Annotated in this window: 445 protein-coding genes, 15 tRNA genes, 2 other RNA genes and 1 pseudogene (1 of these 463 running past the window's edge); 215 read left to right on the plus strand and 248 right to left on the minus strand. The window is 59.3% G+C overall.

Annotated elements, in window-relative coordinates:
- The 3 genes in view from ACEWMW_RS11165 to ACEWMW_RS11175 are tightly spaced (each overlapping or abutting the next) and all read right to left on the minus strand, a layout consistent with a single transcriptional unit that may run on beyond the window.
- A protein-coding gene (locus tag ACEWMW_RS11165) for a carbonic anhydrase (RefSeq protein WP_409414008.1) crosses the window boundary here: on the minus strand, window positions 1-365 show its 5' portion. 277 nt of this gene lie to the left of the window's left edge; 365 of the gene's 642 nt are visible here — the first part of the coding sequence; it begins with the start codon at window positions 363-365; its stop codon lies off the left edge, out of view.
- A complete protein-coding gene (locus tag ACEWMW_RS11170; RefSeq protein WP_409414009.1) occupies window positions 365-673 on the minus strand; it encodes a P-II family nitrogen regulator in 309 nt (102 codons plus the stop codon). The genes ACEWMW_RS11165 and ACEWMW_RS11170 overlap by 1 nt, the downstream gene beginning before the upstream one ends.
- Window positions 670-1,653, minus strand: coding sequence for a sodium-dependent bicarbonate transport family permease (locus tag ACEWMW_RS11175; RefSeq protein ID WP_409414010.1), 984 nt, complete (start codon window positions 1,651-1,653; stop codon window positions 670-672). The genes ACEWMW_RS11170 and ACEWMW_RS11175 overlap by 4 nt, the downstream gene beginning before the upstream one ends.
- A 116-nt stretch (window positions 1,654-1,769) precedes the next feature.
- On the opposite strand from ACEWMW_RS11175, the gene ACEWMW_RS11180 reads away from it, so the two are divergent.
- From ACEWMW_RS11180 to ACEWMW_RS11190, 3 genes are read left to right on the plus strand one after another with little or no spacing between them, the layout of a single operon-like run.
- Window positions 1,770-2,303: a hypothetical protein gene (locus ACEWMW_RS11180; protein WP_409414011.1), complete on the plus strand. Its 534-nt coding sequence runs from the start codon at window positions 1,770-1,772 to the stop codon at window positions 2,301-2,303.
- A 44-nt stretch (window positions 2,304-2,347) separates the two neighbouring features.
- The gene (gene lipA, locus ACEWMW_RS11185; RefSeq protein WP_409414012.1) at window positions 2,348-3,292 is read left to right on the plus strand and encodes a lipoyl synthase; all 945 of its coding nucleotides are present in this window, start codon (window positions 2,348-2,350) and stop codon (window positions 3,290-3,292) included.
- A complete protein-coding gene (locus ACEWMW_RS11190) occupies window positions 3,292-3,756 on the plus strand; it encodes a type II toxin-antitoxin system RatA family toxin (RefSeq protein ID WP_409414013.1) in 465 nt (154 codons plus the stop codon). Before lipA ends, ACEWMW_RS11190 begins: the two co-directional genes overlap by 1 nt.
- Here the strand turns inward: ACEWMW_RS11190 and ACEWMW_RS11195 are convergent.
- Together ACEWMW_RS11195 and ACEWMW_RS11200 are read right to left on the minus strand one after the other, a co-directional pair.
- Window positions 3,714-4,217, minus strand: coding sequence for a CinA family protein (locus tag ACEWMW_RS11195; RefSeq protein WP_409414014.1), 504 nt, complete (start codon window positions 4,215-4,217; stop codon window positions 3,714-3,716). The two genes, ACEWMW_RS11190 and ACEWMW_RS11195, sit on opposite strands and share 43 nt — an antisense overlap.
- A gap of 16 nt (window positions 4,218-4,233) precedes the next feature.
- Window positions 4,234-5,379, minus strand: a complete 1,146-nt coding sequence (locus tag ACEWMW_RS11200; protein ID WP_409414015.1) for a bifunctional 2-C-methyl-D-erythritol 4-phosphate cytidylyltransferase/2-C-methyl-D-erythritol 2,4-cyclodiphosphate synthase — start codon at window positions 5,377-5,379, stop codon at window positions 4,234-4,236.
- Window positions 5,380-5,457: 78 nt separating this feature from the next.
- Between ACEWMW_RS11200 and dusB the strand changes: the two genes are divergently transcribed.
- From dusB to hflX, 7 genes are all read left to right on the plus strand, one after another.
- Window positions 5,458-6,474 carry a tRNA dihydrouridine synthase DusB gene (dusB, locus tag ACEWMW_RS11205; RefSeq protein ID WP_409414016.1) on the plus strand — a complete coding sequence of 339 codons (1,017 nt, stop codon included), beginning with the start codon at window positions 5,458-5,460 and terminating at the stop codon, window positions 6,472-6,474.
- 2 nt (window positions 6,475-6,476) lie between these two features.
- Window positions 6,477-7,541: a two-component system sensor histidine kinase NtrB gene (locus ACEWMW_RS11210; RefSeq protein ID WP_409414017.1), complete on the plus strand. Its 1,065-nt coding sequence runs from the start codon at window positions 6,477-6,479 to the stop codon at window positions 7,539-7,541.
- Window positions 7,538-8,950, plus strand: a complete 1,413-nt coding sequence (locus ACEWMW_RS11215) for a sigma-54-dependent transcriptional regulator (protein ID WP_409414018.1) — start codon at window positions 7,538-7,540, stop codon at window positions 8,948-8,950. The genes ACEWMW_RS11210 and ACEWMW_RS11215 overlap by 4 nt, the downstream gene beginning before the upstream one ends.
- 59 nt (window positions 8,951-9,009) lie before the next feature.
- The gene (locus ACEWMW_RS11220) at window positions 9,010-11,223 is read left to right on the plus strand and encodes a sensor histidine kinase (RefSeq protein ID WP_409414019.1); all 2,214 of its coding nucleotides are present in this window, start codon (window positions 9,010-9,012) and stop codon (window positions 11,221-11,223) included.
- Between the two features lie 28 nt (window positions 11,224-11,251).
- On the plus strand, window positions 11,252-12,634 hold the full coding sequence (gene ntrX, locus ACEWMW_RS11225) for a nitrogen assimilation response regulator NtrX (protein WP_409414020.1): 1,383 nt from the start codon (window positions 11,252-11,254) through the stop codon (window positions 12,632-12,634).
- Between the two features lie 152 nt (window positions 12,635-12,786).
- On the plus strand, window positions 12,787-13,326 hold the full coding sequence (hfq, locus tag ACEWMW_RS11230) for an RNA chaperone Hfq (protein WP_409414021.1): 540 nt from the start codon (window positions 12,787-12,789) through the stop codon (window positions 13,324-13,326).
- Between the two features lie 17 nt (window positions 13,327-13,343).
- A complete protein-coding gene (gene hflX, locus ACEWMW_RS11235) occupies window positions 13,344-14,660 on the plus strand; it encodes a GTPase HflX (protein WP_409414022.1) in 1,317 nt (438 codons plus the stop codon).
- On the opposite strand, the gene mazG is transcribed toward hflX, so the two are convergent.
- The gene (mazG, locus tag ACEWMW_RS11240) at window positions 14,655-15,410 is read right to left on the minus strand and encodes a nucleoside triphosphate pyrophosphohydrolase (RefSeq protein WP_409414023.1); all 756 of its coding nucleotides are present in this window, start codon (window positions 15,408-15,410) and stop codon (window positions 14,655-14,657) included. The genes hflX and mazG overlap by 6 nt on opposite strands.
- An 82-nt stretch (window positions 15,411-15,492) precedes the next feature.
- Here mazG and ACEWMW_RS11245 point away from each other — a divergent pair, with 82 nt between their 5' ends.
- The gene (locus tag ACEWMW_RS11245; RefSeq protein WP_409414024.1) at window positions 15,493-16,254 is read left to right on the plus strand and encodes an SDR family NAD(P)-dependent oxidoreductase; all 762 of its coding nucleotides are present in this window, start codon (window positions 15,493-15,495) and stop codon (window positions 16,252-16,254) included.
- Window positions 16,255-16,464: 210 nt separating this feature from the next.
- Here ACEWMW_RS11245 and ACEWMW_RS11250 read toward each other — a convergent pair whose 3' ends face one another.
- The 8 genes from ACEWMW_RS11250 to ACEWMW_RS11285 are packed head-to-tail and all read right to left on the minus strand — an operon-like array spanning window position 16,465 to window position 23,622.
- Complete coding sequence (locus ACEWMW_RS11250; protein WP_409414025.1) at window positions 16,465-16,632, minus strand: hypothetical protein; 168 nt, start codon at window positions 16,630-16,632, stop codon at window positions 16,465-16,467.
- A complete protein-coding gene (locus ACEWMW_RS11255; RefSeq protein WP_409414026.1) occupies window positions 16,629-17,396 on the minus strand; it encodes an MBL fold metallo-hydrolase in 768 nt (255 codons plus the stop codon). Before ACEWMW_RS11255 ends, ACEWMW_RS11250 begins: the two co-directional genes overlap by 4 nt.
- Window positions 17,393-18,169 (minus strand): TatD family hydrolase, encoded by a 777-nt coding sequence (locus ACEWMW_RS11260; RefSeq protein WP_409414027.1) that lies wholly within the window; start codon window positions 18,167-18,169, stop codon window positions 17,393-17,395. Before ACEWMW_RS11260 ends, ACEWMW_RS11255 begins: the two co-directional genes overlap by 4 nt.
- On the minus strand, window positions 18,169-19,734 hold the full coding sequence (metG, locus tag ACEWMW_RS11265; protein ID WP_409414028.1) for a methionine--tRNA ligase: 1,566 nt from the start codon (window positions 19,732-19,734) through the stop codon (window positions 18,169-18,171). The genes ACEWMW_RS11260 and metG overlap by 1 nt, the downstream gene beginning before the upstream one ends.
- Complete coding sequence (locus ACEWMW_RS11270; protein WP_409414029.1) at window positions 19,727-20,686, minus strand: DNA polymerase III subunit delta'; 960 nt, start codon at window positions 20,684-20,686, stop codon at window positions 19,727-19,729. The genes metG and ACEWMW_RS11270 overlap by 8 nt, the downstream gene beginning before the upstream one ends.
- Entirely contained in the window at window positions 20,680-21,336 is a 657-nt protein-coding gene (gene tmk / locus ACEWMW_RS11275; RefSeq protein ID WP_409414030.1) for a dTMP kinase, read from the minus strand. Before tmk ends, ACEWMW_RS11270 begins: the two co-directional genes overlap by 7 nt.
- The gene (locus ACEWMW_RS11280; protein ID WP_409414031.1) at window positions 21,333-22,589 is read right to left on the minus strand and encodes a D-alanyl-D-alanine carboxypeptidase family protein; all 1,257 of its coding nucleotides are present in this window, start codon (window positions 22,587-22,589) and stop codon (window positions 21,333-21,335) included. Before ACEWMW_RS11280 ends, tmk begins: the two co-directional genes overlap by 4 nt.
- Before the next feature lie 10 nt (window positions 22,590-22,599).
- The gene (locus ACEWMW_RS11285) at window positions 22,600-23,622 is read right to left on the minus strand and encodes a lytic murein transglycosylase (protein ID WP_409414032.1); all 1,023 of its coding nucleotides are present in this window, start codon (window positions 23,620-23,622) and stop codon (window positions 22,600-22,602) included.
- A 101-nt stretch (window positions 23,623-23,723) separates the two neighbouring features.
- Here ACEWMW_RS11285 and ACEWMW_RS11290 point away from each other — a divergent pair.
- Window positions 23,724-23,813 (plus strand) — tRNA-Ser (locus tag ACEWMW_RS11290).
- A gap of 23 nt (window positions 23,814-23,836) precedes the next feature.
- Here ACEWMW_RS11290 and ACEWMW_RS11295 read toward each other — a convergent pair.
- From ACEWMW_RS11295 to ACEWMW_RS11310, 4 genes are all read right to left on the minus strand, one after another.
- Window positions 23,837-24,217: a hypothetical protein gene (locus ACEWMW_RS11295; RefSeq protein WP_409414033.1), complete on the minus strand. Its 381-nt coding sequence runs from the start codon at window positions 24,215-24,217 to the stop codon at window positions 23,837-23,839.
- A gap of 1 nt (window position 24,218) precedes the next feature.
- Window positions 24,219-26,081, minus strand: a complete 1,863-nt coding sequence (locus tag ACEWMW_RS11300) for a cation:proton antiporter domain-containing protein (protein WP_409414034.1) — start codon at window positions 26,079-26,081, stop codon at window positions 24,219-24,221.
- A 22-nt stretch (window positions 26,082-26,103) separates the two neighbouring features.
- Window positions 26,104-27,513: a dihydrolipoyl dehydrogenase gene (gene lpdA, locus ACEWMW_RS11305; RefSeq protein WP_409414036.1), complete on the minus strand. Its 1,410-nt coding sequence runs from the start codon at window positions 27,511-27,513 to the stop codon at window positions 26,104-26,106.
- A 172-nt stretch (window positions 27,514-27,685) separates the two neighbouring features.
- Entirely contained in the window at window positions 27,686-29,125 is a 1,440-nt protein-coding gene (locus tag ACEWMW_RS11310) for a 2-oxo acid dehydrogenase subunit E2 (RefSeq protein WP_409414037.1), read from the minus strand.
- A gap of 139 nt (window positions 29,126-29,264) precedes the next feature.
- Here ACEWMW_RS11310 and ACEWMW_RS11315 point away from each other — a divergent pair, with 139 nt between their 5' ends.
- On the plus strand, window positions 29,265-29,717 hold the full coding sequence (locus tag ACEWMW_RS11315; RefSeq protein WP_409414038.1) for a universal stress protein: 453 nt from the start codon (window positions 29,265-29,267) through the stop codon (window positions 29,715-29,717).
- Between the two features lie 12 nt (window positions 29,718-29,729).
- Here ACEWMW_RS11315 and rnr read toward each other — a convergent pair whose 3' ends face one another.
- From rnr to radA, 8 genes are all read right to left on the minus strand, one after another.
- Window positions 29,730-32,003 (minus strand): ribonuclease R, encoded by a 2,274-nt coding sequence (gene rnr, locus ACEWMW_RS11320; protein ID WP_409414039.1) that lies wholly within the window; start codon window positions 32,001-32,003, stop codon window positions 29,730-29,732.
- Between the two features lie 32 nt (window positions 32,004-32,035).
- Window positions 32,036-33,580, minus strand: a complete 1,545-nt coding sequence (locus tag ACEWMW_RS11325; RefSeq protein ID WP_409414040.1) for an aminoacyl--tRNA ligase-related protein — start codon at window positions 33,578-33,580, stop codon at window positions 32,036-32,038.
- 50 nt (window positions 33,581-33,630) lie between these two features.
- Window positions 33,631-34,179: a polyhydroxyalkanoate synthesis repressor PhaR gene (gene phaR / locus ACEWMW_RS11330; protein WP_409414041.1), complete on the minus strand. Its 549-nt coding sequence runs from the start codon at window positions 34,177-34,179 to the stop codon at window positions 33,631-33,633.
- A 73-nt stretch (window positions 34,180-34,252) separates the two neighbouring features.
- Complete coding sequence (gene alr / locus ACEWMW_RS11335) at window positions 34,253-35,290, minus strand: alanine racemase (RefSeq protein ID WP_409414042.1); 1,038 nt, start codon at window positions 35,288-35,290, stop codon at window positions 34,253-34,255.
- A 6-nt stretch (window positions 35,291-35,296) separates the two neighbouring features.
- Window positions 35,297-36,961 (minus strand): MFS transporter, encoded by a 1,665-nt coding sequence (locus ACEWMW_RS11340; protein ID WP_409414043.1) that lies wholly within the window; start codon window positions 36,959-36,961, stop codon window positions 35,297-35,299.
- 45 nt (window positions 36,962-37,006) lie between these two features.
- The gene (locus ACEWMW_RS11345) at window positions 37,007-37,447 is read right to left on the minus strand and encodes an iron-sulfur cluster assembly scaffold protein (protein ID WP_409414044.1); all 441 of its coding nucleotides are present in this window, start codon (window positions 37,445-37,447) and stop codon (window positions 37,007-37,009) included.
- A complete protein-coding gene (locus ACEWMW_RS11350) occupies window positions 37,444-37,965 on the minus strand; it encodes a CvpA family protein (protein ID WP_409414045.1) in 522 nt (173 codons plus the stop codon). The genes ACEWMW_RS11345 and ACEWMW_RS11350 overlap by 4 nt, the downstream gene beginning before the upstream one ends.
- A 17-nt stretch (window positions 37,966-37,982) precedes the next feature.
- On the minus strand, window positions 37,983-39,350 hold the full coding sequence (gene radA / locus ACEWMW_RS11355) for a DNA repair protein RadA (RefSeq protein ID WP_409414047.1): 1,368 nt from the start codon (window positions 39,348-39,350) through the stop codon (window positions 37,983-37,985).
- Window positions 39,351-39,420: 70 nt separating this feature from the next.
- Here radA and ACEWMW_RS11360 point away from each other — a divergent pair, with 70 nt between their 5' ends.
- A complete protein-coding gene (locus tag ACEWMW_RS11360) occupies window positions 39,421-41,742 on the plus strand; it encodes a patatin-like protein (RefSeq protein WP_409414048.1) in 2,322 nt (773 codons plus the stop codon).
- Here the strand turns inward: ACEWMW_RS11360 and ACEWMW_RS11365 are convergent.
- From ACEWMW_RS11365 to dnaK, 3 genes are all read right to left on the minus strand, one after another.
- Window positions 41,739-42,620, minus strand: a complete 882-nt coding sequence (locus tag ACEWMW_RS11365) for an MBL fold metallo-hydrolase (protein ID WP_409414049.1) — start codon at window positions 42,618-42,620, stop codon at window positions 41,739-41,741. The genes ACEWMW_RS11360 and ACEWMW_RS11365 overlap by 4 nt on opposite strands.
- Window positions 42,621-42,678: 58 nt before the next feature.
- On the minus strand, window positions 42,679-43,806 hold the full coding sequence (gene dnaJ, locus ACEWMW_RS11370) for a molecular chaperone DnaJ (protein WP_409414050.1): 1,128 nt from the start codon (window positions 43,804-43,806) through the stop codon (window positions 42,679-42,681).
- Window positions 43,807-43,878: 72 nt separating this feature from the next.
- Complete coding sequence (gene dnaK / locus ACEWMW_RS11375; RefSeq protein ID WP_409414051.1) at window positions 43,879-45,810, minus strand: molecular chaperone DnaK; 1,932 nt, start codon at window positions 45,808-45,810, stop codon at window positions 43,879-43,881.
- Window positions 45,811-45,974: 164 nt separating this feature from the next.
- Between dnaK and ACEWMW_RS11380 the strand changes: the two genes are divergently transcribed.
- From ACEWMW_RS11380 to ACEWMW_RS11390, 3 genes are all read left to right on the plus strand, one after another.
- Entirely contained in the window at window positions 45,975-46,457 is a 483-nt protein-coding gene (locus ACEWMW_RS11380) for a copper chaperone PCu(A)C (protein WP_409414052.1), read from the plus strand.
- Between the two features lie 89 nt (window positions 46,458-46,546).
- A complete protein-coding gene (locus tag ACEWMW_RS11385; RefSeq protein WP_409414053.1) occupies window positions 46,547-46,966 on the plus strand; it encodes a vgr related protein in 420 nt (139 codons plus the stop codon).
- On the plus strand, window positions 46,963-47,460 hold the full coding sequence (locus ACEWMW_RS11390) for a GNAT family N-acetyltransferase (RefSeq protein ID WP_409414054.1): 498 nt from the start codon (window positions 46,963-46,965) through the stop codon (window positions 47,458-47,460). The genes ACEWMW_RS11385 and ACEWMW_RS11390 overlap by 4 nt, the downstream gene beginning before the upstream one ends.
- A gap of 69 nt (window positions 47,461-47,529) precedes the next feature.
- Here the strand turns inward: ACEWMW_RS11390 and ACEWMW_RS11395 are convergent, their stop codons facing one another.
- From ACEWMW_RS11395 to hrcA, 3 genes are all read right to left on the minus strand, one after another.
- The gene (locus ACEWMW_RS11395) at window positions 47,530-48,204 is read right to left on the minus strand and encodes an OmpW/AlkL family protein (protein ID WP_409414055.1); all 675 of its coding nucleotides are present in this window, start codon (window positions 48,202-48,204) and stop codon (window positions 47,530-47,532) included.
- Window positions 48,205-48,337: 133 nt separating this feature from the next.
- Window positions 48,338-48,925, minus strand: coding sequence for a nucleotide exchange factor GrpE (gene grpE, locus ACEWMW_RS11400; RefSeq protein WP_409414056.1), 588 nt, complete (start codon window positions 48,923-48,925; stop codon window positions 48,338-48,340).
- A 14-nt stretch (window positions 48,926-48,939) separates the two neighbouring features.
- Window positions 48,940-49,983, minus strand: coding sequence for a heat-inducible transcriptional repressor HrcA (gene hrcA, locus ACEWMW_RS11405; RefSeq protein ID WP_409414057.1), 1,044 nt, complete (start codon window positions 49,981-49,983; stop codon window positions 48,940-48,942).
- 98 nt (window positions 49,984-50,081) lie between these two features.
- Here hrcA and rph point away from each other — a divergent pair, with 98 nt between their 5' ends.
- Together rph and rdgB are read left to right on the plus strand one after the other, a co-directional pair.
- Window positions 50,082-50,795 carry a ribonuclease PH gene (gene rph, locus ACEWMW_RS11410; protein WP_409414059.1) on the plus strand — a complete coding sequence of 238 codons (714 nt, stop codon included), beginning with the start codon at window positions 50,082-50,084 and terminating at the stop codon, window positions 50,793-50,795.
- A complete protein-coding gene (gene rdgB / locus ACEWMW_RS11415) occupies window positions 50,792-51,418 on the plus strand; it encodes an RdgB/HAM1 family non-canonical purine NTP pyrophosphatase (RefSeq protein WP_409414060.1) in 627 nt (208 codons plus the stop codon). The genes rph and rdgB overlap by 4 nt, the downstream gene beginning before the upstream one ends.
- 6 nt (window positions 51,419-51,424) lie before the next feature.
- Here rdgB and ACEWMW_RS11420 read toward each other — a convergent pair whose 3' ends face one another.
- Entirely contained in the window at window positions 51,425-51,946 is a 522-nt protein-coding gene (locus ACEWMW_RS11420) for a CAP family protein (protein ID WP_409414061.1), read from the minus strand.
- Window positions 51,947-51,997: 51 nt separating this feature from the next.
- Here ACEWMW_RS11420 and hemW point away from each other — a divergent pair, with 51 nt between their 5' ends.
- Together hemW and ACEWMW_RS11430 are read left to right on the plus strand one after the other, a co-directional pair.
- Window positions 51,998-53,149 (plus strand): radical SAM family heme chaperone HemW, encoded by a 1,152-nt coding sequence (gene hemW / locus ACEWMW_RS11425; RefSeq protein WP_409414062.1) that lies wholly within the window; start codon window positions 51,998-52,000, stop codon window positions 53,147-53,149.
- Window positions 53,146-54,045 (plus strand): tyrosine recombinase XerC, encoded by a 900-nt coding sequence (locus ACEWMW_RS11430; RefSeq protein WP_409414063.1) that lies wholly within the window; start codon window positions 53,146-53,148, stop codon window positions 54,043-54,045. The genes hemW and ACEWMW_RS11430 overlap by 4 nt, the downstream gene beginning before the upstream one ends.
- 21 nt (window positions 54,046-54,066) lie before the next feature.
- Here ACEWMW_RS11430 and ACEWMW_RS11435 read toward each other — a convergent pair whose 3' ends face one another.
- From ACEWMW_RS11435 to rsmI, 4 genes are read right to left on the minus strand one after another with little or no spacing between them, the layout of a single operon-like run.
- Entirely contained in the window at window positions 54,067-54,507 is a 441-nt protein-coding gene (locus ACEWMW_RS11435; protein ID WP_409414065.1) for a hypothetical protein, read from the minus strand.
- Between the two features lie 17 nt (window positions 54,508-54,524).
- Window positions 54,525-55,472: a glutathione synthase gene (gshB, locus tag ACEWMW_RS11440; RefSeq protein ID WP_409414066.1), complete on the minus strand. Its 948-nt coding sequence runs from the start codon at window positions 55,470-55,472 to the stop codon at window positions 54,525-54,527.
- 9 nt (window positions 55,473-55,481) lie between these two features.
- Window positions 55,482-55,832, minus strand: a complete 351-nt coding sequence (locus ACEWMW_RS11445; RefSeq protein WP_409414067.1) for a YraN family protein — start codon at window positions 55,830-55,832, stop codon at window positions 55,482-55,484.
- Window positions 55,829-56,689 (minus strand): 16S rRNA (cytidine(1402)-2'-O)-methyltransferase, encoded by an 861-nt coding sequence (rsmI, locus tag ACEWMW_RS11450; protein ID WP_409414069.1) that lies wholly within the window; start codon window positions 56,687-56,689, stop codon window positions 55,829-55,831. The genes ACEWMW_RS11445 and rsmI overlap by 4 nt, the downstream gene beginning before the upstream one ends.
- Window positions 56,690-56,726: 37 nt before the next feature.
- On the opposite strand from rsmI, the gene ACEWMW_RS11455 reads away from it, so the two are divergent.
- The 5 genes from ACEWMW_RS11455 to ACEWMW_RS11475 all read left to right on the plus strand — a co-directional run bounded on the left by ACEWMW_RS11455 (window position 56,727) and on the right by ACEWMW_RS11475 (window position 61,670).
- A complete protein-coding gene (locus ACEWMW_RS11455; RefSeq protein ID WP_409414070.1) occupies window positions 56,727-57,890 on the plus strand; it encodes a penicillin-binding protein activator in 1,164 nt (387 codons plus the stop codon).
- 56 nt (window positions 57,891-57,946) lie between these two features.
- Window positions 57,947-59,938: a DNA topoisomerase IV subunit B gene (parE, locus tag ACEWMW_RS11460; RefSeq protein ID WP_409414072.1), complete on the plus strand. Its 1,992-nt coding sequence runs from the start codon at window positions 57,947-57,949 to the stop codon at window positions 59,936-59,938.
- Window positions 59,931-60,491 carry a hypothetical protein gene (locus tag ACEWMW_RS11465; protein WP_409414073.1) on the plus strand — a complete coding sequence of 187 codons (561 nt, stop codon included), beginning with the start codon at window positions 59,931-59,933 and terminating at the stop codon, window positions 60,489-60,491. Before parE ends, ACEWMW_RS11465 begins: the two co-directional genes overlap by 8 nt.
- A 76-nt stretch (window positions 60,492-60,567) precedes the next feature.
- Window positions 60,568-61,098 carry an RNA polymerase sigma factor gene (locus ACEWMW_RS11470; RefSeq protein ID WP_409414074.1) on the plus strand — a complete coding sequence of 177 codons (531 nt, stop codon included), beginning with the start codon at window positions 60,568-60,570 and terminating at the stop codon, window positions 61,096-61,098.
- Complete coding sequence (locus ACEWMW_RS11475; protein WP_409414076.1) at window positions 61,095-61,670, plus strand: hypothetical protein; 576 nt, start codon at window positions 61,095-61,097, stop codon at window positions 61,668-61,670. The genes ACEWMW_RS11470 and ACEWMW_RS11475 overlap by 4 nt, the downstream gene beginning before the upstream one ends.
- 27 nt (window positions 61,671-61,697) lie before the next feature.
- Here ACEWMW_RS11475 and ACEWMW_RS11480 read toward each other — a convergent pair whose 3' ends face one another.
- Both ACEWMW_RS11480 and ACEWMW_RS11485 read right to left on the minus strand, forming a co-directional pair.
- Window positions 61,698-62,000 (minus strand): putative quinol monooxygenase, encoded by a 303-nt coding sequence (locus ACEWMW_RS11480; RefSeq protein WP_409414077.1) that lies wholly within the window; start codon window positions 61,998-62,000, stop codon window positions 61,698-61,700.
- A complete protein-coding gene (locus tag ACEWMW_RS11485) occupies window positions 61,997-63,187 on the minus strand; it encodes a glycosyltransferase family 87 protein (RefSeq protein ID WP_409414078.1) in 1,191 nt (396 codons plus the stop codon). The genes ACEWMW_RS11480 and ACEWMW_RS11485 overlap by 4 nt, the downstream gene beginning before the upstream one ends.
- Before the next feature lie 128 nt (window positions 63,188-63,315).
- Between ACEWMW_RS11485 and ACEWMW_RS11490 the strand changes: the two genes are divergently transcribed.
- Together ACEWMW_RS11490 and ACEWMW_RS11495 are read left to right on the plus strand one after the other, a co-directional pair.
- Window positions 63,316-64,161, plus strand: a complete 846-nt coding sequence (locus tag ACEWMW_RS11490) for an AAA family ATPase (RefSeq protein WP_409414079.1) — start codon at window positions 63,316-63,318, stop codon at window positions 64,159-64,161.
- Between the two features lie 9 nt (window positions 64,162-64,170).
- Window positions 64,171-64,548, plus strand: a complete 378-nt coding sequence (locus ACEWMW_RS11495; protein ID WP_409414081.1) for a hypothetical protein — start codon at window positions 64,171-64,173, stop codon at window positions 64,546-64,548.
- On the opposite strand, the gene ACEWMW_RS11500 is transcribed toward ACEWMW_RS11495, so the two are convergent.
- On the minus strand, window positions 64,536-65,960 hold the full coding sequence (locus ACEWMW_RS11500) for a methyl-accepting chemotaxis protein (RefSeq protein ID WP_409414083.1): 1,425 nt from the start codon (window positions 65,958-65,960) through the stop codon (window positions 64,536-64,538). The two genes, ACEWMW_RS11495 and ACEWMW_RS11500, sit on opposite strands and share 13 nt — an antisense overlap.
- Window positions 65,961-66,085: 125 nt before the next feature.
- Here ACEWMW_RS11500 and ACEWMW_RS11505 point away from each other — a divergent pair, with 125 nt between their 5' ends.
- A complete protein-coding gene (locus ACEWMW_RS11505; protein ID WP_409414084.1) occupies window positions 66,086-67,270 on the plus strand; it encodes a vWA domain-containing protein in 1,185 nt (394 codons plus the stop codon).
- Between the two features lie 122 nt (window positions 67,271-67,392).
- Window positions 67,393-67,923 (plus strand): immunity protein Imm33 domain-containing protein, encoded by a 531-nt coding sequence (locus ACEWMW_RS11510; RefSeq protein ID WP_409414457.1) that lies wholly within the window; start codon window positions 67,393-67,395, stop codon window positions 67,921-67,923.
- 6 nt (window positions 67,924-67,929) lie between these two features.
- Here ACEWMW_RS11510 and ACEWMW_RS11515 read toward each other — a convergent pair whose 3' ends face one another.
- From ACEWMW_RS11515 to ACEWMW_RS11525, 3 genes are all read right to left on the minus strand, one after another.
- Window positions 67,930-69,225 carry a spinster family MFS transporter gene (locus ACEWMW_RS11515; protein ID WP_409414085.1) on the minus strand — a complete coding sequence of 432 codons (1,296 nt, stop codon included), beginning with the start codon at window positions 69,223-69,225 and terminating at the stop codon, window positions 67,930-67,932.
- 88 nt (window positions 69,226-69,313) lie between these two features.
- A complete protein-coding gene (locus ACEWMW_RS11520; protein WP_409414458.1) occupies window positions 69,314-70,510 on the minus strand; it encodes an exo-beta-N-acetylmuramidase NamZ family protein in 1,197 nt (398 codons plus the stop codon).
- A gap of 2 nt (window positions 70,511-70,512) precedes the next feature.
- On the minus strand, window positions 70,513-71,034 hold the full coding sequence (locus tag ACEWMW_RS11525; RefSeq protein WP_409414086.1) for a DOMON domain-containing protein: 522 nt from the start codon (window positions 71,032-71,034) through the stop codon (window positions 70,513-70,515).
- An 80-nt stretch (window positions 71,035-71,114) separates the two neighbouring features.
- Here ACEWMW_RS11525 and tyrS point away from each other — a divergent pair, with 80 nt between their 5' ends.
- The 6 genes from tyrS to ACEWMW_RS11555 all read left to right on the plus strand — a co-directional run bounded on the left by tyrS (window position 71,115) and on the right by ACEWMW_RS11555 (window position 77,273).
- The gene (gene tyrS, locus ACEWMW_RS11530; RefSeq protein WP_409414087.1) at window positions 71,115-72,320 is read left to right on the plus strand and encodes a tyrosine--tRNA ligase; all 1,206 of its coding nucleotides are present in this window, start codon (window positions 71,115-71,117) and stop codon (window positions 72,318-72,320) included.
- A gap of 149 nt (window positions 72,321-72,469) precedes the next feature.
- Entirely contained in the window at window positions 72,470-72,808 is a 339-nt protein-coding gene (locus ACEWMW_RS11535; protein WP_409414088.1) for a PilZ domain-containing protein, read from the plus strand.
- 103 nt (window positions 72,809-72,911) lie between these two features.
- Window positions 72,912-74,216, plus strand: coding sequence for an MFS transporter (locus ACEWMW_RS11540; RefSeq protein WP_409414089.1), 1,305 nt, complete (start codon window positions 72,912-72,914; stop codon window positions 74,214-74,216).
- Window positions 74,213-75,130, plus strand: a complete 918-nt coding sequence (cysK, locus tag ACEWMW_RS11545; RefSeq protein ID WP_409414090.1) for a cysteine synthase A — start codon at window positions 74,213-74,215, stop codon at window positions 75,128-75,130. Before ACEWMW_RS11540 ends, cysK begins: the two co-directional genes overlap by 4 nt.
- A complete protein-coding gene (locus ACEWMW_RS11550; RefSeq protein ID WP_409414091.1) occupies window positions 75,127-75,828 on the plus strand; it encodes a dienelactone hydrolase family protein in 702 nt (233 codons plus the stop codon). The genes cysK and ACEWMW_RS11550 overlap by 4 nt, the downstream gene beginning before the upstream one ends.
- Before the next feature lie 44 nt (window positions 75,829-75,872).
- A complete protein-coding gene (locus tag ACEWMW_RS11555) occupies window positions 75,873-77,273 on the plus strand; it encodes an arginine deiminase family protein (RefSeq protein ID WP_409414092.1) in 1,401 nt (466 codons plus the stop codon).
- 50 nt (window positions 77,274-77,323) lie between these two features.
- Here ACEWMW_RS11555 and ACEWMW_RS11560 read toward each other — a convergent pair whose 3' ends face one another.
- The 4 genes from ACEWMW_RS11560 to ACEWMW_RS11575 form a co-directional block, all read right to left on the minus strand.
- A complete protein-coding gene (locus ACEWMW_RS11560) occupies window positions 77,324-79,129 on the minus strand; it encodes an acyl-CoA dehydrogenase C-terminal domain-containing protein (protein WP_409414093.1) in 1,806 nt (601 codons plus the stop codon).
- 45 nt (window positions 79,130-79,174) lie between these two features.
- Complete coding sequence (locus tag ACEWMW_RS11565; protein WP_409414094.1) at window positions 79,175-79,624, minus strand: MerR family transcriptional regulator; 450 nt, start codon at window positions 79,622-79,624, stop codon at window positions 79,175-79,177.
- 32 nt (window positions 79,625-79,656) lie between these two features.
- The gene (gene hisI / locus ACEWMW_RS11570; RefSeq protein ID WP_409414095.1) at window positions 79,657-80,040 is read right to left on the minus strand and encodes a phosphoribosyl-AMP cyclohydrolase; all 384 of its coding nucleotides are present in this window, start codon (window positions 80,038-80,040) and stop codon (window positions 79,657-79,659) included.
- A gap of 310 nt (window positions 80,041-80,350) precedes the next feature.
- Window positions 80,351-81,151, minus strand: a complete 801-nt coding sequence (locus tag ACEWMW_RS11575) for a double zinc ribbon domain-containing protein (RefSeq protein ID WP_409414096.1) — start codon at window positions 81,149-81,151, stop codon at window positions 80,351-80,353.
- A gap of 40 nt (window positions 81,152-81,191) precedes the next feature.
- Here ACEWMW_RS11575 and ACEWMW_RS11580 point away from each other — a divergent pair, with 40 nt between their 5' ends.
- The gene (locus ACEWMW_RS11580; RefSeq protein WP_409414097.1) at window positions 81,192-81,935 is read left to right on the plus strand and encodes a methyltransferase domain-containing protein; all 744 of its coding nucleotides are present in this window, start codon (window positions 81,192-81,194) and stop codon (window positions 81,933-81,935) included.
- A 7-nt stretch (window positions 81,936-81,942) separates the two neighbouring features.
- Here the strand turns inward: ACEWMW_RS11580 and ppdK are convergent, their stop codons facing one another.
- The 3 genes from ppdK to ACEWMW_RS11595 all read right to left on the minus strand — a co-directional run bounded on the left by ppdK (window position 81,943) and on the right by ACEWMW_RS11595 (window position 87,869).
- Window positions 81,943-84,606: a pyruvate, phosphate dikinase gene (gene ppdK, locus ACEWMW_RS11585; RefSeq protein ID WP_409414098.1), complete on the minus strand. Its 2,664-nt coding sequence runs from the start codon at window positions 84,604-84,606 to the stop codon at window positions 81,943-81,945.
- Window positions 84,607-84,726: 120 nt separating this feature from the next.
- Window positions 84,727-86,919, minus strand: coding sequence for a glycine--tRNA ligase subunit beta (glyS, locus tag ACEWMW_RS11590; RefSeq protein ID WP_409414099.1), 2,193 nt, complete (start codon window positions 86,917-86,919; stop codon window positions 84,727-84,729).
- Window positions 86,919-87,869, minus strand: coding sequence for a glycine--tRNA ligase subunit alpha (locus tag ACEWMW_RS11595; protein WP_409414100.1), 951 nt, complete (start codon window positions 87,867-87,869; stop codon window positions 86,919-86,921). Before ACEWMW_RS11595 ends, glyS begins: the two co-directional genes overlap by 1 nt.
- 172 nt (window positions 87,870-88,041) lie before the next feature.
- Between ACEWMW_RS11595 and ACEWMW_RS11600 the strand changes: the two genes are divergently transcribed.
- The 13 genes from ACEWMW_RS11600 (at window position 88,042) to ACEWMW_RS11660 (ending at window position 98,356) form a co-directional block, all read left to right on the plus strand.
- On the plus strand, window positions 88,042-88,164 hold the full coding sequence (locus tag ACEWMW_RS11600; protein WP_409414101.1) for a hypothetical protein: 123 nt from the start codon (window positions 88,042-88,044) through the stop codon (window positions 88,162-88,164).
- Window positions 88,164-88,592, plus strand: coding sequence for a hypothetical protein (locus ACEWMW_RS11605; RefSeq protein ID WP_409414102.1), 429 nt, complete (start codon window positions 88,164-88,166; stop codon window positions 88,590-88,592). Before ACEWMW_RS11600 ends, ACEWMW_RS11605 begins: the two co-directional genes overlap by 1 nt.
- A complete protein-coding gene (locus tag ACEWMW_RS11610; RefSeq protein WP_409414103.1) occupies window positions 88,589-88,783 on the plus strand; it encodes a helix-turn-helix transcriptional regulator in 195 nt (64 codons plus the stop codon). The genes ACEWMW_RS11605 and ACEWMW_RS11610 overlap by 4 nt, the downstream gene beginning before the upstream one ends.
- A complete protein-coding gene (locus tag ACEWMW_RS11615) occupies window positions 88,770-89,198 on the plus strand; it encodes a hypothetical protein (protein ID WP_409414104.1) in 429 nt (142 codons plus the stop codon). Before ACEWMW_RS11610 ends, ACEWMW_RS11615 begins: the two co-directional genes overlap by 14 nt.
- A gap of 42 nt (window positions 89,199-89,240) precedes the next feature.
- Entirely contained in the window at window positions 89,241-90,158 is a 918-nt protein-coding gene (locus ACEWMW_RS11620; RefSeq protein ID WP_409414105.1) for a TraB/GumN family protein, read from the plus strand.
- Complete coding sequence (locus ACEWMW_RS11625) at window positions 90,155-91,039, plus strand: TraB/GumN family protein (protein WP_409414106.1); 885 nt, start codon at window positions 90,155-90,157, stop codon at window positions 91,037-91,039. The genes ACEWMW_RS11620 and ACEWMW_RS11625 overlap by 4 nt, the downstream gene beginning before the upstream one ends.
- Before the next feature lie 154 nt (window positions 91,040-91,193).
- The gene (locus tag ACEWMW_RS11630; protein WP_409414107.1) at window positions 91,194-91,895 is read left to right on the plus strand and encodes a 50S ribosomal protein L25/general stress protein Ctc; all 702 of its coding nucleotides are present in this window, start codon (window positions 91,194-91,196) and stop codon (window positions 91,893-91,895) included.
- 605 nt (window positions 91,896-92,500) lie between these two features.
- A complete protein-coding gene (pth, locus tag ACEWMW_RS11635; protein ID WP_409414108.1) occupies window positions 92,501-93,070 on the plus strand; it encodes an aminoacyl-tRNA hydrolase in 570 nt (189 codons plus the stop codon).
- A 183-nt stretch (window positions 93,071-93,253) separates the two neighbouring features.
- Window positions 93,254-94,738 carry a SulP family inorganic anion transporter gene (locus ACEWMW_RS11640; protein WP_409414109.1) on the plus strand — a complete coding sequence of 495 codons (1,485 nt, stop codon included), beginning with the start codon at window positions 93,254-93,256 and terminating at the stop codon, window positions 94,736-94,738.
- Window positions 94,739-94,805: 67 nt separating this feature from the next.
- Window positions 94,806-95,795, plus strand: coding sequence for an SDR family oxidoreductase (locus ACEWMW_RS11645; RefSeq protein WP_409414110.1), 990 nt, complete (start codon window positions 94,806-94,808; stop codon window positions 95,793-95,795).
- Between the two features lie 62 nt (window positions 95,796-95,857).
- Complete coding sequence (gene ychF, locus ACEWMW_RS11650) at window positions 95,858-96,958, plus strand: redox-regulated ATPase YchF (RefSeq protein WP_409414111.1); 1,101 nt, start codon at window positions 95,858-95,860, stop codon at window positions 96,956-96,958.
- Between the two features lie 71 nt (window positions 96,959-97,029).
- Entirely contained in the window at window positions 97,030-97,827 is a 798-nt protein-coding gene (locus ACEWMW_RS11655; RefSeq protein WP_409414112.1) for a DUF1206 domain-containing protein, read from the plus strand.
- Between the two features lie 64 nt (window positions 97,828-97,891).
- Window positions 97,892-98,356, plus strand: coding sequence for a MaoC family dehydratase (locus ACEWMW_RS11660; RefSeq protein WP_409414113.1), 465 nt, complete (start codon window positions 97,892-97,894; stop codon window positions 98,354-98,356).
- 6 nt (window positions 98,357-98,362) lie between these two features.
- On the opposite strand, the gene ACEWMW_RS11665 is transcribed toward ACEWMW_RS11660, so the two are convergent.
- Window positions 98,363-98,842: a hypothetical protein gene (locus ACEWMW_RS11665; RefSeq protein ID WP_409414114.1), complete on the minus strand. Its 480-nt coding sequence runs from the start codon at window positions 98,840-98,842 to the stop codon at window positions 98,363-98,365.
- On the minus strand, window positions 98,842-100,653 hold the full coding sequence (gene mutL / locus ACEWMW_RS11670; RefSeq protein ID WP_409414115.1) for a DNA mismatch repair endonuclease MutL: 1,812 nt from the start codon (window positions 100,651-100,653) through the stop codon (window positions 98,842-98,844). Before mutL ends, ACEWMW_RS11665 begins: the two co-directional genes overlap by 1 nt.
- Before the next feature lie 190 nt (window positions 100,654-100,843).
- Between mutL and ACEWMW_RS11675 the strand changes: the two genes are divergently transcribed.
- The 6 genes from ACEWMW_RS11675 to ACEWMW_RS11700 all read left to right on the plus strand — a co-directional run bounded on the left by ACEWMW_RS11675 (window position 100,844) and on the right by ACEWMW_RS11700 (window position 106,701).
- Window positions 100,844-101,887, plus strand: a complete 1,044-nt coding sequence (locus tag ACEWMW_RS11675; protein WP_409414116.1) for a rod shape-determining protein — start codon at window positions 100,844-100,846, stop codon at window positions 101,885-101,887.
- Between the two features lie 24 nt (window positions 101,888-101,911).
- Complete coding sequence (locus ACEWMW_RS11680) at window positions 101,912-102,802, plus strand: rod shape-determining protein MreC (protein ID WP_409414117.1); 891 nt, start codon at window positions 101,912-101,914, stop codon at window positions 102,800-102,802.
- Window positions 102,802-103,356, plus strand: coding sequence for a rod shape-determining protein MreD (locus ACEWMW_RS11685; protein WP_409414118.1), 555 nt, complete (start codon window positions 102,802-102,804; stop codon window positions 103,354-103,356). Before ACEWMW_RS11680 ends, ACEWMW_RS11685 begins: the two co-directional genes overlap by 1 nt.
- The gene (mrdA, locus tag ACEWMW_RS11690) at window positions 103,353-105,404 is read left to right on the plus strand and encodes a penicillin-binding protein 2 (RefSeq protein ID WP_409414119.1); all 2,052 of its coding nucleotides are present in this window, start codon (window positions 103,353-103,355) and stop codon (window positions 105,402-105,404) included. The genes ACEWMW_RS11685 and mrdA overlap by 4 nt, the downstream gene beginning before the upstream one ends.
- Entirely contained in the window at window positions 105,401-106,516 is a 1,116-nt protein-coding gene (rodA, locus tag ACEWMW_RS11695) for a rod shape-determining protein RodA (protein ID WP_409414120.1), read from the plus strand. The genes mrdA and rodA overlap by 4 nt, the downstream gene beginning before the upstream one ends.
- 109 nt (window positions 106,517-106,625) lie before the next feature.
- A tRNA-Lys gene (locus ACEWMW_RS11700) sits at window positions 106,626-106,701 on the plus strand.
- A 299-nt stretch (window positions 106,702-107,000) separates the two neighbouring features.
- On the opposite strand, the gene ACEWMW_RS11705 is transcribed toward ACEWMW_RS11700, so the two are convergent.
- Window positions 107,001-109,307 (minus strand): EAL domain-containing protein, encoded by a 2,307-nt coding sequence (locus ACEWMW_RS11705; RefSeq protein WP_409414121.1) that lies wholly within the window; start codon window positions 109,305-109,307, stop codon window positions 107,001-107,003.
- Window positions 109,308-109,537: 230 nt separating this feature from the next.
- Between ACEWMW_RS11705 and ribB the strand changes: the two genes are divergently transcribed.
- The 3 genes from ribB to ribH are packed head-to-tail and all read left to right on the plus strand — an operon-like array spanning window position 109,538 to window position 111,738.
- The gene (gene ribB, locus ACEWMW_RS11710) at window positions 109,538-110,788 is read left to right on the plus strand and encodes a 3,4-dihydroxy-2-butanone-4-phosphate synthase (RefSeq protein WP_409414122.1); all 1,251 of its coding nucleotides are present in this window, start codon (window positions 109,538-109,540) and stop codon (window positions 110,786-110,788) included.
- 25 nt (window positions 110,789-110,813) lie between these two features.
- Window positions 110,814-111,311, plus strand: coding sequence for a hypothetical protein (locus ACEWMW_RS11715; RefSeq protein WP_409414123.1), 498 nt, complete (start codon window positions 110,814-110,816; stop codon window positions 111,309-111,311).
- Window positions 111,312-111,315: 4 nt separating this feature from the next.
- A complete protein-coding gene (ribH, locus tag ACEWMW_RS11720; protein ID WP_409414124.1) occupies window positions 111,316-111,738 on the plus strand; it encodes a 6,7-dimethyl-8-ribityllumazine synthase in 423 nt (140 codons plus the stop codon).
- Between the two features lie 165 nt (window positions 111,739-111,903).
- Here the strand turns inward: ribH and ACEWMW_RS11725 are convergent, their stop codons facing one another.
- The 6 genes from ACEWMW_RS11725 to eno form a co-directional block, all read right to left on the minus strand.
- A complete protein-coding gene (locus tag ACEWMW_RS11725) occupies window positions 111,904-112,626 on the minus strand; it encodes a methyltransferase domain-containing protein (RefSeq protein ID WP_409414125.1) in 723 nt (240 codons plus the stop codon).
- Window positions 112,627-112,863: 237 nt separating this feature from the next.
- Complete coding sequence (locus ACEWMW_RS11730; protein WP_409414126.1) at window positions 112,864-113,319, minus strand: (2Fe-2S)-binding protein; 456 nt, start codon at window positions 113,317-113,319, stop codon at window positions 112,864-112,866.
- Window positions 113,320-113,333: 14 nt separating this feature from the next.
- Complete coding sequence (locus ACEWMW_RS11735) at window positions 113,334-115,703, minus strand: xanthine dehydrogenase family protein molybdopterin-binding subunit (protein WP_409414127.1); 2,370 nt, start codon at window positions 115,701-115,703, stop codon at window positions 113,334-113,336.
- A gap of 196 nt (window positions 115,704-115,899) precedes the next feature.
- Window positions 115,900-116,991, minus strand: a complete 1,092-nt coding sequence (locus ACEWMW_RS11740) for a hypothetical protein (protein WP_409414128.1) — start codon at window positions 116,989-116,991, stop codon at window positions 115,900-115,902.
- Between the two features lies 1 nt (window position 116,992).
- The gene (locus ACEWMW_RS11745; RefSeq protein ID WP_409414129.1) at window positions 116,993-118,069 is read right to left on the minus strand and encodes a phosphotransferase family protein; all 1,077 of its coding nucleotides are present in this window, start codon (window positions 118,067-118,069) and stop codon (window positions 116,993-116,995) included.
- Window positions 118,070-118,133: 64 nt separating this feature from the next.
- Window positions 118,134-119,411, minus strand: coding sequence for a phosphopyruvate hydratase (gene eno, locus ACEWMW_RS11750; protein ID WP_409414130.1), 1,278 nt, complete (start codon window positions 119,409-119,411; stop codon window positions 118,134-118,136).
- 173 nt (window positions 119,412-119,584) lie between these two features.
- Here eno and ACEWMW_RS11755 point away from each other — a divergent pair, with 173 nt between their 5' ends.
- The 6 genes from ACEWMW_RS11755 to ACEWMW_RS11780 all read left to right on the plus strand — a co-directional run bounded on the left by ACEWMW_RS11755 (window position 119,585) and on the right by ACEWMW_RS11780 (window position 122,274).
- Entirely contained in the window at window positions 119,585-120,136 is a 552-nt protein-coding gene (locus ACEWMW_RS11755) for a hypothetical protein (RefSeq protein ID WP_409414131.1), read from the plus strand.
- Window positions 120,137-120,160: 24 nt separating this feature from the next.
- Complete coding sequence (locus tag ACEWMW_RS11760) at window positions 120,161-120,577, plus strand: phage holin family protein (RefSeq protein WP_409414132.1); 417 nt, start codon at window positions 120,161-120,163, stop codon at window positions 120,575-120,577.
- Window positions 120,574-120,909: a hypothetical protein gene (locus ACEWMW_RS11765; RefSeq protein ID WP_409414133.1), complete on the plus strand. Its 336-nt coding sequence runs from the start codon at window positions 120,574-120,576 to the stop codon at window positions 120,907-120,909. The genes ACEWMW_RS11760 and ACEWMW_RS11765 overlap by 4 nt, the downstream gene beginning before the upstream one ends.
- Before the next feature lie 62 nt (window positions 120,910-120,971).
- Entirely contained in the window at window positions 120,972-121,454 is a 483-nt protein-coding gene (locus tag ACEWMW_RS11770) for a hypothetical protein (protein WP_409414134.1), read from the plus strand.
- Window positions 121,455-121,569: 115 nt separating this feature from the next.
- Window positions 121,570-121,797 carry a DUF4170 domain-containing protein gene (locus ACEWMW_RS11775; protein ID WP_409414135.1) on the plus strand — a complete coding sequence of 76 codons (228 nt, stop codon included), beginning with the start codon at window positions 121,570-121,572 and terminating at the stop codon, window positions 121,795-121,797.
- 3 nt (window positions 121,798-121,800) lie between these two features.
- Entirely contained in the window at window positions 121,801-122,274 is a 474-nt protein-coding gene (locus ACEWMW_RS11780; protein WP_409414136.1) for a GNAT family N-acetyltransferase, read from the plus strand.
- Here ACEWMW_RS11780 and greA read toward each other — a convergent pair.
- The 4 genes from greA to carA all read right to left on the minus strand — a co-directional run bounded on the left by greA (window position 122,267) and on the right by carA (window position 128,048).
- On the minus strand, window positions 122,267-122,734 hold the full coding sequence (gene greA, locus ACEWMW_RS11785; RefSeq protein ID WP_409414137.1) for a transcription elongation factor GreA: 468 nt from the start codon (window positions 122,732-122,734) through the stop codon (window positions 122,267-122,269). The genes ACEWMW_RS11780 and greA overlap by 8 nt on opposite strands.
- A 105-nt stretch (window positions 122,735-122,839) precedes the next feature.
- A complete protein-coding gene (gene carB, locus ACEWMW_RS11790) occupies window positions 122,840-126,163 on the minus strand; it encodes a carbamoyl-phosphate synthase large subunit (protein ID WP_409414138.1) in 3,324 nt (1,107 codons plus the stop codon).
- 5 nt (window positions 126,164-126,168) lie between these two features.
- Complete coding sequence (locus ACEWMW_RS11795; RefSeq protein ID WP_409414139.1) at window positions 126,169-126,861, minus strand: hypothetical protein; 693 nt, start codon at window positions 126,859-126,861, stop codon at window positions 126,169-126,171.
- Entirely contained in the window at window positions 126,858-128,048 is a 1,191-nt protein-coding gene (gene carA / locus ACEWMW_RS11800) for a glutamine-hydrolyzing carbamoyl-phosphate synthase small subunit (RefSeq protein WP_409414140.1), read from the minus strand. The genes ACEWMW_RS11795 and carA overlap by 4 nt, the downstream gene beginning before the upstream one ends.
- 168 nt (window positions 128,049-128,216) lie before the next feature.
- Here carA and ACEWMW_RS11805 point away from each other — a divergent pair, with 168 nt between their 5' ends.
- From ACEWMW_RS11805 to ACEWMW_RS11825, 5 genes are all read left to right on the plus strand, one after another.
- Complete coding sequence (locus tag ACEWMW_RS11805; protein ID WP_409414141.1) at window positions 128,217-128,681, plus strand: GatB/YqeY domain-containing protein; 465 nt, start codon at window positions 128,217-128,219, stop codon at window positions 128,679-128,681.
- 72 nt (window positions 128,682-128,753) lie between these two features.
- Window positions 128,754-130,640 carry a DNA primase gene (gene dnaG, locus ACEWMW_RS11810; RefSeq protein ID WP_409414142.1) on the plus strand — a complete coding sequence of 629 codons (1,887 nt, stop codon included), beginning with the start codon at window positions 128,754-128,756 and terminating at the stop codon, window positions 130,638-130,640.
- Between the two features lie 9 nt (window positions 130,641-130,649).
- Entirely contained in the window at window positions 130,650-132,668 is a 2,019-nt protein-coding gene (rpoD, locus tag ACEWMW_RS11815; RefSeq protein WP_409414143.1) for an RNA polymerase sigma factor RpoD, read from the plus strand.
- 159 nt (window positions 132,669-132,827) lie between these two features.
- A complete protein-coding gene (locus ACEWMW_RS11820; protein ID WP_409414144.1) occupies window positions 132,828-133,253 on the plus strand; it encodes a nuclear transport factor 2 family protein in 426 nt (141 codons plus the stop codon).
- A gap of 105 nt (window positions 133,254-133,358) precedes the next feature.
- Window positions 133,359-134,006, plus strand: coding sequence for an AAA family ATPase (locus ACEWMW_RS11825; protein ID WP_409414145.1), 648 nt, complete (start codon window positions 133,359-133,361; stop codon window positions 134,004-134,006).
- 41 nt (window positions 134,007-134,047) lie between these two features.
- On the opposite strand, the gene ACEWMW_RS11830 is transcribed toward ACEWMW_RS11825, so the two are convergent.
- A complete protein-coding gene (locus tag ACEWMW_RS11830) occupies window positions 134,048-134,995 on the minus strand; it encodes a homocysteine S-methyltransferase family protein (RefSeq protein ID WP_409414146.1) in 948 nt (315 codons plus the stop codon).
- 208 nt (window positions 134,996-135,203) lie between these two features.
- On the opposite strand from ACEWMW_RS11830, the gene ACEWMW_RS11835 reads away from it, so the two are divergent.
- The 6 genes from ACEWMW_RS11835 (at window position 135,204) to ACEWMW_RS11860 (ending at window position 139,127) form a co-directional block, all read left to right on the plus strand.
- Window positions 135,204-135,821, plus strand: coding sequence for a TetR/AcrR family transcriptional regulator (locus ACEWMW_RS11835; protein WP_409414147.1), 618 nt, complete (start codon window positions 135,204-135,206; stop codon window positions 135,819-135,821).
- 114 nt (window positions 135,822-135,935) lie between these two features.
- On the plus strand, window positions 135,936-136,373 hold the full coding sequence (gene rpiB / locus ACEWMW_RS11840; RefSeq protein ID WP_409414148.1) for a ribose 5-phosphate isomerase B: 438 nt from the start codon (window positions 135,936-135,938) through the stop codon (window positions 136,371-136,373).
- Window positions 136,374-136,381: 8 nt separating this feature from the next.
- Complete coding sequence (gene glyA, locus ACEWMW_RS11845) at window positions 136,382-137,686, plus strand: serine hydroxymethyltransferase (RefSeq protein WP_409414149.1); 1,305 nt, start codon at window positions 136,382-136,384, stop codon at window positions 137,684-137,686.
- Window position 137,687: 1 nt separating this feature from the next.
- Window positions 137,688-137,924 (plus strand): hypothetical protein, encoded by a 237-nt coding sequence (locus tag ACEWMW_RS11850; protein ID WP_409414150.1) that lies wholly within the window; start codon window positions 137,688-137,690, stop codon window positions 137,922-137,924.
- 14 nt (window positions 137,925-137,938) lie between these two features.
- Window positions 137,939-138,415: a transcriptional regulator NrdR gene (gene nrdR / locus ACEWMW_RS11855; RefSeq protein ID WP_409414151.1), complete on the plus strand. Its 477-nt coding sequence runs from the start codon at window positions 137,939-137,941 to the stop codon at window positions 138,413-138,415.
- A complete protein-coding gene (locus ACEWMW_RS11860; RefSeq protein ID WP_409414152.1) occupies window positions 138,408-139,127 on the plus strand; it encodes an RNA methyltransferase in 720 nt (239 codons plus the stop codon). The genes nrdR and ACEWMW_RS11860 overlap by 8 nt, the downstream gene beginning before the upstream one ends.
- On the opposite strand, the gene ACEWMW_RS11865 is transcribed toward ACEWMW_RS11860, so the two are convergent.
- Complete coding sequence (locus ACEWMW_RS11865) at window positions 139,124-139,438, minus strand: chorismate mutase (RefSeq protein WP_409414153.1); 315 nt, start codon at window positions 139,436-139,438, stop codon at window positions 139,124-139,126. The two genes, ACEWMW_RS11860 and ACEWMW_RS11865, sit on opposite strands and share 4 nt — an antisense overlap.
- A 219-nt stretch (window positions 139,439-139,657) precedes the next feature.
- On the opposite strand from ACEWMW_RS11865, the gene rpsD reads away from it, so the two are divergent.
- On the plus strand, window positions 139,658-140,272 hold the full coding sequence (gene rpsD, locus ACEWMW_RS11870) for a 30S ribosomal protein S4 (RefSeq protein WP_409414154.1): 615 nt from the start codon (window positions 139,658-139,660) through the stop codon (window positions 140,270-140,272).
- Window positions 140,273-140,379: 107 nt separating this feature from the next.
- Complete coding sequence (locus ACEWMW_RS11875; protein ID WP_409414155.1) at window positions 140,380-141,180, plus strand: class I SAM-dependent methyltransferase; 801 nt, start codon at window positions 140,380-140,382, stop codon at window positions 141,178-141,180.
- Here the strand turns inward: ACEWMW_RS11875 and ACEWMW_RS11880 are convergent.
- The 11 genes from ACEWMW_RS11880 to ACEWMW_RS11930 all read right to left on the minus strand — a co-directional run bounded on the left by ACEWMW_RS11880 (window position 141,170) and on the right by ACEWMW_RS11930 (window position 150,835).
- Complete coding sequence (locus ACEWMW_RS11880; RefSeq protein ID WP_409414156.1) at window positions 141,170-141,967, minus strand: M50 family metallopeptidase; 798 nt, start codon at window positions 141,965-141,967, stop codon at window positions 141,170-141,172. The genes ACEWMW_RS11875 and ACEWMW_RS11880 overlap by 11 nt on opposite strands.
- 19 nt (window positions 141,968-141,986) lie before the next feature.
- Window positions 141,987-143,114 carry a tRNA guanosine(34) transglycosylase Tgt gene (tgt, locus tag ACEWMW_RS11885; protein ID WP_409414157.1) on the minus strand — a complete coding sequence of 376 codons (1,128 nt, stop codon included), beginning with the start codon at window positions 143,112-143,114 and terminating at the stop codon, window positions 141,987-141,989.
- 6 nt (window positions 143,115-143,120) lie between these two features.
- Window positions 143,121-144,065, minus strand: coding sequence for a DUF481 domain-containing protein (locus ACEWMW_RS11890; protein ID WP_409414158.1), 945 nt, complete (start codon window positions 144,063-144,065; stop codon window positions 143,121-143,123).
- Window positions 144,066-144,109: 44 nt separating this feature from the next.
- A complete protein-coding gene (locus tag ACEWMW_RS11895; protein ID WP_409414159.1) occupies window positions 144,110-144,877 on the minus strand; it encodes an ABC transporter permease in 768 nt (255 codons plus the stop codon).
- A complete protein-coding gene (locus tag ACEWMW_RS11900; protein ID WP_409414160.1) occupies window positions 144,874-145,833 on the minus strand; it encodes an ABC transporter ATP-binding protein in 960 nt (319 codons plus the stop codon). Before ACEWMW_RS11900 ends, ACEWMW_RS11895 begins: the two co-directional genes overlap by 4 nt.
- 5 nt (window positions 145,834-145,838) lie before the next feature.
- Window positions 145,839-147,263: an 8'-apo-carotenoid 13,14-cleaving dioxygenase gene (locus ACEWMW_RS11905; protein WP_409414161.1), complete on the minus strand. Its 1,425-nt coding sequence runs from the start codon at window positions 147,261-147,263 to the stop codon at window positions 145,839-145,841.
- Between the two features lie 38 nt (window positions 147,264-147,301).
- The gene (queA, locus tag ACEWMW_RS11910) at window positions 147,302-148,330 is read right to left on the minus strand and encodes a tRNA preQ1(34) S-adenosylmethionine ribosyltransferase-isomerase QueA (protein ID WP_409414162.1); all 1,029 of its coding nucleotides are present in this window, start codon (window positions 148,328-148,330) and stop codon (window positions 147,302-147,304) included.
- Between the two features lie 38 nt (window positions 148,331-148,368).
- A complete protein-coding gene (locus tag ACEWMW_RS11915; protein WP_409414163.1) occupies window positions 148,369-149,067 on the minus strand; it encodes a peptidylprolyl isomerase in 699 nt (232 codons plus the stop codon).
- 97 nt (window positions 149,068-149,164) lie between these two features.
- On the minus strand, window positions 149,165-149,677 hold the full coding sequence (coaD, locus tag ACEWMW_RS11920) for a pantetheine-phosphate adenylyltransferase (protein ID WP_409414164.1): 513 nt from the start codon (window positions 149,675-149,677) through the stop codon (window positions 149,165-149,167).
- Window positions 149,674-150,582 carry a polyprenyl synthetase family protein gene (locus ACEWMW_RS11925; RefSeq protein WP_409414165.1) on the minus strand — a complete coding sequence of 303 codons (909 nt, stop codon included), beginning with the start codon at window positions 150,580-150,582 and terminating at the stop codon, window positions 149,674-149,676. The genes coaD and ACEWMW_RS11925 overlap by 4 nt, the downstream gene beginning before the upstream one ends.
- A 1-nt stretch (window position 150,583) precedes the next feature.
- Window positions 150,584-150,835 carry an exodeoxyribonuclease VII small subunit gene (locus ACEWMW_RS11930; protein WP_409414166.1) on the minus strand — a complete coding sequence of 84 codons (252 nt, stop codon included), beginning with the start codon at window positions 150,833-150,835 and terminating at the stop codon, window positions 150,584-150,586.
- 63 nt (window positions 150,836-150,898) lie between these two features.
- On the opposite strand from ACEWMW_RS11930, the gene ACEWMW_RS11935 reads away from it, so the two are divergent.
- The 7 genes from ACEWMW_RS11935 (at window position 150,899) to ACEWMW_RS11965 (ending at window position 156,607) form a co-directional block, all read left to right on the plus strand.
- Window positions 150,899-151,303, plus strand: a complete 405-nt coding sequence (locus tag ACEWMW_RS11935) for a DUF2177 family protein (RefSeq protein ID WP_409414167.1) — start codon at window positions 150,899-150,901, stop codon at window positions 151,301-151,303.
- Window positions 151,303-152,100, plus strand: a complete 798-nt coding sequence (locus ACEWMW_RS11940) for an enoyl-CoA hydratase/isomerase family protein (protein ID WP_409414168.1) — start codon at window positions 151,303-151,305, stop codon at window positions 152,098-152,100. The genes ACEWMW_RS11935 and ACEWMW_RS11940 overlap by 1 nt, the downstream gene beginning before the upstream one ends.
- A gap of 24 nt (window positions 152,101-152,124) precedes the next feature.
- Window positions 152,125-152,781: a hypothetical protein gene (locus ACEWMW_RS11945; protein ID WP_409414169.1), complete on the plus strand. Its 657-nt coding sequence runs from the start codon at window positions 152,125-152,127 to the stop codon at window positions 152,779-152,781.
- A 33-nt stretch (window positions 152,782-152,814) separates the two neighbouring features.
- The gene (gene purL / locus ACEWMW_RS11950; RefSeq protein WP_409414170.1) at window positions 152,815-155,067 is read left to right on the plus strand and encodes a phosphoribosylformylglycinamidine synthase subunit PurL; all 2,253 of its coding nucleotides are present in this window, start codon (window positions 152,815-152,817) and stop codon (window positions 155,065-155,067) included.
- Window positions 155,068-155,185: 118 nt separating this feature from the next.
- Window positions 155,186-155,515 (plus strand): DUF6122 family protein, encoded by a 330-nt coding sequence (locus ACEWMW_RS11955; RefSeq protein WP_409414171.1) that lies wholly within the window; start codon window positions 155,186-155,188, stop codon window positions 155,513-155,515.
- A 1-nt stretch (window position 155,516) separates the two neighbouring features.
- Window positions 155,517-155,924: a DUF3052 family protein gene (locus tag ACEWMW_RS11960; protein WP_409414172.1), complete on the plus strand. Its 408-nt coding sequence runs from the start codon at window positions 155,517-155,519 to the stop codon at window positions 155,922-155,924.
- Entirely contained in the window at window positions 155,921-156,607 is a 687-nt protein-coding gene (locus ACEWMW_RS11965; protein ID WP_409414173.1) for a nitroreductase family protein, read from the plus strand. The genes ACEWMW_RS11960 and ACEWMW_RS11965 overlap by 4 nt, the downstream gene beginning before the upstream one ends.
- Before the next feature lie 3 nt (window positions 156,608-156,610).
- Here ACEWMW_RS11965 and ACEWMW_RS11970 read toward each other — a convergent pair whose 3' ends face one another.
- A complete protein-coding gene (locus ACEWMW_RS11970) occupies window positions 156,611-157,456 on the minus strand; it encodes a Coq4 family protein (RefSeq protein WP_409414174.1) in 846 nt (281 codons plus the stop codon).
- A 49-nt stretch (window positions 157,457-157,505) separates the two neighbouring features.
- Here ACEWMW_RS11970 and ACEWMW_RS11975 point away from each other — a divergent pair, with 49 nt between their 5' ends.
- Window positions 157,506-158,120, plus strand: a complete 615-nt coding sequence (locus ACEWMW_RS11975; RefSeq protein WP_409414175.1) for a hypothetical protein — start codon at window positions 157,506-157,508, stop codon at window positions 158,118-158,120.
- Here ACEWMW_RS11975 and serB read toward each other — a convergent pair.
- Window positions 158,117-159,013, minus strand: a complete 897-nt coding sequence (gene serB / locus ACEWMW_RS11980) for a phosphoserine phosphatase SerB (protein WP_409414176.1) — start codon at window positions 159,011-159,013, stop codon at window positions 158,117-158,119. The genes ACEWMW_RS11975 and serB overlap by 4 nt on opposite strands.
- Here serB and miaA point away from each other — a divergent pair.
- The 5 genes from miaA (at window position 159,006) to ACEWMW_RS12005 (ending at window position 164,649) form a co-directional block, all read left to right on the plus strand.
- Window positions 159,006-159,953: a tRNA (adenosine(37)-N6)-dimethylallyltransferase MiaA gene (gene miaA, locus ACEWMW_RS11985; RefSeq protein ID WP_409414177.1), complete on the plus strand. Its 948-nt coding sequence runs from the start codon at window positions 159,006-159,008 to the stop codon at window positions 159,951-159,953. The genes serB and miaA overlap by 8 nt on opposite strands.
- Before the next feature lie 125 nt (window positions 159,954-160,078).
- On the plus strand, window positions 160,079-161,827 hold the full coding sequence (gene ilvB, locus ACEWMW_RS11990) for a biosynthetic-type acetolactate synthase large subunit (RefSeq protein ID WP_409414178.1): 1,749 nt from the start codon (window positions 160,079-160,081) through the stop codon (window positions 161,825-161,827).
- A 12-nt stretch (window positions 161,828-161,839) separates the two neighbouring features.
- On the plus strand, window positions 161,840-162,355 hold the full coding sequence (ilvN, locus tag ACEWMW_RS11995; RefSeq protein WP_409414179.1) for an acetolactate synthase small subunit: 516 nt from the start codon (window positions 161,840-161,842) through the stop codon (window positions 162,353-162,355).
- 77 nt (window positions 162,356-162,432) lie between these two features.
- A complete protein-coding gene (gene ilvC, locus ACEWMW_RS12000; protein WP_409414459.1) occupies window positions 162,433-163,485 on the plus strand; it encodes a ketol-acid reductoisomerase in 1,053 nt (350 codons plus the stop codon).
- Between the two features lie 15 nt (window positions 163,486-163,500).
- Window positions 163,501-164,649 carry an alpha-hydroxy acid oxidase gene (locus tag ACEWMW_RS12005; protein WP_409414180.1) on the plus strand — a complete coding sequence of 383 codons (1,149 nt, stop codon included), beginning with the start codon at window positions 163,501-163,503 and terminating at the stop codon, window positions 164,647-164,649.
- 1 nt (window position 164,650) lies between these two features.
- Here ACEWMW_RS12005 and ACEWMW_RS12010 read toward each other — a convergent pair whose 3' ends face one another.
- Together ACEWMW_RS12010 and ACEWMW_RS12015 are read right to left on the minus strand one after the other, a co-directional pair.
- Entirely contained in the window at window positions 164,651-165,772 is a 1,122-nt protein-coding gene (locus ACEWMW_RS12010; RefSeq protein WP_409414181.1) for an epoxide hydrolase family protein, read from the minus strand.
- Window positions 165,769-166,212: a PaaI family thioesterase gene (locus ACEWMW_RS12015; protein ID WP_409414182.1), complete on the minus strand. Its 444-nt coding sequence runs from the start codon at window positions 166,210-166,212 to the stop codon at window positions 165,769-165,771. Before ACEWMW_RS12015 ends, ACEWMW_RS12010 begins: the two co-directional genes overlap by 4 nt.
- Window positions 166,213-166,438: 226 nt before the next feature.
- Here ACEWMW_RS12015 and leuA point away from each other — a divergent pair, with 226 nt between their 5' ends.
- Together leuA and ACEWMW_RS12025 are read left to right on the plus strand one after the other, a co-directional pair.
- Window positions 166,439-168,112, plus strand: a complete 1,674-nt coding sequence (gene leuA / locus ACEWMW_RS12020; protein ID WP_409414183.1) for a 2-isopropylmalate synthase — start codon at window positions 166,439-166,441, stop codon at window positions 168,110-168,112.
- 52 nt (window positions 168,113-168,164) lie between these two features.
- On the plus strand, window positions 168,165-168,923 hold the full coding sequence (locus ACEWMW_RS12025; protein WP_409414184.1) for a glutathione S-transferase family protein: 759 nt from the start codon (window positions 168,165-168,167) through the stop codon (window positions 168,921-168,923).
- Between the two features lie 55 nt (window positions 168,924-168,978).
- Here the strand turns inward: ACEWMW_RS12025 and ACEWMW_RS12030 are convergent, their stop codons facing one another.
- Window positions 168,979-169,725, minus strand: coding sequence for a MauE/DoxX family redox-associated membrane protein (locus ACEWMW_RS12030; RefSeq protein ID WP_409414185.1), 747 nt, complete (start codon window positions 169,723-169,725; stop codon window positions 168,979-168,981).
- A 9-nt stretch (window positions 169,726-169,734) separates the two neighbouring features.
- Entirely contained in the window at window positions 169,735-170,007 is a 273-nt protein-coding gene (locus ACEWMW_RS12035; RefSeq protein WP_409414186.1) for a metal-sensitive transcriptional regulator, read from the minus strand.
- A 70-nt stretch (window positions 170,008-170,077) separates the two neighbouring features.
- Between ACEWMW_RS12035 and ACEWMW_RS12040 the strand changes: the two genes are divergently transcribed.
- The 4 genes from ACEWMW_RS12040 to ACEWMW_RS12055 all read left to right on the plus strand — a co-directional run bounded on the left by ACEWMW_RS12040 (window position 170,078) and on the right by ACEWMW_RS12055 (window position 175,020).
- Window positions 170,078-171,796, plus strand: coding sequence for a copper resistance system multicopper oxidase (locus ACEWMW_RS12040; RefSeq protein WP_409414187.1), 1,719 nt, complete (start codon window positions 170,078-170,080; stop codon window positions 171,794-171,796).
- Window positions 171,793-172,827, plus strand: a complete 1,035-nt coding sequence (locus ACEWMW_RS12045) for a copper resistance protein B (protein ID WP_409414188.1) — start codon at window positions 171,793-171,795, stop codon at window positions 172,825-172,827. Before ACEWMW_RS12040 ends, ACEWMW_RS12045 begins: the two co-directional genes overlap by 4 nt.
- A 53-nt stretch (window positions 172,828-172,880) precedes the next feature.
- Window positions 172,881-173,924, plus strand: coding sequence for an amidohydrolase family protein (locus tag ACEWMW_RS12050; protein WP_409414189.1), 1,044 nt, complete (start codon window positions 172,881-172,883; stop codon window positions 173,922-173,924).
- Window positions 173,925-174,033: 109 nt separating this feature from the next.
- Window positions 174,034-175,020 carry an NAD(P)H-dependent flavin oxidoreductase gene (locus ACEWMW_RS12055; protein ID WP_409414190.1) on the plus strand — a complete coding sequence of 329 codons (987 nt, stop codon included), beginning with the start codon at window positions 174,034-174,036 and terminating at the stop codon, window positions 175,018-175,020.
- On the opposite strand, the gene ACEWMW_RS12060 is transcribed toward ACEWMW_RS12055, so the two are convergent.
- The 3 genes from ACEWMW_RS12060 to ACEWMW_RS12070 all read right to left on the minus strand — a co-directional run bounded on the left by ACEWMW_RS12060 (window position 175,017) and on the right by ACEWMW_RS12070 (window position 176,962).
- Window positions 175,017-175,550 carry an AHH domain-containing protein gene (locus tag ACEWMW_RS12060; protein WP_409414191.1) on the minus strand — a complete coding sequence of 178 codons (534 nt, stop codon included), beginning with the start codon at window positions 175,548-175,550 and terminating at the stop codon, window positions 175,017-175,019. The genes ACEWMW_RS12055 and ACEWMW_RS12060 overlap by 4 nt on opposite strands.
- A gap of 9 nt (window positions 175,551-175,559) precedes the next feature.
- Window positions 175,560-176,273 carry a hypothetical protein gene (locus ACEWMW_RS12065; RefSeq protein WP_409414192.1) on the minus strand — a complete coding sequence of 238 codons (714 nt, stop codon included), beginning with the start codon at window positions 176,271-176,273 and terminating at the stop codon, window positions 175,560-175,562.
- A 188-nt stretch (window positions 176,274-176,461) separates the two neighbouring features.
- Complete coding sequence (locus ACEWMW_RS12070) at window positions 176,462-176,962, minus strand: flavodoxin family protein (protein WP_409414460.1); 501 nt, start codon at window positions 176,960-176,962, stop codon at window positions 176,462-176,464.
- Window positions 176,963-177,030: 68 nt separating this feature from the next.
- Here ACEWMW_RS12070 and recJ point away from each other — a divergent pair, with 68 nt between their 5' ends.
- The 9 genes from recJ to phoB all read left to right on the plus strand — a co-directional run bounded on the left by recJ (window position 177,031) and on the right by phoB (window position 186,317).
- Window positions 177,031-178,815, plus strand: coding sequence for a single-stranded-DNA-specific exonuclease RecJ (recJ, locus tag ACEWMW_RS12075; RefSeq protein WP_409414193.1), 1,785 nt, complete (start codon window positions 177,031-177,033; stop codon window positions 178,813-178,815).
- A 77-nt stretch (window positions 178,816-178,892) separates the two neighbouring features.
- Window positions 178,893-178,967: transfer RNA gene (locus ACEWMW_RS12080), tRNA-Glu, on the plus strand.
- A gap of 99 nt (window positions 178,968-179,066) precedes the next feature.
- Window positions 179,067-180,107 (plus strand): hypothetical protein, encoded by a 1,041-nt coding sequence (locus ACEWMW_RS12085; protein WP_409414194.1) that lies wholly within the window; start codon window positions 179,067-179,069, stop codon window positions 180,105-180,107.
- A gap of 60 nt (window positions 180,108-180,167) precedes the next feature.
- Window positions 180,168-181,364: an ATP-binding protein gene (locus ACEWMW_RS12090; RefSeq protein WP_409414195.1), complete on the plus strand. Its 1,197-nt coding sequence runs from the start codon at window positions 180,168-180,170 to the stop codon at window positions 181,362-181,364.
- 92 nt (window positions 181,365-181,456) lie between these two features.
- On the plus strand, window positions 181,457-182,842 hold the full coding sequence (gene pstC / locus ACEWMW_RS12095; RefSeq protein ID WP_409414196.1) for a phosphate ABC transporter permease subunit PstC: 1,386 nt from the start codon (window positions 181,457-181,459) through the stop codon (window positions 182,840-182,842).
- Complete coding sequence (gene pstA / locus ACEWMW_RS12100) at window positions 182,835-184,085, plus strand: phosphate ABC transporter permease PstA (protein ID WP_409414197.1); 1,251 nt, start codon at window positions 182,835-182,837, stop codon at window positions 184,083-184,085. The genes pstC and pstA overlap by 8 nt, the downstream gene beginning before the upstream one ends.
- 38 nt (window positions 184,086-184,123) lie before the next feature.
- Window positions 184,124-184,870 (plus strand): phosphate ABC transporter ATP-binding protein PstB, encoded by a 747-nt coding sequence (gene pstB, locus ACEWMW_RS12105; protein WP_409414461.1) that lies wholly within the window; start codon window positions 184,124-184,126, stop codon window positions 184,868-184,870.
- Window positions 184,871-184,880: 10 nt separating this feature from the next.
- Window positions 184,881-185,549, plus strand: a complete 669-nt coding sequence (phoU, locus tag ACEWMW_RS12110; protein ID WP_409414198.1) for a phosphate signaling complex protein PhoU — start codon at window positions 184,881-184,883, stop codon at window positions 185,547-185,549.
- 78 nt (window positions 185,550-185,627) lie between these two features.
- Complete coding sequence (gene phoB, locus ACEWMW_RS12115) at window positions 185,628-186,317, plus strand: phosphate regulon transcriptional regulator PhoB (RefSeq protein ID WP_409414199.1); 690 nt, start codon at window positions 185,628-185,630, stop codon at window positions 186,315-186,317.
- 4 nt (window positions 186,318-186,321) lie between these two features.
- On the opposite strand, the gene ACEWMW_RS12120 is transcribed toward phoB, so the two are convergent.
- From ACEWMW_RS12120 to ACEWMW_RS12140, 5 genes are read right to left on the minus strand one after another with little or no spacing between them, the layout of a single operon-like run.
- Complete coding sequence (locus tag ACEWMW_RS12120; RefSeq protein ID WP_409414200.1) at window positions 186,322-187,056, minus strand: extensin-like domain-containing protein; 735 nt, start codon at window positions 187,054-187,056, stop codon at window positions 186,322-186,324.
- A gap of 4 nt (window positions 187,057-187,060) precedes the next feature.
- Window positions 187,061-188,113 (minus strand): MBL fold metallo-hydrolase, encoded by a 1,053-nt coding sequence (locus tag ACEWMW_RS12125; protein WP_409414201.1) that lies wholly within the window; start codon window positions 188,111-188,113, stop codon window positions 187,061-187,063.
- Between the two features lie 21 nt (window positions 188,114-188,134).
- A complete protein-coding gene (locus tag ACEWMW_RS12130) occupies window positions 188,135-191,668 on the minus strand; it encodes an error-prone DNA polymerase (protein WP_409414202.1) in 3,534 nt (1,177 codons plus the stop codon).
- Between the two features lies 1 nt (window position 191,669).
- Window positions 191,670-193,118, minus strand: coding sequence for a UdgX family uracil-DNA binding protein (locus ACEWMW_RS12135; RefSeq protein WP_409414203.1), 1,449 nt, complete (start codon window positions 193,116-193,118; stop codon window positions 191,670-191,672).
- Window positions 193,115-194,359: a putative DNA modification/repair radical SAM protein gene (locus ACEWMW_RS12140; RefSeq protein ID WP_409414204.1), complete on the minus strand. Its 1,245-nt coding sequence runs from the start codon at window positions 194,357-194,359 to the stop codon at window positions 193,115-193,117. Before ACEWMW_RS12140 ends, ACEWMW_RS12135 begins: the two co-directional genes overlap by 4 nt.
- A 153-nt stretch (window positions 194,360-194,512) precedes the next feature.
- Between ACEWMW_RS12140 and ACEWMW_RS12145 the strand changes: the two genes are divergently transcribed.
- From ACEWMW_RS12145 to ACEWMW_RS12155, 3 genes are all read left to right on the plus strand, one after another.
- Window positions 194,513-194,905 carry a PilZ domain-containing protein gene (locus ACEWMW_RS12145; RefSeq protein ID WP_409414205.1) on the plus strand — a complete coding sequence of 131 codons (393 nt, stop codon included), beginning with the start codon at window positions 194,513-194,515 and terminating at the stop codon, window positions 194,903-194,905.
- A gap of 202 nt (window positions 194,906-195,107) precedes the next feature.
- Window positions 195,108-195,836: a carbonic anhydrase gene (locus ACEWMW_RS12150; RefSeq protein WP_409414206.1), complete on the plus strand. Its 729-nt coding sequence runs from the start codon at window positions 195,108-195,110 to the stop codon at window positions 195,834-195,836.
- Between the two features lie 116 nt (window positions 195,837-195,952).
- Window positions 195,953-196,315 carry a hypothetical protein gene (locus ACEWMW_RS12155; protein ID WP_409414207.1) on the plus strand — a complete coding sequence of 121 codons (363 nt, stop codon included), beginning with the start codon at window positions 195,953-195,955 and terminating at the stop codon, window positions 196,313-196,315.
- On the opposite strand, the gene ACEWMW_RS12160 is transcribed toward ACEWMW_RS12155, so the two are convergent.
- Both ACEWMW_RS12160 and ACEWMW_RS12165 read right to left on the minus strand, forming a co-directional pair.
- On the minus strand, window positions 196,312-197,907 hold the full coding sequence (locus tag ACEWMW_RS12160; RefSeq protein WP_409414208.1) for a Y-family DNA polymerase: 1,596 nt from the start codon (window positions 197,905-197,907) through the stop codon (window positions 196,312-196,314). The genes ACEWMW_RS12155 and ACEWMW_RS12160 overlap by 4 nt on opposite strands.
- On the minus strand, window positions 197,813-198,577 hold the full coding sequence (locus ACEWMW_RS12165) for a hypothetical protein (protein WP_409414209.1): 765 nt from the start codon (window positions 198,575-198,577) through the stop codon (window positions 197,813-197,815). The genes ACEWMW_RS12160 and ACEWMW_RS12165 overlap by 95 nt, the downstream gene beginning before the upstream one ends.
- Window positions 198,578-198,723: 146 nt before the next feature.
- Here ACEWMW_RS12165 and ACEWMW_RS12170 point away from each other — a divergent pair, with 146 nt between their 5' ends.
- Complete coding sequence (locus tag ACEWMW_RS12170) at window positions 198,724-199,209, plus strand: pyridoxamine 5'-phosphate oxidase family protein (protein ID WP_409414210.1); 486 nt, start codon at window positions 198,724-198,726, stop codon at window positions 199,207-199,209.
- Between the two features lie 54 nt (window positions 199,210-199,263).
- Here ACEWMW_RS12170 and ACEWMW_RS12175 read toward each other — a convergent pair whose 3' ends face one another.
- Complete coding sequence (locus ACEWMW_RS12175; RefSeq protein ID WP_409414211.1) at window positions 199,264-200,688, minus strand: sodium-dependent transporter; 1,425 nt, start codon at window positions 200,686-200,688, stop codon at window positions 199,264-199,266.
- A gap of 125 nt (window positions 200,689-200,813) precedes the next feature.
- On the opposite strand from ACEWMW_RS12175, the gene panB reads away from it, so the two are divergent.
- The gene (panB, locus tag ACEWMW_RS12180) at window positions 200,814-201,686 is read left to right on the plus strand and encodes a 3-methyl-2-oxobutanoate hydroxymethyltransferase (RefSeq protein ID WP_409414212.1); all 873 of its coding nucleotides are present in this window, start codon (window positions 200,814-200,816) and stop codon (window positions 201,684-201,686) included.
- Between the two features lie 12 nt (window positions 201,687-201,698).
- Window positions 201,699-202,772, plus strand: coding sequence for a DUF475 domain-containing protein (locus ACEWMW_RS12185; RefSeq protein WP_409414213.1), 1,074 nt, complete (start codon window positions 201,699-201,701; stop codon window positions 202,770-202,772).
- Here ACEWMW_RS12185 and ACEWMW_RS12190 read toward each other — a convergent pair.
- From ACEWMW_RS12190 to ACEWMW_RS12210, 5 genes are all read right to left on the minus strand, one after another.
- Window positions 202,744-203,730, minus strand: a complete 987-nt coding sequence (locus ACEWMW_RS12190; protein ID WP_409414214.1) for a bile acid:sodium symporter family protein — start codon at window positions 203,728-203,730, stop codon at window positions 202,744-202,746. The two genes, ACEWMW_RS12185 and ACEWMW_RS12190, sit on opposite strands and share 29 nt — an antisense overlap.
- A 27-nt stretch (window positions 203,731-203,757) precedes the next feature.
- A complete protein-coding gene (gene prsR / locus ACEWMW_RS12195; RefSeq protein ID WP_409414215.1) occupies window positions 203,758-205,134 on the minus strand; it encodes a PEP-CTERM-box response regulator transcription factor in 1,377 nt (458 codons plus the stop codon).
- Window positions 205,131-207,251, minus strand: a complete 2,121-nt coding sequence (gene prsK, locus ACEWMW_RS12200) for an XrtA/PEP-CTERM system histidine kinase PrsK (protein WP_409414216.1) — start codon at window positions 207,249-207,251, stop codon at window positions 205,131-205,133. Before prsK ends, prsR begins: the two co-directional genes overlap by 4 nt.
- A gap of 188 nt (window positions 207,252-207,439) precedes the next feature.
- Window positions 207,440-207,592 (minus strand): hypothetical protein, encoded by a 153-nt coding sequence (locus ACEWMW_RS12205; RefSeq protein WP_409414217.1) that lies wholly within the window; start codon window positions 207,590-207,592, stop codon window positions 207,440-207,442.
- 132 nt (window positions 207,593-207,724) lie between these two features.
- Window positions 207,725-209,110 carry a helix-turn-helix domain-containing protein gene (locus tag ACEWMW_RS12210; protein ID WP_409414218.1) on the minus strand — a complete coding sequence of 462 codons (1,386 nt, stop codon included), beginning with the start codon at window positions 209,108-209,110 and terminating at the stop codon, window positions 207,725-207,727.
- Between the two features lie 153 nt (window positions 209,111-209,263).
- Between ACEWMW_RS12210 and ACEWMW_RS12215 the strand changes: the two genes are divergently transcribed.
- A complete protein-coding gene (locus tag ACEWMW_RS12215; RefSeq protein ID WP_409414219.1) occupies window positions 209,264-210,862 on the plus strand; it encodes an isocitrate lyase in 1,599 nt (532 codons plus the stop codon).
- Window positions 210,863-210,916: 54 nt separating this feature from the next.
- Entirely contained in the window at window positions 210,917-211,090 is a 174-nt protein-coding gene (locus tag ACEWMW_RS12220) for a hypothetical protein (protein ID WP_409414220.1), read from the plus strand.
- 97 nt (window positions 211,091-211,187) lie between these two features.
- Here ACEWMW_RS12220 and ACEWMW_RS12225 read toward each other — a convergent pair whose 3' ends face one another.
- From ACEWMW_RS12225 to efp, 5 genes are all read right to left on the minus strand, one after another.
- Window positions 211,188-212,519, minus strand: coding sequence for an amidohydrolase (locus tag ACEWMW_RS12225; protein WP_409414221.1), 1,332 nt, complete (start codon window positions 212,517-212,519; stop codon window positions 211,188-211,190).
- 13 nt (window positions 212,520-212,532) lie between these two features.
- On the minus strand, window positions 212,533-214,359 hold the full coding sequence (locus tag ACEWMW_RS12230) for an SLC13 family permease (RefSeq protein ID WP_409414222.1): 1,827 nt from the start codon (window positions 214,357-214,359) through the stop codon (window positions 212,533-212,535).
- Window positions 214,360-214,424: 65 nt separating this feature from the next.
- Window positions 214,425-214,509: transfer RNA gene (locus ACEWMW_RS12235), tRNA-Leu, on the minus strand.
- 84 nt (window positions 214,510-214,593) lie between these two features.
- Window positions 214,594-215,412 carry an inositol monophosphatase family protein gene (locus ACEWMW_RS12240; RefSeq protein ID WP_409414223.1) on the minus strand — a complete coding sequence of 273 codons (819 nt, stop codon included), beginning with the start codon at window positions 215,410-215,412 and terminating at the stop codon, window positions 214,594-214,596.
- A 6-nt stretch (window positions 215,413-215,418) separates the two neighbouring features.
- On the minus strand, window positions 215,419-215,982 hold the full coding sequence (gene efp, locus ACEWMW_RS12245) for an elongation factor P (protein WP_409414224.1): 564 nt from the start codon (window positions 215,980-215,982) through the stop codon (window positions 215,419-215,421).
- 132 nt (window positions 215,983-216,114) lie between these two features.
- Between efp and ACEWMW_RS12250 the strand changes: the two genes are divergently transcribed.
- The gene (locus ACEWMW_RS12250; protein WP_409414225.1) at window positions 216,115-216,471 is read left to right on the plus strand and encodes an elongation factor P; all 357 of its coding nucleotides are present in this window, start codon (window positions 216,115-216,117) and stop codon (window positions 216,469-216,471) included.
- Between the two features lie 9 nt (window positions 216,472-216,480).
- Here the strand turns inward: ACEWMW_RS12250 and ACEWMW_RS12255 are convergent, their stop codons facing one another.
- The 3 genes from ACEWMW_RS12255 to thiE form a co-directional block, all read right to left on the minus strand.
- Entirely contained in the window at window positions 216,481-217,179 is a 699-nt protein-coding gene (locus tag ACEWMW_RS12255) for a M23 family metallopeptidase (protein ID WP_409414226.1), read from the minus strand.
- A 19-nt stretch (window positions 217,180-217,198) separates the two neighbouring features.
- Complete coding sequence (locus tag ACEWMW_RS12260; RefSeq protein ID WP_409414227.1) at window positions 217,199-218,410, minus strand: L,D-transpeptidase family protein; 1,212 nt, start codon at window positions 218,408-218,410, stop codon at window positions 217,199-217,201.
- A 79-nt stretch (window positions 218,411-218,489) separates the two neighbouring features.
- Window positions 218,490-219,122 (minus strand): thiamine phosphate synthase, encoded by a 633-nt coding sequence (thiE, locus tag ACEWMW_RS12265; RefSeq protein WP_409414228.1) that lies wholly within the window; start codon window positions 219,120-219,122, stop codon window positions 218,490-218,492.
- 34 nt (window positions 219,123-219,156) lie between these two features.
- Here thiE and ACEWMW_RS12270 point away from each other — a divergent pair, with 34 nt between their 5' ends.
- Entirely contained in the window at window positions 219,157-219,597 is a 441-nt protein-coding gene (locus tag ACEWMW_RS12270) for a hypothetical protein (RefSeq protein WP_409414229.1), read from the plus strand.
- On the opposite strand, the gene ACEWMW_RS12275 is transcribed toward ACEWMW_RS12270, so the two are convergent.
- Window positions 219,598-220,485, minus strand: coding sequence for a fructose bisphosphate aldolase (locus tag ACEWMW_RS12275; RefSeq protein ID WP_409414462.1), 888 nt, complete (start codon window positions 220,483-220,485; stop codon window positions 219,598-219,600).
- Between the two features lie 125 nt (window positions 220,486-220,610).
- Here ACEWMW_RS12275 and ACEWMW_RS12280 point away from each other — a divergent pair, with 125 nt between their 5' ends.
- Window positions 220,611-221,369, plus strand: coding sequence for a flavodoxin family protein (locus ACEWMW_RS12280; RefSeq protein ID WP_409414230.1), 759 nt, complete (start codon window positions 220,611-220,613; stop codon window positions 221,367-221,369).
- 12 nt (window positions 221,370-221,381) lie between these two features.
- Here the strand turns inward: ACEWMW_RS12280 and ACEWMW_RS12285 are convergent, their stop codons facing one another.
- The 5 genes from ACEWMW_RS12285 to tkt are packed head-to-tail and all read right to left on the minus strand — an operon-like array spanning window position 221,382 to window position 226,527.
- The gene (locus ACEWMW_RS12285) at window positions 221,382-221,825 is read right to left on the minus strand and encodes a PaaI family thioesterase (RefSeq protein WP_409414231.1); all 444 of its coding nucleotides are present in this window, start codon (window positions 221,823-221,825) and stop codon (window positions 221,382-221,384) included.
- A 28-nt stretch (window positions 221,826-221,853) separates the two neighbouring features.
- Window positions 221,854-222,282: a DUF4440 domain-containing protein gene (locus ACEWMW_RS12290; protein ID WP_409414232.1), complete on the minus strand. Its 429-nt coding sequence runs from the start codon at window positions 222,280-222,282 to the stop codon at window positions 221,854-221,856.
- 15 nt (window positions 222,283-222,297) lie between these two features.
- Entirely contained in the window at window positions 222,298-223,497 is a 1,200-nt protein-coding gene (locus ACEWMW_RS12295; protein WP_409414233.1) for a phosphoglycerate kinase, read from the minus strand.
- A 10-nt stretch (window positions 223,498-223,507) separates the two neighbouring features.
- Window positions 223,508-224,515 (minus strand): type I glyceraldehyde-3-phosphate dehydrogenase, encoded by a 1,008-nt coding sequence (gap, locus tag ACEWMW_RS12300; RefSeq protein ID WP_409414234.1) that lies wholly within the window; start codon window positions 224,513-224,515, stop codon window positions 223,508-223,510.
- 32 nt (window positions 224,516-224,547) lie between these two features.
- Window positions 224,548-226,527 carry a transketolase gene (gene tkt, locus ACEWMW_RS12305; protein WP_409414235.1) on the minus strand — a complete coding sequence of 660 codons (1,980 nt, stop codon included), beginning with the start codon at window positions 226,525-226,527 and terminating at the stop codon, window positions 224,548-224,550.
- Window positions 226,528-226,733: 206 nt separating this feature from the next.
- Here tkt and ACEWMW_RS12310 point away from each other — a divergent pair, with 206 nt between their 5' ends.
- The 5 genes from ACEWMW_RS12310 (at window position 226,734) to ACEWMW_RS12330 (ending at window position 228,260) form a co-directional block, all read left to right on the plus strand.
- Complete coding sequence (locus ACEWMW_RS12310) at window positions 226,734-226,928, plus strand: hypothetical protein (protein WP_409414236.1); 195 nt, start codon at window positions 226,734-226,736, stop codon at window positions 226,926-226,928.
- Window positions 226,925-227,245, plus strand: coding sequence for a cell division protein ZapA (locus ACEWMW_RS12315; protein ID WP_409414237.1), 321 nt, complete (start codon window positions 226,925-226,927; stop codon window positions 227,243-227,245). Before ACEWMW_RS12310 ends, ACEWMW_RS12315 begins: the two co-directional genes overlap by 4 nt.
- A gap of 10 nt (window positions 227,246-227,255) precedes the next feature.
- Window positions 227,256-227,444, plus strand: a non-coding RNA gene (gene ssrS / locus ACEWMW_RS12320) — 6S RNA.
- Window positions 227,445-227,463: 19 nt separating this feature from the next.
- Window positions 227,464-228,036, plus strand: coding sequence for a 5-formyltetrahydrofolate cyclo-ligase (locus ACEWMW_RS12325; RefSeq protein ID WP_409414238.1), 573 nt, complete (start codon window positions 227,464-227,466; stop codon window positions 228,034-228,036).
- Window positions 228,036-228,260 carry a DUF2842 domain-containing protein gene (locus tag ACEWMW_RS12330; protein ID WP_409414239.1) on the plus strand — a complete coding sequence of 75 codons (225 nt, stop codon included), beginning with the start codon at window positions 228,036-228,038 and terminating at the stop codon, window positions 228,258-228,260. The genes ACEWMW_RS12325 and ACEWMW_RS12330 overlap by 1 nt, the downstream gene beginning before the upstream one ends.
- Here ACEWMW_RS12330 and ACEWMW_RS12335 read toward each other — a convergent pair.
- On the minus strand, window positions 228,257-228,784 hold the full coding sequence (locus ACEWMW_RS12335; protein ID WP_409414240.1) for an SRPBCC family protein: 528 nt from the start codon (window positions 228,782-228,784) through the stop codon (window positions 228,257-228,259). The two genes, ACEWMW_RS12330 and ACEWMW_RS12335, sit on opposite strands and share 4 nt — an antisense overlap.
- Window positions 228,777-229,109 (minus strand): ArsR/SmtB family transcription factor, encoded by a 333-nt coding sequence (locus ACEWMW_RS12340; RefSeq protein WP_409414241.1) that lies wholly within the window; start codon window positions 229,107-229,109, stop codon window positions 228,777-228,779. The genes ACEWMW_RS12335 and ACEWMW_RS12340 overlap by 8 nt, the downstream gene beginning before the upstream one ends.
- A 121-nt stretch (window positions 229,110-229,230) precedes the next feature.
- Between ACEWMW_RS12340 and ACEWMW_RS12345 the strand changes: the two genes are divergently transcribed.
- Together ACEWMW_RS12345 and ACEWMW_RS12350 are read left to right on the plus strand one after the other, a co-directional pair.
- On the plus strand, window positions 229,231-230,667 hold the full coding sequence (locus tag ACEWMW_RS12345; RefSeq protein ID WP_409414242.1) for an MFS transporter: 1,437 nt from the start codon (window positions 229,231-229,233) through the stop codon (window positions 230,665-230,667).
- Between the two features lie 12 nt (window positions 230,668-230,679).
- On the plus strand, window positions 230,680-231,756 hold the full coding sequence (locus tag ACEWMW_RS12350; RefSeq protein WP_409414243.1) for an MBL fold metallo-hydrolase: 1,077 nt from the start codon (window positions 230,680-230,682) through the stop codon (window positions 231,754-231,756).
- A 10-nt stretch (window positions 231,757-231,766) separates the two neighbouring features.
- Here the strand turns inward: ACEWMW_RS12350 and ACEWMW_RS12355 are convergent.
- Window positions 231,767-231,843 (minus strand) — tRNA-Asp (locus ACEWMW_RS12355).
- Window positions 231,844-232,030: 187 nt separating this feature from the next.
- Between ACEWMW_RS12355 and ACEWMW_RS12360 the strand changes: the two genes are divergently transcribed.
- A complete protein-coding gene (locus ACEWMW_RS12360) occupies window positions 232,031-232,420 on the plus strand; it encodes a hypothetical protein (protein ID WP_409414244.1) in 390 nt (129 codons plus the stop codon).
- A 7-nt stretch (window positions 232,421-232,427) separates the two neighbouring features.
- On the opposite strand, the gene ACEWMW_RS12365 is transcribed toward ACEWMW_RS12360, so the two are convergent.
- From ACEWMW_RS12365 to thyA, 4 genes are all read right to left on the minus strand, one after another.
- Entirely contained in the window at window positions 232,428-233,726 is a 1,299-nt protein-coding gene (locus tag ACEWMW_RS12365; RefSeq protein ID WP_409414245.1) for a dihydrolipoamide acetyltransferase family protein, read from the minus strand.
- A gap of 5 nt (window positions 233,727-233,731) precedes the next feature.
- Window positions 233,732-234,790: an alpha-ketoacid dehydrogenase subunit beta gene (locus tag ACEWMW_RS12370; protein ID WP_409414246.1), complete on the minus strand. Its 1,059-nt coding sequence runs from the start codon at window positions 234,788-234,790 to the stop codon at window positions 233,732-233,734.
- Entirely contained in the window at window positions 234,787-236,103 is a 1,317-nt protein-coding gene (locus ACEWMW_RS12375) for a 3-methyl-2-oxobutanoate dehydrogenase (2-methylpropanoyl-transferring) subunit alpha (RefSeq protein ID WP_409414247.1), read from the minus strand. Before ACEWMW_RS12375 ends, ACEWMW_RS12370 begins: the two co-directional genes overlap by 4 nt.
- A gap of 111 nt (window positions 236,104-236,214) precedes the next feature.
- Window positions 236,215-237,171, minus strand: a complete 957-nt coding sequence (thyA, locus tag ACEWMW_RS12380; RefSeq protein ID WP_409414248.1) for a thymidylate synthase — start codon at window positions 237,169-237,171, stop codon at window positions 236,215-236,217.
- Between the two features lie 112 nt (window positions 237,172-237,283).
- Between thyA and ACEWMW_RS12385 the strand changes: the two genes are divergently transcribed.
- The 4 genes from ACEWMW_RS12385 (at window position 237,284) to ACEWMW_RS12400 (ending at window position 238,394) form a co-directional block, all read left to right on the plus strand.
- Window positions 237,284-237,360: transfer RNA gene (locus ACEWMW_RS12385), tRNA-Pro, on the plus strand.
- A gap of 87 nt (window positions 237,361-237,447) precedes the next feature.
- Window positions 237,448-237,567 (plus strand): entericidin, encoded by a 120-nt coding sequence (locus tag ACEWMW_RS12390; protein WP_409414249.1) that lies wholly within the window; start codon window positions 237,448-237,450, stop codon window positions 237,565-237,567.
- Window positions 237,568-237,672: 105 nt separating this feature from the next.
- Complete coding sequence (locus ACEWMW_RS12395; protein ID WP_462937818.1) at window positions 237,673-237,855, plus strand: YqaE/Pmp3 family membrane protein; 183 nt, start codon at window positions 237,673-237,675, stop codon at window positions 237,853-237,855.
- A gap of 53 nt (window positions 237,856-237,908) precedes the next feature.
- Window positions 237,909-238,394 (plus strand): low molecular weight protein-tyrosine-phosphatase, encoded by a 486-nt coding sequence (locus ACEWMW_RS12400; RefSeq protein ID WP_409414464.1) that lies wholly within the window; start codon window positions 237,909-237,911, stop codon window positions 238,392-238,394.
- On the opposite strand, the gene recG is transcribed toward ACEWMW_RS12400, so the two are convergent.
- Window positions 238,391-240,451 carry an ATP-dependent DNA helicase RecG gene (gene recG, locus ACEWMW_RS12405; protein ID WP_409414250.1) on the minus strand — a complete coding sequence of 687 codons (2,061 nt, stop codon included), beginning with the start codon at window positions 240,449-240,451 and terminating at the stop codon, window positions 238,391-238,393. The two genes, ACEWMW_RS12400 and recG, sit on opposite strands and share 4 nt — an antisense overlap.
- A 174-nt stretch (window positions 240,452-240,625) precedes the next feature.
- Between recG and ACEWMW_RS12410 the strand changes: the two genes are divergently transcribed.
- The 3 genes from ACEWMW_RS12410 (at window position 240,626) to mfd (ending at window position 245,024) form a co-directional block, all read left to right on the plus strand.
- On the plus strand, window positions 240,626-241,054 hold the full coding sequence (locus ACEWMW_RS12410; RefSeq protein ID WP_409414251.1) for a hypothetical protein: 429 nt from the start codon (window positions 240,626-240,628) through the stop codon (window positions 241,052-241,054).
- 87 nt (window positions 241,055-241,141) lie between these two features.
- Window positions 241,142-241,414, plus strand: a complete 273-nt coding sequence (locus ACEWMW_RS12415; RefSeq protein ID WP_409414252.1) for an FAD assembly factor SdhE — start codon at window positions 241,142-241,144, stop codon at window positions 241,412-241,414.
- Window positions 241,415-241,532: 118 nt separating this feature from the next.
- Entirely contained in the window at window positions 241,533-245,024 is a 3,492-nt protein-coding gene (gene mfd / locus ACEWMW_RS12420) for a transcription-repair coupling factor (RefSeq protein WP_409414253.1), read from the plus strand.
- Here mfd and ACEWMW_RS12425 read toward each other — a convergent pair.
- On the minus strand, window positions 245,021-245,830 hold the full coding sequence (locus tag ACEWMW_RS12425; RefSeq protein ID WP_409414254.1) for an EAL domain-containing protein: 810 nt from the start codon (window positions 245,828-245,830) through the stop codon (window positions 245,021-245,023). The genes mfd and ACEWMW_RS12425 overlap by 4 nt on opposite strands.
- 131 nt (window positions 245,831-245,961) lie before the next feature.
- Between ACEWMW_RS12425 and ACEWMW_RS12430 the strand changes: the two genes are divergently transcribed.
- Both ACEWMW_RS12430 and ACEWMW_RS12435 read left to right on the plus strand, forming a co-directional pair.
- Window positions 245,962-246,750, plus strand: coding sequence for an NAD kinase (locus tag ACEWMW_RS12430; RefSeq protein ID WP_409414465.1), 789 nt, complete (start codon window positions 245,962-245,964; stop codon window positions 246,748-246,750).
- 88 nt (window positions 246,751-246,838) lie between these two features.
- A tRNA-Asn gene (locus ACEWMW_RS12435) sits at window positions 246,839-246,913 on the plus strand.
- A 99-nt stretch (window positions 246,914-247,012) separates the two neighbouring features.
- On the opposite strand, the gene ACEWMW_RS12440 is transcribed toward ACEWMW_RS12435, so the two are convergent.
- Together ACEWMW_RS12440 and ACEWMW_RS12445 are read right to left on the minus strand one after the other, a co-directional pair.
- Window positions 247,013-247,783, minus strand: a complete 771-nt coding sequence (locus ACEWMW_RS12440; RefSeq protein ID WP_409414255.1) for a hypothetical protein — start codon at window positions 247,781-247,783, stop codon at window positions 247,013-247,015.
- A gap of 43 nt (window positions 247,784-247,826) precedes the next feature.
- A complete protein-coding gene (locus tag ACEWMW_RS12445) occupies window positions 247,827-247,967 on the minus strand; it encodes a hypothetical protein (protein WP_409414256.1) in 141 nt (46 codons plus the stop codon).
- 65 nt (window positions 247,968-248,032) lie between these two features.
- Between ACEWMW_RS12445 and ACEWMW_RS12450 the strand changes: the two genes are divergently transcribed.
- The 4 genes from ACEWMW_RS12450 to ACEWMW_RS12465 all read left to right on the plus strand — a co-directional run bounded on the left by ACEWMW_RS12450 (window position 248,033) and on the right by ACEWMW_RS12465 (window position 250,137).
- The gene (locus ACEWMW_RS12450; protein ID WP_409414257.1) at window positions 248,033-248,482 is read left to right on the plus strand and encodes a hypothetical protein; all 450 of its coding nucleotides are present in this window, start codon (window positions 248,033-248,035) and stop codon (window positions 248,480-248,482) included.
- A gap of 120 nt (window positions 248,483-248,602) precedes the next feature.
- Entirely contained in the window at window positions 248,603-249,142 is a 540-nt protein-coding gene (locus tag ACEWMW_RS12455; protein ID WP_409414258.1) for a hypothetical protein, read from the plus strand.
- A gap of 60 nt (window positions 249,143-249,202) precedes the next feature.
- Entirely contained in the window at window positions 249,203-249,490 is a 288-nt protein-coding gene (locus ACEWMW_RS12460; protein WP_409414259.1) for a thermonuclease family protein, read from the plus strand.
- Window positions 249,491-249,621: 131 nt separating this feature from the next.
- Window positions 249,622-250,137 (plus strand): hypothetical protein, encoded by a 516-nt coding sequence (locus ACEWMW_RS12465; RefSeq protein ID WP_409414260.1) that lies wholly within the window; start codon window positions 249,622-249,624, stop codon window positions 250,135-250,137.
- A 187-nt stretch (window positions 250,138-250,324) separates the two neighbouring features.
- Here the strand turns inward: ACEWMW_RS12465 and ACEWMW_RS12470 are convergent, their stop codons facing one another.
- The gene (locus tag ACEWMW_RS12470) at window positions 250,325-251,611 is read right to left on the minus strand and encodes an alpha/beta hydrolase (protein WP_409414261.1); all 1,287 of its coding nucleotides are present in this window, start codon (window positions 251,609-251,611) and stop codon (window positions 250,325-250,327) included.
- 417 nt (window positions 251,612-252,028) lie between these two features.
- Between ACEWMW_RS12470 and ACEWMW_RS12475 the strand changes: the two genes are divergently transcribed.
- A complete protein-coding gene (locus ACEWMW_RS12475; RefSeq protein ID WP_409414262.1) occupies window positions 252,029-253,186 on the plus strand; it encodes a calcium-binding protein in 1,158 nt (385 codons plus the stop codon).
- Window positions 253,187-253,594: 408 nt separating this feature from the next.
- Window positions 253,595-254,560, plus strand: a complete 966-nt coding sequence (locus tag ACEWMW_RS12480; RefSeq protein ID WP_409414263.1) for an endonuclease/exonuclease/phosphatase family protein — start codon at window positions 253,595-253,597, stop codon at window positions 254,558-254,560.
- 228 nt (window positions 254,561-254,788) lie between these two features.
- On the opposite strand, the gene ACEWMW_RS12485 is transcribed toward ACEWMW_RS12480, so the two are convergent.
- From ACEWMW_RS12485 to ACEWMW_RS12510, 6 genes are all read right to left on the minus strand, one after another.
- Window positions 254,789-255,001 carry an HGGxSTG domain-containing protein gene (locus tag ACEWMW_RS12485; RefSeq protein WP_409414264.1) on the minus strand — a complete coding sequence of 71 codons (213 nt, stop codon included), beginning with the start codon at window positions 254,999-255,001 and terminating at the stop codon, window positions 254,789-254,791.
- Entirely contained in the window at window positions 254,898-255,755 is an 858-nt protein-coding gene (locus ACEWMW_RS12490; protein ID WP_409414265.1) for a hypothetical protein, read from the minus strand. Before ACEWMW_RS12490 ends, ACEWMW_RS12485 begins: the two co-directional genes overlap by 104 nt.
- A gap of 23 nt (window positions 255,756-255,778) precedes the next feature.
- Window positions 255,779-256,081, minus strand: coding sequence for a hypothetical protein (locus ACEWMW_RS12495; RefSeq protein ID WP_409414266.1), 303 nt, complete (start codon window positions 256,079-256,081; stop codon window positions 255,779-255,781).
- A gap of 472 nt (window positions 256,082-256,553) precedes the next feature.
- Window positions 256,554-256,742, minus strand: a complete 189-nt coding sequence (locus tag ACEWMW_RS12500; protein ID WP_409414267.1) for a hypothetical protein — start codon at window positions 256,740-256,742, stop codon at window positions 256,554-256,556.
- A gap of 620 nt (window positions 256,743-257,362) precedes the next feature.
- Window positions 257,363-258,556 (minus strand): tyrosine-type recombinase/integrase, encoded by a 1,194-nt coding sequence (locus tag ACEWMW_RS12505; RefSeq protein WP_409414268.1) that lies wholly within the window; start codon window positions 258,554-258,556, stop codon window positions 257,363-257,365.
- 289 nt (window positions 258,557-258,845) lie between these two features.
- Window positions 258,846-259,778 carry a hypothetical protein gene (locus ACEWMW_RS12510; protein ID WP_409414269.1) on the minus strand — a complete coding sequence of 311 codons (933 nt, stop codon included), beginning with the start codon at window positions 259,776-259,778 and terminating at the stop codon, window positions 258,846-258,848.
- Between the two features lie 332 nt (window positions 259,779-260,110).
- On the opposite strand from ACEWMW_RS12510, the gene ACEWMW_RS12515 reads away from it, so the two are divergent.
- Together ACEWMW_RS12515 and ACEWMW_RS12520 are read left to right on the plus strand one after the other, a co-directional pair.
- Window positions 260,111-260,266 carry a hypothetical protein gene (locus ACEWMW_RS12515; protein ID WP_409414270.1) on the plus strand — a complete coding sequence of 52 codons (156 nt, stop codon included), beginning with the start codon at window positions 260,111-260,113 and terminating at the stop codon, window positions 260,264-260,266.
- A gap of 79 nt (window positions 260,267-260,345) precedes the next feature.
- Window positions 260,346-261,401: a phosphatase PAP2 family protein gene (locus ACEWMW_RS12520; protein ID WP_409414271.1), complete on the plus strand. Its 1,056-nt coding sequence runs from the start codon at window positions 260,346-260,348 to the stop codon at window positions 261,399-261,401.
- Here ACEWMW_RS12520 and ACEWMW_RS12525 read toward each other — a convergent pair.
- A complete protein-coding gene (locus ACEWMW_RS12525; protein ID WP_409414272.1) occupies window positions 261,348-262,088 on the minus strand; it encodes a sulfite exporter TauE/SafE family protein in 741 nt (246 codons plus the stop codon). The genes ACEWMW_RS12520 and ACEWMW_RS12525 overlap by 54 nt on opposite strands.
- Before the next feature lie 57 nt (window positions 262,089-262,145).
- Here ACEWMW_RS12525 and ACEWMW_RS12530 point away from each other — a divergent pair, with 57 nt between their 5' ends.
- A complete protein-coding gene (locus ACEWMW_RS12530) occupies window positions 262,146-262,748 on the plus strand; it encodes a GNAT family N-acetyltransferase (protein WP_409414273.1) in 603 nt (200 codons plus the stop codon).
- On the opposite strand, the gene secA is transcribed toward ACEWMW_RS12530, so the two are convergent.
- Both secA and ACEWMW_RS12540 read right to left on the minus strand, forming a co-directional pair.
- A complete protein-coding gene (secA, locus tag ACEWMW_RS12535) occupies window positions 262,745-265,495 on the minus strand; it encodes a preprotein translocase subunit SecA (protein ID WP_409414274.1) in 2,751 nt (916 codons plus the stop codon). The genes ACEWMW_RS12530 and secA overlap by 4 nt on opposite strands.
- A 93-nt stretch (window positions 265,496-265,588) precedes the next feature.
- Window positions 265,589-265,882 (minus strand): hypothetical protein, encoded by a 294-nt coding sequence (locus tag ACEWMW_RS12540; RefSeq protein ID WP_409414275.1) that lies wholly within the window; start codon window positions 265,880-265,882, stop codon window positions 265,589-265,591.
- 63 nt (window positions 265,883-265,945) lie between these two features.
- Here ACEWMW_RS12540 and argJ point away from each other — a divergent pair, with 63 nt between their 5' ends.
- From argJ to ACEWMW_RS12555, 3 genes are read left to right on the plus strand one after another with little or no spacing between them, the layout of a single operon-like run.
- The gene (argJ, locus tag ACEWMW_RS12545) at window positions 265,946-267,172 is read left to right on the plus strand and encodes a bifunctional glutamate N-acetyltransferase/amino-acid acetyltransferase ArgJ (protein WP_409414276.1); all 1,227 of its coding nucleotides are present in this window, start codon (window positions 265,946-265,948) and stop codon (window positions 267,170-267,172) included.
- Between the two features lies 1 nt (window position 267,173).
- Window positions 267,174-267,581 carry a GFA family protein gene (locus ACEWMW_RS12550; protein WP_409414277.1) on the plus strand — a complete coding sequence of 136 codons (408 nt, stop codon included), beginning with the start codon at window positions 267,174-267,176 and terminating at the stop codon, window positions 267,579-267,581.
- 35 nt (window positions 267,582-267,616) lie between these two features.
- Window positions 267,617-268,384 (plus strand): inositol monophosphatase family protein, encoded by a 768-nt coding sequence (locus ACEWMW_RS12555; RefSeq protein ID WP_409414466.1) that lies wholly within the window; start codon window positions 267,617-267,619, stop codon window positions 268,382-268,384.
- 4 nt (window positions 268,385-268,388) lie between these two features.
- Here ACEWMW_RS12555 and trxA read toward each other — a convergent pair whose 3' ends face one another.
- From trxA to ahcY, 8 genes are all read right to left on the minus strand, one after another.
- On the minus strand, window positions 268,389-268,709 hold the full coding sequence (gene trxA, locus ACEWMW_RS12560; protein WP_409414278.1) for a thioredoxin: 321 nt from the start codon (window positions 268,707-268,709) through the stop codon (window positions 268,389-268,391).
- Window positions 268,710-268,754: 45 nt separating this feature from the next.
- Window positions 268,755-272,228: a double-strand break repair helicase AddA gene (gene addA, locus ACEWMW_RS12565; protein ID WP_409414279.1), complete on the minus strand. Its 3,474-nt coding sequence runs from the start codon at window positions 272,226-272,228 to the stop codon at window positions 268,755-268,757.
- The gene (gene addB, locus ACEWMW_RS12570) at window positions 272,225-275,218 is read right to left on the minus strand and encodes a double-strand break repair protein AddB (RefSeq protein WP_409414280.1); all 2,994 of its coding nucleotides are present in this window, start codon (window positions 275,216-275,218) and stop codon (window positions 272,225-272,227) included. Before addB ends, addA begins: the two co-directional genes overlap by 4 nt.
- Entirely contained in the window at window positions 275,211-275,927 is a 717-nt protein-coding gene (locus ACEWMW_RS12575) for a nucleotidyltransferase family protein (protein ID WP_409414281.1), read from the minus strand. The genes addB and ACEWMW_RS12575 overlap by 8 nt, the downstream gene beginning before the upstream one ends.
- Window positions 275,924-276,913: an aminoglycoside phosphotransferase family protein gene (locus ACEWMW_RS12580; RefSeq protein ID WP_409414282.1), complete on the minus strand. Its 990-nt coding sequence runs from the start codon at window positions 276,911-276,913 to the stop codon at window positions 275,924-275,926. Before ACEWMW_RS12580 ends, ACEWMW_RS12575 begins: the two co-directional genes overlap by 4 nt.
- The gene (gene tsaE / locus ACEWMW_RS12585; protein ID WP_409414283.1) at window positions 276,910-277,347 is read right to left on the minus strand and encodes a tRNA (adenosine(37)-N6)-threonylcarbamoyltransferase complex ATPase subunit type 1 TsaE; all 438 of its coding nucleotides are present in this window, start codon (window positions 277,345-277,347) and stop codon (window positions 276,910-276,912) included. Before tsaE ends, ACEWMW_RS12580 begins: the two co-directional genes overlap by 4 nt.
- On the minus strand, window positions 277,344-279,686 hold the full coding sequence (locus ACEWMW_RS12590) for a sensor histidine kinase (RefSeq protein ID WP_409414284.1): 2,343 nt from the start codon (window positions 279,684-279,686) through the stop codon (window positions 277,344-277,346). Before ACEWMW_RS12590 ends, tsaE begins: the two co-directional genes overlap by 4 nt.
- A gap of 107 nt (window positions 279,687-279,793) precedes the next feature.
- Window positions 279,794-281,218 carry an adenosylhomocysteinase gene (ahcY, locus tag ACEWMW_RS12595; protein ID WP_409414285.1) on the minus strand — a complete coding sequence of 475 codons (1,425 nt, stop codon included), beginning with the start codon at window positions 281,216-281,218 and terminating at the stop codon, window positions 279,794-279,796.
- Window positions 281,219-281,389: 171 nt separating this feature from the next.
- Here ahcY and ACEWMW_RS12600 point away from each other — a divergent pair, with 171 nt between their 5' ends.
- Window positions 281,390-281,869, plus strand: coding sequence for a peroxiredoxin (locus tag ACEWMW_RS12600; RefSeq protein WP_409414286.1), 480 nt, complete (start codon window positions 281,390-281,392; stop codon window positions 281,867-281,869).
- Window positions 281,870-281,937: 68 nt separating this feature from the next.
- Here the strand turns inward: ACEWMW_RS12600 and ACEWMW_RS12605 are convergent, their stop codons facing one another.
- From ACEWMW_RS12605 to ACEWMW_RS12615, 3 genes are all read right to left on the minus strand, one after another.
- Window positions 281,938-282,405 carry a hypothetical protein gene (locus ACEWMW_RS12605; RefSeq protein WP_409414287.1) on the minus strand — a complete coding sequence of 156 codons (468 nt, stop codon included), beginning with the start codon at window positions 282,403-282,405 and terminating at the stop codon, window positions 281,938-281,940.
- Window positions 282,406-282,641: 236 nt separating this feature from the next.
- Window positions 282,642-282,839, minus strand: coding sequence for a hypothetical protein (locus ACEWMW_RS12610; RefSeq protein ID WP_409414288.1), 198 nt, complete (start codon window positions 282,837-282,839; stop codon window positions 282,642-282,644).
- Window positions 282,840-282,908: 69 nt separating this feature from the next.
- A complete protein-coding gene (locus tag ACEWMW_RS12615; RefSeq protein ID WP_409414289.1) occupies window positions 282,909-283,163 on the minus strand; it encodes a cold-shock protein in 255 nt (84 codons plus the stop codon).
- A gap of 407 nt (window positions 283,164-283,570) precedes the next feature.
- Here ACEWMW_RS12615 and ACEWMW_RS12620 point away from each other — a divergent pair, with 407 nt between their 5' ends.
- Entirely contained in the window at window positions 283,571-283,801 is a 231-nt protein-coding gene (locus ACEWMW_RS12620) for a hypothetical protein (protein ID WP_409414290.1), read from the plus strand.
- Window positions 283,802-284,031: 230 nt separating this feature from the next.
- On the opposite strand, the gene folE is transcribed toward ACEWMW_RS12620, so the two are convergent.
- Genes folE through ACEWMW_RS12635 form a run of 3 tightly spaced genes read right to left on the minus strand, consistent with a single transcriptional unit; the run spans window position 284,032 to window position 286,687 of the window.
- Entirely contained in the window at window positions 284,032-284,643 is a 612-nt protein-coding gene (gene folE, locus ACEWMW_RS12625) for a GTP cyclohydrolase I FolE (protein ID WP_409414291.1), read from the minus strand.
- On the minus strand, window positions 284,640-286,190 hold the full coding sequence (locus tag ACEWMW_RS12630) for a phospholipase D-like domain-containing protein (RefSeq protein WP_409414292.1): 1,551 nt from the start codon (window positions 286,188-286,190) through the stop codon (window positions 284,640-284,642). The genes folE and ACEWMW_RS12630 overlap by 4 nt, the downstream gene beginning before the upstream one ends.
- 2 nt (window positions 286,191-286,192) lie before the next feature.
- Window positions 286,193-286,687, minus strand: a complete 495-nt coding sequence (locus tag ACEWMW_RS12635) for a hemerythrin domain-containing protein (RefSeq protein ID WP_409414293.1) — start codon at window positions 286,685-286,687, stop codon at window positions 286,193-286,195.
- Window positions 286,688-286,784: 97 nt separating this feature from the next.
- On the opposite strand from ACEWMW_RS12635, the gene ACEWMW_RS12640 reads away from it, so the two are divergent.
- Together ACEWMW_RS12640 and ACEWMW_RS12645 are read left to right on the plus strand one after the other, a co-directional pair.
- Window positions 286,785-287,189, plus strand: a complete 405-nt coding sequence (locus ACEWMW_RS12640; protein ID WP_409414294.1) for a metallopeptidase family protein — start codon at window positions 286,785-286,787, stop codon at window positions 287,187-287,189.
- Window positions 287,190-287,328: 139 nt separating this feature from the next.
- Window positions 287,329-290,682, plus strand: a complete 3,354-nt coding sequence (locus tag ACEWMW_RS12645) for a hypothetical protein (RefSeq protein WP_409414295.1) — start codon at window positions 287,329-287,331, stop codon at window positions 290,680-290,682.
- Window positions 290,683-290,894: 212 nt separating this feature from the next.
- On the opposite strand, the gene ACEWMW_RS12650 is transcribed toward ACEWMW_RS12645, so the two are convergent.
- The gene (locus tag ACEWMW_RS12650) at window positions 290,895-292,613 is read right to left on the minus strand and encodes a bifunctional helix-turn-helix transcriptional regulator/alpha/beta hydrolase (RefSeq protein WP_409414296.1); all 1,719 of its coding nucleotides are present in this window, start codon (window positions 292,611-292,613) and stop codon (window positions 290,895-290,897) included.
- Between the two features lie 82 nt (window positions 292,614-292,695).
- On the opposite strand from ACEWMW_RS12650, the gene ACEWMW_RS12655 reads away from it, so the two are divergent.
- Entirely contained in the window at window positions 292,696-295,269 is a 2,574-nt protein-coding gene (locus tag ACEWMW_RS12655) for a hypothetical protein (RefSeq protein ID WP_409414297.1), read from the plus strand.
- 282 nt (window positions 295,270-295,551) lie between these two features.
- Entirely contained in the window at window positions 295,552-297,495 is a 1,944-nt protein-coding gene (locus ACEWMW_RS12660; protein WP_409414298.1) for a YadA-like family protein, read from the plus strand.
- A 105-nt stretch (window positions 297,496-297,600) separates the two neighbouring features.
- Here the strand turns inward: ACEWMW_RS12660 and ACEWMW_RS12665 are convergent, their stop codons facing one another.
- The 3 genes from ACEWMW_RS12665 to ACEWMW_RS12675 form a co-directional block, all read right to left on the minus strand.
- Window positions 297,601-297,729 (minus strand): hypothetical protein, encoded by a 129-nt coding sequence (locus tag ACEWMW_RS12665; protein WP_409414299.1) that lies wholly within the window; start codon window positions 297,727-297,729, stop codon window positions 297,601-297,603.
- A gap of 48 nt (window positions 297,730-297,777) precedes the next feature.
- A tRNA-Arg gene (locus ACEWMW_RS12670) sits at window positions 297,778-297,854 on the minus strand.
- 46 nt (window positions 297,855-297,900) lie between these two features.
- Window positions 297,901-298,335 (minus strand): (deoxy)nucleoside triphosphate pyrophosphohydrolase, encoded by a 435-nt coding sequence (locus ACEWMW_RS12675; RefSeq protein ID WP_409414300.1) that lies wholly within the window; start codon window positions 298,333-298,335, stop codon window positions 297,901-297,903.
- A gap of 86 nt (window positions 298,336-298,421) precedes the next feature.
- On the opposite strand from ACEWMW_RS12675, the gene ACEWMW_RS12680 reads away from it, so the two are divergent.
- Both ACEWMW_RS12680 and ACEWMW_RS12685 read left to right on the plus strand, forming a co-directional pair.
- Complete coding sequence (locus tag ACEWMW_RS12680) at window positions 298,422-298,613, plus strand: Flp family type IVb pilin (RefSeq protein WP_409414467.1); 192 nt, start codon at window positions 298,422-298,424, stop codon at window positions 298,611-298,613.
- A 112-nt stretch (window positions 298,614-298,725) separates the two neighbouring features.
- On the plus strand, window positions 298,726-298,905 hold the full coding sequence (locus ACEWMW_RS12685; RefSeq protein WP_409414301.1) for a Flp family type IVb pilin: 180 nt from the start codon (window positions 298,726-298,728) through the stop codon (window positions 298,903-298,905).
- Between the two features lie 90 nt (window positions 298,906-298,995).
- Here the strand turns inward: ACEWMW_RS12685 and ACEWMW_RS12690 are convergent, their stop codons facing one another.
- The 5 genes from ACEWMW_RS12690 to ACEWMW_RS12710 all read right to left on the minus strand — a co-directional run bounded on the left by ACEWMW_RS12690 (window position 298,996) and on the right by ACEWMW_RS12710 (window position 304,388).
- Window positions 298,996-300,468 (minus strand): M48 family metalloprotease, encoded by a 1,473-nt coding sequence (locus tag ACEWMW_RS12690; RefSeq protein WP_409414302.1) that lies wholly within the window; start codon window positions 300,466-300,468, stop codon window positions 298,996-298,998.
- Window positions 300,469-300,563: 95 nt separating this feature from the next.
- Window positions 300,564-301,508, minus strand: a complete 945-nt coding sequence (locus tag ACEWMW_RS12695; RefSeq protein WP_409414303.1) for an acetyl-CoA carboxylase carboxyltransferase subunit alpha — start codon at window positions 301,506-301,508, stop codon at window positions 300,564-300,566.
- Between the two features lie 9 nt (window positions 301,509-301,517).
- Window positions 301,518-302,396, minus strand: coding sequence for a tyrosine recombinase (locus ACEWMW_RS12700; protein ID WP_409414304.1), 879 nt, complete (start codon window positions 302,394-302,396; stop codon window positions 301,518-301,520).
- A gap of 25 nt (window positions 302,397-302,421) precedes the next feature.
- Window positions 302,422-304,254, minus strand: coding sequence for a hypothetical protein (locus ACEWMW_RS12705; protein WP_409414305.1), 1,833 nt, complete (start codon window positions 304,252-304,254; stop codon window positions 302,422-302,424).
- Complete coding sequence (locus ACEWMW_RS12710) at window positions 304,251-304,388, minus strand: hypothetical protein (RefSeq protein ID WP_409414306.1); 138 nt, start codon at window positions 304,386-304,388, stop codon at window positions 304,251-304,253. Before ACEWMW_RS12710 ends, ACEWMW_RS12705 begins: the two co-directional genes overlap by 4 nt.
- A gap of 73 nt (window positions 304,389-304,461) precedes the next feature.
- Between ACEWMW_RS12710 and ACEWMW_RS12715 the strand changes: the two genes are divergently transcribed.
- Genes ACEWMW_RS12715 through ACEWMW_RS12730 form a run of 4 tightly spaced genes read left to right on the plus strand, consistent with a single transcriptional unit; the run spans window position 304,462 to window position 307,459 of the window.
- On the plus strand, window positions 304,462-305,031 hold the full coding sequence (locus ACEWMW_RS12715) for a shikimate kinase (RefSeq protein WP_409414307.1): 570 nt from the start codon (window positions 304,462-304,464) through the stop codon (window positions 305,029-305,031).
- On the plus strand, window positions 305,022-306,131 hold the full coding sequence (gene aroB, locus ACEWMW_RS12720) for a 3-dehydroquinate synthase (RefSeq protein ID WP_409414308.1): 1,110 nt from the start codon (window positions 305,022-305,024) through the stop codon (window positions 306,129-306,131). The genes ACEWMW_RS12715 and aroB overlap by 10 nt, the downstream gene beginning before the upstream one ends.
- Window positions 306,132-306,140: 9 nt before the next feature.
- Window positions 306,141-306,911, plus strand: coding sequence for a cyclase family protein (locus ACEWMW_RS12725; RefSeq protein ID WP_409414309.1), 771 nt, complete (start codon window positions 306,141-306,143; stop codon window positions 306,909-306,911).
- A complete protein-coding gene (locus ACEWMW_RS12730) occupies window positions 306,911-307,459 on the plus strand; it encodes a phosphotransferase-like protein (RefSeq protein ID WP_409414310.1) in 549 nt (182 codons plus the stop codon). Before ACEWMW_RS12725 ends, ACEWMW_RS12730 begins: the two co-directional genes overlap by 1 nt.
- 269 nt (window positions 307,460-307,728) lie before the next feature.
- Here the strand turns inward: ACEWMW_RS12730 and ACEWMW_RS12735 are convergent, their stop codons facing one another.
- A complete protein-coding gene (locus ACEWMW_RS12735) occupies window positions 307,729-308,508 on the minus strand; it encodes a LytTR family DNA-binding domain-containing protein (RefSeq protein ID WP_409414311.1) in 780 nt (259 codons plus the stop codon).
- An 89-nt stretch (window positions 308,509-308,597) separates the two neighbouring features.
- Here ACEWMW_RS12735 and ACEWMW_RS12740 point away from each other — a divergent pair, with 89 nt between their 5' ends.
- The gene (locus ACEWMW_RS12740) at window positions 308,598-309,386 is read left to right on the plus strand and encodes a hypothetical protein (RefSeq protein ID WP_409414312.1); all 789 of its coding nucleotides are present in this window, start codon (window positions 308,598-308,600) and stop codon (window positions 309,384-309,386) included.
- A gap of 10 nt (window positions 309,387-309,396) precedes the next feature.
- Here the strand turns inward: ACEWMW_RS12740 and ACEWMW_RS12745 are convergent, their stop codons facing one another.
- The 13 genes from ACEWMW_RS12745 to ACEWMW_RS12805 form a co-directional block, all read right to left on the minus strand.
- Window positions 309,397-311,418: an ATP-binding protein gene (locus tag ACEWMW_RS12745; RefSeq protein ID WP_409414313.1), complete on the minus strand. Its 2,022-nt coding sequence runs from the start codon at window positions 311,416-311,418 to the stop codon at window positions 309,397-309,399.
- A gap of 91 nt (window positions 311,419-311,509) precedes the next feature.
- A complete protein-coding gene (locus ACEWMW_RS12750) occupies window positions 311,510-311,947 on the minus strand; it encodes a hypothetical protein (RefSeq protein WP_409414314.1) in 438 nt (145 codons plus the stop codon).
- A 127-nt stretch (window positions 311,948-312,074) separates the two neighbouring features.
- Window positions 312,075-313,364 carry an O-acetylhomoserine aminocarboxypropyltransferase gene (locus ACEWMW_RS12755; RefSeq protein WP_409414315.1) on the minus strand — a complete coding sequence of 430 codons (1,290 nt, stop codon included), beginning with the start codon at window positions 313,362-313,364 and terminating at the stop codon, window positions 312,075-312,077.
- A 111-nt stretch (window positions 313,365-313,475) separates the two neighbouring features.
- The gene (locus ACEWMW_RS12760) at window positions 313,476-313,700 is read right to left on the minus strand and encodes a hypothetical protein (RefSeq protein ID WP_409414316.1); all 225 of its coding nucleotides are present in this window, start codon (window positions 313,698-313,700) and stop codon (window positions 313,476-313,478) included.
- Window positions 313,697-315,940, minus strand: a complete 2,244-nt coding sequence (scpA, locus tag ACEWMW_RS12765) for a methylmalonyl-CoA mutase (RefSeq protein WP_409414317.1) — start codon at window positions 315,938-315,940, stop codon at window positions 313,697-313,699. Before scpA ends, ACEWMW_RS12760 begins: the two co-directional genes overlap by 4 nt.
- 7 nt (window positions 315,941-315,947) lie before the next feature.
- Window positions 315,948-316,559 carry a glutathione S-transferase family protein gene (locus ACEWMW_RS12770; RefSeq protein ID WP_409414318.1) on the minus strand — a complete coding sequence of 204 codons (612 nt, stop codon included), beginning with the start codon at window positions 316,557-316,559 and terminating at the stop codon, window positions 315,948-315,950.
- A 2-nt stretch (window positions 316,560-316,561) separates the two neighbouring features.
- The gene (locus tag ACEWMW_RS12775; protein WP_409414319.1) at window positions 316,562-317,350 is read right to left on the minus strand and encodes an enoyl-CoA hydratase-related protein; all 789 of its coding nucleotides are present in this window, start codon (window positions 317,348-317,350) and stop codon (window positions 316,562-316,564) included.
- Between the two features lie 26 nt (window positions 317,351-317,376).
- Complete coding sequence (gene mce, locus ACEWMW_RS12780) at window positions 317,377-317,826, minus strand: methylmalonyl-CoA epimerase (protein WP_409414320.1); 450 nt, start codon at window positions 317,824-317,826, stop codon at window positions 317,377-317,379.
- A complete protein-coding gene (locus tag ACEWMW_RS12785) occupies window positions 317,823-318,176 on the minus strand; it encodes a hypothetical protein (RefSeq protein WP_409414321.1) in 354 nt (117 codons plus the stop codon). Before ACEWMW_RS12785 ends, mce begins: the two co-directional genes overlap by 4 nt.
- Window positions 318,163-318,531 carry a hypothetical protein gene (locus ACEWMW_RS12790; protein WP_409414322.1) on the minus strand — a complete coding sequence of 123 codons (369 nt, stop codon included), beginning with the start codon at window positions 318,529-318,531 and terminating at the stop codon, window positions 318,163-318,165. Before ACEWMW_RS12790 ends, ACEWMW_RS12785 begins: the two co-directional genes overlap by 14 nt.
- Before the next feature lie 562 nt (window positions 318,532-319,093).
- Window positions 319,094-319,543, minus strand: a complete 450-nt coding sequence (locus ACEWMW_RS12795) for a hypothetical protein (RefSeq protein ID WP_409414323.1) — start codon at window positions 319,541-319,543, stop codon at window positions 319,094-319,096.
- A 144-nt stretch (window positions 319,544-319,687) separates the two neighbouring features.
- On the minus strand, window positions 319,688-321,220 hold the full coding sequence (locus ACEWMW_RS12800; RefSeq protein WP_409414324.1) for an acyl-CoA carboxylase subunit beta: 1,533 nt from the start codon (window positions 321,218-321,220) through the stop codon (window positions 319,688-319,690).
- Between the two features lie 76 nt (window positions 321,221-321,296).
- A complete protein-coding gene (locus ACEWMW_RS12805; protein WP_409414325.1) occupies window positions 321,297-322,046 on the minus strand; it encodes a TlyA family RNA methyltransferase in 750 nt (249 codons plus the stop codon).
- A gap of 48 nt (window positions 322,047-322,094) precedes the next feature.
- On the opposite strand from ACEWMW_RS12805, the gene ACEWMW_RS12810 reads away from it, so the two are divergent.
- From ACEWMW_RS12810 to ACEWMW_RS12825, 4 genes are all read left to right on the plus strand, one after another.
- Window positions 322,095-322,703 (plus strand): hypothetical protein, encoded by a 609-nt coding sequence (locus ACEWMW_RS12810; RefSeq protein WP_409414326.1) that lies wholly within the window; start codon window positions 322,095-322,097, stop codon window positions 322,701-322,703.
- Window positions 322,704-323,196: 493 nt separating this feature from the next.
- Window positions 323,197-324,273: a branched-chain amino acid aminotransferase gene (locus tag ACEWMW_RS12815; protein WP_409414327.1), complete on the plus strand. Its 1,077-nt coding sequence runs from the start codon at window positions 323,197-323,199 to the stop codon at window positions 324,271-324,273.
- A 2-nt stretch (window positions 324,274-324,275) separates the two neighbouring features.
- Complete coding sequence (gene trhO, locus ACEWMW_RS12820) at window positions 324,276-325,205, plus strand: oxygen-dependent tRNA uridine(34) hydroxylase TrhO (protein WP_409414468.1); 930 nt, start codon at window positions 324,276-324,278, stop codon at window positions 325,203-325,205.
- Window positions 325,202-325,843: a glutathione S-transferase gene (locus ACEWMW_RS12825; RefSeq protein WP_409414328.1), complete on the plus strand. Its 642-nt coding sequence runs from the start codon at window positions 325,202-325,204 to the stop codon at window positions 325,841-325,843. Before trhO ends, ACEWMW_RS12825 begins: the two co-directional genes overlap by 4 nt.
- Here ACEWMW_RS12825 and ACEWMW_RS12830 read toward each other — a convergent pair.
- The gene (locus tag ACEWMW_RS12830; protein WP_409414329.1) at window positions 325,840-326,739 is read right to left on the minus strand and encodes a LysR family transcriptional regulator; all 900 of its coding nucleotides are present in this window, start codon (window positions 326,737-326,739) and stop codon (window positions 325,840-325,842) included. The genes ACEWMW_RS12825 and ACEWMW_RS12830 overlap by 4 nt on opposite strands.
- A 103-nt stretch (window positions 326,740-326,842) precedes the next feature.
- On the opposite strand from ACEWMW_RS12830, the gene ACEWMW_RS12835 reads away from it, so the two are divergent.
- Together ACEWMW_RS12835 and ACEWMW_RS12840 are read left to right on the plus strand one after the other, a co-directional pair.
- On the plus strand, window positions 326,843-327,544 hold the full coding sequence (locus tag ACEWMW_RS12835; protein ID WP_409414330.1) for a pirin family protein: 702 nt from the start codon (window positions 326,843-326,845) through the stop codon (window positions 327,542-327,544).
- A gap of 76 nt (window positions 327,545-327,620) precedes the next feature.
- The gene (locus tag ACEWMW_RS12840; protein ID WP_409414331.1) at window positions 327,621-328,211 is read left to right on the plus strand and encodes an FMN-dependent NADH-azoreductase; all 591 of its coding nucleotides are present in this window, start codon (window positions 327,621-327,623) and stop codon (window positions 328,209-328,211) included.
- Window positions 328,212-328,243: 32 nt separating this feature from the next.
- On the opposite strand, the gene ACEWMW_RS12845 is transcribed toward ACEWMW_RS12840, so the two are convergent.
- Together ACEWMW_RS12845 and ACEWMW_RS12850 are read right to left on the minus strand one after the other, a co-directional pair.
- Window positions 328,244-330,556, minus strand: a complete 2,313-nt coding sequence (locus ACEWMW_RS12845) for an NAD(+) synthase (protein WP_409414332.1) — start codon at window positions 330,554-330,556, stop codon at window positions 328,244-328,246.
- A gap of 38 nt (window positions 330,557-330,594) precedes the next feature.
- Window positions 330,595-331,608: a DNA topoisomerase IB gene (locus ACEWMW_RS12850; RefSeq protein WP_409414333.1), complete on the minus strand. Its 1,014-nt coding sequence runs from the start codon at window positions 331,606-331,608 to the stop codon at window positions 330,595-330,597.
- A gap of 89 nt (window positions 331,609-331,697) precedes the next feature.
- On the opposite strand from ACEWMW_RS12850, the gene yghU reads away from it, so the two are divergent.
- From yghU to ACEWMW_RS12865, 3 genes are all read left to right on the plus strand, one after another.
- Complete coding sequence (gene yghU, locus ACEWMW_RS12855; protein ID WP_409414334.1) at window positions 331,698-332,549, plus strand: glutathione-dependent disulfide-bond oxidoreductase; 852 nt, start codon at window positions 331,698-331,700, stop codon at window positions 332,547-332,549.
- A gap of 81 nt (window positions 332,550-332,630) precedes the next feature.
- Window positions 332,631-334,004, plus strand: coding sequence for an MFS transporter (locus ACEWMW_RS12860; RefSeq protein ID WP_409414335.1), 1,374 nt, complete (start codon window positions 332,631-332,633; stop codon window positions 334,002-334,004).
- A gap of 78 nt (window positions 334,005-334,082) precedes the next feature.
- A tRNA-Gln gene (locus tag ACEWMW_RS12865) sits at window positions 334,083-334,157 on the plus strand.
- 24 nt (window positions 334,158-334,181) lie between these two features.
- Here ACEWMW_RS12865 and fghA read toward each other — a convergent pair.
- From fghA to ACEWMW_RS12930, 13 genes are all read right to left on the minus strand, one after another.
- Entirely contained in the window at window positions 334,182-335,027 is an 846-nt protein-coding gene (gene fghA / locus ACEWMW_RS12870; protein ID WP_409414336.1) for an S-formylglutathione hydrolase, read from the minus strand.
- Window positions 335,024-336,448: an amidohydrolase family protein gene (locus ACEWMW_RS12875; protein WP_409414337.1), complete on the minus strand. Its 1,425-nt coding sequence runs from the start codon at window positions 336,446-336,448 to the stop codon at window positions 335,024-335,026. The genes fghA and ACEWMW_RS12875 overlap by 4 nt, the downstream gene beginning before the upstream one ends.
- 13 nt (window positions 336,449-336,461) lie before the next feature.
- A complete protein-coding gene (locus ACEWMW_RS12880) occupies window positions 336,462-336,965 on the minus strand; it encodes a prolyl-tRNA synthetase associated domain-containing protein (RefSeq protein ID WP_409414338.1) in 504 nt (167 codons plus the stop codon).
- Between the two features lie 5 nt (window positions 336,966-336,970).
- Complete coding sequence (locus ACEWMW_RS12885; RefSeq protein ID WP_409414339.1) at window positions 336,971-337,345, minus strand: VOC family protein; 375 nt, start codon at window positions 337,343-337,345, stop codon at window positions 336,971-336,973.
- Between the two features lie 17 nt (window positions 337,346-337,362).
- Window positions 337,363-337,731 (minus strand): cupin domain-containing protein, encoded by a 369-nt coding sequence (locus ACEWMW_RS12890; RefSeq protein ID WP_409414340.1) that lies wholly within the window; start codon window positions 337,729-337,731, stop codon window positions 337,363-337,365.
- Window positions 337,731-338,843 carry an S-(hydroxymethyl)glutathione dehydrogenase/class III alcohol dehydrogenase gene (locus ACEWMW_RS12895; RefSeq protein WP_409414341.1) on the minus strand — a complete coding sequence of 371 codons (1,113 nt, stop codon included), beginning with the start codon at window positions 338,841-338,843 and terminating at the stop codon, window positions 337,731-337,733. The genes ACEWMW_RS12890 and ACEWMW_RS12895 overlap by 1 nt, the downstream gene beginning before the upstream one ends.
- A 182-nt stretch (window positions 338,844-339,025) precedes the next feature.
- Window positions 339,026-339,102: transfer RNA gene (locus tag ACEWMW_RS12900), tRNA-Met, on the minus strand.
- Window positions 339,103-339,175: 73 nt separating this feature from the next.
- A complete protein-coding gene (locus tag ACEWMW_RS12905; protein ID WP_409414342.1) occupies window positions 339,176-339,565 on the minus strand; it encodes a Crp/Fnr family transcriptional regulator in 390 nt (129 codons plus the stop codon).
- 6 nt (window positions 339,566-339,571) lie between these two features.
- Window positions 339,572-339,868, minus strand: a complete 297-nt coding sequence (locus tag ACEWMW_RS12910) for a hypothetical protein (RefSeq protein WP_409414343.1) — start codon at window positions 339,866-339,868, stop codon at window positions 339,572-339,574.
- Between the two features lie 59 nt (window positions 339,869-339,927).
- A complete protein-coding gene (locus ACEWMW_RS12915) occupies window positions 339,928-340,449 on the minus strand; it encodes a 2'-5' RNA ligase family protein (RefSeq protein WP_409414344.1) in 522 nt (173 codons plus the stop codon).
- 2 nt (window positions 340,450-340,451) lie between these two features.
- Window positions 340,452-341,414, minus strand: a complete 963-nt coding sequence (gene mltG, locus ACEWMW_RS12920) for an endolytic transglycosylase MltG (protein WP_409414345.1) — start codon at window positions 341,412-341,414, stop codon at window positions 340,452-340,454.
- A gap of 5 nt (window positions 341,415-341,419) precedes the next feature.
- Complete coding sequence (gene fabF / locus ACEWMW_RS12925) at window positions 341,420-342,679, minus strand: beta-ketoacyl-ACP synthase II (protein WP_409414346.1); 1,260 nt, start codon at window positions 342,677-342,679, stop codon at window positions 341,420-341,422.
- A 118-nt stretch (window positions 342,680-342,797) separates the two neighbouring features.
- On the minus strand, window positions 342,798-343,034 hold the full coding sequence (locus ACEWMW_RS12930; RefSeq protein ID WP_409414347.1) for an acyl carrier protein: 237 nt from the start codon (window positions 343,032-343,034) through the stop codon (window positions 342,798-342,800).
- Between the two features lie 188 nt (window positions 343,035-343,222).
- On the opposite strand from ACEWMW_RS12930, the gene ACEWMW_RS12935 reads away from it, so the two are divergent.
- Window positions 343,223-343,654, plus strand: a complete 432-nt coding sequence (locus ACEWMW_RS12935) for a ferritin-like domain-containing protein (RefSeq protein WP_409414348.1) — start codon at window positions 343,223-343,225, stop codon at window positions 343,652-343,654.
- Between the two features lie 68 nt (window positions 343,655-343,722).
- Here the strand turns inward: ACEWMW_RS12935 and aspS are convergent, their stop codons facing one another.
- Window positions 343,723-345,531 carry an aspartate--tRNA ligase gene (gene aspS / locus ACEWMW_RS12940; protein ID WP_409414349.1) on the minus strand — a complete coding sequence of 603 codons (1,809 nt, stop codon included), beginning with the start codon at window positions 345,529-345,531 and terminating at the stop codon, window positions 343,723-343,725.
- A gap of 164 nt (window positions 345,532-345,695) precedes the next feature.
- On the opposite strand from aspS, the gene rnd reads away from it, so the two are divergent.
- Window positions 345,696-346,901: a ribonuclease D gene (rnd, locus tag ACEWMW_RS12945; protein WP_409414469.1), complete on the plus strand. Its 1,206-nt coding sequence runs from the start codon at window positions 345,696-345,698 to the stop codon at window positions 346,899-346,901.
- A gap of 12 nt (window positions 346,902-346,913) precedes the next feature.
- A complete protein-coding gene (locus ACEWMW_RS12950; RefSeq protein WP_409414350.1) occupies window positions 346,914-347,810 on the plus strand; it encodes a hydrogen peroxide-inducible genes activator in 897 nt (298 codons plus the stop codon).
- Here the strand turns inward: ACEWMW_RS12950 and ACEWMW_RS12955 are convergent.
- The 3 genes from ACEWMW_RS12955 to pgsA form a co-directional block, all read right to left on the minus strand.
- Window positions 347,807-348,076 (minus strand): hypothetical protein, encoded by a 270-nt coding sequence (locus tag ACEWMW_RS12955; RefSeq protein ID WP_409414351.1) that lies wholly within the window; start codon window positions 348,074-348,076, stop codon window positions 347,807-347,809. The genes ACEWMW_RS12950 and ACEWMW_RS12955 overlap by 4 nt on opposite strands.
- 100 nt (window positions 348,077-348,176) lie before the next feature.
- On the minus strand, window positions 348,177-348,431 hold the full coding sequence (locus ACEWMW_RS12960) for a hypothetical protein (RefSeq protein ID WP_409414352.1): 255 nt from the start codon (window positions 348,429-348,431) through the stop codon (window positions 348,177-348,179).
- A gap of 96 nt (window positions 348,432-348,527) precedes the next feature.
- Entirely contained in the window at window positions 348,528-349,121 is a 594-nt protein-coding gene (gene pgsA / locus ACEWMW_RS12965; RefSeq protein WP_409414353.1) for a CDP-diacylglycerol--glycerol-3-phosphate 3-phosphatidyltransferase, read from the minus strand.
- 120 nt (window positions 349,122-349,241) lie between these two features.
- Between pgsA and ACEWMW_RS12970 the strand changes: the two genes are divergently transcribed.
- Window positions 349,242-350,549, plus strand: coding sequence for an MFS transporter (locus ACEWMW_RS12970; RefSeq protein WP_409414354.1), 1,308 nt, complete (start codon window positions 349,242-349,244; stop codon window positions 350,547-350,549).
- A 7-nt stretch (window positions 350,550-350,556) separates the two neighbouring features.
- On the opposite strand, the gene ACEWMW_RS12975 is transcribed toward ACEWMW_RS12970, so the two are convergent.
- Window positions 350,557-350,760: a hypothetical protein gene (locus tag ACEWMW_RS12975; protein WP_409414355.1), complete on the minus strand. Its 204-nt coding sequence runs from the start codon at window positions 350,758-350,760 to the stop codon at window positions 350,557-350,559.
- Window positions 350,761-350,909: 149 nt separating this feature from the next.
- On the opposite strand from ACEWMW_RS12975, the gene ACEWMW_RS12980 reads away from it, so the two are divergent.
- Window positions 350,910-352,577, plus strand: coding sequence for a thiamine pyrophosphate-binding protein (locus tag ACEWMW_RS12980; RefSeq protein ID WP_409414356.1), 1,668 nt, complete (start codon window positions 350,910-350,912; stop codon window positions 352,575-352,577).
- A gap of 20 nt (window positions 352,578-352,597) precedes the next feature.
- Here the strand turns inward: ACEWMW_RS12980 and ACEWMW_RS12985 are convergent, their stop codons facing one another.
- On the minus strand, window positions 352,598-353,008 hold the full coding sequence (locus ACEWMW_RS12985) for an EVE domain-containing protein (RefSeq protein ID WP_409414357.1): 411 nt from the start codon (window positions 353,006-353,008) through the stop codon (window positions 352,598-352,600).
- Window positions 353,009-353,205: 197 nt separating this feature from the next.
- Between ACEWMW_RS12985 and ACEWMW_RS12990 the strand changes: the two genes are divergently transcribed.
- From ACEWMW_RS12990 to ACEWMW_RS13020, 7 genes are all read left to right on the plus strand, one after another.
- Window positions 353,206-354,855, plus strand: coding sequence for a putative bifunctional diguanylate cyclase/phosphodiesterase (locus ACEWMW_RS12990; RefSeq protein WP_409414358.1), 1,650 nt, complete (start codon window positions 353,206-353,208; stop codon window positions 354,853-354,855).
- Between the two features lie 65 nt (window positions 354,856-354,920).
- Window positions 354,921-355,730, plus strand: a complete 810-nt coding sequence (gene dapF, locus ACEWMW_RS12995) for a diaminopimelate epimerase (RefSeq protein WP_409414359.1) — start codon at window positions 354,921-354,923, stop codon at window positions 355,728-355,730.
- Window positions 355,727-356,899: a tRNA (N(6)-L-threonylcarbamoyladenosine(37)-C(2))-methylthiotransferase MtaB gene (gene mtaB / locus ACEWMW_RS13000; RefSeq protein WP_409414360.1), complete on the plus strand. Its 1,173-nt coding sequence runs from the start codon at window positions 355,727-355,729 to the stop codon at window positions 356,897-356,899. Before dapF ends, mtaB begins: the two co-directional genes overlap by 4 nt.
- On the plus strand, window positions 356,896-357,822 hold the full coding sequence (gene ftsY / locus ACEWMW_RS13005) for a signal recognition particle-docking protein FtsY (RefSeq protein WP_409414361.1): 927 nt from the start codon (window positions 356,896-356,898) through the stop codon (window positions 357,820-357,822). The genes mtaB and ftsY overlap by 4 nt, the downstream gene beginning before the upstream one ends.
- Entirely contained in the window at window positions 357,822-358,472 is a 651-nt protein-coding gene (locus ACEWMW_RS13010) for an inner membrane-spanning protein YciB (RefSeq protein ID WP_409414362.1), read from the plus strand. Before ftsY ends, ACEWMW_RS13010 begins: the two co-directional genes overlap by 1 nt.
- 103 nt (window positions 358,473-358,575) lie before the next feature.
- On the plus strand, window positions 358,576-359,148 hold the full coding sequence (locus ACEWMW_RS13015) for a urate hydroxylase PuuD (protein ID WP_409414363.1): 573 nt from the start codon (window positions 358,576-358,578) through the stop codon (window positions 359,146-359,148).
- Between the two features lie 141 nt (window positions 359,149-359,289).
- Window positions 359,290-360,018: a hypothetical protein gene (locus ACEWMW_RS13020; protein ID WP_409414364.1), complete on the plus strand. Its 729-nt coding sequence runs from the start codon at window positions 359,290-359,292 to the stop codon at window positions 360,016-360,018.
- Between the two features lie 93 nt (window positions 360,019-360,111).
- Here the strand turns inward: ACEWMW_RS13020 and ACEWMW_RS13025 are convergent, their stop codons facing one another.
- From ACEWMW_RS13025 to ACEWMW_RS13075, 11 genes are all read right to left on the minus strand, one after another.
- Window positions 360,112-360,597: a hypothetical protein gene (locus ACEWMW_RS13025; protein WP_409414365.1), complete on the minus strand. Its 486-nt coding sequence runs from the start codon at window positions 360,595-360,597 to the stop codon at window positions 360,112-360,114.
- Between the two features lie 64 nt (window positions 360,598-360,661).
- Complete coding sequence (locus ACEWMW_RS13030) at window positions 360,662-362,596, minus strand: potassium transporter Kup (protein WP_409414366.1); 1,935 nt, start codon at window positions 362,594-362,596, stop codon at window positions 360,662-360,664.
- A 96-nt stretch (window positions 362,597-362,692) separates the two neighbouring features.
- On the minus strand, window positions 362,693-363,334 hold the full coding sequence (locus ACEWMW_RS13035) for a tetratricopeptide repeat protein (RefSeq protein WP_409414367.1): 642 nt from the start codon (window positions 363,332-363,334) through the stop codon (window positions 362,693-362,695).
- Complete coding sequence (locus tag ACEWMW_RS13040; RefSeq protein WP_409414368.1) at window positions 363,331-363,747, minus strand: cytochrome c-type biogenesis protein; 417 nt, start codon at window positions 363,745-363,747, stop codon at window positions 363,331-363,333. Before ACEWMW_RS13040 ends, ACEWMW_RS13035 begins: the two co-directional genes overlap by 4 nt.
- A complete protein-coding gene (locus ACEWMW_RS13045) occupies window positions 363,744-364,274 on the minus strand; it encodes a DsbE family thiol:disulfide interchange protein (protein ID WP_409414369.1) in 531 nt (176 codons plus the stop codon). The genes ACEWMW_RS13040 and ACEWMW_RS13045 overlap by 4 nt, the downstream gene beginning before the upstream one ends.
- On the minus strand, window positions 364,271-366,223 hold the full coding sequence (locus ACEWMW_RS13050) for a heme lyase CcmF/NrfE family subunit (RefSeq protein ID WP_409414370.1): 1,953 nt from the start codon (window positions 366,221-366,223) through the stop codon (window positions 364,271-364,273). Before ACEWMW_RS13050 ends, ACEWMW_RS13045 begins: the two co-directional genes overlap by 4 nt.
- A gap of 13 nt (window positions 366,224-366,236) precedes the next feature.
- A complete protein-coding gene (gene ccmE / locus ACEWMW_RS13055; protein WP_409414371.1) occupies window positions 366,237-366,707 on the minus strand; it encodes a cytochrome c maturation protein CcmE in 471 nt (156 codons plus the stop codon).
- Entirely contained in the window at window positions 366,704-366,844 is a 141-nt protein-coding gene (locus ACEWMW_RS13060; protein WP_409414372.1) for a hypothetical protein, read from the minus strand. Before ACEWMW_RS13060 ends, ccmE begins: the two co-directional genes overlap by 4 nt.
- The gene (ccmC, locus tag ACEWMW_RS13065) at window positions 366,844-367,572 is read right to left on the minus strand and encodes a heme ABC transporter permease CcmC (RefSeq protein WP_409414373.1); all 729 of its coding nucleotides are present in this window, start codon (window positions 367,570-367,572) and stop codon (window positions 366,844-366,846) included. The genes ACEWMW_RS13060 and ccmC overlap by 1 nt, the downstream gene beginning before the upstream one ends.
- Window positions 367,573-367,627: 55 nt before the next feature.
- A complete protein-coding gene (locus tag ACEWMW_RS13070) occupies window positions 367,628-368,662 on the minus strand; it encodes a Leu/Phe/Val dehydrogenase (protein WP_409414374.1) in 1,035 nt (344 codons plus the stop codon).
- Window positions 368,663-368,711: 49 nt separating this feature from the next.
- Window positions 368,712-368,788 (minus strand) — tRNA-His (locus tag ACEWMW_RS13075).
- Between the two features lie 217 nt (window positions 368,789-369,005).
- Between ACEWMW_RS13075 and ACEWMW_RS13080 the strand changes: the two genes are divergently transcribed.
- Complete coding sequence (locus ACEWMW_RS13080; RefSeq protein WP_409414375.1) at window positions 369,006-369,638, plus strand: prolyl hydroxylase family protein; 633 nt, start codon at window positions 369,006-369,008, stop codon at window positions 369,636-369,638.
- Window positions 369,639-369,710: 72 nt separating this feature from the next.
- Window positions 369,711-370,025 (plus strand): TraR/DksA family transcriptional regulator, encoded by a 315-nt coding sequence (locus ACEWMW_RS13085; RefSeq protein ID WP_409414376.1) that lies wholly within the window; start codon window positions 369,711-369,713, stop codon window positions 370,023-370,025.
- Between the two features lie 70 nt (window positions 370,026-370,095).
- Here the strand turns inward: ACEWMW_RS13085 and rpmE are convergent, their stop codons facing one another.
- The 14 genes from rpmE to ACEWMW_RS13155 all read right to left on the minus strand — a co-directional run bounded on the left by rpmE (window position 370,096) and on the right by ACEWMW_RS13155 (window position 383,772).
- Window positions 370,096-370,320 carry a 50S ribosomal protein L31 gene (rpmE, locus tag ACEWMW_RS13090; protein WP_086438246.1) on the minus strand — a complete coding sequence of 75 codons (225 nt, stop codon included), beginning with the start codon at window positions 370,318-370,320 and terminating at the stop codon, window positions 370,096-370,098.
- A 131-nt stretch (window positions 370,321-370,451) separates the two neighbouring features.
- Complete coding sequence (gene fabZ, locus ACEWMW_RS13095) at window positions 370,452-370,898, minus strand: 3-hydroxyacyl-ACP dehydratase FabZ (protein WP_409414377.1); 447 nt, start codon at window positions 370,896-370,898, stop codon at window positions 370,452-370,454.
- 24 nt (window positions 370,899-370,922) lie between these two features.
- The gene (locus tag ACEWMW_RS13100; RefSeq protein WP_409414378.1) at window positions 370,923-371,621 is read right to left on the minus strand and encodes an OmpH family outer membrane protein; all 699 of its coding nucleotides are present in this window, start codon (window positions 371,619-371,621) and stop codon (window positions 370,923-370,925) included.
- Window positions 371,621-374,329: an outer membrane protein assembly factor BamA gene (gene bamA, locus ACEWMW_RS13105; protein ID WP_409414379.1), complete on the minus strand. Its 2,709-nt coding sequence runs from the start codon at window positions 374,327-374,329 to the stop codon at window positions 371,621-371,623. The genes ACEWMW_RS13100 and bamA overlap by 1 nt, the downstream gene beginning before the upstream one ends.
- A gap of 194 nt (window positions 374,330-374,523) precedes the next feature.
- The gene (rseP, locus tag ACEWMW_RS13110) at window positions 374,524-375,642 is read right to left on the minus strand and encodes an RIP metalloprotease RseP (RefSeq protein WP_409414380.1); all 1,119 of its coding nucleotides are present in this window, start codon (window positions 375,640-375,642) and stop codon (window positions 374,524-374,526) included.
- Window position 375,643: 1 nt separating this feature from the next.
- Window positions 375,644-376,792 carry a 1-deoxy-D-xylulose-5-phosphate reductoisomerase gene (gene dxr, locus ACEWMW_RS13115; RefSeq protein WP_409414381.1) on the minus strand — a complete coding sequence of 383 codons (1,149 nt, stop codon included), beginning with the start codon at window positions 376,790-376,792 and terminating at the stop codon, window positions 375,644-375,646.
- On the minus strand, window positions 376,789-377,502 hold the full coding sequence (locus ACEWMW_RS13120; RefSeq protein WP_409414382.1) for a phosphatidate cytidylyltransferase: 714 nt from the start codon (window positions 377,500-377,502) through the stop codon (window positions 376,789-376,791). Before ACEWMW_RS13120 ends, dxr begins: the two co-directional genes overlap by 4 nt.
- Entirely contained in the window at window positions 377,489-378,172 is a 684-nt protein-coding gene (gene uppS / locus ACEWMW_RS13125; protein ID WP_409414383.1) for a polyprenyl diphosphate synthase, read from the minus strand. Before uppS ends, ACEWMW_RS13120 begins: the two co-directional genes overlap by 14 nt.
- 22 nt (window positions 378,173-378,194) lie before the next feature.
- Window positions 378,195-378,752 (minus strand): ribosome recycling factor, encoded by a 558-nt coding sequence (frr, locus tag ACEWMW_RS13130; protein ID WP_409414384.1) that lies wholly within the window; start codon window positions 378,750-378,752, stop codon window positions 378,195-378,197.
- A 2-nt stretch (window positions 378,753-378,754) separates the two neighbouring features.
- Window positions 378,755-379,489, minus strand: coding sequence for a UMP kinase (gene pyrH, locus ACEWMW_RS13135; protein WP_409414385.1), 735 nt, complete (start codon window positions 379,487-379,489; stop codon window positions 378,755-378,757).
- 351 nt (window positions 379,490-379,840) lie between these two features.
- Window positions 379,841-380,767 carry a translation elongation factor Ts gene (gene tsf / locus ACEWMW_RS13140; RefSeq protein ID WP_409414386.1) on the minus strand — a complete coding sequence of 309 codons (927 nt, stop codon included), beginning with the start codon at window positions 380,765-380,767 and terminating at the stop codon, window positions 379,841-379,843.
- Between the two features lie 81 nt (window positions 380,768-380,848).
- A complete protein-coding gene (gene rpsB / locus ACEWMW_RS13145; protein ID WP_409414387.1) occupies window positions 380,849-381,604 on the minus strand; it encodes a 30S ribosomal protein S2 in 756 nt (251 codons plus the stop codon).
- 618 nt (window positions 381,605-382,222) lie between these two features.
- Window positions 382,223-383,026 carry a CDP-diacylglycerol--serine O-phosphatidyltransferase gene (gene pssA, locus ACEWMW_RS13150; protein WP_409414388.1) on the minus strand — a complete coding sequence of 268 codons (804 nt, stop codon included), beginning with the start codon at window positions 383,024-383,026 and terminating at the stop codon, window positions 382,223-382,225.
- Window positions 383,023-383,772 (minus strand): phosphatidylserine decarboxylase, encoded by a 750-nt coding sequence (locus tag ACEWMW_RS13155; protein WP_409414389.1) that lies wholly within the window; start codon window positions 383,770-383,772, stop codon window positions 383,023-383,025. The genes pssA and ACEWMW_RS13155 overlap by 4 nt, the downstream gene beginning before the upstream one ends.
- Window positions 383,773-383,911: 139 nt before the next feature.
- Here ACEWMW_RS13155 and ACEWMW_RS13160 point away from each other — a divergent pair, with 139 nt between their 5' ends.
- Window positions 383,912-384,988, plus strand: a complete 1,077-nt coding sequence (locus ACEWMW_RS13160) for a phosphatase PAP2 family protein (RefSeq protein WP_409414390.1) — start codon at window positions 383,912-383,914, stop codon at window positions 384,986-384,988.
- On the opposite strand, the gene ACEWMW_RS13165 is transcribed toward ACEWMW_RS13160, so the two are convergent.
- From ACEWMW_RS13165 to ACEWMW_RS13175, 3 genes are all read right to left on the minus strand, one after another.
- A complete protein-coding gene (locus ACEWMW_RS13165) occupies window positions 384,949-386,079 on the minus strand; it encodes a beta-ketoacyl-ACP synthase III (protein ID WP_409414391.1) in 1,131 nt (376 codons plus the stop codon). The two genes, ACEWMW_RS13160 and ACEWMW_RS13165, sit on opposite strands and share 40 nt — an antisense overlap.
- 98 nt (window positions 386,080-386,177) lie before the next feature.
- On the minus strand, window positions 386,178-388,742 hold the full coding sequence (locus tag ACEWMW_RS13170) for a TonB-dependent receptor (protein WP_409414392.1): 2,565 nt from the start codon (window positions 388,740-388,742) through the stop codon (window positions 386,178-386,180).
- A gap of 212 nt (window positions 388,743-388,954) precedes the next feature.
- Window positions 388,955-389,040: transfer RNA gene (locus ACEWMW_RS13175), tRNA-Tyr, on the minus strand.
- A 142-nt stretch (window positions 389,041-389,182) separates the two neighbouring features.
- Here ACEWMW_RS13175 and rlmB point away from each other — a divergent pair.
- Both rlmB and ACEWMW_RS13185 read left to right on the plus strand, forming a co-directional pair.
- The gene (rlmB, locus tag ACEWMW_RS13180) at window positions 389,183-389,980 is read left to right on the plus strand and encodes a 23S rRNA (guanosine(2251)-2'-O)-methyltransferase RlmB (protein WP_409414393.1); all 798 of its coding nucleotides are present in this window, start codon (window positions 389,183-389,185) and stop codon (window positions 389,978-389,980) included.
- Between the two features lie 29 nt (window positions 389,981-390,009).
- On the plus strand, window positions 390,010-390,852 hold the full coding sequence (locus ACEWMW_RS13185) for a hypothetical protein (RefSeq protein WP_409414394.1): 843 nt from the start codon (window positions 390,010-390,012) through the stop codon (window positions 390,850-390,852).
- A 120-nt stretch (window positions 390,853-390,972) separates the two neighbouring features.
- Here the strand turns inward: ACEWMW_RS13185 and ACEWMW_RS13190 are convergent, their stop codons facing one another.
- Window positions 390,973-391,245, minus strand: coding sequence for an HU family DNA-binding protein (locus tag ACEWMW_RS13190; protein WP_409414395.1), 273 nt, complete (start codon window positions 391,243-391,245; stop codon window positions 390,973-390,975).
- A 251-nt stretch (window positions 391,246-391,496) separates the two neighbouring features.
- Complete coding sequence (gene lon / locus ACEWMW_RS13195) at window positions 391,497-393,890, minus strand: endopeptidase La (protein WP_409414396.1); 2,394 nt, start codon at window positions 393,888-393,890, stop codon at window positions 391,497-391,499.
- Window positions 393,891-394,129: 239 nt separating this feature from the next.
- On the opposite strand from lon, the gene ACEWMW_RS13200 reads away from it, so the two are divergent.
- A complete protein-coding gene (locus tag ACEWMW_RS13200; RefSeq protein ID WP_409414397.1) occupies window positions 394,130-394,378 on the plus strand; it encodes a DUF1153 domain-containing protein in 249 nt (82 codons plus the stop codon).
- 82 nt (window positions 394,379-394,460) lie between these two features.
- On the opposite strand, the gene ACEWMW_RS13205 is transcribed toward ACEWMW_RS13200, so the two are convergent.
- The 7 genes from ACEWMW_RS13205 to ACEWMW_RS13235 all read right to left on the minus strand — a co-directional run bounded on the left by ACEWMW_RS13205 (window position 394,461) and on the right by ACEWMW_RS13235 (window position 401,421).
- Window positions 394,461-395,255 carry a class II aldolase/adducin family protein gene (locus ACEWMW_RS13205; protein WP_409414398.1) on the minus strand — a complete coding sequence of 265 codons (795 nt, stop codon included), beginning with the start codon at window positions 395,253-395,255 and terminating at the stop codon, window positions 394,461-394,463.
- Window positions 395,256-395,303: 48 nt separating this feature from the next.
- The gene (locus tag ACEWMW_RS13210; protein ID WP_409414399.1) at window positions 395,304-395,645 is read right to left on the minus strand and encodes a YbaB/EbfC family nucleoid-associated protein; all 342 of its coding nucleotides are present in this window, start codon (window positions 395,643-395,645) and stop codon (window positions 395,304-395,306) included.
- Entirely contained in the window at window positions 395,642-397,429 is a 1,788-nt protein-coding gene (locus ACEWMW_RS13215; RefSeq protein ID WP_409414400.1) for a DNA polymerase III subunit gamma/tau, read from the minus strand. The genes ACEWMW_RS13210 and ACEWMW_RS13215 overlap by 4 nt, the downstream gene beginning before the upstream one ends.
- A 57-nt stretch (window positions 397,430-397,486) precedes the next feature.
- Window positions 397,487-397,581: signal recognition particle sRNA small type (ffs, locus tag ACEWMW_RS13220), an RNA gene on the minus strand.
- Between the two features lie 72 nt (window positions 397,582-397,653).
- The gene (locus ACEWMW_RS13225; RefSeq protein WP_409414401.1) at window positions 397,654-397,932 is read right to left on the minus strand and encodes an ETC complex I subunit; all 279 of its coding nucleotides are present in this window, start codon (window positions 397,930-397,932) and stop codon (window positions 397,654-397,656) included.
- Window positions 397,933-397,948: 16 nt separating this feature from the next.
- The gene (gene hrpB / locus ACEWMW_RS13230; protein WP_409414402.1) at window positions 397,949-400,393 is read right to left on the minus strand and encodes an ATP-dependent helicase HrpB; all 2,445 of its coding nucleotides are present in this window, start codon (window positions 400,391-400,393) and stop codon (window positions 397,949-397,951) included.
- An 8-nt stretch (window positions 400,394-400,401) separates the two neighbouring features.
- On the minus strand, window positions 400,402-401,421 hold the full coding sequence (locus tag ACEWMW_RS13235) for a polyprenyl synthetase family protein (protein WP_409414403.1): 1,020 nt from the start codon (window positions 401,419-401,421) through the stop codon (window positions 400,402-400,404).
- 69 nt (window positions 401,422-401,490) lie between these two features.
- On the opposite strand from ACEWMW_RS13235, the gene ACEWMW_RS13240 reads away from it, so the two are divergent.
- The 3 genes from ACEWMW_RS13240 to ACEWMW_RS13250 are packed head-to-tail and all read left to right on the plus strand — an operon-like array spanning window position 401,491 to window position 403,941.
- Window positions 401,491-401,793, plus strand: a complete 303-nt coding sequence (locus ACEWMW_RS13240) for a chorismate mutase (RefSeq protein WP_409414404.1) — start codon at window positions 401,491-401,493, stop codon at window positions 401,791-401,793.
- Window positions 401,793-402,611 carry an isocitrate lyase/PEP mutase family protein gene (locus tag ACEWMW_RS13245; protein ID WP_409414405.1) on the plus strand — a complete coding sequence of 273 codons (819 nt, stop codon included), beginning with the start codon at window positions 401,793-401,795 and terminating at the stop codon, window positions 402,609-402,611. The genes ACEWMW_RS13240 and ACEWMW_RS13245 overlap by 1 nt, the downstream gene beginning before the upstream one ends.
- A 31-nt stretch (window positions 402,612-402,642) precedes the next feature.
- Window positions 402,643-403,941 carry an NADH:flavin oxidoreductase/NADH oxidase family protein gene (locus tag ACEWMW_RS13250; RefSeq protein WP_409414406.1) on the plus strand — a complete coding sequence of 433 codons (1,299 nt, stop codon included), beginning with the start codon at window positions 402,643-402,645 and terminating at the stop codon, window positions 403,939-403,941.
- Here the strand turns inward: ACEWMW_RS13250 and ACEWMW_RS13255 are convergent.
- From ACEWMW_RS13255 to ACEWMW_RS13270, 4 genes are all read right to left on the minus strand, one after another.
- Window positions 403,938-405,350 (minus strand): sensor histidine kinase, encoded by a 1,413-nt coding sequence (locus tag ACEWMW_RS13255; RefSeq protein WP_409414470.1) that lies wholly within the window; start codon window positions 405,348-405,350, stop codon window positions 403,938-403,940. The genes ACEWMW_RS13250 and ACEWMW_RS13255 overlap by 4 nt on opposite strands.
- Window positions 405,351-405,401: 51 nt before the next feature.
- Complete coding sequence (locus ACEWMW_RS13260) at window positions 405,402-406,082, minus strand: response regulator transcription factor (protein ID WP_409414407.1); 681 nt, start codon at window positions 406,080-406,082, stop codon at window positions 405,402-405,404.
- 192 nt (window positions 406,083-406,274) lie between these two features.
- Complete coding sequence (locus tag ACEWMW_RS13265) at window positions 406,275-406,580, minus strand: PepSY domain-containing protein (protein WP_409414408.1); 306 nt, start codon at window positions 406,578-406,580, stop codon at window positions 406,275-406,277.
- Window positions 406,581-406,659: 79 nt separating this feature from the next.
- The gene (locus ACEWMW_RS13270; protein ID WP_409414409.1) at window positions 406,660-407,391 is read right to left on the minus strand and encodes an SIMPL domain-containing protein; all 732 of its coding nucleotides are present in this window, start codon (window positions 407,389-407,391) and stop codon (window positions 406,660-406,662) included.
- Between the two features lie 99 nt (window positions 407,392-407,490).
- Between ACEWMW_RS13270 and ACEWMW_RS13275 the strand changes: the two genes are divergently transcribed.
- Both ACEWMW_RS13275 and ACEWMW_RS13280 read left to right on the plus strand, forming a co-directional pair.
- On the plus strand, window positions 407,491-409,314 hold the full coding sequence (locus ACEWMW_RS13275) for an ABC-F family ATP-binding cassette domain-containing protein (RefSeq protein ID WP_409414410.1): 1,824 nt from the start codon (window positions 407,491-407,493) through the stop codon (window positions 409,312-409,314).
- Window positions 409,281-409,883 (plus strand): uracil-DNA glycosylase family protein, encoded by a 603-nt coding sequence (locus tag ACEWMW_RS13280; RefSeq protein WP_409414411.1) that lies wholly within the window; start codon window positions 409,281-409,283, stop codon window positions 409,881-409,883. Before ACEWMW_RS13275 ends, ACEWMW_RS13280 begins: the two co-directional genes overlap by 34 nt.
- 65 nt (window positions 409,884-409,948) lie before the next feature.
- Here ACEWMW_RS13280 and ACEWMW_RS13285 read toward each other — a convergent pair whose 3' ends face one another.
- Window positions 409,949-410,431 (minus strand): DUF6456 domain-containing protein, encoded by a 483-nt coding sequence (locus ACEWMW_RS13285; RefSeq protein WP_409414412.1) that lies wholly within the window; start codon window positions 410,429-410,431, stop codon window positions 409,949-409,951.
- A gap of 100 nt (window positions 410,432-410,531) precedes the next feature.
- On the opposite strand from ACEWMW_RS13285, the gene ACEWMW_RS13290 reads away from it, so the two are divergent.
- On the plus strand, window positions 410,532-411,104 hold the full coding sequence (locus ACEWMW_RS13290; RefSeq protein WP_409414413.1) for a helix-turn-helix domain-containing protein: 573 nt from the start codon (window positions 410,532-410,534) through the stop codon (window positions 411,102-411,104).
- Window positions 411,105-411,112: 8 nt separating this feature from the next.
- Here ACEWMW_RS13290 and secF read toward each other — a convergent pair whose 3' ends face one another.
- Genes secF through yajC form a run of 3 tightly spaced genes read right to left on the minus strand, consistent with a single transcriptional unit; the run spans window position 411,113 to window position 414,036 of the window.
- Window positions 411,113-412,090 (minus strand): protein translocase subunit SecF, encoded by a 978-nt coding sequence (secF, locus tag ACEWMW_RS13295; protein ID WP_409414414.1) that lies wholly within the window; start codon window positions 412,088-412,090, stop codon window positions 411,113-411,115.
- Window positions 412,091-412,103: 13 nt separating this feature from the next.
- On the minus strand, window positions 412,104-413,702 hold the full coding sequence (secD, locus tag ACEWMW_RS13300) for a protein translocase subunit SecD (RefSeq protein ID WP_409414415.1): 1,599 nt from the start codon (window positions 413,700-413,702) through the stop codon (window positions 412,104-412,106).
- A 10-nt stretch (window positions 413,703-413,712) separates the two neighbouring features.
- Window positions 413,713-414,036 (minus strand): preprotein translocase subunit YajC, encoded by a 324-nt coding sequence (gene yajC / locus ACEWMW_RS13305; RefSeq protein ID WP_409414416.1) that lies wholly within the window; start codon window positions 414,034-414,036, stop codon window positions 413,713-413,715.
- A 205-nt stretch (window positions 414,037-414,241) separates the two neighbouring features.
- Between yajC and ACEWMW_RS13310 the strand changes: the two genes are divergently transcribed.
- Window positions 414,242-414,318 (plus strand) — tRNA-Pro (locus tag ACEWMW_RS13310).
- Window positions 414,319-414,332: 14 nt separating this feature from the next.
- Here ACEWMW_RS13310 and ACEWMW_RS13315 read toward each other — a convergent pair.
- Window positions 414,333-415,343, minus strand: a complete 1,011-nt coding sequence (locus tag ACEWMW_RS13315; protein WP_409414417.1) for a radical SAM protein — start codon at window positions 415,341-415,343, stop codon at window positions 414,333-414,335.
- A 38-nt stretch (window positions 415,344-415,381) separates the two neighbouring features.
- On the opposite strand from ACEWMW_RS13315, the gene ACEWMW_RS13320 reads away from it, so the two are divergent.
- The 3 genes from ACEWMW_RS13320 to ACEWMW_RS13330 all read left to right on the plus strand — a co-directional run bounded on the left by ACEWMW_RS13320 (window position 415,382) and on the right by ACEWMW_RS13330 (window position 417,175).
- Window positions 415,382-415,960: a TIGR04282 family arsenosugar biosynthesis glycosyltransferase gene (locus tag ACEWMW_RS13320; RefSeq protein WP_409414418.1), complete on the plus strand. Its 579-nt coding sequence runs from the start codon at window positions 415,382-415,384 to the stop codon at window positions 415,958-415,960.
- Window positions 415,945-416,685, plus strand: a complete 741-nt coding sequence (locus ACEWMW_RS13325; protein WP_409414419.1) for a glycosyltransferase — start codon at window positions 415,945-415,947, stop codon at window positions 416,683-416,685. Before ACEWMW_RS13320 ends, ACEWMW_RS13325 begins: the two co-directional genes overlap by 16 nt.
- Before the next feature lie 76 nt (window positions 416,686-416,761).
- Window positions 416,762-417,175 (plus strand): holin family protein, encoded by a 414-nt coding sequence (locus tag ACEWMW_RS13330; RefSeq protein WP_409414420.1) that lies wholly within the window; start codon window positions 416,762-416,764, stop codon window positions 417,173-417,175.
- Here ACEWMW_RS13330 and ACEWMW_RS13335 read toward each other — a convergent pair whose 3' ends face one another.
- The gene (locus ACEWMW_RS13335) at window positions 417,176-418,942 is read right to left on the minus strand and encodes a DUF3604 domain-containing protein (RefSeq protein ID WP_409414421.1); all 1,767 of its coding nucleotides are present in this window, start codon (window positions 418,940-418,942) and stop codon (window positions 417,176-417,178) included.
- A 184-nt stretch (window positions 418,943-419,126) separates the two neighbouring features.
- On the opposite strand from ACEWMW_RS13335, the gene ACEWMW_RS13340 reads away from it, so the two are divergent.
- Together ACEWMW_RS13340 and ACEWMW_RS13345 are read left to right on the plus strand one after the other, a co-directional pair.
- A complete protein-coding gene (locus ACEWMW_RS13340; protein ID WP_409414422.1) occupies window positions 419,127-421,382 on the plus strand; it encodes a TonB-dependent receptor in 2,256 nt (751 codons plus the stop codon).
- A 182-nt stretch (window positions 421,383-421,564) separates the two neighbouring features.
- The gene (locus ACEWMW_RS13345) at window positions 421,565-422,797 is read left to right on the plus strand and encodes a pyridoxal phosphate-dependent decarboxylase family protein (protein ID WP_409414471.1); all 1,233 of its coding nucleotides are present in this window, start codon (window positions 421,565-421,567) and stop codon (window positions 422,795-422,797) included.
- A gap of 41 nt (window positions 422,798-422,838) precedes the next feature.
- On the opposite strand, the gene ACEWMW_RS13350 is transcribed toward ACEWMW_RS13345, so the two are convergent.
- Both ACEWMW_RS13350 and ACEWMW_RS13355 read right to left on the minus strand, forming a co-directional pair.
- Window positions 422,839-422,914 (minus strand) — tRNA-Thr (locus ACEWMW_RS13350).
- Window positions 422,915-422,973: 59 nt separating this feature from the next.
- Window positions 422,974-423,047: transfer RNA gene (locus ACEWMW_RS13355), tRNA-Cys, on the minus strand.
- Between the two features lie 153 nt (window positions 423,048-423,200).
- Between ACEWMW_RS13355 and ACEWMW_RS13360 the strand changes: the two genes are divergently transcribed.
- Window positions 423,201-423,977: a thioesterase family protein gene (locus tag ACEWMW_RS13360; protein ID WP_409414423.1), complete on the plus strand. Its 777-nt coding sequence runs from the start codon at window positions 423,201-423,203 to the stop codon at window positions 423,975-423,977.
- A 21-nt stretch (window positions 423,978-423,998) separates the two neighbouring features.
- On the opposite strand, the gene ACEWMW_RS13365 is transcribed toward ACEWMW_RS13360, so the two are convergent.
- The 3 genes from ACEWMW_RS13365 to ACEWMW_RS13375 form a co-directional block, all read right to left on the minus strand.
- Complete coding sequence (locus ACEWMW_RS13365) at window positions 423,999-424,805, minus strand: crotonase/enoyl-CoA hydratase family protein (protein ID WP_409414424.1); 807 nt, start codon at window positions 424,803-424,805, stop codon at window positions 423,999-424,001.
- Window positions 424,762-425,550: a winged helix-turn-helix transcriptional regulator gene (locus ACEWMW_RS13370; RefSeq protein ID WP_409414425.1), complete on the minus strand. Its 789-nt coding sequence runs from the start codon at window positions 425,548-425,550 to the stop codon at window positions 424,762-424,764. Before ACEWMW_RS13370 ends, ACEWMW_RS13365 begins: the two co-directional genes overlap by 44 nt.
- Window positions 425,551-425,661: 111 nt before the next feature.
- Window positions 425,662-426,855, minus strand: a complete 1,194-nt coding sequence (locus ACEWMW_RS13375; RefSeq protein ID WP_409414426.1) for an LL-diaminopimelate aminotransferase — start codon at window positions 426,853-426,855, stop codon at window positions 425,662-425,664.
- A gap of 131 nt (window positions 426,856-426,986) precedes the next feature.
- Between ACEWMW_RS13375 and ACEWMW_RS13380 the strand changes: the two genes are divergently transcribed.
- The 6 genes from ACEWMW_RS13380 (at window position 426,987) to ACEWMW_RS13405 (ending at window position 433,223) form a co-directional block, all read left to right on the plus strand.
- Complete coding sequence (locus ACEWMW_RS13380; RefSeq protein WP_409414427.1) at window positions 426,987-428,852, plus strand: PHA/PHB synthase family protein; 1,866 nt, start codon at window positions 426,987-426,989, stop codon at window positions 428,850-428,852.
- 110 nt (window positions 428,853-428,962) lie between these two features.
- Complete coding sequence (locus ACEWMW_RS13385; RefSeq protein ID WP_409414428.1) at window positions 428,963-429,700, plus strand: phasin family protein; 738 nt, start codon at window positions 428,963-428,965, stop codon at window positions 429,698-429,700.
- A 195-nt stretch (window positions 429,701-429,895) separates the two neighbouring features.
- Window positions 429,896-430,276 (plus strand): ATP-dependent Clp protease adapter ClpS, encoded by a 381-nt coding sequence (gene clpS / locus ACEWMW_RS13390; protein WP_409414429.1) that lies wholly within the window; start codon window positions 429,896-429,898, stop codon window positions 430,274-430,276.
- Between the two features lie 98 nt (window positions 430,277-430,374).
- Window positions 430,375-431,601: an LptF/LptG family permease gene (locus ACEWMW_RS13395; protein WP_409414430.1), complete on the plus strand. Its 1,227-nt coding sequence runs from the start codon at window positions 430,375-430,377 to the stop codon at window positions 431,599-431,601.
- Between the two features lie 9 nt (window positions 431,602-431,610).
- Window positions 431,611-432,708 carry an LPS export ABC transporter permease LptG gene (gene lptG, locus ACEWMW_RS13400; RefSeq protein ID WP_409414431.1) on the plus strand — a complete coding sequence of 366 codons (1,098 nt, stop codon included), beginning with the start codon at window positions 431,611-431,613 and terminating at the stop codon, window positions 432,706-432,708.
- Window positions 432,705-433,223 (plus strand): GNAT family N-acetyltransferase, encoded by a 519-nt coding sequence (locus ACEWMW_RS13405; RefSeq protein ID WP_409414432.1) that lies wholly within the window; start codon window positions 432,705-432,707, stop codon window positions 433,221-433,223. The genes lptG and ACEWMW_RS13405 overlap by 4 nt, the downstream gene beginning before the upstream one ends.
- Window positions 433,224-433,231: 8 nt before the next feature.
- Here ACEWMW_RS13405 and ACEWMW_RS13410 read toward each other — a convergent pair whose 3' ends face one another.
- Entirely contained in the window at window positions 433,232-434,329 is a 1,098-nt protein-coding gene (locus ACEWMW_RS13410; RefSeq protein ID WP_409414433.1) for a fatty acid desaturase family protein, read from the minus strand.
- Window positions 434,330-434,471: 142 nt separating this feature from the next.
- On the opposite strand from ACEWMW_RS13410, the gene ACEWMW_RS13415 reads away from it, so the two are divergent.
- From ACEWMW_RS13415 to ACEWMW_RS13425, 3 genes are all read left to right on the plus strand, one after another.
- A complete protein-coding gene (locus ACEWMW_RS13415; RefSeq protein ID WP_409414434.1) occupies window positions 434,472-435,629 on the plus strand; it encodes an N-acetyltransferase in 1,158 nt (385 codons plus the stop codon).
- A gap of 128 nt (window positions 435,630-435,757) precedes the next feature.
- On the plus strand, window positions 435,758-436,195 hold the full coding sequence (locus tag ACEWMW_RS13420) for a response regulator (RefSeq protein ID WP_409414435.1): 438 nt from the start codon (window positions 435,758-435,760) through the stop codon (window positions 436,193-436,195).
- Between the two features lie 367 nt (window positions 436,196-436,562).
- Window positions 436,563-437,357 (plus strand): response regulator, encoded by a 795-nt coding sequence (locus tag ACEWMW_RS13425; protein ID WP_409414436.1) that lies wholly within the window; start codon window positions 436,563-436,565, stop codon window positions 437,355-437,357.
- Window positions 437,358-437,377: 20 nt separating this feature from the next.
- On the opposite strand, the gene ACEWMW_RS13430 is transcribed toward ACEWMW_RS13425, so the two are convergent.
- A complete protein-coding gene (locus ACEWMW_RS13430; protein ID WP_409414437.1) occupies window positions 437,378-439,051 on the minus strand; it encodes a CHASE domain-containing protein in 1,674 nt (557 codons plus the stop codon).
- Between the two features lie 231 nt (window positions 439,052-439,282).
- Between ACEWMW_RS13430 and ACEWMW_RS13435 the strand changes: the two genes are divergently transcribed.
- The 3 genes from ACEWMW_RS13435 to ACEWMW_RS13445 all read left to right on the plus strand — a co-directional run bounded on the left by ACEWMW_RS13435 (window position 439,283) and on the right by ACEWMW_RS13445 (window position 441,324).
- Window positions 439,283-439,426 carry a NepR family anti-sigma factor gene (locus ACEWMW_RS13435; protein ID WP_409414472.1) on the plus strand — a complete coding sequence of 48 codons (144 nt, stop codon included), beginning with the start codon at window positions 439,283-439,285 and terminating at the stop codon, window positions 439,424-439,426.
- The gene (locus tag ACEWMW_RS13440) at window positions 439,426-440,040 is read left to right on the plus strand and encodes a sigma-70 family RNA polymerase sigma factor (RefSeq protein WP_409414438.1); all 615 of its coding nucleotides are present in this window, start codon (window positions 439,426-439,428) and stop codon (window positions 440,038-440,040) included. Before ACEWMW_RS13435 ends, ACEWMW_RS13440 begins: the two co-directional genes overlap by 1 nt.
- An 87-nt stretch (window positions 440,041-440,127) precedes the next feature.
- On the plus strand, window positions 440,128-441,324 hold the full coding sequence (locus tag ACEWMW_RS13445) for an AI-2E family transporter (protein ID WP_409414439.1): 1,197 nt from the start codon (window positions 440,128-440,130) through the stop codon (window positions 441,322-441,324).
- 26 nt (window positions 441,325-441,350) lie between these two features.
- On the opposite strand, the gene ACEWMW_RS13450 is transcribed toward ACEWMW_RS13445, so the two are convergent.
- Window positions 441,351-441,962, minus strand: a complete 612-nt coding sequence (locus tag ACEWMW_RS13450; RefSeq protein WP_409414440.1) for a superoxide dismutase — start codon at window positions 441,960-441,962, stop codon at window positions 441,351-441,353.
- A 192-nt stretch (window positions 441,963-442,154) separates the two neighbouring features.
- On the opposite strand from ACEWMW_RS13450, the gene glmM reads away from it, so the two are divergent.
- The 3 genes from glmM to thiD are packed head-to-tail and all read left to right on the plus strand — an operon-like array spanning window position 442,155 to window position 444,507.
- On the plus strand, window positions 442,155-443,492 hold the full coding sequence (gene glmM, locus ACEWMW_RS13455; RefSeq protein WP_409414441.1) for a phosphoglucosamine mutase: 1,338 nt from the start codon (window positions 442,155-442,157) through the stop codon (window positions 443,490-443,492).
- Window positions 443,492-443,716 carry a DUF1272 domain-containing protein gene (locus ACEWMW_RS13460; protein ID WP_409414442.1) on the plus strand — a complete coding sequence of 75 codons (225 nt, stop codon included), beginning with the start codon at window positions 443,492-443,494 and terminating at the stop codon, window positions 443,714-443,716. The genes glmM and ACEWMW_RS13460 overlap by 1 nt, the downstream gene beginning before the upstream one ends.
- Window positions 443,713-444,507 (plus strand): bifunctional hydroxymethylpyrimidine kinase/phosphomethylpyrimidine kinase, encoded by a 795-nt coding sequence (gene thiD / locus ACEWMW_RS13465; protein ID WP_409414443.1) that lies wholly within the window; start codon window positions 443,713-443,715, stop codon window positions 444,505-444,507. Before ACEWMW_RS13460 ends, thiD begins: the two co-directional genes overlap by 4 nt.
- Before the next feature lies 1 nt (window position 444,508).
- On the opposite strand, the gene ACEWMW_RS13470 is transcribed toward thiD, so the two are convergent.
- A complete protein-coding gene (locus tag ACEWMW_RS13470; protein ID WP_409414444.1) occupies window positions 444,509-445,384 on the minus strand; it encodes an LOG family protein in 876 nt (291 codons plus the stop codon).
- A gap of 168 nt (window positions 445,385-445,552) precedes the next feature.
- Between ACEWMW_RS13470 and ACEWMW_RS13475 the strand changes: the two are divergent.
- Window positions 445,553-446,390 (plus strand): annotated as a pseudogene (locus ACEWMW_RS13475) (hypothetical protein); the annotation flags it as partial.

Raw genomic sequence — 446,390 nt, forward strand, 5'->3', positions numbered from 1 at the left:
TTGGAGCCGTGTAGCTCCTGCGTGAGCGCAGCCTTGCACCCTCCGCACATTCCATGTCCCATCACCACGATCTGTCGCACCTGAAGCACTTGAACGGCGAATTCGAGTGCGGCTGACACACCATGGAGCCCCGGAGTGGTCTCAAACGGCGGAACGAGCGCCGCGACGTTTCGCACCACGAATATCTCCCCCGGGTCGACGTCGAATATCTGCGCGGGGTCCACGCGGCTGTCCGAACAACCGATGATCATCAGCTTGGGATGCTGGCCTTCCGAAACGAGTTTTTCATATCGGTCGCGCTGCCTGGGATAGCTATCCTCGCGAAAGCGGCGGTAGCCTTTCAGGAGCTCATGAAATTCTGGCATCAGAAACGCTCCCCGCGGATAACCTCCACGTCCCACATAGTGAGCAGCAGCCCGTGGGAGGACAGGATTGGAGCAAGATCCTCCGCTAGCGACATCGCCTTGTCCTGCGATGCGACAGTGAGCACGAATACCTTGTCGGTTCCCATCACGCGCTCTTCGCGCCAGTGCCCGTCGCGGCCTTTCCCGGAGTTGACCGGAGTTACTGTCCAGCCCGTAATGCCCGCCTTGTCGATCGCGCTGGTAACGCGCTTTACGAGTGCCGTATCGGTGAGGATTTCGATCCGCTTTCTGATGACCGTTTCAATCATGGCATGGCAGCTCCCGGACCAACCAGCATCGTGGCAAGCGTACTGATCAGTCCGATATTAATCAGGATGTTGAAGGGGAAGGTGATGCTGAGCGACATCGTGAGGTAAATGCCCGGGTCCGCTTCGGGCAAAGCTAGCCGCATAGCCGCCGGAACCGCGATATAGCTGGCGCTGGCGCACAGAACGCCGAGTGCCGCCGTTGAACCAACATCGAGCCCGACCGCAGCGCCAAGCGCGGTGCCAATTGCGCCATTCACAAGCGGCAGGGCGATCGCAATCCCGACTAACCGCGCGGTGATAGCTTTCGCGTCCATGATCCGCCGTGCAGCAATCAGGCCCATATCGAGCAGGAACAGGCACAGCACGCCTTTGAAACCGGCTTCGAAAAACGGACTGACTTCGCCGAACCCTTCAGCGCCGGCAATCATACCGATTGCAAACGCACCGAGCAGGAGGACAACCGACGCGTTGAAAAAGACCTCGTGCAGCAGCTCTCCCTTGCTTTGGCCTCCAGCCGAGCCAAGACCGCGAGCGAGCAGTAGGCCGGTGAGGATCGCCGGCGTTTCCATCGCGGCCATAACAGCAACCATATAGCCGCCCGGCGGCTTGGCCTGCGCTTCCAGAATTTCAACCGCAGTAACGAAGGTCACCACGCTGACAGAGCCATAATGGGCTGCAACCGCGCCGGCGTCGATCCGGCTAAGCTTGCCGAAGCCCTTAAGCACAGCATAGGCGAGGAAGGGTAGCAGGAGGCTGGCCGCTATACCTGCACCCAGTGCAGCAAGCACATTGCTGTCGATACCGGATTTGGAGACTGCAACGCCGCCCTTCAGGCCGATGGCAGCCATAAGGTAGAGCGACATACCCTTGGCGATGGCTTCTGGAATGGCGAGGTCGGAGCGGGCAAACGCTGCGAGCAAACCCAGAACGAAGAACAACACCACGGGAGAGGTGAAGGTCTGGAGTGTGGCTGCATCCATGCCAGCGCAGGTATACCGGACAATCCCGGCGGGCAAGCCTTCGGCGCATCGCAATTCACGATCAGTTAAAGTCACTCACGATTGAAACGAACCAGGATCAATCAGGGACGCATTCTATGATCAGGAAAATTCTCGTTGTCGGCGCATGTGCTGCCGTCGCTGGCTGCGGTCAGAACTATTTCGTGAAGGGGCACGCACTTGCTCCAGCAGACCGGTTGGATATCGTCACGGCACCCGCGGGCGCGCTCGCCTCAAACCGGCATGGCAACTCTTGCTACACGCCGTGCGATCTGCCGCTGTTGACTAAAGGCGGCGGGGAGGTGACCATTGCCAAGCAAGGTTTCCACACCGAGCGGTACATGATCGGCGTCCAGCCGTCCTCGAAAAGGATCGCGATGCAGGCGACCGATCTTGCGGTCGAGGCAACCGATCCCGACCCTGTGACACTGCCTATGACGATCCTCGCGCAAATGGTGGGCGGCAAAGGCGCGGTCCAAGAGCTTGATACGAGCGAACTCAGGATTGAGCTGCGGGAACTGGAAGAAGGCGAGGTTGACTGGCTTGCCGACGACAAGCCGCTGACCGGAGAACGCATTCCAATCGATCTGGACCAACCGGAAGCAGAATCGAAGTTTGCCGCCGCGCAATAAGAGCTTGTCTTGCGGCGCTGGCGTTGCGAGCCTAGATGGGCCGCATGAACGACCTATCGTCAGCGCCCGAACCACGCGAGCCGCGCCAGCGCAAGCCTGACTGGATCAGGGTCAAGGCGCCTGTCAGCAAGGGTTACAACGAAACCCGGAAGCTGATGCGCGAGTTGAATCTCAATACGGTTTGCGAAGAAGCGGCTTGCCCCAACATCGGAGAATGCTGGACCAAGAAACACGCTACGGTGATGATCTTGGGCGATGTCTGCACGCGCGCCTGTGCGTTTTGCAACGTCAAGACCGGAATGCCGCGCATTGTCGATCCGCTGGAGCCGGAGCACACGGCGGTCGCCGCCGCCAAACTGGGCCTCGAGCATATCGTCGTCACATCGGTCGACCGCGATGATCTTCCCGATGGCGGGGCGGGGCAGTTCGTGAAAGTAATTCAGGCGCTGAGGCGCGAGACACCCGATACGACGATCGAGATCCTGACGCCCGATTTTCGCGGCAAGATGCGCGCGGCGGTCGAGGCCATCTGCGAAGCAGGTCCCGATGTCTACAACCACAATCTCGAGACCGTTCCGCGGCTTTATCCAACGATCCGCCCCGGCGCGCGCTACTACGCATCGCTGCGCTTGCTTGAGGAAGTGAAGTCGCATGATCCAATGATCTTCACCAAATCCGGCATCATGCTGGGACTGGGCGAACAGCGGCTCGAAGTGCACCAGGTGATGGATGACATGCGGTGCGCCGATGTCGATTTCATGACCATGGGACAGTATCTCCAGCCAACGCCCAAGCACGCCAAGGTCGAGGATTTCGTTACACCGCAGGCGTTTGAAGCATATGGCGCAATCGCTCGGGCCAAAGGCTTCCTGCAGGTTGCCTCAAGTCCGCTGACCCGCTCCAGCTATCACGCGGGCGACGACTTTGCCGAGATGCGCGCGGCGAGGGAGGCCAAACTCGCCAAAGCCTCAGCCAAGCAAGCGGGCTAATGCCGGGAATCCACGAAGTCCATTCTCTGCCATATAGCGCAGAGCAGATGTACGACCTCGTCGCTGATGTGGCGCGTTATCCCGAGTTCCTGCCGTGGGTCGTAGCAACGCGCGTGCGTTCCGATAGCGAAACCGAAATGCAGGCCGACATGCTGGTTGGCTTCAAATCGATCCGCGAGAAATTCACGTCGCTGGTGAAGAAGGATCGGCCCCGCGAGATCAAGGTCCATTACGTCGATGGGCCGCTCCGCGATCTCGACAATAGCTGGCAGTTCAGACCTCTAGGTGAGGGGAAATGCGAGATCGAGTTTTGCGTCGATTTCACATTTCGCAACAAGGTTTTCGAAGCCCTTGCAGGGCAGTATTTCGACAGCGCTTTTCGGCGGATGGTCGCGGCCTTTGAGCAGCGCGCGCACGATCTCTACGGCAACAACAGCTCGAGCGCGCAAACTACAGCCTTCTGACGGATCTCTGCGCGGGTTCCTTCGCCGAAGTTCTTAAGCTCGCCTTCAGGTTCGCCTTCTGCATTACGGATAGCGCGGGCAAAAACCACTGTTCCGACAGGCTTGAGTTCGGTGCCGCCGCCGGGCCCGGCAACCCCGCTGATGGCGACCGCGACGTCGGCGTGGCTCCTGTCCAATGCGCCTTTGGCCATCGCCCAAACGCAGGCGATCGAGACCGCGCCGAATGTCTCGATTATCTCACTCGAGACACCGAGCGATTCCATTTTGGATTCGTTTGAATAGGTAACAAATCCGCGATCAAGAACTTCAGACGATCCGGCGATCTCGGTTAAAGCACCTGCTACGAGACCGCCGGTGCAACTCTCTGCCAAGGCGATCTTCCGGCCGGCGGCGATGTTCTCTTCGATCACGCGCTGCGCCAGATCATCGATCTCGGCAGGAAGCAGTCTGTCTGTGGTCATTACTCTCGCTCAATTGCTATCGTGTGACGGTTGCGATTGCCTGCGCCGCGATGCCTTCTCCGCGGCCGGTCAATCCCAGCCTCTCGGTCGTGGTGGCTTTGACGCTGACCTGTTCGCGCTCGCATTGCAACAGCTGCGCGATGCGGCCGCACATAGCGTCCCGATGCGGGCCGATCCTGGGTGCTTCGCAAATAATGGTGAGGTCGACATTGCCAATGGCGTAACCGGCGTCCGCGACAAGATTGGCGGCATGGGCGAGAAACCGGTCAGACGAGGCACCTTTCCATTGCGGATCGCTCGGCGGGAAGTGGTCGCCGATATCGCCCGCGCCGATTGCTCCGAGCAGAGCATCCACCAGCGCGTGAAGCGCGACATCGGCATCGCTATGCCCCGACAGCCCTTTCTCGTGCTCAATCCTGATGCCGGCAAGCCAGAGTTCTTCGCCTTCGACAAGGCGGTGGACATCAAAACCCATGCCGGTGCGAGTTGTGGGTTCTGACATCTCGAAATCCTCGGCAAAGGTGATCTTCTTCAGGCGCTCGTCGCCATCGACTAGCGCGACTTTCCCACCGTTGGCGACGAGCACTTGCGCATCGTCACCGGCATTGGGTTCGTCTTTCCATGCTTCGTGCGCGCGCATGATGGCCTCGAAATGGAAGGCTTGAGGAGTCTGCACTCTTCGCAAGGTGTCGCGGTCCGACATGCCCGCCATCAAACCGTTTTCTGCCACCGCTAGGCTATCGACTACAGGAAGGACGGGGATGGCGCCGTCCTTAATGGCAAGCGCTTCGAGCAGGCGGCGTGTCACGACCCGCGGTACGTCGGGACGCGCGGCATCGTGAATCATCACATGCCGGGATTTGTCGCTCGCGATCGTGAGAAGCCCATGCATGACCGAGCTTTGGCGGGTTGCACCACCGACCGCGTAAGCGATATTCTCGAGACCATGCAGCACAGATCTGGCAATCTCGAAGGTGCCATCCGGCACGACCACCACAACTTCGTCAGCACCTTGCGCCAGTAAGCGCTCGACCGAATGCCGCACGAGCGGCTTGCCGCGCCACGTTGCGAACTGCTTCGGAACCGGTTGTCCTGCTCGCAAACCGGCTCCGGCAGCGACGACAATAGCTGCAAAAGAGGGAAGGGGGGCAGGCTCGCTCATTCGAACCGCGCGCTAGCGGCTTGCCCCGCACGCCGCAATCCACTATGCGCTGCCCAAATTTTAGGCATATCGTAGAAAATGAGCAGCTCACCTGTCCCTCCGGCTTGCAAGCCGATCGAGGTTGGTCCCATCCGGATCGACTGTCCGGTGCTGCTCGCGCCGATGACCGGCGTGACAGACTTGCCCTTCCGCAAGCTAGTGCGGCGCTATGGCTCGGGTCTCAATGTGACCGAGATGATCGCGAGCGAAGCGGCCATTCGAGAGACGCGCCAGTCGGTCCAGAAAGCCGCATGGGACGCGATCGAAGAGCCTGTCTCTATGCAGCTGGTGGGCTGCGATCCAGGCAGCATGGCGGAGGCCGCCAAGCTGCAGGAAGGCAATGGCGCCGCGATCATTGATATCAATTTCGGCTGCCCGGTACGCAAGGTTGTTGGTCAGTTCGCCGGCTCTGCGCTGATGCGCGAAGTGCCGCTCGCAACGAGGCTGATGGAAGCGACAGTCAAGGCTGTCGACGTGCCGGTCACGGTCAAGATGCGGATGGGGTGGGATCATGCCAGCCTCAACGCACCTGAAATGGCGCGCATCGCCGAAGATCTCGGCGTAAAGATGATCACTGTCCACGGCCGCACGCGAAACCAGATGTACAAGGGCAGCGCTGACTGGTCCTTCATCCGCAAGGTAAAGGAAGCGGTATCGATCCCCGTGATCGTCAATGGCGATATCTGCGCTATCGAAGACGCTGCCACCGCGCTTGGACAATCGGGCGCCGACGGGCTGATGATTGGCCGCGGAGCATACGGTAAACCGTGGCTGCTCGGCCAGGTGATGCATTGGTGGCAAACCGGTGAGAAGCGGGTGAGCCCAAGCTTTGACGAGCAATATGCGGTTCTGGTCGAGCACTATAACGGCATGCTCGATCATTATGGCCGCGACGTAGGTTGCAAAATCGCCCGCAAGCATCTGGGGTGGTACACGAAGGGAATGCATGGTTCGGCCGAGTTTCGCAACCATGTGAACTTCATCGATGATCCGGACCAGGTGTTGGGCGAAGTTGAACGCTTCTACGAGCCGTTCCTGCGCCGCCGTGCCGCCTGAGCATGGCGGATCCAGTCCTCATCCGGCCTGATCCACAGGCTCAGCTGGCAGGACTCATCTTCGCGGTGTTGCTGGTCGATCCAGAGCTGCAGGTCGCTGAAGCCAATCACGCGTCCGAGGTGCTTTTCGGGCGCAGCGCCAAGCGGATGGTCGGCCAACACTTGTTCGACTTGCTGCCGATTGAGGACCAGCGCCTTACCGAGCGTCTTTCGGACAATGAAGAGCAATTGCTTGCCCGGGGAGTGGCCCTGCGGCTGGGCGGTGATCTGCGCGTTCTGAATCTCACCGCGTCCCCGCTGGCGACTCATCCCGGCTGGAGAGTCCTGACATTTTCCGACGCAAAGCCATCGGAAAGCGAAGCGCATGAGCTTGAAGATGCAGAACTGCGCGCACCGGCCATTCTTGCCCACGAAATCAAGAATCCGCTCTCGGCAATTCGCGGGGCAGGGCAGCTCATCGCGCGCAAGCTCGAGGAAAAGGACCGGCCGCTCACGCGGATGATTGCCGATGAAGTGGACCGGATCGCGCGCCTGATTGACCGGATGCAGCAGCTGGGGAGCCGCAATGTGGAACCCGTTGCGCCAGTCAATCTCCACGAAGTTGTCCGCAGGGCCATGGCCAGCGTGCGCGCGGCAACTCCGGATCCGGTAGAAATCGTCGAGGAGTTTGATCCATCGCTGCCCGCTGTTCTCGCCAATTCGGACGCACTGGAGCAAGTGCTGGTGAACCTTATTTCGAATGCGCGTGATGCCTGCATCGCTTCCGAAAATCCGGCTGTGACGGTCACTACCCGGTTCGTGAGCGGCCTGGTGTTCAATGCCATCAGGTTGGGCCGTTCGATCCGCTTGCCGATTGAGATTATTATCACTGACAACGGCCCGGGTATCGATCCCTCGGTCCGGGCACATATTTTCGAGCCATTCGTGACCACCAAGAAGAGCGGGCAGGGGCTGGGCCTGGCGCTGGTGCGCAAGATGGTGCGCGACATGGATGGGCGTATCCATCACGAGCGTGACGAGAAGGCGGCCCTGACCCACTTCCGTATTCATCTGCCGGTGGCACCATGAGCAGCAAGATACTCCTGGTTGAAGACGATCCCGCAATTGCCACGGTTATCAAGGCCGCATTGGCCGACGAGGGATACGAAGTCGATCACTGCGAGAGCATCGAACGGCGCGACCAGTTGATCGCTGCCGAACGCTACGACACGATGCTTACAGACGTGATTCTCACCGACGGCGACGGGATCGAGAGCATCGGGGCAGTTCGCGAAGCGCAGCCCGATCTGCCTATCATCGTACTATCGGCGCAAAACACTCTCGATACCGCGGTGCGTGCGGCCGAGACTGAAGCCTTCGAATATTTTCCCAAGCCTTTTGATCTGGACGAGCTTGTGATCGCCGTCCGCCAGTCGATTGCGTCGCGCGGAACGAACGAAGCGGCAACCGGCGACGAGAACGAAGACCTTCCCATGGTTGGCCGCAGCCGAGCAATGCAGCAGGTCTACCGGATGATCACGCGCGTCTTGCGCAATGATCTCACGGTGTTGGTTCTGGGTGAATCGGGGACCGGCAAGGAACTGGTCGCAGAGGCGATCCACCAATTGGGTCATCGCAAGTCCGGACCGTTCGTGGCAGTCAACACCGCCGCGATCCCGCGCGAATTGATCGAAAGCGAACTGTTCGGGCATGAGCGCGGAGCGTTCACCGGTGCTGTTGCCCAATCGATCGGCAAGTTTGAGCAAGCCAATGGCGGGACACTTTTCCTCGACGAGATTGGCGATATGCCTTCAGAGGCACAGACCCGCCTCCTGCGAGCGCTGCAGTCCGGCCGGATCCGGCGGGTAGGGGGGCGCCAGGAGATCGGGATCGACGTGCGGATCATCGCTGCGACAAATCGCGATCTTAAGCCGATGATTGATGCCGGCACCTTTCGCGAAGACCTGTTCTACCGTCTCAACGTTGTCCCCATCGAACTCCCGCCCTTGCGTGAGCGCACGGAGGACATCGGGCCTTTGGCCCGCCATTTCCTCCATCTGGCAGGCGAAGAGGGCCTGCCCCGGCGGCAGATCTCCGACGGAGCGGTGAAGAAGCTGTTGACCCAACCCTGGCGCGGGAATGTGCGCGAATTGCGCAATGCGATCTTCAGGCTGTCATTGCTCGCACGCGAAGATGTGATCGATGCCGATACTGTCCATGAAGTCATCGGGGACATTCCACCCGATGATCACACCGCCGGTTCATTTGGTTTCGAAGGCGCACTTGCGCGCTGGCTCGGCGCGATCAATCCTGCTTCGGGAACTCTCTACCACGGCGCCTTGGCCGCTTTCGAGAAACCACTGTTCGAACATGCCATGGCTCAAACGGGAGGAAACCAGGTTCAGGCCGCGCGCCTGCTGGGAATCAACCGAAATACGCTGCGCAAGCGCTTGGCAGAATTGCAGATCGAGCCAGACCAGTTTGTTCACCGCAAATAGGCGTTCCCTCGCAATTAGGACTTGCACAAACGCAACAGTAGCGTTGTAACACTGCAACGATGGCGAGTATTGCAAACCTGCCGAGACGATCTCCCCGCTGGTGGCGGCGTTTCGTCGTGGGCGCGCGGCGAGCCAACATATTTGCCCTTCTCGAATTCGCTGCGCTGGCCGTGTTCCTACTCATGGTGGGCGCAACGTATCTCGCCTTTACCACCGCCCCGCCTGATGGGCAGCTATTGCCATCGGGGCAGGTAGCGCTCTTGCTGATCGGCACGCTGGTTCCCGCGATGACCTTGTTAGTCTTCTGGGGCAGACGGAGGGCATTGCGGCGCGCCGCTGGAAGTACCGCACGGCTCCATGTCCGGCTCGTATTTTTCTTCTCACTCGTTGCCGCCATTCCGACCCTGCTAGTAGCCGGGTTTGCCGCGATCCTTTTCCAGGTCGGGGTCGATTTCTGGTTCTCAGACAATTCGCGCGGCCTGATGGAGAATGCGAACAAACTGGCGGAAGGCTATTACGAGCAGAACCAGCTCGATGTCGCCGGTGAAACCGTTTCAATGGCCGGGGACTTGCGTTTCTATTTCGAACAGGGCGGGACTCTGGCGGACGCTGAGTTTCCCGACGTCTATCGGTTCCAGGCGCAGGGCAGGGACATCAACGAATCCGCCATCATGCAAGAAATGCCCGATGGCTCGCTGCGCCTCGCAGCCATGTTTGATTTGCGCAGCGGCAATGAGCCCAATCAGCTTGATGGCAAATTCCTTTCCGAACTGCGCTCAGGCGAACAGGTATATGTCGAAGGTAGCGAAACGCGAATCGAGGCGCTTGCTCCGATTGATCGGGAGTCGGGTATCTACCTCTATAATGCTCGAAGTTCGGAGGCGGATTCTTTCAATTCGTGGGAAAGCGCGCGTTCGATTTCGCAGGCTTATGATGTCCTGACAAGCCGCGCCCGGGCGCTCCAGTTGCGCTTCAATCTCGCGCTGTTTTTCGTTTCGCTGGGACTTGTCTGGCTGGCGATCTGGTTCGCGCTGCGCTTCGCCGATCGCCAAGTCGAACCGCTGACCGATCTGGTTGCCGCGGCACGTGAGGTGGGGGCGGGGAACTTTGCCCTACGCGTCGAAGGGCGCACCGGGGCGGACGAGATCGGCCTGCTAAACCGCGCTTTCAATCGCATGACCTCGCAGCTGGAGAAGCAAACAGCAGACCTAGTCTCGGCGAATTACGAACTCGATGAAAGGCGCGCCTTTATCGAAGCGGTTCTAGGCTCCGTCACTGCCGGGATCATCTCGATCGATGCGGACGGGCGCATCTTATTGATGAACAGCTCGGCAGAGGAACTGTTGCTCGAAGATGGCAAGGGGGATGTCGCGGGTGCGATGCTTGCCGATATCGCCCCTCAGATCGCGGCCATGGCCGAAGCCGGCGTGGAGCAAGGCGTCGTGAGCGCCAACAAGGGCGGTGAGCTTCGCACCCTCGCTGTCCGGATCGGGCATGACCAGGACGATCAGGTTATCACTTTCGAGGACATCACCAGCCAGCTGCTCAACCAGCGGCAGGCTGCATGGTCTGATGTAGCACGGCGGATTGCGCACGAGATCAAGAATCCCCTCACGCCCATCCAGCTTGCTACTGAGCGCCTGAAAAGACGCTATCGATCCCAGATCGAAAGCGACGGGGAACTATTCGACGACTTGCTGAATACGATAGTCAGGCAGGTGGGCGATCTGCGCAAGATGGTCGACGAATTCTCTTCCTTTGCGCGCCTTCCCAAACCGGTATTCCGGCAGGAAGACGCCATGGATCTCGTCAAGCAGGCGTTGTTCCTTCAGGAAGTCGCCCATCCGCAAGTGAACTTCGGCTTCCAGACCGATCTCGAAGGCCCGGTCGAATTCAATGCCGACCGGCACCAGGTCGGCCAGGCGCTGACCAATGTCCTGAAGAATGCGGTCGAGGCCGTTGAAGCCAAGGCCAAAATGTCCGAACCGGACTATCGCGGCAGGATCAATGTCACTCTCTCTGCCGATGACGAGCGGATCCGCGTCGTCATCGAGGACAATGGTATCGGGCTACCACAAGACAGCCAGAGCATCCTCGAGCCCTATGTGACGACGCGCGAAAAGGGCACGGGGCTCGGCCTCGCAATCGTAAACAAGATTGTCGAAGAACATGGGGGAGAAATGAACCTTGCCCCATCCGATCAAGAAGGCACGCGCATTGTCCTGCGCTTCGCCCGCAAGCCCGAAGCTCTTGCAAAGGAGCGCGGCGAATGAATGAACTTTCCTGCGAGGTTATAAGAGCATGGCTCTAGATATTCTGATTGTTGATGACGAGCACGACATTCGCGAGCTCGTCTCAGGCGTCTTGAGCGATGAGGGCTACGAATGCCGCACGGCCGGGGACAGCAAGGCCGCGCTCGATATGATCGACGAGCGCCGGCCCAGTCTCGTCCTGCTCGATGTCTGGCTCCACGGGAGTCCGATGGACGGACTGGAAGTGCTTGATGCGATCAAGCAGCGTGAGCCCGAACTGCCCGTATTGGTGTTCTCGGGTCACGGGAACATCGACACGGCCGTATCGGCAGTCAGCCGGGGCGCGATGGATTTCATTGAAAAGCCCTTCGAAGCGGAACGATTGCTGCTGCTGGTCGAAAGAGCAACCGAGACCGAGCGGCTCCGCCGCGAGAATGTCCGGCTGCGCGAGGGTTTCGGCCACGGCGAAGAGTTCACCGGCAATTCCTCCGCTATCAACACGGTGCGAGCCACGCTCAAACGCGTCGCAAATACCGGAAGCCGGGTTCTCATCACAGGGCCAGGCGGGGCTGGCAAGGAAGTGGCTGCGCGCCTGCTTCACGCCTGGAGCCCGCGTGTCGGCCATGCCTTCGTAACGGTCAATTCGGCGCGGATCACTCCCGAGCGCTTCGAACATGAACTGTTCGGCGAGGAGGCGGAGGGCAAGCTCGTCCGTCCGGGACTTCTCGAAACGGCCGACGGAGGCACGCTCTATCTCGACGAAGTGGCTGATATGCCGCTTTCGACCCAGGCGCGTATCCTGCGTGTCCTTACCGAACAAAGCTTCGTGCGTGTGGGTGGATCCCGCCAGATTGGTGTCGATGTGCGCGTGGTTTCATCCAGCTCGCGGGACCTGCAGGCCGAGATGGACGCAAAGAACTTTCGCGAGGACTTGTTCTATCGGCTTAATGTGGTGCCGGTATCGATCCCGTCACTGTCCGAGCGGCGCGATGATATTCCCGCGCTCGCCGAACATTTCTTTACCCGCTATGCTGCCGAGCAGGGTATCCCGGCACCGGAGCTTGGAGAAGAGGCTCTCGCAGCACTACAGGCGTATGACTGGCCCGGAAATGTCCGTCAGCTTCGCAATGTTGTCGAACGAACCATCATCCTGACCCCGCGGGAAAATTTTGAGAAAGTGGAAGCTGATATGCTTCCTGCGGAAGTCACAGGCGGGAAGCTGGGATCCGGAGGTGGTCTGACAGCCTTGATGGGTGCCCCCTTGCGCGAAGCCAGGGAGAGCTTCGAGCGTGAGTATCTCAGCGTGCAGATACGCAGGTTTTCCGGCAACATCTCAAAGACGGCGAGCTTCATCGGGATGGAGCGATCCGCGCTTCACCGTAAACTCAAGCTGCTCGGCATGGCGAACCGCAAGAGTGATGACGACGACTAGATATTGCCTGAAGAACAAACGCAGTTTCTTCTGAAACATTTGCGAAACGCGAAATTGTCACTATTTTAGGCAATTAGGCGGGCAGGGGCACCAGCGTCCTGCCCAGATTGCGGCGCGCCAAGGGCGGCTGCCAAGAACAAAGGAGACTGGCAATGCCCAGCGAAAACACTCTCTCGGCCCGGCCGAAAGCAACACCAGCTGACGATCAGAAGAAGGGCGGAAAGCAGCCAAGCCTGCAAGACGCGTTCCTCAACCAATTGCGCAAGGACAAGACTCCTGTGACGATGTTCCTCGTCAAAGGGGTAAAATTGCAAGGCATTGTGACCTGGTTCGACAATTTCTCGATCCTGCTGCGACGCGATGGGCAATCGCAACTGGTTTACAAGCATGCGGTGTCGACCATCATGCCATCGCAGCCGATGGATACGGCGCAGTTCGCCAGTCAGAATTCGAATGCCAAACAGCGCCTGCTGCAGGACGTTTTCCTGTCGCGCGTGACGGAAGCCGAAGCGCAAGTGACGATGTTCCTCGTCAATGGCGTTATGCTTCAAGGACAGATCGCTGCTTACGACTTGTTCTGCATGCTGCTCGAACGCGAAGGCATGGTGCAACTGGCCTACAAGCACGCTGTTTCGACCATCCAGCCTGCCGGGCCGGTCGACCTAAGCGAAGACTGGGATAACGACGACTGAGCTTTGATGATGACCTCATGGGCGAGGTTTCGCGCGGTGCCCGCGCGCTCGTAATCGTTCCTGACATTTCAGGGCAAGGGTATGACCTCGACGCCGAAGCCAGGCTTGAGGAAGCGTCTTCGCTCGCCCTCGCAATCGGTATCGAAGTCGTGTCGGCGTCGATCATCCCCGTGCGTTCGGTAAAACCGGGCACCTTGTTTGGCTCCGGGCAGATCGAAAACATCGCGATCGAGTGCAATTTGCACGAGGCTGCGCTCGTGATTGTCGACGGCGCCCTCTCCGCTATCCAGCAGCGCAACCTCGAAGAGAAGCTATCGCGCAAGGTCATCGATCGTACGGGCCTGATCCTCGAAATATTCGGGGAACGCGCGGCTACAGCTGAAGGCCGCCTGCAAGTCGAGCTGGCTCACCTGGATTACCAGCAGAGCCGCCTCGTGCGCAGTTGGACCCACCTCGAACGGCAGCGCGGCGGCTTCGGCTTCCTTGGCGGTCCGGGCGAAACGCAGATCGAGGCCGACCGGCGCATGATCCGCCAGCGGATGGGGCGCTTGCGCCGCGAACTCGAGCAAGTGCGCAAGACGCGCAAGCTGCATCGTGACAGACGGGGAAGGGCGCCCTGGCCCGTTATCGCACTGGTCGGCTATACCAATGCCGGCAAATCCACGCTGTTCAACCGGATGACCGGCTCCGATGTGATGGCCGAAGACCTGCTCTTCGCTACCCTTGATCCGACTATGCGCGCGATATCGCTACCCGCGGTCGACAAGGCGATCCTGTCGGATACAGTAGGCTTCATTTCCGACCTTCCGACACAGCTCGTCGCCGCCTTTCGCGCGACGCTGGAAGAAGTCACAGGGGCCGACGTGATCCTCCATGTGCGCGACATTGCCAGCCCATCTAGCGCCGCGCAGAAGAAGCAAGTGCTCCAGGTCCTGGGCGATCTGGGAATTGCCACAAGCGAACCGGAAAACACCGAGCGTGCGGAAATCGAGATCCCGATCATCGAGGTCTGGAACAAGATGGACCAGTTGGGCGGCGATGCCGCGCAGGAATTGCGAGAAGTGGCGAACCTCGATCCAGGAGTCGTCGCCTTGAGCGCTCTCACCGGCGAGGGTCTCGAAGATCTGACGGAAGCGCTAGGGAATGTCCTTACCAGCGGCGCGATACAGCGTGACTTCGTTCTTCCCGCTAGCGCCGGCAAGCGCATTGCTTGGCTTCATGCGCATGGCGATGTTCTTGAGGACACCGATGCGGGCGAGGGGGACGATGGGCCGATGCGGCGCCTCACGGTCCGCCTCAGGGCCAAGGAACTCGGCCAGTTCGAGAACCTATGAGGGCTCGGACTTCTTGACCTGCTGCCAAAGCGCTTCCTGTTCATCAATCTTCAGCCCGTCAATCGAACCTCCGGCGAGCATCTCCATCGAACGGTAGCGACGCTCGAACTTCGCATTGCCGGCGCGTAAGGCGTCTTCCGGTGCAATCTTCAGGAACCGGAGCAGGTTCACCACCGCGAATAACAGGTCACCGGCCTCTTCTTCGATCTTGTCTGCAGGTGCAGCTTCAAGTTCCTCGATTTCTTCGATAATCTTCTGGCGCGGACCATCTGTGTCGCGCCAGTCGAACCCGTCACGGGCAGCGCGTTTCTGGAGTTTTTCAGCGCGGACGAGGGCGGGCAGGGTTTTTGCCACCCCATCCATGCTGCTTTGCGCACCGCTCGCCTCGCGTTCGGCTGCCTTGAGGTCCTCCCAGCGTTTCTCGCCCATCTGGCCACCTTCGGAACCAAAAATATGCGGGTGGCGGGCCTCCATCTTGTCCGAAATGGTCCTCGCGACGTCGCGAAAGGCGAAATGACCCGCTTCCTCCGCCATGCGCGCATGGAACACCACCTGGAACAGCAAATCCCCCAGTTCGCCGCGCAGATCGTCCATATCCGTACGCTCGATCGCGTCGGCGACTTCGTAGGCTTCCTCGATAGTGTAGGGTGCGATCGTCCCGAAATCCTGCGCACGGTCCCACTCGCATCCGTTTTCCGGATCGCGCAATGTCGCCATTATTGTCAGGAGCCGATCGATCTGATCCGTCATATACACTCCGCGAAACGAAACTGAGCCGTATCCGCACTTTTTCGGCGCGCTCGCCATGCAAAGCAACAGAGGGACACCATCCATGCACGATCTTTTCGACCTCACGGGCCAAACCGCCGTTGTAACCGGGGCTGGGCGCGGGATCGGACGCGGCATTGCCGAAGTGTTGGCATCAGCCGGTGCGAATGTCGTGTGCGCGGCGCGCAGGACCAACGAGATCGAGGAGACTGCCTCCATCATCAATGCGTCGAACGAAGGCGGCAGGTCTATTGCTCAAACCACAGATGTGACGAGCGAAGAGCAGATGGAAGCGCTCGCGCAGCGCGCAATCGACGAGTACGGACGGCTCGATATCTGGGTGAACAATGCCGGTGGTTCGCCAGTATCTCAACCGTTGATCGAACTGCCGCTCGACGAATGGCAGCGGACTTTCGATGTGAATCTTACTTCAATTTTCTTCGGTGTCAGAGCCGCTTGCAAACACTTCGGTGATGGTAGCCGGATCCTGAACATCTCCTCGCTTGCAGGCCAGGATCCGTTTCCCGGCAGCGGCCACTACAGCGCAGCGAAGGCCGGCGTGAACATGCTCACCAAGACCCTGGCGCACGAATTGGGACCTAAAACGCGGATCAACACAATCATGCCTGGTTTCGTACCCACCGAAACGGTGAAGATCGCGCTTGATATGGAAGACGAAGATTTCCCGGAACTGGAGAAGCAGCTTAATTTGCCTGTCGGCCGGTTGGGAACTCCGGAGGATATCGGGGCTACAGCGCTCTATCTGTGTTCGCGTGCCTCCAACTGGGTTACAGGACAATGTTTGCGTATTGCCGGGACACCTTGATCGGATTGATCCTGGTCTCAGGGTCGCTTGTGGGGGAATACTCCTGATCTGGGATGATCTGGGGGAGGTCTCGCGCGATCTGCCTTAGGTCTATTCCTCCCCAAACGTGGAATGATAATATATATTATGTTAAATCAGGTAAGCCAACAGATTGTGAGGATATTGCCCTATCCCTCTGAATTCTCTGGTCTACTTCCCATCAGGTCACCTCTATCGCACGAGATCAATGAAAAGAAACACCAACGCAAAGATACCAACCCAGGCCAGAGCCATCACCAGGCCTTTCTTCCAGGAAAGCCGATGACCGGCCAATCCTCCAGCCACCAAAATCAGTGCTCCGGCCAACCAGATGAGATGAACAACTTCAAATTCGCTCATGCTGTCAGCTCCAATCCGTCATATCCCACGATCACATTACTGGGGACTTCATCGCAAAGACTGGCATAATCCATACTCTTGTCGAGATGGCTGAGTACAATCCTGCTTGCTTTACAACGCTTTCCAAGATCCAAAGCCATCTCGAGATGGGCATGCGTCGGATGCGGTTCGCGCCTGAGACAATCGGTAACCAGCACGTCGCAACCATCAAAGCACTCGAGCATCTTATCCGTAATCTCGCTAAAGTCCGTCGCATATACGATTGATTTACCGTCATTTTCCAAGCGGAACCCGGTTGTCTCAGTTGGTCCATGCGGCATTTGCACCCAAGACACCCCGAACCCGGCGAAGATGCGCAACTTCTCAAGTGTCTCGAGCGCACAGATAGTCGGATAGCCAAACTCGCCGGCAAAAACGTAACTGAAGCGGCTCTTGAGCCGCCGCGCTGTCTCAACCCCGGCGTAAGCCGGGATAGGGCCTCCGCGACCGTATCTGAGGACCCTGAGATCATCGATACCATGACAGTGATCGGCATGATCGTGAGTCCAGAAGACCCCGTCGATCCGATCTATCTTGTTGTCGAGTAGCTGCTGGCGCAGGTCAGTCGAGGTATCAACAAGCACACGCCTGCCCTCATCGCTCTCGACCAGGATTGAAACCCGGGTGCGACGATTACGCGGTTCTTCCGGATCGCAGTCACCCCAGTCGTCTCCCACTCGCGGTACGCCGGTTGACGTACCAGAGCCGAGCATAATCAGCTTCACGCGGCCGCCTTGCTGAAGAGGCGATGGAAATTCGCGGTAGTGTTCTCAGCCAGATGCTCGAAGCTTTCACCGCGCAATACGGCGACAAACTCCGCCGTATTGCGCACGAACGCTGGCTCGCACGGTCTGCCGCGATGCGGGACCGGAGCAAGGAACGGACTGTCGGTTTCCACCAGAACGCGGTCCACAGGCAGATCGCGCGCGACTTCCTGCAGCTCCTTGGCATTCTTGAATGTCACGATACCCGAAAGCGAAATCGTCAGCCCCATATCGAGCACTTTGCGACCGAATTCTTTGGACGCAGTGAAGCAGTGGATGAGGGCAGGGAAGGCGCCCTTCCCCAACTCGTCCGTTAGAATTTCGGCGGTATCATCCTCGGCATCGCGCGTATGGATGATGAGAGGCAGCCCGGTTGCTCGCGCGACCCCGATATGCATGCGAAACAGCTTGCGCTGTGTTTCGCGTTCCGAGTTGTCGTAGTAGTAGTCGAGCCCGGTCTCGCCGATCGCAATCACACGGCGGTTCTCGGTCGCCGCAATGAGTACGTCGCGCCCAAGGTCTTCATGTGCATCGGCCTCGTGCGGATGGATACCTACGCTGGCCCAGACATCACTTTCACGTTCAGCCGTGCCGACGACCTGCGCCCACTCGCTCTGGCGGGTAGAGATATTGAGAAAGCCCCCCACCCCGGCATCGCGCGCACGATCGAGCACACCAACCTGATCTTCGACCAGGCCTTTGTACTCAAGGTGACAGTGGCTATCGATCAGCATCAGGCGGCTGCTTGGTCCGGCAATTCAAGGCGCGGGAATATCGGGCTCGGCTTGTCGATGACGTGTCCGGCATCGGTAAGGCGCGCAAACCAGTCGCTATACTCGAGCGAAGAATAGGCGCGATCGTTCTCAGGAACACCCAACTGGTCAAGCACCGCTGCTGCTTTAGACGGAATGACGGGTTGGATCGCGATGGCCAGATCGCGAATGGCGATGAACAGGGTTTGCAAGACAACCTTCATTCGCTCGGGATCGGTCTTCTTGAGCGTCCAGGGCGCCTGCTCGTCGACATATTGATTGCAGGCATAAACCGCGCGTAACCATGCCTCGATTCCAATCGAAAAATTGAGCTTTTCAAATTCGCCCAGCAGCTCTTTGCCACAGGCAGTGGCGACCTTCCCAAGGAGATCTCGATCAACATCGGCCTGCTCGAATGCCTCAATCCTGCCGTCCATGTTCTTCGCGATCATCGACAGCGTTCGCTGCGCCAGATTGCCGAAACTGTTGGCCAGTTCGGCATTGCAACGCGTGACGATAGCCTCGGCCGAGTAGCTACCGTCCTGACCAAATGCGATCTCGCGCATGAAGAAATAGCGCAAGTTGTCGACGCCATATTGCTCGGCGAGTTCCAAGGGGTCGGTCACATTGCCGAGAGACTTCGATTCCTTTTGCCCGCGATTGAGCAGGAAGCCATGGCCGAATACCTGCTTGGGCAGCGGCAGGTTCGCGCTCATCAGGAATGCTGGCCAGTAAACCGTGTGGAAGCGGACGATGTCCTTGCCGATCATATGGACGTCAGCCGGCCAATATTTCGAGAACGTGTCTCCATCGACATCGGGGAACCCCACGCCGGTCATGTATGTGGTCAAGGCGTCCACCCAGACATACATGACGTGCCCATCCGATCCGGGTACCGGCACACCCCAATCGAAACTCGTGCGCGAGACACTGAGATCTTTCAGGCCGCCTTCGACAAAGCGAAGGACTTCGTTGCACCTGCTTTGCGGCCGGATGAAATCGGGCTGGTCCTCGTAAAGTTTGAGGAGCTTGTCCTGGTAATTGGACAGCCGGAAGAACCAGGTTTCCTCGGCTGTCCACTCCACGGGCGTACCTTGCGGAGAGAGTTTCTCACCTCCCTCACCCTCGGTTAGCTCGCTTTCGTCATAAAATGCTTCATCGCGAACCGAGTACCATCCCTCATAGCGATCGAGATACAAATCTCCCGCTTCTTCCATCCGCTTCCACAGGGCTATGCTCGCCTCATGATGGCGCGGCTCGGTGGTACGTACGAATTCGTCGAACTGAATGTCGAGCTTGGCGCACATCTCCCGGAAATAGGAAGACATCTCGTCCGCCAGATCGATCGTCTCGCGCCCTTGGTTGCGGGCGGTCTGATCCATCTTGAGGCCATGCTCGTCAGTGCCGGTTACAAGGCGCACATCGCGTCCGCGCAAGCGCTGGAAGCGCGCCATGACATCGGTCGCAATCCCTTCATAGGCATGGCCGATATGTGGCTTGCCGTTGGGATAGTTGATCGCGGTGGTGATATAAAAGGGTTCAGACATTTGCGCGCTCCCTAGGGGGCGCAGCCGAGGCAAGCAAGCCGCCGATTTCCATGATCAGCAAGCCCGGATCGAAGTTGTAAGTGGGTGCCTGCCCAGCCAAGGTAACCAGGCGGCTATGGCCATCCACGATCGCAGGAATGTGCTCGATCTGCGGGTCTTCAATTTCGCGGGCTAGCACTGACCGGGCGAGATCCAGTATGGCCTGCATCCGTGCGCGGTCAGGACGATTGCCGATCGCTTCCGCAAGTTTTCCCCTAAGACTGAAGTCGCGATCTCCTCCCGAAACGATTTCGCGCATCAAGCGATCGATTGCGCCAAGTTCGCGCTCCACGAAATCCAGCGCCATGCCGGGCGAGCCATTAGCTGCAGCCAGAGCCGCCTGTCTGCCATTTTCGTCAACATGCGGAGCGAGGTCGGCGAGCAAGCGCGCCATGTCGGCATCGGTGAGCGTCGGGAAGCGGAGCATACGGCAACGCGAACGGATGGTTGGCAGAAGCTGAGCGGGCCTGTGTGCAACAAGCAGGAAGAACGTCCCCTGCGGAGGCTCCTCGAGACTCTTGAGCAGCGCATTGGCAGCGCCAGTCTCAAGGTCATCCGCCGGATCGATGATGATTGCGCGCCGGTCGCCGAGCGTTGGGCGAGTATTCAATCGCTGCTGCATCGTCCGAATCTGGGAAATCGCAATATTGCGCTTCACCTCGTAAGGCTTGCCGTCCTGCCGCTTCTTCTCTTCCTTATCGTCCTTAGGCAGATGGGTCAGGACGATTATGTCGGGATGGTCATTCTCGGGCTGCGGAATCCCAGGCTGCGTGACTAGATCGCGCGCCGCCTTGAGGGCAAACTGCATCTTTCCGAGACCGCGCCTTCCCGCAAAAATCCACCCATGATGCATGCGGCTACCTTCGCGCGCATCACGCCATTCGCGCCAAGGTTCTTCATGGCCGATCAGCACTGCTGCCTCTCCGCGATCAAGTGTTCGATCGCAGCGAGAATCTGCATATGAACTGCCTCGGGCGATGCATCGCCATCGATCCTGACAAACTGGGCGGGGTCCTCATTTGCCAGAGCAGCAAAACTCTCCGCTACCCTTGCATGATAGGCTGCGCTGCGCCCGCCGATAGCGTCGGATCCGTCTGCGTCCCGCTCGGAAAGCCGCTCGGCCACCTTGTCCGGCGACACTTCGATGAGAACTGTAAGGTCAGGCCGCAATCCCTCGCTGCCGAACCCGTGCAAGTTCGCAATGGCATCGTCACCGAGCCCCCCTGCCCCGCCCTGGTAGGCTCTGCTTGAATCGACAAACCTGTCGCAAACCACCCAGCGGCCGGCTTCGAGCGCTGGCTTTATGCGGCGCTCGACATGATCCGAGCGCGCCGCAGCAAACAAGAGCGCTTCTGCACGCGCATTCCATCCTCCCTCGGGCGGATCGAGCAGGAGTGCGCGAATAGCCTCGGCGCCGGGAGTGCCTCCTGGCTCGCGAGTGAGTTCGGCCTCGATCCCTCGATTTGCCAATGCATCCACCAGCAAGGCGGCTTGGGTTGATTTGCCGGTCCCCTCACCGCCTTCCAGTGCAATGAAGCAGCCTCGGCTTGATTCCTTGTTCATGTCAGCCAACGCCAGATGCCGTTGCCAATACGCTGGGCGAAGTGCGCCTCTTCGATATCCTCAGCGGCAACGAGAGGAACGCTCGATTCGTCCATGCCATCGACCTTGATGTGGAGGCGAGCGATCTCTTCACCAGCGGCGATCGGTGCGCGGACCGGGCCCTTGTAGCGAATGGCAAGTTCGATCTTCGGCTGTGAACGCGCGGGCAATGTCGCTGCGATCAAATGCGGTGCGACAAGATCGACGCTTGGCCAGGAACCGTTCTGGACTTCAGCTCTCCCAACGATGTCGCCCTTGCTGAACAGTGTGTAACCATCGAACGCATCGAAGCCCCATTCCATTAGAGCAATGGCGGCCCGGTTGCGTTCGCGCCCGCTATCCGATCCTGCAACCACAGTAACGAGACGGCGCCCCTCTCTTTCGGCTGATCCGAGAAATCCAAAGCCGGCCTGGTAGGTAAAACCTGTCTTTATTCCGTCCGCTCCGCGGACTCTTCCAAGTAGCGGATCATGGTTTGGCTGAGTGATATCGGCATAAGAGAACTCCGAATTGCCAATGTAACGCTGATATTTTCCGGGGTGGCGACGCAACATAGCTTCAGCAAGCGTCGCAAGATCGCGTGCCGTGACGAATGTGTGCCCTTCGTCAGGAAAGCCATTGGGAGATCCGAAATGGCTGTCCCGCATACCGATTTCCCGAGCCTTGGCGTTCATCTCTTCGAGCCACTTATCGAGAGAGCCCGAAGCGCCCTCCCCCAATACAACAGACGCATCGTTGGCGGAGATTGTCGTTACACCAAGTAGGAGCTGATCCACACTCACCCTGTCGCCCCGGTTGAGAAACATGGTCGATCCTTTTCGCCGCCACTTGCGAAAGGTATCTTCGCTGACAGTATAGACCTGGCGCGGATCGATCTCCCCGGCTTGAAGCTTCTCGAAAGCTAGGAAGGCCGTCATGGCTTTGGTGATAGAAGCGGGAACGAAGCGGCGATCAGCTTCCCGAGCGAAAAGGACTTGTCCGGAGGTAAGATCGACTAGGTATGCAATCGGCGCATCGACTTCGGTGGCAGGTTCCGGATCAATGACTGTGTCACGGGCAGTGCCCGGCACAGCAATTAGTGTGGCCAGCATCGCCGTCGCTGCAGCCGCAGTGACAGCTCGGAAATTGGAGGGGAACAATGATGCCATGGTCTCGTCACGGCCTATATCGCCGTGCTTGCGGCATTGCCAATCACGAAAGGTGACTGCCCACATCCGCGGCAGGTTACGAGCGCGCAATCTCGTCAGCAAGCAAGCCAACACTCATGGCGTAGTAGTTCGAGCAATTGTACTCCAGGATGACGCGGTAGTTGCTGGTCAACAGCCATGCACGGGTACCGGGCCCATCGGGCTGAAACAGCGTGACCATCGCGTCATCGCCAATCACGCGTTGCGGACGAACGCCTAACGCGCGCCACTCAGCTACAGTTTTCCATTCACTGTGGCGCTCGTGAACTCGCGAACAGGTCGGCGCTACAATCTTGGTCTTGTAGACATCAACGTTGAATCCGTCGGGAATGCTTGCCGGAACGCCCCACGGCTGCCCCGTGCGCCATCCCGCATCGCGGAAGTAATTGGCAATCGAAGCTAATGTGTCCGCGCGGTTGGAAAAAATGTCGGCCCGTCCATCACCGTCGCCGTCCGCTGCAAGCTTGAGATAAACGCTGGGAAGGAACTGTGGATTGCCGAAAGCGCCCGCCCAACTGCCTTTGAGGCGCGATCGCGAATAGCCTTTGTCGGCCACCTTCATCAGCGCCACAAATTCTCCAGCGAACAGATCGCGGCGGCGACCCTCCCAAGCCAGCGTCGCCAAAGCCTGGGAAAGATCAAACCCGCCCATGACCTGGCCATATGCCGTTTCATGCCCCCAGATCGCCACTAGGATTTCCGATGGGACGCCGTACTCCTGCTCAATAGCGCGGTGCATACCCAGCGTTGCGCGATGCATCCGTTGTCCGCCCGTGATACGCGCATTGTCCACGTGGCGAGCGATATAGGGCGCGAGTGGTGGATAGCCGGTACGTGTCGGGCTGCCGGGCTGCGAACGATCGAGGCGAATGACGCGATCATTGGCTTCCAACCCCGCTGTCATGCGCTGGATCGTTGATTCGCTCACACCTTCCGCCCGCGCCTTGGCGATCAGGAGTTGGAGATAGGCGTCAAAGCTCAGATCCTGCGCCGCGACTGGAGCGTTGAACGATCCGGCGAAAATGGCAGCTGCGAGGGTGAATAAGTGTCGAACTTTCATGGGCGTATAATGTCACATCGAACATGTATGAGGAACAACCAATCGACGGATTGCAGTGAGATGGTGACAAATCGTTTTCGGATCGCTAGCGGGACGCCAGCGGACAGGTGGCAGAGTGGTCGAATGCAGCGGTCTTGAAAACCGCCGAGGGTGCAAGCCCTCCGTGGGTTCGAATCCCACCCTGTCCGCCAACTATGCCATCAGAGACGATCGGTCATTCGTCCGCGCTATTCCAACCAAGGAATTGCCGCCACCTCAGCTTGAATTCACCGCTAATCTGTTCGAACCCCCAGACCGCATTCCCTATTCCGACGAAGCCCTGGTTTGGATATTCCCATTGGAATGAGATTTTTATCACAGTCATCGCTGGGCCAGATTGAACGACCTCTGCCTCAACCAAGTTGGTAGAAAACTGGTCTAGCGCCGCGAAGTCGAACAGTTCGTCGGCTTCTGACATAATCTGCATTGAGCCATCGTGATCAAACTGCACGAAGGGGAACTTAATCATTGCGGCGATGGCTTCATTATCCCTGGTATTCCAGGTATCGATATGTTCTCTGGCGCTTTGGATGACCCTGTTGACTTGCCGCGTCATGCTATCGCCCCCGTTTGAGTATTTCGTCCATCTGCTCGCGTAGGACCGGGTCCCATTCAGCTCTCAGTTCGCGCACTTTATTGATCAGCGGTTGGTTTTCGTCGAACGGGATGTCGAGATCGTAGTGCTCCGCAACTTCACGCATCGCCCGTCGATCCATTTCCTCGAACGCATCTGCCGCGGCCTGCGCCTGTTGCCTGTCCATTCCCAACGCTTCGTAGGAAGAGCGCCCCATGCGTAGCGTACTATCGTATGTTTCGCGGATAATGTCGCGGCATCCATAAGCCCAGAGCTCATAAACATGGTTGCGGTCTACTGCGCGGGCCGTGACGTGAAGGTCCGGGAAATGCGACAATGCGTATTTGACCAGCTTGTCGATCTGCTCGCGTTCGTCGAGCGCGACCACCAATAGCTTGGCGTTTTCGATTCCCGCAGCGTGGAGCAAATCAGGTCGGGTGGCGTCGCCGAAATAGCTCTTGAAACCGAACTTGCGGCCAAGCTCCAGCTGACGCGAGCTGTAGTCGATCATCGTGGTCGAGAACCCGGCTGCCTGCAGCATGCGGTTGACTATGCCGCCGACACGTCCGCTTCCGGCAATGATTACTGGATTTTCCTCATCGATATCGTCGGCATCACGCCCATCTTCATCCTGCGAGCAGGCGAAGATCTTGTCGTAAACAATGAAGAGCAACGGCGTGACGAGCATTGTCAGAGCCACGACGAGCAGAAGCAAGTCCGCTAGTGGCTCGCTCAGCACGAAATTGGCGAGCGCGAATGCAATGAGCACGAATCCGAACTCGCCGGCCTGGGCAAGGCTCAACGAGAACAACCATTTGGCCGATCCCTTGAGGCCGTAAATCCGCGCAATCACGAGCAGTACGGCGATCTTGGTCAGGATCACGACACTGGCCCAGAACACTACGCTGCCGAACTGTTCGTAGGCCAGCGCGAAGTCGATCCCGGCGCCCACCGTTATGAAGAAAAGGCCGAGCAGCAGGCCTTTGAACGGCGCGACATCGCTTTCGAGCTCGTGCCGGTATTCACTATTGGCGAGCACAACTCCGGCAAGGAACGTGCCCAAGGCAGGCGATAGTCCGACCATCGTCATCAGGAGCGCGATTCCGATGACGAACATCAGCGCGGCCCCGGTGAACAGCTCGCGAAGGTTCGCAGCAGCAATAAAGCGGAATACCGGCCTCGTAATGAAATGACCGATCAGAACCACCGCGCCAACCGCGCCAATTGTCACCAGGCCCGATGCCCATGCTGGCAAGCCTTCTGTGAGGTTGAAACCTCCACCATGCCCTCCGCCGTGACCGCCGCCCGAATTGTGGCCAGCACTTGCCAGTTCTGGGAGGGCTAATAGTGGAATAAGCGCCAGCATCGGAATGACAGCGACATCCTGCACCAACAGGACCGAGAAGCTCGATTGACCGCCCTCGCTCTTGAGCAGGCCTTTCTCCGTGAGCGTCTGGACAACAATGGCTGTAGACGAAAGCGCCAGCACCATCCCGATCGCGAGCGAGGTCTGCCACTGGCTGCCGGATACCAGCGCTATTGCAGCAAGTACCGCAATTGTCGCCAGCACTTGCCCCCCGCCAAGTCCGGCGAGCTGACCGCGCATTTCCCAAAGCCTTTTCGGCTCCATCTCGAGGCCGATGATGAAAAGCATCATCACCACGCCGAATTCTGCGAAGACCTGCAGGCCGTCGATATCGACGCCCAATCCGATCAGGATCGGGCTGATTGCCATCCCCGCGAGCAGGTAGCCCAGGACAGACCCCAACCCCAGGCGCGTCGCAACCGGCACGGCTGCGACGCCGGCTACCAGCAATACGAAGGCGATGAGGAGAAAGTCTGTCATTCGCCCTCCTCACCTGAGCCGATCAGATATGCAAGGCCAGCCCGTATGCGGCGAGCACGCTTTCATGCATCGATTCCGAAATGGTTGGATGCGGGAAAACGGTCTGCATCAGCTCCGCCTCCGTAGTCTCCAGCGTCTTGCCGACGACATAACCCTGGATCATCTCGGTCACTTCGGCACCGATCATGTGTGCGCCGAGCAGCTCGCCGGTCTTCGCATCGAACACGGTCTTGGTGAAGCCTTCAGCCTCGCCCAGCGCGATCGCCTTGCCATTCCCAATGAAGGGGAAATTGCCAACCTTCACCTCGTAACCCGCCTCTTTCGCCTTGGCTTCGGTCATACCGACCGATGCGATCTGCGGATGACAGTATGTGCAACCGGGAATGTTGTTGCGGTCGAGCCCGTGCGGGTGGACGTCCGTGTTACCTAACTTCTGCGCGATGGCTTCGGCCGCGGTGACGCCCTCGTGCGATGCCTTATGCGCCAGCCACGGGCCGGGTGTGCAGTCGCCAATCGCCCACAGCCCCTTGGACTTGGTGCGGCCATATGGGTCGATCTGGATGAAGCCGCGATCCATCTCGGCCAGCTTCTCGATGCCGATGTTCTCGGTATTGGGTACGATGCCGATGGCGACGATGCAGTGAGAGAACTCCTGCTCGCTGACCTTGCCATCCTTGCCCTTGATCTTGGCTTTCACGCCCTTGGCATCGGCCTTGACATCCTCGACCCCCGCGCCGGTCATTATGGTCATGCCTTGCTTCTTGAGCGATTTTTCGAGGAAGTCGGAGACGTCCTTGTCCTCCACCGGCACGATCCGGTCGAGCATTTCGACCACGGTCACATCCGCGCCCATGTCATTGTAGAAGCTTGCAAACTCGATCCCGATCGCCCCAGAGCCGATTACCAGCAGCTTTTTCGGCATTTCGGGCGGGGTCATGGCAGTCCGGTACGTCCAGATGCGCTTGCCGTCTGCCGGGGCAAAAGGCAGGTCGCGAGCCCGTGCTCCGGTAGCGACGATCACATGCTTGGCGGTGAGCTTTTCCTCACCCTTCTCGCCTTTGACCGTCAGCGCAGTCGGGCCGGTCAGCACGCCCTCCCCCATATGCACCGCGATCTTGTTTTTCTTCATCAGGTGCGTGACGCCCTGGTTGAGTTGCTTGGCCACGCCGCGCGAACGCTTCACCACCGCCTCGAGATCGGCTTCGATCTCCTTCGCCTTGAGGCCGTAGTCGCCTGCATGTTGCATATAGTGGAAGATCTCGGCCGAGCGCAGCAGCGCCTTAGTGGGGATGCAGCCCCAATTGAGGCAGATACCGCCTAAGTTCTCGCGCTCGACAATCGCGGTCTTCAGGCCCAGCTGCGCGCAGCGGATAGCCGCGACATAGCCCCCAGGTCCAGAGCCCAGAACAATAACGTCGTAACTAGCTGACATTACTCAATAACCTCTCTTGAAATCCTACTGGATGGAGCACATGGAGCACTGTCCATACGGCTGAAAAATCTCTGCGCCCTCGTCTGTTCCACCCTCGCCATGTCATCGCGTTGATTGCCGACTGTCATGCTGGCTCCATCGCACAGATTGGCTCGTGTAGGACAGCGTGTCTCTAGACCACCAGACCAACCGGGTTCTCGACCAGATTGCGGAATTGATCGAGCAGTTTCGCGCCGTCCACCCCGTCAATCGCACGGTGATCGAAGCTACCGGTGACGCTCATTACGGTGGCGACCTGCAGGGCGCCATCGACCACATAGGGTCGCTGTTCGCCCGCGCCGACTGCCAGGATCATGCCCTGCGGCGGGTTGATCACGGCGTCGAATTGCTTGGTGCCGAACATGCCTAGGTTGGAGAGCGAGGCAGTGCCGCCCTGGTATTCATGCGGCTGCAGCTTGCCGTCGCGCGCCTTGCCCGCAAGCTCCTTCATCTCGGTCGAGATCTCGGCGAGGCCTTTGCGGCCCGCGTCCTTGATGATCGGCGTAATCAGCCCCGATGGCGCGGCCACCGCAACGGAAATGTCCTGCCGCGAGTACTGATGCATCACATCGCCTTGAAAGCTGACGTTGCACTGCGGTTCGCGCTGCAATGCGCGCGCCAGTGCCTTGATGATGAGATCGTTGACCGACAACTTGACGCCGTCCGCTTCGAGCGAAGCGTTGAGCTCTTTGCGCAGCTTGAGCAGCGCATCGAGCCGGACATCTACCGTGAGGTAGATATGCGGTACGGTCTGCTTTGCCTCGGTCAGGCGGCGCGCGATGACCTTGCGGACATTGTTGAGCTTCTGCTCTTCGTAAGGGGCGCCGCCATCCTCGGGCGAAACCGAAGGTGCGGGTGCAAGCGCTGGCGCGCTTGCGGGCGCTACCGCAGGCGCTGCTCCCGGCTTTGCATCCTCGACATCAGCCTTGACGATGCGGCCATTGGGTCCGCTGCCAGTGATGGTCGAAAGATCGAGGCCCTTCTGCTCGGCAATCCGCTTGGCAAGCGGTGAAGCGACAATCCGTCCGTCGCCCGAGGGCGTTGCGGCAGGTGCAGGTGCCGGAGCAGCGGCAGGTGCCGGAGTTGGCGCCGAGGCAGCAGAATCCCCTCCCCCGCCAGCAGCTTCGACATCGTCCTTGGTAATCTTGCCCTTGGGGCCGGTGCCGGTAATCGAGGCGAGATCGACGCCCTTCGCTTCTGCCAGCTTGCGGGCGGTTGGCGTTGCCGCAGGCCCATCTGCACTCGGTGCTGGGGCGGGCGGCGAAGGTGCAGGAGCGGCTTCTTCGCTAGCGTTCGCGCTGCCGCCAGCTGCTGCGTCGCCCACATCTTCGTCTTCCTCGGCCAGGATCGCGATCACTTCGCCCACTTTAACGTTCTCAGTCCCCTCCGCGATCTCGATTTTGGCGATTGTGCCTTCGTCGACCGCTTCGAACTCCATCGTCGCCTTGTCGGTCTCGATCTCGGCCATGATATCGCCTGCGGAAACCGTATCACCCTCTTTCACAAGCCATTTGGCAAGCGTGCCTTCTTCCATCGTGGGCGAGAGAGCGGGCATTTTGATCGCAATAGGCATGGTCGCTGCTTTGTCCTTCCTGGGGAGCGGAATGCGACATTCTCTGGCCAATTTGGGACAAACGGGCAAGGCCTCCTTGCACCAATAAAGATTTCAGCGGATACAACCACGGCTTGGGAGCTATGCTCGGGAGGGCATCATGCGCGTCTACCTAGTTGTGATGGATGAGACTGAAGAAGCCCGCAAGGCGGTGCGCTTCGCAACGCGCCGCTCGGCAAAGACCGGGGGCTCGTTGCACATTCTGGCAATTGTGCAGCAGCAGAATTTCAACGCCTTCGGAGGCGTGCAGGCTACGATCGAACAGGAAGCACGTGAACGAGCTGAGATGCTTGCCGCGAACGAAGCAGGCAATATCCAGGCCGAAGGCGGCAGGATCCCTCAGATCGCTGTTAGGAGCGGCGATGGTCAGAAGATTATTCGCGACTACCTGTCAGAGCATGATGAAGTTGCGGCATTGGTGCTGGGTGCAGCAGAAGTCGGCAATCCAGGCCCATTGGTGACCCAGTTTGCCTCTGATGCAGGCGATCTGCCCTGCCCCGTCTATATCGTACCGGGCGGCCTGAGCGACGAACGGCTCGACGAACTCGCCTGACGCGGCGCGCGATTAGCGCTTGCGGCCCTGGTGGCGGAGATTCCCCGGTCGCCCGCGTTTGCCGGCTGCATGTTTCGAGCGGCCCTTCTTATTGGGCGGTGGACGATTGCCGCGCTTCTCGATTCGCGAACCATCCGCATCAGGCACTTCGAACTTGAGCGCACCTGTGAGCGCGTTGGATTCGGCGAGCTTGAGTTCCAGCGTGTCACCGGAGGCATAGCGTGTTCCGCTGTTTTCCCCGACCAGCGCCTGCGCCTTCTCGTCATAGCGGAAATATTCGCGGCCTAGCGACGAGACCGGAACCAGTCCGTCACCACCGAGACCCTTGATCGTCGCGAAGAAGCCGAAACTCTGAACGCCGGTGATGCGCGTTTCGAAAGTCTCGCCAACACGTCCCGATAGCCAAGCGGCAACGTAGCGGTCGATCGTGTCGCGCTCGGCCTCCATCGCGCGGCGCTCGGTCTGGCTTATCGCGTCGGTGATCTGCTGGAGACTTTCACGGTCACGTTCTGAAAGCCCGGTCTGCTCGGGAATTCCCTTCTGATCGGGCTTAGGTTGTTCAAGTTTGAAGGTCTCGACCAGCGAGCGATGCAGCAAGAGATCGGCATAGCGGCGGATCGGGCTGGTGAAATGCGAATAGCTGCCCAGCGCGAGGCCGAAGTGCCCAGCATTCTTGGGTCCGTAATAGGCCTGCATTTGGCTACGCAGCACAGCTTCCATCACCTGCGCCTTCTCCGATTCGTCGGTGACGTCCTTGAGCATGCGGTTGAACAGGCCTGGCGTGATCACCTGGCCCAATGCCAGCTTGCGATCCATCGTCGACAGGTAATCGCGCAGCGCGATCAGCTTTTCACGCGCCGGGGGTTCGTGGACGCGGTAGACCACTGGCGAGTTCTTGCTTTCAAGCGCCTTGGCCGCCGCGACATTGGCCACGATCATGAAATCCTCAACCACGCGGTGCGCATCGATCCGTTCGCGAACCGCGATCTCCTCGATCTGGCCCTTCTCGTTGAGCTTCACCTGCCGTTCGGGAAGTTCGAGATGCAGGGGATCGCGCTCCGCGCGCGCCTTGGCGAGCAGCTGCCACGCGTCCCACAGGTGTAGCAGGTGCTTGGGCGCACTACCGGAATCAATCTCCGCCTGCGCACCCTCGTAGGCGATGTTGTGATGGATGCGCACAATCGCCCGGGTAAACTTCGATCCACTGACCTTACCATGCTTATCGATATGCAGATGGCACACCATCGCCGCGCGATCCTCGTCCTGCTTGAGCGAGCACACATCGGCGGACAGCACTTCGGGCAGCATCGGCACAACACGGTCGGGGAAATAGACCGAGTTGCCGCGCTTGCGTGCCTCCTTATCGAGCGCACTGCCGGGGCGGACGTAGAAGCTGACATCGGCAATTGCCACCACAGCGTCGTAACCGCCGTCCTTGTTCGGGGCGGCCCAAATCGCATCGTCATGATCGCGCGCATCGGCAGGATCGATGGCAACAATCGGCAGGTGTCGCAGGTCTTCGCGTCGCTCTTGCGAAAGCGGCAGCTCCGCAACCCGCTCGGCTTCCTCGATTACTTCCTCGGGAAAGACATGCGGAATGCCATGCTTGGCAATGGCTATCAGGCTGAAGCTCTTGGGCGCGAGCGGATCGCCGATCACTTCGACGACCTTGACACCCGCGCGCGGCGAACGCCCGGCAGGTTCCGCCAGGACGAGCTGACCTTCTTCCGCCCCGCCTAGATCGGCAATCGGTGTCGAGTTGCGAATCTTCTTGTCGACCGGGGCAAGCCAGCCCTTGCCTGCACCGTCCAGCTCGACCACGCCCATCAGGCCTTCGGTGCGGGCGGGAAACTTCTTCATCGGATGGGATATCCAACCGCGATCGGTCTCTTCATTGCGTGCGAGAATCCGGTCACCGCGCTTGAGTGCGAGACCCTTTTTGCGTTCGATCACACGGAGGCGCGGCGGCTTGCTACCGTCATCGGGCGACCAGTTCTCGGGAACCGCGATCGGCTCGCCGTCTTCGATCTCGATGACTTTCAGCACGGTGACCTTGGGCACTCCGCCCATGCGGTGGAACGCGCTCTTCTTGCCGTCGATCAGGCCTTCTTCGGCCATGTCCTTGAGCAGCTTCTTGAGCGCAATCTTCTCCTGACCCTTGAGACCGAATGCCTTGGCGATTTCGCGCTTGCCTGCCGGGGTTTCCGAAGTCTGTACGAATTGGAGAACTTGTTCCTTGGACGGCAGCCCTTGGGCGCGCCGTACCTGTTTCTTATTTTTATTCATGACCCCTTATATCGGGTGCGGTCGGACACCAATCAATAGGCCCGTGCGACGTAGATCCGCTCGGCAGCCGGTTCACCGGAGAATATGCAGTTTCCGTCAGCTGGAGCGCCATCGCGCGGAACATTGCGCATAGTCAGCTTGTGGGCCTTGAGCTGCTCCACCACCGCCTCCAGCGCGTCACCCGTGGGTTTAGACCATTGCACTTCGACCCAGCCCGGGAATTGCTCGCCCGATGAATAGAACTCGGACAGCTCATCGAAACTCGTGATATCGCGCCGGATATTGGCTTCGCGGCGGTCGCGCGCTTCGGCGAAAAGCGCTGATTGCACTTCTTCAAGCAATCCACCAATCATTCCAGCCACCTCGCCTACGGGGGGAGTAGAGAATGCAGGCTTGCCGCTCTCCATGTTCCACAAGGTATCGCGGCGCAGCATGCTGACAACGCCGTTGTCCATATCGCGCCCGCCAATTTCCAGAATCACCGGCGCGCCTTTGCGAACCCAGTCCCAGCGCTTGGCAGTGGCCTTGCCATGGCTCTTGTCGAGCAGCACGCGAATGGGCTCTCCTAGCGCCGATTGCGCCGCAATTTCCGCGCGGAGCTTCTCACAATAGTCGAGCAAAGCTGCGTCTTCCGGCTTGTCGCGCAGCATCGGCAGGATCACCACTTGGTGCGGTGCAATTGCGGGGGGCGTTCGAAGCCCGTCATCATCGCCATGCGTCATGATCACGCCGCCGATTAACCGCGTGGAAACGCCCCAGCTCGTTGTGTGGCAGAATTGCTCGCCACCTTCGCGGTCCTGGAACTTGATCCCGGCCGCCTCGGAGAAATTTGTGCCGAGATAATGCGAAGTGCCGGCTTGGAGCGCCTTGCCATCCTGCATCATCGCTTCAATCGACCAAGTCTCAGTCGCACCGGGGAAGCGCTCGTGTTCCGGCTTCTCGCCGGCGACTACCGGCAGCGCGAGATCTTCTTCAACGCAGGCGCGATACATCTCGAGAGCGCGGTGCGTTTCTTCCAGCGCCTGTTCGCGCGTTTCGTGTGCAGTATGGCCTTCCTGCCAGAGGAATTCTGAGGTGCGCAGGAACATGCGCGTGCGCATTTCCCAGCGGACGACATTGGCCCATTGGTTAGTCAGCAAGGGCAGATCGCGCCAGCTCTGGATCCAGCGCGCCATCGCGTCGCCAATAATCGTTTCAGACGTCGGGCGGACAACCAGCGGCTCTTCCAGCTTCGCTTCGGGATCGGGCACCAGCTTGCCATTGCCATCCGCAATCAGGCGATGATGCGTGACGACCGCCATTTCCTTCGCAAACCCGTCGACGTGCTCGGCCTCGCGCTCGAAATTGGCGAGCGGGATGAAAATCGGGAAGTAGCAATTCTGGACACCGGCAGCTTTGATCCGGTCATCCATCAGGCGCTGGATGCGTTCCCAGATACCATAGCCCCACGGCTTGATGACCATACAGCCGCGAACGCCGGATTCCTCGGCCAGGTCAGCTTCGGATACGACTGCTTGATACCATTGGGCAAAGTTGTCGGCACGTTTGACCGACAGGGCATGACGAATGTTAGACACTTGATGTGGTTTTCCTGGATCGCCGGGGAGAGCTTGCGCCCTGCCCGCGGCTACTTTGAAAGGTCGTCGAGCTTCTTCTGCATGGCAGCCATCTGCTCGCGCAATGCTGCAATTTCTTCCTGCGCCGAATTGTCGGCCTTCGAAGATGGCGATCGCGGCAGGAGTGCTTCACCCGCCGCACGCATCATCGCCATGTTGGTTTCATGGATCTTGGCGAGCGGGTTATCCCTGATCCCCTTCTCGAATGCTTCGCGCAGCTTGGATTGATTGTTGCGGAAGTTTTCCATCGACGCTTCGAGATAACTCGGCATCATTGCCTGCATCGAATTCCCGTACATCCCGATCAATTGGCGCAGGAAGCTGACGGGCAGCATCTGCTCGCCCTTTTCTTCCTCTTCCATAATAATCTGGGTGAGGATCGAGTGGGTGATGTCATCGCCTGATTTCGCATCCACAACCTGGAACTCGACATTCTCGCGCGTCATCTTGGCGAGGTCGTCGAGCGTGATGTAGCTGGAGGATCCGGTGTTGTAGAGGCGGCGGTTGGCGTATTTCTTGATGATGATCGGATCGCCATCATCGTGCTTGCGCTTGGCCATGAATCTGTTCCTGAAATTCGAGAATGCAGCGCCTTAGCACTTGCACAATGTGCAGTGCAACATAACGCCAAGGTCAAGCCTTCAGCCGGGTGCCCAAAACCGTCAACAGTTCGTATTGCGAAAGGCCGGAATGCTGCGCAGCATCGGGAAGATGATAGGGCAGTTCCAGCCAGTCGCCTTCGCCCAAATCAGGCTTATCGGTTAGGTCGACAACGATCATATCCATCGACACCTTGCCCAGCATCGGAATGGATGCACCGCCTTTCTCGAAGGCCGATCCGGCCCAGCCCCGCAAGATGCCGTCCGCATAACCTAGCGAGACCACCCCGATGCGCATTTCCCGGTCCGCTGTGAAGGTGGCGTTGTATCCGACGCTATCGCCTGCACCGATCTTGCGGGACTGGATAATGGCGGCTTCAATCCGAGCGACTTGCCGGATATGCGGTTCGAGTTCGGGCCGCTGGATGCCGCCATAAAGCGACAGACCGGGCCGAGTTACATCGAAATGATATTCCGAACCCAGTGCGATTCCGGCGCTATTGGCAAGACTTGTCCGGCGTGCCGGAATTGTCTCGACTACCGCCTGAAATCGCTGCAACTGCTGCGCATTCATCACGCCGTCTTCATCTGCGCAGGCGAGGTGCGACATCAGGATTTCGATCTCGAGCCGCGCAATTATTGGATCACCGATCTCCGACATCGACAGCCCAAGGCGGTTAATGCCTGTATCGACCATCAGGTCGCAGGTCCCTCCTCCACTCTCGATCCAGCGTCTGGCTTGAGCGAGCGAGTTGATAGTCGGCCGAACTCCTGCCTCGCGAGCGAATGCTACGTCCTGTTCTGTTAGTGGCCCGTGGAGCACAGAAATCCGTTCGCCAAGAACGTGCTCAAGGGCATCCGGCACCTCTCTCCAATGCGCGACGAAAAAATCCCGCGCGCCTGCTTCGACTAAAGCCGGAACGCAGGCATCGACGCCTAAACCATAACAGTCGGCCTTAATGGCTGTGCCAGCGTAAGCCTCACCCGATAGCTCGTGGAGCGCACGCCAGTTCGACGCCAGCGCTTCGGCATCGACCCTCAGCCGGAGTGTCGCTGGCGGCAGTTCAGACACAGTAGCTCAAGGTAGGACAGGAGATGGCGGCGGGTCTTCGTGGGAATCCTCAAAGTCTGTCGGCGGGCCGTCGGGCAGGCCCCACCAGGCGACAATCAGGCCGAATGCGACTACCACCCAAGTGTACCACAGCCCCGCATAGATGTCGCCCGTTCTGGCCACGATGAAGCCGGCAATCAGCGGCAGGAACCCGCCGAGATAACCGGCCCCGATATGGTAGGGGATCGACATTGAACTGTAGCGAATCTTGGGCGGGAACATCTCTGACAGCAGCGCCGCGACCGATCCGTATGTCAGCGCCGAAAGCAGGGCCGCGACCATCAGGATGCCCAGTATTCCCAGTAAGCTGATGAAAGGTGGACGCTGGGTCGAGAAATCGAACCCGCGCTCGGTCAGTGCGGCCTGGATCGAATCGCGCCGCAGACTGCCATCGTCGAACCATGCCTGATCGATGGCGACCGCTTCACCGCCAACTGTGAGCGATAGTTCATCCGCTGGTACGCGCTCATAACGCACTCCGCTCGAAGTCAGCGTTTCGAGGATTTTACCGCAATTGCTGTTCTCGCTGTTCATCAGCTCAGCAAATGGATTTGTTGTGCATTCCGGCCCGCTAACAACCACGGGGCTACGTTCGGCTGCCTCTTCAAGACCCGGATTGGCCAGCTTGCCCATCCCCCAGAACAGCGGGAACAGAACGAACAAAGTCAGGATCGCACCAACGATGATCGGCTTCTTGCGACCTACCTTGTCCGACCATTTTCCGACCAGAAGGTAAAAGCCCAGCGAAAGCGTGGCAGCGACCAAGAGGATCATCTCCACATAAGACGCGTCCACTCGCATGTCGCGCTGGAGGAACGACAGGCTAGAGAAGAAGGCCGAATACCAAATCGTCGTGAGGATGCCCGTCACGCCGAACAAGGCGATAAAAATACGCTTCTTGTTACCGGGATAAGTGAAGCTCTCGACAAAGGGATTGCCCGACATCTCGCCAGCTTCCTTCATCGCGCGGAACACGGGGCTCTCATTGAGTTTGAGCCGCATCCACAGCGAAATACCGAGCAGGATCACCGAAAGCAGGAACGGCACACGCCAGCCCCAATCGTTGAACGCCTCTTCCGGGATGAGCGCCCGGCAAGCGAGCACGACCACGATACTGAGGATGAAGCCCCCGACAACGCTCGCCTGGATGAAGCTGGTATAGAAACCGCGCTTCTCAGGCGGCGCATGCTCGGCGACATAAATCGCCGCGCCGCCATATTCGCCGCCCAGCGCGAGGCCTTGCAAGATGCGCAGGAAGATGACCAGCGCCGGGGCCCACAGGCCGATTGAGGCGGCACTCGGCACGAGGCCGACCCCGGCTGTAGCGATGCCCATCAGGGTAACCGTGACGAGGAAGGTGTATTTGCGCCCCAGCTTGTCGCCTAAGTAGCCAAACAGGATCGCACCCAGCGGACGGAAACCGAAGCCGATCGCAAAGCCAGCCCATACAAGGAGTATCTGCAGGGTTTCGTTATCACTTGGGAAGAATGCCGCACCGATCAGCGAAAAGAGCGTTCCGTATATGAAAAAATCATACCATTCGAACACCGTTCCGGCCGAAGAAGCGGCGATGACCAGCCTCACTTCCTTGGCGCTTGGTTCGTGATGGGCCGCGGCTGCGGTATCGCTCATTCTGGAATCCCCCGATCCTGACTTCCGAAATTCGTGAGCGCGGCTCTAGCTCGCAACACGCGCCTTGGAAAGCGCTTCGCTGGCAGCCTTCCACGCCAAGAGAATGGCCGCATGTCTCGCGGGAAAAGCAATTGCGGGCTGGAGAGCGTCGATGCCCGGCCAGTCTGGCTGGTGACCTTTACCACCCAGCCAGTCTTCGATTGCAAGGATATATTCGTCCAGCGCGGCCTGATCATGCCCTTCGGCATTTTGAGCAAATATTGCAGCAGCAGCTTGACCCACGGCGCAAGCTGAGGTGCGCAGACCTAGCTCACTAAGCCGTCCATTCGCATCACTCTTGAGACCGCAAACCACTGAGCTTCCGCAGGTTCGCGAATGCGCCTCTCCGACCTGGGAAAGATCATCGTGAAGCGGATATTTGGCAAGCTGTGTCGCCAGGCCCAGCAAAGTCGGCGAGTAAAGCTTCTCGCGCGGCGTCGCGCTCATTCCCCGGCTTCAGACCGCTTGCGCAGCTCTGCCCGGCGTTCGGCCACCATCTGGACCATTTCGTTCACCGAGGCGTCAATCAGCTGGTATGTGCGGCCCTGTGTAATCCAGTCTGGGCGGCCCTTGTAGCCCCACTGGTCAGTATAGCCGATCACGACCACTGCGAATGCAACAACAACGATGACCGCGCCTTTCAAGGCGCCGAATCCGAAACCAAGCACGCGGTCAATCGGGCCAAGCAAGGATGACCGGGTCGCCTGACCCAACCTTCCTGAGATAAGTTTCATCCCAGCGTAGGGGATGAGCAAGAGCAGGACGAACGCCAGCAATGGAGTTGCGGGCTCTGCGTCGTAAACTCCGCGCAGGGCTTCGGTCAGCGGTGTGTGGAGATAGTGAATCGCGAAGACGGCCAGAATCCACGTCGCAATCGACAGAACCTCCTGCACCAGTCCGCGCAGGAAGCCTCCGACAGCGGCGACCCCCACGATCACCAGAACTATGATATCAAATACCGTCATGACCCTTGGGCCGCAGTTTAGGTCGATCGCATAATCCGGTCAACGAGATTGGGGAGTTGGCGTAAACCATAATACTCGACCTGCTTCGGACCCGAATCCACGTCCGCCGGGCCGAATCCGCGATCAAAGCCGAGTTTTCCCGCCTCCTTGAGGCGTAAACCCGCATGCGCAACGGGGCGGACTTCCCCCGCCAATGACAATTCGCCGAACCAGATGCTGCGTTCGGGAAGCGGCCTGTCTGCCAGGGCGGAGACCAGCGCTGCGGCGACCGCGAGGTCTGCAGCGGGGTCAGTCAGGCGGTATCCTCCTGCAACGTTCAAATAGACCTCGGCCGTGCTGAAATTGAGCCCACACCGCGATTCCAGCACTGCGAGGAGCATGGCCAGTCGTCCATTGTCCCAACCCACGACAGCGCGCCGGGGCGTCGCGCCTGACTGCAAGCGGACGATCAGGGCTTGTACTTCGACAAGGACTGGCCGCGTTCCCTCCAGCGCCGGGAATACCGCGCTTCCAGCCAAGGGCTCATCTCGACCCGTCAGGAACAACATAGAGGGGTTGGCGACCTGCTGCAGCCCGGCAGCTTCCATCGCGAAAACTCCAATCTCGTCTACGGCGCCAAAGCGGTTCTTGAGGCTACGCAGGATACGGTACTGGTGGCTGCGCTCGCCTTCGAAACTCATGACCACATCGACCATATGCTCAAGCACACGCGGTCCTGCGATACTGCCGTCCTTGGTAACATGCCCAACCAGCACCAGCCCAACGCCATTTTCCTTGGCGTAACGGATCAACTCGAATGCGCAGCCACGAACCTGGCTCACAGTGCCTGGCGCGCCTTCGATCGTGTCGGAATGCATGGTCTGGATCGAATCGATGACCAGCAGTGCGGGCCGCTCACCCCGCCCCAGGGTCGTCAGGATATCGCGGACTGAGGTGCTCGAGGCGAGACGAATTGGGGCCGAGGCAAGTCCCAGCCTTTCCGCCCGCAATCGCACCTGTCCGGCGGCTTCTTCGCCGCTTACATAAACGACTGAGTTGCCAGCGTTCGCGATGCTTGCGGCGGCTTGCAGCAGCAAGGTCGATTTGCCGATACCGGGATCGCCGCCCATCAGGATCGCGCTTCCAGGTACCAAGCCGCCGCCAAGCGCACGATCAAATTCCTCAAGGCCGGTCGTCATGCGGACGAGCGCTTCGCCCGGCGCGTTCAGTGAGACGAACTCGACCGGTTTGCCGCCACTTGAGAGATCATGCTTCATCGAAAATACGCTGGCTGGCGCATCTTCGGTCAGCGTGTTCCATTCGGAGCAATCAGGGCATTGACCTTGCCAACGGTGGGATACACCGCCGCAAGCGGCACAGATATAGCGTCTTTTGGTCTTGGCCATCCCCAGTAAATAGCCGGAACATTTGCAGAACGCAATTGCGTTTGCCACCGCCACCAGTCACAATCCCCGGATGCGGCAAAAAGAACTTAGGATTGCGCTGATTTGCTATGGTGGGATCAGCCTCGCGGTTTACATGCACGGTGTCACGAAAGAACTGTGGCAATTGGCACGGGCGAGCCAGGCCTTCCACGCCAGCGGCAAGAACCGCGAGGTCACTGGAATTCGGCAAGTCTATCTCGAGTTATTGGAAGAGATGGAGCGTCGTAGCGAAACCAAGCTGCGAGTCCTGCCGGATATTCTCACCGGCGCCAGCGCCGGAGGGATCAACGCGGTTTTTCTCGCCCAGGCGGTCCATTCGGGACAATCGCTCGAACCGCTGACTGAACTGTGGCTCGAAATGGCTGATGTCGACAAACTGATCGATCCAGCGGCTCGCCCATGGTCGCGCATCGCTAAATGGTGGGCCATGCCATTCGTGTGGTGGGTTCTAACCCGCCCCGGTAATGCAGTTTCAGAGAGTGTCGCTCCCGAAACGCGAGACGAAGTGCGACGCAAGGTTTCCCGGCTCATCCGCGGCCGGTGGTTAGCTCCACCATTTTCGGGACTTGGCTTCTCATCGCTTCTAAGCCAGGCGTTCAGTGCGATGGCGAATGGTCCGATTGGCAAGCCTTTGCTTCCACCCGGTCATCCGCTTGACCTGTTCGTAACCACCACTGATTTTCGCGGTTATGTGGAGTTCCTGCGATTGAACAGCCCACCGGTGGTCGAAGAAAGCGAACACCGCATGCCGGTCAGCTTCCGATCAATGACCCCCGAAGAAGAAAATCGCGGAATTGCCGATAGCCTGGAATTGGTGCTCGCAGCCCGCGCAACGGCGAGTTTTCCCGGCGCCTTCCCGCCGATGAAACTGGAAGAGATCGATCAACTGGCTGAACAAGAGGGGCGCACCTGGAGCCATCGCACCGAGTTCCTTGAGCGAGTAATGCCCGTGCATCTGCGGCAGAATGCGATTGACCACGTGTCACTTATCGATGGCTCCGTCCTCGTGAATGCACCTTTTTCGGGGGCGATTGCCGCTTTGCGAGGGCGCCCTGCCCAACGCGCCGTCGATCGGCGGTTCGTATATATCGATCCAAGGCCCGACCGCTTTGCGATGGCGACTGAAACCAACACCAAGGATGTTGGGTTCTTCTCCGCAATATTTGGTTCGATCTCCACGATCCCGCGAGAACAGCCGATCCGGGACAATCTGGATTTGCTGGAAGATCAATCGCGCGAGGCGGAGCGGCTGGCCGGGATGGTTGCCGCACTTCGTCCCGAGGTTGAAAGAACGGTTGAGAAGTTGTTCGGCAGGACGCTGTTTCTCGACAAGCCCACTCCCAAGCGCTTGATGGCGTGGCGCTCGAAAGCCCAGCAAGCGGCTGCCGAACAATCGGGTTACGCCTTCCATTCATACGCACAAGCGAAGCTGAGCGGCATCATCGATCGCCTTGCCCAGCTCATCTATGATGCTGCACCCGAGCTCGGCCTTCCTGATAAAACCGATATCGTTCAGGAGTTGCGTTTGGCGCTGACTGCCGAAGGGCTGGATACGTTGGTTGATCCCAGCGGCGGCGCAAGCCGTGCGGCAATTGATTTCTTTCGCGCGCACGACATCGGATTTCGCATCAGACGGATGCGCCTCTTGCTCCGCCGGCTCGCGCGCGACTGGGAAGCTTCACTAGGTATCGACGAAAAGGAGCTCGAGACCGCGCGTGAAGCCATATACGAAATTCTCGCACTTTATTTCGAACGGGAAAACACCAAGACGCTCCACAGCGAATTCGTCCGGTTGGCCGAACATGTTTTCGAAGCGCCTATGGCCGTGCTTGATCACCTCGCGGCAAAGCGCTCCTTGCCCGAGCTTGACGAGCAGGCGGAAGCCATACTTATCCGAGCCCTTGAAAAGATGCCTAAAGAGCTACGGTCTCGCATGCTGCTAGCCTATCTCGGCTTTCCCTTTTACGACGTGGCAACGCTGCCGTTGCTGCGCAACGAAGGTCTCACAGAATTCGATCCTGTCAAAGTGGACCGCATTAGCCCCGACGATGCACTGTCAATTCGCGAAGGAGGCACCCAGGCGACCCTCCGAGGTACGGAGTTTTACAATTTCGGTGCCTTTTTCAGCCGCGTTTATCGCGAAAACGACTATCTTTGGGGCCGCCTGCACGGGGCCGAGCGTATGATCGACCTGGTCTGTTCGACGGTCGATGATCCCGTCGAGGAAAGCACCTGCAAGGATTTCAAGCGGCGCGCCTTCCTCGCCATTCTCGAGGAAGAGTCGGAGCGACTCAAGGCCGATCCAACTCTGGTCGATCGACTCATTCGTGAAGTTGAAGAAAAGCTCGGCTAGTCCACGCTGTTCCAGACGAAGCCGATGAAGCGGTCGGCATTGATGAAACCCTCGCCGCGCTCGAAGCTATCTAGAGGCCGTGCAGCAACAGCCTCTTCCAATGTCACTCCGGAATCTTTGAGAGCCCGGACGCGGGTGACCGCTTCTCCAATAGCGTTGCGATAAGCGATCAGTTCGGCGCGATCGGACATCGGCCCATGGCCTGGAATCACCTTCGTATCGGAATCCATCATCGCAATGGCGCTATCGAGCGAGAACAACATGTTCTCAATGTCGCCGCCCGAATTAAGATCGACATAAGGCCAGCCTGGAATCTTGAAATAAAGATCACCCATGTGGACGATATTCTTCTCGCGCCAGCGCACTATGCTGTCACCATCGGTGTGTCCGCCGCCGATGAAAAGGACATCGATTGTGTCGCCATTGAGATGGAGCGTGACCCCGCGCTCGAATGTCACGACTGGCAAAGCAGCCTCCGGGGATGCTGCAATGACCTGCTCGCCGCGCATCTGGTCGCTTCCCATCCGCACCCGCACATTCTCATGCGCGAAGATATGCGCGCCTTGTTTTCCGAAGTGTTCGTTCCCGCCGGTGTGATCGCCGTGCCAGTGGGTGTTGATCACGTAGTGAACCGGATCGGCACCGAGTTCAGTGACCGCTGCCTCGATCTTGGGTGTGAGCGGCGCAAATTGGTCATCAATAAGGATCGTGCCATCTTTCCCATGACTTACCGCCATGTTGCCGCCAGCACCGAAGAGCACCGAAACACCCGCTTCCAGTTCCTGTGCGGTAATCTTGACATCGTCGAAGTTCTGCTGCGCCACGGCAGGCGCTCCGATCAGCATGGCTGCGGCGAATGTAAGAACTTGTTTCCTCAACGGCTGTCTCCCATTTCCAGCGACGCTAGAGAATTGGAGAAGGGCTGTCGAGCGGGTCTCAGACCCCGAAGGTCTCTTTCAGCTTATCGAAGAAGCCGCGGCTCTCGGGGCACTCGTCGCCTGTCTCTGTCTCGCGGAATTGTTCCAGCAGACTGCGCTGCTGTTTGGAGAGCTTGGTAGGCGTTTCAACCTCAATCTCGACCACCATGTCCCCGCGCCCGCGTCCCTGCAACACGGGCATACCGGCGCCGCGCTTGCGCAGTTGCTTGCCCGACTGGATACCAGCCGGAATATCGATCGTATTCACATCTCCGCTTAGATCGGGAATATCGACCGATCCGCCGAGCGCCGCTGTCGTGAAGCTTATCGGAACCCGCGTGAATAGCACGGTGCCTTCGCGCGCAAAGACCGGATGCTCGCGGATATGGACAAAAATGTATAGATCGCCGGCAGGTGCGCCGCGCGGCCCTGCCTCGCCCTTCCCGGACAAGCGAATGCGAGTACCGGTATCGACTCCCGGCGGAATTTCGACCTCGAGCCGGTTCATGCGGTCAACACGCCCTTCACCGCGACATTCGCCGCAAGGCGTCTCGATTACTTCACCGCGGCCATGGCACGTTGGGCATGGCCGTTCGACTACGAAGAAACCTTGCTTGGCGCGAACTTTGCCGTGGCCCGAACACAGATTGCAGGTCCGCGCGCCCGTGCCCGGCTCCGCCCCAGATCCGCTGCATGGCTCGCACTGCTGCGAAACCTCAATCTCGATCTCGGCCTGTTTTCCGTGGAATGCCTCGTCTAGCGTGACTTCCATGTCATAGCGAAGATCCGCGCCGCGACGAGGTCGCTGCCTTTGCGCGCCGCCACCGCCGAACGCGCTGCCGAAAATCGTTTCAAAAATATCGCCAATATCGCCGAAGTCGCCTTGCTGGAATCCTCCCGTGCCCGGTCCACCGTTCTGGAACGCGGCATGACCGAACCGGTCGTAAGCGGCACGTTTTTGCGGATCCTTCAGGCAATCATAGGCAACGCTGATCGCTTTGAACCGCGCTTCGCTGTCTGCGTCTCCCGGGTTGCGGTCCGGATGATACTGCATGGCGAGCTTGCGATAAGACGATTTGATTGTCTTGTCGTCGGCGTCTCGCGACACCTCAAGCAGTTCATAGAAGTCAATTTCAGTGGCAGACACTTAAAGCCCCCTAAATAGCTTACCGCCACCGATGCCTTTCAGCACCGATGGCGGATAGCTCTTCATCAGGCATCAGCCCTTGTTGTCTTCGTCGACCTCGGAGAATTCGGCGTCCACGACTTCTTCTTCAGCGCTGCCATCGGAGGCCTCAGCATCTTCGGTCGGAGCTTCGGAGGCCGCATTGGCCTGCTCCTTTTCGTAGATTTGCTGGCCCATCTTCATGGCAGCTTCGGTCAAGGCCTGTGCCTTGGCGTTGATTGCATCGACGTCGTCATTTTCCAGCGCGGTCTTGGCTTCTGCCAGAGCTGCCTCGACAGCAGACTTGGTGTCGGCATCGACGCTGTCGCCATGCTCTTCAAGCTGCTTTTCAGTCGCATGGACCAGACTATCAGCCTGGTTGCGGGCTTCGGCCGCTTCCTTGCGCTTCTTGTCTTCCTCGGCGAACTTTTCGGCATCCTGCACCATCTGCTCGATGTCAGACTCGTTGAGCCCACCAGAAGCCTGGATGCGGATCTGCTGTTCCTTGCCCGTGCCCTTGTCCTTCGCAGAAACGTTCACGATGCCGTTAGCATCGATATCAAAGGTCACTTCCACCTGCGGAACGCCGCGCGGTGCCGGCGGAATGCCGACAAGGTCGAACTGGCCAAGCAGCTTGTTGTCCGCCGCCATTTCGCGCTCACCCTGGAACACGCGGATCGTCACTGCATTCTGGTTATCTTCAGCAGTAGAGTAGGTCTGTGTTTTCTTCGTCGGGATCGTCGTGTTGCGATCGATCATGCGGGTGAAAACACCGCCGAGCGTTTCGATACCGAGTGACAGCGGGGTAACGTCGAGCAGCAGCACGTCCTTGACGTCGCCCTGCAAAACGCCCGCCTGAATCGCAGCGCCCATAGCTACGACCTCGTCGGGGTTCACGCCCGTGTGCGGCTTCGAACCGAAGAATTCTTCGACCACCGAGCGCACCTTCGGCATGCGGGTCATACCGCCAACCAGGATGACTTCGTCGATTTCGTCCTTCGAAACGCCTGCATCAGCCAGCGCCTTCTTGCACGGCTCCAGCGTGCGCTTGACGAGATCACCCACCAGCTTTTCGAGATCCGAACGGTTCATCGTTTCGACGAGGTGAAGCGGTGTGGAGCTGCCGCCTTCCATACGTGCAGTGATGAAAGGCAGGTTGATTTCCGTGGTTGCCGAGCTCGAGAGTTCGATCTTCGCCTTCTCGGCAGCCTCCTTGAGACGCTGCAGCGCAAGCTTGTCCTTGCGCAGGTCCATGTTTTCTTTCTTCTCGAACTGGTCGGCGAGCCATTCGACGATGGCGGCGTCAAAATCTTCGCCGCCGAGGAAAGTGTCGCCATTGGTTGACTTCACTTCGAATACGCCATCACCGATCTCGAGGATCGAGATGTCGAACGTACCGCCGCCAAGGTCGTAGACTGCAATGGTCTTGCCATCGTTCTTGTCCATGCCATAGGCGAGCGCGGCTGCAGTCGGCTCGTTAATGATACGCAGAACTTCGAGACCGGCAATCTGGCCGGCATCCTTGGTGGCCTGGCGCTGGGCATCGTTGAAGTATGCCGGAACGGTGATTACCGCCTGCGTGACGTCCTCGCCAAGATAGCTCTCAGCGGTTTCCTTCATCTTCTGCAGGATGAAGGCAGAAACCTGGCTGGGAGAATATTCTTCACCGCCAGCTTCGACCCATGCATCGCCGTTCTTGCCCTTGACGATGTCGTAAGGGACAAGTTCCATATCTTTCTTGGTCAGCGGGTCATCGAACCGGCGGCCGATCAGGCGCTTGATCGCGAAAAGGGTGTTGTCGGGGTTGGTAACGGCCTGGCGCTTGGCAGGCTGGCCGATAAGGCGCTCGTTATCCTTGGTGAAAGCAACGATCGACGGCGTGGTGCGCGCGCCTTCAGAATTCTCGACGACCTTCGGCTTGCCGCCATCCATTACGGCAACGCAAGAGTTGGTGGTGCCGAGGTCAATCCCGATTACTTTAGCCATGTTATCCCTATCTCATTCAATGTGTTGGACGCTGCTCAATGGACCTCCCATAAAGGCAAGGCCGTTCGGCAGCTCGGTTGTGCAGGGGATATAGGTGTGGTTTTTGTTGGCACAAGGGATCGGAGCGGCTAGTTTTTTCAATGTGTTCACGGGGGAGAAAACGGATGAAACGCTCAATACTTGCCAGCGCGGCGCTTGGTTTTGCTGCAATCGGCATGGCTGCATGTTCTGACGAAGCGCCGGTCGAGCAGGCTGCGCCCGAAGGAATTCCGGGCCTGCGGATCACCAATGGACGGATGGTCCTGAATGCTGTTGAGGGCAATCCAGCGGCGGTCTATTTCAATCTCGAATATGACGGCGATCGCGGACTGGCGATCCGCTCGGCCAGTGTGGCTGGAGCCGAAAGTGCAATGCTCCACGAATATGCCGACAACCGCGGTGTTCGCGAGATGATGGAAGCCCTCCCGATTACGCTCAAGAACGGCACCAAACTCGCATTCGAGCCGGGTTCGCGCCATGTCATGGCGACGGGCGTGTCACCCGAGCTGAAATCGGGCGACAACACCGAAGTGACACTCACGGTTTCAGGCGGGGATTCGATCACCTTTCCGGTGACGGTCCAGGCTGCCGGGGAGAGTGAAGCCTGAACGGCGAGGCAATTCCGTTAAATACGGCCTCTTGTCCGGTCGGAGGTGAGCGCTCGCTGACCCCGGGCGAGATCGAACTGGCGAGGTCGATGTTTGGGATCGCAATCGACTATTCAAAGGTCAAAATCAGGCGGCGCAAGTGGTTTCCCTTCCAGTCCAGGCGCGTGACGATGGCGCCGCGCGGCCATATTCATTTTCATCCGTTAGGTGCCAATTACTGCGATGACTTCAGCACTGCGTCGCTCTCGCTGCAGGCACATTTCATTCACGAAATGACGCATGTGTGGCAGTCACAGACTCGGGGTAGCTGGCATCTCGTGACGCACCGCATGCCCTGGGCCAGGTACCATTATTCTCTGAAGCCGGGATGGCCCCTTACGCGCTATGGGATCGAGCAGCAGGCGGAGATCGTCAAACACGCCTTCCTGCTGCGCAATGGCATTAAACTGGCCGGGGTTGCAGACAAATCGGCTTACGACGTGCTAGTTTCTTTCCCGGAGGGAAGATGAGCAAGATTCTTGAGTATCGGATCAGGCCGTTCGAGCTAAAAGACGCCGCGGCATTTGCAGGCCTCAACCGGCGCTGGATCGAAACGCTGTTCCTGATGGAACCCAAGGACATTTCCCAGCTGGAACATCCCAAGGCGTCGATCCTCGACAAGGGCGGTTTCATCGCGATTGCCGAAGCCAATGGCTGGGTGATCGGAACCGGTGCAATCCTGCCCGCAGCCCTAGCCCCCGATGATGGCAAGAGATGGTTCGAGATCGTAAAGATGTCGACCGACCTGTCGGCCCAGCGCATGGGAATCGGCAGCCGTATCCTTGACCGCCTTATCGAATTCGCACGCGAAAACGACGGCGATGCGATCTGGCTCGAAACCAATGATCAGCTCGAGGCCGCAACACATCTTTACCGGAAGACAGGCTTTCGCGACCTGACCGGCGAAGATATCTGGAAAACGCCCTACGAGCGCTGCAACATGCAAATGGTCAAAGACATCTAATGAAACCGAAGGAAGGTGCCTATCCCGGTAAGGGAAAGGCACCTATTCAACGATAAATAACTTAGCATCTTAGAAGCGGAAATACGCTCCGGCGCTCAATACCCAAGGATCCAGATCGTGTTTGGTTCTGATAATCTCGGTATCGTCAACGAAGAAGCGAGCATCGGTTCCGATGAAGTAGCGCTTCGCATCGATTGACAAACCGAAGCCTTCACTCAGTGCGATGTCCGCTCCAGCTTGAAGTGCAAAGCCAAACTCATTCGTCAGATCTACATCAGTCACGCCCAACGCTGCGACATCTGCCCCGGCGTCGTCACCGAAGACGATAAAATATGCAGGTCCTGCGCCGATATACGGTTTGAAGCCGCTTCCAACGTCGAAGTGGTATTTCAGCGTTACCGTGCCTGGGATTATCTTGGCGTCGGAAACAAGCTCCGCTCCATCAAGACCGCCAAGCCCGTCGACATCATGCTGGGTCACTCCAGCAATTGTCTCGATCGAGAAATTGTTGCTGATGAAATACTCTACGGCGACGGTTGGAGTGATATTGTTGTTCGCTTCGCTTTGTGTGCCAGCGGGTAGCCCAAATTCGTCGATCTCGACTTCGGTGATCTCGCCGTCCGGCAACACTGCGGTCGCGAACACTTTCGCCTGGATTGAACCAGCGCGATCGCCCTGTGCCATTGCGGGTGCAGAAACTCCTGCCGCCACGAGTGCGAACAATGGCAAACAAACCCTATTCATTGAAAACTACTCCTGAAGGGAGCGCTCGATTGCGCTCATCAATCCCCGTCCGAGTAGTGAACGTGATATGTTATAACTTGTTCCAGAACTATTTGCCAAGCGTATCTAGGGTCAGTTGGGTGTCTGTGCCACGCTAGTCCGGCTTCTTCGCGACCCCGACCATTGCTGGACGCAGCAGGCGATCCTTGATCATGTAACCGGCCTGCATTTCCTGCACGATCGTACCCGGCTCTGCTTCATCCGTCGGTACTTCCATCATCGCCTGATGCTGGTTCGGATCGAGCGGCATGCCGACAGCGGCAACCCGGGTAATCCCGTGCTGGCCGAAGACCTTCTCCAACTCGCGCTGGGTCGCTTCGATACCTTCGATAAAGCGCTTTGCCTGATCGTCTTCGCGTAAGGCATCGGGAACATGGCTCAGCGCACGCGCCAAGTTGTCAGACACGGACAGGATATCGCGAGAGAACCCGGTTGCGGCATAGGCACGCGCATCCTGAATGTCCTTCTCCATCCGGCGACGCACGTTCTGCGTTTCCGCTTTGGCGTAGAGCACCTCCTGCTTGGCAGCTTCGAGGTCGTTGCGCAGCGATTCGAGCGCTTCGCCCAGATCACCCTCTTCCTCGTCACCTTCCCCAGGTTCGCCATTATCGAGGAATTCCTCGGGTACGCCTTCAAGTTCTTTCTCAACCGCTTCGTCACGCGGTTCGTCAATAATCGTCATGTATGAGTTTCCAGCTAACCGATAAGCTTGCCCAGCGAGCGGGCTGTCAGATCAACCATGGGGACGACGCGCGCGTAATTCAACCGCGTGGGACCAATTACGCCAAGCACCCCGACTACCCTGCCCTCGCGGTCGCGATAGGGCGATGCGATGACCGATGAGCCCGATAAGGCGAACAGCCGGTTCTCGCTGCCGATGAAGATGCGCGTCGCATCCGCTTCGCGCGCGCTTTCGAGCAATTCGGCGACTGATTGCTTGTTCTCTAGGTCATCGAGCAATGAGCGGACGCGTTCAATATCGCCAATTGTCGAATCGTCGAGCAGGTTGGCCTGTCCGCGGACGATCAGTACGGGTCGCTGCGCAGCATCTTCGCTCCACACGGCAAGACCGCGCTCTACCAGCGCACTGCTTGCTTCGTCCAATTGGGTCTTGCCCGCCGCAATCTCGGCGCGCATCGCCTTCGCGGCCTCGGTCAGCGTGCGCCCGGCAAGGCGTGCGGTAATGTAGTTCGATGCCTGTTCCAGAGCAGAGCTGGGTACCGCCCCGGCCAAGTCGAGCACGCGGTTCTCAACCGAACCGTCTTCGCCAACCAGCACGGCGAGCGCCCTGCCCTGCCCAAGGTTCAGCAGGCTGAACTGGCCAAGCCGCTGTTCGCGCGTCGGCACCATGACCATCCCAGCGGCGCCGGAAAGGTCGGAAAGTATCGCACTGGTCTGCTCGAGCGCTTGCTCGATCGGCCCCGGCTTGGCGAGTCGTGATTCGATTGCTGCTCGCTCTTCGCGAGTCGGCTCGGACATTTGCATCATGCCGTCGACAAATAGCCGCAATCCGCTGTCGGTCGGCATCCGCCCTGCACTTGTATGCGGCGCTGCCAGCAAGCCGGCCGATTCGAGATCGGCCAGCACCGAGCGGATCGATGCGGGGGACAGATCCATGCTGCCGTCTGCAGCGATCGTCTTCGATCCGACCGGCTGTCCGCTGTCGAGATAGCCTTCGACCACGCGCGCGAAGATGCGGCGGGCACGGTCGGTCAATTCGGCAACGGGCGGTGTGGGCATGGGGTTAATCTAATCACTGGCCTTGCAGGCTCAAGCGACAAACGCCTAACGCCTCTGGAGTTCGAGCTTATACAATTCGATTCTGAAAAGGACACTCCATGCGACCTTCTGGCCGCGCGCCCGATGAAATGCGCGCTATCACCATCGAAACCGGATACACCAAGCATGCGGAGGGTTCGTGCCTGATCAGCTTCGGAGATACCCGCGTGCTTTGCACCGCTAGCGTAGAAGAGCGCATCCCGCCGTGGCTCCGCGGCAAGGGCCAAGGCTGGGTCACCGGCGAATACTCGATGCTTCCACGCGCAACGCATACTCGCGGATCGCGCGAAGCTGCTCGCGGCAAGCAATCGGGCCGCACCCAAGAAATCCAGCGTTTGATTGGCCGCAGCTTGCGCGCTGTGGTCGACATGGAAAAGCTTGGCGAGCGCCAGATCACACTCGATTGCGATGTTATCCAGGCAGATGGCGGCACGCGGACGGCTTCGATCTCCGGTGCGTGGGTCGCGTTGCGACTTGCCGTCAACACGCTGATGGATGCCGGCGAAATCAAGGATGATCCGATCTCTGCCAAGGTCGCTGCAATTTCGTGCGGCATATTCGAAGGCACGCCGGTTCTTGACCTCGATTACCCAGAAGACTCCAACGCCGAGGCCGATGCAAACTTCGTGCTGATCGAAGGCGGCAAGATTGCCGAAGCACAGGCCACCGCAGAGGGTGCGCCCTATGACGAGGAAGCGCTATTGCGGCTCCTGAGGCTCGCCCAAATGGGCTGCGCGGAGATCTTCAAGGCACAGGACAACGCGACCAAATGACGCGCAAGCTGGGATCGGGTTCGCTGGTGATTGCCACGCATAATGCGGGCAAGCTCAAGGAGATATCCGCGCTGCTCGATCCCTACGGCGCAAAATGCATCTCAGCCGGTTCGCTCGGTCTTCCCGAACCGCCCGAAACCGGAAAAACATTTGTCGAGAATGCCCTGATCAAGGCGCGCGCTGCTGCCGAGGCTTCGGGAATGGTAGCATTGGCTGATGATAGCGGGCTTTCGGTCCATGCCCTGGATGGCAGACCCGGTGTCTACACTGCCGACTGGGCCGAGCGGCAGTGGTTCGAAGGTTCGCCCGGCCGCGACTGGTTCATGGCCATGGGGAAGGTCGAGGGGCTGCTACAGCAACTCGGGCCGGACACGGATCGCAGTGCCGCCTTCCATTGCGTGCTGGCATTGGCGTGGCCCGACGGCGAACATGCCATCTACGAGGGGAAATGTCCGGGTTCGCTTATATGGCCACCGCGCGGCACCTTGGGCTTCGGCTATGATCCGGTGTTCGTTCCGTCAGGCCGAGAGCAGACTTTCGCCGAGATCGATCCCGATGAGAAACATGCAATTAGCCACCGCGCCGACGCTTTCGCGAAGCTGGTCGCCGATCAATTCGGCTGACGCCAGCTAGCCTTCCTGCCCGTAGGTATTACCGGCAGGCCAATAGCGACACACGAGTATATCATTATTGCGGCCCTTGCTGATGGCGCAGCCCAACTCCTTCGTTCCGCCCCAGATGACCTGCGTATAATGACCAACATCGCGCCAGTTTCCGGTGCGTGATACGTCAGGGAACACGCCAGGGCGGTAGTCCGGTCGCTCCGAAATGAACGAGCCGACCATGTCGCCAGCGCTGTAATAGCCGGCGCTGCCCATCCACAGGTTCTCGCCCGCGCCGCCGCGCTCGTCATTGCTCGCATGGTCGAGGCGCTCGATCCGGGCGAGATGGTCTGCCCAGCGCTTGGCATCCTTGGCGAGCTTGTTGCTCCAGGACAGCGGCTGCCTGCCGAGGCTCTTTCGCTCGACATTATGATAGAGCAATAGCTGCGCGGCAAAGCTGTTTGGTGTCGTTTGCGCGCTGGAAGGCATTGTAAACGCTGCCAGACCTGCTGCTCCCGCAGCCAGAATTCCCAAAACCGATTTCTTCACAACCCCGCCTCACCTTGACTTTGGCGCGCTCAACCTGCCCTTGTCCCTGACATGGCCCGCGCGCTCTACATCCATTGGCCTTTCTGCATACGAAAGTGCCCTTACTGTGACTTTAACAGCCATGTTCGCGAGACCGTTGACCATGTTCGCTGGAAGGACGCGCTGTTGGCTGACATGCGCTTCGAGGCAGGTCTGACGGGTGGAGAAGCGCTGGAATCGGTGTTTTTCGGCGGGGGAACGCCGTCGCTGATGGCGCCGGAGACGGTCGCCGCTTTGCTAAGCGAGGCAAAGCGGTTGTGGGGCTTTGCGCCGGATATCGAGATCACTCTGGAGGCCAACCCTTCATCGGTGGAAGCAGCAAGGTTCGCGGCATTGGCTGAGGCAGGAGTGAATCGTGTTTCGCTGGGTTTACAATCGTTTGACGATGTAAGTTTGCAGTTCTTGGGAAGATTGCATTCGGCGCGCGAGGGGTTGGAAGCTCTTGAGGTAGCGCAGGCCAGTTTTGGGCGGGTCTCTTTCGATTTGATCTATGCCCTACCCGATCAGACCGAACGGCAGTGGCAGGAACAGCTAAATCAAGCACTAGCACTCGGTACCGGGCACCTTTCTTTGTACCAATTGACGATCGAGCCGAACACGCGCTTTGCAACTGATGTGCGGCGCGGTGTGTTCGACCCGCTGGCGGATGATCCGGCAGCCGATCTGTTTGTTTTAACACGGGAAAGAACTGCCCAAGCGGGGCTTCCGGCTTACGAAACGAGCAATCACGCAAGGCCGGGAGAGGAGAGCCGCCACAATCTCGCCTACTGGCGATACCACGATTATGTCGGGATCGGGCCGGGCGCTCACGGGCGGCGATGCGGACAGGCGACGCAGCGCCACAAAAAGCCCGAGAACTGGATCGAATCCGTTGAAAAACAAGGGCATGGAATCAAGGATTCACATGCGCTCTCAGCGCGCGAACAGGCATCGGAGGCGCTTCTCATGGGTTTGCGACTCACCGAAGGCGTGGATCTTGACGAATTTGCCGCGCGTTTCGACGTAATAGACCACCCCCTAATCTCCTTAGACAAGTGCCAGATCTACCGAGACCATGGGCTTGTTGCGCTGGACGGAGCGAGACTGCGGGTAACTGAAAAAGGCGCACCATTGCTCGACGGTTTGCTGGCCGAACTGGTCTCGGATCGACTGGTCGCGGCATGAACAAGCCCGATATGCTCGAAGCCTGGAAAAACCATCTGGCGCAAGATCGCCGACGTTCGCCGCATACGGTGCGGGCCTATCTCGCCTGCGCCAATCGCCTGCTCGAAGCGGCGGGAATCGAAGATTGGGATGCAGCCGCGCGGATCGATACCGCGACATTGCGGGGCCAGCTGGCGGCGCGCCGGCTTGAGGGGCTCTCCAACGCCTCGGCAGCGCGCGAGCTATCGGCGCTCAAGAGCTTCATCGGCTTTGCCAAAGCGCAGGCGGGAGAGGATGACACCTCGGCTCCCCGGATGCGCGGCCCGCGGATCAAGAAGGGCCTGCCCCGCCCCGTGACCCCCGATGAGGCGCTCAATGTCGCCGATGTCACCGGATCGTTGGCGCGAGAGGACTGGATCGGCGCGAGAGACCGTGCGGTGCTGTTGCTGCTCTATGGATCGGGGCTGCGAATTGCCGAGGCGCTATCACTTAAGGGATCGGACTTGCCGCTGGGAGAGACGTTGCGCGTTACCGGCAAGGGCAACAAGCAGCGTGTCGTCCCGGTGCTGCCGGTGGTGCGCGAGGCGGTCGCCGAATATCGCAAGCATTGCCCCTGGCCAATCGGGCCGGACGAGGTGCTGTTTCGCGGGGCCAAGGGCGGTCCGTTGAGCCAGGGCATGGTGCAAAAGGCGATGGCGCAGGCGCGCAAGGCGCTGGGGCTTCCGGCAACCGCGACGCCGCACGCGCTGCGGCACAGTTTCGCGACGCATTTGCTGGGTGCGGGAGCCGATCTCAGGAGCCTGCAGGAACTGCTCGGCCACGCCTCGCTCGGTTCCACGCAGATTTACACCAAGGTCGATGCGGCAACGATGCTGGAGACTTACCGGAACGCGCATCCGCGGGAGAGGAAGGAATGAGCAGCTAATCTACTGCGCGAGCTATCCGTTCACAGACGTCCGCCCCGGAAAATACTTCTCGATAATCACCGGGTTCCTTTCCCAAAACGGGATATCCTCATCAACGGGATCAAAAGAGAAACTGACATCGATCTCGCCGTCCTCAATGAAGTATTCCATTTTCGACCAACGCTTCTCAGGATCTTGAGCAATCACGAAATTGTAAAGCTGCCAAAGTGTAGTACCCAGATTGCCGTCCGTCATAACGCTCGCGAAATGCGGGCTGTCAGTCTCCGAGTATCTTAGACAATGATCCAGACCTCCCTCGACTAATTCAACGTAGAGCAGTACTGACACATCTTTGCGCCCAACATTATCAAGCGCGGCGACGCCAACGGCATTGTAAAGTTCGACCTCAATTGCGCGATCCGGCTCGGGGCCCTTAGCGGCCTTGCCGAACATTCGTTTCAAGATGCCAATCATTGGACCGCCTTTAACGACTACCCCACCTTCGCCTCAATCGCGTCCCAAATCAGGCCCGGTGTGTCCGTCCCGTTGAACTTGTCGATCGCAACGATGCCGGTCGGTGAAGTCACATTGATCTCGGTCAGCCATTTGCCGCCGATCACGTCGATGCCGACGAAGACCAGCCCGCGCCGCTTCAGCTCCGGCCCCATGGCGGCGCAGATTTCCTCTTCGCGCGCGGTGAGCTCGGTTGCCTCGGCATGGCCTCCCTGCGCGAGGTTGGAGCGGAATTCGCCCTCGCCCGGGAAGCGATTGATTGCGCCCTTCACTTCCCCATCGACCAGCACAATGCGCTTATCGCCTTCGGCCACCTCGGGGAGGAAGGGCTGGACCATATGCGGTTCGGGCCAAGTCTGGTTGAATACTTCGAACAGCGCCGAGAGGTTGCTGCCATCGGCAGCGATCCGGAAGATCGCCTTGCCGCCATTGCCGTGCAGCGGCTTGACCACCACCGCGCCGTGCTTCTGCTGGAACGCTTTTACATCCTCAAGCCTGCGCGCGACCAGTGTCGGCGGCATAAAGCGGGCATAATCGAGCACGAACATCTTTTCCGGCGCATTCACGACTTCGCGCGGATCGTTGACCACCAGCGTCGTTCCCTTGAGCCGGTCGAGGATCAGCGCGGCGCTGATATAGCCGAGGTGGAACGGCGGATCCTGCCGCATCAGCACCACATCGATATCCTTCGCGAGATCGACCTTGCGCAGCTCGCTGGCGGAGAAATGATTGCCTTCGACGCGCTGGACGATCACTTCGCGCGCCCATGCGGTGATCTCGCCATTTTCCCAGGCGAGCGTTTCGACATCGTAGTGGAATACCTTGTGTCCACGCGCCTGCGCCGAGAGCATCAGCGCAAACGAGCTGTCTCCTGCGATATTGATCGATTCGAGCGGGTCCATCTGGACCGCGACGCGCAATGACATGTGCTTCCCCTAAGGTTGCCAGGCGTTGACGATGTGGCGCGGGAGACGCGCCGGTGCAAGCAGGATCACGTCGACGCGGATATCCTCGCCATTTGTCGCATACTCGTGCGCAACCGCTTCGACCGCGGCGGCAACACGGCTGAGGCGGTGCTCATCGATCGCCAGATCGAGCTGTTCGGCCGAATTGCGCCACTTCACCTCGATAAATGCGACCACGCTGCCGCGCTTGGCGATGAGGTCAATCTCGCCGAGCGGGGTCTTGCGGCGGCGATCAAGGATCCGCCAGCCCTTGGCCTGCAGCCACAAGGCCGCACGCGTTTCGCCCGCCCTGCCCCGCTTTTCCGCGCGTTGCCGCTTCACTTGGCTTTCAGTTCCATCGCGCGCACGTACAGCTTCTTGCGGTCCATCCCGGTAGCCTTGGCGACCTGCGCGGCGGCTTGCGAGGGCTTGAGCGTTTCAAGCGCCTCGACCAGCAGCTGCTCGGCATTCTCGGACGACGCTGCAACTTCGAGCGGAGGACCAACCAGCAGGACGATTTCGCCCTTGGCGGGCTTAGCCTCGTAATGCTCGGCCAGGTCATCTGGCGATCCGGTCCGGCATTCCTCGTGCAGCTTGGTGAGTTCGCGTGCGACAGCGACATCTCTGTCCGGCAGCGCCTCAGCCATGGCACGGAGCGATTTTACCAATCGCGGCCCCGTTTCGTAGAAGACCAGCGTGGCGTCAATTGCGGCAAGTTCGGCCAGCGCATCTGCCCGCGCCTTCTCTTTCACCGGGAGGAAACCGGCGAAGAGGAAGCGGTCATTGGGCAGCCCCGATAGCGTCAGCCCGGTAACAGCAGCGCAGGCACCTGGCAGGCTGGTCACTTCGGTGCCCGCCTCCCTTGCATCGCGCACCAGGCGATACCCCGGATCGGAGATCAGGGGCGTTCCCGCGTCGCTCACCAAAGCAACCGCGCCTGATTGCATCTCGGCGAGCAGTTTCTCGCGCGCGGCATCGCTCGCATGATCGTCATAGCGGCGCATTGGTTTCGAGATACCATGGTGCTTTAGCAGCTTGCCAGTCACCCGCGTATCCTCGCAGGCGATCACGTCACATCGCTTCAAAGTCTCGATTGCCCGCAAGGTGATATCACCGAGATTGCCAATCGGTGTCGCGACAATATAGAGGCCGGGAGACAGTCTGGTAGACAGGCTAGGTTCAACAGGTTGGTGGTCCACGAATCTCTCATGGACAGCTTTACGGGGAGCGGCAAGGATGAAGCGTTTCAAGATCAACCGGCGGATGCTGGTGCTGGCGGGAGCATCTGCAGTGCTGGCGGGTTGCCAGGTGATTCCCAAGGGGCCGACCACAACGAGCGGACCAGCCCCGACCCCGACGCCGGAGCCGAGCTCGACCGCCCTCCCCACCGATGACACGCGCCACCGGATCGCTCTGCTGGTGCCGTTGTCGGGCTCCAACGCGGCAGTCGGCCAGTCGATTGCCAACGCCACGACGATGGCTCTGCTCGATACCAGCGCCGACAACATTCGCATCACCACATACGATACCGCGACCGGCGCGGGCAGCGCTGCGGCAAGAGCAATCTCCGATGGCAACAAGCTAATCCTTGGCCCGCTTCTGGGTGCCAATGTCGAGGCGATCATGAGCCGGGCGCGGCCGGTCGATGTTCCGGTGATCACTTTCTCCAACGACACGCGCAATGCCGGCGCTGACGTCTTTGTGATGGGGCACATTCCGGAGCAATCGGTCGAACGGACCGTCAAGTTCGCGCGTGCGCGCGGCGCGAGCAACTTCGCAGGGATCATTCCCGATGGCGAATACGGGCGCCGTGCCGAAGCGGCGCTGGTCAGCAGCGTGCGCGAAGCGGGCGGCGCGCTTAACGCCGTGGAACGCTACACGCGCGGCAGCGGTCCAATCCTGGCTGCAGCGCAGCGCCTCAAGGACAAGGGGGGCTTCGATACTGTGCTTATCCCCGAAGGCGCGCGCCTGGCAGCAATGGCGGCCAATGAGCTGAATGCTGGTGATGAGCGCTATGGTGTCCTGGGTACAGAGCTGTGGTCAGGCGAATCTGCCGTGGCGGGCTCCAATGCCCTGCAAGGCGCCTTGTTCTCGGCCGTTTCCGATGGCCGCTACCGCCGCTTCGTCAGCAGTTATGAGACACGTTTCGGCTCGCAGCCCTATCGCATTTCGACGCTAGGCTATGATGCGGTCTTGCTGACGCTGCGGATCGCGCAAGACTGGCGCGTGGGCAACGATTTCCCGACCAGTCGCCTGCGCGATGCGGGCGGCTTCCTCGGTCTTGATGGCCCCTTCCGCTTCCGCCGCAACGGCATAGTCGAGCGGGCGATGGAAGTGCGCGAAGTGCGCGGGGGCGAGGTGGTGATTGTCGATGCTGCGCCGAGTAGATTCGAGGATTGAAGATAAAGCGTCTTCCCCGCTTGTAAGTGCAAGAATCCGGGGCCTATAGCCGCGTCATGGCCGACGATCTGTTCAAAGATGCTCCCACATCGGGTGGGGATTACGATGCTGCCTCAATCGAGGTGCTCGAAGGGCTTGAGCCCGTCCGGCGCAGGCCGGGGATGTATATCGGCGGCACCGATGACCGCGCGCTGCACCACCTCGCCGCTGAAGTGCTCGACAACAGCATGGACGAGGCGGTTGCGGGCCATGCCAATCGCATTGAAGTTACGCTCGAGCCCGGCCCCGATGGCACAGCCGGGCGGCTGACAATTTCGGACAACGGGCGCGGCATCCCCGTGGACGAGCATCCCAAGTTTCCGGGCAAGTCCTCGCTCGAAGTGATCCTCACCACGCTCCATTCAGGCGGCAAGTTTTCGGGTAAGGCCTATGCCACCTCTGGCGGGCTGCACGGCGTGGGTGTTTCGGTGGTCAATGCGCTCAGTATCGATACCCGGGTCGAAGTCGCACGCGACAAGCAGGTATTCGCGCAGAGCTTCGCCAAGGGTCAGCCGGTTGGCAAGCTCGAAAAGGTGGGCACGACCCCCAATCGCCGCGGAACCACTGTAAGCTTCGTGCCCGATCCCGAAATTTTCGGCGAGCGCAAGTTCAAGCCCAAGCGCCTGTTCAAGCTGGCTCGCTCCAAGGCCTATCTTTTCGCCGGTGTCGAAATCCGCTGGAGATGTGATCCGGAACTCGCGAGTGAAGACGTACCGGAGAGCGCAACCTTCAAGTTCCCCGGCGGCCTCGCCGATCATCTTGCCGAGCAGGTCGGAGAACGCGAATGCGTCACCGCGCAGGCTTTCACCGGTTCGCAGGACTTTCCCGAGGATCAAGGCAGGGTCGAATGGGCCATCGCATGGCCGCTATGGTCCGATGGCTCGACCAGTTGGTACTGCAACACCGTCCCCACGCCCGATGGCGGTACGCACGAGCAAGGGGTCCGCGCCGCTCTCACCAAGGGGCTGCGCGCGTTCGGCGAGCTGACCAGTACCAAGAAGTCGAAGGACATTTCCGCAGATGACGTGATGGGCGGAGCAGAAGTGATGCTGAGCGTCTTTATCCGCGATCCGCAGTTCCAGTCACAGACCAAGGACCGCCTGACTTCGCCCGAAGCCGCGCGCCTGGTCGAGAACGCGGTGCGCGATCATTTCGACCTCTTCCTGACCGAGAATATGGACCGCGGCCGCGCGCTGCTGGGCGCTGTCATGGAGAGGATGGACGAGCGCCTCAAGCGCAAGGCCGAACGCGAAGTAAAACGCAAGACCGCGACCAATGCCAAGAAACTGCGCTTGCCTGGCAAGCTGACTGATTGCTCGGGCGAAGGCGACCGCGAAACCGAACTGTTCATTGTCGAAGGCGATTCGGCTGGCGGGAGCGCCAAGCAGGCGCGCGACCGCAAATCGCAGGCCATCCTGCCGATCCGCGGCAAGATCCTCAATGTCGCCTCGGCCAGTGCCGACAAGATCCGCGCCAACCAGGAAGTCGCCGATCTCGCGCTCGCCATGGGCTGCGGCACGCGCAAGGACTGCGATCCGGAGAACCTGCGTTACGACCGCATCGTCATCATGACCGACGCCGATGTCGATGGCGCGCATATCGCAACCTTGCTGATGACCTTCTTCTTCCAGGAAATGGCCGAGGTCGTGCGCGGGGGTTATCTCTATTTGGCGCAGCCGCCGCTCTATAAGCTCACAGCGGGCAAGGAGAGCGCCTATGCCCGCGACGAGGCGCACCGTGCCGAGCTGGAAGCGACGCTGTTCAAGGGCAAAAAAGTCGAGGTGTCCCGCTTCAAGGGCCTCGGCGAAATGAACCCGCAGCAGCTGCGCGAAACTACGATGAACCCGGAAACGCGCTCGTTGATCCGCATCACCCTTCCCGCCGAGCATGAGCAACGGCACGCGGTGAAGGAGCTTGTCGATCGCCTGATGGGCCGCAATCCCGAGCATAGATTTAACTTCATCCAGAACCGGGCAGGCGAAGTCGATCGGGATATGATCGATGCTTGAGCAGATTTACTGGGTCAGTCAGAGCTTTGCCGCACTGCTGGTATTGGGGTCGCTATACTTCGTAGCGGTTCAAATTCGTCAGAACACCAAAGCAGTGCGCGCAGCCTCCCGTCACGAGAACGAGATGGACTGGTCTCGTCTGAATTACGACATGGCCAATAATCCGAATACAGCGCGGATCTTTGCGCTGCTGCAAGACAGCAGCAAGACCATCGAAGATGTTAGTTCTGAGGACCTTGTTCCGTTGCAGCTCCTGTTCAGGAGCACGCTCATGACCTTCCAGGCTCATTACTTCTCATCGAAAGAAGGAAGCCTACCGACCGATCATTGGATCTGGGAAAGGGACTACGCGAGGAGGTTCATAAGAACGCCGATCGGTTCTGTAATATACCAGATGGAGTTGGACCAGGGCGCGGTTCGCGACGGTTTCCGGGAGGAGATTGAAGGTGACGCAGAGCTTGGCAACTTCGACCTTGGGGCCACAGGCGTGAAAAGAGTTCTAGCTCGACTGGTCGAAGATGAAGGCGATCAATCAGAGCCCGAGGAGCCATAGGGCGAAGTCGATCGGGATATGATCGATGCATGATTTTCGACAATCCCTGTAAGCTTTGCGATTCTCCGTCGACTAAATGAATATGTCACGGGATCGAAATGACCTTTATGAGCAGGCCGGAAAGCAGTTCGCTCCCGCGATAGCGCGACTGGCACGTGCGTATGAGCGAGATCCCGAGAAGTCGCGTGATCTGGAGCAGGAGATCCATTTCGCAATTTGGCGGAGCCTTGAGCGCTTTGAGGGCAATGCCTCGCTGAAAACTTGGGTCTACCGCGTATCGCACAACGTAGTCGCCGACCATGTCGCAAGCTCGCAACGCCATTCAAGGACCTCGCTCCTTGGACTCCAAGACACCTTGCCTGACCGCAGCGATATCGAGGGCGACGCCGCCAAAAGCCATGCGGTAAACAAGATCCGAAAGCTGGTATCCCAGCTCAAGCCGCTCGACGCCCAGATACTGATGCTGTGGCTGGAGGGCGAGAAAGCCAGCGAAATAGCCGATATCTGCGGCCTCTCCACCGGAGCCGTACAGGTTCGTGTCCACCGGGCAAAATCGCTCCTGACGGAGCAATTCCAAACGCCCCCATCCGGCGAGGCAGAACGATGACCTACCCAATTTTCGAACTTTGGGCCCAGCAAGAGACGGGCTCGACCTTTACCGATCCTGGAGAACTCAAAATGAAGACCAATCAGTTTGCCAAAAAAGTTCGGCGTCGGAACTTACGCGAGTATGTGGCAGGGATCCTGGCAATTGGCATTTTCATGCCTGCAACCCTGTTCTTCGCCCATATCGGCGACCACATCATGGCCCTTGGGACAGGCCTTGCGGTTATCGGCATCACATTCGTCCTGGCGATGCTCTACTTCTTCGGGAGCATGGAGGAACCGTGGCCTGAAGACGATTGCCGCAGTCACCTTCGCGGACAACTGGTTCGTCAGCGAAAGGCCCTTCACGGTATTCCCCTATGGTATCTGGCACCGCTGGCACCCGGGGCGATAATCGTCATGTTCGCGGGAGTCAGCAAGCAGGCTGCGTCGGCCGGCTGGCAGGTTGCAATCATGGATTCGCTGGTCTCGATTCTCTTTTTCCTGGCTGTGTTTGGGGCCGCCTGGTGGTTGAACTGGCGGGCAGTCCGTCAGCTCGATCGCCAGATCGCGGAGATCGACGAACTCGCTTGAACTCGCCTGATTGGCATTGAGCTGGTTCTAGCGAGCGGGGTCTACCGGTTCCGCTGCATAGATCGCCAGCTCGGGTTCCGATGCGGCCAACGCACCGATTTCGCGCATGAACATGCCGGAGTCGGGCACGGCGAAGTGCTTCTGGACCGCCGCCATATCCTCCCACCGCTCGAAAAAGTGCATGCGGTTCGCGTCTTCCGCGTCGGCATAACAGTCGTGCGAGATGCAGCCCGGCTCGGCGCGGGACCGGGCCGAATGCTCGCACCCAATGCGAAATGCCTCGTCACGCTGCTCCGGCTTGAGCGCAACTTGCCCAGTAATGATAATCACGATTGCTCCTCCTTCGCGCGTCGCCATAGCACCCAGAACAGCAGACCTACCAAGACTGGCATGATCGGCACACCAAGGTTAAGCGCCACCGGCCTTGCCAAGATCGCGCCTAAGAACACCGCAGCGCTGATGCTCTTCTCCCAATCGCGGTAGCCGGTTGCGGCCAGGTAGATCAGCGGGAATGCCAGCAGCAGCAAGTCATAGTCGAGCACGAAGGGGGTGGCGAGCAAAGCCCCGGCCAGTACGAGAGCGGCGAGACCATTGGACCATGTTCGTTTCCAGCTGACCATGGCCACAGCAACGGCGACTGTAACAGACACCACCCCTTGCAAGGCGTAGGCGAGCGTGTCCCCGGCCCCGAGCAGCTTGGCCCCGGCAAATACGCTCATCATCTTGCCGTAGCCGATCGCTCCGCTCGCCATCGATCCCTGCGCATCGCCGGTGAGTGCATACCAGCGTTCCCAGTTCTCCGGTCCGAAAGCGACGGTGACAATCGTAATCAGCACCGACATGCTGAACACCGCAGCGACGCCCACGCGCCAATTTCCTGTCAAAAGGACCGCGATCGGGATCAGCAGCCCGAATTGAGGCTTGAACGTCGCCAGGCCCAGCAAAAGTCCGCCAAGCCATGGGCGGTCCTTGATCAGCAACAGCCCCGCTCCGAGCAACGCCGCGACGAGGAAGCTCGTCTGCCCATGCGTGATCGTTACGACTACCGGCGGGAAAGCGGCGAGCCACAGCCACAGTGGGATTTTGAGCCCCGTTTCCTTGAGCCATAGCCGCACAGCACCAAGGTAGGCCGCGCCGGTCACGATTAACCACAGGCCGAGGGCCGGGAAATATGGCAGCCCCCCCAGCGCAAAACACGCGAGCAGGAACAACGGTGGATAGTAGAACGCCGGATATCCCTCGAGCCCGGGCGCAAAGTCCCGCATCACCGCCAGATGCGCCGCCGTGTCATACGGCGATCCGCCCGCCACCAACAGCTTTCCGGCGGCCCAGAAGCTCAGGAAATCGCTGCCGATCAGGTGTCCGTATGCATCGATCCCGCCCCTCGAAGTCGCCAGCAGGACCACAAGCGAAAGGAGATTGATCGCGGCAAACAGCCAACCATAGACTCGCACGGAGCGCTCATCGAGCCGGCTGCCCTGCCGAATTCCCTCGCTGATGCCCATCGTGCCCCTCATTCTAATAGTCGCCGGACGACCTTCCCTTACGGCATGGCCTGCTCCAGCGATTCGCGCCGAATCCGTCCTTGAAACGCTCGGTTGCACAACCTAACCCGCTCGCCAAGTATTGCCCCTAAGGAGTTTCCATGCAGCGCTTTGAAGGCACCAAGTCCTATATAGCCACCGACGACCTCAAGGTAGCGGTCAATGCCGCCGTAACGCTGCGGCGTCCGCTGCTGGTGAAAGGCGAGCCGGGAACCGGCAAGACTGTGCTGGCGCACGAGATTGCGCAGGCGATCAAGGCACCGCTGATCGAATGGAACGTCAAATCGACCACCAAAGCGCAGCAAGGCCTTTACGAGTACGACGCGGTGGCCCGCCTTCGCGATGGCCAGCTGGGCGACGAGCGCGTTCACGACATTTCGAACTACATCAAGAAGGGCAAGCTGTGGGAGGCATTCACCTCACCCGAATTGCCCGTCCTGCTGATCGACGAGATCGACAAGGCCGACATCGAGTTTCCGAATGACTTGCTGCAGGAACTCGATCGCATGAGCTTCGACGTCTACGAGACGCATGAGACGATAACGGCTGCTGAGCGTCCGATTGTAGTGATCACTTCGAACAACGAGAAGGAATTGCCCGACGCATTCCTGCGCCGCTGCTTTTTCCACTACATCAAGTTCCCTGACCGCGACACGATGCGCGACATAATCGAGGTCCACTTTCCCGATATCCAGAAGACCCTCGTCACCAAGGCGATGGACATCTTCTACGAAGTTCGCGACGTCCCCGGCCTCAAGAAGAAGCCCTCGACCAGCGAACTGCTCGACTGGCTCAAGTTGCTCCTGAACGAGGACATGCCGCTCGAAGTGTTACAGGATAGCAATCCGAACAGCGCCATCCCGCCGCTGCACGGTGCACTGCTCAAGAACGAGCAGGACGTGATGCTGTTCGAACGCCTTGCCTTTATGGCGCGCCGCCAGACCTAAGAACGCCCGATGCTCAGGTTTTCCTCGATCTGGGCAATTTTGACGGGTCTGACGCTCGCCTACATGGAAGTGCGGGCGAATTGGGGCGATTGGCAATGGTGGCCCTGGTGGCTGGTGGATTTCGTCGCTGCTGCGCTGCTGATTGGCGGCGGCTGGCTGACCTTACGAAATCCCTTGCGCGGCAAACCTTGGCTCACCGCAGGGTGGGCCTTTACTTTCGGAATGGCGTGGATGTCGCTCGCAGGGAATGTCGCAGATGGCCCCGATCCTGATCGCGATGCCAGGCTGGCCGGCTTTTACATCATGCTGGTGGGGGCGCTGGTCGCCAGTTCGGTTCTCGGCCTCGTTACCGCGCTATTCGGCAAGGCCGCCGATCAGAGCACGTAAGCGAGTTCGAAATCGCCCCAGCGCTGGCCGTTGATGACTAACGGCACGTAGATGTTCCTCACCACGACATAGTTGGTCCCGTCGCCTTCCTGCCGATACACCGCCATCATGTACGGATCGGTGCTCCGCTTCGCGCGCTTATCGATCGGATCGAAAATCTTGCGCCCATTGCGGCAGTTCTTCGTATCGATGCTCACATCGCCCGTCGGTTCCTGTGAATGCTTGGTCAGGTGCGTAGGGAGATAACCGTTGACGTCGGTGCACGCGGCAGCCTGGAAACGGTGATCGCTGGCCGTAGTCTCGTCGAGGATCGGTCGCCAGTGTTCGTGTGCCCAATCCATCAGCGTGTTGCGGAATCTGACCGGATTGCTTCCTTCGATAGGCACATAGTCGCGATCGAATAGTCGGGCAGCGTTGAGCTCACCCGCTTCCAGCGCGCGCTCGGTCAGCTCGGTGATTTCAGCCGCCACCTGCCGTGCACGGTCAACCATCAGGCTGTCTTCCGGGGAAAGTTCGGCTTTGACGAACCGGTCGAACATCTCGCTCGCCGTCATTTCCAGATCTTCCATCCGGCCATGCGCTTCGGAAAGGCGCGTTTCGCTTTCGATGGCGGCCTCGTCATACGATCTCAGCACTGACTGGACGCGCTCGACATGATCGCTGATCGTGCTGGTGGAGCGCGCAATCTGGTCGTTCTGCTTGTCGACTTCCTCGACCAGCTCGGTGACGCCGGTCAGCGTGCTTTCGATGCTGGCAACCGAAGATTTGGCCTCCTTGCTCGCCTTCGCACCTGCCTCGATCTTACCGATGACCTGTCCGGCTTCCTCACCGAGATTATCGACCGTCTTGGCAATTTCATCGGTCGCACGCCGGGTCTCGTTAGCAAGGCTTTTCACTTCATTGGCAACGACCGCAAACGTGCGTCCGGCATCGCCTGCGCGCATCGCCTCGATCGTTGCGTTGAGCGCGAGGATATTGGTGGTTTCGGCAATCGCGTCGATTTCCTGCGAGCTGCGGCGAACCTGCTCCATTGCAGCGGCAAAGCCGGTGACATGCGTTGTCAACGTATCGACCAACTCCAGCAATTGCGTGATCTGTCCTAGCGAGGAATGGATCAGCTCCGAACCATGCCCGAGGCGTTCGATCGCGCGCTCCGAGAGAATACGCGCTTCGTCGCTGGCTTCGGCAACCTTGCGCTGGTCTGCCTCCAGTTCTGCAACCGTACCCTGCAACTCGATATGTTCGGCTCGCAGGCGTCCGGAGGATTCGATGACCGATTGCACGATCCCTGCAACATCGGTGCATCCCACAGCAACCGAGCCACAGCTTTCAGGGATCAGATCGATCGCCTTCGCATTTCCTGTTTCAATCCGGCTGGCTTCCACGCCGACGCTCTCCGCTTCCCTAGGCAAAAACCCTGAGGTTCCCGCTAGCCTTATATGGTTAGCGAAGCGTTAAACCCTTCTCCGCTGCCACTCGCAAAAATGACTGGGAACACCACTTCCTTCGCCGCTCATGCTGGGCTAGGAAAACGGCTATGTTTTTCGACTTCGTAGACGAACTTCGCGCCGCAGGCATCCAGGCCAGCTTCAAGGAGCATCTCACGCTGCTTGAAGCACTCGACAAGGATGTGATCGAGCAGACGCCCGAGGCGTTCTACTATCTTTCCCGCGCCACCTTCGTGAAGGACGAAGGCTTGCTGGACCGCTTCGACCAGGTTTTCGCGCGTGTTTTCAAAGGGATCATGAGCGATTACGGCCAGAACCCGGTCGAAATCCCCGAGGAATGGCTCAAAGCAGTCGCCGAGAAGTTCCTTACTCCCGAAGAGATGGAGGAGATCAAGTCGCTGGGTGACTGGGACGAGATCATGGAAACGCTCAAGAAGCGGCTCGAAGAGCAGGAAAAGCGGCACGAAGGCGGCAACAAGTGGATCGGCACTGGCGGCACATCGCCCTTCGGTCACTCGGGCTATAACCCAGAGGGTGTGCGGATCGGCGGCGAAAGCAAGCACAAACGCGCCATCAAGGTGTGGGAAAAGCGCGAATTCAAGAACCTCGACAACACGCGCGAGCTCGGAACGCGGAACATCAAGATGGCCTTGCGCCGCCTGCGCCGCTTTGCCCGCGAGGGCGCGGCGGACGAGCTGGATCTTGATGCCACGATCGACGGTACTGCAAAGCAGGGGTGGCTCGATATCCACATGCGGCCTGAACGCCATAATGCCGTGAAGCTATTGCTGTTCCTGGATGTCGGCGGATCGATGGATCCGTTCATCAAGCTGGTAGAAGAACTCTTCAGTGCGGCGACTAGCGAGTTCAAAAACCTCGAGTTTTTCTACTTCCACAACTGCCTATACGAAGGCGTGTGGAAGGATAACAAACGCCGCTGGCAAGAGCGCACCAAGACCTGGGACGTGCTTCACAAATACGGCCATGACTACAAGGTGCTGTTTGTCGGCGATGCTGCGATGAGCCCCTACGAAATCACTCATCCGGGCGGCTCGGTCGAGCATATGAATGAGGAAGCCGGCGCAACCTGGATGAAGCGCGTGACGGATACCTACCCAGCCACAGTCTGGATCAACCCTGTCCCAGAGAAGCAGTGGAGTTACTCGCAGAGCACCAAAGTGCTCAAACAGCTGGTCAACGACCGCATGTACCCACTGACGATCGACGGGCTGGACGACGCTATGCGCGAACTCAGCCGCAAGCAGGGTCACTAGGCATTTCAGGCCTTCCCCCCGGGATTTCGCTGGATGACCCACGCCCGATTGCGGCGGCGGCGCCCTACACCTTCGAGTTACCGCTCCCGCAGTGGATTGCGGCGCTGGAGTCGGGCGACCTGATCAAAGCGATTTTCCGGCAGGACGAAGGCGATATCGAATTCCACGCCGAGCGCATGTGGGTGGAAGTCGAACGTGTCGAGGATACCGTGGCAATCGGGCGACTGGTCAACGAGCCGCATAGCCTGACTGATATCGAGATCGAAGATCCCGTCACTATCCCGGTAAGCCATGTCATCGCCATCCAGTTCGCTGATGGCAAAGCCCCGCCCTGCCCCGATGACAGGCGCGAATACTGGGAGCGCTGCCTGGTGGACGCCTGCGTTGTCGAAGGACGCTGTCACGCCGACTACCTCTATCGTGAAGAGCCCGATATGACGCGCGAAGACGATACCTATCCTGACAGCGGATGGCGCATCAGGGGAACCAGCGAGGCGATCGAGGACGACCAGTCACGCGGCGAGGACCCGCTCTACATAGCCATTGGCAAGGTGCTGAACGCCGACGACCGCTGGATCCACCTGATCGACAGTGAGGCGGGAACCGGGTTCCAATGGGACTCGCAAGCGCAGGATTACATCGCGTTGAAATGACCCGCGCTAGTTATCCGCCTTATCGAGTTCTTCATTGAGCCTCAGCGAGCAGCGCCAGAAGAAAAACGCCGGGATGAACCCGAGGAATGCCGCTCCGTAGAGTACGTAGCGCACGCTTTCCTCCCCGTAAGCCGGGTACAAAAGGTCCGAAAGCATGCCGAAAAATAGCGGCCCCAGGCCCAGTCCGATCAGATTCTGGAAAAACAGGATCGTCGCCGAAGCAATGGCCCGCGTGCGCAAAGGCACCAGGCCCTGTGCTGCGGAATACGTCGGTCCATAATAGAACGAGTTGAACAACGTCGGCAGGAACAGCAGGAATAGCGCAAACATCCAGTTGTTTGCCTGGTACGCGAAGAAAGCGAACGGCACGGCCAATGCCATCCCGATAGCCGGCGCTGTCAGAACGTGGCGACGGTTCTCTGCGCCAAACCGGTCGGCGAGATAGCCGCCGAGGAATGTCCCGAGAATACCTGCAACACCGTTGATAATTCCGAACCACAGTCCGGTCTCGCCTGGGGTCAACTCGTGCGTGCGCTGAAAGAAAATCGTGGTCCAGGTCGTCTTGCCATAGGCCAGGAACGAAGCCGAAGATCCGGCGACAACCAACAGCACAAAGGCCTTTGAACTCATGACCGACCTGATCGCTTCCCAAAACGGCATTTGTTCCGTGTGCGACGATGAACTCGCTGACTGCATCATGCCGCTGGTACGCGGATCCTTCAGGAAGAACACGACGACAAGCGCCATGAGGATACCGGGCACGCCAACGATCACAAAGGCTTCGCGCCAGCCAACCAAATCGGCCAGCGTGCCGCCGATCACCAGACCCAGTACCGTCCCGATAGGGATGCCAAGCGCATAGAATGCGAGCGCCGAACTGCGCCTCTTGGGTTCGACCATGTCAGCAATCAGCGAATGTGCCGGCGGTGTGCAGCCAGCCTCGCCCACGCCAACGCCGATACGGGCTATCAGCAACTGGATGAAATTCTGCGCGAGCCCGCATAGCGCCGTCATCGCGGACCAGGTCGCCAGGGCAATACCGATGAGGCGTGGCCGGTTTGTCGTCGGGCGATCCGAGTAGCGCGCAATCGGCAAGCCCAGCACCGTATAGAAGAGGGCAAAGGCCAGGCCTGTCATCAACCCGATCTGCGTATCGGAGAGCCCCAGATCACGCCGGATCGGTTCGGCGAGGATATTGACGATCTGCCGATCGATAAAATTGAAGATGTAGACTATCAGGAGGATCCACAGCGTCACCCTGACCGAGCGCTGCGTTGTCGCGGCCTGCGCCGTTGATGCCATGAACCGTTCCCTCTCCCAAGCGACTGAATTTCAGTCGCTTCCGGAAAACAACGTCACCTAGATACAGGTGCGGGTCAACACATGATTGTCAGTAGAGGAGGTGTGAAGCGATGGATTCGCGCCACAACGCTTCGTCAGCACTTGCTATCCGATCAAGGTACGCTGGCTCCGATTCCGCATCGTCAACCCATTCGCGCAGCGATGGGCCTCCATTGATCACGTCGATTGCGAGCCGGTCGAGCTCATACTCATATGGAAAATCGCGCCACAGGTCATAATCGGGATAGAGATTTCGGATAGCCTTGAAGGCCAACGCCTGCAGCCGCCAAGGCCGAAATGTGTCGTGCTGGTATGAACGACCTTCGGCGTGGATCATCAATGCGTTGCAAAGCGAACCTGCGTGTTTGTGGAAAGTTGGCTCGAAGAAGCATTCGCGGATAGCACAACCTTCGAGCCATTCCGGTGCCAGCCTGCGCATCTCTGCAAGCACTGCCTTCGCATCCACATCCGGCGCGCCGAACAGCACCTCGAGCGGGCGGGTCGTCCCCCTGCCCTCGCTCAGCGTCGCGCCTTCGATCATCACCGTCCCGGCGTAGGCGCGCGCCATGTTCACATTGGCGGCATTGGGAGAGGGATTGATCCAGATGCGGCTGTCCGGCCAGCCATGACCGGGCCCGTCAGGCTGCCAGCCAGCCATCTCGACAACGCGATAATCCACCTCGAGGCCGAAGTGCGCGATGAACCAGTGCCCCATCTCGCCCATAGTCAGCCCGTGGCGCATCGGCATCGGAGCGGCGCCGACGAAGCTTTCCTGCCCCGGGACGAGCAACGTACCTTCGACTGGCCGGCCTGCCGGGTTCGGGCGATCCAGCACCCACACCGACTTCCCAGCCTTCGAAGCCTCTTCCAGCAGGTAGAGCAGTGTCGTCACGAAGGTGTATATCCGGCAGCCGAGGTCCTGCAGGTCGAACAGGAACACGTCCGCGCTCGACATCATCTGACCCGAAGGGCGACGCACTTCGCCATAGAGCGAGAACACGGGAATGCCGTATTGCGGATCGGTCTCGTCCGCCGTTTCGACCATATTATCTTGCTTGTCGCCCTTGAGGCCGTGCTGCGGACCGAATGCGCTCGTCACGTTGACGCCTGCATCGATCAAAGCATCAAGACTGTGCCTGAGGTCTTCGGTCACGCTCGCCGGATGCGCGACCAGGGCAACGCGCTTGCCTTCAAGCGGCGCGCGCAGCGAAGGATCAGCCACCAGTCTGTCGATGCCGAATTGCACGCTCATGTGTTTCGCTCCACTCGCAATTGGCGACATATCTCGCTGTGAAATTCCGGTTTTCCTTCGGGGAATGCGAGCGCCCAGAACTGGATATTACCCTCGAGGTCTTCAACGATTCCATTCAGCGCCACTTGCGCCGGGTCGGGCAATTCGCTGGCGATTGCGGCTTTCAATACAAGCTGCTCTTCATCATGCGAGCAGGAGATCGCGATTTGTTCGACCGGCGCGTCGCGGCTGTTCTCGCGAAAACCGTCGAAGTCGTAGCAGGCCCATTTCGAAGACGGTGAGAGATTAAACTCGCGGTAGTAAGTGCCGCGATCCGGCTGCCAGAAGATCTCGAAGCAGGTTGTCTTCCAGAGAAAGTCCTCGCGTCTGGGCGATGCATTCTCTGGCACCTTGATTGACGCGATGTCTCCTTCCAGCCGGAATTCCGCCTCGCAGCCCGCAGATGTCGGTCTCAGCGATGCAGAAACCTTCTTGATCGGGCCGTCTGCGGATTGGGGATGGAGGACAAGCTCGTGCATTGCGCCTGACCTATGGCTGTGCGCACCGCCTAGCAAGAGGCTTACGCATCGCTGCAAGCGCTGCTAGGGGCCAGCGCGAAATGAGCAACTACGAATCCGATCTCCTCCGGCTGCTTGATGAGCGCGGTCACATCCACCAGGTCACCGACCCGGCGGGGCTTGATGCACTTGCCCAGAAAGAAGTGATCACAGCCTATGTGGGCTTCGATCCCACCGCGCCGTCGCTTCACATCGGTAACCTGGCTTCGATCATGCTGCTGCGGCGCGTGCAACAGGCGGGCCATCGCCCTATCGTGATCATGGGCGGCGGTACTGCCAAGGTCGGCGACCCTTCGGGTAAGGACGAAGTGCGCAAGCTGCTCACCGATGAAGTGCTCGATGCCAATATCGCATCGATCAAAGGCAGCTTTGAGAAGATCCTGAGCTTCGATGATAGCGCAACCGGGGCGCTGCTGATCAACAATGACGATTGGCTGAGCGAGCTCGGCTACATCGAATTGCTGCGCGATGTCGGCAAGCATTTCACGATCAACCGGATGCTGACCTTCGATTCGGTCAAGACTCGGCTGGAGCGCGAACAGCCGCTGACCTTCATCGAATTTAACTACATGGTGATGCAGGCATACGACTTCCTGAAGCTGGCGCGCGACTACGACTGCAAGCTCCAACTGGGCGGAAGCGATCAGTGGGGCAATATCGTCAACGGGATCGAACTGGCTCGGCGGATCGATAGCAAGGAAGTCTACGGTGTCACCGCCCCGCTCATCACCCGCGCCGATGGCTCCAAGATGGGCAAGTCGGTCGATGGCGCCGTCTGGCTGAACGATGAACAGCTGCCCGCTTACGACTTCTGGCAGTACTGGCGGAACACCGATGATCGCGACGTCGGCCGATTCCTGCGCCTCTTCACCGATCTGCCGCTGGACGAGATCGCGCGTCTCGAGACGCTGGAAGGTTCGGAGATCAACCAGGCCAAGATCGTCCTCGCCAATGAAGTCACCACGCTGGTGCGCGGTGCAGACGCTGCCGCCAAGGCCGAAGCCACGGCAGCCGAGACTTTTGCCGGGGGCGCGGGCGAGGACTTGCCGACGCTCACCCTCGAAGACGGAATGACCGTCATGGGCGCGCTCACAGCGCTGGGCTTTACCCAATCCAACGGCGAGGCGAAGCGCAAGGTCGCCGAAGGTGCGGTGAAGCTGGACGGCGCAGCGGTCACCGATCCTTCGCAGATCGCCGCACCGGGACGACTCAGCCTGGGCAAGAAGCGGCACGCGATCCTCAGCTGACAGCCTGATTTCGGCTCGAATGTGTCCTGCGCGCGCCAGGGCGCATCTTCTTACCAATCCGTAACCTTCGATTTTACGAAATCGCAGGGTTTTTGATGCATTGATAGCCTTCCCAACGAGGTGAGAAGCCCAAATAGGAAGGTTCGCAAGTGTCAGCTGGAGCACAACTCAGCGTTACGGATTTACGCCAAGCAGCGCGTCATCCGGTCGATTTCCCGGTCATCGCGGAGCACCGCGTGCACGGGGATGTTCGCCTGCACATCGCGAATATCTCCGCGCAGGGCTTCATGGTCGATGGGTCTCCCAAGCTATCGCGCGGCGATCGGGTCCTGATTCGCCTTCCTGAAGTTGGCCGCATCGAAGCCTATGTTATCTGGGTTCGCGACGAACGCGCCGGTCTGCAGTTCGAACGCATTATTCGCATGGATGACTTTATCGCGATGATCGATACCCTGCAGCCCAATCCCAGGCTTCGTCGCAGCCGCTAACAGCGCCCTGAAATAGCGCCCTGAGCTGCGGCTAAAGCTGCAGCAGTTTCCGATACAGTTTTAGTGGGTTCACACTCGACTTGTGCGCTGCCATTGCAGGCGCGTGAACGACACTTCTCCTGACCAGCAATCACCGCTGAGAATCCCGAACTTCCGGGCATACTGGATTTCGCGGCTTTCGATGACCCTGGGTCAATACGCGATGATGCTGATCATCGGATGGCAGACCTACAATATTGCCCGCGAAGGCGGGATGAGCGTGGCGGAAGCTTCGGGGCAGCTGGCGATCATCGGCCTCCTGCAATTTGCACCGCTTTTCGCGCTCACACCTTTTTCCGGGCTTGCCGCCGATCGTTTCAATCGCCGGATGCTGGGTCTGCTGACCGTTGTCCTGCAACTCTTCTGTGCAGTTGCCCTTGCAATTTACACTTGGCACGACGCGATGACCCTTCCGGTGCTCTATGTAGTCGCGATCGTCCTCGGTATCGCGAGAGCCTTTGCCGGACCGGCATTTTCGGCGCTCGCCCCAAACTTGGTGCCCAAGGAAATCCTGCCAAACGCTATCGCACTGTCATCGATTGCATGGCAGGTCGGTATGATCGTTGGCCCCGCGATCGGCGGCTATTTCTACGTGATCGCGCCGTTCCTTCCCTATGCGGTGACAGCGGGCTTGCTCGCACTCTCCGGAGTAGCAGTAGCCATGATTGGCGCGGTTCCCCAACCGGCCCTGCGCAAGGATGTGCGCCCCATCGGCCAGATCATCGATGGCCTGAACTACGTGCGCCATAACAAGATGGTGCTTGGCGCGATCACGCTCGACCTGTTCGCGGTGTTCCTCGCAGGGGCAACAGCGCTGTTTCCGGTTTATGCCAGAGATATTCTTGAGGTCGGCGCTACCGGGCTGAGCCAGTTGGCCATGGCCCCGGCTGTCGGTGCAGCACTGACCGCGCTGTGGTTCTCGTTCCGGCCGCTCAAGACCAATGTCGGCCCCAAGATGCTGTGGTCGGTCGCGGTGTTCGGCGTTGCCACGATCGTATTCGGGATTTCCACCTCCATGCCCCTGTCGCTCGCGATGCTCTTCATCGTGGGCGCGGCCGACATGTTCTCCGTCTATATTCGCCAATCGCTCATCCAGCTGCATACGCCCGACGAGAAGCGCGGACGCGTCTCCTCGGTATCTCAGCTCACAATCTCTGCATCCAACGAGTTTGGCGATTTTTTCTCCGGTTCGCTGGCGTTCCTGATCGGCCCCGTCGCGGCCGTCGTAACGGGTGGGATTGGCGCGGTGCTCACAGTCGCGCTATGGAGCCGCGTGTTTCCCGTGCTACGCACGACCAAGACATTCGAGCCGCCCGATGAGGTGGCACTCGCAGGACACGAACCCAAGCAAGAGGACACTTCCCCATGAAAGCCGCCAATATTCTCGAGACCATTGGCCACACCCCGCACATTCGCTTGTCGCGCATGTTTCCCGACCATGAAGTGTGGGTGAAGAGCGAGCGGGCCAACCCGGGCGGATCGATCAAGGATCGTATCGCGCTGGCGATGGTCGAAGCGGCCGAGAACGACGGCAGCCTCAAACCGGGCGGCACGATTGTCGAGCCGACCAGCGGAAACACCGGGATCGGCCTTGCGATGGTAGCAGCCGTCAAGGGCTATAAGCTGGTTCTCGTTATGCCAGAATCGATGTCGCTTGAGCGGCGGCGCCTGATGCTCGCCTATGGAGCGACCTTCGACCTCACTCCGCGCGAGAAAGGCATGAACGGCGCGCTAGAACGCGCACAGCAGATCGTCTCCGAAACCGAAAACTCGTGGATGCCGCAGCAGTTCGAAAACCCTGCCAACGTGGCAGTGCATGTGCGCACGACCTCGCAGGAGATCCTGTCCGATTTCGCCGATAGCCCAATCGATATGATGATCACGGGCGTCGGAACAGGCGGCCACCTCACCGGCTGCGCTGAAGAGCTCAAACGCCACTGGAGCGGCATGAAAGCCTACGCGGTCGAGCCAACACTCTCGCCCGTGATTTCCGGCGGACAGCCCGGCCCGCACCCGATCCAGGGCATCGGTGCCGGGTTCATTCCGGAAAACCTACATACCCAGGCTATCGACGGTGCGATCCAGGTCGATCCGGAGGATGCCAAGGAGATGGCACGGCGCTGCGCAAAGGAAGAAGGATTGCTCGTAGGAATTTCTTCAGGCGCAACGCTTGCTGCGATTGCGCAGAAGCTTGGTGAGGCTGATTCCGGAGCGCGCGTGCTCGGCTTCAACTACGATACCGGCGAGCGCTATCTTTCCGTTCCGGACTTCCTGCCCGAATGAGCGGAGGCTTCCAGAAGGTTCAATACGCCGATGGCGAGATCGAGCTGAACGGGTTGGCCGCTGCGCCCATGGACAAACCCCGCGCAGCCGTTGCAGTCTTCCCAACCTTCATCAATTCGACGCCCGGCGTTGAAGCCAAGGCACGAGCCTTGGTCGAGAATGGCTACGCAGTGCTGATAGGCGACTTCTACGGGCCCGATGCGCCGTCGACGCCAGATGAAGCCTTCAGGGCAATGGGCGAGTTGCGTGCCGCGCCAGAAGCCTTTCGCCTGCGGCTTCGCGCGACCATCGACCAACTGGCCCATATGTATCCTGAGCTGCCGCAGCTTGCGATCGGGTTCTGCCTCGGCGGGATGGGTGTGCTGGAGATGGCGCGTGACGGCGCGGACTTGCTCGCGGTCGCGAGCTTCCACGGCATCCTGGAAACCGACCTCCCGGCAGACGCGCCGATCAAGCCGCGCATGCTGGTGTGCCATGGCGATGCCGACTCGCTCGTCCCGCGAAGCCAGGTCACAAACTTTTGGGAGGAAATGGACGCTGTCGAAGCCGACTGGCATTTTCATTCCTACCGCGGCGTGGAGCACGGTTTCACCAATCCACTGGCGCTCGATGGCAGTCCAAACCCGAATTACGACGTCAGCGCTGACCGCCAGAGCTGGGCCGCGATGCTTAACTTGTTTGATGAGGTGCTTGCCTAGGGTATCGAAGTCAGAGGGATAACGGATTTGGTGGGGGCAAGGCGATGTACGCAACTAAGAGAGAATTCATCGCTGGCAGCGGCGCTATAGCAATCTTGGCAGCATCCGGCATTGGAAAGCTGGGTTCTGCGGCGGCGCAAGCAAAATCCCCACTGACATCCGATATCGGGAAACTGGACAAGGTTCTGGTTCATTCTGTGAAAGCCGGGAGCGCGTTTACGACGCAGTTCGGCCGCGCGCTAATCCCCGATGTCGATTTTGCCCCTGAGGATGCCGAGGCACAGCATGCGGCTCTCAACGCGCTATTGCGCCAAAGCGGGGCGGAGGTGATTGAAGTGACCGATGCCCTCAACGCCGCGCGCGCTGCCACGCTGGCAAGCGGTATTTGGGAAGCGTGGATCGATGCTGCCTTTCCCCGGCTTGGTGCTTCACCGGATGACATCACCGCCGAAGTGATTCTCGGGACCGATCCAGACTATCTCTACCGCTTGGATGCGGCAGGAAATTACGATCATATCGTGGACGAAATCGGTAGCACGATGTGGACTCGCGACAGCGCATTCATGACGCCGAAGGGTTTGGTCATCTGCAATTCGAGTTCGACTTGGCGTGGACGCGAAAACATGCTCCTGCGCTTCGTCTATCGCTATTCCCCGATGTTGGCGGGCGTGGACGTCGCACTCGATGCGGTTGAGCAGGGCTTCATCGTAGAAGGCGGCGATGCGATGATGGCCGATGCAAACACGATGTTCTTGGGCGTGGGCAATCGAACATCGCCGGATGCCGCGCCCGCAATCGCGCGCGCGCTGGATATCGACGTCATAGCTGTGCAAATTGGGACTCCCGAGTTCTTGCGTGAGACCTATCCTGGCGAAAATCGTGACAGAAACCAACTTGGGCTCCTGTTCCTTCATCTCGATACAAGCTTCACCCTCGTCGGGCACAAGCACGCTCTGTCACTGCCGTACATCTTCGAGATGGAACATTCCAAAGATAGTCCTTTGGCGCGCTACATTAGAGGGGCTGTGAGGCAATCCTTGTTGGATGAGAAGGAAGCGGAAAAATCACTCAAACTACTCGAAGGCATAGGCACCTTGACACTCTGCAAAGCTGGTAGCGGCAAGGCTGAGAAGATCGAGGATATGAAGCTCGTCGATTATTGTCGATCGCAGGGGTATCGCGTTACCAACACAGGCGGTGCAATCCCCGATGGCGATGCGGCGGCCTTCGCCCACTTTATGTCCGTGACCTATGGCGAACAGCGTCGCCAGGCTTCCAATGTGGTTCAGGCATTACCGGGCCGAGTGATCGCCTATGAAGGTAATCCAGCAACCCAGGCTGCGCTCGAAGCTGATGGGCTTGCCGTCGACACATTCCCGGGACGAGAGCTGTGGAACTGGCACGGCGGGCCGCACTGTCTGACGCAGCCGTTGCTTCGTTCCTAAAGAAAGGCCCGAGCGCAAACGCGAGCCTTTCTTGATAATCTGTTTGCCGCTCAGGCCGCCGTAGCAAAACCTTCTTCGTCCAGCGCCATCATGGCATCGCTGCCCGCTTCGAGCTTGCGGCGCAGCGCGCCCGCATCGGGCAGGAAGCGCTCGGCATAGTAGCGAGCGGTGACGAGCTTGGTTTCGTAGAACTTCGCATCGTCGGTCCCTGCAGTGAGTGCTGCCTGAGCGACCTTTGCCGCCTTGAGCCACATGTAGCCCAGGCACACGATACCCATGATGTGCATATAATGATGCGCGCCTGCGCCGAGGTTATTGGGATTGGTCGCCGCATTCTGCATGAACCACATGGTTGCTGCCTTCTGCTGGCCCAGCGCCTTCTCGAGCGCTTCGGCGATATCAGACAGCCCTTCCTCGCCTTTCGCCGCAGCAATGTCCTCATCGAGCATGGCGAAGAATGCCTGGATCGCTGCTCCGCCGTTTTGCGCCAGTTTTCTTCCGCACAGGTCCATCGCCTGGATGCCATTGGTACCTTCGTAGATCTGGGCAATACGGGCATCGCGCACATACTGGCTCATGCCCCATTCTTCGATATAGCCGTGGCCGCCGAAGACTTGCTGCATATCGTTGGCGATCGCATAGCCCTTATCGGTGCCGTATCCCTTGATCACCGGAGTGAGCAGGCTGATCATGAGCATGGCGGTGGCCCGCTCTTCTTCCGTCTGCGCCTTGTGGCTCAGGTCTTCCTGCAATGCGCCCCACAGGGAAAACGCGCGCATGCCTTCATTGAAGGCTTTGGCATCCATCAACATGCGGCGGACATCGGGATGGACTATGATGGGGTCGGCCTTGGCTTCGGGTTCTTCGGGCCCTGTCAGCGCCCTGCCCTGCCTGCGATCGGTCGCATAGGCGACGGCGTTCTGGTACGATACTTCTGCCTGCGCGAGGCCTTGCATACCCACTCCCAGACGCGCTTCGTTCATCATGATGAACATCGCCGCGAGGCCCTTGTTTTCTTCGCCGACCATCCAGCCTTTCGCCTCATCGTAATTGAGCACGCAGGTCGAGTTGCCGTGGATACCCATCTTGTGTTCGATCGAGCCGCAGCTGACGCCGTTGCGCTCGCCAAGAGAACCATCGTCATTCACGAGGAACTTCGGCACGACGAACAGCGAGATGCCTTTCGAGCTGTCGGGCGCTCCGGGAGTCTTCGCCAGCACGAGGTGGATGATGTTCTCCGCCATGTCGTGCTCGCCGGCCGAGATGAAGATCTTGGTGCCGGTGATGAGGTAGCTGCCATCGGCTTGCGGTTCTGCCTTGGTGCGGATGAGGCCAAGATCGGTGCCGCAATGTGGTTCGGTCAGGTTCATTGTGCCGGTCCACTCGCAGGACACCATCTTGGGCAGGTAGGTTGCCTTTTGCTCCTCGCTGCCCTTGGCCAGCAAGGCTTGGATCGCGCCGTTGGTGAGGCCGGGATACATGCCGAAAGCCATGTTCGCGCTCGACATCATTTCCTTAAGCGCAAAGCCGATCACCTGCGGCAGGTTCTGGCCGCCAAACTCCTCGGGCTGCGTAAGCGTGCCCCAACCCGCTTCGCGGTAGAGGTCGAACGCTTCCTTGAATCCTTCGGGCGTCGTCACCGAGCCGTCTTCATGGCGCGTGCAACCCTGCTCGTCGCCAACGCGGTTGAGCGGCGCGATAACCTCGGAGGTGAACTTGCCGGATTCCTCGAGAATGGCGGAGACCATCTCCGGCGTCGCATCCTCGAATCCCGGAAGATTGCCATAATTCTCCAGATCGAGCATTTCATTGATGACAAAGCGAAAATCGCGATTGGGGGCGGTGTAGCTGGGCATCGAATTTTCCTTGGTATTCCTGTGTTTTGCAGTGTGCGCGGCAGACTAGCTTTGCGTGCCGTCTTCTTCGATTTGCTTTTCGACAACTGCGATGAACTCGGTCAACTCGCTGATCGATGAATCGATGTCGGCGCGCTGCCGTTTGAGCTTGGCCACGTGGTCACGGCACTTCTCGACAGTGAACCGGCGCTGTTCAGCGCGGCCATCGCCGAGGTCGTACAGGTCGATCATCTCGCGGATTTCATTGAGACTGAAGCCTACATTCTTGGCACGCATGATCCAGGCGAGGCGAGCGCGATCGCGCTTGGAGTATACACGCGTTAGTCCGATCCGTGACGGCGCGATCAGTCCCTCGTCTTCATAAAATCTCAGGGTCCGAGCAGAACATTCGAATTCGCTGGTCAGGTCCGAAATCGAGAATTGCTCGCGCATGTGGACGTCGGGGCGATCGAGATGCGCGCCGGTGAGATGCTCATCGCTTTGCAAACTAGCCATGCCACGAGAATTAGCTGTTCTTTACGTAAACGTCAATCGCTGACGCGTTGGAGAGAGCCATCCTCGATCAACCGATAGAAACAACTTCGAGCTCCCGTATGGCATGCGGGACCGGCTGGCTGCACCTTCAGCACAAGCGCATCCTGATCGCAGTCGACCAGTATCTCTTCCACCTTCAAGACATTCCCTGAAGTCTCGCCTTTCTTCCATAAACAGGACCGGGATCGAGAATAGAAATGCGCTTCCATACTTTCGAGTGTCGCCTCAAGAGCTTCCCCATTCATGTGTGCGACCATCAAAACGGTACCGTCCTGTGCATCTGTCACAATGGCGGTGAGCAGACCGTCTGCGCCGAAATTCGGCAGGAAACGGGATCCCTCCTCGCGCTCAACCTTAGATATTTCTCCGGAATTCACTGCGAACCTTTCAAAGATTGTGCGCTTCCTAGCCTGGAAGATGCTTTGTTGCACGATAACCACATTAATCAGGCAAAATCCTCGTAGCCGCCGCTTCAGCCTTTGTCTTTAACCAGAAGCATGAAATGAAAGCGATGACCCGAAGGGGTCACGCGTCGGAACGACGGTGCAGCAATAGCGCCAGGTTCAGGGGTATGGAGATGCAGCCAGCAAGATAGCCAGGCGCCTCCAAGAACATGAGGGATCGGATCCCGGGTTAGCGTTGGGGGATGCTGGCTCAAGCCGCAAGGTGGATCCTTACTGAATATCGTCACGTTGCGCCCGGGGCTTGTGCTCCGGGCGTTTCGTTTTGGTCCACCCGATCTGGCGATAGCTCGTTAAGCACTCTTGAAAAGCAAGCGACGATTACCTCGTCTGCACCGGCTCGCTTTAACGCGCCGACGCAGGCTTCGCTTGTCGCGCCGCTGGTGAGAACATCGTCTACCAGCAGGATTGCTCGCCCCTTGATCATTGCACGTGCATGCGCGGGTACCGCAATTGCGCCGGACAGGATCCTCTTGCGCGCCGCCTTGCCAATCCCGGCCAGCAATGGGGTCGATTTGTGACGGACAAGGCCATCAAGAGCGAGTTCTGCGTCAATCGACTTGGCAATGGCCTTGGCCAGCAAGGCCGACTGGTTAAAACCACGCCGCCATAGCCGCCACCGATGCAAGGGAACCGGCACCACAAGGTAGCGCTGATCTGATGGCGGAACCTTCGCTGCGATCAGCCGTCCCAGCATATCCGCGAGGGCAATCCTGCCACCATGCTTGAACGATAGAACGAGCTTTCGCGACGCATCGTTATAAAGCGTGGCGGCAGCAATTCCGTCATGGCGCGGTGGTTTTTCCAGGCACGGCGCGCAGATTGCAGCCTCGCCAAGCTCAGCACTGTCAAATGGGCGCTGGCACAACGAGCAACACGGTTCGCCGGGAATCACAAGGCCATTCCAACAATCGGCACACACACCATCCTGCGCTGCCATTGCTTCGCTGCACAATGGGCAGCGCGGCGGATAAACCAGGTCCACCAGCGGCGCGAGATCTTCCTTGAGGCGAGCTGCGACCCTCATTTCTACTTGCTGCACTTCCGGCGGCGTGTAGGCAAGGCGAATGGCCGCGAAGCCCCCCTCCCCTCCGCAGATTTTCGCGAAGGAGCGCAAGCGCGCCGCACTCCGCCGAGCCGCGCAGATGGGAAGCGACCGGTTCCTTCTGGTGGAGATGGCCGAGGACTTGCTTGAACGGCTCGACTTCATGCGCGCCGAACCCAAACGCGTGCTCCTGATCGGCGCAGAGGGGACCGATCTCGCGGTAAGGCTCAAGGTCATGGGCAGCGAAGTCGTCGCGCCCAATCCGCTCGAGTTCGATGAGGAGCGGCCGTGGCCCGGCGGCTTCGATGTCATCGCCAACCTTGCGCGAATGGACCGCGTCAACGACTTGCCCGGCGCACTGATCCATATGCGCAAGGCGCTGGCTCCCGGAGGGATCGCAATTGCCAGCTTCCTTGGCGCGGGAAGCCTGGTCCAGCTGCGCGAAGCCATGTTGGCGGCCGATGGCGAGAGGCCAGCAGCGCGGATGCATCCGATGATCGATACCCGCGCCGCTTCCGGTCTGATGCAGCGCGCCGGCTTCGCGCGGCAAGTGGTCGACAGCCAGGGGATCGACGTGCGTTATGCGACGCTGGACCGCCTCGTGGCCGATCTCAGGGCGCATGGCTTCACCAACCAGCTGACTTCCGCGCCGCCTCCCCTAACCCGCTCGGCGTTGGAGCGCGCGCGCCAATCATTCCGCGATGCCGCGCACGACGGCAAGACCGCCGAACGCTTCGAAATCCTGACGCTGACAGGCTGGGCCTGAGCTCTTCCTACCTCAACGCCGCCTGCGCCGCGGCCAGCCTTGCGATCGGCACCCGGTAGGGTGACGCGCTGACGTAATCGAGCCCGGTTTCTTCGCAGAACTGGATCGAAGCGGGATCACCTCCATGCTCGCCGCAAATGCCAAGTTTGATGTCGCCGCGCGTTGCCCGGCCCCGCTCTGCTGCCATCTGGACCAGCTGGCCGACGCCTTCGATATCAAGGCTGACGAATGGATCGCGCGCGAAGATGCCCTTGTCGACATAGGGCGCGAGAAACCGCGCCGAATCGTCGCGTGAAACACCTAGTGTCGTCTGCGTCAGATCGTTGGTGCCGAAGCTGAAGAACATCGCATGTTCGGCGATCTCGCCAGCCATCAGAGCTGCGCGCGGCAGTTCGATCATCGTACCGACGAGGTATTCGACTTCGCAGGCTGTATCGGCGAACACTTCCTGCGCCACGCGGTCGACCAGTGCCTTGAGCAGTTCCAGCTCGCGCCCGGTCGCAACCAGCGGGATCATCACTTCGGGCACAACCGGCTCACCGCTCTCTTTGGCGACCTCGCAAGCCGCTTCGAAGATCGCGCGCGCCTGCATCTCGTATATTTCTGGGAAGGTGATCCCGAGGCGGCACCCGCGATGGCCCAGCATCGGGTTGAACTCGTGGAGTTCGCCCGCGCGCCGCTTCAAGTGGTCGACGCCGTAGCCGGTGACATTGGCCAGCTCTTCGAACTCGGCATCGCCATGGGGCAGGAATTCGTGCAGCGGCGGGTCGAGCAGGCGGATCGTGCACGGCAGGCCCGCCATCACTTCGAAGATCGACTTGAAGTCCGCCCTCTGTTCGGGGAGCAGCTTGGCCAGCGCCTCGCGCCGCCCCTTCTCGTCTTCGGCCAGGATCATCTGGCGTACCGCGCTGATCCGCGCGGCATCAAAAAACATGTGCTCGGTGCGGCACAGGCCGATCCCTTCGGCGCCGAATTGCCGCGCCATCTGACAATCGGCCGGCGTTTCGGCATTGGTGCGGACTTTCATGCGGCGGTGCCGGTCGGCCCATTCCATTAGCACCCCGAAGTCACCCGCCAGTTCCGGCTCGATTGTCGCGACTTCACCCGCCATCACCTGGCCATTGCCGCCATCGAGCGTGAGCGTATCACCTTCTTTGAGATCCCGGCTGCCGATCTTGAGCGTGCGGGCCTTCATGTCGATCGAAACCGCGCTCGCGCCCGAGACGCAGCAGCGCCCCATGCCGCGTGCAACCACAGCCGCGTGGCTCGTCATGCCTCCGCGCGCGGTGAGGATGCCTTGCGCTGCATGCATGCCGTGGATGTCTTCGGGCGATGTCTCGACCCGCACCAGGATCACCTTCTCGCCCCGTGCGACCCAGTTTTCGGCAGTGTCGGCATCGAGCACGATCTTGCCGCTCGCCGCACCAGGCGACGCAGGCAGACCCGAAGTCAGCACATCGCGCTTGGCCTCGGGATCGAGCGTGGGATGCAACAACTGGTCGAGCGCCATCGGATCGACCCGCAGGATCGCGGTCTTCTCGTCAATCAGGCCCTCGCCCGCCATGTCCACCGCCATCTTGAGTGCGGCCTTGGCGGTGCGCTTTCCGGAGCGCGTCTGCAGCATCCATAGCTTGCCCTGCTGCACGGTAAACTCGATATCCTGCATGTCGCAGTAGTGCTTTTCGAGCAGCTCGAACACGTCGGCGAGCTGCGCATACGCTTCGGGCATCGCCTCTTCCATCGAGAGCGGCTTGGCATTCGCCGCCTCGCGCGCCGCCTTGGTGAGATATTGCGGCGTGCGGATGCCCGCGACCACATCCTCGCCCTGCGCATTGACCAACCATTCGCCGTAATAGGCCTTCTCGCCTGTCGCCGGATCGCGCGTGAACGCCACGCCCGTGGCCGAACTGTCGCCCATATTGCCGAACACCATCGCCTGCACGTTGACCGCCGTGCCCCAGTCGCCCGGAATATCGTTGAGGCGGCGGTAGACCTTGGCTCGGTCGCTGTCCCAGCTGTCGAACACCGCCTTGATTGCGCCCCACAGCTGTTCGGTCACATCCTGCGGGAACGGCCTGCCCAGCTCCTCTTCGGCGATGGACTTGTATTCGGCGACCAGTTCCTTCCAGTCGTCCGCTTCCATCTCGGTATCGGCGTAGAGACCCTTGTCTTCCTTGGCGATTTCGAGCGCTTCCTCGAACAACCCATGATCGATGCCAAGTACGACATCGGAGTACATCTGGATGAAGCGGCGATAGCTGTCCCAGGCAAAGCGTTCATCGCCCGAAGTGGCCGCAAGGCCGGCAACTGTCGCGTCGTTGAGGCCAAGGTTCAGGACCGTGTCCATCATTCCGGGCATCGAAACGCGTGCGCCCGAACGGACCGAAACCAGCAGCGGATCGGATGCGTCGCCGAGCGTCTTGCCGACCGTGGCTTCGATATGACCCAGCGCTTCCCGCACCTGCGCGCGCAGGTCGTCGCTGAAATCGGCGCCCTCGTTAAGATAGCGCACGCATTCCTCGGTGGTGATTGTGAAACCGGGAGGGACCGGCAGGCCGATCTCGCTCATCTCCGTGAGGTTGGCGCCCTTGCCGCCGGTGATCGTCTTGTCCTTGGCGCGCGGATCGTCCGTCTTCACGCCGCCGCCGAATGTGTAGACCGTCTGCGTCATGCCCGGGCTCCGTAGATGGAGCAGCCACTCGGGGTCTTTGCGAGATATCGCTGTCCGCCCAACTTGCTCATAATACTGATGTTTTCGGCAAAGTCCGGCGTCGGATATGTCACCTTAGGATTACCCTTCGATTTTCGAGAAGTCCGCGACTTTGTGCACTGCAGCACGGAAACGATCAAGCAATCCGAGCCGATATGCACGTTTGTTTTCTTCATCATCATTAACTGTGACTTCTTCGAAGAAGGTGTCGATCGGGGTGCGCAGCGATGCAAGCGCGGCCATGGCGCCTTCGAAATCCTCGGCTTCGATGGCGGTGGCGGCTTTCGGCTCGGCAGCATCGAGCGCGTCGATCAGCGCCTTTTCGGCTGCTTCGGGCGTGTAGGAAAGTTCAACGCGCGCCTGACCACCTTCGTCATTCCCGCGGAGGCGGGAATCCAGTTGGCCAGGCTCCTCTTCGCCGCTCTGGACCCCCGCCTGCGCGGGGGTGACGAAGTTCTCCTTCTTCAAAATATTCGCCGCGCGCTTGTACCCGGCGAGGAGGTTTGCGCCGTCGTCGCTGTCCATGAATGACTGGAGGGCTTTCACGCGGGCGAGATTACCAACAATCTCATCCTTTCGTTTGGAAAGCTTGAAAACCGCATCAATGATGTCATGACGAATTCCGTCCTGCCGTTGCTGCACTTTCAAGCGATCAACGAAGAATTCCGGCACGGCCAAATAGAGTTCCGCTGTGCTATGTTCAGCGAACCATTCTTCGTGATCACTACGGCTCTCATGCTGGCGAAACACCAAGTTCGCAGCGCGTGCGGTGGCATAATCGAGCTCGATCCGAATGTCGTTCTTCAGGATAAGCTCTATAATTCCGAGGGCGGCGCGACGAAGAGCAAAGGGGTCCTTCGATCCCGTGGGACGCTCTTTGATGACAAAGAACCCAACCAGCGTGTCCAGCTTGTCCGCCAGGCTCACTGCCACCGTCACGGGAGCAGTCGGAACTTCATCGCCCTGCCCGACTGGCTTGTAGTGATCGCGGATGGCTTCGGAGACTTCCTGCGGCAGGCCTTCCTTCTCGGCGTAATATCCGCCCATCAGACCCTGTAATTCGGGGAATTCGCCGACCATCTCGGTGACGAGATCGGCCTTGCAAAGCTCGGCAGCCTGCCGCGCAGCCTGCGGGTCGCAATTTGGAACGATCCCTTCACTGGCAAGCCATTCCGCCAGCTTGGCCACGCGCTCGACCTTGTCGGCAACCGTGCCCAGCTTCTCGTGGAAGGTAATCCGCTCCAGCCCCTTGGCGTGCTCGGCAAGCGGCGTTTTCTGGTCGAGTTCCCAGAAGAAGCGCGCATCGGACAGCCTTGCGGCGAGGACCTTGCGGTTGCCATCGACCACCACTGCCGGGCCTTCCGCCATGATATTGGCCGTGCAAACGAAGGCATTCGCGAGCTTCCCGTCCGCATCCTCGCACACGAAATACTTCTGGTTCACGCGCGCAGTCAGCTGGATCACTTCGGGCGGAACATCGAGGAATTCCTCGTCGAAACGCCCGAGCAGCGGCACCGGCCATTCGGTGAGGCCCGCATTCTCGATTACGAGGCCTTCGTCTTCGACCAGCCTCAGTCCGGCATCCTCGGCCACATTGCGAGCGCCGTCGCGGATCAAATCGGCCCGTTCCTCATGATCTACGATCACATGGCAGGCGCGCAATTTTTCGGCGTAGTCATCCGCAGAGCCGATCGTAATATCGCGGGGGCAGTGGAACCGATGACCATGCGTTGCATAGCCGCTCTCGATATCGCCCATCTTGCAATCGACGAGGTCCTCGCCAAGGATCGCAACAATGCCCGAGAGCGGGCGCACCCAGCGCATGCTTTCGGTGCTGATCGAGTCATCGCCCCAGCGCATCGACTTGGGCCAAGAGAAATCGCGAATGATCGCGGGGATCGCTTCGGCAAGGACATCCTTCGTTGCCCTGCCCGGCTTCTGGATCACGGCAAAGTAGGTGTTGCGCCCTTTGACATCCCGCAGTTCGAGTTGCTCACGCGTCACGCCGTTCTTGCGGCAGAAGCCGTCGATCGCCTGGTCGGGCGCACCTTCGGGCGGACCCTTGGCTTCCTCGCTGACGGCTTCGGTCGCTTGCGGAAGGCCCCGCGCAATCAACGCTAACCTGCGCGGCGAGGAGTAAACCGAGATTTCGCCGGTCGAAACGCCTGCCGCGTCCATCTCGCGCCGGAACAGCTTCTCCAGCTCTGCGCGCGCACCGGCCTGCATCCGCGCGGGGATTTCTTCGGACAGCAATTCGAGGATGAAGTCAGGCATCAGACGAGACTCCATTCCGGATAATCCCGCGCCCATTTGTCCTCATTGAGCTTGGCGTATTTCTCGCATGATCCGCGGGCGAGATCGCGCACCCGGCCCATGTAGCTGGCGCGTTCCTGCACGCTGATCACGCCGCGCGCCTGCAGCAGGTTGAAGATGTGGCTCGCTTCGATCGCCTGCTCATACGCTGCGATTGGCACGTCATTGGCGAGCGCATTCTTGCACTCGGCTTCAGCCTTGTTGAACAGGTCGAACAGCGCATCGGTTTCGGCGACTTCGAAGTTCCACTTCGACATCTGCTTCTCGTTCTCGAGGAACACATCGCCATAGGAAACGGGCTTTTGTTCGCCTACCGCTCCGCTATTTGAGGCTGGCGGCTTGTTGAACGCGAGGTCGTACACATTGTCGACGCCCTGGATGTACATCGCGAGGCGTTCGAGCCCGTAGGTCAACTCACCGGCGACCGGCTTGCAATCGAAGCCTCCCATCTGCTGGAAATAGGTGAACTGGGTGACTTCCATCCCGTCGCACCAGACTTCCCAGCCGAGGCCCCATGCGCCGAGTGTCGGGCTTTCCCAATCGTCCTCGACAAAGCGGATATCGTGCTTGAGTGGATCGATCCCGATCACTTCCAGGCTCTTGAGATAGATCTGCTGCAAGTCCGGCGGGCTCGGCTTCATGATCACCTGGTACTGGTAATAGTGTTGCAGCCGATTGGGGTTCTCGCCATAGCGTCCATCGGTCGGGCGGCGGCTCGGTTGCACGAAAGCGGCATTCCACGGCTCGGGACCCAGCGCGCGCAGAGTGGTCGCGGGATGGAAGGTCCCCGCCCCCATGCGCATATCGTAGGGCTGGAGGATGACGCAGCCCTTGGCACTCCAGTAATCGTGGAGCGCGAGGATCATGTCCTGAAAGCTTTTGGCCGGGTCGCGTGGGGGTATCGAGCTCATGGGCTGCGCCCATGGCGGAGCAGGCCGAAAGCGTCAATGGCGCAGCAAGATCGATCCCCGGAAGGAAGGTAGTTACGACTTTTTGTCAGGTAGTCTTGACATTGTCAGCGAATCACGACATATAGTCAGGCATACCTGACATATCGTCACGATCACTTGATAGGACCTGACCATGATTTGTAGACTAACATCGCTTTCAACCGAACTGATCGCGCGGCAGCTTGCCAACGCAACGCTACTCCTTGCGGGTTATGGCATGGCCGACATTCTCATCACAATCGTGAGGGCATTCTAATGCTGTTCGGAAGGATGAGCCGTGACGGCCAGATGCGCGTTGCTGACCTTGCGTTCGGCGCAATGGCCATCTTTGGCTCTGTGGGCCTGATCTTCGACTCGTTCGATGATAGTCCTAAAATTCCCAACGCACCCGAACCGCTACTCACCGGTATCAGTGTAGTCGGCTTAATGCTGCTTGTCGGCCTAATTGTTACGAAACTTGCCGCGCTGGATCGGCACAATGGCGAGGAATACACTTTCCAGCTCCTCGCGAACGGTGCAGTCATTTCAGTCATGACCACTATGGTCGTCACACTTCTTTGGACCAGCGATTTTCTTCTTGCACGTTGGCTCGGCGAACCCAGCTCCAGCCAGTTGATCGCTCTCCTCATGGGTAGCTGGTCAGTGGGCTACTTTACCTACCGGATAAGAGGTGTCAGAGAATGAACAACCGCCTCAAAGTCCTGCGCGCAGAGCGAGACTGGAGCCAGGCCGAACTGGCGGGCCATCTCGACGTATCACGCCAAGCGGTCAATGCCATCGAAACCGGCAAGCACGATCCATCGCTTCCGCTCGCCTTTCGCATCGCCCGCCTTTTCAACATGCCGATCGAGGAGATTTTCGATGACGGCGAATAACGAATCCACCCTGACCGGCGAACAGCGCCTGAAATCTCGCAGGAACAGATTTTTTCGCTTTTGCGCTATCGGCTTTTTCGGAGCCGGCCTTGTCGGGTTCTTCAGCGGCTACGCTGCTGATTCAGTGGCTGATGGAAGTTTCCCGCCCTGGGCGCTCGTGGTTTTTGTAGCGCTAGCTGTAGCCGGATTTGTCTGGTTCTCTTGGGATTACTTTCGCCGCGTCGACGAACTCGATGTGATGGATAATCTTTGGGCCGGTATGATCGGCCTCTACTTCTATATTGTCGCCTTTCCCGTGTGGCACGTGTTCTACGATGCAGGGGTGTTGAGCCAACCACATCAATGGACACTCTATCTCGCCACACTGGCTGTAAGCATGGGTACTTACTTGCTACGAAAAATTGGCTTGCGCTGACTTCATCAAATGTTCACTTCAACCCTTCAAAGGATCGCAATCATGAATCTCAGAAATTATCTCTCTGCCGCCGCGTCCGGCCTTGCTCTCACCCTCGCCGCTCCGGTTTTCGCGCACGAAGTCGACGAAACTCCCGAGGTCGAAGAAGTGGCCGAAAAGCCTGCTGGCCCGGCACTATGGAAAGTCGCCGATGAAGACACCACGATCTACCTGTTTGGCACCGTCCATGCCCTTCCAGAAGGTGTCGACTGGTACAATGTGACAATCAAGGAAGCGCTTGCCTCTTCCGATTCCATCGTAACCGAAATCACCATGGACGATTCCATGGCGACGAAGATGCAGGAACTCGTGATCGAAAAGGGAGTCTACCCTGCCGGCACGACCTTGCGTAGCAAGCTGACCGAAGAGCAAAGACCCAAATTCGAAGAAGGCATGACCAAGCTTGGCCTTCCAGTCGCTGCCTTTGACCAGTTCGAGCCATGGTACGCCGCGATGATGATGTCGATACTGCCGCTCCTGCAGCAGGGCTATACGCCAGAATCCGGCGTCGAAATGGTTCTCCTGAAGAACGCCGATGGCATCCAGCGCGGCGCATTGGAAACGATCGACTACCAGATCGCGGTATTCGATTCGATGCCCGAAGAAACGCAGATCCGCTTCCTGCTCGACACCGCCGAGAACGTGGACCAGATCAAGCCGATGCTTGATGCGATGCTGGTCGAATGGCTTGAGGGCGACGCCGATTCGCTTGCCGATTTGATGAACGAAGGCCTTGATGATCCGGTCGTTGCCGAGCGGCTGCTCTATATTCGCAACCGTAACTGGGCAGAATGGATCGAGACTCGGCTCGATGCGCCTGGAACTCTCTTCATCGCGGTCGGTGCTGGTCACCTTGCAGGCGACCAGAGCGTTCAGGATATGCTGGGCGAGCTTGGCGTCGAAACGACCCGCGTCCAGTGAGACAATGGTTTGTTGCACTTGCCGCCCTGTTCTTCTGGGCGGCGGGCTGCGACACCGCACAACAACCCGCCGATCCCCCCTCCCCTGCGCTGTGGCAAATAGAATCCGCCAATGGCGAGGTGGAGGGTTGGCTCTTCGGTACGATCCACGCCTTGCCCGACGATACCCAGTGGCGGACCGAGACTTTCGAAACGACCTTGGCCGATGCCGAGATACTCGTCGTGGAAGTAGCCGATTTCAGTGACACTGCGGTCTTTCGCCAACTTGCGACCACTCCCGGCCTTCCTCCCCTGTCAGAGCGCGTCTCGGCCGATCGCCGCACTGATTTGCACCAGATGATCTCCAGTGCCGGGATCAGCGAAACGCGCTTCGCCAATGTGGAAGACTGGGCAGCAGCATTGACCCTGGGCCAGATCGGACGCGATGCAGATCCGGAGAACGGCGTCGATCAAGCGCTGATCAAGGACGCGCGAAACCCGTTTAAAGAGCGGCGCCCGATCCCGGTGACCGAATTGGAAGGCCTTTATGCCCAGCTCAAGATCTTTGATGACCTCGCACCCCAAGACCAGCGCGCGCTGCTCCATTCCACTATCGACGAATATGCAACCGAAGAGAATGAAGCCGCAGAGCTCCGCCAGCTCTGGCTTAGTGGAGACGTGAGCGCTCTTGAGGAAGCGATAACCGAATCCATGGCGGGTTCCCCCGGGCTGAACGATGCCCTGCTTACTGATCGCAACATCGCGATGGCAGCCAAGGTGGAGCAAATGCTGAAAGACGAGCGGAAATACTTCGTCGCTATAGGCGCCGCCCATCTTATCGGCGAGACTGGCCTTCCGTCCTTGCTCGGCAAGCAGGGTTATCGCATTCGCCGTTTGCAATAGCGGAGCTCTTGTTTGCCGCGGACACTGGTGCTTAAGCCAAGAGCGCTTGCATTCCGGCCCGTTTCCTCTTAGAGGCGCGCTCTTTCCGGCCATGGTCATCCCTGGAGGCGTGGCGGAAAAACTGTAACCAAACGCATTTCGAAAGGCTTATGACATGAGCGACGCTCTGACACTGCCGGCTGAGACGCGCGAACGGGCAGGCAAGGGAGCCTCCCGTGCACTGCGTCGCGAAGGCCGGGTCCCCGCTGTAATTTACGGCGGCAAAGAAGATCCCAGACCGATCCATCTCGAAGAGAAGGAACTGGTCCGCCAACTGATGCTTGGCCACTTCATGAACTCGATCGTGATGATCGATGTTGACGGCAATAGCGAGCGTACGCTGCCGAAAGATGTCGCCTTTCACCCGGTCACCGACCGTCCGACGCATGTCGACTTCCTGCGCCTGAGCAAGGACGCGAAGATCGAAGTTGCGGTTCCGGTCGTCTTCATAAACGAAGAAGAAAGCCCCGGCCTCAAGAAGGGCGGCGTTCTCAATGTCGTCCGCCACGATCTGGAATTGATCTGCGAATCGGACAAGATCCCCGACCAGATCCAAATCGATGTTACCGGCAAGGAAGTCGGCGACTCGATCCACATCAGCGAGATCACTTTGCCACAAGGTTCGGAAAGCGCGATCACCGATCGTGACTTCACCATCGCTACCGTGGTCGCTCCTTCTGCGCTTAAGAAAGCCGAAGAAGAAGGCGAAGGCGGCGATGATCAGACCGGCGAAGATATGGAAGCTGGCGAGACCGCTGCGACCGAACAAGGTCCGGATGCCGACGCAGCCGAAGAGCAGGAAGACAAGAGCGAATAAGCTCTACCTGCACAGGAAACACCAAGGCGCCGGTCTCGAAAGAGGCCGGCGTTTTGCTTTTCAAGCGCAACGACGGCAAAGAACTTTGCCATGCAACGCGTGCTCATAATCGGATCACCCGGAGCGGGTAAGTCGACATTTGGACGCGCGCTAAGCGCCCGCTCGGGGCTGCCGCTTATCCATCTGGATGCGGAATATCATCTACCAGGTTGGCGTGAGCCGGAGCGAGAAGATTGGGACGCCAAGCTTGAAGTTCTGCTTGCTCGTCCGGAATGGATCATGGATGGCAATTATGGAAGTAGCCTTCCGCGCAGACTTGCGCGCGCTGACACTTCAATACTGCTCGATTATCCGACTTGGCTCTGCATGTGGCGCCTTGTCCGGAGGGTTGTTTCATCGCACGGCTCGGTTCGCGCCGACGCCGCAAAAGGATGCCCAGAGCGATTTGATTGGTCGTTCTTGAAGTACACAGCAACCTTTCGAACGAAACAACGCCGTGTGTCGGAAAGGCATCTCACCGGCTACCAGGGAAAACTTTTTCGGTTTCGTCATCCTAGCGATGCAGAGGCCTTTCTTGAACGACTTTCGTAGGGTAGTCGCACGCCATGCAAATTTGGGCAGGCCTTGGAAATCCCGGACCGCAGTATGCGATGAACCGGCACAATGTCGGCTTCATGACGGCTGACGTACTAGCCGAGGTGCACGATTTCGGACCGGTCCAGAAGAAGTTTTCCGGCTGGCTGCAGGAAGGGCGCATCGGCCCCGAGAAGATCCTGCTGCTCAAGCCCGCTACCTTCATGAACAAGTCCGGTCAGGCCATCGGCGAGGCAATGCGCTACTACAAGCTGGAGCCGCAAGACGTGACCGTGTTCTATGATGAACTCGATCTCGAGCCTTTCAAGGTGAAAGTGAAGCGCGGGGGCGGCGCGGCGGGCCACAATGGCATTCGCTCCACCATTCAGCATATCGGCGAAGACTTCCGGCGCATCCGCATTGGCATTGGACATCCCGGGAACAAGGATCGGGTCACCGGCCATGTCCTAGGCAATTACGCCAAGGCCGAGCATCAACCTCTGATCGACATGCTTTCGGGCATCGCAGCAGAAGCGCACTGGCTGGCCGAGAATGACGACGCGCGCTTCATGAGTGATCTGGCACTGCGATTGAACGGATAGGCTCAGCCATGGTTCGGTCAAGCAATGCTGCACTTGCGAACAATTCCAAACGCAGCTAGCGCCCCGAGGAATCGATGCGCCGCTTCCGGCGACCATCTCACAATCTGAAGACAGCCAGGTTCCGTCGTCCTGCCTTAGGCAGCCATGGGAGGAATTTTGTGCGCCAAGCCAAAACGAGAATACATGTCCCCCACCACCTCCTATCTGCGCCATTGGTTCTCGAACCCGCGCAATGATATCCTTGCCGGGCTCGTTGTCGCCCTTGCCCTGATACCCGAAGCGATTGGCTTCGCCCTCATTGCCGGGGTTGACCCAAGCGTTGGGCTCTATGCCTCGTTCACGATTGCAACGATCATCGCGTTCACTGGCGGCCGCCCGGGCATGATATCGGCCGCGACTGCCGCTGTTGCAGTGGTCGTCATCCCGCTCGTGCGCGATCACGGTGTGGAATATCTCTTCGCGGCGACGCTGCTGATGGGCATCTTCCAGATCATTGCAGCTCTGCTCCGGCTTGACCTTTTGATGCGATTTGTCTCGCGATCGGTCGTCACCGGCTTCGTCAACGCGCTCGCGATCCTGATCTTCGTGGCCCAGATCCCGCAGCTCGTCGGCGTAACACCAATGACCTACGCGCTTGTCGCCGCTGGTCTGGCGATCATCTACCTTTTGCCGCGATTGACCACCGCCATCCCGTCCCCGCTCATTGCCATTATCGTGCTTTCGGCAGTTTCGATTGGCTTCGGGCTCGACGTCAACACAGTGGGGCAAATGGGCACGCTACCCTCCAGCCTGCCCAGTTTCGCCTTGCCCGACGTACCTTTGACCTGGGAAACAATTGCGATCATCGCGCCCTACTCGCTCACGATGGCAGCAGTCGGACTGCTCGAATCGCTGCTGACCGCGCAGATAGTCGACGACATGACGGACAGCGGAAGCGACAAGAAGCGCGAAGTGAGCGGACAGGGAATCGCCAATTTCGTGACCGGCCTGTTCGGCGGCATGGGCGGCTGTGCCATGATCGGCCAGTCGGTGATCAATGTAAAATCGGGTGGGCGGACACGGCTCTCCACACTGGTTGCCGGCGTATCGCTGATGATAATGTGCGTCCTGCTGGGACCATTGGTGGCCAAGGTACCGATGCCCGCGCTCGTGGCGGTGATGATCATGGTCTCGATCGGGACCTTCGCGTGGAACTCGATACGTAACATCACCCACCATCCCTGGCCGTCATCGGTCGTCATGCTCGCCACTGTATTCGTGGTCGTATGGACACACGATCTGGCGCAGGGCGTGCTGGTGGGCGTGCTCCTTTCGGGCATCTTCTTCGCCTACAAGGTCCGCCGCCTGATGAGCACCGAGACATTCGTGTCCGCAGATGGCCAGACCCGCACATACCTCGTGCGAGGTGAGGTGTTCTTCGCCTCGGTCGACCGCGTGGAGCGCGAGATCCTGTACGATGACGATGCACCGAACGTGCGGATCGACGTCACACACGCGCATTTCTGGGATATCTCGGCCACCGGCATTCTCGACAAGGTCGTTGCACGCCTCGATCGGAATGGAAAAACGGTCGAAGTGGTAGGCCTCAACCAAGCGAGTGCCACGCTGGTCGATCGCTTCGGCGAGTTCGAGGAACCGTTCACGACGCTCGGAACGGTCGGGCATTGATAAATCGCGGCTAGCGGTTTCTTAATCGGTCGCCAATTGTGGTAGAGGCGGCAGCAAGGAGATACTCATGCCCGAACTGACACGCCGAAACCTGCTGGCAGGAGCCGCAGCCACTGGCGCCTTTGTGGCGACTGCAAGCTTTGCCCAGCCCGATATGGTCGAGGCGGAACTCGATCTTTCAGGCAAAAGCATCCTCATCACCGGTTGCTCAACTGGTTTTGGCAGGCTCGGTGCGGAGTACTACGCGCGCCTTGGCGCAACCGTCTTCGCAACCATGCGCAACACACCGCGACCCGAGGCGGAAGAACTCGAGGCGCTGGCCAAATCCGAAGGCCTCGATATCCGCGTGATGCGGCTCGATGTGCTCGACGACAACGAAGTGCGGGAGGCAGTCTCCCAGGCCGAAAATGAGCTTGGCGGTGCACTCGATGTGCTGATCAACAATGCCGGTTTGTCTTTTGGCGGTCCGATCGAGATTCAGGACATGGAGGCGACCAAGCTCACCTTCGATACCAATGTCTACGGCCCACATCGTCTCTCGCGTGCGGTTCTTCCTGCCATGCGCGCCGCAAGATCGGGGTTGATCATCAATATCACCTCGCAATTGGGCCGCGTCGTTGTCCCGGCCTATGGCCAGTACTCCGGCACCAAGTTTGCGCTTGAAGCAATGAGCGAGCAGATGGCCTATGAACTTGTTCCGCACGGGGTCGATGTCGCGATTATTGAGCCGGGTGGTTACCCGACGATGATCTGGTCCAACGCCAATAAGAACGCCCTCGATTTGCTGTCGCGGGCCGATGGTACGCACACCTCGGGTTATCCGGAATTGGTGGCACAGCTCGGCCGTCGCACTGGAGGGGGCTCGACCGATCCGATGGACGTGCCGCGCGCGATCGCGATGATCATCGCCATGCCTGCAGGAACCCGTCCGCTGCGTACCGCGGTCCACCCGGGGGCGAAGCCGCAGATCGCGATTAACGATCTCACTGCCGAGGTTCAGGTTGGCTGGCTCGGCAATTCACCGTTCGGCCCATGGGTGAAGGCAGTGTACGACTGACGCTGGCTTTCACCGTCCGGCCCCGCTAAGGCGCGCGCCACACATTTATTCCGGAGTTTCTGATGGGTTTCCGTTGCGGGATCGTCGGCTTGCCCAATGTCGGCAAGTCCACCCTCTTCAATGCATTGACCGAGACGCAGGCCGCACAGGCTGCGAACTATCCGTTCTGCACGATTGAGCCGAATGTCGGCCAGGTCGCCGTACCGGACGAACGGCTCGACAAAATTGCCGCGATTGCGAAATCGGCCAAGGTCGTGCCAACGCAGCTGGCCTTCGTGGATATCGCGGGCCTCGTCAAAGGTGCCAGCCAGGGCGAAGGCCTCGGCAACCAGTTCCTCGGCAATATTCGCGAAGTTGATGCCATCGTCCATGTTCTGCGATGCTTCGAAGACGATGACATCCAGCACGTCAGCAACAAGATCGATCCGCTGGCAGATGCCGAAGTGGTCGAAACCGAGCTGATGCTGTCCGATCTCGAGAGCCTCGAAAAGCGCGTCCCGGCGGCGGAAAAGCGCGCCACCGGCGGAGACAAGGAAGCCAAAATTGCTGCCAGCGTCCTCGGTCAGGCCCTCGCATTGCTGCGCGAAGGCAAGCCGGCTCGGCTCACTGAACCGAAAGATGATGAAGAAGCGCGGATTTTCCGTCAGGCACAATTGCTCACCGCAAAGCCGGTCCTCTACGTCTGCAACGTGGCCGAAGAAGATGCGGCGAACGGCAACGCGTTATCGGCCATGGTCGCCGAAAAGGCGGCGGCTGAAGGCGCCCAGTCAGTGATCGTCTCCGCCGCTATCGAATCCGAACTGGTCGGCATGGAGGCAGAAGATCGCGCCGAATACCTCGCTGAGCTGGGCCTCGAAGAATCCGGCCTCTCGCGGGTCATCAAGGCCGGTTACAAACTGCTCGACCTGCAGACTTTCTTCACGGCCGGGCCCAAGGAATCGCGCGCATGGACCTTCCCGGTCGGTGCCAAAGCGCCGCAAGCGGCAGGCGAGATCCATACCGATTTCGAGCGCGGTTTCATCCGTGCCGAAACCATCGCCTATGATGATTACATCTCGCTGGGCGGCGAAAGCGCAGCGCGCGATGCCGGTAAGCTGAGGCAGGAAGGTAAAGAATACCTCGTCCAGGACGGGGACGTCATGCTGTTCAAATTCAACGTATAAATCGTCGGCTAAAGGAACAAAGCCACCGGTCGCGCCGTTGCATTCCCGAAACCAGAAACGGGGATGCATCCATGGTCGATAAATCGGAAAAATTCAAAACGCTCGTAAGGGTGGGCTATTTCAGTCGCGCAATCCTTTACACGGTGCTCGGCCTCATAGCGCTGACAAGCGTGGGCGAGATCAGCAAGGGTACCGACGGTATCTTCCGCGCGATCGAAAATTTCCCAGCTGGCACTCTGATCCTCTGGCTGATGGTCATTGGCCTGCTCGCTTATGCGTTGTTCCGTTTCGCATCGACTTTCCTCGACATCGAAAACCACGGCAGCGACGCCGTCGGATGGGGCAAGCGGCTCGGCCATGCCGGTAGCGCGATCGGCCACCTAGCGCTGGCATGGTCATCCTACCAGTTTGCAACCAGCGGCTCCGGCTCGGACGGCGGAGCCCAGAAAGCGGCCGCTGGCGTAATGTCCATGGACCTGGGCGGGGCCATCCTTGGTATTCTGGGGGTCGCGTTTTTCCTTGCTGCATTCAACCAGGCCAAGAAGGCGCTGACTGGCAGCTTTATGGAACGTATCTCCGCCAGCGCTCCGAGCCAGACCAGCATTATGGGCCGCATTGGATTCGCGGCGAGAGCGGTGGTTTTTGTGGTGATCGGTTGGTCCCTGTTCAACGCCGGCTTCCTCTCGGGCGGGAGCGAGCAGGTCAAGACGCTTGGCGACGCGGTGGCTTCACTAGCTGGTCAGGGCGTAATCTTCACACTCGTAGCCATCGGTCTTCTCATCTTTGGGCTCTTCAGCCTGATCCTGGCACGTTACCGCATCATTCCAGACATGGACAGCGACGGCAAAGTTCCAAGCTTCCGCGCCTGATATTCTTGCCAGTGGAATAGAGTCACAGCATCGGGTTTCGGTTTCGCAATGAAACGGAGGCTCGATGCTGTACTTCGAAGATCTTGAGGTTGGTCGGAAGCAAAGCTTCGGAAACTATGAAGTGACGCGCGAAGAGGTCATCGAATTTGCCTCCAAATACGATCCGCAGCCATTCCATCTCGACGATGAAGCGGCTGCCAAAACCCATTTCGGGAAAGTGGCGGCAAGTGGCTGGCATACCTGCGCCATGATGATGGCGATGATGGTCGAGAACATGAAAGATAACGAACAGGCGGGCCTTGGATCGCCTGGCCTCGACAACTTGCGCTGGAAGAAACCGGTCTTCCCCGGCGATACGCTGCGCATCGAAAGCGTGCTCGCGGAAAAGCGCCGCAGCCAGTCCCGCCCGGAGATGGGTATCATCAAGGGGCACCTGAAAGTCTTCAACCAGCACGATGATGTTGTGCTCGAACTTGAGAATATCGGTCTTGTCGCTGTTCGCGACCCTGATGCACCGATCAAAGACTAGCGCGCGCTAGACACCGCATTGGGCCAGGCCCTTGGCCTGATAAACCACTTGGTCTCGCTCGTTCCGCAAGACTAGCCGCGCCGGGAAATCTTGCGTCTCATAGCCCGCTTGTCTGCCCTGGTCCTGATCGAGCGTCAGCACGAAGCTATAATGCGTGTCGGTATAGCGCTCCCGCGCGCCCAACGGCAGTTCACCGCTGCCTGTATCGGGCGAGAAACTGACAATATCGCCATCGATTTTCATGTATCCGGCATCCGCCATGGCGATCGCCAAGGCACCCAATCCGCCGCCCTCCGGCGCGAAAGCGCAGCTTGAACCATAGATCTCGTACTTCTCGATGTCCGTATAACGGATCGCCTGCGGCTCTTCCGGGATTACGGGCGGCACCTGTGATGCCTCAACCGCAGCTCGCTGTTCCTCGACGGACATTTCCTGCTCGCACGCGACCAGTACGGTGCAAAGCGCAAGCATGACCAAGTAGCGCATCAGTGCCTCCCGAACAGCTTCTCGACATCGTCCATCGAGAGCTTAACCCATGTGGGCCGACCATGATTACATTGACCCGAGCGCGGGGTTCGCTCCATCTCGCGCAGCAGGGCATTCATTTCCGCGACCGAGAGCACGCGGCCTGCCCGCACCGAGCCGTGACACGCCATGGTCGCAAGTACGAGGTCCAGCTTCTCACCCAGGAGCAGCGCTTCGCCATGTTTGGCGATATCGTCTGCAATGTCTTGTAGCAACTTGGCCGGGTCGGCGCCGGCCAGCGCATGGGGGACACTGCGCACCAGCATCGCTCCAGGACCGAACCGTTCCATGACAAGGCCCAGTCTGGCCAGCGGTTCGATCGAAGATTCGAGCCGATCGCAATCAGCCTCATCGAGCTCCACCACATCGGGAATAAGCAAGGCCTGTGCCCTCGCCACCGCTTCTTCGGCCCCTGCGGCCTTGAGCCGCTCGAGCACAAGGCGCTCGTGCGCTGCATGCTGGTCGACGAGCACAAGGCCGTCATTTGCTTCAGCGACGATGTATGTCTCCGCCACCTGCCCGCGCGCTATTCCAAGCGGATAGTCAGCAGCTTCCGCGTCGGCAGGCTGGGCCACCTCTGCCCTGCCCTGGGGCAAGGCCATATCATGCGCCTCAGGCGCGGTCATGACGTCCGCTTCATAGCTGCGCCATTCTTGCGAGGCTTCGCGCACGCCGGTCGATGGGCGGTTCCAATCCCGTCCGGTGAAAATAGAGCTCAACGCCGCGGCGGGCTCCAGCTGCCATCGACCCATCGCCGCAGCATCGGGCGACTGCGCGCTCCGGCGATCGCCAGTCGCCAGCGCTTGCCGCAATCCGGATACGATGAAACCACGCACACCCTTCGCATCGCGGAACCGCACTTCGGTCTTCGCCGGGTGGACATTCACGTCCACATCCTCTCCTGGAATCTCTAGGAAAAGCGCCAGTACCGCATGTCGGTCGCGGGCCAACATATCTGAATAGGCACCCCGCACGGCGCCGATTAGCAATCGGTCTTTCACTGGACGGCCGTTCACGAAAAGGTACTGGTGATCGGCCACGCCGCGATTGTATGTCGGCAGGCCCGCGACCCCGGTAAGACGCATCGCTTCGCGTTCGGCGACAATCTCCACACCGTTGTCCTTGAGTTCACGCGCGACAATCTGCGCCACCCGGTCAGGCAATTGCTGGCCTGCAGGAAGACGGAATATCTGCCGATCACCATGGGTGAAAGAGAAGGCGACATCGGGCCGGGCCATGGCCAACCTGCGTATTACATCGTGACACGCGCCATATTCACTGCGTTCAGTGCGCAGGAACTTGCGCCGCGCAGGGACCTTTCCGAACAGGTTTTCGACCCGCGCCCGCGTGCCGGGAGGCAGCCCTACCGGCCCGCTTTCGGCCACATCGCCGTGGTCAACCACTAAACGCCAACCTTGCTTCGCATCGTGCGGACGGCTCTCAAGCTCGAAACGCGCCACGCTGGCAATCGAAGGAAGCGCTTCTCCGCGAAAGCCGAGCGTCGCCACCTGCTCAATCGCTTCGTAGGGCAGCTTGGACGTCGCATGCCGCTCCATCGCCAATGCCATTTGCTCTGGTGACATACCGCAGCCATCGTCCGTAACCTCAAGGCGCTCCAACCCGCCCCCTATCAACTTTACGTCGATCCGATGCGCCCCGGCATCGATGGCATTCTCCACCAATTCCTTGAGTGCAGAGGCCGGCCGCTCGACCACTTCGCCGGCCGCAATGCGGTTGACGAGAGCTTCGGGAAGACGGCGAATTTCGGGCATCCCGTTAGACTAGCGATGAACTGCAGCAAATTCGAGGTCATCAGTGGAAAAGCCTTCATCCTTTCCTCATAAATTTTTGGCCTTTTAGTGACGGGTTGGCTAGAGCAAGGCCAATTCCAGAACCTACCGGGTCGCGTCTCGTCCATCATGGTGAAGGCGGACCTCAACTACTACGGATTGCACCACTCCAATGAGCTTCTTTTCGAGCCTCTTCAAATTCGGTTCCCATAACATGGCCATCGACCTCGGAACGGCCAACACGCTGGTTTACGTCGAAGGCCAGGGCATCATCCTCAACGAACCGTCAGTGGTCGCGATCGAGACGATCAACGGCATCAAGCGCGTCAAGGCAGTGGGCGACGATGCGAAGATGATGATGGGCAAAACACCAGACAGCATCGAGGCGATCCGGCCGCTGCGCGATGGCGTTATTGCCGACATCGAAATCGCCGAGGAAATGATCAAGCACTTCATTCGCAAGGTCCATGGCCGCAAGAGCCTCCTGCGCTATCCCGAAATCGTGATCTGCGTCCCTTCCGGATCAACCTCTGTCGAGCGCCGCGCGATCCGTGACGCCGCATCGAATGCCGGTGCTTCCGAGGTGTTCCTCATCCTTGAGCCGATGGCAGCGGCCATTGGAGCCGACATGCCCGTCACCGAGCCGGTCGGCTCCATGGTGGTCGATATCGGCGGCGGCACAACCGAAGTCGCAGTGCTTTCGCTCCGCGGTCTTGCCTACACCACCTCAGTCCGAACCGGCGGGGACAAGATGGATGAGGCGATCGTCTCCTACGTCAGGCGACACCATAACCTCCTCATCGGTGAAGCCACGGCCGAGCGCATCAAGAAAGATTACGGTATCGCACAGGTGCCCGAAGACGGGGTTGGCGAGACATTTACTCTCAAGGGACGGGACCTTGTGAACGGCGTGCCAAAGGAAATCACGATCAACCAGGCGCATGTGGCCGAAGCCCTGTCCGAGCCGATCGGCGCTATTGTCGAAGGAGTTCGCATCGCGCTCGAGAATACGGCACCCGAACTCGCGGCTGATATAGTCGACCAGGGTATCGTGCTCACAGGCGGCGGCGCCCTGATTGCCGGCCTCGATGAATATCTTCGCGAAGAGACTGGCCTGCCAGTCAGCATTGCGGAAGACCCGCTATCATGCGTTGCGCTCGGTACCGGCCGCGCAATGGAAGACGAGATCTACCGCGGTGTCTTGATGACCGCATAAAGGGCGAAGGAGGAAAGCAGGGCCATGGCGCCGCCTGCATCACGGCGCTCGAGTTTCTCTCGTAAAGCGCAATACAGCGTTTTTACCGGCTACGTCGTGGCAGGTATCGGCGCTCTGATCGGTGCGATCTTGCTCGGCATCTCCCTTTTCTGGCCCTCCAGTTTCAGCGGCTTGCGCGGTCCGGCGCAGGATGCAGTCGAGCCGCTTGGCGAGACCAGTGCCGAAGTCCGTACCGAGAGTCAGGGGTTTTTCGAATCGATCGCTGGATTCTACCGTGCCGGAAGCCAGAATGCCGAGCTGCGCAACGAAATGGAGCTCGCGCGGATAAGGCTCGCTGAAGCCGAGGCCGTGAGGCAGGAAAACGAGCGCCTAAAGGGCCTGCTGGGCTTCCAAAACGAGGATATCGAACCAGTTGCTGTCGGACGCCTGACGGGCTCTACGGCGTCGAGCGCGCGCCGCTTTGCTTATCTCGGGATCGGCAAGAACGACGGTATCGACATCGGCATGCCCGTTCGCAGTCCTCGAGGTATCGTCGGACGTATTCTCGAAGTTTCGGTCGATAGCTCTCGTGTGCTGCTCCTAACCGATAGCGAAAGCGTGCTTCCGGTCCGCCGCGCGACCGATGAATTGGTGGCATTTGCCGAGGGACGCGGCGATGGCATGCTGCGTATTCGCCTGATCAACCTCGGGATCAACCCGCTCGAGCCGGGCGATGTCTTCGTGACCAGCGGCGCCGGCGGATACTATCGCCCCGGCATCGCAGTCGCCATTGTGGCCGAGGTTACCGATGATGGCGCACTTGCCCGCATTATCAGCGACCCTGCAGCGACTGACTGGGTTTCGGTCGAGCCGATATTTGAGCCGCAAGCAGTGCTAGCTGGCGAGACCCCTCCAGAAATCGAGCTCGCCCCCTGATGGAGCAGCTCAACCCGCGATCGCGTAGCGATGAATACGGCAGCCGCATCAACCGGGATCATTCTCGCATACTGGTTTATGCGGTGCCATGGGCTTCGGTCCTGCTTGGCTCGTTCATTCCCAGCATTCTCATTGCGACTGCCCTGCCCCTCATTCCGCCGCTGGGCTTCATAATGCTGCTCGCGTGGCGAATGCTTCGTCCCGGTTTGTTGCCCGTGTGGGCGGGCTTCCCGCTCGGGATATTCGATGATCTTTTCAGCGGCCAGCCATTCGGCAGCGCAATACTTTTGTGGTCGCTCGCAATGATTGCGCTCGAGGTGATCGAGACCCGCTTTCCATGGCGCGATTTTTGGCTCGATTGGGTGACCGCGTCAGGCTTGCTCATCGTGTACATAGCTGCGGGCGCTCTTCTGTCAGGCGCATCGATAACGCTTCCTATGCTGGTCGCGCTGGGACCCCAACTGCTCCTTTCAATCCTGACTTATCCCTTGCTGACCCGCATTGCCTCAAGACTGGACCGGTTCAGGCTGATGCGCATACGGACCATCGCATGATGTTGAGCGACGCGACCGGAAAGCATATCAGCTCAGGCAGCCTGAAGAACGCCTTTGACCGCCGGGCAATGCTGATCGGCGGGATTCAGGGCGGTGTCGGTGTTCTTCTCGCAGCGCGGATGGCCTACATCGCAATCGCCGAGAACGAGAAGTATCGGCTCGAATCTGAGAGCAACCGGGTCAATCTCTCGCTAATTCCTCCTCGCCGGGGATGGATACTCGACCGGGACGGTGCGCCACTTGCCTCCAACCGCGCCGATTTTCGCGTCGATATCATCCCGGAACGCACCAACGACCCCAAGAAAACGATCGCGGTACTGGGCAATATCGTGGGTCTTGATGCAGCGGCCGTGGCAGATCTCGAAAAGAAGGTTGGCGAGGCCCGCGGATTTCAACCAATTGAGGTTGCGAGCGGGCTCGACTACGAGCAATTCGCGGCGATCAGCGTCAGGCTCCCGGATCTGCCCGGCGTGGTTCCGCAACGAGGCTTTTCGCGTTTCTATCCCACCGGTCCGGCGGTCGGCCATCTCCTGGGATACGTCGGACCGGCATCTGCCGATGAATATGAGAACGATCGCAATCCACTGCTGATCACTCCGGGTTACAAAATCGGCAAGGACGGGCTGGAAAAGCAATTCGAGCAGGATCTGCGCGGCCTGCCTGGTGCACGCAGGGTCGAAGTCACCGCATCTGGCCGCATCGTGCGGGACCTTGAAACGCGGGAAGATGTGCAAGGCGATCCAATACGCCTGACGATCGACGGTCCACTTCAGGACTATGCTGCGCGCCGTATCGGTCTTGAATCCGGATCGGTGGTTGTGATGGATTGTCGGACGGGCGACTTGCTGTGCATGGCATCCATGCCAAGTTTCGATCCCAACAGTTTCTCGGCCGGTATTGGCCGCGTCGAGTATGCGATGTTGCGCGAGGACGAACGCGTCCCGCTGCGCAACAAGGTTCTACAGGGACTCTATCCGCCGGGATCAACGGTCAAACCGATGGTGTCGATGGCATTCCTGCGCGAAGGGCTGGATCCCGAAGAAACGGTCAATTGCTCGGGCGGCCTGCGTGTTGGTAATCGCGTTTTCCGCTGTTGGAAGCGCGGCGGGCACGGCACGGTCAATATGGCCAAGGGCATCTATCAAAGCTGCGACGTCTATTACTATTACTTCGCCCAGCGCATCGGTATGGACCCGATCGCCGCGATGGCGCGGCGCTGCGGCCTGGGCCAGGAATTCGAGCTACCCGTCACAACGCAGTTCTATGGAACGGTGCCTGATCCCGATTGGAAGCTGGAAAAATACGGGCGCGAGTGGCAGGCGTTCGACACTGTTAACGCCACGATCGGGCAAGGGTACATGCTTTCCAGCCCGCTTCAACTGGCGGTGAGCTCGGCGCGGCTTGCAACCGGCCGCCATGTGATGCCGCGCTTGAATATGGCCACTCCGCCAAAGGGCTTTGACGAAGTCGACTTCAGCGATGAACACGTGGCCTACGTCCGCCAAGCCATGAGCGACGTGGTCAACGGGCCCGGTACTGCCGGCAGGGGGCGCCTCCCATTCGATGATATCAAGATGGCGGGCAAGACCGGCACCGCGCAGGTAGTAGGGCTAAACATTTCGGACGGCAGAACTGGACCATGGAAGTTCCGCGATCATGGCCTGTTCACCTTCTTCGCCCCGTTCGATAATCCGCGTTATGCCGGTGCTGTGGTGATTGAGCACGGCGGGGGATCTGGCGCCGCCTACCCAATCGCGCGCGACGTGATGACTTTCTTGTTCGATCCACAAAAGGGGCTCGAGGCCCTGCACGCGCTCGAGAAACAATGGGGCGGTACCGCGCAACAAAGGCTGGCGGCCAAATATGCCGCATTTGCGGCAGAGGCGGGTGAAAGCGTTCCGCCCGTTCCGCGCCGCAAGGAAGAGATCTTTGACGAGGTCGAAGCCGAGGCGCGGGCTGCGGCGAATGCACCTGCGGCAATTGCGGAAGAAGTCATCACTCCACGCTCAGAGGCCAACCCGCGCGGCGAAGGTCCGCCGCCTCAATGAACTCGCTGATCCCCGCGCCTATTGCCAGGCAGCCATGGCAGATGTTGATCCCCCTATTTGTGCTGGTCGCGTTCGGGGGGGCAGTTCTGTTCTCTGCTGCCGGGGGCAGTATGTCTCCCTATGCATCTTCCCATCTGATCCGTTTCGGCGTATTCATGGTCGTTGCGGCAATCATGACTCGCTTCTCGCGCGAGTTCGTCCGTTTCTTCGCCTACCCGGTATACGCGCTCGTCCTGATCATGCTGATGGCGGTCGAAGCAATCGGTTTTGTTGGTGGGGGGAGCCAGCGCTGGCTCGATCTCGGCTTCATGCAGTTGCAACCTTCCGAGCTGATGAAACCGGTCATCGTACTTACCTTGGCGCGCTTTTATGACACGCTGCCGGCGGGAATGACGCATAGCTGGCGCGCGGTCGTGCCATCGGGGGTATTGATCGGCATTCCGATGGCTCTTGTCCTGCTACAACCGGACCTCGGCACTGCCCTGGCTATTGGTTTCGGCGGTGCGGTGGTTATGTTCCTGGCCGGATTGCCGCTGAAATGGTTCGGGATGGGCGCCGCTGCCGCTGTGATCATCGCCCCGCTGGCATTCTTCTTCGGTCTGCAGCCCTATCAGCAGCGGCGGGTATTCACCTTCCTGGATCCCGAAAGTGATCCCCTCGGTTCCGGCTATCATATCACCCAATCCAAGATTGCCATTGGTTCGGGCGGGCTCACCGGCAAAGGGTTCAACGAAGGATCCCAAAGCCATCTCAATTACCTTCCGGAGCCGCACACGGACTTTGTCTTTGCCACGATGGCAGAGGAATGGGGGCTGCTCGGCGGCATAGTGGTAATCGGGATATTTGCGTTGATCATCCGCTGGGGCTGGCGCGTGGCGATACGGTCAAATGATCGCTTCTCGAGACTTCTGGCAGCGGGCATGGTGGCCACCATCTTCTTCTACACCGCCATCAATCTTATGATGGTAATGGGGCTTGCGCCCGTGGTCGGCATCCCCCTGCCCTTTATGAGTCATGGCGGATCATCCATGATGACGAACATGATCTGCATCGGCACGCTGATGATGGTGAACCGTTGGAATCGCGAGGCGCCGAAGATGGGCATCCGGTAGAATCGACATGATCGTCGAACGGAGGCCTTTTCTTGCGGAAAACAACCGCTATATGAGCGCCTCGCCCGATCAGATCGATTCGGGCATGCCGTAGGAAATCCGGCAGTGTGGACGCATAGCTCAGTTGGTAGAGCAGCTGACTCTTAATCAGCGGGTCCTAGGTTCGAACCCTAGTGCGTCCACCACCTCTCTCAAGCGCAAAATTTTTCATGGCTTGCGCGCATGTTTCTGGCGTTCTTTGGCGTTTGGGCACCATTCAGCGCGAATCACCCAGACAAAGAAAAAGGGGCCGAAGCGGCCCCTTCCCCGTTGATATTGGTCGCATGAATGCGCACCCGGAGGGTCGCAATTCAGTATATTTTCAGCCAGTTAGGCTGTTTTAGCCGTAGCGCTTGCCAAAGGCCAGTTCGAGTAGGTCAAAGCCCATATCAGGTCTCCATTTGGTAGACCTGAAATATGCGTTAACCATGCTTGTTTGTAAAGCTTAAACCATAATTCTCTTGGGTTTTTGTGGTCTTACCCAATTGAATCTGAGCAGGCTGTCAAAATCGATCGGCCGAGATATGCCGTAGCCCTGGACAATCCGGCATCCACTTTCAGCGAGTAATTCTATTGTCTCGTCGTCTTCTGCACCTTCAGCGACAACTGCAGTGTTTGTCGCTTCGCCGAACACGATTATCGCAGCCACGACCGCGGCCGCCTTCGGATCCTTGAGGTTGGATACAAACTCGCGGTCAATCTTCACTTCGTTGAGAGGCAGCTTGTAGATCGTTTCCAGGTTTGCGGCGCCGACGCCAAAATCGTCGATAGAAATTGCGATGCCGAGATTCCGTAGCCGGTTGAGCACCGTCACCGCGTGATCAAGATCAAGTATGCGCGCGGTTTCAGTGATCTCAAGGACCAGAAGGTGTGGCGGCAGATTGGATTCTGTCAGGATCGTCTCCACCATCTTCTCGACACGGTCATCGCGCAGCAAGGTTGCAGAGATATTGACCGACATTTTCGCGTTGATTCCGTGACCACGCATCGTAACTGCGGCGCTAACAGCTTCACGCAGCACATACTCGGTCAAGTGGTCCATTCGCCCGGCCCGTTCGCATTCTTGGATGAAGTAGGCAGGAGAGATGGGACCACGACTTGGATCGTTCCAGCGCACCAGAGCTTCAACCCCAACCATCTCACCAGTCTCGATATCGACCTTTGGTTGATAGGCTAGATAGATCTCCTCACGTTCGAGCGCATTATCGATGCGGGTCTGCAGTGACAGCTTCCACAAGGCATCGGTCTGCGAATCCTGAACCGCGAAAATTATGGGTTGATGCGCTTCATCGGTACGCTCGGCTGCGGACACAGCCGATGCAATACGTTGCGCTGGGTTCGGTTCGCTCGACGTATCGACGCCGAATGTAATGCCCGCGTCGAGTTCCGTATCGCTAACGGTAATGGGAGAAGCAAACAACGCCCTCAGACCATCGAGATGAGAGACAAGCTCCTCACGTCCGCTCTGAGAAGTGGTCCAAGCAAAGTAGCGGCCTTCGTTGGCATAAATGGCCATGTCCTTCTCGGTCACCCGAAAGCGTTCGACCAGACTACGGACATATTGGGCATGGAGATCGGGAGGAAGAGTCTTGGCGACATCCTCGTAGCCATGAACTTTGGCTACGACGATAGTGACGGACACCTGATCTTCACTCATCGCCTTTTCAAGCGCGCGGAATGTCGGCATTCCCGTCTTGTCGTCTTCAAGAGCGAACTTCTTTTGCCAGCGGGCGCGGAATCGAAGCGCCGCATACCATCCCAGGAAAACTATTGCCGCACCTAGACCAAGGCGCACATGGAAAGCCGCGCCGATGATCATCAGGGACGGGGCTGCAATTGCAATCAGCATGTAGATCTTGCGACGAAGAATCCGCCTTGGTGACAGGCCAACAAAGATGACCAACATTCCCACGGCGAAAATTGCAAGAATTGTCAGTTCGCTGTACTCGCGAGTGTATCCGGCCTTTAAGGTTTCAGCCGCGTATAGCGAGACATAGCTTCGAGGAACGCGCAAGACGCCAGGAATCTTTGCAGCTTCGAGATCAGATGTCGCTGGATTACCGACCAGCACTTTCTTGCCGGCAAGGGATTCCATGTCCGCATCAACCAGCTCTCGGTCGAGGTCGAGCAACGGAATGCTCGCCGGATCGAAGTCATAACTTATCGGAAAGTCGTCGAGCGTGGATTCATTCGCGCCCGCCATCGCACCTGCCAGTGTCGGATAGGATATGCCGTTCCGTTCAACTTCAAATGGCATGCGCCACGTGAAGCCAAGATAATTTATCTCGCGGACCGTTGCGAGCTGCTCGGTATCACCGACAATCTCCGGCAAGGTAGACTGGAATTCCACCTGGGCAGACATATTCGTTGTGAGTCTTCGCACCACTGAGACCCGTGGCCCCAGAGTGGCAATAGCATCGGCGAGTTCAGTATCAGCGGCAGTAGAAGACGGGCGGTCGTAGATTACGTCTAGATAGACATGCTCGACATCAGATTGGGCAATTTGACGAAGAGTCCTGGCAAGGCCCGCCCGCTGGTTCGGATTATCAGGGTTGGAAAGACTTTCATCAGACGTGGCAAAAATAATGTCGCCGCTCACAGAGTCTTCACTCAGCACCGACTGATAAACCCAGACCATTTGATTAACCGGACTGAGCAGCCCGAAAAACGCGAGCAAGGCAGCCGCGATGGCCGCCCACAGGACGTCCGTTGCTCGCTCATTTAAGCTTCTGAATTTAGACCAGAATGCCATTCATTTCCCGTCCGGGATTAACCCCTGTGGCCGCTCGCGCACATAGTTTTCTAGGAATTCCTTACCCTACGATGGTAAACAGACCCTTTAGCCTATGTCCTAAGCTTAGGTTGCTAAGGAAAATCACGGATCCGCGATTCCGAGTGATTGAGCAGCGATTCCTAAGTATCTCACCTTTGGATGTGATCTCGGCGCTGGTCCATCACATCATAATGTGTTACAGCCAAGTAATGACTGATCAGACAATCACTGCCGTGCGCGAAATAATCACCTCAGGATCGTCCACCAAGGCCGGTCTTGCTCGAGCCGCTGGCCTCCACGCCAACACGCTGCGCGATTGCACAGAAGACAGCTGGAACCCGACCAGCGACACGCTCTCCAAGCTGCAAAAATTCCTCGATGAGAACGATGAGAGCCCCGTACTCGTCCCGATCGACGAGATTATCGAGGAGGCGCGCAACGGCCGTATGTACATTCTGGTCGATGACGAGGACCGCGAAAATGAAGGCGACCTCATCATCCCGGCGCAAATGGCCACACCGATGGCGATCAATTTCATGGCCACGCATGGTCGCGGCCTGATCTGCCTCGCACTTGATCGCTCGCGCGTCGAGAAGCTCGGTTTGGAGCCAATGAGCCGCGATAACCAGGAAAGCATGCAGACCGCATTTACGGTCTCGATTGAGGCGCGCGAAGGGGTCACCACCGGTATCAGCGCTGCCGATCGGTCGCGGACCGTTTCCGTAGCAATTGACACCACCAAGGGCCCGCAAGACATTGTAAAACCGGGCCATGTCTTTCCTCTCGCCGCGCGCGATGGCGGGGTGCTTGTTCGCGCCGGTCATACCGAGGCCGCCGTCGATATCTCTCGCCTCGCAGGTCTCAATCCATCGGGCGTGATCTGCGAGATCATGAACGAAGACGGGACCATGGCCCGCCTTGACGACCTAATAACTTTCGCCCGCAAGCACGATCTCAAGATCGGCACGATCCGCGACTTGATCGAATACCGCATGCGCAAGGATCACCTGGTCGAGCGCGTGGGCGAGCGCAGCTTCGAATCCGATTATGGCGGACAATGGCGCATGCTGACCTACCGCAACATAATCGACGGCAGCGAAAGCTACGTAGTCCAGAAGGGGCATGTCCAGCCGGGTGAGCCGACGCTGGTCCGCGTTCACCCGATCTCGATCTTCGACGATATCCTTGGCCAGCCCGGCCCCCGCAAGCGCACGCTCCAGCGCGCAATGCAGGCGGTGGGAGAGCATGGCGCTGGCATTATCGTCATCCTCACACGCGGCAATGCACCCACGGGCGAATACGGCCCCGATGACGAGTATCGCAACGTCGGGATCGGGTCGCAAATCCTTGCCGATATGGAGGTGCATGAGATGATCCTCCTCAGTAACTCGACCCCCAATGTCGTCGCGATCGAGGGCTACGGCCTCAACATCGTCGACCATATGCCGATCCCGGAGTAGGCAGATTCGCACTCTCGATGTTGAGGTGGCGCAGCCCAAGTACTCACACATCGAGCGTGAGCGACGATGGCGGGTCGAACCCTCCCAAGCGCCGGCAGTCGGCGACCGTCCGTACACAATTATCGAAGACCGCTACCTCGATGATACCCGTTTCCGGGTGCGCAAGATGACGTGCGGCCAGACCGGTCAAGTCTCACTGAAACTGTCGAAGAAGTACGATGCGGGGCTCGCAACTGCTCGGCCGCTCGTTACGGCGTATCTCGATGAAACCGAGTATGCGCGATTTTGTGGCCTACCTGGTGTAGACATGATCAAGCGTCGCTACAAAATTGAACACGACGGGCGAGAATGGAGCCTCGATGTCTTCGAGAACCCAGCCGTCGGCTTCCTTATCCTGGAGATCGAGGCCGAGGAAGGCTTGCTCGAACGCCTCCTGCCTCCTAGCTGGGCGGCTCGCGAGGTCACCGATCTCGTCTCATATCAATGTGGCTCGCTAGCTCGCCAGCCCGATCCCGCGGAGTAAGCAGATGGCCCGTTTCCTGATTGTCGAAGCCCGCTTTTACGAAGACTTCAACGACATGCTGATCGCGGGCGCGCGCGCGGTGCTCGAAGGCGCAGGGCATGACGTGGACGTACTCACTGTTCCCGGAGCCCTGGAAATTCCGGGCGCGATCTCGCTAGCGGTCGAAAGCGGCCGGTATGACGGCTTCGTCGCCATCGGAGTGGTGATCCGCGGCGAAACCTATCATTTCGAGATCGTCGCCGGCGAGAGCGCTCGCGGCATCATGGCGCTCACCATGGACGGCATCGCCATCGGCAACGGAATCCTGACGACCGAAAACCGCGAGCAGACAGTGGTGCGGGCCGACCCCGCCCAGAAGAACAAAGGCGGCGAAGCAGCGCAGGCTGCTCTAGCGCTGTGGGATTTGCAGCAGAAATTCATGAGCTAGCTCGCGGAGCTTCGAGAACGAAACGGCAATGTCTGCTTGCGACCCATTTGCGGACACTAATGACCAGAACCTTCGTCGCGGAAATCGGACATAGTGATGCGGATGCAGTGTGCCCGCATCGGCGGCTGAGTCAGCCTGCTCTCGGTATAGAGAATGCCGCAGGCTCTAGCGCTTTCGCCAAACCGATACATGAGCCTTGCTTTCCGCGGTAAATGGTGTTCGCCACCAATCCTGCCACCGCTCAACCAATTCAAGTCCGGCCAAAGCTGCCATCAAATCCATCTCGGACGGCCAAACGAAGCGAAACGGCAAAGCCATCAGCCTTGAGCCACTCTCCTCAAGCCATACGTGGTGAGAAGTGCCTCGTTGTGTCACGACGTCTATCTCATCGATCCCCCAGTGATTATCCGAGCGGACAAAGGCCATCTTGGTTGTATCCTTTGCCAACCCCCAAAAGGGTGGGACTGCATTCTCGACGACAAAATGTCCGCCATCTTCCAAATGCGCGGCCGCATTCCGAAAGCAGGCAACCTGTGCGTCCTGCGAAGTCAAATTCGATAGCGTGTTGAATACGAGATAGACTAGCGAGAAGCGTCCCTCGACACTCGTTTGAGCCATGTCTCCTATCGCAACAGGGATTTCATTTCCCCTCGGCTTTCTTCGTAACTCACCAACCATAGCTTCCGACAGCTCAATCCCGCTAACCTTTATATCGGATTCTGAAAGCGGAAGGGCTACTCGGCCCGTTCCTATAGCGAACTCCAGAGCGCGGCCAGTTCCAGCCAATTCGGCGAGGAACTCGACCGTCTTTTCCAATTCCTCATCAGTCTGATTGCAGTGATCGCGGTCGTAACGACACGCAACATCTGGCCCGAAAAAGTCAGCCATAGTTAACCGACGCTCCTTCCATGTGCCGAGCAATAGATGCTGACTTCAAACTCGGCAAACCCACGCAAGTTGCCATCGCACCAGCCAACAATCTGCGTCCGCTTTCCACCCACTTGCAGACGTTATCAAAGGCTGTTGAGGATACGGCTGCTGGTTGAAATCCGCGCACCGCAAGGAGACATTCTGCAATCGGACCGGGAATTTTATCAACGGCCGCGAAACAGGTTCACTCAATCTTCAAGCTTTATCTGCGGCATCCTTAATTGCCCTTCGAATGCTCATATAGGTTGCGCAGCGGCAGATATTGCCGCTCATTGCGTCGTCGATGTCCTTGTCGCTTGGATTGGCATTGCTCGCCAGCAAGGCCGTAGCCGACATGATTTGTCCGGATTGGCAATAACCGCATTGCGGCACGTCACTCTCGACCCACACCTCCCGGATGGCGTCGGCCGCGCGGCCGCTCACGCCTTCAATTGTCGTCACATCGGAATCGCCAATCGAATCATGGGGCAGAACGCACGACCGCGTTGGGGCTCCGTCGATATGCACAGTGCAAGCACCGCACTGGGCGACACCGCAGCCAAACTTGGTCCCGGTCATTTTGAGATGATCGCGCAGCACCCACAGCAGCGGCGTTCCGGGAGCGGCGTCGACGGTTTTCTCTTCGCCATTGATCTTAAGAGTGACGGCCATTGGGCTCTCCCCGATTATGCGTCATGCTTTGCGCCGAGCGGCAATCGCGAACCATTCGCCCCGATCATGGGAAGGGAGCGAATGCGATGGCCTGTAGCGGCGAAAATGGCGTTGGCGAGCGCCGGCGCGGCAGGCGGCGTCGCCGGCTCACCGATCCCCGCAGGACGCTCATTCGAAGCAATGATTTCCACCTCAAATTGCCGCGGAGCCTCTTTCATCCGCAACAACCGCCAAGTCGGAAAATTGTCCTGCACGATCGCCCCCTTCTCCGCCGTGATTTCTCCATAAAGGGCGTTCGAAAGGCCGTTTATGGTCCCGCCTTCCATCTGCGCGCGGGCATGATTTGGATTGATGACTGTGCCTGCATCGACGGCCAGCCAGATGCCGGGAATGGACAGCGTGCCATCGGCTCCCACCGAAACTTCGACAACAGTCGCGACATACGAGAGGAAGGATCGGTGCGCCGCGATGCCCAGGCCATGCCTTGCCGGAAGTTTTCTACCCCATCCCGCCATTTTGGCAGCAGTCCTCACAACGTTTGACAGGCGCCCTGTTTTGATCGGGTAATCCTTGATCGACGCATCATAATTCAGATAGATCGCCCCTTCGTCGGCAGGATTGATGGTGCGCTCCGGGCCGATCAACTCAAGCAGATAATCCTTGGGATCTCGCCCTGCAGCATGGGCAAGTTCGGCAGCAAAACTTTGTACCGCAAAGGCGTGATGGATGTTCGAAACCGATCGAAGCCAGCCAATTCTCACGTGGCCGCGCGCATCGCCAGATTCCACCCTGAGATTAGGCACAGCGAATGGCACGTCGGTGGCGCCGAGCCCCAACTCCCCATCTGACGGCGTGGCCAACCCATCCACGAAGGTCGAGGGAATAGGCGGAAAGACTGTCCGGTGAAGGTAACTCGTGCACCTTCCATCTTGGTCCAGGCCGGCTTCAAGCCGCTGTGCGCTGGCCGCATGATAGTAGCCGTGGCGAATGTCGTCTTCACGCGTCCAGGTCACCTTGACCGGTTTGCCGACGTCCCTGGCGATCAGCGCCGCTTCGATCACAAAATCAGGCTTTGACTTGCGTCCGAAGGCGCCGCCAAGCCAAGTCGGGGTGACAGTGATATTTTGCTTGTCAATCCCTAGAATGCCGGCGAGCGTCTGACGCGTCGACTGCGGGTCCTGAACACAAGCCCAGCACTCCAGCTTGTCGCCGGTCCATTGCGCAGTCGCGCAGGGCGGCTCCATCGGCGTGTGTGCGAGGTGCGGAGCGTAATATTCGGCTTCGACACGCTGGGCCGCATCGGCAAGACCGCCGCGTACGTTCCCGCGCTCGCGCCGTACTTTACCCGGACGCCTGGCGGTACGTTTCATCGCATCGGCGAAGGTATCGGAATCATACTTGGCATTGGGTCCGTCCGCCCAGGAAATCTCCAATGCGTTGCGTCCCTGGATTGCGGCCCATGTGTCCTTCGCCACAACCGCAACGCCGCCCAGCGGCTGGTACAGAGCCGGTGGCTTCGCATCGGGCATGCGCATTGTCTGCAGGACGCCGGGCACTTTGAGCGCCGCAGACTCATCGAATGAGCGGACCCGGCCAAACACTTGCGGTGGGCGTGCGATGACCGCGTGGACCATGCCAGGCCTGTCGACATCGATACCGAAAGTTCCCTCACCCCGCACGATCTTGGGGATGGTCAGCGATGCAACTTCTTTGCCGATAAAGCGCCATTCTTCTGGCTGCTTCAGGGTAATATCCTCTTCCGCCGGAATCTGCATCCGTGCTGCCAATTCGGCCAGATTGCCGTAGGAAAGCGTGTCGCTGTTCTTCGCATTGCTGACCAGACCCTCCTGTGCAGTACATTCGGCGGGCTCCATGCCCCAATACAGCGCCGCCGCTTCGGTCAACATGCCGCGCATCGCTGCGCCCGCAACACGCAGGCGATGGAAATTGTACCGAACTGAACGTGATCCGTCGGTGTTCTGATCGCCGTATCTCTCGTGACCCTCGGCCTGCACGATCTCGACCTTGTCCCAATCGGCTTCGAGCTCGTCGGCAACAATCTGCGCCATGGAAGTCCATACCTGCTGGCCCATTTCAGAGCGATGGCAAGTGATCTTGACCGTACCCCCCTCGTCGATTGCGATCCAAAGCGCTGGTGTTGCATCGCCGCCGGCAACTCCGGTGAGCGGGCTGGGGTCTTGATCTGGAAGATCGAATGCATCGGCGTTGATGTCGGGTTCGGCGTATTGCGAGCAACCTGCCAAGGCCACACCAACAACAAACAGGCCGGAACCTGTCACGAAACTTCGGCGGCTTAAGTTGGTTATCGGCAGGTCTGTGGCATCGCCTTGCGACGCTCCGCTAATGCCCGGAATAATGCCCATTCTTTGCAAGAACACTTTGCGCCCTCCCGACTGCAAACTCCGCTCTATCGCGACTCCCAATCGAGCACAAACTGCATAGTCAGCAGCATTGCCGCTGTGTCAAAATGCGATCAAAATTGGGCAAAGCCGTCATTCATTCCGAGAATGACTGATCTCCTTCCATATTCCGACTTTAGAGATTGCTTTAGCTTACGGCCTAGCCCGCCCCGTCGAACATGCCGATGAGACCAAACGGCTCGTAAGGCCCAATCGCCAGTTGCTCGAATATGCCCATGCCCTGCTTGCCCTTGTCACAAGTCGCGTTGCACAGGATCTGCACGTGCAAGTTCTCCGGCGCGAGTGGATCAAGCGCTGCGAGGTCGATATCCTCGCGCTCGACTTCCAGCGGACCGTGGTGCAGCCCATGGTTCCACTTGGGATGGGTATAGCCAAGCCCGCGCATCTGGAAGCGCATCACCGGATCGAGCGTGACTTCGCTTGGCCCCTTGGCGAGATCGAGGTGGAGCACTGACTTCGCCGGCCAGCGCGTGCCCTGCTGCATGCCAGTCTCGAGCCGCCCTTCCCCTTCCACGATATCCTCGGCGCCTCCGCCATGGGGCACCCATGCGGCGCGCGTGTTCCACGCATGGCCATCCGGCTCGGCGTTGAGATGGTAGAACAGGCTGCCGCCATGCAGGTTGATCGGGGTCCATTGCCAGAAGAACGCCGGCGCCTTGGCAGCGGGATTGGGCTGCGCATCAGGCGCTCCGACGGGCCGGATGCCCCAGCTGCGATCACGCGTGCCGACCACATTGCTGCCGAGTTCATGGCGTTTGCCGTCAATCTCGATCCAGCCTTCCCAGGTGCAGTTCTGCGTCAGCCGCGTGTAGTCCATGAACAAGCGCGATCCGATCCGGTGAGTGAAACGCGGCTCCTCAATCGGGAAAGCCCTTCCAGTCATGGTGAGATCGGCCGACATGCCGTCCTGCTCGTCGACCCGGATGCGGATCTTCTGCAGCGGCTCCAGCACCTCGATTCCAACAGGACCACATTTCAATGTCATGCGCTCCATCGAATTCTCGGCCGAGGCATGCAAATTGTGCTGTAGACCCCCGATAGATACCGCGAGATGGGCGTCAGACACGTCGAGATGCGGGTAGACGCCGAAGGCTACGGCGAAGAACAACGACCCATCGGGCGCATAACCGTTGAAGAAATAGCGATCGTAGAAGTTGCGGTCCGTCCCGGCATGGGCGACCGGCTCGGGAGTCTGGTGGATCGGGAAATCGTCGCCCCTGGTCAGAACCATCTCATAGTCTCCCTTTCAATGCGCCAATGCTGTCATGCTCTAGCGCCAACGCGCAGGCGCCGCGTGCCATGGACAAAAAGTTGGCGTCGCCGCGCTCTGTTCGTTCAACGAAGGCCGCACTGAAGACGGCAGTCGACACCCCATGCAAGGCGCCAATGCGGTAGTCGTCCCAGATGGATTTGCGCGACATCGCGACTCCGCGCTGGGTCATTTCGTAGCAGTAGAGATCAAGCAGTTCGCTTTCATACGCGCGCCGTAGCTCATCGCCGATGCCGCAACCGAGGAAGTAGCCGACGTCTGTAAGAGCATTTCCGATCGTCACTGTCTGCCAGTCGAGCACCGCAATCGGCTCGCTGCCACCTTTGATATCGAAGAGCATGTTATCGAGCCGGAAGTCGCCATGTACGATGCATTGGTCACCTTCGCGGTGATCGAAAATCAATTGTGACAGCTCGTTTAACTCGTCGCAGAGCTGCATGAATTCGGGCTCGAGCGTGCCCGCATAACGTTCTTCAAACACGGCGTGGGCTTGCGGATAGAGCGCTTTCAGTTGGGCGGTGACTTCGGGCGGTGTCTGGAACAGCGCTTGATCGACAATCTCTGCGGAGTTCCAGCTCGGCGCGTGGATTGCTGCCGCTTGTTTCACCGCTTCGCGCGCATCTGGTGCCGAGCAGCTTTCCAGCTGGTTGCCGCCGCGCGCCGGACCCAGATCCTCGAAGAGGAGAATGAAATCGCCGCCATCATCGGAGATCTCGGACGCGATAACTCCGGGGGTACGCACTTTCAGGCGGGGCGCGACATCGCGGTAGAACCCCACTTCCTTGCGGTAGAGCCCCATCATCACCGCCGTGCCGCGGCTCGTGGGATCTTCGGCGGGAAACTTGCCCGCCAGAGTCGCCGGGCCGGAGCCGCCCGAGTAACTCAAGTGGAAGCGAGCGCTATCGCCCACTTGCCCCGTGCCAATCGGCTCCCAAGTGAGTTCCGAGACTTCGCCCTCGCCCAGCAGCTCTGCTTCGCGCAGGCGCTCGGTCAGCCATTGCGGCAAAACATCACCGGGTTTTGACGGAAATGTCGGCAATCCCCTCTCCTCCAGCGGCACACGCTAGCGAGGAGAGGCAACCGCTACAATCGATCTGTTCGCCTCAGCGGCCGAAACACGCTCTGCCCGCGTAATGCGCGCTCGCTCCAAGCTCTTCCTCGATCCGGATAAGCTGGTTGTACTTTGCGAGGCGATCGGAACGCGCCAGCGAGCCGGTCTTGATTTGTCCGCAATTGGTCGCGACGGCGAGATCGGCGATGGTCGCATCTTCGGTTTCGCCCGACCGATGGCTCATCACAGAAGTGTAGCTCGCGCGCGTCGCGATGTTCACCGCGTCCAATGTCTCGGAAAGCGTGCCGATCTGGTTGACCTTCACCAGCAGCGAATTGGCGAGGCCCTTCTCGCTGCCCATGGTCAACCGCTCGGGGTTGGTCACGAACAGGTCATCGCCGACCAGCTGAACGCGGTCACCGATCAACTCGGTCAGCGCTTTCCAGCCATCGAGGTCGTCTTCGTCCATCCCGTCTTCGATCGAGCGGATCGGATAATCGTCGCACAGTTTGGCGAGATATCGCGCCATTTCTTCGCCGCTCAGGCTCAAACCCTCGCCCGAAATCTCGTACTTCCCGTCGTGGCAGAATTCCGTCGAAGCGCAATCGAGCGCCAGAACTACGTCGTCGCCGGCCGTGAAGCCCGCCTTCTCGATCGATGCCATGATGAAGTCGAGCGCGTCTCGCGTGCTGGCGAGGTCGGGGGCAAAGCCGCCCTCGTCGCCAACCGAAGTGGATAAGCCCTTTTCGGACAGACCTTTCTTGAGAGTGTGGAATATCTCCGAGCCCCAACGTACCGCTTCGGCGATATTATCCGCGCCGACCGGCATAACCATGAATTCCTGGATGTCGATCGGATTGTCGGCATGTTCACCGCCATTGACGATATTCATCATCGGAACAGGTAGGACATGCGCCGAAACACCTCCGACATAGGAGTATAGCGGCAGACCGCGCGCATTCGCAGCTGCCTTTGCAACAGCGAGGCTTGTCCCGAGGATCGCATTGGCCCCCAAACGCGCCTTGTTGGCGGTGCCATCGAGCGCGATCATCGCGTGATCGACATCGCGCTGGTCTTCCGCATCCATGCCCAGCACAGCGTCGGCAATTTCCGTATTCACTGCATCGATCGCCTTGAGCACGCCCTTGCCGAGATACCGGTCCTTGTCGCCGTCGCGCAACTCGACCGCTTCATGCGCGCCCGTCGACGCGCCCGAAGGCACCGCCGCCCGTCCAAAGCTGCCGTCCTCAAGCAGGATATCGACCTCGACCGTCGGATTGCCTCGGCTATCGAGGATTTCACGGCTGTGGATATCGATGATGGCGGTCATTTTCTCGGGGCTCCAGAAAGAGGTGTTGTATGTTGGCAAGACAGCCCCATATCGGGGTTCAGGCGCGGTCTATGCGCCGGAACTTTGTGGCGCAAGTTGCGTTGCAACATAGAAGGCCAAACAATGCTATGTTGGTCAAAACTTTTTGAGCCATCGGAGGCAAAGGAAAAATCATGGCAGAAGCCACAAAATCGACCACCACGAAATCCACCAAGAAGGCTGCGCCGAAAGCAACCGCTGCTCCCAAGACGCACACCGATGAAGCGAAATCGCGTTTCAGCGCCGCAATTGATGAAGCCAAGGCTGGCGCAATTGCACTGAAGGCCGAAGCAGGCGATCGCGCCGGCACGTACAAGGACCAGGCCCGCGAACGCGGCGATGTCATCGTCGGCGAGGCCAAGGAATACGGCCAGCAGGCGAAGGTCAAGGCCGGCGAACTCGCGACCGAAGGCAAAGCCAAGGCGAGCGACGCACTCGGCTCGATCGCGAAAGTGATCTCGGACACCGCGCCCAAGATCGACGAGCAGCTTGGCGAGAAGTACGGTGACTATGCACGTACAGCATCTCGTTCGCTGCAGGAAAATGCGGCAAAGCTCGACAACAAGTCGGTTGAAGAAATCGGTGAAGATGCTCGCGAATTCGTACGCAAGAGCCCCGGAACCGCTATCGGCATCGCAGCCGTTGTCGGTTTCCTTGTAGCAAGGCTTTTCCGCGGTCGCGGCTAAGTTCGGCCTAGAGGGGGCGAGATAATGCTGGGAAGCGACCTGCCCGAACAGCGGCAGGACAAGCATTTGGATGCACATAGAAGCGATGAGCTGGACGAAGAACCCGTGCAGCCATCGCTTTTCGATGACATCGAAAGTCTTGTCGAGGACGGGAAGACTTACGCCGAGGCAGAGCTCGCATTCCAGAAATCGCGTCTTTCCTTTGCTTTCGGTAAGGGACGCAATGCCGCGTTCCTTGGCCTGCTCGCATTGGGATTCCTGCACCTCGCCCTGATCGCTTTGGTCGTGGGAGCCGTGATTGCACTGAGTCCGCTGCTAACTCCCGTCGGGGCGACACTGGCCGTTGCTGCTGTACTGCTTGTAGTCGCGGTGATCTTTGTAATGGTCGCCAAGCGCCGGATAGAGGAAGCCGCAGATGCGTTCGACGAGGTTGAAAAGTGAGTAGCTCCGGGGCCCGATTGCGCGAAGATCGCGCTATCCGCGACGCAGCAAGGGCTTTGGTCAAAGCAGACCTCGCCCAGTTGAAGAATACATTCTCGGGCAAGTCTCTCGCCCAGCGAATGACCGACCGAGTCAGCGAGGGCGCACAAGATGTCTTTGAAGAAGCGGTAGAGGTAGCGGACAACAATCGCGGTGTTCTCGCGACGCTTCTGGCGGCAGTTGTATTATGGTTTGCGCACAACCCGATAATGTCGCTGTTCGAAGATGAGGAAGGGTTGGACGACGACTTGCCGGATGAAGGCGAGGAACTGGCGCAGGAGCCAGACGTTTAACCACTGATCCAAAACCAAATTGGGCACCCGAACGGCCAATCCCTTTCCAGACGGAACATAAAATGACGACCGAAGAGAAACGCGAAGAACTGAAAGAACGCATTGCGGCAGGCGAGAAGCGCCATGAAGAGCGCAACCAGTTGCTCGAGATTGCTCGCGAAACGAGCGAGAACGTGAAGACCTTCGCCAAGCAACATCCTGTCGCAACTGTGACAGGCGGTGTGGCACTCGGTTTGATCATTGGTGCCATGACTCCAAAGGGTCGCCTTCTCGGGAAGCGAGCGGGTATTATGCTGGCAACCTTTGCGGAAATCGGAGCGACCCAGGCATTGGCTGGCATGGCCAAGGCGGGCGAAGCAGCGCGCGTCGGTCAGGACAAGCTGGAAGATCTCGGTGACGATCTGGGCGCCGCGGCCCGTGCAGCAAAACGCGAGATCGGCTACCGCGCTGGTAGCGCTGCGGACGGTGCACGAACCATCAGCAAGCGCATGTCGCGCAAGACCGGACGCACCGTTCGGAACCTCAAGGACCGCGTCACCCACTAGGTCCACTTCGCGACCGGTGAAATGAGCGCTCATGGGTTTCCATGCAGCGCTCAATTCATTATGGGCGCGAACAATTCTCCCCTTCTCCCCAAGAGATCATTCAGGACCATCCCTCATGGAAGAAACTTCAAAACAGCTGCTGCACCTTGTGATGGGTGGACGCGTCACAGATCCGCGCTCGACCGAGTTCCAGGACCCGGAAAGCATCCACGTTGCTGGCGTTTTCAGCTCCTATGAAGCGGCGGAAGAAGCGTGGCGTGCCAACGCCCAGCGCACGGTCGACGATGCTGAAATGAAATATGTGATCGTCCACCTGCACCGACTGCTCACTCCCGAAGCATAGCTCATGTCTTACTCGGTCCGCCCCATGCAGGTCGGCGAGGAAGCGGCGGTCGAAGCCGTCATGCTCGCGTCAGTTCGCACGCTGGGGCTGCGCGGTTATGCTCCGGAACAGGTCGAAGCATGGGCTGGCCGCGCGCAACTCTTTCGCATCGGACCACGAATCGAAGCGGGCGCGAGCGTACTCTTGGCAAGCGAAGATAGCGGGGAACCGGTCGCCTATGCGCTGATCGAGCCCGACGGTCATTTCGATCATCTTTATTGTCATCCAAATCATGCCGGACATGGTTTGGGAACGCGGCTGATAGAGGCGGCCGAGAACCTCGCCCGACAGCGGGGTATCAAACGGCTATTCACCGAGGCAAGCGAACTCGCCCGGCCGGTATTCGCCCGCGCCGGATATGTGGAACTGCACCGCCGCGATCTTGAGATCAACGGCGTTGCAATTCACAACTTCGCGATGGAAAAACGGATCAGATGAACTGGATCTTGTCGACAAGGTAGAACTTGTCGCCCGAAGGGACAGTGACTTCGATCTCGTCGCCCTTGCTCTTGCCGATCAGGGCACGCGCGAGTGGCGAGTTATAAGAAATACGCCCACTGCCGGCATCGGCTTCGGTCTCACCCACGATCTGGTACTTGACCGGCTTGTCGTGGTCATCGAGCAGCGTGATCGTTGCGCCGAAGACGATCTTGTCGCCCGATAACGTCTTGGGATCGATGATCTGCGCGCGGCTGACCTTGCTTTCGATGTCGCCGATCATGGCCTCGACCTGGCCCTGGCGTTCCTTGGCCGCATGATATTCGGCATTCTCGGACAGGTCGCCATGCGCGCGCGCCTCTTCGATGGCTTCAACGATCTTCGGCCGCTCGGCGCGCAGGGCCTTGAGTTCGGTCGTAAGCCGCTCATAGCCTTCCGCCAGCATCGGAACCTTATCCATCAATCCAACCTCGTGTCTGTCGTCCGTTTCACGACAATTCGAAGCCCTGCCGCGCCTCTCAGCGGCTGATCAACGGTTCGAATGTCGGGAAAGGAGGTGAAAGTTTCAGCTATAATAGTCTTGTAGTGGTCGGACTTCAAGCGTCTCTGGCGCAACTGCCCTGATCGAGTGCGCCGCGGCGAGCGATGCCGCCGCCGTGGTGTAGTAGGGGATCTTCTGTTCCAGCGCCGAAGCGCGGATCGATTTCGAGTCGATAAGTGACTGCCAACCCTCAGTGGTATTGAAGACCAGATCCACCTCGCCATCGACGATCTTGTCGACGATATGCGGTCGTCCTTCGGCAACCTTGTTCACGCGCTGAACCTCGAGACCCTGCTCCGAAAGGTACTTCTGCGTTCCGCCCGTGGCGATGACCTTGAACCCTTGCTCGATCAGGTCGCGGACGGCAGACACAATCTGTTCCTTGTCGCCCGATTTTACCGAAACGAAGAGCGTGCCCGAACGCGGAAGGATGGAGCCGGCGCCCATCTGCGACTTGAGGAAAGCGCGCGGGAAATCCTGATCAATTCCCATGACTTCGCCGGTTGATTTCATTTCCGGTGTCAACACCGGATCAGAGCCGGGGAAGCGATTGAACGGGAACACCGCTTCTTTCACAGCCATATAGGGCAGTTCGCGCCGGAACGGCTCGAAATTGGCCAGTTTCTCTCCCGCCATCACGCGGCTTGCAATCTTGGCAACGGGCTGACCGATCGCCTTGGCAACAAAGGGCACGGTGCGGCTGGCACGCGGGTTGACCTCGATCAGGTAAACCTCGCCGTCTTTCACAGCGAACTGGACGTTCATCAGTCCCAAAACGCCGAGATTGGTCGCGAGTGCTTCTGCTTGCCGTTCCATTTCAGAGACGATTTCGTCCGGGAGACTATACGGCGGGATGGTGCAGGCGCTGTCACCAGAATGGACGCCCGCTTCCTCGATATGTTGCATTACGCCCGCGACGCGAACTTCATCACCATCGCAGATCACGTCGACATCGCATTCGATCGCATCGCGCAGGTACTGGTCGACCAGCACCGGGCTATCGCCCGAGACATTCACCGCGGTGTTGATGTAGTCATCGAGCTGCGCTTCGCTGTCGACGATTTCCATCGCCCTGCCCCCAAGGACGTAGGACGGGCGCAGCAGAACCGGATAGCCGATCGATTTGGCCACGGCGGCGGCTTCGTCGCGGCTACGCGCGATCCCGTTGGCGGGTTGTTTGAGGCCCAGTCTGTTTACCAGTTTCGCGAAGCGTTCGCGGTCTTCCGCGAGATCGATCGCATCGGGCGAAGTGCCGAGGATTGGAATGCCGTTGTCTTCCAGCGCCTGTGCCAGCTTGAGCGGCGTCTGCCCGCCGAATTGGACAATGACGCCGACCAGTTCGCCCTTCGACTGCTCAACTCGCAGGATCTCGAGCACGTCTTCCTCGGTCAGCGGCTCGAAATAGAGCCGGTCCGAAGTGTCGTAATCGGTGGAAACCGTCTCCGGATTGCAGTTGACCATGATTGTTTCGAAACCCGCTTCCGCGAGCGCGAAGCAGGCATGGACACAGCAATAGTCGAACTCGATCCCCTGCCCGATTCGGTTTGGCCCGCCGCCCAGGATCACGATCTTCTTGCGGTCGGACGGATCGGCCTCGTTCTCGGGGTCGCCGAAGCTTGGCGCTTCGTAGGTCGAATACATGTAGGGCGTGATTGCTTCGAACTCGGCGGCGCAGCTGTCGATCCGTTTGTAAACCGGATGGACCCCCAGCTTCTCGCGGAGATCGCGCACTTCCTGCTCGCTTGTCGCTCCGGCCATCGCGCGCAAGGCATCGTGCAGCAGGCCCGAACGGCGCGCCTGCGTTTCGGCAAGACCGCCCGCGACGCCCACCGAGCGCACGGCCAATGTCGCCAGCCGCTTGTCGGAAAAGCCCATCGATTTGAGCCGCCGCATTTCCTGCGCTGTGCCAGGAAGGCCATTGTGGCTGATCATCTGCTCTTCGTAGATGATCGCTTCGATCTGGCGCAGGAACCACGGATCGTAGCTGGTTATCGCGTGGATTTCCTCCACCGTCATGCCTTCTCGAAAGGCCTGCCCGACCTTGAGCAACCTGTCGGGTGTGCGCTGCGAAAGCGAAGCGGTCAGGACATCGCGCGAGACGCCTTCGAGCTCGGGCATCCGGTTGAACCCGTCCAGCCCCGTTTCGAGACCGCGCAAAGCCTTCTGGCAACTTTCCTGGAAATTGCGGCCAATCGCCATCACTTCCCCGACCGACTTCATCGCGGTGGCGAGTTCGTTCTTCGCCCCTTTGAACTTCTCAAACGCAAAGCGCGGGATTTTAGTGACGACGTAGTCGATTGTCGGTTCGAAACTGGCCGGGGTAGCGCCGGTGATCTCGTTGGTGATCTCGTCGAGCGTGTAGCCCACCGCCAGCTTCGCCGCGACACGGGCAATGGGGAACCCCGTGGCCTTGGAAGCCAGCGCGGAAGAGCGCGAGACGCGCGGGTTCATCTCGATCACGATCAGGCGGCCGTCTTCCGGATTGACCGCGAACTGCACATTCGATCCGCCGGTCTCGACGCCGATCTCGCGCAGCACCTCGATTGAGGCGGTGCGCATGATCTGGTATTCCTTGTCGGTCAGCGTCAGCGCCGGCGCAACGGTGATAGAATCCCCCGTATGCACGCCCATCGGATCGACATTCTCGATCGAGCAGATGATGATACAATTGTCGTTCTTGTCGCGAACGACTTCCATCTCGTATTCTTTCCAACCGAGCAGCGATTCCTCGATCAGCACTTCGGTGGTGGGTGAGGCATCGAGCCCTTCGCGCACGATCCGCTCGAACTCGGCCTTGTTATAGGCAATCCCGCCGCCGGTGCCGCCCAGCGTGAAGCTGGGACGAATAATTGACGGCAGGCCCGTCGTTTCCAGCACCTTGAGCGCATCGTCGACCGAATGGGCGATCCCGCTGCGCGCGCTTTCGAGGCCGATCTTGTCCATTGCGTCGCGGAACAGCTGGCGGTCTTCCGCCTTGTCGATCGCCTTGGCATCGGCGCCGATCATCTGGACGCCGTATTTCTCAAGCACACCCATCTTGTTGAGCGAGAGCGCGCAGTTGAGCGCGGTCTGCCCGCCCATCGTCGGCAGGACTGCGTCGGGCCGCTCCTTCTCGATGATCTTGGCGACGATCTCTGGGGTGATCGGCTCGACATAGGTGGCGTCGGCGAACTCGGGATCGGTCATAATCGTGGCCGGGTTGGAGTTGACCAGGATCACCCGGTAGCCCTCCTCCTTCAGCGCCTTGATCGCCTGCGTGCCGGAATAGTCGAACTCGCAGGCCTGGCCGATAATGATCGGGCCAGCGCCAATGACGAGGATGGAGGAGATGTCAGTGCGTTTGGGCATCTAAATCAAGCCATTGTTATTAATTGAATAATTGCGATAGTATTTAGAAATGCGCATAGGTACTTGTTGTTGAGAATCTCGACAATCTCACGCCAAGACGGATCAGGCGCATCCAGAAGCTGCTGGACGGCTCGGGTTCTTGCTAGGAGATTTTGTTTCTCTCGATCCGTCAATTCAGACTGCTGAATCGCAGTCGCCAGCTCAATAATCTTGGCTCTTATTGTGGCCTTACCAGCGTCATCGATGCGTTCATCAACATCAGTCCAACTAACCTCCCGTAGTTCTGCTTGAGAATAGGGATCGGAGCGCTCGCCAGTTTGTGTGCGCTTATATCCTTCAAAGACAGACTCGTAATACTTCGGGATTTGCTGGGAATCGGCGTAGATTTCATTCTTCGCGAGAACTGCCCCACGCAAGTCATTGTACGCTTGAGCTTTGAACTTGTACACGGTCTGGGCGAATGGAATCTTCTTGATGCTAAAGACATCGTGCGAGACAAATTCGTGAAACAAGTCTTCAGCCAGTCTGCGACTATCCAGAATCGACGCCCCCGCTGCACTCTCAAGTGCACCTTGAACTGAGCCCTCGAGACGAGAAACTAGGGATTCGCTTTCGACGAAGTCATTTGGCAACGTCAACTTGGCAAGTACGTGATAGATGAAGGTTCTACCTATCTCGTCGATGCTAGGATCATTCACCCCAGCATCCCCACGAATTTCTCGAACAGGTAGAAGCTGTCCTGCGGGCCGGGTGAAGCCTCGGGGTGATACTGCACACCAAAGGCGCGTTTGCCCTTGATCGCGATGCCGCAATTGGAGCCATCGAACAACGAGACATGCGTCTGCTCGACGCCATCGGGCAGTGTGTCGCCATCGACCGCGAAGCCGTGGTTCATACTGGTGATCTCGACCAGACCGGTGGTGTCGCCCCACCCTGCTCCTACGCGCTGAACCGGATGGTTCGCGCCGCGGTGGCCCTGGTGCATCTTGGTAGTCTTGGCCCCTGCCGCGAGCGCGAGCATCTGGTGACCGAGGCAGATGCCGAACAGTGGGATATCCTTGTCGAGCAGGCCCTTGATCACCGGCACCGCATACTCGCCCGTCGCCGCCGGATCGCCCGGCCCGTTGGAGAGGAACACGCCGTCCGGCTTCAGCGCCAGCACGTCATCGAGCGATGTCTTCGCCGGGACAACTGTCACCTTGGCGCCCGCCGCCACGAGGTTGCGGAAGATATTGTCCTTCGCGCCGTAATCGATCGCGACGACATGCGGGCGGTCTCCCGAGCCCCCCGTTCCTAGCGTGCGGTAGCCTTCGCCCAGCGCCCAGTCTGCGCCGGCCCAATCCTCCAGCGCTTCGCGCGTCACACGCTGCGCGAGGTCCATCCCTTCGAGCCCGGCCCATTCCTGCGCGCGGGCCTGCAACGACTTGAGATCGAACTTGCCCTTGGGATCATGCGCGATCACCGCATTGGGCGCGCCGCTCAGCCTGATCCGCCGTGTCAACGCGCGCGTATCGACGCCCGAGATGCCGATCTTGCCATTGGCCGCCATCCACTCGGTGAAGCCTTGTGCGCTGCGAAAGTTGCTCGGCGCGGTGACGTCTTCGCGCACCACGCAGCCGAGCGCTCCCTCGACGTTGGACTCGATGTCTTCGGGGTTCGCGCCGACATTGCCGATATGCGGAAAGGTAAAAGTGACGATCTGCGCCGCGTAGCTCGGATCGGTCATCACTTCCTGATATCCGGTCATCGCGGTGTTGAAGCAGACTTCCCCCACCGCATCACCGCTCGCCCCGAAACCGCGCCCCCAGATCACCGAACCATCCGCCAGAACAAGGACTCCCGTCGCGCCGTCAGGCTGCGCAGGGGCTTTGGCGGATAGGGCCATGGGGGCTCTCCGAATAAGGGGTTTCCGGCAATGTCGCTAAGACCCACCCGCTAAGCATACGCGGGTGCTGCGTCAACACGCATCCAGTGGATATGTCGACTATTTCCGCGACAATCCCTATCTCGCCCACAACATTCCATTTCCCAGACCCATTTCGAGGACCGGACCATGCCCGAAGCCAGCCTACGCGACGATATCAAGAGCGCCACCATCACTGCCATGAAAGCCGGTGAAAAGGAGCGTACCGCTGCGCTCCGCTTGATCTCCGCCAAGATCAAGGATCGCGATATCGAAGCGCGCACGGGCAAGGCGCCTGACAATGACGATGAACTGGTCACCGAAGTACTGCAGAAGATGGCCAAGCAGCGCCGCGAATCGATCCAGATGTACGAGGATGGCGGACGGCAGGAGCTGGCCGATCAGGAGAAGGCCGAGCTGGCGGTAATCGAGGAATTCCTTCCCGCGATGATGGACGAAGCCGCTACCAAGGCTGCGATCGAGCAGGTCAAGGCCGATGTCGGTGCCGAATCGATCAAGGACATGGGCCGCGTGATGGGCGAACTGAAAAAGCGCCATGGCGCCGAGCTCGACATGGGTCTGGCAAGCGGGCTGGTGAAGGCAAGTTTCGGCTAGTCCACAAGGCTGTCACCAGAACGGGCTGTCGCTTCGCTCGACACGCGCGTAGATGGTGTGCAGTAACGCATCATGCTGAGTCCCCAATGGCTTGATGAACTGCGCGCGCGCGTCACGCTTTCGAGCGTGATTATGCGCACGACCAAGCTCCAGCGCGCGGGGCGCGAATGGAAAGCCTGCTGCCCGTTCCATAACGAAAAGACGCCGAGCTTTACCGTCAGCGACGAAAAGGGCTTTTACCACTGCTTCGGCTGCGGCGCGCATGGCGATGTGATCCGCTGGATGACCGACCAGCGCGGGCTCGAATTCATGGACGCGGTTAAGGAACTGGCGGCGGAAGCCGGGATGGACGTCCCTCGCCCCGATCCGGTTGCTGCCCAGCAGGCCGAAAGACGCGCCAGCCTCGTCGATGTGACCGAGGCGGCGCAGAAATGGTTCGTCCAGAACCTGCATGGTGAAGCCGGCCAGCATGCAGCCGACTACCTACGCTCGCGTGGTTTCAAGAAGCGCATCGTTGAGCAATTCGGCTTCGGCTATGCGCCGGACAGCAAGGTCGCGCTCAAGGGCGCGCTTTCGGATTTCGACGAGCAGATGCTGGTCGAATCGGGAATGCAGATCTCAGTCGACGACAAGGCGCCCTACGATCGGTTCCGTGACCGGCTGATGCTGCCAATCCAGGACACGCGTGGACGGGTGATCGCATTCGGGGGACGCATACTCGAAAGCCGAGACGGCGTTGCGAAGTATCTAAACTCGCCCGACACCCCGCTCTTCGACAAGGGGCGCACGCTCTACAACCTCCACCGCGCCGGGCCGGTCAGCCGCCAGAGCGACCGGATGATCGTGGTCGAAGGCTATATGGACGTGATCGCGCTTGCGAATGCGGGGATCGAGGACGCGGTCGCGCCGCTCGGCACCGCGCTGACCGAGATGCAGATCGAGCTGCTTTGGCGGATGGTCGATGCGCCCATCCTCTGCTTCGATGGCGACAATGCCGGACAGCGCGCCGCCATGCGCGCCATCACCAGAGCGCTTCCCATGCTGCGCCCGGGGAAGAGCCTGCAAATCGTGCGCCTGCCAGCGGGAATGGACCCCGACGACCTGATCAATGAACGAGGCCCAGCGGCCATGGCGGACCTGCTCCAGCGATCCTCCAGCCTGCTTGAAACCTTGTGGCTGTTCGAACGCGATGCACAGGTCCTCGAAACGCCCGAAGACAAGGCAGGCCTGAAGGCGCGCCTGCTCGCGCATGTCGATACAATCGAGAACCAGGATATCCGCTCTCTTTATCGCCGCGACCTGCTCGATCGCTTCTCCGCTTTCGCTTACCCGCCGCGCGAGCGCTCGGCCTTCTCCGGTAAGGGCTGGCAAGGCGGTAAGAAGTCTGCCCCTGGCAAGCTATCGCCAGAAGTTGCAGCACGGCTTCGCTCAGCCTCTTCCGGCGGCGCGCGAGGCGAGTTGGCAGGCGCGGTCGTCGCCGGTTTACTCCGCTTTCCGGACGTGGCGCTGGCCCATGCCGAAGCATTGTCCCACTACGCCGCGAGTGATCCCAAATTCGGTCCCGCGATAGATTCTGCACTCGAGGCTGCAGAAATGCTTGATCCCGACGGCATTCTCCCCATATCGGGCGACATCGGCCAACCTGCGCCACCGGATAAAACCCGCTTCGCCTTCCTCCAGGAAGGATATGATCCGGACTGTGCTCGTGAGGACCTGGCTGAAGCCGTATCGCTCCTGGTCGAAAGGCCTGCGCTGGAAGCTGCCCTGTCTGCAGCCACTGCGCGGTTCGAAACAGACCCTGAAGGTGCTTTTGCCGAGCAGCAACGTCTGCTCAAGCTAAAGCTGGAATTCGAGGCGCGACTAGGGCAAATGGCGAGCAATCGGGCTGCACGTGCAGCCAGCAGTGATTCAGATCTCCCGCCAGCGGAATTGCAGGCGGAAGAACAACAGATGGACTAAACCGGGTTTATGGCCACCAAATCCAAGGCAAACGAGAACGACGACGCTCCGTTGATCGATCTCAATGAAGCTTCGATCAAGAAGCTCATCACCAAGGCGAAGAAGAAGGGCTACGTCACCTATGACGAGCTCAACGAAGCGCTGCCGCAAGGCGAGATGAGTTCCGACCAGATCGAGGATATCCAGTCGGCATTGTCGGACATGGGCGTCCAGATCGTCGAGAATGACGAGGAGGCCGAAGCCGCCAAGGAAGACGAGGTCGAGGAAATCGCCCCCGCTCCGAGCAAGGACGGCAAGGCCCCGGCAACTGTCGCTCCGAAGAAGAAGGAAACGGTCGACCGGACGGATGATCCGGTTCGCATGTACCTGCGCGAAATGGGCGCAGTTGAACTGCTCAGCCGCGAAGGCGAGATTGCCATCGCCAAGCGGATCGAAGCCGGCCGCGATATGATGATCATGGGGCTGTGCGAAAGCCCGATCACCTTCCACGCCATCATCCAGTGGTCCGAAGCCCTCAACGCAGAAGAAATGCAGCTACGCGAGATTCTCGATCTCGACGCGATGCTTTCCAAGGAACCTCCGGTCGACAAGATGGAGGAAGAGAACGAAGACGATTCGGGCGAGATCAGCGAAGAGACCGCCGGTCCCACGATTCGCGACGACGATGACGACGACAGCGATGATGATAATAGCGAAAGCGAAGGAGGCGAAGACGGCGAAGGCACTTCCGCCAAGAAGGAAGAGGACGAAGACGAGGACAACACCCTCAGCCTTGCCCAAATGGAAGCCACGCTGAAGCCGGACGCGATCGATACTTTTGCCCGCATCACCCAGCTGTTCAAGAAATTTGAAAAGCTGCAGGCCGAACGTGTCGATACACTTGGCCGTGGCGACGATTTCCCGGCCGCGAAGGAAAAGCGCTACGAAAAACTGCGCGAAGAACTCACCGCCGAAGTCGAAAGCGTCCAGTTTCACGCCACCAAGATCGAATTCCTGGTCGACAACCTTTATGCCTTCAACCGCCGCCTGACCGCACTTGGCGGCCAGATGCTTCGCCTTGCCGAAAGGCACAAGGTCAAGCGCGTCGACTTCCTCAAGGCCTATATCGGCAACGAGCTCGACGACGCATGGCTCAAGGACTGGGTCAAGAAGGACAAGAAATGGGCTGCCTTTGCCGAGAAGGAAGCCGACGCGATCGAGCGGATTCGCATGGAAATCGCCGATATCGCTGCTGCGACGGGCATGAGCCTCAATGAGTTCCGCCGCATCGTGAACATGGTGCAGAAGGCGGAACGCGAAGCACGCATCGCCAAGAAGGAAATGGTCGAAGCCAACCTGCGCCTCGTGATTTCCATCGCCAAGAAATACACCAATCGCGGGCTGCAGTTCCTCGACCTGATCCAGGAAGGCAACATCGGCCTGATGAAGGCGGTCGACAAGTTCGAGTATCGCCGCGGCTACAAGTTCTCGACCTACGCCACTTGGTGGATCCGGCAGGCGATCACTCGCTCGATCGCTGACCAGGCGCGCACGATCCGTATCCCGGTGCATATGATCGAGACGATCAACAAGCTGGTCCGCACGAGCCGCCAGTTCCTGCACGAGGAAGGCCGCGAGCCGACCCCGGAAGAGATGGCCGCGCGCCTCTCCATGCCGCTGGAAAAGGTCCGCCGGGTGATGAAGATCGCCAAGGAACCGATCAGCCTCGAAACGCCGATTGGCGACGAGGAGGATTCGCATCTCGGCGATTTCATCCAGGATCCCAATGCGGTGATCCCGGTGGATGCCGCGATCCAGGCCAACCTCAAGGAGACGGTCACCCGCGTGCTCGCTTCGCTGACGCCGCGTGAAGAACGCGTGCTGCGTATGCGCTTCGGCATCGGGATGAACACCGATCACACGCTGGAAGAGGTCGGCCAGCAATTCTCGGTGACGCGCGAACGTATCCGCCAGATCGAAGCGAAGGCGCTGCGCAAGCTGAAGCACCCGAGCCGCTCGCGGAAGATGCGGTCGTTCCTGGATCAGTAGTCCAAGAAGAAAAAGCGCGTTCGATGTGCGCCTCGTGCTCTGACATGAAATTCGCGTCCGGCGGGGCGAATAATCACTCGGAACCCGCGCTCATTCTTCTCGTTGGTTCGATGAAACCTTTCAAATGAAAAGCAAAATCGAATTCAAGGAGAACACAGAATGCTGAACGCCACCGATAAACTGGCAATTCTCGAAGTGCTGGCAGCCGCTAACCGGACCGCGGATGAGAAAGATGTCGAAGGCCACGCCAACTATTACACAGATGGCGGAGTGATCGAGGGCGATATGCAGGCATCCGGCGATGCGTCGCAGTTTCGGAACGATCTAAAAGACATATTCGATGGCGAACCTGGTCTGAAGCGTCACGTCGGAACGAGCCATATCTTCGAAGAGGATGGCGACCGGGTGGTCGTGGATTCCTTGCTATTGGTTTACGAGGGCGATGACGCGCCGACCGTTGTAGCGACGGCTGATATCACCGACGAACTGGTTCGCGATGATGGGAGCTGGAAGATCGCTCGCCACAAGGTGTTGATGGATCCCGGTACGAAGAAGGCCATGGCGCAGGCTCGCGAGGAAGCCTGACAATGGTCTCTTGAAAAGACTGTCCGTCGATAGACTCACCTCGAACATCATGGCAGGGGTCTTCTCGAGAGAGGGGCCCCTGTTCTGATTCGAGGAGCCTCGCACATGCCAGCCCCCAGCCCCAAGACCCCCAAGACAATCGCAATCGTCAGCCAAAAAGGCGGATCGGGCAAGACCACGCTCGCACTGCATCTTGCCGCAGCCGCAACGCATGCCAAGAAAACTTCCTGTGTCGTGGATACCGATCCCCAAGCGACCGCCGCTGCGTGGGGTGACTGGCGCGGGGATTTTCTCCCTGTGGTGGTCACCAGCCCCCCTGCCCGTCTCGCTCGCACAATCGAGAATGCACACAAGCAGGACGTCGAGTTCGTCGTGATCGACACCCCGCCGCATGCCGAAAGCGCCATGCGCGAAGCAATCAAGGCCGCTGATCTCGTCCTGATCCCGAGCCGCCCACGCGCTTTCGATCTCCACGCACTCGAAGCCATCGCCGAAATGGTGAATTTCACCAAGACGCCCGCTTACGTGGTGCTCAATGCAGTCCCTGCAGGCGCCACCAAGCAGGTCGCCGAGGCGACTGAGGCCGCCAAGGCGCTCGGACTCAAGACCTGCCCGGTGACCTTCGGCGAACGCGCCGATTTCCATCGCTCTTCTGCCAGAGGGGAAGTTGCGGCAGAAGTCGACGCCGAGGGCAAAGCGGCTGGTGAAGCGAGCGCCCTGTGGAAGTGGACCGCGAAACAGCTAAGGGGCTAGCGACTGATCTGGCCGCAAAAACTGCGGCGACTCACCGATTGCTAAGCAGCGATGGCCGCGTGGAGGTGCCTGGATACGCAGCTGACATGGCGCATATCCGTGCCGCAGCAGCCACCGACGACTCGAAGTTTTGTGAGCCGCCTTGCCAGTTCGACATGCAATTCTCCGAACTCACCCGGATCGCCCTCGTCCAGCACCTCCGCATTATCGAGTTCGGCATGACTCAACCGTGAGGCGTTGGCCCGAACCGCGCCGATACGATCGGTCCATGGTTCCCCATTTGCAACTACATCGCGGAAGTGATCGGGATGAGCGCAATTGATCATGTAGTAAGCGGGCGCCGAACCTGTCTCCCTGTCCACCGCCGTGATCGCATCCCGCAACGTGACGCCCGTCGGTAATGTACCATCGGTTTCCAGCGTGAAGGATATGACGACCGGCTTGCCTGTCTCGTTGGCGGCACGCGCGATGCCGACGGCTTCGGGAACATTGGTCATCGTGATGGCCGAAAACATGTCGACGCCCGCTTGGGCCAACACACCGATTTGCGGCGCATGGAGCGCTTGCGCTTCAACAGCGGTCGGCAGATCCGAGGGAGAATAGCCATCGCCGCAAGGGCCGATCACACCGTTCACCAGTATCGGGTCGACACGGCCCTGCCATTCATCGCGGATCGATTGCGCAAACCGCACCGACTTGCGGCTCAGATCGAGCAATTCCTGCTCGCCGAAGCCAAGCTTTTCCGCCCATGAAACGCAGCCGCGCCAGCTGTTGGTATCCAGCACAAAACCGCTAACGGCTTGCTCTGCCAGCTTGAGAAACTCCCCGAAATAGCGCCGCATCGCCGCCTCCGCTTCCAAGTCATCGATCAGCGTGATCGCGGCGAATTCGGGTGCTTCGAAGCCTTGCTGGAAGAACAGCCACGTCTCGAACCCGCCATCGGTCAGGAATGGCCTGCTGGCGTGCATCAACTTGTCAAAAGTACTCATGGATTCCTCTAGATTTGCGTAATGCCGTGAGTATCTTCGGTTGCGACCGATTGCGCTAGCCGACTGACGGTACAGCCCCACACCTCCTTATTTTCAATTTGAATTGAGATATTTAGAGGATTCCTCCGTCATCCCGAGCAATCCTGAGACAGCAAAACCATACCAGCAGTACAGTAAGTATGTTAGTCGAGCCCGACAGGAGGAAGCGATGTCTCGCGGAAGTCAAACTCGCGCAAAAATCATGGACGTGGCGCAGCAATCGATCCTCGCAAAGGGATTCGATGGCACTTCGATCGAAGAGATCGTCGCCAATGCCGACATCACGAAGAGCGGGTTCTTTTATCACTTTCCTGACAAGAACGCTTTGGCCGAGGCGCTGATTGTACGCCACATCGAAGTGGAAGACGCGCTGTTCGACGATCTCTTCGATCGTGCGCGCGAGCTCGCCGATGATCCGCTGCAAGTCATGCTAATCGGCCTCAAGCTTCTGGCGGAGTTGATTGAGGACATGCCCGGCGGGCATCCCGGCTGCATCGTTGCGACCGCCGCCTATCAGGACAGGCTTTTTGACAAAAGCGTTCGCGCGGCCAACCGCCGCGCCATTTTGGGCTGGCGTGAAAGGTTTGGAGCCATGCTTTCCAACATCGAATGCAAGTACTCACCGAACGACGAGGTCAATCGCGAAGCGCTTGCCGACATGGTCAGTGCGGTCACGGAAGGTGGGCTAGTCATGGCACGCGGACTTGGCGAGCCACAAATAGCAGCTCAACAGGTCATGCTGCTGAGATCCTATCTCAAGCTTCTTTACACACCGGCCAGCAGCTAGGGAATCTGCCTCGCGATCCGCGGAAATTTCCAAGCCCGTAATTCTTGCCATAAGTTCGGTGATTTTCGCCAAGGTCTGCTGGCAATCGGCTGACCTTCGCTTTATGTGGCCCGCATGCGTATCGCCATAGCCTCTGACCATGCCGCCATCGACCTCAAAGCCACGCTGTGCGACTGGCTGATAGAGGAAGGCCACGAAGTTGCCGACCTCGGGCCCGATACAACAGACAGCGTCGATTATCCCGATTACGGCTACAAGCTGGCGGCTGTGGTGGCTGATGGGACCACCGAGCGCGGCATCGCGTTATGCGGATCGGGCATCGGCATTTCGATGAGCGTCAATCGCAATCCCGCTGTTCGCTGTGCGCTCGTTTCCGAACCGCTTTCAGCTGCCCTTTCACGCGAACACAATGACGCTAACTGCCTCGCGATAGGCGCGCGACTCACCGGCGTCGAAATGGCCAAGGCCTGCGTCACCGCATTTCTCGAAACCGAGTTCGGCGGAGATCGCCACCAGCGCCGCGTCGACAAACTCTCCAACCCCAGCATCTGAGTACAGATATGACCACAGACACGCTTGCGCGCCCGATGGAGGGCTTCTGGAACAACACTCTCGAGCAGGCCGACCCGGAGATTTTCGGCGCGGTTCGCGAGGAGCTGGCGCGCCAGCAGGACAAGATCGAGTTGATCGCGAGCGAGAATATCGCCTCGCGCGCCGTGCTCGAAGCAACGGGCAGCGTATTCACCAACAAATATGCCGAGGGCTATCCGGGCAAGCGCTATTATGGCGGTTGTGACTATGCCGACGTGGTCGAAACGCTGGCAATTGACCGCGCCAAGCAATTGTTCGGATGCAAGTTTGCCAATGTGCAGCCCAATTCGGGCTCGCAGATGAATCAGGCCGTGTTCCTGGCGCTTCTGAATCCCGGCGACACCTTCATGGGCCTCGATCTCAATTCAGGCGGCCACCTTACCCACGGATCGCCGGTCAACATGAGCGGCAAGTGGTTCAATCCGGTCGCCTATGGCGTGCGCCAGGATGACGAGCGCATCGACATGGACGAAGTCATGAAGATCGCGAAAGAGCACAAGCCGAAACTGATCATCGCAGGCGGTACGGCCTATTCGCGCGTGTGGGACTGGGAATCCTTCCGCAAGGTTGCCGATGAAGTCGGCGCCTACCTGATGGTCGACATGAGCCATATCTCCGGGCTTGTTGCAGGCGGAGCGCACCCCTCTCCCTTTCCGCATGCGCATGTCGTTACAACGACCACGCACAAGAGCCTGCGCGGCCCGCGTTCCGGCGTGATCCTGTGGGACGACGAGGAACTGACCAAGCCGTTCAACATGGCGGTTTTTCCCGGCCTGCAGGGCGGCCCGCTGATGCACGTCATCGCCGCAAAGGCAGTGGCATTCGGCGAAGCGCTGAAGCCCGAATTCAAGGACTATGCCGCAGCGGTGGTCGCCAATGCCCGTGCTCTGGCCGAAAGTCTGGAGGCGCATGGCCTGAGGATTGTTTCCGGCGGCACCGACAACCATTCGATGCTGGTCGATCTCACTGCCAAGGATGTGACGGGCAAAGCGGCCGAATCCGGTCTCGACCGCGCCTGGCTGACCTGCAACAAGAACGGCATCCCGTTCGACACGCGCTCGCCCTTTGTGACCAGCGGCGTTCGACTGGGGACTCCGGCCGGCACGACGCGTGGGTTTGGTACCGAAGAATTTGCCTTGGTTGGCGCGCTTATCGCCGAGGTTGTCGAAGGCCTTGCCAAGAACGGTCCGGAAGGCGATGCTCAGGTAGAAGAAAGCGTCCGCCGCCGGGTGTCCGAGCTGTGCGCCGCTTTCCCAGTCTACCCGGGAATGTAAAATGAGCGAACACAACGACCCGAACGAACCCAAGCATCAGGATCACGAACTGATCCCCGACGCCACTGCCGAGATCAAAGGCATGGCAAAGGAAGGCATGCATCATCCGTCGACCAAGCCGGTCCTTACCGGCGCTGCAGTTGGCGCGCTTGCCGGCGCAGTGCTGCCGGTGGTGACTTGGCCGGTTGGGCTGATCGCAGGCGCAGGATTCATGCTCTACAAGCGCGTTCGGCCCTGACAGAGCATTAGGACATGCGTTGCCCGTTCTGCGCGAATGAAGACAGCCAGGTAAAGGATTCACGCCCGACCGAAGATAATGCTTCGATCCGGCGGCGGCGCCAGTGCGCCAGCTGCGGCGCGCGCTTTACAACCTTCGAGCGGGTCCAATTGCGCGATGTCACGGTCGTCAAGAATGACGACAAGCGCGAGACGTTCGATCGCGCAAAGCTTGAGAATTCTGTCACGCTCGCATGCCGCAAGCGTGACGTACCGCAAGAGCGGATCGACCAGCTCGTCTCCGGCATCCAGCGTCAGGTCGAAACCGCGGGAGAAAGCGAAGTCGCATCGTCCCGCATCGGCGAGATGGTGATGGACGGACTGCGCCAGATCGACAGCGTCGCCTATATCCGCTTCGCCAGCGTCTACCGCGATTTTACCGAGGCCAAGGATTTTGAGGAGTTCGCGAGCAGCGTGCGCGATGTCGCCGAAGATCAGGGGTCTGATGTCTGAAGCGCCCATAGTTGTGCTGGTCCGGCCTCAGCTGGGCGAAAATATCGGCAAGGCAGCGCGGGCGATGCTCAACTTCGGGCTCACCGAGATGCGACTAGTGGAGCCGCGCGACGGGTGGCCAAATCCCTCCGCCGGTCCGGCCGCCTCGGGGGCGGACATCGTGCTCGACCACGCCAAGGTATACGCAAGCACAGCGGACGCGGTGGCCGATTGCGAGCATATTTTTGCCACTACCGTGCGCAAACGGGGCGTGACCAAGGATGTCGTCAACCCTCAACAAGCTGCGGATCTGATGGCCAAGCGCAAGGGGCGCTCGGCAATCCTGTTCGGCCGCGAAGCCTCGGGCCTCGAGACCGCCGATGTCGCCTTGGCGCGGGAGATCCTCACCGTTCCGATCAATCCCGACTTCGGCTCGCTTAACCTTGCCCAGGCGGTGATCTTGTGCGCCTACGAATGGTCAAAGCGTACCGATGGGCTGGTGCAACCGACGCTAGAAGAAACGCTGCCACCTGCGCCGCAGGAAGAGCTTGAAGGTTTAATCACACATTTCGAAACGATGCTCGAACCCAAAGGCTATTTCCTGCCCGAATCCCGCGCTGAAGCTACGAGACTGACGCTCCGGAATATCCTTACCCGGCCCGGATGGAATCATCTGGAAGTGAGAACCTTGCGCGGAGTTCTTACGGCCCTCGCCCGCAAACCACGCGACTAATCCTTGCGCAGGCGATCCCATTCATCAAACTCGTAAGCGATTGAAGCTTCGACGAGTTGGTCCCAGATTTGCGCAATTTCTTCGCTCGGAAGCCCCCTCGTCTCCGCACCTGCCACAGCCGCAGCGATGACTCGTGCCTTTCGATCCTCATCGCGCACCGTATCGCGATCCTGCTTGATCCGCGCTGCTGCGCGCATGTAGCCGAAACGGCGGTCAAGCAATTCAAGAAGGGCACGGTCAGTCGCATCGACACCCTCGCGGACATCGCTCATCGTTTCGCAGTGATCAGGTAACAATAGATCGGAAGTCATGGCGCAGCCCCCTGCCCCGATTGCACGGCATTGTCGAGCGTATTTGCGCCCTCGCCGCGCTATGTGTTGACCTAGGGCGCAATCCTGCTAGAGGCGCGCACGCAGATTGGCTCCGCATCCCGGTGAAGCGGCGGCCGCATGTGACAGCAGGTCATATGGTGCGTTGCCGGGTTGAAGCGCTGCCACAAGGGTAGCGACAGCAAATTGAAGGAAAGACTTATGTCAAAGCGCAAGAGCGCCAAGTACAAACTCGACCGCCGGATGGGTGAAAACATCTGGGGTCGTCCCAACTCCCCAGTCAACAAGCGTTCCTACGGCCCAGGCCAGCACGGTCAGCGCCGCAAGAGCAAGATGAGCGACTTCGGCCTGCAGCTGCGCGCCAAGCAGAAGCTCAAGGGCTATTACGGCGACGTGACCGAGAAGCAGTTCAAGCGCACATATTCGGACGCGACGCGGATGAAGGGTGACACCGGCCAGAACCTGATCGGCCTGCTTGAGCGCCGCCTCGACATGATCGTATACCGCGCCAAGTTCGCTCCGACGATCTTTGCTGCACGCCAGATCGTCAACCACGGCCACATCTATGTGAACGGCGTGAAGTGCAACATCCCGAGCCGTCGCTGCGACCTCGGTGATGTCATCAGCCTCGGCAAGAAGGCGCAGGAAATGGCGCTGGTTATCGAAGCACAAAGCCTGCCCGAGCGGGAAATTCCCGACTATGTGGTCCCCGATGGCAATGACAAGGTGACCTTCAACCGCGTTCCTTCGCTCGATGAAGTGCCTTATCCGGTTACGATGGAACCGAACCTGGTCGTCGAGTTCTACTCGCGCTAATCGGTCACTCGGTTACGAATTCATGAGGGCGGTCCCGCGGGGCCGCCCTTTTTGATTCCAAGATGGCACATGGTAGACTGCGCTCTCACCATCCATTGGAAACCATCATGTCATCAAGCGCAGCTAACTTCGTCGGCTCGATCCCCGAGAACTATGACACGGGACTGGGTCCACATATATTCGAGCCCTACGCTGCCGATTTGGTCCGGCGCGCCTGCGCAATAACGCCCACGGACATTCTCGAGCTTGCCGCAGGAACGGGAATAGTCTCGCAAGCCCTTCATGCCGCTTTGCCCCAATCAGCAAGCCTGGTCGTCACGGATCTCAACGAGCCGATGCTAGAAATTGCGCAATCCAAAATCAGCCCTGCGGCGAATGCATCTTTCCAGGCTGTTGATGCCTGCGAATTACCTTTCACGGATGCCAGCTTCGATCTGATTGTGAGTCAGTTCGGAGTTATGTTTTTTCCAGACAAAGCCAAGTCATATCGCGAGGCCGCGCGCGTACTGCGGCCCAAAGGACGCTATATGTTCAGCGTATGGGGAAGCTGGTCAGCCAACCCCTTTGCGCAGGTCACCCATCAAGTCGTTGTGCGTCATTTCCCACAGGATCCGCCCGGCTTCTACAAAGTCCCTTTTGGCTACAACGACGCGGCCGAAATTGAAGGGAATTTGCGTGCTGCCGGCTTCGCTTCTGTCGAGATAGAGACTGTCAAGTTCTCCGACCCGATTAAATCGCTCGAAGATTTCTCGCGCGGCTTGGTGTTCGGAAATCCCGTCAGTCAGGAGATCGAAGAACGCGGAGGTGACTGCAACGCGGTGCGAGATGATGTGTTTGATAAACTCGAAAGTGAACTTGGCGGTGTCCTTGAGCTCGAAGCGCTCGTGATAAACGCATTCAACGAGTGATCTGAGCACTATCCCGCCGCGCAAGGCGCAGCGACCACCAGATCATCCACACCACCGTCGCCGTGATCAGGCCGCCCCATACCCAGTAAGGGAGGAAGAGCGCATCGGCGATGACGCCGGTGTCCGAAACTATCCTGCGGCCATCCATCACACCGCCGTCGCTGAACAGGTACCCAAGGTGCAACCAGATGCTGATCGCGGCCTGAACCCCTAAAAACTCGATAGCAAAACGCTGCAATCGTGGTCGGCGCGAAAATGCGATCCAGATGCTTGCTACGGCAAATGCGGGGAGCACGATCCACCCGGTAATCGAACGCACCCAAATCAGCGTCGAGATGATCAGTGCTGCGCCCAATCCCGCCAGTGCGAGCTGGGTGGTCAGCTTGGACCGCGAAGCGATGATCATGCCCGAACCGGCAATTGCCGGGCCAAGCAGCCCAGCTGCGGCAACCAGTGCGCTGGAAATGCCCCACATCGTTCCGTTGACCGAATATTGGGCATAGCCAGAACCGTTGGAGAAGATCACCAACTGGTCGAAGTTGGCGCCGAGCATCATTGCCATCAGGCCGTGCGCCATTTCGTGATACCATGTTGCGAGCAAGGTGAATGGCATCAGCGCCAAAGTGCCGATTTCGGTCTGCCAGGCTAGGATCGTACAGATGGCAATCGCAACGATGTAGCTCTGCTCGCGCTTGGCGACTGCTTTCATTTCATCCTCTGCAAATGGGAGCCCCCACTTGGCCGGTTGGACCACGTGGCGGCCGGAGGGTTCGGGAAGCTTGTTCATTTCGCAAGCCTATCGCCGCCTAGCCAGCGCGCAAGAAATTCCTGCGAAACTCCGCGGCAAATTCGGAAAAGCCGCCCTGCCATATTGCATCTCGCATGGCCTGCATGAGCTGCTGGTAGAACGAGAGATTATGCTCGGTCATCAGCATCGCACCGAGAATTTCGCCCGATTTGACAAGGTGGTGCAGGTAAGCGCGCGAGTAGGTCTTGCAGGTCGGGCAGGAACAGCGATCATCGAGCGGATCGGTATCTTCCGCAAAGCGCGCATTGCGCAGGTTGAGCGGCCCGTTCCAGGTAAAGGCCTGACCATTGCGCCCGGAGCGGCTCGGCAGAACGCAATCGAACATGTCGATCCCGCGCTCGACCGCCCCGACCAGATCATCGGGCTTGCCCACGCCCATCAGGTAGCGCGGCCTGTCTTGGGGCAGCTGCGCGGGAGCAAAATCCAGCGTGGCAAACATCGCCTCCTGCCCCTCGCCCACGGCCAGACCTCCCACGGCATAGCCATCAAAACCGATGTCGATCAGAGCTTCGGCGCTCTGCTTGCGTAATTCTTCGTCGAGTGCGCCCTGCTGGATGCCGAAGAGAGCCGCAATTGTTGCGTGCTCTCCGCCCGCATCGAATGCATCGCGACTTCGTTTCGCCCAGCGCATCGAAAGCTCCATGCTCTTTGCGATCTCGTCTCGCGGCTGATCGGCGCGCGGGCACTCGTCGAATGCCATCACGATGTCCGAACCAAGAAGGCGCTGGATCTCCATCGAGCGCTCAGGCGTGAGCATGTGCTTGGAACCGTCCAGGTGGCTGCGAAATTCGACTCCTTCTTCAGTCAGCTTTCTCAGTTCGGATAGGCTCATCACCTGATAGCCGCCGCTATCGGTCAGGATCGGGCGCTGCCAGTTCATGAATTTGTGCAGCCCGCCGAGCTTGGCGACCCGCTCAGCGCCCGGCCGCAGCATCAGGTGATATGTATTGCCGAGGATGATATCCGCACCGGTCTCGCGGACGACCTCCGGCTTCATCGCCTTGACCGTCGCTGCCGTCCCCACTGGCATGAACGCGGGTGTGCGAATCTCACCGCGCTCCATCGCAATTTTGCCAAGGCGGGATTTGCCGTCGGTTGCCTCAATCGAGAAGGAAAAGCGGGTCATCCAGTCCTAAAATCCATAAACCAGCGAGAAGCGCGATGTCGTATCGGTTTTCACAGCACCTGCTGGCGGGTTGCTGTCATACTCGATCTGGTAAGAGAAACGCATACTGATGCTATCGCTCACCTTTGCCTGCAGGCCAGTAACAACGTTGATAGAAGTGTTGGAGCCCCCAACGATCGCAGCCGCGTTGCCGCCCGCATCAGCCACCATATTGGTGTCCTGGGTGAGCGAAAGCCCATCGCTTATGGCCCAGTCGAAATCGAGCCCCACCAGAGCTGCGAGCTCGCTTTCGCTTTCACCGACAATAAACTCTGTACGGCGAAAGGCAGGCCCCGCCTTGATCGCGAAATTGAGGTCCTCGCGGTCGATCAGGTGATAACCAATGCCACCAGAAACGGCGTAGCGCGCTGAGAAACCCTGGAATCTGTCGCGCTCATACTGACCCAGCCCATAAGCGAAGATCTTGTCGCTGAGCTGGTACCGCGGTTCGTAGCTGGCGAGGAATTGCTCGCGCCTTGTTTCACCGTCATTGCGTTGGAAATCCGCTACCGCCTGCAGCCGGTGGCTCCACCGCAGGCTCTCGCGTTTGAGCTTGATGGCTGCGTTCAGGCCCAATGAATCACTATTTCCGCTAGAGTGTGACGCACCGATCTGTCCTTCACCGGACCATAGATCGAATAAGCCAGCCTGCTTGATCTCGCGCTCTTCCGCTTTTTCGGCAAGACGAGCCTGCTTCATCCGCTCATCGAGAAACCCTTGATGGATCCGATCAAGCTCTGCTGCCTCGTCAGGATTGGTTTGCTTCGCGATCTCAATGATTGTTCCGACCTTCTCGGGATCGCCGGTCGCAAGGGCCGCATCGACCATGGCCTTGACGCTTTCCGGAATCTGGGCCTGTGCAGGGATCGCGAATAAGAAGATTGCGGCGACGATCAGTGAACGTGAAAACATGCGGCGCGAGCTAGCGTGGCGGGGTGAGCAAGGCCACCCTGAATCTACTCGCGCAGACGCCAACCGGTCTTGAAGATGATGGCGATGATAGCGATGCAGACTGCCAGGAAACCGACCGTCAGCCCCAGCGAGATCGCAATCGAAACATCGGCGCTGCCGTAGAATGTCCAGCGCAAACCGCTGACGAGAAAAGCAATCGGATTAAGCAGCGCGATCTTGTCCCAAGGGTCGGGCAGCATGTCGAGCGAGTAGAAAGTTCCACCAAGGAAGGTCAGCGGGGTAAGGATCAAAATGGGAATAATACCGAGCTTTTCGAAGTTGTCCGCCCACACGCCCAAGATGAAGCCGAACAGACTGAAACTGGCAGCGACCAGCATAATGAAGAGGAGAGCCCACAAGGGATGCACGATTGTGTAGTCTACGAATAGCAGTGCTGTCGTGAGAATGATCGCCGCGAGGATCAGGCTCTTGGTCATCGCCGCGCCGACGAAGCCGACCAGCGTTTCCGCCACCCCGATCGGCGCAGAAAGGAGTTCGTAGATCGTGCCCGTGAAGCGAGGCATGTAGATACCGAAGCTCGAATTGCTGGTTGTCTCTCCCAACAAAGTCAACATTAGCAGGCCGGGTATGATGAACGCCTCGTAGGGTATGCCTCCGATCGGTTGCATGCGGCTGCCAATCGCAGCGCCAAAGACGATGAAATAGAGCGAGGTCGTGAGAACGGGCGCGAGCACCGACTGGAAAGCCGTGCGCAGGAAACGCAGCAACTCGCGTTTGTAGATCGCCCAGGCGCTGCGGAAATTGAAGGTCATTCCGCCGGCTCCTCGTCGCGGTGCTCGACCAGGCCGACGAAGATGTCTTCGAGCGAGGATTCGTGAATATCGATGCCGGCGTAATCGATCCCGGCGCGCGTGAGCAGCTTGGTCAATTCGGCGACTTCGGCCTTGCCGGTACCGGTCCCATCTCCGCCGCGATAACAAAGCTGCTTGCGGTCATCGGTCAAGGTAACGCCCAGATGCGCAATGCTTGACGGAATCTCGGCAAGCGGCTGCGCGAGGTCAATCAGGGCCTCGGTCCGACCGAGCCTGGCCATCATCGCATCTTTGTTGTCGACCATCAGGATCTTGCCGTCGCGGATCACCCCCACCCGGTCGGCCATCTCCTCGGCTTCTTCGATATAATGCGTGGTCAGGATAACAGTGACCCCGCGCGCGCGCATCTCGTCAATCTGGCGCCACATGCTCTTGCGCAGTTCGACATCCACGCCCGCTGTCGGCTCATCAAGGAACAGCAGATCGGGCTCATGCGCCAGCGCCTTGGCAATCAGGACCCGCCGCTTCATGCCACCGGAAAGCGCCATGATCCGTTCGTCACGCTTCTCCCACAGGTTAAGGCTGCGCAGGACCTCTTCGATTTTGGCCTTGTCGGCGGGTTTGCCGAACAGACCGCGCGAATAAGACACAGCGCGGTGAACGGGCTCGAACATGTCTGTGCTGAGCTCCTGCGGGACTAGCCCGATCCGCGAGCGCGCTTCCCGCCAATCCTTGGCCATATCGAAACCGAAGGCGCGGATCGTGCCAGAAGTGGGGCGCACGATACCGCATACTGCGCCGATCAGCGTGGTCTTTCCCGCGCCATTCGGTCCGAGCAGGGCAAAAATCTCGCCCCTGCGAATCTCCAGATCGACGGAATCGAGCGCTTTCAATCCGCCGGAATAGACTTTTGTCAGCCCCTCGAGCTGGAGAATCGGTTCTGCAGTCTCGCTCACTAAAGTCAGCTAGCGGCAATCCAGTTCCCGTGGAAGCCCGGGGGAATGACATGCGGCATATGTATCCGCGCCACATCACTCAGCGTGGCGGCATCGAGGATGGCCAGATCGGTCGTCCCGCTGCCGCGATCGATAATGTAACCGACCAGCCAACCGTCGCCTTCGGGTGCATCGTCCGAGCGCGGGATAAATACGAACTCGCCGGGGACCTTGCCCTCTCCCAATTCACGCGTGACCTTCTCGCCTGTCTGTAGATCGTGTCGGTATAAGGGTTGGGGAGCGACGAATTCCAGATTTTCGTCTTCCGGCAGCCCCATCGTCCAAAGATATCGGTAATCCTTGGCAAAGTATCGCTCGTCAGGGCGCGGGAACTCCTGCCCGGCCGTGTCGAGGGTCGCGCGGTCCACCTTGGTTGCGCCCGGGGTGATGGTCCAGCGCTCGAGTCCGAGTGATTTGCCATAGGGGCCAGGCATCTCGCCATCGAACATCGTCTCGTAGACACAGCAATCGACCACGACCGTACCATCGTCTTTCTCGAAGCTATTGCCGATATGGAAGACGTAGCACGGATCGACATCGACCCAGCGTACCTCGGTACCATTGCGCGGGATCAAGCCAACGCGGGCGCCATGTTCAGGCTGCCAGCGATAGGGGAAGCGATAGCCCGCGATGAGGGTTTTCATCGAGAAACGTACCGGCAGGTCGAATATGACGACATGCTTGGAGGTCAGCGCGCAATCGTGGATCGACGGGCCATGCTGGACGGCGATGGGCGCCTCACGCAGCACTCGTCCCGAGCTGTCCATCGCGACGTGGCGGATCGTCTTGTCGTCGCTGCCTTCGTAGCAGATCGCATGGAATTCGCCGGTATCGGCACATTGATGAGGATGCGCGGTGAAAGATCCAGTAAGCCCGCCGCCAAAGTCCGAATAGGCTACGCTTTCGAGGTGCTCATCCAACTCGACGGGAAACGACGAGGCCTCAACCAGCGCCATTGTCTTGTCGCCCATCTTAAGCACATTCGTATTGACGGTATCGCCAAACCCGCGGCGCGGACCGCCGACTGCCTTTGGCCCGCCTTCGGCTTCAAGGTCGTTCGAGCGGATATAGCGATTGCGATACCATTCGGCCTTGCCGCCCTTGATCCGCACGCCGTGGACCATACCATCGCCGATAAACCAATGATGGCCCTGTCTGAGACCGCCGAACGGGTTGGGACCGATACGAACATAGGTCCCATCCAGCTCAGTCGGAATTTCACCGGTGACCTGGAGATCCTTAAGCGTCAATTCGCCGTCCATCGGCGTATGAATGCCGTGCAGGAACGGGTTATCCTGCGCATCCTTGAGGCGCTTGCGATTGAACTCGGATACCCCGGTGATCACCGGGGTGACAGCCTTGCGGATGGTTTTCTCGATAACGCTTGCCATAATCTCAACTCCAGTTTCGAAATGCAACCTAACATGAATTACGGCAAGAGCAAGGACGAATCCCCGTAGCTGTAGAAACGATATTCCTGCTCAATCGCACGAGCGTAGATCTGGTGCATCCGCTCAAGCCCCATGAGCGCACTGACCAGCATGAAGAGCGTCGATTTGGGAAGGTGAAAATTGGTCATCAGACCGTCTATCGCCTTGAAACGATAACCGGGCGTGATGAAAATGTCGGTGTCGCCTTCCCACGGCTCGATCACGCCATCATCGCGCGCTGCGCTTTCGAGCAACCTTAAACTGGTAGTGCCCACCGAGATGATCCGGCCACCTGCTGCGCGCACCGCATTGAGCTGCTCGGCCAAATCCGGTTCGATCCGGCCCCATTCGGAATGCATGACATGATTTTCGGTGTCATCAGCCTTAACCGGCAGGAACGTCCCCGCTCCCACGTGGAGCGTGAGCGTTTCTGAGAGGACGCCCCGCTCCGCCAGCGCTTCCATCAAGCGCGGGGTGAAATGGAGCGATGCCGTGGGGGCTGCGACCGCCCCATCTTTCTCGGCAAACATGGTCTGGTAATCTTCGCGGTCCTGCTCGTCGGTCGCACGCTTCCCCGCAATATAGGGCGGCAGAGGCATCGTCCCGGCGCGATCGAGCAATACTTCAACCGGTTCTTCGCCTTCGAAGGCCAAGATGAAACTGCCGTCAACCAGACGCTCTTCGGCAAGCGCTGTCACATCGCCACCGAAAACGACCTGATCGCCTTCGCGCAAGCGCTTGGCATTGCGCACGAAAGCCTGCCATCGCCTGAGATCGATCCGCTTGTGCAGCGTCGCGCCGATCCTGGCTTCACCACGCCTACCTTCCAGCTGGGCCGGAATCACCCGCGTATCGTTGAAGACAAGAACATCACCCCGTTCCAGCATCGCCGGGAGATCGAGCACCGTTTGATCGGCGATTGTCTCGTCGCCTCGCGCCACCAGCAATCGCGCGGAATCGCGCGGGCGCGCCGGACGCAGGGCGATCCGTTCATTAGGAAGCTCGAAATCGAAAAGGTCGACGCGCATGCCGCGCCACTAGGCGAGAGCTGCGCGGCAGGAAAGGCCTAGATAGAGCCGCTCAACATGTCGGCAGTGATCTCTTCCTGCTGCACCGGCGGCGCAGCAACCGGCACCGGCTTGTTATCCGATGCAATCGAAGCCTGCAGCACCCGCGTCGGGTTTGCGGGCGGCTCACCGCGATTGATCGCATCGACCGCCGCCATGTTCGAGATTACCCGGCCAAAATTGGTGTAGCGATTGTCGAGGCTGAAGCGTGGATAGAAGACGATGAAGAACTGGCTGTTTGCGCTGTCTTCCGATGCAGCACGCGCCATCGATACGGTCCCGCGAATGTGCGGGCGCGTGTTGAACTCTTCTTCCATGTCGGGAAGCTGCGAACCGCCCTGCCCCGTTCCAGTCGGATCGCCGGTCTGTGCCATGAAGCCTTCGATAACGCGGTGGAATATCACTCCATCGTAGAAACCCGACCGAGCAAGCGTCTTCACGCGTTCGACGTGATTAGGAGCCCAACTCGGCATCAAGCGGATAGCTACGCGTTCACCGTTCGAAAGGTCGAGCAGGAGGATGTTCTCACGGTCTTCCGAGATATTGTAATTTATCGGCTGGAGAACGCGCGGCGCTTCCGTCGCGACCGCTGCTTCGGCCACGACTTCACCTGCTGCGTCTTCGTCTTGAGCAAGCGCAACGCCAGGCAGCGATACCGTTGCGAGCATGGCTCCGGCGGCGATCAAGGGCTTGAACATGTATTTCCTGTCGAATTGTGTCTGATGTGGTTGCCGCGCGTTTAACCTGCCCGGACTGTCGGTTCAATGAATGATCGGCGCAGTGGATAAGCTGCGCTCAGTAATCTCCCAGCCGCCCAATCTTTTCCACCCGTGCAACCACCTGATCCCGCACGTCAGCGCTAACGAACGGGGAGATATCTCCGCCGAACAGCGCGATTTCCTTGACCAGCTTGCTGGCAATGGGTTGGAGCGAGACATCGGCCATCAGGAACACCGTTTCGATCTCGTCATCGATCTGCTGGTTCATCCCGGCCATCTGATACTCGTACTCGAAATCGGCCACAGCACGAAGGCCGCGAATAATCACATTGGCACCCTGCTTGCGCGCAAATTTCATCAGCAAAGCATTGAACCCGACGATCTCGACATGATCGATTTCCAGCCGGTCGACTTCGGCGCGGACCATTTCGCAGCGTTCCTCGAAAGTGAACATCGGATTCTTCGAAGGGTTGGTCGTCACGCCGATAATCAAGCGATCGACCAATTTGCTGCCGCGGCGGATGATATCAGCATGGCCCAGAGTGATGGGATCGAAAGTGCCCGGATAGATGCCTATGCGTTCGCTCATTTGTCCCTCTCTACAATGTACCGCGCAAGTTCTCGCAGCAGCTCTGCCTCATGACCATAGCCAACCAGATGGCCCTGGGCCTGGCTGACCAGCATTCTCGCCTGCTCGCGCGCCTGTTCGACACCCATCAGCGAGACGAAAGTCTGCTTGCCCTGCACTGCATCCTTGCGCAGCGCCTTGCCGGCGAGTTCTTCGTCGCCTTCCTCGTCGAGCAAGTCATCGGCGATCTGGAATGCCAGCCCGATATCGCGCGAATAGGCTCTCAGATGCGCGCGGCCTTCAGGCGGAACCTTGCCGAGTATTGCGCCCATTTCAACTGAAGCTGCCAACAAGGCGCCGGTCTTGAGCTGCTGCAGCCGCGTGATCGAATGGAGGTCATATTCGACGGCCTCCGCCGCCATATCCATCACCTGTCCGCCTGCCATACCGTTCATGCCGGACGCTGTGGCGAGAGCCCCGGCGAGCTCTGCGCGCACGAAAGGATCCCCGATCGCATTGTGGTCCGTGAGAATTTCAAACGCCAGAGCGTGCAGGGAATCTCCGGCAAGAACCGCCGTGGCTTCGTCAAACGCAAGGTGCACCGTAGGCTTACCATGCCGCAGCGCGTCATCATCCATGCAGGGCAAATCGTCATGGATCAGCGAATAGACATGGATCGATTCCACAGCGCAGGCGACAAGCACGGCTAACTCGCGATCGACCCCGAAAAGCTCGGCAGTGCTCACCAGCAGCAGCGGCCGCACGCGTTTGCCGCCGCCGATGGCAGCATAGCGCATTGCCTCTATCAACTTGGCGCGCGTATCATCAGGGATCGGGAGCAGCGTATCGAAACACGCATCCACTTCGCGCTGAATTTCTTCCAAAGCACGGGGCAGCAAGCGATTCTCGACTTCGGTCAAAGCCATGTCAGCCTTCCGAATCGAACGGAGCAGTTCCGGTCGGCTTGCCATCTGTACCGGCGACAATCTTCTCGATCCGGGCTTGCGCCGCATCGAGACGCGCCTGACAATGCGCTCGTAGCTTGTCGCCCCGTTCATAAAGCTCGATCGACTGGTCGAGTGGAACTTCGCCGCCTTCGAGACGGCGCACCACATCTTCGAGCGCTTTCAGCGCCTCTTCAAAGCTCAGTTTCGCGATTTCGCCGGAACCCTCTGCCATGCACCAGAGCATTGACGGGCGCGAGGCGTGCGGTCAAGCTGGCAACATAACGGGGAGAACGCAATGAAGTGGATTATTGCCTACGTCGCTGCCGCAATCAGTTTCGGTATCCTGGATTTCTTCTGGCTGCGCTGGGCCGGCCCGAACCTCTACCGCCCTGTAATTGGTGAGATAATGGCGGACCAGTTCCGCGGCGGCGCAGCTGCAGTCTTCTACTTCATCTACATCGCCGGAATGGTCTGGTTCGCCATCAAACCGGCGATGGCCACGGGCAATGTCTCGACGGCGATCCTTAACGGCGCGCTGCTTGGCGCGTTATGTTACGCCACCTTCGATCTCACCAGCCAGGCCGTGATGAAGGTCTGGGCGACGCACATCACCATCGCAGATATCCTGTGGGGAGCATTTGCCACGGCGGTGGCCAGCGGTGTCGCTACATTCGCGGTGCTGCGCCTGGGCAACGCCTAGTGGCGCAAGTCACCGCCAGTGATGACGGCGGTGTGCGGCTGTTGACCATCGCCAATCCGCCACTTGGCTACATGAATGCCGAGACGGCGACGGAACTGCTCGATCATTTGCGGGAAGCGCAAACGGACGATGCGGTTCGCGTGATCGTATTTACAGGCGGCGTGCCCGGTGTTTTCATTCGCCACTATGACGTGGGTGAGATTGTCGCGGTCGGCGAGATCGCCGCTTCTGGAGCCGGCGGCGAAGCGGGTGAGCGCGCGGATTCTCCGGTCTACGCCATGTTCGACTTGCTGCTCGACTACCCCAAACCGACCATCGCCGCGATCAACGGCATGTGTATGGGGGGCGGCTTCGAATTCGCATTGGGTTGCGATATTCGAATTGCGCAGCATGGCGATTACACGATTGGCCTGCCTGAGACGCGCCTCGGCATCATTCCGGGGCTTGGCGGATTACAGCTGCTATCGCACGTGGTTGGATTGGCGAGAGCAAAGGAAATGGTCCTGCGCGGTCGGGTGGTCGATCCGCATGAAGCGCTCCGCTTGGGAATGGTTCACGAATTGGCGAGCGATGCATTGGCTCAGGCCATGGATGTAGCACGCGACCTAGCTTTGCTACCCCAAGGCGGCCTCGCGGCGGTTAAGCGGATGGCGGCGCTCGTCTCTGCGGGTGAAGCGCTCGATCAAGGTATCAATACAGCAGCCACGGAATTCATGGGGACATTGCTAGCGAATGATGAGGCGATGAGCCGCATGCGCGAATTCCTGGCAGGCGGCGAAGACATCGTGGCTCGCTAAGGCAGACATACAGGGGGAATTGGAATGTTTATCGGACACTGGGCTCCGGCGCTCGCAGCAGCGGCAGCTACCTCAAAGGCACCGCGCCTCGGCACATTGTTCGTCGCAGCGCAGTTGACCGACTTCGCATTCTTTATCTTCGCGCTGATCGGCATCGAACGCATGCGCATCACGCCCGGAATGACCGCGATGAATCCGATGGACCTCTACCACCTGCCCTATACGCACAGCCTTGCAGGCTCGGTTGGCTGGGGCATCGGCTTTGCAATCCTGATCTTCGTGCTCACCAAGGACCGCATGGCATCGATCATCGGCGGGCTGGTCGTGATCTCGCACTGGTTCATCGACTTGCTCGTCCATCGGCCTGATCTTACGCTTTGGGGGGCACCGCCCAAGCTTGGCTTCGGTCTGTGGAACCAACCGGTGATTGCCATGCCGCTTGAGCTTATCATCACCTTCGGCGCGCTTGCCTGGTATGCCAAGCGAACGCGCGGCCCAGCCGTCCCGATTGCGATTCTCGGCCTCGTGTTGTTTGCCATGCAGATGATCGACTGGTTTGGCCCGCCTCCCGCAGAGGCCGGACCGCAGCTCTATCTCACTGCACTTGTCGCCTTCACCGTGGCCAGCGCAATCGCATGGTGGGTGGGGACAACTCGCAAGCACAAACGCGCAGAGGCCTAGCGAGTCAGCCCGTCCATCGCTAAGGGCGCGTGCATGGCTAAAATTGCGCCCGAAATCACGCCCGAAATTGTCGAACAGCACGGCTTTTCGCCCGAGGAATACGAGCAAGTCCTCAAGTCACTGGGACGCGAGCCCAACATGGTTGAGCTGGGCATCTTCTCGGTGATGTGGAGCGAGCATTGCTCATACAAGTCATCGCGCCTGCACCTGAAGAAACTCCCGACCGAGGCACCCTGGGTGATTTGCGGACCCGGCGAAAATGCGGGCGTAATCGATATCGGTGACGGACAGGCTGCCATCTTCAAGATGGAGAGCCATAACCACCCCTCGTATATCGAGCCCTATCAGGGCGCGGCGACCGGCGTAGGCGGCATTCTGCGCGATGTCTTCACGATGGGCGCGCGGCCTGTCGCAAACGCCAATGCGCTGCGTTTCGGACGGCCCGATCATCCCAAGATGCAGCATCTCGTGAAAGGCGTGGTCGCGGGCATCGGCGGCTACGGGAATTGCGTAGGCGTGCCGACTGTGGCGGGCGAGACCAATTTCCACCCAGCCTATGACGGAAACATCCTCGTCAATGCGATGACAGTGGGCGTGGCTGACGCGGACAAGATTTTCTACTCGGCAGCGACCGGCGTCGGCAATCCGATCGTCTATGTCGGCTCGAAGACTGGGCGCGACGGCATCCACGGCGCGACCATGGCCAGCGCGGATTTCGAGGAAGATGCCGAGGCGAAACGCCCCACCGTGCAAGTCGGCGACCCGTTTACCGAGAAACTGCTGATCGAAGCCTGCCTCGAGCTGATGGCGACCGATGCCATCGTTGCGATTCAGGACATGGGCGCGGCGGGCCTCACCTCTTCTAGCGTCGAGATGGCTACCAATGGTAAGGCGGGCATCCGTCTCGACATGAACAAGGTGCCGTGCCGCGAGGAAGGCATGACACCTTACGAGATGATGCTGAGCGAAAGCCAAGAGCGCATGCTCATGGTGCTCAAGCCCGGCAAGGAAGCCATGGCGGCGGAAATTTTCGAGAAGTGGGAGCTCGATTTCGCCGTCATCGGCGAAGTCACCGATACGCGGCACATGGTGCTGGAATTCGATGGCGAGGTGGTGTGCGACATCCCGCTTGGTCCCCTTGCCAAGGATGCGCCGGAATACGACCGGCCTTACCTCTCGAAAAAGGAATACAAGACCTGGGCGCAGGTCAAACCGCTGAAAGATGTGCCCGAAAGCACTGATATCGGCGCGGACCTCCTCAAGCTGATGGCTTCGCCCGCGCTCGCCTCGCGCCGCTGGATTGCCGAGCAATATGACAGCCAAGTGATGGGTGACACGCTGCAGACCGGCGGCGATGCCGGCGTGGTGCGCGTTCACGGCACCAAGAAGGCGCTGGCGATCACCACCGATTGCACCCCGCGCTATGTCTATGCCGACCCCTATGAGGGCGGGAAGCAGGCGATTGCCGAGGCTTACCGGAACCTCTGTGCGGTCGGCGCGCGTCCGCTGGCAGTGACCAATTGCCTCAATTTCGGTAACCCGCAGCGGCCCGAAATCATGGCGCAATTCGTCCACGCGCTCGAAGGCATGGGCGAAGCGTGTCGCGCGCTCGACTTCCCGATCGTGAGCGGGAATGTCTCGCTCTACAATGAGAGCAAGGCGACGGGCGGCGGCTCGGCGATCCTCCCGACACCCGCGATCGGCGGGGTGGGCATTATCGACGATTATTCGAAGATGATGACGATGGGCTTTCCTTCCGAGGACATCGCGCTCGTCATGATTGGCGACTGTTCAGGACATCTCGGACAGTCCCTATACGCGCGAGAAATTCTCGACATGAGTGCTGGCGCACCTCCTTCCGTCGATCTCGAAGCCGAGAAGAGGAACTCCGAATTTGTTAAACTACTCGTCGATCGAGATCTCGCTAATTGCGCTCACGATATCTCGGATGGCGGCTTGGCTGTTACCTTATGCGAAATGTCTCTGGCGTCGGGGATGTCATTCCATTGCAATGTAGAAGCACCAAGCGAAGCGGCATCTGTCGAAGGCTTTCTCTTTGGAGAGGATCAAGGGCGCTATGTCGTTGGCGTTGATGCCACTGATCTACAGGATTTATTGGATTTGGGAGCCAGCAGGGATGTGCCCTGCTCCACTGTCGCAAGTGTTGGCGGAGAAGATATCCAGTTTGGTGACAATCCAGGTTATTCTGGCCATGTGGCGACATTCTCGCTCTCCGACCTGCGCGAAGCGCACCAGAGCTTCTTCCGCGATTGGATGGAGACATAGGTGCCAACCATTCCTCCGCTCGCCCTGAGCCTGTCGAAGGGCCGTACTTTCTTCGGGCTTTTTGGTGACAGAAGGAAAGACGGGGCTTCGACAAGCTCAGCCCGAACGGTAGTCTGAGTTGATCGAATTATTCCAACCGATCCTCCACTACGGCGGCCACTTCCTCGTGCCCTTCGTATTCGCCGCAATTCTGTGGCGCGATGACTGGAAGCAGGCAGGTCTTGTGATGTTCGCCGCGAACCTCATCGACCTTGACCACCTTCTTGCCGAACCGATCTTCGATCCCGACCGCTGCAGTATCGGCTTCCACCTGCTGCACGGCTGGGAAGCGGCCCTCGCCTACGTCCTGTTGCTCGCTATCCCGCGCTGGTGGACGCGCGCCTTTGGCCTTGGAGCGCTGTGGCATCTTGCGGTCGACTATGGCGACTGCCTGATGCAAGGTCTCTGACATGACTGCTGGCTATTCCGGAACCCCGCTTGCCAAAAAGCTCAACCTGCGTGACGGGCAACGCTGCTGGTTCATGGGAATGCCGGAGACCGTACAGGACGAAATCGGCGAATATGCACTGGAACTCACATTCGTGGCCGATCCTGCCGAGGGTGTGGACGCGGCGCATATCTTCGTGACCCAACGCGCCGATCTCGAAACCTTGCTTGTCCAACTGCGCAACCAGATCGCCAAGGACGGACAGATTTGGGTCAGCTGGCCAAAGAAAGCGTCCGAGCTCACCACCGAGATCGACGAGAACGACGTTCGTACCGCCGGGCTGGAAATCGGCTTGGTCGATACCAAGAAATGCGCCGTCGACGAGACTTGGTCAGGGCTCAAGCTGGTGATCCGCAAGGAGCTGCGATGAGCGAGAAGCACCACCCCTACCCTGCGATGCCGGAAATCTCCGACCAAGAACGGGTCTTGCGCGCCATTGCCGCGTTCGAGCGTCTGAAGACCCGGCGTTCCTGCCGCTCCTTCACCGACCAGCCTGTCCCGCGCGAAGTGATCGAGCATGCCATTAGCGCCGCCGGGACTGCGCCCAATGGCGCCAATCACCAACCGTGGCATTTCGCCGTCGTCTCATCGCCGGGCAAGAAGGCGGCGATCCGCGAGGCGGCCGAGAAGGAGGAGCGCCGGTTTTACGGTGCTGACGGCGACAAGCCCAAGGCGTCGGACGAGTGGCTCGATGCGCTCGATCCGATCGGCACGGACGCGAACAAGCCTTTCCTCGAAACCGCGCCGCATCTCATTGTCTGCTTCGCTCAGCGCAAGGGCGGTATCGACGAGGATGGCGAAACGCAGAATTACTACGTCAACGAAAGCGTCGGGATCGCCTGCGGGATGTTGATTTCGACCTTGCATGAGGCAGGATTAGCCACGCTCACGCACACGCCCTCGCCCATGGGGTTCCTGCGCGAGATCTGCGAGCGCCCGGATTGGGAAAAACCGCTAATGATCGTGGTCGTGGGTCACCCCGCTGCGGATGCGACCGTTCCCGAGCATGCCGTTAAAAAGAAACCGCTCAGCCAGATAGCCAGCTGGCTCTAGCAATCACGCCGCAGCAAGCTGCTCTGCCTCTTTTCGCTCTGCCAGCAGATCATAGGGATCAATACCCTCGCTGCGCCAGACGCGGTGGCATTCGTGATACCAGGTCGGCTCCGGGATATTGAGCATCTTGCGAGCTTCAGCCAGATCCATCGCCAATAGCTCGCGGATCGACATGCCGACTATCGATGGACAGGCCACGCCCGTCTTGTGCGCCTGACGAACGGCCTTGAATACCGGAGCGCCGCTCTTGACGGTCTTCTTCATGTGGAATGATCCGGCATAGCCAAGCAGCAAATGCCCATGGCTCGGGTTCTGGCCGTGCGTGAACAGGAGTACGCATTGCTCGCCGAGCGCATCGCGACCATAGCCCGTCAACACGTGCATCAGGTCATGCGTGTCCCGCAGGCGGAAACCGTACCACTGGATGAGATCGGGATAAATCGGGCGACCTGCCGCTTCGGATTCGGCGACAAGGCCTGCGGCAGTCAGCCCTTCGCGTTCCATGAAGTCACAATAGGCGTGGGCGACAGTTCCCTCTGGCAGTTTGCGAAGCGATTCGTGATCATCGAGAATCGAGGGCAATTCTGCCTCGCTGGAGCGCAGCTTTTCACCCTGTTCGCTTAGCGTGAGATCGCGCACGCGGGGCATGAATGTCTTGTGCGGCAGCGCTTCGAAGATCTTGAACACCTCGGCGGTATCTTCCTTGTCCTTCAAAAGGATGCGGAAATGATGCCAAGCCTTGAGCGGCTCGTACTTCGGAATCGCACGGTCTGGATGGCGCAGCGGTGTGCCATCGGCGGCACATTCAACGCCCTTTGAATCTGTGGAAATCACGCTAGCATCGGTCATAGCGGCCTCTCTTACTGACAGAGATGTCAATATATGGTTTCAATATGAAATGCAAAAAGGAATCACGATGAGCCTGCGCTGGCCCTGGCTGCTGGGACTGTTGCTTGGTTCAGCAGCGCTCGCGCTGGGCCTGATCCAGCCGCTTGGCGAGGTGGAGAAATGGGGCCTAGCTGCCAGCTGGACGGCGCGCGTCGGCTTTCCGTTGCTCATTGCGGCCTATATCGCACGTCCGCTCACCCAGCTTTGGAAACATGATCTCCCCAAAGCTCTATTGAAGCGCCGCAAGTGGTTCGGCCTCGGCTTTGCGACCAGCCACACCATCCATCTCTACGCCCTGTTCACAGCGCTGGCAGTGGCGGGTCAAGGTATGGACCTTCTCACCATCCTGGGCGGCGGCGGAGCGTATGCGATCATGTACGTGATGGCCTTCACATCGAACCAGCGCTCGATGCAAGCGCTCGGCAAATGGTGGAAGCGGATACATCTGGTGGGGATCCACTGGCTCTGGTTTATCTATGCGCAAAGCTATTTCGGGCGGCTATTCGATCCAGAGCGTCAGCTCGTTGGCGCGATAGGCTTCTCGATCGCGATGGCAGCGGCACTGATCCGTTTCCTCGCCTGGCAAGAGATTCGCCAGCGCAAACGCGCCAAACAACCTGCCTAGCTGATAACCCAGTCGGTTTCCGGAATGCCAAACAGCTTGAGCACCGAAATCAGATCGCCCCGATTGATCTGGCCGTTGGAAGCTTCGCGCGCTTTGGGCTTGGCGTGATAGGCCACGCCGAAGGTCGCGGCTTCGAGCATGGGAATGTCGTTCGCACCATCTCCGGTTGCAAGCGATATCGCTTCTTCGCCTAGCTCGCCGAGCTCATCGAGCAAGACTCGCCTTTTGACCGAGCTATCGGTGATCGCGCCGAGCAACTGTCCGGTGAGCTTGCCATCTTTGACCGCAAGCCTGTTACCTACAACTCGATCGAAACCGAGCAACTCGGCAATAGGATCGGCAAAGTGGTGAAAGCCTCCTGTGACAAGAATGGTCCGGCAGCCCTTGGCCTTGAGCGTACCGACCAGTTTCCTGGCGCCTTCCATCGGCGTGATCCGCTCGGCCAGACAGCGGTCGATCGCGCTTTCCTCAAGACCGGCAAGCAGCCCCACCCGTTCGCGTAGCGCACGCTCGAAATCCAGCTCGCCCTGCATCGCGCGCTCGGTTATCTCGGCAATCCGATCCTTCAGGCCGGCATAGTCAGCCAATTCGTCGATACATTCCTGACCGATCATCGTGGAATCCATATCCGAAACGAACAGCTGCGGGACAGCAATATCACCCTCTGACAGAAGCAGGTCGCACGGAGCGAACACTTCCGAGAGAACCTTGGAAACCCCGCCAATCTCCGCATCGGGCAGCATTATCTGCAGCACATCACGCGCATCATGGAGCATGCTCACCGCAGCGATCGATATGCCCTGATCGCCCAGTGCAGCTGTCGCCGCATCCAGACGTGCTTCCAGCCCGCTATTGTTCTGGGCTGGGTCTGCTATCACGCGGGCAATGACCACGGGGAAAACTCCTGAGCGGCAACCGGTGGCGCTCATTGCAGGGCCAACCGCCAGCGGCAAGAGCGATCTTGCGGTTGGTCTCGCGCAAGCGCTGGAAAAGCAAGGCCGCAAGGCGGCAGTTATTAATGCCGATAGCGCGCAGGTCTATGCCGATCTGAAAGTTCTGAGCGCCCGCCCCTCGAAGAACGAGATGGGCGGCATCGAGCACCTGCTATTTGGCGCCTGGGATGGCGCGGTCGCTTGCTCTGCGGCCGATTGGGCTGAAGCGGCGAAACGTGAAATCATCCGATTGCACGCTGATGATGCAGTCCCGATCCTGTGCGGCGGGACCGGGCTGTATATGCGGACCCTGCTCGAAGGTATTGCTCCAATCCCACCAATTGAGCCAGCCATCCGCGAGGAGGTGAGAAGCCTTGCGGCGGAGGACGCTTACTCGGCGCTTAAGGCGGAGGACCCCGGCCGCGCTGGACAGCTGCAGCCCGGAGACAGCCAACGGATCGCGAGGTCGCTTGAAGTTACTCGATCAACCGGCAAATCGCTACTCGAATGGCAAGAGGAAAAGGTAGGCGGAATTGCCAACGAGATCGTTCTTCATCCGCTGGTCCTCCTTCCCGATCGCGAATGGCTTTATGAGCGGTGTGACCGGCGTTTCGAGATGATGATGGAGCGGGGAGCCATCAAGGAAGTCGAAGCGCTGCTCGCCCGCAAGCTCGACTCTACGCTTCCCGTCATGCGCGCGATCGGCGTTCCGGAGATCGCTGCCTCCTTATCCGGGCACATGTCACGAGAGGATATGATTTCCGCCGGACAGCAGGCGACACGAAATTACGCGAAGCGGCAGTATACCTGGTTCAGGCGGCAACCCCCAGGCAATTGGCCCAAGTCTGAGTCACAGAATTACGATTTAGGAAGAGGCTTTGCATTATTATTACAAGTTTAAGGGTTGACGCGCTATAAACTGACTCTTAGAGCGGCGCCGATTTCTGGTTGGAGAGGCGACCCGGTGCCCGTAGAAGCGCCGGGTCAATTTTTTGGCCGGACCGGAAGACGAATTGGGGAAATACAGTGACTGAGGAGCGCAGCGGCGCGAACATATTGATCGAATGCCTTGTCCGTCAGGGGGTCGAATTCGTATTCGGCTATCCGGGCGGCGCTGTTCTGCCGATCTATGACGAACTGTTTGGCGATGAACGGCTGCGTCACATCCTCGTGCGCCATGAAGCCGGCGCTGCGCATGCTGCAGAAGGTTACGCTCGTTCAACTGGCAAGCCCGGCGTCGTCCTCGTTACTTCCGGTCCCGGCGCGACAAATGCGGTTACCGGCATCGCTGACGCCTTCATGGATTCGATCCCCATGGTCGTTATCACCGGGCAGGTTGCGACCAGCCTGATTGGCACTGACGCCTTCCAGGAAGCAGATACAGTCGGCATCACGCGTCATTGCACCAAGCACAATTACCTCGTGAAAGATCCCGAGAGCCTGCGCCCGACGATCGAGGAAGCATTCCGGATTGCAACGACCGGCCGCCCCGGACCGGTCGTCGTCGATATCCCAAAAGACGTCCAGGTCGCCCTCGCCTCGTGGGACGATCAGAGCAACTCATCGAATGCAGCCACTCGTTACGATCCGCAGCAACTCGGCGCTGCCGAAGACATCATTGATGCGGTTGAACTTCTGGCCAAGGCCGAATGCCCCGTCATCTATTCGGGCGGCGGAGTGATCAATTCGGGTCCGCGCGCGAGCGAGCTGCTCCGCACGATGCAAGATCTTACCGGAGCGCCGCTCACGAGCACACTAATGGGTCTCGGCGCATTCCCGGCCGATCATCCCGATTGGTTGGGCATGCTCGGCATGCACGGCACCTACGAAGCGAACATGGCAATGAACCGCTGCGACGTGATGCTCTGCGTCGGTGCGCGCTTCGATGACCGTGTGACTGGGCGGCTCGACGCCTTCAGCCCAAATTCGAAGAAGATCCACATTGATATCGATCGCGCCTCGATCAACAAGACGGTGCCGGTAGACATCGCGATCCAGGGCAACTGCGCGCATGTGCTCGAGCAGCTGATCAGTGCATGGGGCGACCGCAAGCCGCGCGATTTGGGCGAATGGAAAGCCCGCATTGCAGGATGGCGCGCACGTGAAAGCCTCGCCTACCCGCCCAGCCGAGACATGATCATGCCGCAACTGGCTGTCGAGCGTCTGTTCGCGCTGACCAAGGATCGCAATCCGATCATCACCACCGAAGTCGGCCAACACCAAATGTGGGCGGCGCAATATTTCGGCTTTTTCGATCCCAACAAATGGCTCACTTCAGGAGGCCTTGGCACCATGGGCTATGGCCTCCCCGCTGCGATCGGCGCGCAGCTGGGCAATCCTCATGACCTCGTCATTGACATTGCGGGCGAAGCTTCGATCCAGATGAACATCCAGGAGCTCGGCACAGCGAGCCAGTATCGCCTCCCAGTCAAGGTCTTCATCCTCAACAATGAATACATGGGCATGGTCCGCCAGTGGCAGGAACTGACTTACGAAAGCCGCTATTCGAACAGCTATTCGGATAGCCTACCGGATTTCGTAGCCTTGGCCGAGGCTTATGGCTGGAAAGGCATCCGTATCGAAGACGAAGCTGGGCTAGACGCGGGCATCGAAGCAATGCTCACGCACGATGGGCCGGTGATCGTGGATTGCCTCGTATCCAAGGAAGCCAACTGCTTCCCGATGATACCTTCCGGCGCTGCGCATACCGAAATGTTACTCTACGGCGATCAGGTTGAAGGCACGATGGACGACGAAGCCAAGGCTTTGGTGTAAGGATTAGATGCAATGAAAATCCATACAGAGGAAGCCGAACGGCACGTGCTGACCGTCATGGTCGATAACGAGGCCGGCATTCTCGCCAAGATCGCGGGCCTGTTCACCGCGCGCGGTTACAATATCGACAGCCTGACCGTGGCCGACATTACCGAAAACCACAATGTCAGCCGAATAACGATCGTCACCAACGGTCCGCCCGAGGTGATCGACCAGATCGAAGCGCAGCTCGAGCGCCTCGTGCCCGTACATAAGGTGACCGACCTCACCACCGCCGGGCCGCACGTGGAACGGGAACTCGCGCTCATAAAGGTCAAGGGAACCGGTGAAACACGCGTCGAGGCTCTTCGAATTGCTGAAGTGTTTCGTGCGAGCGTGGTTGATACCACAACAGAAAGCTTTGTATTCGAGCTGACCGGTTCGCCCGACAAGATCGACAATTTCGTGAACCTCATGCGCGGGCTGGGGCTCGTCGAAGTCGGCCGCTCTGGTGTCGTTGGCATGATGCGCGGAACAGAGGGAACTTAGCGCGCCGCGTTTCCCCGGGAAAAGCTGGGGTCGGGTGCAGCCAAGACAGAATTTGTGGACAGCGGTCCCGGCTTCCGCTGGGACGACGAAGAACGAAAAAGGGAACTACCGTGAAAGTCTATTACGACGCCGATGCCGACCTGAACCTCATCACCGGCAAGAAGATCGCCGTTCTTGGCTATGGCAGCCAGGGCCACGCCCATGCGCAAAACCTGCGCGACAGCGGCGTGAAGGAAGTGGCCATCGCACTTCGCGAGGGCTCGGCCACCGCGAAGAAGGCTGAAGATGCAGGCTTCAAGGTCCTTTCAAACAGCGAAGCGGCTGGATGGGCGGACATCCTTATGATCCTCGCCCCGGACGAGCACCAGGCCGCGATCTGGGAGAACGACCTCAAGGGCAATATGAAGCCCGGCAGCGCGCTCGCCTTCGCGCATGGGCTCAACATCCACTTCGGCCTGATCGAAGCCCCCGAAGACATCGACGTCATCATGATCGCACCCAAAGGTCCCGGTCACACCGTGCGCAGCGAATACCAGCGCGGTGGCGGCGTGCCCTGCCTGATCGCGATCCACCAGGACTCGAGCGGGAATGCGCATGATGTTGCACTTGCCTATGCCTCGGGAGTGGGCGGTGGCCGCTCGGGCATTATCGAGACCAACTTCAAGGAAGAATGCGAAACCGACCTGTTCGGCGAGCAGGCGGTGCTGTGCGGCGGGATCACCCATCTGATCCAGGCGGGTTTCGAAACGCTCACCGAAGCCGGGTACGCACCTGAAATGGCCTACTTCGAGTGCCTTCACGAGACCAAGCTGATCGTCGACTTGCTCTACGAAGGCGGCATCGCCAACATGCGTTATTCGATCTCGAACACTGCCGAATACGGGGATATCAAGACAGGCCCGCGGATCATCACCGATGAGACCAAGGCCGAGATGAAACGCGTTTTAGCCGACATCACCTCTGGCCGTTTCGTGAAAGACTTCGTGCTCGACAACCGCGCTGGCCAGCCCGAGCTCAAGGCGAGCCGGAAGGCTGCCGAAGCGCACCCGATCGAGAAGACCGGGGCCGAGCTGCGCGCGATGATGCCATGGATCAGCGCCAACAAGCTAGTCGACAAAGAGAAGAACTAGCGCAAGAAGGCGCATATGCGTCTCACCGATTGCCATAATATCGATGATTTTCGTAGACTGGCCAAGGCACGACTGCCCTGGCCGGTCTTCGACTATATCGACGGAGCAGCGGACGGTGAGCAGACCAAGGCGCGCAATACGAGCGCCTTTGGCGATGCCGACCTCGTGCCTGACGTATTGGCCGGAGTCGCTCAAATCGACACAAGTTGCACCATCATGGGCCGCAAGAGCGCCCTGCCAATGATGCTCAGCCCGACTGCGTTACAACGTGTTTTTCATTACCAAGGCGAAACCGCTGTCGCCAAGGCGGCGGAGAAGTTCGGACTTTGGTTCGGGATTTCAAGCCTTGCGACGCGAAGCATCGAAGAGATCGCCGCACTCACCTCAGGCCCGAAGCTGTTCCAGCTCTACGTCCACAAAGACAAAGGGTTGAACCAATCGATGATCGAACGCTGCCAGGCCGCACAATTCGATGCGATTGCCCTCACTGTGGACACAATCGTTTCGGGTAAGCGAGAGCGGTGTTTGCGGAGCGGCTTCACTACCCCGCCCCGCTTCACTCCTTCGGCGGTCTGGTCATATGCGACGCGGCCGCGCTGGACGCTCGATTATCTCTTCCGCGAGAAATTCAATCTGCCAAACCTGGACACGCATGTCTCTGAAGGATCGAGCAAGGCAGTGAGCATCGCGGATTACTTCAACACAATGCTCGATACATCGATGGATTGGGACACAGCGGCTCGGATCCGGCAGGATTGGGGCGGAAAATTCTGCCTCAAAGGCGTTATGAGCGCGAACGACGCACGGCGCGCTGTCGAGATCGGGGCGGATGCGATCATGATTTCCAATCACGGAGGCAGGCAATTGGATGGGAGCCGCGCGCCTTTCGACCAGCTGCGCGAAATCGTCGATACAGTTGGCGGCGAGATCGAGATCATCTGCGACGGCGGGGTGCGGCGCGGAACCCATGCGCTCAAGGCTGTATGCGCGGGAGCAACCGCAGCATCGGGCGGCAGGCTCTACCTCTATGCGCTTGCCGCAGCGGGCCAGGCGGGAGTCGAACGCGCTATCGGTATCCTCAAGGATGAGATCGAGCGTGGCATGCGTCTTATGGGCGTGACTTCGGTCGGCCAGCTGACGCCCGAACGCCTGCGCTGGCGTTAAGTCAAAGCATCTTCGTAAAGCAGGCCTGAAGTTCTTTCGCAAAAGCTTCCGGCTGCTCCCACGCGGCAAAGTGACCGCCTTTTTGCAGTTCGTTCCAGTAGACAAGGTTGGTGTAACGTCGCTCAACCCATTTGCGCGGCGTCGGAAGGACTTCCTTCGGGAACATGCTAGCCCCTGAGGGAATGGCAACATTCCCATCTCCGAAATTGCCAAAACTTTCCCAATAAAGCCGTGCCGACGACGCGCCGCTCGCCCCGAGCCAATAGATCATGATATTGTCGAGGATCTGGTCCTTGCTCAGCGCATCGAAGGGCGATCCTTCATTATCGGTCCAGGCCCACATCTTCTCTAGGATCCAGCCTGCCAACCCAGCCGGTGAGTCGACGAGCCCATAGCCGACCGTCTGCGGGCGCGTGCTCTGCTGCTTGGAATATCCCGAGTCCCAATCCTGGTAGTATTTGAGCGCGCCAAGCGCCTTGAGTTCTGCGGGAGACGGATTGGCAAGATCCTCTTCTGTCGGGCGTGCGATCGGCATGTTGACGTGTATCCCGGCGCAGCCGTCTGGTGCCTGAGCGCCGATCATCGTGGTAACCGCCCCGCCCCAATCGCCGCCCTGTGCGACCCAGCGTTCATAACCGAGCTGCTGCATCAGCTTGGCCCAGGTCTGCGCAATTTTCTCGACACCCCATCCTGTTTCCGCTGGTTTCCCTGAAAATCCATAGCCCGGCAGCGATGGCGCGATTATGTGGAACGCCTGCCCCTCCTCAGGCTCGGTCAACAGAGGGATGGAATCCAGGAATTCCACTACTGACCCTGGCCAACCATGCGTCATCAGCAGTGGAACGGCGTCCTCGCGGCTTGAGCGGACATGGAGAAAATGGACATCCAGGCCACCGATCTCGGTCATGAATTGACCCAGCTCGTTCAATTGCGCCTCGCATCTGCGCCAATCATATTGCGTTCGCCAATACTCGATCAGCTCCTGCAACACCGCCAGCGGCGTTCCCTGCGACCAGTCATCGACCGGTTCTTTTTCCGGCCAGCGCGTATCGTCGATCCTGCGATAAAGCCGTTCGAGCTCGACCTGCGGTACATCGAGCTTGAAATCCCTGATCTCGCTCATTGCATATCCCCCTCTCGCGCAGCCTTCGAAGCGGCAAGAACCTTGACGGTGTCCATCAACAACATCGTGCTGCTCGCTTTGGCAATGATGGTCCCGTCCGAGGCTTTGAGATGCCCTTCATAGAAGCTGGTCCTGCGGCCGTGCCGCTCGACCCAGCCTTCGGCAAGGACAATTCCCGGCCGCGCCGGAGCGAAGAAACTCACTTTCATCTCGAGCGTCATCGGCACTTTGTGCTGGCCGTTCTTGGCCATCGCGGCATGCGCCATCGCCGCATCGATCCATCCGGTAACGAACCCGCCTTGCACCACTCCGCCCGAATGGCATTGTGCTTCCCTGGCCTCGTACTCGATGCTTGCTCGACCTTCGGGATCGAGCTCGACAATCTGCACGAGCCCCATTTCTTCATAGAGCGAATGGGCCGGTGGCGAACTGTCTGTCATGTAGTCTCGCTTGCAACAGTGGAGGTGTTTCTTGGAGGTGCACTGGCAGCTTTCGCTTTACAAGCGCGCCGTGCCCACTCATAGTTTTAGGCATGAACCGCAACGGATTGCTCCTACTACGACTTACACGCCCTTGGGCGTGACGTAACGCGTGCCAATCGGGCGCGCGAAGCGCCCAAGGGATCATTTCCGCATAGCACAGCAAATCCGTTACGAGTTCCCAGCCATGAGCATGCTTTCCAACCCAGCACGAAAATACCGAGCATTTCCCCAGATTGACTTGTTTGACCGGCAGTGGCCCAGCCGCACGATCACCGCCCCGCCCCGCTGGCTCTCGACCGACCTGCGCGACGGCAACCAGTCGATCATCGATCCCATGGATGCGGTTAAGAAGAACCGCTTTTTCGACCTGTTGGTCGAAGTCGGGATCAAGGAAATCGAAGTCGGATTCCCGAGCGCGGGCGCAACCGAGTTCGACTTCATCCAGGGGCTAGTGAGTTCGGGCAAGATACCCGATGACGTTACCGTGCAGGTCCTCACGCAAAGCCGCGAAGACCTAATCCGCACCAGTTTCGAAAGCCTGGCAGGTGCGAAGCAAGCGATTGTCCATCTATATAACGCGGTATCACCCGCATGGCGCGATATTGTCTTCCGCATGAGCAAGGAAGAAGTGCGCCAGATCGCGGTAGATGGTGCACAGGTGATGCGAGATGAGGCGGCAAAGCGTCCAGACACTGATTGGCATTTCCAGTATTCGCCCGAGACGTTCTCGACCGCCGAAATCGATTTCAGCATCGAAGTTTGTGAAGCGGTGATGGAGGTTCTCCAACCTACGCCCGAAAAGCCAATCATCCTCAACCTGCCGGCCACCGTTGAAGCGGCAACACCCAACATTTACGCCGACCAAATCGAGTATTTCTGCCGCAACCTTCCTAATCGCGAGAGCGCGGTGATCTCGCTCCATACGCATAACGATCGCGGGACTGGCGTCGCTGCAGCTGAGCTGGGCTTGATGGCAGGCGCAGACCGCGTCGAAGGCTGCCTGTTCGGCAATGGCGAGCGCACCGGCAACTGCTGCCTCGTGACGGTCGCACTGAATATGTACACGCAAGGCGTCGACCCGGGGCTCGATTTCTCCGATATCGACCGCGTGATCGAGACGGTAGAATACTGCAACGAGCTGCCCGTGCACCAGCGTCATCCTTATGGCGGCGAGCTGGTCTTCACCGCATTCTCCGGATCGCACCAGGACGCGATCAAGAAGGGCTTCGAAGCCAACGAACTGCAAAACGACGAGCACTGGCGCGTCCCCTACCTGCCGATCGATCCGGCCGATCTCGGGCGCGACTACGAAGCGGTGATCCGGGTCAATTCGCAGAGCGGCAAAGGCGGCTTCGCTTGGGTGCTCGAACAGGATCAGGGGCTCAAACTGCCCAAGAAGATGCAAGCGCATTTCTCCAAGCATGTCCAGCACTTGGCGGATGAACTTGGCAGGGAGTTGAATGCAGCCGATATCTGGGAGGCATTCAAGGACACCTACCACGTCCAGACTCCGAACAAGCATTTCCAGCTGGTTGATTATGAGGAAAGCCGCGCCAGCGACGGCACGCGCATTTTCTCAGGCAAGATTGCTGTAGATGGCGGCGAACAGAGCGTGTCTGGCCGTGGTAACGGGCTGATCTCGTCTGTCATCTCGACGCTCGAAGAAGCGTTCGACCTCGACATCAAGGTCCTCGACTATTCCGAGCATGCCTTGGGCGCAGGCCGGGATGCCAACGCCGCCGCCTATCTCGAATGCCAGACCGGAGACCGCATTATCTGGGGCTGCGGGATCGACGAAGACGTCGCGACCGCCAGCGTCAGAGCGGTATTGAGTGCAGCGAACAGTGCAATAAGGTAACTGCTTTAGATTCAGGCGAAATATCCGCCCGGTCAATCGGAGAGGGAATTCGATGCTCAGATACATTGTAGCCGCGGGGCTGCTCTCGCTTTCAGCATGTGCAACGCAGGACGTTGAGCAGCCGCGCTCGGTGAGCACCACCGCAATGCCGCAGGTCACCATTTATCACCTCGAAGGTCGGCGTTCCGAACGGATTGTCTGGCTGATGGAGGAGCTGGGGCAGCCGTATAAGCTCGAGTATGTGCGCGGTGATCTGCGCGCTTCTATGGCGAAGGTTCACGCCTTGGGTCATGAAATGCCTCAAGTGCCAACCGTCGTGATTGAGGACGAGATCCTGGTCGAATCGGGAGCAATCATCGACACCATCCTCAATCGCTATGCTCCGGGCCAGCTTGCTCCTGCGGTCGACGATCCCTTCTATCCCAAGCATCAAATGTGGATGCACTATGCCGAAGGGTCGCTCGCTGCGCGCCTGTTCAGCGACTATCGCGCTTGGCGCACCAACCCGCCAACCCAGCGCTCGCCGCTGGTCGATAGCGAAGCCGTAGTCCAGTTCGCCGAGAACCACCTTGAGAAGCATCCCTATTTCGGGGGTGACGTATTCTCCGCCGCGGACATCATGATGCATTTCCCGCTTCGCGTGGCATTGGGCCTGAACCTGGTCGATCGGGAGCAATTCCCCAATATCGTCGCCTGGAATGAGAAGGTCGAAGCGCGCCCCGCTTACCGGCGGATGTTGGCGGCAGCACGTCCGGACGGCATGATCGGTAATCTCCCGCCGGTCGAGCAGCGCCCACCATCCGATCGATAGGAGGGGCCGCTTGTCGCGGTTTTCGGCAGTGCCAAGAGTATGATCGGAGCGCTATCTAAGCGAAGGCATTGAAGCCCATCCACAGGCCCATGCCAATCATGAATAGATTCTCGGTCAGCGAAACGAAGCCGAGCGGGACGTTGCTGTCCCCGCCAACGCAGGCGCATTTGATTGCCCGCTTGTCGATGTAAACGGCCTTGATAACGCTGACAGCGCCTACCGTGCCGATGAACAGTGCCACCGGCACCGAGATCCAAGGCAGGATCTTCGCCGTCATCAGCACCCCCGCGAGCCCTTCGGCGAAGGGGTAGATGTAGCCATAGGGGACCCAGCGGCGCGCCAGCAGGTCGTAATTGAGGAACATCGTCGAAAAGCTCTCGACATCTCGCACCTTGAGGAAGGCGAGGACGCACATCGAGAAACTGACGAACCATTCGGCCGAAAGGATCGTAAGCGGTTCGCCGGTCGCGACCCATGCAGCAGCTAAGGCCATCAGTAGCGTCATCGTGAACAGCGCAATCACCGGACGATAGGTCGTCTCGCCCTTTTCAAGCTGCTTGCGTCCGAAATGCTTGCGCAGTTCGGTATAGCCGCCGATCCGTTTGTCGCCGATCCACGCCTGCGGTGTGTAGCTGACTTCGTGCTTGGCTTTGAAAGCCTCGGTCTCCTCGCGCGTTCTCAGCGGATGATCCTCGACCGTGTAGCCTTCCCGCTCGAGCAGCCATTTGGCCTTAAGCCCGGAAGGGCAAAGATGATCGGGCATGACCATGCGATAAAGCGTGGCGGTCTTGCTTCCTGCCATGATCGATCCCTACTTCCTCTGCCGTTCGAGAAGATCGACCAGTTCGCCGAATTTCGCAGCTTGTTCCGCTTCGTCCCCCGAAGCAATTGCCTCGGCGACGCAGCACGCGGCGTGGTCCTTGAGCACCTGGCTTTCGACCTTGGCCAGCGCCGATCGGATCGCCTGGATCTGGTGCAGGATATCGATGCAATAGCGATCATCCTCAACCATCTGGGCCACACCGCGCACTTGCCCCGCAATCCGGTTAAGGCGACGGATCTTTGCGGCGGTTAGTTCGCCCATGGAAGAAAGCCCTTTCAAATACCCTAGGGGGGTATATATAGCAGCGCGACCACCGTTACAATAAGGCCGTATGCCAAACCCTCTTTCTTACTTATCCCGCCGCCGCCTAATCACCAGCACGGTTGGGCTGGCAGCGGCCAGCGCCTTGCCTGTGCCCGCCTGGGCCAAGGGTGCCTCCCTCATGCATGCAAAGAACGGTTTCGGCGAGCTTTCGGGGCATGACATTCGCCTCACCATCGACAACCATCATTTCAGCACAGGTGGGCGCAGCGGCCACGCAATCGCGGTCAACGGAACCGTCCCGGGCCCGCTGATCCGCTTGCGCGAAGGGCAGCATGTGCGGCTGCACGTCACCAACGCCCTGGAAGAGGATAGCTCGATCCACTGGCACGGGCTGCTGCTGCCGTTCCAGTTCGATGGCGTTCCGGGCGTAAGCTTTCCGGGGATCAAACCGGGCGAGACCTTCACCTACGAATTCCCGATCCGTCAGGCGGGCACCTATTGGTGGCACTCGCATTCCGGGCTGCAGGAACAGGCAGGCCATTATGGCCCGCTGGTCATCGAAAGCGCCGATCCTGATCCGCGCTATGACAGGGACTACGTGGTGATGCTGAGCGAGTTCAGCCCGCTCCATCCGCACGACATCATGCGCAAGCTCAAGGTTGGCGAGCACTACTTCAACCGCCAGATGCAAACCGCCAGCGATGGCGACATGACGGGCGAAATGCGGCGAATGTGGGCGCAGATGCGGATGAACCCGCGCGATATCGCGGACGTTACGGGCGCGACCTATACCTATCTCATCAATGGCCATGGGCCGGCCGACAATCTCCAACTCGCTTTCGAGGCCGGAGAAAGCGTGCGGCTGCGCATCATCAATGGTTCGGCGATGTCGTTCTTCAATATGCGTATCCCCGGCGTACCGATGACCGTGATCGAAGCCGACGGGCAGCCGGTAGACCCGGTTGAAGTCGACGAATTCCAGATCGGCACGGCCGAGACCTACGACGTGATCGTCACACCGCCCGACGGCAGTCATGCACTGGTTGCCGAGGCAATGGATCGCAGCGGCATGGGAGTCGCCAGCCTGACGTCGCATGCTGGGCATATTGCTACCCCTCCCGCTCTTCGTGAAACACCCACCCTCAGCATGACCGATATGGGCATGATGGATCATGCAGCGATGGGACACGGCGATATGGCAGGTTCGAGCGGCATGGATCATTCCATGCGCGATACCTCCAAACTACCCACCGATGTCGAAACCGGCCCGGGTGTCGACATGATCGCGCCAATGCCAATGGACCGAATGGATTTTCCGGGGCTCGGGCTCGACACGGTCGAACACCGCGTGCTCCGCTATACCGATCTCAAGGCGGCACGGATGAATCCGCATCGCGAGATCGAGCGCGAGATGGAAATCCACCTCACCGGCAATATGGAACGATACATGTGGTCGTTCGATGGGAAGAAATTCTCCGCCGTGACCGATGACCCGATCCGGTTCGGTTTTGACGAGCGAGTCAGGGTGAAACTGGTCAACAACACTATGATGGCTCACCCGATCCATCTTCACGGACACTTCTTCGAGCTGGTCAACGGCGCCGACCACATGCACCAGCCATTGAAGCACACTCTAGTGGTGCAGCCGGGCGGGACCGCAACGTTCGATCTTACCGCCAGCGAGCCGGGCGACTGGGCCTTCCACTGTCACCTGCTCTATCACATGCATGCAGGCATGATGCAGGTGGTGACGGTCCGGCCTTTCCCGGCCGGGGGTGAAGCATGATGCACTGGCTTCTTCCTGCTGGCGCTGCCCTGATAGCAGCTCCTGCCGCGGCACAGGATCATACCGCTCACCGAATGCCGGCTCCCGCGCAAGAGGTGGACCACTGCGCGATGGGTCATCTGCCGCCCGAGCAGTGTCCGCCCAAGGATGCTGAAAGCGGCGAAGCGGAGATGGACCATTCGCAAATGGATCATTCCAAAATGAACCACGCGCAGCCGCAAGCGAGCAGTGCTGTCGACCATTCGGCCCACATGATGGGATCGGACAAGTCGGCGAGCGGCGCTGCACCCGAGGGCGCTGTCCCGTCGCGCGCGTTTGAAGGTCCGATGCACGCGGCTGATGCGATCTGGGGCCCCTACGAGATGGGCCGGGCGCGTGAGACCATGCGTTCATCTCACGGCGAAACAACTTCTGGCCAGGTGATGTTCGAACGCCTTGAAGCGCGGCTCGGCGAAGGCGAAGATGCCTATCTGTGGGACCTGCGCGCATTCTACGGCGGTGATCTCAACAAGTTCGTGCTGAAGTCCGAAGGCGAAGGCGCGTTCTCGGAAAGCATCGAAGATGCCGAAGTGCAGGCGCTCTACAGCCGCGCGATCACGCCCTTTTTCGACCTCCAGGCCGGCGTTCGTGTTGATCTGGAGCCGGAAAGCCGCAGCCATCTCGTATTAGGGATAGAGGGTCTCGCGCCCTACATGTTCCATGTCGATGGAGCATTGTTCTTGTCAGATCAGGGAGACCTTACCGCAAGGGTCGAGGCGGAGTATGACCAAAAGCTGACGCAGCAGCTGATCCTCCAACCGCGCATCGAAATCGAAGCGAGCGCGCAGGATATTCCCGAGCGCGATATCGGCGCCGGGCTTACCAAGATCGAGCCGGGCCTTAGGCTCCGATACGAGATCATGCCCGAGTTCGCGCCCTATGTCGGTGTGGAATATGAGGCGAAGCTGGGAGAAACCGCGGACTTGGCGCGTGCTGAGGGAGAAGATCCAGAAGGCATCAAGCTTCTTCTGGGCATCCGGGCCTGGTTCTAGACCACCTATAAACGGTAGTTGCCTCGCAGGCTTCTAGCAGCGATGCTGCGCGCATGAGCGAAGACATCATCGAACCCGACCTGCCGATCATCGATCCGCACCATCACCTGTGGGACCTGCGACCGCTCGTACCGGCTCTGCAGGAGCCCTTACATCCATTCCTGCAGACCCTGGTCGATGTCCCATACTACACCTTCGATCATCTCTATGACGACACGCACAGCGGCCACAATGTGATCGGAACCGTGTTCATGGAATGCGGCGCGTTCTACAATCGCGAGTTGGGCGAAGCGCTCAAACCAGTCGGCGAAGTCCAATATGTCAACGGCGTGGCAGCCCAGGGCGCGAGCGGTCTCTACGGCGATTACCGTCCATGCGCAGCAATCATGGGTCACGCCGACATGCATCTGGGTGATGGCGTAAAGCCAGTCATCGAAGCGCTCGACGTAGCAGGCGGCGGCCGGTTTCGCGGCGTACGGCAAACAGCCGCATGGGATGCCGATCCGAATGTCGTCAGCGGCACCAAGGAGCGGATCGAAGGACGCTATGTCAGCGATGAGTTCCGCTCTGGCTTCACTGCTTTCAGCGATTTCGGTCTGGTATTCGACGCTTGGTTGATGGAGCCCCAACTCGGCGACTTCCTCGATCTTGCGAAAAGCTACCCCAATCAGCAGTTCGTTCTCGATCATTGCGGCACACCGCTCAACGTCGGACCATACAGGGGCAAGCTTGCTGAGCATTTCGGCCGCTGGAAAGCGTCGATCGAAGCGATCGCTGAATGTGAGAACGTGTGCATCAAGCTGGGCGGCCTAGCGATGGTTTACTGCGGCATGCCCGAAGATGGCCCGGCGGCAGGCAAGGGCTCGGAAGAGCTGGCTGGCATGTGGAAGCCCTATATCGAGACCTGTATCGAAGCTTTCGGCGCAGACCGGGCCATGTTCGAAAGTAACTATCCGGTCGATCGTTGGGGGGCGACCTATCAGGTCTTGTGGAACGCCTTCAAACGGCTTGCGAGTGGCGCATCTGACGATGAGAAACGCGCGCTCTTTGCGGGAACGGCGGCGCGGATTTACGGGATCGAGAACCTCCTCGGCTGACTTGCCGCTACGGCATTGCGGGATGGCCTTGTCCTATCAAAATCAGCCGCTCGACACGCCCGCCTAGGCTGCTTAAGCGCGCATGTTCCTGATCAGATTGGAGACCTGAATGTCTTTGCCAGCCCCGTTTGACCGCCTGCGCCTGCCTATCATCGGTTCACCGCTGTTTATCGTTTCCGGACCGGAACTGGTCATTGCGCAATGCAAGGCAGGCATCATCGGTTCGTTCCCCTCGCTCAATGCACGGCCGCAGAGCCTGCTCGACGAATGGCTGCATCAGATCACCGAGGAACTCGCCAAGCATAACCGCGAGAATCCCGATCGTCCGGCAGCGCCATTCGCGGTCAACCAGATCATCCACAAATCGAACGACCGGGTCGATGCCGACATGGCGTCTTGCGAGAAGTGGCAGGTGCCGATGATCATCACCTCGCTCGGCGCGCGCGAGGAGGTTTTCCAGGCGGTGACGAATTGGGGCGGGATCACGATGCACGACGTGATCAACGACCGCTTCGCCCGCAAGGCGATCGAAAAGGGTGCCGATGGACTGATCCCGGTGGCAGCCGGTGCTGGCGGCCACGCCGGAACGCTCAGCCCATTCGCGCTGATGCAGGAAATTCGCGAATGGTTCGATGGGCTGGTTGCCCTGTCGGGCTCGATCGCGCATGGGCAGGCGGTGCTAGCAGCCCAGGCTATGGGCGCAGACTTCGGCTATATCGGGAGCGCATTCATCGCGACCAAGGAAGCCAACGCCGACCAGCGCTACAAGGAAGGCATCGTAGAAGGTCGTTCGGACGGTATTGTCTACACCAACCTCTTTACCGGAGTGCACGGCAACTACCTTCGCAGCTCGATCGAGAATGCCGGGATGGACCCCGACAACCTGCCCGAAAGCGATCCGAGCAAGATGAACTTCGGTTCGGGCGGCAACACCAAGGCCAAGGCCTGGAAAGACATCTGGGGTTCGGGCCAGGGCGTCGGCGCGATCACAGCGGTCGACACGGTGGCCGACTATGTCGACAAGCTTGAACGCGAATACAACGCCGCGAAGGCCGATCTGGCGGCAAAGACCGGCCCCTCAGGCTGGAAAAGCTAGGACGCGGCCCAGAGCCGTTCCGCAACGTCATCCAATTCTCGGTAGTCGAGATTTTTGCCTAGTGGGTCCTTGCTATTGAGCTTGAGGTAGCCCGGCGCAGGGGACAGCAAGCTCTCCCGTAGGCTATCCTGGAGTTGGGCCATCTTTTGCTGGGCGAAGGAACCGGCGTGATCCTGTTCCCGCCGTTTGATCTTGCGCCACTCCCGATCGATGATCGAAACCCGCTCGATGACAGCTTCGTTATAATCCCGGTGCGGCCCGCGATGGAGCGGCAGCCCCATCCTTACAGCCGCATGATCTCGCGCCGGAAGGAGAAGGCCGTTACGGCGAAAATCCTCGAAGCCGATCCGCTCGTGCCCGATTGCGCTGAACATAGCGTCAAATGCAGTAAGCCCGACCAATTGCCGAGGCAATAAATGATGTCTTTGCAGGGAAGGATCGTGCGCCCGGGTCCCCGGACGATTAACTGAACGAAAAGGAAGCGCCCCGCGCCGCCGAACGGGCGCAGGACCACCGAATTGCGACCTCATAACTGCAGACTAAACGGGCGTTACCGTGACCTTGTTCCCATCCTCGGACGGCTCAAGCCTGAGCTGGCTCCCGTCGGGGCCGGAAACGATCTGGTTCTCCTGCAGTTTGCCGTTCATGACCAACTGGTGCACCAGGCGCATTGCCAGCCGAGTCGATGCTGCGAGATCGTGCACCATTTCCTTGCCCATCACCACCTCTTGCCCGGTGAAGAACGAAAGCCCCACGCTCTCAAGCCCGCCATCGTCTGCGGCGCGAAAAGCAGAGAGACCCAATGCCGGGAAAGGACCGCCCTCGACCCATGAATCGATTGAAGAGGAGAAGAATTCGGGCCCGGTCACGCTGAGCGAAGGCAGCCAGAAGAAGCCTTGGACAGTGCCCAATTCCTTGCCGAGATTGCAGCCCAAACCGTTCAACGCGCGGGCCACCACAAGACTGCGCGCGCCGCCTGAAAGGTGGGGACCAGGGGCAAGCCCAACCAATTCGTAATCGCCGAGATCGAGATCCTTGTCGCAATCGATGCGGAATTCGATCTCGGGTGCCGTAACGTCAGGTCCGGGAGCAAGGCCAACAAGATCGAAAGTCAGGCCGTCGACCAGCAACTCAAGCCATGAGTCCGCCGCACCCGCAAGCTCGCTCGACCAGCTGGTGTCACTGCTGGTGTGCGCCTCGCCTGGATCGAAACTGATGCCGGCATTGCGAACGCGCGACAACGCAGACCGCACTGCTGCGCGATCCGGCCTCCCATTCTTGGGGAAAAGCAGGATTAGCCCGGCAGTATGCGTACGACTGTCGCCGATGGCCTCATTCCTAATCGCCGCGACCCCTTTCCTCCTGCGACTTCGGCCTAGCCGATTTGTGCAGCGCTCGTCGAGTCTTGCTCATCAAAGTAGCTCGAATCTAGACATAATTTCTAGAAGATCCCCATCTCAATTCCTTTGGCGATTGCCGCTCCCAATTCGCCTGCCGCAAGCAACTCGGGTTCCTCCAATCGCTTGGGCGCGAGAATTTCCTCTGGCGTCTGCGCAGCAGTATTGACGATCATGGGATCGGCGATGCGCTTGAGCCGCCAGCCAGTAGCGATGCGATCGATTTGCCGTTGCGCCCCGTCACCATCGGAACCAGCCGCTATGATTGTCGCGTATGGCCTACCTTCCAGCTTCCCGAGGACGGGATAATAGCAACGATCGAACATCTCCTTCATCTCCCCCGACATGCTGGCGAGATTCTCCGGACAGGCAAACAAGAAGCCCGGCGCCGCCACAAGGTCCTCCGGATGGGTGTCACGCGCTCTGAGAAGAAGCCCTGCTTGACCTGCTGAATGTGCAGCGGCGCTAGCCAGCGCCTCGCTCGCGCCGGTGCGGCTGTGCCAGACAATCAAAAGCTTTCCGTTACCGTTCACAAGCACCACCATCGGGCGAGTCTGTCGATTGTCAATTGCCACCGGGTTGTAGGCGTGGACAGTTCGACTAGAATTAAAACATGGCAATCAACACAGTCTCGCATGTTTTCGGGGTCGAAAAGTCACTTTCAGGCAAGGCCTGGACCTGGCGTGCCGGCAATATGAACCTTGATCCGGGGGATGTGAATGGCGATGACCTCGTCACGCAGCTGTTGCGTGCGCGCGGCGTCACCGACGAGGATCTCGAAAAACACCGCGACCCGACCTTGCGTGCCTTCTTGCCTGATCCGTCGATATTCCAGGACATGGATGTTGCCGCCGAACGTATTGCGCAGGCCATCCTTACCGCCGAAACAGTGACTGTGTACGGTGACTACGATGTCGATGGAGCGACGAGCGCGGCGCTCCTGATCCGCCTGTTGCGCGATCTGGGGCACGAAGCGCGCTACTACATTCCTGATCGCCTGCTTGAGGGCTATGGTCCCAGCGGCGAGGCCCTGGTCAAACTTGGTCAGGAAGGATCAAGCCTTATCGTCACGGTCGATTGCGGGGCAATGGCGCACGAAGCCCTGGCCATGGCGCATGAAGCAGGTGTGGATGTGATCGTGGTTGATCACCACAAATGCTCACCCGAGCTTCCTAAGGCCGCCGCAATGGTGAACCCAAATCGGCTCGACGAAAGCGATGAAGCGGCCTCGCACGGGCACCTGGCAGCAGTCGGCCTGGCGTTCCTCCTTGCCATAGCGCTAGTTCGTACGCTTCGCGCCAGCGGCTATTTCGAAAATCGCACCGAGCCCGACTTATTCGGCTTGCTCGACCTCGTAGCGCTCGGCACGGTAGCCGATGTTGCGGCTCTCCACGGTCTCAATCGCGCATTCGTCACTCAAGGCCTCAAGGTGATGGCCAGGCGGGAAGGCACCGGCATGGCCGCCCTGATCGACGCCAGCCGAATCAATCGCGCGCCCAAGAGCAGCGACCTCGGCTTTGCGCTCGGCCCGCGGATCAATGCCGGTGGACGGGTGGGAGAATCAACCCTGGGTGTCCGCCTGCTAACCACCGAGGACCCGGCAGAAGCGCAGCGCATCGCGGCGCAGCTGTCATCGCTCAATGAAGACCGCCGCGCAATCGAAGCGGAAGTGCAGGAAGCCGCCGACGCGCAAATTGACGGACAGCACAACCGTGCAGTGCATGTTCTTTCGGGAAGCGGCTGGCACCCTGGCGTGATCGGCATTGTCGCCGGGCGGATCAAGGAAAAGACCGGCAAGCCCTCGCTCATCATTGCGCTCGATGAAGCGACAGGGCTCGGCAAGGGATCCGGACGCTCGATCATGGGCGTTGATCTGGGTGCGGCGATTATCGCAGCGCGCGAAGAAGGCCTGCTCGAGGCAGGTGGCGGCCACGCCATGGCCGCAGGCCTTACCGTCGAGATAGCGAAACTGGGGCCCTTCTCCGACTGGCTTGACGCTAAACTCGGGCGCTCGGTCGAAAAGGCGATGCGCAACCAGTCGATGTTGCTCGATCTCGCGCTCGCTCCGGGCGGTCTCCAGCCCGATTTGGTCGAGACTATCGAAAGCGCGGGACCCTACGGGGTCGGTTGGCCGGGGCCCCGCATTGCGGTTGGTCCGGTGCGGCTCGTCAAATGCGACATCGTTGGGGCCGACCACGTCAGGATCATCGCTGCGGGCGACGATGGGCGCTCCTTCAAGGGGATCGCATTTCGAGCCGCCGAAAGCCCCTTGGGCCAGGCGCTGCTGCATGCGAGCCGCGATCGCAAGCTATGGCTCGCGGGCCGGGCCAAGATCGACGATTGGGGTCCGAGGCCGCAAGCAGAGCTTCATATCGAAGACGCAGCCTGGGCGAATTGACTACAATGCAGCGCAAGGCTTGACGGCACCCCTTCGTATCCCTAATTGCGCCGCCACGCCACCGAGCCGATCGGTATGGCCCCTTCGTCTAGCGGTTAGGACGCGGCCCTTTCACGGCTGAAACACGGGTTCGATTCCCGTAGGGGTCACCATCGGCGGTGGGCGCAACTTTCCCCACAAGTTTGTAATTCTCAACAGAGAGATGACCTGCCTCACTTGCGCGGGCAGCAATCAAGCTGACATTTGGCCCCATGCGAGGACGCATTCTCATCCTTGGCGGAATCCTTGCGGTACTCGCCCTTACCGCAGCAGCCTTGTTCGGCAGCGCCGAACCCGATGCGACACTACCGCCTGCAGAGACGAGTACTACCGAGATCGCCTTGCCCGAGAATCGCGATACGGAGCTGTACCGTGCGGTCATCGCGAGATTTGCGAAGGGCGAAGGCTATTATGAAGCTGTCAGCGACCTTCATCGCGAACGCAGCTATCCGCTTTTTCCTTTCTTCACCGTTCGCCAACCCACACTGGCATGGATTAGCGTCAATGTCGGCACCCTGGGCCTCTACCTGATCGCATGGCTGGTGCTGCTGGCAATTATTGCCGTTTGGTATCGCTCACTGGCCAGTCAATCGTTTGCCGTCCGAGCCGCATTTGTTGGGATTCTGGCGCTGGGTGGGGCTTCCACCATTACGCCCGCAGGTATTGTGATGCACGAGTTTTGGTGCGGCCTGCTAATCACACTTTCACTGGGCTTCATGCGCCAGGAACATTGGCCGATGCGCTTGCTTTTTGCTGCGCTTGCCCTTTCCTTGCGCGAGTTTGCACTCGCCTACCTAGTGGTGCTGGGATTCAACGCCATTCTGGGTCGACGCTGGCAGGAAGTTTTGGGAGTGGCTGCGATTGTCGGCTTGTTCGCTGGAGGCATGGCGCTGCACCAGCAAGCGGTCGATGCGGTTCGTATCGCAACGGATCTCAAGTCTCCGCCATGGAGCGGATTTCGTGGCCCTGAAGGGCTGGTCGGCGACCTTTCACAGGTAAGTTGGCTAGGTCTATTGCCATGGCCTTTGGCTGCTTTCCTGACGTTCCTGCCTCTTGCCGGATGGCTACTGGCTCCCAACCGCGTCACAGCATCTCTCTGGTTTGCGGGTTTCGGCGCAACGATCGCGATCTTTGCTCGACCGAACAATACCTACTGGATACTCGTCATACTCCCCGCATATCTGGCCGGACTTGCGTTTCTGGCCCGTTCGCGCAGCCTCTTGACGAACACTTCCGAGATTGGAACTCGCTGAAACAGTCTTTGTAATACCGTGACTCGATTCAATCACGAACCGCCGCTAAGGGCCAACGAGATGGATCAGAAACGCTCATTCCCCATGTCGGGCTTTATCGTGGCGATCGTCGGCATCATTGGCATGGCAATCTTCGGTATCGGCTGGGATCTGATAGTTGCGATCGCGCTGCTATGGCTTGCGTCTTTATGGCTCGTTTCTGCCACGCCCCCACCGTCCACAAGGAAAGAGGCGCCCTCCCCCTTTACCCGCGATTCAATGGGCGGACTGATCGAACTATCGGGTACACCGTTTCTGCTCGAAGAAAATGGCAAGATCAGCATCGCCAATCTGCAGGCCCGCAAGATCTTCGGCGAGCACATCATCGGCCAGGACCTGCGTGTTACTTTTCGCCAGCCCGAGGCGATCGCCTTCCTCACCGCAAGCAAGACTGGTTCGACAATCGTTCATGGCCTCGTCCGCAGGCGAGATATCTGGCAGATCAACCGTCAATCGTTGTCGGAAGGCCTCTCTCTCATCGAGTTGATCAACAAGACGGCTGAGGCCGACATCAGTCGTGCGCATACCGATTTCGTGGCAAACGCCAGCCACGAGCTGAGAACCCCGCTTTCTTCCATTATCGGCTATGCTGAGACGCTGCGCGACAATGACGAAGACGTTGCTTCAGAAACGTCAAAGCGATTCCTGAAAACCATCCTGCATGAGGCCAAGCGGCTGCAGAATCTCGTAAGCGATCTGATGTCGCTTTCCCGTGTCGAGGCAGAGAAGCATGATCTTCCTGACCGAATGATCGAATTGTCTCCTCTGGTCGAGCGTGCCGCACGGGAAGGTGCGGGTCAGGAACGCCTGGATCGCGTAGCATTCGCTCTCGAAGACGGGTTGCAGGTCAAGGGAGACACCCAGCAACTTGAGCAACTGGTCCGCAACCTCGTCGACAACGGACTGAAATACGGTGCCGAGGAAGGACGTGTATTCGTCACGCTCGACGTCGGGCCAACCGGCAATTCGCGGCTTGTAGTGCGGGATGAGGGAAAGGGGATTGATCCCGAACACCTTCCCCATCTGACTCGCCGGTTTTACCGTACCGATCCCGGCCGCAGCCGCGCATCGGGCGGCACCGGCCTGGGTCTCGCGATTGTGAAGCATATTGTGGAACGCCACCGCGGACGGCTCGACATTGATAGCGTGGTCGGTCAGGGAACGACGGTTACTGTTCGTATACCGCGGGTCGTGGCGGAAGAGGAAGCACCGTCATGAAACCGTCACAAATGGTGCACAGGGCCACCCCACAGGCAAGTTTCGCGCAGTACCTCCTACCGATTCGAACGCGCACCCCAGGCTAATTTGTAATGTCGCTCACTTTACTCTTCCTGCTTGCGGTCGGCCTCGCTGTGATAGCTTGGCTATCGGCCCGCGCTCGCGCCTGGAGCTTCCAGGCCAAAGCCAGTGACGGACGCATCGCCTCCCGCCCCAATTATCACGGCTGGTACGTGGCGCTATGGGTGGCGATCCCTGTGCTATTGTTTGTCGCGGTGTGGAGCATAATTGCGCCCCAGTTGATCACGCAAAGTGTCTTGGCACACCCGGCCGCTGCATCGCTTCCCGAATTCGGCATCCAGCGCCTGACGATCCTCAGCGAAGCGAAAGCGGTTGCCAGTGGAGCGACCGACGTGGTGTTCAATCCGGCAGCTCTCGATCTTGTCGAACCTTTCCGTGAGGCCCTGAGCTTGTACAACTGGATCGGGATCGCGGTTGCGCTGGCAGTCGGATTCCTTACCGGCACTTGGGCATTCCTGCGGCTAAAACCCGATTTCAGCGCACGCACCCGGGTCGAGCGCGCGGTGATGGCGATCCTGTTGATCGCGTCGCTTGTCGCAATCCTCACAACGCTCGGCATTTTCGCAAGCCTGATCTTCGAGACTGTCCGCTTCTTCGGAATGGTTTCACCGATCGACTTCCTCTTCGGCACCCATTGGGGGCCCGATCCGATGGCTAATGCCGAGAATCCGGATCCGACGCGCTATGGCGCGATTCCGTTGTTCTGGGGTACGATCTTCATCGGTGCGATCATCGCGATGATCGTGGCGATCCCGCTGGGTCTGATGAGCGCGATTTACCTTACGCAGTATGCCCATCCAAAGCTGCGTGCCTGGGTGAAACCCGCGCTCGAGATTCTCGCTGGCGTGCCAACGGTGGTCTACGGATATTTTGCCGCATTGACGGTCGCACCCTTCATTCGCGATCTCGCCGTCTCGCTGGGCGCATCCAACCCATCAAGCGAGAGCGCACTGGCTGCGGGTCTTGTCATGGGCGTGATGATTATTCCCTTCGTCTCTTCGATGGCAGATGACAGCATCGCTGCCGTCCCGCAGGCAATGCGCGATGGCAGCCTTGCCATGGGGGCAACGACTTCCGAAACGATCCGGCGCGTCCTCGTACCCGCTGCCCTGCCCGGCATCGTTGCCGGTGTGATGCTCGCGATCAGCCGCGCGATCGGCGAAACGATGATCGTGGTGATGGCGGCTTCGACTGCTGCCAATCTTACTGCCAATCCGCTCGAAGCGATGACCACTGTGACGGTGCAAATCGTCGCCATGCTGACCGGCGAAGGCAGCTTCGACCACCCGGCAACCTTAAGCGCTTTTGCGCTCGGCCTCGTGCTGTTCCTGGTGACGCTGGGCCTTAACTTTATCGCCCTGCGCGTCGTGAAGAGGTTCCGCGAAGCTTATGAGTGATCATACGCCTCCTACCCGCACCGAGGTCTTCGAAGCGCGCCTGAAGAAGCGCTATGCCGCCGAACGCCGCTTCAAGGCGCTTGGGCTAGGCGCCATACTCTTTTCAGTGCTGGTGCTTGCCTTCCTGCTTGGCACCATGACATTCAACGGCCTCGGTGGCTTCCAGCGAGCCGAACTGAAGGTTCCGATTGACTTCACCCAAGCCGGTATCGGAGCCGATGCCAATAGCCTGGCGCAGCTCGACGCAATCCAGAGCCTCGAGCGGCAGGGATTGCCGGATGTGGTGAACTACTTCGCATCCGAAGCGATCGGCCAGGAAGGCACCGATGAACTCAACAGCCAGGGATGGCGAATTGTGGGTGAGGCGATTGTTGCCAATCCCAGTCTGCTGCAGCGCGAAGAAGTATTTTGGCTCCCTGCAAGCGGTGATCTCGCAGCTGGCTACGAGGGCGAAGGCTCTCAGGAAATGCAACTACTTGCTAGGCAGCTTAGCGAAGCAGGGCATCTGGAGAAGAACTTCGACTTTGGTTTCCTGGAGCGCGCCGACGCCACAGATCCGCAGATGGTCGGTATTTGGGGCGCCCTGAAGGGTTCGATCCTGACAATGATCGTGACACTGCTGATGGCATTTCCGATCGGCGTGTTAGCCGCGCTCTACCTTGAGGAATACGCGCCTAAGAACCGCTGGACCGATTTGATCGAAGTATCGATCAACAACCTCGCTGCAGTTCCATCGATCATTTTTGGCCTGCTCGGCCTTGCGGTATTCCTCTGGATGTTCCCTAATTTCCGCTCAGCCCCCTTGATCGGCGGCATGACGCTTGCATTGATGACGATGCCCGTGATCGTGATCTCCGGCCGCAATGCCATCAAAGCTGTGCCGCCCTCGATCCGCGATGGTGCACTTGCTGTTGGCGCAAGCCCTGTGCAGGTGGTGTTCCACCACGTGCTGCCACTTGCCCTGCCCGGCATCCTGACCGGCACCATCATCGGCATGGCGCGCGCACTGGGCGAAACCGCGCCGCTGCTGATGATCGGAATGCGCGCCTTCGTTGCGACACCGCCTGACGGTTTCACATCCCCGGCAACCGTTCTCCCGGTACAGATATTCCTTTGGTCAGACGAAATCGACCGCGGTTTTGTCGAGCGCACTAGCGCGGCAATTATCGTGCTTTTGCTGTTCCTGCTATTGATGAACGGCCTCGCAATTTACCTCCGCAACAAATTCGAGAAAACCTGGTGACCGTAGTCCATCCGAACCTCAAGTCGACCAACGCCAAGATGCGTACCAAGGACGTGTCGGTTTTCTATGCCGACAAGATGGCAATCGATCAGGTCTCGATCGACATCCCGACCGAGTACGTGACTGCCTTCATCGGCCCGTCTGGCTGCGGCAAATCGACCTTCCTGCGCACCCTCAACCGGATGAACGACACCATCCCGAGCGCGCGTGTCGAGGGGACAATCGAACTCGACGGCGAAGACATTTACCGTTCCGGCATGGATGTGGTGCAGCTGCGTGCGCGTGTCGGCATGGTGTTTCAGAAGCCCAACCCTTTCCCAAAGTCGATCTATGACAATATCGCTTACGGGCCCAAGATCCACGGCATGGCCGAAACCAAGGATGAACTCGACGAAGTAGTCGAGACATCGCTGCGTCGCGCCGGACTGTGGGAAGAGGTGAAAGACAGGCTACAGGACAGCGGCACCGCTCTGTCAGGCGGCCAGCAACAGCGCCTTTGCATTGCCCGGGCAATCGCGGTCGATCCCGAGGTGATCCTTATGGATGAGCCGTGTTCGGCGCTCGATCCCATCGCCACGGCCAAGATCGAGGAACTGATCGACGAGCTCAACGGACGATATGCTATAGTCATCGTGACACACTCGATGCAGCAGGCCGCGCGCGTAAGCCAGCGGACGGCCTTCTTCCATCTCGGTAAGATGGTAGAATACGGACGCACGACCGACATTTTCACCAATCCGCTGGAACAGCGGACCCAGGATTACATCACCGGCAGGTACGGTTAGGATTTCTCGCATGACGGAACATACAGTCAAGGCATTCGATGAGGACATCACCCGCCTGCGCGGGCTGATCGCCGAAATGGGCGGACTCGCCGAGGTCGCCCTCCAGCAGGCCATGGACGCGCTTATTAAAGGCGATGATGACCTCGCCGATAAGGTCGTCAAAGGCGACAAGAAAATCGACGCGCTCGAAAGCGAGATCGACAAGCTGGCGGTCCGGATTATTGCCTTGCGCGCTCCAATGGCCGACGATCTACGCGAAGTCATCGCAGCCCTGAAGATTGCCGGGGTTGTCGAGCGGATTGGCGATTATTCGAAGAACATCGCCAAGGCTAGCCGCAAGGTGGGCCAGCGAAAAGAATTCGAACCCCTCACACTGCTGCCGGCAATGGCCGATGTCGCTGGGGAAATGGTCCATGATGTGCTCACCGCCTATGCCGCGCGCGATCCCGTTGGCGCCAAGGAAGTCATCGCGATGGACAACAAAGTCGATGCCTTTTACGATTCAATTTTTCGCAATGTCGTCACATACATGGTCGAGAATCCTGCGACGATTTCCGCTGCGGCACAGTTGCTTTTCGTCGCCCGCAACATCGAACGTATCGGCGATCACGCGACCAACGTGGCGGAGATGGTCCATTTTGCCGCGACAGGGAATTACCCCGTCGACGAGGAAGATTGACCTTCAGTCACGCGATTGTCGCGAAACCGTAGTATTCGCAGCGTCTGTAATCGCGGCAAGCTTCGGGGAAAATAGCCCATGTCGGCGCCCAAACTGATCCTGGTTGAAGACGATCCTGCACTGTCGGAGCTGCTTGAGTTCCGCTTCGAAAAGGAAGGCTACGAAGTGCGCGTCACGCCAGATGGCGATGAGGCGCTGGTGATGGCGCAGGAAGACCTGCCTGATCTCATGATCCTTGATTGGATGATCGAGGGTACAAGCGGGATCGAGGTCTGTCGCAGGCTCCGCAGGGACAAACGGACAGCTCACCTCCCGATTATCATGCTGACTGCGCGTGAGGATGAGGACGACCGTGTGCGCGGCCTCGAAACCGGTGCAGACGATTACCTGACCAAGCCGTTTTCGCCGCGCGAATTGCTTGCCCGCGTGGCCGCCGTGATGCGGCGGATCCGCCCGGCCCTGGCCGGCGAAAGTATCGCAGTTGGCGACATCACGCTCGATCCGGTTGCGCACAGGGTCCAGCGACAAGGCCAGGAATTGCAGCTTGGCCCCACCGAATACCGACTCCTGCAGTTCTTCATGGAAAGCCCCGGACGTGTATTTAGTCGCAACCAGTTGCTGGACGGCGTGTGGGGCACAGGCAGCGATATTGAGCTCCGCACGGTCGACGTCCATATCCGCCGACTACGCAAGGCAATCGAAATCGAAGGCGCTATTGATCCGATCCGCACTGTCCGCAGCGCAGGATATTCCCTCGAGCCTTCCTAGGAGCCTACCGGCACAGACTGGTCCAGCGGTCACTCATATCGAAATGGAAGTGGTCGGCGTGTGCGTCGTTGTAATTGGGTGAAAGGACCGTTGCGAAATGATCGCATGATCCGTCACGGACCAGGCGGAGGAATTGCGCCTGCGGAGTATCGCTCTCCCAGTCTCGAAGCACGCTAATCGTGGTGCCATCGGCGAGCACGAAACCGGCGATATCGATCGCATTTGCGGAGGCATGTTCGCTCCAGGGGCCTTCATCACGGCCATAGAGACGACGGCAAGAATAGGCGCCAAGGTGCTGAATTCGAATCACTTGTGCGCTCAGTTGATGTTGGGCGGCTGGCTGCACCACGTCGCGCTCCCACAAATACATTGCCACAGCTGCGGAACAGGTGGTCGCCGGTGTATCCGGGGCTAACGGGAATGCGGTTAGCCGTGTGCGATCGGGCCGTGCGCAAGGCCCATCACCGTCTGGCGGCAACACCTCGAATTCTACCTCGCTTCGTGTGAGAACCTCTCGGCACAGCGCTGTATCGCCGCGCAGCGCGAGCAGTTTGGCCCCAGTCGCCCACCCCGGCGGATCGCGCAGGTCGAGCGGCGCCCAAGGGTTATGCTGCGGATGGTTCAAGAGCCAGCCGTGCGCGCCGACGCCAATGGCCAGGCCGATCAGCGCTGCAAGTGCTGCCCGGTCCCAGCGAAAGCGCCCGATACGACGCGAGAATAGTCTGCGTGCTTGCGGCAATTCGTCAGATCAGTAGCGCAGGATCTTCTCCGGTGTCGATCGGAAAGCCTTCTTCCTTCCAGCGCTCCATCCCGCCATCAAGCGCTACGGCACGCATGAATCCGATTTCGCGCAGGGTGGCTGCCGCCAAGGTCGAGATCCGTCCAACCTCGCAAATCGTGACGATCTCGAGGTGGGGATCGGGAAATGTCTGGTCGACCTTCATCTCCAGTTGCCCGCGCGCGAGGTGCAAAGCTCCGGGGACATGCCCTCTCTGGTATGCGTCGCGCTCGCGCACATCGAGCACCACGAAATCGTTGCGCTTCTCATCGAGGCGCGCCTTCAGGTCGCTGAGCGACATAAAGGGAATGTTGCGCGCGGCATCGCTTAGCAGCTGCCGGACAGTCTTTCCGCCCGTCATATTGGTACGCAGAGCTTCGGTAAGATGAGTCGGAGCGGCAAGGTTGAGGCTCGCCATCAGCTCGACGAACTCGCCCAGCGTGCGCGGCTTGAGCCGGCGGTTTTCCGCTTTTTCGGCCGCGATGGTAGAGCTTTCATTACCGCGATAGTCGTGGCCAGGAAAGACGAGCGTTCCTCCGGGAAGATCGAGCAACTTGCCGAACAGGCTTTCGTAGAGCTGTTCCGGATCGCCGGTGGGAAGATCACTCCGTCCCGTCCCTCCGATCAGCAGCGTATCGCCTGTGAAAACGCGGTCATGCGCGTGGAGACAGATCGAATCGCGCGTGTGTCCGGGGGTGTAGAGCACTTTCAGACGCAGGTCGCCGAGAACGAGCGAATGCCCATCTTCGACATGGAGATCGACATGCGGTGCAGGGCTATAGCGATGCATCACCACCGGTGCCTGGAAATGCTGTCCAAGGTGTTTTGCAGCGGAGAAATGATCGGCGTGCGTGTGTGTATCGATCAGATATCGAACATTCAGTCCTTCGCGGTTCATGATGCCGGTGTAGTGATCCAGCTTCGCCAGCGAGGGATCGATGATCGCTGCCTGGCAGGTCTCTTCGCAGGCAATGACGTAGGATTTGCAGCCACCATCGGTGACGGATTCGAAAAACATGCGGGTCTCCTCAGGCACAGGCTAATGGAAATCGCGCGATTTGGGAATGATCCTGACATTGCGCGGATGGCCACCATGCCAACCGCATTCGCGGTTGCTCGGAGGTGGCTCCTGCCATGGCTCCACCGGTTGATACGGATCCTCAGACCCACTGCGCAATTCGTTGCGGGGATTCACTTTTCCTTCGGGTAGCGGCGAGTTGACGTGATCCGCGCGGGCTAGTGGCGCTGAAAGCATATCGTCAGACAGTTTGTAGAGTTCATCGCTGGCATCGGTCATGTGCTGGGCGATCACATGGATCACCTCGTCGTCATATTCCACGCGCCCGCGCACTTCCATCAGCCGCGATCCCATGACCACACGGCGCTGTTTCTCCTTCAGGTCCGGCCATATGACCAGGTTCACCACCCCGGTCTCGTCTTCCAGCGTGATGAAGCACACCCCCTTGGCCGATCCGGGGCGCTGGCGGATCAGCACCACGCCCGCTACCTGCACCATCGAGCGAAACTTGCGCTCACGCAGGTCGCAGGCGCGCACGAAACCGCGCTCGGCAAGCGAGGCGCGCAGGAAGGCCATGGGATGCGCCTTCAGGCTGAGCCGGGTGGTCTGGTAATCGGCCACGACTTCCTCGGATAGCGGCATGCGCGGAAGCCGGGTCGCCTTCTCTTCTGCACCCTCGTCGCGCGCCTGCGCCGCCTGGAACAGTGGCAGCTCGGGCACGCCGATGAGGCTGCGCGCATCCCACAGGGCTTGCCTGCGCGGCAGGTTCATCGAGCCGAAGCAATCGGCGCTGGCGAGGCGCTCGATATGCGCTGGAGAGAGCTTCGCCCGGTCACGCAATTCGCGCACGTCACGGTAGGGGCCGTTTGCCTCGCGCTCGCTTACCAACAGCGCTGCGACGTGTTCGGGCAGGCCATCGACCTGGCGCAAGCCGAGGCGCAGGGCGATGTGGTTGTCCATGCGCCCTTCCCGCGTTTTACCTGCTTCGCCTAGCTCTTCCAGCGCGCTATCCCACTCGCTCTCGTTCACGTCGGCGGGCAGCACCCTGACACCATGCTCGCTCGCATCGCGCACGATCTGTGCCGGGGCATAGAAACCCATCGGCTGCGAATTGAGCAGGCCGCAAGCGAAAGCGGCGGGGAAATGGCATTTGATCCAGCTCGAAACGTAGACCAGGTGCGCGAAACTTGCTGCATGGCTTTCGGGAAAGCCGTATTCGCCGAAGCCGCGGATCTGGTTGAAGCACCGCTGCGCGAAATCGCGATCATAGCCGCGCGTCACCATCCGCTCGACCATCATGTCCTGCAGCTCGTCGACCATGCCGCGGCTGCGGAAGGTCGCCATCGCCTTGCGCAAGCGGTTGGCTTCGAGCGAATTGAACCTCGCCGCATCGAGCGCGATCTTCATCGCCTGTTCCTGGAAAATCGGCACACCCAGTGTCCGCTCCAGGATGCTCGATAGCTCATCGGGCGGCCCGTATTCGGGCGACGGCGCGGGGATCACGACCGGCTCCGCCCCGCGGCGGCGCTTGAGATAGGGATGCACCATGTCGCCCTGGATCGGGCCTGGGCGGACAATCGCCACCTGGATCACCAGATCGTAGAACTCGCGCGGCCGCAGGCGCGGCAGCATGTTCATCTGCGCGCGGCTTTCGACCTGGAACACGCCGAGCGAATCCCCCTTGCGCAACATGGCGTAGACTTCGGGGTCCTCGCGCGGGACGCTGGCCAGCGTGAGCGAGCGGTCGTGATGATCCTCCAGCAGGTCGAGGCATTTGCGGATACAGGTCAGCATCCCCAGCGCCAGCACATCGACCTTGAGGATACCGAGTGCCTCGATATCGTCCTTGTCCCACTCGATGAAACTGCGATCGGGCATCGCGCCATTGCCGATCGGAACCGTCTCGGTCAGCGCGCCTTCGGTGAGGATGAAGCCGCCGACATGCTGCGAAAGGTGGCGCGGCATGCCGATCATCTGTTCGGTGAGCTTGAGCACACGTTTGAGATGCGGATCGGTGATATCCATGCCCGTTTCGCTGACATGTGCCTCGCCGATTTCCTTGCCCCACCCACCCCACACTGTCTTGGCCAGCGCGGCGGTGACGTCCTGGCTCAGCCCCATCGCCTTGCCCACTTCTCGGATCGCCATACGCGGGCGAAAATGGATCACCGTTGCAGTCAGCCCGGCGCGGTGGCGGCCATATTTGCCATAGATGTACTGGATCACTTCCTCGCGCCGCTCGTGCTCGAAATCGACATCGATATCGGGCGGCTCCTTGCGCTCTTCGGAAATGAAACGATCGAACAGCAGGGCGTGCTTCGAGGGGTCGACCGAGGTGATGCCAAGGCAATAGCAAACCGCAGAATTGGCAGCCGAGCCGCGCCCCTGGCACAGGATAGGCGGCTCGACCTCGTAACGCGCGTAATCGACGATATCCTTGATCGTGAGGAAATAGCGCGCGAGATCGAGCTTGCAGATCAGCGCTAACTCACGCTCGATCGTGTCGAAGACATGGGACGGCACGCCTTGCGGGTAACGGTTTTCCGCGCCCCACCAGCTTTCCATCTCGAGATATTCCTGCGGCCCCATCCCGGCAGGATAAATCTCTTCCGGATATTCGTACCGCAATTCGTCGAGCGAGAAGTTGCAGGCATCGGCCACCTCACGCGCCGCCGCGATGGCATGCGGCCAGTGCTCGAACAGCTTCACCATGACTTCGGGCGGTTTCAGGTAACGCTCGCCATTGCCGTGGAGCAGATGCCCTGCCCGCGCCACCGTGGTCTTGTGACGGATCGCCGTCATCACATCCTGTAACGGGCGGCGCTCAGGCGCGTGATAATGCACGTCATTCGTAGCGAGGATCGTCAGCCCATGCGCCTTGGCCAGATTATCCAACCGGGTGATCCGGGCGATGTCGTCGCCCCGGTAGAGATAGCTCGCGGCAATATGGCGAAGTGTGGAAAGTTGCGCCATCAAGTGGGGGAGGAAATCGGCTAGAGTTCCACGGGTAATCTCGCGCATCGGTGCGCGATCCAAGCCCACCACGTTACTCTCGACTGCAACCGCAAACTCCGCTTCCAGATCATCCGGCGGAAGCAGGATCAGCTGCACATCCTCGCTATGCTCCGCCAACATGGCGAGCGAGATGTGGCACTCGCCCTTTTCCTGCCACTCGCCGTCAAGCGTCTGCATCCGTCCAGCCGAGATCAAGCGGCATAGGCGGCCGTAGGCCGAGCGGTCTTTCGGATAAGCAAGGAATGCCAGCCCTTCAACCGTTTCGATCCGGCAGCCGATGACGGGGCGCAGCTTGAGCGTACTCGCTTCGGTGTGGATGCGGACGACCCCGGCCATGCTATTCGAATCGGCGATCCCGATCGCGTCATAGCCATGCGCACGCGCTGTCATGACCAGGTCGACTGCATCGCTCGCCCCGCGCAGAAAGCTAAAACAGCTCACCAGCCCCAGCTCGACAAATGGGGCCCGTGCGGGCGGGTCGATTAGCTCGGGGTCGAGCTCGACACTCCGTTTGGGAATCTGCTGGTCGTTTTCCGGCATGTCACGCCTGCAGTTCCACGAGCCGCTCCTTCACCGCAGCAAGATCGGCATCGAACAACGCCGCTTGCTTCGCGCGCGCATCGCCATCGAGCCGGAGCAGGTAAGAAGGATGCGCGGTGATCCACAGTTCGCTTCCATCCTCAAGCGGGATAGGTGCCCCGCGCGCCTTGGAAATACTCACCGTCTTGCCGAGTATCCCGCGCGCCGCCGACGCGCCCAGCGCCAGCACCAGTCTGGGTTTCACGATCGCGCGCTCGCTTTCGGCCCACCAGCGGCAGGTATCGATTTCCTTGGCGGTGGGCGTCTGATGCAAGCGTCGCTTGCCGCGCTGGACATACTTGAAGTGCTTGACCGTATTGGTCACGTAGGCGCGCGGTCGGTCGATGCCGGCCTTCTCTAGATGTTCGTCCAGCAATTGACCGGCAGGGCCGACAAAGGGCTGGCCTGCAAGATCCTCTTGGTCGCCCGGCTGTTCGCCAACGATCATCAAAGAGGCTCTTTCCGGCCCCTCACCCATCACCGCCCGGTTATCGAGGCAGCCGATCGCGCATTTGCGGCAATCCTTGATTGCCTCTCCGATTGCCGCGAGCGTTTGCGGCCGCGCCTCAAACTCGAGCGCGCCAGCCGCCACCATCTGCGCCTCGCGCGACTGCGCCCCTGCGACAAGTTGCGGAATCAGTTCCGCCTCGGGCATGTTCTTCCAGTATTTCTTGGGCATCTCGCGCAGCATCGCGCCGACCTTCAGCCGCGCCGGATTGAAGATCGAGGCATAATACTTGCGCCACAGCTCCTCCATCGGATCGCCGCCCGGCGCATCCGAGCGCTCGGCCGGCGGGCTTTCGGACAAGGTCTCGCCGTCCCAGTGAAGGCAGCCGCGCGGTGTTAGGATCGACCAGCGCATATTCGCAAAGCGGCGGATGAAGAAACCGGCATTGGTGCGCACGATATGATGTTCGGGTTCGAACCAGGCGACATAATGCTCGCTCCGGTCATCGCCTTCCATGCGGCGGAAACGCACGAAGGCGTGCATCTTGTGGCTATCGCGCCGGACATTCTTGTCCAGTTCCTCCAGGCGCCGGACATCGAGATCGGCCTTGTCTTCCATCATCCGCGGTTTGGCCTGCAGCCGCCACAGCAGGCGATAGAGCAGCGCGAACCGTTCGGGATCGGAATGGAGCGCGGCATTGCGCGCGAGGCTGAGGAACCGCTTGTTGGCGCGAACGGGCTTCGCATCCGGCTCGGGAACGGGCATCCGACGCTCGCCCCCTGGAAAATCGGAATGCGAAAACAGGTCCCCGCTACCGCCCGGTTCGATCCAGGCGATCCGATCGGGCGGAACATCGCACTGGATCAGAGCGCGCGCGCGCTCCCGCCAGAAGCCGAAATCATCCGGCTCCGGCATATGCACCACGTAATAGGTGCCGAGCTTGACGTGCTGGAGTGCAGTCATGCGGCAAACAGCTCCAGCTGTTCCTGCTTCGGCGCGAGCAGGCCGCGCAAGTCGGCACGGTCGGTCAGCATGACCGGACGCCAATCGACGGTGCAGATGAAAGGACGCACCTTGGTGATCGATTGCGTCAGCAGCGCCACGTCATCGAGCCGCAAGGCACGGTGGCGACGGCTGGCGAGGATGCGGCGCACTGCCGTGGTCCCCAGCCCCGGCACACGCAGCAGTTCTTCCTTCGATGCGCGATTGACATCAACCGGAAATCGCTCGCGAAATTTCAGCGCCCAGGCGAGCTTGGGATCGATATCGAGCGGCAGGTTGCCGTCCGCTTCGGCCGCCTGCATCACTTCCTGCGGCTTGTAGCCATAAAACCGCATCAGCCAGTCGGACTGGTAGAGCCGGTGCTCGCGGATCAGCGGCGGGCGCTTCAATGGCAGCACCGCGCTGGCATCGGGGATCGGCGAAAAGGCGCTGTAATAGACGCGGCGCAGGCGGAAATTGCTATAGAGCTTGCTGGCCTTGCCGACGATGTCGCAATCGGTTGCTTTGTCAGCCCCGACGATCATCTGGGTCGACTGGCCTGCAGGCGCGAAGCGCGGCGCATGGCGAAAGCGCTTCTTCGCATCCTTCGCTTCGACAATGTCGGTCTTGGTCTTGGCCAGTGCGCCTTCGATCTGGCGCGCATCCTTGTCCGGCGCGAGGCGGCTTAGCCCGGCATCGGTCGGCAGTTCGACATTGATTGACACACGGTCGGCATAGAGCCCCGCTTGATAGACCAGCTGAGGATCGGCTTCGGGGATCGTTTTCAAATGGATGTAGCCGCGAAAATCATGCTCTTCGCGCAGAATTCGCGCCGTTTCGACCAATTGTTCCATCGTGAAATTCGAGCTCTTGATGATGCCCGATGAGAGGAACAATCCCTCGATGTAATTGCGCTTGTAAAAGGCTAGCGTGAGATCGGCGACCTCCTGCGGCGTGAAACGCGCGCGCCGCACGTTAGAGCTCTTGCGATTGACGCAGTAATGACAATCGAACACGCAATGGTTCGTCATCAGGATCTTGAGCAGCGAGATGCACCGGCCATCGGGCGCATAGGCGTGGCAGATGCCCATCCCCTCCGTAGAGCCGATGCCTTTTCCTCCTAGACTATTCTTTTTCGCCGTCCCGGATGACGCGCAAGACGCATCGTATTTCGCCGCATCGGCAAGAATTTCCAGCTTCTCCATGATTGTTTGCGAGCCCATATGTTCTATATATGTTCTCCTGCATGAGTCGGCTAGCCCCATTTTTAAAAGCCCGCACACTTTCAGAAACTTGCGCAGCCGAAAGAGTGTTCTCAATCCGATCTTAACTAAATCAGGCGAAGCCAAGCAGTCACCCGGTTCAGGAGCACAAGTGTGGGTCTATTTCGCGCTCAGGCACAGGCAAAGCACATCGAACGCCGATCTTCGGTGCGCTATCGTGTCGATTGCCCTGCACAGCTGCGCATGCCCATGGGCGACCGCCAAGGCTGGCTCTATGACATCTCGCAAGACGGTGCGCGCTTCACAACCAACAACCCGCCGCCAACCGGAACTTCGGGCCTACTCGAATGGGAAACCCACGAAGCCTTCGGCAAGATCATCTGGTCGAATGAAGATGGCTGCGGCATCGAGTTCGAACGCCCGATATCGCGTAACCAACTCGAGCAATTTGCATCGACCCAATCCGAACCCTCCGGGCCGGTGGCCAAGTTCGGAAACATTCCCGTAGCGCCCAAAGGTCGCCGCGGTCTGGTCTCGCGCGACTAAGGCAAAATCATCCAAAAAGTTTAGATAGCCGGAACCAATCGCGGCTCGCTGCATTCCATTTGCGCGGGCCGGGCCCCTCTGGCGAGCAAATGCTCGTGATGTCGGACGCATTTAAACGACGGGCTGGCGCGGACTTCTTCAAGCTGGTTCCACACACCCATTTCAGGCGGCACCCTTGCCGGGTGCCGGCGAGGAGAAGATAATGAAATTTCTGGCTTCTGTAGCTGCAGCGGCAATGGTCGCTACCCCGGTCATCGCGGCCGACAAGGATTGGAACTTCGGTGACGGTGAAATGCCCGAGCGTTGGTCGCTCGTGAGTAGCGACTATGCGATGTGCGACGCAGGTTTGATGCAATCACCGATCGATCTGGCTCAGGCCAAGGCTCACGGAAATCTGACCGTAGAAACCAACTATGCTTCGACAGCGGGTACGCTCGCGATTGCGGAAGAGAAGGTCCAGATCGACTTCGCTTCCGGCCTGCACATGCATTCGGGCGGCAAGACCTTCAATCTTATCCAGGTGCATTTCCATACTCCTGCCGAGCACGCGATTGACGGCGAGCGCTATCCGCTCGTGGGTCACTTCGTACACGCGACCGAAGCCGGTGAGCTTGGCGTGCTGGGTGTGATGTTCAAGGAAGGCGATGCCAACCCTGGCCTCGAAGTGCTGGTCGACAGCATGGATGAAGGCAATGGTGCAGCGCTCACGGTCGATGCTTCGAGCATGATCCCTGATGACCTCACTGTCTATCGCTACATGGGCTCGCTCACGACACCGCCTTGCAGCGAAGGCGTGAACTGGCATGTCGCACACGAAGTGCTGACTGCCAGCGCCGAGCAGATCGAAGCGCTTACCGAAGAGCTTGGGCCGACCGCTCGGTCTATCCAGCCGCTGGGTAATCGCCTGTTGGTGGGTCCCCATTCACACTGATTGAGTTCGGGCGGCCTGCAAATCCCTCCCCCCTAGGCAGGCCGCCCATATACTTGAATAATGTAATTTTTTCGGTGTTCAGCCTGCGGACATAGGTTCTTCCCCAATGGCTGTGCATGTCTATTATTCTCAGCATCATATTGATGGCAACCGGACCGCAGGCCGCCCTTGCTCAAGGCACCGAAGAGGGTGTCTTGGAAGATGAACCTGTGAAGACCGAGCAAGGCGAACGTGTCGCCTGCATTGCCGGTCAGGTGATTGTCCCGCCATTCAACAACACTCCCGCTGCGATGGACCAGTCGCGTATCGCCGCCACTGCAGTCATGCGTTCGAATGCGCGCAGCGGCAGCAAGTCGGTGCGCGTTTGCCAGACCAGCGCTGTTTCGCCTGAGATTTCAGAGCTGAAGCATGGGAACGAAGTTCCGGTCGATCCGGAGTATGAACCCGAAGACGCACCTGAGGCTGCTACCACGGACTAGGCACACAGCCCCTGCAGGAACCACTGCGGCAGGCCGCCCCTCCCGTCTCCGATCAGCCCTTGGCGATATATCCAGTATCTCCGCCCCGCTGAATCTTCGATCCGGTAGTAATCGCGCAGCCGCGCAGTGCCGCGCTCGCGCCACCATTCGGGCGCGATCCGCTCCGGTCCCTCGACCCGTACGACCTCGTGGACATTGCCGCGCCAGCGGAATTTCTGCGGATAGCCATCGGGCGTAGCATACAGCACGGCGATGGTCTCGGCATGATCGAGCAGCTTCAAAGGGCGTTCGTGAAAAGCCAATTCGCCTTGCGAAACAGGTTCCGGCTCCAACGCCTCTTTCCACTTCTGCGCGCGTTCAGGCAGATGGCTCGCAAAAGGCACCGGTCGCTGCACTGCGCCTTTCCCCAACCTGACGGACAACCGGTCGATGCAGGCCGCCAGCGACGTGCCGTGCTTCTGCGCCGAAGCCTCGATGTCCCCCTGCCCGAGCGCCAATGGCCCCGACCAACTGGCGCGCAAGCGCAGCATCTCGATCCCGAAACCGGCATCGACATCGTCCAGACGCGCAGCAAACAGGCGGCAGATATGCGCGGGATCACGCGATGCCGCCGCCAGCTCGAGCTGGCGCACCACCACCTCGCCATCGACCCGCCACAAGCCCAGTTCGAGCCGCCGAGCGCCCTCGCCCTTCCCCTCAAGCTCGCGCGCCATGTCTTCGGCGAGGTCACCCATCACCTGGTCGAGAAGCTCGCGGTGGCGGATCGGCTCCATCAAGCGGCGCTGGACCAGCGGCATTTGCTGCGGGATCACAGGCAGGAGCGGCTCGGGCACGCGTCCCAAGAGCTGGTCCATTCGCACCAGCGGGTTGGCCATGGGCGACTTGCGATTGCGGAACCGGCGGTGGAGCGCATCGCGCCCGCTGGCTTCGCTGAACCGCTCGGACAGGTCGCCCAGCGTCTTGAGGCCCAAACGCTTGAGTACCAGCAGTACGTCATCATCGAGCCGCAACGCAGCAACGGGCAGGTCCGAAAGCCGTGCCTCCATGTCGTCATTTGCTGCAAGGATGGTAGCGGGCGGGCCGTAATGCGCCAGCGCCCAGGCAGCACCGGCGGTGGGCGCGATGGCGAGACGAACCGCCAGATCGCGCGCGGTAAAGGCCTTGCCCGCATCGGACAGCAGTCTTGTCTCGCCGCCAAACAGATGCGCCACTGCCGTAACATCGACCAGCAAGCCATCGGGCGCATCCATCGCGCTCCACGGACCCCAGCGCCGGGCCCACAGTGCCAGTTTCTCAAGGAAATCGAGATCGCTCGCCGGATCATAAGTCGCGACGTCGATCTGCGGGCAGAGCGTGCGGGCATCGGCCAGCATCAGGCCCTTGCGCGCGCCGCTTGCGCGCCCGGCATCATTGGCCGCCTCGATCCGGGGGCCATGCGCAGTTTCGGCGATCAATACCAGCGGTGAGGCATCGCGGCCTTCACCGCGCCCGATACCCTCAACCTGTCGCCAGCGATCGATCGCCAGCTGCGAAAGCCAGACCGACAGGATACGCCTGCCGGGCTGCTTGGGCAGAGAGGCGCTGCGTGTCATCGCGCAGGATCCATTCTCCTTCGGTATGGGTACGGGAGCGGAACAGCTCGGCCCGCCAGCTGGGCGTACCCGGCGCAGCGGCATTCCATGGCGGCAACGGCGAGCGCTCCGAACGCACCTGCCAGCGCATGCGCGCTGAACTGAGATCGCGCGCGGCATCGTGGCGCACCAGCCAGAGCGGAACGCCATGCCTCTCCGCGGCAAGACTGAGTCGCCGCGAGGTCGTAAAGTTGAGCGCCTGGGGATTGCCCGCAAGCTCGCCGATCACACAGGCGAAGTCCTTGCATTGAAGCCCCTCTTCCAACGCGAAAAGCACATCCTCCGCTTTATCGGCCGCGACGTGGATCACACGCTCGCGCAGATCCGGCGGCAATCCCGGTCGATAAGGACGGCCATTGAGCCGGATCGATTTCTGATCCTGTACCCACAACACGCTGCGTAAATCTTCTGTCTCGTCATGCTCACCGCGCCGGACAGTGCGCAGATGATCCAGCGCGAGGGCCAGCGCCGCCCCTGCCCCGCTCGCTTCCCCCGATGGGGCCAGCACTTCGCAGTGATGTGCATCGCCTTCTTCGCATACCAGGCCGGGCTGCCAGCGGCGCGCGCACGACTGGCCCAGCCGGACAATTCCGGCCCCGATCGACGGTGGCAGGGCAATAGCAGATGGCATAATGGAACGACTCGTTTGTTCTATTTATGTTCTAATTCGCATCTAATTGCAATTCGTCTATCCCCAGCCCCCGTCCGGCGTAGGATCAGGAACGAAATCTCACTTTCATGCGTTTGAAAACCATACAAAAAGGAGAAATTCCCGAAATGAAATATGCACAAGGTAACGCCGACGAACTCAAAACCAAATTCTGGGAAGCGCTCGCTGATTCCCCGTTCCTCTTCCTCCAACGCGATGGACAGCCCGAGACAGCCGTTCCGATGACCGCGCAGTTGGATGAAGATGCCAACAGCTCGATCTGGTTCTTCACTCAGGATAAGAGCGATTTTGCCAAGCTCGGCAAGGTAACTGCAACATTCACAGGCGAAGACCATGAAATCTTTGCACGCTTCAACGGTGATCTGGCGATCGAAACCAATCCCCAGATCTTCGAAAAGCACTGGAACAACTTCGTCGAAGCTTGGTACGATGAAGGCAAGGACGATCCCGACATCTTGTTCCTGCGTATGGACCTCGGCGATGCCGAGATCTGGAGCGGAGACTTGGGTCTGCTCAACACTGCCAAGATGGCACTGGGCATGAATATCCACGAAGAAGCAGAGAAGCGCCACGTGGAGTCGGTTGACCTTTAACAGGCGATCAACCGTACGCTCACAAAAGGCCGTCCCTCATGGGGCGGCCTTTTTCTATCCGAGCAGGTTAGGGAACAGACCGAAAAGCAGCACAACGGAAACTGCAATCGGACACAGCCACGCGACAAGAAAGCGCCAAAGTACAAAAGCTCCACCCGACAGCCCGGTTTCGCGCTCGACCAACTGCCGGTCGGCGCGCCAACCAACAAACACTGCAACAAGCAGCGCAGCAAGCGGCAACATGATCTTGCCGGTAAAGCCATCGATCGTATCGAGAATGTCTGTGTTCGCGAAGATGTCCCAGAAGCCCAAAAGCCTCACGTCCGACCACACGCTGTAGCCGAGCGCACAGGCGACCCCGATCAGCCAAGCAGTCAGCCCGACCAAGATGGCTGCGCTGGGGCGCTTAAGGCCGAACGCATCGATTACCCAGGCTGTTGGTCCCTCAAGCAGCGAGATCGAGCTGGTCAGCGCGGCAAAGAAGATCAGTACGAAGAAGACAAAGCCCACCAGCGCTCCGGCAGGCATCGAGCTGAAGGCCACCGGGAGGGTCTGGAAAATCAACGCGGGGCCGGCTGCCGGATCAAGCCCCACCGCAAAGACAATCGGGAAGATCATCAGGCCTGCCAAGATCGCTACCGCGGTGTCGGCTGCCGCAATCATAGCCGCAGTAGGCGCCAGGTTCACTTCCTTGCTCACATAAGCGCCGTAAGTCAGCAGTCCGCCCGCTGCGAGGCTGAGCGAAAATAGCGCCTGACCCAGGGCCTCATTCAGAACGCCCGGAGAAAGCTTGGAGAAGTCCGGTGTGAACATGAAGGAAAGGGCGCGTCCAAAATCGCCTGTGAATGCACCGTAGATTGTCACCATCACCAGCAGCACGAAGAATGCAGGCATCAGCCATGTCGCAGCTTTCTCGATTCCGTCAGTCACACCGCTCGCCACGATCCAGATGGTGATCGCCATAAACGCGCTGTGAAGGGCGATCATACGGATCGGATCGCCGAAAAGTGCGCCCATCCTGCCCGTGATCTGCTCTTGCGTCTCGCCGTCGAAAGCCATGGCAAAAGGATCGCCAGCGAATAGTGCACCAAACCAGTCTTCGCCTGAAGCGAGAATGTAGTTCACCACCCAGCCGGCAACCACACAATAGAAGGAAAGTATAAGGAAGCCGCTCGTAATCTGGAGGGCGCCCAGGCCGCGCCAACGTTCCGAACGGCCGGAAGCCCTGGCGACATTACGGACCGATCCGATCGCATCCTCACCGCCAGCTCTTCCCAGCAAAATCTCAGACAGCACCAGCGGCGCGCCAAGCAACACAACAAAACCGATATAGACTAGGACAAACGCGCCGCCCCCGTTTTCACCGGCAAGGGTTGGAAAGCGCCAAATATTCCCGAGGCCGACAGCAGCGCCAACTGCCGCAAGAATAAATGCTGTACGCGAGGACCAACCCCCGCCCGCTGCCGCTGCACCAGCCATATCAATATCCCTCTCCTGGCCCCGCTTGCATTGCTCGGCCTTTGTACGCCTTGCTTTCTGCATCGATTCGCCTGTCCAGTCGAGCGAACAATTGCGCAAATCCCCTGCTCGTCTAAAAGCGCGCCATGTCTACGACCTTCCAGCTCGACACTTCCACCAGTAGGGCCAATCCCACGCCGCGCCCCCGCAAGCGCCTAACGGTGCCGAAGATCCGCGATCACAAGAAGGATGGCCTGACCAAGGAACCCCTGGTCATGCTGACGGCCTATACCGCTCGTCAGGCGCAATTGCTGGATGAACATTGCGACTTGCTCCTTGTTGGGGATTCGCTCGGCCAGGTGATTTACGGACTGGATTCCACGCTGCCGGTTACACTCGACATGATGATCGCGCATGGCGCCGCAGTCGTTCGCGGCAGTTATCACGCAGTCGTTGTAGTCGATATGCCGTTTGGAGCTTACGAGGCTTCGAAAGAACAAGCCTTTGAAGCGGCGTCCAAAATCATGTCGGATACCGGCTGCGCAGCGGTAAAGCTCGAAGGCGGAGAAGCAATGGCAGAAACCATTACGTTTCTGACCAATCGCGGCATTCCGGTCATGGCGCACGTGGGATTGACCCCGCAGGCAGTGAACGTCTTGGGCGGGTATGCGGCGCGTGGACGCAGCCAGGAAGAACATGAGAAGATTTTACGGGATGCCAAGTCAGTCCAGGATGCCGGGGCTTTCGCGGTCGTCGCGGAAGGTGTGGTGGAGCCGATCGCAATCTCGATGACAAAATCGTTGAAGATTCCCGTGATTGGCATCGGCGCTTCTGCAGAATGTGACGGTCAGGTGCTCGTGACGGAAGATATGCTAGGCATGTTCGAGCGCGTCCCGCGTTTCGTGAAGCGATATGAAGACATGGCTTCCGTCATATCCAAGGCTGCGGCGACCTATGCCGAAGAGGTGCGAACCCGCGCCTTTCCCGGCGAAGACCAGACATATCAGCCAAAGACCTGAAAGTAATATCCAATGGCGACGCTGCTGCGCTTCTACAAATTCTCCTTCGTTTTCACGCTTATCTGTCTCGGATTGGCGATATGGTACGGCTGGTCCAGCACCGGCTCGGTGACCGATACGCTCGGTATCTTATGGATCGTCGTTGTATTGTCAGTGCTCGAGGTCTCGCTCAGCTTCGACAACGCTGTTGTGAACGCCTCGGTCCTCAAGGAAATGAGTGATGTCTGGCAGCGCCGCTTCCTTACCTGGGGCATAGCATTCGCCGTGTTTGGCATGCGCATCGTATTCCCGCTGGCAATTGTTGCGATTGCGGCGGGGATCGGCCCGATGGAGACCATCCGCCTGTCGCTAAACGATCCGGTCGAATACGAACGCTTGGTCAGTTCTGCCCACATCGGCATCGCCGGTTTCGGTGGCGCATTTCTCGCAATGGTCGGCCTCAAGTTCTTTTTCGATATGGACAAGGAGATCCACTGGATCGCTACAATCGAGGAATTTCTGTCGAAATTTGCGGCCCTTCCCGCAGCGGAAATCGGCATCCTGCTGCTCGTCCTCTGGGGCATCTCATCAACATTGCCGCCAGACGATGCCCTGACCTTTCTTATCGCCGGGATACTCGGACTGGTGACGTTTATCGCGGTCGAAGGGATCAATGCGATGCTTGAATTGCACGAAGAAAAGCAGCGATTGACGGGAGCGGTCGTGCGTAGTGGCCTTGGCGGTTTTCTCTATCTCAACGTCCTTGACGCGAGTTTCAGCTTCGACGGCGTAATCGGTGCCTTCGCACTATCCAATAACATGGTGATCATCGCACTGGGGCTGTCGATCGGCGCGATCTTCGTGCGTTCGATGACGATCCATCTCGTCAAGCAAGGCACCCTGGCTCAATATCGCTACCTCGAAAACGGCGCTTTCTGGGCGATTATCGTGCTGGGAATGATCATGCTGGTTTCGGCCAAGGTTCATATCCCCGAGACTATCACGGGTCTCATCGGGGCGGTGTTGATTGGGCTGTCACTATGGTGGTCGATCCGGCACAACCGCAAGGAAACCTCCGCTAGCGCGGATGTGCAGCCAACCAGTTAGCGAGCGGCGCGGCCAGCATCAGCTGGAGCAGGTGATACAGCAGCACCGGCGCGATGACGAAGCCCGCAACGTTGGGCGGGAACAGAATTGCCGCCATCGGCGCGCCCACAGCGACGCTCTTTTGCGAGGCTGCGAACAGGAACGATATCCGGTCCTGCCGCGCCAGACCGAGCAATCCGCCGAAGCTCCAGGCCCCCAAGTTGGCTACAAGCAGATAGGCAATCACAAAGGCAAGCAGGGTTAACCAGGTCGCCCCGTCCAATCGCTCGACAATCCCCTGCTCCGCCGCACCCGACATTGCGACGAATACCGCTAGGGCAATAACGAACCGGTCGAGCCACACGACTTGGCTCTTGTGCTCGACAACCCAGGGTCTGAAACGCATCTGAATGACTTGCCCGATCACGAAAGGAAGCAGCAGAATCAGCCCGATCTTCACGATCACGCTCGAAAGATCTGCCGCCGCTTCACCCCCTCCGAGCAATGCAAACAAGGGCGCGGAAACTACTACGCCGATGACGTTCAGCAGCGCGGCGCCGATGACCGACAACGCAACATTGCCGCCCGCCAGTGTAGTGTAGGATGTCGCCGACTGGATCGTGGACGGCAGAGTGCCGAGGAACAGGAAGCCAAGCGCGATGAGCGGCGGCAATACTCCGCTCGCAGCATGGGATAACCCCAATCCGGCTAGCGCCATGATTCCGAAAACAAACACGGTAAGTGGCAGGAAGAAACGCCAGTTGGCGAGGCCGCGTAGGATTTCGCCGCGCGGCACGCGAATACCGTTGACGAGGAACAGGACGAATATGGCGACATTTGCAGCCTGCTGCATCGCGGCTCGCGTCTCACCGGTGACCGGCATCGCAAGCGCCAAGACCGTGACGATCACCAACAGGATGATCATCGGGTCAGACAGCAATGCCATCACTTTGCGCATGAACAGCGCCCTGCCTGCCATTGGGCAATCTGTCGAGTGGGCTAAGTCCTATGCGTGGAGATCATACTGTTTAAGCAAGTCGTAGAGAGTCGGGCGACTGATACCCAACATCCGCGCAGTGCTCGAGATATTGCCTTCGCTGCGGGCCAGTGCATGGCGGATGATCTTCCGGTCCGCCTGTTCACGAGCGGCCTTGAGATTTAGTGCTTCGGGCTCGGTCTCGCTGGCGTCGTCGAGATCCAAATCCTCGGCATTGATCATCTTGCCTTCGGCCATGATCACGGCGCGTTTCACGCGGTTTTCCAGCTCGCGAACATTGCCCGGCCAATGCCATGCGTCGATCGCCGCCAGCGCATCAGGTGCAAATCCTTTAAGCGACGGATTCATCTCGGCCGAGAAGCGTTGCAGGAAGGCTTTGGCGAGCAGAGTCGCGTCGCCGGGGCGCTCATCAAGCGACGGAATCTTCACGACGATTTCCGCCAGCCGGTAGTAGAGATCTTCGCGGAAGCCGCCGTCGGCGATCATCGCTTCGAGGTCCTGATGCGTCGCGCACACGATCCGCGTGTCGACTTCAATTGGCTTGCGGCCACCGATACGCTCGATTGTGCGTTCCTGCAGGAATCGGAGCAGCTTGACTTGAAGGGGCAAAGGAATATCGCCGACTTCGTCGAGGAAAAGTGTGCCGCCATTGGCTTGCTCAATCTTGCCCTCGGTGGTCTTGATCGCTCCCGTAAACGCACCCTTCTCATGCCCGAAAAGCTCGCTCTCAAGCAGGTTTTCCGGAATCGCAGCACAGTTGATCGCGACAAACTCGCCAACTTTGCGATCGCTCGAATCGTGCACTCCACGCGCCAGCAATTCCTTGCCGGTCCCGCTCGCTCCCAGCAGCAGGACCGAGACATTCGTATTGGCGACGCGCTCGATCGTCCGTGCGACTTTGACCATCTCCGGCGCGCTGGTGATCAGCCCGCCCAGCACCGTGTTATCGTCCCCTGCCTGAGCGGCCAGCTTGCGGTTCTCGTCTTCGATCTTCGCCAGATTGAGTGCCCGGCGGACAATCAATCCCAGCGCCTCAATGTCCACCGGCTTCTGATAAAAATCGTAAGCCCCGCGCTCGATTGCCTGCAGCGCGCTTTCCCGTGCGCCATGGCCCGATGCCACCACCACCTTGGTTTCCGGGCGCAGTTCCATGATCGCGTCAAGCACGGCAAAGCCCTCGCTGGTGCCGTCCGGATCGGGTGGAAGGCCTAAATCCAGAGTGACGACAGCGGGTTCTTCAGACCGCAACAGCGCAAGGGCGCTCTGTCGGTCACCGGCGATCAGGACTTCGAAATCCTCGTAAGCCCATTTGAGCTGCGCCTGCAGGCCTTCGTCATCCTCGACGATCAGCAACTTGGGTAGCGGTGCGTCTTTTTCGGCCATCATGCCACCTTCGCGTTGGAGGGAATATCTGTATTGAGGAAATCAGCGGTCGCATGGAGCGGAAGGCATAGCGCGAAGCGCGAACCCAGACCTTCGCGAGATTCGACTTCGAGCCGACCTCCCATTGTGCGCACCAGTTCGCGCGCTTCGAATGCGCCAATACCAAAGCCATCCGCCTTCGACGATACGAAAGGCTTGAATAAGCTTGAGCGGATAAATTGCGGGCTCATCCCGCAGCCGGAATCGACCACTTCGAGCCGCCCAAGCACGCCATCGTTCGTGACTTCCACGAACACGGAAGCACTGTCATCGCTCGCATCGATCGCATTCTGCACGAGGTGGACGACCGCTTGTTCGATCGCTTCCTGATCGCCGCTTACTGTGCAAGGTTCCAACGCCACGACAGTAACTGGGTGCGAGTTTTCGAACCGCTTGCCGACCTGATGCGCGACCTGACTCAGATCCAATCGGTCCCGCTTGGATACGGCATCGGTCCCATAGCGACCCAGCCGCGCAAGCAGGTGATTGAGCTTGTCTGAGCTGTTGCGCAGCGTAACGAGCATGTCCTCGCGAAACTCGGGCTTGTCAGCATGCTTTTCAGCATTACGGAGTAGGAGCGAGATCTGGCTCGATAGATTCTTGATGTCGTGCATCACGAAAGCAATGCGGCGATTGAATTCATCGAATCGGCTCGATTCCATCAACGCCTGCTGGCCAGCGTGCTCGGCAAGGTAGCTTGCCAGTTGTTGCCCAACGACCCGGAGCAGATCGAAGTCCTCCCAGTCAAGCGAGCGCGCATGTGGCGGACGAGCCAGCACGACGACTCCAACCAGTCGGTCGAAGTGGGACAATGGCACCAGCGCCCAGATTTGCTCGTCTTCGAGTAGCCATCCGGGAACTTGTTCGGCTTCGCCATGGCGGTCGACCCCGCTGCGCACTTCATCAAGATCGAGTATGAAATTCTCGCGCTCCAGCAGGTGGCCCAGTTCATCGCTCAAGGCGGTGCCCGGCACTTCGATCGCGCGCCATTGCCAGCGTGCAGCGAGTGCAAGCGACCCATCGTCTGCCGGCGTGAGCAACAATCCGCACGGGCTATCGGTAATATCCGCCAGCGCCTGAACGGCTCGTTCCTGCAGCGAAAGCGCGCTTGCTCCGCCGCTGCCGATCGTGGCGTTGAACCGCAGCCATTCAGCTCGGTAGTCGTAGCGATGCTGGAAAAGGTGCTTTGCGGCAGTCACACGGAGCCACGAACGCATCTTCTTGGAAGGAAGCCACAGGAAGGCCACGGTGGTAGCAGCAACGACGAAGCCGACTTGCGTCATCCTCGCAAGGTCGCCCGGGAACAGGCTCAGCGAGCGCGCAATGGCGATCATTGCCATGAGGTAGGCACCGATCAGGATCAGCGATAGCGACTGGAAGGTGACTGCGCGCGATGGTTTGAAGTTGAGCCCTGCGGTCGACGAGCGCGCGCCAAGCGCGAGAGCCAGCGCCACCAACGCCGCGACGACGCCGCGAAGTGCGCCTAACTCAACCTGCGCGGAATCGCTGAGATAGGCGACGGTGTAATAGTTGAGATCGAAGGCCCACATGGCCGCAAGTCCGGCCGAGCTCCATCGCAGGATCTGCCGCGAAGTCGGGGCAGCGCCGCCATAGAGATTGTGCAGCAGCACCAGCGCTCCGACTGCGACCAGCAAATGGAACAAGGTAGAAATCTGCACCGCTAGGGCGGAGAACTCACCAGCCCGGGCAAAGTCATGCACTACAGATGCAAGGATCGGCTGCAGGCAAACTACGAATGAAAGCACGATAATTACAGGCCGTACAGGTGCCATGCTGGCGTCGCGCCCATCATTGGAGAACAGACGCAGGAGCACCGCTAGCCACGCCAGATTTCGGGCAGCTTCCGTGATGCTCGCCAGAAATGTACCGGTACCGTAGGCCGCAAGCGTGACGCACCAGAGCGCTGTGAGGCAGAGCGCGCTGACAAGCGCCTGGCGGTCAGGACGCTGACGGTCTCCGCTACGGTAGATCCAAGCTGCCGCGCTGATGCTGGCAATCGCGCCGAGCATGAAGGACAACGTGCCGAGCACGGTCAGCCATTCCGAATTACCGGAAATCATCGCACGAACCCCACGGAGAAGCGGACGCGCTCTAGGCTCGTAGCAATGTCATCTGCGATGCGTATTCCAAACATCGGCGGGTCCACTTGGCGTTAACTCGATATTTGGATTAGTTCGAAGGTATGAAATGTCGGTAAACTTTACACCCGGCGCTGCACTACGTTGAAAACTTGATATTTTCCCGCGGTTCAACGCCAGAATGCGAGCAATACAAGCGAGGCTCCGAGAAAAGCGACGAGACCCGGAGGAACACCTGCAATCGGATCGCGCGAGATCACCGCGATTTTCCAGCGCCTTTCGCTTTCGATCTGGTCGTAATTTGTCCGGTTCCAGTCTGCCATATCGCCTCCTCAGCGCAGAAAGGACCATTGGCGCCACAAAGCGTTGCGCGATCCCCAAGCGAGAAGGTGAATCGGTCTTTATTGAGATGAACGGAGCGGCGCTATCGGCAGGGCCATCCCACGATAGCCTGGTCAGCTCTCAGAGCCGAAATCGAACGGCGCGATTCCCCGGGTTATCGCTTCGAATCGCAGCTGGCTCCCGCGCGGCGGTAGCGACCGCTGGCGGCAGTCGGGACGGAAGCATCGCGCGCATCCCAGCCCAATCGGTTGGGCCGTTTCCGTATCAAGCCTGATCCCGCGCGCATTGGCGAGATCACCAGCGAGACGGGCTTCCAAACCGAGTATGACAACAAACCGCGCACCTTCTGCACCGTCCCCGGCAGTGACAGCACTCGCTATGGTGAACCAGTGCGCTGGAGCTGCATCCATCCCATCAACCACGACTTGCTGGACATGCAGCTCACCGGGACGCTCGAAAGCCCGATGGACATTCCATAGGGGGCAGCTGTTCTCGCCTTCCAGCAGGGTCGCGCCGCTCGCCCCCGCAAAGCGCTTGGAGAACTGGCCTGCACGATCAATCCGCGCCATGAAGAATGGCAAGCCGCGCTGGCCAACCCGCTGAAGCGTGGTGAGCCGATGCGCCAGTTGCTCGAAACTCACTCCAAAACGCCGCTGCAATACCGTCAGGTCGTATCCGGTCGCTTCGCAAGCCCTGAGCAAGCGCGAATACGGCATGATCAGCGCCGCAGCGAAATAGCCCGTGAGGTGCCGTTCGAACAACTGCCGCGCTGCCGGATCGCCGAAATCCGATCCCGCCGCAATCGCCGCGATGTCGTCGCGCTTCTCGAGCTGTGCCAGCTGCACGGCGACCTGGAAATTGCGCGCTGACTGCGGAAGCAACTCAGAAATCTGCACCTGGCGGGCGTGGAAATCGAGGCGCCGCAGCGAATTGGGCAGAACATCCTGTGGTAATATGCGCACGGCCAACTGGTGACGCTCGCGCAGCCGCTCGGTCATGGCCACGCCAATGTCCCCTCGCGAAAGGCGCATCTCATCCGCCATTTCCTCTGCTGCCGTGTCGAGATCGGCAAAGTGGTTGCGCCACCGCTCGATCTCGAGGCGCGATTCGGTAAGCGGATCCGACATGCTGGCGGAAGCACTTCCCGCACCGTCATATAACCGCGCAAATGCGGCTGCAGCTTGCGGCGCGGCGGCAAGAAACTCGGCAATATCTTCGCGGTCGATGCCCAAGTCAGCGAAACGCTCGTCCTGGAAGCGCCTCGCCAATCCCGCGACGCCGCCAATACTCTCGTCTTCGCGGAATCCCCTGGGGTCGAAGTCGAACCTATCGACCACCTGCATCATCACCCTGGCGGTTAGCGGGCGCTGATTACGCTCGATAAGGTTAAGGTAGCTCGGCGAAATACCCAGGCGTTCGGCCATGGCGGCCTGCGTCAAACGTTCGCGGCGCCTGAGGCGACGCAACGCAGCACCAGCAAAAACAGCATCATCAGCCACGAATCACCTGTAAACATCTTTACATATTTACAGCAATGATCGTCGATATCGCGCCGCAAGACAAGATAGTTTGTAAATTTCCCTGCCGAAAATCGATGAGATGCGCCATGTTGCACCGCAACGAAAACAACCGATTCCCCGCAGGAGCTTTTGATGACTTACCAGAACCAGATCACCACCATGCAAGGCCTCATCGCCGGAAACGGTGCGCCCTGGAACGCGATCGACGCTGAGAGTGCAGCCCGTATGAAGCTGCAGAACCGCTTCCAGAGTGGTCTCGACATCGCCCGCTACACCGCCAAGATCATGCGCGACGACATGGCCGCTTATGACGCCGATCCAGCCGCATACACGCAGTCCCTGGGCTGCTGGCACGGGTTCATCGGCCAGCAAAAGATGATCAGCATCAAGAAGCATTTTGGCACGACCAAGGGCCGGTATCTCTATCTTTCGGGCTGGATGATCGCTGCGCTGCGGAGTGAGTTCGGCCCCCTCCCCGATCAGTCGATGCACGAAAAGACTTCGGTTCCGGCGCTGATCGAGGAACTCTACACCTTCCTTCGGCAGGCCGATGCCCGTGAACTCGGCGGCATGTTCCGCGAGCTGGACAAAGCCCGCGAAGCCGGTGACGAGGTCGAAGCAAAGCGTCTCGAGCACGCCATCGACAATTACGAAACGCACGTCGTGCCGATCATCGCGGATATCGATGCCGGTTTCGGCAATGCCGAAGCAACATACCTTCTCGCCAAGAAGATGATTGAAGCAGGTGCTTGCGCGATCCAGATCGAAAACCAGGTTTCCGACGAGAAGCAGTGCGGTCACCAGGATGGCAAGGTTACGGTGCCGCACGAAGACTTCCTCGCGAAGATCCGTGCCATTCGTTATGCTTTCCTCGAGCTGGGCGTCGACGACGGAGTCATCGTTGCCCGCACCGACAGTCTCGGCGCAGGCCTGACCAAGCAAATCGCCTTCACCAAAGAGCCCGGTGATCTCGGCGACCAGTACAATGCTTTCCTCGATTGCGATGAAGTCGCCGCGAACGAACTCGGCAACGGCGACGTACTGATCAGCCGCGAGGGCAAACTGCTGCGTCCCAAGCGCCTGCCTTCAAACCTCTACCAGTTCAGCGCTGGCACAGGTGAAGACCGCTGCGTTCTTGACTGCATCACCTCGCTCCAGAACGGTGCGGACCTGCTGTGGATCGAAACCGAGAAGCCGCACATTGGCCAGATCGGCGGGATGGTTGACCGTATCCGCGAAGTCATTCCGAATGCAAAGCTGGTCTACAACAACTCGCCGAGCTTCAACTGGACTCTCAACTTCCGTCAGCAGGTCTATGATGCCTGGGAAGCGGACGGCAAAGACGTCAGCGCGTTCGAGCGCGACAGGCTAATGAGCGTCGATTATGACAGCACCGAGTTGGCTGCCGAAGCTGATGAGCGCATCCGCACTTTCCAGAAGGACGCTGCGGCTCAGGCGGGTATCTTCCACCACCTCATCACGCTGCCAACATACCATACGGCTGCTCTGAGCACCGACAACCTCGCCAAGCGCTACTTTGGCGAAGAAGGCATGCTCGGCTACGTCAAGCAGGTCCAGCGTCGCGAAATCCGCGAAGGCATTGCCTGCGTGAAACACCAGAACATGGCCGGCTCCGACATCGGTGACGACCACAAGGAGTACTTTGCTGGTGAAGCTGCTCTGAAGGCGGCAGGCGAAGACAACACCATGAACCAGTTCGAGGCTGCGTAAACGCAGCCATCGGGAACCAGTTCGAAGCTGCGTGATCACGAAAGGATCATCAACATGAGCGAACCAGAGACAAAACAGAAAGAGCCTTCCAGAGCGCGGGCACTGCTCTCAACCGCAGACATGCGGCTCCTTCGGCGCGCACTCGAAAGTCATGCCAAGACTCTCGAAGACCGTGACGAACTGGCCAAGGTCAATGCACTGCATCACCGGCTCGGCACCTATAATTAAAGCAAGCTGAGCCAAGACCTCCTGGGGAGGAGAGACGGTCGTCGGAGCGCCCCCAAGCTCCGGCGGCCGTCAACATTTTTGGGCAATTGATTTGTTTCTAGGCGCCTGGAACAGGCATCATGTCCATGGCAGCAACTGCCAGGGTTTCGGCAGCAGTCGCGATGACCTTCTCGGCATCGGGCGCCCAGAACGGCGAGTGCAATGAGGGCATATTGGCTTCGCCTGCCGCAACTTCCTCCAGCAGCTCTGCCGGGGTACCGCTGATCCAGAAAAGCACCGAACGGACATTTTTTCTGTCGGCCCGGTGATAGCGGCCGAAGTCTTCGCCCCCTGTGGTCGGCGGCATTATTCCAACCCGGTCCTGACCCAAGCGTTTGGCAAAGCTTTCGATCAGTGCGTTGGTCAGCTCAGGATCGTTGTAGGTCGAAGGGGTGTACTCCTTCTTCGAAATGACAACAGGCATAAGCTCCTCGGGAAGCCCCGCAGCCATCGCTTCGCCGCGTGCGATTCGCTCAATCCCGGAAAGCAACGCCTCCCGCACCTCGTCCTTATAACTTCTCACAGTGAGCTGGAGCCGCGCCTCATCAGGGATAATGTTGTGCTTGGAGCCGGCAAGGAAGCTCCCGACGGTTACAACCGCTGTATCGAGTGGATGCGTTTCGCGGCTCACCAGGGTCTGGAGCTTCATCACGATAGAACTGGCCAGAACTATAGGATCCTTGGTCGTGTGCGGCTGGGCACCATGGCCGCCGACGCCCTTTACGGTGATATCCACGCTATCGACATTCGCCATCGCATAGCCTGGTGCCGCACCGACGGCTCCGGCTGGCAGCGGAGCCGACGCATTGTGAAACGCGAATACGTAATCCGGCTTGGGAAACCTCTCGAATAAGCCATCGTCCAGCATCGCCTTGGCACCCGCTCCCAACTCTTCGGCTGGCTGCAGGATCATTACCAAGGTACCCTGCCAACCATCTCGATTGGCGACCAGCCGCTGCGCTGCACCAATAAAGCCCGCCATATGCGTATCATGACCACAGGCGTGCATGACGCCGGTCGTGACACCGCTGGCGGGAACGGCGGTCTTGGTCGAAGCAAACGGCAATCCGGTCCGCTCGACCAAAGGCAACGCGTCCATGTCCGCCCGCAGCATGACGGTCGGCCCGTCGCCATTGTGCATGACCGAGACGACACCTGTTTGTCCGACGCCTTCGGTCACTTCAAAACCGAGCGCGCGCATCCGAGCGGCGAGTTTGGCTGCTGTCTCGTGCTCTTCGAAACTCAGTTCCGGGTTCGCGTGCAAATCGCGATAGAGTTCCATCAGTTCCGGCATGTCTGCCGCGACTTGTTCACCAAGCGTGTCGGCCGATGCGGGTGATGCCAGAACTATTGCGGCAAACGCCGCCCCGCAAATTAAGGCACGCTTCATGTGAGTGGCCTCCTCAGCCCATATCGTAGGTGATCACCAACAGCACCGAAAGCGTTGCAACCATCAGCAGCACCAACGGTACACCTGTACGGATGTAGTCTTTGAAGACGTATGACCCTTCGGACATGATCAGCATGTTGGTCTGGTATGCGATCGGCGTTGCGTAGCAGAGGTTGCAGCCGAACAGCACGGCCAAAACCAGTGGTTCGGCTGGCAGGCCAAGCTGGCTCGCGATGGCAAATGCGATCGGTGTGCCGACAGTGGCAGCTGTTGCGTTTGAAGCGAAGTTCGTCAGCACCGTGACGAATGCCATAATGGCGGCGAGGACAAAAGCCGGCGGAAGGTATTGCAGGCCCATTGACAGCGCCATGCCGAGCCATTCGGCTGCGCCGCTTTCGTCGATTATCCGGCCGATCGCGATACTTGCAGCAACCAGCACAATGACTTGCCCGGACAAAGCTCGTCCCACGCGATCGAATTTTACGCAGCCGGTCACGAACATCAGGATCGCTCCAGCCAGCGCTGCGATCGCAATCGGGAATATTCCGATCGAAGCCAAGCCTACCGCTACGCCCATGATAACTGCTGCGAGCAGCGCTTTGGAACGACGCGGCAATTCGCGGGCGCCGTCCAGCGTGAGCAGGCTGTCGCTGCGTGAGAATTCCTGCAGCTCTTCCTGCAAGCCCATCACCAGCAGTACATCGCCTTCTTGCATCCGCAGATCACCGCCTGCGGTATATTGGTCGCGTTCGCCCATCAGCTTTGCAGGCCGATGAATACCCAGAACTGCCACGCCATAAAGATCGGCGATTCCCGATGTCGGCAGTGTACGTTTGATCAGACGTGAATCCGCAGTCACTGTCATCTCGACCACGGTGATGTCCTCGCTCCGCTGCGAGGCAGAACGATGGATCTTGTCGAGCACCCAAGCCGGCGCCACCTCACTCTTAAGAACGCGCATGGCATCCTCCAGCGCCTGGTGCGTGCCCGAAACGTGGATCTTCTGCTGGCTCGTCAGCTTGCCGGAAGGCGTGTCGTGGAATTGAAAGTCCTTGGGCAACTTTGGAACGACCGATGCGAGCTCCTTGTCATGCAGCTCACTGCTTTCACCGATTCGCAGCAACGTATGGAAGCGCCGCGCTTCGTGGATGTCTTCAATGCGATTGTCACCCAGCATCCGGGGCATGACCAACCACATATAGGGAAGCGCGACCAGCGAGGCCATCAGCACGATTGGCGTGAAGTGGAACACGCCCATCTCGTCCATGCCCAGATCGATGGCAATTGATACAACAAGGATGTTGGTTGAAGTTCCGATAGTGGTCGCCAGCCCGCCGAGCAGCGATGCGGCATTGAGCGGCATCAAAGTCTTCGAGGTCGGCATCGCTCCCCGCAACGCCAGGGCCGCGAAAATCGGGATCAGCAATACCAGCACGGGCGTGTTGTTAACGAACATCGACAGGAAGAATGCGATGACCAGCGATACGAGCAGGCCCAGCTGGAGGTTGATCTTGAAGACCTGCTCAAGGAAACGCGCTGCCGGTTCCAAGGCCCCTGTCACAACGAGCCCTCGTCCAAGGACCATGAGGGCGCAGATTGTAATCAGCGCCGGATGCCCGAAGCCGCCGAATGCCAGCTCCAACCCGTAGGAAACGCTGGTGTCCCTCAGAGGGAAAAAATAAAGGCCGACTGCGATCACCGCGATCGTCAATAATGAGACGATCTCGATCGACATGCGTCCGCGCACAAAGGCAATGAACATGGCGACAGTGATCGCCATAGCCGCCAAAGCGTGAAATGATGGGACGCCAAGCATCGGTGCGGATACGGTTCCCACCATGCGGCGAAATTAGCAAGCAGGTTTTTGAAATCGCGTGAAAGTCGCGGACCCGAATTGACGTTGAATGGTGCCCCTGGCCCGACTCGAACGGGCACTTCCGAAGAAAAGCGATTTTGAGTCGCTCGCGTCTACCGATTCCGCCACAGGGGCACTGCGTCGGGAGCGCGGCTGTTAGCCCCCCATTCGCTGGGATTCAAGCTTTCAAGGCGCGGTCTCTTCCGCATTGCCGCGTCTCTACTTGAGGGCAGTCACAAGTGCCTTATGGAGGCGCGAGTGGAGCACATCGTTGGCCGCAAGCACCTGGCCCGAATGGATCGGCTCGGAGCGACCGCGGAAATCGCTGACGAATCCGCCGGCCTCGCGGATAAGCAGGCAACCAGCCGCAGTGTCCCAATCGCTGAGCCCGCTTTCCCAGAACCCGTCGAAACGTCCGGCTGCGACCCAAGCCATGTCAAGCGATGCCGCACCAAATCGGCGGATCCCCGCGACCTGGGGGCCAATTGCCGAGTAGATTTTCATCCATTGTTCGGGATCGCCGGCACCCTGGAAAGGAATACCTGTTGCGATAAGTGAATCCGAAAGACGACCGCGTGCTGAGACGCGCAAGCGCCCATCCTGCAGCCACGCGCCGCGATTTTTCTCGGCCCAGAAAGTTTCATCAGTGATTGGCTGGTAGACAACCCCTGCGATCACATCGCCCCAGCACGATCCACCGGGTTTGGGTTCCTGAGCGGCAATCGATACCGCGAAATGTGGTATGCCGTGGAGGAAGTTGCTGGTCCCGTCGAGCGGGTCGATAACCCAGCGCGGCATGCCCGGTTCGCCTTCGATAACGCCGGCCTCTTCGAGCACGAAGCCCCAGCCGGGCCGCGCCTGGAGCAGCTCGTCATAGATGATCCGCTCGGCGCGCATATCCGCCTTAGAAACGAAATCCGCCGGTCCCTTGCGGCTTACCTGGAGATGCTCGACTTCGCCGAAATCGCGGCGCAAGCGGCCACCCGCCTTGCGGGCAGCCTTCTCCATCACACGGATTATGCCAGAAAGTACGGCCATCGCTTCCTAGCCAGCCTTCCCGACATACGCTTGCTCGTACACGTCGACCACGATCCGCGTTCCGCTTTCAATATGCGGTGGGACCATGATGCGCACGCCGTTATCAAGCACGGCCGGCTTGTAGCTGGACGAGGCAGTCTGCCCTTTCACTACGGCATCTGCCTCCACGATCTCGGCTTCGATCTGCTGCGGCAGCGCCACCGATATCGGTTTCTCTTCCCACAGCTCGAGCTGTACTTGCATACCGTCCTGGAGGAACGGGCGAGCATCGCCGAGCAGGTCGCTTGGCAGGTTGATCTGCTCGTAGTTCTCCTGGTCCATGAACACGAGCATGTCGCCGTCTTCATAGAGGAACTGAAATTCTTTCGTATCCAGCCGCACCTTCTCAACGGTGTCGGCACTGCGAAAACGCACATTGGTCTTGCGGCCGTCCTGCAGGTTCTTCATCTCGACCTGCATGTAGGCACCGCCCTTGCCCGGTTGGGTGTGCTGGATTTTGGCAACTTTCCAGATACCTTTTTCATATTCCAGAATATTGCCCGGACGAATGTCCACGCCGCTGATTTTCATGAGAATGAGCCTTCGATATTTCGGGAGCGAGCCATTGCCCGCAAGCGCGGCGGGCCTTAGCCGAGCTATTGCAACCGGGCAAGGCCGCGCAGGTACTGGCATCCTAGCCGGGACGGTGATATTCTGCTCCACATGATCAAACCCCTGCTTGTAATCGCGATTGCTGCTCTTCAGTCCACCGCCTTGCTGGCAGCGCCCGGCGGAACATTGCGCACCCTCGAGCGCGGGACTTATCAATGCGCCTTACCCGGAATTGCCGGCGAATCAGCCCTCCTGGTTCGGGAGGAACGCGGGTTCCGGGTCATCAATGCGTCGAGCTACTTCAAAGACGGCAAACGTGGAACTTACCTTCACACAGGCGACAGGGTAGTTTTCACTTCCGGCCAGATGCGCGGGGAAAAGTTTGTCCGGCAGAGCGATTTCATGCTGCAAGAGCTCAAGGATGACGGAACACTAGGCCGCCTTCGCTGCGTACGCCGCGGCGAATAGAGCCAGCCCCTATTTCCGGGTCAACAAGGGGTAGGGATTGAGCGCGACCGACGGCTCCCACCATTTTGCGTCTTCGGTGGTCCGCAGAATAGCAAAGTGCAGGTGCGGTGCGTCAGGCGATGCATTGCCAGTGAAACCAACTGTGCCAATCCGCTGCCCTTGGAGTATCTGCTGCCCTTCCTTCAGACCTGGAGCATATTCAGCCAAATGTGCATAGTAATGGATCGTCTTGCGGTCATTTGACCTGATATAGATCGTATTCCCGCCGGCATCGGATTTGAACAGTTTCTCAACTGTGCCCGGAGCAGCCGCGACTACGCTCGTGCCTTCCGGCGCCATGATATCGATTGCCTCATGCAAGCGATTTCCACTGGCCCGCGAATCCGTGAAGGTATCGGTCAGATCTGTGCGCCGCACATTCATCACCGGCACCACGTAGCGCGCTGGCGGCACATCCTCTTTTGTAAGCCCGATCCCGACATGCAGCGGATCCGCTTGCTCGGCATCGCCGTCTGTCGCTGCGCCATCAATCCTTCCACCGGTGGTTTCCGTCGGCGTCGGACTGGGAGCCGCTTCGGCCGGCCGCACCGAATCCACGCCCTTCTTACTGGTGGAATTCTCGATGATGCTCCCGCCCGCCACGATCCACACCACCGATGTGATCGTGGCCGTGACGAGGATGGTTATGAGTCGGTCAAAGAAAGCCATGGCCGCAACCTAGCACGGATCAGGCGACAAATTCGACCTTTGTACTTTGTGAGACCATCTGTGCGAGTCTCGCGGCATCCCAATTGGTCAGCCGCACGCATCCGCTGCTTTGTGCGCGGCCGATCGTTTCAGGATCGGGCGTCCCGTGGATACCGTAGTGTTCCTTGCTCAGATCGATCCAGACCACCCCGACCGGGCCATTGGGTCCAGGCGGCAATTGGTATTCCTTGCCTTCGCCCTGTCCGAGCACTTCGGGATCGTAACTGTAAGTCGGGTTATAAGCTTCACCAAGTATATCCCAATCACCCAACGGCAGCGGGAATTCACTGGAACCGGAACTGACAGTGAAGAGCGCTACCAGCTTTTCGCCCTGGTAGGCTTTTAGCGTCTTGCCCGCCTTGCTGACGACGATCCGGTCAACTTCAGGCTGCTCGCTGCCAACGCCCAGCGATGCGAGCGTGCGCTGCCAGTCTTCGCTCTCGATCGCGCCTGGTTTGATTTTGTCCGCTCCGATATTGGGAACACGGATCATCTGGCCGGCAGCGAACTTGCTGGACTTCGTCATACCCGGCGTAGCCTTGTCTGCCGATGGAGTGGGCGTCGGCGATGGCGAGGAAGTTGCATCTGCATCCGGACCCGAACCAGCAGGTTTGCCTCCCGGGTTGAGCATTTCGAGTGTCTCTATCGTGGTATGGAAGCGTTCGGCCAACCGCTCGTCCAGCGACTTGTAGCCAAGACGATCCAACTTGGCTTTCTCTGCCGTGTCCTCCGGAATATCCGTATAGCCTTGATCCGCCCAATCATCGGGGATCCGCACGACACGCGTTGCGGGAATCTTTTCCCAATCGGCCAAGGCTTTCCTGGTCTGCTCGTCAAGCTTGCCGGTGACCTCGAGACCGTTGGCCTGCTGGAACCCGGTCAGAGCGTTCTCTGTCGACATACCCATCTTGCCATCGATCACACCGGGACCAAAGCCAATGCGATCCAGCACAACCTGTGCCTGCATGATCGGGCGTTCTTCGGAATCGGGGATATCCGACGATTGTGTCGGATCGCTCGCCGCGTCGTCTCCGATTTCATTCAAATAGCGATCGTCATTCGATGCCATGGAATCGGCAAGATTGTCGCTTGCAGGCTCAGCCTGGGTTGTCTGGTCCTCGTTCTCGTCGCTCGCACTGATGTTGCACGCGGCAAGAGCCAGAACCGAAGCTGCGATAAATAGGTGGCGCATATAAATTCCTCATCCTCAGGCGCGACCCTCACGCCTTCATGGAATTTCAACGCATTACTCACCGGATGGGTCCGAGGATTCAGCCCTTGCTTTCCAACGTCTTGCGGAAGGCATTAATGGCCTCCACTTCGTCACCGCCCCAGATAGAGCCGGAAACCGCCAGGAAATCCGCGCCGGCGTCAACCAGCGGTCTGCAGTTTTGCGGCGTGATACCGCCAATCGCCACGCAAGGAAGCTCGAAAAGATTGCTCCACCATTCGAGAATTTCAGGCTCGGGGCGGTGCTCGCTCGCCTTGGTTTGCGAGGGATAGAAAGCGCCGAACGCGACATAGTCGGCCCCGGCCTCGCCCGCCTCCATCGCGAAATGCTTCGACGCGTGACAGGTTACGCCGATCTGAGCCTCGCGCCCCAGAATTTCGCGTGCCTCGCGCGGATCACCGTCAGACTGACCCAGATGAACCCCATCCGCGCCCAGACGTTTCGCCAGAGCAACGTCGTCATTGACGACGAAGGCCACATTCCGTTCAGCGCAGATCGCTTGCAGAGGTTCGGCGAGGCGCGCTGCCTCGTGCTGATCGTGATCCTTCACCCGGAACTGAAACGCGGTCGCGAGTCCCATGCCTGCGTCCAGCGCGCGAGATAAACGATTGGGAAATTCTCCGGTCACATCGAGAGGAGAAATCAGGTAGATCTGGCAGGAAGCGTCATTCATCTTGCGCTCAATAGTCATACGACAAGGATAGGCAATGCAGCTAATCGAGACTTCGTTCGCGTTTGCAATCTTCGCCAGTCTTTCGGGTTGCGTTACGGGCGAGCAGCCTGCCGAGATACCGGGGTGCCGCGCGATGGATTGCGCCGCGCTGGGAGAACCGCAGGAAATTGGCCGCTATGAAGTCGATCTGGTGGTGACTCCGCTTGAAGTCATCGAGGATTCGCGCTGCCCGATCGAAGCCGAATGCGTATGGGAAGGTCGGGTCCTGCTCAAAAGCGAATTGCGAATGGGTCACGAGATCATCACCGTCGAGCTCACGACCGAGGAGGCCTTGCGCATCAACGGCGGGATGCTGTCCATTGCAGAGGTGGCACCCGAACAATCGGTAGAATGGTCGCCGATACCCAGCGAGAATTACCGTTTCGGATTCCGCTTCGCACCCGACATCATGGAACCGCCTGCGCCGACGTCCTAATCAGGCCATACTGGCGGCGTGGATCTGATCTATTGCCGCACCCAGAACGGAATCGAACTCTTCATCGCTCTGTGTTTGGCGCAAGTCCTGCAGCAATCCGCGGCTGAAACTGGCGATCATCCCCTCGTTCTTGGCCAGCTCGGTGCACGCTTCATCGGTGGAATAACCACCGGACAGAGCGACGACGCGCAATATGCGCGGATGAGCGATCAGCGGAGCATAGAGGTTTGGCGCAACCGGTAGCGATAGCTTCAACATCACGCGCTGCGAGCTGTCTAGCGCATCGAGCTGACTGCCTATTTCCGAAAGCAAAATAGCGTCGGCAGCCTCGCGCTCGGGGCTTTTGATATTCACTTCCGGTTCGATGATCGGGACGAGGCCGTGGTCAATGATCTGGCGACCAAACACGAACTGCTGTTCCACATTGGTGGCAATACCACTTGGATCAGCGAGATTGATTACCGAGCGCATCTTGGTGCCAAACATGCCGAGCTCAACAGCGCGTTCGCACTGTTCGTCAAGATTGGGGATCGGTTTCATCAGTTGGACGCCGTCATTTTCGTCCTCAAGCCCCTTGTCGACTTTCAGGAAAGGGACAATGCCGCGTTCCTTCAGCGCCTGCGGGGTCGGCACGCCGTCTACCTGCCCTTCCATTGTCTTCTCGAACAGGATCGCACCAAGCACCTTGCCATTCGCGAAGCACGGGCTTTTGATGATGCGACTGCGCATCTCGTGGATCAGCGCGAACATCTCGTCCTCGCTGCCCCAGGCGTCCTCACCGACACCATAACCGGCCAAAGCCTTGGGAGTCGATCCGCCCGACTGATCGAGTGCTGCGATAAAGCCCGAACCGACTTTGATCTTGGCGGTCATTTCCTCATTGGTCATCGGTCGTATCCTGCGTAGCGTGAGACTGTTTTCCGGCGGCTTAGCCAGCACCGCCTTGCCCTGCAACCATGGGAACGTAACCATTCCACCACTCGTTCGAACCAGCAACAGGAAAGGGGAATTGCGTGCTCGATCGAACCCAGGAAAACCTTTGCGATGCGAATGAAACCGATTTCAGCGACCTCAAGGCGCTGACGATCAATTGCACACTCAAGCGATCGCCGGACGGATCGCATACCGACAAGCTTCTGGGTGTCGTGGAGACTATATTGACCCGCAACAAGGTTGCGATTGAGCAAGTCAGGCTGGTCGATCACGAAATTGCTCCTGGAGTCTACCCCGACATGACCGAACATGGTGCCGACAACGACGATTGGCCCTCAGTCTGGGAGAAAGTGCAGGCGGCGGACATCCTGATCGTAGGCACTCCGATATGGCTGGGCGAGAAATCCTCGGTCTGCCAGCGGTTGATCGAGCGGCTTTATGCACATTCGGGCCAGACCAACGACAAGGGCCAGTACGTGTTCTATGGCAAAGTCAGCGGCTGCATCGTCACAGGCAATGAAGATGGCATCAAACATGTGGGGATGGGGGTGCTCTATTCATTGCAGCACGTCGGCTACACCATCCCGCCCCAGTCCGATGCCGGCTGGATCGGCGAGGCTGGACCCGGCCCGAGCTATGGCGATGAAAAGGAAGATGGGTCAGGCCGCGTCGGCTTTGATAACGACTTCACCCGCCGCAACACCACTTTCATGACGTGGAACTTGCTGCATATGGCGCGTATGCTGAAGGACGCAGGAGGCATTCCTGCGCACGGTAATTCGGTCGATCTGTGGAAGGAGGGAAGGCGCTTCGATGCGCCCAATCCGGAATACCGCTAGGCCGGAATACCGTTAGGTCCGATTGATCCGCCGGATAATCCCGGTGAAACTCAGGGCAGGTTTGCCGTCGCCAGTGATCATACCCCGGACGAAAATGGTCTTGCCGCCGCCGCGAGTCACCTCACCGCGTGCTTCGACCAGCGCGCCCGAGTTGATCGGCCCAAGGAAATCTCCTGAGAGATTGAGTGTCACGCCGTAACTCTCGCCCATTTCAGGATGAGCGATTGCGAACAAAGCGAAATCGGCAAAGGTCAGCATGCAGCCACCATGCATGAAGCCCGCACCATTCATATGCTCGGGCCCCGCGCGGAATGCGCTAACGATCGAGCCATCGTCCTCTTCGCGCATGTAGAAGGGTCCAGATTGGGTCTCGAACGGATCACCGATCCAGCTCTTCCAGCCCGCGAATTCCCCTTCGGTGATCGGCTGCGGCCCAACATATTCGTTCTCGCTCATGCAGCGACGTCCTCCCATTGGCCCAAGATCATTTCCATAGCTGAAGTTCTTTGATCGACTGAGGTACATCCTCATCGGGGTCTGATCGCGAGAGGCTTCGTTCCGCGAGCTTCCACGCTCTTCTGAACTTTGATCTGGTCCAAAGATCGGTCAGCCAGAAACGACCCGACCAGTCCTTACCAGCAAGGCGCATCTCGAGATCCACACCTGCCGCGAACCACGCGCATTTGCCGTGACGGTTGATCCTGATCTCGCGGAATCCGTATGACGAGCAAGAAAGGCGACCAGCGGAAGCTTCAAGGAAACTGGGTCGATCAAGGATCTGTGCACGTTGCGCCCCGATGATCATGGTGAAATCGCGGGTCAAAAGCTTACGCATATTGCCCTGTTCGCGCCGCATCCAAGCGCGCATCAGGTGATGTTCATGTGTCTCAATTGTGGCGGCGAAATCGGGCATTGATCAACAGATAGGTCAGGAACTCAGCGCAGCCACGCCCGGCAAGGTCTTACCTTCCATCCATTCGAGGAATGCGCCGCCAGCTGTTGAAACGAAGGTGAAATCATCCTTCACGCCCGCATGCGCTAGCGCAGCGACAGTGTCGCCGCCGCCCGCTACGGACACGAGCGAGCCATCCTGCGTGAGCGCGCCAGCTGTCTTCGCGAGGGCAACCGTGGCTTCGTCGAAGGGCTCGGTCTCGAATGCGCCAAGCGGACCGTTCCACACGAGCGTGCGGCAGGTCTTCAACACATCGGCAAGCGCCTCGACCGCTTGCGGGCCGATATCGAGAATCATCTCATTTTCGGCCACTTCGTGGACATTGCATGTCCGCAGGCTTGCCGGGTTAGCCGCGAATTCCTTCGCGACAACGACGTCGTACGGGAGGTGAACCGTACAACCGGCATGGTCGGCTTCGTCCATGATCTTGTTGGCCGTATCGGTGAGATCGTGCTCGCAAAGTGACTTGCCGACATCGACCCCGCGCGCAGCGAGGAAGGTATTGGCCATTCCCCCGCCGATGATCAGGTGTTGTACCTTGCCGACAAGGTTTGTCAGGACATCGAGCTTGCTCGAGACCTTCGCCCCGCCAACCACTGCTGCCACTGGCGTTTCGGGATTGCCCAAGGCCGCATCGAGCGCTTTGAGTTCGGCCTCCATTGCGCGGCCCGCATATGCCGGTAGGTAATGCGCGAGCCCTTCGGTCGTCGCATGCGCGCGGTGCGCAGCGGAAAAGGCATCGTTGACGAACAGATCGCCGTGCGCCGCAATCGCCTTGGCAAAGTCGGGATCATTGGCTTCTTCCCCCGGCCAGAACCGCACATTGTCAAGCAGACCAACATCACCGTTACTCAAGATACCGATCGATTGTTCGACCACCGGTCCGGAGACTTCGGGGATGAACATCAGTTCCTTGCCCAGCACGCCCTCGACATCGCCTACCACCATGCTGGTCGACAATACCGAGCTGCGCTGACCCTTGGGGCGTCCGAAATGAGCGAGAAGCAGGACTTTTGCGCCCTTCTCGCACAGTTCGAGGATGGTCGGCCTGGCCGCCTCGACCCGCGTGACATCGCTCGCCGAACCATCCTTCATCGGGAGGTTCAAGTCGACCCGGACAAGTGCGACTTTGCCGGCGATGTCACCAATATCATCGAGGGTCCTGAAGGCTGCCATGATATGTTCCTTAAAGGAACTTCGCCATTTCGCCGGTGGTATCGATCATCCGGTTGGAGAAGCCCCATTCGTTGTCATACCAGCTGACGACGCGGGCCAGCTTGCCTTCGAGTACAGCGGTTTCAAGACTGTCGATGGTCGAACTGGCGGGGTGATGGTTGAAATCGCTACTAACCAGCGGTTTGTCGGTATAGTCGAGCACGCCATTCATCGGACCGTCAGCTGCAGCTTTGAGCGCTGCGTTTAGCTCTTCGGCCGAGGTATCGCGGCCCGGAGTGAAAGTCAGGTCGACGAGGCTCACGTTTGGCGTGGGGACGCGGACCGAAGAGCCGTCAAGCTTGCCGGCCAGTTCCGGCAGTACCAAGCCTACTGCGCGGGCAGCGCCGGTCGTGGTCGGGATCATGTTCTGCGCACCGCCGCGTGCGCGGCGCATATCGCTGTGCATCTGGTCGAGCATCCGCTGGTCGTTGGTATAGCTGTGGATCGTGGTCATGAAACCGCGCTCGATTCCGACCGTGTCGTTCAGCACCTTGGCCACCGGAGCGAGGCAATTGGTGGTGCAGCTGGCGTTGGAGATAATATCATCGTCCGCCGTCAGCGTGTCATGGTTCACACCGTAGACGATGGTTTTCGAAACACCCTTGGCCGGAGCGGAAATGATCACCCGCTTGGCGCCGGCAGCGATATGCGGGCGCGCCGCTTCGTCCGCCTGGAAGAAGCCGGTGCATTCCATCACGATATCGATGCCCTGATCGCCGTGCGGGAGATTGCCCGGATCGCGTTCGGAGGTGACTTTGATGGTCTTGCCGTTAACGACAAGGTTCGATCCATCGACCTCTACCGTTCCGGGAAAGCGGCCATGCGTGCTGTCGAAACCGAACAGCAGTGCGTTTGCATTTGTGTCGGCCAGATCATTGATCGAGACCAGTTCAAGATCGTGATCGTCGCGCTCAAGAATAGCCCGCGCAACGAGCCGCCCGATACGTCCGAAACCGTTAACTGCAACCTTCGTCGCCATTTGAAAAGCTCCTGCTTATCCGTTCAATTTGCCTAAGATTCTAGTTTGGAAACGATTTGCGGAACGATCTGCCCCGCCGTGAATCCGAATTTTTCGAAGAGATCGCCCGCCGGTGCCGATGCTCCGAACCGGTCGATCCCGATATTGAGACCTGCGATGCCAGTGTAGCGTTCCCAGCCGAAGGTGGTGCCGGCTTCGATTGAAACGCGCAGAACGTCGTGGCCGATCACTTCGTTGCGATAGGATTCGTCCTGTTCGTCGAACAGTTCGAAACAGACCATCGAGACGACGTCTGCGCCAATACCCTTGTCTTCGAGCTTGGCAGCGCATTCCAGGGCGAGTGCAACCTCCGAGCCGCTGGCCATAATGCAAACCTTGCGCTCGTTTTGGGCAGCCTTAAGCGTGTAAGCGCCCTTCGCGCAGCCATTGCCCTCTACCTCTTCCAATCGCACTTGCGGCAGACCTTGGCGGCTGAGCGCCAGTACCGTGGGACGATCCTTCTGGCTCAGCGCAAGCTGCCAGCATTCGGCAGTTTCGACCACGTCGGCAGGCCGCATCACCAGCAGATTCGGCATCGCGCGCAAGCTCATCAGGTGCTCGACCGGCTGGTGCGTCGGTCCATCTTCGCCCAGCCCGATGCTGTCATGCGTCATGACATAAACCACGCGCGTCTGCTGCAAGGCCGAAAGGCGGATCGCGCCGCGCGCGTAGTCAGTGAACACCAGGAACGTCCCGCCGTAAGGGATAACCCCGCCATGCAGGGCCATGCCGTTCATTGCAGCGGCCATGCCGAATTCGCGGATGCCCCAGTAGACATAGCGGCCGCCGTAACTGTCGGCAGTAAAGGCATCGATGCCGCCCGCCTTCGTGTTGTTCGACCCGGTAAGGTCGGCACTGCCGCCGATCGTGTCGGGCAGGCGCGGATTGATCTGCGCCAATGCCATCTCGCTCGCCTTACGGGTCGCGACCTTTTGCGGCTCGGCGATCAGCGAAGAGATATACTCCTTCGCCGCATCGCCATGCGGGAGTTCGCCGGCCATGCGGCGCTGGAATTCGGCTTTCTCCGATGACGCATCAAGATGGGCCTGCCAATCGGAATGTGTGGACTTTCCACGTTCGCCGGTAGCGGCCCAATCCGCAGCGATATCATCGGGCACCACGAACGGCTCATACTCCCAACCAAGCACCTCGCGGGCAGCGGCGATCTCGTCCGCGCCCAGCGGTGCGCCATGTGTCGCAGAGGTTCCCTGCTTGTTGGGTGCGCCCTTGCCGATGATTGTCTTGCATGCGACCAGCGAGGGGCGATCATCAGCGACCGCCTCATCCATTGCACGCGCGATATCGTTGAAGTCGTGCCCATCGCAGCTCACGACATGCCATCCAGTCGCTTCGTAGCGGGCTTTGATGTTTTCGCTGGTCGAAAGGTCGGTCGTGCCATCGATAGTGATGTTATTGTCATCCCACAGCACGATCATGCGGCCGAGCTTCAAATGCCCTGCCAGCCCGATCGCTTCGTGGTTGATGCCTTCCATCAGGCAGCCATCGCCCGCAATCACCCAGGTGCGGTGATCGACCAGATCATTTCCGAACACCGCATTGAGATGCCGCTCGGCCATTGCCATGCCCACAGCCATGGCCAGGCCCTGGCCCAGCGGTCCGGTGGTGCATTCCACACCCTCGAGCAGGAAGTTTTCCGGGTGCCCGGCGCACGGGCTGCCCAGCTGGCGGAAGTTGCGAATGTCACCGATAGTTGGCGCGGCATAGCCGGAGAGATGCAGCAGGCTGTAGACGAGCATCGAGCCGTGCCCGGCGGACAGGACGAAACGATCGCGGTCAGCCCAATCGGGTGCGGAAGGATCGAACTTCAGGTATTTCGACCACAGCACCGTTGCCACATCGGCCATGCCCATCGGCATCCCGGGATGCCCCGAATTTGCTGCCTGTACCGCATCCATCGAGAGAGCGCGGATGGCGTTTGCCATCGGCGCGAGGCGGGACGGGTCGAGGCTCATTCGGCAGGCTCCTGAGAGTGATATTGGCTAGATTGATTCGTGCGCGCGCGAACCCCTTCGCGGAGTGCCATGGCGAGGTCAAGCGCAGCGCGGGCTCGATCCCCGAGTTGAACGATTAGTTTAGCAGATTGCGAGTCATCGAACACTTATCAACAGCCACCGCCAAGCTTTTGCCCAAACGGCAGGAATTTGGTATTTCACACCGCATGGAGGGGACCAGAGTCAGCAAGGCTGTCGCCCGCATTGAAACCGCGCTCACGCGGATAGAGCGCGCTGCGGCCGCAATCCCTGATGCTTCCCCTGTCGATGCCGGCCTCGCTGAACGCAATGACCGCCTAGAATCCACTCTTCGCGAAGGATTGGCCGAGCTCGATCGCATCATCGGGAAGCTTGAGCGATGAGCGAAGTCACGCTCGAGATTGGCGGGCGCCATTACACTGTATCATGCGGCGAAGGCGAAGAAGCGCAAGTCATCAAACTCGGCCAGCTGATCCACGAGAAGATGACGGCGATCGCCGGGGCACAGCCGGTTTCGGAGAACCAGGCATTGCTATTCACCGCTTTGATGCTCGCAGACGAATTGCAGGAAGCCGGGGCCAAGCAAGCCGAACCGAGCCGGGTTCTTGACGATCCCGATCTGGCCACTGCGCTCGAGCGTTTCGCCGAAGTGATCGAAAATTGTGCGGAAAAGCTTGAGAGCCGGGTCCTGGCCACCTAAGTCTGGCGTGGCGGGACTGCTCGGCACGAGCTGTTTGAATATCCCTGAGGCTATAAGCAATCCTAGGGAGCCGTCCCTGTCTTGGATAACGGGCCACTGCGTTCTTCGGAATGGAACCTGGGGTCTAGGACACACGGCGCCCACCTGACGTTTAGGCGTCAGAGGATTTCTAGAGCAAACGACCCATAGTGGTTCCGTCACTTCAAAAAGGGATGATGATGAAGGACAAGGCCCAACTCCGCTCCGAGCTGAGAGCCTTGCGCAAACAGCACGCCGCGTCGCTTCCCGAAGCGATGCGGGGCCTGGTATTTCGCGTCCCTCCTGCTCCCCTGCTCCAGCTGATTCCGGGCGGCTCCATTGTCGGGCTCTATCGTGCGAGCGAAGGAGAGGCGCCGGCATCATCCTATGCCGGATTCTTCATGGAGCGGGGACACCGGATCGCCCTGCCCCGCATAACCTCGCTCGCATCCCCCATGACCTTTCACATCCATACCGATCCCTATGGCGAAACCGACCTGGTCGCTGGTCCGATGAATTTGCGCCAACCTGCTGAGGATGCCGGAGAGGTGGTTCCTGACGTGCTGCTCATGCCACTGGTAGGATTCACCGAGCGAGGCGAGCGACTGGGACAAGGTGGCGGTTTCTATGATCGCTGGCTTTCGGATCATGCCGATACCATCGCCATCGGGATGGCCTGGGATTGCCAGCTCGTCGAAGAGCTGCCGATCGAAGAGCACGATCAGCCTCTGCGCGCAATCGTCACCCCCACACGCATGTACGGACCGTTTTGATGCGCACTGAACCGACATGGCGCATCCCGGTAGGGATCATCGGGCTTTTAGTCGTCCTTGCGATCTATGGACTGGTTATTGCCAACTTTGTACCCGAATGGATCGGGCATTGGCCTGGACTGGCACAAACGCCGGTGTATCTCGTCCTCGGGCTCATATGGTTGCTGCCGCTCAAGCGTTTCCTGATCTGGATGGAAACAGGACGCTGGTCACCACCTGACTAGACACGCTCGGCGTACTCCGCCTCCAGTTGCTGATCGCGAATCCAGAAATCGGTCTTGCGCTCCCCGACAAGGACTTCGGCCATGAGATCGAAGTGGCCGTGCCAGCCCGCAAACACGCTGACGATGATCTCGCCACCCTGCAGATCGCTGTGAACCAACGTGAGCATGGTCCTGCCAAAAGCGATTTCATCCAGCGTTATCACGACCTCGCTTGTTCCCGAGGTCGAGCCTTCGCCCCAGCTGAATGCCAGTCGATTCGGCGGGGAATATTCGAGGATGGTACAATAGTGGGTGACGACCTCTTCGTCGGCGTATTTCTCCGGCGGAGGACTTTCGGACAGCCGGCGGTGATCGAACTCAAGCACCATCTCGCCGCCGACATGGTCGTCGGTTGACCCACCGCAAAACCACAGCTTGCGTTTTTCAGGATCGACCAGGAATTGCCAGACCTTTTCGATCCCCGCATCGAATTCGCGCCGGAATTCGAGCTTTCCGGGACCGAGCAGCTTGCCGTAATCACTCATCGCCATCCTCCTTCAGCGCCGCGTCGAGAGCATCGAGCCGCTGTGACCAGAACACGCTGTAGCGCTCGACCCAGTCCCTTGCCGCTAGTAGTCCTGCCGGATTGAGTGAGCATACCCGCTCCCTCCCCCGCTTTCGCCTCGTCACAACCCCCGCCTTTTCCAGCACACCGACATGCTTCGACGCTGCGGCAAAGCTAATCGCGTGGGGCTTGGCCAGTTGACCAATCGTCTGATCGGCCTCGGATAGCGACTCTATCATCTTGCGGCGCGTCGGATCCGAAAGCGCCTTGAATATCCCGTCAGGTTCGACTCTATACTCAACCATACAGTTGAATATGCGTAGCCTAGCCTGATTGTCAACCCTATGGTTGAATGTCGCACTTTCGAGAGTTGTTGCCTGATCTCCCAATCGCAGATACCCAACCTGAATCAGGGAGAGTTGATCGATGCAAGCAAATGATGGCGCTGCGGTGCCAGCGCCTGAGAAGCGCCTCTCGATAGGGCTGAAAACAGCCTATGGTTCAGGCGCTGCCGCTTTCGGCATCAAGAACAACGGTTTCGACTACTTCCTCCTGCTGTTTTACGGAACCGTGGTCGGCCTCGAGCCCGGTCTGGTCGGCCTCGCCATCCTTATCGCTTTGTGTTTCGACGCGATAAGCGATCCGTTGGTTGGATATTGGTCGGACAACTTCCATTCGCGCTGGGGCAGGCGTCATCCGTTCATGTACGCCGCGGCTGTCCCGGTCGCGCTGAGCTACTTCCTGCTGTGGAGCCCGCCCGATTGGAGCGACACGGGTCTGTTTTTTTACCTCGTAACACTGTCGATCCTGATCAGGACCTTTATCACTTTCTTTGAGACGCCCAGCAGCTCTCTATTACCGGAACTTACGCCCGACTATGAGGAGCGCACTACTCTGCAGTCCTACCGGCTCTTCTTCGGCTGGTCCGGAGGCAATCTGATGAGTGTGCTGATGTTTGGCGTGATCCTGACCGGGCCACTCGGGATGCGCGACCAAGACGCTTACCAGACCTATGGCATTCTCGCTTCGGTGCTTATTTTCCTGTCCATCATGATTTCGGCCCTTGGCACTCATAGCCGGATCCCAACCCTGTCGCGCCCCGTAGCACTGGGCGAACGGTTCAGCCTCAAGCGCCTCTTTAGCGAGATGTTTGAAACACTCAGCGAGCGAAGCTTTATCGCGCTCTTCTGGACGAACGTCTTCGGTTCGATCTCGACTGGCCTGGCAGCTGGCCTCGGATTCCTGCTGTTGGACTATTTCTGGGAATTCAGCCAGTTCCAGAAGTTCATCTGGACCTCGGTCGTGTTCTTCTCGGCGTTTCTCGGGTTCCTCATCGCCCCACCGGTGGTACGATGGCTTGGCAAGAAACGAGCCGCCGTGTGGCTTGGGATATTTGCGTGTTCGATCCAGCCCTTGCCGGTTGTGTTGCGGCTGTTTGACCTGATGCCCGAAAATGGTGATCCGGTACTCTTCCCTATGGTCGTGATTATCAACACATTCGATCTCGCGCTCATCATCGCTCTGCAGGCGGTCATCCAGTCGATGATTGCCGACCTCGTCGAATCCAATCAGTTGCGAACAGGGCGGCGAACCGAAGGAGTGTATTACGCGGCGATTACTTTCACACGAAAAACCACCCAGGGATTGGGAGTTTTTGCCGCCGGGATAATCCTCACTCTGATTGCATTTCCCCAGGGCGCCGAACCAGGAACAGTCAACGAAGATATCGTGTGGAAATTGGGGGCGTTCTACGCGCCCACGCTTCTGGTTGTTTGGAGCATCATGCTTTTCGCCTTGTCGCGCTACAAGATCGACAAGGCGCAGCACGAGGAAAACCTGCGCAAGCTGGCCGCAGGCGCTTAGGGAGGTTGCCTCATGAAGAAGGTCTTCGCAGCCCTGGCAGTTGTCGTGGGATTTGCTGCCATCGTGTTCTTCTTCGGACAACGCCAGATTGGCGAGAGGCTGTTCGAATCACGAGTTTCAGCACAGGCCGGAACAGACCGGACAGCAGGCCTTCCCGATGGGCTCCATGCCTATGTCTGTGGCAGCGGTTCGCCCTTCCCCGATGCGCGCAGAGCCGGACCTTGCATTGCGGTTCTTGCAGGCAAGCGCGGCTTCATTTTCGACGTTGGTTCCGGCTCAATGCGCAAGCTCGGCGCCATGGCATTTCCATTCAACCGGCTCGACGCGGCCTTTCTGACCCACCTGCATTCCGATCACCTCGACGGGATGGGCGAGATGATGCTCCAGGCATGGATGGCGGGCGGGAGGTCGACTCCCCTACCCGTCTACGGTCCACCGGGGACGGATGCCGTGGTCGATGGATTCATCGCCGCTTATACACCTGATCGCGAATACCGCATTGCGCACCACGGGCCGGAAGTCGCACGGCCGGGAGGTTTCGGCGCACAGTCCAACATCATCGCTTTTGAAGATGCTGAAGCTGAAGCCCGGATCGTGTACCAGGCCGACGGAGTTACCATCCGCGCGATCCCGGTCGATCACTCGCCGGTCGACAATGCACTTGCGTTCCGGATCGAGTACAAGGACCGCGCCATGGTCATCAGCGGCGACACGGTAAGATCCGCTGCGCTGGCCGCATTCGCAGACGGCACTGACGCAATCTTCCATGATGCGCTAAACTCGGAGATGGTCGGGACTATTGGACGCACGCTGGCCGAGCGCGGCAATACGGATGGCGCCAAGATCATGGCGGATATTCCAGACTATCACACCTCACCGGAAGATGCCGCCCGGGTCGCTCAAGACGCGGATACAAAACTGTTGGTGCTTTACCATCTGGTCCCCGCGCCGCCGACAGTTCTCCTGAACGAGGCGTTCCTGGGCGATGCCGAAGCCCTATTCCAGGGTCGGCTCGAACTTGCCGAAGACGGCATGCGCGTCAGCCTTCCGGCAAGCACAGACCGGATCGAAATCGAACAGCTCTTGTGAAATCCCCAAGTGGCGCGAGTGACGGGACTTGAACCCGCGACCTTCGGCGTGACAGGCCGACACTCTAACCAACTGAGCTACACCCGCGCAGCCACTTGGGAGCAGCGCCACTAGGCTAGAGCGCAGGGGCTGTCAACACCGTTAGAGGTCCATTTTGAGACCTACTTCCAGAGCGCACCTAAGCAAGAATTTTACCGCGTTGTTAACCATATTTTGAGGCCTTTGAGGCCATCGCTTCTCGCACGCCAAATGGGCGGACGACGCGGGGGTAAACATGCGCCGAATTCTCAAATGCCTGACAATCCTGGCCATGTTCACCGGGCCGGCTCACGCAAACGACGTGAACCTGAACTCCTTTATTTATCAGGAAGTTCGATCGGTTGATGCCCGCACGATTTCGGCCACGAATAGCCTACGCCGCGGTGACCGCGTGGTGACACTGCTCGATTGGCGTTCACGGGAACCCGAGACAGTTACAATGACCGCAGCTGTTCCGCGCGATCTGAGCTTCCTCAACGCCAGCGCCGAAGGCGTCGAGATATCGACCGATGGCGGACGCAGCTGGCACGCTACCGACAGCAACAGTGCGGGCCGAGTGACGCATCTGCGTTGGAAGGCAACCCCTGGCCGGGGTCGCCTCACCTACAGCGCGATCGTGCGCTGACTTTCGATCAGTCGGCCAGGAGTCTGGCCGGGGCTTCGATCAGTTTTTTCATGTCCTGGATGAAGCTTGCTGCATCATAGCCATCAACCACCCGGTGATCGCAGCTGATCGAGATATTCATCAGTTTGCGCTTCTCAATCCGCTCCTGCCCGTCAGCTCCCATCACGAACATCGGGCGCTCGATAATCCGGTTGGGACCGATTATCGCAACTTCCGGACGATTGATCACCGGCGTGGTTGCCACGCCGCCAAGCGGACCAAGCGATGTAATCGTCAGTGTGGAGCCGGATAGCTCTTCGGACTTGGCCGAACCGTCGCGCGCCGCTTCTGCCAGCCGCTGGATCTCCCGTGCGAGCTGCCACAGGTTTTTCGCCTGAGCTTCTCGGATAACGGGGACCATCAGGCCATTGTCGGTCTGCGCCGCCATTCCCAAGTGCACCGCGCCGTGCCGGGTGACGACATTGGCTTCATCATCATAACGCGCATTGATCATCGGATAATCGGGCACGAGCTTGGTGATCGCGGCGATCAGCAAGGGCAGCATAGTGAGCTTCGGGCGATCACCCTTGCCCTCATTCAATTGCGCACGCATCCTCTCCAGATCGGTCACGTCGCATTCCTCGACATAGGAGAAATGCGGAATGTTGCGCTTCGAAGCCGCCATATTCTGCGCGATACGCTTGCGCAGGCCGATTACCTTGATTTCCTCGTCCGACCGGGCTCGCCCCGATGCCGCAAAACCTCCGTTGTACGACAGGAAGGCATCGAGATCGGCGTGGCGAACACGGCCATCGGCCGCCGGCTTCACTTCTGCCAGATCGATCGCGAGGTCATTCGCACGAGCGCGCACTGCAGGAGAAGCGAGCACCTTGGCGCCCGCTTGCGGCGCGGGAGCCGGGGTAGGTTCCGGCAGTGGTTCGGGATCAGGATCGGCAGCCAGCGCATCATTGGCGTCGCTCGCATCCGAAGTTTCGACTTCGATGCGCTCTTCAACCTGTTTGGATTTCGGATCGGGAGGAATTGCCGCTTCCGCCGCCTTCTCCTCGACTTCGCCTGAAACCTCGCCTTCGACCTCGATCACCAGCAGCATCGCGCCCACAGCTATCGTGTCACCGACTTCGCCCGCGACTTCGATCACCTTGCCATCGACCGGGCTCTCGATATCAATCGTCGCCTTGTCGGTCATGACGTCAACAAGGTGCTGGTCTTCCTCGACCGTATCGCCGACCTTCACGTGCCATTCGACCACTTCGGCCTCTGCGACACCTTCACCGACATCAGGCATATTGAATGTAAATTTCGCCATGGCGGTTACTCGCTCAAAATCTTGTCGATTGCCTCGCCGATGCGGACAGGACCGGGGAAATAGGCCCATTCGAGGCTATGGGGATAGGGTGTATCGAAGCCGGTGACGCGTTCGACCGGCGCTTCGAGATGGTAAAAGCAGCGCTCAGTCACCAGCGCCGAAAGTTCGGCACCGAAACCGGAAGTACGCGTCGCTTCATGGACGATCATGCATCGCCCGGTCTTCTTCACCGAAGCCTCGATCGCTTCGATATCGAGCGGCACCAGAGTGCGCAGGTCGAGAATATCGGCATCGACACCCTTCTCGCGGCACACTGCCTCGGCCACGTGGACCATGGTGCCATATGCCAGCACGGTCAGCTGTTCGCCTTCGGAAACATGCCGAGCCTCGCCCAGCGGGATGCGGTAGTAGCCTTCCGGAACGACGCTATCCTTGTGCTTCTTCCACGGCTCGACCGGCTTGTCGTAAAAGCCGGTGAAGGGGCCGTTGTAGATGCGCTTGGGCTCAAAGAAGATAACCGGGTCGTTGTCTTCGATAGCCGCGATCAGCAGGCCCTTGGCGTCATAGGGCGTCGACGGGATCACGGTCTTTAGACCCGAGACATGAGTAAACATGGCTTCGGGGCTCTGGCTGTGCGTCTGGCCGCCGAAAATGCCTCCCCCAAAGGGCGAGCGGACCGTCATCGGAGCAATATACTCGGTCGCCGAGCGATAGCGCAGGCGCGCCGCCTCGCTGACCAGCTGGTCGAGACCGGGATAAATGTAGTCCGCGAACTGGATCTCGGGAACCGGGCGAAGGCCATAGGCGCCCATCCCAACCGCCACGCCAATAATGCCGCATTCGGAGATTGGCGTGTCAAACACGCGGGTCTTGCCGTGTTTTCCCTGCAAGCCCGCCGTGCAGCGGAACACGCCGCCGAAGTAGCCGACATCCTCGCCCATGATGATCACATCCGGATCGCGTTCAAGCATGACGTCGAGCGCGTCGTTGATTGCCTCGATCATGTTGATCCGGCGTTCATCCGATTGCACTTCGGTGTTCTTGTCTTTCACGGATGCGTTCATTTGCCCGCTCCATCCATCGGGTGCTCGTCCGGCCATTTGATCTCGCGCTCGCGGGTCGCCTGCGCGGCCTGTTCCTTGAGATGCCAGGGCAGCTCCTCGAACACATCTTCGAACATAGTGCGGAAGGGATGGTGCAGACCGTGACCGAGGATACCGTTCTTCTCGGCTTCCTTAGTCGCCGCCTTCACCTGATCGGCTGCGTCCTTGTCCATCGCTTCCTGGCGCTCTTCATCCCATTCGCCAATCGCGATAAGGTGCTTCTTAAGCCGATTGACCGGATCGCCCAACGGCCATTCTTCGCGCTCCTGCGCGCTACGATAGACCGATGGATCGTCGGAGGTTGAGTGCCCTTCGGCGCGGTAAGTGAAGTATTCGATCAGTGTCGGGCCAGCATTGGAGCGTGCGCGGTTGGCCGCCCATTGCTGCGAAGCATAGACCGCGAGCGCGTCATTCCCATCAACGCGCAGCGCGGCAAGGCCATAGCCCAATGCACGCGCGGCAAAGGTGGTGCGTTCGGCGCCCGCGAAACCGGAGAAGCTCGAGATCGCCCACTGGTTGTTGATCACATTGAGGATCACCGGCGCGTTATAGACGGTCGCGAACGTGCAGGCAGAGTGGAAGTCTCCTTCCGCGGTGCTGCCCTCGCCTACCCATGTCGCAGCGATGCGTGTGTCTTCCTTGATCGCGCTTGCCATTGCCCAGCCAACGGCTTGCGGTAGCTGCGTCGCCAGGTTGCCGGAGATCGAAAAGAAGCTGTGCTCGCGGCTCGAGTACATGATTGGCAACTGCCGGCCTTTAAGCTTGTCCGCCCTGTTCGAATAGATCTGGTTGATCATCTCGACCAACGGATAGTCACGAACGATCAGCACGCCTTGTTGGCGGTAGCTCGGGAAGACCATGTCGTCGCTCGCAAGCGCCATAGCCGCGGCGACGCTGGTAGCTTCCTCGCCGGTGCACTTCATGTAGAATGAAGTCTTGCCCTGCCGCTGGCCGCGGAACATGCGCTCATCGAAGGCGCGCACCATCGCCATGTTAGCCAGCATCTGGCGCAGTGTATCGGGGTCGAGCTTGGGATCCCACGGTCCATGAGCATTGTCATCATCGCCAAGCACGCGGATCAGGTCATAAGCGAACGGGAGAGTGTCCTTCGCATCACAAGCTTCATCAGGCCGTGGCTGCGCACCTGCATCGGGAATGTCGAAATGGTTGAAATCGGCCGTGTCACCGGGGCGAAACTTCGGCTCCGGCACATGCAGAGACAGCGCCGGCTTGTTTGAGCGCTGCGATTCATTGCTCTTGGCCCCATCGGCCATCGATAACTCTCCCCTGCACGACCGACCGAAGTAAGGGCCGCTGACGCAAAATTTTACGATTGCGACATAATATTACAACCCGTTTCCCCGGTCAAGATTCGGGTGACGCACTCAGACAGCCACGGGTGCTTTGATCGGTGGGTGCGGCGTATAGCCTTGCACTATGAAATCCTCGATCCGGTAGCCGAAAATGCTGTCCGGTACGCGCACTATCTCAAGCCGCGGATCGCTTTGCGGTTCCCGCTTTAATTGCTCGGTGATGAGGTGTTCGTGGTTGAGATAGAGATGTGTATCTCCGCCCATCCAGACGAATTCGCCCGGTTCGAGCCCGACTTGCTGCGCCATCATCCGTTGCAGCAGCGCACCCGACCACAGGTTGAAAGGTAGTCCTAGAGCGACATCACAGCTGCGTTGATAGAGCAAACAGTTGAGGCGACCACCCGCGACATGGAACTGGTAAGTCTTGTGACAGGGTGGCAGCGCCATCTGGTCTAGCTCGGCAACATTCCATCCTTCGATGATGTGCCGGCGGCTCCCGGGACTGGTCTTCAGACTTTCGGCCACCCGCGCGACCTGATTAATCCCATCGCCCTTCTCGTAAGTCCCATCCTTGCGATAGCGATAAGTCGGCCAATCCACCCATTGCTTGCCGTAAACCGGGCCGAGATCGCCCCATCGTTCGGCGAAATCCTCGTCATCGGCGATGCGCTGGACAAAATCGTCAAGTACAATCTCGTCGCCCGTTTCGTTCACATAGCGGGCGTGCGGCCACTCGTTCCAGATTTTCACACCTTGCAAGACGAGCGGGCGGATATTGGTCTCGCCGGTCAGGAACCACAGCATCTCGCGCGTCGCGGTCTTCCAATAGACCCGCTTGGTTGTGATGAGCGGCATCGCACCATCGGCAAGATCGAAGCGTAACGTCGCACCGAAAACCGAACGAGTGCCGATGCCGGTGCGATCAACCCGCTCGCTGCCTTCCTCCCAAATGCGCCGCATGAGGTCGAGATATTGCCATTCGGGATGTCCCGGGCCGACGAGCTCAGAAGGAATCGACGCAGTTGCCATGGTCAATCCCTAAACGCGCAAGTCCCCGCTTGCCACCCCGCTTTGGCGCTCCTATAGGGCCGCCCTTGCCTCGCCTCATGGCTTTTGAACAGCTATGTGAGGGCGATATGGTCGGGGAGTAGCTCAGCCTGGTAGAGCACTGTCTTCGGGAGGCAGGGGCCGGAGGTTCGAATCCTCTCTCCCCGACCAATTTCTGCTAGACAAATTCATTCAGGGAATAAACTTGCGCAGAAATTCCAAAGCGATAGCGAAAGTTAACCGGAGGAGATTCTACCGATGCGTCTTGCCACTATTATTCTTTTGATCAGCACTCTTGCTCTGGGTGCTTGCAATACCGTGCGCGGTGTTGGCGACGACCTCAAATCGGTTGCGAATGCAGGCGACGAAATGACCTGAACGTGCTTTCGGATCAGCGCTACCGGAACAAATTCATCACCAAGTCATTGGTTTAGTAAGAGCGGCCACAAACTGTGGCGGCACACAAAATCCGAGGACTTCACCATGATGGGCATTATCGTACTTATCGCTACTATTCTTCTGCCGCCGCTTGGCGTGGCATTGAAACATGGGCTTGATCGCGATTTCTGGATCAACTTGATCCTCACGCTGATCCTGTATGTACCAGGCCTCGTTCACGGCATTTACGTGAACTACCTGCGCGGTGGATCGCGCGCGATCGCATAGTCGCTACATAACTACTTGAATCACAAGCAGCAGGGCTGCATTCGATCAGGATGATGGTTCCCGATCCGGTGCGGCCCTCGCTGCTTTTTGTGTGCCTTGGCAATATCTGCCGCTCGCCGCTCGCAGAAGCTGCATTCCGGTTGGCGGCCGAGGAAGCGGGTCTTGAGGCATATTGCGACAGCGCTGGTACGGCTGCCTATCATGCTGGGAGCGGACCAGACCCCCGATCAATCGCCGTAGCAGCGCTGCACGGGATCGATATTTCAGGCTTTGTCGCAAGGCAGGCTGATCGCTCGGATTTCGAGAACTTCACACATATCCTTGCACTTGATCATGAGAACCTGCGCAATCTCCAAGCGATTGCGCCGGGAGAATCCGAAGCGAGGGTTTGCCTTCTGATGGATATGGTACCGGGCCGCGAAGGAGCCGCAGTCGCCGATCCCTACTACGGCGGAGAAGAAAACTTCGCCGATACATGGGAAGACGTGAGCATGGCAGCGCGGGCGATTGTCGCGCAATTGATGGACCGCGCGGACTAACCTCCGCGTAGCAACTGCACACCCCAATCGCGTTCTTGCAGATAGAGTAGTATGCGAGCGGCCTCACCGCGCTCGCCTGTGAGGCCGCCGTCGCGTTCGATCAAAAGCCGCGCATCAGCGTGGGCCTTGGGCAGCAATCGCTGGATCTGCTCGAGTGTCGCAAGGCGGAATGGTGTATCACCCGACTGGCGCGTGCCGAGGAGCTCGCCTCCTCCACGCAGCTCAAGATCTTCCTCCGCGATCCGGAAGCCATCTTGTGTCTCGCGCATCAGCGCGAGGCGCTTGGCACCGGTCTCTGATAGAGCCTCTCCACGCAGGAGCAGGCAGACCGATTTTTCGGCCCCGCGACCCACGCGGCCACGCAATTGGTGCAGCTGGGCCAGGCCAAACCGCTCCGCCTGCTCGATGACCATTAGTGTGGCCGCCGGAACATCGACCCCGACTTCGATCACCGTAGTAGCCACCAGCAGCTTCGCCTCGCCGGCGACGAAGCGCTCCATTTCCGCATCCTTCATCTCCGGCTTGAGCTGACCGTGAACCAGCGCGACCTGATCACCAAAACGCTCCTTCAACGTCGCATAGCGCGCTTCGGCAGCGGCGATATCCGCGACCTCGCTATCGCGCACCATTGGGCAGACCCAGTAAGCCTGCTGCCCGCTTTCCACGTGCCGCGCGACGCCGCCGACAATCTCTTCCAGCCGCCCTTGCGATACCACGCGCGTATCGATCGGCTGGCGCCCTGGCGGCATTTCGTCGAGCCGGCTGACATCCATTTCGCCATACTGCGCAAGTGTGAGCGTGCGCGGGATCGGGGTTGCAGTCATCGCCAGCGTGTGCGGTGTCCGCCTGCCTTTCTTGGTCAGAAGCAGCCGCTGGTTGACCCCGAAGCGATGCTGCTCGTCGATGACAACCAGACCCAGATTCTTGTATTGCACCGAGTCCTGGAAAATGGCGTGCGTGCCAACGACAAGGTCGATCGAGCCGTCCAGCAGGCCCAGGAGGATCGACTCGCGCGTCTTACCCTTGTCACGTCCGGTCAGCAGCGCAATTTCGACACCGGTTGGCCCCGCCATCTCCCGCAAGGTCGCGTAGTGCTGGCGCGCGAGGATTTCGGTCGGCGCAAGCATCGCCGCCTGCGCGCCAGCCTCAATAGCGGCAAGCATGGATTCGAGCGCCACCACCGTCTTGCCTGCACCGACATCGCCCTGAAGCAGCCGCAGCATCGGCGCTTCCTGCGCCATGTCGCCGGTAATCTCGTCGATTGAACGGCGCTGTGCGCCGGTAAGCGGAAATGGCAGTTCAAGCTTTTCGCGCAGGTGACCGTCACCATTGAGAGGCTGGCCTTTCCGCGCCCGGTTATCCGCCCGCACCAACATCAGCGCCAGCGCATTCGCAAACAGCTCGTCATAGGCCAGCCTGTCACGCGCCGCGGGTGCTTCGCCCTTGTGCGAAACCTCAAGCGCCTCGCGCCAACTCAGCCATTTTTCCTGCGCAAGCTGGCTCGATTCGATCCATTCGGACAAATTGGGTGCCCGCTCAAGTGCCTGCGCAACGAGCGACGCGACGCGAGGCTGGGTCAACCCTTCAGACAGCGCATAGACCGGCTCGTTGAGGTGACTGAGCGATGCATCGGGCTGTTCAAGCACGTGGTCAGGATGGACGATTTGCAGCATATCGCCATAACGGTCGAGCTTGCCTGCGACCCAGCGCTTCTCGCCCACAGGGAGTTGCTTCTTCGCCGTAAAGGACGCGCGACCGAAATAGGTCAGTGCGATAAGATTGCCGATCTCGTCCTGCGCGAAGACGCGGTAGGGGCCGCGTGAACCGCGCGATGCGCGATGCTCAGTGGGCGTGAGCGCGACGACGATATTTTCGCCTTCGCCTGCTTCATCCACATTCTGCACGGGCCTGCGCGTCACGAACCGTTCGGGCAGGTGGAACAGCAGGTCACGAACCCGAGCTAGGCCCAGCTTCTCAAGCGGCTTCTTCAATTTGGGTCCAACGCCTTCGAAGGATTCGATCTCGGCGAACAGGGGATTGAGCACGTCGGGCCGCATGTATTCCCTCTAACGCCTAACTGCCTAGAAGCGAAGAGTGAGGCACTACTTGCATTTGTGTAAGTAATGGCCTCTAGGTGGTTTCAATGGCAACGTTCACCTTGGGGCGCATTAAAAGGTAAACGATACAAGCCAAACCGCACGGGTCGTGTTTCAACCAACAAGGGGGAATACATGATCAAGAAAATCGCATTCAGTCTCGCCGCCGCATCGATGGCATTCACAGCTGCGCCTGTAATCGCACAAGATGGCGAAGAAGAGGTTCGGACGACTTGGGAACTGAGGTTCATCGATTTGGCACCCGGTGCCGAGGGTGAATTCCTCGAAAGGACGGAAAAATACTACAATCCGGCACGCGAGGCAGCCGGCATGAAGCCCGTCCAGATCCACTACCTGCATAATGGCGATTATGACCTGCTGCTCGTTATGGATATGCCAGACGGAATGGCTTCTTTCGACACGCATGATTCGGCACGGAGAACGACATATCGTGCCGCATTGGAAGAAGCTGCCGGCGGGGAAGAAGCTCTAAAACAGCTCAACGAATCCGGGCGTGACCTAGTTGAGGGCACAAAGAGCATCTTCAGCCACAGTCACCCTTAAACGGGCGAAAATCCAAAGCTTCGGTTGATCTGACCGGAACGATTGGCCAGAGGGGCGCTGTTCTTTAAAGGATAGCGCCCCTTTCTCATGCCCGAAGCTCTGACATTCGATGCTCGCCTTGCTCGCGCCAAGTTCCGCGCATGGCATCGCGGTACGCGTGAGGCCGATTACATGATCGGTGGCTATTTCGATCGGTATCATGCCTCTTGGCAAGAGAGCGAATTGGCATGGTTCGAACGCTTGCTCGACCAGGACGATGTCGACGTGATGGCCTGGGCTATGGGGACACAGCCCGTGCCGCCCGATTTCGGTGGAGCTATGATGAAAGCGATGCAAAAGCTCGACTACGTAACTATCTAGGTCGCGCGACATAGCCTGCCCATGCTCAGGCGATTGAGATACTCGGCACGTCGGAAAATTCCGGCGGGCCCGCTTGCGCGTGCGGAACGTGTCACGGACACACGGATTAAAACTGCACATGCCTGACATTGCCCGAATTCTGAAAGCCGAGAAGCCGCTCACGCTAGCTGGTCTGGCCCGCGGTGCGCATCCGCTGGTGCTGAGCGACCTTGCCCGTGCAGCGAGCAAGCGCGCTGTCTTCATTGCGCCTGACGACTCAGCGATGCGCGCAATGAGCGAAACCACGCATTACTTTGCACCCGAACTCGAAGTGCTCGAATTCCCGGCATGGGATTGCCTGCCCTACGACCGCGCCAGCCCGGCTCTATCGATCAGCGCCTCCCGACTGGCAGCGCTGCATCGCCTGCAGGCAGGCGGCAACGAGAAGCAACTAATCGTGACTACGATCAACGCGGTGCTCCAGCGCGCGCTATCGCCTTTCCGAATTCGCGAAAGCGTGCGCGAGTTCAAGGTCGGCACACAGATCGGGCACGAAAGCCTTGCCGCACTGCTAAGGCGGCAGGGTTATAGCCGGGTCGACACTGTAGTAGACGCAGGCGAATTCGCCATGCGTGGCTCGATTGTCGACATCTGGCCTTCCGGCCTTGATCAAGGTTTGCGGCTCGACTTCTTCGGCGACGAGATCGAGAGCCTGCGCCTGTTCGATCCGTCCACCCAGATGAGCACAGGAACGCTCGACAGCCATCTCCTGCTACCCGCCAGCGAAGCGCTGCTGGACGACGACAGTATCAAGCGTTTCCGCAGTCGCTATCGCGAGATGTTCGGTGCCAACGGGACACAGGATCCGCTCTACCAGGCGGTCAGCGAAGGCAGGCGACTTGCCGGAATGGAGCATTGGCTTCCGATGTTCGAAGACAAACTCAGCACTTTGTTCGATCACCTTGGCGATAAAGACCTGGTCGTAATCGACAGCAGCGCGATGCAGGCTGCCAGCGAAAGGCTCAAGGACGTCGCGGATTATCGCAAGGCCCGCGCCGACACGGCCGGCCAAGCAGCCGGTAGCTTCCGCCCGCTCGATGCCGATGCGCTCTACCTCACTTCGGGCGAACTCGATTCTGCGCTGGCCGACTGGCCCGTCCACCGCGCAGTTGCGCTTCCCGAACCTGGCCGCGACGGCGTGATCGATTTCGAGTTCCGTTCGGGCCGCGACTTCGCACCCGAGCGTGCACGCGGAGAGAATGCCTATGAAGCCGCCGCAGGCCACATCATGGCAATCGCGAAATCGGGCAGGCGTCCGCTATTGGCCTGCAATTCCAAGGGCAGCCGCGCGCGGATCGTATCGATCATCGAAGAGACTGGCGCGAAGGTCGCCCACGCGGAAAGCTGGCAGGAAGCCTTGGGACTGGCCGCGAAGGGAAAAGCGGCGGCTATGGTCCTGCCGCTCGACGCGGGCTTCGCCAATGACACCCTCGAACTTCTGACCGAGCACGAAATCCTGGGTGATCGGCTCGTTCGCCGCAGGAAGAAACGCAAGGATTCGGATGCTTTCCTGGCCGAGCTACAAGCGCTCACTCGCGGCGACTTGGTGGTCCATGTCGAGCATGGGATTGGCAAGTATCTCGGGCTCGAACCGATCAAGGTCGGCAAAAGCCAGCACGACTGTGTGATGCTGTCCTATAAGGGCGGTGACAAGCTCTACATCCCGGTCGAAAATATCGACGTGCTCAGCCGGTATGGCTCGAGCGAAGACGATGTCATGCTCGACAGATTGGGCGGGGAAGCATGGCAGAAGCGCCGCTCGCGCCTCAAAGAACGCATCCGCGAAATCGCAAGCGAGCTGATGAAAACGGCCGCCGCCCGCGCGCTCAAGAAGGCGCCGGTCTTCGAAGCCGAAGAAGCGAGCCTGCGCCAGTTCACCGACCGCTTCCCGTGGGAAGAAACCGACGACCAAGACCGCGCTATCGCGGATGTGCTCCGCGATCTTGAGAGCGGCAGGCCGATGGACCGCCTTGTTTGCGGCGATGTCGGTTTCGGCAAAACTGAAGTCGCCCTGCGTGCGGCATTCGTCGCGGCGATGAACGGTCAGCAGGTCGCTCTCATCGCTCCGACCACGCTGCTCGCACGCCAGCACTACACCAGCTTTACGGAGCGCTTCTCGGGCTTCCCGCTAAAGATTGGCCGCCTGTCGCGCCTGGTTCCGGCGAAGGAGATGGGGGACACGCGCGAGGGTCTCGCCAAGGGCGATATCGATATCGTGATCGGCACACATGCCATCCTCTCGAAGAACACGAAATTCCGCGATCTCGGGCTCGTGATTGTCGACGAAGAACAGCGCTTCGGAGTGACGCACAAGGAGAAGCTCAAGCAGCTGCGCGCCAATGTCCATATGCTGACGCTCACCGCTACGCCCATCCCGCGCACTTTGCAGATGGCGATGACGGGCCTGCGCGAACTCTCAACCATCCAAACGCCGCCGGTCGACCGCCTCGCGGTGCGCACATATGTGATGGAATGGGACGACATGGTGATGCGCGAGGCGCTGCTGCGCGAACATCATCGCGGCGGGCAAAGCTTTATCGTCGTGCCGCGCATAGCCGATATGCCCGAAGTCGAGGAATGGTTGCACGAGCACGTGCCCGAAGTGAACGTTGTTACCGCGCACGGGCAAATGTCACCTTCCGAAGTCGAAGAGCGCATGGGCGCGTTCTATGATCGCAAGTACGAAGTGCTGCTGTCGACCACTATCGTCGAGAGCGGCCTCGATATCCCGAGCGCGAATACCATCATCATTCACAAAGCCAATCGCTTCGGCCTTGCCCAGATGTACCAGCTACGCGGACGCGTCGGGCGCGCGAAGCTGCGCGCCTATGCCTATCTGACGACTGCCAGGGACACGGCCCTGTCGGAAGTCGCGGAGAAGCGCCTGAAGGTGCTGAGCGACCTCGATTCGCTTGGCGCGGGCTTCCAGCTGGCCAGCCATGACCTCGACATTCGCGGTGCGGGCAACCTCCTCGGCGATGAGCAGTCGGGACATATCAAGGAAGTCGGCTTCGAGCTTTATCAGTCGATGCTGGAGGACGCGATCCTCGCCGCCAAGGCAGGCGAAATGGGGCTCGAAGCGAAGGAGGATGCCTTCAGCCCGCAGATCACCGTTGATGCACCGATCATGATTCCGGAAGATTACGTGCCAGACCTAGCGGTGCGTATGGCGCTCTATCGCCGCCTTAACGACGCGCAGGACAAGGCCGAGATCGAAGCCATGGCAGCCGAGATGATCGACCGTTTCGGCCCGCTCCCTGATGCAACGTCGAACCTCATTCGCCTGATCGAGATCAAGCATCAGGCCGTCGCCGCGCATATCGCCAAGATCGATGTGGGCGCGCAAGGCACGCTCGTCACCTTCCACAAGGATCATTTCCCCGATCCGGTCGGCCTGCTGGATTATGTCGAACGGCTCAAGGGCACCGCCAAGCTGCGGCCCGACATGAAGCTGGTGATCAACCGCGCATGGGGCGATCCGCAATCGCGCCTCAACGGCCTGTACCAGCTGACCAAGGGACTTAGCCGGATCGTCGGGCGCGCCGACGATGGGGCGAAAAGAGCAGCCTAGCGGCGGACGAGCTGGGTAAAGGTCTCCGGTGCCATCGGCGTCGCTCGCAGATAGCCCTGGTAGATATGGCAGCCTTCCTGACGGATGATCTCCAGCTGGCTCCCACGCTCGACACCTTCGGCCACCACATCGAGCGAGAGCGCCTTGGCCATCGCCACTATTCCGCGCAGCACCGCTACATCGCGGTCATCGTAGGTCAGTCCTTCAATCATCGAGCGGTCAAGCTTGAGCGAATCGAGCGAGAGGCGCTTGAGATAGCTGAAGTTGCAGAAACCAGCCCCGAAGTCGTCCAGCGCCACCTTGAAGCCAAGTTGTTGCAAGCGATGGGAAGCTTCGCCGGCCCGCTCAATATCATCGAGCAGCGCGTCCTCGGTGATCTCGACCGTAATCGAAGCCGGGTCGCGCCGCGCCCAGGCCGCCATGGCAGAAAGCTTCTCGACGAACCGGTTCTCGATCAATTCGCCTGGGGTAGCATTGAGCGAAAGCGAAAGACCTTTCGGCCAGTGAGATGCGTGAGACAGGGCGATCCTGAAGATGCGCTGGGAAACCTGCTCGACGCATCCTGCGCGTTCAGCAACCGAAAACAGTTCGGGCGCGCCGATTGTGCCCAAAGTCGGATGCCGCCAGCGCGTTAACGCCTCGGCCCCGTATATCTTATCGTCGGATACGCGGTATTGGGGCTGGAACAGCACCTCGATCTCATCGCCATGCAATGAGGCAAGCAGGTCCGTCTCCAGCGACGCGGCACGCGCACCGGGCACCGCGTAGTAGCCCTCGCGGAGCGATGGTTTTTCAGCAACAAACATCCCGCCCGCCCTAGCGCCATTGTACAAAAGCGACATCGCCTTGCGCGAACGCGTTGCTAAATGGGACAGTGCCTCATAGTTTACCGCACTGCTATGGGCCGGTCAGCCAGTCGGTCTTCACGGGAGATTACGTGCCGAATTCGCCAGCTTTCGAGCGCCTCGCGCTATTGGTATCGGATACCGAACGCGCGCAGGCGGCAGCGCAGGATGTTGCGGCCACGCATGATTTCGTGCCGCTAGACCAGGCCGACGCGGCGATCGTGCTGGGCGGTGACGGGTTCATGCTGCAAACGCTCCACGCCATGCTCGATGCTGGCAGCGTCAAACCGGTCTACGGCATGAACCTCGGCACAGTCGGTTTCCTCATGAACAGGTACCGCAACGGGGCCAATATCATGAAACGTCTCGCCAAGGCGCGCGCGATGACCATCGCCCCGCTGTGCATGGAAGCGGTGACGCAGGACGGGAAGACGCACAGCTTCCCCGCCATCAACGAGGTTTCGCTGCTGCGTGAAACGCGCCAGACCGCCAAGATCGAAGTATCGGTCGACGACCGGATCCGGATCGAGGAGCTGGTGTGCGATGGTGTGCTGGTGGCGACGCCTGCCGGATCGACTGCCTACAACCTCTCGGCCAATGGCCCGATCCTGCCGCTTGATTCGCAGCTGCTCGCCCTCACCCCGATCTCGGCATTCCGCCCGCGGCGCTGGCGCGGGGCCATTCTGCCCGATCGCTCGCGCGTCAAATTCCGCGTGCGCGAGCCGGACAAGCGGCCCGTATCAGCAGTGGCCGACCAGCGCGAGCTGCGCGATGTCGCCGAAGTCGCGCTCGAGATCGACCGCGACCGCGAACTGACACTGCTGTTCGATCCCGGCCACGCGCTGGACGAGCGCATTGTCGCCGAACAATTCGTGGTGTGACGCGCCGTAAGGCTGAAAAATCGCATTACGCCGCTTGCATTGCGCAAACGCACTGTTATAGGCGCTGGCCTTGCCCGCAAGAGGCTGCTCCCCGATAGCTCAGCGGTAGAGTAGGTGACTGTTAATCACTTGGTCGTTGGTTCGAATCCAACTCGGGGAGCCATTCACTTTACCTAAAGCCTTGTAAACACGGGCGTTTCAAGTGGGGCTTGAAATCCGCTCCCACATTTGCTCCCACACAGTGCGTCATTTCGGTGCGACATTAGGTCGTCTTTTCCGCCTTTCCAATCACACGGAGAAATGCAGGGATGGCTTGCTTCACCATGGGCTGATGTCCCTTCGCCTGCAAAACCATAATCGCCAGGGACAGAAGTATGAGGGAGCGGTTTTTGCGGTTTTCTAGCGCTTGTCGCGTAGCCTTGCTCGCAGGCATTCCGGCGTCACTCGCATAAAGTAGTGTGTTTCTATCGTTCGCTCGTTTGGCAATGAACTGACGTGCATGTTCGTAGCCCTGCCCAGCGGCCAGACTCTCTAATGCGGTGTTGAAAATGTCACTTTCACCTCCACCCTCTTTGCCATGAACGAAGCCAAGCGGCTCAACGAATTGGAGTCCGTAATTTTCTCCGCCCTCGATATCGAAATTGGAGAGAGGTACCTTAAGGTCTATCCGACATTTCTCGAAGTCGAAGATCAGTTGAAACTCTTTTAATACCGGTTCTAACTTCGGGGCCATACTAATAACGCAAGCCATTACTGCGGCCTTGTGCATGTGGTTCCGCAGGTTAAATTTTCCCGCGTCAGGGTAGCCCTTGGACTGAATTGCCATCATCAGAGCGGTTGCTGACTCTTCTTCTCCAGTGATCGCTCGAAACGATGCCATCTCGCGGTCGATGGGCAAGAGAGCCTGAGCGCGATCAATGTGGTCGAGCGCATTTCGGAAGCGGTAGCTTATAGCCTTTGGGAGCTTTGGGATCATGCACACCAAGGACTTCTGAGCATCAAGGTCGGAAGTCTCAGTTGGTTGGCTATCCATGAGCACTGTTTAGTCGCGGGCGCTACCGCATAGCAAACGGCCCCTATCCCGCCTCACCGTCGCCCGAAAACTGCCTTGAGCCATCTACAAACAGCCAGTCTATCGCATCCCAATCCGGGTCCACCATCCGGGCGGGATCGAAAGCGGTCTCTTCATCCTCAAGAAATGCCGGAGGGGCTGGCACACTAGCTTACCTCATTGCGCGCTACACGCAGAAACTTCATCGCAGGAAGCGCAGCAGCGACAGTGGTGGCTTCTCTTCCCGCAACCGCTGCAGCCAAGGCAAGCCGAGCAGATTGGAAAAATGCCCAGCGCGTGCTTTCCGAAAAAGAGGCCGCATATGATCGCTATCTCAAGACTGTCGTTGAGCCGATTGAGGATCGACTACAGGCAATCGAGGACGATGCAGGTATCCCACGGATGCGAGGCTTCAACCCACAGCGAAAGCGATACATGGATGCCAACCCCCGCCTATATCGCGACTATCACGCCTCTCATGAGGAGCTGGACAGGCTGGCAGAAGAAATCAGCGATGCCACGCTAGTCATTCTCGATACGCCCGCACCAGACGGCGCAGCCCTGCGCTGGAAACTTAATCATCTCCTTGAGATGGACAACGAAACCCTTGGCATTTGGTCCGAGGATTACTCGCGCGGAACCATCGCGGACATTGATCGGATTCTTGGCGCGGCTAGTTAACTCAGCACTCTAAGACCGGCATTCTGGCCCCGTCATGCGAAAGTGTGGCGGGGCTTTCACTATGACTACTAGCCTTGCGCATGGAGCCAGATTAGAAGGGGGCGGTTAAGGGGAGGATACATGAGGAAGCGAATCACGACAGCAACCTTGGGCATAGTATTATCCCTGCCTCTAATCCCAGCCCACGCTCAAATTGATCCCAACGATGCTCGGCCCATCCTATGGGACAAAGCGCGTGCTGGAATGTCGATAGATGACATCCGGGCTGCCTACCCGAAACAAAAAGGGAAGGTAAAATGGCATAAGAACCAAGTTGAAGTTGAGGACGTTGTCATCCTCGAAGGTTGCGAAGCCGAGGTAGAGATCCAACACAAGTCTGGCGTGGTTGATGCCGTCAAAGTAAAAGGCAAGGGTTCGCTGGGTGGTAGGTGCTCTGACAAGGTTCTTGGCGCGCTGTCCGCAAAGTATGGCCAGCCAATGGTTCAACGTGAAACAAGCAAGTCAATTCTTGCACGCGAAGGTGAGATCGTTGTTTGGAACAAAGATGGCGTAACAATGCGCTTCAAACAGTTCACTAACGGTCCATTTGGCGGTGGAGGGCTCGGTCAGGCATCGTGGGAACTCACATACACTGCTTCTGCAAGCGAGATATCACTCTAACCGATGTTTTTTGCAGCATTGGCATTGGGGATATGCTCACCCGGCCCTAGGGACAATTGTGTGGTCGATGGTGACACAATCTGGCTTGCTGGCGAGAAAATTCGGCTGGCAGACATTGATGCGCCAGAGATCAACGGGGATTGCCCTTATGAGCGCGACCTGGCGCTAGCAGCGCGTGACAGGCTTTCTCAGCTCTTATCGGGACCTATAACGCTCTATCGGCAAGGAAAAGATCGGTACGGGCGCACCCTCGCCGTGGTAGTCGTCGATGGATATTCTGTAGGCGACCAGCTTGTAGCGGAAGGGTTAGCCCGAACCTGGACTGGCAGGCGCGAGCCGTGGTGCTAGTCCTATATCCGATTTGCGCCTATCGCGATAAGAAAGCCGACCGTCTGCTAACGACCCATTAGCGGGTGATAGCCTTGTTCCTCATAGTTTGATGCATTAGCCTCCATGCCTAACTTGTTCGGGCATGTCTGATGAGCGTGAGGCGCATAAGCGAAAAAGAACTGGATCAAGCCTTCGCCGAGGTATTCATTGCCAATCATGAGTTCCGAATCTGGGTGCTAAAGGGAGGCCGGTTCTCTCGGCATGCCCACGACTTCAAGTTGCTTGATCGGGAATTGAGCAAGGCGAGAGGGCTACCGGATTATTGGTGGAGGCACTGTTGGTGCCCTTTGCCCGACGGAAGCCAAAGCGAAACCGATGTCTTCTTCGTGCTTGAGGCTGACTCCGTCAGGTTTGCAATTCATTTCGAGAACAAGCCGCCAGACGGGAAGCTCACCATGAGACAAGCTGCTGGCTATCGCCGCCGCGCAGCGTTTATGACTAATGACGAGCGCTGGCTTCAACACAGCGATTTCGAAACCGTCTTATTGGCTCCTCAAGCGTTTATCGAGCAGAACAAGGCAGAATCAAGTCAATTTGATCGATCCATGAGCTATGAAGAGGTTGCTAATTTTGTTCCTCTGTTTAGCTCCGCGCTGAGCCACTGAGGAACTGTTCGACCTCTCTCGCTTTCCTCCCAAATTGCGAACTAGTTGCCAGTTCAACCTCAACGCTTGAGCGGGACAGGCTGCTTTCCCGGAATGCGAGCCGAAAGCGGCTGGTCAACTAACGACCCACAATCGGACTTTGGCATTTCGGCTTGAATATGCAGCCGGTGCGATATTCGCTTAGCGCCTAGTAGGGAAGCGCTTCACAGTTTCCTTCGATAGGGTCGCCTGAGAAGGCGGCCCTTACAAAGGATAGCGAATCGGCCGTCGACGCCGGGACGACCCCGCGGTGATCAAGCTCCGGATAATAGGCTGCCGTGACCTGTGTGCCTGCGGCACAAGCGCGCTTCACGAGTGCCGCCTGCATCCGCAGAGGCGTGTCACGATCCATTCCACCCGTTCCGACAAACAAGGGCACCCGCAAACCTAGCGTGGAATAGCCCATTCTCGCGAAGGCCTTTACCAGATGCTCGCTCGGTGGGTGCTTGAAGGTCTGGTTATAGGTCAGCCCCTCTTGCACAACCCTGGTCCGGACCTGTTTGTGGCAAGTTTCACGGATGGCGAGCGCAATCGGCATTGCGCGTTCGGAAACATATTCCTCCAACCGAAAATTCGCGTCGGTTAGCTGCACAAGCGCGAGCGCCAAGAGATTATAGGCGAGCAAAGGATCAGGCACGTCGCGAGGCCGTGATTCTTGCAACGCCACTAGTGCTTCGGGCGAGAAGAAGGGCACACCCGTTGCCACTACGCCCACAATCGCCAGCTCCGGTGCATATTCGCGCGCGTAGGCCGCAGAAGCCACCGCTGCCCCGGCACCTTGCGATTGGCCGAACAGCAATACCTTCTTCGAGACTGAAAAGCCGCCCGACTGAACCGCACGGATTATGTCCAGATTGCTGAAGGCTTCGGGCCTGGTAGCCAGATAAGGATGCGTTCCGCGCGTGCCGAGGCCTTGATAGTCCGACGCGACGACCGCGAACCCCTGCTTTAGCCAAAACTCAAGATGCTCTTTGTCCTGCATTTGCCGGCCATCCCAGGATGGTGCACAAACATCCGCGATCCCAACCGTACCATGGGTCCACGCCATGAGCGGCCAGCCGCCTACGGGCGCGGCACCTTCGGGCAGGAACAACACACCTGACACCGGTAGGAGATCTTCACCCCCAAGCCCATCGGTTGATGAATAGAGAAGGCGAATGTTCGTGCCTGCACCGGGATTGGATTGCCGGTCTTCCAGTGGTTCCGATTTCAGTAGAACTCCCGGCTTTTCGAGTTCCCCATCGTAGGAATAGAACCCGGATAGAAAGCTATCCCCCAAAGTGAGGCGATCATCGTCCACCACCGACTGATTTGCTTCGCGGTCGGGCAGTGGCGCGCAGGCGCTAAATCCAAACAGGCTGGCAGTAGCAACGAGTGCGGTCAGGAAGTTCAATGTGAGGGTTCGTAGCATGATGGCGCATTTGCTATCGTGCATCGATGGCAACCGCAATGCGTGCAGCTAATGCCGTAGCTGCAACATCCGCTTTCCACCCCACTTTCGGACATTCGGAGCGGAAATTTCGTGAATGTCTGCTAACGACCCAGGTGCGGACATTAGCTGTCAAGGTGAGGTATCCCAGAATGAAACAAGCGGAGAGTTTGTTGAAATTTAACAGGAAAAAGGGTTGTGATCGTTCTCTCGATGTGTATCCATCAACGGATTGGGTAAACAGGGGCTTCAGATTTAGGTGACATTCGAGCCATCGGATAGCTGCGAAACTTAATTCTCATCGCCGTTGGAAACTCGTTGGAGGTTTCCTCGGATACGCCAGTTCGGCTCTCGTCCCTGTTAGGAAGTCCAGCCAATCTCTTTTTGGAAGAGAGCTGGCGTCGATTTTGTAAGGGGGAGAGTATGCCAGAGCAGATCGGAACTGAGTTCGACGATGTAATTGAAGGTACTGAAGCCGATGATGTGCTCAAAGGTTTGGGCGGCAATGACACAATCTTTGGTCGCGGTGGTTCAGACGAAATTTTCGGCGGCGACGGCGACGATATTCTGATCGGCGGTCCGGGCAACGACACACTCGATGGTGGCGAAGGGACGGATTTCGCTGTCTATGTGAACGAAGATGCGGGTGTGACAGTCGATCTTGTCGCAGGCGTCGCCACAAAGGGTCTGGAATCCGATACATTGCGCTCAATCGAAAACGTCATCGGCTCCAACTATGATGATATGTTGAGCGGTACTGCCGGGGACAATGTTCTTAGTGGCCGCGGAGGCAATGACATTGTCGACGGCGGCGAGGGAAGCGATCGTGTCTTTGGAGGTGATGGCGAAGACCTTCTCTACGGCGGTGGAGGAGACGATGTGCTCGGTGGCGGTGATGGCGCCGATCAACTTCGAGGCGGCGATGGTGCCGACCTGCTACTCGGTGACGGCGGCGACGATGCACTCTATGGCGAGAACGGCGATGACACGCTGATCGGTGGAGCAGGTGCTGATCGGTTTATGATTGGTATCGACAGCGGCAACGATACGATTTTGGACTTCGACTCATCTGACGAAATCGTTTTCGATGAGGCGCTTGGAATCGAGTCAATGAGGGACCTGACGATCACAGATACGTCAGAGGGAGCGCTCGTTTCTTGGGGAGATGGGAGCGATAGCCTGCTATTTGCAGATGTTTCCGCAGCCGAACTATCGCCCTTCGACTTCGGTCTAAGGCCGCCCATACCTGATAACGTGCCAGAAGGTGTAGGGCCTCCCTCCAATCCAGGTGGCGGCGGAGGTCGACCTAGCAGAGCTGCAGCAGAAACCGAAACTGAACTAGAAAGCGAAGGTAGCGATGCCACTCTGCAGAACGTGTTTAGGTCGATCGAGCAAAGCGCCGAGATGGATGCGCTAATTGACCATTATTCAACCGATACACGGGTTGCGCCTTCTCTAACCAATGGTGCGATCGATAACTCCTCGATATTGGAAGTTCAAATCTCTTATCAGAGCACCGCTTTCGGTGTCCCGCTAGAATCGGGCATTGAGCAAATGGCAGTGGACAGTCAGGCGCTTTAGCTTCGTAGTTTACCTTGAGTAGTGCGCCGATTGTTATCCTTTCGAGGAGGGAGCGATGACCAATGTCCGCTACCCACCCATAGGCGGACGAAAGCCGTCATGATTGAACTGGATCGTCAGCAGACATTGCCATGAGACTTCAGAAATGAACTTCCATGCCGCTCAATCGAAAAGAACTCGCAAGGCATTGATCCAGCAAAGCGTGTAGATCGCTGCTACCAGCCAGAACTCGAAAGGCAGTGCCTTTTCTTGGTCATACTCCATGCAGACTAAGTGATGCAGTATGACGTAAGAGTGCAGTTACAAACCTGTAATCAACAATCCTCGAAACTATGATTCATCTCGAGGCTGAGGTAGACTAGTCGAATAAGAAGCACGGGTCGCCTCATGATAAGATTGGAGGCGGTTATGAAAAAGTTGGTTTCCACCTTAGTCGGCGCGACAGCGCTTTTTGCAGCACATGCGAGCGCAAGTGCCGAAGAACTCTCCATCGCGACACTAAACACAGAGTTCTTGATCACCGACAAGATTCATATCTCGAGAGGCTTTGATTTCCGACTTAGTGAGGCTGAAAAAGCTGAGTGGCCAGACACCCGTCGCGCTCAAGTCTTCGACGAGAAAGCCAATGCAATCGCAGCGGTGCTAGCAAACGTGGATGCAGACATTCTAGTGCTAACCGAAATTGGCGACGGGCCAGATTTCGACAAAATTAAATCCGCCCTTTCGAACGCTGGATTGAATTACCCTCACGCTGAGATTTGCGACTGCAACGACCCAACAGGCCAAAATGTCGCTATCTTCTCTCGTCTCCCTTTGAGCAGCGTCGAGGCAAAGATTGAGGGGCGAGAGCACTACCTCGCTGAAGACGACGACCCCGGCACAGAGGGCGACACTGGACTTTCAAAGGGCCTGAAGGCGACCGTTTCTTTCCAGGGTCAAGAGATTGTTATCTACGGTGTTCATTTGAAAAGCGAGCGAGGGTTTAGCGAGGCTGATGGACAACGGATCGCTCAAGCTTCGATAGTGCGTCGCAACTATCTTAAAGACCTGGACGCGGGCCGCCACGTAATTGTTGTCGGGGATCTCAATGATCGAAGAGGTGATCCCACCTTAAAGCGCATCCGAGGTTTGGACGACATCCAGCCTGATCTCATCCAAACTGGTCTCTATAACTTCTTCGAGGAATCCGAACGCGGCGAAAGGTGGACCTATATCTATCAGGGCCGCCGCCAGCAGATCGACCACATCCTGGTAAGTGATAGCCTTAAGCCCATGCTGAAGAGGACAAAGGGCATCAAATCGCGTGTCGAGAGGATCACAGATAGCGAAGTGACCGATCATTCTGCGCTAATAGTGACGCTCGATTTTCGCTAGGAACCTGACTGGCCTCTCCGCACCGCCAAGGCCCACAAGCTCACTGTTCACTCACTGTAACATCAGCGAGCACCACGCCTCGCGCAAATCCCGTAAAATTCCCGTATTATGGGGAATGTCCGGCTTGATATTTCTTGATTGTTTTTCAAACGAGATCACGGTGTTTGCTCGGTGTATTATCACCGAAGCGCCCAGCCGGTTTTCGCCGGTATAAATCGGTGGAATCCGCTATGGGTTCAGCCCTTCAAGCCCCGCGAGGTTATCAGCCAAGATAGAGCGCAACTCTCTTTCCAGCGCTCTCGTCTCCGCAGCGTATCTTCCGTGCTTCCAAGCGTTCCTATTCCCCTTTGCTCCCGTCGACTTTCCTCCGTGAAGGTTGCAGCGCTTTTTCCCTCTGATCGCTGGTCGCTGGCACTCCGTTCCACGCCTTGTCGTAGCCAAGCATCTCGGGGCCGAATGCGCCGCCTTCATGTTGTTCATGGGCTTGAGTCCTCGTTTCCGTTTCGCTTGGGGGGCAGTTGATCGCAGTCTGCGTGCGAGCATCGACATAGACATGCCGCACCGTTTGCTCTGCACCTCGTTGTAGCTTGTGCAGGGTCTCCGCCTGGCGCGCATAGGCATTCAATAGCTTGGTCGAGAGATTGCCAAACGCCGACATGTGATCGGTAAAGTCCGCCTTTCCGATCATCGATAGCGCCCGCATGGCGGCATCGTGGGTTGCAGACATTTGGGTGAGCAACGTGCTTTGAACCGTGTCTTGAGGCTTGCCCTCACGAATGAACGACAATGCCGCGTTCACGTTTGTGTCAGTCGCCCCTCGCTTGTTAGCGGCCTCGTGATAGTTGGAAATGTCGCCCAGGCGGTCGTTGACATAGTCCTGTGAATTGCTGGCGAACGTCTCTGCGTTTCTCAGGACGTGGACAGTTGCATTGCCTTTCGGGATAAGGCTGATGGCCCCCGTTTCTGATCGCGCAACCGTCAAGACCGGGGCAACCGGGTGTTGCCAGAAGTCCAGCATGAGCGCGACAGCTTTGGCCAGTTGTTCGTCCGACCAATCTTTCCAGTCAGGGACTGTCCTTGCAAACTCAGCCTCGATTTCCTGGGCATCCTTACCCTTCACCAAATAGGCAATAGGCGTTTCGTCTGGCTGTTCTTTGGCTGTATCATCAGCCGACTTGCTCTTTCGCTTTGTCACAATCTGATCTCCCCCGTCCGCGACTATGCCGCCCGCGCCAATCCAGGCTGAAAATGGGTCATGCGTGAAAGTAGAAGAGTTTGGGCCATCAGCTTGGCCTCAGCTTCGCACTGCCACCACGCGGAGAGGCCTCCCCCCATGGTAACATCTGTATGTGCTGTGAAATTCTCAACAGAGGAGAATGGCGGAATTGCGTCACTTTCGCCATTTGCCGTTGTTAATTCAGCCACGGCAAGCGGCTCACGAAGCTCCATTTCGGGGGGCGGTGTTGTGAAATTCACCACGGGGAAACGATTTTCGGACTTCGCTCTTTTCCAGCGTTTCATAGCCTCGGCCCTCAATTTCGAGCGCTTCCTGGCCTTCACATCTTGCGCGCTCCCGCCGGTTGGGGCCTCGTATTTCTCAAAGTCCCAGGTGGGTGCCCTTCGCTTCGGCGGGCCTTCAGGCCACGGAAGCCAGCAGATTCGCCAGGATCGTGCCTTTGAGCTTTCGCTTGTGGGCTTGAAGCTTGCGTCGAGGGTCAACTCTACAAGACGGCGATCCACGAGGTCTGCAAAAGCTCGCACCACAGGATGATGTGAGGACAAACCTAGCCTATCGGTGGCATCTCGCACGGAGAGCCACAATGAGCCATTGTTCTGCCCGTTCTCTATCATGACCAACTCAATAAGAAGCGCTCGCGCTGGCAGATCGAGTGAGCCAAAGGCTGATGAAACGAGAACTCGGTGAGGCAGGGCGGCGAACCGCCCTGCCTTGTTTGTTCTGCCCTTCTTGTTTGTGCCAGCCACCTATGCCGCCTCACGCAGCCTGCTGCCGTTCGGCGAGACGGCGAGCGACATACTTTCGGATGCTGTCAGTTGAGACCCTGAGCGCACCATCCACCTTGTAGGTTTCAAGCTCGCCCCGCGCGATTAGCTCAAACCCCTTTGTTTTGCCGCAGGGGATTGCGGCGAATGCCTCTTTGGTTGGAAGTCCAAGCGGTTCCACGTCTTTTTTCCTTCTGCAATGCTGGCACGGCCAGCGGTGGTGCAAAAAGAACTAGAGTGAACTCGGGGTACAAATCACGCGAATGACTGACGTTTAATCCGGTAATTGCTTGGCAATGGATCTCAGGACCTCCTTCAACTCCTGCCTCTTGGCAGCATCAGAGTATCGTCGGTAAAATTGTCTGTCAGATAACCGCTCAACAGACTTGCGCTCGTTCCCTGGATTACCTCTCTTGCGACGTGTTGTCCGGAGACAGGCGAGCGCAAAATGGTTTGCCGCGCTATCGGGGTCTAGGAGATCACGGCGCTTTGAACCAAATAACCCGGTTTGGCTTGAGCAATGTGAACCGATAAATCGGACGTCATTCTTGTGCAGTTCGAGTGTCATTCTGCGAAAGAGGAACCTCTTCTTCTGATCGAATGTAGCTTCTTGCAACTTGCCTGAACCCCAACTTGCCTTCTTGAGAAGAACCGTCGCTAACCTAAGATTTCTCCCCCTACTCGCTCGATAGTAGGACGAAAGAATCCCGGTTTCGCCATCTGGTCGGCGCGATAAGAAGGTGCTGAACGCAATTACTGCGATCCGAGGGGCAAGGACAATCTGGTGATTAGGCTTCGACATTAAGCTCGTAGAAGAGGAAGTTGAACTATATCACTAGACGTTCCCGTGACGTAACGCCCCCAAGCGTCGAGCAGTGTCCTCCGCATATCCAAGAATTTCGCGCGATTGTAGGCCCGCTCGACTTGGCTGGGGATCGTGTGCGCCAAAGCAACCTCAGAAACCGCTTCGGGAATGTTCGGGACGCACTCCACCGCCCATGTCTTGAAGGTCGAACGAAAACCGTGCGTGTGATAGCCAGTTGAGCGAACGACCTTCCCAATCGTCATATCGGACAGGCGCTTGCCGCCCTTCCCGTAGAATATCAGACAGTCTTTGGGGTTTGTGCGCCAATCCTTTGCGCGTTCGAGGATGTCTATCGCTTCGGGCGAGAGTGTGATGCTGTGCGGCTGACCAGTCTTTCCCATCATGGATGCGGGACGGTTCCACAGATTCTTGTCGAAGTCGATTTGCGACCAGCGGGCAGCGCGGGCTTCGCCATTTCGGCAGGCCGTCAGGATTGTGAATAGGAGGGACAGCCGACCCATCGTCTCCGTTTCGGCTAGGACCTTGGCGACATACGCTGGCAATTCCTCATAGGGCATCGAGGCAAACTGTCCTCCCTCCGGTTGTTTCGACAACAAAGCGGAAAGGCTCTGGCGCGGCGCACCCTCCGACCGCCAGCCTTGCGCCTTTGCGTAATCAAGTATCAGACCGACCCGAGCGCGCACCTTCTTGGCCAGCGCTGGCTTGGACTGCCAGATAGGGGATAGAACGGCAGCAACGTCGCGCTCAGTTATCGTATCAACCGAAAGCCCACCGATCTTGGGAAACACATGGAGGGCCAGAGATGACAAGAAGGCAGCAGCGTTCTTTTCCGACCAGCCTGGAGCCTTCGCTTCATGGCAGGCGTGGGAAGCAACCTTAAATGTCGGAGCAATATCCTCCACTTTGTCACGAACAACTGTGGGGTCTTGCCCGGTGCGGGCGATCTTTCGCGTTTCGCGCGCTCGCTCCCGCGCTTCCTCTAGAGAGTAGTCAGCAGCCGATCCCAGCCCAATATCGCGGCGCTTCCATTCATTCTCCGGATTCCTCGCCATCACCCGGACCATCCACGACTTCGCACCAGTCTTGGAGACAAGCAAATAGAGCCCCTCGCCATCCCCATGACGACCCGGCTTTGCATGCTTCACTTTCAATGCTGTCAGCTTCGGCAAGGGGCGCTCCCACGATTACTCCCACATAATAGCGCGGCTTGCCACGAACTGCAACGGCCTCATGTGACCCCGTCCACTAGCATTTTCTTATTTTTATACAGAGGGAAACCGAACCGCTGCGGGACAATCCGAACCGCTGCAATTTCATAAGTTATAGTCTAACTCGGGGAGCCATTTCTTAGCAGCAGCGCGGTTACTTATCATCACGAGGCAGCGATGAGGCAACATTAATGCAGTCTCTAGCTCTCCACCTGTGCTCGTGGCGCGCAGGCCGGCCAAGCATCTAGACTTAGTTGTCGTACAGAACGGCCTCGGCCATTCCTGGGTCAATTGAATGCGTATCAAGCGGCGAGATCAACACGTTTACAGCCCCACCCGCCGCGCGCTTGAAAGCGCTAGCTTCCGGATCTGAGAAGCAGCAGTCATCGGCTGAGTTAAAAACAAGTGTAAGTCTATCTCCGCCCATGCCGTAGATCTGCCAATAAGACACCTTATCGTAGAATGAGCCACGTTGCTCAAAGTCGCCGAATTGCCTTGGGTTCAGCCGATACTCATGCGGGAGACCACCCGCCCACGAAACCGCGCGCTCGATCTCTGGCATCATTGCGGTCAGCATAACAGCCGACCACCCGCCCCCTGAAATTCCAATCATGCGTATGTTGTCGTATTTAGGAGCAAGCTCCTGAATGATTGCATATTGCCCCGAAAGGACCAGCTGCAACGGCGTTCTCTCGGGATGACTCGTGTCATAGAATTGTCGATAATTGTCGTGAAGCATTCCTTCGCGACGGCTCAACTCTAGCCGACCGAAGCGCGTTGGAAACCAAATCCCACCAGCGTTTGATCCGATGCCAACCATATCCATGGCTAGGGTGTCGCAACCTCTTTTCGCTGCCGCATCCTTCAATTGATGATAATAGTCATAGTCTGCAAACGAATTGTGATGTCCGTGCAAATAGACCAGTAGACACGAGCCGCCGACGACATTGAGATAGCCTTCGACGCGGAATCCATAAAAGCTGGCGGTTAGCCCCTCCATCTCTACTGGGAAGACAAAGTGCGGCCTTAAATCCGTCTGCTTGGCCAATTCAGCCGCAACATAATCACCATGATCTGGAAATTCAGTCCTGGTCGGAAGAGGCTCTGACGTCTTAGCCCCAAATAGGATTGCACCCCACATGAGGCCCGCCACGAAGGCAGCAATTCCTATGATATACTTCACAAGTTGAATGTTAGCCTTACTGCTTCGATTCAACAAGCGTTCCGCCTGTCATGTGTCGCGAGCCTACCAACAGCTGAAGTGCAGCAATGTCATCTGCCATGGATGCCGCCGCCAGCAGTAGTCTCATTCAGCTTCGTCTCGAAGCAATCAAGAGAGCCAGAGAGATTTGTGTCCAATTCCAGTTTGGTTGTCACTTACGAAATCCAATTCCCACACAACCCCATTAACCCCAAACCTATCCCCAATCCCGTTTCGGGACGGCACGGGTTAACGCGATTCCCTTTCCGAGAATCCCGCGGCACCCCCCTTTCATCGCAGAAAGGGAGATTCCCATGTCGCAATACAGTTTTCGTTCGAGCCAGCCCGACCGCTGGATCAACCCGCGTCCGCATTCGGACCCGACCCTGCGCCGGATGCACTATGGCGCTATCCAGCCCATGGTGACCAGGCGTCCGGGTATCCTGCGCCGCCTCTTCAAGGCTGTGTAAGACTTTCTCAGTCTCTGGACGGTAGGGAGAAGCGCGCTATCCATTAGCTGCGTTCGTTTACCGCTTCCGGGGGGATTGGGTGCTGACACTTTCGTTCCGCACTGCATTGATATTGGTGACAGTGTCGGCCCTGCTGCCGACCGCGTTAGCTGTCGCGTTTTTCGACGGGCCTGACTGGCTCCTCAATCATCCATTCACCGACCAGATCATGAAAATCGCCACACTGGCGTGCCTCGCTTCGATCCTGCTCGTGATCCTGGCCGGCGCGCGCGCCAAGGTCGCAAGCCCGATCCGCTTCCTGATCGATAATGTGAAACGGTCGCCATCGCTGGTGCTGATGCCAGCCTTCCTGATTATCATCGCCAGCTATCCGAGCCGGGTGTTCTCTTACCTCAAGGACGCGATCCCGAATATCGTGCCCTTCTACCTTGATCCATGGCTGGTGACGGCCGACAAATACCTGTTCTTCGGAACAGATCCATGGCGCGTCTCGCACGGATTTTTCGGAGCCTATGGGACGATCGTGATCGACAAGATCTACATCCTCTGGTTCAGCCTAATCCCGCTGCTGGCGGTATGGATCGTCGCCTCGCGCGACCGCAATTTCCAGATCCGCGGCATCCTGACATTGTTCTTCATCTGGATCGGGCTCGGAACCTTTGCCGCCATGGCGATGTCATCAGCGGGACCGGTGTTCTACGAGGAGTTCTTCGGCAACGCCTATTATGCGCCGCTGATGGCGGAACTGCGCCGCGCCGATGCAATATCGCCGCTCGCCATGCTTCCCATCGCCGATTACCTGCTCGAGATGCGCGCGAGCGGACAGCTGGGCACGGGGATTTCCGCCATGCCTTCGGTGCATGTTGCGATCGCCTATTTCGCACTGCTGCTGGTGTGGGACTACTTCCGCAAGCCATGGGCAGTCGCTGTGGCCGGAATGTTCACCTTCGCGATCTGGATCGGATCGTTCCACCTCGCCTGGCATTATGCCTGGGACGGCATTGTATCGATCGTGGCCGTCTGGGCATTCTGGAGGCTGCTCGGCTTTATCGAAATCCGCGAGGATCAAGCAACCGTCGAATTAGCCGCTCCAGAGAAGGCGCACCCCGACGGCGATCACGAGGGCGGCGGTTAGCCAGCGGATTACGCGCTGCGGCAGGAACTTGACCGCGAGCAATCCGCCGATTTGCCCGCCCACCACCACCGCTACTAGCAGCGGCAAGCCAAATGTAACCGCCGCTCCCAGCAGATCCGGGCCGTTTTTCAGCAGCTGCCCGGCAATCCCGAACAGCGAATTGATGAGAATAAACAGGCTCGCAGTCGCGGCGATGGCGCGCGCGGAGTTCCAGCGCGTCAGATGCAGCAGAGGGGCCAGGAATATCCCTCCGCCAATTCCGACAAGCCCCGCGAGATAGCCCAAGGGCACCGCTGCAAAGGGAACGAAGCGCGCCAGCCGTGTCGGGCGTGCTTCCTCGCTCTCCTTGACCGGGATCAGCAGACCGAGCCCGGTCAGGAGCAGGCTAAACCCCAGGAGCAACATGAAATCCTCACGCGCGATCGGGGTCAGTCCGCCGAGAAAGGCGGCCGGCGCCGCCAGCACGGTCAGGGTCAAGGCACCGCGCCACGGGGTGATACCGGCGCGTCCGAAGCGCACCGTACTGCCTGCGACGACGATGATGTTGCATGCCAGCGAGAGGATCGGGATCAGCCGGTAATCGGCGCCCGATATCGCCAGCAATGCGCTGTAGGTCGAGCCGCCGCCAAAACCGACGCTGGCATAGAGCAAGGCGGTGAAGAAAAATGCGGCGACAAGCAGGTGCATGGCCGCGCTCTATCCGCTGTCGCGATTTCCTGCCACAATAGATCGCAGGAGGTGGGTATGGAGATCGATCTGGGCGACGAGCTTGTTGTATCAAGACCGGGCGACGAGATGAAGTTCGGCAATATTACCGCTGACGCGTTTCGTGATGATCCGCTTAACAACTGGATGTTTGAAGACTTCGCCGGAATTAGCGCCCTGTTTCACTGGCAAGCGAAACACATTTATGTGCCGCGTGGGTACTGCTACCGGGCAGGCGACGATGGCGCTTGCATGTGGATGATGCCCGATGGCGATCACTCAGTCACGAAATTGGCCGAATTGAAGCTGGCCTTCTCGATCATCATGAACTCGAGTTTCGCAGCGATGAAGCGTGCCTGGAAGGTTGGCGAGGAAATGGCGCGAGCACACCCGCGATTTACGCATGCCTACCTGTTCTCGATCGGGGTGAGGCCAATGGCGCAAGGCAAAGGACTGGGGCGCAAGCTCATCCAGCCCGTCCTTGATGCCTGTGATCGAGACGGGATCCCCGCTTATCTCGAGAACTCCAACGCGGCTAATACCGGGTTCTACAATTCATGCGGGTTCGAGCAGACGGGCTTCATCAAGATCGATCCCGACGCCCCTCCCCTCGTTCCGATGCTCAGAAAACCGCGATCCTAGCGAATCGAACCGTGACAGTGCTTGTACTTGTTGCCTGACCCGCACGGGCACGGCGAATTGCGATTGATGTCCATGTCCCTGTAAGGGTCCACGGTGGCTGATCCTCCAGGGCTGGCTGCCGCTCTCGGGCTGCCCGCAAGCGAGCCGAACAGCGCCTCCCGATCAGCCGAGCCATCGCCATCATCGCTGTTCTCGCGTCCGGTGAGCGGATCGATGTGGCCAGTGAGGAAATCGGGCAAGTCAGGCAATGCTTCGCGCTGGACATCGGGCACCCGCAGCTCAGCCTTGATCAGGATGCCGCTTACATCTTCACGCAGCTTGTCGAGCATTGTTTCGAACAGGCCGAACGCTTCGCGTTTGTACTCGTTGAGCGGCTGCTTCTGCGCATAGGCACGCAGGAACACCACCTGGCGCAGCGCATCGAGCGTGGCGAGATGTTCTTTCCAGTGGAAGTCGAGCCGTTCGAGCAGAATGCTTTTTTCGACCTGGCGCCATATCGAGGCATCCGTGCCGGCCGTCTTGGCTTCCATCTTGGCGTCTGCCGCTGTGCGGATGCGCTCTTCGACGAGTTCGGGTTCGATCTCTTCTTCTTCGAGCCAGTCCTCGACATTGATTTCCATACCGAACACTTCGGCAACGCGTTCTTTCAGGCCCTCGATGTCCCACTGTTCCGGATAGGAGCCTGGCGGGCATGCTTCGACGACGATTCCATTGATCGCGTCATGGCGCATATCCACCACGACATCGTCCACCGCCTCAGCGTCCATGATTTCGGCGCGCTGTTCGTAGATCACCTTGCGTTGATCGTTCATCACGTCGTCGTATTCGACGACCTGCTTGCGCGCCTCGTAGTTGCGCGCTTCGACTTTCTTCTGCGCCGTCTCGATTGCCTTCGAAAGCCACTTCGAGCCGATCGCTTCGCCGTCTTCGAGGTTCGAGTTCATCATCCGGGCGAACAGCGTGTCCGGCCCGAAGATGCGAAGGAGGTCGTCTTCAAGGCAGAGGTAGAAACGGGACAGGCCAGGGTCACCCTGACGGCCCGAGCGCCCACGCAGCTGGTTGTCGATACGGCGGGATTCGTGGCGTTCGGTCCCGAGCACAAACAGTCCGCCTGCATCGAGCACTTTTTGCTTCTCAGCAGCGACTTCAGCCTTGATCTGGTCGATCTCGAGCTGCTTCTTGGGATCGTCATCCGCGAGCTCAGAAAGCTCGTCGCCTATGCGGAAATCGACATTGCCGCCAAGTTGGATGTCGGTGCCGCGCCCCGCCATGTTGGTGGCAATCGTCACCGCCCCAAGCCGCCCGGCCTGGGCCACGATATGCGCTTCACGCTCATGCTGGCGGGCGTTGAGTATCTCGTGCTTGACGCCCTCATTGGTAAGGAACTCGCTGAGCAGTTCGGATTTCTCGATCGAGACGGTACCCACCAGCACAGGCTGACCGATCTCGTTCTTTTCCTTGATCGCCTTGGCAATCGCCAGGAACTTGTCCTGTGTGTTCTTGTAGAATTCGTCGTCTTCGTCGATCCGCCCCACTGGGACATTGGTCGGAATCTCGACCACATTCATCTTGTAGACGTCCCAGAACTCTGCCGCTTCGGTCGCGGCAGTACCGGTCATGCCGGAAAGCTTGGGATACATGCGGAAATAGTTCTGGAAGGTGATCGAGGCCATGGTCTGGTTCTCGGGTTCGATCTTCACCCCTTCCTTGGCTTCGACTGCCTGGTGCAGGCCATTTGACCACCTGCGGCCTTCCATCATCCGGCCGGTAAACTCGTCGATGATGACAACCTTGTCGTCCTTCACGATGTAATTGTCATCGCGCTTGAACATGATGTTGGCTTTGAGCGCCTGGTCGAGGTGATGGACGACCTGGGTGTTCTCGACATCGTAAAGATTGTCGGTTTCGAGCAGGCCCTTTTCCTTGAGCAGCTCTTCGACCGCTTCGTTGCCTTCCTCGGTCCAAGTGATGTTCTTGTTTTTCTCGTCCGCTTCGTACCAGTCTTCCGGCACGCTTTTCACGACCTCGTCGAGCGCTACATAGAGGTCGGACTTGTCTTCGGTCGGGCCCGAAATGATCAGCGGCGTACGCGCTTCATCGATCAGGATCGAGTCGACTTCGTCGACAATCGCGAAGTTGAATGGCCGGTGGACCATCTGGCTACGTTCCTGCTTCATGTTGTCCCGCAGGTAATCGAAGCCCAGCTCGTTGTTTGTGCTGTAGGTGATGTCCGAATTGTAGGCCTCGCGGCGTTGCTGCTCGCTGAGGTTCGGCACGATCACGCCCACGGTCAGCCCAAGCCAGTTGTAAAGCTGCCCCATCCAGTCGGCGTCACGCCGCGCGAGGTAATCGTTCACGGTCACGACGTGGACGCCCTTGCCTTCGATGGCATTGAGATAGGTCGCCAGCGTTGCCACAAGCGTTTTGCCCTCGCCGGTCTTCATCTCGGCAATTTCACCGCGATGGAGGACGATCCCGCCAACCATCTGCACATCGAAGTGCCGCATTCCGAGCACTCGGATCGATGCCTCACGCACGGTTGCGAAAGCTTCGGGCAAGATATTGTCGAGCGTCTTGCCCTCGGCAAGCTGGCGACGGAACTTGTCGGTCTGCGCTTTCAGCTCATCGTCGGAGAACTGGGAAATCTGGGCTTCGAGGGCATTGATCTGGTTGACGACCTTACCGATCGATTTGACGTAGCGGTCATTGGACGAGCCGAATACGGACTTCATCAGAGCGTTGATCATGGGATTCCGGTCTTTTTGAGGAGGTATGTGGGCGTGCGGCCCGCGACGCTTGCGGTGCCGCAATCAGGCTGTGTCAGATGTCAAAGGTGCGCGCTACTCGTGCGCGAAATCAATCCCGGTGTGTATCGGCGGGATGATTATGATCCGCTTCTTAACCGCCTTACCCTTGCTCTTCTTGGGTTTTGCCGGAGCCTGCGTACCTTCTTCCACTTCGCAACGAGCATCCGCAGATGTCATCGATTTGCTGTAGGAAGCTGCGACTTCACTCGTCTTGCCGAACGGCATCGGCACGGCCTGCGCGGGCGCTGCCAGCGCGGTGAGCCCGGTAATAAGGGCGAATATGGCGACCAGACGACGAAGCATCACAGCGGAATATAAGCGATTCATGAAAGAATTGCCACCCCGATTGAGGATTTGCACAAGGATCGGGACGCTCTATGCGGTTGCGCGATGGATCTCGATCGTTCGCCCCTTGCCGTGCCCTTCCCCGATGCGCCCCGGATCGCAGGCGTTACCACGCGTGTAGCACGGGCGCAGTACAAGGAATGGGATAGGTGCGACCTGACCTATGTCGAGCTGTGCGAAGGCTCGAGCGTTGCGGGTGTTTTCACGCAAAGCGCCTGCCCTTCGAGCGAAGTCGAACTGGGGCGCGAGAACGTTGCGCAAGGGGCTGCGCGCGCCTTGGTAGTCAACGCCGGAAATTCCAATGCCTTTACCGGCTATCGCGGCCGCGAGGCGGTCGAGCAAATCATGGACCAGGTGGCTGACCATCTAGGGTGCCCGCGCGAGCAGGTGTTCGTCTCCTCGACCGGGGTAATCGGCGTGCCCTTGCCCAAGGACAAGGCGCGCGAAGGCATAGATGCGGCGCTCGCGGCACAAGAGTGCTCGTGGGAAAATGCCGCGCTAACCATCGGAACAACTGACACTTTCGCCAAGGGCGCGACTGCGTCGGCGATGATCGGAGACCAGCGGGTCGAGCTGGTCGGCATCATCAAGGGCAGCGGGATGATCGCGCCCGATATGGCTACGATGCTGGGCTACATCTTCACCGATGCGGCAGTCCATCCGGGGTTCCTGCAGGAATGCCTCAGCCGAGCCAATACGCAGACATTCTCCTGCATCACGGTCGATAGCGACACCTCGACCAGCGACACGGTGATGGCTTTCGCCACTGGCAAGGCGGGCAATTCCCAGCTGACATCGTTCGATGATCCCGGCGCGGATGCCTTCGCTGCCGCTCTGCACGATGTCTGCCGCCAACTTGCACGGCTAGTCGTGCGCGACGGCGAAGGGGCGAGCAAGTTCATCGAAATTGCCGTTGCAGGAGCGGCGTCGGACGAAAGCGCGCGCAAGGTCGCATTGTCGATCGCCAATTCGCCGCTAGTGAAAACAGCTATTGCGGGCGAGGACGCCAATTGGGGCCGGGTCGTGATGGCCGTGGGCAAGGCAGGCGAGCCCGCAGACCGTGACAAGCTCGCCATCGGCTTTGGCGGGACCTGGTGCGCGAAAGACGGCTTGCCTGTCGAAGGCTATGATGAAGCTCCCGTCGCCGAACACCTCAGGGGCGATGAAGTGCGGATCGATATCGACCTTGGGATGGGAGACGGCAGCGCCACGGTGTGGACTTGCGATCTCACCCACGGCTACATCTCGATCAACGCGGATTACAGGAGCTGAGATGGAGGGTAGGTGCGCTTGCGGGTCAATTCGTTACGAACTGACCAAACCTTCGATCGAAACGAGTTGGTGTCACTGCCGAAACTGCCAACGGATATCCGGCGCACCTGGAGCTGTCTACACAACCCTTCCTCGCTCCGGCTTTACCGTTCGTCACGGGACCGAGAACCTAGGTCGCGTCCGTCTCACCAAGGGAGCGGAACGAATGTTTTGCAGCAACTGCGGATCGCCGCTGGCAACGATCATCGACGACGAACCTGATACGGTCGATGTGACTGTCGCCACGCTTGACGATCCTGCCGCTTACCCGCCTGAGTTTCACATCTTCTGCAACAGCAAGACAGACTGGTTTGAGCCTAGAGATACCCTTCCGCGGTATGCCCGTTCCCGGCGAGACGAACGGCCTTGAAGGACCGCTTCCTCCATGAAGCCGTCGCTGCGCTGATGCGCAGGGTCGCGGTCGAAGCCATCTTGCCGCATTATCGCACACTCAGCGAAGCGCAGGTCGAAGAGAAAGCGCATGACGACGTCGTCACTGTCGCGGATCACCTCGCCGAAGAGATGCTCGAAGAAGGCTTGGCAGCGATCGATCCCTCGCTCGCCATCGTGGGCGAGGAAGCTGCGCATGACGATCCCTCGATCCTCGAACGGCTCTCGGGCGATTGCTGGATTATCGACCCGCTCGACGGGACCAACAACTTCGCGAAGGGCAAACCGCCTTTCGGAATCATCCTCGCCCGCGCCTCTGGCGGCGTCGCCGAGGCTGGATGGCTCTATGATCCGCTGAACGACCGGCTGTGCCACACGGAAGTGGGCCAAGGCGCCTATATCAATGGCGAGAAAATCACGGCGCGCCCCGCAGGCAAGGAGATGCCGATCGCCGCCATCTCGATGATCTTCCTCACGCCCGAGCAGCAGGAATTGGTGGGCCGCAAACTCGCACCGCATTACGACCTGGTTGAAATCCCTCGCTGTGCCGCCGAGCAATACCCACGCTTAGCATTGGGCGAAAACGACGTCTCGAGCTTCAAGCGCACGCTCGCATGGGACCATGCCGCAGGCGTGCTGTGGCTCAATGAAGCGGGAGGCAAGGCGGCCCGGCTTGATGGGTCTGCCTATCGCGTGGACGAGCAAGACAAGCCGGGCCTCGTCGGAGCATCGAGCCCCGTCATCTGGGATCAATTCGTCGAGCGCGTACTCGCGCCCGAATGAGGCTCTAGAGAGCGCCTTCAAGCCACTGCTTGAGCTGACTCTTGGGCATTGCGCCCTTCACGTCTGCGACGATCTCCCCGCCTTTGTACAACGCCAGGTATGGGATGCCTTGCACGCCGAGGCTGCCCGGGGTGTCCGGATTATCCATGATATCCATCTTGGCAATCGTCACCCGGTCGGCCAGTTCGTCCGAAATCTCTTCGAGCGCCGGAGCGATCATCTTGCATGGGCCGCACCAGTCCGCCCAGAAATCCACCAGGACTGGCTTTTCGGAATCGAGCACATCGGCTTTGTAGCTGGCATCGGTGACGGCTTTGGTCGGCATATTCTGTCTCCTGAAAGTTGATCCCAATCTAGGAACGGGCGGCGATTACTCAACGGTTTGCGGCGCAAACCTTTCCTCGCCGATATGGAAGCGCGGCTTTTGGGCCTCAAGAATCTCCGGCGAAAGCGCCATCAATTGCGGCGTTTGCGTGTACAGAATGGCTGCTGAGATGGTTCGGCCGGGGAAAATCTTCTCCAGCGCCGCCGCATAAGCGCCCATCTGCCGCAGCGTGGAATCCGGGATCTTTTCAAGCGCGTCTGGCGGCCTGCGTGCGGTCTTGAAATCGACCACCACAATTTCGCTTTCGGTGATCAAGAGCCGGTCGATCGTGCCTGCAATCACCTGCCCATCCAATTCAGCCGCAATAGGCACTTCGGGGAGACTGCCCTCCGCAAAGACCCTTGCAAACTGATCGTCGCCAAGGACCGACAGCGCACTTGCCAGCATATCCGCGCGATCTTTTGCCGGGAGATCTTTTGCATGCCGCTCCAGCCATGCTCGCCCCGCTGCTTCGCGCGCCTCCGCTGCCACCTCCGGCAACCGCTCGAGCAGTGCATGGATCAGCACGCCGCGCTGCGCCGCAACCTTCAGTTGCTCTGGCGCTAACGGCGGATCGGAGCCGGTTTCGTCCCCCAGCCCCGATGGCGCGAGCGGACGCGGTGGCCGCGGCTCTTCGCCTATGGGAGTCTTGGCCCAAATAGGCAGGTCGACAATGCTCTGGCGGTCCTCGGCCTTACCGAGCTTGACTGGCTCAGGTTGCTCGCCCCAATCGCGGCGCATGCCCCAGATGTCGTCTTCCAGAGCATCGCCATCGAACAGAGCTTCCAGCCGCGCGTACCAGCTGTCGGGCGCAGGCGCTTTCTCGCGCTTGCCCAGCGCGCCGCCGATAAACAGCGCTTCTTCTGCGCGCGTCATCGCGACATAGAGCAGGCGCCAATGCTCTTCGCGTTCGGCAGCGGCCAGCTCCTCAACCCGTTCGGCGATCCGCCCTGTCCGCTCTTCCTTGCGCGGCGGCGGGATCGGCAGGCGACGCGCGCCTTCCATGGGATCGGTCAGCGAAACATCGCGCAGGGGCGAGCTGTCGGGATTGCCCGTCGCATCGGCCAGGATCACGATCGGCGCTTGCAGCCCTTTCGAGCCGTGCACGGTCATCACCCTCACCAGCCCGTCGCTCTCGCCTTGCTCGCGTTTGAGCTCCCCCTCTCCCGCATCGAACCACTGGATAAAACCCTGCAGGCTCGGCGTATGCGCGCTAGCATAGGCGAGCGCGGCATTGAGCAGCTCGTCGATCGGATCATGGGCATCCGTGCCCAGCCGCGCCGCGAGCTTGGCCCTGCCCTGCCACGGCCCGACCAACAGCCAATGCAGCAGCGCTTGCGGCGGCTCGAAGTCGGCCAGCGCGAGCAGGTCGCGCAGCCTGTCGACGGTTTCGAGGACGAATGGCGTGTCCGAACGGCGCAGATGATCCCACAGCGAAACGCCTTCATCGCGGTAGCCATGTTCGAGCAGCTCGTCCTGCGACCAGCCCAGCAGCGGCGATACCAGAAGGCTGGCGAGCGAGAGACTATCCAGCGGCTGCGTCGCAAAGCGCAGCGCCGCCATGAGGTCCTTCACCGCCAGCGGTGCGCCCAGGCGCAGCCGATCGACACCTGCCACCGGAATGCTCGCGGCATAGAGCCGCGCCACGATCATGCCAGCGAGTTCGCGGCGCTTGCGCACCAGCACCATGATATCGCCCGGCCCGGCGTTGCGCGGATTCTCCGCGTCCTTGACCAGCGGGTAACCCTCGTCGAGCCAGTGTTTGATCTGAACGGCAATACGGTCGGCCATCCGCCTTTCGGGCTCTGAAATCCAGTCAGGCCCCTCGGGATCGTCGGCATCCTGTTCCACTCCAGGCACCGGTTGCCACATCCGCACGAGACCCGGTGTTTTGAGGCCCACATGCTCGCCGGAAAGTTCGCGCAGACCGAATTCAGAAGGTCCGATCGCCCCAATGGCCGCATCGACGAAATCGAGCACGGGTTGCGCGCTGCGATAGCTGCGCCCCAGCCCAAGCTCGACCAGTTCGCGGGCATCGATCCGCTCGCGCAATTGCTCGGCATTGGCCTTGGCCGCGCGCATCAGTTCGGCAAATTTTTCGCGGGCCTGCGCGAAATTCTCGGGACTCGTCCCCTGGAAGCCAAAGATCGCCTGTTTGTAATCGCCGACCACGAACAGCGTTCGCTGCCTGCCCTCGCGCTGGCCAGCACCGGAGAAAAAGTCGTCGGTCAACGCATCAATGATGGTCCACTGCGCGGCATTGGTATCCTGCGCCTCGTCGATCAGGATGTGATCGAAGCGCCGGTCGAGCTTGTAGCGCACCCATGCAGATAATTCGCTGTTTGCCAGCAGTTCAGCTGCGCGGCGGATCTGATCGTCGAAATCGATGAAGCCTTCGCGCTGCTTGGCCTCTTCCCAGCGCAGTGCGAATGCGCGCCCCGCTTCGAGCGCCGGGGCGAGGAATTCGGCAAAGCCCAGCAGGGTGGCAGCGCCACGAATACGCTCGATCTCTGCGTGCAGCCCGTCTGCTACATCGGCAATCGCCGGATCGATCTTGAGGACGGAATTGAGGTATTTCGGCGCGCCTTCCTTGTTGAAGATCGCCGCTTCCAGCTCGGCAATGGTACTGAGGCGTTTTTCGGGATCGTTGGCCAACCATTCTTCGATCGGGCCTGCGGTCTTGACCGCGCTCTTGGTGCCCCATTGGCGGTATACGTCCAGCACGCGGCGTAGCGATGCGATATCGAACTGCTCGTCGCTGCACTGGCTGGCGATATCATCGTCTGTCAGGTCGGACGGGACGCCCAGCAATTGCTTGGTCCGCTCGAGCATCGGCGGCTGCCATGCGCCGGGACCGAACCACGCCTCGCGCGCTTCGGCGCTGCGCATCAGGAAGGCTCGCGCACCATCGGGCCCAAGCCGGATCGAAAGCTCGGCAACCGCATCGGTCAGCTTGCGATCGCTGCTGTTCTCCGCCTCAACCAGCATGTCCGAAAGAACCTTGCGCGCCAGCAGCTCGCGGTCGCGATCTTCCATCGGGCGTGTTCCGGGTGTGAGGTCGGCTTCTTCCGGAAACGCCGCGAGCAGCCACTGCGCGAAGGCATGGATCGTATCGATCCTGAGGCCGCCGCCGGGGCAATCGAGCACGCTGGCGAAGAGCGAGCGTGCCCGCGCCATAGTATGGGGGTCGACGCCTGCGCCAATCGCCTTGAGATCGCTGGCCAGCGCCTCGGGCTTCATGCGTACCCAGCTCGCCAGCACGTCGTTGACGCGGGTAGTCATTTCCGCTGCGCCCGCCTTGGTGAAAGTCAGGCACAGTATCTGCTCGGGCCTGACATCGCGCCGCAGCAGCAGACGCAAAACGCGCGCGGAGAGCACCTGCGTCTTGCCGGTCCCTGCGGAAGCGGACAGCCACACGCTGTCTTCCGGCGCGACTGCGCGCGCCTGGTTATCCTGCAGCGGATAGACCTTACCACTCATGGTGCGCTTCCCGGCTTTTCGCGGGTGGCTTGTTCGCGGCCAAGCCATTCCTCGAGCCGCATCAACTGGTCATAAGTTGCGTAGACCGGCGCATCGGGATTCTCTCGCGCGGTGAACGGCGCATCGCCCAGGATCCACTTATCGAGCGCCTCGTTCAAATGTTCTGAAGTTAGCGGGAGGAATTCTTCGGGCAGTATCCTGCTTCGGTTTGCGGGCGCCTTGACCGGAGAAGTGATGTAGCCAAAGTCATCATCCTTCTTGCCCAGCGACCAATATTCGAAGGCGGTGACTTGGCCCCTCTCGTTGCCGAAAGCACCCTGCTCAGCCATCAACCCGAGTGTGCCGAGTTGCAGCGCATAGCCGGCCTCGACCTGCGATCCGGTCGGCGGCGTTCCGGTCTTGTAGTCGATCACCGCCATGGTGCCACCATCCAGCAGATCGATCCGGTCCGCTTTGCCGAATATCTTGGCGCCGCGCACGGTGATCTCGCCCCATCTCTCGATGATCTCGGCTCGTCTATTGGGGGTCTGTTCGATTTGCTGGGCGACCCATTCGAGCGCCTTGGCAAGCCTTGGGCGCCACAAAGCGCGCGCCATCGGGTGGGCATGCATCGCAGCGAGATGCATTTCCATCAGCTCCTCGAGCGAACCGTGTCCGTTGTGAAAATCCTCAAGAATTTCATGCGCTAACGTGCCCTGCCAGGCGGGTGACGGCTCAGCATCGAGCGCTTCCAGCTCCTTCAGTCCGAGGATCGAGCTGGCGTAGAACTGGTACGGATCGGAACGCAGTCGATCGAGCGCAGTGACCGAGATACGGACATTGCGCTGCTCTGCTGAAGGCATCGGTTTCGGCTGCTCGGCCGCCGGTATTGGCGCGATGGAATCGATCGCCCTGGCCAGCTCTGGAATGCGACTTTCGCGGTGGTTCTCCAGTAACTTTTCGCCGAGCAAGGCCTTGATACGCAACACAAAACGCGAAGGAATCGCAGGTCCATCGAGGCTGCGCGCCGCATGGCTCAGAACCACTTCGGGCGCCCCCATGGCGCCAACCAGATCATGCGCAGAAAGACCGATCCGGAAATCCGCTCCGGGAACTCCAAGCGCTCTCAGCACCGCTGGGGCCAACAACGAGTCCACCGCCGGTGTCGCAGGCCAGCTCCCCTCGGTCAGTCCGCCGCAAATCACCAGTTCCGCGCGGCTCATCCGCGATTCGAGCAGCCCGTAGATCGACACGCGCGGATGCCCACCATAGGGTGGACGGATCGCTATGCCATCCATCGCGTCTGACAGGATCTGCGGCAAGTGCTCTGGTTCGACCAGTAGCGGCGAAGCTTCCGAATTCAGGCGCAACTCTTCGACGAAATTCGCCAGCGCGCGGCCATCTTCCCGCGCCCATAACCCCTCGCCGCACAAGGCTTCTCCAACTGCGATAAGGCGATCGAGTAGCGCAGTGAGAGATGCATCGCCGTCGATATCGAGCAGCGCCAGCAACGTTTTGGCCGCGTCGCTCCACCACTCAAGAATTTGCGCCTTCTCCGCCTTCGCGGCAAGCGGATCGAGCCCCGGCGCTTCACGTGCGCCGCGCAGATTCAGCTCCATCCGCCTTACATTGCGCAGCCAGTCGCGCCGCTCTTCCCCGCGCTTGACCAGTGGATGCCCCAGCAACGCCATCAGCGGGACCGGTGCAGCTCTTTCCGCCATCACCTCGACCAAGAGCAGGAACAGACGCCCTGCCGGCGTCTGTGTGAGCGGCCGACCTGCGGTGTCATCTGCCGTGATGTTCCAGCGCCGCAAATGCTGGACTACCCGGCTCGCTAGGCCCCTGTCCGGCGTGACCAGCGCAACGCGCTTTTCCGGTTCCTCGATCGCCTCGCGAATAAGCAATGCAATCGATTGCGCCTCATGCTCGGGCGTGTCGCATTGCATCAGGCGAATGCCAGAGAGCTTACGCTTCTCCGGGGGCAGATCGATCCAGGTCTTGCTCGCTTCGGGAGGAAGGAACAGCGAGGATACCGCATGACTTCGCGCGGGCGGAGCGGCGGCTTCCCCCTTGCGGTGCCAGGATTGCACTTCACCCCGAGCGATTCCCATCCGGTTTAGCAAGAGCTTCAGGTGGAATTGCGGATGCGTCACTGCATCATCCGTACCGAAGAAAGGATCTCCTTCGTCTCGCGGTGCACTTGCATTACCCAGCTCCGTCCAAACCTCGTCTCGCATCGACAAGTCGAGATCAGGCAACAGGACCGCGCCTTTCGGCAGCTCCGCAACTACTCGCAGCAGCCTTGCCAGTTCCGGCGCGGAGCTGGTCACACCTGCTGCGACAATCGGCGTTTGCGGAGGTTTCGCTTTCCACCGCTGCGCTGCCTCACGGAACAGGAGGTTGCGGCGCGTCGCTGCATCAACAGAATCCAACTCTTTCAAGCGCTCGCGCCACAGCGTTTGCACGGTGAAGAACAGTTTCGTGCCATCCTTCCAGTGCTCCGAAAGCTCCTCCATCGCCCGGAGTACTTCTGGCTCCCACAGCCGTTCCGGCGCGACATCCTCGATGATCAGGCGATCCATGGTCGCCCCAATATCCCTAGCCAGACGCAAAAGTGCTGGAGCGGGCGGCGCGTCACGGCCGAGTGCGCGCATCGCCTGCGGAACCAGGTCGGCCAGTTCGAACCATCGCCGCATGGGATCGATAGCAGGCGGAATCGCGCTGCTGCCAAGCGGATCAAGCAGCGGCCCAAGCGCTTCGTCGAGATCGAGATCGCCGACCACCGCCATGCGCGGCATGAGCATTCCGGCTGACCCATCGCCCGAACCCATCAGCCGGATAAACGCTTCGGAGATGTTTCGCGCGGCCCTGCGACTGGGCAGCAGCAAGGTTAGCCGTGCAAGACCAAATCCTCCTTCGGAATAGCGCGGGACAAGCCCCGCCACCAATGCATCGGCGAAACCGCGATGCGCCGCGATAGAATAGACTTCAGGTTTTCCTCTTTCACCCACCTGTCAGTGCTTCTTCGGTCGGGCGAATATGTTCAGGCATCCCCACTTCGTACCACTCGCCGGTAAACGAAGTTCCGAACAGTCGCCCTTCTTCGATCGCCCTCTCCCACAGCTGCATAGTGCTGAATTTGCCCTCCGGCGCGTTACGCAGCAGGCGGTGCGAAACGAGCTGGATTCCCATAAATATGAATGGCGCAATGCGACCCGATTTGCGCCGCGTGAGCGTTCCGCACGCGTCCATATGGAAATCGCCCTTGGCCGTGAAGTTGCGCGCCCGTGCATGGGGCACGACCAGCAATAGCGCATCCATACTTTCGGGGTCCCATGCCTGACTGAGATCGTGAAAGGCATCGCGCGGCCCGTCGAGCCAGACATTGTCCGAGTTCAGGCAAAAGAATGGATCTGGCAAATGAGGCAGCGCCTTGACCATGCCGCCGCCCGTTTCGAGCAACTGATCGCGCTCGTCCGAAATGATGACCGAAGGCTCTTCGCGCTCGGCAACATGGGCCTCGATCGCGTCGGCAAGATAGTGGACGTTGATGACAGCCTTCGCGACACCGGCATCGGCCAATTTGTCGAGGGCATGGTCGAGGAGTGGCTTGCCTGCGACGCGAACCATAGGCTTGGGCTGGGTCGCTGTAAGTGGACGCATGCGCTTGCCGAGACCCGCTGCCATCACCATGGCGGTATCGGACGCCAAGCTGCTCATTTGGCCGGCGCCCCACCATTGCTACGGATTTCCTGCGGTACGTTTGCGGCAAACCAGTCTGCTAAAGGTGCCAAAGCCGGATGGGCGAGATCGCGCTCCATCAAGTTCCACACGCGCGGAATAAGGTCGAGGTAGCGCGGCTTTCCATCGCGCTTGAACAGCCGCGTGAAAATACCAACGATCTTCGCATTGCGCTGCGCGCCAAGTCGCGCGTAATCGGCTTCGAACTCGCTACCGGCGCCTGCCTTTTGAGCGTAGTAGTCGAGCATGCGGCGCTCCAGCCCTGGATCGACATCGCGCCGGGCATCCTGCAACAGGGAAACGAGATCGTAGGCCCGGTGACCGACCAGCGCGTCCTGGAAATCGATCAAGCCCTGCTCGCCTGATGTTATCGAAGATGGTGCGGGAAGCATAATGTTCTCGGCGTGATAATCGCGCAGGACTGTCACGCCGTGTTGCTGGCGCACAAGCAAGGGATCAAGCACCTCGTTCCACGCTGCTGTCCACTCGTCGACATCGACCGATAGGCCCATTCTCGGGCAGTACCATTCGACAAAAAGGCGAGCCTCGCGGTGATAAGTCGCCATGTCATAGGGCGGAAAATCACCTGCAGGCTTCAGATGCAACTCGATCAATGCATCGATTGCAGCCTGATATGTTGCTTCTTCGTGGCCCGGATAGTCATCCAGCCACTCGCGCATGCGGTGCTCGCCGAAGTCTTCCAGCAGCACCCAACCTTGCTGTTCATCTGCTGCAAAAATCTCCGGAGCACGCATATCATGGTCGTTGAGATACCGCGCTACCGATAGAAACGGTCGCGGATCTTCCTCAGGCGGCGGAGTATACATGAGCATCGCCGACCTTCCATCGCGTTCCACGCGAAAGTATCGCCGGAATGACGCGTCGCCAGGAATGGGAGCCACTTGCGCATTGCCCCATCCTGCCCGGCCGAGAAATTCGTGCAGTCCATTAGGAAGTTCACTCATGACCAGCGCGATACCCAATTGACCCCCGGATCGATAATCGCACGCCGCCCTTCTCCCACGATTTTGAGCGTGATCGAAAGGCAGCCCTGCTCATTTGTAAATCCACCCGCCTTGTCAGGCCACTCTGCCAGCAAAGCTGCCCCCTCGCGGTAGTCGTCGAGACCCAGCTCCAAGACCTCCGATGGATCCTCCAGGCGATAGAAATCGGCATGCACCAGCGGCACCTCCAAGTCCTCATAGGCTTCGATGATTGTGAAAGTGGGTGAAGGCACATCGCCCTCGTGGCCCAGTGCCGCGATGATCGCCCGGGCCAGTGTCGTCTTGCCCGCTCCCAGTCCGCCAGACAGCGCTACCACATCGCCAGCCTGCAGCTTTTCGGCAAGCCGCGCGCCGAGCGCATCCATCGCCGCGAGATCGGGAAGGTCGATAATCATGGCAGGCGGATTGTCGCGGTAGTCCCCAGCCCTTCACGCGACACAATTTCCAATGTTCCGCCGTGCGCTTCGACCAGTTGACGTGCGAGCGGGATTCCCAGTCCTTGGCGACGCTCGAGCCCTTCGCCATCGGCTGACGGTCGCAGTCCATCCAGAGCACGCTCAAGCTCGTCCTGCGCCATTCCCTTGCCGTTGTCCGAGATGACGATCCTGCACGCGCCTCCATCCTTACGCAGGTCGACAAGGACTTTGCCTTCGCGCGGCGTATACGTAATCGCATTGTCAATAAGCTGGGAAAGCGCGCGGCGCAGCTGGCGTGGATCTGCCTCAATCTCGAGCGCATTGTCGCCGCGAAGATCGAGCGAAAGGCCGGCGTTCGTAATCGCCTGTTCGCGCTTCTGGACCATCTGCGTAACGAGCGGCATCGGAGCGAAATTCTCTTTCGAAAGCGGCATCAGGCCCGCCTCGCTTTGCGAGAGATCGAGCACGTTCTCGACCTGCTCGGACAAGCGTTCAACCGACTCCATGATTGCGTCGGCATAATCCTTCGCCTGTTCGGGCAGATCTCCGCCCAGTCCGGTCGAGAGCATCTCGGCGAAACCAGCAATCGACGTCAGCGGCGTGCGGAATTCATATGACATGTTGGCGAGGAAGCGCGTCATCACCGCGTCAGCTTCTTCCAGTGCACGATTGCGTTCGCGCAGCGCATCTTCCGCCTTTCGGGAATCGGTCACATCGAGCGCTGTGAGCATGCCATTGCCATCGGGCAGCGGAACCCCGGCATACTGGAGCACCCGGCCATCATCGAGCACAACCTGACCGCCGCTGCGCTTGCGGTCCAGCGTAGCAGCGCGGACGACCTCCCCGATCGCATCGGCTTCGCTCTTGTCAGCAAGGTGCGGCGCGATCTTTCCAATCAATGCTTCAGCGCTCGGGTGGCTATCGAGCACTTCAGGATCGAGACTCCAGGCGCTCGCAAACCCGCGATTCCACAGCTCAAGGTTACCCCCAGGAGCAAACACCGCCAACGCTTCATAGAGATTGTCGAAAGTTGCGGTTCGGGTACGCAGCAGCGTATCGCGCGTAGCCGATAGAGAGAGCTGCTCGGTGCGGTCTTCGGCGATCATCACCAGCCCGCCATCGGGCATGGGCTGCGCGACAATCCGAAGGTGGGTGCCATCGGATAGCGGCCAGGCTTCCTCGTGGCTGTTGTCGGTCAGGAACCACTCGGAATGCTCGGCGCGCCAACTGGGGAAGTCGCGCACTTCGGGGGTGCGGCCATGATCGCGCGCGGTCAGCAGGACCTGTTCGAAACTGGCGTGCTCGCTCACAGCGCCATGGGGAAGCGAGAAGATGCGGCGATAAGGTTGGTTCGCGAATGTAAGACGGCGCTGTTCGTCAAACTGGGCCACGCCGATGGAGAGTTGGTCCAACATTGAGCGCTGGGCTTCGCGGAATGCACGGAACTCGCGCGCCTGCTCTTCCATTTCTTCGATATCGACTGCATACCCGGCAACGCCTGCACCCTTGAGCGGCAGATCCGTCACTCGCAGGCTACGCCGAGAATCCGCGATTGTCGCAGTCACAATCCGCTCGATCGCGCGCTTCTGTGAAGCCGCCTGACCGGCAACCTGCGCCGCGCTTAGCCCGTCGACTCTCTCAATCAGCTCGATCTGATTCTCGACCACGGCGTCGGCGCTTTTCGCTCCGACTGCGGCGACATAAGCCCCATTGACGAGGCGTAGCTGGCAATCGTCGCCGCGGAACCACATCGGCATTGGCGCCGCTTCAATCAGTCCGACGAGAGAGGAGAAATCGTTCCGTGCGCGCTGCGCTTCGTCGCGCAACTGGACCAGCTCCTGCTCGCTTTCGGAGAAGTCGAACACCCAGATCATCGCCGCACCGCTGGGCGAGACTTGCGGATCAGCTAGCGTTCCGCGCAGCGCCAGACTGCGCCCCGATCCCGGAGCCCCAATAGTCATGCGAAACGGCGCAGCGGTCTTCTGCGCGCGGCGGACCAGCTTCGTCAGCTCTTCCAGCTGCGCCTCGGTCAATCCGGCCCCGTCGACTCCAGCCAGTTCGCTGAGATAGGGCGGCAGACTGTCGAGACCGAGCCATCTCGCCAAACGGTCTGGCGCTTCGATCCTGCCATCGGCGCGAACGGTCAGCGGGACAGCGGGCGCTTCCTCGATCATTCGCCCCAAACGCCGCGCCACCTTGCGCGCCGCTTCCGCGCTGCGCGCCTTGCTCGATGCCGCAATCATCAACCACGCGGCAACGCCTGTCCAGACGGCCAGGACCAGCCCGACGGCGACCAGCGCGGTGGAGGAAAATTCCATATCTTCCAGCTATTCCGCCCGCCTGCCGGATGCAATGCTTCGCCCGCGAAAACCGGCCGAAACGCGGATTTTATCGGCAGCCTCGACCGGCCCGGGGCTTTGCCGGACTAGTAGCGATAGTGCTCGGGCTTGAACGGGCCTTCTTGCGGCACACCGATATAGTCGGCCTGCTGCTTGCTCAGCTTGGTGAGTTTCACACCCAGCTTGTCGAGATGCAGCGCTGCGACCTTCTCGTCGAGATGCTTCGGCAGCACGTAGACGTCGTTCTGGTACTCGTCCGAGTTTACCCACAATTCGATCTGCGCCAGCACCTGGTTGGTGAAGGAGCAGCTCATCACGAAGCTTGGATGGCCCGTCGCGCAAGCGAGGTTTACCAACCGGCCCTTGGCGAGGATGATGATTTCCTTGCCATCGGGGAACTTCACGACATCGGTGCCGGGTTTGAGCTCGTTCCACTCGTAATTGGAAAGCGCGCCAATCTGGATCTCGCTATCGAAGTGACCGATATTGCAGACAATGCTCATCGGTTTCATCGCCTTCATATGATCGGCGGTGATGACGTCTTCGTTGCCTGTTGTGGTCACAAAGATGTCGGCCCGCGTCACGGCGTCTTCCATTGTGGTGACTTCGAAGCCTTCCATCGCCGCCTGCAAAGCGCAGATCGGATCGATTTCGGTCACGAGAACGCGCGCGCCGCCATTGCGGAGCGACTGGGCCGAACCCTTGCCGACATCGCCATAGCCGGCGACGCAGGCGACCTTGCCCGAAAGCATAACATCGGTCGCACGGCGGATCGCGTCGACCAGCGACTCGCGGCAACCGTAGAGGTTGTCGAACTTCGACTTGGTCACGCTGTCGTTCACATTGATCGCCGGGAACGGCAACTTGCCCTGCTTGGCAAGGTGATAAAGCCGGTGGACGCCGGTGGTGGTCTCTTCAGAAACGCCGACGATGTTCTCGACCGATTTTGTGAGGTAGCCGGGCTTGCGCTTGAGGAACTCCTTCAGCGCACGCTGGAACTCGATTTCCTCGGCATTAGCCGGTTCGGGAAGCTCTTCGCCGGCCTCGACGCGTGCGCCCCATAGCGCGAACATGGTCGCATCGCCGCCGTCATCGAGGATCAGATTGGCCGTGCGATCAGCATTTTCCGCTGTCGACCAGTCGAAAATCCGCCCGACATAATCCCAATATTCGGCGAGGCTCTCGCCCTTGATCGCGAAGACCGGGATGTCCTGCGCTGCGATTGCCGCAGCCGCGTGATCTTGCGTCGAGAAGATGTTGCACGTCGCCCAGCGCACTTCTGCGCCGAGTGCGATCAACGTTTCGATCAGAACGGCAGTCTGGATCGTCATGTGGAGCGAACCGGTGATCCGCGCACCCTTGAGCGGCTGCGCTTCACCATATTCCTCACGCGTCGCCATCAGACCGGGCATTTCCGTTTCCGCAATGGCAATCTCGGCGCGGCCATAATCGGCAAGCGCGATATCCTTGATGACGTAATCCTGTTCCTTGGCGAGCGTGGCCACTGGCATCTCCTGGCGTGTTTGTGATGTGTCGGCGCACCGACGATTGGCTGCGGCAGATAGCGAGATGCGCCCACAGAGGCAAATATAAAGATATCTTTATATGTTCTTGCATTGCCGCACGCGATGAAAGCCCTATATCAGGCGCAGACGGGACGATTATCGAAAGGAAATTGCGCAATGACAATCTCGGTTGGCGACAAGCTACCTGATGTGAAACTGACCAAAGCCACTTCGGAAGGACCTGAACAGATACAGTCGGGAGACTTCTTCGCCGGCAAGAAGGTTGCGTTCTTTTCCGTACCTGGTGCCTTCACACCGACGTGCTCGGCCAAACACCTGCCCGGCTTTGTCGGAAAGGCGGACGAGTTGAAGGCGAAGGGGATCGACGAAATCGCCTGCACTTCGGTCAACGATGCATTCGTGATGGGCGCATGGCAGGAATCCGCTTCCGCCGGGGATGTTACCATGCTGGCGGACGGCAATGCCGAACTCGCCGAGGCTGTAGGCCTGACGATGGACGCTAGCGGTTTCGGCATGGGCAAGCGCGGCCAGCGCTGGTCGATGGTCGTAAATGACGGCGTTGTCGAGCAACTCAACGTAGAAGAAGGCGGCAGCTTCGAAGTTTCCAGCGCGGAGCATATGCTCGGGCAGCTGTAACGGGCTTGCACCCTCCCCTGGGTGGAGCACCGAAGGAAGCATTTTGCAAAACTCTTGAAGGGCGGGTCTCAATGGCTCGCCCTTTCGTGTTCGGCCAGTGCGCTGGTGCGTCGCACCAGCCGGAGAAGCGCGGAATTGTCAGGTTTGCGGCGGATCGCTGTCATCTTGCCGCGATAGATAACCGGCTTCACAAGGCCGGTACTGATGCGCCCGAGCAGCTCCCGATTTGTCACCTTCCGCCAATCCACCCTGGGCCGCTTCACGCGGCCACTACCGGGCGGCGTCAGCACCGCATCCCAGGCGAAGGCGAAATCCAGCGCGCCCGATCTTTCGCGCAGGCGATAGACGCTCGCCCGCGACATGCCGACCGCCTTCGCGGCCCGGCCAACCGATCCGGTAAAATAGAGGGCCGCGAGGAAGCCGCATTGCCGCGCTTCGCTCCATCCGTCACGGCGCGTTCGCAGTGGCACCGGATGGAAGAAGGGTGGTCGGCGGCGGAGCCTATGGGCGAGCTTTCGTGCGGGACGCTTGCGCATCCACGATCATGGAGCAGGAATGCGCGAAGTAGGAAAGCACGCCGGGTGGACAGTTAGGCAGAGGAAGCGGCCATGTACTGATAGTCTAGATAATTCGGCGCCAATAGCGCTGAGATTTTTGAAATCCTTGCCTGGGTAGTTTGCGCGAATTTTGGCGCCTGGAGATAGTTTTGGCGAGTTTAGGCGATACGCTGAAATCGAGCGGGAGCTGCGCCGGGGACTCGGTGAATACGCCGCTATGAGTTGGCCGCATCCTCACCTTCGTCCCGAGGCCAGCCCGTGTTTGAAAGCCTATTCTTTTTTCGCCACTTGGTGATCTGCTTCGCGCGGGTCCCAATCAGATCGAGAGTTTCCTTGCGCTCTTCGGCCGAACCCGAGCCATCGGCTTGCATGGCGGCAAGCTGGTGATCAAACAGAAATTGGTTCATCGGCATGGGAAAGGTTCCTTCAGGGAAAAGTGAGCGTGAGCCGGGGGCCATGAACCCCCGGCCAAGCCGTCGGCATCAGCCTTGCTGGGCGTTTGCCTGATCCTTCTGGGCGGCGGGTTCTCCCTGCTGCGCTGCGAGATTGATGGCGTAGCGCTTACCGTTGTTGGCATCCTTCACCTCGTAACCGTAGCGCTCGTCCTGTTTAGGCACTTGCGCTTCTTGCTGCAGGTCCGACTTGCGGAATGGAAGGGCATCCCCGCCCTTTTCAGGCGAGATTGTGCCTGTTCCCTTGCCATTGTCATAGCTCTTGATTTTGCCGAAATGTGTCATCGAAGATTCCTTCATGCGTTAGGCAGCATGCCAGGATCGGCCCTGCTGCGACTAGAAGGCGGAACTGAAGGAAATCGCTTCTGTTTGCTGGAAGCTGGTGACCGTCGATTGCGACTGGTAGCTATGTGTTAGATGGCTACGAGCTCGCCCAGATACAACAGAACAGGGAAAATAAGCTGACACCATGCCACGGATAAGGAACGAAAAGTGACCCCGTTTGCACTGCTTATCCTTGAAGCCCCCAGACGCCGCGATCTGCCCTTTCCAAACTTCATTGAGTAATCTGTGACCCAAGTCTTACAAAGGCATCATCGAAGCGCCATCTTGGGGCTATCGTTGAAACGTTTCATGTAGGCTTCTGCGACTGAGAGACCTTGGGCTCCCGCTTACATTTTCGGGAGACTCTCATGACCCAAGACCAATTCCTCGCTCGTTGCCATCCGCATAGTCTGGGCGAGGACGGGAAGATGGATCTCGCAAAATGCGAGGACCTGGCTCGCGATATGTCGGAGCTACGTAGTATGGGCGTGGTTTTAACGCTCGTTGGAAACTACTCGGTCGGGCAATATCGATATTCAAACTTGAAGGATGCGCTTGCGCAGGCTCGCCTTGAGCGTTCCGAAAACGCTGCGGAATGATCGATAGATCAATCAATTTGGCTCTGCCTCGAAGCGAGGCAGAGGCACTTTGCCGCGCGCGAGGCGTAGCGATCTACTCGACCGAGCATTTGTCACCTGGGTGCACCCGCGTCTATTGCAAGACTCGGCAAGGCGCAGACGAACTCCGGCGAGATGTTGGCGGCTCTATAATTCACTAGCGTGGCCGGAGATATCTTGGCGTCCGCAGATTGGCCTTTGGCGGACGCCCCTTAGCCATAGCCCATCAGGCTGAGCACTTCCTTACGGCTGCGCGGATCGTCGAGGAAACAGCCCAGCAGGCGCGACGTAATCATTCCAACGCCCGGGGTGCGCACGCCGCGCCCGGTCATGCAGCCATGCTCGGCCTCGATCACCACCGCAACACCTTGCGGCTCAAGGTGGTCCCAGATGCAATCAGCAACCTGCGCGGTTAGCCGCTCCTGGATCTGCAGGCGCCGCGCAAATCCGTGGAGCACCCGTGCGAGCTTTGAGATACCGACTACCTTGTTCTTCGGCAGGTAAGCGATCGCCGCTTTGCCCGTGATGGGTGCCATGTGATGCTCGCAGTGGCTCTGGAACGGGATGTCCTTAAGCAGCACGATCTCGTCGTAGCCGCCCACTTCCTCGAACACGCGGCTGAGATGGACCGCAGGATCCTCACCATAACCCTGGCAATATTCGAGCCATGCACGGCCCACGCGCTTGGGCGTATCGATCAAGCCTTCACGCGTCGGATCGTCACCCGACCAGCGAATCAGCGTACGGATTGCGTCCTGCACCTCGTCCGGCACATCGGGCTTGCCCCGACGCCCGTCCGGCTCCTCTTGTATTGAATCGCTCATCCACCGTTCTCCCGCCTGAGCAGTTTGTTGCGAAGTGATCGCAAGCGGGACCGCCTACGGAATAATCCGCCGCCCGCAAAGGGTTCAAATAGTTCGTCCGGCTCTTCGGGGTCGAGGATTTGCGATTCTGCCACCGCTTCACCAATCGGGTTCGCATCCTGGAGATCGAAGCGCTGGAGCGAGCGCCCCTGCCCATTGCCACATTCCTCGATCATCTTTGCCATCGATCCATGGCGCGCGAGCAGGCCTGGCACTTCTTGCGGCTCGAGACCGCAATGCTCGGCAAGAAGGGAATAGCGCAGCCGTGCGATCTGCTCAGCGGCATGGCCATTGCCGTCGCGGCTGCTGTCGATGAAGATGTCGCATTCGCTGTCGAGCCCCATCGAACGATTGTTCATATTGGCCGAGCCGACCCGCAGGATCTTGTCGTCCACGATCATGATCTTGGCGTGCACGTAGATCGGCGTGTCGCCGGTGTAGGGGACGTACATGTTGAACCGCTTCTCCGGATCCGCCTCGCCCAGCGTCCGGATCAGTTCGGCCCGTGCGTGGTCCATTGCCTGCTGCTCAAGCCAGCCATCGGCCTTGTCGGGATGCACGATTACAATCTCCGGGGGATCGTCTTCCTGCAACCGCTTGCAAATCGCTTCCCCGATGCGGCGCGAGGCGAAGTACTGATTTTCTGCGTAGATGAAGTGCTTGGCCCCTGCGATCTGGCGTTCAAAAAGATCGGCAATTTCCTTTACTTCGCCGACGTCCTCGAACTTGCCCCTTGTGCGGGCGATGCCGATTTCGACATCTTCGAATTGGGCTTCAAGTTCTTCGGGCCACGCCGATTTCTCGCTCGCATCAATGTCATCGAGCTCGGGTCCGCCAGCTCTGCGCCAGCGCTCCTCGCCCAGCTCGCGTAAAGCTTGTGCGGCATCGCCTTCAATCATCATCGTCGCATCATGCCACGGGCCGTATTTGAGCCCCCGCGGGCGGCGACGGCGCGGGTCGTCTTCCTTGTGCTCTCGCGTATCCCAACGCTGTGAGGTGATGTCGATCCCGCCGCAAACCGCGATCCGGTTGTCAATGACGACGATCTTCTGATGATGGCTCGCGCCGGTAGGATGCTTATTGTCGAACTCGAAGTCGATCCGCCTGTGCGGCCACCAACGCAGCAAATCGAGCGTCATTGAGCCGCGGGTGATGAACTTGAGTGCGCCATAACCCCAGCGCAGGATCCGGACCTCAAGGTTCTTGTTGTGGCGGGTGAGCCAGACAATGAAGCTGCCAAGCCGAGCCGGTGCCTCGTCCGAGGTGAACTTCTCCCACCAGCGGCGGCCGACATGCAGGTGGATCCGTGTATCGAAGTCCCAGCCGATCATCAGGATGCGCTTGCGCGCCTTGAGCATCGCGCTGCGCATGTGCTGGAAATAGTCGGCAGCGTCGACGATCAGGCTCGCCCGGGTAGCGCGCGCGTAGCGCCAAACCCCGGGTTCAACCGACTCGTCGGGTAGATTAGGCTCGTAATCCGTCGCGGTTGTGTCGCCCCCGTCCGCCACGCTTACTCCTTGGCGTCCTCTTTCTTCTCGGGAGTAACTTCGGCCTCGGCCTTCTCCTCACGCTTGCGGCGTTCAAACACCTCCGTCATGTGCTTCTCGTCCTCTTCGGTGAGGTGCTTGGCGAAGTCAGGGAAGTGATCGTCTTCTTCTTCCTCGATATGATGGCGGTACGTGTGATCGAAGCTCTTGAACTTCGTAAGCCAGCCACCTTCGGCCATATCGGTTGCGGCAAGGTCATTAAGAGCTTCGTCGATATCGTGATGTTCAGCTACCGAATGGCGTGTGTCTTCGGTGGTCGGCGGCTTGCGCAGCATGGTTGAATAGAGCGCCTGCTCCTCGGCTGCGGCGTGCGCCTTCAGTTCCTTGGTCAACTCGGTGAAAAGCTCTTGGCGCTCGTCAGTCTCGCCGCTGGTCTCGAGCAGCTTGTCAAGCAGCTCGCGGTGGCGGTCATGATCCTGTTTGAGGCGTTCGAAAATCTCGTCTGCAGTATCGCTCATGGTGTCTCCAATCTGTGTTTACACCTTCAACAGTCAGGGCCGCCATTGGGTTCCGCGAAGTGTTTGAATTGGCTGCGCCGCGCACCATATGAGAGCGATGGCAACCCTGCGATCTGCCGATCCTGACCGCGAGGCGTTTGAGCGCCTGGCTGATGCCGCGCTAAAGCGGATACCGGCCAACCTGCGCGAGAAGCTCGCCGATATCTCGCTGCAAGTGGTCGATTTCGCGACCCCAGAGCAGCTCGCCTCGGTCGGCCTTGAGGACAAGCGGGAGCTTTCAGGGCTCTATGAAGGGGTTCCCCTGCCCGACCAGTCGATGTGGGATCCGGGCCGCCTACCGCCGCGTATCTGGCTGTTCCGCCAGCCGCTTTTGGCCGAGTGGCGCGAAACGGGCGTGGCCTTGGAAGATCTCGTGACACATGTCGTCATTCACGAGGCCGGGCACCATTTCGGATTCAGCGATGAGGATATGCACACGCTTGAGGAGAGTGTTTCCGATTGAGGCTCTTAAGACCTGTTAAGCCTCATTGACTCGCGCGTGCGCCCGCCTAGCGTCACGAATCGAGAGGGATAGGCGGTCGCAATCATCAATCCCTCATCCACATAGATTTCGTCTCGTCCTCCAACCTTTGGGATTCGTCATGCGCCACATTCTTCTGACCACTTCCGCTTTTGCAGTTCTCACCCTCGCAGGTACCATCCTTGCTCCCGAGCAGGCAAAAGCCGAGGATTGTGTGCTCGATACAGATGATGATGGCATCGCGGATGGAACGGGCGGCGCCGAATCTAATGGGACAAACAGTTCGTTGGCTTGCGGGGAGTTGGCGAATACAGGATTGAGCCTACAGGCAACGGCAGTCGGCTCTTCGGCCTTGGCGAGCACCCAGGCCACCGCCCTGGGCTATGATGCAGAGGCCGCATTCAGCCAGGCAGTTGCGCTCGGCGGGCTCGCGCGTGGGAGCGGTGCTGGCGCAGTGGCGTTGGGCTACAATTCCATCGCAAGCGGGAGCCTCGCCGTTTCGATCGGGCTCAACGCCAATTCTTTCGCGCAATCGGTGGCATTGGGATCAGGCGCCGATGCCGGACGTACCGGAGTAACCGACAATGCCATCGCGATCGGTCTTGATGCGCAAGCAACGGCTTCGCAGGCGGTTGCCATCGGTTCAAACAGCAGTTCAGAAACGAATAGCGTTGCAATTGGTGCATTTTCCGTTGCCACCGGGAATGAAGGCGTAGCGCTCGGCACAGGGACGAGTGCCAACGGATTATTTGCCACGGCAGTCGGTTCGGGCGCCACTACCGCATCCAGTCGGTCAACCGCAGTCGGTGCCAATAGCAGCGCGAGCGGCTATCAAAGCGTAGCGGTTGGTTTTGAAAGCGGAGCATCCGGGTATGAAGCTGCCTCACTGGGCACTGGAACAAGCGCGATCGGGTACAGTAGCACCGCTCTCGGCGCGAGCTCCACAGCCAGCGGCTATAACGGAATAGCAGTCGGACCAACTAGTCTGGCGCAAGGAGAAAACAGCATCTCCATTGGTGCAAACAGCTCTGCGACTGGAACAAGCTCACTTGCGACCGGCAACCTAAGCACAGCAAGTGGCAACCGTGCCGTCGCTTATGGAGCAAACAGCGAGGCCACCCTCTCGTTTGCAACCGCTGTAGGATACGACAGTTCCGCAAGTGGCATTTTGAGCGCCGCATTTGGATCGGCAAGTGTGGCGAACGGACTCGGATCATTGGCCAATGGGTATAGTAGCAAGGCCTATGGAGACGGTGCGATCTCAATTGGCGCCTACGCATACTCCGATGCCACGAATGGCAATATCGCGATTGGGGCGGCATTGGGGATCACCCAGGGAAGTACGAACATTATAGCCGCCACAACAGCGACCGGAGGCAATGCGATTGCTTTCGGCACTGCGGCGCAGTCGACGGGACTTCAAGCCATCGCAATCGGATTGGAAGCGGCTTCGATGGCGACTGATGGTGTGTCACTTGGTCGTGATGCAACCGTGAACACGGGGGCAACGGGTGCCATTGCTGTAGGCGCAGGGAGCTTCGCAGATGGAGTTCTTTCGATTGCAATCGGAACAGCGGGGACAGAGGCAGCAAACGCAATCGCTATCGGCAATGATGCATTCGCAGGCAATCTCAACAGCGTGGCAATCGGCGCGGACGCCAATACCGAAGCTGACAATGCGACAGCCTTGGGCAATCGTGCGCGTGCCGATTTCGACTCTTCGGTTGCCCTGGGCGCATTTTCGCACACGACCGAGGCGGGGACAGTCTCAGTTGGCGCGGACGGCACAGAAGACACTAATCAGGATGGATTTATCGATGCCAATGATATCCTCACGCGCCGGATCGTCAATGTCGCAGCACCTGTGAATGCGACCGATGCCGCTAACAAGGCCTATGTCGATGCGTTTGCAAGCACGGCTAGCGCCAACGCCGCTGAGCTGGTGTATGTCGCGGTTAGCAGCGGCGGTGCCGGGGCAACGGCGGCGGGCACAAACTCGGTTGCTGTTGGTTCTAACACCTCTGCGTCAATGAATTTCTCGAGCGCGTTTGGCTCCGGTGCATCTGCCACTGGAGGGGCTTCGACCGCGCTGGGTAACAGCGCCGAAGCAACCGGTGACAATGCAACGGCCGTAGGTTTCGGTGCACTTGCCCAAGGTGAACGAGCTACCAGCATTGGCGCCGCATCAAATGCAAGCGTGCTCAATTCAACCGCATTTGGAGTACAATCACTAGCAACGGGAGAAGGTGCTACCACAATCGGAGCGATGTCTCGTGCGACAGAGACGAATGCGATTGCAGCCGGTTCTGGAGCAGCAGCGTTGGGCCTTCATTCCATTGCGATCGGCGGTGATGGTGCGGACAGCGATACCGGCGGCGCATTGGGAGCAACAGCTTTGGCAGCAAACGCCATCGCGCTGGGTGCCGATGCTGTGGTCGCAACCGGCGCGATTGATGGTGTAGCGATTGGTCACGCTGCGAGCGTTTCGGCGTCGGCAGCCTCTGCCATTGCCTTGGGAGCCGATGCCGCCGTTTCTGCCAATGCTACCGGCGCGATGGCGCTAGGTGCGCAGACCAGCGCTTCTGGTACTTTCAACACGGCAGTGGGTTATCAGGCCAGTGCTTCGGGTTCGACGCAGGCGAGTGCGTTTGGTTACCAGGCGCAGGCTAATGCTTCGCGAACGACCTCTGTCGGTTATTCCGCGATCGCCAATACCGCTCGGGCAACGGCAGTCGGCGATAGCGCGGTGGCCACTGGCTATGGCTCGGTTGCGCTGGGCAACCTTTCCAATGTCGGCGGTTCGGCGCAGTTCGGTGTTGCCATCGGATACCAGGCCAACACTACCGGACAGAACTCCGGCGCCATCGGCTTCCAGACCATCGCCAACCAGGCCAATGCTTTGGCCGTGGGCACCAATGCAGTTGCCGACAATGCCCAGTCTACTGCGATCGGTTATCAAGCCAATACGACCTTGAACAACCAGGTGATGCTGGGCGGAGCAGGTTCAAGCGTTGCGATCGGCGATATCGATGCCAGTACCGCAGCGCAGTCAGGCCAGCTCTACAGCGTGACCGTCGATGACAGCGGTACGCTTGGCAAAGGCAGCGCGCTTGCATCAGCGCAGGCGGTCGCAAGCCTCGGTAACTCGATGCGCCAGGTCGCCAGCTTCCACGAAGCCGAGATCTCCGCGCTCGATGGCAGGGTCGCTACGCTCGGCTTCCAACTCTCCGACCTTAGCGACGATATGCGCCAGGGTGTCGCCGCCGCGTTGGCGCAGGCCGATGCGCCGCTCCCCTCCGAACCCGGTAAGACAAGTTACATGGGCAAGGGCTCGACCTTTCGCGGCGAATTCGGTTTCAGTCTGGGACTTGCTCACCGGCTTAATACGGACAGTCCATTCGCACTTACCGCCAGCCTTAGTCACTCCGGCGGCAAGAATACCGGTGCAACCGTGGGCTTTACGGGAGAATTCTGAGGCTTGATATGTTGAGAACGCCGGCGTCTCACGACGTCCGCTTCCCAAATTCTATCGGACACTCAACACACTCGCTCTAGTTCGCCATCGGGATTGTGCAGGCAGAGGTCTAGCCCAGCCCGCGCTTGATCGCCGGGAACAGCCGTCCGCTCGCGGCGGCGATAGCGCCACCTTCAAGGCCGGTATCGCCGGGGAGTTTTAGTGTTGGGACGCTAGTGCGGGGTGCCTTCGTTTGCCAACTTGCTCAAGCGCTCGATGAAGATGTCAGGCCGCTGATAAGGAAGCAATTCGCCGGTCCCGGGAACAATCTCCACGCTTATCGTATCGGAGATACCCCGGGCCGCGTTTACTTCTTCGGGTCCGAGATTTTCCGCATCTCCAGGGATAAGCCAGTGCATCGGAACCTCGAGCTGGCCCAGCAAATCGGCGAGGTCATTCTGGCCCACCATCGTCATCTCGTTGAAAAATGCCTTGTGGCCCTGACTGGTCAGGTGGCGACAGCACACGCGCAATAGGGGCTGGTATTCAGGATCAAAGATCGTTTTGCGATCGACCTCCGATTCGCCAAAGGATCGCAGCAGGTAGAAGTCCGGTCCTTCGCGTTCGACCATTCGAAATCCCAAGCGGCAGACCAGCTCGAAGATTTTCGGAGACGAGTGCGCCAGCTGGGCAAACACTTTCTGGTTGAGCGCCAATTTACGCCATCTTCCTGCAGGGAAGTTCCACGGCAAGCCGATACACATCAAGGAGCTGAACCTTCCAGGTTCGCGTACCGCCGCATTGGCGAGGTAGAAATTTCCGGTATAGCTGGAGAAGGCTGGCGTCCCCTTGAGGTTCAGCGCATTACATAGCTCGAAGACCGCATTCGTACCGTCGTCGAGCTGATCTGCGTCAGGCAGCGGGTCGCTGTTTCCGTGACCCGGTGTCGACATCCCGATGAGCTTTAATCCGGCGTCGGCGATCTTGCGCTGGATATTCTCGTGCTGCACAAAGTAGGGCAGCTCGCCATGCAGGAACAGGATCGGCGTACCGTTGGCAGCGCCCGTCCATGTATATGCCAAGCGGCGGCCATCGGCCCGGGTGAAGATCTGCTCATTGCGCAGCGGATCAGACCACTCCAGCGAGGTGCGCTCCCTTTCCGCCGTAGCCCGCGCGCATAGCATGCCCAACAACCTGATCAGCTCGACACGTGATCGAAGTTCGGCTTTGGTGAGGACCCGCTTGATCTGGGTACGCACCGTCTCGGTCGTTACCCCGCGCGCGCCCGCAACTGCATCGACGTCGCACCCGGAAAAGAGGAGCTTGCAAATCGCGCATTCGGCTTCCGTTAGCCCGAAGGCCTGGGCCAGATGGAGATTTATCTGTCCGTCCCAGGCCAGCTCGAGTGAGCGAATTACGGTGTAGGTGACATCGGTCTCGGCGGATTGAACAGGAAACGCTTCGGCGATGCATTCCTGACCTCTCTGGTCGATCAATCGCAAGATCGCATAGGCGGCGTTGCCCCCGGCGACAGCAGCGCGGCGAATCTTCTTGAACTCGCCAAGCGAACGCTCCTGCACCCAGGCGGTGCCTGCGAGCTGTCCCTGCTCGATGCCGAAGAAGTCCGCCGCCCCGTAATTGAGCGTTACCACCCGCCCTTCGGGAGAAAGTGCCATTGCAGGAGAGGATGCTCGCCGCACCCAGACCTCCAGCTGGTCGCGTGTTTCCACATCGGCATAACTATCCAGCCGCGAAGACAGGCCCCCGAGGAGGCGAGAAAGCGTTGCGTCGACTGGCAGATGCCTGGCAGTGCTGGAGGAATTTGCGAACTTGCGGTCCCACGCGGAAATGAGTTCGTCGAAACCTTCAGGTTCATGCAGAGAACGCCACGTCGAGGAGACGATGTCGAGATCAATTGCATGGTCGGAAAGCGGTTCTTTTATCAGAATCAATACCTTGGTCCCCATATGGGGTATGACAGCCGGCCGGGAGGCGATCAATAGGGATTCGAACTGCAAACGGGGAGAATCCTATATGAATATTTCGGTCAAAGGCGCAATCTTGTCATCAACCTTGCTTGCATTGGGCACATTTGCGTTCGCACCCGAACGCGCTTTGGCTGAAGACTGCCTGCTTGATCGCAACAATAACGGCGATGCCGACACTGGCATCGACGATGATGCGGGCGCGGATTCGGGCGATGGTGATGCGAGGCTGGCGTGCGGATTCGATGCAACGGCAACAGAGGCTTTCGCGACTGCCATCGGTTCGGGAGCTGATGCAACGGGCGCCAGCTCAACTGCATTGGGCAACGAATCCGGAGCGTCAGGCAGTTTCTCGGTCGCGCTCGGTGCAAGAGCTAGCGCTGAAGATAACGGCGCTATCGCTATTGGCGGCGATGGTGACGATATGGACGGTTTGGGCGCGAGGGCTGCCGGCATAGGCGGTATCGCAGTGGGTGAAGATGCGGTTGCGCTTGGGTTTGAGACCATAGCGCTGGGTGCTAGTTCAAGCACTGGTGGCGACTTAGCAACCGCCGTCGGTTCCGATGCACAGGCCACCACCGACGCATCTGCATTTGGATGGGGAGCTGCGGCGGATGCCATTGCTTCGGTAGCAATCGGCTTGTCCGCAACAGTCGACGGCTCGTTTACAGAAGGTGTCGCCATCGGAAATGCCAGTGACGCGATTGGCAATGGAGCGATCGCAATCGGTGGCAACTACGTCGATGGCGATTCGGACGGCGCGCAAGCAAACGGCAATGGAGCGGTCGCTATTGGCGCAGATGCAACCACGAGCGGCATTAGCACTTTGGCGCTTGGCTCAGGCAGTTCGGCGGGCAACAATTTCGCCATGGCAATTGGTGCTGATGCAAAGGCGCTTAGCAGCGGCAGCGCGATAGGTTTCTCAGCAGAGGCAAATAGCGCTCTTTCAATTGCCCTTGGCTATCAAGCGGTGGTCGAAACTGGCGCAAGTTCCGCGGTTGCGATCGGCGTCGCGTCCAACTCCAGCGGCATGTCCTCGATCGCGATCGGTGGGGACGGGGCCGATCCGGATGTCGCTGGGACAAAGGCTGCGGGCGATTTTGCCGTGGCAGTAGGCGCCGATGCAAACGCAGCCGCTGATCAAGCATCCGCGTTTGGCTGGGATAGTTTGGCCGACAAACTTGGTGCAACGGCAATTGGAACCAACGCCAAAGCGACCGGCAATTTCGCCACATCTCTTGGAGCTTCTGCAAACGCGGCCGGCAATTTCGCAACCTCTATCGGCTACCTCAGCGAGGCGACAAAGGAAGGAAATATCGCCATCGGCGTCGGTGCAAAAGCGGTTATGGGCAACAATGCACTCGCAATCGGTCGGGATGCAATCGCAGATGGCCCTGCCTCATTGGCCTTCGGATTTGGGGCCAAGGCTGGACTTACTGAGGCTATAGCGATCGGCAACAGCGCCAATGCGTCCACCGGACTTCAGTCGGTCGCTCTGGGTGCCAGCACCGTTGCTTCAGCTCAAAGAAGCTTTGCCGGAGGGTACGCAGGTCAGGCCGTCGCCGATTATGCGATTGCCATTGGCGCTGATTCCAACGACTCCGGCAATGTCGGTGCGTTCGCTGGCGGCGCGGGTTCCATTGCCTTGGGAGCCGATGCCGCCGTTTCTGCCAATGCTACCGGCGCGATGGCGCTAGGTGCGCAGACCAGCGCTTCTGGTACTTTCAACACGGCAGTGGGTTATCAGGCCAGTGCTTCGGGTTCGACGCAGGCGAGTGCGTTTGGTTACCAGGCGCAGGCTAATGCTTCGCGAACGACCTCTGTCGGTTATTCCGCGATCGCCAATACCGCTCGGGCAACGGCAGTCGGCGATAGCGCGGTGGCCACTGGCTATGGCTCGGTTGCGCTGGGCAACCTTTCCAATGTCGGCGGTTCGGCGCAGTTCGGTGTTGCCATCGGATACCAGGCCAACACTACCGGACAGAACTCCGGCGCCATCGGCTTCCAGACCATCGCCAACCAGGCCAATGCTTTGGCCGTGGGCACCAATGCAGTTGCCGACAATGCCCAGTCTACTGCGATCGGTTATCAAGCCAATACGACCTTGAACAACCAGGTGATGCTGGGCGGAGCAGGTTCAAGCGTTGCGATCGGCGATATCGATGCCAGTACCGCAGCGCAGTCAGGCCAGCTCTACAGCGTGACCGTCGATGACAGCGGTACGCTTGGCAAAGGCAGCGCGCTTGCATCAGCGCAGGCGGTCGCAAGCCTCGGTAACTCGATGCGCCAGGTCGCCAGCTTCCACGAAGCCGAGATCTCCGCGCTCGATGGCAGGGTCGCTACGCTCGAAGGCGGAGTGAATGCCCTGTTCGATCTTACCGAAGTTGACCGCAAGGATACGCGGCGCGGCCTTGCCGCTGTTGCCGCCATGGCGCAGCCGCATTTCCCGAGCGAGCCAGGCATGACCAGCTATGCCTCCAACGTCGCTGTCCACCGCGGCGAGGTCGGGTTCTCGGCCGGTGTCATGCACCGCGTATCCGGCGCGCTCGCCTTTACCGCAGGCGCTACCTACGCCGGCGGCGATAGCGCCACTTTCAAGGCCGGTATCGCAGGGGAGTTTTAATACGAAGAAAAACCCGACATGACACATGAGGCCAGGTATCGCTTCGGATTAAGCGCACAAAACATGCACACATTGGAAGATCAGGCATGTGAACGTTCTTACTGAAACGATAACCCTATCGATAAGTTGACTCGCCCCCACGTTCGCGCGAGGTAGCGCTTACGGATTCGCCCGTAAGAGGCGAGACATCATAGGTTTTTCGGGCCGCGCCAAGACTTGTTTTAATCAAGCCGTGCGCCTGCCAACCTCTCGCTGGCCCGTACGGCAAAGAGAGGGAAATCAATGACACACTCACTTACTTCAAAGCGCGCTGGCCTTCTGGCTGGCTCAACCACGGCTGCCATCGCGGCAACCGCGTTCCTTGCGACGCCAGCGATGGCAGACGTCACCGCACCGTGTAATACGGGACCTGTTGCTGCCTCGCTGGAATGCGGCGTCAATGCGTCAGCTGCGGGCACCGCTGGTGCCACAGCTGTTGGCGACAGCTCGAATGCGGCCGGAAGTCAATCGACAGCGATTGGTGAATCTGCTGAAGCTCTTGGAATCGCTGATACCGTAGTTGGGGAAGATGCCTCGGCTACGCTGGGCTTTGGTACAGCGATCGGCAACGACTCCGACGTTACGGCGGCAAGCGGTACAGCTTTGGGATATAACGCAGATGTAACCGCAACGAATGGTGTAGCCGTTGGCGCATCTTCGTTGGCAGATCAGGTCGATTCGGTCGCTATCGGCCAAAGTGCGGATGTCGGCGGCGAAAGTGCTACCGCTATAGGGGCCGATGCTAATGCAGCAAGCTATGGCAACGTCTCCATTGGTTCGCAAAGCGATGCGACAGGCATTTACTCAGTTGCAGTTGGTGGTGATGGTATTGACGAAGATGTAGCGGGTGCGCAGGCCACTGGCGATCGTTCAACTGCACTTGGCGCGGATGCACTTGCCACAGGCAACGATTCGACTGCAGTCGGAATGGATGCCAATTCGCTTGGGAGCGAAACGACCGCCATCGGCTCGAATGCTACAACCGATGCCAGCCTTGGTGCGACCGCGATCGGTGCCAACTCTACAGCCAATGGTAGCCGTGCCCATGCACTTGGCCGACAAAGCGACGCTATTGGAACTGGCGCGCTTGCGGTCGGCGCATACGCACAGGCAACTGCAAATCGAGCCATCGCGATCGGCACCGGATCCGCACCAAGTAGTGCCTCCAATGCCTCAGGACTCGAGTCGATTGCAATTGGCCACAACTCGTTGAGTTCTGAGACCTCGGCCATTGCCCTTGGCGCGGATTCAACGGCTTCTGCTACCGGCGCGATGGCGCTGGGTGCATCGACCACTGCGACCGGGACCTTCAACACGGCAGTGGGTTTCCAGGCCAGTGCTTCGGGTTCGACGCAGGCGAGTGCGTTTGGCTATCAGGCGCGGGCCAATGCCGATCGCGCCACCTCGGTGGGCTATTCGGCCATCGCCAATACCGTGCGCTCGACTGCGGTCGGCGATAGCGCGGTGGCCACCGGCTATGGCTCGGTTGCGCTGGGCAACCTTTCCAATGTCGGCGGTTCGGCCCAATTCGGTGTTGCCATCGGATACCAGGCCAACGCTACCGGACAGAACTCGGGCGCCATCGGATTCCAGACCATCGCCAACCAGGCCAACGCTTTGGCAGTGGGCACCAATGCGGTCGCTGACAATGCCCAATCAACTGCGATCGGTTATCAAGCCAATACGACCTTGAACAACCAGGTCATGCTGGGCGGTACAGGTAGCTCGGTCGCCATCGGCGATCTCGATGCCTCTACCGCTGCCCAGACAGGCCAGCTCTATGCGGTCACAGTCGATAATGATGGTACGCTGGGCCGTGGCAGCGCAGTGGCATCTGCACAAGCGGTCGCTTCGCTGGGTAACTCCTTCCGTCAGGTCGCAAGCTTCCACGAAGCCGAGATCACGGCTATCAATGGACGGCTTGATGGGATCGACTTTGCGCTGCAAGATCTCGATGAGAGCACGCGCGGCGGCATTGCCACTTCCATGGCGATGGGCGGGATGATGATCGTGCCCGATTCGAACATCTCGATCAGCCTCAACGGTTCGACCTATCGCGGCGAACAGGGCTTTGCTGGCGGCATCACCGCAAGGGTAGCACCCAAAGTCTATATCTCTGGCACTATCGCCGGCTCAACCGCCAAAAAGTCTACTGGCGCGCGCGTCGGCGTAGCTTTCGGGTTCTGATCGCAAACACTTCGGGCCTTCGGCCCGTCAAGCTTGGGGCCGCTTTCGCAAGAGAGCGGCCCTTTCGCTTGGCCGCGGCGCAGCTGCACAACTCCGGGATTCGGCTTACGCGCCCGTATCTGATCCAACAAGAAACGGGCCGACCCGCCAGCCTGGAAGGATTGTCCTCGCGCTTTCGCGCTCGTTCATCTTCGCGCCTTCGGCACTGCCATTCCGAATTTTGAATTCTTCCATACGGCAGAACCATCAAAGGCCACCCCTCTTTCGAGAGATGGCCTTTGATGGCGCGCCAGGAAGGATTCGAACCTCCGGCCGCCTGATTCGTAGTCAGGTACTCTATCCAGCTGAGCTACTGGCGCGCGTCGAAGGCGGCACATAGGCAGGCGCACCCCGCTTGGCAATCCCCTATCCGGCCCGCCCGCCGATGAAATGGCTGAAGAAACGGGAAGCCAGTTCGATATCGAGAGGCGGCTTATCCAGTCGGTCAATCTCAGCCGGATCGAACCAGCCAAGCTCCCCGCACTCCAAAGCACCGGGCACTCCTGTCCAGCCCGTGACACTGTAAAGAAGTATGACAATCACGGAACCGCCGGTTTCCGCGTCGCCCTGTGCGAAAGCAGCGGGCGTGGTTGATGGGCGATCAACCGTGATCCCGAGTTCCTCTTCCAACTCGCGAATCAGCGCGTTTAGGGGGGATTCCCCCGATTCGACCTTGCCGCCAGGGAATTCCCACAGTCCGCCATGCTGTTTGCCTAACGGCCGCTTATGCATGAGCCAGCGTCCGTCCGGACCCCGCAGGGCTCCTGCGACCACCAGCGTGATTGTCGGATTTTCTTTCAACTGGCCCTCTCCCGATAACCCTTTCTTAAGAGGTTGGGACGAAAACACGAGCCATCAGGTTTGTATCGACAGGTGTACCAGTGAAAATGTTCAACATCTTGAATGACATTCGCGACGACATCTCGGGGGCAACCGCCGTCGAGTACGGCCTGATCTTGGCCCTTATATTCCTCGCGCTGGTCAGCGCCGTTGAGAACGTCGGCACTGAAATCAACAGCACTTGGAATAACGTGAGCAGCAAGGTGTCGGAATCTTCTGACAAAGCTCGCGGCGGCTGAGATTAAGCGCGGCGTTAGGAATTTATCAATGGGTTGATCCTACTTCCGCAAATGCCCCGTCCAAGAAGACCGGATGGGGTCGGGTATCGAAGACTGAACCAGGAGACATAAAATGAAGTTCATCAACAAGCTGCTCCGTGACGAGCAGGGCGCCACCGCCATCGAATACGGCCTCATCGCTGCTCTGATTGCAGTTGCTGCAATCACTGCAATGCAGAGCCTCGGTTCTGAACTGAACACCACGTTCAACACCGTTCAGAGCAAGATGGCTGAAGGCAACCAGGCTGCTTAATCGCAGACTAGCCTAAGCTACAAGATAGGGCGGCCCGGGAAACCGAGCCGCCCTTTTCTTTGTCTGGTCTCAATTCAACTCGAAGACAAATCAGCGCGATCGCACGATGATCTTTACCTTCTGGCCAGCGCTTACGCCCTGATTCGATGCAAGACCATTGAGGACGCGGAACCGCTGCTCCTGCGCATTCGCATAAGCCATCCGGCGCGAAAGGCTTGCAACCGAGTCGCCGCTACCCACCGTAACAACGTCCACCCGCCGCGGCACAACCGAATCAGCCTCAGCTGAACTGATCCGGCGCATCGACTGGAACATCGACGAGAAGGTGCCCGAACGGCCAGCCTGGCTGATGGTCACGAAGTGATAGGCGCGGTCATTCGCAAATTCGTAGGCGTAGACAACCAGGTCGACCTGACTTTGGCCATTGTTGACACGGGCCGTACCATAGGCTGCCGGAATGCCGTTGACCGTCGTGCGCTCGATCGTCTGGGGAGCAATCGGGTTATTCTCCCCGCCTACAGCGGAGAATACGCTGCGCACGTAGCTTTCGAGATTTCCGTTGTAGGGCGCGAGGCTCAACTGCGCCTTGCCGCTTTCGCCATTGATCGAAACCGCGCGCGTGCCGTTGACCATGTAGAAACCGTTAGGCGCAGTAAACTTGAAGCCGAGAACGGGGTGGATGAAGCTTTGCCCCTCGATCACGCCTTGCTCTGGATTGTCGCCATACAGAAGGCCATCAATCCGCGAGAGGAATGTATCGCGATTGGTCACCCCGCCAACACCAACTGCCTGCGCCTTGCTGAGTGCGGTCGAGACACGGCTGGCTGGATCAGGGTGAGTCGATGCCCATTCGGGTACAGTCGCGTTGCGACCCTGGATCGCCGCATCGAGCGCGTTTTGCGCTGCGAGGCTTTGCAACACGGTGCTCATCGCGCGCGGATCATAGCCGGCACTGTTGAGGTACTGGATACCCAGTTCGTCAGCCTGGAGTTCCTGGCTACGTGAGAATTTCAGTGTAAGAAGCTGCGAACCTTGCAGGAAGGTCTGGCCCAATTGCTGGCCGAGACCTGTGTTGCCGAGTAATACGCCCGAAAGGATCGCTCCGACCGCACCGAGCAGCGAATTCTGCTGCGCCTTGGCCTGGCGCCGCTGCGAGTGACGAGCGGCCACGTGCGCTACTTCGTGGCCCAGCACGCCGGCAAGCTCGGCTTCGTTGTTCATGAGTCCAACCAGCTGGCGCGTGGTGTAGATATAGCCGCCCGGAATAGCGAAAGCATTATTGACGGAAGAGTCGAGCAGCGAGACAGTGAAGCTGTCGCGCGCATTGCCGAGCCCGGAATGCACTGCGATGCCCTTGCCGACGCTTTCGACATATTGCGCATGCGTACCCGTCATGGCTCCGCCGAATTCGGCGAGCAATTGGGGGTGGATTTCGGCGCCTTGCGCCGCTTCCTGCTGCGTAATCGGCGTGGAAGCGCTTGGGATTTCCCCGCCCATGCAACCGGCCAGCACGAGCGGCAGGGCCGCGGTTGTGGCGATGAGACTTTTCTTGAGACCCGACATCAATTTTCTCCGGACTATGCGGCCACCGTCCGCGTGAGATTGTTCCGGTTGGTAAATCGATAAGGGGGGGTGATCGTTCCCGACAAGTCCGAGATTTACGCTGCCATCTGGAGGAAGCGTTCTTCGCGCATCTTCTGTAAGTCTTTCGCGGTATATTCGGAAAGGTCGTCCAACTCCTGGCAAATCGCCTGCGCGAGATTGCCCGCCATGCGCTCAGGGTCACGATGTGCACCGCCGACCGGCTCGGAAACGATGCGGTCAATCACGCCGAGGTTCTTGAGGTTCTGCGCGGTGATTTTCATCGCTTCAGCTGCTTCGGGAGCTTTCTCCGCCGTGCGCCACAGGATTGAAGCGCAACCCTCTGGCGAAATCACTGAATAAACCGCATGTTCGAGCATGAGGACACGTTCCGCACTCGCAAGCGCAACGGCGCCGCCCGAGCCGCCCTCGCCCACGATAGTCGCAACCATCGGCACGGGCAGCGCGAGGCAAGCCTCGGTCGAACGCGCGATGGCCTCGGCCTGCCCGCGCTCTTCGGCTTCAACGCCTGGAAACGCGCCGGATGTGTCGACCAAGGTGACAACCGGAAGCCCGAAACGCCCAGCCATCTCCATCAGACGGATCGCCTTTCGGTAGCCCTCGGGCTTGCCCATTCCAAAATTGTGCCGCAGCCGGCTTTCGGTATCGTTGCCCTTTTCGTGGCCAATCAGGGCCACTTTGCGCCCGTCAATCGTCGCAAAACCGCCGAGTATGGCCTCATCTTCGCCATAAGCGCGGTCACCGCCCAATGGGACGAATTCGTCAAATGCCAAGGCCACGTAATCGCGAAAATGCGGGCGTGAAGGATGGCGCGCGACCTGCGTCTTCTGCCACGGCGTCAGCGAAGCATAGGTGCTGGCGAGGAGATCGGCGCTCTTTTTCTCCAGCCGTTTCAATTCCTTATCGATATCGACTTCGTCGTCGACCGACGCTGCACGCAGATCCGCGATGCGTCGTTCAAGCTCCGCAACCGGCTTCTCGAATTCGAGATATGAAATCATCTGTCCCCGCTAGTCCGGCGCGCGCCTGTCGGCAAGGGGATGCCGCTCATTGACCAGAGCCACAAGCCGCGCCGCATCGACATGCGTATAGATCTGCGTCGTGGCGATATCGGCATGGCCGAGCAGGTTCTGCAGCACGCGCAGGTCGGCTCCGCCCTCGAGCAGATGGGTTGCAAAAGCATGACGCAGCACATGCGGGGATAGCTTCTCCGGTGACAAATTGGCGCGCAAGGCCAGCTTCTTGAGCATCTGGTAAAGTCGCACGCGGCTCAAATGCTTGTCGCGCGATGGGAAAAGGTATCGGGATTTTTCTTCGCGAACCTCCAGCCACCGCGTGAGCGCTTCCTTTGCCCGGCCGCTCACCGGCACCATACGTTGCTGGCCGCCCTTCCCCGTAATGGTGAGGAACGGCGCATCGCGCGGAACCGCGGTTAGCGGTAGTGAAACCAGTTCCGTTGCGCGCAGGCCCGATCCGTAGAGCAGTTCCAGCATCGCCAGCAGACGGACCGACTGGGGCATCTCGCTCGCCGCCTCTTCTTCCGCTTGCACAAACAGGGTTTCTATTTCGCCATGTGAGAGTATCTTCGGAAGCGGCCGGCGCGTGGCAGGGCGCGGCAAGGAGGAACTCGGATCATCTTTGCGCAGCCCCTCATCGACCATAAAGCCGTAGAACTGCCTCAGGGCCGATGCCTTGCGGGCCACGCTCGAAGGCGCGAGATCGGCCCACGCTTTGCCCAGCCGCGCGAGCGAGGGCTTCCCCGCGAGAGCGAGATCACCGACGATCTCTTCCGCACCTTCAAGGTCACGCCGATAGGCGGCCATGGTATTGGCTGCGGCGCCCCGTTCGGCGGCCATCATGGCAAGAAATTCGTCGATCGCCTCAGACATTAGGATCGCTTGGCCAGCGACCGCATCATGCGCGCGCAACGGCCTCTGCCGCAATCATCCTTGCTTCCGCTTCCAACCCAACACGGCGCAGGCTGTTGACGATGCGGTAGAGATAACGCGGGGTCATCCGCTCCCAGCTATCCCCCTGCATCCCCAGCCCTGCGAGGATCGCGACCAATGCGGGGTTCTGCACGTCTGCGGCTCGGTCGATAAGGCGAGTCCAGCGGGTATGCGTGGACAGGTCCATTTCGAGGCGGTTGACCATCGTGTCCGTCGTGCCCTGCCCGATGCGACCAAGGCCGGCGAGACCAGCGACGAGGAATTTCGACTTGCGCGATTCGACGCTGTCATCATCGTCGAGGAAGGCATCGACGGCCTGATTGTCGAACGTGACGCCCTGACCAGGGCGACCAACTGCCAGCAAGGCCCAGGCGAGACTTCCTTCGCTTACCCGGTCGGTCCATAGGGCGGCATCGCGGTCGAGACCGGCCGAAAGCATGGCGGCAATCAGCCCGCCTGCATCGTCACCATAATCACTGCCCGGCGGCATGCGCGCTGCAGCATAGGCAGTCAGCACGAAGCGTCCATAATCCCCGTCGAGCCCGCCCCACACATCAGTGATTGCGCTCATGCGGTCATCGGGGTCGTTGGCGACATAGGCTTCGCGCAAACGCGTCGAGGTGAGCGCTACATCTCCGATAATCTCGTCATCGGCATAGATTTGCGAATAGAGATCGATTGCTGCGCTGGCGGAGAGAATGCCGCGCGATGCCGCAAGATCCGCTCCCAGCGCGCGCTGCGGCAGTCCCAACATGGGCGCTGTGGCCCAGTTAAGAAGGTAATAATCCGCCGCGCCATCACGCAATCCTTCGGGAATCTCTTCACCCACGGCGTTCGCCAGAGAGGCTCGCCAGGGCGTGAGTGCGTCTACCCCATCCCATTCGATATCAACCGCGCGCCTACCCTGCCCCGCGGCACCCGCATAGCGCTGTGCCAAGAGGATATCGATACGCGGTGCGATTTCGCGAGAAAGCGCCCGGTTGAGCTGTTGGTTGCCGCGTGTCTCTTCGCCGGCATAGGCATCGCAGATCGCACGCAGCATAGTCGCTTCCGGATCGTCAGCCGATCCGCCCTGCAATCTCACTGCAGGGCAAGCGCCCAATATGTCCGAAGTTGCGAAATAGGCCCTCACCGCTTGCGCCGTGAGCAATTCATCCCAGTTTGCCGTGTCGACATCCTGCGCAATAGCGCGCGCTGCGCCGTACTCACCCATCGCGTTGAGCGCAGACATGCGAAGCGCGGCAAAACGTACCGGCGACATGCCCTCGGGCGGTGCCATACGGCTGGCAAGCGCCCTGCGCAGCATGATGTGACCCCAGCGCGAGACCAACGGGCCAGTGGTGCCGGCAAGCGCCGCGTCCACAAGCATTGCAGGCTGGCGCGCGAGCGATCCGGGCGCAAAACCGCCTTCGTCGGCCGCGATGATGCCGACACGCTCCATGGCCCGGCGAGCGGCAGGCGGAATATCGAACTTGGGCTTGAGTCCCAGCAGTTCATCGAGCTCGTCGATCGACATTTCTTCCAGCTCTTCGAGCGTGGGAAGATTTTCGAGGCTGAAACCACCGACGTCTGGGATATCGGGCAATGGCTGGACGACCGGTTGCCCTCCGCTGGCCGAAGGAACCTGGCCCGGGCTTGATGGAGCCTGAGTTGGCCGGGGCGCAGGCGCTGTCACCGGAGCGGGTGGCTCTGGATCGTCGAATCCGGGCGGCAAGAGAGATTCGGGCGCGTCCTGCGCCAGGACCAGCCCGGAACACAGGGCAAGCGCGGCGCCAGATATCAGCAGCGACCGCCTCATTGCACGCTTCCCGGCACTTCAACGGGTTCGACGATTGTCCGCAAGGGCTCCTCCCCTCCATCGATCCAGGCGACGATCAGGATGATCGCAATCACCGAGAGGATCGCAAGAACTTTCCGTTTCCCGCGCATCATTGGTTTGAAACCTGCTTCGACCCTTCACGTCCATGGTTGCGCCGCATCTAGCCCATCTATAGGCGGTGCGGCAATGACCCTTGCACCTGCAAATCTGGATGACGCGCAGATTGCTGCGATCGCACGGCGGATCGACCGTCCGGTTGTACTCGTCGGTCTTATGGGAGTGGGTAAGTCGACCGTCGGGCGCAAACTAGCCGCTCTGATGGGGCGCGATTTTGTCGACGCCGACGATTCGATTGAAGAAGCTGCGCAGCTATCGGTTGCAGAGATCTTCGAGCAATTCGGCGAGGCTTACTTTCGCGACGGCGAGCGCCGGGTAATCGCGCGACTGGTGGAAGAGCGTCATGGTGTAATCGCCACGGGCGGCGGTGCCTTCTGCAGTGATGAGACCCGCCAGCTAATTCTCGACGATGCTATAGCCGTCTGGCTTGATGCCGATATCGACACGCTGGTCGAACGGACGGCGCGCAAGGATAACCGTCCGTTGCTGAAGAATGGCAATCCGCGCGAAATCCTTACGAACTTGAAGGACCAGCGCGGGCAGTACTATTCGCAGGCGCAGGTCCATGTCGTGACCGGCGATGCGCCTCACGCAGAGACAGCAATGCGCATTCTTGAGGCGATAGACCGATGGCTTTGATCCCCGTCGAACTCGCTGGACGCAGCTACGAAGTCCATGTCGGCAGCGGATTGGTCGAGCGTGCGGGAGAGCTGGCAAAGAGCTTCCTGCGAAAGGCGGTCGTGCCAGTGGTGGCCGATGCCAATGCTTGGGCCGCGCACGGCGAGCGTCTGACTACGGCTCTTGATTCAGCAGGCCATTCAGTTGCTCTTTACGAAGTGCCTCCGGGTGAAGGCTCCAAGAGCTGGACCGAATTGGCGAAGTTGACCGACTGGATGCTCGCGCAAGGGGTCGAACGGGGCGATCATGTACTCGCACTGGGCGGCGGCGTGGTCGGCGATCTTACAGGCTTCGCTTGCTCAATTCTCAAGCGCGGCTGCGGCTTCGTGCAAATACCCACGACACTGCTGGCGCAAGTCGACAGCTCGGTAGGCGGCAAGACCGCGATCAACACCGCAGCGGGCAAGAATTTGATCGGGGCGTTCCATCAGCCCTCACTGGTTTTGGCCGATACGGATTGCCTCGCAACCCTGCCGCCACGCGAGTTGCGCGCGGGCTATGCCGAAGTCCTGAAATACGGCGTGCTCGGCGACCGCAAGTTCTTCGACTGGCTCGGAGATAATGGCCAAGCAGTGCTTTCGTTGGATGAGGCCACAGTCGAACAAGCGGTTGCCACGAGCGTCGCGGCCAAGGCGCGGATTGTCGCCGAAGACGAGCGCGAAACGAGTGGTACGCGCGCGCTGCTGAACCTCGGGCACACATTCGGCCATGCGCTTGAGGCCGAGACCGGCTTTTCGGACAGGCTGCTTCACGGAGAGGGCGTTGCGCTCGGCATGGTGCTGGCGGCACGCTATTCGGCGCGACGCGGCGAGATCAGCGATAGCAATGCGGAAAAGGTTGCTGCGGCGGTAAATGATGCAGGCTTGCCTGCAGCAATTTCAACGCTTGGTTTGACCTGTTCGGGCCGCGATCTGGCCGACCATATGCTGCATGACAAGAAGATGGATGCGGGCACGCTCCCCTTCATTTTGCTGCGCAGCATTGGTGCAGCATTTCTCGCGAAAGACGTCGCGCTGGAAGATGTTGCAGAGTTTCTCGACGAGCAGCTGCAGGCCCATTAGGATCGCCTGATGACCCGCTTTGTCGACCTCTCGATACCGATCACCAATAACGTGGTATCCGATCCCGAGGTGATGCGGCCAAAGATCACCTACATGACGCATGAGGACACCTGGCAGCAAATCGCCATGTTCTTCCCGGGCCTGGAGAAAGACGACCTGCCCGATGGCGAAGGTTGGGCGGTCGAGCAGGTCGAGCTGTCGACACACAACGGCACCCATATGGATGCGCCGTGGCATTTCCATTCGACTACCGAGAGCGGCGCCTCCCCCGCCCCGAGCATCGACGAAGCCCCGCTCGATCGGTTCTTCCGACCTGGTGTGAAACTTGACTTTTCGCACTTGCCACATGGCCATGTGGTAACGGGCAGCGAAGTGGCCGGTGCATTCGATGAGATTGGCTACGAGCTCAAACCGCTCGATATCGTGCTGGTGCATTCGGGCGCTGTCTACGGCACAGAGAATTTCATCGATCAAGGCGTAGGCCTGGGCGAAGAAGCGACACTGTGGCTGACTGAGCGCGGTGTCGAAGTTGTTGGCACCGATGCGTGGAGCTGGGATGCGCCCTTCAGCCATACGGCCCGGCGCTGGGCCGAGAAGCGCGACCCTTCGATCATCTGGGAAGGCCACAAGGCGGGGCGGATCAAACCCTATTACCAGATCGAGAAGCTCACCAATCTCGCCGCGCTTCCCAGCCACGGCTTCACGCTGAGCTGCTTCCCGGTGAAGATTGAGCGCGCCAGCGCGGGCTGGATCAGGGCGGTGGCGATGGTTGATGAGTGATGGCCAAGGTCATCGTCCTAAATGGCGTCAGCAGCGCGGGGAAAAGCTCGTTGGCGCGAGCAATCCAGCACCAAGCGAGATCGACAATACTTCATGTTGAAATGGACAAGTTCATTTCATTCTTGCCGGACGGGCACGAACTCAGACCCGAGTGGTTTCGCCTCGAGAAAACCAAAGTGGCGGGCCGCGAACTGCCAAGAATAAGGAATGGTGATCGCGGCGCGCAGCTGTTGAAAGTGATGCGCGGTTTCGTTGCTCAAGCGGCGGATGCAGGTCTGGATCTTGTCGTTGATGAGGTTTGTGAGGCGATCGAGATTGCGGACTATCGGAGAAGACTTCGCGGGTGCGAATTGTATGTCGCCAAGGTATTCGCGCCGATCGACATCATCGAAACTCGGGAGCGTGAACGTGGCGATAGGCTCGTCGGCCTCGCGAGAGGCCAAGCTGAGTATCTTCATGCGGGAATCGAGTATGACCACGAGATCGATACCAGTAAGGCAACGCCCGAAAAGCTGACTAAAGAGCTACTGGATCGCCTGGCTTGGTAATTTGCGAAGTGGCGGGGTTTCTGCTCCGCTACAATCCTTTCTACTCCAGCTCCAGGATCACCGCATCGACTGCAAGGCTCTCGCCTTCCGATGCGTTGATCGTGGCGATGGTACCTTCAGCGAAAATAACCAGCAAGCGAGACCTACCTCGACCAAAATTGGGCACGGCAACGAATTCGCCTAAGCCGGATACCACATCAAAGACTGCGCAAAGCCGATCGTCGATCCTCTTAACTTGTCAAAATTTGAAGAAAACTCATTCGTCGTCGCTAAAGCCAACCAGCGCTATTCAACGCGCTTCTCCGGCTACGGCTCACCGGCACATCAACGCCGCCGTGGACGCTTAGCCAATGTTTGCCTGCAATACTCGAATTGCCGACAACCGCTTCGCGCGCGACCCACCATGAGCGGTGGACCTGCATCCCGTCCAAATCCCCAGTTTCGGCGATTGCATCCTTTAACCGCATCAGGATCATTTCGCTGCCGCGGTCGGTGTATACGCGCACATAGTGACCATCCGCCTCGAGCGCGTGCAACCGCGCCTCCCGCAGGGCTGCGGGAAGGCGCGCCATGAGCTTCGCCGGAGCGTGCTCCGCGGTCGACAAGATATCCGGCTCCCACAGAGCCCGCCCGACACCGATCCGCAATGCAACAAAGGCGATACTGATAACCATGGAATTGCCGAAGTGCGGTATCATCATCGAGAGCGGCGCCCACCCTCCCAAGGAATTCGCGATATAGGCGACGGGAGTCATTGCGAGTGACAAGATGACCGCAAACATTGCCCACCACCGTGCTACCGGAGTGTAACGCAAACCAGCACGAAGCATGATAGCTTCTATGCCGAGCGCAAACACCAGCGCTACGGTAAACAATCCACCCCAAAAGATCAGTCGATAACCAATCGGTACTGCGTAACTATCCACTGCGCCAAGAAGCGCCAACATCGAGCCCAACGCGATGGTCGACAGTGTCCATGAAAGCAGGGGCCGGGCTACTACCCACGCATTTCGCGCTGCGTGAACGGTCGGATCGGTCGTTTCATTCATTACGAGCAGTCGTTCGTTCATCTGGACTTTCGCGAAGCTTTCCTTGGCGTTTTCCTACGGGACTGCAACTCTATGAAAGGAACAGTCCGATGGCAAACATGCTAATCTCGTCGCTCGCCGCCGCAACGCTCTGTCTAGTTTCACCCGCTCAGGCGCAGACGTGGCAGAACCAGGAGCCGGCCGCAGAAACAACCCATCGAGCCACGCTAGACAGGTTCGTTGCGGACTATGCGCGTGACCCCATGGCTGAGCCCACACGGTTCGGAATCGAAGTCGATGGTCATCGCTTTCACGTCGAGCCAATTGGAAATTCATTCGAACTGCGCGATGGTTTTGGCGGCCATGAGTTCTTCTACTTTACCATGAACCGGGAGACGCTCAACTTGCTTGACCAGGGCGTCTGGAATGGCCTCACAGCTATGGGCGCGGCTACCAGCGCCGATGTCACGCCGCTCGATATCCTGCACACTGACGGATTTGAGGAGCCTGCCGATTACGTCGGACTCACACGCCGTCTGATCGGGCATTTCTGGACTCGCGGTATCCCCGAACTCACCAACTTCGGAATGGCGCACACCCGCGTTGTACATGGTGCACCAGCAACGGCCCTGTACTACGATGCCGGGATCAGAAGCGCAGTATACGAAGTGCCCGCCGGGCTCGGCCGTGAACAGGCGCCGACAATGCAAGTCCCCTTCCCTCGCATGATTATCTTCATCGGCGGCGAGGCTGAAGGAGAGATGGGCGAAAATGCCTTTACAGCCAGCGCTGGCCAGATGCTGTTTTCACCGCCCGATGTGCCGCTTACATTCTGGAACAAGAGCGAAGACGAGAATCTCTCCTTCGTCTGGATAATGTGGGGAGAAGCAGCTCAGTAAGGCGAACCAGCTACTCCAGCTCTAAAATCACCGCATCGACTGCAAGGCTCTCGCCTTCCGATGCATTGATCGTGGCGATGGTGCCTTCTTTCTCGGCGCGCAGGATGTTTTCCATCTTCATCGCCTCGACGGTAGCAAGCGGCTGCCCGGGCTGGACTTCCTCGCCCTCTTCAACGTGCAGCTTCACCAGCAGGCCAGGCATCGGGCAAATCAGCATCTTGGAAAGATCAGGCGGGACCTTCTCGATCATATGCTGCGTCAGATGCGCAATGCGCGCAGGCAGGATACGCAGCGATTGCGTCGCCCCGCGCGTCGTAATGTCATAGCCCATGCGGCTCGGCGCGAGCTGCAAGGTCATCGCTTCGCCATCGAGTTCGAGATCGACCATAGTCTCGCCCGGCGTATAGTCGAAGCTGAGATCGACCGGTTCGCCATCGACCGTGATCGCGTCTTCTTCGAGCACGACGGCATAGTTCGTGTCCCCGATCCGAACCGCCCAGTCACCGGGCGCGTAAAGATCGCCGTCGAGCTGCTGATCGATGCGTCGCGCGCGGTCCGCATCCGCCGTCGCGATTACCCCGCCGACAGCGGCGAGGCCGCGCAGCAATTCGTCCGAGGCCGGAGCGCCCTGGAACCCATCGGGATATTCTTCGGCGATGAAGCCGGTGGTCATCTCTCCCGAGCGGAAGCGCGGGTGCTGCATCAGCGCCGAGAGGAAGTCGACATTGTGCCCCAGCCCCTTGATGCGGAAAGCGTCGAGTGCCTGGATCTGCAGGTCTGCCGCCTCGTCACGCGTCTCGCCCCATGTCACCAGCTTGGCGATCATGGGATCGTAGAACATCGAGACTTCGCCGCCCTCATAGACGCCATCGTCAACGCGCACGCCATCAACCCCGCGCCGACCATTGGCGCTGCCGTCGTCAGTCCAGCCTTCGAGCGGCGGCTGATATTCGACCAGGCGCCCGGTCGATGGCAGGAACCCGCGGTAAGGATCTTCGGCATAGACGCGGTTTTCGATCGCCCAGCCATCGATTCCAATATCGTCCTGCGTCATGGTAAGTTCTTCACCGGCGGCAACACGGATCATCTGTTCGACAAGATCGATCCCCGTAATCGCTTCAGTGACCGGATGCTCAACCTGAAGGCGGGTGTTCATTTCGAGGAAGTAGAAACTCTCGCCTGTGGTGTCGGCACCGCTCACAATCAGCTCAACCGTGCCCGCGGAATGGTAATTTACCGCATTGGACAGCGCGACGCATTGCTCGCCCATGGCCTTGCGCATCTTGGGCGTGACGAAGGGTGATGGTGCTTCTTCGACCACTTTCTGATGGCGGCGCTGGATCGAGCATTCGCGCTCGTTCAGGTAGAGCACGTTGCCGTGCTTATCGCCGAGGATCTGGATCTCGATATGGCGCGGATCAAGGATGAATTTCTCGATGAACACGCGGTCATCGCCGAACGAATTGAGGCCTTCGCGCTTGGTCGCCTCGAAGCCTTCGCGCACGTCTTTTTCGGAATAGGCAAGGCGCATGCCCTTGCCCCCTCCGCCGGCGGAGGCTTTCATCATCACCGGATAGCCGATGTCGTCCGAAATCTCGACCGCGTGGTCGGTGTCCTTGATCTCTCCGACGAAGCCGGGGACAACATTGACGCCCGCTTCCTTGGCGAGTTTCTTGGATTCGATCTTGTCGCCCATCGCTGCGATCGCGTTCACGGGCGGACCGATAAAGGCGATGCCTTCCTTCTCCAGCGCTTCGACGAAACTCGCGCGTTCGGAAAGGAAGCCGTATCCCGGGTGGATTGCCTCGGCACCGGTCTGCTTCGCCGCAGCGATGATCTTCTCCGGAATCAGGTAGCTTTCATTGGCCGGCGGCGGACCGATATGCACCGCCTCGTCCGCCATGCGAACGAAAGGCGCGCGTGCATCGGCATCGGAATAGACTGCAACCGTCTGGATACCCATGCGCCGCGCGGTCTTGATAACGCGGCAGGCAATTTCGCCGCGATTGGCAATCAGGATCTTGGAAAACAAACAGGCCTCCGAGTGCAATATAGCGTCAAACGCCCATGCCGCACCCAGAGGCCCGATTCAAGCTAGCGAATTTCGGCTAGTCGGCCCGGTATCACTCGTCGATATCAATGTGGCCGATTTGGCGCTGCTGCTCGAGAATGCAGTCATTGAACTCCGACCAGAGCTTCATTGCTGCTTCTTCACCGCCATTCAATTCGATGAACTTGGCATTCCACTCTTCATCGGCTGGGTTGGTTTGCCATGCAATTGCAGCCGGCCCATTGAGCATTGGCATCGCCACGATGCTGTCCCACTCGCCGGTACCCATGTGGAGGTCAATGACCCCTTCCCGACCCAGTGCCTTGTCTGTCGCTTCGAACAGCTGGATGATTTCGTGGGCGCGCCCGCCTTTCCCTTCTTTCCATTTGATCAGCATGACCTCGTACCAGGCCACCTGACGCATCTCAGGCGCTGCATGGTCGTCTGCAAGTGCTGGAGTGCCCGTGCAAAGAACGGCCCCTGCGGCCGCGGCAATCAATAGCTTCTTCATGAAATTCCCCCTTCGTGAGTATAAATCGACCCACGACCCCCGAGCCTTTTCGGCCTCTGACCTGATAAATCTCTGCCTCTAGGGAAACGTTGTCAAGTTTCGGGAGAAACGACTTGCGTGACGAAAATCAGACTTGCGCCAAAGCCTTCTCGAGGTCGGCCTTGATATCGTCGATATGCTCGATCCCCACCGAAATGCGCACCACATCCGGTCCTGCGCCCGCGGCGAGCAGCTCGTCCTCGGAAAGCTGGCTGTGGGTGGTCGATGCGGGGTGGATGATCAATGAGCGCGTGTCGCCGATATTGGCCAGGTGGCTAAACAGCTTAACGTTCTCGACCAGTTTGACGCCAGCATCATATCCACCCTTGAGGCCGAAAGTGAAGACCGATCCGGCCCGCCCGCCGAGGTATTTGTGCGCAAGCTCATGATAGGGGCTTTCGCGCAGACCAGCATAGCCGACCCATTCGACTTTCTCGTGATCCTTTAGCCAATTGGCTAGCTCGACCGCATTGCTGCAATGCCGCTCCATCCGCAGCGCCAACGTCTCCATACCTGTCAGTGCGAGGAAGGCATTCATCGGGGCCATGGCTGGGCCAAGGTCTCGCAAGCCCAGCACGCGGCAGGCAATGATGAAGGCAATCGGGCCGACCGGCTCCAGGGCATCGACCAGCACCGCGCCGTGGTATGATCCGTTAGGCTGCGTTAGCGAGGGGAACTTGTCGCCCTGCGCCTTCCAGTCAAACTTGCCGCTATCAACGATCACGCCGCCGATGGCATTGCCGTGGCCGTTGAGGAATTTGGTGGTCGAATGGACGACAATATCCGCGCCGTGTTCGAACGGGCGGCATAGCGCCGGGCTGGCCATGGTGTTGTCGACAATCAGCGGCACGCCAGCATCATGGGCGACCTTGGCAATCGCCTCGATATCGCTGACTACGCCGCCCGGATTGGCGAGGCTTTCGATGAAAACGCAGCGCGTATTCTCGTCGATGGCGGCGGCGACATTGGCTGGATCATCGGCATCGACGAAGCGCGTTTCCCAATCGAACTTGCGGAAGCTTTCACCCATCTGGTTGAGCGATCCGCCATAGAGCTTCTTCGCGGCAACGATATTGCGCCCCGGCTCCATCAGTGTGTGGAATGCGATCAGCTGCGCGGCATGGCCTGAGGCGACCGCCAGCGCGCCTACCCCGCCCTCGAGCGCAGCGATTTTCTGCTCCAGCGCATCATTCGTCGGGTTCATGATCCGCGAATAGATGTTCCCGAACTCGGCTAGCGAGAACAGGTTAGCCGCATGCTCGGGGCTGTCGAAGACATAGCTTGCCGTCTGGTAGATCGGCGTGATCCGCGCATTGGTGGTCGGATCGGGCTGCTGCCCGGCGTGGATGGTCTGCGTTTCGAGTTTGTGTGTGGTCATTGGAAAAGTCTCCAGATCGCGGTGTAGGCGCAATCGTTCCTCGTTATGGCAAGCTGAATCTGTTTCAGCATCCATGTTTTGTTTAGTATGTTGCTCGTTTGGGCGGCTTCCTCATCCCCTCACAAGTCGATCCACCCGGCGGATCGTGAAAATGACAAGCGCCAAATAAATCGCTGAAAACAAGCTAAGCACGATCCACGTCGTCGTGTTTGGATGAGGAACTCCGCCGCTCCATGTTCCGAAAAACAGTTCAACCACCATTCGCAAAGCCAACCATCCAGTTCCAAAGATAAGCAGTAAGATCGTCGCAGCGGCAATGCGCTTGAGGATTGTCACTCTGCCGCCTCATCCAGTTCTTCGCCTTCGGGCGGCATGTTGTGGCCCAGCAGCGTCAGCATATCGGCCGCGCACTCGACCACGTTTGATCCCGGTCCATATATTCCGGCCACGCCCTTTTCGCGCAGGAAATCATAGTCCTGCGGCGGGATCACGCCGCCTGCGGTCACTTTGATATCGGGCCGACCGGCCTCCTTCAGCAAGCCGATGAGCTCGGGGATCAGCGTCTTGTGGCCAGCTGCGAGTGAGCTCGCGCCAACGATATCGACGCCCTGCTCGATCGCCATATTCGCGGTTTCCTGCGGTGTCTGGAACAGCGGTCCGCTGATCACTTCGAAACCCATGTCAGCAAAGGCGCTGGCAATCACATTCGCGCCGCGATCGTGACCGTCCTGCCCCATTTTGGCGACCATCACCTTGGGCTTGCGGCCCAACCGGCGCTCGACAGCATCGATGCCGTCAACCACCTGCCGATAGCGCGAATCCTCGGCATAGGCCTTGGTGTAGACCCCTCGTACTGGGCGCGGCACGGTGTCGTAGCGACCAAAGGCTTCTTCCATCGCCGCCGAGATTTCGCCCAGTGTTGCATCGTGACGCGCCGCATCGACTGCACGGCGCAGCAGGTTGACGTCACCCTTCTCTTGAAGCTCGGCGATTTTCGAGGGCGGCAGCGGGATGCCGCGTTCGTCACGCCCGTCATTCAGCGCCGCGCGCGCGACTGCCGGATCGGCTTTCGCCGCTTCGGTAAGCGCCTTGAGCGCTGCCTGGCAGGCTTCCTCGTCACGCTCTTCGCGCACACGCTGGAGGCGTTCGATCTGTCCCTGGCGCACCTTGTGATTGTCGATATCGAGCGTATCGAGATGGTCTTCCTTCTCGAGCCGGTACTTGTTGACGCCGACGATCACCGTTTCGCCGCGATCGACTGCGGTCTGCTTTTCCGCCGCTGCGCGCTCGATCGCTGCCTTGGGCTTGCCGCTATCAACATAGGCGGTCATCCCGCCCGCTGCATCGACTTCGGCGATCAGCGCTTCGGCTTCCTCGACCAGCTTGGCCGTGAGCGCTTCGATGTAATAGCTGCCGCCGAGCGGATCGACGACATTGGTGATGCCGCTTTCCTCCTGCAGCACCAGCTGTGTGTTGCGCGCGATGCGGGCGGAGAAATCGGTCGGCAGTGCAATCGCTTCATCAAGCGCATTGGTATGCAGCGACTGGGTGCCGCCCAAAGTCGCTGCCATCGCTTCCACAGTGGTGCGGATGACGTTGTTGTAAGGGTCCTGCTCCTGCAGCGAGACGCCCGAAGTCTGGCAATGCGTGCGCAGCATCTTGGAGCGGTTTTTCTTCGCGCCCAGCCCGTCCATAACCCGGTACCACAGCGTGCGCGCGGCGCGCAGCTTGGCTATCTCCATGAAGAAGTTCATGCCGATGCCGAAGAAGAAGCTGAGGCGACCGGCAAAGGCATCGATATCGAGCCCCGCATCCATCGCCCGCTTTGCGTATTCCTTGCCGTCGGCAATGGTGAAAGCGAGCTCTTGCACCGCCGTCGCCCCGGCTTCGTGCATGTGATAACCCGAGATGGAAATACTGTTGAATTTCGGCATATTGGCCGAGGTATATGCGATGATGTCTGAAACGATCCGCATGCTCGGTTCGGGCGGATAGATATAGGTGTTGCGGACCATGAACTCCTTGAGGATGTCGTTCTGGATGGTCCCGGAAAGCTTCTCTGGCGAGACGCCCTGCCGCTCGCCTGCAACGATGTAGAAGGCCAGCACCGGAATCACCGCGCCGTTCATGGTCATCGATACGCTCATTGTATCGAGCGGGATCTGGTCGAACAGGATTTCCATGTCGCGCACGGTGTCGATTGCGACACCCGCCTTGCCGACATCGCCCACGACGCGGGGGTGATCGCTGTCATAACCGCGATGCGTCGCCAGATCGAAAGCGACTGATAGGCCCTTCTGCCCGGCAGCAAGGTTGCGGCGATAGAAGGCGTTGGATTCCTCGGCGGTGGAGAAGCCCGCATATTGCCGGATCGTCCACGGGCGGCCCGCATACATCGAAGCTTTCACACCGCGGGTGAACGGCGCGAAGCCCGGCAAGCCTGGATCGGAGCTATCCGCCTCGGTATAGAGCGGCTTGATGTCAAAACCCTCGGGCGTGTGCCAGGTCAGGTCGCGCCCCTTGACCTCTTGCTCGGCCAGGGCTTCCCAATCGGATACAGTAGGCTTCTCGCTCATAGGCTCCTCAAGCGTTTGCGCTGGGCCTGGCGGATACCCTATCGTGCCAAGCGCGCAAGTGTGCGCACTCTTCCGTTGCTCCGCAGCCCACGAATTCGGCAAAGTCGAATGTCGTTAGCAGCAGTATATCAGAAATGGTGAAGCGGTCTGCAGCGAGGAACTCGCGTCCCTCCAGCGACCGGTCGAAGAAGCGGAAAGCCTCGGCGACGCGCGGGCGATTGGCTTCGCCCCATTCGGTATTGCGGCCCGGGATTGCAGCGGTGAACTTGTGCGTGTGAACCCACACCGCGCCAACCGGCGCCATCAGGATCATCTCGACCCGCCGGCTCCACATCTCGATCATCGCAGGCTCGAGATCGCCTTCGCCGAACATGTTGGGCTCGGGATGGAGAGCCTCGAGATAACGGCAGATCGCCACGCTTTCGGTGATTACCGTGCCATCATCGAGCTGCAACGAAGGCGTCTGCCCGCGCGGATTGATCGCCTTGTATTCGTCGGACTTGTGCTCTCCCGCGACCAGCGAGATATCTCGCGCGTCCAGCTCGATCCCCTTTTCCGCCGCGAAAATTCTCACGCGGCGCGGATTGGGCGCTGGATTTCCTGTGTTGTAAAACAACAAGCTCAGCGGCCCTGGAAATTTGGTTTGCGCTTTTCGAGGAAAGACAGGCCGCCCTCCCTGGCATCTTCGCTGGCCCCGGCCAGCCGCTGGCCTTCGGCTTCGGCGACGAAGACCTGCTGCAGCGAACCATCGGTCGCTAATGCAATGTTCTGCTTCATGGTCTTCAGGGCGAGCGTGGGACCATTGGCGAGTTTTTCGGCCAGTGCGCGCGCTTCGTCCATCAGCGCATCGTCATCCACGCATTTATAGATCAGTCCCCACTCCTCTGCCTTCTCGCCGCTGATTTTCTCACCCAGCATCATCATCCGAGTGGCACGTGCGCGGCCGATCGCGCGGGTCAGCAACCATGTCGATCCACCGTCTGGCACCAGTCCGATATTGACGAAGGCCTGCAGGAAGTATGCGCTCTTCGAAGCGATGGTAAAATCGCCTGCCAGTGCGAGCGAACAGCCGACGCCGGCGGCGGGGCCATTAACGGCACAGATCACGGGCACCTGTGCGCGCAGCACTTGGCTGATCGCAGGGTTGTAGTGGTTTTGCAGCGCAAGATGGCTGCCGCCCTTCATCGCGAGTGCGCTCCGATCGCCGCGTGCGGCCAAGTCTGCGCCCGAACAGAATCCCTTGCCCTCACCTGTTATAAGCACCGCACGGGCGTCGCCGAGGTCGTAGAATGCTGCACCGAGCTCATCGGCCATTTGCGGTGGCATAGCATTAAGGCGCTCGGGACGGTTGAGCGTGATCATCATTAGCGGGCCGTCGCGCTCGACTTTGAGGGTTTCGTAATCGGACATCGTGTCTCTCTTTCGCTGTGCAGCTATCAGTTGGACCAGTGTGCGCCCTCTTTGGGCGTTTCCATGATCTCGGTAAGCATGCCCTGCATATCCTTGGGATGGACGAAAAAGATAGGCGTGCCGTGCGCACCGATGCGCGTTGGGCCGAGGATGCGCTTGCCCATGGCCTCGAATTCCTCGCGTGCCGTAGCGATATCGGGCACTTCGAAACAGACATGATGCTGCCCGCCGAGCGGATTCTTCTCGAGGAAATTGTTGATCGCCGAATCGGGGCCGAGCGGTTCGATCAGCTCGATTTGCGTGCCATTCATGCCCGATTCGGTTGGCGTGTCGACGAAGCAGACCTTCACGCCCTGCTGTTCGAGATCGAATGGCTCATGGATATGCGTAGCGCCCATAGTGTCACGGTAATGCGCGATCGATGCTTCGATCGAGGGCGTGGCGACGCCAATGTGATTAAGTCTGCCGAGTTTCACAATTCCACTCCAATCGGGTTAAGCATGCCCGTTGCGATCAAGCCCGCGCCGAGAACGGCGAGCCATAGTCCAATCCATAACACGGTCAGGATATCGCCACGGGAAAAACTGGGTTTGCGCAACGCAATTCTCGCTCCCGCGATCGCAGCAAGCCCCAAAACAAGAATGATGCATCCGAACAAGATGGCGCCGGTTGGGCTGTAGGGAGAGCCATCCAATGTGATTAACGCTGTGTTCGGATCGAAGTCTAGCGCATCCCACCACACGACGATTGCCAGATAGGGTATGGCGAGAATGGAGAAGGCCTTCCCAAGGCTTCTGAGAGCGGCAAGGATCCTATCGTTCGTCATTTCGTTCACCGAGAGAGGTTTCATATTGCGTCACGGCACATTTTTCAGTGTTTTCGATGGTCATACCCAAAACATAGATGATCAAGGGATCAGTCACGCAAACACCCAATTGGATCGTTTCGCCAATAGCAAGATCATCAAACTTGCGGTTGCTGAATTGCACAACCACTCGATTGATATGCTCGCCGCCTGACTGGTCGGCGTAGCGCAGCGTCATGGTCCCGCGCCGTTCGATATTCTCTCGTGGAGCCGATTGCTTATCGACTACGACAGCTTTGGTTTTGTGCCAACGCTCGCCAGCTTCGCTACCGCCGTTCTTAAGCATCTCGATTGCAACCAGAACGATAGATTTCACTGCGGGACTGGACGAACCGAAGACCACCAGAACAGCCCCCGCTAAAGCGAGAGCCAAACATCCAAAACCTCTCAACTTTCCCAAGATTGATCACAGCGAGATATTGTCATGATTTTTCTTTGTGTTCCCGAGCTACTCTGTGTGCAGCTTACAAAGCCAGAGCGCGCTTCGTGCTTGGATCGAGCGAGTCGCCACGCCAATATATTTAAGCCTGCCGAGTTTCAGCATTACTCTCGCACTACATTTCAAGTTCACGAAAAAGGGACCACAATGTTAGCCAGGAAGAACCCACTGCACCAACAGCAAATATGCCAATCCAGAGCTTGACCCGCATTGGCCATTTTGGCTCGCCGTCCCGGGGGGGATCGATAAACGTTGTTCCCCAGCGCTTATGCCGGATCAGCGAGATCAACGCCCACACCGAGACTACGGTCAAGAATGCAGCTAGTGGGACTAACGATTTCATCTACTCAAATCCGACAGTGAGGCCATAGCAACTCGTTCTTTGAAGCGAAGCGCGGCAATACAAAAGTGACCGGGCATGATCCGTTTCGCCGGCCACTTAGTCCGAAACCTTCTGTGTTCGTGCAATCCATGGACGATCCAGCAAGAACGCTGCCGCGGCCAGCGCAAGGACGAGCGCATTGCCCCACCAAGGTGGGCTGGCGGGCGTACCTGCGAGGACCTTGATCGTGGCGTAAAGGGTTGGAGCATAGAATAGCACCAGCATGAACGGGATCAGCAGACGCGCCCAGGTTTCGCCCTTGCGGAACGGCCACCATAAGAGCGCGAGCACTCCGCAGCCCAGCGCCAGCCAGCCTGCGCCTGCCACGTCCATCAGAGCTTCGATCAGGATTCTTTCGGCCTCGCCGACCTCTCCCCAGCTCTTGCCGAGCGCGATCGAGTGATAAGGCATGAAGCTTGTGCGGAAGAGGTAGATCGAACCCAGGATCAAGCTCGCCACAGCACCGACAGCATAGAATAATGCAGCGATGCGTGAGGACGTGTTCATTGGTTCAGCGGCGTTGCGTCGCCGACGTGATTAAGACGACCGAGTTTCATTCGATTGGATCTCCATGCATGAACATCCCGCTGTAAATCATCAGCGCGAAAACTGCCGCAGTAGGAAGCAAAAGGATCAAGATGCTACGCTTGCTCACAGCGGGATATTGTCATGTTTCTTCCACGGGTTCTCGAGCTGCTTGGTCCGCAACTTCCGTAGCCCCAGCGCAATCCTCCGCCGCGTCGAGTGCGGGTAGATTACCTCGTCGATATAGCCGCGCTGTGCCGCCACAAAAGGGTTGGCGAAGCGGTCTTCGTATTCCTTGGTTTTCTCGGCGATCTTTTCCGCATCGCCGCGGTCCTGGCGGAAGATGATCTCCACTGCGCCCTTTGCGCCCATCACCGCGATTTCGGCGGTGGGCCAGGCGTAGTTGAGGTCGCCGCGCAGATGCTTGGACGCCATCACGTCATAGGCGCCGCCATAAGCCTTGCGCGTGATGACGGTGATCTTGGGCACGGTCGCCTCGGCATAAGCGAACAGCAGCTTCGCGCCGTGCTTGATGATCCCGTTGTGCTCCTGGTCGGTGCCGGGCAGGAAGCCGGGCACATCGACAAAAGTCAGGATCGGGATTTCGAATGCATCGCAGAAGCGCACGAAGCGCGCCGCCTTCTTCGATGAGTTGATATCGAGCACGCCTGCCAGCACCATCGGCTGGTTGGCAACAACGCCCACGGTGCGGCCCTCGACGCGCCCAAAGCCGCACAGGATGTTTCCGGCATGGTTCGGCTGGACCTCGAAAAAATCGCCTTCGTCGAGCGTCTTTCGGATCACTTCGTGCATGTCATAGGGCTGGTTGGCGTTGGCCGGGATCAGCGTATCGAGGCTGTCTTCCTGCCGGTCCCACGGATCGCTGGTCGGGCGCTCGGGCACTTCCTCGCGGTTCGACAGCGGGAGGTAATCGAAGAAATTGCGCGTCGCGAGCAGCGCTTCGATATCGTTTTCGAAGCTATTATCGGCGACCGAGGTCTTGGTTGTGTGCGTCTTCGCTCCGCCCAATTCCTCTTGCGTGACGACTTCATTGGTGACCGTCTTCACCACGTCCGGCCCCGTGACAAACATGTAGGAGCTGTCTTCGACCATGAAGATGAAATCGGTCATCGCGGGGCTGTAAACCGCCCCGCCCGCGCAAGGCCCCATGATCACGCTGATCTGCGGCACGACGCCTGATGCCAGCACATTACGCTGGAACACCTCGGCATAGCCGCCCAGCGAGGCAACGCCTTCCTGAATGCGCGCACCGCCCGAATCGTTAAGCCCGATCACCGGCGCACCGACCTTCATTGCGGTGTCCATTACCTTGCAGATCTTCTCCGCATGACGCTTCGAAAGCGAGCCTCCGAAGACGGTAAAATCCTGGCTGAATACATAGACCAGACGCCCGTTGATGGTGCCCGATCCAGTGACCACCCCATCACCCGGGATCTTCTGGTCCTCCATCCCGAAATCGGTGCAGTCATGCTCGACATAGGTATCGAGCTCTTCGAAGCTGCCCTCATCGAGCAGCACTTCGAGCCGTTCGCGCGCGGTCAGCTTGCCCTTGGCATGCTGCGCATCGATGCGCTTTTGCCCGCCGCCCAGCTTGGCGGCATCGCGGCGACGTTCCATTTCGGCAATATTGGCGGACATGGGTTCTCCCGGAATTGTCTGGACAGGCGGTTAGACAGCGCATGGCCTTAGCGTCAATAGAACGGATATTGGCCTATCAATTGGAGTGTGGCCGGCGCTGCGCCGATATCAGGAACTCGACATTGCCTTCCGGCCCGGTGATCGGGCTCTGGACTATGCCTTGGACATGCCAGCCGGAACTCTCCAGCCAGTCACGCACTTCATCGCAAACGCGCTGATGCAGTACCGGATCGCTGACAACGCCCTTCTTGCCAACTTCCTCGCGCCCAACTTCGAATTGCGGCTTGACTAGCGCAACGAGCTGGCACTCGGGAGCGGCCAACTCGAGCGGACGTTCGAGCACCTTGGCGAGGCCGATAAAGCTCGCATCGCACACCACCCAGTTGCAGGGTCGATCGATATGCTCGGGAGTAAGGATACGCGCGCTGGTTTGCTCCAGGACAGTGACACGCTCATCTTGCCTCAGCTTCCATGCAAGCTGGTTGGTGCCACTATCAACCGCAAAGACATGGCTTGCGCCCTTCTGCAGCAGCACATCGGTGAAGCCGCCGGTTGAGCTGCCGATATCCATTGCAACTGCACCTGCTGGATCGAGCGCGAAATGCTCCAGCGCATGTGCCAGCTTTATCCCTCCCCGGCTTACCCAGGGATGATCGCGGCCGCGTACTTCGAGCGGCGCATCAGCAGGTAATTGCATGCCGGACTTGTCCAGCTTGCGCTCATTCGAAAATACCAGCCCGGCCATAACCAGCGCCTGCGCGCGCGTCCTGCTCTCGGCGAGGCCGCGTTCCACCAGCATCTGATCGAGGCGCATCTTCTTGTTCATTCGACTTTGGCCATTGGAAACAAAGCGCCTAGCGGGCATTGTTGAGGTATGAAACCAATCTATGCGCATTTCGCCGGCGCTGTCGCGGTGAGCTTTATTGTTGCTGCCTGCGTCCCCGCTCCGGCAGCCACCCCTTCACCGCAGCCCACAGCGACAACCAGCGCGGCCGAGAATGCGCAGCCCGCTCCTCCGCCTACTCCCTTGCCCGAACCTTCGCCCGCAGCAGTAGCGATGGAGATAGTCGGCGATGACTGGCTCTATGCGCCGCTTACTCTGGGTGACTGGAGCTATGTCTCGGGCAGCAGCATTTCCTCGGCACGGTTTGTCGCGCCCGATGGCGAACTGAAACTGACCATGACTTGCATGCCGAGTTCCAGTGCCCCGTCCGGTCGCTCGATCAGGCTCGAGCTTGGCTATGACGGGCAAGCTTTGCCGGTCATGCGCGTTCTCGCTGAAAGCCGAACGGAGTTGCTGGAAACCTCTCGATTGGTAGGCGCGCGTACTCCAACGATCTTCGCCGCGATACCTGCCAATCACCCACTGTTCGACGCTATTGCAGTTACCAAGGGTCGATTCGCAGTCGAAGTTCCCGGAACGGAAACTCTGTTCCTCCCGCCATGGGGTGAAGTGATCCGGGTGATCGAGGACTGTCGCTAAAGAAGATTGTTGGGTGCGGGCGGGACCTGCGTCCTGACCTTGCGGCACCGGCCCAAATAAAAAGGGACCCAGCGGGTCCCAAGCAACAGCAACCTATTCTGACGCGGGAAAACTTTTTTTCAAGCCTTGTTTTTCAATTCAATACGAATCAATCTGTACCCAAGATCAGCGGCACACGCGGTCTTGGGCCCCGGTGAAACGGCGGTTCTAGCTCACAAGCGCGAAAGGAGGTGATCCGATGTCTCATGGTTCAGCAGAGGGGTCGGCAAGTTTCCACGCGAGGTATTATCGCTGAAACCAATCAGTAAGCGATAAAGACTTCGTGAGCGGCACTTCCGGCCGCTGACCATGATAAGGGCGGTTCTCGTTAAGCGGGGCCGCCCTTCTCATTTCTGGTAAGTGCGGTCAGGGCCTCCGTCCTGACCTTGCGGCACCGGCCCGCAAACGCTGAGTCGCTTGCGGAATAGCAAGACTCCGTTTACCCGCGCGCGCTATGGAATTTGTAGCTTCGCCCCATCCCTCGCCGACCTCTGACGAGGCTCGACAGCAAGAACTGGCTAATCCCGGGTTCGGCTCGCGTTTCACCGATCACATGGTAACGATCGAGTGGGACGAGGAGCGCGGCTGGCACGATGCCGTGGTGGGTCCCTACCAGGGGATCACGCTCGATCCTTCGGCCGCAGTGCTGCATTACGCGCAGGAAATTTTCGAAGGGCTGAAGGCCTATCGCCATCCTGACGGCGCAATTGCCCTGTTTCGACCGGAGCAAAACGCGCGCCGATTGAATGCCTCAGCAGACCGGCTCGCCATGCCACAGTTGCCCGAGGAAGTGTTCCTAGACTCAATTCGCCAACTAATCGCTGTCGATGGCGACTGGGTCCCTTCCGCAGCTGGCAGCTCGCTCTACCTGCGTCCTTTCATGATCGCGACCGAGGCCTTCCTCGGCGTGCGCCCTGCCAAGAAATACAAGTTCGTCCTGATCGCGAGCCCGGCCGGCAACTACTTCAAATCCGGCGCGCCAGCGGTCAGCATCTGGATCTCTGACTATACCCGCGCAGCCCCTGGCGGCACCGGTGCGGCCAAATGCGGCGGCAACTATGCCGCAAGCCTTGTCCCCACCAAGGAGGCGTTTGAGCGCGGGCACGACCAAGTGCTTTTCCTCGATGCGGCCGAGCACAAGTGGATCGAAGAACTCGGCGGCATGAACCTGTTCTTTGCTTTCGAGGATGGTAGCGTGATCACGCCGCCGCTTGCCGGAACGATCCTGCCCGGGATCACGCGCGACAGCCTCATCACGCTGATGCGCGAGGAAGGTCTTGACGTGCGCGAGGAACCTTACTCGATCGACCAATGGCAGGCCGATGCCGAAAGCGGGAAACTGATCGAAGCATACGCCTGCGGCACAGCAGCTGTCGTCACTCCCGTTGGCAAGGTCGAAGGGCGCAAGGGCGGATTTACTATCGGTTCAGGCGGCCCCGGCCAGCTCACCGCCAAGCTACGCGACAGGTTGGTCGCCATCCAACGCGGCACGGCTGAGGACACCCATGGGTGGGTGACGCGGCTGACATAGTCATGCCAAATTCGCTGCCCATCACCGTCGCGGCGCTTTACCAGTTTACGCCATTCGAAGACCCGGCGGATTTGCAGGTACCGCTCCAGCGAATCTGCGAGGAGATGGCGATCAGGGGCACGCTGCTACTCGCCAAGGAAGGCATCAACGGCACGATTGCGGGAAAGCGTGAGGGTATCGATGCGGTGTTGACGCATATCCGCGCGCTGCCCGGTTGCGCCGATCTCGACGTGAAATTCTCGGGCGCTCCTGAAATGCCGTTCCTGCGCATGAAAGTTCGCCTGAAGCGAGAGATCGTCACCATGGGCGAACCCGATATCGATCCGCGCCTTTCGGTCGGCCATTATGTCGACCCGCATGACTGGAACGCGCTGATTTCCGATCCCGAGACGATTGTGATCGATACCCGCAACGATTACGAAGTGGCCATTGGCACTTTCAAAGGCGCGGTCGATCCCAAGACCGAAAGTTTCCGCGACTTCCCAAAATGGTTCCGCGAACATCGCGAGCAACTGCTCGATGGGCGCAAGAAGGTCGCGATGTTCTGCACCGGCGGCATTCGCTGCGAGAAATCGACCAGCTTCCTGCGCTCGGAAGGCGTCGATGAGGTTTACCACCTCAAGGGCGGGATACTGAAGTATCTCGAACAGATACCGGCGGAGGACAGTGCATGGGAAGGCGAATGCTTCATCTTCGATCAGCGCGTTTCGGTAAAGCACGGACTCGAACCTGGTAGCTACGAGCAATGTTTTGCTTGCCGCATGCCCCTATCTGCCGATGATCTGGCGTCACCTGCCTATGCCGAGGGTGTGAGTTGCCCGCATTGCATCGAAGAGCGTAACGAAGAGCAACGCAAACGCTACATGGAACGGCAGAAGCAGCAACAATTGGCGAAGCAGCGCGGCGAAACGCATATCGGTGCGAATTCTTGACGCATCCACCGATCCTCTACAGCTTCCGGCGTTGTCCGTACGCCATGCGCGCGCGACTGGCATTGTGGATTGCCGGGATCGATATGATCCTGCGCGAAGTGAAGTTGGCGGACAAACCGCCTGCGTTGCTCGAGATTTCGCCCAAGGGCACTGTGCCGGTGCTGATCTCGGCTGACGGACCCTTGCTTGACGAGAGCATCGACATCATGCGCTGGGCGCTCGGCCGGAACGACCCCGAGGGTTGGCTGGAAGGCGACGACCGGGAATTGCTCGAGCTGATCGATGGCCCCTTCAAGCATCATCTTGATCGATACAAATACTCGACGCGCTACGATACCGAACCGCTCGAGCATCGCGCCGCGGCGCTCAAAATCCTTCGCGAACTAGATGCTCGGCTCGAACCGCATGGCCAGCTTTGCGGCGAAACGCGCACTCTTGCTGATATGGCCAGCTTCACCTTTATCCGGCAATTCGCCAACCATGATCGCGCGTGGTTCGACGCGCTCGACTTGCCGCATCTGCATACATGGCTCGACGGGCATCTGAAGTCAGACATCTTCAAGGCAATCATGCCCAAGTTCGCGCCGTGGAAAGCGGGAGACGAGCCGCTACGCTTCGGCCCCGCGCAGGCCGCCTAGTTCGACGCCCCAAGGTTCTCGCGCAGCGTATCGATCAGCCAGCTCGTCGCCGGACCGGGCCGCATATCGCGCCGCCAGCAAGCACTCAGCGCATAGCCTGCACCGGGCTTCTCGGGCAGATCAAGCGCGACCAGCCGCCCCTCGGCAATGTCATTCTCGACCATGTGCGTGGGCATATTGCCCCAACCGATCCCCTGCCGGAGCAGGTTATGTTTGGCGCTCAAGTCGCCGAGCCGCCAGGTCTGCGGACTGAGCACGGCAAATTCCTTGCCTGCCGTCAGGTTAGAGCGATCCGACAGGACGAGCTGGAGATGCTCGCGGCTCTCGCCCGGCTTCACGTCGCTCTTGGCCAGGGGATGACCCGATACGGCAACCGGTATCAGTTCGATCTCGCCGATCACCTGTCGATCGAGTTCCGGATGATCCGCCACCACCGGTCCGGCAATGCCGAGCTGGGCATCGCCTTCCAGCACGCATGAAGCGACCGCGCCCAGCCCCTCGATATTGAGCCGCAGGCTGACGGTGGGGAACATGGCGCGGAACTGCTGCAGCACATTGGCAGCGGCATCGCCCGGCACCATCACATCGAGCACCAGCGATACTTCGCTTTCGAGCCCGGCATGCAGGCTGCGCGCTTTCGCCAGCAGTGCATCGGCCCGGTCGGCAGTGGCGCGCGCTTCTGGTAAAAGTCCGCGCCCCGCTTCTGTTAGCTGCGGCTTACGCGATCCTTCCCTCTCGAATAGGGTCACGTCCAGTTGCGCTTCCATCTGGGAGACCCCATAACTGATGACCGAAACCGCGCGGCCCATCGCGCGCGCGGCGCCGCCGAAGCTGCCCTCTTCCGCCACCGCCAAGAATATCCGCAGCTGGTCGATTGTCGGCTCACCGAGCTTCATTGTTCAAGATATCCGAACATCTTGATCATTTTTATCGCAGTTTCCCGATTATCTCACAAGCCCTATTTCGACGTCACACCGTCACTCCAATGAGAGAACCGACATGATTGAACACCGCCCTTTCGATAGCCTTGGCTCAGCCGATCATGGCTGGCTCGATGCCCATCACCACTTCTCGTTTGCCGGATACCACGACCCTTCGCGGGTCAACTGGGGTTCGCTACGCGTGTGGAACGATGACACCATCGCACCCGGCACAGGCTTTCCGACGCATCCGCACAACGATATGGAAATCATCACTTACGTGCGCAAAGGAGCGATCACGCATCGCGACAACATGGGCAATGAAGGTCGCACCGAAGCGGGCGATGTCCAGGTGATGAGCGCTGGAGACGGCGTCCAGCATTCTGAATACAACCTCGAAGACGAGGAAACAAAGATCTTCCAGATCTGGATCATCCCGCAGGAACGCGGCGGCACGCCCAGCTGGGGCGCTCGGCCCTTCCCTAAGGATGACCGCTCCGGACGCTTCGTGCCGCTAGCCAGCGGTCACGCCAATGATGACGACGCACTGCCCATCCGCACCGATGCCCGCGTGCTCGGCGCGACCGTAAAGGCAGGCGAGACGGTCGAGTATAGTCCCGGCGATACCGGGCGGCATCTCTATCTCGTGCCTGCCACTGGCAAGATCCGCGTCGGAGATGTCGAAGCCAATGCCCGCGACGGCATCGCGATCACCCAGATCGCGACGGTTTCCATCACCGCGCTCGAAGACAGCGAACTGGTGCTGGTCGACGCCGCCTGAAGCAAACCCCCTGAGCCGGTCGGGTCTCTCCCCCTCCCTGCCCGGCCGGCTCCCCTACCGAACAAAGGAAAACCTTATGTCCAAGATCCTCCACATCACTGCCAGCGTTGGCGGCCTTGCATCGGTCTCCCGCACGCTCAGCACCAAACTGGCGGCGCAGTTTGCCGAAGAGCGCGGCGCGGAAATCATCGAACGCGATCTCAGCGCGAATGACCTGCCGTTCATCGATGCAGCGCGCTTCGCCGCCAACGGTACGCCCGGGAATGAGCGCACGCCCGAGCAGGCCGAGCTCGCCGCAATCGGCGATGAACTGATCGCCGAGCTGCAGGCTGCGGATACGATCGTGTTGGGCATCCCGATCTACAACTTTGGCGTTCCGGCCACCGTCAAGGCATGGGCCGATTTGGTTGCGCGCGCGGGAACGACGTTCAAATACACCCCCGAGGGCCCAGTCGGCCTGCTCAAGGGCAAGCAGGCCTACATCGCGGTCGCTTCGGGCGGCACGAAGGTCGATAGCGAGATGGATTTCATGACCCCGTGGCTGCGCCAATTCCTTGGGTTTATCGGCATCGAAACCGCCGGAGTGGTTGCAGCTGACCAGCTTATGGCCACCGGGCAAGACAGGATCGAACAGGCCACCGCCGAAGTCGAGCGACTGGCCGCCTGATCTGCGGTTCCGTTACGACAGGGTGCCGGAGCCTAGCGCTTCGGCACCTTTGTCTTGAGCTCTTCCAGCCAGATATCGGCGACCGCGTCACTTGGCGCGCGCCAGTCCCCGCGCGGCGAGAGCGCCCCGCCCGCGCTGACCTTCGGTCCATTAGGCAAGGCGCTGCGTTTGAACTGACTGAAACCGAAGAAGCGCTGGAGGAACTTCTCGAGCCATTTGGTGATTGTCGCGAGGTCGTATTCGTTCTTCGCGTCGTCCGGGAAATCGGCGGGCCAAAGCCCCGATTGCGCATCCTTCCATGCCTGCCATGCCAAAAAAGCAACCTTGCTCGGCCGCTGACCGTAACGGATGACGTGGTGGAGGAAGAAGTCGTTTAGCTCGTAGGGGCCGATGATGCTCTCGGTGCTCTGGATCGTGCCATCGGCATCGGCAGGGACAAGCTCGGGTGAAATCTCGGTATCGAGGATCGAGAGCAGCACCTCATCTGTTACCGGATCAAACTGGTCGGTGCGCGTCGCCCAGCGGATCAGGTACTGGATCAGCGTTTTGGGCACGCCGGCGTTCACCCCGTAATGGCTCATGTGGTCGCCGACCCCATAGGTACACCAGCCCAGCGCCAGTTCGGAAAGATCGCCTGTGCCGATCACCCATCCGCCGTGCTGCCCGGCAAGGCGGAAGAGGTAATCGGTCCTCAGCCCCGCCTGCACATTCTCGAAGGTCGTATCGTAGACCGGCTCGCCGTCCGCAAAAGCATGGCCGATATTCTCGAGCATCAGGCGCGCGGTCGGCTTGATGTCGATCTCCTCGGCGGTGATACCTATCGCCTTCATCAGCTTCCAGGCGTTGGACTTGGTACCTTCGGAGGTGGCGAAGCCGGGCATGGTGTAGCCGCGAATGGTGGTGCGCGGCAGGCCGAGCCGATCGCAGCTCTTTGCCGCTACAATCAGCGCATGGGTGGAATCGAGACCGCCCGAGATGCCGATCACCAGGCTTTTTGGCCTGGTCGCCTCGATCCGCCGCGTCAGGCCATCGACCTGGATATTGAAGGCCTCGAAGCAATCCTCATCGAGCTTATGCAGGCGATTGGGCACGAAAGGAAAGCGTCGGATCGGCCGGATCACGTCCTGCGCTGCCATCGGTTCGTGCGAAAACTCCACTGTTCGGAAAGAGTCCTCGGGCCGGCCCGCTGCCTCGGCGGCATCGTTGAATGTCTGCATGCGCGAGCGCTCGGAAAGGATTCGTTCGCAGTCGATATCGGCGATGCAAAGCTCGGGATGGAGCGAGAAGCGTTCACTTTCGGCCAGCAGATCGCCCAGCTCGTAGATCATGCCCTGCCCGTCCCACGCTAAATCGGTGGTGCTCTCTCCATGACCCGCCGCGGAATAGACATAGGCTGCCACAGCGCGGGCGCTTTGCGCGCGGCTCAGCAAATGTCGCTCGTCCGATTTTCCGATGGTGATGTTGGAGGCAGAGAGATTGGCGAGGATCGTTGCCCCGGCGAGCGCGCCCAAGGTTGAAGGCGGATTGGGCGCCCAATAGTCCTCGCAAATCTCGGCAAAGATGCGCAAACCGGGATTATCCTTGGCAGCGAAGATCAGATCAGTTCCAAAAGGCACGTCCTCACCATTGATGCGGATCGTCAGCCCCTGGATCGAGCGACCGTTGGCGAACCAGCGCTTCTCGTAGAACTCGCGGTAGTTGGGCAGGAAACTTTTGGGTACGACCCCCATCAGGCGGCCATGCGCGATGAACAAGGCGCAGTTGTAGATCCTTCCATTGCGGCGCAGCGGCGCTCCCACCAGCAGCACAGGCCGCAAGCCGGCGCTTGCAGAGACCAACTTCCCGACTGCATCTTCCGCCGCATCGAGCAGTGCCGACTGGAGGTGCAAGTCATCGAGCGCGTAGGACGAGATGCATAACTCGGGATAAACCAGCAGGTCCACCGAATGCTTATCAGCCGCCCTGGCTTCCTCCAGTATCCCGCCAAGGTTGTAAGCGATATCCGCAGTGCGCACGCGCGGCGTACTTGTGGCGACGCGCACAAAACCGTGGGTTGAAGGGGAGTGGAATCCTACGCTATCGCCGCGATTCCTGATCTTAGTTTTCGAACCAGCACCCGAGCCCATTTCGTCCGGTTCCATCCAGTCTGAAACGCTGCAAATACCAAGCTCTTCCAATCGTTTCTGGACCGAAGCCCGCGCGATCTTGCCGCGTTTTTCCCAGCCATAGACCGTCCGGCTCGGCCATGGTTTCGGCTTCCCGAAACGTTGACCAAATTCCTCTGCCGAAAGCGGCGGCTCTTGCGCCTCGCGCCAGCTACGAATCTTTGCTCCAGCTTTGTGCATGTTCGTCTAGTATCCCAAAAGGATACTCCACGCAAGATCTATGCAGCGAGCAGCGTTTCGGCGCTGGGGCTTTCCTCCAGCAGCTCGAGCAGCAGTCTTTCACCGCCGGTGAGCCAGCGGGTTGCGCGAGGGACCCGTGCAGTCTCACGCCATCCTTCCTGCCGCTCGACAAGCTCAATCACCGCCGGATGGATATAGCTCCTTCGGGTCACGGCAGGCGTGTTACCCAATTTCTCGGCAACGCATTCGAGCAAGGCCTTGATCGGCATCTGCCCCTCACCTGCACGCAAGCATTCGAGCGCCATGACGCTGGCATGCCACGTTCGGAAATTCTTGGCAGTGAAGCGCGCACCCATCGCTTCTGCAAGGTAATTATTGACGTCGCTCGATGCGACTTCCTGCACGGCGCCATCTTCATCGACATATTTGAAAAGATGCTGCCCTGGCAAATCCTGCATCCGCCGCACCATGCGCGCGAGCGACCCATCGGTCAGTGTCACTTCGCGGGCAATTCCCGACTTGCCTTTGTAGCGCAGGCGCAGGGTCTTCCCGGTCAGCTCCAAATGACGGCGGCGCAGCGTGGTCGCACCGAAGCTCTTGTTGGCCTTGGCATAGCCTTCATTACCAACGCGTATCGCGCCCAGGTCCAGAAGGCGCACGACGCTGGCTACGGCGCGCTGCCAGGTCAGGCTCCGTCCCTCGATGTCTTCCTCGACCCGCTTGCGCACGAGCGGCAACAGCCGCCCGAATTCGGCGCAGCCATCGAACTTCTCGCCCTCACGAGCGGCGCGAAAATCTGGATGGTAGCGATATTGCTTGCGGCCGCGGGCATCGATGCCCGTCGCCAGGATATGGCCATTGGATGCCGGACAGAACCACGCGTCGGTATAGGCCGGCGGCAACGCAACCGCATTGAGGCGGCGTTTTTCGGCGCGATCGGTGATCAAGTGGCCCTTGGGATCGTAATAGGCCCAGCCCTTGCCCGCGCGCTTTCGCGTGATCCCGGGAAGATCATCATCAATGTAGATCAGCTTGGAAGCGAGTGAAGCCATGAATGCTAAACATCCCCCATCGCTTGCAGTTCCGTAACTAAGTTGCCATTTGAGACGAACCGTTGAAGCAAGCTGTTGAAGGAAGTCTCTTGGCTGAAGAATATACCCCGCCCGAAGTCTGGACCTATGACAAGGAAAGCGGCGGTCGCTTCGCTTCCATAAACCGGCCCACCGCCGGTGCGCGCGAAGAGAAAGACCTTCCGGTCGGCGAGCATCCCTTCCAGCTCTATTCGCTCGGCACCCCCAATGGGGTGAAAGCCACGATCATGTTCGAGGAGCTGCTCGAGCTTGGCCACACGGGCGCTGAGTACGATGCCTGGATCGTGAATATCGGCGAAGGGCAGCAGTTCACCTCCGGCTTTGTCGATGCCAATCCCAATTCCAAGATCCCGACACTCGTGGATCACAGCGGCGACAAGCCTTTCCGGATCTTCGAATCCGGCGCGATCCTAGTCCACCTCGCTGAAAAGTTCGGCGAATACCTGCCGACCGATGCGGCCAAGCGCGCGGAAACCTTCAGCTGGTTGTTCTGGCAAGTGGGCAGCGGGCCTTTCATCGGCGGCGGCTTCGGCCATTTCTATGCTTATGCGCCCGAGAAGATCGAATACGCGATCAACCGTTATTCGATGGAAACCAAGCGCATCTTCGACGTCGCGGACAAGCGCCTCGCGGAATCGCGCTTCCTCGCAGGCGACGATTATACGATCGCTGATATGGCCAATTACCCTTGGCTTGCGCCGTTCATCTACGGCGGCATCTACAACGAGGCCCGTACCTTCCTTTCGATCCACGAGTACAAGAACGTCGAGCGCTGGGTTCATGAGATATCCGAGCGCCCCGGCGTGAAGCGCGGACGGATCGTCAACAAGACCTGGGGCGAGGAAGAATCGCAGCTTGCCGAGCGCCATTCGGCGGCGGATTTTGAAGGCAAGAACGTCTAGTTGCCAGGCAAGTCGCGAGGCGAGTTTCGCTTGACACCTACCCAGTCTTACCGTCGGTTGCGGGCATGAGAGCACTGCATATTGTCTAGCGATCCGCGCCACTTCAAGGTCGGAGAGAAAATCGGCTACGGCATGGGCGACCTAGCCTCGTCGCTCTACGTCAATTTCTTCAATATCTACCTGCTATATTTCTTCGTCGAGTTGGGCGGCGTCGCTCCCGCCGCAATGGCATTGATGCTGCTGCTGACGAAGATGTTCGACGCGGTAACAGATCCCGTGATGGGTGCGATCGGCGACCGGACGCGCACGCGTTGGGGCCGCTACCGGCCGTACCTCCTGTGGGGCGCAGTACCTTTCGGTCTGTTCGGTGCCGCGATCTTCGCCGCGCCCGATCTTGAACCCGGATCAATGCTGGCATGGGCCTATGTAACCTACATACTGACCATGATCGCTTACACTGCGACCAATGTGCCATATTCGGCGCTGATGGGCGTGGTTTCAGCCAGCGCCGATATCCGCTCCTCATTCGCGACCTATCGGATGGTGTTTTCCGCGCTCGCGGTTGTCGGGGTAGCTATTGTCGCAACGACCATGGTTCGCGAGCTCGGTGCGGGTGACGAGCGCGAGGGGATCATGCTGACAATGTTCTTCCTCGCGGCGATCGCGACCGTGAGCTTGTTGATAGCTTTTGCGGCCAGCAAGGAGCGGATCCCGCCGGCGACCACCAACGGACGGATCATCGACGATCTCAAGGTGCTGGTGACGACCCCTGCATGGATCGCGGTAGCCATCGCAGCGACTCTTACTCCAGTTGCACTGGCCTCGCGCGGAAGCAGCGCATTGTTCTGGTTCCGCTATGTCGCGAACGACAGTGGTGAACCCGTGTTCGCCTTCCTTGATCGGATCGGCCTCTTTTACACTGCTTTTGCCATCGGACAGCTGGTCGGCGTCATACTGGCAGGCGCGTTGACCAAGAAGTTTAGCAAGGCACATCTGTTGATCGCTGCCGGAGTCCTCAAAGTCATTGCCATCGTGATTTTCGACATGGTTCCGGTGGACGCGATCTGGCCGCAAACCTTCGCGCAAATTTTCGTCGGCGTGGGGCTCGGCATGATGATGGTGCTGGCCTATTCGATGTTCACCGACATTGCCGAGTACATCGAATGGCAAAGCGGCCGGCAGATGACCGGATTGGCTGTGTCAGGCGCGGTTTTCGCGATCAAAACCGGCATTGCCTTCGGTCTTGCCCTGCCCGGCTTCCTCTTCGCACTAACCGGGTTCGTTCCGGGAGAGATCCAGAACGAGGAAGCGCGCTGGGGTATCGACCTGGCCTTCGCTGTCGTTCCCGGAGCTATCATTATCCCAGCAGGCCTTGTGATGCTGTTCTACAAGTTGGATCGCAAGACAATGGCCGCGCTGGAGGCCGATCTCATTGAACGGCGCGCCTCGGTATAGCGCGCAAATTCTTCCCGCTTTACCCTTCCCTTTCGTGACGCGCGCGTTATAGGAGCGCCCGCACCACGCGGTGCATGCTGGGGTGTGGCCAAGTGGTAAGGCACCGGTTTTTGGTATCGGCATTCGCAGGTTCGATCCCTGCCACCCCAGCCATCCTTCCCGACGATGCAAACCTGCTCAGGCCTTGAGGCGCTCCGCGTGCCATCTGACATGCTCGGCCATGAAGGTCGAGATGAAGTAATATGAGTGGTCATACCCTTCCTGCATCCGGATCGTGGCGCTGATTTCCGCCTGGCTGCACGCATCGGCGAGGCGGTGCGTTTGCAATTGTCCGTCGAGAAAATCGTCAGCAGTTCCCTGATCGACCAGCAGTTCCGGAACATGGGCGCCATCCTCGATCAATGCGACAGCGTCGTACTCGCGCCAGGCTGATCGATCATCGCCCAGATAACGGCTCAGCGCCTTCTCGCCCCACGGCACCTGCGAGGGCGCAACAATCGGCGAGAAAGCGCTGATAGAGCGGAAACGATCGGGATTGCGCAGGCCAATTGTCAGCGCGCCGTGGCCGCCCATAGAATGGCCGGCGATGCCCTGTCGCTCCGTATCGACCGGAAAACTCGCCGCCACGATTTCTGGCAGCTCACGCTCGATATAGCTGCGCATCCGGTAATTCTTGCACCACGGCTCGCGCGTCGCATCGACATAGAAACCCGCGCCTTTGCCGAAATCGTATTCGTCAGCGGCGTCTGGAACGTCGTCGCCGCGCGGTGAGGTATCGGGCGCAACCAGGACAATTCCGTGCTCGGCGCAGGCCGCACGATATTCGCCTTTCTCCATTACATTGGCATGCGTGCAAGTCAGGCCCGAGAGGTACCACAGAACCGGCAGCTTCGCGCCGGGCTCATGCGGCGGCACGAAGACAGAAAAGGTCATCTCGGTGCCGGTCTCGGCGGATTGATGCGAGTAAACACCTTGCACACCGCCGTGGGCGCGGCTCTCACTGACGGTTTCCAACTCGGTCATCTCACGCGCAACTCTTCTTGCGTCTTGAGGACGCCTTTGCGCATCACCTGCGTCAGCGAGCGGAAATTGCGCACAGTCTGGCGGGGGTCTTCCGACAAGACAATAAGGTCTGCGGATTTTCCTGCCTCAAGCGTACCGATCTCTTCAGCCAGCCCCATGGTCTGCGCCCCCGCCAACGTCGCGGCGTGTATGATCTCGTCAGGCGTCATGCCGGCCGCTTCCATCGCTTCCATCTCGTTGTAGACCGACGGGCCGTGCAGCGTCAGCGGATTGCCCGCATCGGTCGCCATAACGATGTGCCCACCTGCATTGCGCACGGTGCGCAAGTTCTGCGCCATGATCACCTCTTCACGGCCAGCTCCGATCATGCCCATTGCAAAGGGCGAGACTCTGCCGCCCGTTCGCTCTTCCAAGGCGGGCTGCAGGGCGGTGGGATCGTTGATGCGATCGAAGAGCTGCTGGTCGACACACATATTAGGATCATCGAGTGCGGCTGCCTCGCCCGTCGCTACTGCCAGCACAGCCCTCCCCCAATTGAGGCCGGCAATCAGCGTCGGCGCATAGGTTGCATCGTTCGCCAGCAGGAGATCGATGAACTCCTGGTCAACAGGTTCATCGTCCACGCTGTGCACCAGCATCTTGGCCCCAGCCTTGAGCGCGGTCTTTGCACCTTCCAGCTCGGTCGCATGGACGATCAGAGGTAGACCATTCGCCGTTGCGGCCGCGCCGACGGCCATCAGCAGCGCGTCGAGCCGATCTTTCTCGTCTGGCTCGGGCCGGATAAACCACACCTTGATCGCATCGGAGCCGAGCGCCTTGAGCCGTGCGATATCCGCGCGAATCTCGGCCTCGCTTTCCATCGGCCAAAACTTCACCTGATCTTCGAGCGAACCATAAACAAAGTAACGATTGAGGTCGTAATGCGTGATGAGAGGGCCGGCCGCCTTCACATGCACGCGGTCGACCCAGTCGGTGTCGGTCGCGTGCGGATCGGTTACCGTCCACGGTGCTCCACCCACATCAAACACTGCGGTCACACCGCTGCACAGGTAGGAGCGGTGCCAGCGCCCCGGATCGGCGCGCAGGGAATCGACAAGCTCCTCGTAAGGATAGATCCTCTTGTCCTCGATGCCGTCCGGGCGACCATCAATCCATCCGGTCTGTGCGAAGTGCATATGCGCGTCGATCAGGCCGGGTGTTACAAAGCTGCCCGTTACATCGTGGACATTGGTGCCTTCAGGAATCGCGCATTCCTCGGCCGTACCGACACAGGCTATCCGGTCTTCATCTACCAGCACCACGCCATTCTCGATCGCTCGTCCCGTGCCATCGATCACAGTCGCGCCCACCAGCGCCTCATGCGCCACCAGCGGTGTTGCGGCCATTATAGCTGTCGTCAGTGCGAGTGTTGCAGTCCTCATCGCAAATCCTCTCTCATTTGGTCGGTATCGCGGCGACCAGCGGCTCATGCCCCCAATGACCCAACATGCGCAGTATGTTTGCCCCGCTCAGCGCAATCGTCGCCGTATTTCGCAATGGGTGCACGTTGACGGTTTCGGCGGCTGCAAGCCCCACGTCCAGCACCACAGTGATGCTTTCCGGCTCCGCATTGATCATCGCCAGCGGCGTAACCGATCCCGGTGAAATCCCGATCAGCCGCTCCATGTCGTCTGGCTTGCCGAAGCTCACCCGCTTGCAGCCGATCGCCTCCGGCAAGGCCTTGAGGTCGACCGGCGCTTCCGCAGGCACGGTCAGCAGCCAGAACGCCCCCTTGGCATCCTTGAGGAACAGATTCTTGGTATGCGAACCGGGAAGCGCGGCCTTGATCCCCTGGCTCTCTTCAACGGTGAAGACAGCCTGATGCTCGTGGACTTCATGTGCGATGCCGAGCGCGGCAAGATCAGCCTTCAGGCCATCCTCTCCCCGCACTTCGGCCATCGATCCTACATCCGGTGGAGTGCACAGAGTTTGTTTCCATCGGGATCGCGCAGGTAAGCCAGGTACAATTTGATCTGGCCTCCGTCTCGAACACCCGGCGGATCTTCAATCGCGGTTCCTCCGTTGGCAACTCCAGCGGCGTGCCATGCATCAGCCTGTTCGGGAGTCATCGCAAACCCAATGGTGGAGCCGTTGCCAGCTGTGGCCGGCTCGCCATCGATGGGAGTCGTCACCATGAACAAGCCGCCGTCGTGCATGTAAAGCAACCGGCCCTTGGGATCTGCAGATCCTTCCCGACCTCCAATCGCTACAAACAGCGCATCGTAGAACTTCTTGGATCGCTTGAGGTCGTTCGACCCCACCATCATGTGGCTGTACATCGGAACTTCTCCTGTTTTCAGATCTCGACTGCGACTGTCGCCGTCGCCTCGTCACCCGTGTTGGGCATATCGGCGGGATCAAGCAAGAGAAGTTTGACTTCGCCCTGGCGTGCACAGGGCCGATGCTCGACGCCTTTGGGTACGACAATCATCTCGCCGGGGCCCAATTGTTCGGTCCGATCGCGGAATTCCATCTCGAGATTGCCATCGAGCACCAGGAAGAGCTCGTCCGTGTCGTCATGCTTGTGCCAGACGAATTCGCCTTCGACTTTGGCCAGTCGCACTTCGTTGTCGTTGTAGCGTGCGATAATGCGCGGCGCCCAGTGATCCGAAAACTTGGCAAACTTCTCTTCGAGATTGACCTTTCTAGGCAGGCTTTCTGCCATCAATAGACGACCACGCTGCGGATGCTTTCGCCAGCATGCATGAGGTCGAAGCCCTTGTTGATTTCTTCCAGGGTAAGCACGTGCGTGATCATGGGATCGATCTGGATCTGGCCGTCCATGTACATGTCGACGATCTTGGGCACATCGGTGCGTCCCTTGGCCCCGCCGAAAGCCGTGCCGCGCCAGTTGCGCCCGGTCACGAGCTGGAACGGACGCGTCGCGATTTCCTTCCCCGCTTCGGCCACCCCGATAATCACGCTGGTCCCCCAGCCGCGGTGACAGCACTCGAGCGCCGTGCGCATGACCTCGGTATTACCGGTCGCATCGAAGCTGTAATCTGCACCGCCATCGGTCAGTTCAACCACTTTCGTCACCACCTCGTCGCGGCTCATGCCCTTTGTGTTGAGGAAGTGGGTCATGCCGAACTGCTTGCCCCAGTCCTCACGGTCCGGATTGATATCGATGCCGAGGATCACGTTGGCACCGGCGAGCTTCGCGCCCTGGATCACGTTGAGCCCAATCCCGCCGAGACCGAACACCACCACGTTGTCGCCCTTCTGGACCTGCGCAGTCTTGGTGACGGCGCCTACGCCGGTGGTGACACCGCAGCCGATGTAGCAGCTGGTCTTGAACGGCGCGTCTTCGCGGATCTTGGCGACGGCAATCTCGGGCAGCACGGTGAAGTTCGAAAAGGTCGAGCAGCCCATATAGTGGAAGATCGTCTCACCCTTGTAGCTGAAGCGGCTCGTTCCATCGGGCATCAGGCCCTGGCCCTGCGTTGCCCGGATCGCCGTGCAGAGGTTCGATTTGCCGCTCAAACAGGTCTTACACCTGCCGCATTCCGGGGTGTAGAGCGGGATGACGTGATCGTCCGGTTTAACCGAAGTCACGCTCGGCCCGATCTCCCGCACAATTCCCGCACCTTCATGGCCGAGGACTGAGGGGAAGATACCCTCGCTGTCGAACCCATCCAGCGTATAGGCATCGGTGTGGCAAATGCCTGTTGCCATGATCTCGACCAGCACTTCGCCTTGCTTCGGGCCTTCCAGGTCAAGCTCGACAATCTCGAGCGGCTTCTTCGGCTCAAAAGCAACAGCGGCGCGGGTCTTCATAGGGCTTCCTCCTAGGTAGGCGCCATGCCTATCGCGCGGGCCTGCTGCCTGCAATAATCTGCAAGATAAGAATCATCGAATGTCGGCCGATATCGCGCGGTTTGCCCTGCTAAGTTCGCAACCTCACCTTCAGATCGAGAAAATTGCCAAGCGAAAATGGATAAGGCCAACCCGCAAGAAAATGGTAGCGGAGGAGGGACTTGAACCCCCGACACGCGGATTATGATTCCGCTGCTCTAACCACCTGAGCTACTCCGCCCCAGTTCGGGATTCGCGAGGCAAAACACCTCAAGCGAGCGGCGCATTTAGGGTGCGACCCGCTCCCGGTCAACCTAGGAATTCGGCTCATCCGCTCCGTTCGATCGGTGTCCTGCCAACGTCTCGTTCGAACGTCTCACCTTGTGTGCGAGGCCGCGGTTGATGGCCGCGTCGATAGCCTTGCTGATCTCGGGCACCGTGCGTGAAAGCTGCGCCAGTGCGTCACGGTCAAAACGGGCGACCCGCATCGGCTCGGTGGCGGTGACTGTCGCGGTCGCCGTCTGGCCCGAAACCAAGCTCATCTCGCCGAGGAATTCGCCATGCCCGCAGCTACCAACCTGCGAGGCATCCGCATCGATCCGCGCTGCTCCGGAGGCTACGTAGATAAACGGAGGCTGCGGCTGGCCCTGCTCCATGAGCGTTTCGCCGGAGGCGATATCCTCCCACCGCAGAAGATCGCGCAATCGCCGCTAGTTGGCAGGCTCCTCGACATGCATGACATGCTCGAACAGTTCGCGTTCCTCTTCGAACATTGAGCCCGAGCGAGCGCGCTGGGTCACAACCTCCAGTTGCACCACTGCCGCCAGCGTCACCAATGCCGACAGGATCAATCCAAGAAGGCTTGGCGCAACGAAAGCGAACTGCGCGACAATGAACAGACCACCGATAACGATCAGCAGGCGAGTGCGCCGCATTTGCGAGTTCAGCACCGCGGCGATGAGGAATAGCGAGCCTAGGATGGGAAGGATCGTGCCGGAATCGATCATTGCGTGCTTCTCCCCTGAAACCAAGCGTTGCGGCAGGATAACCTATCGCGCCCGCGAAATCACCTCTTCCGGCTACCGCGAAATGGCCACCGTTTCACGAACTCCCAAGGGCCGCCGCGGTAGATGTGCAGTTCGAGTGCCGGGAACGCGAACTTTTGCACTTCGATTTCCGTCTCCAAATGCTGTTGGAGCGCCTTGGCTTCCTTCGGTTCAACCTTGTTCTGGATCGTAATGTGCAGGCGCGGTTTGTGCTGGTCTTGCGCTGTAAGAGTTCCATGAAAGCGGTCTGCGATCTCCTCGCGAATTGCCAGCGTATCGGGACTGCTCAGCGCGATCGCTGTGCCCTTCCCAAGGCTCATTAATCCGGTGATTTTGACGGCGGGAGGAGAATAATCACGGGCGAATGCTGGAAGTACGGTTTGCACCTCTGAGAAAAGCGATGGCGCAAGCGCGTGAAACAGCGTCACATGTGCTTGCAGGTGATTGCGCTCGGGCGGGAAGTGCGCCTTGCGCAGCCCGTCAGCCCAAGAGTGTATTTCCGATGGCAGGGCAGCCGTGACGATAAACGTCTCGAACGGCACGCCTATTCGATCTCACCGCGATCGCGCCGGATCTGGCGCCACTTGGCGACGTTGGCATTGTGCTCGTCGAGCGTCTTGGCGAACACATGTCCGCCGGTCCCGTCCGCCACATAAAAGAACGCGTCAGTCTCCGCTGGATCGAGCACCGCTTCGATGCTCTGCCTTCCTGGATTGGTAATCGGGCCCACCGGCAGGCCGCTGATCGCACGGGTGTTGTACGGGTTCGGATCGCGCAGCTCGGACACGCGGATCCGGCGGCCCAGCGGCTTGCCCTTGGTGATCGGATAGATAGTGGTGGCGTCTGCCCCCAGTTGCATACCGATCCGCAAGCGATTGGAGAGCACTCCTGCGACCATCCGCAATTCTTCAGGCTTGGAGGTTTCCTTCTCGACAATCGAAGCGAGGATGATCGCCTCGCGCGGGGTCTTCACCGCAGTCGTTTCCGATCTCTTACCCCACAGTTCCTCAAGCGTTTCGCCCATCGACTTTTGCATCCGTGCGACAAGGGCAGCGCGCTCTTCTCCGCGCTCGAAATCATAGGTCTGGGGCAGGATAGTGCCTTCGGGCGGGACCGAAACATCGCCGGTCAGCAATTCTTCCGCCATCAGCCGCTCATGCACCATGATCGAAGGCATACCTTCCGGGATCGTGACAAAGCGGCGAATAACGTCACCGCTCTGGAACGACCTCAGGATATCGCCCTGGTCCATATCGGAGGTGAGCTGGAATTCACCCGCCTGGATCGGATCGCCAGGACCCAGCAACCTCGCCCGCAGCAAGAAACCGTCCGCAGAGGAAATCAGGCCCTCTGTCTCGAGTTTTTGTGCGACCGCCGTCAAAGACGAGCCGGAAGGCACTATAAAGGCCGTGTCCTCCTCGATCGTGGCGAAACCCAGCCTGCTCGGCAGGAAAATTATGGCGCCAAGTATCGCCGCAGAGACAACGGCGAGAAGGAAGCGCCTCATGGCGCTCAGTCGACTTTCTTCATGACCAGCGAGGCGTTGGTGCCGCCAAAGCCGAAGCTGTTGTTGAGCACCGCGCGCACTTCGCGCTTACGCGCTTCCAGCGGGACCAGGTCGACGCCTTCGGTGCCGTCGTCCGGATTGTGCAGGTTGAGCGTCGGCGGGACGATCTGGTCACGAATGGCGAGGATGCAGAAGATGCTCTCCACTGCACCCGCACCGCCGAGCAGGTGACCGATGGCAGACTTGGTGCTGCTCATCGAAGCGCCACCCAGATCGTCGCCCATCACACGCTTGACCGCAGCGAGTTCAATGGTGTCGGCCATGGTCGATGTGCCGTGTGCATTGACGTAATCGATATCCGACGCCTCAAGCCCTGCTTTCTTGATCGCCATGCGCATCGAATTCTCTGCACCAGCGCCATCGGGATGCGGTGCGGTTACGTGATAGGCATCGCCTGAAAGGCCGTAGCCGACCACTTCGGCATAAATTGTCGCGCCGCGCGCCTTGGCGTGCTCGTATTCCTCGAGCACGACGATACCGGCACCCTCGCCCATGACGAATCCATCGCGGTCCTTGTCATAAGGACGGCTGGCTTCGGTTGGCCGGTCATTCATGCTCATATTGAGCGCGCGCGCCTGCGCAAAGCCGGCAATACCAATCGGGCAAATTGTTGCCTCGGCGCCGCCCGCCAGCATAATGTCGGCATCATCGTCACGGATCATTCGAGCGGCATCGCCGATCGAATGTGCGCCGGTCGAACAAGCGGTCACTACCGCGTGATTAGGACCCATCAGCCCGTATTTGATCGAGACCTGTCCGGAGATGAGGTTGATCAGGCGTCCGTGCACGAAGTGCGGGCTCACCCGGCCCGGGCCGCGCTCGGCCAGCAGCAGCGATTCACTTTCGATGCCAGGCAAGCCACCAATGCCCGATCCGATCGAGCAGCCAGCGCGCAGCTTGGTGGCGTCGTCCATTTCGGTGAGCCCGGCATCTTCCAGCGCCTGTCCGGCGGCATCGATACCGAAAACGATGAATGGATCGACCTGGCGCTGGACCTTGTGATCGACGCGCTTGTTCGCGTCGAAACCCCATTCGTGATCGGCTGGCTTTACCTCGCAGGCGATCTGGCACTTCTGATCGGACGCATCGAAGCGAGTAATGGTCCCCGCACCGCTCTTGCCGGCAATGAGATTGGACCACGTGGTTTCAACATCGCCGCCCAAAGGGGTGACAAGGCCCAGACCGGTAACGACCACTCGCCGCATTCGAATTCTCCGTTAGAAATGCAACAGGCCCAACCCGCGAATGGGCTGAGCCTGCCTTCCCCGCATGGTGCGGGGAGAGAGCCCCGCCGCGACCGTGTGATCGCGGCAGGCGGGCAGTTCAGCCCTTGTGCTCTTCGATATATTTCGTCGCGTCACCAACAGTGGTGATCTTCTCCGCCGCATCATCGGGGATTTCGACACCGAATTCTTCTTCGAATGCCATCACCAGTTCGACGATATCGAGGCTGTCTGCGCCCAGATCGTCAATGAAACTGGCTTCCTGCGTGACCTTGTCAGCCTCTACGCCGAGGTGTTCGACGACAATTTTCTGTACGCGGTCGGGAGTATCGCTCATGTTTTGCCCTCTATCTGTGGGGTTATGTGGTTGCAATTGGCCCTAATGAAGGGCGCGAGCGAGCGCAAGTGTCATAGCGGAGATGAAGCGAATTGCATTTTGCGCAATCGGTGCTGACCGTGAACTTTCTGGGAAAGATCAATAACTTCGAGCGTTGCTATCATATCCTCCAATGAAAGGGACGCAGAATGAATACCACAACCTTAGAATCGCTCACGGACACCACTTATGATTCAGTCGAAGGCTACCGCAAGGCAGCTGAGAAGGCGGAAAGTCCGCATCTGAAGCAGGCACTGAATGACCGTTGCCAGAAACGCCAGAAGACACTCGACACGCTGAATGCCGAATTGCAACGCTGCGGCGGCGAATTGGTGACCAAGGGTACTGTCACCGGCGAGCTTCACCAGATGTGGATGGGCATAACGGATATGTTCGAGAACGGCGACGAAGCTGCAGCAGAACGCGTCGAGGAAGGCGAGGACTACCTTAAGGGCAAGTTCGAAGCTGCGCTCGATGAAGATGATCTCGATACGCAGCAACGCGCCGTGATCCAGCAGTGCTATGCCGAAGTCAAAGAAGGCGAGCGCTTCGCTGACATGCTGGAAAAGCAATACGACTGATAGGTCGCTCTATTTGTCCAAGCAGGGCGTCGTTCCAGTGGAGCGGCGCCCTTCTTAATTCACAGGAGTTATGAGATCTCGCCTTCCTGTGCTTTCGGCTTCTGCGGTGGCTCGACCACACGCAGGTGCAATTCGCGCAATTGCTTGGGCTCTGGCTGGCTCGGCGCTCCCATAAGGAGGTCTTCGGCCTTCTGGTTCATCGGGAACAATGTAATCTCGCGGAGGTTGATCGCGTCGCATAGCAGCATGACGATCCGGTCGACTCCGGCTGCCATCCCGCCATGCGGCGGCGCGCCATACTGGAAGGCGCGGTACATGCCGCCGAAGTCGCGCTCGACGTCTTCCTGACTCAGCCCAACGACCTCGAAGGCCTTCACCATGGTTTCCGGCTTGTGGTTCCGGATCGAGCCCGATGCGAGCTCGAATCCGTTGCAGACCAGGTCGTACTGGTAGGCCTTGATCGTCAGCGGGTCCTGCGTTTCGAGCGCCTCCATCCCGCCTTGCGGCATCGAGAACGGGTTGTGGCTGAAATCGACCTTCTTCTCGTCCTCGTCATATTCGTAGAACGGGAAGTCGATAATCCAGGCAAATTCAAACCGGCTGCGATCAATCAGGTCGAGATCTTCGCCCACGCGGGTGCGCGCAGCACCAGCAAGCTTGGCGGCATCGGCTTCCTTGCCAGCAGCGAAGAATAACCCGTCATTCTCTCCAAGGCCCAGCTCGTCATAGAGCTCAGCCATCCGGTCCGGGCCGTGATTCTTGGCAATCGGCCCGCCAAAATCGCCACCCTTTCGCGTAACATAGCCAAGGCCCGCGAAGCCCTCTTTGCGCGCCCAATCGTTCATGTCATCGAAGAACTTGCGGCTCTTCTCATGCGTGCCGGGAGCCGGAATAACGCGTACACGCCCGCCACCGCCCACGATTTTCTCGAACAGGCCGAAGCCTGATTTTTCGAAATGCGACGTGACATCGCTGATGATCAACGGGTTGCGCAGATCGGGCTTGTCAGTGCCGTATTTCAGCATCGCTTCAGCGTAAGGAATGCGCGGGAATTCGCCTGCCTTGGTCACATGGCGCCCATCGGCAAATGCTTCAAAGGTACCGGCGATCACCGGCTCCATCGTGTCCCACACCTCTTCCTGCGTGACGAAACTCATTTCCAGATCGAGCTGGTAAAACTCGCCCGGCAAGCGGTCGGCGCGCGGATCCTCATCGCGAAAACACGGCGCGATCTGGAAATAGCGGTCGAAACCGGAGACCATCAGCAGCTGCTTGTAGATCTGCGGAGCCTGCGGCAGCGCATAGAACTGGCCGACGTGAAGGCGGCTCGGCACGAGGAAGTCGCGCGCGCCTTCTGGCGAGGACGCGGTCAAAATCGGGGTCGAGAATTCGTTGAAACCGATCGCGTTCATCCGGCGTCGGATATCGGCGACGATTTGCGTGCGCTTCATGATATTGGCGTGGAGTGTCTCGCGCCTCAGGTCGAGGAAGCGATACTTGAGACGGATATCCTCAGGATACTCCTGCTCGCCTGCGACCGGCATCGGCAGTTCTTCTGCAGCGCTCTGCACGGTGACGCCGCGCGCGAAGACTTCGATTGCTCCGGTCGGGAGGTTGGCGTTCACCGTCTCTTCCGAACGCGCTTTCACTTCGCCATCAATGGTCACGACCGATTCCGGGCGCAGCCCATCAAGTGTCTTCAGCGCGGGCGAATCCTCATCCGCCACGATCTGGGTCATGCCGTAATGGTCGCGCAGATCGACGAACAGGACCCCGCCGTGGTCGCGCTTGCGGTGGATCCAGCCCGAAAGACGGACCGTTTCACCGACATTTTCCTTCGTCAGGGCACCGCAGTTGTGGGTACGATAGGCGTGCATCTAAAATCTTTCCAATTTCGGAGCTATGGCGCTAGGGCGCCCGGGCGATTCAGCCAGGTCGCGACAAGTGCGCTTTCCGCGCGCGCTAACAGGGGAACCACGCAGCTTTGTCAAGCCGTGCGGCTCCCGAGTGGCGGTACTCCGCCCGCACAGAAAAAAGAATGATGAAAATACACAAGCTGATTACCGACACCAAAACGCTGACCGAACTGTGCCAGCGACTTGCCCAGAGCGAATTCGTCTGCGTCGACACCGAATTCATGCGCGAGAACACCTATTGGCCGGAATTATGCCTCGTCCAGATAGGTAATGAGGAAGAAGCCGCCGCGGTCGATCCGCTGGCCGATGGCATCGACCTGACTCCTATGCTTGACCTGCTGTGCGACAATGAAGAGGTACTCAAGGTCTTCCATGCCGGTGGGCAGGACGTCGAGATCGTGTACAACCTGACCGGCAAGACCCCTCACCCGATCTTCGATACGCAAATCGCGATGATGGCGATCAGCCAATCCGAACAGATAGGCTATGCCAACCTGGTCGAGAGCTGGCTGGGCCTGACTGTCGACAAGGGTGCGCGCTTTACAGACTGGGCACGCCGCCCATTGACCGAACGGCAGATCGAGTATGCCATCGGCGATGTAACGCACCTGGCCGAAATCTTTCCCAAGATCCTCGACAAGCTCGTCAGCACCGGACGCGGGATGTGGCTAAATGCCGAAATGGACAAGCTCGCCGATCCGGAAAATTATCGGATGGACCCTGACAATGCATGGCGGCGGATCCGCCAGCAGGGCCGCAATCCGGCGGTGCTCGGGCGGCTCAAGGCGCTCGCAGGCTGGCGCGAGCTCGAAGCGCAGCACAAGAATATACCCCGTGGCCGGATCATGCGGGACGAAACGCTCGCCGACATCGCTGGCCATCCACCCAAGAAGCAGGCCGATCTGGCGAAAGTCCGCGGACTTTCAAACGCTTGGAAGGACAATGACATCGGCAAGCGCTTGATGAAAGTGATCGCCGGTGCCGAGCCACTCTCCAAGGATGAAATGCCGGTGAAAGCGAAACGCGGCGCCCCGCTGGGCAAGGAGGGCGCACTGGTGGCCGACCTTCTCAAGCTGTTGCTCAAGATTCGCGCGCGCGAGATCGATATTGCGGCCCGATTGCTTACCCGAGCCGACGAAATGGAAGCGCTGGCCGCAGGCATACGCGATCTGCCGATTCTCGAAGGCTGGCGCTACGAAGTATTCGGCAAGGACGCCTTGCAGCTGGTCGAAGGCAAGCTCGCATTCGCCGTCAAGAATGGCCGCCTGACCATGACGCATGTCGATGACATGGCGGCCGAATTGAACGGGACGCAGGAGGCCGCCGAGTAACGGCGCGGCCGAATGAGCACATACCTCCCCACGATCAAGCAGCTGCAATATCTCGTAGCATTGCATGAGCACGGGCATTTCGGGCGCGCGGCGGAGGCAAGCTTCGTCTCGCAATCGACGCTTTCTGCAGGGATCCGCGAGCTCGAAACACTGCTGGGCGTAACCCTGGTCGAACGCAGTCGCCGCGTCGTCCGTTTCACTCCGCTAGGCAACAAGGTGGTCGACAAGGCGCACCGGCTGTTGCGCGAGGCGGAGGAGCTGACTGATATCGTTCAGGCTTCTGGCAAGCCGCTTTCGGGCGAAATCCGCATGAGCGTGATCCCGACGATCGCACCATTCTTCCTGCCCCGCATACTGCCGCGCCTGCGCAAGGAGCGTCCCGCCCTCAAGCTATTCCTCCGCGAAGAACCCAGCGCCGATGCGGTCGAATCGCTCAACCATGGCCGCGCAGACTGCGTTTTGCTGGCCCTGCCCTTTGCGACCGGCGACATCGAGTACGAACATATCGCCGACGATCGCCTCTTCGTCGCCTTTCCCAAAGGCGATCCCGTCGATCCGCCCGAGAGCGTGCATCCGTCGATGATCGACGAAGGAAGCCTCCTGCTGCTGGAAGACGGGCATTGCCTTAAAGACCATGCTCTTGAGGCCTGCGGCAGGCCTGAATTGCGCGCCAGCGCCACGATGGTCGGCACATCGCTTCACACGCTGGTGCAGATGGTCGACAACGGGCTCGGGGTAACTTTGCTGCCGCAAATGGCAATCGATGCGAAGATATTGAACGACACCGATGTCGTTGCGAGACCGCTCAAATCGAAAAAGGCCTCGCGCGAAATCGTGCTGATCTGGCGGAAGAACTCACCGCGTGCGGACGAATTCAGGCTATTGGCAGAGGAATTGAGGGCCGGTTAGGCCGCTGCAGCCGCTTCGGCAGGCTTGAGCTTGGCTTCGGCATACTTCTGCAGCTTTTTCGCTGCAATGAGCGGCACGATCACCGAAAGTGCAATGCCCGCAAGCGAGCAGATGCCGATCCAGATCGCCATGAGCGTTCCGCCAGCCTCGTAAATCCCGTAAAGTACCGGGACAGCAAGGACCATGCCGCGAACCTCATTGAAGAGGATCGCGCAGAAGCCCAGCTTGAGAAACGCGGACAGGAAGGTTGAAAGCGCTGTACCCATGACGGCGCTTTTGACCCAAAATTCTTGAGAATTGGTTGAAGGATGGCTGAGCTAACTTGCAGACTAACGCGTTAACCATAATCTTTCGCCGGATGATGTTTTAGTGGCGGCGCACCTTGCGAAAGCGGCCCTTGGCATCGCGCTGGTAAAACAGTCGAATGGTGTCGTCCTTGCGCCACCAGGAAAAGGGATTGAGCCAGTCAAAGAAGGATTTTCGCCGGGAATCGGACAGTTCTGTGTCCTCGTCGATAGCGTGGGCTTCACTGATGACTGCACGCATCATCCAGACCAGCGCGACAACCGCGGCCAGCATCAGCACCGTCAAAACGAGCAGAATTCCAGCCAACAAGCTCATGAGACATTGCTCCTGCCACCTTGCGACGCAGGAATTTACCAAGTTTTTCAGGAGAAAGCCAGATTTTACCAATTCTGGCCCAAATGCCTCTCCGCATCAGTCCATATGCTTGAGACCGACGCGCAGATAATCCCATCCGGTCATGACGGTCAGAATGGCCGCCGCCCACAAGGTTATCAGGCCAACCGTGTGCGGGACATTCGCCACGACATCGCCAATCAACACGTTCCAGTCAGGCAAACCCTTGCCCAGGATGAGTGAGCCCAGCGCAACCATCTGAAAGGTCGTTTTCCACTTGGCGAACTTGGTGACGGGCACGGAAATGCGCAGTCCACCAAGGAATTCGCGCAGACCCGAGACCGCAATTTCGCGCACGAGAATTATCAAGCCGGCAATGACATGCATGTCGCCAACGTAGGGGCCGCGCAGCACCCCTTGCGCGGTCAAGACCAGGATGACGGCAGCAACCATTATCTTATCAGCGATTGGGTCGAGGAAAATTCCCATTTTCGAGACCGTCCCGCTGGATCGGGCGAGATAGCCGTCGAAATAGTCGGTGATGCCCATCAAACAGTAGAGGCCGAACGCCATGAGGTAACCCAGCGCCCAGTCCGGCCACCACAAAAGGAAGGCCAGCAATGGCACCGCGAATATCCGCGAAAGCGTAAGCATGTTGGGCAGCGTCAGCATCGGATCACCTGTCTAGCGCCTTGCAGCGCAGGGCAAAAGCCGCTCAGCAACCTTGTCCACGCCGACTAATCGACTACACCTCTGGAGGGACGAGCGGGCTGGGGGCGCAAGAGGCAGACGATGACAACATCCATGAACCTCTTGGGGCAGCGCCGTTTTCTGCCGCTTTTCGTCACCCAATTGTTCAACGCCTTCAACGACAATCTCTACAAGACAGCGATGGTGCTGTTCGTCGTATACAGCGTTTACAATGACGAAAGCACCGAAGGCATTTTCAGCGCAACCGCATCGGCATTGTTCATCCTGCCGTTCTTCATTCTCTCCGCCGTTGCGGGACAGCTCGCGGACATGCGCGACAAGGCGGCGATCATCCGCAAGGTCAAAGCTTGCGAGATCGGCCTCATGGTCATCGGCGCGAGCGGATTGTACCTCGCCTGGCAAGGGATCGCAGTCGATACCGTAGCCATACCGCTAATGCTACTCGCACTGTTTCTGACAGGCGTCCAATCGACATTTCTTGGCCCGATTAAATATGCGATCCTGCCGCAACACCTCGAGAAGGATGAAGTCCTCGCCGGCACCGGACTGGTGGAAGCTGGCACCTACATCGCGATCCTTACAGGTACTATTCTCGCCGGTTGGATTCCGGTGGAGTGGGCCGCAATCGCGATCATCGCCACCTCGATCGTCGGCTACCTCATCAGCCGTCAGGTTCCTCCCGCGCCGGCACAAGGCAAAGTCGAAAAGGTCGACTGGCACATCCTGCGCGCCTCCTTCCGGCTGATCCGCAACACCATGCATGACAAGCAGATCTTCTACGCAATCATGGCGATCAGCTTCTTCTGGACCATCGGCGCGGTTCTGTTCATCCAGTTCCCGCCGCTGGCGAAAAATACCCTGATGGCGAGCAAGGAAGTCGCCAGCCTGTTCTTGGTGATCTTCTCGATCGGCATCGCGATCGGCTCGGTTTCGGTCAACGCGTTGCTCAAGGGCCGTGTTTCGGCGCGCTATGCGCCCGCTTCGGTCGTGGTAATGGGATTGTTCGTCGTCGCGTTCTACATCGTGTGCAAGCTGTGGCAGTCATACCAGCCGACCGAGTTGATGGGCGTGACCGAGTTTCTTGCCTGGCCGCTGGCAAACGTGATCATGCTGACCTTGCTGGGGATTGCGATTGCGGGGGGCATGTTCGTGGTGCCGCTCTATGCGTTCCTGACCACACGCAGCGCCGCCGATCAGACCGCGCGCACGATTGCCGCCAACAACATTGTAAACTCGGGCGCGATGGTGCTCGGTTCTCTCGTCGCCATGGGATTGAGCGCAGCCGGTGTTCCCATCACTGAGCAGTTGCTGCTCTCGGCCGCCATGTGCCTTGTGTCGGCATGGTTAGGCAGGAAGCTGCTGGCGGCGGAAAGACTTGCGCCTGCCTAGGCCATAGTCACAGCAGGAAAACGAGGATCGCCAGCGTGCATGCAACGTAGGCGCTCGCAAAGCCGCGCACATCGTCCTTGGTAACATGCCAGAAAGGGCGCGGATCGAACCGGGCCCGTTCTCGCCTTACATGCTCGGGCAAACGGGCAAGGAACGGGTGCCGCGCCTGTTCGTCGGTCAGTACCAGGGTCTGTCTTGGTGCGTTTCTCATGGCGCCTTGTTAACGCCTTGCTAACCACGACGCACGGGCAGGTTTTCCACTGTCGCAAGCTGGGACATTTACCGCAGCTGTTCATCATGGGCTGTGGATAGCAACACCTCGATTGCTCCGCTTACGCCGGATCGTTACAGGCGTTTGCTATGCCTCACAATTCCACACCACAGGCCGCCCGCCTGCTCGTCGACTGCCTGATCGAACAGGGCTGCGACCGCATATTTACCGTCCCCGGAGAAAGCTTCCTGCCTGTGCTCGATGCCTTGCATGACAGCCCGGAGATCGATCTCGTCACGTGCCGGCAGGAAGGCGGCGCGGCATTCATGGCATGCGCCGATGGCACCATGACGGGGCGACCGGGGATCTGCTTCGTTACCCGCGGACCGGGTGCCACCAATGCTTCGATCGGGGTACATGTGGCGCATCAGGATTCGCAGCCGATGATCCTGTTCGTAGGCGATGTTGCGCGCGAAATGCGCGACCGCGAGGGTTTCCAGGAAGTCGATTTTCCTGCCTACTTCGGGCCGATCTGCAAATGGGCTGCGCGGATCGAGGACGCCGATCGCATTCCCGAATACATCGCTCGCGCTTATGCTGTCGCCGTGTCCGGTCGTCCGGGCCCGGTTGTGCTGGCACTTCCAGAAGACATGCTGGCGGACGCGACGGATGCGCAGCCACGCCCGCGTATTGAGAGGCCGGCTCAGGCACCCTGCCCTGACGCGATGCAGGCGATGATGGCCATGATTGGCGATGCCGCCTCGCCGGTCGCGATTATCGGCGGCGCAGGGTGGAACACCAAGGCCCGCGAACATTTCCAGACTTTCGCCGAGCGGATCGGCATTCCTGTGGCGACAGCCTTCCGCAGGCAGGATGCGATCGCGCCTTCCAGCCCGGTCTATGCCGGCAATCTCGGCTATGGACCAAACCCTAGGCTGATCGAGCGCGTCAAGCAGGCAGACCTGATTCTGGCTGTAGGAGCAAGGCTCGGTGAAGCAACCACCGATGGTTATACAGTTCCCGCGCTAGACAATCCCGAACAGCAGATCATTCATGTCCATCCGGATCCGGAAGAACTGAACCGCGTCTATCGGACCGACCTTCCCATTTGCGCCGCGATGGATGATTTCGCCGAATGCTCTGCGCTCTGGGAAGATCAATCGATCTTGAGCTTCGACGCTGGAGCGCATGCGCATGGCGAATGGGAAGAATGGTCGACACCCAAGGCAGCGGACTATCCGCTCGATCTTGCGAGCTGCGTCGGATTCATGCGCGAGAGCTTTCCCGCAGATTCGATCATCTGCAATGGAGCGGGCAATTTCTCGGGCTGGTGGCACCGCTACTGGCGCTATGATGGTCTGCCGACTCAGCTGGCTCCCACCGCCGGTGCAATGGGCTACGGCGTACCTGCCGCGGTTGCTGCTGCGCGGCGGTTCCCCGATCGGACCGTGGTCGCGCTGGCAGGCGATGGCGATTTCCTGATGAATGGCCAGGAACTGGCGAGCGCGGCCCAGCACGATTGCAACATGATCGTGATCGTGATCGACAATTCCGCCTACGGTACGATCCGCATGCACCAGGAGCGAGAATTCCCGGCTAGGCTTTCGGCGACCACGCTTCAGAACCCCGACTTTGCGGCGCTGGCCAGATCGTTCGGGGGGTGGTCCGAGACCTGCCAGACGACCGACGAGTTCAAAAGAGCCCTGACTGAAGCGAAGGGCCGCGAGGGACTGCGGTTGCTCGATTGCAAGATCGACGTTGAGCAGCTCGCTGCAAGCGGCGCGACAATTTCCGGGCTTCGCGCCAAAGCGGATTGATCAACATTGAAGTTTGGCTGTCAACTCTCTGACATAGAGAGGATTTTCTTCCATTCTTTGGGCGTAATTTCGGCCACCGAAAGCCGGCCCAAACGGATCAATTCGCACTCGGCCAATGCGGGTTCGGCCTTGATCTGCTTCAGCGTCACCGCGTTTTTGAGCTTACGAACCGGTTTGACTTTCACCGCAGCCCATTTCCCGGTCGGATCGGTGGGATCGGTAATACCGGCCACCGATACCTCGGCAATACCGACAATCTCCAGCCCCTCGCGCGAGTGGTAGAAGAAGCATTGGTCGCCCACTTCCATGGCCGCGAGGTTGTTCTTGGCGCGGTGGTTGCGCACCCCGTCCCATACCTCTTCCTTGTCCTTGATCAGGTCATCCCAGCTGTATTTGAAGGGCTCGGATTTGATCAGCCAGTAATTGGGCATGCTAAGTTCTCGCAACTCGCTTTATCGATTGGGCGGCAGGATTAGCCAACCTGTCCCTACCAAACCACCCGCGAGAATGGGGATATCCCCCAAGCGCAAGCCCTTGCGTGATTAACCGGAAATTAGGCTTAAACGCCGATAGCAGCGGCTCAATCGGGGGATCAATTTCGGGGGCAAGGTTCGACACCGCTACCGCTATGGGCAAGTCTGGGTCCAAAATATTCAGCAATTTCGGGAAAACCGACCGTGATTTCGTCACGCTCGGTATAGCTGCGGCCGCCATCATCCTGTTCGTCGGCACTGGCGGCAAAGTCCTGCCGCAAATCTACCGTGCGTGGGAGGGATTGGACAAGGCTCCTGACACGCTGTTGATCAATGCGGTCCTGCTCAATATCGCGCTCATCCTGCTCGGTTGGAGACGCCACAAGCAACTTACCCGCGAAATCACCGAAAGCCGCAAGGCCGAACAGGAAGCGCGACATCTTGCCGAAGTCGATCCGCTCACCGGATGCCTCAACCGGCGCAGCCTGATGCCGGCCACCGACCAGTTGATCCAGACCAGTTCCGAGACCGGCAAGGCCCTCGCCATGATCATGATCGATCTTGATAACTTCAAGCAGATCAACGATCTCAACGGGCACAAGATCGGCGACCAGGTCCTCCAGAAAGCAGCATCTCAAATCCGCAAGCTGGTGCCGCGCGGTGCACTTCTGGCTCGTTTGGGCGGCGACGAATTCACTTGTGTATTCCCCTATGCGCCGAACGAGACACAGCGGGTCGATGATCTGGCGATCCAGCTGATCGAGCGTATTGCGAAGCCGATCGAAATCTCCGGCCAGGTCATGGAAGTGACCATATCCCTGGGCATTGCCAGCCGCGATCCCAGTAGCCCGCGCAATAACGATGATATCGATTCCAAGGCACTGATGCACAAGGCTGATATCGCCATGTACCACGCCAAAAAGCAGGGCAAGAACCGCTATTTCTGGTTCGAAACCAGCATGGAAAGCGAGCTGCGCTTCCGCAACCAACTGATCCAGGGTTTGCGCCGCGGGATTACCCAGCGCGAATTCGTGCCATTCTACGAACAGCAGGTTGACCTCGAAAGCGGCGAATTGGTCGGTTTCGAGATGTTGGCACGCTGGAACTCGCCTGAATTCGGCACCGTCGGACCCGACATATTCATTCCGATCGCCGAAGAGCTCGGGCTAATCGGCGAATTGTCCCAACAATTGATTGAGCAGGCCTTGGAAGACGCGAAGGCGTGGGATCCCAAGCTCACTCTTTCGGTCAATATCTCACCGGTGCAGATGCGCGATCCGTGGTTCTCGCAGAAGCTCCTCAAGCTGCTAGTCGAGCATAATTTCCCCGCTTCGCGGCTCGAGATCGAGATTACTGAGAGCGCGCTACACGAGAACATCGGCCTGGCTCGCTCGATGATTTCGAGCCTGCAGAACCAGGGTGTTCAGGTGAGCCTCGACGACTTCGGGACCGGTTATGCGAGCCTATCGCAGCTGAAATCGCTGCCCTTCAACCAAATCAAGATCGATCGCAGCTTCGTCAAGGAACTGGCTGGATCGAACTCGGGCGCGAAGATCGTCCAGGCAATGGTCTCGATGGGCGGCAACCTCAACATGCCATTGACCGCCGAAGGGATCGAGGATGAAGAGATCCTCAATCTGCTCAAGGACCTCGGCCAAATGAAGGGCCAGGGCTATCATTATGGCAGGCCGGAAGACGCCGCAGCGGTACTTGCGCGGCTCGAAAAATCCGGAAGGCTGGCGACCGCCGCAGAGAGCGAAGACGAAATCAAAGAGCCTACCGAGCAGCACTCTCGCTCCGCGTAAACCCCCGCAGACAATTCGCTATCGACTGGACGCGAGGCAGCGCGGCGCATATTGGCGCGCACAGCATGCGTATCCCGTTCATCAAGATGCACGGCCTCGGCAATGATTTCATCGTGCTCGATGGGCGCGAGGATGCTTTGCCTGCGCTGAATGCCGCTACCGTGGCGGAATTGGCGGATCGGCGCACCGGGATCGGCTGCGACCAGCTGATCGTGCTGGAGCCGTCCCATGCGGCGGATTTCCGCATGCGCATTTTCAATTCGGATGGCGGCGAAGTCGAGGCATGCGGCAATGCTGCACGCGCGGTCGCGATCTATCACGGCACGCAGGCATCGCTCGAGACAGATGGCGGGGTCATTTCGCTCTCCCCGCAGGATGGCGGTGCGACTATCGATATGGGCCAGCCGCGCTTCGAATGGGACAAGATCCCCCTCGCCTATGCGATGGATACGCTCACCATGCCTGTTGGCTGGGACGGGCTGGGCGATCCTGCCGCGGTCAATGTCGGCAATCCGCATGTAATCTTCTTTGTAGAAGATTGCGACGCGGTGGCGCTGGAGAAAGTGGGGCCGCAGATCGAAACCGATCCGCTTTTTCCCGAGCGAGTTAACGTCAACGTGGCGACGATCGAGAGCCGCGAGACGATCCGCCTGCGCGTATGGGAGCGAGGCGTGGGCCTCACACGCGCCTGCGGCACAGGAGCGTGCGCTACGGCGGTGGCAGCAATGCGGCGCGGACTGGTCGATCGTGAAACCACAGTCGCGCTGCCCGGCGGCCCGCTTACGATCCACTGGGATGATGACGACCGCATTCAGATGACCGGCCCTGCGAGCGAAAGCTATCGCGGAACATTCGAATGGGATGAATTCGCGTGAGTGCCGAAGTGATCTCCTTGGGCTGCCGGCTCAATATCTCCGAAAGCGAGCGCATCCGCGTCATGCTGGCGGATGAAGGCGACGTGGTTGTCGTGAACAGCTGCGCAGTCACCAGCGAAGCCGTGCGGCAGACCCGGCAAGCGATCCGCAAGGCGCGCCGTGCGCGGCCTGATGCGCGGCTGCTGGTAACCGGCTGCGCCGCAGATATCGAACGCGACCAGATCGCCGCCATGCCTGAAGTCGATGGACTGATCGCCAACCAGCAAAAGCTTGACCCGCGCGTGTGGAACGTTGCGGAGCGTCCGACGCCGATCCCAGCTCAACGAACGCGCGCTTTCGTGGCGGTCCAGAATGGCTGCGACCACGCCTGCACCTTCTGCGTGATCCCGCAGGGGCGCGGGCGCAGCCGATCCCTGACGATCAATCAAGTGCTCCGCGAAGTCGAACGCGACCTATCGCTCGGCGCGCCTGAGGTGGTTCTAACAGGCGTCGATGTGACCAGCTGGGGCGCAGACCTGCCCGGTTCACCGAGCCTCGGCGCGCTGGTTCGCGCAATCCTCGACGAGTTTTCCGAACTCGCCCGCCTGCGCATGTCGTCGCTCGACGGAATCGAGATCGACGAGGAGCTGTTCGACCTGTTCGCGCACGAAACGCGCGTCATGCCGCACCTGCACCTCTCGCTGCAGCATGGGCACGACATGATCCTCAAGCGGATGAAGCGCCGCCATTCGCGCAGCGACGCGGTCGATCTCATCGCCAGGCTTCGCGCGCAGCGCCCCGAACTGGCTTTAGGTGCTGATCTGATCGCCGGTTTCCCCACCGAGAGCGAAGAGCATCACGCGACAAACCTCTCGATCATACGCGAGCTCGAGATCGTCCACGGCCACATCTTCCCCTACTCGCCGCGTCCCGGCACACCCGCGGCGCGCATGCCGCAGATCAACAGGCCCGTGATCAAGCGCCGCGCCGCCGAATTGCGCGCCGCCGGCTCCGAGGTCCGCAACACTTGGCTGTCCACCCTGCTCGGCAAGCCCCACCACGTCCTTGCCGAACGCGATAGCACTGGCCACGCGGAAAACTTCGCGCTCTTTGCCGTTCCGCATGATACGCCCGCCGGTGAAATCGTGACCCTCACACCCACAAAGATCACAGAAGGCCTCCTTACATGAGCGAAGGCAAGAGCTGGACCGAGCGGCTGTTCGGCGGCTTCAAGAAGACTTCAGAGCGGCTGACCGAAAACCTCAGCCAGGCGGTCACCACTGCCAAGCTTGATGATGCGACACTCGACGATGTCGAGGATGCACTGATCCTTTCCGACCTCGGCCCGTCGGCCGCATCGCGCATCCGCGAGCGCCTGCGCGAAAAGCGTTTCGGCCTCGAGATCAGTGCTGACGACCTCAAGCTCGCGGTGGCCGACGAAATCGCGGCGATCCTGCGCCCCGTCGCCAAGCCACTCGAAATCACCGCCTTCCCGCGCCCGCAAGTGATCCTGGTGATAGGCGTGAATGGGTCGGGCAAGACGACCACCATCGCCAAGCTCGCGCACCTTTTCCAGGAAGACGATTACGGCGTGATGCTGGCGGCGGGTGACACCTTCCGCGCGGCGGCAATCGGCCAGCTGCAGACGTGGGCCGACCGCATTGGCGCTCCGCTGATCAAGGGGCCCGAAGGCGGCGATCCGGCCTCGATCGTGTTCGACGCGGTCAAGGCCGCGACCGACCAGGGCATCGACGCGCTTGTGGTCGACACAGCCGGGCGCCTGCAGAACAAGCGCGAACTGATGGACGAGCTGGCCAAGATCAGGAAAGTCCTCGGCCGGCTCAATCCCGAAGCGCCGCATGACGTGGTACTGGTGCTTGATGCCACCAATGGCCCGAATGCGCTCTCGCAAATCGATGTGTTCAAGGAGGTTGCGGGCGTGACTGGGCTTATCATGACGAAGCTGGATGGCACTGCGCGCGGCGGCGTGCTGGTCGCAGCGGCCGAGCAATATGGCCTGCCGATCCATGCTATCGGCGTCGGCGAGAAAATCGATGACCTGCGTCCGTTCGACCCGGACCTTGTCGCACGCGTGATTGCGGGAGTGGCGTAATGAGCGAAGAAACCAAGCCCGCCGAGAAGCCCAAATCTGGCTGGCTCAACATCGCAGTCGACTACGGGCCGCTGCTCATCTTTTTCGGGGTCTACAAATACTTCTCGCCCGACGAGCCGAGCGCGATTGCCGAAGTCGCCGCAATGATCCGCGGCACAATAGCATTCATGGTCGCTGCAGTAATCGCGCTGGCGATCTCGAAGATCAAATTCGGCAAGGCCTCACCCATGCTGTGGTTTTCGACTGTGCTGATCCTAGGCTTCGGTGCGCTGACTGTGTTTTTCGGCGATCCCGTCTTCGTGCAGCTAAAGCCGACGATCATTTACATCGCATTCGGTATCGCATTGCTGATCGGATACTGGCGCGGGACCGCGCTGCTCAAGATCCTGCTGGAAGCGGCTTTCGAAGGGCTGACGCAGGAAGGTTGGCTCAAGCTCAGCCGCAACTGGGGCCTGTTCTTCCTTGTACTGGCGGGTCTCAACGAGTTCCTGCGCTGGTATCTCGATTTTGGCGGCTGGCTCGCGGCCAAGCTATGGGTCTTCCTGCCGGTGAGCTTCCTCTTCACCTTCAGCCAGATCCCAATGCTGCTGAAACACGGCCTTTCGCTCGAAGGTGTCGAGGAAGAAAAATCCACAACGCCGCCCGCCTGAACGCCTCCGGCGCTTGCCATCCACCCCGCTCGCTCCCTATTCTGCTGCCAATGGCCAGCGGATCGCGGCCTGACGGGCGCAAGACTTATGGGGAGAGCCAATAATGGCGAAGTTTTTCGGTAACTTACACCTTGTGATGGTGGTCGGCCTTCTTGCCGCCCTCCTGCTCATGTTCGGCTTTGCAGCCTATACACCTATCGATTCCAACTCGGTTGCGCGCTGGCTGCACCTGTTCTTCGGCGTGTTGTGGATTGGTCTGCTCTATTATTTCAACTTCGTTCAAGTGCCCTCGATGCCCAAGATTGCGGACGAGCATAAGCCCGCAGTGACCGGCACGATCGCACCGTCGGCGCTGTTCTTCTTCCGCTGGGCAGCCCTCCTGACCGTCGTTACCGGCCTCTGGATCGCGATGGTCAACGGCTACATGATCGATGCACTGACCTTCGCCGGTGAAGGCGCGGTCGACCTGATCGGCGCCGGCATGTGGATGGCGCTGCTGATGGCCTTCAACGTGTGGTTCATCATCTGGCCTGCGCAGAAGAAAGTGCTCGGCATTGTCGAAGCCAGCGCGGAGGAAAAGGCAGCTGCTGCGCCGCGCGCGCTGATCGCCAGCCGCCTCAATACGCTGCTATCGATCCCGATGATGTGGGCGATGGTCTCCGCGAACCTCGGCTGATCACGCTTCGACTGGAATGAGAAAGGGCGCTCCGGGAAGCCGGGGCGCCTTTTTTGATTTCAGAAATGCATTGGCCCAAAGCTCGATGCGCCAGGCCGCTGCTCTGGTTTCCAATTCGCAGCAACATGGGGGATTGCTTGAATGCCACAATCACTGATGAGCTTCATGGGCAGTCTCGATACACTCATCGCCGTGACCATCGGTGCGTTTCTCGCGACTGGCGGCGCTCTTGCAACCGAATTGATCAAGGAACGGGGCGCGCGGCGCCGGAGGGAACGAGAAGCGGCGATTTTTCTTGCCGATATCATCCTCAGCCTCCTGAATTTCGGCCGGCTTGCCAACCGATCCCAGACGATCGGGCAGCCATGGGGGCAGTTCACAGTCGGCTATTTTGAGCTCGCTCGTAAGCAGAGGGATTTCTACGAAGCCAACCGGATGAAACTGTTCGATCTGCGCGATCTGGAACTCAGAAGTCGCGCGGAATTCCATATTCTCGCGCAAACGAATTACGCCAGTGGCATCGTCGATTTTTGCAGCGCGATTCAGTCACTTGAAGAAGAGCTTGGGTCGCTCGATTCGGACACGCCCGAGGCACGCAGACGCGAGATAGAGGAGAAACTCAAAGAACCACGGTTCTACCGTGAGGTTTCATTAAAGGGCTTCACCTACAACTTTGAAAAAGCTGAAGGGCTACTCGCCGATCTCGAGCCGGTCGCAGGAGTGAAATTTGGCAAGGTGAACCAGTTCGAGATCGCCGTGAACGAAATGCAAACTGCACTCGCTAAGTTTGCCAAGGAGTTCGATGTGGTCGACGGGGAAGTCATCCCCAAGGCAAAAAACGAGAGGGGAGATTCTGCGAACCTCGTCTGATTGCGCTTCGATTGAAATGGAAAGGGCGCACCGGGAGACCGGGGCGCCCTTTTCGTATCTAACCAATGTCCGCTAATGGGTGGAAAGCGGACATTAGAAGTATTCCATTGGATCGAATTCTTCTGCGTCTATTACATTCACTATTTCTCGGCTGTCTAGGTGATGTTGTCGAAAGCTGCATGCGTGCTCATTCTCAGAAACAAAAAGGTCAAACTCATCGATCTCCCCCTGACGTTCATGCAATGACGTTACGTCATAAGGGTTGGGATATTTCGAGGCATTCAGGAATATGCTCATTCCAATAACGGGACCGAAGACCTGCAACAGGATTTGGCTATGCTGGTCGCTCGCCACAGCGATCAACACTAGCGGCTGGCTTGAATCCTGCCTCCATTGAAAACTAGTACCGCTAATGTTCTCCAGGCGGGTAATCAGCCTTTTTACGCTGTCTAGATCCGGCGAGGGATTACAGCTGTATTCTTTGAATATGACACTTTCGGAATGAAAGGTGTCTTGCTGCGTGCAACCTGAAAGTGCCAGCGAAAGAACGAGAAGAATTCGTCGTGCCAAGTTCCACATTGATCGACTGATTGCAGCAAATTAAAATGTCCGCAACTAGGTCGTTAGCGGACGTTCCGGGCAGCTAAATCCTCACCTGGCTGCCCAGCTCCACCACACGGTTCGTTGGCAGGCGGAAGAATTCCATCGCGGTCGCCGCATTGCGCAGCATCCAGGCAAATATCTTCTCGCGCCAGATCGGCATGCCGGGATTCTCGCTCGGCAGGAGCGTTTGTCGGCTGAGGAAGAAGCTGGTCTGCATCATGTCAAACTCGCCGCCGCAGCGCTTCATGAGCTTGAGGCCTTCGGGCACATTGGTTTCTTCCATGAAGCCGTAATGGAGGATTGCGCGGAAGAACCCGTCGCCCAGATCGTGCATTTCGCAGCGCTCCTCCGGATCGACGTAGGGCACGTCGTCGATGAGCACGGTGAGGATCACCACACGCTCATGCAGCACCTTGTTGTGCTTGATATTGTGGAGCAGCGCCGAAGGCACTCCGCCCGTTTGCGAGGCCATGAAGATCGCCGTGCCGGATACGCGCTTGGCGCTGTTATGCGCCGATTTGGCGAATATCTCGATCGGCAGCGCGGTTTCGGTCATGCGCTCCTTCATCAGCTTGCGGCCCTTGGCCCAAGTCGTCAGCAGCGTGAAGGCAATGAAGCCGACCAGCAGCGGGAACCAGCCGCCTTGCGGCACCTTGAGGAGGTTGGCAGCGAAATATGCCCCGTCGACGATCAGGAACAGTATGACGACCGGAGCGGCATACCACCACTTCCACTTCCACACGCCGACAAACAACACCGCCATCAACAGGGTGTCGATCGTGACCGCGCCCGTCACCGCGATACCGTAGGCGCTGGCGAGGTTGGACGATGTCTGGAAGGTCAGCACCAGAATGATCACCGCGACCATCAGCGCCCAGTTGATGAACGGGATGTAAATCTGCCCCGCCTCGGTTTCGCTGGTGTGAAGGATCGAGAGGCGCGGCATGAAGCCGAGCTGCATCGCCTGGTGCGTGATCGAGAAGGCGCCGGAGATAACCGCCTGGCTCGCGATGAACGTTGCAACTGTCGCGAGGAACACCAGCGGCAAGCGCCATTCTTCGGAAGCGAGCAGGAAGAACGGATTGCGCACCACTTCGGCGGCCTGTTCGGGCGGAAGCCCGGCAATCATCGCGCCTTGCCCGAAGTAGTTGAGCAGCAGGCACGGCATCACGAAACCGAACCAAGACAAACGCATCGGGCCGCGCCCGAAATGACCCATGTCCGAATAGAGCGCTTCAGAGCCCGTCACCGCCAGCACCACAGCGCCCATCGCCACGAAGGCGACAAAGCCGTCAGTGACGAAGAACATGATCGCGTAATAGGGGTTCAGCGCCCACAGGATGTCGGGGTTCTGGATGATCTGCCAGCCGCCCATCCCCGCGATGACGATGAAATAGACGATCATCACCGGGGCAAATAGCGCGCCAACCTTCGCTGTGCCGCGTCGCTGGAGCATGAACAGGAAGACCAGCAGGCCCAGCGCGATCGGGATCACGAAGCGCTGCAAACCGGGGTCGACCACCGTCAGCCCCTCGACCGCGGACAAGACCGAGATCGCCGGGGTGATCATGCTGTCGCCATAGAAAAGCGAAGTCGCGAACACGCCGAGCAACACCACCAGCCAGCCGTATGAAGTCTTGCCGACATAGCGCGAAAGCAGCGCCACCAGCGCGAGGCTGCCGCCCTGACCCTTATTGTCTGCCCGCATCAGGATCGTGACATATTGCAATGCGACCACGATCAGCATCGACCAGAAGATCAGGCTGACGACGCCAAGGACGTGCAGGCGGTCGATCGCCACGTTCGCAGCGCCAGCAAAGGTTTCACGAAATGCGTAGAGCGGGCTGGTGCCGATATCGCCGAAGACGATGCCAATCGCGCCAACCGCGAGAGCAGTGCGCGATGCACCGCCATGACCATGTCCGCCCTTGCCCCCGGTGGAGGACGGTACGGGAGACGTGCTGGTCTCGCTCATGAAGCTTTTCCTAGCGCCTGCGCCGGGGCTATCTGCACCCCACTTGGCCGAAGGGCGCGGCGCTTAGCAGCACAATGTGCGAACGGCAAGACGGGCCTACTGGACAGGAGCGGCCTGCATTTGCGCAATCAGCGCATCGAGACGTGCGAGCCGCTCAGCCAGCGCTGGCCGCCAAAGCGTATCTTCCGGCGCCGCTTCCAGCATTTGCGCCCATAGCTCGCGCGCATCGTTCACGCGTCCGGAACGGATCATGGCAACACCAAGGAAGTAGCCTGCGCCGGGATGATCAGGACGGGCCTGCTCGGCCTTGCCGAATGCGAATAGAGCCGCCGGTGTCAATTGGCCTTCCGCATGCTCGACCAGCGCATTGGCAAGCGCGACCCACGCCTCGGCATTGTCGGGCTGGTCATCGATTGCGCCGCGTAAAAGGCCGGCTGCGTCCGCATATTTGCCCTGCCGCGCAAAACCATCGGCGATGATGATGTAGCGTGCAGGTTGCTGGCCATTGTCGAATAGCTCGCGCCGGGCCGCTACAAGCGCTTCCCCGCCTCCGGATTCGACCTGGGATTGGGCGCGCGGTGCCGAAGGCTGGCCCGGGGATCCTTGCAACGCATATCCGGTGAGGCCGAGCAGCAACGCGGCTGCGAACAGCGTCACGCTTTGCCGTGGCAGTTTGAGCGCGAACATCGCGAAGAGCGCAGCAACCGCTGCCAGTGCGAGTATTGGTAGCCAGCTCACGCCTCGGGCTCCTTGCGGCGCACCAGCCGCTTGCGGAAAATCAGCAATGCGATGACGATCAGGAGCAACGGACCGGCAAACAGCGGCCAAGTCGTCGAGCTGACGGTCGGCGCGTAGCTGACGTAGTCGCCATAGCGTTCGACCAGCCATGCGCGGATCGCTTCCGGGTCCTCTCCCGCTGCGATACGCGTGCGGACCTGGTGGCGCATATCGCCTGCCATCGGTGCATCGCTATCGGCAATCGACTGGCTCTGACACTTGAGGCAGCGCAGGGTCTCCATCAGCTTGATCGCTTCGGCTTCGAGCGCCGGGTCTTCGAGCTGGTTATACGCGTATGGCGCAGGCGGAAGCGATTGCTGGGCAGCAAGCGGAGCTGCAAGGAGCAACGTCAGGAGCGCGAGAAACCGCTTCATGATGCCGCCTCCCGCAATTCCTCAAGCAGCACCGGCACATCGCTCGCACGGATATCGCCAATATGCTGGTGCGTTATCAGGCCATTGCCATCAATCACAAAGGTCTCGGGTACGCCGGAGGAGCCGATCTCGAGCTGGATTTCGGACAGGTCGTCCGCTCCGATCCGCGAATAGGGATTGCCATAGCGGCCCAGGAAAGCGGCGACATCTTCAGGCTTGTCACGGATCGCTATTCCAACGATTTCAACACCCTCCGCTTCGAGCGCGGCCAGTTGCGGCGCTTCGGCAATACACGGCAGGCACCAGCTCGCCCAGATATTGAGCAGCTTCGGCGTTCCGTCCTTGAAATCGGCAAGGCTGACGCCCGGCTTGTCCTGCGTCGCGGCGCGCAGCGAAAACTCGGGCAGCGGCTTGCCTACCATGGCGCTCCGCACGAAGTCGTCCTTGGGTTGGCTCAACTGATACGCGGCAATGCCCAGGAAGAAGGCAAACAGCGCGAGCGGCACCCAGAGCGTCCAGCGCTTCATGCCAGCGCCTCTTGCTCGCTGCGACGCGACGCGAGCCGCTTGCGCACCAGCCTCCTCCTCAAATCGGTCTGTAGCCGCCCGATGATAGAGAGGACCCCGCCCAATGCGATGAGCAAGCCGCCGTACCAGATGAAGGTCACGAAGGGCTTCCACCACAGCCGCAGCTGCCACCGGCCATCATCGGCCTGGGTTCCGATTACGGCATAAAGCTGCCCGTTCCAGCGGGTCGCTAGCGCGCTTTCGGTGGTTTGCTGGGGGGGCGACCAGAAACTGCGCGATTGCGGCGTCATCACGATCGGATCGCCGGGGCCGGTGCGCGCTTCGAGCACGCCTTCGATTGCCGTCCAGTTGGGTCCGGCAACGGGCCGCACTTCGGCCAGGCTGATCTGCCACGGACCGACTTCGGTCATGTCGCCGATCTGCGCCGCGACGAGCTTTTCTTCGCTGAAAGCCGTTTCGCTCGCCATGCCGAAGAGGGCGACCGCAATACCCAGATGGGCCGTGACCATGCCCCAGACCGACAGCGGGACGCGCCTGAGGTTGCGGCCACGCAGCGGCAAGATGCTGGCGAAGGCGAGTCCGGCGGCAAGCGCAAGACCCAGTAGCGGCAGGATGCCGACATCGCCCAGCAGGCTCACGAAAACGAGCACGGTGAACGCAATCGCCGCGGTCAGGATCATCGGACGGGATATCCTCGAAAGGCTGTCACCTCGCCATCGCAGCAGCGGTCCTATTGCCATCACCACCAGCATCGGGATCGTGAAAATCGCGCCGACAGGGTTGAAGTAAGGCGGACCGACCGAAACAGTGGTGTCGAAAGCCTCGGTCAGCAGCGGATAGAGCGTGCCAAGCAGCACGATGCCAAGGATCGCGCTGAGCATCACATTGTTGAAGACCAGCGCGCCTTCGCGGCTGGTGGCGGTGAAACGTTCGCCTTCGCTCACGGTCCCGGCACGGAGCGCAAACAGCAGCAGCGCACCGCCGATATAGATCGCCAACAGCGCGAGGATGAAAGTGCCGCGCTCCGGATCGACCGCGAAGGCGTGGACGCTTGTCAGCACGCCCGAGCGCACGAGGAAAGTGCCGAGCATCGACATCGAGAAGGCGACCACGCCCAGCATGATCGTCCATGCGCGCAAGGCATCGCGCGCCGCCAGTACGCTGACCGAATGGAGTAATGCTGTCGCCGCCAGCCACGGCATCAGCGAAGCGTTTTCGACCGGATCCCAGAACCACCAGCCGCCCCAACCGAGCTCGTAATACGCCCAATAGCTCCCGGCGGTGATTCCCAGCGTAAGGAACACCCAGGCGCCGAGGATCCACGGGCGCATGACCTTGGCGAAATCGGGCGTGACCTGCCGCGTGATCAGCGCGCCGACGGCGAAGCTGAATGCCACCGAGAGCCCGACATAGCCCATGTAGAGCGTGGGCGGATGGAAAGCCAAACCAAGGTCCTGCAGCAGCGGATTGAGGCCCAGCCCCTCGACAGCCGGTATCGGCAAGCGCTCGAACGGGTTCGAGCTGAGCAGCAGGAATGCATAAAAGCCGATCGCGACTAAGCCTTGCGCCGCAAGCGTCGCCAGCATTGTGCGTTCAGGCAATCGTTTCTCGATCCAGCCGATCAACGCCCCGGCAATTGCCATCACCGTGACCCACAACAGCATCGAGCCTTCGTGATTGCCCCAGGCGCCCGAAAGCTTGAACACCAGCGGCTTCATCGAATGCGAATTGGTCGCGACCAGCTTCACGGAAAGGTCGGTGATCGCAAAGAGCCACAGCAGCATGGCGAAGCTGAATGTCGCCAGCAGGCCCTGCACGATTGCAGCGGGCCGTGCGAGGCGGGCAATCTCGCCGCCGTCTTCGCGCAGGCCGAGACCGCCCGCGACCAGCTGCAACACTGCAAGCGCAGCCGCAAGCCACAGTGCAGCAAGACCGAGTTCAGCGATCATTGGTTTATGCCCACTAAAGCCCGACCGTCGTTTCTTCGGCCATTTTGGCGGCCTGATGCTCGCTCATGCCTTCCAGCTCGCGCGGCACGTAATTCTCGTCATGCTTGGCGAGGAGGTTGTCCGCCACGAAAGTGCCATCGTCGGCAAGGCTTCCCTCGGCCACGACACCCGAGCCTTCGACGAACAGGTCCGGCACTATCCCCGCGAAACGAACCGGCACGCTGGAGTCCTCGCGTCCCGTTACGGTGAAGGCAATGGTCACGCCGTCCTCAAGCGTTTCGATACTGCCCGGTGCGACCATGCCGCCGAGGCGCACCGCGCGGCCGACTTGAGGCGGATCGGCTACCATCTGTTCGGGCAGGTAGAAATAGCTCGCCTGGCTCCTGAGCGACCATGCGGCGAGCAAGCCGGCACCGATCAGCGCGATGATCGCAATGACCAGCAGGACAAGCCGTTGATGCTTTGGTTTGAGTGAGCCGGTCATTTCCTACGCGCCTTTTCACGGCGGCGCTCGGCGCGCTTCATATCGAGCCACGCCCAGGCAACAGTACCCAAAATGCCGGCCACGCCAATAGCATAGGCGGCATAGACGAACGGTAGCTGGTCGAGCGCCTCGCGCATCAGGCCGGCTCCAGTTCATCGGCCTTGCGGCGAATACGCGCTTCTGCCTGGATATCGGCGAGCAGCGCCCGCATGCGTGCAAGGATGATCCCGCCGAACAGCAACGACATGCCGATGACCGCCATGGCCAGTGGCCAGAGATAAACATCGGCGATCGCGCTGCTACCCAGCGTGATGCTGGGCGGCTGGTGTAGCGAATTCCACCACACCACAGAGCGGTTGATGATCGGAATGTTGATCGCACCAACCAGTCCGAAGATGGCCGGAATGCGGCTCGATCCGCCTTCGCGCTCCACCGCCTGCGCCAGCGCGATATAGCCAAAGTAGAGGAACAGCAGCACCAGCATACTGGTGAGCCGCCCGTCCCACACCCACCATGTGCCCCAGGTCGGCCTGCCCCAGATCGATCCGGTGGCAAGGCAGATGCTGGTGAAAACCATTCCCGGAACCGCCGCAGCGCGCGCAGCCAGCGCCGCCAGCGGATGGCGCCAGACAAGATACACAAGGCTCGCAAGGGCAATGGTGGTCCAGCCGCCCATGCCCAGCCATGCAGAAGGGACATGGATGAAAAGTATGCGGACGGTTTCGCCCATCAGGCGGTCAGGCGGAACCGTGAAATAACCCCACGCCAACGCCGCGCCCGTCAGCAGCAGGCCGCTCACCAGAAGCACCGGTGTCAGCCAGCTGGCAAGCGCCAGAAATCGTCGGGGATTTGCAAATCCGTGCATCACAACCGTCCGCGCCCGCTTTGGCAGTGCCACGGCATACCATCAAGCTAAAGCGTCAGCGTCCGATCAGCTTTTTCGCCATGGCGTCGGCGACTTCGGCGGGGGTCAGCCCATTGGCCTCGCTTTCGGCCCATATTTCCTGAAGCCGGCCAGGGATTTCGTCGATCTTGGCATGGACACGAGCGTTGTCGGAATCGTCAATGATCCGCATCACCGTGATGATGCCACCCGCGTTGATGACATAGTCGGGCGCATAGAGAATGCCGCGTTCGGCCAGAATACGCCCCTCGCTCCCGGTTGCGAGCTGGTTATTCGCGCCGCCAGCTACTGCCTTGACCTTTATCGCCTTGGCAACCTCCTCGGTAATCACCGCGCCCAGAGCATTGGGGCTGAAGACGTCGGCTTCGATGGCAAGGATCTCGTCACTCGCAACCACACTTGCGCCCAGCTCCTTGCCAAGCGCCTGCGCGCGCTCGCTATCGACGTCGGCCAGCGTCAGCCGCGCGCCTTCTTCTGCAAGGTGGCGCGCAGTACCGCCGCCGACGCTGCCCACGCCCTGCAGCGCCACATGGACGCCTTCGAGGCTGTCTACGCCCAAGGCACGCTTCACGGCCGCCTTGATGCCCAGGAATACACCGCGTGCGGTGTAAGGACCCGGGCTTCCGCCGCCGCCGCCAGGAAGGCCCGCAACGCTTTGTGTGTGCTGCGAAATATCGACCATGTCCTGTTCGGACATGCCGACGTCTTGCGCAGTGATATAGCGTCCGCCCAGCCCTTCAACCGCGCGCGCAAATGCTTGGAGCATCTCGGGCGTCTTGGTGCGATCCTTGTCGGCCAGGATCACGGCTTTGCCGCCGCCTGCCTTCAGGCCCGCCATCGCGTTCTTGTAGCTCATTCCGCGGCTCAGCCGCAGGGCATCGACGATCGCGGCTCCAGGCTCGGCATAATGCCAGAAGCGCGTTCCGCCGGCAGCCGGGCCGAGATGTGTTGAATGCATCGCAATAATGGCGCGGAGCCCGCTCGCGCGGTCGTGCACGAAATGCACGACTTCGTGATCATCATAGTCAGGCTGCGTCCAGAATGCCGTCATCGAAAGGCCCCTCAGGCGGTTGCATCACGCATGTCCTGCGGAGGGGGAATGGGGCGATCGAGGGGTCTTGAACCCCCGACCTCCGGTACCACAAACCGGCGCTCTAACCAACTGAGCTACGATCGCCACAATCCCGCATCTGGCCCGCACCAGGCATGCAGCCGGGCCTGATAAGCCCGCTGCCGGGCGGGTCAAGTCGCTTCACCAGGGGCGGCGGCGCTGTTGCATAGCGCACTCGCTTTTGGAAGCGAAAAATTCCCGGCGAGTTCGTTGGCGTAATTTTGTTGCGCGGGCAATTTCAGTAGGCTTGCACCGGATCACATTGGCCGTAACGTGAGTCGCGATGACCGCATCTTCGCAAACTGCCAGCGCCGTCCTGATCGAACGCGGCATGAAGCGCGTTCCCTCGCCCAAGGTCGAGCTGTTGCAGATGCGCGAATTCCTCTCCCCGCACCACTGCGGAGATCTGATGGGATTGATCGATCGCGACCGCCGTCCTTCGACCATCGCAGATCCCAACGGTGACGACTATTTTCGCACCAGTGAAACATGCGATCTATCCGTTAAAGATGCAGCAGTGGCCGAGCTGGAGCAAAAACTCGCTGCATTGAGCGGGATCGATCCGGCCTATGGCGAGCCGATCCAGGGGCAACGCTACGACGTGGGCCAGGAATTCAAGGCTCACACGGACTATTTCGAACCGGGTGGTGCCGATTTCGAGAAATTCTGCTCGGTCGCGGGCCAGCGGACCTGGACCTTCATGGTCTACCTCAATCCGGTTGGCGCAGGTGGCGGAACGCGCTTCAAGACTCTTGGCAAGACCTTCCAGCCGGAAGTCGGCAAGCTGTTATGCTGGAACAATCGTACGAGCGACGGCGGTGTGAACCCGGCGACACTTCATCACGGGATGAAAGTGCGCAAGGGCACAAAGTACATCATCACCAAGTGGTACCGCGAGCGGGAATGGGGTTGGTAGATTTGCGCTAGATCAATTTCGCGCAACCACAAGCACGCTAAGATCCTATCTCTTCAGAGAGAGGTGAATGCCATGAGCGACTACTCCGATTTTGCTGCAAAACTTCGCGAGCGGCTCGATGACCTGCTGGAACGTACCGAGGTGATTGAAGACGATCTTCGGCATCCGCTTGATGCGGACTGGAGCGAGCAGGCCGTGGATTTGGCCGATGACGAGGCGCTGGAGGGCGTCGACGACGTGTTGCGCGCAGAAATCCAGCAGATCCGGCTCGCGCTGCTACGGATCGAGAACGGCACCTACGGGACCTGCGCCAAATGCGGCAAGGATATCCGCCGTGAGAGGCTCGATGCGCGCCCGATCGCAACGCGCTGCATCGACTGCGCATAGAGACGAAAAAGGGCGGTCCCGTCGGACCGCCCTCCCTGACGGGCCGAAGCCCGCGTGGCTGTAAAACAGCTTACTTCTTGAGCGACAATCCGCCGAAGCGCTTGTTGAAGGCTGCCACACGGCCGCCTTCCTGAAGCTGCTGACGACCGCCCGTCCAAGCCGGGTGGCTGGTCGGGTCGATATCGAGCGTCAAAGTGTCGCCTTCGCTGCCCCAGGTGGAGCGCGTTTGGAATTCGGTGCCATCGGTCATCTTGACCGTGATCATGTGGTATTCGGGATGCCCTTCGGCTTTCATCGTACTCGTCCTTCTAGCTTCGGAACGGTTCCGACCGGTCCAGCTGTGTTGGGAAAGGCGGCCAGTTAGTGTGTTCAGACAGGAAAGGCAAGCCTTTCAGCCCGAATTCGGTGGCGGCACACCAACCCCTATCATCCATCCGCAATCATGGCGGTAAAGTCGACTTCGCAGGTCACCTTGCCATCAACCTTGGCCTCGCCGTGGAACTTGCACACACGCGCGCGTTTCTGGACGAAGCTAGCGTGCAGGTTAAGCAGGCAGCCCGGCTCTACAGGGACGCGGAACTTCGCATTCTCGATCGCCATGAAATAGACGAGCTTGCCCGAGTCCGCGAGGCCGAGCGTCTCAACCGCAAGGATCCCTGCGGCCTGCGCCAGTGCCTCGATCTGCAAGACGCCGGGCATGATCGGCCTCCCGGGGAAATGCCCTTGGAAGAAATCCTCATTGAAACTGACCGCCTTGATCGCATGGATGCTTTCATCGACGGTCAACGTTTCAACGCGATCAACCAGCAGCATCGGATAGCGATGCGGCAGGCGCTTGAGCACCTCGACGACGTCGAAACCGCTATCGCTCATATCCCTTGCCCCTGCTTTGAGGAATTAGCGGCCAGTCGGCTGAGAACCGACTGCCGGAGCAGCCTGGCCTTGAGCTGCAGCCTGTGCGGCCTGCGCAGCTGCCTGGGCGTCGCGCTGCTGGCGTACTTCGCGCGGCAGCCAATCGCTCGGGGGTACGAGATTGGCGTTGGGCAGCAGCGTGTTGAGCTCGTTGAGCACATCCTGCGTGATGTTGTGCCTCGCATCGGCAAATACGACCTGCCCGCTCGATGCATCGAGAATCAAGGTAATATTGCGCTTGCTCGCAGCCGCTTGCACCGCTTCGTCGAGGCGATCTTCGATCTGCTCGGTCACATAGGCACGGCTGAGCGCTACCGGAGCAAGGATTTGCTGCAGTTCACGCTGACCATTCTGCTCGATTTGCTGGATGGCAGCAGCCTGCTGCTGGAGCGAGGCCTGGTCGGGGCTGGCCGCCTGGCGATCAGTGTTGAACTTGGTCACCATCGGCTGCAGCTGGGCTGAAATCGCCTGCTGGCGAGCCTGGGCTTGGTCAAGCTGCGGCTTGTAGGTAACCGGGCGCTGCTGCTCGGCTACGGTGTAAGCGTTCGAATTGGCGACCACTGCAGGCAGGCTGACAACGCCCACGGCATCGGCACTTTGCGCCATGGCGGGCGAGGTGGCGAGCGGCGCCGCGGCGGCCATTGCGAGACCCACTGCGACCGCGGGCTTGAGAAGAAGTTTCATTAGAATTGTGTTCCTACATTGAATGTGAATCGTTTGGTGTCGTCACCCGGCTGCTTCTTAAGCACGTGGGCAAAATCGATCCTGAACGGACCAAAGGGCGAGTTCCAGTTGACCCCGATGCCCACCGCGATGCGAGGCTTCCAGGTATCGCCAAGGAAAACTTCGGTAAACGGCCCGATGTTCTGAAAGCTTTGGTTATTGTCGTTACCGTCAGCGTCCGTCGGGTCGATGGTAAATAGATTGGTGAGATTGTCGATGTAGATCAGATTGCCGTTGGCATCTCTTTGTTCGACATTGATACCACCAGGGAATGGAGAGACGAGCGGATCTGGATCGGTAATATTGAAAACCGCCCCCGCGTCGAGGAAAATTGAAGGCCGCAGGCCCAGCTCGCGCGCTCCGGTGCCGAGCGGAATTTCGATCTCGGCCCGGCCCAGATAATAGGCTGTCCCGCCGATCGCATCATCGCCGAAACGTTGATTGTTTGAGCGCAATTCCTCCAACGAAATCGGATTGCCGTCTGTATCGAATGGAAGTCGGACGACACGCGGCCCCACACCCCTAATGTCGAAGCCGCGTATCTGCGGCTCCCCAAGGAAGAAGCGGTCGGTCAGCCGAACTTTGTCCAATCCTTCGCCGCGGTCACCACCAAAGCCTCGAATTGCTCCGCCTTCACCCGTCAGAGAGAAGATAAATCCAGCCGGAAGCGGAATGTATTGGGCAGCGCGGCCACGCACACGCGCATACTTTACCGATCCACCAAGGCCGGCGAATTCTGTGGTGATCGACATGCTCTTGCCGCGCGTCGGGCGGAAGCGGCTATCGAGATTGTCGAATGCGAGCGTCAGGCCGAGAATCGAGCTGGTCCGCTTGCCCACCGCGTCACAGAGGAAGCGCCCGGCCAGCAGCGGCTCGCATTCCTGGATGCCGTCGCCATCGAAATCACCAAAGAACTGTTCTTCAGCAATCGAAACATCGTCGTAGTTGAAAGTGTAGCTGCCGATCAGCGACATGTACTCGGTGAGCGGCACACCTGCCCGGATCGAAAAGCCCATGGTTGATGTATCGTAGGTCGTGCGGCGGCGGCTACCGAAACCGTTGTCGAAATCACGGCGGTAAACGTCAGCACCAAGCGAAATGTTGCGATCGAACAGGTAGGGCTCGCTAAAGCTGAGATTCACCGACTGCGAAAAACGTGACCAGTTGACGCCTGCACCCACGGTCTGGCCGCGGCCGCGGAAGTTGCGTTGGCGGATCGAAGCGGCGAGGATGAAGCTCTCGATCGACGAGAATCCGGCCGACAGCTGGAGCTCACCCGTCGGGTTTTCCTCAAGGTTCGCTTCGAGCACAATCCGGTCAGGCTGCGAGCCTTCCTTTTGCTCGATCTCGAAGTTCTCCTGGAAATAGCCGAGCGAACTAATACGGGCAGTCGAGCGTGCGACCTGCAACGAGTTGAACGCGTCACCTTCCGCAATACGCATTTCACGGCGCACGACCTTATCCTGCGTCAGCGTATTGCCGTTGACGTCGATCCGTTCGACATAGACGCGCGGCGCCTCGCGCAGCACGAAGTTGACATTCATCGTCAAATCTTCGCGATTGGGCGTGAAACGCGGCGAAACATCTGCGAATGCGTAGCCGAAAGTACCCGCCAATTCGGTCAATTGCTCAACCGTGTCCTCGACCAGCTTGGCATCATACCAGTCGCCGCCGTCCATCGGCAGATTGTCGGTCATGCGTTCGCTGCTGAAGTCCCGGATCTCACTTTCGACCTTAACGTCGCCGAACTTGTAGCGCTCGCCTTCCTCGACCACGTAGGTGATGATGAAGTCCTGCTTGTCGGGCGTAAGCTCGGCCACTGCAGACACGACACGGAAGTCCGCGTAACCCTCCGTCAGGTAGAACTGACGCAGTTTCTGCTGGTCGAAAGCGAGGCGATCGGGATCGTAGCTGGTGTTCGAGCTGAAGAAGCTCGTCAGGCGGGCCTGCTTCGTGACCATCTCGCCGCGCAAATCGCCATCGGAGAAGGCTTCATTGCCGATGATGTTGATTTGGCGAACTTTGGACTTGGGCCCTTCGCTGATCTCGAACACGATATCGACGCGGTTCTGCGCCAGCTCGACCATCTTCGGTTCGACTGTCGCGGCAAAGCGGCCCTGCCGCTTATAGAGCTCGATGATACGGGCAACGTCCGCGCGCACCTTGGAGCGGGTGAAAATCTGGCGCGGCGCAAGCTTGATTTCAGGGACGATCTTGTCGTTTTTGATCCGCTTGTTGCCCTCAAGGATGATCCGGTTGATCACCGGGTTTTCGGTCACCTGGATAATCACATTGCCGTTGTCGTTGCGCACGCTGGCGCTGGAGAACAGCTCGGTATCGTACAGGTCCTTAAGCGCCTGGTCGCCCGCCGCCTGGGTGTACTCGTCGCCCAAACGCAAGCGAATGTAGCTCAGGATCGTTTGCGGCTCGAGCCGTTGCGAACCGACCACCTGGATCGAACGTATGGTATCGTTTCGGGCTGGAGCCTCGACGACTTGTTCTTCTGCTTGCGCCTCTGCTTCGGTCGTCACCGCTGCTGCCTGAGCGTCGGCATCCTGCGCGTAGGCCGTCGCCGGCACGCCGGCCAAAACCGTGCTGCCGAGCAGCGCGATTGCAAAGCGTGAGAGGAGCTTGCCCTCGGGCGAGCCGGAATTCTGGATCTCTGTCATAGAGGGCTTCATTATTGAGGCGTTTGTCATCGCGAGGGGGGCTGTTCCGTCCATTCGTCAGGTCTATCGATCCGCTGCGTTCTCCACCACTGCAGCATCGCGTCACAAGGCGGTCGCTGCCCTCTGCCCGATGCGGGTGATCCAATCAAGCATGTGGTTAAGTCAAACGCGGGGCTTCTCCGTCCTATCCCCCGCTAACTCCCGAAAATCGGGAGCGAGATGAGGTCGTTTACCGTGACGAGCAGCATCAATGCCAGCACGAGTGCCACACCGGTGCGATACGCCAGTTCTTGACCACGTGCCCCCACCGGTTTGCGGCGGATTGCCTCTGCCGCATAAAAAGCCAGGTGCCCGCCGTCGAGGGCGGGGATTGGCAGCAGGTTGATGAATGCCAAATTAAGCGAGATCAGTGCTGCGAAACTGACGAAGGACGCCATCCCCAAACTGAGCTGTTCGCCTGAGTACTTGGCGATCTTGATCGGTCCGCCGAGTTCCTTGACTGAGCGATCACCGGTCAGGATTTGCCCTACTCCGGTTACCATCATCCGCATCAGTGCCATGCTCTGATCAACTGACAGGGTAAGTGCTTCACCCACGCCAACAGAGGAGACTTCCGGAGGGCTCGAGTAAACCCCGATACGGCCGATGCGGGACATATTGCCGAAGCGGTCGGCCTCCTCAAAATCCCCGATCGTGACCGGGATGGTGAGTTCGCGCCCATCACGTTCAACGATCAATTCCACCCGCTCGCCGGGGAACATCATCACCCGCTGGGCAATCTCGTTGAAGTTCTCGACCTCATTGCCATCGATCGAACGAATGGTGTCGCCAATTTCGAGCCCGGCTTCCTTGCCAGCAGATATCTCCGCAAATCCGCCCACGGCGTTACTCGCCTCGAACTTGCCGTAGATAAGATTGAAAGAGGCAAATATGGCCAGCGCAACCAGCACATTCGTTGCCGGTCCTGCGAAAACGATCAGCGCACGCTTCCACAATGCGGCGTGATGGAAGCTGCCGTTGCGTTGCTCTTCGCTGGCGTGCTCCAGCATTTCCGGATCGGGCATGCTCGCCGGGTTCATGTCGCCCTTGAATTGGACGTAGCCGCCCAAGGGAATTGCGCTAATCTTCCAGCGAGTGCCGCGCCTGTCGGTCCAGCCGGTCAGTTCCTTACCAAAGCCAATAGAGAACGCTTCGGCCCCTACGCCGAACCAGCGGCCGACGAGATAGTGGCCCAGTTCATGCACGGTCACCAATGGACCAAGCACGAGCAGGAAGCCCACGATCCACATCCATACCGGTGCCGATTCAAACATTTCAGGCGTGCTCCAGCAATTCTGACGCGTGCGCCCGCGCCTCTCCATCGACCGCGAGAACCTCTTCCAGGGTCTGCGGTGCGGCAACGCTCATACGCGAAAGCGCCTGTTCCACCAATGCCGCGATGCGTGTGAATGCGAGCTGTCCCGAAAGGAAACTGGCTACCGCAACCTCGTTGGCCGCATTGAGAATGGCAGGCGACGCGCCGCCCTTCTCTGCGGCTGCGCGCGCCAGCCGGGTTGCAGGAAAACGATCTTCATCGGGCGATTCAAAGGTCAACTGACCGAGCGCTGCCAGATCGAGCGGCTTGCACGGTGTTTCCATCCGCTCGGGCCAGGCCAGACACGAAGCAATCGGCACACGCATATCGGGCGGGCCGAGCTGGGCCAGCGTCGAGCCATCCTGGTATTCGACCATCGAGTGGATCACGCTTTGCGGGTGAACCACGATACCGATCCGATCGAGCGGGAGCGGGAAGAGGTGGTGCGCTTCGATCAGCTCCAGCCCCTTGTTGAACATCGTCGCGCTGTCGACGCTGATCTTTGCGCCCATGTCCCAATTCGGATGCGCGATGGCTTGTGCAGGGGTAACCGCTTCGAGGTTCCGGACCGTACGCAGTGGCCCGCCGCTGGCAGTGAGCGTAATCGTTCGCACCTGCGACAGCCTGCCGCCCTGCAGGCACTGAAAGATCGCATTGTGCTCGGAATCGACCGGGAGCAGCGTCGCGCCGTGATGCGCCACGGCAGCCATCATTACTTCGCCCGCCGACACGAGCGCTTCCTTATTGGCGAGAGCCACGGTGCCGCCCTGCTCGATGGCGGCCATGGTCGGAGCAAGGCCCGCGCAGCCGACTATCGCCGCAACGGTGATATCGACCGGCCGGCTTGCCGCTTCGCATAGCGCCTGTTCACCGCCAGCGGATTCGACGTTCGACGCGGCAAGGCCTTCGCGAAGCTCAGCGAGGCAAGCTTCATCGCCGACGACCGCGATCTCGGCATCGAATTCGCGCGCCAGTTTCGCCAGCTGCTCGGCCGAGCAATTGGCCGTCAGCGCGACAACATTCCAGTCCGCCCGATTGCGGCGGATCAGGTCGAGCGTCTGCTCACCTACAGAGCCAGTCGCACCAAGAATGGAAATGGAGCGGGTCATGAGAGGAAACTCCACAGCCCACCGATAATCAACGCAACCGGTAGCAATCCATCGACTCTATCGAAGACGCCGCCATGCCCTGGAATAAGACTGCTCGAATCCTTCACGCCTGCCCTGCGTTTGAGCCAGCTTTCGAAAAAGTCCCCCGCTTGCGCCACGACAGCCAGCGAGCTTCCAGCCAATGCGCCTGCCAATGCGTCGCTGGTCAACAAGGCGCGGCCAAAGTCAGTTGTCTGATGACCGTCTGCCGAGACGACGAAAGCAATTCCAACCCAGGCGACGAGCGCCGCGCCCACCATTCCTCCGAACAGCCCGGCCCATGTCTTCGACGGGCTGATGCTGGGTGCAATCTTGGGCCCGCCAATCGCGCGTCCGGTGAAGTATGCTCCGACGTCTACAGCGATCACCAGGGCGATCACACCAACCACCATCTCGATCGGAAGGAGGATGAGCGCATAGGCCGCCAATGCGATATAAGCTCCGCCCAGCAGGATAGCGATCAATCGAGCCGACTTGGTGGCAAAAGCTCCGATCGCCAGCCGGCCAAACTCTGAAACACAGAGGACGCCAATGAGTAAGGCGAATGCATCGAACCAGATGCCATCCAACCAAAGCGCCGTCCCGGCAACCGCCAGCATGACAATCGCCGAAGCCAGCCGTACCGGCAGGTCCGAATTCTTCTTGGCGGCCGGGTTTTCAGCGTCCGCCATATCGACGCTCCCGGTTCGCAAAGTTTTCCAGCGCCTGCTCAAGATGGGCTGGCGTGAAGTCCGGCCACAAAGTGTCCACGAACAGCATTTCGGCATAGGCCGCTTGCCACAAAAGGAAATTCGAGAGCCGCACTTCGCCGCTTGTCCGGATCAGCAGGTCTAGAGGCGGCATATCTGCAGTATCTAAGTGCATCTCCAAGGTATCTACCGTTATCTCCCCTAGGTCTATTGCGGCCTTAGCGGCGCGTACAATTTCCTGCTGCGAGCCGTAATTCAGCGCCACTGCCAGCGTGCGCGTTCCCTTCGAGGTCTGCTCCAACGCATCTTCAAGCATCGCGACAATATCGGGGGCTAACCCCTTCCAATTTCCAAGGATTTTGAGGCGGACATTGTTGGCGATGAACTCCGGTAGATCCGACTTTATGAACTTACGCATGAGGTTCATCAGATCGTCGACTTCGTCGTCGGGCCGTTTCCAGTTTTCGCTCGAGAAGGCATAGAGCGTGAGGCATTCGAGCCCGGTCGATTCCAGCGATCGGACGAGCTCGCGTACTGCCTCGACCCCGCGCTGGTGCCCCATCGCGCGCGGCAGATGCTTGCGCTTGGCCCACCGCCCATTGCCATCCATGATGATGGCAACGTGCCTTGCGCGCTGCCCTTCCCCGCTCATTTTCGCGCTCCGGCCAGCATCCTTACTGGTTCAGGATTTCCTGGACCTTCTTTTCGACGGCACTGTCGACTTCGGCGACATATTTGTCGGTCAATTTCTGGACTTCATCTTCGGAACGCTTGCGATCGTCCTCGCTGATTTCCTTGGACTTTTCGTCGTCCTTGAGCGCTTCCATCCCGTCCCGGCGCACATTGCGGATCGCGATCTTGCCGTTCTCGCCATAAGTGCCAGCGAGCTTAGCCAGCTCCTTGCGACGCTCTTCGGTAAGGTCGGGCATGGGCAGGCGAATGGTCTGACCGTCGGTCATCGGATTTAGCCCGAGATTGGCCTTGGAAATGCCTTTCTCGACTGCGGATACATTCGACTTGTCCCACACCTGCACCGCGAGCATTCGCGGCTCGGGCGCATTCACGGTCGCCACCTGGTTCAGCGGCATCATCGCGCCGTACACTTCGCACACCACCGGATCGAGCAGGCTGGTGTTGGCCCGGCCCGTTCTCAGGCCGCCCAAATCACCCTTGAGCGATTCAATCGCGCCCTGCATGCGCCGTTCGATATCTGCCTTGTCATATTTTGCCATGGTCAGGCTTCCTCACCCTTGTTGGATCGCACGATTGTCTGCGTTCCTTCTCCGGCGAGGACGCGGGCTACATTGCCCTTCTCGCGGATCGAGAACACGACGATCGGGATCGAATTTTCGCGGCACAAGGCCACTGCGGTGGCGTCCATTACCTTGAGATCGTCGCTCAGCACTTCACCGTAACTGATTGTATCATAGCGCTTCGCATTCGGGAAAAGCTTGGGATCGCGGTCATAGACCCCGTCAACGCTAGTACCCTTGAGCAGCGCATCGCAGCCCATTTCCGCAGCGCGCAAAGCCGCACCCGTATCGGTCGTGAAAAACGGATTGCCGGTACCCGCTGCGAAAATCACGATCCGGCCCTTTTCCAGATGTCTCTCGGCCCTGCGCCGGATGTAAGGCTCACAAACCGAAGACATCGGTATTGCGGACTGCACCCTCGTCTGCACGCCCAGCTGCTCAAGCGCGTTTTGCATCGCCAGAGCGTTCATCACCGTGGCCAACATACCCATGTAGTCGCCGGTGGTGCGGTCTAGACCCTTGGCCGCCCCAGCAACGCCGCGGAAGATGTTGCCGCCGCCGATCACGAGGCACAGTTCAAGACCCGTTTCCTTAGCCGCCTTCACCTCTTCGGCAAGGCGCGCGACATAGACCGGATCGATGCCATATTCCTGCTCCCCCATCAGCACCTCGCCTGAAAGCTTCAGGAGGATGCGCTTATACTGCGGATGCGGCATAGATTGAGAACCTGCGGGTAACTGCTCGGAATGCGCCGCTGCTTAGCGCTGAAACGCCGCATAAGCAAAGGCTAAGCTGAGAATGGTCTTGGGACGCTGGCGCAGCGTGCAAGCGGTGCCGCCCCCCTCGGTGGTAGAGGAATCCCGTCCCTTTCGAGTGCGACCCAAAAGCGCCAGAATCTCCGCGAGACGCGGAAGCGGCGTGGACCTATTGTCGGTCGGTGCACGCTTGTTCAACATCATTTGATAGGGTCAGAGCCGCTTTTTAACAGGGCTGTGCAGATGGCACGAAAAAGCCGCGCATCCGTGGAGGATACGCGGCTAATTCAACACCAGAATTTCCGAGAGAGATCAGCCGGCTACTGCTGCTGCAACCTCCGCTGCGAAGTCTTCTTCCTTCTTCTCGATACCTTCACCAAGCTGGAAGCGAACGTAATCCTTCAGCACGATTTCGCTGCCGGCTTCCTTGCCAGCCTGGGCAACGACTTCAGCGATCGGAGTCTTGTTGTCCATCACGAAGACCTGGCTGAGCAGCGCGTTTTCCTTGGCGAATTTCTTCACCGCGCCTTCGACCATTTTTTCCTGCACGTTCTCGGGCTTACCGCTTTCGGCAGCCTTTTCCGCAGCAATCTTGCGCTCGCGCTCGATCACATCAGCATCAAGCCCATCGGCATCAAGTGCCTGCGGGAAAGCGGCAGCGATGTGCATCGCCAGCTGCTTGCCGAGCGGCTCGAGCACGTCGGCGCTTGCTGCGCTTTCAAGCGCAACCAGCACGCCGATCTTTCCGAGGCCGTCAGCCGCCGCGTTGTGAACATAGGGAACTACGGTGCCTTGCGAGACTGCTACGGTCTTCATCCGGCGAACCTGCTGGTTCTCGCCAATGGTTGCGATATTGTCCGTCAGCTTGTCGCCGACAGTACCGCCGCCAGGGTAAGCTGCGCCCTTGAGCGCTTCGATATCGTCGCCGCTCTGGCCAAGCGCCACCTTGGTGGTATTGCGCACGAAGTCCTGGAACTTGTCGTTTTTCGCGACGAAGTCGGTTTCGGAGTTCACCTCCACCGCAACGCCTTTCGTGCCTTCCACTGCAACGCCCACAAGGCCCTCTGCCGCAGTACGGCTCGACTTCTTTTGCGCTGTGGCGAGACCCTTTGCGCGCAACGCATCGACGGCAGCTTCGATGTCGCCACCGGCTTCTTCGAGCGCCTTCTTGGCGTCCATCATGCCGGCGCCGGTCTTTTCGCGCAGGCTCTTTACGTCAGCTACGGTGAAAGCAGCCATTATTCATTCCTTCTTCAAATATTTGCGGGCGCCGGGTACCTATGTCCCCGGCGCTCCAAGCAGATCACGATGACGCGAAAGTTACGCGTCGACAGCGGCTTCTGCGGGAGGCTCCGCCATTTCACCAATGTCCTTGCCCGAATCGACAACACCCTCGCCGCGGCCACTGGTCGCTGCCGCACTGACGGCTTCACAGTAGAGGCGTACAGCACGTGCGGCATCATCATTGGCAGGGATTGGGAAGGCGATCCCTTCCGGGTCGACATTGGTGTCGAGGATAGCGACTACAGGAATGCCAAGCACGTTGGCTTCCTTGATGGCGAGATCTTCCTTGTTCGCATCGATCACGAACATCACGTCCGGGATGCCGCCCATGTCACGAATGCCGCCGAGAGAAAGTTCGAGCTTGTCCTTTTCACGGGTCAGCTGGAGCACTTCCTTCTTGGTCAGACCCGAAGTGTCTCCCGAAAGCTGCTCTTCAAGTGTCTTGAGACGCTTGATCGATTGGCTGATCGTTTTCCAGTTGGTCAACATGCCGCCGAGCCAACGATGGTTGACGAAGTGCTGTCCTGCTGCGCGAGCAGCCTGCGCGACCGGTTCCTGAGCCTGACGCTTGGTGCCGACAAACAGCACCTTGCCGCCTGAGCGTGCGGTCTGGGCAACGAAGTCGAGAGCGCGCGCCATCAGCGGCACACTCTGCGACAGGTCAATGATGTGAATGCCGTTGCGCGCGCCGAAAATGTACGGCTTCATACGCGGGTTCCAGCGGTGGGTCTGATGGCCGAAATGGGCCCCAACTTCGATCAATTGCTGCATTGTGACGGTGGGTACCGCCATACGTAATTCCTTTCCGGTTATGCCTCTGGACAGCTGGAAACCCATTTGCGGTAGCGCATTTGCTTTGACCGCATCGGGCACCGGTATGTGCGCCGTCCATGTGGATTTGCTGGATATCGGACCCGATCAACATGACCGATTCCTATCCAGCGGCGGCGCATCTAGCCGCCTTGGGACAGGAAATCTACCCTCAATTCATCGACAAAAAGATGCAGCCAAGCGTGATTCCTCTTGACAGTTGAGAACAAAAAGAGAACATCAAGCAGGTAGGCGGGAACTTCGTATCTCAATACGGGTTTTCACCGAATTATCCACAGCCTGTCAACAGGGCTGTCCCGAACGAATTGGATCGCAAGATGCTGCTAACAATCGCCCTGCTCTCTCTCCTGGTTTTGGCCGTGCTCGGCATTTTCGGCACTTTGCTCGATGCCGCGATCAGGGCCGCCAACGCATACCCTTTATTGAAGCATGCTATGTATTCCGACGGGAACAGGCTCGCTCGAGTTCGCAAGATCGAGACATTTGGAATGGGCTCGTTGCCTGCCAGCCGGCATGCACGGACCGCACGTCCCGTTGCCTTCGGCCATACGAGTCGCAGCAGGAATCGCCGCCAATCGGTCAGCGCTGCCGCTTGATCATGCCGTAGCGCCACATACCGTAGGGCATCAGGGCTAGGTAGATTACGCAAATCGCTACCAGAGACCACCAGGGCTCCATCAATATCGCGGCAAAGAATAGCCCGACAATCGCGATCACTTCCAACCTCACATTGCGGCGAGGCCGGAGCAACGTCCAGCTCAGCGTTGCTACGTTGGATATCATCAAGAAAGCGATGATCGCTATCCAGACTGCTACGGCAATAGGATCGCGGAATGCTTCCTGACCGGTCGCCATCCAGAAGTAGAATGGCAGGAACGCAAGCCCAGCTCCAACCGGCGCAGGCACACCAGTGAGGAACCCTGCCGATTTATGCGGCTGTTCGTCCACATCGATCTGGGCGTTGAAGCGCGCGAGGCGCAAGGCGCAGCAAATCGCGAATGCGAGGGCGGCGAACCAGCCGAAACGCGCCCAATCCTGCAAGGCCCACAGGTAGAGTATCAATGCCGGAGCCATCCCGAACGAAAGAGAGTCGGCCAAGCTGTCCAGCTCGGCGCCGAAACGCGATTGGGCATTGAGCAACCGCGCGACGCGGCCATCCATGCCATCGAGTACACCTGCGAGAATAACCGCAATGATCGCCTTGTCCCAGTCACCCGATATGGCAAACCGGATTCCCGTCAGACCGGCGCATAGGGCTGCGGCGGTTATTGCATTGGGAATGACCGAACGCAGCGAAAGGCCACGCCCCTTGCTTGCAGAGACCGGCTCATCCTGAGCGGATTGCGGGCCGACCCGCTCCTGCTCATCGCCGCCTTCGCTCACTGTGCAACACCTTCGAGCAGCTTCTGCTCCCCTATCCGCGCAAGTACTGTCTCGCCGGCGACGATCTTCTGGCCGAGCAAAACCTGCGGATCGGTTCCTGACGGCAAATACACGTCGACACGGCTGCCAAAGCGGATCAGCCCAACGCGCTGACCAACTGCGACTATATCGCCGGGTTTAACAAAGGGGATAATCCTGCGCGCAACCAGTCCGGCAATTTGAGTGAATCCGATCTGCAATCCGTCAGGTCGTTCGACAAGGATATGCTGACGCTCGTTCTCTTCGCTGGCTTTGTCGAGATCGGCATTCATGAACTTGCCCGGGATATAGATTAGCCGCTGGATCGAACCGGAGATCGGGGAGCGATTGATGTGTACATCAAACACGCTCATGAAAATCGAAATCCGAGTTACGGGCCCGGCCGGAAGTCCCTTCGTCCCGGAAGCATCCGGATCGACAAGTTCCTTGGGCGGTTCGACTTCGGCAATCAGTGAAACGAGCCCGTCGGCAGGAGCGACAATCGCATCGTCAGCCTGCGGGACCACCCTTTCCGGATCGCGGAAAAACGCCAGTACACCCAGCGAAAGGAAGGCGAGCGGCCACGCCAGCGTCTCCCACGCGAGGAATGCGAACACGAGTGATGCTGCAAGGACGGCCACGCCGTACTTGCGTCCTTCAGGGTGGATCGGCGGCCAGCTCCAGCTGACATCGCCGCGACCCTTGTTATCCATTATTTCTCCGGCCATTCGCGGCATCTAGTGACTTGGAAGGAAAGCGGCAAGCTAGCGCGTGATCCAAACTGGAGATGGAAAGGTTATCGGATCATCTCGTCGGACCGGCGCGCATTGTCGATTTGTCTACCTTTTCTTGGTAAACGCGTGACCCATGAGTGAAGAGACAACCTTGCGAAAGCGCTGGACAGGCGAAGTGCCGCTCTATGTTGCTGCTGTCGCATGGGCGGCCGTCTGCCTGTACTTGACGCGTAGCGCAGGGCTGAAATTCCCCGTGAGCGGCGTAGTGGCCAACAGCTACCTCGTGGTCGCCGCGGTTCTCGCCTATGGAGGAATGTTCCTCGTCGGCTCCCTTGCACGCTACCGGCCGGATAGCCCGATATCCTATCTGCGGCAAAGGCATGGCAACCGCGCCTGGCTGGTCTGGATAATCGGCGGGCTACCCATCGTCGCCATCAGCGTCGGGCTGTTACCATTGTTCTCGAACATGAAGGGCATGATACCCTACTTCACCGACTATACATGGGATCAGACTTTCATCGATTGGGACCGCGCGCTCTTTTTCGGCCAGGACCCTTGGCGACTCCTATGGCCCATCTTCGGAAACTCCTATGTCACGGCGTTGATTGGAGTATTCTACCATCTGTGGATCTTGCTGCTCTATCTGGGCTGCGTCTTCATGCTTTTCGATCCGCGCATTGGCCACGAATTGCGGCGTCAGTTCTTCCTCAGCTATATCCTGTGCTGGGCCTTGCTCGGATCAGTACTGGCGACTTTGCTGGCGTCAGTGGGGCCCGTATTCGCCGAGCCCATCCTTGGAATTGACACCTTCGTGCCGCAGATGGAGCTCTTGGAGAAGGGAAGCGAAACCGCATACTTGATGACTTTGCAGGTTCAGGACGGATTGCTGCTTGCTTTCCAGCAACAGGCCCGCGGTCTGGGCGCAGGAATCACCGCCATGCCATCACTGCATGTAGCCATTGCGTGCCTGTTCTGGCTGGCCATGCGGCAGCTCGATCGACGCGCGGGACACTTCTTCCTTACTTTCCTGGCGGTAATCTGGGTCGGATCGGTGCATACCGCCTACCACTATGCAGTCGATGGCCTCATCTCGATCATCGGGGTGTTCGTCATCTGGAAGTTCTCGGGCTGGGTGATTGCCAAATGGGATGCGTTGCTGGCGAAATCCGGTCAGCCCACCTTGCGCACAAACACGGTTCCCGCCGAGTAACCCGCACCGAAGCTGCAAATCAGTCCGATATCGCCGTCAGACAAATCATCGCTGTGGAGGTCGAATGCGATGATCGATCCCGCGCTTGAAGTATTGCCATAAGTATCGAGCACGGTCGGGCTTTCATCCGCACTCGCCTCATGGCCAAGCACGCGCTGCGCGATCAACCGGTTCATCCCGGCATTGGCCTGATGCAACCACATGCGCCGGATTTCCCGCGGAACGATTGAAAGCCGCTCGGCTTCGTCACAGATCATCTGAGCGACCATCGGTACCACTTCCTTGAAGACCTTGCGTCCCTCCTGGACGAAAAGCTTGTCGGCATTGCTCGCGGATTCGGGGTGCGCGCGATTGAGGAAACCGAAGTTGTTGCGGATGTTGTTGGAAAAAACGGTCTTGAGCCGTGTCCCCAGGATCTCCCAATGCTGCTCGGGAGCCATCACCTTGTCTTCAACCAGAACCGCCGTCGCGACATCGCCGAAAATGAAATGACTGTCTCGGTCGCGCCAGTTGAGATGGCCCGAGGTGATTTCAGGGCTGACTACCAGCACACTGCGCGCATTGCCGGCGCGGATGTAATCCGCCGCCGTCTGAATCCCGAAAGTGGCTGAAGAGCACGCCACATTCATATCGAAGCCGAAGCCTTCGATGCCCAGCGCATCCTGGATTTCGACCGCCATGGCAGGATAAGGCCGCTCCATATTCGACGCGGCGCACAACACCGCGTCGACTTCCTCAGGTTTGCGCCCCGCCCGCTCCAGCGCCTGCAGCGCGGCCTTCACGCCAATCTCCGCCATGATCGACCGTTCGTCGTTGGGACGCTCCGCCCAACGGGGCGACATCACATTCGGATCAAGAATTGGCCCCTTCGCCATCACATGGCGCGCCTTGATGCCGCTTGCCTTCTCGATGAATTCGACCGAGCTAGGCTCCAGTGCTGTCACTTGTCCGGCAGCAATGGCGTCCGCGTGTTCGGCGTTATGAAGCTCGACGTAAGCGTTAAAGCTTTCGACCAGCTCTTCGTTGGAGATGCTCTCATCTGGCGTGAATAAGCCCGTCGAGGAGATTACTGGCGTTCCGGTGTATTGCATCTCGGCTGGTTAATACTCGGCCACGCACCCGACAAGATACCGCGCAAAGAAAAAGGGCCGAGCTTGCGCCCGGCCCTTTCAATGTACTGATCAGCAAATCAGAACTTGCTGCGCACCGTCACGCCGTACATCCGCGGCTCCTGCGTAAATGCAGAGCGTGAACCGGAACGAGCAACGGTACTGAATGTTACACCGCGGGTAATCTCGTTGGTCAGGTTGGTCACCCAAGCCTCAATTCCCCACGCTTCGTCGATATCGCCGATCCCGGCGCGGAGATTGATCTTGGTGTTTCCATCCTGGATATCGAACGGCAGTGGATCGGTAAGACCAACTTGGGCAACGCTGCTTGGTACGGCTCGCGGCTGGGTCGAAGTCCGACGATCACTCTCCATGCGGACCTGGCCGTTGATGAACCAAGCCAGCGAGTTCCCGATCTCGCCATCGTAGGTCGCCCCAACAATCGCAACTAGCTCGGGCGCATTGGTAAGCGGGCTTCCGCACAGGTTCTGGACGCGCAGCGGCTCATCCACAGTTGCACAGTCATCAGGATACGCTGCGTCTGTATAACTGAGGGCTGCATTGATGTTCAGACCATCAGTTGGGCGGATCGTCGATTCGAGCTCAAAGCCTTTGGAAATTGCCTTTGAAACGTTGAAGGTCTGGAACTGCACGCCAGTGAATTCGAGGACCTGGAAGTCCGAGAATTCTTCATAGAATACAGCCAGATTTGCCGTAACTGCATTGTCGAGGAACCGCGCCTTGACGCCCACTTCCCAAGCATCAACTTCTTCGGAGTCAAACCGCGGATCCTGGAATACAGGCTCGGCACCGAAAAGCGTTGCAGGGAAGTTGGCCACCGTCGCTGCGGTGGAATCGAGGTTGAAACCGCCTGACTTATAGCCATGGGTGAAGCCCGCGTAGACGTTCACTGGAACATCGAAAGAGTAGCCCAGCTTCACCGTGTAAATGAGCTCGTCATCCTTGAAAGTCCCTTGGAACGAGCGCGGCAAAGGCAAGACGCTAGAGACCGGCAAGTCTGCCGGAGCGACAAATGCGAAACAGCCAAGTGCAAGGGTGCTACCGAGCAATGCCGAAGGTACGCCGCCACCCAGGATGTTGCTCACGATCCCGGGACAAAGCGGGTTGTCGACCGCCGTCTGGGTGTACCCGCCGTCCTTCGATTCATCTGACCAGCGAGCACCCAAAGTCAGCGTCAACTGGTCTGTGATATCGAACGTATTATGGGTGAAGATCGACCAACTGGTGCTGTCCTGATCATACTGGTTGGTGGCCGTAATGCCGCCCGGATCGATCCCGCCCGAGAGTATTGTCAAGGGGTTCGCCCCGAATGCTCCCATGGTCGGCGCAAAGAACAATCCTCCGACAAACTCTCCCCAATCTTCGCCGAGTCCGAAGTTGACAGCTTGCGAGATATCTTCCTTCGAATAGTAGCCGCCGATCATCCATTGCAGACGTCCAGCATCGCCCTGGAAACGCAACTCGTGAGTCATCGTGTCGATGAATGTGCCGCCGCCGGGAAGTACGTAGAACAGATCCAGGCCTGAGAAGGCCGAATCGTAGCTCTCTTGTGATTCATACTCGCGGTAGGAGCCGATGTAGACTGCATCGATTGCATCGCTGATTGGGTACTCCAGTTCAGCCGTTATACCCCACTGATCCGAGTTCGACAGATGCGGAGCCGACGACGTCGCAATCTGGTTATCAAGGGCCTTTTGAGCCGTTGTCACGTCGTTGGCGCTTAGTGCGACATCGGGCCCTGCCATACCGCCACGAAGACCAAGTCCAACAAGGCCGAAGAGTCCTGCGGTTTCAACCGGCGACTGCAAGATTTCGATTGCAGCACAGCATGCGCCCGTACTCTTCGAGTAGTCACCGATAATCCGGCCGCGGAAGCCATTGTCAGTCTCCCAGCCGAGCTGGCCACGGACCAGGTACTGGTCGACATTGTTCGAATCCTCAAGAAAATCGCCATTGCGATCCAGTACAGTGACGAAACCATCACGCTCGCGCCAGGCACCGGTCAGGCGAACCGCCACCTTGTCTTGCACGACGGGAATATTGACGGCGCCCTGCACATTCATGTGGTCGAAGTTGCCGTAGGTCGCATTCGCGAAACCGCCGAATTCGTAAAGATCCGGACGCTTGTTGGTAATGTTGAGCGCGCCGGCCGACGTGTTGCGACCGAACAGCGTGCCCTGCGGGCCGCGAAGAACTTCGACCCGTTCCACATCGACGAATTCGGACAATGCGATACCAGCGCGCGATTGGTACACCCCATCGATAAACACGCCGACCGCACTTTCGAAGCCGATGTTGTTAGAGGTCGTACCGACACCGCGAATACGCAGTACCACTGTGCCCGATGAGTTCTGTGCCTGCGAAGTCGAGAAACTGGGCGAAACCTGTGTGATATTCTGGACGTTCACAACGCCCTGCTTCTCAAGCTGCGCCGGGCTCACCGCGGTAACGGCGAGCGGAATATCCTGCACGTCCTCAGCCCGCTTCGTCGCAGTCACAATAATGATATTGTCGTCAAAAGCCTCATCATCAACCGTGTCCTGCGCATCCTGCGCAAAGGCTGTGCCCGACATACCAAGGGTCAGCGCGAGCGAGCTCGCACCAAAAAATACGCTCTTCTTCATGAGTAGCTCTCCATGTACCCGTTTTTTTCATGCGAGCATGCTTGGAAGGAAAACGTCCTTTTTGCTGCTCGCTTGGTGCGGGTTCTGGAAGTGCGGGGCGCGAAGATCAATCGATCAAACCGTTGGCAGTCAATCTGGCAACACCAGTGTTACATTTCTGACACGCCCAGCCTGAGGCAAAAGCCCCCGACGTTTCTGAGCTGAAGCGACGGTGGTGGACAGGGCTGGATTCGAACCAGCGTACGCTTGCGCGGGCAGATTTACAGTCTGCTGCCTTTAACCACTCGGCCACCTGTCCAGATGCCGTGCGAGCGAGGATCCGGTCCATATATGGAGGGGGACCTCGCCGCCGAGAGGCGCCCCAATGGCGAAGGCGCGCTTGCCTGTCAATGGCCGCGCTGGCACAGGGAGCCCCGCTGGTCAGGCCGAAGGGAAAAAGCATGGCAAAAGGTGAGCGCAAACGCGCCCTGCGCGGCAGGGCCGGACGCATGAAAGGCGGGCGCGGAAGCGGGCGTGCAAGCTCCGGCCAGGTACGCCTTTGGGGCCGCCATCCTGTCGAAGCGGCGCTGATGAACCCGGCGCGCAGCCACTCCAAGCTATGGGCGACGCGCGAAGGCATAGAGTCGCTCGATGGGGAGCTGCCGGAGAACTTCCCGGTCGAATACGCCGAAGTCACCGATCTCGCGAGGATGGTTGCGCGGGACGCGCCTCACCAAGGCCTCGTGCTCGAATGCGCCCCTTTGGAAGATGTCCATCTCGACGAGGCGATTGCGGGAAGCGACGGCCCACTCGTTATCCTCGACCAGGTGACCGATCCGCACAATGTTGGCGCAATCCTACGTTCGGCAGCCGCGTTCGGGGCTGCGGCGCTGGTGACACAGGATCGCCATGCGCCGCCTGAAAGCGGTGTGCTCGCCAAATCGGCTTCCGGTGCTCTGGAAACCGTGCCGTGGGTCCGGGTGGTCAATCTCGCCCGTACTATGGATGAGATGGCCGACGCCGGTTATTGGCGTATCGGCCTCGATGGAGAAGCAGAAGCGAATCTTGCAAGCGCCCTGCCCGTCGGCAGGGTCGCACTGGTCCTTGGCGCTGAAGGCGAAGGCATGCGGCAAAACATTGCCGCCCATTGCGATGCGCTGGCGCGCCTGCCGATCGGTAACGCAATTGAAAGCCTCAACGTCTCTAATGCTGCTGCGATCGCGCTATATGCGGTTGCGACCCGCGAAGCTTCGCAATAGCTTCGCGCAGGTGACTCAAGGGGGTATAAATGCGTCTTTCCAGAATGCTCTTCGCGCTTGTCGCTCCGCTGATCCTGACGGGATGTTTCCTGTCGCCGGGCAAGTTTTCAAGCCAGATGCAGCTGATGAGCGATGGCAGTTTTGCCTATAGCTATGAGGGAGAAATCCAGTTCCTGGCGATGAGCAAGCTGGCGGAAATGGGATCCAAGGCCGATCAACAGTTCGAGCCCGAGGAATGCTACACCGACGATTTCGAAGAGCGCGAGTGCACTCCGGCTGAAATTAGCCAGCAGCGCGAAGAATGGCGTGAAGGCGCGGCCGAACGGATGGCCAGCAAGACCGAGGAAGCCGAGCAGATGAAATTGCTGATGGGCGGTATCGACCCGTCAGATCCTGAAGCGGCGGCGCAATTCGCAGCCAAGCTTGAACGTCAGCGCGGATGGAACAAGGTAATCGACAAGGGTGACGGCATTTTCGACGTAAGCTTTGCCATGTCGGGCCAGCTCTCGCACGATTTCCTCTTCCCGAATATCGAAAGCCTTCCAATGGGGAGCGCCTTCGTGAACTTATATCTCCGTGATGAAGGTAAGGTGCGGATCGAAGCGCCCGGCTTTGCGGCACAGGGTGCTGGCAACCCGATGCAAGGCATGATGGGCGGGATGATGAATCTGGCCAAGCTCGATGGCGGCAAGGACGGCGAGGGCATTCCCAACCTCGTTGTGCCGGAAGGCACCTTCACGATCATTACCGATGGCTTGATCCTGGCCAATAACACCGACGAGGGGCCACAGGTCGCTGCAACCGGTCAGGCGCTGGTGTGGCAAATCTCGCCGCAAACAGAATCTGCGCCCACTGCGCTGATCCAGTTTTAGCGTAGAGTGCGGTAACTCCGCATCTGACAAAAAGGAAACCGCGCCTCGCATCGTTGCGGGCGCGGTTTCTCTATTCGTGGAGCCGCGAGGCGTCAGCGGCTCGAAATGAAGGTATGCCGCTTAATTGACAGCGTCCTTAAGCCCCTTGCCCGCCTTGAACTTCGGCTGGTTCGATGCCTTGATCGTCATCGGTTCGCCGGTGCGCGGATTGCGACCGGTCGATGCCTTGCGGCGCGCAACCGAGAAAGTCCCGAACCCGACCAGCCGCACTTCGTCACCCCGCGATAGCGAGCTGGTGATCGTATCAAACACGGCCTCGACCGCACTTGATGAGTCACTCTTTGATAGGCCGCTCGCATCGGCAACCGCACTGATCAGGTCGTTCTTGTTCATCCTGGGAATCCCCCTTCGAGTTCGTATGAATTGCGTTCGGTGTATCGCCTCTCCGAATGGGAAGGGAATTGAGAACCTTTTGCGTTTCAGTTCAAGGCCAAACATCCCAAAAATCGCTCAATCGTGAGGTTTTTCTCGATTTGAGGGGTTCTCACGCCGAATGACCGGCAACGCAAACTGCTTGCCTTGCCGCTAACCAAATTTGGCGGACAGTCGAACGCTTCCGAGTCGCTGCATTGCAGCAACGCGGATCAATGGGCAGTTGGAGCTGTGCCTTCGTTGGTCACACCAGGTTTTGGCTGGCTTGCCAGATCATCAGCCTCGGTCCATTCGATGGCGACAGGTTTCGTCACCAGTGCATGGGCCAGAACTTCATCGACATGGCTGACGGGGATGATCTCAAGCCCGTCAGTAATTTTGTCGGGAATCTCTGCCAGGTCCTTCACATTCTCTTCCGGAATGAGAACCTTCTTGATCCCGCCGCGCAGCGCAGCCAGCAGCTTCTCCTTCAAGCCGCCGATTGCCAATACCCTGCCCCGCAATGTCACTTCACCGGTCATCGCAACATCGGGACGAACAGCATTGCCAGTCAGGGTCGATACGATCGAAGTCACCATGCCGACGCCGGCGCTCGGGCCATCTTTCGGCACCGCCCCTTCGGGCAGATGGATATGGATGTTCTTGCGCTGGAAGATCGATGGCTTGATGCCCATGGCGGGCGCTCGCGCCTTTACGAAGCTAAACGCAGCCGCGATACTTTCGCTCATCACGTCGCCAAGCTTGCCCGTGGACTTGATTTCACCCTTGCCCGGCGTGGTGACGCTTTCGATGGTCAGCAACTCGCCGCCGACTTCCGTCCATGCCAGACCGGTGACAGCGCCGATCTGCGCCTCTTCTTCGGACATGCCGTGCTTAAACCTGCGCACCCCGGCAATCTCGCCGAGGTTATCAGACGTGATGACCAGACCCTCGACTTCCTTCTCGAGTATCTTGCGCAGTACCTTGCGCGCCAGCCGCGCGATTTCCCGCTCGAGCGTACGCACACCGGCCTCGCGGGTATAGTAGCGGATCAGGTCGCGCAGGCCTTCGTCGGTCAGTTCGAATTCACCATCTTGCAGGCCATGCTGTTTGACCTGCTTGGGGATGAGGTGACGTTTGGCAATCTCGACCTTCTCATCCTCGGTGTAGCCTTCGAGACGGATGATCTCCATCCGGTCGAGCAAGGGCTGCGGGAGGTTGAGACTGTTTGCCGTGGTGACGAACATGATGTCCGAAAGATCGACGTCAAGCTCCAGATAATGATCCTGGAATTTCGAGTTCTGTTCGGGATCGAGCACTTCTAGCAAGGCCGAAGCGGGATCGCCGCGGAAATCCTGGCCCAGCTTGTCGATCTCGTCGAGCAGGAACAGCGGATTCGATTTGCCCGCCTTGCGCAGATTGGTGACAATCTTGCCCGGCAGCGAGCCGATGTAGGTGCGCCTGTGACCGCGGATCTCCGCCTCGTCTCGCACGCCGCCTAGTGACTGGCGCACGAACTCACGTCCCGTCGCGCGGGCAATGGACTTGCCGAGCGAGGTCTTGCCAACGCCGGGAGGACCGACAAGGCACAGGATCGGGCCCTTGAGCTTGTTAGTACGGGCCTGAACCGCAAGATACTCGATGATCCGTTCCTTGACCTTCTCGAGGCCGTAGTGATCCTCATCGAGGATTTCCTGCGCTTTCGAAATGTCTTTCTTCAGGCGGCTCTTCTTGCCCCAAGGCAGATCGAGCAGCACATCGAGATAGTTGCGGATGACGGTTGCCTCCGCGCTCATCGGCTGCATGCCTTTCAGCTTTTTCAGTTCGGAAGTGGCCTTTGCCCTCGCTTCCTTGGAAAGCTTGAGAGTATCGATCTTTTCTTGGAGCTCGGCGATCTCGTCGCCGTCTTCGCCATCGCCGCCGCCCAATTCCGACTGAATCGCCTTGAGCTGCTCGTTGAGATAGTATTCGCGCTGGGTCTTCTCCATCTGGCGCTTAACGCGGCCACGGATTTTGCGCTCGACCTGCAGCACCGAGAGTTCGCCTTCCATGAAGGACATGACCATTTCCAGCCGCTTGAGCGGATTGGGCTCGGTCAAAAGGGCCTGCTTGTCGGCCACCTTGGTCTGGATGGAGGCGGCAACCGCGTCGGCCAGCTGACCAGCGTCGTCAATCTCGCTCAGATCATCGCCCGCGCCTTCGCCCAGCTTCTTGTTGAGCTTTGCGTAGTCAGCAAACTGCTCAACCACCTGTCGCATCATTGCCGTGACCTCGCTGCCCGAAGCGGTCTCAGGAGCCAGCTTGGTGACATCGGCCATGACCAGATTGTCCTCAGACCGGAGATCTTCGACGCGCGCACGCGCGCCTCCCTCTACCAACACCCGCACCGTGCCATCAGGCAGCTTCAACATCTGCAATACCTGCGCAATCACCCCGGTTTCGTAGAGATCATCGCGCATTGGGTCGTCGCATCCGGGATCGAGCTGCGCCAAAAGGAACACGTCCTTCTCGCTCTCCATCGCTACTTCGAGCGCGGCGACCGACTTGTCGCGCCCGACGAAAAGCGGGACGACCATGCCGGGAAATACGACGATGTCGCGCAGGGGAAGAAGGGGATAAGTTTGCATTGTTTCAAGGTCCATTTCGGGCGCTGCATGCCTAACGCGCCATTCATGCTGGGATATGGGGACGGGATCGACAGCCTGCAACGTCTGCACCCTGCCGAGCTGTGGAATGCGCTTGGCGCAAACGGCTCGTCGCGAAAAACAGGCTTAATTCTCCTTCACCGCAAATCTTGGCGGCGAATTAGCTAATTCCCGCAAGATTCGCGCAACAGAGGGGGCCAGAGTCGCAAAGGAAAGGTAAAATGCCCCAAGCCCGAATCCCACAGAACGGACCATTCGACGCACGCGTCAAATTGCCCGAAAGCTACGATGTAAACTGGACACCGGCCCGCAAGGCCGAAGTTGTGAAGGCTGTCCGAGACAAGCTGATCAGCTTCGACGAGGCGCGCTGGCGCTATCTTTTGAGCCAAGGCGAGTTCAAGAGTTGGCAGCAAGATCTCGCCAAGAAAGGCGAGCGCAACATGGACTTCGAAATCGAGGAAGTCTCCTGAACACGGACGCGCCGGTCTTCAGCCCCGTGTATTGGAACCGCCGCTCGATCAGTCGGGCGGCGGTTTTCGTTTGCCAGCCTGCCTAGTTACGGAAGCTGGGATCGATCCGGTCCAGCTTTCGCAGCAGTGCTGGCCAGGCCAGAGCGTTGGCAACAACACCCATACCCTCAGGTTTGGTTTGTTCCCGAACCTTTTCGGGCGTTCCCTGGGGCGGATTGTTCAGACCGTCACGACCGGCGGACAGCATCTTGACCTGCGCATCACAAGCGCGTTCTACGAAATAGAGCCGCAGGAAGCATTCTGCGACGGTCTTGCCGATGGCCAAGGTACCGTGATTGCGCAGGATCATGACGTGCTTATCGCCCATGTCCTCGACCAGCCGATCACGCTCTTCAAGGTCGGTCGCGATACCTTCATATTCATGATAAGCGATGTCCGCACGAGCAATCATGCCGGTCTGGGTGTGCTCCATCAGGCCTTCGCTCATCGCGCTTACTGCCTGTCCTGCCGGAGTGTGCAAGTGCATCACCGCATGCGCGTCATCACAGTTCATGTGCAGCGCGGAGTGGATCGTGAAGCCGGCCGGATTGACCGGATGCGATGTCTGGATAACCGGTTGTCCCTCGACATCGATCTTGACCAGGCTGGACGCCGTGATTTCTTCGAACATCATGTCGTAGGGATTGATCAGGAAATGGTGCTCCGGCCCCGGTACCCTTGCCGATAGGTGGGTGAAAATCAAGTCATCCCAGCCGTAGAGAGCGACCAGCCGATAAGCTGCGGCGAGATCTACGCGAACCGCCCATTCCTCTTCGCTAACCTGCGCGCGTACATCATTATCGGCGCCGGTTCCTTCGGCATTCTTCAGGGTTGCCATCTCTGCTTTCCTCGCTTTGCGTTCGTCTTTGAAACGAAACTAGCGCATTTACCCCATTCCGGGCAAATTAAAGCCGGGCGGCAAGCCCATCCCTGACTGAATTTTCTGCATCTCGTCATTTGCCTTGCGGTCTGCCTTGCCGCGCGCATCGTTGAACGCCGCGGTCACGAGATCTTCGAGTATCTGCTTCTCGTCTGGCTTCATCAGGCTGTCGTCTATCGACACCCCAAGGATGCGCCCCTTGGCCGTGCAACGGATGGTGACAAGCCCGCCGCCGGCCTGCCCTTCGACCTCGATTGCGTCGAGCTTGGCCTGGGCTTCGCCCATCTGGCTCTGGATTGTCTCGGCGGCCTTTTGCGCCGCCTGCATCATTTCTTCCATCGACTTCATGCCGAATGTCTCCAGTTGGATTGACCGCGTGCATCGCCGTCTTCAACGAATTCGGCGTCAGGGAACGCATCGAATGTAGCCTTGACCAGCGGATGTTCGCGCATTTGCGATTTTTCTTCGGCACGTCGCGCCTCGGTCTGCTCGACCAGCGAGGGCGCCGCATCGGCTGCGCGTTGCTCTTCAACCTGCCACTTCTGTCCGGTTGCCAGCGAAAGCGCTTCCTTGAGCAGTGCCGAAACGTCTTCGGTGAACTCGGGCGGGCGCGAATAGATGAGTTTGCCAGCGTCAAGCTCGGCTACGCGAACCTGCAATTTCATGATTGCCGCCGCGTGATGCTGCCCTGCCCGCTCGACCTGCTCGACGAGCTGTTCCCAAGCCAGGGTGGCCTTCGCGGGTTCGCCCCCCGTTCCGGAACCAGAATCAGCACGAGCGAGCGCACCGTTTTCCGCCAGTTCTTCCATCCGTTTCAGCAGCTTGCCCGGATCGGGTAATTCGCTGGCATGCAATGCACGCAGCAACGCCATCCGCGCCGAAACCAGCGGATCGGGTGCCATGCGAACTTCATCATGGCCTTTGAGAAGCAGCTGCCAAAGGCGGTGGACTTGCGGCGGGGTGAGCGCCTCGGCCCATTGCTGGAGTGCAGCACGTTCTTCCGCGCTCGGAGCATCGGGCTCCCCATCACCCACCTGTGCCAGGGCAATCCGGTGGACCAGATCCATGATCGAGCGCATCAGCGCGAGCGGCTCGACGCCCAGCGCATATTGCTCGTCGATCCCGGCCAGAAGTTCCTTCGGCTTACCTTCAAGCAGCCTCGCAAGAAGCGCTCGCTGCGCGCCTTTGTCTGCCAACCCAAGCATGTCGCGCACCCGCGCCGCCGTCACCTTGCTTGCAGTTTCAAGATCAGCGTGGGCAATAGCCTGATCGAGGATCGAGAGGCCATCGCGCACCGATCCTTCGGCTGCGGCCGCTATCATAGACAGAGCCTCGGCCTCCGCCTCGACATTCTCCTGTTCGCAAATGCTGGCAAAATGTTCCTGCAGCAGCTCGGTCGGAATTCGGCGCAGATCGAAGCGCTGCGTGCGGCTCAGCACCGTAACCGGCAGCTTGTCGACTTCGGTTGTGGCGAAGAGGAATTTTACATGCGGCGGCGGTTCTTCAAGCGTCTTGAGCAACGCATTGAATGCGTTGCGCGAAAGCATGTGGACTTCGTCGATGATGTAGATTTTGTAGCGTGCGCTTACCGCGGCATAGCGCACCGCCTCGATAATTTCGCGTACATCGTCGACACCGGTGTGGCTCGCAGCATCCATTTCGATCACATCGATATGGCGTCCTTCGGCGATGGCAATGCACGGCTCGCACTGGCCGCAGGGATCGATCGTCGGGCCGCCGTCGCCATCGGGGCCAATGCAATTGAGCGACTTGGCTATAAGCCGCGCGGTCGAGGTCTTGCCGACACCGCGAACACCCGTCATCAGGAAGGCGTGCGCCAACCGGTCGCGGGCAATAGCATTGCCCAGCGTGCGCACCATCGGTTCTTGGCCGATCAGCTCAGAAAATGTTCGGGGACGATATTTCCGGGCGAGGACGCGATAAGGCTGAGCCGCGTCCTGCTCGACAGGCTCTGCCCTTGCAGCAGGCCGGGGCGCTGGCGCTTCCGCCGGAGCATCACCAAACATCGAATCCTGACCAGCCGCCTCGAGTTCAGCCGCGCTCGGCTGAGCTTCTTCCCCCTCGTCCGAATCCCAAGGAAGCCCGTCTGGATTGTCAGGTGAATCGCCCATCACTTCTAGCTAGGCGCTGGACGCGCGAATGTCATGGGGACGACTCGCGAAAAGATTGGAAAAGGAGCCGAGCGACCCGCCGCAATCCACCTGGGCTGCTTCCTTCCGGACCTGACCCGGTGAGCGAACGCAAACGTCCACCCGACTCCCGGGCGGCCATATGGCGATATTGAGTTAAGATTTCAACATGGAGTTGAATTCAGAAGCGGCGCCAGCCCCCTCACTTATCTGAAGTTATCAGAGTAAGCCTGCAGCTTGAGCGACTTAGGCGGCGTGGCATAAACGCGCGCGGTTATTCCGTACTTCGCGGCATAGGCTTTCGCCTCGTCCTTGCTCGGAAAGGTCAGCGCGACCTGCGCCTGCGTATCGCCGCTGCCGGTCCACCCCATCAGCGGGTCGGGCCTGCGCGCTTCGGACTGCTCGAATTCGAGTACCCACTCATCGGTCCGCGCCTTGCCGGACTGCATCGCATTCTTCGGTCGCTGATAGATTCGTGCTGCCATGACCCAACCCTCTAATTCACTCGGCGCTCTTAGAAAAGGCGTTCTTCGTCTTCAGGCTCGGCTTTTCGGTCCATGGTTCATCGGGCCAGCGATGCTTGGGATAACGCCCCTTCATTTCCTTGCGTACGTCGGACCAGCTGCCGCGCCAGAAACCTGGCAAGTCGCGCGTCGATTGGATCGGGCGGCCCGCCGGGCTGGTCAGTTTGAGGAGCAGCGGCGCGGAACCGACCATGGGATGGGTATCGAGCCCGAAAAGCGCCTGCACTCTTACCTCGGCGCTGGGAGCGTCTTCGCCTGCATAATCAATCGTGTGGTGAGTTCCCACCGGTGAAACGAACTCGCGTGGCGCAATCTTATCCAGCCGCTGCTTTGATTGCCAATCGAGCAACCCTAAAATGGCATCTACCAGTTTACCTTTGGCGATTTCGAGATCGCGTCGTCCGGCGAGCAATGGAGCAAGCCAGAATTCCGTGGATCCCTCAATTGCTTCAACCGAAAGTGCATCGATATCTGCGAAACGAGCGCGCGCCAAAAAATCGCGAGGGACGAGATCAGCGATCTGCTCCTTGGCCTTCTCTAACAACAATGCAGCTATTGCTTCTCCATTTGGACGGGGATCGGGGCCACTCGCCAAGGAAATCGCGCCCATCTTGCGTTCCAGTCGCGCTTCAATGCGCCGTTCCTTTTCGTTCCAGCGCACACTGGAGCACCGTTCGATCTTGTTGGCGAGCTTGCTCTCGATCAGTTCGGGGGACAGCGGCGCTGCTGCCGTAATGCGCGCTTCTTTCGCACTGCCCTGCGCATCGCAAATCACGATCCATTCTTCGCGCGCCAGCGAACTGGCCGGATCGAGCTTGTAACCCCGCCCACCGGCCGACACCCAGCTCTCTCCCGACGCATCGCGCCGCTTGGCAACGAAGTCCGGTCGCGCAAGGGCCATGAACGCCGCAGGCTCTACTCTTTCGCTCTTCGCACCCGAAACCAGCCGTTCCGCGGCCTTGGCCCAGCGCTCGGCAAGCATGCGGGCGGATTGCGCGCGGGGGCTGCGATCATTGTCCCAACGTCGCATTCGTTCGAGCAGATCTTCTCCCCTACCCCCCAACCCGCGTTCTTGCGTCAGCAAGACCAGCTTGGCCGCATCAAGCGCTTGCGAGATTTCGGCACCAAAAAGCACTGCTGCGCCGGATACCGGGTCCATTGGCAATATCGCGATCTGGCTGCCATGCGGCGTGATCTTGCCGTGTTCATTTAGCGCGCCGAGTCCTTCGAGCCGGCTACGTGCCGAAGCCAGCGACGCCGCAGGTGGCTGATCAAGCCAACGCATATCGGCGGGATCGCTACAGCCCCACTTCGCAAGGGTGAGCACCAGCGGTGCCAGATCTGCCGTTTCGATTTCCGGCGGAGCATAGGCAAGTCTACCGGCATGGCCGCCCTCCTTCCACAGGCGATAGGCAACGCCCGGCACTTGACGCGCCGCGCGCCCCGCGCGCTGATCAGCTGAGGCCTGGCTCGCGGTGCGCGTCACCAGTTTGGAAGTCCCAGCCGCCCGATCGAATTCGGCGTAGCGCGACAATCCGCTGTCCACCACGACCGAAACACCATCAAGCGTCAGCGAGGTTTCGGCAATGCTTGTAGCCAGCACAAGCCGCCGCCGACCTTGCGGATCGCGGCGGATAGCTGCGCGCTGGTCAGGCGGCTTTACCTGCCCGTGCAGGGGCAGGATCGGCGTTTCCGGCAAACGCTCGACCAGCCGTTCGCGAGCGCGTTCGATCTCTCCCACTCCAGGCAGGAATGCGAGGATATCCCCTTCCTCCTCGCGCCAGGCTTGCATAATGGCGGCAGCTACAGCTTCTTCGGTGCGCATCTGAGGCGATGAACCCAGCCATTTGATCCGCAAAGGCCACGCCTTGCCTTCGCTTTCTACAACGGGAGCTCCCTCGCCCATCAGATCAGCGAAGCTGGCTCCATCGATCGTTGCGCTCATCACCAAGATACGCAAATCCGGGCGCAGGATATCACGACTTTCGAGCGCCAGCGCCAATCCAAGATCGCTATCAAGGTTCCGCTCATGCGCTTCATCGAAAAGCAGCGCGGACACGCCTTCGAGCTCGGGATCATCGATCAATCGGTTTACAAGAATCGCTTCGGTTACGACCAGCACGCGGGTGCTCGCCGACACCTTGCTGTCCATCCGGGTGAGGTAGCCGATTGTCTCGCCGGCTTTCTCTCCAAGCATTTCGGCCATTCGCTCTGCCGCAGCGCGCGCGGCCACGCGCCTGGGTGTGGTGAGCACGATTTGCCCGCTGCACCACTCTTCACCGATCAGGGCAGGAGCAACGGCGGTCGTCTTACCCGCACCGGGTGGTGCAATGAGAACAGCGCCGGTCTGCTTGCGCAGCGCTGTCAGCAGGTCAGGCAGTACGTCGTGGATAGGGAGTGATTGCGCGACACCGCCGAGCACAGCCCCTGTCAGTAGCCTCGCGCTACGGCGAATTGTGCTGCTTCGGTCATTGCCGCGCGCGCTTTTCCATCGGGGAAAATCGACAAGGCGTCGATCGCGCGCTGGACGAAGTGTCGCGCCCGCTCGCGGGTGTCCTCAAGCGCGTCATGATTCCGGATCAGCTCGATCGCGTGCGCCAGGTCTTCGTCCGACGTTCTGTGCCCGCCGATCGCTTCTTTCCAGAACTTGCGCTCCGCTTCGTCGCCGCGGGCGTAGGCCAAGATCACCGGCAAGGTCATTTTTCCCTCGCGAAAATCATCGCCCGGATCCTTGCCCATCTGCGCCGCATCCGAATCGTAATCGATTGCATCATCTACGAGCTGAAAGGCGACACCGAGGTTGCGGCCATATTCATCGAGCGCCTGCTCCTGCGCCTCGTCGCATTCGGCCACCACTGCCGAAATCCGGCTTGCGGCTGCAAACAGCGCGGCGGTTTTGGCCCGAATGATCTGGAGGTATCGCTCTTCGCTGGTCTCGATCCTGCGCTGCGCGGTCAGCTGTGAAACCTCGCCTTCGGCAATGATGGCGCTGGCACTGGACAATATCTTGAGCACCTTGAGGCTGCCGTCTTCGGTCATCAATTCGAATGAACGGCTGAAGAGGAAATCGCCGACCAGCACAGTCGCCGGATTCCCGAAAATGATGTTGGCCGCCGCCTTGCCGCGTCGCAGCTCGCTACCATCGACCACGTCGTCATGGAGAAGGGTCGCGGTGTGAATAAATTCTACTGCCGCAGCGAGCTTGTGGTGCCGCGTTCCCTGGTATCCCACCAGTTCCGCACCCGCCAACGTCAACATCGGCCTCAGGCGCTTCCCGCCGCCCGAAATCAGGTGCCCTGCCAGTGCGGGTATCAGCGGAATCTCGCTCTGCATCCGGTCGAGAATCACCGCATTGACGGCGTTCATGCCCTGCGCTGTCAGCGCCAGCATCGGGTCCAAAGTCGGCCGCTTTTCCGGCCTTGGGTGCAGTTGAACGATATCAGCGCTCATAGTGCGCTGGGCCATGCGCGTATGCGAAGCGCTTGGCAAGTCGACAATTGCTGCTAGCAAGCAGTCGTCATGTCAGAACACGCAGTCCCTGAATCCGATCCGGTCCTTGCCGGCTTCCGCAAAAGCATCGACAATATCGATGCCGCCTTAGTTCATATTCTCGCCGAGCGCTTTCGCATCACGCAGGCCGTGGGCGAATACAAAGCCAAGGTCGAGTTGCCACCTGCGGACCCAAATCGTGAGCAACGCCAAATCGAACGGCTGCGCGCGCTGGCTGAAGAGGCCGACCTTGATCCCGAGTTCAGCGAGAAGTTCCTGCGTTTCATCATCGACGAGGTGATCCGCCACCATGAGCAGGCGCGCGCACGGTAATGAAACAAGCGGAGGCCTACGAAGCATTTAAGTCTTTGCACGAGGCTGAAGGCGCCTTCGTCATGGCAAATGCGTGGGATGCTGCCAGCGCAGTGGTGTTGCGCGATTCGGGCTTCAAGGCTCTCGGTTCATCATCGGCAGCGATAGCCTATGCCATTGCAAAGCCGGATGGAGCGCACGCGGTCAGTCGAGAAGAAGCTATCGAGAATGCAGCCTTGCTCGGTAGGGCCAGCAATCTTCCTATCAACGGCGATCTTGAGGATGGCTTCGGGCCGTCTCCCGAAGAGTGCGTGGCGACAGTCGAGGCATCGATCGCGGCGGGTCTGGCAGGACTGGGTATCGAGGACACTACCGCCGATCCGGGCAGTCCGATCCATGATTATGACACTGCTGTCCGGCGAATCGAAGCGGCCGCCAAGGCAGCAAGCGGCCGGATTCTGTTGACCGGCAGGACCGACCTGCTGCTCCACGGCAGTACAGAGTTAGACGAGGTGATCCGCAGGCTGGTTGCGTTTGCGGATGCGGGCGCTGATGTCCTCTATGCGCCTGCCCTTCCTGATATGGACGCGATAAGGAAAGCGGTTGCCGCAGTGGCTCCAAAACCGGTCAATGTGCTAATCGGCCCTAAAAGCGGTTTGGTTCCTCTCGAAGAACTTAGCAGCTCCGGGGTCAGCCGCGTCAGCATTGGCGGCGGGTTCTACGGCAGTGCGATGGGGCATCTCGGAAGAGCCGGCGAGCAGGTTCTCGCGGGCGATCTGGGCGCAGCCGTGGAAGGGCGAACCCAGATCAATTTCAACAAGACTTTTGGCGGCAGCTGAAGTTCCAATCTACTCGAATGAGACTTTGACCATGACCGATGCCATTGCCCAACCGCTTGCTCTCGCGTGCGGACAGGTCCTTCCAAACCGGCTTTGTAAGGCGGCCATGACCGAAGGTCTCGCCGATCCACGAGGCGTGCCCGACGAGCGGCTGCAGCGACTCTATCGACGCTGGTCGAATGGAGGGATCGGCCTCCTTCTCACGGGTAACGTGCAAGTAGACAGACACCATCTTGAGCGGGCGGGGAATGTCATCATCGACGGTCCGCCCTCTCGTGGTCTCGTCCAGGGGCTTAAAGCTTGGGCCGAAGCTTCAAAGAGCGGTGGAAGCAAGGCGTGGGTCCAGCTAAGCCATGCAGGACGCCAGACGCAGCAGGCGATCAACTCGCAGCCGAAGGCTCCCTCGGCAGTGCCGCTTGAAGGTACACCGGGCATGAAGTTCGGTGATCCGGTAGCGCTAGAAGAAGACGAGATCCTTTCGATCGCCGACCGTTTCGTTCTCGCGGCCAAGGTGGCGGAAGATACCGGATTCGACGGAATCCAGATCCACGGAGCGCACGGCTACCTGCTTTCACAGTTCCTCTCTCCCAAATCGAACCTACGGACCGACAAATGGGGCGGCAATCTGGAGAACAGGGCGAGATTGCTGCTCGACATCGTCGAACGAACAACAGCGCAGGCGGGCCAGGGTTTTGCCATTTCGGTCAAACTGAACAGCGCTGATTTCCAACGCGGGGCGTTCGATGCCGATGATAGCGAGCAAGTCGCAGGCTGGCTTGACGAACGCGGGATCGACCTGCTCGAAGTTTCCGGCGGCACCTACGAGCAAGCCGCCATGATGGGTGCATCAGACGCGAGTAGCGACAAGGCGAAAACGAGCACCGCCCAGCGCGAAGCCTACTTCCTGGAATTCGCCCCGCGCATGCGCGCCGCCGTGAAGAACGCAGCCTTGATGGTTACCGGAGGGTTCCGCAGCCGCGCGGGAATGAATGCAGCGATCAGGGATGACAAGATCGATGTTATAGGGGTCGGACGTCCACTGTTGGGTGATCCTGAAGGCCCGGCCAAGCTTCTTGCCGGTGCGCCGGAACTGCGGCGCATTGAAAGCGAGCTCCGCATCGGCCCGGGCTGGCTCTCACCGAAAAGCCCGTTTGCCATCGCTAAGATGCTCAACATGGGCGCGACACTGGGCTGGTGCTACGAACAGATGGATCGGTTGGGTGACGGCAAGGACATCGACCATGACGGTAAGATTTTCCGTGCCCTGCTTGCTTATCAGAAGCGTGAGAAGGCGAAGGCCGAAGCGATGCGCGAGGCGGGGACGATCTAGTCTTCGCCCTGCTGCGCGCGCGGCAATGTGAGCTTGAAGAGCAAGCCACCAAGATCTTCGCTCTCTCCGAGCGACACACCTCCGCCGTAGATTTCGGCGACGTCGCGGACAATCGCTAGACCTAGTCCGGTTCCGGGCTTGTCGGTATCAAGCCTTACGCCGCGGTCGAATATCGTTTCTTGTTGTTCAAGCGGGATGCCATTTCCGTCATCCTCGATCCAGATGACGCAATCCTTTGTACCGGGTTCCGCATCTACGGTTACAAAAACGCTCCCTCCGCCGTACTTGGCGGCGTTCTCGATCAGATTGCCGAGAATTTCGTCAAGGTCCTGGCGCTCGATCGCGGCACGCGCGGTGCGATTGCCGGCAATATCGATCCGGACCTGCGGATAGAGACGCTCCATTGCCCGGCGTACAGCCTCGGCGCTTTCGCAAATACTCGTCGATGCGAGACCCACGGCACGGCGGCCGACCGCCCTCGCCCTTGCAAGATGGTGATCCACATGGCGTTGCATTGTCCGCGTTTCGCGGATCACAGCCGTATTAAGATCGGGGGCTTTCGCGGTTGCCGCATTGGTCAGCACGGTGAGCGGGGTCTTGAGCGCATGAGCAAGGTTACCGGCATGAGTGCGCGCTTCTTCCGCCTGTTTTTCGGAATGCGCCAGCAAGGCGTTTAATTCTTCGACCAGCGGCTGGACCTCGAGCGGTAGCGGATCGGTGATGCGGTTCGTACCGGTGCTGCGCATGCGCTGGATCGCTGCCCTCACACGGCGCAGTGGGCCAAGGCCATACCAGCTTTGCAGCATGGCCATGAAGAGCAGTCCAAGTGCCAGTGCCGCAAAGCTCCAGATCAGGATCGATTGGATGCGATTGATCTGGAAATCGAGTTCTTCGCGGCTGGCTGCGACGATGAACCACCATGTTGTATCGCTACCTGGGAGTACAATTGACCGCTCAGCTACGCGCAACGGCTCTGCTGCGAATTGGTTGCTATTGTACATGTGAATGGTGCTGTCGGCATGGTCAGCACGGACATCGAGGCTGCGATCCCACAGACTGCGGGATGGAAAATCCTCATGGCCTTCCCCGCTGATCTGCCAATAGAGCCCCGAATTCGGTTCGAGAAAGCGTTGGTCGCCGAGCGAACGATAAAAGAAGACTTCGCCGTCCGGCCCGATCTCGGCCGAAGCGATCATCGCTGTGAGAATGTACTCCAACTGCTCGTCAAAATTGTTCTCCACTAGCCGAGTAAGCGTCTGGTTCAACGCGAAGCCGCCACCAAGCAAGAGCACGCCTATCCAGCCCGCCGCGATGAGCATCATCCGGCTGGCAAGGCTGCCGCGTTTTTGCCGTTGCTCCGCCGGCGGGGTCAGATTGCCGGGTCCGTCCCCGCTTGCACCAACCGGCACATCGCGTGCCGCCTGAGAGAGAGGATCGGATTCAGCCACGTCGAAGTGACGTTATGACGCGCGGGGCGCGTCGTCGGGATCGTCGAGGCTATACCCCAAGCCACGGATCGTCGTGATCACTTCTGCTCCGAGCTTCTTGCGAATTCGCGTGACGAACACCTCGATCGTGTTCGAATCGCGGTCGAAGTCCTGATCGTAGATGTGCTCGATCAGCTCGGTCCTGCTCACCACCTTGCCCTTGTGGTGCATCAGGTAGCTCAGCAGCTTGTATTCCTGCGCTGTCAGCTTGACCGGTTCGCCCTTGAGCGTGACCCGCCCGGAACGCGTATCCAACCGAACATCGCCTGCAGTAAGTTCGCTCGAAGTGTTACCCGAAGCGCGGCGGATCAGCGCACGCAGGCGGGCGATCAGTTCTTCAGTCTGGAAGGGCTTGGCGAGGTAATCATCCGCGCCAGCATCCAGGCCGGCGACCTTGTCCGACCAGCTGTCGCGCGCAGTCAGAACAAGGACAGGGAAATCGCGCCCTTCCTTGCGCCACATACCGAGAACAGTCAGCCCATCTATCTCGGGCAAACCAAGATCAAGGACCACAGCATCGTAGTCTTCGGTGCTACCCAGGAAGTGGCCATCCTCGCCATCCGTCGACAGGTCGACCGCATAGCCGTTTTGTTCCAAGGTCGACTTGAGCTGCTGTCCCAGTGTCGGCTCGTCTTCGACGATCAGGATTCTCATTCGCGTATTTCCTCAACTGTGCCGCAAGGCATTTCGTTCATGTACATGAACGCGTCAACCTGAACGAAGTTTCGCTCCATAGGATTATCCGGTGCCAGCCCTTTCAAGCTCCCAGCTACCCGACTTCTCGAACGTCACCATATCGGGTAGCTGCGAGCGTGAATGGGCCGGAGCCGAACCCTTGCTTCACATTTACCGACTGCGCCGGAGCACTCGGCCGGTACGCGCATCGACATCGACAAACATGACTCGCCCATCGCGAATGAACTTCAGTCGATATGCCATGGCAGTCGAATCGTAGGCCGGACCAAGGTATTCCGCCCCGCGCATCGTCGGGAGAACACGGCGCTCGATCTCGCGCAATGAGAGCACGTTCCCCGCACGCATTTCCTTGCGGGCCTCGCCCTGATCGCTACGCGACTGCTGCGCTGCGACAGGCGCGGACACGCTGGTAGCGGCGACCGCGGCAAGAAGGAGAGAGGCGAGGAACGTTCTCATAATGCGCTTGTGACTAAGCCAGAAGCATTGAACAAGTACTGAATGTAGAATGCAGGCTCCCGTTCAGGTTTGTGCTGCCTCAGTTTACCATTTCATATTTAAGACCAAGCGTGACCCCGGTGCCCACCTCGCCCGGCTCGATCGGCGTATCGGCAACAGCCGACTCGGTCGCCACTCTGATCGCCATCGCGGGCGGCGGCACACGGCCGTAAGATTGGAAGTTCTCTGAAACTTCGAGCAGTCTCACGTCGGAATAACCAGCCATCTGTGCGAATTCGCGCGCCTGCACCAAGCCGCGTGCAAACGCGTTCTTTCGCGCGAGCGCTTTCGCATCCAAATCATTCTCAAGCATGAAATTCGGCCCGTAAACGTTGTTGGCGCCGGCTGCTACAAGTGCGTCGAGAACTTCGCCTGCACGCTCGAGATCGCGAAGCTTCACCGAGACCTGATTGTTCACGGAGTAACCGGAGAAAGTCTGTTCGTTGGTCTCGCGATTATAGCGATAGTCCGGATTGAGATTGAAATTCGAGGTCTGGATATCCTTCCGATCGATGCCGAGGTCCCGCAGCTTCCTGATCAACCGGTCCATGGCTTCGGCATTCATACGCATCGCACCTTGTGCGGTCGGGGCTCTTGTTACCACTCCGGCACCGATTTGGGCGACATCGGGCGCAGAGCGAACGATCTCATTTACGGACAATTCGACGACCGGATTCGAAACCTGGATCTGGATCTCGGCGGCTGAAGCCGGTGCATGGAGCGGAAGCGACACCGCAGTGGCCGCGAGCAAAGCAAATATGGGACGGATCATGGTGTATTCTCCTTGAATTGCAGACTGGCTGCACATGAGTCGATTACGCACGGGTGAACCGTCTTGTTCCGGAGCGGCCCGCGGACTAGGGGCCGCACCATGGCACAACCACCGATCCTCAGCCTTGAAGGGCTAGGCCTCCAGCAGGGCGGGCGATGGCTGCTGGGTGGACCCGATCGGGAAAATCTTGATCTGCATATCGGCCCGCGGGACCGGCTGGCGCTTATCGGACGCAACGGTGTGGGCAAGACCACCTTGTTCCGGCTGATCGATGACCAGATCGAGAGCGATACCGGCGAGCGCAAGACCAAGCCCGGAATGCGGGTTGTGGTGCTTGAACAGGACCCGGACATGTCCGGCTATGCCACACTCATGGATTGGGCTCTGGACGGTAAATACGCCCCCCAGCCGCATGAAGTTGAGGCTATCGCCGGGCAGCTCGGGATCGATATGGCAACTCCCACCAAGGGTGCCAGCGGCGGCGAACGGCGGCGCGCAGCGATTGCGCGGGCCTTAGGGCAGGACCCGGACCTGTTGTTGCTCGATGAGCCGACCAACCACCTTGACCTTGCGGCAATCGACTGGCTTGAAGACTGGCTTTCACGGTACAAGGGCGCATTCCTCGTGATCAGCCATGACCGCACCTTCCTCAAGCGACTGACCCGCGCGACGCTGTGGCTCGATCGCGGCATCATCCGCCGCAAAGAAGTCGGCTTTGGTGGCTACGAAGCTTGGGAAGAACAGGTCTATGCCGAAGAGGCTCGAGCGGCCGAGAAGCTCGACGCCAAACTCAAGCTGGAAGCACATTGGCTGGAGCGCGGAGTGACCGCGCGGCGCAAGCGCAACCAGGGGCGGCTCGAAAAGCTCTGGGAAATGCGCGCGCAGCGTGCCGCGATGATCTCCAATTCGGGCACCGCAAAGCTTAAGCTGGCAACCGAAGAAGACTTCAAGTCGAAGTCCGTGATCGTTGCCGAGAACATCAGCAAGACCTACGATGGTCGCTCGATTATCAAGCCGTTCTCGCTGCGCATCCAGCGCGGGGACCGGATCGGGATCGTCGGAGCCAATGGTGCGGGCAAGACGACGCTGCTCAAGATGCTGACCGGCGAACTCGCGCCCGACAGCGGGACGGTGGAGATATCGAACAAGCTCACCGGCGTGATGATCGACCAGCAGCGCCAGCTGCTCTCGCCCGACAAGACGGTTCGCGACGTGCTCGCCGAAGGCGGCGACTGGATCGACGTGCAGGGGCATCGCAAGCATGTCCAGGCGCACCTGAAGGACTTTCTGTTCGATCCCAAGATCATCGACACCAAGGTCGGGATTCTCTCTGGCGGCGAGAAGTCGCGCCTGCTGCTGGCGCGCGAGTTTGCCAAGGCTTCCAACCTGCTCGTGCTCGACGAGCCGACCAACGATCTCGACCTTGAGACGCTCGATCTGCTGCAGGAAGTCATTGCCGACTACCAAGGCACCGTGCTGCTCGTCAGCCATGATCGCGACTTTCTCGACCGGACCGTTACGCTGACGCTCGGCCTCGACGGGACCGGGCATGTCGATATCGTCGCAGGTGGCTATGAGGATTGGGCGGCTAAACGGCGGACCACGACGGAGCGCAAATCCAAGCCGGACAAGCGGGAAGAGAACTCCCCCTCTAAACCGCAAGAAGCCCCAGCGCCTTCTTTAAAGTCAAAGCCATCGAAGCTATCGTACAAGGATCAGCGCGATTACGAGCTTCTCCCCGCCCGGATCGAGAAGCTGGAAGCTGCCATCAGCAAGGGCGAGGAAATCCTTTCCGATCCCGATCTCTACACCTCCGATCCGCAGAAGTTTGCCGATATCACGCAAGGTCTGGAGAATGCCCGCAGTGAGAAGGACGCGGCAGAAGAGCGATGGCTGTCGCTGGCCGAGCAGGTCGAAGGTTGACCGCCGCGCTCCTCAGCGAAATTTTTGCGTGCCGCCATTGCGAAGCGCATCTGCCGCACGGACCCCGCCCCGTAGTCCAATTCTCCGAAACCTCGCGCATTCTGATCATCGGGCAAGCGCCAGGTTCGAAAGTCCACGCCAGCGGTATCCCATGGGACGACGACAGTGGCGACCGGCTGCGCGAATGGACCGGCCTTTCGAAAGAGCAGTTCTACGATCCCAAGCTGATCGCACTGATGCCCATGGGGTTCTGCTATCCCGGCAGAGCGTCGGGCGGGGACAAGCCGCCGCGGCCGGAATGCGCGCCGTTGTGGCATGAGCGCGTGTTGGCAGCGCTACCCAGCGAGCGACTAACCCTGCTCGTCGGAACCTATGCCCAGCAATCCTACCTGACCGAAACCAAGAGATGGTCACTGGCCAAGCGGGTCGAAAGCTTCCGCCACTTCCTGCCCGGGGTTTTCCCGCTCCCCCACCCTGCCTGGCGCAGCACGATCTTCATGCGCAAACATCCATGGTTCGAGGGCGAGCTCCTGCCGGAACTGCGCGCCGCAATTGCTGCCAGGATCTAGCGTCTTTCCCTCGGCAAATCCTACTGGATGGAGCACATGGAGCACAGTCCTGAGCCGGTTATCAATCACCCGATCCGGTAGAAATCCGCCACCCGGTCCAGCGCCAGCTTGAGCACCAGCTTGCCCGATCGCGCGGGCCATTGGAGTGCCTTTTCCGCGTCGGGCAAGCCTTCTCCTGCGCACACCACGCGCCACAGGATATCCGATAGACCTGAACCCGCATCGTCGAGCGCGGCGTGGAACCGCTGCTTGGCCGCGATCTGACGCTCGCTGTGCGTGAGGTCCGCATCCCCGCCCTGCCCCCTGATCCGCACCACATCCCAGCGCATGGTGATACTCGGCTCCATTTGCGCGCGCTCGTAATCGGCTCGCAAACGCTCTCCCGCATCAAATTGTCGTTCGCTGAGATGTCCGCGCGAGTGCAGCCAACTTAGCGGCGATTCCGCCAGGTTGACCGTGACCGAGCGCAACCGTTTATGTGAGCCGCCTCCGTCGCTCCTGCGGGGCCCTTCACTCGTCAATTCGCGTTCGACCAGCTGGCGTTTCATCGGGCGCTTCTCCTGTTGATGATGAGAGAGTCGCGCTTGCCAAAGCGGTATGCCTGTAGGAAAGAAGAAACCGTATTGGTTAAGTCGAAAGGCGGCACGCATGATCAATCGCATCCGGGATATCCGCAAGAGCAAGGAAATGACGCTGGCCGAACTGGCCGAAGCGTGCGACCCGCCGACCACTGCGCAAACCATCGGGCGGCTTGAGACGGGCATGCGCAACCTTTCGCTCAAGTGGATGGAACGTATCGGCAAGGCGCTGGGTGTCGATCCCGAGATGCTGGTCCGGTCGGAAGAAAACGCGCAGGCACAGGTTGTCGCGAGGCTGCAGGCTTCCGGTCCCGAAGCAATTGCAAGGCCGCGCGACGCAATGGTGGTCACGGATCTGGGCGGCGATGGACTGCTGGTCGTATTGGCAATCGAAGAAAGCGTCGGCGAGTATCGCCCAGGCGATCAGCTATGGCTGCGCCAGATCGATCCGGAAAGCGCCCAGCAGGCGATTAACCGCGATGTGCTGGTCCCGCGTCCCGGTGGGCGCTTCGCGTTCGGCAGGCTGATCGATCGGCAGGGCTCGCTGGTGGGAGTTTTGCCGCCCGGTTCAGGTGAGAAGCAACAGGTCGTCGATAGTCCTGCGTGGATCGCGGTTGCAGAGATGCTGGTGCGGAAGCTCTAGGCCGCGCCTCAAGCTTCTCCGCGCGCCACCTTCTCCTGCCGATCGACTACACTTTCTGCCGGAATGAAACTGTCGGATGTCACGCCCAGCCACACTAGGATGGGCGCGGCCATATAGACCGAACTGTAGGTACCGACGAAAATACCCACCACGATCGCAATGGTGAGGCCAAACAGGCTTTCCGGTCCGAAAAGCACGAGCGGCAAAAGGGCGACGAGCAGCGTCAAAGACGTCATCACCGTGCGCGCCAGGGTCTCGTTGACCGAAAGGTCGAGCAGCTCGGGCAGTTGCATCTTGCGATACTTCTTCAGGTTCTCGCGGATGCGATCATAGACCACGATCGTATCGTTCAGCGAGTAACCGATGATCGCCAGGATCGCGGCGATGATTTGCAGGCTGAATTCGAGCTGGAACAGCGCGAACAGGCCCAGCGTCAGCGATACATCGTGCACCAGCGCAAATAGCGCGCCAACACCGAACTGCCATTCGAAACGGATCCAGATGTAAATCGAGATAGCCGCCATGGCGGCAAGCAGCGCGTAGAGCGCCTTCTCGCGAAATTCGCCTGCAACCTTGCCAGAAACCGTATCGTTTCCGTCTCGTCTGACTCCGGGATAGGCCCCCTCGATTTCCTGTATTACCTGGTCCCCAATAGCGGTGGCAGCACCTGGAACGTCTTCCACCTCCTCAGGCAGGCGCACACGAATCGATACCTGGTTTTCCTCACCAAAGCGCTGGATTACCGGCTCTCCATAGCCAAGGGCGCCGATCTGTTCGCGCAGCGAAGCAATGGGAGCCTCCGCCCGCTCGGTAAAGGTAACGCGCACTTCCTGGCCGCCGGCGAAGTCGACGCCATAGTTAAGACCCTTGGTCATCACCAACGCCCAGCTTGCCGCGATCAGCAACAGGCTGATGACATAGAACGGAACACGCCAACGCAAGAAGCGGATGTTGGTGTTCTCGGGAACGAGTTTGAGCAGTCGCATGTGTCCCGCCTCCCTATACGTTCAATTCGCTCGGCCGCGCCTTGCGCAGCCACCCGGCAACCCACATGCGTGTGAGCACCACAGCGGTGAAGACCGAAGTAAACAGGCCGACTATCAGAACCACGGCAAAGCCGCGGATCGGGCCCGAGCCGAAGATAAACAGCAGCACTCCGGCAATGAAATTGGTGATGTTTGCATCGTAGATAGCGCGGCTCGCCTCGCGGTAGCCATTCTCCACCGCTGCGATCACGCGCCGCCCACGCCTTCGTTCCTCACGAATACGTTCGTTGATCAGTACGTTGGCGTCCACCGCTGCACCCACTGTCAAAACGAAGCCGGCAATGCCGGGCAGGGTCAGCGTGGTGTTCATAACCGCCATGATGCCAAGAACCATCAGGACGTTAAGGATCAGCGCAATGGTCGAATAAACGCCGAAGCGGCCGTAGCTCGCAATCATTAGCGCAACCACGAGCAGTGAGCCGACTCCCATTGCCAGCACGCCTTTCCGGATCGAGTCGGCACCAAGATCGGGACCAACGGTCCGTTCCTCGACCACGGTCAGATCTACCGGCAACGCACCCGAACGAAGCGAGATCGCAAGTTGATTGGCAGTATCGACCGTGAAGCTGCCCGAAATCTGCGCCGAACCGCCCAGTATTGGTTCGTTGATATTCGGAGCCGACAGCACCACGCCATCAAGAATGATGGCGAAGGGCTTGTTGACGTTTTCGCTGGTCAGCTTGGCGAACTTAGCCCCGCCCTGCTGGTCGAACTGGATGGAAACAACCGCTTCGTTCGTCTGCGGATCAAAGCTCTGCTGCGCGTTGATCAGCTGATCACCCTTGATCCCACCAAGTCTGCGAACGGCCAGCGAGGTGCCCTCGAAAGGTGTGTCCGCTGCATAGGGGAATATCTGGCTGCCTGGTGGGACAATTCCCTGCGCCACGTCCGAAGGAAGGGCGTTCTGGTCGACAAGTTTGAATTCGAGCTTGGCAGTCTGGCCAAGCAACGCCTTGAGCTGGTCAGGATCCTGCAGGCCGGGCACCTGCACCACGATCCGCGTGTCGCCCTGCCGAATGATCGTCGGTTCACGTGTGCCCAATGCGTCAATACGCTTGCGGACGACCTCTGTGGCACTGTCCATTGCCTGGGTGACCGCATTTTCCAGCCCCGTCTCGGTCGGCGAGAGGATCATCCGCGTCTGATCGACCACTTCGAGATCCCATTCGCGCACCAGCCCGGGGCCGTTCATAGTCGGAAGAAGAAGCTCCCGAGTGCGGTCTACATCGGCGGCACTGTCGACAATGAAGCTCAACTGGCCACCGCGCGTTGAAACATCACCGATCCGGATGCGCGGCGAAGCATTGCGCGTGAGCGCGCGGACCGACTCCTCCATGTTTTCGAGACGTTGTGCCGCCACCTGTTCGGCTTCCGCCTCAAGCAGGATGTGACTGCCGCCAGCAAGGTCGAGACCGAGATTGACGGTTGGATCGGGCAGCGCTTCGGGCCAGTCGAGATTCGCGACCGCTGAGATCGACGGCAAAGCCGCCAGCATAGCCACCAGCGTGATCAGCCAGAGAAACGCTTTTTTCCCGGTGGAGAAATCGAGCATGGTTCGCTTATCAGTCGTTTGCTGCGGGGGTGCCGCCGGGCGGGATGATATCGCCGATGGTGTGCTTCACGGCCTTGACGCGGACCCCCTGAGCCAGGTCGATCTCGCAATAATGATCGTCAACCTTGGCGACCTTGCCGACGAGTCCGCCGGCCGTGACGACCTGATCACCCTTCTTGAGTCCTGCAACCTTCTGCTGGTGTGCCTTCTGCCGCTTCATTTGCGGGCGAATGATCAGGAACCAGAAGATCAGGATCATGCCGACAATCGGCAACCACTGGATCCAGGCGGGCGGCGCGTCACCGCTGGCTGCGGCGGCAAGGAAATCGAGCATGAAAAAGGCCTATCGAGCTATCGTGTCACAATCCGGAGATGGGATTGTCAGGCACGCTTTCAAGCGCGCCACATTCCCGCATCCTGCAATCGAGCGCGCGCGTAGCAGCTATGCCACACCAGAGCAACGCAGCAGGTCAGCAGAACAGGTGGACATCGCTTGCCATGCTGCCGGGTGCGCCCTATAGGGCCGCCCACCACTGGCTCGGGACGTGGCGCAGTCTGGTAGCGCACTATACTGGGGGTGTAGGGGTCGCTGGTTCGAATCCAGTCGTCCCGACCAGTGGTTTAACCCCTTCAAGCCGAACAGGTTGCCCCGCCCAGCACGCAAAAGCGCGAGCAATGGGGGTGGTTAAGCGCGACCGGGCGGCTGGCGTCAGCCAGCGTCTCGCCCAAGGTAAACTCATCATCATAGGGCAGCAGGGTACAGGCCGCGACAACCGGATTTTCTGCACCCTTTCGCTTGATCACCATCCGGCTTGACGCACACATGATGCTCGCCGGATCGGCACCGGTTATTTCCCAGCAAGACGTCGTGATTTCCGGCGTATCGGCAGTGGCATCCATTTCTGGAAACAGCACCAGTTGTGCCAGATCATTGGCATCGACCTGCCAGCCATGTTGCGCGAACAATGCGGCATAGCCTGCCCTCGCCTCAGCTTCGCTTTCGCCGGGCAGCTGGCGTCCTGCGATGGCGGTCTGGAAATCATTGGCGCTGAGCCAGTTGATTCCGTCCAGCGCCTTGTCCCAGGTATCTGGACCTCGCTCTGCCTCGTGCACCGCTTTCGTAAAGTGATCGAGGCTGACGCGCATCACCAGCTTCTCGCGGTTTGTTAGCGCCAGGATCTGTCCTTCAAACCGCCGCATCGGACGCATCGCATTGGTTAGCACCAACACCTCGTAACCGCGCCCAAGGCACAGCTCAAGGATCAGGACCATGTCGCGGTTCATGAAGGGTTCGCCCCCGGTGAAGGCGATCTCGCGGGTGGGCAGGCAATCGCGCGCTATCTCGTCAAGGTAGGTGCGCACCTCATCCAGCGTCAGGTAGACGAGCGCGTCATTCGTCGGCGAGCTTTCGATGTAGCAGGTCTTACAAGCGAGGTTGCACAGGGTTCCCGTGTTGAACCACAGCGTTTCAAGTCCGCGCAAGTCGACGCTCGCGCGCGCCTCGCCATCCGCCGTGACTGCAGGATCGGCAAATTTCGCGCGCGGCAAGGGCGCGGCCTGGACCGAAAAGGGAGATGAGGCGCTCATTGTCTGGGTGTTCGTTTCGATAGCGCGAACGGTTACGCCATTCGCGCTTGGCATTGCAATGCCTTGCGCCGCACCCGATACAGCGAGCCACCATGCGTCTCGTCCTGTTCTGCAAGTTTCCCAATCCCGGCGAAGCCAAGACCCGGCTAATCCCTGCACTGGGCGCAAAGCGTGCGGCGCAAGTCCATCGGCAATTGGCCGACCGCACGGTGAGCGTGATGATGGAAGCTAATGCCGGAACAGTCGAAGTGGCATATACTGGCGCGAATGAAGCCGAATTTTGCGACTGGCTAGGCGGCGAAGTGGTTCTGGTTCCTCAAACCGATGGCGATCTGACCGCGCGGTTGATCGAGCGGATCGACCCGACGCCGGTGATATTTTTCGGCGCGGATACGCCTGATCTCACGTCGGAGATCGTCCGGGCCGCTGCAAGCTCGCTGGAGCAGCACGAGGTGGTGATCGGCCCCGCTGATGACGGAGGATACTATCTGATCGGCCTTGCCCGCCCGCTGCCGGAACTGTTCACCGATATGCCGTGGAGCACCGACGCGGTCCTGCCGGAAACCATGCAGCGGCTGGAACAGCTGGGTATCGAACCGTTTCTCCTGCCGGTCCTGCATGATTGCGATCGGCCCGAAGACCTTAAGCGATGGCCATGGCTGACAGCATGAGCAGCGTCGCCATCGTGATCCCGGCGCTCAACGAAGAGACCGCCCTACCCGCGCTGATCGAGAACATTGCGACGCTCGATCCAGCGCCAAACGAAGTCATTCTAGTAGACGGCGGGAGCGACGATCAGACTGGCAAGCTTGCGCGCGCAGCTGGCTGGACAGTCCTGCAATCCCCGCAGCCGGGCCGTGGCCCGCAAGTGAACCACGGCGTGCAATCCACAAGCGGCGATCTGGTTTGTGTGCTGCACGCCGATACCCACCTACCCGCCGACGCACTTTCGGTGATCGCAAAGACATTGGCAGATGACGCCACCGCTCTAGCCAGCTTCACCCCACGTTTTGTCGGGCCCAAGGGCACGCGCTGGCCGACCACCGCGCACAACTGGCTCAAGACATGGTACGCGCCGCTCCTGTTCCGACCGCAACTCTACTTTCGGGGCGTGCGACTACTGTTCGGCGACCATGCGATGTTCTTCCGGCGGCGCCATTTCATTCAACTAGGAGGTTGCGACGAACGTCTTGCGATCATGGAAGACGCCGATCTCTGCATCAAATTCGCATCGCTGGGGAAGATCAGACTGGTGCCGCGCTTTGCCGAGACTTCGGATCGCCGCATAGCCAAGACAGGCCGCCTCAAGTCCTATTGGACCTATCTCAATATCCTGTTCCTGTGGGCGCGCGGCGCGCGAGAGCGCCTGGGTGAGCACTATCCGCAGGTTCGTTGAACACACGCCCAAGAATCCATTTTCCTACTGCGCATTCCATGATTAGCTTGCGCGACTCCCTGCCACGGAGTTTCCCATGCCCATCGTTGAATCGCTCATCGGCCCCATTGCCTCGCTGATCGACAAGCTGATTCCCGACAAGGAGGCGCGCGCCAAGGCCAAGCTCGAACTGTTGCGCCTCGAAGGGTCGCAGGAAATGGCCGAGATCCAGGCCCGCCTTTCGGCTATCGTGGCCGAAGCCAACTCCAAGGACCCTTGGACCAGCCGCGCGCGTCCCAGCTTTCTCTATGTGATGTATGTGCTGATGTTGTTCGCCCTGCCGATGGGCATCCTGTCGGCTTTTTCGCCGCAAGCCGCGAGCGACATATCGCAGGGTATCACGACCTATCTGCGCCGCTTGCCTGAGGAACTCTACGCCCTCTTCGGCACCGGCTACCTCGGTTACACTGCCGCCCGCCAATGGGGCAAAGTAAAGGGGGTCGAGCGCTAGCTATTCGGCGCTCGGATCGTACCAGATCGGCGAGCTATAGACGCGCTCGCGGATGAATTCGGGCTGGTCGGCAGGCCGCTCGAGGCCGAATTTCTCCGCGTCATGCGTCGTCCAGCGCTTCGTCGGAATTTCGATCGCCCGCACGTAATAGAATGCATGGCTGTCCGCATCGAAATCTTGATCGCGCCAGAACAAGCTGAATTGCGACTGGCCGGTATCGGGCCCTTCGCCGATGTTGAAGACCTTCTCCTGTGCTGAACCATCTGCCGCCACCCAGCCCTTGACGATCTGGACAAATTGGAGGTTGGCTCCGTCAGGATCCTTGAGAACCCGTACGAGGAAGGTCGGCGCGCTGGCGCCGCCGCTCAGTTTGCCGCCCATCGGCACACCGCTGGAGTAACCCTTTTCGACCAACGACCGACCTATCCGATCATCCGGCGCGAAATTCCAACCACCGAAGAAGCGCAAACGTATGCGCGGCCCAGTCGTGGCATAGACTTCGCGCCGCTTGAATGCGGCGAAGATCTCCTCGCGCGTGTTCGCCCGCGCCCACACGCCGGTCCAGCCAGCTGCCGTAAGCCCACGATTGGCCCACAAGCTTCCACCCATCTTGTTGGTCAGGCGGTCGGCGGTCATCTCGGAATCGAGGAACTTGCCCCAGAAGTTATCGCTGTCTGACGTCGAAAGTGCGGTATGGCTGTCGGTCGAACCCATCAGTCCGAACTCATACGGATTAGTCCCGATATCGCGCGCAAACTCAAGGCCGCGCTTCAATCCGCTGCGCGCATATTCGCCTTCGAGCGTGCGGCGCTGCTCGGCTTCGTCAACAGAGCGTGGCACCATGGAGATATCGGTTTCGTCCCAATTCTCGAAATCGGCGAACCGGTCGTCTGGCGAAAGCAGCGGATGGGCCTCTCCGTCGCCTTTTACCTGCGTCACTTCATAAACCGGCTCCCAGCGCATCCGCTCGGCCGAATATTCCGCTGTAATCTTGCCGCCACCCAAGCGTTTTGTATCGAACATCAGCCCGTTGGAGAGGTTGCCGTTGTGGGCAATCGCCATGACCTGACCGCCCGTATCCTCTTCGTAGGCGGCAAGATAGGTCCACAGATCTTCCGGCTCGTCGCTGTCGAGCGCCGAGAATGGTAGAACCTTTTTGGTCAGGTCCGGGCCATCGCGAAACATCACCACACGGTGCAGGTTGCGCCCACCGGGCATCGAGGTCCATTCATATCCAGCAAAAGTCGTGAATTCGCCAGGCTTGTTGAAGCGCTCAGCAATGTCGATCTGCTTTTCCCACGAGGATCGCTCGAAATCCCTGGATACCCGGTCGATCGGCTTCACTCGCGTCGCCATATCGACATAGTCCGACGTGATCTTACCAATATCGGAATCATCGTTGAAGAAGCGCGACCAGCGCCGACCCAATTCGCTATCAAGAATGTCTTTCGATCCAGAGCGCACAGCGGGTAGCACCCCGAGATATTCCGAATGGTCCGCAACCATCAGGAAATCGAGCGGACGTGAGAGCTTGACCTTGGTGCCGGAGCTTGCGGTGACTTCTTCGCCGCGCGCAAAGCGATAGGCGATGTCGGGTCCCAAATTCTCGTTGCCAAAGCTGTTGCTGTCGAACGACAAATTGCTGTGGACGTGAAGATCTCCCCACAGCAGCTTGTCGGGATTGCCGATTGATTCCCCCTCTTCGCTGGCAGAGCTGGTCGGAGCTGAATCCGGATCGCTTCCGCAACCGGTGATGGCGATGAGCAACACAGTGGCCGTGATCGCTGCGCGAGCGCTCTCAATCCCTTTTTTGATCTGATCCCTCCCTGTCATTTTTGTGAACTGCCTCTCTTTTTTGAGCGTGGAGCCTCGGTTGGTTCTCGCTAAATTTAAATCGAGATGAATGCACTTTGCCTCTTGGGCAACTACGCGTTTTGGGAGGGAAACTAAGATGAAACACGGAAGCAATCGGATTCGCGCGGCGCTCGCTGCGACGACCATTCTCACATCTGGCCTGGCAATGCCGCAAATTGCGGCCGCCCAAGACGCGGATGAAGCCGAGCAGTCCGCCGAGATTGTCGTAACCGGTCGACTTCGTGGCAATGAGTCGGTTCAGGATGTCCCTCTGGCGGTTACGGTTGTCAGCCCCGAACAACTTGGCGCCCAAGGTGCGCTGACGATCGAAGATATTGAAACGCTCGCTCCTAACGTCGTGATCGATCCGGTCGGCGCAGGCCCTGGCGGCGGCGCAATCTCCATCCGCGGGGTTAGCTTCCAGGATATCGAAAAAAGTTTCGAGCCCACCGTGGGCGTGGTAATCGACGGTGTCTTTATCGGCACCAACACCGGCCAACTGACCAATGCCTTCGACTTCGAGCAGGTCGAAGTGCTGCGCGGCCCACAAGGCACTTTGTTCGGCCGGAACACTATCGGCGGCGTCATCAACATTCGTCGCTCGCGCCCAACCAAGGAAATGGGCCTCAAGGCCGAAGTGACAATCGGCAACTACGGCCGCCAAGAGTACAATGCGGTGCTCAATTTTGGCGATAGTGATGTTTTCGGCGTCAAGCTGTGGGGATATGACCGCGAATTCGATGGATATTATGACAACGTCACGCTGGGCGTAGACGCAGGTGCCAATTCGAACACCAATGTTGGCGGGACGATCCTTTACGAGCCGTCCGCCAATTTTGAGATATTGCTGACCGCAGAGCATACGAAACTTGGCGGCGATCCACCGGTTGCTTCTGTCTCGAATGGGACTGACCTGATCTGTGTGCTGTTCGCCAATCCAAACCCGATGCCGCCGGCGACGTTCAATCTGATTCCGGACCAGTGTAACCGCGATCTTGAAGACGATCTCTATACCGTCTTCAGCAACTTCCTCGGAAACATTCAATATAGTGAGGAAGCCTACTCGGCGCAGATCAATTACAGCTTCGGCGATCTTACGCTTACTTCGATCACCGCGCTTAGAGATTCGAACGAACGGCAAACGCAGGATTTCGATGCGACGTCGATCCCGTTTTTCCAGACCGATCGCACTCAATTCTACAAACAGCTTACCCAGGAGCTGCGGTTGGCCGGAGATTTCACCGAGTCAATCAGCGGCGTTCTCGGCTTCTATTACTTCGATAATGAGTATCAGCTGGATTCGACCACAATCCTTCCCGGAGGGGCGCAGTCGAGCAATGGGACTGACCACAACACCAAGAGTTATGCATTCTTCGGTGACTTCGATTTCGACCTGTCCGACCGTCTGCGCCTCAGTATCGGTGGACGGTACTCGATCGATAAGAAGAACTACCGTCGCTTCGTCGTCAACGGCATTGATCTCACCAATGACGACAGCTGGAAGGAATTCACGCCGCGCATCAGCCTTGACTACGATGTGAGTGATGACCTTCTGGTCTACGCGTCCTTTGCCCGTGGCTATCGTTCGGGTGGCTTTAACGGACGCGCCATCACATCGACTGCCGTTGAGGCTACTTTCGATCCCGAAATCGTGGACTCCTTCGAACTGGGCGCCAAGAGCACCTTCCTAGGCGGCGCAGGCACATTCAATGTCGCTGCCTTCTACACCAAGTATGACGACAAGCAGGAAGAAGTGGTCCAAGCCACACCCCCGGGCTCGCCCAATCCGCAGGAAACCGTAACCCAGAACGCTGCCAGCGCTACGATCATGGGCCTTGAGGCAGACCTGCGTGTCGAGCTCTTCGAAAACTTCACTGTCACGGGATCGGCCGGCTGGCTCGATGCCGAGTATGACGACTACTTTGTCGACTTGAACTTGAATGGGTCGCTAGATCCGGGCGAAGACGCATCGACACGTGAAATGCGCCGGACGCCGGACTTCACCTTCTCGGTTGCTGCGGATTACAAGGTTCCCGTGAGCAACTCCAGTGAGCTGGCACTCAATGCAAGGGTAGCAAGCACCAGCTCCTACCAGACCACGATTGTCCCTGCTCCCGGCGACTTCGGGACAAGCGACCCGCGCGGCATACGGCCTGCGACCACTGACGTATCTGCAGCTGCCACATTACGGTTCGACCTAGGAACGACATCGACCGCTTATATCCGCGTGTTCGGTCGGAACCTGCTCGACGAACGCGGGATTGGCTCAACGCTTCCGGTAGCGGGCTTGTTTACCTTCGCGGGCGCCATCGCGCCGCGGCAATATGGTGTCGCTGCCGGCTTCGAATTCTAATCTGGCCGCATTGACGATCCGGGAGGGGCGCGGCTTTGCCGTGCCCCTTCTTGCATGGGCATGAGATAGGCAGCGGACTTGTCCTACCTTCCGATAGGTTCCCCAGGTGCAATATCTTTGCAGTTGGGGCTATGGCTATCTCAGCTGGTTTGGACGCCCAATGAGGAGACCATCGCGTGGATATGCCGGAGGCCGGAAGAAGCTGGGACGAGGTGAGGGAACAACTGATTACCCGCGGTGGCGGCGACGCCAAGTGGCGCGATGGCAAGACAGCGGTATATGTCTTCAATGCCGGTCCTGAGATAGCGAAAGTCCAGCAAGAGGCATATTCGCTATACATGTCGGAAAACGGGCTCGGCCCGCTGGCCTTCCCCTCGCTCGCCCAAATGGAGCGCGAGGTCATTGAAATGGCCCTCTCGCTGCTCAACGGACCGGTTGGAGCCACCGGTGCGATGACATCGGGCGGAACCGACAGCATCACCATGGCGATCAAGGCGGCACGCGATTATGCCCGCGCCGCAAGAGCGCTGTCCGGTCCCGCCAATATCGTCCTGCCCCGATCAGCCCATCCAGCATTCGACAAGGCGGCGCACCTGATGGATATCGAAGTGCGCCGCTTACCGCTAAAGGAAGATGGCAGTTACCAGGCAGATCCAGCTGCCATGGGCGACGCTTGCGACAATCAGACGATCATGATGGTCGGATCAGCCCCTAACTTCCCGCATGGCATTATCGATCCAATCGAAGAATTGGGCAAAGTCGCGCGGGAGAAAGAGGTCTGGCTCCATACAGACGCTTGCGTGGGCGGCTACTTCGCGCCGTTCGCCCGGATGAATGGCGTCCCTGTGCCGCCATTCGATTTCGAAGTTCAAGCGGTCCACTCGATCAGCGCTGATCTGCACAAGTATGGTTATGCGGCGAAGGGCGCTTCAACCGTCCTTTTCCGATCACAGGAACTATTCCAGCACATGCCGTTCGAAAATCGCGAGTGGAGCGGTGCTCCGATGACCACGCCGACCCTCGCCGGGACGCGTCCCGGCGGCGCGATCTCAGCAGCTTGGACCGTGATGAATGTGCTGGGTGTTGAGGGCTACCGCAAAACACAGGGGCTTGTGTGCGAAACGCGCGAGCGGGCCGAGGAAGGGCTCAAGGCGCGCGGATTTGAGATACTGGGCAATCCAATTCTTGGGCTGATCGCGTTCCGTCACCCGGAGCACGACAGCTTTGCGATTTACGGCGAGATGCTGCGCAAGGGCTGGTTCACATCGGTCACCACCGAGCCGCGCAGCTTGCACCTAATGTTGTCTCCCAAGCATGCTGAGGTGATCGACGAATACCTCGAGGACTTAACTGAAAGCGTGGCAACGGTGGCTGAGGGGAAAGGCGGGCCAAAAGTGGAAGCGCGCTACAACTGACCTGCAGGTGCTAGGTCATCGGATCGACACCAAAGGCGAAATGGTGCCGCTTAGAGGATTCGAACCTCTGACCCCATCATTACGAATGATGTGCTCTACCAACTGAGCTAAAGCGGCGCCCTCGCCCTGCCCTTATCGGCCTCGCGGCAGCGCCGCAATCCCGCAGGAACAGTGGATGGAGGCCCGAGCCGGAATCGAACCGGCGTGCAAGGATTTGCAGTCCTCTGCGTAACCACTCCGCCATCGGGCCTCACTCCCCTTGCAGTGGCGGACCACAAGGGGAGCCGCCCCCTAGCGATTCTCCCCGATGATGGCAATCGCCTGCAGTCGCCTGACACTTTTGAGGTGTGTCCTTCCGTAACGTCACACTGGACGCTGCCGCGCGGCTGGCTATGCAGCAGCCATGAATCCGAGCGAACTTATCGAACCGATCAGGGCCCAGGACGGCGCAGTCCATCTCGCCAAGGCGGAAGACTGGATGCAGGGCCGCACGCTCTATGGCGGCGCATCGGCGCTGATCGCCTATACCCATGCCGCGCGCTCTTTCCCCGATTTGCCGCCACTTCGCGCGGCGCAGATTGGCTTTGTTGCGCCGGTAGGCGGCAATCTCGACTTGCGCTCAACAATCGTGCGGCAGGGGCGGAATGTGACCCAAGTACGATCCGAGCTGTATCAAGACGAAAAGCTGGCGCTGACGGCATTCTTCCTGTTCGGGGCCGATCGGGAAGCCAATGCCCGCTACGAAGGTGAGGCCCCGGCCAGCCTGCCCGCACCTCCCGCCGAAGCCGAGGCGGTGCCTGGTCCCGATATCAAGCACTTCATCAACAATTTTGAGCTGCGGCGCGCGCAGGTTCGACGCGGCCCAGGCAAGCCTGTGGTGCGGCGCTGGGTGCGTCTGCGCGAACGCGGCGAGCTCGATCCCGTCTCCGAACTCGTCCTGATGGGCGATATCCTTCCGCCGGGCGCAATGCGCGCGATGGAGCGCCGCGGGCCGATCAGTTCGATCAACTGGTCATTCAATGTGCTCGATACCAATCCATCATCCGATGATGGATGGTGGCTGGCTGAGAATTCGAGCGAGATGGCGGCTGCCGGCTACTCGAGCGAGCGTCTACAACTCAGGGATGCGCAGGGAAGGCTGATCCTTTCCGGACTGCAGGCGGTCGCGATTTTCGGATAGGTTAAGCGCGCCTCGGAGAAGCTACACGTCGCGATAGTTCGCCTTGCGCTTTTCCATATGAGACATCACTGATTCCATCTGATTCGGCGTGCGAATGATGGCATGCTGTTCGCGGCTTTCTTCCATCAGCAAGTGATCGGTGTCTTCGTCGAACATCGCGTTGGCGAGACGCTTTGCGCCGCGGATCGCATGCGGATTGCGGTCGGCGATCTCTTCCGCAATCGCCGTAGCACGCTCAATCGGGTTCTCTTCGACGTGTGTGGCAAATCCGAACTCACCGGCTTCGACCCCGTTGAACTCGCGGTTGGTGTAGATCAGCTCGCGCAGGACGTCATCGCGGGCAGTGCCGCGCCACAGGGCAAATCCGCCCATGTCCGGCACGAGGCCCCACTTGAGTTCCATGATGGCGAGCCGGGCATCGGGAGCGATCACGCGAATGTCGGCGCCGCTGGCGATCTGGAAGCCGCCGCCGAAGCACACGCCGTGGACCGCCGCTACAACCGGCACCGGCAGCTTGCGCCATTGCATAGCCACCTGTTGCGCCCGGTTGGCATTGCCATGTGTACGGTCTGTCAGATCACCGGTCTCAGAGGATTCGCCCTTGCCCAGACTGCTCAGATCGAGCCCGGCGCAGAAGCTACGCCCCTCGCCCGAAAGAACGACTGCTCTAAGGCCCTTCATTTCGTGAAGCGCTTGTCCGGCCTCTATCAGGCGGGCAAACATCTCCGGATCGAGCGCATTCATCTTGTCCGCACGGATCATGCGAACCTGGGCGACTCTATCTTCACCCAGTTCTATCGAGACCCGTTCGTTGGGCTGCAGTTCCATCGTCTTCTCCAAATTCAGGCTGTCCCTCATCGTTGCCTAAGGCATCGTTGCTGTCCAGCGCTTGTTCGATTTCTGATTGTCCAATTTCCCGTACTGCGAGACGATAGCCTCCCTCGGGATCGGTCTCGATCAGCCAGCCTGCCTGCGATATCGAGAGCTTCGAGCGCAGTCGCGATATATGCACTTCGACCGAGTTGGTTTCCGGATCGTGATCGAGCCGCCAGACATCAGCGAGCAGCTCGCGCCGCGTCACCCGCTCGCCCGGCGCATCAGCCAGCCGCCAGACAAGGGCAAACTCGCGTGGATGGAGGCCCAGCCATTGTTCGCCGATGCGGCCGTCCCGGTGGAATAGGTCCATCACCACCGGCCCCGCCCGCCGGAAGCGTCTCATCGCCTGCGCGTTCTCGCCAAGGCGGAGCGCGCGTGTTGCCAGCTCGACCAGTGCGACGTTGGTTGGGAGGGCTTCACCAATGCCTTGTTCCAACAGCGCGGCCCGATCAGTCGAATCGTCAACACCGATCGCCAGTGCCCACCGCTTGTCTGCAATGTTTACCCACGCGTCAGAACGGCTGGCAGCACGCCAGTCGATAATGATCGGGCGTGCGCGTCCAGCGATGCTTTCGCGGGCCGCAGAACTCGTAGCGGCGCCGCTAATGCGGGGAGCGATGAGGTTCCAGCCGAGGTAGCGCAGATCCCACCGTGCTGGTGGATCGTCCATCAAAGAGAGCCATTCGAATTGCGTCATACGAGCCTTTTCGCAATTCTCCCCATTAGGCACTCAGTCGAAAATCGTCGTCCACGTATCAGGATTGGCACCTTTGATTCTACTGCAAAGCGATCCGAACTGGACCCAATTCTAAGCGGCGGCGCTCTGAGCTGATCCAAGAAAGCGCTTCACATTTCGCGCCGCCTGGCGGAGCCTTTGCTCGTTCTCGACCATCGCGATGCGCACGAAACCCTCGCCCTTCTCGCCGAATCCGACCCCAGGCGCAACGGCGACCTCAGCCTCAGTTAAAAGGCGCTTGGCGAACTCGAGGCTACCCACTTCTTCGAAGCCGGGAGGCAGAGGTACCCAGGCGAACATTGACGCCGGCGGCGGCGGGATTTCCCAACCCGCGCGTCCGAACGATTCTACCATCACGTCACGCCGTTTCTGGTAGAGCTCGCGGTTGCGAATGACGATATCCTCTGGTCCGTTCAGTGCAGCACAGGCAGCCGCCTGAACCGGCGTGAAGGCGCCGTAATCGAGATAGCTCTTCACCCGTGTCAGGGCAGCGATCATTTCCTTGTTGCCAACCGCAAAGCCGATCCGCCAGCCTGCCATCGAGAAGGTCTTCGATAGCGAAGTAAACTCGACTGCAACGTCCTTCGCTCCCGGAACCTCAAGGATTGAACGGGTCGGCTTTCCATCGAAGTACAGTTCCGAATAGGCCAGGTCTGAAATCACCCAGACCTTGTTCTCTTTCGCCCAGGCAACCAGCCGCTCATAAAATTCGATCCCGACGGTTTCAGCTGTGGGATTGGACGGGAAATTGACGATTAACACAGTCGGGCGCGGCACAGTGTAGTTCATCGCCGCCTCGAGCGAAGCCCAGTAATGTTCATCTGGCGTCGTGGGAACCGAACGGATCGTTGCGCCGGCCAAGATAAAGCCCATCGTGTGGATTGGATAAGCCGGATTGGGCGCAAGGATCACATCGCCCGGCGCCGAGATCGCAGTGGCGAGGCTTGCGAGTCCTTCCTTTGAACCCATCGTAACGACGACTTCGCTCTCCGGATCGAGATCGACTCCGAAGCGGCGGCCGTAGTAATTGGCTTGTGCGCGCCGCAGGCCCGGAATGCCCTTCGACTGCGAGTAGCCGTGCGCATCGGGCTTGGATGCAACCTCGCACAGCTTATCTATGACATGCTGCGGCGGCGGCAGATCGGGATTACCCATGCCAAGATCGATGATGTCCCGTCCCGCCTGACGTGCCGCGTGACGCATCGCGTTGACTTCAGCGATCACATAGGGCGGCATACGCTTCATGCGGTAAAATTCGGTGGTCATCGGGTCCTTCTTGCTTTCCCAGACAAGCCTCGCTTGAGGCGATCCGACATTTTCTAGGCGATTACTTGTCGCGGGCAAACGGCAATTTCGCTATTGCGGAAAAAAGTCTCCGCGTAATCAGGGAACAAGGCATGGCCGCAGGTTCAGACGATACCGATATCAAGGATGCTCCCTTCGCTGCATTCTTTGACATGCAAGGCGAGGCGATGCGGGAAATGTTCGGCAATGCCGTGCCGCAAGATGGCTTGGCCGGGACCGACTGGGGCGGCGTAGCCAACAAGTTACAGACCATGTGGTTTGATTTCATGCGCGATCAGGCGCTCACCACACCGGCCAACACCAATCCATTTGATCCGGCACAGTGGATGACCTTCGCGCGCGGGCTGACAAAATCCGATCCCATGGCGCTGTTCGCGGCCAACCAGAAGTTGGCGCAGGGCTCTGTCGAACTGTGGAAGAACGTGATCGGCGGAGCGATGGCCGGTGCCGTCCGAAAGGATGATGCCGCCGAGCCTGCCGAGTTGCCGCGCAAAGACCGCCGTTTCGCCGACCCTGCCTGGCGCGATCATCCCGCTTATGCCTTGCTCCACCAGACTTACCTGCTTCTGGCCGAATATTTCACGACAATGGCGCGGGAAATGCCGGCGGCGAATAGCGAACAGAAGAAGCAGTTGGCCTTCGCAACGCAGGCGCTGGTCGATGCGATGAGCCCGGACAATTTCCTGCTGACAAATCCGGTTGTGCTTCAGCGGACGATCGAAACCAAGGGTGCCAATCTCGTGAAAGGCATGCAGCACCTGATCAATGACCTCAAGAAGGGGCAATTGACCCATACGGATGCGGACGCATTCACGCTGGGCGAGAACCTTGCCGCAACGCCGGGTAAGGTCGTGCACGAAACGCCGCTCTACCAACTTATCCAGTACAGCCCGACCACCGATGAGGTTTTCGAAACCCCGCTGGTGATCTTCCCGCCATGGATCAATCGCTTCTACATTCTCGATCTTACTCCGAAGAAGAGCTTTATTCGCTGGGCGGTAGCTCAGGGGCTTACGGTGTTTGTGGTCAGCTGGAAATCAGCCGATGCGTCGATGAAGGATGTTGTGTGGGACGACTACATCCGTTCGCAGATTGAAGCGATCGACCATGTTCGTGACCGGCTCGGCGCGAAGTCGGTTCACGCGATCGGCTATTGCGTGGCCGGAACCACGCTCGCTGCAACATTGGCGATCCTCGCGCGCCGCGGCGAAGCCGACAAAGTCAAATCCGCGACGTTTTTCACCGCGCAGGTCGATTTCGAGAAGAGCGGAGAGCTCAAGCATTTCATCGACGACCAGCAACTCAAGATGGTCACTTCATTGTCCAAGGACGGTTATCTCGATGGACGCTATCTGGCAGCGACTTTCAATGCGCTGCGCGGCAAGGACCTGATCTGGAACTACGTGGTCAACAACTACCTGCTTGGTAACGACTACCCGGCCTTCGATCTGCTGCATTGGAACGGTGACGTCACCAACCTGCCCTCCAAGTGGCATGGTGACTATCTGCGTGATCTCTACCGCGACAACAAGCTGGTGCAACCCGATGTGCTTTCCGCCGATGGCACGCCGATTGACCTGACTCAGGTTGAAACGCCGACCTATATCCAGGCGGGAAAGGAAGACCACATCGCCCCGGCCAAAAGCGTGTGGCGGCTTACGCGTCACTTCAAGGGAGATCTCACGTTCCTGCTCGCCGGATCAGGTCACATCGCCGGAGTTGTCAACCCGCCCGAAGCAAACAAGTACCAGTATTGGACCGGCGACAGCTCCGCCGAAAGCCTTGACGACTTCATTGCCGAAGCAACCGAGCACCCGGGTAGCTGGTGGCCTCATTGGATCAACTGGATCGAAGCGCAAGATTCGAAGAAGGTTGACGCCAAGGGCAAGAGAAAGCCCGGCGGACGGGGTGATAAAGTGATCGAAGATGCGCCTGGCCGGTACGTAAAGACTCGCTAGGCGATTGATTTTACGAGAGTAACCTGTTTTTTGTGCAGTGCACAAAAAATACTTGACTTCGCAGCTGCAATACCTATTTTGTGCACTGCAACAAACAAGTGAGGTTACTCATGGCTACCGAAGCCAAAAGCAAAATTGATGCAGCTACCGAAGAGGCGAAAGCCGCGGCTACTGCAGAAGTAACAGCGAAGCCCGTGAAGGCTGCCGCTGCCAAGAAAGCCCCTTCGAAGAAGGCGAAGTTAAAAGCGTCGACCGCCAAGAAGGCCGTCGCGAAGAAGACCGCCAAGCCCAAGAAGGTCACCAAAAAGAAGGTCGCTGCCAAGAAGCCTGCAGCGAAAAAGACCCCGGTAAAGAAGGCAGCCAAGCCGACCAAGGTTTCCTCTATCACTGAATTGAAGGACACAATCATGGCCAAGACCAACACCACGAAGTTCACCAAGACTGTCAAGGAAACTGCTGCCGACGTTCAGTCGCGTGCCAAGGCCGCCTATGACAAGGGTTCGGAAATGTTCAGCGAAGCAGCCGAATTCAACAAGGCGAACATCGAAGCACTCGTTGAATCGGGCAAGGTTCTTGCTGGCGCCGTGCAGGACATGGGCCGTGAAGCCGTTGCTGACACGAAGACCGTATTCGAAACCGTAACCGCAGACGCCAAGAAGATGGCTGCCGTGAAATCGCCGACCGAGCTGTTTCAGCTCCAGGGTGAAATCGCTCGCCGTAACTTCGACGCGATGGTCGCTTACAACTCGAAGAACATCGAAAAGACGATCAAGCTGGCCAACGACGTATTTGCACCGGTTTCAAACCGCGTAAGCGTCGCAGCTGAGCGCATTTCGAAGGCTGCTTAAGCCTCTCGAAGCGAGAATATCACCGGTCTCTCCCTCTCTCCCATAAACCGGTGATAGACACGAACGGGTCGGGCATTTGATGCTCGGCCCGTTTTCGTTTCCGGGCCAGATATCGCGTCCTCAGGCCATTTGCCGAAATTTAACCGCCCACTGGCACCTTGCGATTTTCCCTACGGATACGATATTGCCCTCGTGATGACGCTCGATCTTAGGCTTTGCGATGAAGAACTGGTGCTGCCCGTTTCGGCGGCCGGTCCCGATTCAGACGATCCCGACAAGGATTCGCAGGTTGGCATAGCTACGAAGACACGTACCAAGCCCAAGAAGCCCAGCCAATACAAGGTGTTGCTTCTCAACGACGACTACACCCCGATGGAATTCGTCGTCATGGTCCTCAAGCGCTTCTTCAAGATGGACCTGGAACAGGCAACCCGGGTGATGCTGCACGTACATCAGAAGGGGGTCGGCGTATGCGGCGTATTTCCCTACGAAGTGGCCGAAACAAAGGTCAACCAGGTGATGGATTGCGCCAAGCAGAACCAGCACCCACTGCAATGCACGCTTGAGAAGGCCTGACTTTCCGATCATTCCTGCGGCTGGGGGCATGACCCGGCGCAAAAATCACGCTATTGCCCGCCACAAGCATTAACCAAAATAGCAAACTGGCCGCATATTTGTCCTTCCTTCCCGCCATCGATCGATACATCCTGCGGCTGGTAGTGGTGCCTATGTTGGGCGTATTCGCCCTCGCCGCATCGCTCCTGCTGCTAGACAAGATGCTCCGCCTGTTCGACTTCGTCGCGACCGAGGGCGGACCAGTCGGTGTCGTATTCCGCATGCTGATGACGCTTATTCCCGAATATGCCAGCCTGGCGATCCCGTTGGGCTTGCTGCTCGGAATCCTGCTGGCGTTCCGCAAACTGGCGATTTCGAGCGAGCTCGATACGCTACGCGGCGTGGGCATGAGTTATGGGCGTCTGCTGCGGATCCCTTATGCGATCACGCTGGTGCTGGCGGCGATTAATGTGGCGCTGGTATTCTATATCCAGCCGGTGAGCCGGTACACCTATGAGCAGCTGGAGTATGAGCTGCGCTCCGGCGCGCTTGGCGCTTCGATCAAGGTCGGCGAATTCACTACGCTTAAGGACCGGATGGCGCTGCGCGTCGAAGAGAGCGAGGAAGACGGGCGCCGCCTCAAGGGCATTTTTGCCCGCGTTGCCAATGAAGAAGGCCAGGTTCTCTCGATTTCGGCCCGCGAAGGGGCCTTCCTCGCCACCACCGATAGCCCCGACACGATCATCTTGCGGCTGACCGATGGTACCATTGTGCAGGATACCGGCACCGTCACGCCGCGCGTGCTCAGCTTTACCCGCCACGATTTGCCAATCGATCTGCCCCGGGTGGAGGAATTCCGCGATCGCGGCGATGCCGAACGAGAATATATTCTTCCTGAGCTGCTCAGCATCGGCTGGAGCAAGGCTGAAAGCGAAGCGAAGCGCGATGCCAGCCAGGCGAGCTTCAACTTCCGCCTAGTGGAAGTGGTGATGATGCTGCTGATGCCGCTGCTCGCGGTGGCGCTGGGAATACCGCCCAAACGATCAACCTCGGCACTCGGGGTCTTTGTCTCGATTGTGATGGTCGTCTCCTACCACAAGATAAATCAGTATGCCGAAGACCTCGCGGCACTGGGTCTTTTCGATCCCATCTTGGCGCTGTGGGTGCCGTTCTTCCTGTTCGCGGCGCTGATCATCTGGATGTACTACCGCGTGGCGTTCGTCCCCGGCGGTCAGGCGATCGGCGCCCTGGAAACGGCGTTTGCAAAGATCTCTAAAAAGCTTTCCAAGCTGTTTCGCAGGCGTAAACGCAAGACCGTGACCTTGACCGAGGCTCCGGCGGAGTAAGCGCGCGCCATGCACCTCGATTTTTTTCCATCGCGCACGCTGACGCTTTACCTCGCCAAGTTGTTCGTGGTCCGCATTTTCGCGGTGCTCGTGATGCTCGTCTTGGTCCTCATGATGCTCGATCTGCTTTCGACCAGCGGCGATATCCTCGCAGCCGAAGGCAACGGGCAGTCCGAGCTGTTGACTTACGTTTCGCTGCGGATTCCTCAATTGATCGCGCGGTTCCTGCCCTATTCGGTCTTGCTCGCGACGTTGATCACACTGGTTACACTCAACCAGAATAGCGAAGTCGTCGCGATGAAAGCAGCAGGCCTTTCAGCGCATCAGGTCCTTGCACCGTTGCTGCTCACCGCGCTCGCAATTTCGATTATCAGCTTCGGCTTTAACGAACGCGTCGTTACCCGTGCGACCGCCACTCTCAAGGCTTGGGAAGCGAGCGAGTACGGTGCCGTGCCCGAAGCGGCCGACTTGCGCGCCAATGTCTACCTCACCGATGGCAGAGAGGTGCTGACGGCAGCATCTCTCAATGGGCGCGGCGACCAGATTGAGATGACCGATGTCACTTGGTACAGGCGGGGCGATACCAATCTGATCGTCGAGCAGGCGCGTTCGGCCCGGGCCACTTACGCCGCGCCAGGCTGGAAGCTGGAGAATGCACGGATATTCGATGTCGAAGCAGCAACCGAACGTCAGGCAGAAAGTCTTATCGTCGCCAAGCAGGTTACCCCTGCCCAAATCGAGCTCGAAAGCGTGGATCCCGATGCGGAAGGGTTCTTCGAGCTATCCGATTCCATCGAGGCGTATGAAGCTGCCGGCCGGCGCACGAGCGAGTTGCGCGGCAAGTGGTGGCACAAACTGTCCGGTCCGTTGTCAGCTGTGCTCATGCCTTTGCTTGGCGCTGTAGCGGCGTTTGGGCTTGCCCGCTCGGGCCAGGTGTTCGTTCGTGCGCTAATCGGGATGGCGCTGGGTTTCGCCTATTTCGTGGTCGACAACATGGCGATCGCGATGGGCAATTTCGGCGGCTACCCTCCCCTACTCGCCGCGTGGGCACCTTTCTTCCTGTTCCTACTGATTGGCGAGACGGTTCTGGTCCGAACCGAAGAATGAGCGAGTTCTCAATCCGGTTGGCACAGCCGGGCGACGCAGATGATTTTCACCGAGTCGAGGAAGATGCTGCGATCCTGCTGCGCGAAGAACCCTCTCTTGCGGGGATCCCAGTCCCGCCGTCCGGAAGCGCGGCGCACTATCGCGGGCTTATTCGCAGGGGCCACTGCCTGGCGGCGACTGTTAACGAGACAGTGGTTGGATTCGCCGCATGCGGTACAATCGGCCGCGAGCTCCATCTTCACGAACTAAGCGTCGAGCGTGCGCAACAAGGTAAGCGGATCGGGGCGACTTTGCTCGAAGCTGTCGCCATCGATGCAAGAAATGCCGGTTTGCGAGCGATCACGCTGAATACCTATCGCGACATTCCTTGGAACGGTCCTTTCTATGCACGGCATGGATTCGTCGAAGTCGAGAACTTCGAAGGTCGACCTCATCTGCTGCAGTCACTTGAAACTGCGGCTGAACTCGGGCTGCCCCGCGAACGCCGGTGCGCCATGATACGATTTCTCGGCTAGGTAATGTTCTAGCGTTTTGACCGTGCAATCATCGTGCTGCGCGCGATCCGGGACACCAGGGCCAGCATGCCCGGATGGTTGGCGCTTTGGTAAGTGGAGGCGATCCCGAGTTCCTTCACCAGCCTTCGGTGGGCCTCGGGCAGGTCATGGTAGGGCATTGAAGGCATCAGATGATGCAGCGCGTGATAGCGCAGGCCGACAGGTGCCCAAATCTCCGCGATTGGCCCCGGCGGAGGTACATTCACGGAATCGAGGAACTGCGCGGTCACAGTCATCGGCTCACCCTCATTCTCCCAAAGATGTGCGACGAGAGTTCGCAATTGGTTGAGTACGGCTGTGAGCGAAAGCACTGCCAAAGCCACCAGCAAAGGCTTCCAGCCGATCACAAACACGCTGCCGACTAGCACCCATGACCAGACAAACCCGCCGAGCTCCTGCCAGAAAACCCGCGTCTTGAGATCGCCTTCGGGAGGCTTGCGGCGAAAATCCGGATTGATCGAAAGGGCAGACGCACGCTGCCACGTCAGTCGGCGGATCGGGGGAATGAGCAATCCCAAAGGAACCAGTAGTCCGAAACGGATCATGAAAGCGATCGGAGCCAGCAGCGCAATGAGAACGAACAACGGTAGCGACCAAGGCTTCATCAGCGCCAGGGGGAGGTATTCAGGATCTTCAATCGTGCCATACTGCGTGCGCTTGTGGTGCAGCGTGTGCACGCCTTCGTACATGAAAGACGGGGTTAGCAGCGGAATGCCGATCAGGAGGTTCCATCCGAGCCTAAACCCCGGCAATGCATCCCTGTGGATGTGGGTGAGTTCGTGAATGAACATCAGGGCGCGATAGAACGCCAGGGATGACAGGATCCCCAGGCCGACCGCCAACGCAAAGTTTTCGACCAAGATAGCGCCAACGAGCGCTGCGTATGCGATCGCCGCCATTGCCAGCATGTCGGCCCAGTAGATCGAAGCTTTTGCTTGGCCGAGATCCTTCACCAGATCACGTGCCGCACGCAGCATATCTTTATCGTCATTGGTAACGAACTGCGCGCGTGTGGCTCGCGGCGCGCCAGTCGGCTGGCCAGTTTCGAAGGTCTGTTGCGTGTTCATTTGTTTCGGTCCGGGCGCCGCCTTACAGCACTTTGGGGAGTTGGGACAATCGCGAGATATCGGCCAGAGTAATCGGCTGGCTCGCTTGACAATCGCCGTTTAGCACCGACAGGGGCTAACCGAAGCTGAATAGGATGTCCCAGTGAGCGCGGACCAGATAGTCATCGAACCCGTAAACGACAAGCGAGGCCGGAGCGAATTCGTCGATATTGGCCGCCGCTTCGCTGCCTCTACGCCTCATTCGGTGCCGCAACTGCGCGCCGAACAGCTTGAACTGATCAATCCTGACAAGAACCCGTTCTTCGAGCATGCCGATGTCCAGTTGTTCATCGCGCGGCGCGGCGCCAAAACTGTTGGGCGAATTTCAGCCAGCATTGATCACGTCGCGCTCGAAATGCGACCCGAGCAGGGATTTGGTCCGGGAACCGGGAACTTCGGCTATTTTGACGCCGAAGATCAATCCGTCGCGAACGCTCTTTTGACAGCCGCTGAGCGTTGGCTGGGCGAGAGGGGGATGACCCGTTCGCTTGGCCCGATCTCTATGTCGATCTGGGAGGAACCTGGGCTCTTGGTGAAAGGTCATGACCACTCTCCCATGATCATGATGGGACATCATCCGGCGCACTATCAGGGCTGGATTGAAAGTAACGGTTATGGCCTGGCAAAGAAGCTTCTCACCTACGAATTGAACGTGAGCGAAGGGTTTCCGCCGCTGATCCAGCGGATTGTCAAATCCGGTCAGCGCAATGAGCGAATTACAATCCGCGGTGTCGACAAATCCCGCTACGAAGAGGAAGTGCGATCAGCGCTGCATATCCTCAACGATGCGTGGTCTGGCAACTGGGGCTTTGTTCCGTTTACCGAACGCGAAATCGCCTATGCCGCCAAGAAGCTGAAGCCGATCATCCACCCCGAGCTCGTGATGCTGGCTGAACTTGAGGGACGCCCGGTGGCGTTCATGATCACGTTGCCGGATATCAATGAAGTACTGGCGAAGATTGACGGCAAACTGTTTCCTTTCGGCTGGATCCGCATGCTTCGGTGGCTGCGCAAACCTGTCGGCAATAACATGCGCGTTCCGCTGATGGGCGTGCTGAAAGAATTTCAGAACTCGCGACTTGCCAGCCAATTGGCATTCATGATGATCAGCGCCATTCGGGATAACGCAACCGAGAATTTCGGCACGACACGTGGCGAGATCGGTTGGATCCTGGACGACAACCAGGGAATGGTGGCTATTGCCGATGCGATCGAGAGCAAGATCAACCGGCAGTACAACATTTACGAAAAGGCGCTCTAGCGCAGCCGGACTGTTGCGCTATTGCAGCATGTTCTAACTATGCGCCAGCGCTCGATTTTCCGGGGAACCCAATCACGATCGTAGCCGTTTGGATTCCGGGCGGATTCCTCGCCCAGGAGTCGTACAGCGTGGCAAGAACCAGGAAATCCGCCAAGAAGAGCGCAACCGCGGAGCGGGTTCTGGTGGTTGAAGATGATGCCATCCTTTCTCTTGCTTATGAAGAAGAGCTACGCGAACTCGGGATCAAGGACATTGTTGTCTGCGCCACGGCAGAAAAGGCACTGGAAGCTCTGAGAGAAGGTCGGCCGGACGTCATGATACTCGATGTGCACTTGGCTGATCGCGACGACGGCTGGTCACTAGCTGACTTGGTCGACAACATCGGCCCCAACACACCGCACATCATTTTTTCGACTGGCGCCCCCCAAGATATTCCGGACCGTATCAAGAAACTCGGCGATGTGTTGGTCAAGCCAGTCGACATGCAGGAGTTAAGGAAACTGGTGGCGGATACCGGGACTGCAAAAAAGGGGCTGATGGGCCGCCTTCGCAAATCGCTCGCCTGAGCCGCCAATTCCATAACGAATGTTTCTGCTGTCCGGCCGGTCGCTAGGACTGCAGGACCCCAGCTAATCGCGCGTCACAGCTTAAGCAGCAATCTGTACACCCACGAAAAAAAGGCCTCCGCCTGGGAAGGGCAGAGGCCTTTCGGGATCGTATCACCAACCGCTTGGACGGGAGGGGGGTCTCGGCGGTGATATAATGGAAAATGTCCAACAAAGCATACGGTTCCCCGGAATCGAAAATTTTTTGCACCTTTTTTCGGGAAGCTCCTAGAAGGGCTGATCAGCATTATTTTTGAGCGGCTTGGACCTGGTGGAACCATCCGCATCGATGCTCGTTCAATGCGAGAAATCAATGGGAAGGGTTTTTATGTCCATCGGAGAAGCCGTCGCCAACAATCTGCCGTATTTGCGGCGCTATGCCCGTGCGCTTACGGGATCGCAGGCATCAGGCGATGCCTTTGTTCGCGCCACACTGGAAGCGGCCCTCGCCGATGAGGGAATGAAGGAGACGCTCGGCCAGGGCCGTGTGGCTCTCTACTCCGCATTCAACCGGGTATGGTCCAGTGCCAATGTCGAAGCGACGCCGGACGCGGGCGATACCGGCCTGCATGAAGCTGCTGCCCAGGAACGTCTCAAACAGATCACGCCACAAAACCGCCAGGCGCTGCTGCTGACAACACTCGAGGATTTCTCGATGGCAGAAGCGGCAGAGATCATGGATCTGGATACCGAGGAAGTTGAAGCTCTCGTCAAGGCAGCTGTCGCTGAGATCGATGGAGAGTCGGCTACCAGCGTATTGATCATCGAAGACGAGCCGCTCATCTCCATGCAATTGGAAGACCTAGTCCGTTCGATTGGTCATGATATCTGCGGCACGGCGGCAACGCGTACCCAGGCGCAGGAAGTCGTCGCTGAAAAGACACCCGGTTTGGTTTTGGCGGATATACAACTGGCTGACGGTTCATCGGGCCTCGACGCGGTGGATGATATCCTGTCCTCGACCAGTGTTCCGGTTATCTTCATCACCGCCTATCCGGAGCGTCTGTTGACCGGAGATCGGCCGGAGCCAACTTATCTGGTCACCAAGCCATTCCAAGAATCGACCGTGCGCGCCGCAATCAGCCAGGCACTGTTCTTCGGATCGAGCAAACCGCTAGACTGAAAATTATCGCCGACCGGCAATTAGCCTTTCAGGGCGTCTTGCCGCGCGCGGATTTCAAATTGCCCCAGCTTGCGAACCGGTACCAGCAGTTTGCAGCGGACACCCGTTGGAGCGAAGTCAAGTTCCACGGGATGCTTCAGTTCATGAGCGACGATCTTTTCGATAAGGTCGGTGCCAAAGCCCCGAGTTCTCTCGTTTGAAACCACGGGCCCGCCTGATTCTTCCCAGGATAGTTCGACCAAGTCCTGCCGCGCCAGCCGCCAAGTAAGATTGACGCGCCCTTCCGGCTGGCTCAGCGCGCCATATTTGACGGCATTTGTCGCCAGCTCATGCAACGCTAGGCCGAGAGACAAAGCATCATTGGGTGCGATCTCTACTTCGGGCCCTTCTACAACGACAAAACCCTGAGAATCTGGTTCGTATGGCTTGAGCTCTGCCTCGACGATCTCCCGAATTGGCGTTGTGCCCCATTCTGACTGGGTCAAAAGGTCGTGCGTTGCCGAAAGCGCCCTGATCCGGCCCTCGAGCCGTTCGGCAAATTCATCAAGTGTGGTGGATCGTCGGCGCGTCATCGCTGCAATCGACAATACGTTTGCGAGCGTATTCTTGACCCGGTGGTTGAGTTCGCGGGTCAGTGTGTTGCGGATCGAATGTTGGTGTTCAAGCCAGTCGACCGTCGCCTGATCTTCGACGGCATTCTGCGTCATTAGCCTGGCGACGAGCATTAGAAGGCTGGCCACGGCTACCCCAAACAAAAGGGTAAGCATGGAAACGAAGCTCAAGCGGGGTTTACGCGATGATTCAACGACCAGGAAAAATGTTCGATCTGCGATGATAACTTGCTCGACCAACTGCTTGCCTGTGCTGAATTCGGGCGTGAGGCTGGCCATCAGCGTTTCTTGTCTAAGCTCGCTTTCATAGAGCGAGAGCCCCATATCGCCGGGATTCTCCATATCGAGGGCAGCGTCGAAGAACTGTTGCGCATTGATCGGAACGTAAATGAACCCCCTTAGCTGGCGGTTCATGCCCTTCCCGTCGAAGACCGGCATGTAGATCAGGAATCCCGGCGCTTCATTGCCGCCTTCTTGTTTGAGTACAATCTGACCGCTGGCCTTGGGCATACCGGTATTAGCAGCTTGATCCATCGCCGCGCGCCTAACCGGTTCCGAATACATGTCGAACCCAAAGGCGCGCCGATTGCGATCGGTCGCAGGAAGAAGAAAGGTGACAGGTACGACTCGCTCTGTTCCGCGGGCCGGCTTGGGAGAGACCCCGTCGGCTCCGAACCCGTAGGCCCGCATCCGCGCTTCATACTCCGCAACCTCGTTGGGGCGCAGCGCTTTTGCCCAACCTATGCCATCGGTACCTTGTATAATTGTGTCGAGGCGCATGGCGGAGACAATGCGCAGGAAATCAACGGGAGTAACTTCATCGCTTGTTTCAAGCAGCGCCGCACCGGCTCGCAAGTAGGAAGAGGTTGAGTCTGACCGGCGCTCGAGCGCCGATGCCACCGCCTGGCTAACCTCGCTCATGCTCGCTTTTTCCGCTTCGATCTCGGTGAGCTCAATCGCGACAACGGCCACCGCGACAATGGCTGCCACAGCCAGAAAGATTGCTGCAGGGATGACGCGGGGATATTTGATCAGCCAGCGCCGTCCGCGCCGCTGCGAAAACCCCTCTTCTCTTTCACCCATTTCCACCATCCCTTGGTGCCTACCCCTTCGCAATCCGGAAGACGAGGCGCAATCTGGATTTAGCCTTGTTCAATCTTTGTCGAATAGGGAACCATTGGATGGTGCTCTCGTTCCAGACACACCAGCATTACGAAGCATCGCCCAACGGTTTGTTTTAAAGCAAGGGCGTGACTGAGGAATTTTGAGAATATCATGAGTGGAAACAATAAGCTTGGATCCGAAAAGGCCGTCATGCGGAACGGATCCGGCACTCGCGACAAATCAAATGAGCCTGGGTGGGCCGACGGCCTGCGACAGATTTATGATTCTGTTGTAAATGAGCCACTACCTGATAACTTCAAGGACCTCCTTTCGAAGCTGGATGACAAGAACTAATGGTCAAGTCCGAGCGGACGGCCGCCGACAAAGCCGATTTCAAGCGAGAATTGACCGAAGTCGTGCCGCATTTGCGCGCCTTCGCCCGCGGCCTGTGTGGACGTCCGGACATGGCTGACGACCTTGTTCAAGAGGCGATGCTGAAAGCATGGGCTGCACAAGAACGTTTCGAGCCGGGCACGTCAATGCGTGCATGGACATTCGTTATCTTGCGGAATGCCTATCTGACAGACATGCGGCGCAACCGCTTCCGCGGCGAATATGACGAGGGCGTAGCCGAACGCATACTGACCGCGCCTGCGGGGCAGGAAGAGCCCATCCACCTATCGGACATGCACCGCGCGCTGCTTACCTTGCCGCCCGAACGGCGCGAAGCTCTGCTGTTGGTTGGTGCAGGCGGTTTCTCATATGAAGAGGCTGCCGATATCTGCGGCTGTGCGGTCGGAACGATCAAGAGCCGGGTAGGCCGCGCGCGGGCGACACTTTCAGAGATGCTGGAAAGCGGCGATATCCCAAAGCGCTCTATGGATGACGAAACCGCACACCGCGCGATCCTCGAAGAGCTGGACGATGTGGCTGCAGGCAATGGCAAGGCCGAACCTACAAGATCGTAACCTAAAAGCCCTGATCTAAAGCAAAATTCGGGAAACGCATGTTCCCATCTTGCGATGTGCCAGAGCGCGCTGCAAAGTGAGATCAGGATGAGCGAAACGAACCCTTCAAAGACTGCCGCAGGTACGGCCGGACGCATCGAGGGCGAGCAGCAAGCCGTTCGTCGCCGCGCTTTCGCCGAGCAGGAGCTGCGCCTGATTTCGGCACTCGTGCTGATCTTGGGTCTCGGCCTGTTCCTCGCCCTTCCCTTCGCTCTTTCAATAGGGTCGGTGGTTTTCCTGCCGATTGTAACGGCGTTGATCCTCACGATCATCCTTTCGCCGCTTGCCGACAAGCTCGCCAGTTGGGGGCTACCGAATGTGCTCGCTTCGCTTTCGGCGCTACTGTTTTTCCTCGCGATCCTGCTTCTGGCGCTCGCGCTCATTCTCCAGCCCGCCATGACGCTGATTGATGAAGTCCCGGCGATGGTCGATCAATTCTCGGCCCACTTCTTCAAGTTGCGGGACAGCTTCGTCTGGGTGGCCGAGATCAACGAGAAGCTGACCCAGCTGATGGGTAGCTCGGATTCACGCGAAGTTGTATTGGCAAGTCCCAACTTCCTGCAAGAGCTGGCGATCGCAACACCAAGCGTCTTGCTCGAAGTCTTGCTCACCTTCCTGATGGCTTTTTTCATGATCGAGGGCCGCGTTCGCATGCGCAGGCACCTCCTGCTTGATCGCGCATCCTATGGCACCTCGATCAAGGCGGCCAATGTCATTCGCGAAGTGCAGGACCGGGTCGCTTCTTACATCCTGACAGTTGCCTGGATCAACGCGGGCGTCGGCGTTGTCGTCGCGCTCGGCGCATGGGCACTGGGCGTCAATGCACCGGTGATGTGGGGTGGCCTTGCCGCGATACTCAACTTCATTCCCTACATCGGGCCATTCGTGATGATAGCGTTGCTGACCTTGTTCGGCGTCGGAACAGCCGAGACTGCGCTCTTGGGCTTCATTCCGGCACTCGCCTATCTTGGTTTGCATACGGTTGAATCGAATGTCGTTACGCCATCGATATTGGGCGCGCGATTTACCATGAGCCCGGTGATGATCCTCATCGCCTTCAGCTATTTCACCTGGATCTGGGGCGCATTTGGGGCACTGCTGTCAGTCCCGATCTTGCTGACTTTGACGGCATTTTTTGACCATGTGGGTAAGCCGAACATGGTGGGATTTATTTTCGGGGAGCCTTTGTTTGGGAACGAGCCTCTCGGCACCGCGATCACGAGAACCAATCGCGGCACCGAGTAAACTTGCTCCGATAATCGCAGCCTGTCTTAGCGAGGATATTTCCACACGGTGCCGCGGGCGAGATTGTCCGAGGCAAACTGCCAATTGAGGTGATTCTCGGTGACCTGCTTGAGGTAGTTGGGACGTCTATTCTGGTGATCCAGATAATAGGCATGCTCCCACACGTCTAGCACGAGCAACGGATTGAAGTCGCTGTCGGCCAAGGTGTCGGCATCGTGAGTCTCCTCGATCGAGAGTTTGCCGCTTTTCTCCGCGAGCCAAACCCAGCCGCTGGCAAAGTGACCGCCGCCTGCATCGGCAAGCTTGGAAGCTAGCTCGTCGGCTGAACCGAAGTCAGCCTCTATCATGGTCTTGAGTTCATCGGACGGGTGTCCGCCGTCAGGTGCCATGGAATGCCAATAGAAAGCATGGTTCCAGCTCTGCGCAGCATTATTGAACAGCCCCTGATCACTGCCACGCGCTGCTGCAATGATCGACTCTAGGTCAGATTCTGCCTTGTCCGTACCTTCGATCGCCTTGTTGGTCTTGTCGACATAGGCGCGGTGATGCTTGTCGTAGTGATAGGAAAAGGTCTCGGCCGAAATCGCCGGGTCCAGCGCGTCATTTGGGTATGGTAGATCGATAAGCTCGAAACTCATGAGTGGTCCTTTGTCGTTCGCGTTCGGGGAAAAATCTTTCGTTAAATCAATGCATGAAATTCGAATTCGTTGCATGGCATGGGGAGATTTTCTGTTGCAGCACCCCCTGCCCCTTTCCTTTGCAGGTCAATCCAGCCAGAAGCGTGCTGGAGGGCGTCATCGCTCGAATGAGACACGAGGAATTCTGAATACATGGGACGCAAGTTCTTCGGTACCGACGGGATCAGGGGACGGACGAACAGGGAAGTCATGACGGCTGCCCTGGCGATGCGCGTCGGACAGGCCGCAGGAGCGTTTTTCCGGCGTGGTGATCATCGCCACCGGGTGGTGATCGGCAAGGATACGCGGTTGTCCGGCTACATGATCGAAAGTGCGCTGGTCGCCGGGTTCACAAGCGTCGGCATGGACGTCGTCATGACTGGCCCATTGCCGACCCCTGCCATCGCGCTGCTGACCCGCGAGATGCGTGCCGACCTCGGCGTGATGATCTCGGCGAGCCATAATCCGTATGAGGATAATGGGATCAAGCTGTTCGGCCCCGATGGTTTCAAGCTCTCCGACGAGGCGGAGCTCGCGATCGAAGCACTGATGGACGAACCGCCAATGCTCGCTGATGCGGCTCGGATCGGGCGGGCACGACGGATCGACGATGCCAGCGGCCGCTACATCCATGCCCTCAAGCAATCGGTCGGCAGCGATATCCGGTTAGATAATCTGAAGGTCGTCGTCGATTGCGCCAATGGCGCCGCATACAAGGTCTCGCCTACTGCCATCTGGGAACTGGGCGCCGAAGTAATCCCGCTGGGAGTGTCACCGAATGGGACCAACATAAACGACGGCGTCGGCTCTACCTCGCTTGCTGCAATCCAGGAACGCGTAGTTTCCGAAGGTGCGGATATCGGTATCGCCTTAGACGGCGACGCCGATCGCCTCATCGTGGTCGACGAGAAAGGTCGGACGGTAGACGGTGACCAGATCATGGCGCTGATTGCCTCGCGTATGGCGGAAAAAGGCAGTCTCTCGGGCGGCGGGGTGGTTGCAACCGTGATGAGCAATCTCGGCCTGGAGCGATATCTGGAAGCAATCGGGCTCTCGCTCGAGCGGACCAAGGTGGGCGATCGTTACGTGCTCGAACGCATGAAGGAAGGCGGCTTCAATGTTGGCGGTGAACAATCGGGTCATATGATCCTGCTCGATCATGGAACAACTGGTGATGGAACCATCGCCGCATTGCGAGTGCTGTCCAGCCTCGTCAGGGCCGATAAGCCAGCCAGCGAATTGCTTCACGTGTTCGACCCAGTACCTCAATTGCTCAAGAACGTGAGGTATTCGGGGGGTACGCCGCTCGATGCGGAGAACGTGAAAGCTGCAATCGCGGCGGCGGAACAGGAGCTCACTGGGAATGGACGACTTGTGATCCGCCCTTCGGGCACTGAACCTGTCATCCGCGTCATGGCTGAAGGCGATGATGCGGGACAGGTCGAACGGCTCGTCGACGGAATTTGCGACGCGGTCAGGAAAGCCGCCTGATGCTCGAGATGCGGCCCGACTGCGAACGCTGCGGTGCTGACTTGCCCGCCGAGCGCGCGGGCGCCTTCATCTGCAGTTTTGAATGCACCTTCTGTGCACCCTGCGCCGAAGAACTTGACGACACCTGCCCCAATTGCGGCGGCGAACTGATGGACCGGCCAACGCGCGCAAAACAACTGCACGAAAAATATCCGCCGTCGAACGAGCGAAAGTTCCAGGAGTGAGACCACCTTCCCGGATACTGGCAATTGCCGGATCGGATTCGTCCGGCGGTGCGGGCATCCAGGCGGACATCAAGACCATCACCATGCTGGGCGGCTATGCCATGACCGCAATCACCAGCGTAACCGCGCAGAACACAACCGGCGTCCAGCACGTCGAAGCGCTCGACGCCGAGCTTGTCGACACGCAGATCGACAGCTGCCTTAGCGACATTGGAGCTGACGCCATCAAGATCGGAATGCTCGGATCTCCCGCGATTGCAGAGATGGTGGTCGCCAATCTCGAGAGCATCGCCGGGGCGATTGTTTTCGATCCGGTGATGGTTGCCACAAGCGGATCGGCCCTGGCCGATGAGGCCACCATCGCAGCTTTCGCAAAATTGATGGACCGGGCAACTTTGGTTACTCCAAACCTGCCAGAACTCGCCGCCCTGACCGGAATGTCGCTGCAAACAGGCGAGCAAATCTATGAAGCAGCCGCGAGCCTGGCGGCTCGCCACGATACTGCCGTCCTGGCAAAGGGCGGCCATGGGGAAAAAGGCCGCATTATTGACCGGCTGGTATGGCCAGACGGTTCGGTCACCAGTTTCGAGCATGCACGGATCGAGACGCGCCATACCCATGGCACGGGCTGTACGCTTTCATCGGCCATTGCGACGCTGCTGGGGCATGGACAGCCGCTGGAACACGCGGTGCGGCTGGCACGCGAATTTGTGCTCGAGGCGATCCGGCAAGCCCCGGGTTTTGGCGGCGGTTCGGGCCCGCTTGGCCACTATGCAGTGACGCGCCGCTAAACTAGCAATCGAGCTCGTAGAACTCGGAAATGCAGCACCAGGCTTCTTCAGCCGTTTCACACCATGTGAACAGGTCGAGATCGGACTTGCTGATCGTACCTTCGGCGGCGATCGCTTCGAAGTCGACCACGCGGGTCCAGAAGTCCTTGCCGAACAGAATGATCGGAATCGGTTTCATTTTTCCGGTCTGGATCAGCGTGAGCAGCTCGAAGAACTCGTCGAATGTGCCGAAGCCGCCTGGGAAGACTGCAACCGCCCTTGCCCGCAGCAGGAAGTGCATTTTCCTCAGCGCGAAGTAGTGGAACTGGAATGACAGATATGGCGTCACATAGGCATTTGGTGCCTGCTCGTGCGGAAGGACGATATTGAGACCGATCGATTCCGCACCGGCTTCTGAAGCGCCGCGATTGGCCGCTTCCATGATCGAAGGTCCGCCACCCGAAGTTATGACAAACTGGCGCTTGCCCTCTTCGATGATCGATTTCTCGCTCACCATCTTGGCCAGCTTATAGGCTTCGTCGTAGTATTTCGCTTTATTCGCAAGGCTTTGCGCGATTTCCTTGGCGTCGCCTTCGGCCTCGGCAACAAGCTGCTCGGCCTGTTCGGGCGATGGAATACGCGCCGATCCGTAAATCACCAGCGTGGAGCCTACGCCGGCTTCATCAAGGAGCATTTCAGGCTTCAGCAACTCGAGCTGGAAGCGCACCGGGCGCAGTTCTTCTCGGAGGAGGAATTGCTGGTCCTGAAAGGCCAGGCGATAGGCGGGATGCTCGGTTTGCGGCGTGCTTTCAGGCACACCTTTGGAAAACTCTGCCTCCTGCTCCGCGCGATAGAATTTCCGATTTGTCAAAGTGTGATCGTTGTCGTCATTTTTCATGCCTTCGCCCTAAGCGGCGGTGCAGCGTGGGGCAAGCGGATCGTGGGCGCGCCTCCGCAAATCCTCCGAACCGGATGCTCCACAGGGACCGTTCTAGGGGAAACCCCGCTAGGCATTATCGCCTATCGGCGCCCGAAGACGCGCCTTTGCTGAAGCGAGGATCGACACATGGTTCGCCACAATTGCCCGCCGCTAATCGGACGAAGTCAGGCTGTCTTTTCGATTGCAGTTGTTGCTCTTTTCGGTGGCTCTCCGGCAGCCGCAGAAGAGTGCGTCTTCGATCCAAACGATACGATGGGTGCAAGTTCGGTGAGCGGATCCGGTGCGACTGCCTGCGGCGACAAGGCGCGGGCAGAGGGCGCCGGATCGAGTGCGATTGGCTCCGATGCCTCGGCGCTCGATAGCCATGCAACTGCTATCGGGATGGGCGCTGTGGCGACACGGCTGGACAGCGAAGAGCCGCTGGATGTCGCAGACATCTCGCCCACATTCGCCGCTCTTGCCGTTGGCGCGCAGGCTGCAGCAGCCGGCTTTGACAGTATCTCCATCGGACGCGGCGCAATTGCCGGAACTGTGACGGATCATGACGCGCACGATGCGACATACAGCTTGGGATTGGCGGATTTCGCGATTGCGATCGGGGGAATGGCCCATGCGTCAGAGGAGTTCGCACTTGCGCTGGGTCAGGGATCGGCTGCTGACGGAATGCGCTCTATGGCACTTGGCGCTGCCAGTCGCGCATCCGGTGTGGGATCCATCGCCATCGGAGGTGATGGCGGCGATGGGGACGGCGCCTCGTCACAGGCGGCAAACGCAATCGCCCTCGGCGTGGATGCAGCCGTGAACACCGGCGCGACCGACGCGATTGCCTTTGGCCGCAGCTCGGCGATTGCAAGCAATGCGGTGGGCGCAATGGCCCTCGGTGCGGCGACCAGCGCTTCTGGTACTTTCAATACGGCAGTGGGTTATCAGGCTTCTGCGACCGGTTCGACGCAGGCGAGTGCGT

This window comes from Litorerythrobacter xanthomarinus, from assembly GCF_046254955.1.
Classification (GTDB): Bacteria; Pseudomonadota; Alphaproteobacteria; order Sphingomonadales; family Sphingomonadaceae; genus Qipengyuania_C.

Bases quoted from the DNA above. Each gene is read 5' to 3' on its own strand.
- ACEWMW_RS12170 (WP_409414210.1), top strand. From the start codon at position 198,724: ATGAAATATGCACAAGGTAACGCCGACGAACTCAAAACCAAATTCTGG.
- ACEWMW_RS12165 (WP_409414209.1), bottom strand. From the start codon at position 198,577: ATGCCATCTGCTATTGCCCTGCCACCGTCGATCGGGGCCGGAATTGTC.
- cysK (WP_409414090.1), top strand. From the start codon at position 74,213: ATGAAAGCCGCCAATATTCTCGAGACCATTGGCCACACCCCGCACATT.
- ACEWMW_RS12875 (WP_409414337.1), bottom strand. From the start codon at position 336,448: ATGAGGACTGCAACACTCGCACTGACGACAGCTATAATGGCCGCAACA.
- ahcY (WP_409414285.1), bottom strand. From the start codon at position 281,218: ATGCCAGTGGCCACGCTCGCCAAGGAACAGGATTACGTCATCAAGGAT.
- dusB (WP_409414016.1), top strand. From the start codon at position 5,458: ATGAGCAGCTCACCTGTCCCTCCGGCTTGCAAGCCGATCGAGGTTGGT.
- ACEWMW_RS11575 (WP_409414096.1), bottom strand. From the start codon at position 81,151: ATGAGGGTCGCAGCTCGCCTCAAGGAAGATCTCGCGCCGCTGGTGGAC.
- ACEWMW_RS12350 (WP_409414243.1), top strand. From the start codon at position 230,680: ATGAAGAAGGTCTTCGCAGCCCTGGCAGTTGTCGTGGGATTTGCTGCC.
- ACEWMW_RS12615 (WP_409414289.1), bottom strand. From the start codon at position 283,163: ATGACACATTTCGGCAAAATCAAGAGCTATGACAATGGCAAGGGAACA.
- ACEWMW_RS12340 (WP_409414241.1), bottom strand. From the start codon at position 229,109: ATGGTTGAGTATAGAGTCGAACCTGACGGGATATTCAAGGCGCTTTCG.
- bamA (WP_409414379.1), bottom strand. From the start codon at position 374,329: ATGACAGAGATCCAGAATTCCGGCTCGCCCGAGGGCAAGCTCCTCTCA.
- ACEWMW_RS12045 (WP_409414188.1), top strand. From the start codon at position 171,793: ATGATGCACTGGCTTCTTCCTGCTGGCGCTGCCCTGATAGCAGCTCCT.
- ACEWMW_RS12540 (WP_409414275.1), bottom strand. From the start codon at position 265,882: ATGAATCGCTTATATTCCGCTGTGATGCTTCGTCGTCTGGTCGCCATA.
- carB (WP_409414138.1), bottom strand. From the start codon at position 126,163: ATGCCCAAACGCACTGACATCTCCTCCATCCTCGTCATTGGCGCTGGC.
- ACEWMW_RS12425 (WP_409414254.1), bottom strand. From the start codon at position 245,830: ATGTTTGTTGCTGAAAAACCATCGCTCCGCGAGGGCTACTACGCGGTG.
- ACEWMW_RS12335 (WP_409414240.1), bottom strand. From the start codon at position 228,784: ATGAGTGATTACGGCAAGCTGCTCGGTCCCGGAAAGCTCGAATTCCGG.
- ACEWMW_RS11380 (WP_409414052.1), top strand. From the start codon at position 45,975: ATGAAACGCTCAATACTTGCCAGCGCGGCGCTTGGTTTTGCTGCAATC.
- uppS (WP_409414383.1), bottom strand. From the start codon at position 378,172: ATGAGCGGGGAAGGGCAGCGCGCAAGGCACGTTGCCATCATCATGGAT.
- ACEWMW_RS13025 (WP_409414365.1), bottom strand. From the start codon at position 360,597: ATGTGGAACTTGGCACGACGAATTCTTCTCGTTCTTTCGCTGGCACTT.
- mutL (WP_409414115.1), bottom strand. From the start codon at position 100,653: ATGCCCGAAATTCGCCGTCTTCCCGAAGCTCTCGTCAACCGCATTGCG.
- ACEWMW_RS12390 (WP_409414249.1), top strand. From the start codon at position 237,448: ATGCGTCTTGCCACTATTATTCTTTTGATCAGCACTCTTGCTCTGGGT.
- ACEWMW_RS12755 (WP_409414315.1), bottom strand. From the start codon at position 313,364: ATGACCACACACAAACTCGAAACGCAGACCATCCACGCCGGGCAGCAG.
- ACEWMW_RS13245 (WP_409414405.1), top strand. From the start codon at position 401,793: ATGAAACAAGCGGAGGCCTACGAAGCATTTAAGTCTTTGCACGAGGCT.
- ACEWMW_RS11865 (WP_409414153.1), bottom strand. From the start codon at position 139,438: ATGACTTCCGATCTATTGTTACCTGATCACTGCGAAACGATGAGCGAT.
- ACEWMW_RS12880 (WP_409414338.1), bottom strand. From the start codon at position 336,965: ATGGCCGAAGTGCGGGGAGAGGATGGCCTGAAGGCTGATCTTGCCGCG.
- ACEWMW_RS12580 (WP_409414282.1), bottom strand. From the start codon at position 276,913: ATGAGTGAACTTCCTAATGGACTGCACGAATTTCTCGGCCGGGCAGGA.
- purL (WP_409414170.1), top strand. From the start codon at position 152,815: ATGGCTAAAATTGCGCCCGAAATCACGCCCGAAATTGTCGAACAGCAC.
- ACEWMW_RS13425 (WP_409414436.1), top strand. From the start codon at position 436,563: ATGTCCATCGGAGAAGCCGTCGCCAACAATCTGCCGTATTTGCGGCGC.
- ACEWMW_RS13210 (WP_409414399.1), bottom strand. From the start codon at position 395,645: ATGAAGTCGATGGAAGAAATGATGCAGGCGGCGCAAAAGGCCGCCGAG.
- ACEWMW_RS12960 (WP_409414352.1), bottom strand. From the start codon at position 348,431: ATGAGCTTGTTGGCTGGAATTCTGCTCGTTTTGACGGTGCTGATGCTG.
- pyrH (WP_409414385.1), bottom strand. From the start codon at position 379,489: ATGCCGCATCCGCAGTATAAGCGCATCCTCCTGAAGCTTTCAGGCGAG.
- clpS (WP_409414429.1), top strand. From the start codon at position 429,896: ATGACGCTCGATCTTAGGCTTTGCGATGAAGAACTGGTGCTGCCCGTT.
- ACEWMW_RS11340 (WP_409414043.1), bottom strand. From the start codon at position 36,961: ATGAGCGATACCGCAGCCGCGGCCCATCACGAACCAAGCGCCAAGGAA.
- ACEWMW_RS12150 (WP_409414206.1), top strand. From the start codon at position 195,108: ATGAAATTTCTGGCTTCTGTAGCTGCAGCGGCAATGGTCGCTACCCCG.
- hfq (WP_409414021.1), top strand. From the start codon at position 12,787: ATGCCCAGCGAAAACACTCTCTCGGCCCGGCCGAAAGCAACACCAGCT.
- trxA (WP_409414278.1), bottom strand. From the start codon at position 268,709: ATGCCGACCAAAGCCGTCACCGATGCCAGCTACAAAGCCGATGTGCTC.
- ACEWMW_RS11850 (WP_409414150.1), top strand. From the start codon at position 137,688: ATGAGCGAACACAACGACCCGAACGAACCCAAGCATCAGGATCACGAA.
- miaA (WP_409414177.1), top strand. From the start codon at position 159,006: ATGACCACGGGGAAAACTCCTGAGCGGCAACCGGTGGCGCTCATTGCA.
- ACEWMW_RS13240 (WP_409414404.1), top strand. From the start codon at position 401,491: ATGTCAGAACACGCAGTCCCTGAATCCGATCCGGTCCTTGCCGGCTTC.
- ACEWMW_RS11975 (WP_409414175.1), top strand. From the start codon at position 157,506: ATGCAAAAAGGAATCACGATGAGCCTGCGCTGGCCCTGGCTGCTGGGA.
- ACEWMW_RS13430 (WP_409414437.1), bottom strand. From the start codon at position 439,051: ATGGGTGAAAGAGAAGAGGGGTTTTCGCAGCGGCGCGGACGGCGCTGG.
- ACEWMW_RS12240 (WP_409414223.1), bottom strand. From the start codon at position 215,412: ATGGCCGTACTTTCTGGCATAATCCGTGTGATGGAGAAGGCTGCCCGC.
- ACEWMW_RS13405 (WP_409414432.1), top strand. From the start codon at position 432,705: ATGAGCGAGTTCTCAATCCGGTTGGCACAGCCGGGCGACGCAGATGAT.
- ACEWMW_RS11780 (WP_409414136.1), top strand. From the start codon at position 121,801: ATGTCTTACTCGGTCCGCCCCATGCAGGTCGGCGAGGAAGCGGCGGTC.
- ACEWMW_RS11470 (WP_409414074.1), top strand. From the start codon at position 60,568: ATGAATATGTCACGGGATCGAAATGACCTTTATGAGCAGGCCGGAAAG.
- ACEWMW_RS11605 (WP_409414102.1), top strand. From the start codon at position 88,164: ATGCTGTTCGGAAGGATGAGCCGTGACGGCCAGATGCGCGTTGCTGAC.
- ACEWMW_RS11890 (WP_409414158.1), bottom strand. From the start codon at position 144,065: ATGTTTTCACGTTCACTGATCGTCGCCGCAATCTTCTTATTCGCGATC.
- ACEWMW_RS13015 (WP_409414363.1), top strand. From the start codon at position 358,576: ATGGCGAAGTTTTTCGGTAACTTACACCTTGTGATGGTGGTCGGCCTT.
- ACEWMW_RS12140 (WP_409414204.1), bottom strand. From the start codon at position 194,359: ATGGGCTCGCAAACAATCATGGAGAAGCTGGAAATTCTTGCCGATGCG.
- ACEWMW_RS13100 (WP_409414378.1), bottom strand. From the start codon at position 371,621: ATGAAACTTCTTCTCAAGCCCGCGGTCGCAGTGGGTCTCGCAATGGCC.
- ACEWMW_RS12375 (WP_409414247.1), bottom strand. From the start codon at position 236,103: ATGGCCGATGGGGCCAAGAGCAATGAATCGCAGCGCTCAAACAAGCCG.
- ACEWMW_RS12700 (WP_409414304.1), bottom strand. From the start codon at position 302,396: ATGTCTGAGGCGATCGACGAATTTCTTGCCATGATGGCCGCCGAACGG.
- ACEWMW_RS11395 (WP_409414055.1), bottom strand. From the start codon at position 48,204: ATGAATAGGGTTTGTTTGCCATTGTTCGCACTCGTGGCGGCAGGAGTT.
- recJ (WP_409414193.1), top strand. From the start codon at position 177,031: ATGGCAATCAACACAGTCTCGCATGTTTTCGGGGTCGAAAAGTCACTT.
- rnr (WP_409414039.1), bottom strand. From the start codon at position 32,003: ATGAATAAAAATAAGAAACAGGTACGGCGCGCCCAAGGGCTGCCGTCC.
- ACEWMW_RS11475 (WP_409414076.1), top strand. From the start codon at position 61,095: ATGACCTACCCAATTTTCGAACTTTGGGCCCAGCAAGAGACGGGCTCG.
- ACEWMW_RS12730 (WP_409414310.1), top strand. From the start codon at position 306,911: ATGGCCAAGGTCATCGTCCTAAATGGCGTCAGCAGCGCGGGGAAAAGC.
- ACEWMW_RS12665 (WP_409414299.1), bottom strand. From the start codon at position 297,729: ATGGAAGAATTCAAAATTCGGAATGGCAGTGCCGAAGGCGCGAAGATG.
- ACEWMW_RS12055 (WP_409414190.1), top strand. From the start codon at position 174,034: ATGTCTTTGCCAGCCCCGTTTGACCGCCTGCGCCTGCCTATCATCGGT.
- glmM (WP_409414441.1), top strand. From the start codon at position 442,155: ATGGGACGCAAGTTCTTCGGTACCGACGGGATCAGGGGACGGACGAAC.
- ACEWMW_RS13070 (WP_409414374.1), bottom strand. From the start codon at position 368,662: ATGACGGCATTCTGGACGCAGCCTGACTATGATGATCACGAAGTCGTG.
- ACEWMW_RS12935 (WP_409414348.1), top strand. From the start codon at position 343,223: ATGAATACCACAACCTTAGAATCGCTCACGGACACCACTTATGATTCA.
- ACEWMW_RS12060 (WP_409414191.1), bottom strand. From the start codon at position 175,550: ATGAGGTCGCAATTCGGTGGTCCTGCGCCCGTTCGGCGGCGCGGGGCG.
- ACEWMW_RS12605 (WP_409414287.1), bottom strand. From the start codon at position 282,405: ATGCGCAAGCGTCCCGCACGAAAGCTCGCCCATAGGCTCCGCCGCCGA.
- ACEWMW_RS12740 (WP_409414312.1), top strand. From the start codon at position 308,598: ATGGCAAACATGCTAATCTCGTCGCTCGCCGCCGCAACGCTCTGTCTA.
- ACEWMW_RS13450 (WP_409414440.1), bottom strand. From the start codon at position 441,962: ATGAGTTTCGAGCTTATCGATCTACCATACCCAAATGACGCGCTGGAC.
- aspS (WP_409414349.1), bottom strand. From the start codon at position 345,531: ATGCACGCCTATCGTACCCACAACTGCGGTGCCCTGACGAAGGAAAAT.
- ACEWMW_RS12250 (WP_409414225.1), top strand. From the start codon at position 216,115: ATGATCAAACCCCTGCTTGTAATCGCGATTGCTGCTCTTCAGTCCACC.
- ACEWMW_RS13440 (WP_409414438.1), top strand. From the start codon at position 439,426: ATGGTCAAGTCCGAGCGGACGGCCGCCGACAAAGCCGATTTCAAGCGA.
- ACEWMW_RS13225 (WP_409414401.1), bottom strand. From the start codon at position 397,932: ATGGCAGCACGAATCTATCAGCGACCGAAGAATGCGATGCAGTCCGGC.
- ACEWMW_RS12610 (WP_409414288.1), bottom strand. From the start codon at position 282,839: ATGCCGATGAACCAATTTCTGTTTGATCACCAGCTTGCCGCCATGCAA.
- gap (WP_409414234.1), bottom strand. From the start codon at position 224,515: ATGGCGACGAAGGTTGCAGTTAACGGTTTCGGACGTATCGGGCGGCTC.
- ACEWMW_RS11925 (WP_409414165.1), bottom strand. From the start codon at position 150,582: ATGGCTTTGACCGAAGTCGAGAATCGCTTGCTGCCCCGTGCTTTGGAA.
- ACEWMW_RS12040 (WP_409414187.1), top strand. From the start codon at position 170,078: ATGCCAAACCCTCTTTCTTACTTATCCCGCCGCCGCCTAATCACCAGC.
- rpiB (WP_409414148.1), top strand. From the start codon at position 135,936: ATGCGTATCGCCATAGCCTCTGACCATGCCGCCATCGACCTCAAAGCC.
- ACEWMW_RS13170 (WP_409414392.1), bottom strand. From the start codon at position 388,742: ATGAAGAAGAGCGTATTTTTTGGTGCGAGCTCGCTCGCGCTGACCCTT.
- glyA (WP_409414149.1), top strand. From the start codon at position 136,382: ATGACCACAGACACGCTTGCGCGCCCGATGGAGGGCTTCTGGAACAAC.
- ilvN (WP_409414179.1), top strand. From the start codon at position 161,840: ATGAAAATCCATACAGAGGAAGCCGAACGGCACGTGCTGACCGTCATG.
- ribH (WP_409414124.1), top strand. From the start codon at position 111,316: ATGGCCCGTTTCCTGATTGTCGAAGCCCGCTTTTACGAAGACTTCAAC.
- ACEWMW_RS11285 (WP_409414032.1), bottom strand. From the start codon at position 23,622: ATGAAAGTTCGACACTTATTCACCCTCGCAGCTGCCATTTTCGCCGGA.
- ACEWMW_RS11640 (WP_409414109.1), top strand. From the start codon at position 93,254: ATGTCCCCCACCACCTCCTATCTGCGCCATTGGTTCTCGAACCCGCGC.
- ACEWMW_RS11170 (WP_409414009.1), bottom strand. From the start codon at position 673: ATGATTGAAACGGTCATCAGAAAGCGGATCGAAATCCTCACCGATACG.
- ppdK (WP_409414098.1), bottom strand. From the start codon at position 84,606: ATGACGCAGACGGTCTACACATTCGGCGGCGGCGTGAAGACGGACGAT.
- ACEWMW_RS12410 (WP_409414251.1), top strand. From the start codon at position 240,626: ATGATCAAGAAAATCGCATTCAGTCTCGCCGCCGCATCGATGGCATTC.
- ACEWMW_RS12070 (WP_409414460.1), bottom strand. From the start codon at position 176,962: ATGGTGGTGCTTGTGAACGGTAACGGAAAGCTTTTGATTGTCTGGCAC.
- ACEWMW_RS12270 (WP_409414229.1), top strand. From the start codon at position 219,157: ATGCAGCTAATCGAGACTTCGTTCGCGTTTGCAATCTTCGCCAGTCTT.
- tyrS (WP_409414087.1), top strand. From the start codon at position 71,115: ATGAGCAACTACGAATCCGATCTCCTCCGGCTGCTTGATGAGCGCGGT.
- ACEWMW_RS11970 (WP_409414174.1), bottom strand. From the start codon at position 157,456: ATGACCGATGCTAGCGTGATTTCCACAGATTCAAAGGGCGTTGAATGT.
- ACEWMW_RS12255 (WP_409414226.1), bottom strand. From the start codon at position 217,179: ATGGCTTTCTTTGACCGACTCATAACCATCCTCGTCACGGCCACGATC.
- fabZ (WP_409414377.1), bottom strand. From the start codon at position 370,898: ATGAGCGATAGCGGTTTCGACGTCGTCGAGGTGCTCAAGCGCCTGCCG.
- ACEWMW_RS13260 (WP_409414407.1), bottom strand. From the start codon at position 406,082: ATGAGAATCCTGATCGTCGAAGACGAGCCGACACTGGGACAGCAGCTC.
- ACEWMW_RS11245 (WP_409414024.1), top strand. From the start codon at position 15,493: ATGCACGATCTTTTCGACCTCACGGGCCAAACCGCCGTTGTAACCGGG.
- ACEWMW_RS12310 (WP_409414236.1), top strand. From the start codon at position 226,734: ATGGAGGGGACCAGAGTCAGCAAGGCTGTCGCCCGCATTGAAACCGCG.
- ACEWMW_RS11595 (WP_409414100.1), bottom strand. From the start codon at position 87,869: ATGAGCTCGATACCCCCACGCGACCCGGCCAAAAGCTTTCAGGACATG.
- ribB (WP_409414122.1), top strand. From the start codon at position 109,538: ATGACTGATCAGACAATCACTGCCGTGCGCGAAATAATCACCTCAGGA.
- ACEWMW_RS12190 (WP_409414214.1), bottom strand. From the start codon at position 203,730: ATGGCAGGCAGGGCGCTGTTCATGCGCAAAGTGATGGCATTGCTGTCT.
- ACEWMW_RS11350 (WP_409414045.1), bottom strand. From the start codon at position 37,965: ATGACGGTATTTGATATCATAGTTCTGGTGATCGTGGGGGTCGCCGCT.
- queA (WP_409414162.1), bottom strand. From the start codon at position 148,330: ATGCGCGTCGACCTTTTCGATTTCGAGCTTCCTAATGAACGGATCGCC.
- lpdA (WP_409414036.1), bottom strand. From the start codon at position 27,513: ATGTCAGCTAGTTACGACGTTATTGTTCTGGGCTCTGGACCTGGGGGC.
- lptG (WP_409414431.1), top strand. From the start codon at position 431,611: ATGCACCTCGATTTTTTTCCATCGCGCACGCTGACGCTTTACCTCGCC.
- rnd (WP_409414469.1), top strand. From the start codon at position 345,696: ATGAAAATACACAAGCTGATTACCGACACCAAAACGCTGACCGAACTG.
- ACEWMW_RS11565 (WP_409414094.1), bottom strand. From the start codon at position 79,624: ATGGCTAGTTTGCAAAGCGATGAGCATCTCACCGGCGCGCATCTCGAT.
- ACEWMW_RS13380 (WP_409414427.1), top strand. From the start codon at position 426,987: ATGGCCGCAGGTTCAGACGATACCGATATCAAGGATGCTCCCTTCGCT.
- scpA (WP_409414317.1), bottom strand. From the start codon at position 315,940: ATGAGCGAGAAGCCTACTGTATCCGATTGGGAAGCCCTGGCCGAGCAA.
- ccmE (WP_409414371.1), bottom strand. From the start codon at position 366,707: ATGACCGGCTCACTCAAACCAAAGCATCAACGGCTTGTCCTGCTGGTC.
- ACEWMW_RS11860 (WP_409414152.1), top strand. From the start codon at position 138,408: ATGTCTGAAGCGCCCATAGTTGTGCTGGTCCGGCCTCAGCTGGGCGAA.
- ACEWMW_RS11725 (WP_409414125.1), bottom strand. From the start codon at position 112,626: ATGGCTGACTTTTTCGGGCCAGATGTTGCGTGTCGTTACGACCGCGAT.
- ACEWMW_RS12645 (WP_409414295.1), top strand. From the start codon at position 287,329: ATGCGCCACATTCTTCTGACCACTTCCGCTTTTGCAGTTCTCACCCTC.
- ACEWMW_RS11660 (WP_409414113.1), top strand. From the start codon at position 97,892: ATGCTGTACTTCGAAGATCTTGAGGTTGGTCGGAAGCAAAGCTTCGGA.
- ACEWMW_RS12890 (WP_409414340.1), bottom strand. From the start codon at position 337,731: ATGGCAGAAAGCCTGCCTAGAAAGGTCAATCTCGAAGAGAAGTTTGCC.
- ACEWMW_RS13045 (WP_409414369.1), bottom strand. From the start codon at position 364,274: ATGAAGCGCTGGACGCTCTGGGTGCCGCTCGCGCTGTTTGCCTTCTTC.
- ACEWMW_RS12725 (WP_409414309.1), top strand. From the start codon at position 306,141: ATGACCCGCTTTGTCGACCTCTCGATACCGATCACCAATAACGTGGTA.
- ACEWMW_RS11435 (WP_409414065.1), bottom strand. From the start codon at position 54,507: ATGATTGGCATCTTGAAACGAATGTTCGGCAAGGCCGCTAAGGGCCCC.
- ACEWMW_RS12160 (WP_409414208.1), bottom strand. From the start codon at position 197,907: ATGACACGCAGCGCCTCTCTGCCCAAGCAGCCCGGCAGGCGTATCCTG.
- ACEWMW_RS13085 (WP_409414376.1), top strand. From the start codon at position 369,711: ATGAGCGACTACTCCGATTTTGCTGCAAAACTTCGCGAGCGGCTCGAT.
- ACEWMW_RS12810 (WP_409414326.1), top strand. From the start codon at position 322,095: ATGAAACCAATCTATGCGCATTTCGCCGGCGCTGTCGCGGTGAGCTTT.
- ACEWMW_RS12555 (WP_409414466.1), top strand. From the start codon at position 267,617: ATGCGCAGGGTCGCGGTCGAAGCCATCTTGCCGCATTATCGCACACTC.
- ACEWMW_RS12955 (WP_409414351.1), bottom strand. From the start codon at position 348,076: ATGGGTACAGCGCTTTCAACCTTCCTGTCCGCGTTTCTCAAGCTGGGC.
- ACEWMW_RS12085 (WP_409414194.1), top strand. From the start codon at position 179,067: ATGCGAGGACGCATTCTCATCCTTGGCGGAATCCTTGCGGTACTCGCC.
- ACEWMW_RS12775 (WP_409414319.1), bottom strand. From the start codon at position 317,350: ATGTCCGATTACGAAACCCTCAAAGTCGAGCGCGACGGCCCGCTAATG.
- ACEWMW_RS12015 (WP_409414182.1), bottom strand. From the start codon at position 166,212: ATGACAGACAGTTCGCCACCGGCCCATTCGCTCTATGAAGAAATGGGG.
- ACEWMW_RS11760 (WP_409414132.1), top strand. From the start codon at position 120,161: ATGCTGGGAAGCGACCTGCCCGAACAGCGGCAGGACAAGCATTTGGAT.
- ACEWMW_RS12025 (WP_409414184.1), top strand. From the start codon at position 168,165: ATGCTCAGATACATTGTAGCCGCGGGGCTGCTCTCGCTTTCAGCATGT.
- ACEWMW_RS11705 (WP_409414121.1), bottom strand. From the start codon at position 109,307: ATGGCATTCTGGTCTAAATTCAGAAGCTTAAATGAGCGAGCAACGGAC.
- ACEWMW_RS12815 (WP_409414327.1), top strand. From the start codon at position 323,197: ATGGAATTTGTAGCTTCGCCCCATCCCTCGCCGACCTCTGACGAGGCT.
- tsaE (WP_409414283.1), bottom strand. From the start codon at position 277,347: ATGATTATCGACCTTCCCGATCTCGCGGCGATGGATGCGCTCGGCGCG.
- ACEWMW_RS11620 (WP_409414105.1), top strand. From the start codon at position 89,241: ATGAATCTCAGAAATTATCTCTCTGCCGCCGCGTCCGGCCTTGCTCTC.
- ACEWMW_RS13280 (WP_409414411.1), top strand. From the start codon at position 409,281: ATGGCTGTCGCTGGCCGAGCAGGTCGAAGGTTGACCGCCGCGCTCCTC.
- ACEWMW_RS12705 (WP_409414305.1), bottom strand. From the start codon at position 304,254: ATGAGGCGGTCGCTGCTGATATCTGGCGCCGCGCTTGCCCTGTGTTCC.
- ACEWMW_RS11770 (WP_409414134.1), top strand. From the start codon at position 120,972: ATGACGACCGAAGAGAAACGCGAAGAACTGAAAGAACGCATTGCGGCA.
- ACEWMW_RS12990 (WP_409414358.1), top strand. From the start codon at position 353,206: ATGGGCAAGTCTGGGTCCAAAATATTCAGCAATTTCGGGAAAACCGAC.
- ACEWMW_RS13290 (WP_409414413.1), top strand. From the start codon at position 410,532: ATGATCAATCGCATCCGGGATATCCGCAAGAGCAAGGAAATGACGCTG.
- secF (WP_409414414.1), bottom strand. From the start codon at position 412,090: ATGCGACTGCTCAAACTCGTTCCCGAGAACACCAACATCCGCTTCTTG.
- ACEWMW_RS13185 (WP_409414394.1), top strand. From the start codon at position 390,010: ATGCGTCTTTCCAGAATGCTCTTCGCGCTTGTCGCTCCGCTGATCCTG.
- hemW (WP_409414062.1), top strand. From the start codon at position 51,998: ATGGCCCGCGCGCTCTACATCCATTGGCCTTTCTGCATACGAAAGTGC.
- ACEWMW_RS13030 (WP_409414366.1), bottom strand. From the start codon at position 362,596: ATGAGCGAGACCAGCACGTCTCCCGTACCGTCCTCCACCGGGGGCAAG.
- ACEWMW_RS11280 (WP_409414031.1), bottom strand. From the start codon at position 22,589: ATGTGGGCAGTCACCTTTCGTGATTGGCAATGCCGCAAGCACGGCGAT.
- ACEWMW_RS13020 (WP_409414364.1), top strand. From the start codon at position 359,290: ATGCCACAATCACTGATGAGCTTCATGGGCAGTCTCGATACACTCATC.
- ACEWMW_RS13080 (WP_409414375.1), top strand. From the start codon at position 369,006: ATGACCGCATCTTCGCAAACTGCCAGCGCCGTCCTGATCGAACGCGGC.
- ACEWMW_RS13330 (WP_409414420.1), top strand. From the start codon at position 416,762: ATGCCCATCGTTGAATCGCTCATCGGCCCCATTGCCTCGCTGATCGAC.
- ACEWMW_RS12830 (WP_409414329.1), bottom strand. From the start codon at position 326,739: ATGAAGCTCGGTGAGCCGACAATCGACCAGCTGCGGATATTCTTGGCG.
- ACEWMW_RS12590 (WP_409414284.1), bottom strand. From the start codon at position 279,686: ATGGAATTTTCCTCCACCGCGCTGGTCGCCGTCGGGCTGGTCCTGGCC.
- ACEWMW_RS11260 (WP_409414027.1), bottom strand. From the start codon at position 18,169: ATGCTGATCGATAGCCACTGTCACCTTGAGTACAAAGGCCTGGTCGAA.
- ACEWMW_RS12750 (WP_409414314.1), bottom strand. From the start codon at position 311,947: ATGAAGAAGCTATTGATTGCCGCGGCCGCAGGGGCCGTTCTTTGCACG.
- ACEWMW_RS13200 (WP_409414397.1), top strand. From the start codon at position 394,130: ATGCCCCAAGCCCGAATCCCACAGAACGGACCATTCGACGCACGCGTC.
- ACEWMW_RS12260 (WP_409414227.1), bottom strand. From the start codon at position 218,410: ATGCGCCACCTATTTATCGCAGCTTCGGTTCTGGCTCTTGCCGCGTGC.
- coaD (WP_409414164.1), bottom strand. From the start codon at position 149,677: ATGAGCGAACGCATAGGCATCTATCCGGGCACTTTCGATCCCATCACT.
- ACEWMW_RS13205 (WP_409414398.1), bottom strand. From the start codon at position 395,255: ATGGCAACCCTGAAGAATGCCGAAGGAACCGGCGCCGATAATGATGTA.
- ACEWMW_RS12325 (WP_409414238.1), top strand. From the start codon at position 227,464: ATGAAGGACAAGGCCCAACTCCGCTCCGAGCTGAGAGCCTTGCGCAAA.
- ACEWMW_RS12475 (WP_409414262.1), top strand. From the start codon at position 252,029: ATGCCAGAGCAGATCGGAACTGAGTTCGACGATGTAATTGAAGGTACT.
- yajC (WP_409414416.1), bottom strand. From the start codon at position 414,036: ATGCTCGATTTCCTTGCCGCCGCAGCCAGCGGTGACGCGCCGCCCGCC.
- rlmB (WP_409414393.1), top strand. From the start codon at position 389,183: ATGGCAAAAGGTGAGCGCAAACGCGCCCTGCGCGGCAGGGCCGGACGC.
- ACEWMW_RS11485 (WP_409414078.1), bottom strand. From the start codon at position 63,187: ATGAGGGGCACGATGGGCATCAGCGAGGGAATTCGGCAGGGCAGCCGG.
- ACEWMW_RS11175 (WP_409414010.1), bottom strand. From the start codon at position 1,653: ATGGATGCAGCCACACTCCAGACCTTCACCTCTCCCGTGGTGTTGTTC.
- tmk (WP_409414030.1), bottom strand. From the start codon at position 21,336: ATGAACAAGGAATCAAGCCGAGGCTGCTTCATTGCACTGGAAGGCGGT.
- ACEWMW_RS11820 (WP_409414144.1), top strand. From the start codon at position 132,828: ATGCTGAACGCCACCGATAAACTGGCAATTCTCGAAGTGCTGGCAGCC.
- ACEWMW_RS12840 (WP_409414331.1), top strand. From the start codon at position 327,621: ATGTCCAAGATCCTCCACATCACTGCCAGCGTTGGCGGCCTTGCATCG.
- ACEWMW_RS11735 (WP_409414127.1), bottom strand. From the start codon at position 115,703: ATGGGCATTATTCCGGGCATTAGCGGAGCGTCGCAAGGCGATGCCACA.
- ACEWMW_RS11915 (WP_409414163.1), bottom strand. From the start codon at position 149,067: ATGTTCAAGCCCTTGATCGCCGCCGGAGCCATGCTCGCAACGGTATCG.
- dxr (WP_409414381.1), bottom strand. From the start codon at position 376,792: ATGACCCGCTCCATTTCCATTCTTGGTGCGACTGGCTCTGTAGGTGAG.
- ACEWMW_RS11875 (WP_409414155.1), top strand. From the start codon at position 140,380: ATGTCATCAAGCGCAGCTAACTTCGTCGGCTCGATCCCCGAGAACTAT.
- rdgB (WP_409414060.1), top strand. From the start codon at position 50,792: ATGACGCGCAAGCTGGGATCGGGTTCGCTGGTGATTGCCACGCATAAT.
- ACEWMW_RS11490 (WP_409414079.1), top strand. From the start codon at position 63,316: ATGCAGCGCTTTGAAGGCACCAAGTCCTATATAGCCACCGACGACCTC.
- ACEWMW_RS11550 (WP_409414091.1), top strand. From the start codon at position 75,127: ATGAGCGGAGGCTTCCAGAAGGTTCAATACGCCGATGGCGAGATCGAG.
- ACEWMW_RS12525 (WP_409414272.1), bottom strand. From the start codon at position 262,088: ATGCACCTGCTTGTCGCCGCATTTTTCTTCACCGCCTTGCTCTATGCC.
- ACEWMW_RS12690 (WP_409414302.1), bottom strand. From the start codon at position 300,468: ATGTCGGGTCTCAAGAAAAGTCTCATCGCCACAACCGCGGCCCTGCCG.
- ACEWMW_RS12455 (WP_409414258.1), top strand. From the start codon at position 248,603: ATGAGGAAGCGAATCACGACAGCAACCTTGGGCATAGTATTATCCCTG.
- folE (WP_409414291.1), bottom strand. From the start codon at position 284,643: ATGAGCGATTCAATACAAGAGGAGCCGGACGGGCGTCGGGGCAAGCCC.
- ACEWMW_RS12910 (WP_409414343.1), bottom strand. From the start codon at position 339,868: ATGATCGATTCCGGCACGATCCTTCCCATCCTAGGCTCGCTATTCCTC.
- ACEWMW_RS12230 (WP_409414222.1), bottom strand. From the start codon at position 214,359: ATGGTGGGAACCGTATCCGCACCGATGCTTGGCGTCCCATCATTTCAC.
- ACEWMW_RS13345 (WP_409414471.1), top strand. From the start codon at position 421,565: ATGCCGGAGGCCGGAAGAAGCTGGGACGAGGTGAGGGAACAACTGATT.
- prsK (WP_409414216.1), bottom strand. From the start codon at position 207,251: ATGATTTCCGGTAATTCGGAATGGCTGACCGTGCTCGGCACGTTGTCC.
- ACEWMW_RS11835 (WP_409414147.1), top strand. From the start codon at position 135,204: ATGTCTCGCGGAAGTCAAACTCGCGCAAAAATCATGGACGTGGCGCAG.
- ACEWMW_RS12620 (WP_409414290.1), top strand. From the start codon at position 283,571: ATGACCCAAGACCAATTCCTCGCTCGTTGCCATCCGCATAGTCTGGGC.
- ACEWMW_RS13385 (WP_409414428.1), top strand. From the start codon at position 428,963: ATGGCTACCGAAGCCAAAAGCAAAATTGATGCAGCTACCGAAGAGGCG.
- ACEWMW_RS11300 (WP_409414034.1), bottom strand. From the start codon at position 26,081: ATGACAGACTTTCTCCTCATCGCCTTCGTATTGCTGGTAGCCGGCGTC.
- ACEWMW_RS11555 (WP_409414092.1), top strand. From the start codon at position 75,873: ATGTACGCAACTAAGAGAGAATTCATCGCTGGCAGCGGCGCTATAGCA.
- ACEWMW_RS13040 (WP_409414368.1), bottom strand. From the start codon at position 363,747: ATGAAGCGGTTTCTCGCGCTCCTGACGTTGCTCCTTGCAGCTCCGCTT.
- carA (WP_409414140.1), bottom strand. From the start codon at position 128,048: ATGGCCCTATCCGCCAAAGCCCCTGCGCAGCCTGACGGCGCGACGGGA.
- ACEWMW_RS11195 (WP_409414014.1), bottom strand. From the start codon at position 4,217: ATGACCACAGACAGACTGCTTCCTGCCGAGATCGATGATCTGGCGCAG.
- leuA (WP_409414183.1), top strand. From the start codon at position 166,439: ATGAGCATGCTTTCCAACCCAGCACGAAAATACCGAGCATTTCCCCAG.
- ftsY (WP_409414361.1), top strand. From the start codon at position 356,896: ATGAGCGAAGGCAAGAGCTGGACCGAGCGGCTGTTCGGCGGCTTCAAG.
- ACEWMW_RS12285 (WP_409414231.1), bottom strand. From the start codon at position 221,825: ATGAGCGAGAACGAATATGTTGGGCCGCAGCCGATCACCGAAGGGGAA.
- ACEWMW_RS13370 (WP_409414425.1), bottom strand. From the start codon at position 425,550: ATGACGCAATTCGAATGGCTCTCTTTGATGGACGATCCACCAGCACGG.
- ACEWMW_RS12175 (WP_409414211.1), bottom strand. From the start codon at position 200,688: ATGGCTGGTGCAGCGGCAGCGGGCGGGGGTTGGTCCTCGCGTACAGCA.
- ACEWMW_RS12395 (WP_462937818.1), top strand. From the start codon at position 237,673: ATGATGGGCATTATCGTACTTATCGCTACTATTCTTCTGCCGCCGCTT.
- ACEWMW_RS11310 (WP_409414037.1), bottom strand. From the start codon at position 29,125: ATGCCTATTGCGATCAAAATGCCCGCTCTCTCGCCCACGATGGAAGAA.
- ACEWMW_RS11220 (WP_409414019.1), top strand. From the start codon at position 9,010: ATGGCGAGTATTGCAAACCTGCCGAGACGATCTCCCCGCTGGTGGCGG.
- ACEWMW_RS12805 (WP_409414325.1), bottom strand. From the start codon at position 322,046: ATGAACAAGAAGATGCGCCTCGATCAGATGCTGGTGGAACGCGGCCTC.
- ACEWMW_RS11525 (WP_409414086.1), bottom strand. From the start codon at position 71,034: ATGCACGAGCTTGTCCTCCATCCCCAATCCGCAGACGGCCCGATCAAG.
- ACEWMW_RS12950 (WP_409414350.1), top strand. From the start codon at position 346,914: ATGAGCACATACCTCCCCACGATCAAGCAGCTGCAATATCTCGTAGCA.
- phoB (WP_409414199.1), top strand. From the start codon at position 185,628: ATGTCGGCGCCCAAACTGATCCTGGTTGAAGACGATCCTGCACTGTCG.
- ACEWMW_RS12710 (WP_409414306.1), bottom strand. From the start codon at position 304,388: ATGATGCGCGGGAAACGGAAAGTTCTTGCGATCCTCTCGGTGATTGCG.
- aroB (WP_409414308.1), top strand. From the start codon at position 305,022: ATGGCTTTGATCCCCGTCGAACTCGCTGGACGCAGCTACGAAGTCCAT.
- ACEWMW_RS13360 (WP_409414423.1), top strand. From the start codon at position 423,201: ATGAATCCGAGCGAACTTATCGAACCGATCAGGGCCCAGGACGGCGCA.
- ACEWMW_RS13160 (WP_409414390.1), top strand. From the start codon at position 383,912: ATGAGTGAAGAGACAACCTTGCGAAAGCGCTGGACAGGCGAAGTGCCG.
- eno (WP_409414130.1), bottom strand. From the start codon at position 119,411: ATGACCGCCATCATCGATATCCACAGCCGTGAAATCCTCGATAGCCGA.
- ACEWMW_RS12635 (WP_409414293.1), bottom strand. From the start codon at position 286,687: ATGAGCGATACTGCAGACGAGATTTTCGAACGCCTCAAACAGGATCAT.
- pstA (WP_409414197.1), top strand. From the start codon at position 182,835: ATGAGTGATCATACGCCTCCTACCCGCACCGAGGTCTTCGAAGCGCGC.
- recG (WP_409414250.1), bottom strand. From the start codon at position 240,451: ATGCGGCCCGACGTGCTCAATCCCCTGTTCGCCGAGATCGAATCCTTC.
- ACEWMW_RS11390 (WP_409414054.1), top strand. From the start codon at position 46,963: ATGAGCAAGATTCTTGAGTATCGGATCAGGCCGTTCGAGCTAAAAGAC.
- ACEWMW_RS13215 (WP_409414400.1), bottom strand. From the start codon at position 397,429: ATGGGCGATTCACCTGACAATCCAGACGGGCTTCCTTGGGATTCGGAC.
- ACEWMW_RS13375 (WP_409414426.1), bottom strand. From the start codon at position 426,855: ATGACCACCGAATTTTACCGCATGAAGCGTATGCCGCCCTATGTGATC.
- ACEWMW_RS12215 (WP_409414219.1), top strand. From the start codon at position 209,264: ATGACTTACCAGAACCAGATCACCACCATGCAAGGCCTCATCGCCGGA.
- rodA (WP_409414120.1), top strand. From the start codon at position 105,401: ATGAACTCGCTGATCCCCGCGCCTATTGCCAGGCAGCCATGGCAGATG.
- ACEWMW_RS13060 (WP_409414372.1), bottom strand. From the start codon at position 366,844: ATGCGCGAGGCGCTCGACCAGCTACCGTTCGTCTATGCCGCCTATGCT.
- phaR (WP_409414041.1), bottom strand. From the start codon at position 34,179: ATGGCCAAGCGCAAGCACGATGATGGCGATCCGATCATCATCAAGAAA.
- nrdR (WP_409414151.1), top strand. From the start codon at position 137,939: ATGCGTTGCCCGTTCTGCGCGAATGAAGACAGCCAGGTAAAGGATTCA.
- ACEWMW_RS11295 (WP_409414033.1), bottom strand. From the start codon at position 24,217: ATGACGCGGCAAGTCAACAGGGTCATCCAAAGCGCCAGAGAACATATC.
- ACEWMW_RS12985 (WP_409414357.1), bottom strand. From the start codon at position 353,008: ATGCCCAATTACTGGCTGATCAAATCCGAGCCCTTCAAATACAGCTGG.
- ychF (WP_409414111.1), top strand. From the start codon at position 95,858: ATGGGTTTCCGTTGCGGGATCGTCGGCTTGCCCAATGTCGGCAAGTCC.
- ACEWMW_RS12930 (WP_409414347.1), bottom strand. From the start codon at position 343,034: ATGAGCGATACTCCCGACCGCGTACAGAAAATTGTCGTCGAACACCTC.
- mazG (WP_409414023.1), bottom strand. From the start codon at position 15,410: ATGACGGATCAGATCGATCGGCTCCTGACAATAATGGCGACATTGCGC.
- fghA (WP_409414336.1), bottom strand. From the start codon at position 335,027: ATGACCGAGTTGGAAACCGTCAGTGAGAGCCGCGCCCACGGCGGTGTG.
- panB (WP_409414212.1), top strand. From the start codon at position 200,814: ATGTCTACGACCTTCCAGCTCGACACTTCCACCAGTAGGGCCAATCCC.
- ACEWMW_RS11505 (WP_409414084.1), top strand. From the start codon at position 66,086: ATGTTTTTCGACTTCGTAGACGAACTTCGCGCCGCAGGCATCCAGGCC.
- tsf (WP_409414386.1), bottom strand. From the start codon at position 380,767: ATGGCTGCTTTCACCGTAGCTGACGTAAAGAGCCTGCGCGAAAAGACC.
- ACEWMW_RS12680 (WP_409414467.1), top strand. From the start codon at position 298,422: ATGTTCAACATCTTGAATGACATTCGCGACGACATCTCGGGGGCAACC.
- ACEWMW_RS13265 (WP_409414408.1), bottom strand. From the start codon at position 406,580: ATGAGAACGTTCCTCGCCTCTCTCCTTCTTGCCGCGGTCGCCGCTACC.
- addA (WP_409414279.1), bottom strand. From the start codon at position 272,228: ATGAGTGGTAAGGTCTATCCGCTGCAGGATAACCAGGCGCGCGCAGTC.
- pstC (WP_409414196.1), top strand. From the start codon at position 181,457: ATGTCGCTCACTTTACTCTTCCTGCTTGCGGTCGGCCTCGCTGTGATA.
- mrdA (WP_409414119.1), top strand. From the start codon at position 103,353: ATGATGTTGAGCGACGCGACCGGAAAGCATATCAGCTCAGGCAGCCTG.
- ACEWMW_RS12735 (WP_409414311.1), bottom strand. From the start codon at position 308,508: ATGAATGAAACGACCGATCCGACCGTTCACGCAGCGCGAAATGCGTGG.
- ACEWMW_RS13410 (WP_409414433.1), bottom strand. From the start codon at position 434,329: ATGAACACGCAACAGACCTTCGAAACTGGCCAGCCGACTGGCGCGCCG.
- ACEWMW_RS12005 (WP_409414180.1), top strand. From the start codon at position 163,501: ATGCGTCTCACCGATTGCCATAATATCGATGATTTTCGTAGACTGGCC.
- hflX (WP_409414022.1), top strand. From the start codon at position 13,344: ATGGGCGAGGTTTCGCGCGGTGCCCGCGCGCTCGTAATCGTTCCTGAC.
- parE (WP_409414072.1), top strand. From the start codon at position 57,947: ATGGCCGACGATCTGTTCAAAGATGCTCCCACATCGGGTGGGGATTAC.
- ACEWMW_RS11825 (WP_409414145.1), top strand. From the start codon at position 133,359: ATGCCAGCCCCCAGCCCCAAGACCCCCAAGACAATCGCAATCGTCAGC.
- lon (WP_409414396.1), bottom strand. From the start codon at position 393,890: ATGCAAACTTATCCCCTTCTTCCCCTGCGCGACATCGTCGTATTTCCC.
- ACEWMW_RS13445 (WP_409414439.1), top strand. From the start codon at position 440,128: ATGAGCGAAACGAACCCTTCAAAGACTGCCGCAGGTACGGCCGGACGC.
- ACEWMW_RS12895 (WP_409414341.1), bottom strand. From the start codon at position 338,843: ATGAAGACCCGCGCCGCTGTTGCTTTTGAGCCGAAGAAGCCGCTCGAG.
- ACEWMW_RS12980 (WP_409414356.1), top strand. From the start codon at position 350,910: ATGCCTCACAATTCCACACCACAGGCCGCCCGCCTGCTCGTCGACTGC.
- ACEWMW_RS13010 (WP_409414362.1), top strand. From the start codon at position 357,822: ATGAGCGAAGAAACCAAGCCCGCCGAGAAGCCCAAATCTGGCTGGCTC.
- gshB (WP_409414066.1), bottom strand. From the start codon at position 55,472: ATGTCATTGCGCGTCGCGGTCCAGATGGACCCGCTCGAATCGATCAAT.
- ACEWMW_RS12850 (WP_409414333.1), bottom strand. From the start codon at position 331,608: ATGGCTTCACTCGCTTCCAAGCTGATCTACATTGATGATGATCTTCCC.
- ACEWMW_RS13470 (WP_409414444.1), bottom strand. From the start codon at position 445,384: ATGAAAAATGACGACAACGATCACACTTTGACAAATCGGAAATTCTAT.
- ACEWMW_RS11965 (WP_409414173.1), top strand. From the start codon at position 155,921: ATGAGCGAGAAGCACCACCCCTACCCTGCGATGCCGGAAATCTCCGAC.
- ACEWMW_RS11685 (WP_409414118.1), top strand. From the start codon at position 102,802: ATGGAGCAGCTCAACCCGCGATCGCGTAGCGATGAATACGGCAGCCGC.
- ACEWMW_RS13120 (WP_409414382.1), bottom strand. From the start codon at position 377,502: ATGGCGGACGCTGAAAACCCGGCCGCCAAGAAGAATTCGGACCTGCCG.
- ACEWMW_RS11945 (WP_409414169.1), top strand. From the start codon at position 152,125: ATGTTTATCGGACACTGGGCTCCGGCGCTCGCAGCAGCGGCAGCTACC.
- ACEWMW_RS11665 (WP_409414114.1), bottom strand. From the start codon at position 98,842: ATGCGCTACTTGGTCATGCTTGCGCTTTGCACCGTACTGGTCGCGTGC.
- ACEWMW_RS11895 (WP_409414159.1), bottom strand. From the start codon at position 144,877: ATGACCTTCAATTTCCGCAGCGCCTGGGCGATCTACAAACGCGAGTTG.
- ACEWMW_RS12715 (WP_409414307.1), top strand. From the start codon at position 304,462: ATGACCCTTGCACCTGCAAATCTGGATGACGCGCAGATTGCTGCGATC.
- secA (WP_409414274.1), bottom strand. From the start codon at position 265,495: ATGATCAACGCTCTGATGAAGTCCGTATTCGGCTCGTCCAATGACCGC.
- ACEWMW_RS12315 (WP_409414237.1), top strand. From the start codon at position 226,925: ATGAGCGAAGTCACGCTCGAGATTGGCGGGCGCCATTACACTGTATCA.
- rpmE (WP_086438246.1), bottom strand. From the start codon at position 370,320: ATGAAAGCCGAAGGGCATCCCGAATACCACATGATCACGGTCAAGATG.
- ACEWMW_RS12415 (WP_409414252.1), top strand. From the start codon at position 241,142: ATGCCCGAAGCTCTGACATTCGATGCTCGCCTTGCTCGCGCCAAGTTC.
- ACEWMW_RS11560 (WP_409414093.1), bottom strand. From the start codon at position 79,129: ATGCCCAGCTACACCGCCCCCAATCGCGATTTTCGCTTTGTCATCAAT.
- ACEWMW_RS12530 (WP_409414273.1), top strand. From the start codon at position 262,146: ATGGAGATCGATCTGGGCGACGAGCTTGTTGTATCAAGACCGGGCGAC.
- ACEWMW_RS11730 (WP_409414126.1), bottom strand. From the start codon at position 113,319: ATGGCCGTCACTCTTAAGATCAATGGCGAAGAGAAAACCGTCGACGCC.
- ACEWMW_RS12465 (WP_409414260.1), top strand. From the start codon at position 249,622: ATGAGCGTGAGGCGCATAAGCGAAAAAGAACTGGATCAAGCCTTCGCC.
- ACEWMW_RS13165 (WP_409414391.1), bottom strand. From the start codon at position 386,079: ATGCAATACACCGGAACGCCAGTAATCTCCTCGACGGGCTTATTCACG.
- ACEWMW_RS11930 (WP_409414166.1), bottom strand. From the start codon at position 150,835: ATGGCAGAGGGTTCCGGCGAAATCGCGAAACTGAGCTTTGAAGAGGCG.
- ACEWMW_RS11180 (WP_409414011.1), top strand. From the start codon at position 1,770: ATGATCAGGAAAATTCTCGTTGTCGGCGCATGTGCTGCCGTCGCTGGC.
- ACEWMW_RS12550 (WP_409414277.1), top strand. From the start codon at position 267,174: ATGGAGGGTAGGTGCGCTTGCGGGTCAATTCGTTACGAACTGACCAAA.
- ACEWMW_RS12655 (WP_409414297.1), top strand. From the start codon at position 292,696: ATGAATATTTCGGTCAAAGGCGCAATCTTGTCATCAACCTTGCTTGCA.
- thiE (WP_409414228.1), bottom strand. From the start codon at position 219,122: ATGAATGACGCTTCCTGCCAGATCTACCTGATTTCTCCTCTCGATGTG.
- ACEWMW_RS12400 (WP_409414464.1), top strand. From the start codon at position 237,909: ATGGTTCCCGATCCGGTGCGGCCCTCGCTGCTTTTTGTGTGCCTTGGC.
- rseP (WP_409414380.1), bottom strand. From the start codon at position 375,642: ATGTTTGAATCGGCACCGGTATGGATGTGGATCGTGGGCTTCCTGCTC.
- ACEWMW_RS11250 (WP_409414025.1), bottom strand. From the start codon at position 16,632: ATGAGCGAATTTGAAGTTGTTCATCTCATCTGGTTGGCCGGAGCACTG.
- ACEWMW_RS11360 (WP_409414048.1), top strand. From the start codon at position 39,421: ATGCGGCAAAAAGAACTTAGGATTGCGCTGATTTGCTATGGTGGGATC.
- ACEWMW_RS11610 (WP_409414103.1), top strand. From the start codon at position 88,589: ATGAACAACCGCCTCAAAGTCCTGCGCGCAGAGCGAGACTGGAGCCAG.
- ACEWMW_RS11455 (WP_409414070.1), top strand. From the start codon at position 56,727: ATGAAGCGTTTCAAGATCAACCGGCGGATGCTGGTGCTGGCGGGAGCA.
- ACEWMW_RS13315 (WP_409414417.1), bottom strand. From the start codon at position 415,343: ATGCCAAGCGCGAATGGCGTAACCGTTCGCGCTATCGAAACGAACACC.
- secD (WP_409414415.1), bottom strand. From the start codon at position 413,702: ATGCTCGATTTCTCCACCGGGAAAAAAGCGTTTCTCTGGCTGATCACG.
- ACEWMW_RS12030 (WP_409414185.1), bottom strand. From the start codon at position 169,725: ATGGCAGGAAGCAAGACCGCCACGCTTTATCGCATGGTCATGCCCGAT.
- pth (WP_409414108.1), top strand. From the start codon at position 92,501: ATGCAAATTTGGGCAGGCCTTGGAAATCCCGGACCGCAGTATGCGATG.
- ACEWMW_RS11675 (WP_409414116.1), top strand. From the start codon at position 100,844: ATGAGCTTCTTTTCGAGCCTCTTCAAATTCGGTTCCCATAACATGGCC.
- radA (WP_409414047.1), bottom strand. From the start codon at position 39,350: ATGGCCAAGACCAAAAGACGCTATATCTGTGCCGCTTGCGGCGGTGTA.
- greA (WP_409414137.1), bottom strand. From the start codon at position 122,734: ATGGATAAGGTTCCGATGCTGGCGGAAGGCTATGAGCGGCTTACGACC.
- rpsB (WP_409414387.1), bottom strand. From the start codon at position 381,604: ATGGCGGTACCCACCGTCACAATGCAGCAATTGATCGAAGTTGGGGCC.
- ACEWMW_RS12695 (WP_409414303.1), bottom strand. From the start codon at position 301,508: ATGATTTCATATCTCGAATTCGAGAAGCCGGTTGCGGAGCTTGAACGA.
- ACEWMW_RS12660 (WP_409414298.1), top strand. From the start codon at position 295,552: ATGACACACTCACTTACTTCAAAGCGCGCTGGCCTTCTGGCTGGCTCA.
- ACEWMW_RS13235 (WP_409414403.1), bottom strand. From the start codon at position 401,421: ATGAGCGCTGATATCGTTCAACTGCACCCAAGGCCGGAAAAGCGGCCG.
- ACEWMW_RS12470 (WP_409414261.1), bottom strand. From the start codon at position 251,611: ATGCACGATAGCAAATGCGCCATCATGCTACGAACCCTCACATTGAAC.
- dnaG (WP_409414142.1), top strand. From the start codon at position 128,754: ATGCTGAGTCCCCAATGGCTTGATGAACTGCGCGCGCGCGTCACGCTT.
- dnaK (WP_409414051.1), bottom strand. From the start codon at position 45,810: ATGGCTAAAGTAATCGGGATTGACCTCGGCACCACCAACTCTTGCGTT.
- glyS (WP_409414099.1), bottom strand. From the start codon at position 86,919: ATGCCTGACTTCATCCTCGAATTGCTGTCCGAAGAAATCCCCGCGCGG.
- ACEWMW_RS12275 (WP_409414462.1), bottom strand. From the start codon at position 220,485: ATGACCAATGAGGAAATGACCGCCAAGATCAAAGTCGGTTCGGGCTTT.
- ACEWMW_RS11515 (WP_409414085.1), bottom strand. From the start codon at position 69,225: ATGGCATCAACGGCGCAGGCCGCGACAACGCAGCGCTCGGTCAGGGTG.
- ACEWMW_RS12345 (WP_409414242.1), top strand. From the start codon at position 229,231: ATGCAAGCAAATGATGGCGCTGCGGTGCCAGCGCCTGAGAAGCGCCTC.
- ACEWMW_RS13435 (WP_409414472.1), top strand. From the start codon at position 439,283: ATGCGGAACGGATCCGGCACTCGCGACAAATCAAATGAGCCTGGGTGG.
- tgt (WP_409414157.1), bottom strand. From the start codon at position 143,114: ATGACCCGCTTTTCCTTCTCGATTGAGGCAACCGACGGCAAATCCCGC.
- ACEWMW_RS11210 (WP_409414017.1), top strand. From the start codon at position 6,477: ATGGCGGATCCAGTCCTCATCCGGCCTGATCCACAGGCTCAGCTGGCA.
- ACEWMW_RS11655 (WP_409414112.1), top strand. From the start codon at position 97,030: ATGGTCGATAAATCGGAAAAATTCAAAACGCTCGTAAGGGTGGGCTAT.
- ACEWMW_RS12360 (WP_409414244.1), top strand. From the start codon at position 232,031: ATGCGCCGAATTCTCAAATGCCTGACAATCCTGGCCATGTTCACCGGG.
- ACEWMW_RS11315 (WP_409414038.1), top strand. From the start codon at position 29,265: ATGCGCGTCTACCTAGTTGTGATGGATGAGACTGAAGAAGCCCGCAAG.
- ACEWMW_RS13285 (WP_409414412.1), bottom strand. From the start codon at position 410,431: ATGAAACGCCAGCTGGTCGAACGCGAATTGACGAGTGAAGGGCCCCGC.
- ACEWMW_RS11190 (WP_409414013.1), top strand. From the start codon at position 3,292: ATGCCGGGAATCCACGAAGTCCATTCTCTGCCATATAGCGCAGAGCAG.
- ACEWMW_RS12600 (WP_409414286.1), top strand. From the start codon at position 281,390: ATGACAATCTCGGTTGGCGACAAGCTACCTGATGTGAAACTGACCAAA.
- mfd (WP_409414253.1), top strand. From the start codon at position 241,533: ATGCCTGACATTGCCCGAATTCTGAAAGCCGAGAAGCCGCTCACGCTA.
- ACEWMW_RS11805 (WP_409414141.1), top strand. From the start codon at position 128,217: ATGCCCGAAGCCAGCCTACGCGACGATATCAAGAGCGCCACCATCACT.
- ACEWMW_RS12440 (WP_409414255.1), bottom strand. From the start codon at position 247,783: ATGGATAGCCAACCAACTGAGACTTCCGACCTTGATGCTCAGAAGTCC.
- ACEWMW_RS12205 (WP_409414217.1), bottom strand. From the start codon at position 207,592: ATGGCAGACTGGAACCGGACAAATTACGACCAGATCGAAAGCGAAAGG.
- ACEWMW_RS11775 (WP_409414135.1), top strand. From the start codon at position 121,570: ATGGAAGAAACTTCAAAACAGCTGCTGCACCTTGTGATGGGTGGACGC.
- ACEWMW_RS12495 (WP_409414266.1), bottom strand. From the start codon at position 256,081: ATGAAACGCTGGAAAAGAGCGAAGTCCGAAAATCGTTTCCCCGTGGTG.
- dapF (WP_409414359.1), top strand. From the start codon at position 354,921: ATGCGTATCCCGTTCATCAAGATGCACGGCCTCGGCAATGATTTCATC.
- ACEWMW_RS11345 (WP_409414044.1), bottom strand. From the start codon at position 37,447: ATGAGCGCGACGCCGCGCGAGAAGCTTTACTCGCCGACTTTGCTGGGC.
- ACEWMW_RS13250 (WP_409414406.1), top strand. From the start codon at position 402,643: ATGACCGATGCCATTGCCCAACCGCTTGCTCTCGCGTGCGGACAGGTC.
- ACEWMW_RS13270 (WP_409414409.1), bottom strand. From the start codon at position 407,391: ATGATCCGTCCCATATTTGCTTTGCTCGCGGCCACTGCGGTGTCGCTT.
- ACEWMW_RS11960 (WP_409414172.1), top strand. From the start codon at position 155,517: ATGACTGCTGGCTATTCCGGAACCCCGCTTGCCAAAAAGCTCAACCTG.
- ACEWMW_RS12295 (WP_409414233.1), bottom strand. From the start codon at position 223,497: ATGGCAGCCTTCAGGACCCTCGATGATATTGGTGACATCGCCGGCAAA.
- ACEWMW_RS12135 (WP_409414203.1), bottom strand. From the start codon at position 193,118: ATGACTGCACTCCAGCACGTCAAGCTCGGCACCTATTACGTGGTGCAT.
- ACEWMW_RS12515 (WP_409414270.1), top strand. From the start codon at position 260,111: ATGTCGCAATACAGTTTTCGTTCGAGCCAGCCCGACCGCTGGATCAAC.
- ACEWMW_RS11905 (WP_409414161.1), bottom strand. From the start codon at position 147,263: ATGGCAAGCGTTATCGAGAAAACCATCCGCAAGGCTGTCACCCCGGTG.
- ACEWMW_RS11755 (WP_409414131.1), top strand. From the start codon at position 119,585: ATGGCAGAAGCCACAAAATCGACCACCACGAAATCCACCAAGAAGGCT.
- ACEWMW_RS12365 (WP_409414245.1), bottom strand. From the start codon at position 233,726: ATGGCGAAATTTACATTCAATATGCCTGATGTCGGTGAAGGTGTCGCA.
- thyA (WP_409414248.1), bottom strand. From the start codon at position 237,171: ATGGCAACTGCGTCGATTCCTTCTGAGCTCGTCGGCCCGGGACATCCC.
- frr (WP_409414384.1), bottom strand. From the start codon at position 378,752: ATGGCAAAATATGACAAGGCAGATATCGAACGGCGCATGCAGGGCGCG.
- ACEWMW_RS12785 (WP_409414321.1), bottom strand. From the start codon at position 318,176: ATGACGAACGATAGGATCCTTGCCGCTCTCAGAAGCCTTGGGAAGGCC.
- phoU (WP_409414198.1), top strand. From the start codon at position 184,881: ATGACGGAACATACAGTCAAGGCATTCGATGAGGACATCACCCGCCTG.
- ACEWMW_RS11200 (WP_409414015.1), bottom strand. From the start codon at position 5,379: ATGAGCGAGCCTGCCCCCCTTCCCTCTTTTGCAGCTATTGTCGTCGCT.
- ACEWMW_RS12800 (WP_409414324.1), bottom strand. From the start codon at position 321,220: ATGTCCGCCAATATTGCCGAAATGGAACGTCGCCGCGATGCCGCCAAG.
- argJ (WP_409414276.1), top strand. From the start codon at position 265,946: ATGGATCTCGATCGTTCGCCCCTTGCCGTGCCCTTCCCCGATGCGCCC.
- ACEWMW_RS11430 (WP_409414063.1), top strand. From the start codon at position 53,146: ATGAACAAGCCCGATATGCTCGAAGCCTGGAAAAACCATCTGGCGCAA.
- ACEWMW_RS12575 (WP_409414281.1), bottom strand. From the start codon at position 275,927: ATGAGCAGCTTGGCGTCCGATACCGCCATGGTGATGGCAGCGGGTCTC.
- trhO (WP_409414468.1), top strand. From the start codon at position 324,276: ATGCCAAATTCGCTGCCCATCACCGTCGCGGCGCTTTACCAGTTTACG.
- ACEWMW_RS13275 (WP_409414410.1), top strand. From the start codon at position 407,491: ATGGCACAACCACCGATCCTCAGCCTTGAAGGGCTAGGCCTCCAGCAG.
- ACEWMW_RS12835 (WP_409414330.1), top strand. From the start codon at position 326,843: ATGATTGAACACCGCCCTTTCGATAGCCTTGGCTCAGCCGATCATGGC.
- metG (WP_409414028.1), bottom strand. From the start codon at position 19,734: ATGTCTGAACCCTTTTATATCACCACCGCGATCAACTATCCCAACGGC.
- ACEWMW_RS12885 (WP_409414339.1), bottom strand. From the start codon at position 337,345: ATGTACAGCCACATGATGGTGGGGTCGAACGACCTCAAGCGATCCAAG.
- ACEWMW_RS11935 (WP_409414167.1), top strand. From the start codon at position 150,899: ATGAAGTGGATTATTGCCTACGTCGCTGCCGCAATCAGTTTCGGTATC.
- ACEWMW_RS13340 (WP_409414422.1), top strand. From the start codon at position 419,127: ATGAAACACGGAAGCAATCGGATTCGCGCGGCGCTCGCTGCGACGACC.
- ACEWMW_RS12685 (WP_409414301.1), top strand. From the start codon at position 298,726: ATGAAGTTCATCAACAAGCTGCTCCGTGACGAGCAGGGCGCCACCGCC.
- ACEWMW_RS12225 (WP_409414221.1), bottom strand. From the start codon at position 212,519: ATGAAGCGTGCCTTAATTTGCGGGGCGGCGTTTGCCGCAATAGTTCTG.
- ACEWMW_RS11880 (WP_409414156.1), bottom strand. From the start codon at position 141,967: ATGAACAAGCTTCCCGAACCCTCCGGCCGCCACGTGGTCCAACCGGCC.
- ACEWMW_RS13050 (WP_409414370.1), bottom strand. From the start codon at position 366,223: ATGATCGCTGAACTCGGTCTTGCTGCACTGTGGCTTGCGGCTGCGCTT.
- ACEWMW_RS12090 (WP_409414195.1), top strand. From the start codon at position 180,168: ATGGATCAGAAACGCTCATTCCCCATGTCGGGCTTTATCGTGGCGATC.
- lipA (WP_409414012.1), top strand. From the start codon at position 2,348: ATGAACGACCTATCGTCAGCGCCCGAACCACGCGAGCCGCGCCAGCGC.
- ACEWMW_RS13460 (WP_409414442.1), top strand. From the start codon at position 443,492: ATGCTCGAGATGCGGCCCGACTGCGAACGCTGCGGTGCTGACTTGCCC.
- ACEWMW_RS11580 (WP_409414097.1), top strand. From the start codon at position 81,192: ATGGCCGCGAAGCCCCCCTCCCCTCCGCAGATTTTCGCGAAGGAGCGC.
- ACEWMW_RS11215 (WP_409414018.1), top strand. From the start codon at position 7,538: ATGAGCAGCAAGATACTCCTGGTTGAAGACGATCCCGCAATTGCCACG.
- ACEWMW_RS12290 (WP_409414232.1), bottom strand. From the start codon at position 222,282: ATGCCCGATTTCGCCGCCACAATTGAGACACATGAACATCACCTGATG.
- ACEWMW_RS12975 (WP_409414355.1), bottom strand. From the start codon at position 350,760: ATGAGAAACGCACCAAGACAGACCCTGGTACTGACCGACGAACAGGCG.
- ACEWMW_RS11740 (WP_409414128.1), bottom strand. From the start codon at position 116,991: ATGGTTCTGACCAGGGGCGACGATTTCCCGATCCACCAGACTCCCGAG.
- rph (WP_409414059.1), top strand. From the start codon at position 50,082: ATGCGACCTTCTGGCCGCGCGCCCGATGAAATGCGCGCTATCACCATC.
- ACEWMW_RS11600 (WP_409414101.1), top strand. From the start codon at position 88,042: ATGATTTGTAGACTAACATCGCTTTCAACCGAACTGATCGCGCGGCAG.
- ACEWMW_RS12125 (WP_409414201.1), bottom strand. From the start codon at position 188,113: ATGTTTTTCGAATCCGTCACCGATGGTGGCTGCAAATCCTACGTCATT.
- ACEWMW_RS12370 (WP_409414246.1), bottom strand. From the start codon at position 234,790: ATGAACGCATCCGTGAAAGACAAGAACACCGAAGTGCAATCGGATGAA.
- prsR (WP_409414215.1), bottom strand. From the start codon at position 205,134: ATGATGGCCGAAAAAGACGCACCGCTACCCAAGTTGCTGATCGTCGAG.
- ACEWMW_RS12010 (WP_409414181.1), bottom strand. From the start codon at position 165,772: ATGAGCGAGATCAGGGATTTCAAGCTCGATGTACCGCAGGTCGAGCTC.
- ntrX (WP_409414020.1), top strand. From the start codon at position 11,252: ATGGCTCTAGATATTCTGATTGTTGATGACGAGCACGACATTCGCGAG.
- ACEWMW_RS13365 (WP_409414424.1), bottom strand. From the start codon at position 424,805: ATGGAACTGCAGCCCAACGAACGGGTCTCGATAGAACTGGGTGAAGAT.
- ACEWMW_RS11630 (WP_409414107.1), top strand. From the start codon at position 91,194: ATGAGCGACGCTCTGACACTGCCGGCTGAGACGCGCGAACGGGCAGGC.
- ACEWMW_RS11615 (WP_409414104.1), top strand. From the start codon at position 88,770: ATGACGGCGAATAACGAATCCACCCTGACCGGCGAACAGCGCCTGAAA.
- ACEWMW_RS12155 (WP_409414207.1), top strand. From the start codon at position 195,953: ATGTCTATTATTCTCAGCATCATATTGATGGCAACCGGACCGCAGGCC.
- ACEWMW_RS12845 (WP_409414332.1), bottom strand. From the start codon at position 330,556: ATGCACAAAGCTGGAGCAAAGATTCGTAGCTGGCGCGAGGCGCAAGAG.
- ACEWMW_RS11465 (WP_409414073.1), top strand. From the start codon at position 59,931: ATGCTTGAGCAGATTTACTGGGTCAGTCAGAGCTTTGCCGCACTGCTG.
- rpoD (WP_409414143.1), top strand. From the start codon at position 130,650: ATGGCCACCAAATCCAAGGCAAACGAGAACGACGACGCTCCGTTGATC.
- ccmC (WP_409414373.1), bottom strand. From the start codon at position 367,572: ATGCACGGATTTGCAAATCCCCGACGATTTCTGGCGCTTGCCAGCTGG.
- ACEWMW_RS12330 (WP_409414239.1), top strand. From the start codon at position 228,036: ATGCGCACTGAACCGACATGGCGCATCCCGGTAGGGATCATCGGGCTT.
- ACEWMW_RS12220 (WP_409414220.1), top strand. From the start codon at position 210,917: ATGAGCGAACCAGAGACAAAACAGAAAGAGCCTTCCAGAGCGCGGGCA.
- ACEWMW_RS12795 (WP_409414323.1), bottom strand. From the start codon at position 319,543: ATGAACACGTCCTCACGCATCGCTGCATTATTCTATGCTGTCGGTGCT.
- ACEWMW_RS13155 (WP_409414389.1), bottom strand. From the start codon at position 383,772: ATGGCCGGAGAAATAATGGATAACAAGGGTCGCGGCGATGTCAGCTGG.
- rpsD (WP_409414154.1), top strand. From the start codon at position 139,658: ATGTCAAAGCGCAAGAGCGCCAAGTACAAACTCGACCGCCGGATGGGT.
- grpE (WP_409414056.1), bottom strand. From the start codon at position 48,925: ATGACGATTATTGACGAACCGCGTGACGAAGCGGTTGAGAAAGAACTT.
- tkt (WP_409414235.1), bottom strand. From the start codon at position 226,527: ATGAGCCTCGACCCGTCCCGCCTCGCGCCGATGGCAAACGCCATCCGC.
- ACEWMW_RS12185 (WP_409414213.1), top strand. From the start codon at position 201,699: ATGGCGACGCTGCTGCGCTTCTACAAATTCTCCTTCGTTTTCACGCTT.
- ACEWMW_RS11830 (WP_409414146.1), bottom strand. From the start codon at position 134,995: ATGAGTACTTTTGACAAGTTGATGCACGCCAGCAGGCCATTCCTGACC.
- ACEWMW_RS13190 (WP_409414395.1), bottom strand. From the start codon at position 391,245: ATGAACAAGAACGACCTGATCAGTGCGGTTGCCGATGCGAGCGGCCTA.
- ACEWMW_RS12130 (WP_409414202.1), bottom strand. From the start codon at position 191,668: ATGCCGGAAAACGACCAGCAGATTCCCAAACGGAGTGTCGAGCTCGAC.
- fabF (WP_409414346.1), bottom strand. From the start codon at position 342,679: ATGCGGCGAGTGGTCGTTACCGGTCTGGGCCTTGTCACCCCTTTGGGC.
- pgsA (WP_409414353.1), bottom strand. From the start codon at position 349,121: ATGCTGACGCTGCCCAACATGCTTACGCTTTCGCGGATATTCGCGGTG.
- ACEWMW_RS12640 (WP_409414294.1), top strand. From the start codon at position 286,785: ATGGCAACCCTGCGATCTGCCGATCCTGACCGCGAGGCGTTTGAGCGC.
- ACEWMW_RS12050 (WP_409414189.1), top strand. From the start codon at position 172,881: ATGAGCGAAGACATCATCGAACCCGACCTGCCGATCATCGATCCGCAC.
- ACEWMW_RS13325 (WP_409414419.1), top strand. From the start codon at position 415,945: ATGGCTGACAGCATGAGCAGCGTCGCCATCGTGATCCCGGCGCTCAAC.
- ACEWMW_RS11385 (WP_409414053.1), top strand. From the start codon at position 46,547: ATGTTTGGGATCGCAATCGACTATTCAAAGGTCAAAATCAGGCGGCGC.
- ACEWMW_RS11680 (WP_409414117.1), top strand. From the start codon at position 101,912: ATGGCGCCGCCTGCATCACGGCGCTCGAGTTTCTCTCGTAAAGCGCAA.
- ACEWMW_RS12035 (WP_409414186.1), bottom strand. From the start codon at position 170,007: ATGGGCGAACTAACCGCCGCAAAGATCCGTCGCCTTAACCGGATTGCG.
- mltG (WP_409414345.1), bottom strand. From the start codon at position 341,414: ATGAGGCGCTTCCTTCTCGCCGTTGTCTCTGCGGCGATACTTGGCGCC.
- ACEWMW_RS12970 (WP_409414354.1), top strand. From the start codon at position 349,242: ATGACAACATCCATGAACCTCTTGGGGCAGCGCCGTTTTCTGCCGCTT.
- hrcA (WP_409414057.1), bottom strand. From the start codon at position 49,983: ATGCCCACACCGCCCGTTGCCGAATTGACCGACCGTGCCCGCCGCATC.
- pstB (WP_409414461.1), top strand. From the start codon at position 184,124: ATGCGTACCAAGGACGTGTCGGTTTTCTATGCCGACAAGATGGCAATC.
- ACEWMW_RS12480 (WP_409414263.1), top strand. From the start codon at position 253,595: ATGAAAAAGTTGGTTTCCACCTTAGTCGGCGCGACAGCGCTTTTTGCA.
- ACEWMW_RS11495 (WP_409414081.1), top strand. From the start codon at position 64,171: ATGCTCAGGTTTTCCTCGATCTGGGCAATTTTGACGGGTCTGACGCTC.
- ACEWMW_RS13320 (WP_409414418.1), top strand. From the start codon at position 415,382: ATGCGTCTCGTCCTGTTCTGCAAGTTTCCCAATCCCGGCGAAGCCAAG.
- efp (WP_409414224.1), bottom strand. From the start codon at position 215,982: ATGAAAATCAGCGGCGTGGACATTCGTCCGGGCAATATTCTGGAATAT.
- ACEWMW_RS11645 (WP_409414110.1), top strand. From the start codon at position 94,806: ATGCCCGAACTGACACGCCGAAACCTGCTGGCAGGAGCCGCAGCCACT.